At 72.4% G+C, this 383446-nt stretch carries 339 protein-coding genes, 4 tRNA genes, 1 pseudogene and 1 riboswitch; of the genes and pseudogenes, 200 read left to right on the top strand and 144 right to left on the bottom strand.

Features of this window, described 5'->3' with window-relative positions; genetic code table 11:
• Positions 1-250: 250 nt before the first annotated feature.
• The 3 genes from QUG93_RS06735 to QUG93_RS06725 form a co-directional block, all read right to left on the bottom strand.
• The gene (locus QUG93_RS06735) at positions 251-817 is read right to left on the bottom strand and encodes a GNAT family N-acetyltransferase (RefSeq protein ID WP_289473144.1); all 567 of its coding nucleotides are present in this window, start codon (positions 815-817) and stop codon (positions 251-253) included.
• 124 nt (positions 818-941) lie between these two features.
• Complete coding sequence (locus QUG93_RS06730; protein ID WP_289473143.1) at positions 942-1814, bottom strand: VOC family protein; 873 nt, start codon at positions 1812-1814, stop codon at positions 942-944.
• Positions 1815-1866: 52 nt separating this feature from the next.
• On the bottom strand, positions 1867-2658 hold the full coding sequence (locus QUG93_RS06725; RefSeq protein WP_289473142.1) for an SDR family oxidoreductase: 792 nt from the start codon (positions 2656-2658) through the stop codon (positions 1867-1869).
• Between the two features lie 110 nt (positions 2659-2768).
• Here QUG93_RS06725 and QUG93_RS06720 point away from each other — a divergent pair, with 110 nt between their 5' ends.
• The gene (locus QUG93_RS06720; RefSeq protein ID WP_289473141.1) at positions 2769-3323 is read left to right on the top strand and encodes a hypothetical protein; all 555 of its coding nucleotides are present in this window, start codon (positions 2769-2771) and stop codon (positions 3321-3323) included.
• Positions 3320-3940 (top strand): signal peptidase I, encoded by a 621-nt coding sequence (lepB, locus tag QUG93_RS06715; protein WP_289473140.1) that lies wholly within the window; start codon positions 3320-3322, stop codon positions 3938-3940. Before QUG93_RS06720 ends, lepB begins: the two co-directional genes overlap by 4 nt.
• Before the next feature lie 209 nt (positions 3941-4149).
• Here the strand turns inward: lepB and QUG93_RS06710 are convergent, their stop codons facing one another.
• The gene (locus QUG93_RS06710) at positions 4150-4470 is read right to left on the bottom strand and encodes a hypothetical protein (protein ID WP_289473139.1); all 321 of its coding nucleotides are present in this window, start codon (positions 4468-4470) and stop codon (positions 4150-4152) included.
• Between the two features lie 205 nt (positions 4471-4675).
• On the opposite strand from QUG93_RS06710, the gene QUG93_RS06705 reads away from it, so the two are divergent.
• Positions 4676-5872, top strand: coding sequence for a SpoIIE family protein phosphatase (locus tag QUG93_RS06705; RefSeq protein ID WP_289473138.1), 1197 nt, complete (start codon positions 4676-4678; stop codon positions 5870-5872).
• A gap of 171 nt (positions 5873-6043) precedes the next feature.
• On the opposite strand, the gene QUG93_RS06700 is transcribed toward QUG93_RS06705, so the two are convergent.
• Positions 6044-6913 (bottom strand): phosphoribosylaminoimidazolesuccinocarboxamide synthase, encoded by an 870-nt coding sequence (locus QUG93_RS06700; protein WP_289473137.1) that lies wholly within the window; start codon positions 6911-6913, stop codon positions 6044-6046.
• Positions 6910-8178, bottom strand: a complete 1269-nt coding sequence (gene purD / locus QUG93_RS06695; protein WP_289473136.1) for a phosphoribosylamine--glycine ligase — start codon at positions 8176-8178, stop codon at positions 6910-6912. Before purD ends, QUG93_RS06700 begins: the two co-directional genes overlap by 4 nt.
• Positions 8179-8235: 57 nt before the next feature.
• On the opposite strand from purD, the gene QUG93_RS06690 reads away from it, so the two are divergent.
• Positions 8236-8598 (top strand): sterol carrier family protein, encoded by a 363-nt coding sequence (locus QUG93_RS06690; RefSeq protein WP_289473135.1) that lies wholly within the window; start codon positions 8236-8238, stop codon positions 8596-8598.
• Between the two features lie 429 nt (positions 8599-9027).
• Here the strand turns inward: QUG93_RS06690 and QUG93_RS06685 are convergent, their stop codons facing one another.
• A complete protein-coding gene (locus QUG93_RS06685) occupies positions 9028-11619 on the bottom strand; it encodes a helix-turn-helix transcriptional regulator (RefSeq protein ID WP_289473134.1) in 2592 nt (863 codons plus the stop codon).
• A gap of 201 nt (positions 11620-11820) precedes the next feature.
• Here QUG93_RS06685 and QUG93_RS06680 point away from each other — a divergent pair, with 201 nt between their 5' ends.
• Positions 11821-12264: a hypothetical protein gene (locus QUG93_RS06680; protein ID WP_289473133.1), complete on the top strand. Its 444-nt coding sequence runs from the start codon at positions 11821-11823 to the stop codon at positions 12262-12264.
• 82 nt (positions 12265-12346) lie between these two features.
• On the opposite strand, the gene purF is transcribed toward QUG93_RS06680, so the two are convergent.
• A complete protein-coding gene (gene purF / locus QUG93_RS06675; protein WP_289473132.1) occupies positions 12347-13804 on the bottom strand; it encodes an amidophosphoribosyltransferase in 1458 nt (485 codons plus the stop codon).
• A 71-nt stretch (positions 13805-13875) separates the two neighbouring features.
• Here purF and purM point away from each other — a divergent pair, with 71 nt between their 5' ends.
• Complete coding sequence (purM, locus tag QUG93_RS06670) at positions 13876-14976, top strand: phosphoribosylformylglycinamidine cyclo-ligase (RefSeq protein WP_289473131.1); 1101 nt, start codon at positions 13876-13878, stop codon at positions 14974-14976.
• A gap of 710 nt (positions 14977-15686) precedes the next feature.
• Here the strand turns inward: purM and QUG93_RS06665 are convergent.
• The 8 genes and pseudogenes from QUG93_RS06665 to yczE form a co-directional block, all read right to left on the bottom strand.
• On the bottom strand, positions 15687-15908 hold the full coding sequence (locus QUG93_RS06665) for a DUF3073 domain-containing protein (protein ID WP_069712443.1): 222 nt from the start codon (positions 15906-15908) through the stop codon (positions 15687-15689).
• Between the two features lie 180 nt (positions 15909-16088).
• Positions 16089-16529: a DoxX family protein gene (locus QUG93_RS06660; protein ID WP_289473130.1), complete on the bottom strand. Its 441-nt coding sequence runs from the start codon at positions 16527-16529 to the stop codon at positions 16089-16091.
• Positions 16530-16652: 123 nt separating this feature from the next.
• The gene (locus QUG93_RS06655; RefSeq protein ID WP_289473129.1) at positions 16653-16922 is read right to left on the bottom strand and encodes a DUF3072 domain-containing protein; all 270 of its coding nucleotides are present in this window, start codon (positions 16920-16922) and stop codon (positions 16653-16655) included.
• Positions 16923-17011: 89 nt separating this feature from the next.
• The gene (locus QUG93_RS06650) at positions 17012-17767 is read right to left on the bottom strand and encodes a hypothetical protein (RefSeq protein ID WP_289473128.1); all 756 of its coding nucleotides are present in this window, start codon (positions 17765-17767) and stop codon (positions 17012-17014) included.
• Between the two features lie 13 nt (positions 17768-17780).
• Positions 17781-20075: an APC family permease gene (locus QUG93_RS06645; protein ID WP_289473127.1), complete on the bottom strand. Its 2295-nt coding sequence runs from the start codon at positions 20073-20075 to the stop codon at positions 17781-17783.
• Positions 20076-20213: 138 nt separating this feature from the next.
• Positions 20214-20795 carry a PadR family transcriptional regulator gene (locus QUG93_RS06640; RefSeq protein WP_289473126.1) on the bottom strand — a complete coding sequence of 194 codons (582 nt, stop codon included), beginning with the start codon at positions 20793-20795 and terminating at the stop codon, positions 20214-20216.
• The gene (locus QUG93_RS06635; RefSeq protein ID WP_289473125.1) at positions 20792-21640 is read right to left on the bottom strand and encodes a DUF4097 family beta strand repeat-containing protein; all 849 of its coding nucleotides are present in this window, start codon (positions 21638-21640) and stop codon (positions 20792-20794) included. The genes QUG93_RS06640 and QUG93_RS06635 overlap by 4 nt, the downstream gene beginning before the upstream one ends.
• Before the next feature lie 361 nt (positions 21641-22001).
• Positions 22002-22514: pseudogene (gene yczE, locus QUG93_RS16065) on the bottom strand (membrane protein YczE); the annotation flags it as partial.
• 61 nt (positions 22515-22575) lie between these two features.
• Here yczE and yczR point away from each other — a divergent pair.
• Positions 22576-24027 carry a MocR-like transcription factor YczR gene (gene yczR / locus QUG93_RS06625; RefSeq protein WP_289473123.1) on the top strand — a complete coding sequence of 484 codons (1452 nt, stop codon included), beginning with the start codon at positions 22576-22578 and terminating at the stop codon, positions 24025-24027.
• 46 nt (positions 24028-24073) lie between these two features.
• Entirely contained in the window at positions 24074-27601 is a 3528-nt protein-coding gene (locus QUG93_RS06620) for an efflux RND transporter permease subunit (RefSeq protein WP_289473122.1), read from the top strand.
• 210 nt (positions 27602-27811) lie between these two features.
• Here QUG93_RS06620 and QUG93_RS06615 read toward each other — a convergent pair whose 3' ends face one another.
• Positions 27812-29140, bottom strand: coding sequence for an alpha/beta hydrolase (locus QUG93_RS06615; RefSeq protein ID WP_289473121.1), 1329 nt, complete (start codon positions 29138-29140; stop codon positions 27812-27814).
• Between the two features lie 507 nt (positions 29141-29647).
• Between QUG93_RS06615 and QUG93_RS06610 the strand changes: the two genes are divergently transcribed.
• Both QUG93_RS06610 and QUG93_RS06605 read left to right on the top strand, forming a co-directional pair.
• Positions 29648-30529 (top strand): polyphosphate kinase 2 family protein, encoded by an 882-nt coding sequence (locus QUG93_RS06610; RefSeq protein WP_434533083.1) that lies wholly within the window; start codon positions 29648-29650, stop codon positions 30527-30529.
• 265 nt (positions 30530-30794) lie between these two features.
• A complete protein-coding gene (locus QUG93_RS06605) occupies positions 30795-32951 on the top strand; it encodes a DEAD/DEAH box helicase (protein WP_289473119.1) in 2157 nt (718 codons plus the stop codon).
• A 165-nt stretch (positions 32952-33116) separates the two neighbouring features.
• Here QUG93_RS06605 and QUG93_RS06600 read toward each other — a convergent pair whose 3' ends face one another.
• Entirely contained in the window at positions 33117-33626 is a 510-nt protein-coding gene (locus tag QUG93_RS06600) for a mycothiol transferase (protein ID WP_289473118.1), read from the bottom strand.
• 54 nt (positions 33627-33680) lie between these two features.
• Positions 33681-34250 (bottom strand): MarR family winged helix-turn-helix transcriptional regulator, encoded by a 570-nt coding sequence (locus tag QUG93_RS06595; protein WP_289473117.1) that lies wholly within the window; start codon positions 34248-34250, stop codon positions 33681-33683.
• 247 nt (positions 34251-34497) lie between these two features.
• Here QUG93_RS06595 and QUG93_RS06590 point away from each other — a divergent pair, with 247 nt between their 5' ends.
• From QUG93_RS06590 to QUG93_RS06575, 4 genes are all read left to right on the top strand, one after another.
• Positions 34498-35097, top strand: coding sequence for a M73 family metallopeptidase (locus QUG93_RS06590; protein WP_289473116.1), 600 nt, complete (start codon positions 34498-34500; stop codon positions 35095-35097).
• A gap of 37 nt (positions 35098-35134) precedes the next feature.
• Complete coding sequence (locus QUG93_RS06585; RefSeq protein ID WP_289473115.1) at positions 35135-36262, top strand: signal peptidase I; 1128 nt, start codon at positions 35135-35137, stop codon at positions 36260-36262.
• Positions 36263-36331: 69 nt separating this feature from the next.
• Positions 36332-37495, top strand: a complete 1164-nt coding sequence (locus tag QUG93_RS06580) for a metallophosphoesterase family protein (protein ID WP_289473114.1) — start codon at positions 36332-36334, stop codon at positions 37493-37495.
• Positions 37495-40503 (top strand): AAA family ATPase, encoded by a 3009-nt coding sequence (locus tag QUG93_RS06575; RefSeq protein ID WP_289473113.1) that lies wholly within the window; start codon positions 37495-37497, stop codon positions 40501-40503. The genes QUG93_RS06580 and QUG93_RS06575 overlap by 1 nt, the downstream gene beginning before the upstream one ends.
• Before the next feature lie 3 nt (positions 40504-40506).
• Here QUG93_RS06575 and QUG93_RS06570 read toward each other — a convergent pair whose 3' ends face one another.
• Together QUG93_RS06570 and QUG93_RS06565 are read right to left on the bottom strand one after the other, a co-directional pair.
• Positions 40507-40683 carry a hypothetical protein gene (locus QUG93_RS06570; RefSeq protein ID WP_289473156.1) on the bottom strand — a complete coding sequence of 59 codons (177 nt, stop codon included), beginning with the start codon at positions 40681-40683 and terminating at the stop codon, positions 40507-40509.
• Positions 40680-41498 carry a class E sortase gene (locus tag QUG93_RS06565; RefSeq protein WP_289473112.1) on the bottom strand — a complete coding sequence of 273 codons (819 nt, stop codon included), beginning with the start codon at positions 41496-41498 and terminating at the stop codon, positions 40680-40682. The genes QUG93_RS06570 and QUG93_RS06565 overlap by 4 nt, the downstream gene beginning before the upstream one ends.
• A 109-nt stretch (positions 41499-41607) precedes the next feature.
• On the opposite strand from QUG93_RS06565, the gene QUG93_RS06560 reads away from it, so the two are divergent.
• Positions 41608-42057 carry a GNAT family acetyltransferase gene (locus QUG93_RS06560; RefSeq protein ID WP_289473111.1) on the top strand — a complete coding sequence of 150 codons (450 nt, stop codon included), beginning with the start codon at positions 41608-41610 and terminating at the stop codon, positions 42055-42057.
• A gap of 36 nt (positions 42058-42093) precedes the next feature.
• Here QUG93_RS06560 and QUG93_RS06555 read toward each other — a convergent pair whose 3' ends face one another.
• A complete protein-coding gene (locus tag QUG93_RS06555; RefSeq protein WP_289473110.1) occupies positions 42094-43041 on the bottom strand; it encodes an EamA family transporter in 948 nt (315 codons plus the stop codon).
• 36 nt (positions 43042-43077) lie between these two features.
• On the opposite strand from QUG93_RS06555, the gene QUG93_RS06550 reads away from it, so the two are divergent.
• The 6 genes from QUG93_RS06550 (at position 43078) to QUG93_RS06525 (ending at position 49421) form a co-directional block, all read left to right on the top strand.
• Positions 43078-44181 carry a CPBP family intramembrane glutamic endopeptidase gene (locus QUG93_RS06550; RefSeq protein WP_289473109.1) on the top strand — a complete coding sequence of 368 codons (1104 nt, stop codon included), beginning with the start codon at positions 43078-43080 and terminating at the stop codon, positions 44179-44181.
• Between the two features lie 11 nt (positions 44182-44192).
• Positions 44193-46073: a DNA helicase RecQ gene (gene recQ, locus QUG93_RS06545; RefSeq protein ID WP_289473108.1), complete on the top strand. Its 1881-nt coding sequence runs from the start codon at positions 44193-44195 to the stop codon at positions 46071-46073.
• A gap of 130 nt (positions 46074-46203) precedes the next feature.
• Positions 46204-46917 carry a lysophospholipid acyltransferase family protein gene (locus QUG93_RS06540; RefSeq protein ID WP_289473155.1) on the top strand — a complete coding sequence of 238 codons (714 nt, stop codon included), beginning with the start codon at positions 46204-46206 and terminating at the stop codon, positions 46915-46917.
• Positions 46918-47038: 121 nt separating this feature from the next.
• Positions 47039-47407, top strand: coding sequence for a hypothetical protein (locus QUG93_RS06535; protein WP_289473107.1), 369 nt, complete (start codon positions 47039-47041; stop codon positions 47405-47407).
• 492 nt (positions 47408-47899) lie between these two features.
• On the top strand, positions 47900-48469 hold the full coding sequence (locus QUG93_RS06530; protein ID WP_289473106.1) for a M23 family metallopeptidase: 570 nt from the start codon (positions 47900-47902) through the stop codon (positions 48467-48469).
• A 109-nt stretch (positions 48470-48578) separates the two neighbouring features.
• Complete coding sequence (locus QUG93_RS06525) at positions 48579-49421, top strand: NAD(P)-dependent oxidoreductase (protein WP_289473105.1); 843 nt, start codon at positions 48579-48581, stop codon at positions 49419-49421.
• 20 nt (positions 49422-49441) lie between these two features.
• On the opposite strand, the gene QUG93_RS06520 is transcribed toward QUG93_RS06525, so the two are convergent.
• Both QUG93_RS06520 and QUG93_RS06515 read right to left on the bottom strand, forming a co-directional pair.
• Positions 49442-49666: a hypothetical protein gene (locus tag QUG93_RS06520; protein ID WP_289473104.1), complete on the bottom strand. Its 225-nt coding sequence runs from the start codon at positions 49664-49666 to the stop codon at positions 49442-49444.
• Positions 49667-49675: 9 nt separating this feature from the next.
• Positions 49676-50194 (bottom strand): MarR family winged helix-turn-helix transcriptional regulator, encoded by a 519-nt coding sequence (locus QUG93_RS06515; RefSeq protein ID WP_289473103.1) that lies wholly within the window; start codon positions 50192-50194, stop codon positions 49676-49678.
• Positions 50195-50328: 134 nt separating this feature from the next.
• Here QUG93_RS06515 and QUG93_RS06510 point away from each other — a divergent pair, with 134 nt between their 5' ends.
• Positions 50329-51222, top strand: a complete 894-nt coding sequence (locus QUG93_RS06510; RefSeq protein ID WP_289473102.1) for an alpha-E domain-containing protein — start codon at positions 50329-50331, stop codon at positions 51220-51222.
• 164 nt (positions 51223-51386) lie between these two features.
• Here QUG93_RS06510 and QUG93_RS06505 read toward each other — a convergent pair whose 3' ends face one another.
• Complete coding sequence (locus QUG93_RS06505) at positions 51387-52733, bottom strand: MFS transporter (protein WP_289473101.1); 1347 nt, start codon at positions 52731-52733, stop codon at positions 51387-51389.
• A complete protein-coding gene (locus QUG93_RS06500; protein ID WP_289473100.1) occupies positions 52730-53149 on the bottom strand; it encodes a MarR family winged helix-turn-helix transcriptional regulator in 420 nt (139 codons plus the stop codon). Before QUG93_RS06500 ends, QUG93_RS06505 begins: the two co-directional genes overlap by 4 nt.
• A gap of 120 nt (positions 53150-53269) precedes the next feature.
• On the opposite strand from QUG93_RS06500, the gene QUG93_RS06495 reads away from it, so the two are divergent.
• Positions 53270-54022, top strand: a complete 753-nt coding sequence (locus tag QUG93_RS06495; RefSeq protein ID WP_289473099.1) for an SDR family NAD(P)-dependent oxidoreductase — start codon at positions 53270-53272, stop codon at positions 54020-54022.
• A gap of 274 nt (positions 54023-54296) precedes the next feature.
• On the opposite strand, the gene QUG93_RS06490 is transcribed toward QUG93_RS06495, so the two are convergent.
• Positions 54297-54566, bottom strand: coding sequence for a hypothetical protein (locus tag QUG93_RS06490; RefSeq protein ID WP_289473098.1), 270 nt, complete (start codon positions 54564-54566; stop codon positions 54297-54299).
• 9 nt (positions 54567-54575) lie between these two features.
• Positions 54576-55712: an inorganic phosphate transporter gene (locus tag QUG93_RS06485; RefSeq protein WP_289473097.1), complete on the bottom strand. Its 1137-nt coding sequence runs from the start codon at positions 55710-55712 to the stop codon at positions 54576-54578.
• Between the two features lie 98 nt (positions 55713-55810).
• Here QUG93_RS06485 and QUG93_RS06480 point away from each other — a divergent pair, with 98 nt between their 5' ends.
• From QUG93_RS06480 to QUG93_RS06470, 3 genes are all read left to right on the top strand, one after another.
• Complete coding sequence (locus QUG93_RS06480) at positions 55811-56680, top strand: alpha/beta fold hydrolase (RefSeq protein WP_289473096.1); 870 nt, start codon at positions 55811-55813, stop codon at positions 56678-56680.
• 204 nt (positions 56681-56884) lie between these two features.
• Complete coding sequence (lplAB, locus tag QUG93_RS06475) at positions 56885-57934, top strand: lipoate-protein ligase LplAB (protein WP_289473094.1); 1050 nt, start codon at positions 56885-56887, stop codon at positions 57932-57934.
• A 148-nt stretch (positions 57935-58082) separates the two neighbouring features.
• Positions 58083-58412: a hypothetical protein gene (locus QUG93_RS06470; protein WP_289473093.1), complete on the top strand. Its 330-nt coding sequence runs from the start codon at positions 58083-58085 to the stop codon at positions 58410-58412.
• Between the two features lie 22 nt (positions 58413-58434).
• On the opposite strand, the gene QUG93_RS06465 is transcribed toward QUG93_RS06470, so the two are convergent.
• On the bottom strand, positions 58435-58719 hold the full coding sequence (locus QUG93_RS06465) for a GNAT family N-acetyltransferase (protein ID WP_289473091.1): 285 nt from the start codon (positions 58717-58719) through the stop codon (positions 58435-58437).
• Between the two features lie 79 nt (positions 58720-58798).
• Here QUG93_RS06465 and QUG93_RS06460 point away from each other — a divergent pair, with 79 nt between their 5' ends.
• Positions 58799-59683, top strand: a complete 885-nt coding sequence (locus tag QUG93_RS06460) for a DNA-methyltransferase (RefSeq protein WP_289473090.1) — start codon at positions 58799-58801, stop codon at positions 59681-59683.
• Positions 59684-59852: 169 nt separating this feature from the next.
• Here QUG93_RS06460 and QUG93_RS06455 read toward each other — a convergent pair whose 3' ends face one another.
• From QUG93_RS06455 to QUG93_RS06420, 8 genes are all read right to left on the bottom strand, one after another.
• A complete protein-coding gene (locus QUG93_RS06455; RefSeq protein WP_289473089.1) occupies positions 59853-62267 on the bottom strand; it encodes an MDR family MFS transporter in 2415 nt (804 codons plus the stop codon).
• 281 nt (positions 62268-62548) lie between these two features.
• Positions 62549-64168, bottom strand: coding sequence for a phosphoglucomutase (alpha-D-glucose-1,6-bisphosphate-dependent) (pgm, locus tag QUG93_RS06450; RefSeq protein ID WP_289473088.1), 1620 nt, complete (start codon positions 64166-64168; stop codon positions 62549-62551).
• A gap of 194 nt (positions 64169-64362) precedes the next feature.
• Complete coding sequence (locus tag QUG93_RS06445; protein WP_289473087.1) at positions 64363-64608, bottom strand: hypothetical protein; 246 nt, start codon at positions 64606-64608, stop codon at positions 64363-64365.
• A gap of 211 nt (positions 64609-64819) precedes the next feature.
• A complete protein-coding gene (locus QUG93_RS06440) occupies positions 64820-65482 on the bottom strand; it encodes a class I SAM-dependent methyltransferase (RefSeq protein ID WP_289473085.1) in 663 nt (220 codons plus the stop codon).
• On the bottom strand, positions 65479-66204 hold the full coding sequence (locus QUG93_RS06435) for a TIGR04282 family arsenosugar biosynthesis glycosyltransferase (protein ID WP_289473084.1): 726 nt from the start codon (positions 66202-66204) through the stop codon (positions 65479-65481). Before QUG93_RS06435 ends, QUG93_RS06440 begins: the two co-directional genes overlap by 4 nt.
• On the bottom strand, positions 66201-66944 hold the full coding sequence (locus tag QUG93_RS06430) for a glycosyltransferase family 2 protein (protein WP_289473083.1): 744 nt from the start codon (positions 66942-66944) through the stop codon (positions 66201-66203). Before QUG93_RS06430 ends, QUG93_RS06435 begins: the two co-directional genes overlap by 4 nt.
• A gap of 510 nt (positions 66945-67454) precedes the next feature.
• Complete coding sequence (locus QUG93_RS06425; RefSeq protein ID WP_289473082.1) at positions 67455-68528, bottom strand: NAD-dependent epimerase/dehydratase family protein; 1074 nt, start codon at positions 68526-68528, stop codon at positions 67455-67457.
• The gene (locus QUG93_RS06420) at positions 68525-69415 is read right to left on the bottom strand and encodes an MTAP family purine nucleoside phosphorylase (protein WP_289473081.1); all 891 of its coding nucleotides are present in this window, start codon (positions 69413-69415) and stop codon (positions 68525-68527) included. The genes QUG93_RS06425 and QUG93_RS06420 overlap by 4 nt, the downstream gene beginning before the upstream one ends.
• 115 nt (positions 69416-69530) lie before the next feature.
• On the opposite strand from QUG93_RS06420, the gene QUG93_RS06415 reads away from it, so the two are divergent.
• The 6 genes from QUG93_RS06415 to QUG93_RS06390 all read left to right on the top strand — a co-directional run bounded on the left by QUG93_RS06415 (position 69531) and on the right by QUG93_RS06390 (position 74868).
• Positions 69531-70763, top strand: coding sequence for a molybdopterin molybdotransferase MoeA (locus QUG93_RS06415; protein ID WP_289473080.1), 1233 nt, complete (start codon positions 69531-69533; stop codon positions 70761-70763).
• Complete coding sequence (gene moaC / locus QUG93_RS06410; RefSeq protein WP_434533082.1) at positions 70760-71305, top strand: cyclic pyranopterin monophosphate synthase MoaC; 546 nt, start codon at positions 70760-70762, stop codon at positions 71303-71305. The genes QUG93_RS06415 and moaC overlap by 4 nt, the downstream gene beginning before the upstream one ends.
• Positions 71302-71814 (top strand): MogA/MoaB family molybdenum cofactor biosynthesis protein, encoded by a 513-nt coding sequence (locus tag QUG93_RS06405; RefSeq protein WP_289473079.1) that lies wholly within the window; start codon positions 71302-71304, stop codon positions 71812-71814. The genes moaC and QUG93_RS06405 overlap by 4 nt, the downstream gene beginning before the upstream one ends.
• Entirely contained in the window at positions 71811-72257 is a 447-nt protein-coding gene (locus QUG93_RS06400) for a molybdenum cofactor biosynthesis protein MoaE (protein ID WP_434533081.1), read from the top strand. Before QUG93_RS06405 ends, QUG93_RS06400 begins: the two co-directional genes overlap by 4 nt.
• Positions 72258-72372: 115 nt before the next feature.
• On the top strand, positions 72373-72771 hold the full coding sequence (locus QUG93_RS06395) for a PLD nuclease N-terminal domain-containing protein (RefSeq protein WP_289473078.1): 399 nt from the start codon (positions 72373-72375) through the stop codon (positions 72769-72771).
• A 231-nt stretch (positions 72772-73002) separates the two neighbouring features.
• Complete coding sequence (locus tag QUG93_RS06390; RefSeq protein ID WP_289473077.1) at positions 73003-74868, top strand: ABC-F family ATP-binding cassette domain-containing protein; 1866 nt, start codon at positions 73003-73005, stop codon at positions 74866-74868.
• 18 nt (positions 74869-74886) lie between these two features.
• Here the strand turns inward: QUG93_RS06390 and QUG93_RS06385 are convergent, their stop codons facing one another.
• The 3 genes from QUG93_RS06385 to QUG93_RS06375 form a co-directional block, all read right to left on the bottom strand.
• Positions 74887-75450 carry a hypothetical protein gene (locus QUG93_RS06385; RefSeq protein ID WP_289473076.1) on the bottom strand — a complete coding sequence of 188 codons (564 nt, stop codon included), beginning with the start codon at positions 75448-75450 and terminating at the stop codon, positions 74887-74889.
• A gap of 130 nt (positions 75451-75580) precedes the next feature.
• A complete protein-coding gene (locus QUG93_RS06380) occupies positions 75581-76036 on the bottom strand; it encodes a VOC family protein (RefSeq protein ID WP_289473075.1) in 456 nt (151 codons plus the stop codon).
• Between the two features lie 29 nt (positions 76037-76065).
• Positions 76066-76560, bottom strand: coding sequence for a MarR family winged helix-turn-helix transcriptional regulator (locus QUG93_RS06375; protein WP_289473074.1), 495 nt, complete (start codon positions 76558-76560; stop codon positions 76066-76068).
• A gap of 94 nt (positions 76561-76654) precedes the next feature.
• Here QUG93_RS06375 and QUG93_RS06370 point away from each other — a divergent pair.
• From QUG93_RS06370 to dapA, 5 genes are all read left to right on the top strand, one after another.
• Positions 76655-76726, top strand: a tRNA-Gln gene (locus QUG93_RS06370).
• A gap of 352 nt (positions 76727-77078) precedes the next feature.
• The gene (locus QUG93_RS06365; protein ID WP_289473073.1) at positions 77079-78317 is read left to right on the top strand and encodes a sialidase family protein; all 1239 of its coding nucleotides are present in this window, start codon (positions 77079-77081) and stop codon (positions 78315-78317) included.
• Complete coding sequence (locus QUG93_RS06360) at positions 78314-79750, top strand: SLC13 family permease (RefSeq protein ID WP_289473072.1); 1437 nt, start codon at positions 78314-78316, stop codon at positions 79748-79750. The genes QUG93_RS06365 and QUG93_RS06360 overlap by 4 nt, the downstream gene beginning before the upstream one ends.
• A gap of 45 nt (positions 79751-79795) precedes the next feature.
• Positions 79796-80152: a VOC family protein gene (locus QUG93_RS06355; protein ID WP_289473071.1), complete on the top strand. Its 357-nt coding sequence runs from the start codon at positions 79796-79798 to the stop codon at positions 80150-80152.
• A gap of 45 nt (positions 80153-80197) precedes the next feature.
• A complete protein-coding gene (gene dapA / locus QUG93_RS06350; protein WP_289473070.1) occupies positions 80198-81094 on the top strand; it encodes a 4-hydroxy-tetrahydrodipicolinate synthase in 897 nt (298 codons plus the stop codon).
• A 96-nt stretch (positions 81095-81190) separates the two neighbouring features.
• Here the strand turns inward: dapA and QUG93_RS06345 are convergent, their stop codons facing one another.
• On the bottom strand, positions 81191-82162 hold the full coding sequence (locus QUG93_RS06345) for an aldo/keto reductase (RefSeq protein ID WP_289473069.1): 972 nt from the start codon (positions 82160-82162) through the stop codon (positions 81191-81193).
• 164 nt (positions 82163-82326) lie between these two features.
• Here QUG93_RS06345 and QUG93_RS06340 point away from each other — a divergent pair, with 164 nt between their 5' ends.
• From QUG93_RS06340 to QUG93_RS06325, 4 genes are all read left to right on the top strand, one after another.
• A complete protein-coding gene (locus QUG93_RS06340; protein WP_289473068.1) occupies positions 82327-83628 on the top strand; it encodes a four-carbon acid sugar kinase family protein in 1302 nt (433 codons plus the stop codon).
• Positions 83625-84647 (top strand): 4-hydroxythreonine-4-phosphate dehydrogenase PdxA, encoded by a 1023-nt coding sequence (gene pdxA, locus QUG93_RS06335; RefSeq protein WP_289473067.1) that lies wholly within the window; start codon positions 83625-83627, stop codon positions 84645-84647. The genes QUG93_RS06340 and pdxA overlap by 4 nt, the downstream gene beginning before the upstream one ends.
• A 33-nt stretch (positions 84648-84680) precedes the next feature.
• Positions 84681-85445 carry a DeoR/GlpR family DNA-binding transcription regulator gene (locus QUG93_RS06330; RefSeq protein ID WP_289473066.1) on the top strand — a complete coding sequence of 255 codons (765 nt, stop codon included), beginning with the start codon at positions 84681-84683 and terminating at the stop codon, positions 85443-85445.
• Between the two features lie 135 nt (positions 85446-85580).
• Entirely contained in the window at positions 85581-86063 is a 483-nt protein-coding gene (locus QUG93_RS06325) for a DUF4396 domain-containing protein (RefSeq protein ID WP_289473065.1), read from the top strand.
• Between the two features lie 278 nt (positions 86064-86341).
• Here QUG93_RS06325 and QUG93_RS06320 read toward each other — a convergent pair whose 3' ends face one another.
• On the bottom strand, positions 86342-87172 hold the full coding sequence (locus QUG93_RS06320) for a helix-turn-helix domain-containing protein (protein WP_289473064.1): 831 nt from the start codon (positions 87170-87172) through the stop codon (positions 86342-86344).
• 125 nt (positions 87173-87297) lie between these two features.
• Between QUG93_RS06320 and QUG93_RS06315 the strand changes: the two genes are divergently transcribed.
• Positions 87298-88038 carry an SDR family oxidoreductase gene (locus tag QUG93_RS06315; RefSeq protein ID WP_289473063.1) on the top strand — a complete coding sequence of 247 codons (741 nt, stop codon included), beginning with the start codon at positions 87298-87300 and terminating at the stop codon, positions 88036-88038.
• A gap of 24 nt (positions 88039-88062) precedes the next feature.
• Here QUG93_RS06315 and QUG93_RS06310 read toward each other — a convergent pair whose 3' ends face one another.
• Positions 88063-89085, bottom strand: a complete 1023-nt coding sequence (locus QUG93_RS06310) for an LLM class flavin-dependent oxidoreductase (protein ID WP_289473061.1) — start codon at positions 89083-89085, stop codon at positions 88063-88065.
• 40 nt (positions 89086-89125) lie between these two features.
• On the bottom strand, positions 89126-89611 hold the full coding sequence (locus QUG93_RS06305) for a BLUF domain-containing protein (protein WP_289473060.1): 486 nt from the start codon (positions 89609-89611) through the stop codon (positions 89126-89128).
• A 110-nt stretch (positions 89612-89721) separates the two neighbouring features.
• Here QUG93_RS06305 and QUG93_RS06300 point away from each other — a divergent pair, with 110 nt between their 5' ends.
• Entirely contained in the window at positions 89722-90024 is a 303-nt protein-coding gene (locus QUG93_RS06300; RefSeq protein ID WP_289473059.1) for a hypothetical protein, read from the top strand.
• Between the two features lie 103 nt (positions 90025-90127).
• Here the strand turns inward: QUG93_RS06300 and QUG93_RS06295 are convergent, their stop codons facing one another.
• Together QUG93_RS06295 and QUG93_RS06290 are read right to left on the bottom strand one after the other, a co-directional pair.
• On the bottom strand, positions 90128-90970 hold the full coding sequence (locus QUG93_RS06295) for a formate/nitrite transporter family protein (protein ID WP_289473058.1): 843 nt from the start codon (positions 90968-90970) through the stop codon (positions 90128-90130).
• Positions 90971-91060: 90 nt separating this feature from the next.
• Positions 91061-92815 (bottom strand): discoidin domain-containing protein, encoded by a 1755-nt coding sequence (locus QUG93_RS06290; RefSeq protein WP_289473057.1) that lies wholly within the window; start codon positions 92813-92815, stop codon positions 91061-91063.
• Between the two features lie 142 nt (positions 92816-92957).
• Here QUG93_RS06290 and mtnN point away from each other — a divergent pair, with 142 nt between their 5' ends.
• The 3 genes from mtnN to QUG93_RS06275 all read left to right on the top strand — a co-directional run bounded on the left by mtnN (position 92958) and on the right by QUG93_RS06275 (position 96486).
• Positions 92958-93668 (top strand): 5'-methylthioadenosine/S-adenosylhomocysteine nucleosidase, encoded by a 711-nt coding sequence (gene mtnN / locus QUG93_RS06285; protein WP_289473056.1) that lies wholly within the window; start codon positions 92958-92960, stop codon positions 93666-93668.
• 542 nt (positions 93669-94210) lie between these two features.
• Positions 94211-96160, top strand: a complete 1950-nt coding sequence (locus tag QUG93_RS06280; protein ID WP_289473055.1) for a potassium transporter Kup — start codon at positions 94211-94213, stop codon at positions 96158-96160.
• 110 nt (positions 96161-96270) lie between these two features.
• Entirely contained in the window at positions 96271-96486 is a 216-nt protein-coding gene (locus QUG93_RS06275; RefSeq protein ID WP_289473054.1) for a hypothetical protein, read from the top strand.
• Positions 96487-96509: 23 nt separating this feature from the next.
• On the opposite strand, the gene QUG93_RS06270 is transcribed toward QUG93_RS06275, so the two are convergent.
• Positions 96510-97391, bottom strand: a complete 882-nt coding sequence (locus QUG93_RS06270) for a DUF808 domain-containing protein (protein WP_289473053.1) — start codon at positions 97389-97391, stop codon at positions 96510-96512.
• A 326-nt stretch (positions 97392-97717) separates the two neighbouring features.
• Between QUG93_RS06270 and QUG93_RS06265 the strand changes: the two genes are divergently transcribed.
• Positions 97718-98530, top strand: coding sequence for a glycoside hydrolase family 16 protein (locus tag QUG93_RS06265; protein ID WP_289473052.1), 813 nt, complete (start codon positions 97718-97720; stop codon positions 98528-98530).
• A gap of 58 nt (positions 98531-98588) precedes the next feature.
• Here QUG93_RS06265 and QUG93_RS06260 read toward each other — a convergent pair whose 3' ends face one another.
• Positions 98589-98897 carry a hypothetical protein gene (locus QUG93_RS06260; protein WP_289473051.1) on the bottom strand — a complete coding sequence of 103 codons (309 nt, stop codon included), beginning with the start codon at positions 98895-98897 and terminating at the stop codon, positions 98589-98591.
• Between the two features lie 68 nt (positions 98898-98965).
• Here QUG93_RS06260 and QUG93_RS06255 point away from each other — a divergent pair, with 68 nt between their 5' ends.
• Positions 98966-99235, top strand: coding sequence for a hypothetical protein (locus tag QUG93_RS06255; RefSeq protein WP_289473050.1), 270 nt, complete (start codon positions 98966-98968; stop codon positions 99233-99235).
• Positions 99236-99283: 48 nt separating this feature from the next.
• On the opposite strand, the gene QUG93_RS06250 is transcribed toward QUG93_RS06255, so the two are convergent.
• Both QUG93_RS06250 and QUG93_RS06245 read right to left on the bottom strand, forming a co-directional pair.
• The gene (locus QUG93_RS06250) at positions 99284-99700 is read right to left on the bottom strand and encodes a VOC family protein (RefSeq protein WP_289473049.1); all 417 of its coding nucleotides are present in this window, start codon (positions 99698-99700) and stop codon (positions 99284-99286) included.
• Positions 99701-99738: 38 nt separating this feature from the next.
• A complete protein-coding gene (locus tag QUG93_RS06245) occupies positions 99739-100314 on the bottom strand; it encodes an acyl-CoA-like ligand-binding transcription factor (protein WP_289473048.1) in 576 nt (191 codons plus the stop codon).
• A 132-nt stretch (positions 100315-100446) separates the two neighbouring features.
• On the opposite strand from QUG93_RS06245, the gene QUG93_RS06240 reads away from it, so the two are divergent.
• A complete protein-coding gene (locus QUG93_RS06240; protein ID WP_289473047.1) occupies positions 100447-101205 on the top strand; it encodes an SDR family NAD(P)-dependent oxidoreductase in 759 nt (252 codons plus the stop codon).
• Positions 101206-101344: 139 nt separating this feature from the next.
• On the opposite strand, the gene QUG93_RS06235 is transcribed toward QUG93_RS06240, so the two are convergent.
• From QUG93_RS06235 to QUG93_RS06225, 3 genes are all read right to left on the bottom strand, one after another.
• Positions 101345-102745: a hypothetical protein gene (locus QUG93_RS06235; protein ID WP_289473046.1), complete on the bottom strand. Its 1401-nt coding sequence runs from the start codon at positions 102743-102745 to the stop codon at positions 101345-101347.
• Positions 102746-102944: 199 nt separating this feature from the next.
• Positions 102945-103535: a TetR/AcrR family transcriptional regulator gene (locus tag QUG93_RS06230; RefSeq protein ID WP_289473045.1), complete on the bottom strand. Its 591-nt coding sequence runs from the start codon at positions 103533-103535 to the stop codon at positions 102945-102947.
• A 109-nt stretch (positions 103536-103644) separates the two neighbouring features.
• The gene (locus QUG93_RS06225; RefSeq protein WP_289473044.1) at positions 103645-105861 is read right to left on the bottom strand and encodes an MDR family MFS transporter; all 2217 of its coding nucleotides are present in this window, start codon (positions 105859-105861) and stop codon (positions 103645-103647) included.
• 204 nt (positions 105862-106065) lie between these two features.
• On the opposite strand from QUG93_RS06225, the gene QUG93_RS06220 reads away from it, so the two are divergent.
• Together QUG93_RS06220 and QUG93_RS06215 are read left to right on the top strand one after the other, a co-directional pair.
• Complete coding sequence (locus tag QUG93_RS06220) at positions 106066-107901, top strand: DEAD/DEAH box helicase (protein ID WP_289473043.1); 1836 nt, start codon at positions 106066-106068, stop codon at positions 107899-107901.
• Positions 107902-108065: 164 nt separating this feature from the next.
• The gene (locus QUG93_RS06215) at positions 108066-109397 is read left to right on the top strand and encodes a fibronectin type III domain-containing protein (RefSeq protein WP_289473042.1); all 1332 of its coding nucleotides are present in this window, start codon (positions 108066-108068) and stop codon (positions 109395-109397) included.
• Positions 109398-109573: 176 nt separating this feature from the next.
• On the opposite strand, the gene QUG93_RS06210 is transcribed toward QUG93_RS06215, so the two are convergent.
• Entirely contained in the window at positions 109574-110503 is a 930-nt protein-coding gene (locus tag QUG93_RS06210; protein ID WP_289473041.1) for an NAD-dependent epimerase/dehydratase family protein, read from the bottom strand.
• Positions 110504-110621: 118 nt separating this feature from the next.
• Here QUG93_RS06210 and QUG93_RS06205 point away from each other — a divergent pair, with 118 nt between their 5' ends.
• From QUG93_RS06205 to opgC, 4 genes are all read left to right on the top strand, one after another.
• On the top strand, positions 110622-111407 hold the full coding sequence (locus tag QUG93_RS06205) for a TetR/AcrR family transcriptional regulator (protein ID WP_289473040.1): 786 nt from the start codon (positions 110622-110624) through the stop codon (positions 111405-111407).
• Positions 111408-111490: 83 nt separating this feature from the next.
• Positions 111491-113518 (top strand): glycosyltransferase, encoded by a 2028-nt coding sequence (locus QUG93_RS06200; protein WP_289473039.1) that lies wholly within the window; start codon positions 111491-111493, stop codon positions 113516-113518.
• Positions 113515-113928, top strand: coding sequence for an ATP-binding protein (locus QUG93_RS06195; RefSeq protein ID WP_289473038.1), 414 nt, complete (start codon positions 113515-113517; stop codon positions 113926-113928). The genes QUG93_RS06200 and QUG93_RS06195 overlap by 4 nt, the downstream gene beginning before the upstream one ends.
• Positions 113925-116474: an OpgC domain-containing protein gene (gene opgC, locus QUG93_RS06190; RefSeq protein WP_289473037.1), complete on the top strand. Its 2550-nt coding sequence runs from the start codon at positions 113925-113927 to the stop codon at positions 116472-116474. Before QUG93_RS06195 ends, opgC begins: the two co-directional genes overlap by 4 nt.
• 142 nt (positions 116475-116616) lie before the next feature.
• On the opposite strand, the gene QUG93_RS06185 is transcribed toward opgC, so the two are convergent.
• The 9 genes from QUG93_RS06185 to QUG93_RS06145 all read right to left on the bottom strand — a co-directional run bounded on the left by QUG93_RS06185 (position 116617) and on the right by QUG93_RS06145 (position 127752).
• On the bottom strand, positions 116617-119136 hold the full coding sequence (locus QUG93_RS06185) for a purple acid phosphatase family protein (protein ID WP_289473036.1): 2520 nt from the start codon (positions 119134-119136) through the stop codon (positions 116617-116619).
• Positions 119137-119372: 236 nt separating this feature from the next.
• Positions 119373-120242 carry a hypothetical protein gene (locus tag QUG93_RS06180; RefSeq protein ID WP_289473035.1) on the bottom strand — a complete coding sequence of 290 codons (870 nt, stop codon included), beginning with the start codon at positions 120240-120242 and terminating at the stop codon, positions 119373-119375.
• A 103-nt stretch (positions 120243-120345) separates the two neighbouring features.
• On the bottom strand, positions 120346-120960 hold the full coding sequence (locus QUG93_RS06175; protein WP_289473034.1) for a response regulator: 615 nt from the start codon (positions 120958-120960) through the stop codon (positions 120346-120348).
• Complete coding sequence (locus QUG93_RS06170) at positions 120957-122330, bottom strand: sensor histidine kinase (protein ID WP_289473033.1); 1374 nt, start codon at positions 122328-122330, stop codon at positions 120957-120959. Before QUG93_RS06170 ends, QUG93_RS06175 begins: the two co-directional genes overlap by 4 nt.
• A 258-nt stretch (positions 122331-122588) precedes the next feature.
• Positions 122589-123710 (bottom strand): Gfo/Idh/MocA family protein, encoded by a 1122-nt coding sequence (locus QUG93_RS06165; protein ID WP_289473032.1) that lies wholly within the window; start codon positions 123708-123710, stop codon positions 122589-122591.
• On the bottom strand, positions 123707-124570 hold the full coding sequence (locus QUG93_RS06160) for a ThuA domain-containing protein (protein ID WP_289473031.1): 864 nt from the start codon (positions 124568-124570) through the stop codon (positions 123707-123709). Before QUG93_RS06160 ends, QUG93_RS06165 begins: the two co-directional genes overlap by 4 nt.
• Before the next feature lie 41 nt (positions 124571-124611).
• Positions 124612-125502 carry a carbohydrate ABC transporter permease gene (locus tag QUG93_RS06155; RefSeq protein WP_289473030.1) on the bottom strand — a complete coding sequence of 297 codons (891 nt, stop codon included), beginning with the start codon at positions 125500-125502 and terminating at the stop codon, positions 124612-124614.
• Positions 125499-126449, bottom strand: a complete 951-nt coding sequence (locus tag QUG93_RS06150) for a carbohydrate ABC transporter permease (protein WP_289473029.1) — start codon at positions 126447-126449, stop codon at positions 125499-125501. The genes QUG93_RS06155 and QUG93_RS06150 overlap by 4 nt, the downstream gene beginning before the upstream one ends.
• A 64-nt stretch (positions 126450-126513) precedes the next feature.
• Entirely contained in the window at positions 126514-127752 is a 1239-nt protein-coding gene (locus QUG93_RS06145) for a sugar ABC transporter substrate-binding protein (protein WP_289473028.1), read from the bottom strand.
• A gap of 242 nt (positions 127753-127994) precedes the next feature.
• Between QUG93_RS06145 and QUG93_RS06140 the strand changes: the two genes are divergently transcribed.
• The 4 genes from QUG93_RS06140 to QUG93_RS06125 all read left to right on the top strand — a co-directional run bounded on the left by QUG93_RS06140 (position 127995) and on the right by QUG93_RS06125 (position 132420).
• Entirely contained in the window at positions 127995-129014 is a 1020-nt protein-coding gene (locus tag QUG93_RS06140; protein ID WP_289473027.1) for a LacI family DNA-binding transcriptional regulator, read from the top strand.
• Positions 129015-129260: 246 nt separating this feature from the next.
• On the top strand, positions 129261-130580 hold the full coding sequence (locus QUG93_RS06135; RefSeq protein ID WP_289473026.1) for an ABC transporter substrate-binding protein: 1320 nt from the start codon (positions 129261-129263) through the stop codon (positions 130578-130580).
• Positions 130581-130690: 110 nt separating this feature from the next.
• Positions 130691-131572, top strand: coding sequence for a carbohydrate ABC transporter permease (locus tag QUG93_RS06130; RefSeq protein WP_289473025.1), 882 nt, complete (start codon positions 130691-130693; stop codon positions 131570-131572).
• Complete coding sequence (locus QUG93_RS06125; RefSeq protein WP_289473024.1) at positions 131572-132420, top strand: carbohydrate ABC transporter permease; 849 nt, start codon at positions 131572-131574, stop codon at positions 132418-132420. Before QUG93_RS06130 ends, QUG93_RS06125 begins: the two co-directional genes overlap by 1 nt.
• A gap of 212 nt (positions 132421-132632) precedes the next feature.
• Here the strand turns inward: QUG93_RS06125 and QUG93_RS06120 are convergent, their stop codons facing one another.
• Both QUG93_RS06120 and QUG93_RS06115 read right to left on the bottom strand, forming a co-directional pair.
• Positions 132633-132785, bottom strand: a complete 153-nt coding sequence (locus QUG93_RS06120) for a hypothetical protein (protein ID WP_158407728.1) — start codon at positions 132783-132785, stop codon at positions 132633-132635.
• A gap of 163 nt (positions 132786-132948) precedes the next feature.
• On the bottom strand, positions 132949-133395 hold the full coding sequence (locus QUG93_RS06115) for a MarR family winged helix-turn-helix transcriptional regulator (RefSeq protein WP_289473023.1): 447 nt from the start codon (positions 133393-133395) through the stop codon (positions 132949-132951).
• Positions 133396-133516: 121 nt separating this feature from the next.
• Here QUG93_RS06115 and QUG93_RS06110 point away from each other — a divergent pair, with 121 nt between their 5' ends.
• Entirely contained in the window at positions 133517-134497 is a 981-nt protein-coding gene (locus QUG93_RS06110; protein ID WP_289473022.1) for an AraC family transcriptional regulator, read from the top strand.
• A gap of 112 nt (positions 134498-134609) precedes the next feature.
• Here QUG93_RS06110 and QUG93_RS06105 read toward each other — a convergent pair whose 3' ends face one another.
• Positions 134610-135638: a LacI family DNA-binding transcriptional regulator gene (locus tag QUG93_RS06105; protein ID WP_289473021.1), complete on the bottom strand. Its 1029-nt coding sequence runs from the start codon at positions 135636-135638 to the stop codon at positions 134610-134612.
• A 156-nt stretch (positions 135639-135794) separates the two neighbouring features.
• On the opposite strand from QUG93_RS06105, the gene QUG93_RS06100 reads away from it, so the two are divergent.
• The 5 genes from QUG93_RS06100 (at position 135795) to QUG93_RS06080 (ending at position 142903) form a co-directional block, all read left to right on the top strand.
• The gene (locus QUG93_RS06100; protein WP_289473020.1) at positions 135795-137093 is read left to right on the top strand and encodes an ABC transporter substrate-binding protein; all 1299 of its coding nucleotides are present in this window, start codon (positions 135795-135797) and stop codon (positions 137091-137093) included.
• 2 nt (positions 137094-137095) lie between these two features.
• On the top strand, positions 137096-138118 hold the full coding sequence (locus tag QUG93_RS06095) for a carbohydrate ABC transporter permease (RefSeq protein ID WP_289473019.1): 1023 nt from the start codon (positions 137096-137098) through the stop codon (positions 138116-138118).
• Entirely contained in the window at positions 138118-139011 is an 894-nt protein-coding gene (locus QUG93_RS06090; protein WP_289473018.1) for a carbohydrate ABC transporter permease, read from the top strand. Before QUG93_RS06095 ends, QUG93_RS06090 begins: the two co-directional genes overlap by 1 nt.
• A 185-nt stretch (positions 139012-139196) precedes the next feature.
• A complete protein-coding gene (locus QUG93_RS06085; protein WP_434533086.1) occupies positions 139197-141566 on the top strand; it encodes a beta-xylosidase/alpha-l-arabinosidase in 2370 nt (789 codons plus the stop codon).
• 173 nt (positions 141567-141739) lie between these two features.
• Complete coding sequence (locus QUG93_RS06080) at positions 141740-142903, top strand: PP2C family protein-serine/threonine phosphatase (RefSeq protein ID WP_289473017.1); 1164 nt, start codon at positions 141740-141742, stop codon at positions 142901-142903.
• 36 nt (positions 142904-142939) lie between these two features.
• Here QUG93_RS06080 and QUG93_RS06075 read toward each other — a convergent pair whose 3' ends face one another.
• A complete protein-coding gene (locus tag QUG93_RS06075; protein WP_289473016.1) occupies positions 142940-143380 on the bottom strand; it encodes a hypothetical protein in 441 nt (146 codons plus the stop codon).
• A gap of 19 nt (positions 143381-143399) precedes the next feature.
• The gene (locus QUG93_RS06070) at positions 143400-143594 is read right to left on the bottom strand and encodes a hypothetical protein (RefSeq protein ID WP_289473015.1); all 195 of its coding nucleotides are present in this window, start codon (positions 143592-143594) and stop codon (positions 143400-143402) included.
• 138 nt (positions 143595-143732) lie between these two features.
• On the opposite strand from QUG93_RS06070, the gene QUG93_RS06065 reads away from it, so the two are divergent.
• Together QUG93_RS06065 and QUG93_RS06060 are read left to right on the top strand one after the other, a co-directional pair.
• The gene (locus QUG93_RS06065; protein WP_289473014.1) at positions 143733-143903 is read left to right on the top strand and encodes a hypothetical protein; all 171 of its coding nucleotides are present in this window, start codon (positions 143733-143735) and stop codon (positions 143901-143903) included.
• Positions 143904-144021: 118 nt separating this feature from the next.
• On the top strand, positions 144022-144594 hold the full coding sequence (locus QUG93_RS06060; protein WP_289473013.1) for a TetR/AcrR family transcriptional regulator: 573 nt from the start codon (positions 144022-144024) through the stop codon (positions 144592-144594).
• Here QUG93_RS06060 and QUG93_RS06055 read toward each other — a convergent pair.
• The 5 genes from QUG93_RS06055 to xylA all read right to left on the bottom strand — a co-directional run bounded on the left by QUG93_RS06055 (position 144552) and on the right by xylA (position 150735).
• Entirely contained in the window at positions 144552-145559 is a 1008-nt protein-coding gene (locus QUG93_RS06055) for a helix-turn-helix domain-containing protein (protein WP_289473012.1), read from the bottom strand. The genes QUG93_RS06060 and QUG93_RS06055 overlap by 43 nt on opposite strands.
• 85 nt (positions 145560-145644) lie before the next feature.
• Positions 145645-146877: an ATP-binding protein gene (locus QUG93_RS06050; RefSeq protein ID WP_289473011.1), complete on the bottom strand. Its 1233-nt coding sequence runs from the start codon at positions 146875-146877 to the stop codon at positions 145645-145647.
• 66 nt (positions 146878-146943) lie between these two features.
• The gene (locus tag QUG93_RS06045) at positions 146944-147936 is read right to left on the bottom strand and encodes an acetylxylan esterase (protein ID WP_289473010.1); all 993 of its coding nucleotides are present in this window, start codon (positions 147934-147936) and stop codon (positions 146944-146946) included.
• A 125-nt stretch (positions 147937-148061) separates the two neighbouring features.
• Positions 148062-149549, bottom strand: a complete 1488-nt coding sequence (locus QUG93_RS06040; RefSeq protein ID WP_289473009.1) for an FGGY family carbohydrate kinase — start codon at positions 149547-149549, stop codon at positions 148062-148064.
• Entirely contained in the window at positions 149542-150735 is a 1194-nt protein-coding gene (gene xylA, locus QUG93_RS06035) for a xylose isomerase (protein ID WP_289473008.1), read from the bottom strand. The genes QUG93_RS06040 and xylA overlap by 8 nt, the downstream gene beginning before the upstream one ends.
• Before the next feature lie 97 nt (positions 150736-150832).
• Here xylA and QUG93_RS06030 point away from each other — a divergent pair, with 97 nt between their 5' ends.
• The 10 genes from QUG93_RS06030 (at position 150833) to QUG93_RS05985 (ending at position 162529) form a co-directional block, all read left to right on the top strand.
• Complete coding sequence (locus QUG93_RS06030) at positions 150833-152026, top strand: Gfo/Idh/MocA family protein (RefSeq protein ID WP_289473007.1); 1194 nt, start codon at positions 150833-150835, stop codon at positions 152024-152026.
• A complete protein-coding gene (locus QUG93_RS06025; protein ID WP_289473006.1) occupies positions 152026-152724 on the top strand; it encodes a ThuA domain-containing protein in 699 nt (232 codons plus the stop codon). The genes QUG93_RS06030 and QUG93_RS06025 overlap by 1 nt, the downstream gene beginning before the upstream one ends.
• Positions 152709-153830: a Gfo/Idh/MocA family protein gene (locus tag QUG93_RS06020; RefSeq protein WP_289473005.1), complete on the top strand. Its 1122-nt coding sequence runs from the start codon at positions 152709-152711 to the stop codon at positions 153828-153830. Before QUG93_RS06025 ends, QUG93_RS06020 begins: the two co-directional genes overlap by 16 nt.
• 59 nt (positions 153831-153889) lie before the next feature.
• Entirely contained in the window at positions 153890-154948 is a 1059-nt protein-coding gene (locus tag QUG93_RS06015; RefSeq protein ID WP_289473004.1) for a sugar phosphate isomerase/epimerase family protein, read from the top strand.
• A gap of 131 nt (positions 154949-155079) precedes the next feature.
• The gene (locus tag QUG93_RS06010) at positions 155080-156429 is read left to right on the top strand and encodes an ROK family transcriptional regulator (protein WP_289473003.1); all 1350 of its coding nucleotides are present in this window, start codon (positions 155080-155082) and stop codon (positions 156427-156429) included.
• Entirely contained in the window at positions 156426-157478 is a 1053-nt protein-coding gene (locus QUG93_RS06005) for an NAD(P)-dependent alcohol dehydrogenase (protein ID WP_289473002.1), read from the top strand. Before QUG93_RS06010 ends, QUG93_RS06005 begins: the two co-directional genes overlap by 4 nt.
• A gap of 195 nt (positions 157479-157673) precedes the next feature.
• Positions 157674-159053: an MFS transporter gene (locus tag QUG93_RS06000; protein WP_289473001.1), complete on the top strand. Its 1380-nt coding sequence runs from the start codon at positions 157674-157676 to the stop codon at positions 159051-159053.
• Between the two features lie 80 nt (positions 159054-159133).
• On the top strand, positions 159134-160561 hold the full coding sequence (gene glmU, locus QUG93_RS05995) for a bifunctional UDP-N-acetylglucosamine diphosphorylase/glucosamine-1-phosphate N-acetyltransferase GlmU (protein WP_289473000.1): 1428 nt from the start codon (positions 159134-159136) through the stop codon (positions 160559-160561).
• A gap of 55 nt (positions 160562-160616) precedes the next feature.
• On the top strand, positions 160617-161594 hold the full coding sequence (locus tag QUG93_RS05990; protein WP_289472999.1) for a ribose-phosphate diphosphokinase: 978 nt from the start codon (positions 160617-160619) through the stop codon (positions 161592-161594).
• A 143-nt stretch (positions 161595-161737) separates the two neighbouring features.
• On the top strand, positions 161738-162529 hold the full coding sequence (locus QUG93_RS05985; RefSeq protein WP_289472998.1) for a putative protein N(5)-glutamine methyltransferase: 792 nt from the start codon (positions 161738-161740) through the stop codon (positions 162527-162529).
• 48 nt (positions 162530-162577) lie between these two features.
• Here QUG93_RS05985 and QUG93_RS05980 read toward each other — a convergent pair whose 3' ends face one another.
• Positions 162578-164179 (bottom strand): molybdopterin-dependent oxidoreductase, encoded by a 1602-nt coding sequence (locus tag QUG93_RS05980; RefSeq protein ID WP_289472997.1) that lies wholly within the window; start codon positions 164177-164179, stop codon positions 162578-162580.
• 283 nt (positions 164180-164462) lie between these two features.
• On the opposite strand from QUG93_RS05980, the gene QUG93_RS05975 reads away from it, so the two are divergent.
• On the top strand, positions 164463-165185 hold the full coding sequence (locus tag QUG93_RS05975; RefSeq protein ID WP_289472996.1) for a hypothetical protein: 723 nt from the start codon (positions 164463-164465) through the stop codon (positions 165183-165185).
• 106 nt (positions 165186-165291) lie between these two features.
• Here the strand turns inward: QUG93_RS05975 and gnd are convergent, their stop codons facing one another.
• Positions 165292-166773, bottom strand: a complete 1482-nt coding sequence (gene gnd / locus QUG93_RS05970) for an NADP-dependent phosphogluconate dehydrogenase (RefSeq protein ID WP_289473151.1) — start codon at positions 166771-166773, stop codon at positions 165292-165294.
• 110 nt (positions 166774-166883) lie between these two features.
• Between gnd and QUG93_RS05965 the strand changes: the two genes are divergently transcribed.
• A complete protein-coding gene (locus QUG93_RS05965; RefSeq protein WP_289472995.1) occupies positions 166884-167423 on the top strand; it encodes a gluconokinase in 540 nt (179 codons plus the stop codon).
• Here the strand turns inward: QUG93_RS05965 and QUG93_RS05960 are convergent.
• Positions 167410-167655, bottom strand: a complete 246-nt coding sequence (locus QUG93_RS05960) for an SHOCT domain-containing protein (protein ID WP_289472994.1) — start codon at positions 167653-167655, stop codon at positions 167410-167412. The two genes, QUG93_RS05965 and QUG93_RS05960, sit on opposite strands and share 14 nt — an antisense overlap.
• A gap of 216 nt (positions 167656-167871) precedes the next feature.
• Between QUG93_RS05960 and QUG93_RS05955 the strand changes: the two genes are divergently transcribed.
• Both QUG93_RS05955 and QUG93_RS05950 read left to right on the top strand, forming a co-directional pair.
• The gene (locus tag QUG93_RS05955) at positions 167872-169263 is read left to right on the top strand and encodes a sensor histidine kinase (RefSeq protein ID WP_289472993.1); all 1392 of its coding nucleotides are present in this window, start codon (positions 167872-167874) and stop codon (positions 169261-169263) included.
• On the top strand, positions 169260-169943 hold the full coding sequence (locus tag QUG93_RS05950) for a response regulator transcription factor (RefSeq protein WP_289472992.1): 684 nt from the start codon (positions 169260-169262) through the stop codon (positions 169941-169943). Before QUG93_RS05955 ends, QUG93_RS05950 begins: the two co-directional genes overlap by 4 nt.
• Positions 169944-170037: 94 nt before the next feature.
• Here QUG93_RS05950 and QUG93_RS05945 read toward each other — a convergent pair whose 3' ends face one another.
• From QUG93_RS05945 to QUG93_RS05930, 4 genes are all read right to left on the bottom strand, one after another.
• The gene (locus QUG93_RS05945; protein ID WP_289472991.1) at positions 170038-170694 is read right to left on the bottom strand and encodes a class I SAM-dependent methyltransferase; all 657 of its coding nucleotides are present in this window, start codon (positions 170692-170694) and stop codon (positions 170038-170040) included.
• A 340-nt stretch (positions 170695-171034) separates the two neighbouring features.
• A complete protein-coding gene (locus QUG93_RS05940; RefSeq protein ID WP_289472990.1) occupies positions 171035-174496 on the bottom strand; it encodes an SdrD B-like domain-containing protein in 3462 nt (1153 codons plus the stop codon).
• Positions 174497-174581: 85 nt separating this feature from the next.
• Positions 174582-176030: a glucuronate isomerase gene (uxaC, locus tag QUG93_RS05935; RefSeq protein WP_289472989.1), complete on the bottom strand. Its 1449-nt coding sequence runs from the start codon at positions 176028-176030 to the stop codon at positions 174582-174584.
• Positions 176031-176041: 11 nt separating this feature from the next.
• Positions 176042-177100 (bottom strand): LacI family DNA-binding transcriptional regulator, encoded by a 1059-nt coding sequence (locus tag QUG93_RS05930; RefSeq protein ID WP_289472988.1) that lies wholly within the window; start codon positions 177098-177100, stop codon positions 176042-176044.
• Between the two features lie 145 nt (positions 177101-177245).
• On the opposite strand from QUG93_RS05930, the gene QUG93_RS05925 reads away from it, so the two are divergent.
• From QUG93_RS05925 to mfd, 16 genes are all read left to right on the top strand, one after another.
• On the top strand, positions 177246-178595 hold the full coding sequence (locus QUG93_RS05925) for an ABC transporter substrate-binding protein (RefSeq protein WP_289472986.1): 1350 nt from the start codon (positions 177246-177248) through the stop codon (positions 178593-178595).
• Positions 178595-179617 carry a carbohydrate ABC transporter permease gene (locus QUG93_RS05920; RefSeq protein WP_289472983.1) on the top strand — a complete coding sequence of 341 codons (1023 nt, stop codon included), beginning with the start codon at positions 178595-178597 and terminating at the stop codon, positions 179615-179617. The genes QUG93_RS05925 and QUG93_RS05920 overlap by 1 nt, the downstream gene beginning before the upstream one ends.
• On the top strand, positions 179614-180561 hold the full coding sequence (locus tag QUG93_RS05915; protein ID WP_289472981.1) for a carbohydrate ABC transporter permease: 948 nt from the start codon (positions 179614-179616) through the stop codon (positions 180559-180561). The genes QUG93_RS05920 and QUG93_RS05915 overlap by 4 nt, the downstream gene beginning before the upstream one ends.
• Before the next feature lie 77 nt (positions 180562-180638).
• Positions 180639-181475: a sugar phosphate isomerase/epimerase family protein gene (locus QUG93_RS05910; protein WP_289472979.1), complete on the top strand. Its 837-nt coding sequence runs from the start codon at positions 180639-180641 to the stop codon at positions 181473-181475.
• Entirely contained in the window at positions 181472-182713 is a 1242-nt protein-coding gene (locus QUG93_RS05905; protein ID WP_289472978.1) for a Gfo/Idh/MocA family protein, read from the top strand. The genes QUG93_RS05910 and QUG93_RS05905 overlap by 4 nt, the downstream gene beginning before the upstream one ends.
• Positions 182710-183582: a sugar phosphate isomerase/epimerase family protein gene (locus tag QUG93_RS05900; protein ID WP_289472976.1), complete on the top strand. Its 873-nt coding sequence runs from the start codon at positions 182710-182712 to the stop codon at positions 183580-183582. The genes QUG93_RS05905 and QUG93_RS05900 overlap by 4 nt, the downstream gene beginning before the upstream one ends.
• On the top strand, positions 183579-184862 hold the full coding sequence (locus QUG93_RS05895; protein ID WP_289472974.1) for a mannitol dehydrogenase family protein: 1284 nt from the start codon (positions 183579-183581) through the stop codon (positions 184860-184862). Before QUG93_RS05900 ends, QUG93_RS05895 begins: the two co-directional genes overlap by 4 nt.
• Positions 184859-186211, top strand: coding sequence for a D-mannonate dehydratase ManD (manD, locus tag QUG93_RS05890; protein ID WP_289472972.1), 1353 nt, complete (start codon positions 184859-184861; stop codon positions 186209-186211). Before QUG93_RS05895 ends, manD begins: the two co-directional genes overlap by 4 nt.
• Positions 186212-186354: 143 nt before the next feature.
• Positions 186355-187317 (top strand): hypothetical protein, encoded by a 963-nt coding sequence (locus tag QUG93_RS05885; RefSeq protein ID WP_289472969.1) that lies wholly within the window; start codon positions 186355-186357, stop codon positions 187315-187317.
• A gap of 82 nt (positions 187318-187399) precedes the next feature.
• Positions 187400-188602: a sensor histidine kinase gene (locus QUG93_RS05880; RefSeq protein ID WP_289472967.1), complete on the top strand. Its 1203-nt coding sequence runs from the start codon at positions 187400-187402 to the stop codon at positions 188600-188602.
• Entirely contained in the window at positions 188599-189255 is a 657-nt protein-coding gene (locus QUG93_RS05875) for a response regulator transcription factor (RefSeq protein WP_289472965.1), read from the top strand. Before QUG93_RS05880 ends, QUG93_RS05875 begins: the two co-directional genes overlap by 4 nt.
• Positions 189256-189264: 9 nt before the next feature.
• Positions 189265-190227, top strand: coding sequence for a hypothetical protein (locus QUG93_RS05870; protein WP_289472963.1), 963 nt, complete (start codon positions 189265-189267; stop codon positions 190225-190227).
• Between the two features lie 338 nt (positions 190228-190565).
• Complete coding sequence (locus QUG93_RS05865; RefSeq protein ID WP_289472961.1) at positions 190566-191198, top strand: 50S ribosomal protein L25/general stress protein Ctc; 633 nt, start codon at positions 190566-190568, stop codon at positions 191196-191198.
• Between the two features lie 32 nt (positions 191199-191230).
• Complete coding sequence (pth, locus tag QUG93_RS05860) at positions 191231-191815, top strand: aminoacyl-tRNA hydrolase (protein ID WP_289472959.1); 585 nt, start codon at positions 191231-191233, stop codon at positions 191813-191815.
• 182 nt (positions 191816-191997) lie between these two features.
• Positions 191998-193758, top strand: a complete 1761-nt coding sequence (locus tag QUG93_RS05855; RefSeq protein ID WP_289472957.1) for an NHL repeat-containing protein — start codon at positions 191998-192000, stop codon at positions 193756-193758.
• 61 nt (positions 193759-193819) lie between these two features.
• Positions 193820-197431, top strand: coding sequence for a transcription-repair coupling factor (mfd, locus tag QUG93_RS05850; protein ID WP_289472955.1), 3612 nt, complete (start codon positions 193820-193822; stop codon positions 197429-197431).
• Positions 197432-197567: 136 nt separating this feature from the next.
• On the opposite strand, the gene nhaA is transcribed toward mfd, so the two are convergent.
• Positions 197568-198746 (bottom strand): Na+/H+ antiporter NhaA, encoded by a 1179-nt coding sequence (gene nhaA / locus QUG93_RS05845; RefSeq protein WP_289472953.1) that lies wholly within the window; start codon positions 198744-198746, stop codon positions 197568-197570.
• Between the two features lie 100 nt (positions 198747-198846).
• Here nhaA and QUG93_RS05840 point away from each other — a divergent pair, with 100 nt between their 5' ends.
• From QUG93_RS05840 to QUG93_RS05805, 8 genes are all read left to right on the top strand, one after another.
• Positions 198847-199638 carry a MazG family protein gene (locus tag QUG93_RS05840; protein WP_289472951.1) on the top strand — a complete coding sequence of 264 codons (792 nt, stop codon included), beginning with the start codon at positions 198847-198849 and terminating at the stop codon, positions 199636-199638.
• 379 nt (positions 199639-200017) lie between these two features.
• Positions 200018-201262: a histidine--tRNA ligase gene (gene hisS / locus QUG93_RS05835; RefSeq protein WP_289472949.1), complete on the top strand. Its 1245-nt coding sequence runs from the start codon at positions 200018-200020 to the stop codon at positions 201260-201262.
• 79 nt (positions 201263-201341) lie between these two features.
• Positions 201342-202625: a phosphopyruvate hydratase gene (gene eno / locus QUG93_RS05830; RefSeq protein WP_289472946.1), complete on the top strand. Its 1284-nt coding sequence runs from the start codon at positions 201342-201344 to the stop codon at positions 202623-202625.
• Positions 202626-203014: 389 nt separating this feature from the next.
• The gene (locus tag QUG93_RS05825; RefSeq protein ID WP_289472944.1) at positions 203015-203572 is read left to right on the top strand and encodes an FtsB family cell division protein; all 558 of its coding nucleotides are present in this window, start codon (positions 203015-203017) and stop codon (positions 203570-203572) included.
• Between the two features lie 35 nt (positions 203573-203607).
• Positions 203608-204156 (top strand): DUF501 domain-containing protein, encoded by a 549-nt coding sequence (locus QUG93_RS05820; protein ID WP_289472941.1) that lies wholly within the window; start codon positions 203608-203610, stop codon positions 204154-204156.
• Positions 204157-204203: 47 nt separating this feature from the next.
• A complete protein-coding gene (locus QUG93_RS05815) occupies positions 204204-205667 on the top strand; it encodes an NAD(P)/FAD-dependent oxidoreductase (RefSeq protein WP_289472940.1) in 1464 nt (487 codons plus the stop codon).
• An 81-nt stretch (positions 205668-205748) separates the two neighbouring features.
• Positions 205749-205822, top strand: a tRNA-Leu gene (locus tag QUG93_RS05810).
• A gap of 144 nt (positions 205823-205966) precedes the next feature.
• Positions 205967-207310: a threonine/serine exporter family protein gene (locus QUG93_RS05805; protein ID WP_289472937.1), complete on the top strand. Its 1344-nt coding sequence runs from the start codon at positions 205967-205969 to the stop codon at positions 207308-207310.
• 60 nt (positions 207311-207370) lie between these two features.
• On the opposite strand, the gene QUG93_RS05800 is transcribed toward QUG93_RS05805, so the two are convergent.
• The gene (locus QUG93_RS05800; RefSeq protein ID WP_289472936.1) at positions 207371-209683 is read right to left on the bottom strand and encodes an Ig-like domain-containing protein; all 2313 of its coding nucleotides are present in this window, start codon (positions 209681-209683) and stop codon (positions 207371-207373) included.
• Between the two features lie 353 nt (positions 209684-210036).
• Here QUG93_RS05800 and QUG93_RS05795 point away from each other — a divergent pair, with 353 nt between their 5' ends.
• Positions 210037-210618, top strand: a complete 582-nt coding sequence (locus tag QUG93_RS05795; RefSeq protein ID WP_289472934.1) for a LemA family protein — start codon at positions 210037-210039, stop codon at positions 210616-210618.
• A gap of 23 nt (positions 210619-210641) precedes the next feature.
• On the top strand, positions 210642-211541 hold the full coding sequence (locus QUG93_RS05790; protein WP_289472931.1) for a M48 family metalloprotease: 900 nt from the start codon (positions 210642-210644) through the stop codon (positions 211539-211541).
• A gap of 79 nt (positions 211542-211620) precedes the next feature.
• Here the strand turns inward: QUG93_RS05790 and QUG93_RS05785 are convergent, their stop codons facing one another.
• Entirely contained in the window at positions 211621-212949 is a 1329-nt protein-coding gene (locus QUG93_RS05785; RefSeq protein ID WP_289472929.1) for a winged helix-turn-helix domain-containing protein, read from the bottom strand.
• Positions 212950-213051: 102 nt separating this feature from the next.
• On the opposite strand from QUG93_RS05785, the gene QUG93_RS05780 reads away from it, so the two are divergent.
• Positions 213052-214290 carry an AI-2E family transporter gene (locus QUG93_RS05780; RefSeq protein WP_289472927.1) on the top strand — a complete coding sequence of 413 codons (1239 nt, stop codon included), beginning with the start codon at positions 213052-213054 and terminating at the stop codon, positions 214288-214290.
• Positions 214291-214364: 74 nt separating this feature from the next.
• Entirely contained in the window at positions 214365-215624 is a 1260-nt protein-coding gene (gene ilvA / locus QUG93_RS05775; protein ID WP_289472925.1) for a threonine ammonia-lyase, read from the top strand.
• Positions 215625-215893: 269 nt separating this feature from the next.
• Here the strand turns inward: ilvA and greA are convergent, their stop codons facing one another.
• Positions 215894-216382: a transcription elongation factor GreA gene (gene greA / locus QUG93_RS05770; RefSeq protein ID WP_289472923.1), complete on the bottom strand. Its 489-nt coding sequence runs from the start codon at positions 216380-216382 to the stop codon at positions 215894-215896.
• An 82-nt stretch (positions 216383-216464) separates the two neighbouring features.
• Entirely contained in the window at positions 216465-216851 is a 387-nt protein-coding gene (locus QUG93_RS05765) for a DUF4307 domain-containing protein (protein WP_289472921.1), read from the bottom strand.
• Positions 216852-217025: 174 nt separating this feature from the next.
• On the opposite strand from QUG93_RS05765, the gene mca reads away from it, so the two are divergent.
• Together mca and QUG93_RS05755 are read left to right on the top strand one after the other, a co-directional pair.
• Complete coding sequence (mca, locus tag QUG93_RS05760; protein ID WP_289472919.1) at positions 217026-217916, top strand: mycothiol conjugate amidase Mca; 891 nt, start codon at positions 217026-217028, stop codon at positions 217914-217916.
• Positions 217913-218221, top strand: a complete 309-nt coding sequence (locus QUG93_RS05755) for a hypothetical protein (RefSeq protein ID WP_289472917.1) — start codon at positions 217913-217915, stop codon at positions 218219-218221. The genes mca and QUG93_RS05755 overlap by 4 nt, the downstream gene beginning before the upstream one ends.
• 69 nt (positions 218222-218290) lie before the next feature.
• Here QUG93_RS05755 and trhA read toward each other — a convergent pair whose 3' ends face one another.
• On the bottom strand, positions 218291-218989 hold the full coding sequence (trhA, locus tag QUG93_RS05750) for a PAQR family membrane homeostasis protein TrhA (protein ID WP_289472915.1): 699 nt from the start codon (positions 218987-218989) through the stop codon (positions 218291-218293).
• An 84-nt stretch (positions 218990-219073) separates the two neighbouring features.
• On the opposite strand from trhA, the gene QUG93_RS05745 reads away from it, so the two are divergent.
• The 3 genes from QUG93_RS05745 (at position 219074) to phoH2 (ending at position 222785) form a co-directional block, all read left to right on the top strand.
• On the top strand, positions 219074-219859 hold the full coding sequence (locus tag QUG93_RS05745) for an isoprenyl transferase (RefSeq protein ID WP_289472912.1): 786 nt from the start codon (positions 219074-219076) through the stop codon (positions 219857-219859).
• A 100-nt stretch (positions 219860-219959) separates the two neighbouring features.
• On the top strand, positions 219960-221069 hold the full coding sequence (locus QUG93_RS05740) for an aminotransferase class V-fold PLP-dependent enzyme (RefSeq protein WP_289472911.1): 1110 nt from the start codon (positions 219960-219962) through the stop codon (positions 221067-221069).
• 348 nt (positions 221070-221417) lie between these two features.
• Positions 221418-222785, top strand: coding sequence for an RNA 5'-3' helicase PhoH2 (phoH2, locus tag QUG93_RS05735; RefSeq protein WP_434533085.1), 1368 nt, complete (start codon positions 221418-221420; stop codon positions 222783-222785).
• A gap of 190 nt (positions 222786-222975) precedes the next feature.
• Here the strand turns inward: phoH2 and QUG93_RS05730 are convergent, their stop codons facing one another.
• The 5 genes from QUG93_RS05730 to xseA form a co-directional block, all read right to left on the bottom strand.
• Positions 222976-224349, bottom strand: coding sequence for a class II fumarate hydratase (locus tag QUG93_RS05730; RefSeq protein WP_289473150.1), 1374 nt, complete (start codon positions 224347-224349; stop codon positions 222976-222978).
• A gap of 163 nt (positions 224350-224512) precedes the next feature.
• Entirely contained in the window at positions 224513-225127 is a 615-nt protein-coding gene (locus tag QUG93_RS05725; protein ID WP_289472908.1) for a carbonic anhydrase, read from the bottom strand.
• Positions 225128-225179: 52 nt separating this feature from the next.
• Positions 225180-225815 (bottom strand): DUF4245 domain-containing protein, encoded by a 636-nt coding sequence (locus QUG93_RS05720; protein ID WP_289472905.1) that lies wholly within the window; start codon positions 225813-225815, stop codon positions 225180-225182.
• Entirely contained in the window at positions 225812-226078 is a 267-nt protein-coding gene (locus QUG93_RS05715; protein WP_289472903.1) for an exodeoxyribonuclease VII small subunit, read from the bottom strand. The genes QUG93_RS05720 and QUG93_RS05715 overlap by 4 nt, the downstream gene beginning before the upstream one ends.
• Positions 226079-226142: 64 nt before the next feature.
• The gene (gene xseA / locus QUG93_RS05710) at positions 226143-227396 is read right to left on the bottom strand and encodes an exodeoxyribonuclease VII large subunit (RefSeq protein ID WP_289472901.1); all 1254 of its coding nucleotides are present in this window, start codon (positions 227394-227396) and stop codon (positions 226143-226145) included.
• 234 nt (positions 227397-227630) lie between these two features.
• Here xseA and QUG93_RS05705 point away from each other — a divergent pair, with 234 nt between their 5' ends.
• On the top strand, positions 227631-228695 hold the full coding sequence (locus QUG93_RS05705) for a 4-hydroxy-3-methylbut-2-enyl diphosphate reductase (protein ID WP_434533080.1): 1065 nt from the start codon (positions 227631-227633) through the stop codon (positions 228693-228695).
• Positions 228692-229444, top strand: a complete 753-nt coding sequence (locus QUG93_RS05700; protein WP_289472899.1) for a DUF6264 family protein — start codon at positions 228692-228694, stop codon at positions 229442-229444. Before QUG93_RS05705 ends, QUG93_RS05700 begins: the two co-directional genes overlap by 4 nt.
• A 17-nt stretch (positions 229445-229461) precedes the next feature.
• On the opposite strand, the gene QUG93_RS05695 is transcribed toward QUG93_RS05700, so the two are convergent.
• A complete protein-coding gene (locus QUG93_RS05695) occupies positions 229462-230025 on the bottom strand; it encodes a TetR family transcriptional regulator (RefSeq protein ID WP_289472897.1) in 564 nt (187 codons plus the stop codon).
• A gap of 83 nt (positions 230026-230108) precedes the next feature.
• Between QUG93_RS05695 and QUG93_RS05690 the strand changes: the two genes are divergently transcribed.
• Positions 230109-231230 carry a zinc-binding alcohol dehydrogenase family protein gene (locus QUG93_RS05690; protein WP_289472895.1) on the top strand — a complete coding sequence of 374 codons (1122 nt, stop codon included), beginning with the start codon at positions 230109-230111 and terminating at the stop codon, positions 231228-231230.
• Positions 231231-231251: 21 nt separating this feature from the next.
• Here the strand turns inward: QUG93_RS05690 and QUG93_RS05685 are convergent, their stop codons facing one another.
• Together QUG93_RS05685 and fbaA are read right to left on the bottom strand one after the other, a co-directional pair.
• A complete protein-coding gene (locus QUG93_RS05685; protein WP_289472893.1) occupies positions 231252-232508 on the bottom strand; it encodes a M18 family aminopeptidase in 1257 nt (418 codons plus the stop codon).
• Between the two features lie 106 nt (positions 232509-232614).
• On the bottom strand, positions 232615-233643 hold the full coding sequence (fbaA, locus tag QUG93_RS05680) for a class II fructose-bisphosphate aldolase (RefSeq protein ID WP_289472891.1): 1029 nt from the start codon (positions 233641-233643) through the stop codon (positions 232615-232617).
• Between the two features lie 121 nt (positions 233644-233764).
• On the opposite strand from fbaA, the gene glpX reads away from it, so the two are divergent.
• Positions 233765-234754 carry a class II fructose-bisphosphatase gene (gene glpX / locus QUG93_RS05675; protein ID WP_289472889.1) on the top strand — a complete coding sequence of 330 codons (990 nt, stop codon included), beginning with the start codon at positions 233765-233767 and terminating at the stop codon, positions 234752-234754.
• A 120-nt stretch (positions 234755-234874) separates the two neighbouring features.
• On the opposite strand, the gene QUG93_RS05670 is transcribed toward glpX, so the two are convergent.
• Entirely contained in the window at positions 234875-236137 is a 1263-nt protein-coding gene (locus tag QUG93_RS05670) for a DNA recombination protein RmuC (RefSeq protein WP_289472887.1), read from the bottom strand.
• Between the two features lie 189 nt (positions 236138-236326).
• On the opposite strand from QUG93_RS05670, the gene iolC reads away from it, so the two are divergent.
• The 11 genes from iolC (at position 236327) to QUG93_RS05615 (ending at position 248501) form a co-directional block, all read left to right on the top strand.
• Complete coding sequence (gene iolC, locus QUG93_RS05665; RefSeq protein WP_289472885.1) at positions 236327-237394, top strand: 5-dehydro-2-deoxygluconokinase; 1068 nt, start codon at positions 236327-236329, stop codon at positions 237392-237394.
• The gene (locus tag QUG93_RS05660) at positions 237387-238298 is read left to right on the top strand and encodes a class I fructose-bisphosphate aldolase (protein WP_289472883.1); all 912 of its coding nucleotides are present in this window, start codon (positions 237387-237389) and stop codon (positions 238296-238298) included. The genes iolC and QUG93_RS05660 overlap by 8 nt, the downstream gene beginning before the upstream one ends.
• 49 nt (positions 238299-238347) lie before the next feature.
• On the top strand, positions 238348-239862 hold the full coding sequence (locus tag QUG93_RS05655; protein ID WP_289472881.1) for a CoA-acylating methylmalonate-semialdehyde dehydrogenase: 1515 nt from the start codon (positions 238348-238350) through the stop codon (positions 239860-239862).
• Positions 239863-239882: 20 nt separating this feature from the next.
• Positions 239883-240791: a 5-deoxy-glucuronate isomerase gene (gene iolB / locus QUG93_RS05650; RefSeq protein ID WP_289472879.1), complete on the top strand. Its 909-nt coding sequence runs from the start codon at positions 239883-239885 to the stop codon at positions 240789-240791.
• A complete protein-coding gene (iolD, locus tag QUG93_RS05645) occupies positions 240788-242713 on the top strand; it encodes a 3D-(3,5/4)-trihydroxycyclohexane-1,2-dione acylhydrolase (decyclizing) (protein WP_289472877.1) in 1926 nt (641 codons plus the stop codon). Before iolB ends, iolD begins: the two co-directional genes overlap by 4 nt.
• Positions 242714-242752: 39 nt before the next feature.
• Positions 242753-243706: a sugar phosphate isomerase/epimerase family protein gene (locus QUG93_RS05640; RefSeq protein WP_289472874.1), complete on the top strand. Its 954-nt coding sequence runs from the start codon at positions 242753-242755 to the stop codon at positions 243704-243706.
• Between the two features lie 29 nt (positions 243707-243735).
• The gene (locus QUG93_RS05635) at positions 243736-244794 is read left to right on the top strand and encodes a Gfo/Idh/MocA family protein (protein ID WP_289472872.1); all 1059 of its coding nucleotides are present in this window, start codon (positions 243736-243738) and stop codon (positions 244792-244794) included.
• Positions 244794-245663 carry a sugar phosphate isomerase/epimerase family protein gene (locus QUG93_RS05630; protein WP_289472870.1) on the top strand — a complete coding sequence of 290 codons (870 nt, stop codon included), beginning with the start codon at positions 244794-244796 and terminating at the stop codon, positions 245661-245663. The genes QUG93_RS05635 and QUG93_RS05630 overlap by 1 nt, the downstream gene beginning before the upstream one ends.
• Positions 245660-246772 carry a transaldolase family protein gene (locus QUG93_RS05625; protein ID WP_289472867.1) on the top strand — a complete coding sequence of 371 codons (1113 nt, stop codon included), beginning with the start codon at positions 245660-245662 and terminating at the stop codon, positions 246770-246772. Before QUG93_RS05630 ends, QUG93_RS05625 begins: the two co-directional genes overlap by 4 nt.
• On the top strand, positions 246769-247968 hold the full coding sequence (locus QUG93_RS05620; protein WP_289472865.1) for a Gfo/Idh/MocA family protein: 1200 nt from the start codon (positions 246769-246771) through the stop codon (positions 247966-247968). Before QUG93_RS05625 ends, QUG93_RS05620 begins: the two co-directional genes overlap by 4 nt.
• Before the next feature lie 125 nt (positions 247969-248093).
• Complete coding sequence (locus QUG93_RS05615) at positions 248094-248501, top strand: tautomerase family protein (RefSeq protein ID WP_289472863.1); 408 nt, start codon at positions 248094-248096, stop codon at positions 248499-248501.
• A gap of 9 nt (positions 248502-248510) precedes the next feature.
• Here the strand turns inward: QUG93_RS05615 and QUG93_RS05610 are convergent, their stop codons facing one another.
• Together QUG93_RS05610 and QUG93_RS05605 are read right to left on the bottom strand one after the other, a co-directional pair.
• A complete protein-coding gene (locus tag QUG93_RS05610; protein ID WP_289472861.1) occupies positions 248511-249269 on the bottom strand; it encodes a GntR family transcriptional regulator in 759 nt (252 codons plus the stop codon).
• 111 nt (positions 249270-249380) lie between these two features.
• On the bottom strand, positions 249381-250046 hold the full coding sequence (locus QUG93_RS05605) for an exonuclease domain-containing protein (RefSeq protein ID WP_289472859.1): 666 nt from the start codon (positions 250044-250046) through the stop codon (positions 249381-249383).
• A gap of 51 nt (positions 250047-250097) precedes the next feature.
• Here QUG93_RS05605 and QUG93_RS05600 point away from each other — a divergent pair, with 51 nt between their 5' ends.
• The 3 genes from QUG93_RS05600 to ychF all read left to right on the top strand — a co-directional run bounded on the left by QUG93_RS05600 (position 250098) and on the right by ychF (position 251997).
• Positions 250098-250637, top strand: a complete 540-nt coding sequence (locus QUG93_RS05600) for a hypothetical protein (protein ID WP_289472857.1) — start codon at positions 250098-250100, stop codon at positions 250635-250637.
• Between the two features lie 24 nt (positions 250638-250661).
• Positions 250662-250862: a hypothetical protein gene (locus QUG93_RS05595; RefSeq protein WP_289472856.1), complete on the top strand. Its 201-nt coding sequence runs from the start codon at positions 250662-250664 to the stop codon at positions 250860-250862.
• Between the two features lie 61 nt (positions 250863-250923).
• Complete coding sequence (gene ychF / locus QUG93_RS05590; RefSeq protein WP_289472854.1) at positions 250924-251997, top strand: redox-regulated ATPase YchF; 1074 nt, start codon at positions 250924-250926, stop codon at positions 251995-251997.
• Positions 251998-252054: 57 nt separating this feature from the next.
• On the opposite strand, the gene QUG93_RS05585 is transcribed toward ychF, so the two are convergent.
• The gene (locus QUG93_RS05585) at positions 252055-252690 is read right to left on the bottom strand and encodes a TetR/AcrR family transcriptional regulator (RefSeq protein ID WP_289472852.1); all 636 of its coding nucleotides are present in this window, start codon (positions 252688-252690) and stop codon (positions 252055-252057) included.
• Between the two features lie 169 nt (positions 252691-252859).
• Between QUG93_RS05585 and QUG93_RS05580 the strand changes: the two genes are divergently transcribed.
• Positions 252860-253213 carry a hypothetical protein gene (locus QUG93_RS05580; protein WP_289472850.1) on the top strand — a complete coding sequence of 118 codons (354 nt, stop codon included), beginning with the start codon at positions 252860-252862 and terminating at the stop codon, positions 253211-253213.
• Here QUG93_RS05580 and QUG93_RS05575 read toward each other — a convergent pair whose 3' ends face one another.
• Both QUG93_RS05575 and QUG93_RS05570 read right to left on the bottom strand, forming a co-directional pair.
• Positions 253214-253480 carry a HepT-like ribonuclease domain-containing protein gene (locus QUG93_RS05575; RefSeq protein WP_289472848.1) on the bottom strand — a complete coding sequence of 89 codons (267 nt, stop codon included), beginning with the start codon at positions 253478-253480 and terminating at the stop codon, positions 253214-253216.
• Between the two features lie 104 nt (positions 253481-253584).
• Entirely contained in the window at positions 253585-253995 is a 411-nt protein-coding gene (locus QUG93_RS05570; RefSeq protein WP_289473148.1) for a helix-turn-helix domain-containing protein, read from the bottom strand.
• Between the two features lie 168 nt (positions 253996-254163).
• Here QUG93_RS05570 and QUG93_RS05565 point away from each other — a divergent pair, with 168 nt between their 5' ends.
• On the top strand, positions 254164-254511 hold the full coding sequence (locus QUG93_RS05565; protein WP_289472846.1) for a hypothetical protein: 348 nt from the start codon (positions 254164-254166) through the stop codon (positions 254509-254511).
• A 73-nt stretch (positions 254512-254584) separates the two neighbouring features.
• On the opposite strand, the gene QUG93_RS05560 is transcribed toward QUG93_RS05565, so the two are convergent.
• Both QUG93_RS05560 and QUG93_RS05555 read right to left on the bottom strand, forming a co-directional pair.
• A complete protein-coding gene (locus tag QUG93_RS05560) occupies positions 254585-254872 on the bottom strand; it encodes a hypothetical protein (protein ID WP_289472844.1) in 288 nt (95 codons plus the stop codon).
• A gap of 373 nt (positions 254873-255245) precedes the next feature.
• Positions 255246-256022, bottom strand: coding sequence for an isocitrate lyase/PEP mutase family protein (locus tag QUG93_RS05555; RefSeq protein ID WP_289472842.1), 777 nt, complete (start codon positions 256020-256022; stop codon positions 255246-255248).
• Positions 256023-256191: 169 nt separating this feature from the next.
• Here QUG93_RS05555 and QUG93_RS05550 point away from each other — a divergent pair, with 169 nt between their 5' ends.
• The gene (locus tag QUG93_RS05550; protein WP_289472840.1) at positions 256192-257379 is read left to right on the top strand and encodes a MalY/PatB family protein; all 1188 of its coding nucleotides are present in this window, start codon (positions 256192-256194) and stop codon (positions 257377-257379) included.
• 121 nt (positions 257380-257500) lie between these two features.
• Here QUG93_RS05550 and QUG93_RS05545 read toward each other — a convergent pair whose 3' ends face one another.
• Both QUG93_RS05545 and QUG93_RS05540 read right to left on the bottom strand, forming a co-directional pair.
• Positions 257501-257689, bottom strand: coding sequence for a hypothetical protein (locus tag QUG93_RS05545; RefSeq protein WP_289472839.1), 189 nt, complete (start codon positions 257687-257689; stop codon positions 257501-257503).
• A 23-nt stretch (positions 257690-257712) separates the two neighbouring features.
• The gene (locus tag QUG93_RS05540) at positions 257713-258201 is read right to left on the bottom strand and encodes a GNAT family N-acetyltransferase (protein WP_289472837.1); all 489 of its coding nucleotides are present in this window, start codon (positions 258199-258201) and stop codon (positions 257713-257715) included.
• 68 nt (positions 258202-258269) lie between these two features.
• On the opposite strand from QUG93_RS05540, the gene QUG93_RS05535 reads away from it, so the two are divergent.
• A complete protein-coding gene (locus QUG93_RS05535; RefSeq protein ID WP_289472835.1) occupies positions 258270-259148 on the top strand; it encodes a LysR substrate-binding domain-containing protein in 879 nt (292 codons plus the stop codon).
• Between the two features lie 73 nt (positions 259149-259221).
• Here QUG93_RS05535 and QUG93_RS05530 read toward each other — a convergent pair whose 3' ends face one another.
• The 5 genes from QUG93_RS05530 to QUG93_RS05510 all read right to left on the bottom strand — a co-directional run bounded on the left by QUG93_RS05530 (position 259222) and on the right by QUG93_RS05510 (position 262494).
• Entirely contained in the window at positions 259222-260490 is a 1269-nt protein-coding gene (locus tag QUG93_RS05530) for a hypothetical protein (protein ID WP_289472833.1), read from the bottom strand.
• Positions 260491-260575: 85 nt separating this feature from the next.
• Positions 260576-260830 (bottom strand): hypothetical protein, encoded by a 255-nt coding sequence (locus QUG93_RS05525; protein ID WP_289472831.1) that lies wholly within the window; start codon positions 260828-260830, stop codon positions 260576-260578.
• A complete protein-coding gene (locus tag QUG93_RS05520; protein WP_289472829.1) occupies positions 260827-261309 on the bottom strand; it encodes an FBP domain-containing protein in 483 nt (160 codons plus the stop codon). Before QUG93_RS05520 ends, QUG93_RS05525 begins: the two co-directional genes overlap by 4 nt.
• Before the next feature lie 47 nt (positions 261310-261356).
• Positions 261357-262091, bottom strand: coding sequence for a M56 family metallopeptidase (locus QUG93_RS05515; protein WP_289472827.1), 735 nt, complete (start codon positions 262089-262091; stop codon positions 261357-261359).
• A gap of 13 nt (positions 262092-262104) precedes the next feature.
• The gene (locus tag QUG93_RS05510; protein ID WP_289472825.1) at positions 262105-262494 is read right to left on the bottom strand and encodes a BlaI/MecI/CopY family transcriptional regulator; all 390 of its coding nucleotides are present in this window, start codon (positions 262492-262494) and stop codon (positions 262105-262107) included.
• A 95-nt stretch (positions 262495-262589) separates the two neighbouring features.
• Positions 262590-262680: riboswitch (glycine riboswitch) on the top strand.
• 172 nt (positions 262681-262852) lie between these two features.
• On the opposite strand from QUG93_RS05510, the gene gcvT reads away from it, so the two are divergent.
• The 8 genes from gcvT (at position 262853) to QUG93_RS05470 (ending at position 273707) form a co-directional block, all read left to right on the top strand.
• Complete coding sequence (gcvT, locus tag QUG93_RS05505) at positions 262853-263956, top strand: glycine cleavage system aminomethyltransferase GcvT (protein WP_289472823.1); 1104 nt, start codon at positions 262853-262855, stop codon at positions 263954-263956.
• 4 nt (positions 263957-263960) lie between these two features.
• Positions 263961-264338, top strand: coding sequence for a glycine cleavage system protein GcvH (gcvH, locus tag QUG93_RS05500; protein ID WP_289472820.1), 378 nt, complete (start codon positions 263961-263963; stop codon positions 264336-264338).
• Positions 264335-267250, top strand: a complete 2916-nt coding sequence (gene gcvP, locus QUG93_RS05495) for an aminomethyl-transferring glycine dehydrogenase (protein WP_289472819.1) — start codon at positions 264335-264337, stop codon at positions 267248-267250. The genes gcvH and gcvP overlap by 4 nt, the downstream gene beginning before the upstream one ends.
• Before the next feature lie 402 nt (positions 267251-267652).
• Positions 267653-269284: a peptide ABC transporter substrate-binding protein gene (locus QUG93_RS05490; RefSeq protein WP_289472817.1), complete on the top strand. Its 1632-nt coding sequence runs from the start codon at positions 267653-267655 to the stop codon at positions 269282-269284.
• Positions 269285-269529: 245 nt separating this feature from the next.
• Positions 269530-270459 carry an ABC transporter permease gene (locus QUG93_RS05485; protein WP_289472815.1) on the top strand — a complete coding sequence of 310 codons (930 nt, stop codon included), beginning with the start codon at positions 269530-269532 and terminating at the stop codon, positions 270457-270459.
• The gene (locus tag QUG93_RS05480; RefSeq protein ID WP_289472813.1) at positions 270449-271399 is read left to right on the top strand and encodes an ABC transporter permease; all 951 of its coding nucleotides are present in this window, start codon (positions 270449-270451) and stop codon (positions 271397-271399) included. The genes QUG93_RS05485 and QUG93_RS05480 overlap by 11 nt, the downstream gene beginning before the upstream one ends.
• Positions 271396-273138 carry a dipeptide ABC transporter ATP-binding protein gene (locus QUG93_RS05475; RefSeq protein WP_289472811.1) on the top strand — a complete coding sequence of 581 codons (1743 nt, stop codon included), beginning with the start codon at positions 271396-271398 and terminating at the stop codon, positions 273136-273138. The genes QUG93_RS05480 and QUG93_RS05475 overlap by 4 nt, the downstream gene beginning before the upstream one ends.
• A gap of 59 nt (positions 273139-273197) precedes the next feature.
• On the top strand, positions 273198-273707 hold the full coding sequence (locus QUG93_RS05470; RefSeq protein WP_289472809.1) for a PH domain-containing protein: 510 nt from the start codon (positions 273198-273200) through the stop codon (positions 273705-273707).
• Positions 273708-273893: 186 nt separating this feature from the next.
• On the opposite strand, the gene QUG93_RS05465 is transcribed toward QUG93_RS05470, so the two are convergent.
• The 3 genes from QUG93_RS05465 to QUG93_RS05455 all read right to left on the bottom strand — a co-directional run bounded on the left by QUG93_RS05465 (position 273894) and on the right by QUG93_RS05455 (position 276773).
• On the bottom strand, positions 273894-274439 hold the full coding sequence (locus QUG93_RS05465; RefSeq protein ID WP_289472808.1) for a PH domain-containing protein: 546 nt from the start codon (positions 274437-274439) through the stop codon (positions 273894-273896).
• Positions 274440-274485: 46 nt separating this feature from the next.
• Positions 274486-274962, bottom strand: a complete 477-nt coding sequence (locus tag QUG93_RS05460) for a peroxiredoxin (RefSeq protein ID WP_289472806.1) — start codon at positions 274960-274962, stop codon at positions 274486-274488.
• Positions 274963-275090: 128 nt separating this feature from the next.
• Positions 275091-276773, bottom strand: coding sequence for an ABC transporter family substrate-binding protein (locus QUG93_RS05455; protein WP_289472804.1), 1683 nt, complete (start codon positions 276771-276773; stop codon positions 275091-275093).
• 144 nt (positions 276774-276917) lie between these two features.
• Between QUG93_RS05455 and QUG93_RS05450 the strand changes: the two genes are divergently transcribed.
• The 3 genes from QUG93_RS05450 to QUG93_RS05440 are packed head-to-tail and all read left to right on the top strand — an operon-like array spanning position 276918 to position 281120.
• Positions 276918-277901 (top strand): ABC transporter permease, encoded by a 984-nt coding sequence (locus tag QUG93_RS05450; RefSeq protein WP_289472802.1) that lies wholly within the window; start codon positions 276918-276920, stop codon positions 277899-277901.
• Position 277902: 1 nt separating this feature from the next.
• Positions 277903-278931 (top strand): ABC transporter permease, encoded by a 1029-nt coding sequence (locus QUG93_RS05445; protein ID WP_289472800.1) that lies wholly within the window; start codon positions 277903-277905, stop codon positions 278929-278931.
• A complete protein-coding gene (locus QUG93_RS05440; protein ID WP_289472798.1) occupies positions 278928-281120 on the top strand; it encodes a dipeptide ABC transporter ATP-binding protein in 2193 nt (730 codons plus the stop codon). The genes QUG93_RS05445 and QUG93_RS05440 overlap by 4 nt, the downstream gene beginning before the upstream one ends.
• 165 nt (positions 281121-281285) lie before the next feature.
• Here the strand turns inward: QUG93_RS05440 and QUG93_RS05435 are convergent, their stop codons facing one another.
• Positions 281286-282035: a CPBP family intramembrane glutamic endopeptidase gene (locus QUG93_RS05435; protein ID WP_289472796.1), complete on the bottom strand. Its 750-nt coding sequence runs from the start codon at positions 282033-282035 to the stop codon at positions 281286-281288.
• Between the two features lie 125 nt (positions 282036-282160).
• Here QUG93_RS05435 and typA point away from each other — a divergent pair, with 125 nt between their 5' ends.
• The 7 genes from typA to QUG93_RS05400 all read left to right on the top strand — a co-directional run bounded on the left by typA (position 282161) and on the right by QUG93_RS05400 (position 290370).
• Positions 282161-284083 (top strand): translational GTPase TypA, encoded by a 1923-nt coding sequence (gene typA / locus QUG93_RS05430; RefSeq protein WP_058741470.1) that lies wholly within the window; start codon positions 282161-282163, stop codon positions 284081-284083.
• Positions 284084-284192: 109 nt separating this feature from the next.
• The gene (locus tag QUG93_RS05425) at positions 284193-285386 is read left to right on the top strand and encodes an amidohydrolase (RefSeq protein WP_289472794.1); all 1194 of its coding nucleotides are present in this window, start codon (positions 284193-284195) and stop codon (positions 285384-285386) included.
• Positions 285387-285554: 168 nt separating this feature from the next.
• Entirely contained in the window at positions 285555-286094 is a 540-nt protein-coding gene (locus QUG93_RS05420) for a hypothetical protein (RefSeq protein WP_289472792.1), read from the top strand.
• A 19-nt stretch (positions 286095-286113) separates the two neighbouring features.
• Positions 286114-287316, top strand: a complete 1203-nt coding sequence (locus QUG93_RS05415) for a PIG-L family deacetylase (RefSeq protein WP_289472790.1) — start codon at positions 286114-286116, stop codon at positions 287314-287316.
• Between the two features lie 96 nt (positions 287317-287412).
• On the top strand, positions 287413-287730 hold the full coding sequence (gene fdxA, locus QUG93_RS05410; RefSeq protein WP_022908292.1) for a ferredoxin: 318 nt from the start codon (positions 287413-287415) through the stop codon (positions 287728-287730).
• A gap of 28 nt (positions 287731-287758) precedes the next feature.
• Positions 287759-288877, top strand: coding sequence for a succinyldiaminopimelate transaminase (dapC, locus tag QUG93_RS05405; RefSeq protein WP_289472787.1), 1119 nt, complete (start codon positions 287759-287761; stop codon positions 288875-288877).
• Between the two features lie 194 nt (positions 288878-289071).
• Positions 289072-290370 carry a citrate synthase gene (locus tag QUG93_RS05400; protein ID WP_289473147.1) on the top strand — a complete coding sequence of 433 codons (1299 nt, stop codon included), beginning with the start codon at positions 289072-289074 and terminating at the stop codon, positions 290368-290370.
• A 152-nt stretch (positions 290371-290522) separates the two neighbouring features.
• Here QUG93_RS05400 and QUG93_RS05395 read toward each other — a convergent pair whose 3' ends face one another.
• Together QUG93_RS05395 and dapD are read right to left on the bottom strand one after the other, a co-directional pair.
• Positions 290523-292367 (bottom strand): M60 family metallopeptidase, encoded by a 1845-nt coding sequence (locus QUG93_RS05395; RefSeq protein ID WP_289472785.1) that lies wholly within the window; start codon positions 292365-292367, stop codon positions 290523-290525.
• Between the two features lie 396 nt (positions 292368-292763).
• Positions 292764-293732, bottom strand: a complete 969-nt coding sequence (dapD, locus tag QUG93_RS05390) for a 2,3,4,5-tetrahydropyridine-2,6-dicarboxylate N-succinyltransferase (RefSeq protein WP_289472783.1) — start codon at positions 293730-293732, stop codon at positions 292764-292766.
• 174 nt (positions 293733-293906) lie between these two features.
• Between dapD and dapE the strand changes: the two genes are divergently transcribed.
• Both dapE and QUG93_RS05380 read left to right on the top strand, forming a co-directional pair.
• Positions 293907-294989: a succinyl-diaminopimelate desuccinylase gene (gene dapE / locus QUG93_RS05385; RefSeq protein WP_289472781.1), complete on the top strand. Its 1083-nt coding sequence runs from the start codon at positions 293907-293909 to the stop codon at positions 294987-294989.
• Positions 294986-296224, top strand: a complete 1239-nt coding sequence (locus QUG93_RS05380; protein WP_289472779.1) for a hypothetical protein — start codon at positions 294986-294988, stop codon at positions 296222-296224. The genes dapE and QUG93_RS05380 overlap by 4 nt, the downstream gene beginning before the upstream one ends.
• Here the strand turns inward: QUG93_RS05380 and QUG93_RS05375 are convergent.
• Positions 296203-297363, bottom strand: coding sequence for an AI-2E family transporter (locus QUG93_RS05375; protein WP_289472777.1), 1161 nt, complete (start codon positions 297361-297363; stop codon positions 296203-296205). The two genes, QUG93_RS05380 and QUG93_RS05375, sit on opposite strands and share 22 nt — an antisense overlap.
• A 127-nt stretch (positions 297364-297490) precedes the next feature.
• Here QUG93_RS05375 and QUG93_RS05370 point away from each other — a divergent pair, with 127 nt between their 5' ends.
• Entirely contained in the window at positions 297491-297661 is a 171-nt protein-coding gene (locus QUG93_RS05370) for a DUF3117 domain-containing protein (protein ID WP_017887054.1), read from the top strand.
• Between the two features lie 183 nt (positions 297662-297844).
• Here the strand turns inward: QUG93_RS05370 and QUG93_RS05365 are convergent, their stop codons facing one another.
• A complete protein-coding gene (locus tag QUG93_RS05365; protein ID WP_289472775.1) occupies positions 297845-298477 on the bottom strand; it encodes an O-methyltransferase in 633 nt (210 codons plus the stop codon).
• Positions 298478-298540: 63 nt separating this feature from the next.
• Here QUG93_RS05365 and QUG93_RS05360 point away from each other — a divergent pair, with 63 nt between their 5' ends.
• On the top strand, positions 298541-298921 hold the full coding sequence (locus QUG93_RS05360; protein WP_289472773.1) for a twin-arginine translocase TatA/TatE family subunit: 381 nt from the start codon (positions 298541-298543) through the stop codon (positions 298919-298921).
• Between the two features lie 232 nt (positions 298922-299153).
• Here the strand turns inward: QUG93_RS05360 and QUG93_RS05355 are convergent, their stop codons facing one another.
• From QUG93_RS05355 to QUG93_RS05340, 4 genes are all read right to left on the bottom strand, one after another.
• Complete coding sequence (locus tag QUG93_RS05355; protein ID WP_289472771.1) at positions 299154-300005, bottom strand: class I SAM-dependent methyltransferase; 852 nt, start codon at positions 300003-300005, stop codon at positions 299154-299156.
• Positions 300006-300074: 69 nt separating this feature from the next.
• Positions 300075-301229, bottom strand: coding sequence for a P-loop NTPase (locus QUG93_RS05350; protein ID WP_289472769.1), 1155 nt, complete (start codon positions 301227-301229; stop codon positions 300075-300077).
• Complete coding sequence (locus tag QUG93_RS05345) at positions 301222-301737, bottom strand: DUF1003 domain-containing protein (RefSeq protein WP_434533084.1); 516 nt, start codon at positions 301735-301737, stop codon at positions 301222-301224. Before QUG93_RS05345 ends, QUG93_RS05350 begins: the two co-directional genes overlap by 8 nt.
• 34 nt (positions 301738-301771) lie before the next feature.
• Entirely contained in the window at positions 301772-303091 is a 1320-nt protein-coding gene (locus QUG93_RS05340) for a magnesium transporter MgtE N-terminal domain-containing protein (protein WP_289472765.1), read from the bottom strand.
• A gap of 158 nt (positions 303092-303249) precedes the next feature.
• Between QUG93_RS05340 and QUG93_RS05335 the strand changes: the two genes are divergently transcribed.
• Entirely contained in the window at positions 303250-304311 is a 1062-nt protein-coding gene (locus tag QUG93_RS05335) for a general stress protein (RefSeq protein ID WP_289472764.1), read from the top strand.
• A 175-nt stretch (positions 304312-304486) separates the two neighbouring features.
• Here the strand turns inward: QUG93_RS05335 and QUG93_RS05330 are convergent, their stop codons facing one another.
• Both QUG93_RS05330 and QUG93_RS05325 read right to left on the bottom strand, forming a co-directional pair.
• Positions 304487-304987, bottom strand: a complete 501-nt coding sequence (locus QUG93_RS05330) for a GNAT family N-acetyltransferase (protein ID WP_289472762.1) — start codon at positions 304985-304987, stop codon at positions 304487-304489.
• Positions 304988-304996: 9 nt separating this feature from the next.
• Positions 304997-306481 (bottom strand): aminopeptidase P family protein, encoded by a 1485-nt coding sequence (locus QUG93_RS05325; RefSeq protein WP_289472760.1) that lies wholly within the window; start codon positions 306479-306481, stop codon positions 304997-304999.
• 61 nt (positions 306482-306542) lie between these two features.
• On the opposite strand from QUG93_RS05325, the gene QUG93_RS05320 reads away from it, so the two are divergent.
• Complete coding sequence (locus QUG93_RS05320; RefSeq protein WP_289472757.1) at positions 306543-307424, top strand: PHP domain-containing protein; 882 nt, start codon at positions 306543-306545, stop codon at positions 307422-307424.
• 183 nt (positions 307425-307607) lie between these two features.
• Here QUG93_RS05320 and QUG93_RS05315 read toward each other — a convergent pair whose 3' ends face one another.
• A complete protein-coding gene (locus QUG93_RS05315; RefSeq protein WP_289472755.1) occupies positions 307608-309113 on the bottom strand; it encodes a DEAD/DEAH box helicase in 1506 nt (501 codons plus the stop codon).
• A 105-nt stretch (positions 309114-309218) separates the two neighbouring features.
• Here QUG93_RS05315 and QUG93_RS05310 point away from each other — a divergent pair, with 105 nt between their 5' ends.
• Complete coding sequence (locus QUG93_RS05310; RefSeq protein ID WP_289472753.1) at positions 309219-309935, top strand: ferritin-like fold-containing protein; 717 nt, start codon at positions 309219-309221, stop codon at positions 309933-309935.
• A 171-nt stretch (positions 309936-310106) separates the two neighbouring features.
• On the opposite strand, the gene QUG93_RS05305 is transcribed toward QUG93_RS05310, so the two are convergent.
• On the bottom strand, positions 310107-310394 hold the full coding sequence (locus tag QUG93_RS05305; protein WP_289472751.1) for a hypothetical protein: 288 nt from the start codon (positions 310392-310394) through the stop codon (positions 310107-310109).
• Between the two features lies 1 nt (position 310395).
• Positions 310396-310620 (bottom strand): DUF3107 domain-containing protein, encoded by a 225-nt coding sequence (locus QUG93_RS05300; RefSeq protein WP_289472749.1) that lies wholly within the window; start codon positions 310618-310620, stop codon positions 310396-310398.
• 140 nt (positions 310621-310760) lie between these two features.
• Between QUG93_RS05300 and QUG93_RS05295 the strand changes: the two genes are divergently transcribed.
• Entirely contained in the window at positions 310761-313916 is a 3156-nt protein-coding gene (locus QUG93_RS05295; protein WP_289472748.1) for a UrvD/REP family ATP-dependent DNA helicase, read from the top strand.
• Complete coding sequence (locus tag QUG93_RS05290) at positions 313913-317230, top strand: ATP-dependent helicase (protein ID WP_289472746.1); 3318 nt, start codon at positions 313913-313915, stop codon at positions 317228-317230. Before QUG93_RS05295 ends, QUG93_RS05290 begins: the two co-directional genes overlap by 4 nt.
• A gap of 211 nt (positions 317231-317441) precedes the next feature.
• On the opposite strand, the gene QUG93_RS05285 is transcribed toward QUG93_RS05290, so the two are convergent.
• Positions 317442-318440: a phosphotransferase gene (locus QUG93_RS05285; RefSeq protein ID WP_289472744.1), complete on the bottom strand. Its 999-nt coding sequence runs from the start codon at positions 318438-318440 to the stop codon at positions 317442-317444.
• A gap of 121 nt (positions 318441-318561) precedes the next feature.
• Between QUG93_RS05285 and nudC the strand changes: the two genes are divergently transcribed.
• Both nudC and QUG93_RS05275 read left to right on the top strand, forming a co-directional pair.
• Complete coding sequence (nudC, locus tag QUG93_RS05280; protein ID WP_289472742.1) at positions 318562-319497, top strand: NAD(+) diphosphatase; 936 nt, start codon at positions 318562-318564, stop codon at positions 319495-319497.
• Positions 319494-321290, top strand: a complete 1797-nt coding sequence (locus QUG93_RS05275; protein ID WP_289472740.1) for an ATP-dependent helicase — start codon at positions 319494-319496, stop codon at positions 321288-321290. The genes nudC and QUG93_RS05275 overlap by 4 nt, the downstream gene beginning before the upstream one ends.
• Here the strand turns inward: QUG93_RS05275 and QUG93_RS05270 are convergent.
• Both QUG93_RS05270 and QUG93_RS05265 read right to left on the bottom strand, forming a co-directional pair.
• On the bottom strand, positions 321181-322038 hold the full coding sequence (locus QUG93_RS05270) for a TOMM precursor leader peptide-binding protein (RefSeq protein ID WP_289472738.1): 858 nt from the start codon (positions 322036-322038) through the stop codon (positions 321181-321183). The two genes, QUG93_RS05275 and QUG93_RS05270, sit on opposite strands and share 110 nt — an antisense overlap.
• 60 nt (positions 322039-322098) lie before the next feature.
• On the bottom strand, positions 322099-323478 hold the full coding sequence (locus tag QUG93_RS05265) for a zinc-dependent metalloprotease (protein ID WP_289472736.1): 1380 nt from the start codon (positions 323476-323478) through the stop codon (positions 322099-322101).
• Between the two features lie 219 nt (positions 323479-323697).
• On the opposite strand from QUG93_RS05265, the gene QUG93_RS05260 reads away from it, so the two are divergent.
• The 4 genes from QUG93_RS05260 (at position 323698) to QUG93_RS05245 (ending at position 329209) form a co-directional block, all read left to right on the top strand.
• Positions 323698-324807 (top strand): YlbL family protein, encoded by a 1110-nt coding sequence (locus QUG93_RS05260; RefSeq protein ID WP_289472734.1) that lies wholly within the window; start codon positions 323698-323700, stop codon positions 324805-324807.
• Between the two features lie 260 nt (positions 324808-325067).
• Entirely contained in the window at positions 325068-328103 is a 3036-nt protein-coding gene (locus QUG93_RS05255; protein WP_289472732.1) for a UPF0182 family membrane protein, read from the top strand.
• A gap of 63 nt (positions 328104-328166) precedes the next feature.
• Positions 328167-328243 (top strand) — tRNA-Met (locus tag QUG93_RS05250).
• Between the two features lie 150 nt (positions 328244-328393).
• Positions 328394-329209: a carbon-nitrogen hydrolase family protein gene (locus QUG93_RS05245; RefSeq protein ID WP_289472730.1), complete on the top strand. Its 816-nt coding sequence runs from the start codon at positions 328394-328396 to the stop codon at positions 329207-329209.
• 1281 nt (positions 329210-330490) lie between these two features.
• Here QUG93_RS05245 and QUG93_RS05240 read toward each other — a convergent pair.
• Positions 330491-331693: an aminotransferase class I/II-fold pyridoxal phosphate-dependent enzyme gene (locus QUG93_RS05240; RefSeq protein ID WP_289472728.1), complete on the bottom strand. Its 1203-nt coding sequence runs from the start codon at positions 331691-331693 to the stop codon at positions 330491-330493.
• A gap of 258 nt (positions 331694-331951) precedes the next feature.
• Here QUG93_RS05240 and QUG93_RS05235 point away from each other — a divergent pair, with 258 nt between their 5' ends.
• The 5 genes from QUG93_RS05235 (at position 331952) to QUG93_RS05215 (ending at position 338295) form a co-directional block, all read left to right on the top strand.
• Positions 331952-333976, top strand: a complete 2025-nt coding sequence (locus QUG93_RS05235) for a S1C family serine protease (protein ID WP_289472727.1) — start codon at positions 331952-331954, stop codon at positions 333974-333976.
• A gap of 207 nt (positions 333977-334183) precedes the next feature.
• On the top strand, positions 334184-335227 hold the full coding sequence (locus tag QUG93_RS05230; RefSeq protein ID WP_289472725.1) for a glycosyltransferase family 2 protein: 1044 nt from the start codon (positions 334184-334186) through the stop codon (positions 335225-335227).
• 9 nt (positions 335228-335236) lie between these two features.
• Entirely contained in the window at positions 335237-336055 is an 819-nt protein-coding gene (locus tag QUG93_RS05225; RefSeq protein WP_289472723.1) for a CDP-alcohol phosphatidyltransferase family protein, read from the top strand.
• Positions 336052-336960, top strand: a complete 909-nt coding sequence (locus tag QUG93_RS05220) for a glycosyltransferase family 2 protein (RefSeq protein ID WP_289472721.1) — start codon at positions 336052-336054, stop codon at positions 336958-336960. The genes QUG93_RS05225 and QUG93_RS05220 overlap by 4 nt, the downstream gene beginning before the upstream one ends.
• A 102-nt stretch (positions 336961-337062) precedes the next feature.
• Complete coding sequence (locus QUG93_RS05215) at positions 337063-338295, top strand: CDP-glycerol glycerophosphotransferase family protein (protein ID WP_289472718.1); 1233 nt, start codon at positions 337063-337065, stop codon at positions 338293-338295.
• A 14-nt stretch (positions 338296-338309) separates the two neighbouring features.
• On the opposite strand, the gene QUG93_RS05210 is transcribed toward QUG93_RS05215, so the two are convergent.
• From QUG93_RS05210 to QUG93_RS05195, 4 genes are all read right to left on the bottom strand, one after another.
• The gene (locus QUG93_RS05210; protein ID WP_289472716.1) at positions 338310-338621 is read right to left on the bottom strand and encodes a hypothetical protein; all 312 of its coding nucleotides are present in this window, start codon (positions 338619-338621) and stop codon (positions 338310-338312) included.
• Positions 338622-338729: 108 nt separating this feature from the next.
• Positions 338730-339500, bottom strand: a complete 771-nt coding sequence (locus QUG93_RS05205) for an ABC transporter ATP-binding protein (protein ID WP_289472714.1) — start codon at positions 339498-339500, stop codon at positions 338730-338732.
• Positions 339500-340324 carry an ABC transporter permease gene (locus QUG93_RS05200; protein ID WP_289472712.1) on the bottom strand — a complete coding sequence of 275 codons (825 nt, stop codon included), beginning with the start codon at positions 340322-340324 and terminating at the stop codon, positions 339500-339502. The genes QUG93_RS05205 and QUG93_RS05200 overlap by 1 nt, the downstream gene beginning before the upstream one ends.
• 43 nt (positions 340325-340367) lie before the next feature.
• Positions 340368-341063 (bottom strand): phosphocholine cytidylyltransferase family protein, encoded by a 696-nt coding sequence (locus tag QUG93_RS05195; protein WP_289472711.1) that lies wholly within the window; start codon positions 341061-341063, stop codon positions 340368-340370.
• 301 nt (positions 341064-341364) lie between these two features.
• Here QUG93_RS05195 and QUG93_RS05190 point away from each other — a divergent pair, with 301 nt between their 5' ends.
• The 3 genes from QUG93_RS05190 to QUG93_RS05180 all read left to right on the top strand — a co-directional run bounded on the left by QUG93_RS05190 (position 341365) and on the right by QUG93_RS05180 (position 344592).
• Positions 341365-342567 carry an ABC transporter ATP-binding protein gene (locus tag QUG93_RS05190; RefSeq protein WP_289472709.1) on the top strand — a complete coding sequence of 401 codons (1203 nt, stop codon included), beginning with the start codon at positions 341365-341367 and terminating at the stop codon, positions 342565-342567.
• Complete coding sequence (locus QUG93_RS05185; protein WP_289472707.1) at positions 342543-344114, top strand: ABC transporter permease; 1572 nt, start codon at positions 342543-342545, stop codon at positions 344112-344114. Before QUG93_RS05190 ends, QUG93_RS05185 begins: the two co-directional genes overlap by 25 nt.
• 217 nt (positions 344115-344331) lie before the next feature.
• The gene (locus tag QUG93_RS05180) at positions 344332-344592 is read left to right on the top strand and encodes a DUF3039 domain-containing protein (RefSeq protein WP_111228526.1); all 261 of its coding nucleotides are present in this window, start codon (positions 344332-344334) and stop codon (positions 344590-344592) included.
• A gap of 28 nt (positions 344593-344620) precedes the next feature.
• On the opposite strand, the gene QUG93_RS05175 is transcribed toward QUG93_RS05180, so the two are convergent.
• Complete coding sequence (locus tag QUG93_RS05175; RefSeq protein WP_289472702.1) at positions 344621-345910, bottom strand: nicotinate phosphoribosyltransferase; 1290 nt, start codon at positions 345908-345910, stop codon at positions 344621-344623.
• 114 nt (positions 345911-346024) lie between these two features.
• Between QUG93_RS05175 and murI the strand changes: the two genes are divergently transcribed.
• From murI to rdgB, 3 genes are read left to right on the top strand one after another with little or no spacing between them, the layout of a single operon-like run.
• Positions 346025-346870, top strand: a complete 846-nt coding sequence (murI, locus tag QUG93_RS05170; protein WP_289472700.1) for a glutamate racemase — start codon at positions 346025-346027, stop codon at positions 346868-346870.
• Complete coding sequence (gene rph / locus QUG93_RS05165) at positions 346867-347601, top strand: ribonuclease PH (RefSeq protein ID WP_289472697.1); 735 nt, start codon at positions 346867-346869, stop codon at positions 347599-347601. The genes murI and rph overlap by 4 nt, the downstream gene beginning before the upstream one ends.
• The gene (rdgB, locus tag QUG93_RS05160) at positions 347598-348191 is read left to right on the top strand and encodes an RdgB/HAM1 family non-canonical purine NTP pyrophosphatase (protein WP_289472695.1); all 594 of its coding nucleotides are present in this window, start codon (positions 347598-347600) and stop codon (positions 348189-348191) included. The genes rph and rdgB overlap by 4 nt, the downstream gene beginning before the upstream one ends.
• 126 nt (positions 348192-348317) lie before the next feature.
• Here the strand turns inward: rdgB and QUG93_RS05155 are convergent, their stop codons facing one another.
• The 3 genes from QUG93_RS05155 to QUG93_RS05145 all read right to left on the bottom strand — a co-directional run bounded on the left by QUG93_RS05155 (position 348318) and on the right by QUG93_RS05145 (position 350669).
• The gene (locus QUG93_RS05155) at positions 348318-349046 is read right to left on the bottom strand and encodes a DedA family protein (protein WP_289472693.1); all 729 of its coding nucleotides are present in this window, start codon (positions 349044-349046) and stop codon (positions 348318-348320) included.
• A 129-nt stretch (positions 349047-349175) separates the two neighbouring features.
• Positions 349176-349256: transfer RNA gene (locus QUG93_RS05150), tRNA-Leu, on the bottom strand.
• Between the two features lie 117 nt (positions 349257-349373).
• The gene (locus QUG93_RS05145; protein ID WP_289472691.1) at positions 349374-350669 is read right to left on the bottom strand and encodes an MFS transporter; all 1296 of its coding nucleotides are present in this window, start codon (positions 350667-350669) and stop codon (positions 349374-349376) included.
• Positions 350670-350721: 52 nt separating this feature from the next.
• Between QUG93_RS05145 and mnmA the strand changes: the two genes are divergently transcribed.
• The 9 genes from mnmA (at position 350722) to QUG93_RS05100 (ending at position 364102) form a co-directional block, all read left to right on the top strand.
• Positions 350722-351828, top strand: coding sequence for a tRNA 2-thiouridine(34) synthase MnmA (gene mnmA, locus QUG93_RS05140; RefSeq protein ID WP_289472689.1), 1107 nt, complete (start codon positions 350722-350724; stop codon positions 351826-351828).
• Positions 351829-351871: 43 nt separating this feature from the next.
• Positions 351872-354259, top strand: coding sequence for an NAD-dependent DNA ligase LigA (ligA, locus tag QUG93_RS05135; RefSeq protein WP_289472687.1), 2388 nt, complete (start codon positions 351872-351874; stop codon positions 354257-354259).
• Between the two features lie 172 nt (positions 354260-354431).
• The gene (locus tag QUG93_RS05130; RefSeq protein ID WP_289472685.1) at positions 354432-355907 is read left to right on the top strand and encodes an alpha/beta hydrolase; all 1476 of its coding nucleotides are present in this window, start codon (positions 354432-354434) and stop codon (positions 355905-355907) included.
• A 196-nt stretch (positions 355908-356103) separates the two neighbouring features.
• Complete coding sequence (locus tag QUG93_RS05125) at positions 356104-358500, top strand: transglycosylase domain-containing protein (protein WP_289472683.1); 2397 nt, start codon at positions 356104-356106, stop codon at positions 358498-358500.
• Between the two features lie 208 nt (positions 358501-358708).
• Positions 358709-359008, top strand: coding sequence for an Asp-tRNA(Asn)/Glu-tRNA(Gln) amidotransferase subunit GatC (gene gatC / locus QUG93_RS05120; RefSeq protein ID WP_058728900.1), 300 nt, complete (start codon positions 358709-358711; stop codon positions 359006-359008).
• Positions 359009-359019: 11 nt separating this feature from the next.
• Positions 359020-360567: an Asp-tRNA(Asn)/Glu-tRNA(Gln) amidotransferase subunit GatA gene (gatA, locus tag QUG93_RS05115; protein ID WP_289472681.1), complete on the top strand. Its 1548-nt coding sequence runs from the start codon at positions 359020-359022 to the stop codon at positions 360565-360567.
• A complete protein-coding gene (gatB, locus tag QUG93_RS05110) occupies positions 360567-362072 on the top strand; it encodes an Asp-tRNA(Asn)/Glu-tRNA(Gln) amidotransferase subunit GatB (RefSeq protein WP_289472679.1) in 1506 nt (501 codons plus the stop codon). The genes gatA and gatB overlap by 1 nt, the downstream gene beginning before the upstream one ends.
• 234 nt (positions 362073-362306) lie before the next feature.
• Positions 362307-363392 carry a type III polyketide synthase gene (locus tag QUG93_RS05105; protein WP_289472677.1) on the top strand — a complete coding sequence of 362 codons (1086 nt, stop codon included), beginning with the start codon at positions 362307-362309 and terminating at the stop codon, positions 363390-363392.
• Complete coding sequence (locus QUG93_RS05100) at positions 363389-364102, top strand: methyltransferase domain-containing protein (RefSeq protein WP_289472674.1); 714 nt, start codon at positions 363389-363391, stop codon at positions 364100-364102. The genes QUG93_RS05105 and QUG93_RS05100 overlap by 4 nt, the downstream gene beginning before the upstream one ends.
• A gap of 120 nt (positions 364103-364222) precedes the next feature.
• Here the strand turns inward: QUG93_RS05100 and QUG93_RS05095 are convergent, their stop codons facing one another.
• Positions 364223-365275 (bottom strand): zinc-dependent alcohol dehydrogenase family protein, encoded by a 1053-nt coding sequence (locus QUG93_RS05095; RefSeq protein ID WP_289472672.1) that lies wholly within the window; start codon positions 365273-365275, stop codon positions 364223-364225.
• Positions 365276-365369: 94 nt separating this feature from the next.
• Between QUG93_RS05095 and QUG93_RS05090 the strand changes: the two genes are divergently transcribed.
• The 9 genes from QUG93_RS05090 to QUG93_RS05050 all read left to right on the top strand — a co-directional run bounded on the left by QUG93_RS05090 (position 365370) and on the right by QUG93_RS05050 (position 375945).
• Complete coding sequence (locus QUG93_RS05090) at positions 365370-366314, top strand: DUF3097 domain-containing protein (RefSeq protein ID WP_289472670.1); 945 nt, start codon at positions 365370-365372, stop codon at positions 366312-366314.
• 726 nt (positions 366315-367040) lie between these two features.
• Positions 367041-367691: a spermidine/putrescine ABC transporter substrate-binding protein gene (locus tag QUG93_RS05085; RefSeq protein WP_289472667.1), complete on the top strand. Its 651-nt coding sequence runs from the start codon at positions 367041-367043 to the stop codon at positions 367689-367691.
• 29 nt (positions 367692-367720) lie between these two features.
• Positions 367721-368125, top strand: a complete 405-nt coding sequence (locus QUG93_RS05080; protein ID WP_289472666.1) for a DUF3054 domain-containing protein — start codon at positions 367721-367723, stop codon at positions 368123-368125.
• Positions 368126-368335: 210 nt separating this feature from the next.
• Positions 368336-369910 (top strand): inositol monophosphatase family protein, encoded by a 1575-nt coding sequence (locus QUG93_RS05075; RefSeq protein WP_289472664.1) that lies wholly within the window; start codon positions 368336-368338, stop codon positions 369908-369910.
• A gap of 114 nt (positions 369911-370024) precedes the next feature.
• Positions 370025-370882 (top strand): hypothetical protein, encoded by an 858-nt coding sequence (locus QUG93_RS05070; protein WP_289472662.1) that lies wholly within the window; start codon positions 370025-370027, stop codon positions 370880-370882.
• Positions 370883-370940: 58 nt separating this feature from the next.
• Positions 370941-372041: an ATP-binding cassette domain-containing protein gene (locus tag QUG93_RS05065; protein ID WP_289472660.1), complete on the top strand. Its 1101-nt coding sequence runs from the start codon at positions 370941-370943 to the stop codon at positions 372039-372041.
• On the top strand, positions 372038-372880 hold the full coding sequence (locus QUG93_RS05060; RefSeq protein WP_434533079.1) for an ABC transporter permease: 843 nt from the start codon (positions 372038-372040) through the stop codon (positions 372878-372880). Before QUG93_RS05065 ends, QUG93_RS05060 begins: the two co-directional genes overlap by 4 nt.
• A gap of 150 nt (positions 372881-373030) precedes the next feature.
• The gene (locus QUG93_RS05055) at positions 373031-374932 is read left to right on the top strand and encodes an APC family permease (RefSeq protein ID WP_289473145.1); all 1902 of its coding nucleotides are present in this window, start codon (positions 373031-373033) and stop codon (positions 374930-374932) included.
• Positions 374929-375945, top strand: a complete 1017-nt coding sequence (locus QUG93_RS05050) for a DMT family transporter (RefSeq protein WP_289472658.1) — start codon at positions 374929-374931, stop codon at positions 375943-375945. The genes QUG93_RS05055 and QUG93_RS05050 overlap by 4 nt, the downstream gene beginning before the upstream one ends.
• On the opposite strand, the gene QUG93_RS05045 is transcribed toward QUG93_RS05050, so the two are convergent.
• Complete coding sequence (locus tag QUG93_RS05045) at positions 375932-377614, bottom strand: long-chain-fatty-acid--CoA ligase (RefSeq protein WP_289472656.1); 1683 nt, start codon at positions 377612-377614, stop codon at positions 375932-375934. The two genes, QUG93_RS05050 and QUG93_RS05045, sit on opposite strands and share 14 nt — an antisense overlap.
• Before the next feature lie 59 nt (positions 377615-377673).
• Here QUG93_RS05045 and QUG93_RS05040 point away from each other — a divergent pair, with 59 nt between their 5' ends.
• Complete coding sequence (locus QUG93_RS05040; protein ID WP_289472654.1) at positions 377674-378603, top strand: oxygenase MpaB family protein; 930 nt, start codon at positions 377674-377676, stop codon at positions 378601-378603.
• Between the two features lie 284 nt (positions 378604-378887).
• Here the strand turns inward: QUG93_RS05040 and QUG93_RS05035 are convergent, their stop codons facing one another.
• The 4 genes from QUG93_RS05035 to QUG93_RS05020 all read right to left on the bottom strand — a co-directional run bounded on the left by QUG93_RS05035 (position 378888) and on the right by QUG93_RS05020 (position 382614).
• Positions 378888-380072: an aldo/keto reductase gene (locus tag QUG93_RS05035; protein ID WP_289472652.1), complete on the bottom strand. Its 1185-nt coding sequence runs from the start codon at positions 380070-380072 to the stop codon at positions 378888-378890.
• Positions 380069-380635, bottom strand: a complete 567-nt coding sequence (locus QUG93_RS05030) for a TIGR03086 family metal-binding protein (RefSeq protein WP_289472651.1) — start codon at positions 380633-380635, stop codon at positions 380069-380071. The genes QUG93_RS05035 and QUG93_RS05030 overlap by 4 nt, the downstream gene beginning before the upstream one ends.
• 689 nt (positions 380636-381324) lie before the next feature.
• Positions 381325-381885, bottom strand: a complete 561-nt coding sequence (locus tag QUG93_RS05025) for a YceI family protein (protein WP_289472649.1) — start codon at positions 381883-381885, stop codon at positions 381325-381327.
• A 120-nt stretch (positions 381886-382005) separates the two neighbouring features.
• Positions 382006-382614, bottom strand: a complete 609-nt coding sequence (locus QUG93_RS05020; RefSeq protein ID WP_289472647.1) for a putative endonuclease domain-containing protein — start codon at positions 382612-382614, stop codon at positions 382006-382008.
• Positions 382615-383446: the final 832 nt, after the last annotated feature.

The following is a 383446-nucleotide window of genomic DNA, read 5'->3' as shown; positions in this document are numbered from 1 at the left end:
GCGCCGCGCGCGCCGGGTTCGACCGTGGCCCCGGCGACGGTCGCGGTCGAGGCGCCGCCGCCCCCCCCTGCCGGACGGGAGGCGCGGTGCCCGCTGGCACCGCGCCTCCCGTCCGTCTCGGGGTCTGATTGAGACCTGCTGGCCGTTCGGCCTGGTCTCGCCCGGCTGGTGGCGGGGCCCGGTCCGCTCATCTGGACCTGCTGGCCGTTCGGCCTGGTCTCGCCAGGCTGGTGGCGGGGCCCGGTCTGCTTCAGACCTGCTGGCCGTTGAGCATGATCTCGCCGTCCGGCCAGTCCTCCAGCTGCCCCTCGACCGGCAGGACCATCCACCCGCCCTGCTCGGTCTCGGTGACGCCGACCCCGTCGGCCGTGAAGGCCGAGAACGTGCCGACCGCGCCCTCGAGCTCGTGCCAGCCGCAGCGTGCGTAGAAGGGGACGCGGTCCTCGCCGGTGCCGAGCAGCCCGTACGGCACGCGGAGTCCTTCGAGGACGGCCTTGGTCCGCACGAGCAGCTCGCGGCCGACGCCCGTGCCCTGCAGCGACGGTGACACAGCCACGAGGCCGGTGTCGCCGACCAGGACGTCCTCGCCGCCGACCGTGACGAACATGCGGCGGATCCCGAGGTGGGCGAGGACGACGCCGTCGGCACCCCAGCCGATCACCCGTCGTTCGGGCTGCATGCCGGCGTAGTCGCGGCCGCCCACGTACCAGTGCGACCAGTCCGGGAACGCCTGCCCCAGCATCGCCGCGATCGCCTCGTGGTCGGGGAGCGTCAACGCGCTCTCCTCGACCACCTCCCACCGGATGTCTTCGCTCACGCACCCATCCTGCCGGGTGCGCCTGGCCGCGCTGCGAGCCTCGGTCATGCGGACAGATCCGCGGTCACCGGACCACGAAGTCGTCCGGTGAGCCGAGTCTCGCGCCAGCCAGCGCCAGCCGGGCTCAGCCGCGTCCGGGCGCGGTCACCTCGATGCGGTTCGCCCACGGGTCCTCGAACGCCACCGTCCGACCGTCGTCGGCGGTCTGCACCCCGGTGTCGTGCATCCGGGACACGAGCGCGCCGAGGTCCTCCGCGCCGGGCACCTCGATCCGGACCAGCCCGAGCCCGAGCGCCTGCTGCCGACGCCCGGCTCCGCGGGAGTTCCACGTGTTCATCGCCATGTGGTGGTGGTAGCCGCCCGCGCTGACGAACAGCGCCTGGTCGCCCATCGCCGCCGTGGTCGCGAAGCCGAGCCGGTCGACGTAGAACGCCTTCGCGGTGGCGACGTCGCCGACGGACAGGTGCACGTGGCCGACCCGGCCCGGGCGCGAGGGCGCCAGCGACAGGGCGTCCTGCGTCAGGTGTTCCTGCACGAAGGCGTTCGGGTCGACGTAGATGGTCGCCATGTCGACCATGCCGTGCGTCCACGACCACTCGGTGCGGTCGCGGTCCCAGTACAGCTCGACGCCGTTGCCCTCGGGGTCGGTGAAGTAGAACGCGTTGCTGACGAGGTGGTCGGCGCTGCCCGTGAAGGTCCGCGGGTACTTGGTCGCGACCGAGTACAGCGCCGCCGCGAGGTCGGCCTGCGAGTCGAACAGGATCGCGGTGTGGAAGAGCCCGGCCTCGTGCGGAGCCGCGTGCCGCATCGCCGGAGCGTGCTCGAGCACCACGATCGGCGTCGTGCCACGACCGAGCACCGCGATCCCGCCGGCCTCCGTCAGGACGGTGAGCCCGACACCGTCGCGGTAGTACGCCTCCATCGTGTCGAGGTCGGCGACCCGGAGGGTGACGGCACCCATCCCGGTGTCCGCGGCGAGGAGGTCCTGCGTCTGCATGACCTCAGTGTGCGCCCATTTGGTTGACGCGTCAACTAAATGGCGCTCGGGGCTACTTCGCGCTGAACCCGCCGTCGGTCTTCAGCAGCTGGCCGTTCACCCACCCGCCGTCGGGGCCGAGCAGGAACCCGACGAGCGCAGCCGTGTCGGTCGGCATCGACGGCCGTCCGAGCGGGGTCTGGGCAACCGCGGCGTCGCGGATCTCGTCGGTCATCCACCCGGTGTCGTTCGGCCCCGGGTTCACTAGGTTCGCGCTCACCCGCACGTCACCGAGCTCGATCGCGGCGCCGACGACGAGGCGGTCGAGCGCGCCCTTGCTCGTGCCGTAGGGCAGGTTGAAGCCGACGTGGTCGCTCGTCAGCGCGACGACCCGACGCCGGTCCTCCGGGGCGGGCGCACCCTCGCGGAGTCGTCGCGCGTACGCCTGCACGATCAGGAACGGCGCCCGCACGTTCACCGCCATGTGCCGGTCGAACGACTCGACCGTCGTGGTCGCGAAGTCGGAGTCGACGGACTCGCAGTGCGACATCACCACCGCGGTCACGGGTGCGCCCGCCTCCGCCTCGGCACGGTCCACGAGCGCGGCCGCCTGCTCCGGGTCGGCCAGGTCGACCGGGAGGCGCGTGACCCGTGCCCCCGCACGCTCGGCCTCGGCGACGACCGCGTCCACCCCGTCGGGGTCGGCCGCACCGTGCGCGCGCGCGTCGTAGGGGCCCCACCACGACAGGGCCAGGTCCCAACCGTCGGTCGCGAGCCGCGACGCGATCGCGGCACCGATGCCGGCGCGCCGACCGACGCCGGTCACCAGGGCGAGTGGTCTGCTGGTGAGCGGTCCGTGGGTCATGGGTGGTGCCTCCCGTCCGTGCGACGCGACCGTGCGCCGACCCGCCCAGGATGGCATCGCACCCGGAGTCCTGTCGGCGGCACGCGCCGCAGCGGGGCCAGGATGGGGGGATGCCTCGCTCCCGCTCGCATGCCCGGCCCCGTGACCGGCGCGCCCGACCCGACCTGTCGACGTTCCCGGTCGAGCGCCTGCGCGACCGGATGTCGTCGTACATCTACGGCAACATCACCGTCCTCGCCGTCGCGATCGCGGTCGGGCCGGAGCAGATCGAGCACGGGTCCGCCGTGCTCACCGTGCTGGCGACCGCCGTGCTGACGTACCTGGCGCACGTGCTGTCCCACCTCGTGGCCCACACGATCGGCGACACCGGCGACGACGAGGAGCACCGCGAGACCATCGGGGCGATCCTCCGGGACGCCAACCCGATCGCGACCTCCGGGCTGATCCCCGCCGTGCTCTACGCGCTCGCGTGGATCGACTGGTTACCGGCGCAGTGGGCGCAGACGGCGGCGATCGTCATCCTCGTCGTCCGCATCGGCATGGTCGGTGTGTTCCTGCAGCGGTTCAGCGGGCGACGCCCGTCGTTCCTCGGGCTCTGGGGTGGCATCGTGCTCGCCGCCGTCGCGTTCGCGATCGGTCTGGTGAAGGTGGTGTTGACGCATTGAGCGGGGCCGCACGGACCGAGCGGCCGGAGCGCTCCGGGTGGCGGTTCCTCCGCGACCTGGCGATCATCGTCGTGCTGGCGTTGCTCGCGTCCTTCCTGGTGAAGGCGTACCTGGTCCGGGCGTTCTCGATCCCCTCCGGGTCCATGGAGCGCACCCTGCTCGTCGGCGACCACGTCCTGGTGAACGAGCTCGTGCCCGCGGCCGTCCCGCTCCGACGCGGCGACGTCGTCGTGTTCCGTGACCCGGGCGGGTGGCTCACCGCGGACCAGGGCGACGACCTCATCAAGCGGGTGATCGGCCTGCCGGGCGACACCGTGTCGTGCTGCGACGCCGAGGGGCGGTTGTCGGTGAACGGGCACGCGGTCGACGAGCCCTACGTGGTGCGTCCGGCGGACGTCGACCGGGTCGCCGCCGAGGACTTCTCCGTGCGGGTGCCCGCCGGTCGGATCTGGGTGATGGGCGACAACCGGTACGACTCGGCCGACTCGCGGGTGCACGGCACGGTGCCGGAGTCCGACGTCGTCGGTCGGGCGTTCGTGGTCACGTGGCCGGTTGCCCGGTGGGGCGTGCTCGGGCGGTACGGCGACGAGTGGGACGCGGTGCCCGAGCCGCGCTGATCGGGTCCGGCCGGTCCGGGCTCGCGCTGGTGGTCGGCGCCCAGTACGTGGGGGCCGGCGCTCGGTAGGTGGTGGCCGGCGCCTGGTGGGCGGAGGCCGGTACGGGGCGATCGGCGTCCGGTACGTGGTGGCCAGCGCCCGGTACCGGGTGATCGGCGCTCGGCTGGCGGTGGCCGTTGACGGTGCCGGAGCGCGTCGTCGGTCGCCGGTCAGCAGCCGGTGGTCGACAGGGTGACCTCGGCGACGTCGTCGCTCGACACCGTGGTGCGGACCGGGCAGAGGTCGCCGGCCCGGACGGTGACATCGCCGAGCGGCACGCCCGCGAAGTCCGCGGTGCCGCCCGGGAAGACCCGCTGGTGCTCGGAGAGCTTGCCGGTCGCGGCGAAGACCTTGACCTCGTACGGGTGGTCCGCCGCGTTCGCCGACACCGTCACCGAGATCTGCCCCGTGGAGTCGTGCGCCCCGCAGCCGGCCAACGCGAACGCTGCGGCGGCACCGAGGGCGAGCAGGAGCGGGGCACGACGGATCACCGGTCCAGGGTACGCGCGCCGTCGGCCGCGCCCGTTCCGGGACCGCGGTGTGGGTTCCGCCGTGCCGGGTCCACCGTGCTGGGTCCGCCGTGCTGGGTCCACCGTGCCGGGTCCACCGTGCCGGGTCCACCACTCTGGGTCCCCCGTGCTGGGTCCACCGTTCTGGGGACGGGCGGAACCGTGCGCGACCGATACCGTTGACGGTATGCACCAGGGGACCTCACCAACCTCCACCGGATCATCGCCAGAGGCCGTCAGACGCGCAGCCCTCGTCGCCGCGCTCGACGTCGTCGACGGCGGACCCGAGGAGCGCTTCGAGCGCATCACCCGCATCGCGCGCGAGGCCTTCGGCGTCTCCGGCTCCTTCCTCAACCTGGCGGGGACGGACGTCCTGACCATCAAGTCGCAGCAGAGCGACGAGGTGTTCGGCCCGACGATCCCGCTGCAGGACACCTTCTGCGGCCGCACGATCGACCAGGCCGGCCCGGTCGTCGTGCCGGACGCCAGCGCCGACGAGCGCTTCGCCGACATGTCCATGGTCGTCGAGGACCCGAACGTGCGGTTCTACGCCGGGGTCCCGCTGCGTGTCGGCGACGACCACGTGAAGGTCGGCACGCTCTGCCTGGTCGACCCGCGGCCCCGGACGCTCGACCCCGACGACCTCGCACTGCTCGAGGAACTCGGCGTGTGGGCAGAGCGCGAGCTCGCCGCGGGGGCCGACGAGGACCGCCTGCGCGGCGTCCTGGCCGGCCTGCAGCCTGCTCCCGTGCAGGTTCCCGGCTACCGCATCGGCGGCATGTCCGTCCCGCACGGTGTCGTCTCCGGCGACCTGCACGAGTGGCACCTCGCCGACGACGCCCTGCACCTGACGGTCGCCGACGTGATGGGGAAGGGCATGTCCGCCGGACTGCTCGCGGCGACCATCCGCGGCGCTCTGCTCGCCCGCCCCGACGAGGCCCCCGAAGCCGTGGTCGCCGCGCTCGACGAGCAGGTCGCGCCGGACCTCGGTCGTGCCGAGTCCTTCTCGACGATGTTCCACGGTCGGCTGGACCCGGCGAGCGGGCGACTCGACTTCGTCGACGCGGGGCACGGGCTCGTGCTGCAGATGCGGCCGGACGGGGCCGAGCGGACGCTGCTGTCGAGCGACCTGCCGATCGGGCTGCACCCTGCCGGGTTCGAGCGGTCGTCGGGGTCACTCGTGCTCGGGCACGGAGACGTACTCGTGATCGTCAGCGACGGAGCGCTCGAGCTGTGGGACTCGACCCTGTCGTCGCTGTCACGGCTCGGGGCGCTCTGGCGCGAGGCGCCCGACATCGACGCCTTCCTCGCCCGCGTCCGCGCGCGGGCGCTCGAGCACGACCCGGGCGACGACCTGACGGTCGTCGTGCTCGCGCGCGACTGACCGGACGGGGTGCACGGACGCCTCCGTCCGCTGTGGGTGCCGTCGCACCCCGCTGCCGACCTCGCGCCCCGAGGTGACGGGGTGCGACGTCCGTGTCGGGGCGCGCAGGCGAGCGCCCGGGCTCCGGCGTCCGCGGGGCGCCGTCTGCGGACGGGTCGGCTGCGCCGCCGGTCAGGCGCCGAGTCGCTCGATGAGCTCGGCGTACCGTGCGGCGGTACGGTCGACGATCTCCGGCGGCAGCACCGGCGGCGTGCCCTGCCGATCCCAGTGCGCGGTGAGCCAGTCACGCACGATCTGCTTGTCGAACGAGTCGGTGCGGTTGCCGGACCGGGCGTCCCAGTAGCGGCTGGAGTCGCTCGTGAGGACCTCGTCCGCGATGCGGATCGTGCCGTCGGCGTCGCGGCCGAACTCGAACTTCGTGTCCGCGATCACCACGTCGTGCTCGAGGGCGATCGCGGCGGCCTCGGCGTAGACGCGGAGCGACAGGGCCCGGAGCGTCTCGGCGTCCTCGCGTCCGACGAGCTCGACGGTCTGCTCGAACGAGATGTTCTCGTCGTGCTCACCCTGCGGCGCCTTGTACGCCGGCGTGTAGATCGGTTCCGGCAGGCGGTCGCCCTCGGACAGCCCCGCGGGGAGCTGCACGCCGCAGACGCTGCTCGACTCGCGGTACTCGGCCCAGCCGCTGCCGACCAGGTACCCGCGGACGACGCACTCCACCGGGAACATGTCGAGCGGCAGCACGTGCATCGAGCGGGCGGCCACCGACTCGGGCACGGGGGTGCCGCCGGCGTCCGGTGCCACGAGGTGGTTCGGGACGTCGGCGATGCGGTCGAACCAGAAGCGGGACAGCCGGGTCAGCAGCTCGCCCTTGCCCGGGATCGGCGGCTCGAGCGCGAAGTCGTAGGCGCTGACCCGGTCGGATGCGACGAGCAGCAGCTCGGAGGCGCTCGCCACGTCGTCGGTGCCCTCGGGGACGTAGAGCTCGCGGACCTTGCCGGACGAGACGTGCCGCCAGCCGGGCAGCGCGGGCGCGGCGGTCACCGGGCGACCTTCGCGGCGATGTCGGTGCGGAACTGCGCGCCCTCGAGCGCGATGTCGCCGAGTCCGGTGTAGGCGCGCTCGCGTGCCTCGGTGAAGTCGGTGCCGGTCGCGACGACGCTCAGCACACGGCCGCCGGTGGCCACGAGGTCGCCGTCGAGGGCCGCGGTGGCCGCGTGCGCGACGGAGACGCCCGGGCGAGCGTTCGCGGCGTCGACGCCGGTGATGACGCGTCCGGTCTTCGGGTTCTCCGGGTAGCCCTCGCTCGCCAGGACGACGGTGACCGCGACGTCAGCGCTGAACTCCGGCTGCGGGGCGCTGCCGAGCTGCCCGGTCGCGGCCGCGGTCATCAGCGCGCTGAGGGGAGTGGTGAGACGGGGGAGGACCACCTGGGTCTCCGGGTCGCCGAAGCGCGCGTTGAACTCGATGACCCGCACGCCCTGCTCGGTCACGATGAGCCCGCAGTAGAGCAGGCCGACGAACGGCGTACCCTCGTGCTCGAGCCGGCGGACGGTGGGCAGCGCGACGAGCTCGGTGACCTCGGCGACGAAGGCCTGCTCCGACTCCCAGCGATCGGCGAGCCACGGCAGCGGCGAGTACGCGCCCATCCCGCCGGTGTTCGGGCCGACGTCGCCGTCGCCGAGACGCTTGTAGTCCTGCGCCGGGCTGAGCGGCCGGACGTCGTGTCCGTCGCTGAGGAAGAACAGCGAGACCTCTTCGCCGTCGAGGAACTCCTCGACCACGACGTGTCCGTGCTGCAGCCAGTAGGTGGCGTGGTCGATCGCGGCCTGCCGGTCCTCGGTCACCAGGACGCCCTTGCCCGCGGCGAGCCCGTCGGCCTTCACGACGTACGGGGCGCCGAGCTCGTCGATCGCGGCCACGGCCTCGTCCACGGTGCCGGCGTACACCGGACGCCCCGTCGGCACGCCGGCCTCGGACATGATGCGCTTCGCGAAGGCCTTCGAGCCCTCGAGCTGGGCCGCTGCCCGGCTCGGACCGAACACCGGGATGCCCCGGGTGCGCACGGGGTCGGCGACGCCGGCGATGAGCGGCGCCTCGGGCCCGACGACGACGAGCTCGACGCCGTTCTCGATCGCGTACTCGGCGACCAGGTCCCCGTTGGTCGGGTCGAGCGACACCGTCTCGACGTCGGCCGCGATGCCGGCGTTGCCCGGCGCGGCCGTGATGACGTGGCCGGCCCCTTCTGCGAGGAGGGCCGTGATGATCGCGTGCTCGCGGGCACCGGAACCGAGGACGAGGATTCGCACCCGATCACCCTACCGATCACGACACGCCGCCCGCGATGCGGCGGCTAGCCTGTGGACATGCCGCCGAAGAGGATCGAGGACGCCGACGGCCGAGCCGCGCTCGCCGCGGTGCAGGCGGGGTCGACGACCAGGACCGACGTCGCCACCGCCGTCCGGTGGACCCTGCAGCGCCTGGCGGACGACGTGCCGGGCAACAGCGTCGAGGTGCGGGTGCCTCCCTTCGCCGCGGTGCAGGCGGTGCCCGGACCGCGGCACACGCGGGGGACCCCACCGAACGTGGTGGAGACCGACGCGACGACGTGGCTCGCGCTGGCGACGGGGGAGCTGCGGTGGGACGACGCGGTTGCGCAGGCACGCGTCAGCGCCTCGGGCTCGCGAGCCGACCTGGCGGCCCTGCTGCCCGTGCGCACCGCGGCCTGAGGCCTGCGACGCGATCAGACGCGGACCGGCCGGTGCCGGCGGCTGACCGCGCTGGCGCGCTGGGCGCGCTGACCGCGCTGACCGCGCTGGCGCGCTGACCGGGCTGGCTCGCAGACTTAGGTAGGTCCTACCGATGTGCCGTGCGCAGACGCCCGCGTAACGTAGAAGCCGCCGGGATTCGGACCCGACCCGAACGGGTCCGAACCCGGCGACAGGGACAAAGGTACGCGACATACGGCATGCCCTGTCAACCGACTCGGCGAGTCGTGCTGCAAACCGCAACGATCGCGGTCCCATCAGGGACCTTTCGTGATCGAACGTCAGGTTCTCGGTGTGGAAGCGCTGGTCAGGACCGACATCGGCGCGCACCGAGCACTGCCGTCAGCGCGGCACCGAGCACCGCTGTGAGCGCGACACCGAGCACCGCCGTCAGCGAGCGCCGAGCATCTCGGACAACTCCGAGCGTGCGTGCACGTCCCACTTCGCGAAGATCCGCGACATGTGTGCGTCGATCGTCCGCACGCTCAGCCCGAGCATCTCGGCGATCCGCCGGTTGCTCAACCCCTGGGCCGCGAGCTCGGCCACCTCGTACTCGCGGTTCGTCAGCGGCGGACGGACCTGCCCGGCGGTCACGGCCATGCCGTGCGATGCCAGCACACCCTGAGCCGCGACGACGCGCGTGCGGTCTCCGGCACGGACGGCATCCGCGTACTCGACGATCGCGTGCGCCAGGGGGCCGTCGACCCGCACCGCCGCCTCGCGCATCCGAGCGAGGGACGCCGTGGTCTCCCGCCCGGTCACCATGTCGTTCGTGTAGTGGAGGGCCTGCGCGTACATGACGGCCACCCAAGCGCCGCTCGCCGTCGCCCGCTCGATGATCTCGTCCGCGTGCCGGACCCCGGCCGGGTTGCCGAGCACCATCTCCGCCCAGGCGGTCGACACCGCGACCTGCTCCCCGGTGATCCGCATCGCCCGGCCCGGCGTGGACCGCGCACGCTCGAGCGCCACGGCGGCCCGTTCGGCGTCGCCCGAGTACGCGTACGCCATCGCGAGCCGCGCCCACGGGTAGGCGGCGAACCCGCCGTGGTCGGCCACGTCGTACCGCTCGCACGCGGCGGAGAACGCTGCGACGGCGTCGTCCCACCGGCGCTGCCCGATGGCGTGGTTGCCCAGGCCGATGAGCTCGAGCGTGAAGTCGTACTTCAGGAACGGGCTGCCTCGACGGACCGGGATCTCGGTGACCAGGTCGGTCATGTCCCCGCGCCACACCTGCACCTGGTGCAGGACCGAGACGTTCTCGCCGACGGCCCACGGCGCGGCCTCGACGTGCTCGACGGCCGTGGCGATCGCGCGACGGGCGAAGGCTGCGGCCTCCTCGAGCCTGCCGGCGGTCGCGAGCGCCATCGTCACGCAGGGCGCGATGCAGAGGAGCGGCACCGGGACGGTGGGCTGCTGCAGGATCCGCGAGCGCTCGATCTCGACGCGGACCTCGTCGAACCGGCCACCCCAGCCCAGGTGCGCGATCCGGAGCAGGCGCAGGCGCTCGGCGGTCTCCGCACCCACCAGGGGCATCGCGTCCTCGGTGAGCGCGACCGCTGCGTCAACGTCGTCGTCGTGGAACTGCCGGATGTTCGCCAGGGTCTCGCAGGCCTCGACCACCACGGCCTCGGTGACCTCGGCGGCGCGGGTGCGCGCGGTGTGCCAGGCGGCCTCGGCGTCGGCACGGCCGGCCTCGCGCCCGGTGCTGTAGGAGTGTGCGATCGAGCGGAGGCAGTACGCCGTCACCCGCTCGGTCGCGGTCAGTGCGGTCCGGAGCGCGGCGGACGCCAACGCGATCCCGCTCTCGTGCTCCTGCAGCCGGACGGCGACCTCGGTGGCATCGAGGAGCTGGGCGACCGGGGGCAGCACGCCGCACTCGAGCGACCAGAGCGCGGCTCGGAGCCGTGCCGCGGGCGGGGCGTTCTCGGGCCGGGCGGCACGGAAGGCGTTCGCCCGAGCGAACAGGGTCGTCCGCCGCGCGACCGGGACGAGCCCGCGGACGACCTCGCCCACGAGCGGGTGCGACGGGCGGACGACGGCCGTGCCGTCCTCCGCGGAGTCGATCGCGACCAGGCCGAGCGCCACGACCCGGTCGACGTCGCCGCCGGACACCATGCCGAGCAGACGCGTGAGGGGGATCGGGTCGGCGAGCGCGACGATGTCGACGACGTCGCGCAGGTCCTCCGGCAGCGAGCCGAGCTCGGTGCGGTACATGTCCGCCAGGCTGTTCGACGCCGTGATCCGCCCGCGCCAGTACCAGCCGGACGCGGTCTGCTCGAGCGCCCCCGACGTCAGCGCGGCGCGGACCACCTCGCGCAGGTAGAGCGGGTTGCCGGCCGTCGCCCGGTGCACCCGCTCGGTGGACGCGGTCTCGAGCTGCGCGCCGAGTGCCTGGGCGACGACCTCGCCGGTCTCGTGGACGTCGAGCGGCGCCAGGTCGATCCGCTCCAGCAGGTCGTCCTGCCACAGCGCGCGGAGCGGGTCGGACAGTGCCGTGAAGTCGCGGCAGGTCAGGACGAGCCGGGCGCCCTGGTCGCGCACGAGCCAGGCGACGTACCGCGCGGAGATGGCGTCGAGGTGGTCGGCGTCGTCGACGCGCAGCACGACGTCACGGTCCGCCAGGTCGTCGGCCTCACGCAGGCGCTGCGCGGCCGAGGCGTCGTCCACCAGGTCCGCGAGGGCAGCCGGGAGCTCGCCGAAACGGTCCGCAACGGCGCCGAAGGGCATCGACCGGCCCGCGGCGACCGCGGTGATCGGCACGACGACGGTGCGACCGGTCGCGTCCCGCCGGGCCACGCGGTCCGTCACTCGGGCAGCCGTCGAGGTCTTGCCGAGACCGGGGGCGCCGACGATGGCGACGCTCCAGTGGTGCTCGGCGACGACGGAGACCGCGCGGTCCTCCTCGCGACGCTGCACGATCGGCCACGGCACGCGCCCCGGCGTGCGGGGTCGACGACGGCCACGGATGGACTGCTCCTGCACCCCGACACCTCCCGCTCGTGGTCGTCTGCCTGCTCCCCGGGCCGACGGATCCCGTTCCCGGGCCTGGACATCGTCCTCGACCGGTCGCTGGGCACCCGACGCACTGCGCTCTGCGGATACCGACCGGTGGTGACATCTTGCCCCGGGACGTGTGTCGAGCAACAGGCCGGAGCACGTCCCACAGTGGGGGACAATGGAGGGGTGAGCGACACCGATCGACCCGACGACCGCCCGGCTGCGCCCGCGCCGTCGGCAGCGACACCGGCCCCGAGCGCCGTCAGCTCGTCGGACGAGGTCACCATCCGACGCGCGCCGAAGTTCGGCGTGTTCATCGTCGGTGGTGCGGTGCTCGGGTTCCTCGCGACGCTCGTCGTCGTGACGCTCACGATGGACATCGACCGGGGCGACGAGCAGGACGCCAGCTTCGGAACGCTGGTCGGCTACTTCTCGCTCTGGGGCGTCACCCTCGGTGCGCTCGTCGGCGCGATCGCCGCCGTCGTGCTCGACCGGGTCCTCGCCCGGCGCGCCGCCCGCCTGACGGCGGAGCGCGTCGAGGTCGAGCCGGCGGAGGAGACCGTCGACGGCGAGGTCGAGGACCACGCGCCCGACGCGACGCCGCGTCCGGACGGCGACCAGCGGCAGTAGCCGCTCCACGGGACGGACGGGAGGCCCGGTACCAGCTGGTACCGGGCCTCCCGTCCGTTGCAGGGTCGCGTCGTGACGCGACTCAGCTGAGCTGGTTCGCCTCCACCCACGACAGGTACTCCGGGCTGACCGTGCCGGTCACGTACTCGCCCGTGAAGCAGCTCATCTCGAGGTCGGTGACGTCCGACCCCTCGATGATCGCGTCGCGCATGTCGCCGATCTCCTGGTAGATGAGGTGGTCGCTGCCGAGCACGCGATTGATCTCCGGGATCTTCCGGTCGTGCGCGATGAGCTCTGCGCGGGTCGGCATGTTGATGCCGTACACGTGCGGGTACCGCACCGGGGGAGCGGCGCTCGTGAAGGTGACCTCGTTCGCGCCGGCCGCCCTGGCCATCTCGACGATCTCGCGGCTCGTGGTGCCGCGGACGATCGAGTCGTCGACGATCAGGATGTTCTTGCCCTTGAACTCCGACGACATCGCGTTGAGCTTCTGGCGCACCGAGCGCTTGCGCTCCGCCTGCCCCGGCATGATGAACGTCCGGCCGACGTAGCGGTTCTTGTAGAAGCCCTCGCGGTACTCGATGCCGAGCTTCTGTGCGACCTGCATCGCCGCCGGACGCGACGAGTCCGGGATCGGCATGACGACGTCGATGTCACCGGTCGGCGCGTACCGCTCGATGGTGTCGGCCAGGCGGTTGCCGAGCCGGAGCCGGGCGTCGTACACCGAAATGCCGTTCATCACCGAGTCGGGACGGGCGAGGTAGACGTACTCGAACGAGCACGGCACCAGGCGCGGGTCCTTCGCGCACTGCCGGGCGTGCATCTGGCCGTTCATCTCGATGAAGACGGCCTCGCCCGGGGCGATGTCGCGGACGATCTCGTAGCCGCCGGACTCGAGCACGAGCGACTCGCTCGCGACGACCCACTCGGGCTGCCCGGCCTCGTCGAACTTGTGGCCGAGGATGAGGGGACGGATGCCGTACGGGTCGCGGAACGCCAGCAGGCCGTGGCCCGCGATGGTCGCGATCGTGGCGTAGGAGCCCTCGACGCGCTCGTGCACGCGCTCGACGGCGTCGAAGACCTGGCCGGGGTCGAGCTCGCTGCCGCGCACCTGGCCCTGGAGCTCGTGCGCCAGCACGTTCACCAGGAGCTCGGTGTCGCTCGTGGTGTTCAGGTGCCGTCGGTCGATGTCGAACAGCTCGCGAGTGAGCTCCCGCGTGTTCGTGAGGTTGCCGTTGTGCACCAGGACGATGCCGTACGGGGCGTTCACGTAGAAGGGCTGGGCCTCTTCCTCGTTGCTCGCGACGCCCTTCGTGGCGTAGCGCACGTGGCCGAGGCCCATCGTGCCGAGCAGGGACCGCATGTCACGGGTGCGGAAGGCCTCCCGGACGTGGCCACGCGTCTTGTGCATGTGGTGGACGCGACCTTCGACCGTGGCGATGCCCGTCGAGTCCTGGCCCCGGTGCTGCAGGAGCAGCAGGGCGTCGTAGATGGATTGGTTGACGGGCCCCTGCGCAACGAGGCCGACGATGCCGCACATTCGCGGAGTGCTCCAGACCGTAGGATCGGGTGGTACCGAACAAGTCTGCCATGCTCCGCGGAGGACCACGCATGCCGAACCCGTACGCTGCCGCCGGCGTCGACACCGCCGCCGGTGACCTGGCCGTCGAGCTCATGAAGTCCGCCGTCTCGGCGACGCACAACGCCTCCGTGCTCGGGGGTGTCGGCGGGTTCGCGGGGCTGTACGACGTCTCGTTCCTGCGCTCCTACGAGCGTCCGCTGCTCGCGACCTCGACCGACGGCGTCGGCACGAAGGTCGCGATCGCGCAGGCGATCGACAAGCACGACACCATCGGCCAGGACCTCGTCGGCATGGTCGTCGACGACATCGTCGTGGTCGGCGCGAAGCCGCTCTTCATGACGGACTACATCGCGTGCGGCCGGGTCGTGCCCGAGCGCATCGCCGACATCGTCGCCGGGATCGCGCGCGGCTGCTCGGCCACCGGTACGGCTCTGGTCGGCGGTGAGACCGCGGAGCACCCGGGGCTGCTCGGACCGGACGACTACGACGTGGCGGGTGCCGCGACCGGCGTGGTCGAGGCCGACCGGCAGCTCGGCGCGCACCTGGTCGAGGACGGGGACGTGGTCGTGGCGATCGAGTCGTCGGGCCTGCACTCGAACGGCTACTCGCTCGTGCGGCACATCCTGTCCGGCAAGGGCGTCGGCTACACCGACCAGCTGCCGGAGTTCGGCGCGGGCGTCTCCGTCGGCGAGGCCCTGCTCGAGCCGACCCGCCTGTACACCTCGCCGCTGCTGTCGCTGCTCGAGGCCCGGCCCGGCGCGGTCCACTCGCTCTCGCACGTCACCGGTGGGGGCATCGCCGCGAACCTGGCGCGCGTGCTGCCCGTCGGCACCTGGGTCGAGGTCGACCGCTCGACGTGGACGCCCCCGACGGTGTTCCGGGTGCTCGCCTCGATGGCGGGGACGCCGGTCGAGGAGACCGAGGGCACGTGGAACCTCGGCATCGGCATGTTCGCCGTGGTCGGCGCTTCCTCGGCGTCGTCGGTGCTCGAGGACCTGCGTGCCGCGGGGCTGCCGGCGTGGACGGTCGGCACGGTGTCGACCGCGGCGCGGGACCTGGCCGGGTTCGAGCAGGGCGCCAAGGGCGTCGACGGCGGCGCGGTGCGGCTCGTCGGTTCCTACGCAGGCTGAGGCGCGAGGCGGCGCAACGCGGCATCCGAGGCTGCGTCCCCTCGAGGCTGCGTCCCCCTCCGAGGTTTCGAAATTGCGGCATCTCGCGCGCGCTCGCGGGCGTTCGTGGGACTTCGGCGCCGGACGCGCGGCGAGTCGTGAGACCTCGGTGGCTGCGACCGGGCGGGCCATGCGGCTGAAGCGGCTCGGCGGCGCACCGGCTGCTCGGCGTGGAGCGCTCGGGCATCGCCGCCGGAGCACGCCGCCGGCGGGGAAGGTGCGCGACCTGCCGCTCGGGTTCGCCGAGCGGGCGAGACGTGCCGCTCATGTCTGCCGTGCGTGCACGATCGGTCGCCGGGGGCCGCCGGCCGTGACGGCAACGGCCCGCTCGCTCCTGAGCGGGTCCGCGCTGTGGGGGTCCGGCTGCGACTGTGGGGTCCGGCTGCGGCGGCCCACTCCATCGCCGAGCGGGCGAGACGTGCCGCTCAAGTCTGCCGTGCGTGCACGATCGGTCGCCGAAGGCCGCCGGCCGTGACGGAGATGGCCCGCTCGCTGTCGGGCGGGTGGCGGGGCTGCCGATCGTGACGGGAACGGCCCGCTCGCTGCCGCACGGGTGGCGGGGCCGCCGACCGTGACGAGGCCGCAGACAGCCCGCTCGGCGAGCTCAGGGTCACCGGCGCACACGAAGACGCCGCGCCACCCCGGAGGGTGCGCGGCGTCGACGGTTCGGGTCAGGCGGACTTGTTCTGGTCCTGCTGGGTCTCGAAGTCGTCCTCGTCGTCGCCGGGTTCTTCACCGTACTGGTCAGCCCAGCGGTCGACGTAGGAGTTCTCGTCCGAGTGTTGCCCGGCGGAGAGCTCTCGCTCGAGCGCACCGTAGTTCGTCTCCGGACTGAAGTACTTCAGCTCCCGGGCGACCTTGGTGTGCTTTGCCTTCTGACGGCCGCGCCCCATGCGTGACCCCCTCGTGATCGGCTCTGGTCCGGTCCTGGCGGGTGCATGGTTGCCACCCGGGGAACCGAACGGTTCGTGGTTTGAAATCTGCCGATCACTCTACCATGTACCCCGTTCCGCACCTGGCCACCGGCGTCCCCCGGCGAGCGACGGCTGATCGTCCGAAGACCTGATCACGCCTCAGGCCGGCAGGGGCTCCGGCACGCCCCGCTTGCGACGCGAGGAGCGCAGCACGAGCGCGTCGACGGAGAAGCGGCCGGGACCGGTCAGGGCGACGGCGAGCGAGGCGACGGCCAGCACGAGCACGTACTCGAACCCGCCGTCCTGGGCGAAGAACCCGGCGGTCGTGTGAGCGAGGAGGCCGGCGACGACCATGTCGACCGCGAGCAGCACGCCGACGACCCGCGTGGCGACGCCGAGCACGAGCAGGACGCCGCCCACGAGCTCGAGACCGGCGACGACGGGCGCCGCGACTTCGGCGAGCGGGACGCCCATGCCGGCGAAGCCCCGCGCGACGGCGGGGATGCCCTGCGCGAACTTCTGGGCGCCGTGGGCGATGAACACCACGCCGAGGACGATGCGGAGCGCGGTCAGGCCGATGGAGGTCGATGTCGTTCGCATGGCGCCGACGGTATCCGGTGACGCGTCACCGACCTCTGGCGTGCGGGGGACTGCCCGGACTTCACCAGGCTTCCCCCAGACGCCGGTCCGCCGAACAGCGGACCGGCGTTCAGGAACGGCGGATCAGGAGTCCGCGCCGCGACCGGTCTGCTGCTGCAGGCGGTCGATGTGCTCCGACGCCTCGGCCTTGGTCAGGTCGGCGGGGAGTTCCTCGCCGGCCTCACGGGCCAGGGTGTCGAGGTAGCTGCGCTGCGGGCCGGTCATCGGCTCGTCGCCGGTGACCCACTGCTCCGGGTCCTTGCTGGCGGTCGTCGAGGGGTCGGGCCGCTCGCCGCCGAGGGTCTCGCCCTGGTGCGACGCGTCCGGGGTCTGCTGCTGCTCTGCATCACTCATGGCGCTGAACCTACGCGCGGGGTCGCGCCGGACACGCAGCGTGCACGTCCCCCGGACGTCCGCCGCAGCGCCGCCCCCGCTGCCCGTGGTCAGGCGGGCGTCGCCGTGTACCGCACCAGGTCCGGGCCGACGGCGCTCGTCGCGATCGGCACCTCGGTGTCGCCCTGCCGCAGCCAGATCGTCGCGGCGCGCTCGTCGATCCGCACGACCTCGTGGAGCGATCCGTCGAGCAGCACGGACGCCCGGACCTCGACGTCCCCCGTCGTCGGGCGCGGCGGCAGGCCGACCACGTCGGCGTCGTGGGCGGCGTACCGCCCGGGGGAGAGGAAGGGCGACACCGGGGCGGTCAGGACCTCGAGCCCCTCGTCCACCGTGCGGACGACCACCAGCCGGACCGCCTGGTCGGTGGGCAGCGGGACGTCGACCACCGGGGCGTCGGCTGGGCCGGCCAGTGCGCGGAACGCGGGACGACCGTCGGGGGCGAGCCGCGCCTCCAGACCGTCGATGCGGACGCGACCGCGTCCCCGCGAGTCGGCGTAGGTGCCGGGCTCGAGTCCGGAGCGACGTGCCTCGAGTCGGGAGACGACGACGCGGTCGGGTCGGTACCAGTCCCGGAGCGTGGCCGGGTCGACCCAGCCGATGCTCGGCACCCCGCGAGCCAGGTCGGCCGCGTCGTCGGCGGGCCGTTCGTCGAGCGCGCCGAGCGGGTGCTCGCCGCGGACCGCGACCAGACCGGCGTAGGGACCGGCAGCGGGTGGCTCGTGGTCGAGCACCTCGACACGCTTCGACACCTTGCCGCCGTGGCCGTCGAACGTCGCGAAGGTGCGCAGGTCAGAGATCGTCATGTCGCCGACGATGCTACGACCGGCGGCCGTCGCGGTTCGGAGGCGCGGGGACGAGGACGCGCATCTCGCCGGTGCACTGGCTCTGGTCGACCCCCTCGGCGGGCCCGGCCGGCCGCGTCGCCCGCCGCGGCTGCGGGTCGGCGCGACGCGACGGCTGCAGGCTGTTGCGCTGGGCCGACCGGAGCAGCCGGTCCTCCTGCGCCTCGTGGTGGAACACGCCCTGCGGCGAGCGGCGCAGCGCCGGGCGGATCGGCTCGCCACGGCGCTCCTGGCCGGGCAGCGGGCGGGAGCGGCGGCCGTACAGCAGCTCCGACGAGTCGAGCAGCCACGGCACCAGGGCGACCGTCACGCCGTGCACGAGCAGCAACTTCTTGCGGATCCGACGGCCGCGGTGGTTGTGGAGCAGGCCCTCCCACCAGTGCCCGACGACGAAGACCGGTGTGTAGACCGTGACGACCTCGGAGCCGTGCTCGGCCCGGTGCGCCTTGATGTACGCGATGAGCGGCATCGAGATGTCGCGGTACGGGCTCGGCACGATGGTGAGCGGGACCTCGATGCCGTGCTCGGCCCACTGCTCCCGCAGCCGTGCGGCCTCGGCGTCGTCGATCGCGACGTGCACGGCCTCGAGTCCGGCGTGCTCCGCAGCGATGGCGTAGTCGATCGCCTTGAGCACGGGCTTCTGCAGCTTGTTCACGAGGACGATGGCGTGGTCGCCGGTGGCGCCGAACTGCGTGTCGACGTCGGCCTCGATCTCGTGCGAGACGTCGCGGTAGTAGCGGTTCACGCCGAGCATCAGGACGAAGAGCACGGGCATGATCACGAAGACGAGCCAGGCGCCGTGGGTGAACTTCGTGATGGTGACGATGACGAGCACCACGAAGGTGGAGGTCGCGCCGATCGCGTTGATCGTCAGCGACCGCCACACCTGCCCGCGGTCGAGCGGTGCGCCGCCCGCCCCCGGCTCGCCGGAGCCGCCTGCTCCCGACTCGTGGGCGCCGCCCGCCCCGGACCCGCGGGAGCGGTCCGAACGGAGCAGCCGCAGCCAGTGCCGCACCATGCCCGTCTGCCCGAGCGTGAACGACACGAACACGCCGATGATGTACAGCTGGATGAGGCTCGTGACGTTCGCCCGGTACACCACCAGCAGCGCGACCGCGACGAGCGCGAGCACGATGACACCGTTCGAGTAGATGAGCCGGTCGCCGCGGGTCGACAGGGCCTTCGGCGCGTACGAGTCGCGCGCCAGGATCGACCCGAGCAGCGGGAAGCCGTTGAACGCCGTGTTCGCGGCGAGGAGCAGGACCGCCGCGGTGGTCGCCTGCACGACGAAGAACAGGACGCTGCCGTCGCCGAACGTCGCCGCCGCGATCTGCGCGATGAGGGAGCGCTGCGGCGTGGTCGCACAGGCCGTGAAGCCCTGCAGGTCGCAGGCGCGCTCGGCGTAGTGCACGCGGGCGATGAGCGCGAGCGAGATCAACCCGACGAAGAGCACGATCGCGATCGACCCCATCAGCACGAGGGTCGTCTGCGCGTTGCGGATCTTCGGACGGCGGAAGGCCTGCACGCCGTTCGCGATCGCCTCGACACCGGTCAGGGCCGAGCAGCCGGACGCGAACGCGCGGAGGAGCAGCAGCACGAACGCCGCCTGGGTGGTGTGCTCGACGTTCCGCACCGTGTACGCGGCGGACTCGGCGACCGGGGCGTCGCCGATCGCCGCACGCACCAGGCCGGTCACGACCATGACGAACACCGACCCGACGAACAGGTAGGTCGGCACCGCGAAGGCCTTGCTCGACTCGCGCACCCCGCGCAGGTTGACCGCCGCGAGCAGGACGACGAACGCCACCGCGAGCTCGATGCGGAACGGGTCGAGCCCCGGCAGCGCGGAGATGATGTTGTCCACGCCCGAGGCCACCGACACCGCGACGGTCATGACGTAGTCGACGAGCAGGGCGCTCGCGACCACGAGGCCCGCCTTCTCGCCGAGGTTCCGGTGCGCGACCTCGTAGTCGCCGCCGCCGGACGGGTACGCCTTGACGAGCTGTCGGTAGGACGCGACCACCACGACGAGCAGCAACACGACGAGCGCGGCGACCCACGGGGCGAAGGTCAGGAACGCCATGCCACCCAGGAGCAGGATCATCAGGAGCTCCTGCGGCGCGTACGCCACGCTCGACAGCGGGTCGCTCGCGAAGATCGGCAGCGCCAGGTGCTTCGGCAGGAGCTGTCCCTCGAGCTTCTCCGAGGGCAGGGGATCACCGATCAGTCGCGCCTTGAGCGACCGGATCTCGTTCGTCACGAGCGGCAAACCTACTCAGTTGCGCGCGCGAGTCAACACTGTGCGGACGGACAGGCAGCGGGCGGAGTCCGGGGGCGTCCACCGGACGAGCGCCGACGGGCAGCGGACGGGAGGCGCGGATCGCCACCACCCGTCCGCCGCGGCCCGTCAGACGGACCGGCGCAGTGCCTCCAGGCCGTCCCGCAGGCGCGTCACCGTGTCCTCGGTGAGCGTGCCGCGCGTCGCGCGGCGACGCAGGTCCGCCCGGACCTGCTGGCGGAACGACGCGATGACCATCTCGACCTCGCGCAGGGCACCCGCGCCCGCGGTCGGGACGTCGACCGGCTCGTCCGCCGTCTGCCCGCGGGGTGCCTGCGCGCTCGCGGCGAGGTCGGCGCGGAGGGAGCGCATGGCCTCGCCGACCGAGGCGCGGACCCCGTCGGCCAGGGACTTCACCGAGTCGGCGACGCCGGTCTGGATCGCCGCGAGCTCCTCGGCGCGGGCGTCGAGCTCGGCCCGCCCGGCGTCGGTGATCGCGTAGACCGTCTTGCGGCCGTCGACGGTCTTCGTGACGAGTCCCTCGGCCTCGAGCTTCGCCAGACGCGGGTAGACCGTGCCGGCGCTCGGCACGTAGGCGCCGCCGAAGCGCTCGCCGAGGGCCTGGATGAGTTCGTAGCCGTGCATCGGGCGGTCGGCGAGCATGGACAGCAGGGACAGGCGCAGGGCACCGTGCGCGAAGACGGGGCTCATTCGACGACCTCCGAGTCCGCCGCGGTGTCCGTGGTGGTGGTCGTGGGCGCCGGCGGTGCGTGCAGGACCGCGATGTCGCCGGAGACCGAGTTCACCTTGAGGTCGAGCCACTGCCCCGACAGGTCACCGCCCTGCTTGACGTACGAGCCCCGGACGCCACGGATCTCGGAGTCGTCGAACTGGAGCTTGCCGGACGCGGTGCTGACCGTGCAGCGGTAGGGGACGCCGTCCTCGAGCCGGACGCTGACCGAGCCGGACACGGTGTTCACCCGCGCGGAGTCGGGCGTGCCCTGCAGGTCGAGCACGACGTCGGCGTTCACCCCGTCGGCCGAGAAGCGCGGGATCGCGCCGGTCGCGACGACGTCACCGGAGACCGTGCGGACGGTCAGCTCGCCGTCGAGGTCGCGGACCGTCGTCGACCCGGAGACGGCGTGCACGGCGAGGTCGCCCGAGAGGCCGTCGACGACCACGTCGCCCGACACGGTGTTCACCGCGGCACCGCGGTTCGTCCCCGAGAGCAGCGCACCGGCGGACACGACGCCGACGGTCACGCGGGCGTCGCGCGGCACGAGGACGCTGACGTCGGCGGTCTCGCGCCCGCGGAACGACCGCAGGAAGCCGACCGGGTCGTCCCATCGGATCTGGGGGTGGTCGATCGTCAGCGTGTCGCCGTCGAGCTCGATCTTCAGGGCCTTGCCGGACACGCTGTGCACCTCCACCCGGGCGGTCGGTTCGTCGTGCGCGACGACGTCCACCTGTCCGCCGGCGAGCCCGACGCGCAGGGCGCGGACGATGCCGGTGTCGATCACCTTGGGCTCCTCGACGAGCCACTTCTCCTGGGCCATGTTGCCTCCTCGAACTCGCGATGTATCGCGTTGTGGGAATCACGATACATCGCGAGTCCGCACATGTCACGGGTGCGGCGGCGGGTGCTGGGCCCTCGGTGGAGCAGGAACTGTCGGGTGCGCTGCCGTACTCGACGGTTCCTGCTCCACCGACGCCGGTCGCGGCCACGTCTGCCGAGCGGGGCGGTGTGGCGGGGGTGGGGCGCGCCTCCCGGCCGGCCGACGTGGCGGGGGTGGGGTGAGCCTCCCGGACGGCCCGCGTGTCCGTCCGCTGCGGCGACCACGGCAGGCGGCGGAAGAGCGGCATGAGCGGCTGCACCATCGGGCCGATCGCGAACGCGGCGACCACCGTCCCGATGCCGACGTCGCCGCCGAGCAGCCAGCCGACCACGACGACCGTGACCTCGATGACGGTCCGGGCGAGCCAGAGCGGCCAGCCGAACCGCTCGTGCAGGCCGACCATCAGGCCGTCGCGCGCACCGGTCCCGAGGCCCGCGCCGATGTAGCAGGCGGTCGCGACCGCGAGCAGCGCCAGGCCCGCCGCGAACAGCAGGATGCGGGGGACCAGGCCGTGCGGCTCCGGCACGAGCCAGAGCACCAGGTCGGCGGACGGCCCGATCGCCAGGACGTTGCAGAGCGTGCCGATGCCGGGCTTCTGGCGGAGGGGGATCCAGAGCAGCAGGATCACGATGCTCGACACGACCGTGATGACGCCGAACGACCAGGGCAGCACGTTCTCGAGGCCCTGGGTCAGCACCGTCCACGAGCCGACCCCGACCACGGCGCGGACCTGCAGTGCGGTCGAGGCGCCGTAGAGGAACAGGCCGACGAGGAGCTGTACGGACCGGAGGGCGAGCGCAGTGGAGCGGGACACGCCCCGATGGTCCCGTACGATTGGCCTGGTGGTCGAGAGCCAATCCGCCTACGGTGGATCCGTGTCGACCGTCCTGCTGAGCGCGCGCTCCGCCGCCCTCCTGCTCACCGACTGGCGCGTCGGCGCCGGTGCCCCCGCGTACGAGGCGCTGTCGGACGCGCTCCGTGTCCTCGTCATCGACGGGCGGGTGCCGCTCGGTGCCCGACTGCCCGCCGAGCGCGGGCTCGCCGAGGCGCTCGGCGTCTCGCGCACCACGGTCGCGAACGCGTACGCGCGGCTCCGCGAGGACGGCTTCCTCGTCTCGCTGCGCGGCTCCGGCAGCGTGGTGCACCTGCCGCGCGATCTCGCGGGTCGACCGGACCCCGAGCGCCTCGGCGGAGTCGTCGAGGGCGACCTGCTCGACCTCCGGAAGGCAGCCCTGCACGCGGCCCCCGAGGTCGCCGAGGCCGTCGAGCGCGCCGTCCGCCACGTCCCCGCGGCGCTCGCCGGCATCGGGTACGACACGGTCGGCGACCCCGGCCTGCGTGCCGCGATCGCTCGGCGCTACACCGAGCGCGGGCTGCCGACCGACCCGTCCCAGGTCGTCGTCACCATCGGCGCGCAGCACGCGATCGCCCTGCTCGCCCGCGTGCTCGTGCGCCGCGGCGATGCCGTCCTGGTCGAGTCGCCGACGTACCCGCACGCACACGAGGCCTTCCGTGAGGTCGGCGGTCGCCTCGTGGGCGTCCCCGTCGACGCACGGACCGGCTGGGACGCGGCGGCGCTCGAGACGACCCTGCGTCGGACCGCCCCGGCCGTCGCGTACGTCATGCCGGAGCTGCACAACCCCACCGGGGCGACGATGTCCGCGGCCACGCGGGACGTGCTCCTGTCGGTCGCGGCGTCGACCGGCACCACCGTGGTCGCCGACGAGACGATGGGTGAGCTCCGCATCGACGGCGAGCCCGCCCCGCCGCTCGCCGCTGCCGACCCGAGCGGGGCGTCCGTGGTCATGATCGGCTCGGCGGCCAAGGTGTTCTGGGGCGGCCTGCGGATCGGCTGGGTCCGGGCCGCACCCGACCTGCTCCAACGTCTGCTGCTCGCCCGCCCGACGGGCGACCTCGGTACGCCCGTGCTCGACCAGTTGGTCGCGCGGGAGCTGGTCCCGCGGACGGCTGCCGTCCTGGAGGTGCGGCGCACGTTCCTGCGCGCCGGTCGCGACGACGTCGTGGCCGCGCTCCGGACGCGGCTGCCCGAGTGGGACGTCCCGTCCCCGGCGGGCGGGTTGACGACGTGGGTCGGGCTCGGACGCCCGGTGTCGAGCGCGCTCGTGCTCGCGGCACGGGCCGAGGGTGTCGTGCTCGCGTCGGGCGGGGTGTTCGGGCCGGACGGGGGCTTCGAGCGGTTCCTGCGCGTGCCGTACACGATGGGCGCGGCGGACCGGGAGCGGTTGGTCGACGTGCTCGAACGGGCGTGGGCCCGGGTCGGGGGCGAGGGGACGGGGACGCGGGGGTCGCTCGCCGCGGTGGTGTGACCTCCGGGCCGGTCCCGTTCGCAGGTGGGACTGCGAGGATCGGCGGGTGCACTTCCTCTCGGTCTTCAGCCTCCGCAACCGTGCCCTGATCGCGCTCGTCACGATCGTCGTCGCGGTGTTCGGCGGCATCGCGTTGACGAACCTCAAGCAGGAGCTCATCCCGAGCGTCCAGTTCCCCCAGGTGGCGATCGTCAGCGCCTACCCCGGCGCCACCCCGGAGGTCGTGTCGAACGACGTCTCGACGAAGATCGAGCAGGCGATCCAGGTCGTGCCGGACCTCGAGTCGACGAGCGCGACGTCGTCCACCGGGCAGAGCGTCGTGTCCGCGTCGTTCGACTACGGGTCGAACCTGGCGAGTGCCGAGGACAAGATCCAGACCGCGGTGAACGCGTTGTCGCTGCCGGACACCGTGCAGACCCAGATCGTCACCGGGTCCTTCGACGACCTGCCGGTGCTGCAGCTCGCGGTCACCGCCTCGGGCAACCAGGAGCAGCTCGTCGACCGGCTGAACGCGACCGCGGTCCCCGACCTCGAGAAGCTCGACGGGGTCCGCCAGGCCGACGTCTTCGGCAACCCGGGCCGGCGCGTGGTGATCACCCCGAACGAGGACGAGCTGGCCTCCCGCGGGCTGACCACGCAGTCGATCTCGGACGCCCTCGACGACAACGGGACGCTGATCCCGGGCGGCACCATCACGCAGGACGGCACGACGCTCTCGGTGCAGACCGGGCAGCGCATCGCGTCCCTCGACGACATCCGCGGGTTGCCCCTGACGGCGTCGAGCGGATCGTCGGCTTCCTCGTCGTCGACAGGCGGCCCTGGTGCGGGCGGTGCCGCGACGGGGTCCGGAGCGGCAGCCGGTGCACCCGGCAGCACGGGATCGGCGACCGGCACGGGCGCTGCCGGGTCCGGCGACGGGACCGCCGGCGGCACCGCTGCCGGGACCGGCGCGACCGGCACGACCGGTGGGACCGGCGCGACCGGCGGGACGGGCGCGAGCACGGCCTCCACGCCGACCTCGCTCGGTGACGTCGCGACCGTGCAGATCGAGGAGTCGCCGCGGACGTCGATCAGCCGCGTCGACGGCGAGACCGCGCTGACCATCGCCATCACGAAGACGCAGGAGGCGAACACCGTCGACGTCTCGGAGACGGTGAAGGACGCCCTGCCCGGCATCGAGGCGAAGGTCGCCGGGAACCCGCAGTTCACGGTCGTGTTCGACCAGGCGCCCTACATCCAGCAGTCCATCGACTCCCTGGCCGAGGAGGGCCTGCTCGGCCTCGGCTTCGCGGTCGTCGTGATCCTGGTGTTCCTGCTGTCCTGGCGGTCCACGCTGGTCACCGCGATCTCGATCCCGACCTCGGTGCTGCTCGCGGCGATCGGCATGCAGGCCGCGGGCTACACGCTCAACATCATCACGCTCGCGGCACTGACGATCGCGATCGGCCGCGTGGTCGACGACTCGATCGTGGTGATCGAGAACATCAAGCGACACCTGCAACCCGGGGTCGACCGCGGCCGCGCGGTGCTCGATGCCGTGCGCGAGGTCGCCGGCGCCGTCACCGCGTCGACGCTCACCACCGTGGCGGTCTTCCTGCCGGTGGCCTTCGTCGCGGAGCTCGTCGGCGAGCTCTTCCGCCCCTTCGCGCTCACCGTCACGATGGCCCTGATCGCGTCGCTGCTCGTGTCCCTGACGATCGTGCCCGTGCTCGCGTACTGGTGGCTCCGGGCGCCGAAGGCGGACCGGCGGGCCGGACACGGCGAGCGACGCGCCGCCGGGGCGTCGGCTGCCGCGGCGTCGTCTGCCGGTACGTCGGCTGGTGGTACGTCGGCTGCCGAGGCGTCGGCTGCCGGGGCTTCGGCTGCCGGTACGTCGTCCGCCGGTGCCGAGTCCGGTACCGGCACCGCTGCGCTCGCCTCCGCCGCCGACCTGCACGACGCGGGCACCTCCGACCGGCTGCGCCGCGGGTACCTGCCCGTGCTGCGGTGGGCGGTCGGCCGTCCGGCGCTCGTCCTCGTGCTCGCCCTGCTCGTGCTCGGCGGGACCGCCGCGGCCGTGCCGTTCGTGAAGACGAACTACCTCGGCGACTCCGGGCAGAACACCTTCACGGTGACGCAGGACCTCGAGCCCGGCACGAGTCTCGACGAGCAGTCCGACGCCGCGCGCAAGGTCGAGGGCGTGCTCCGGGACGTCTCCGGCGTCGAGACCGTGCAGACCACGATCGGCTCGAGCGGCCAGTCGATCCAGGCGGCCTTCGGTGGCGGGGCCTCGGCCTCGGTCCAGTACAACGTCACGACCGACGCCGGAGCCGACCAGACGACGATCCAGTCGACCGCCCGTGACCGCATCGGGGAGATCGACGGCGTGGGCGAGGTGAACCTGTCGTCAGCCGGCGGCGGGTTCGGCGGCTCGAGCGACATCGAGGTCGACGTGACCGCGCCCACCCAGGCCGAGCTGCAGACGGCGGCCGAGAAGGTCCTGACCGAGATGCGCGGCGTCGACGGCACGACCGGCGCGACGAGCAACCTGTCCGCTGCCGAGCCGTACCTGGCGGTGAAGGTCGACCGGAGCAAGGCCGCCGAACGCGGGCTCACCGAGACCCAGGTCGGCGGGATCGTCGCCGCCGCGGTCTCGCCGCGGGACACCGGCAGCGTCGAGATCGACGACGCCACGCTCGACGTGTACATCGCCGACCCGGAGCCCCCGACCACGGTCGACGCGCTGCGGTCGCTGTCGATCCCGACTGCGAGCGGCGACGTCCCGCTGTCCGACGTCGCGACGGTCGAGCAGTCCGACGGCCCGACGACGATCACGACCTCGGACGCCGTGCGCACCGCGACGATCACCGTGACGCCGGACTCGACGAACCTGGGCCAAGCGGTACAGAACGTCACGCAGGCCGTCGACGGCCTCGACCTGCCGAAGGGCGCCTCGGCGACGATCGGCGGCGTCGCGTCGAGCCAGTCGTCAGCGTTCAGCCAGCTGCTGCTCGCCGTGCTGGTCGCCGTGCTCATCGTCTACGTGATCATGGTGGCGACCTTCCGGAGCCTGCTGCAGCCGATCATGCTGCTGCTGTCGATCCCCTTCGCGGCGACGGGTGCGCTGCTGTTGCAGATCGTCACGGGCATCCCGCTCGGGGTGGCGTCGCTGATCGGTCTGCTCATGCTCGTCGGCATCGTCGTGACGAACGCGATCGTGCTCATCGACCTCGTCAACCAGTACCGACGTCGCGGGCTCCGCGTCCGCGAAGCGCTCATCGAGGGCGCCACGCGCCGACTGCGGCCGATCCTCATGACGGCGCTCGCGACGATCTTCGCGCTGCTGCCGATGGCGGTCGGGCTGACCGGCAAGTCGGGGTTCATCTCGCAGCCGCTCGCACTCGTGGTCATCGGCGGCCTGGTGTCCTCGACGCTGCTGACCCTCGTGGTGCTGCCGGCGCTCTACTCGGTGGTCGAGGGCTTCCGGGAGCGTCGGGCCGACCGGCGGGCCGCGCGGGACGCTGCGGAGCACCCGGGGGAGCACCCGGGTGGGGAGCAGGGCGGGCTGCAGGAGAGCGCACCGAGCGCCGGGTAGTCCGGCGCGGGCTGGACCGGACCGGACCGGACCGGACCGGATCGGGCAGGGCCGTGCGGTGCCGTGCTCTGCACGGGTCGTGCTTGGCCGTGCCGGGCCGGGTCCGGCGCGGGCCGGGCCGTGCAGGCTCGTGCCGTGTCGTGCTCTGCCGGGTCGTGCCTGGCCGTGCCGTGTCCGGCGGTCGCGCGTCAGTCGCGGCTGCCGGACTCCTCAGCGTCCACCTCGCGGAACCAGGAGACGACGACGCAGGTCAGGGTGACGAGGAAGACCACGGCGGCTCCCTGCGCGGCGATCGCCATGTGCCCGGTCGCCGCGGAGTACCCGCCGAAGGCCACCGCGGCCGTGAACGACAACCCGAGCAGGAGCTCCGCGTAGGTCCGGACCGAGGTCCGGTGCGGCCACTCGGTGACGGGGCGAGCGGGACGGGTCGTGGTGTCGGTCACAGAGCGAGTCTGCGCGGGCCGGACGACCACCGCACGCCCGAGTCCGGGTGGCACCCGCACGGGGGCACGGTCGCGGGGAGTCGAGGCGCGCGTGCAGGAACGCCACGACGCGTTCGCTCATCGCGCGGTCGAGCTGCGCGATCGAGTGCGCCGTGCCCTCGACCGCGACGAACGTCACCGGCACGTCGTGCTCCCGGAGCGTCGCGACGAAGTCCTGCGACTCCCACAGCGGGATGAACTCGCCGGTGGAGTGCCCGACGAAGAACGGCGGGGTGTCCTCGGTGACGTGGTACTCCGGTGACGCCTGCCGTGCCGCCGGACAGTCGGCGTAGCTCCGGCACCCGAGGTACAGCAGCTGCTTCCGCTGGAACGACGCCGAGACCCCGTCCGGCTCGGTCGACCGCGTCGTCAGGTCGGTCGGTCCGCTCAGGTCCACCACGGCACGCACCCGGTCGCCCTCCGCCCACCCGGCGGACTCGTGGTCGGTGACGGCGAGCATGGCGGCGAGGTTCCCCCCGGCGCTGCCGCCGAAGAGTCCCACCCGGTCCGGGTCGATGTCGTACGTCTCGAGCGTCGCCGGCCGGAACACCCAGTCGAGCGCCCGCCGTGTGTCGTCGAGGCCCGCGGGGAAGGGGTCGGTCGGAGCGAGGCGGTAGTCGACGTTGACGGTCACGAAGCCCTCGGACGCCAGGTACTGGCACACCGCCCGGTAGGCGGCGGTGGCCTTGTCGCCGTGCGACCAGCTCCCGCCGTGGATCATCATGACGGCGGGGCGGCCGCCCCCGGGACGGTCCCGTCGCGCGTCGGATCCGCCGGACCCGTCCGACGGGCCGGTCGTCGCCGTCGGTGTCGCGGTCGTGTCCGGCGCGCTGTCCGGGGGCAGGCAGACGTCGAGTCGCTGCAGGTCCTCCGCCCCGTACGGCACGTCCGCGACGACGTCGATGCCCGGGTAGCGCAGGGAGAGCGGGTAGATCACGGGATCGGTGGTCACGACGTCGTTCCGGTCGCCCGCGGGCGCCCCGGCGCACGAGACGAGCGCCCCGAGCGTCACGCACGCGGCCAGGAGCGCGAGCAGCGTGCGACGTCCGGACCTCATCGACGACCACGCTAACCCGGCCCGCTCGGCGTCGCGTCCGCCGTCCGGACGAGCGACCTCCTCCCCGCGGTCGAGCCGGTGCCCGTTGCCCGGTGTCCGGCGCGTCCGCCCCCTTGCCCGTTCCTTCCCATCACGGACGCGATGCCAGGTGGAATCGGGCGTACCGGGTCGGACCGACTGACCAGGTACGCCCGAAGCAGCCAGGTATGCCCGATCTCGCCCGGAACCGCCAGACGCGCGAACCCGCACGAGTCCACCCGGAACCGCCAGGTACACCCGAAGCAGCCAGGTGCACCCGATCTCGCCCGGAACCGCCAGACGCGCGAACCCGCACGAGTCCACCCGAAGCAGCCAGGTACACCCGAAGCAGCCAGGTACATCGAAGCAGCCAGGCACGCCCGATGTCGCCCGGAACCGCCCGACGCACGAACCCGCACGAGTCGATGCGGGACGCCCGGAAGCGCACAGCACCGAGGACGCCGCCCACGCTGCCGTGCGGGTGCCAGGATGGGCACGAGACCCGCAGGAGGACCCGTGAGCCGTCGCAAGGCCTGGAACACCGACCCCGAACCGCTCCTCCGCGTCCAGGAGGGCTTCCGCCTCGACCGCGTCGACCCCGACGGCACCCCGGGCTTCCCCGGGCGCAAGATCGACGGACTCGAGTCGCTCGCGGCCGGAGCCGACCGCCTCGCGGCCCTGCAGGAGCGCCTGCACGCCGCGAGCACCGCCGGCGATCAGCGCCGGGTGCTCCTCGTGCTGCAGGCCATGGACACCGCGGGCAAGGGCGGGATCGTCTCGCACGTGGTCGGCGCGGTGGACCCGAACGGCGTGCACTACGCGGGCTTCGGAGCGCCGACCGCCGAGGAGCGTGCGCACGACTTCCTCTGGCGCATCGAACGGCAGCTGCCGGCCGCCGGGCAGCTCGGCGTCTTCGACCGCTCCCACTACGAGGACGTCCTCATCCAGAAGGTGCGCTCGCTCGCGCCGCCCGAGGAGATCGAGCGGCGCTACGGCGCGATCGTCGACTTCGAGGACCGTCTGGTCGCCGAGGGCACGACGATCGTCAAGGTGATGCTCCACATCTCGAAGGACGAGCAGCGGGAGCGACTCGGCGACCGCCTGGACCGCCCCGACAAGCACTGGAAGTTCAACCCGGGCGACATCGACGAGCGCCTGCTGTGGGACGAGTACCAGCAGGCGTACCAGACGGTGTTCGACCGCACCTCGACCGCACGGGCGCCCTGGTACGTCGTGCCCGCGAACCGCAAGTGGTACGCCCGGCTCGCGGTCCAGCAGCTGCTGCTCCGCGCCCTCGAGGACATGCAGCTCACGTGGCCGACGGCCGACTTCGACGTGGCCGAGCAGCGTCGGCGGCTCGCCGAGTCCTGACACCGGTTCCGGCCGGGAGGCCCGCCCCGCGCCCGCCCCGCGGTACCCGTCCGCCGCGGGGCTGGCCAGACCGCGTCCGGTCACGTAGACTCGATCGGTCGGCTCTCGACGCCGTGACACTGTGATCACGGATTCTGCTTGGGTGTGTGTTGGTCGAGGGCTGGATTCACGTCGACCCGCGACGGGAAGAACCCCCTCTCCGCCTCTGAGACCTGCGCCGATGTCGCTGCCGGGCACGCGGACGTCTGCACCCCGGAAAGTAGCAATGGCCCCGTACGACAAGGGCGCGCGTCAGCGTGCCGACGACCGAGTCCGCCACGCGAACGGCACCCCCGCCGCCCGCAGCAGCAAGCACCGCGGTTTCCGCGCCGCCGACCCGTCGCAGCCGCGGCAGAAGCAGCGGTGGGACGCCGAGGCGCGCCGTGGCCGCGAGGCCCAGGGCGAGCGTCCCGCCCGCCCGAACTGGGAGCCGCGTGACGGCGGACAGCGCCGCGACGACCGTGGCGGGCGCGGCTTCGACCGCAACGACCGCGCCCCGCGTCGCTTCGACCGTGACGACCGTGCCCCGCGTCGCGACCAGGACGACCGTCCGCGTCGGTTCGACCGTGACGACCGCGCTCCCCGCCGCGACTCCGACGACCGCGCCCCGCGTCGGTTCGACCGAGACGACCGCGCCCCGCGTCGCTTCGACCGTGACGACCGTGCGCCCCGTCGCTTTGATCGCGACGACCGTGCGCCCCGTCGCTTCGATCGCGAAGACCGTGCGCCCCGGCGTGACGACGACCGCACGCCGCGTCGGTTCGACCGTGACGACCGCGCACCGCGTCGCGACCAGGACGACCGTCCGCGTCGGTTCGACCGTGACGACCGTGCTCCCCGTCGCGACTCCGACGACCGCGCCCCGCGTCGGTTCGACCGTGACGACCGCGCGCCCCGTCGCTTCGACCGTGACGACCGCGCCCCGCGTCGCGACCAGGACGACCGCGCCCCGCGTCGGTTCGACCGTGACGACCGCGCCCCGCGTCGGTTCGACCGTGACGACCGCGCCCCGCGTCGGTTCGACCGTGACGACCGCGCGCCCCGTCGGTTCGACCGCGACGAGCGACCCCAGCGTCGCTCGTTCGACGACGCCCGTGCCCCGCGCCGCGACCGTGAGGACTCCCGCCAGGCGTACGTCCCCGCGGACGACGTCAAGCTCGAGAAGCTCCAGGCCGAGGCCACCGTCGCGGCTGACGTCGAGGGCGTGACCTTCACCGACCTCGGCATCGGCGGCAACATCTCCCGCACCCTCGCCGAGATGGGCGCCACCAGCCCGTTCCCGATCCAGGCGGCGACGATCCCCGACGTCCTCGCGGGCAAGGACGTGCTCGGCCGCGGCCGAACCGGCTCCGGCAAGACCATTGCGTTCGGTGCGCCCCTCGTCGAGAAGCTCATGGAGCACGGCGGCGGCACGAAGCGGAAGATGGGCCGCGCTCCGCGTGCGCTCATCCTCGCCCCCACGCGCGAGCTCGCCCTGCAGATCGACCGCACCGTCCAGCCGATCGCCCGCTCGGTCGGCCTCTTCACGACGCAGATCTACGGCGGCGTGCCCTACGGCCGCCAGGAGGGCGCGCTCGAGCGCGGCGTCGACATCATCGTCGGCACCCCCGGTCGTGTGCAGGACCTCATGAACAAGGGGAAGCTCGACCTCAGCGAGGTCGTCGTCTCCGTGCTCGACGAGGCCGACCACATGTGCGACCTCGGGTTCCTCGAGCCGGTGCGCGAGATCCTGTCCGCCACCGCCGAGGTCACCCCGCACGGTGACCGCGCGCAGAAGCTCCTGTTCAGCGCCACGCTCGACGCCCAGGTGGCCTCGCTCGTCTCCGAGTTCCTGCACGAGCCGAGCGTCCACGAGGTCGCCGGCGAGGACCAGGCCTCCTCGACGATCGACCACCGCGTGCTCGTGGTCGAGCAGCGCCAGAAGGACCAGGTGCTCGAGGAGCTCGTCGCCGGTGACGGCAAGACGATCGTCTTCGCTCGCACGCGTGCCTACGCCGAGCGTCTGGCGGACCAGTTCGAGGACGCCGGCATCCGCGCGACCTCGCTCCACGGCGACCTCAACCAGTCCCGCCGCACGCGCAACCTGCAGCTGCTCACGAGCGGCCGCGTGAACGTGCTCGTGGCGACCGACGTCGCCGCACGCGGCATCCACGTCGACGACGTCTCCCTGGTCGTGCAGGCGGACGCCCCGGACGACTACAAGGCGTACATGCACCGCTCCGGCCGCACCGGTCGTGCCGGCAAGGAGGGCACCGTCGTCACGCTGGTCCCGCGCGGTCGCATCCGGAAGATCGAGGGCATCCTCGAGAACGCCGAGATCGAGGCGGACCTGGTGCAGGCGGCGCCCGGCGACGGCATCGTCGCGGAGCTCGCCGCGCGCTAGTCGCGACCACACGACGGACGGGAGGCCCGGTGCCAGCTGGCACCGGGCCTCCCGTCCGTCGTCTGCGCGAGCCGCACTCGCAGGACGCAACGTTCCCGAGCGCTCGCAGCGGTACGACGCTGCGAGCTGACGCCGAGGTTGCGTGTCGCGGACGCGGCTGCGGGGTCAGCGCGAGAAGAAGAGCAGACCGCGCACGTAGCCGGCCTGACCGGCGTGCTGCGTGCAGTCGTCGAGGATGCTCACGAGCCGGGCGCCGCGCGTCACGGGCGGGTCCCACGCCTCGTCGACGACCTCGTCCAGGTCCTCCGGAGCGAGCGAGCCGAGGTAGGCGACCGTCCGTTCGTGCACGGCGCGGAGGTACCCGGTCAGCAGCTCGGCGGACGCACGCACCCGCCCGACGTCCTCGCTCGACATGCCGTAGCCGAGTGCGTCGGCGGGGAACGGCAGGCCGAAGCGCTCGACCCAGCCGTCGGCGGTCCAGACCTGCTCGGTCCCGGCGAGGTCCGCGACCTGGGCGTCCTGTCCGCGGGCCGTGTGCCACGCCAGCCAGGCGAGGGTGTTCGCGCCGGCTGCCGGCCGGGTCGCGAGTTGCTCGGTCGACAGGCCGTCGAGCGCGCGCTCGACGGTCTCGGGCACGCGGGAGAACGCTTCGGTGAGGAGTTCCGCTGGGGTCATGCCGCCGACGCTACGCGGCGTGTGCGCAGCCCGCTCCAGCGCCCGGGTGCGGGCTCAGCGCGCCGTGGCCGCGCGGTGCCGACGGTCGAGCGCTGCCCCGATGTCCTCGAGGGCGACGGCGACACCGTTCCGCTCGGCGGCGGGGACGGCTTCGCTGAAGGCGTCGGCGTAGGCGGCGCTCACCGCCCGCGCCACCGCTGCTCCCGACGGCGTCAGGTGCACGAGGATGCTCCGCCGGTCACCCGGGTTCGGGCGGCGCTCGAGGTGCCCGTGGCGCTCGAGCCGGTCGAGCAGCGAGGTCATCGCGCCGGTGCTCAGCTCGAGGGTGTCCCCGGCCTGCTTCGGTGTGGTGGCGTGCCCCTCGGTCGCCGCCAGGTGCACCAGGAACCGCGTGTCCGTGACACCGAGCCCGTGCGCGGCGCTCTCGTGGGCCAGGACCCGCGCGTGCCGGACCTGCAGGAGTCGGAAGGCCTCGATCATCCGGGCGAGCCCCGCGTCGTCCGCACGCACACCCGCGAGCGGTGCGGTGGGCAGGTCGTCCATCTCGACGTCGGGGGAGACGGGGGCCGGCGGCAGGCCCGTCGTGACGGTCAGGGGCGGGAGTGCGGGGGAGGTGTCCGTCACGGGTGGCTCTTCTCGGGTGGTGATCGCGGCGGCGATCGACGGGACGCGGACGGGCCCGGGTCAGGGGTCCATGCAACAAGTATCTCAATGATTGAGACAATCCCCAACAGTGGGGGCGTTGCTTCTCTTGTCGTCAACACGAGTGTCAAGTAGCTTGATCGTCGTAGTACACAGGCACCGTAGCGCGACCAACCACCGCGGGTCCGGAGCCACCACCGATCAGATCTCTCTCCTCCGGAGGACAACCATGTCCCGTGTCTCCGCTCGCTCCGCCCGTCTGGCTGCCTGGATCGCCGTCCCCGCCGCCCTCGTGGCCTCCGGCGTCGTCGTCTCGACCGCCTCGTACTCGGCGTTCTCGGCCACGACCACCAACCCCACCAGCAACTGGACCGCCGGCACCGTCGCGCTCTCGGACGACGACGCGAACACCGCGCTCTTCACCGCCACGAACCTCAAGCCCGGCTCCACGGACAGCAAGTGCATCACCGTCACCTCGAGCGGCTCCCTGCCGTCGACGGTGAAGCTGTACACGACCAGCCCGCAGACCTCGAGCGTCCTCGCGACGAACACCACCGTGAAGATCGAGCAGGGCACCGGCGGTGGCTTCGCCTCGTGCTCGGGCTTCACGCCAGCAGCCACCGGTGCCGTGCTGTTCAACGACACGCTGCCGAACCTCGGCTCGACGGCGACGAACTTCGCGTCCGGCCTCGGCGCGTGGACCACGGCGGGCACCGCGAACGAGACCCGCGTCTACCGCGTCACGTACTCCGTCGCCGCCGGCACCCCGAACACCGCACAGGGCAACACGGCGTCGCTCGGCCTCACGTGGGAGGCCCAGAACAACTAGTCCGTCACCCTCGGAACGCCCCCGGTCGAAGGCAGTCATGGTCAGCTCCGCAGTGCACGGTGGTCACCCACCGCACGACGCGCTGCACGACGTCGTCGACTGGGGGCGCGTCGTCGTCGCCGTGGCGGCACGCGCGGTCGTCGCGGCGCTGCTCGGTCTGGCGTTGTGGTCCGCGGCCCCGGCGTTGCTCGGCTGGCACCCCACCACGGTGATGACCGGCTCGATGGAGCCGCGGCTGACCCCGGGTGACGTCGTCGTGTCGCGACCGGTTGCACCCGCGGAGGTCCGACCGGGGCAGGTCCTGCTCGCGGACGACCCCGACCAGGCCGGGCACCTGCGGATGCACCGCTTCGTGCATCCCGGCCACGACGGCACGATCGTCACCAAGGGCGACGCGAACCCGCAGGCGGACTCGACCCCGGTCGACCGGTCGGCGGTGCACGGCGTCGCGTCCCTGCGCATCCCGTTCGTCGGCAGCCCCGTGGTCTGGGTGCGCGAGGGCCGATGGGCCGAGACCGCCGCGCTCGCGCTCGCGCTCGTCGCGGTGCTCGCCCTGTGCACGGTCGACGGCCGGATCCGTCGTGCGCCTGGTGGCCGCCACCGCGGTGACGGTGACGGCAACGGGGACGGCCTGGAGGCCCGGGGCGGCTCCTCGACGGCATCCCGCCCCGACACGGGGTCCGCCGGCGCCCGTCCGCTCCGCTCACCGAGCGGCCGTCACGCCCGCCGCCGCGGCCGCGTCGGCCCCTCCGGCGCGGCGGCCACCCTCGTCGTCGTCACCGCCGTCGGCGCGCTCGCACCGACCCCCGCGCAGGCCGCACCCTGGCCGGCCACCACCGTGACGGCCTCGACCTGGTCGGCCGCCGTGGTCCCGCGCGCCACCATCACCGCGTGCACGGGCGGGGGCACGGCGACGATCACCTGGAGCCACCCCGGTCCGACCAACCCACCGGGCGGGTTCGAGGTGTGGGCGGGCGGCCGCCTCGTCGCGACCGCGCCGGCAACGGGGCGGACCGCGACGTTCACGGCCGTCGGACTCGAGCTGCTGCAGTCCTACGACGTGACCGTCCGGTCGCTCGACGGGACCTGGTACGGCACGAGCACGCCGAAGCGCGTGACCGTGGTGCTCGGGCTCGGCAACGTCACCCTGATCAGCTGCGGATGACGCGACCGCTCGTCCACAGGCCGGGTCCGGTGCGCCCGGGATGTCCCCGGACGCCGCTACCGTGACCGCATGCGCATCCTGCACACCGGCGACTGGCACCTCGGGCGCACGCTGCTCGGTGCGGACCTGCTCGGGCACCAGGCGGCGTTCTGCGACTTCCTCGTCGAGACCGTCCGGGCCAGGTCGGTCGACCTCGTCGTCGTCGCCGGCGACGTCTTCGACCGCGCGATCCCGCCCGTCGACGCGGTCCGGATGCTCTCCCTCACGCTCGAGCGCCTGTCGGAGACGGCGACCGTCGTCCTCACGCCGGGCAACCACGACTCCGCGGCCCGGCTGGGGTTCGGCGCCGGCGTGATGCACGACCGCGTGCGGATCCTGGCTGAACCCGGTGGCGTGGGCACCCCGGTGCTCCTGGCGGACGAGGCCGGACCGGTCGCGGTGCACGGCATCCCGTACCTGCACCCCGACCTGACCCGGTACGCCCTCGCCGCGGTGCCCGACGAGCCCCTGGCGCGGTCGCACCAGGCGGTCGTCGGCGCCGCGATGGAGCGGGTCCGCGCCGACCTCGCCACCCGTCCCGGCACCCGCAGCGTCGTCGTCGCGCACGCGTTCGTCGGGGGAGCGGAGCCGAGCGACAGCGAGCAGGACATCCGCGTCGGCGGGGTCGACATGGTCGCGGCGTCGGTGTTCGACGGCATCGACTACGTGGCGCTCGGACACCTGCACGGACCGCAGCGCGTCGGCCCGGGCGACCGCATCCGCTACGCCGGTTCGCCGCTCGCGTTCTCGTTCGGCGAGCGGCACCAGCGCAAGAGCGTGACGGTCGTCGACCTCGCTCCCGACGGCTCGGTCACCGTCGAGCTCGTCCCGACCCCGGTGCCGCGGCGCCTGGTCGACGTCCGGACGACCATCGATGCGATCGAGTCGGGCGCGCACCACGCCGACGCCGACGCCTGGGTGCGCGTCGCCGTGACCGACACCGTGCACCCCGAGCGCATGTACGCCAGGGTGAAGGCCCACTTCCCGCACGCGCTCGCGATCACGCACGAGCCCGCCGACCGACCGGAGCGCCAGGCGGCCCGAGCGGTCACCGCGACGTCGGACCCGGTCGAGGTCGCCGCCGACTTCGTCGCCTTCGCCACGGGGGCGGCGCCGGACGACGACGACCGGGCGGTCCTGACCGAGGCGTACGAGGCCGCGGTGCTCGCGATGCACGACGACCGGGGGCGCTGATGTACCTGCACCGACTCGAACTCCGGGCGATCGGCCCCTACCCCGGACTCGTCACCATCGACTTCGCAGCGCTCGCCGCCTCCGGTGTGTTCCTGCTCGAGGGCCCGACGGGCGCCGGCAAGTCGACCATCATCGACGCCGTGGTGTTCGCCCTGTACGGCGGACTGGCGGGCGAGGGCTCGACGCACGACCGCCTGCACAGCCAGCACGCGGACCCCGGTGTCGAGCCCTTCGTCGAGCTCGTGTTCGAGACGGGAGCCGGTGTGTACCGGGTCCGTCGCACCCCGCAGTACGACCGACCGAAGCAGCGCGGGACCGGCACGGTCCGCCAGCAGGCGTCGGCGCAGCTGTTCCGGCTGGCGCACCCGGCCGACGCCGTGGGCGAGCCGGTGTCCTCCCGCATCCCGGAGATCGGGCTCGAGGTCACGCGGGCGATCGGGCTCGACCGTGCCCAGTTCCTGCAGACCGTCGTGCTGCCGCAGGGCGAGTTCGCCCGGTTCCTGCGCTCCCCGGGCGAGGACCGTCGGAAGCTCCTGCAGTCCCTGTTCGGCACGCAGGTCTACGACCGCACCGCCGACGAACTCGCGGCCCGTCGGCGGGAGGTCCAGGCCGAGGTCGAGGCGGCCGACGCCCGCGTCCGCGACGCCCTCAGCCGCTTCGCACAGGCGGCCGGTGTGGACGACCCCGACGAGGGGACCGTCCCCGCTACGGTCGAGGTCCTCCGCGCCGCGGCCGCCGAGACCGCTGCGCAGCGCGCGGACGCCGTCGCGGCGCTGGACCGCGCCCGTGCGCACGAGCAGGACGTGGTCGCACGGCTCACCGCCCGGACCCGTCGCGCAGCGCTGCTCGACCGTCGACGGGCGCTCGACGACGGTGCCGCCCGCATCGCCGCGGCCCGTGACCGACTCGCCGTCGCCGACCGGGCTGCCCGGGTCACGACCTCGGCCGACGGGCTCGACGCCGCCCGTACACGCGCTGCCGAGGCCTCCGGTGCCGCCGCCGACCTCCGGCGCAGGACCGGTGTGCCCGACTCGGCAGACCTCGGCTCCCGGCGCGCCGAGCTGCTGGCGTGCGCGGCTGCGGTCCGGCACCTCGTCGCGGTCGAGACCTCGCTCGACACGCGACGCCGAGCCCTGGCAGACGCCCTGGACCGTGCCGAGCAGCTCGCGGCCCGGGTCGCCGAGCTCGACGCCGCGCTCGAGGCACGTCCCGCCGAGCGCGCGGCGCTCGTCGAGCAGGCCCGGACCGCCGCCGCCGCTGCCGGTGACGGCGAGGCAGCCCGGGCCGAGGTCGACCGCCTCCGCCGGCTCCTGGCGGACCTCGGGTCCCGTGACGCGGCGACCGCGGCCGTGACCCGGGCCGAGCAGGTCGTCGCCGACCGACGGGTCCGAGCCGAGGAGCGCCTGCGCACCGAGCAGACGCTGCGTGCCCGTCGGATCGCCGGTCTCGCCGGGGAGCTCGGTGCGGCGCTCGCACCGGGGGACCGGTGCCCGGTGTGCGGCTCGGCCGATCACCCGGACGTCGCCGTGCCACAGGCCGACCACCCGGACGCCGCCACCGTCGACGCTGCGGCCGCCGAGACCCGCGCGGCCGAGGCCGCCCTCGCCGACGCCGCTGCCGCGCTCGCCGTCGACCGTGCCGAGCTCGAACGGCTCCGGGCTGCGGTCGGCGACACGGACGCCGGTACCCTCGCCGAGCAGACCGCCGCCGCGACCGCTCGCGAGGAGGCCGCACACGCCGCCGCCGTCCGGGTCGCCGAGGTCGAGCGGCTCCGCACCGCCCACGACGAGGCGACGCGTGCGCTGGAGCGCGAGCACAACACGGTGCAGGCCGGACACGCGGTGCTGCTGGCCACGAGCGCGGCCGACGCCGAGCGGCTCGACCAGGACGCCTCGGCCGTCGCGGACGCCGTGACCCGGGCGGGCGCACTCGCTGCCCGGCCCTGGACCGACGACGGTGCGGGGCAGGACCGCCCCGCTCCGGCGTCGCTCCGTGCCGCGGTGCAGGAGCTCGACACCCTCGTCACCCGCGCCGAGGCCGTGATCGCGGCCGACGACCGTGCTGCCACCGCAGCCCACGCCGTCACCGAGCGGACCGCCGAGGTCGCCCGGGTGCTCGCCGAGCAGGACTTCGACTCCCTCGGCGCCGCCCGCGCGGCCGTGCTCACCGCGGAGGAGACCGCGGCGCTCCGGGCCGAGGTCACCGTCGCCGACCGTGAACGGGCCGTGGTCGAGGCCGGGCTGGCCGAACCCGCGGTGGTCGCGGCCGCCGACGACACCGAGGAGCCCCTCGCCCTCGACGCCGCCCGTGCCGCGCTCGCCGCCGCCGTCGAGCAGGCGGACGTCGCCACCCGCGCGGCGGTCTCCGCGACCGACCGCGTCGAGTCCGCCACCCGGTGTGCCGGCGACCTGGCGCGGGCCGTCCGCGCACGGGACGACACGTCCGCCCGGAGTCGCGCGGTCGTCCGACTGGCCGACGTCGCGAACGGCGTCGCCGCGGTGAACCCGACCGGGATCACGCTCGGCACCTACGTGCTGATGCGGCGCTTCGAGGACGTCGTCGCGGCGGCCAACGACCGGCTGCGGGGCATGCTCGGCGGCCGGTTCACGCTCGAGACCTCCGACGAGCGCGAGGCAGGGTCGCGGGCGCGGCGCACCGGGCTCGCCCTGGCCGTGCACGACCACACGACCGACACCCGACGTGCTCCGGGGAGCCTGTCCGGTGGCGAGACCTTCACGGTGTCGCTCTGCCTGGCGCTCGGACTCGCCGACGTCGTGCAGGCCGAGGCCGGTGGGGTCTCGCTCGGCACGCTCTTCGTCGACGAGGGCTTCGGGACGCTCGACCCGGAGACGCTCGACGACGTCATCGGGCAGCTCGCGCGGCTGACCGCCGGCGGGCGACAGGTCGGCATCGTGAGCCACGTGGAGGAGCTGAAGCAGCGGATCCCGGAGCGGATCGCGGTGCGGCGCACTCCCGAGGGCGGGTCACGCGTCACGACCACCGTGTGACGGTCAGGGCGACGGCGAGACGTCCACGGTGCCGTCGGGCGGCGGCAGGATGTCGGCGGCGATCCAGGGGAACACCCAGGTGAAGAGCGCGTAGACGATCACGGCGAGCAGCACGAGCAGCTCGAGCACCTTCAGGGGGACGGGTCCGGGCAGGACCCGCCAGACGAACGGGAAGATCACTTCGGCGTCTCCGAGAGTTCCTTCGGGGTGCCCTCCGACACGGGCATCCAGTAGTCGAGCTTGGCGTGGGTCACGTACCGCTCCTTGGCCGACCACATCGGGTGGCACGCGGTGAGGGTCAGCCAGCGGTCGTCCGCGGTCGGGGTGACGCCGGGCTTGTTCGGCACCGGCGCGATCGTCTCGATCTTGTCGGGCGTGACGATCTGCGAGTCGGTGACCTTGTAGACGTACCAGACGTCGAAGTCCTTCGCCTTGTCCGTGACCCGGACGACGATCGAGTCGCCGGTCTTCAGGTCGGCGATCTGGTTGAGCGGCTTGCCGTAGGTGACGCGGTGCCCGGCGACGGCGAAGTTCCCCTCGGCGCCCGGCATCGCGGTGTCCTGGTAGTGCCCGAGACCGATGGTGTTGAGCACCCGCTCGCGGTCGGTGCCCTCGCCGATGGGACGGAGGTAGTCCGCACCGAAGCGGGGGATCTGCATCGTGCCGAACACGTCGGTGACGTCCGGCGGCTCGGCGAGGACCGGCGCCGTGCCGCGGTGCTCGGAGCCCTCGATCTTCGGGGCGACCTGCTGCCCGAGGTCGTCGACGAGCTTCGACTGCTCGTTCACGGCGACGACGTCGGTCCACCACGCGGTCCACGCCACGTAGAGGCCGGTGCCGGCGCCGGCGATGATGAGGAGCTCGGCGAGGAGCGCGACGAGCGCGCCGCCGACGGACTGGCGCCGCCGTGTGCGCCGGGGCTGCGGAGCCCCGCCGTCGGCCCCGGAGTCCTCGCGCGCGGAGCGCCGCGTGGGGACGGTGTCGTGTGCGGTCACGGTGCTCCTGATCGAGGGGTGGTGGGACATGTGTACCAGACCATGATGACGCCCAGATGGCGAGCACCCGTCACCTGTGGATGCTGACGGGAACCGGTAGCGTGCTGGGATGGCTCCGGTCTTCCGTCCGTTCCGTCACGACGACACCGAGGCGGTCGTCGCCCTCTGGGGCGCGTGCGGCCTGCTCCGACCGTGGAACGACCCCCGGCGTGACATCGCCCGAAAGGTCGCCGAGCAGCCCGAGCTGTTCCTGGTGGCAGCAGCCGACGGTGCCCAGGGCTCCGCTGCCGCAGGCACCGTCGTCGGTGCGGGCATGGCGGGCTACGACGGACACCGCGGGTGGGTGAACTACCTCGCCGTGGCGCCCGAGCTGCAGGGGTCCGGGCTCGGCCGGGCGTTCATGGCCGAGTTCGAGCGGCTGCTGGCCGACCGCGGGTGCCCGAAGGTCAACGTCCAGGTGCGCGAGGGCAACGAGCAGGTGCTCGGCTTCTACGCGTCGCTCGGGTACGCCCCCGACCGGGCCGTCTCCCTCGGCAAGAGCCTCATCGCGGACGACTGACCGCAGCCGCGCGACCGACCGCCGACACCGGCACCCCTACGTCAGCGCCAACCCGACCGACGCCGCGAACGCGAGCACGATCCCCGTCCACTGCACGCCGGTCAGCCGCTCGCGCAGCACCACACCGGCGAGCACCACCGTACCGACGGGGTAGAGCGCGTTGAGGACGCTCACGACCGGCAGGGTCGAGGCGTCCGATCCGACGTGCAGCGCGGCCTGGATGCAGGCGTTCGCCAGCGCGTCGAGCACCCCGCAGGCCGCCACGGTGACCACGAGGCGACGCGACCAGCGCGGCCCGACCGCGCCGGACCCGGCCCCTACAGGCCCGGCCCCGGCAGACCCGACCGGGCGGGCCGACGTGCCGGGGTCCACCGTGCCTCCCGGCCGCGCGCGCCGCACGGCCACCGCGACGGCCACCGTGCCGAGCACGACCGTCTGCACCACCCGTGCGACCAGGAGCGACGCGACCCCCGCGTCCTCCGGCACCGCGTCGTAGGCGAGCACGATGCCGCCGAACCCGCACCCCGCGACCGCCGCCGTGACCAGTCCGCGCACCGTCACCCGCGCACCCGAGGTGTCGCGCACCGCCGCGACGAGGACCACCGCGACCACCGCGACCACCAGGGCAACCGACGCGAGTGCGGACAGCACCGTCCCGCGCGCCAGCGCGACCACGACCGGGGTGACGGCTGCGAACACGGCCGTCAGCGGGGAGAGGACGCTCATCGGCCCGACCGCGAGCGCGCGGTAGAGGAGCAGCACGGCCACCGACCCCGACAGCCCGGCGACGACGCCCGTCGCGATCGCGGCGCCCGACAGGACCGCGCCGACCAGGGGCAGCCCGACCAGCAGGGGGACCAGCCCGACCGCCGCGGCGACGGCGGCGACGGTCACGGCACGCACCCGGCGCGCCGCGAGGCCGCCGAGGAAGTCCGCGGCACCGTAGACGACGGCGCCGGTCAGGCCGAGCAGGACGGTGAGCACGGCTCCCATCCTGCCCGGCCCGGTAGCCTCCGGAGGGTGAGCGTTCCGTACCACCGCCTGCCCCGTGTCGATGCCCGTTGGCGCTGGTGGCGCCCGCTGGTCGCCCTGGCGTTCCTCGCCGGGTACTACATCGTCACGCAGGTCGTCCTGGCGGTCGCCTACTTCGTCCCGATCGGTGCGACGCAGGGGGCCGACGGGCTCCTCGGCTTCCAGGAGGACCTGTCGAGCGGCGCCCTCGACCCCACCGACCCGCTCATCCTGTCGCTGACCCTGGTCTCGCTGGTGGTCCTGCTGCCCGGTGTCCTGCTCGCCGTGAAGATCGCGCGCATCGGGCCGGCCGGCACCCTGTCGTCGACGCGCTTCCGGGTGCGCTGGCGCTGGACGCTGTGGTGCCTGCTGCCGACGGTCGTCATCGCGATCCCGATGTTCCTGCTGCAGACCAGCGGCATGTTCACGCTCGACGGCGGCTTCGGGTGGGACCACGACGCGATCGGGCAGTCCACCGTGTCGGTCGGCACGCTGACCCTGACGATCGTCATGGTGCTGCTCCTCGTCCCGTTCCAGGGCGCGGCCGAGGAGTACGTCTTCCGTGGCTTCCTCATGCAGACGATCGGCTCGTGGATCCCCGTGCGGGTCGTCGGCACGGTCGTCGCGGTCGCCGTCTCCACGGTCGTGTTCGCCCTGCTGCACATGCCGAACGGCTACAACGTGTGGGGCATCCTCGACGTCGGCTCGTTCGGCCTCGTCGCCGCGATCATCGTGCTCCGCACCGGCGGCATGGAGGCCACCGTCCTGCAGCACGCGTTCAACAACATCATGATCTTCGTGCTGCAGGCCCCCGGCTGGTCGAAGGTCGACCTCGACTCCTCGAACGGCACGATCGGCGGCTGGCTGCTCACCCTCGGCACGTCACTGGCGTTCTGGGGCATGGTCGAGCTGCTGGCGTGGTGGCGGAAGCTGGACCGCCGCTTCCCGGGTGACGAGGCACCGCGGTTCCGCGGGACGCCGCCCGCGTGGGCGGGCGGTCGGCAGTGGATGCAGCCGGGAGGCACGGGCTGGGCCGTCGCGCCGGCCCGCGACCCCGAGGCAGCCGGGTCCGCGCCTGTGGACAGCTCCCCGGGTGTCGCCGCCCGCCCGTAGGCTCTCCTGTCATGAGCACCACGCAGGCCCCGTCGCAGGCTGCCGCGCAGTCTCCGTCGCAGGCTGCCGCGCAGTCTCCGTCGCGGGCTGCGGCGCTGGACGTGCTCCACCGGGTGTGGGGCTACGACGACTTCCGCGGGGAGCAGGCCGCGATCATCGAACAGGTCGTGACCGGCGGCGATGCCCTCGTCCTCATGCCCACCGGAGGTGGGAAGTCGCTGTGCTACCAGGTGCCGGCCCTCGTGCGCGACGGCATCGGGGTCGTCGTGTCGCCGCTGATCGCCCTCATGCAGGACCAGCTCGACGCCCTCGCGGCCAACGGGGTGCAGGCGGCCTTCCTCAACTCGACGCAGGGCCCCGACGAGCGAGCCCGCGTCGAACGGGCGGTCGTCAGCGGCGAGGTCGACATGCTCTACCTCGCGCCCGAGCGGCTCCGGCTCGAGTCCACCCGCTCCCTGCTCGACCGGGCGCGCATCGCCCTGTTCGCCATCGACGAGGCACACTGCGTCGCCCAGTGGGGGCACGACTTCCGGCCGGACTACCTCGAGCTGAGCGTCCTGCACGAGCGCTGGCCGACCGTGCCGCGCATCGCGCTGACGGCCACGGCGACCCCGCAGACGCACCGCGAGATCTCCGGGCGGCTCGGGCTCGACGACGCCGCGCACTTCGTCGCGGACTTCGACCGGCCGAACATCCAGTACCGCATCGAGCCGAAGACCGGCGCGCTGCAGCAGCTCCTCACCTTCATCGGGACCGAGCACCGCGGCGACGCCGGCATCGTCTACTGCCTGTCCCGCAACTCCGTCGAACGCACCGCCGCCGCCCTCGCCGACCAGGGGATCCCGGCACTGCCGTACCACGCGGGTCTCGACGCGAAGGTCCGCGAACGCAACCAGTCGCGGTTCCTGCGCGAGGACGGCATCGTCATGGTCGCGACCATCGCGTTCGGCATGGGCATCGACAAGCCGGACGTCCGCTTCGTGGCGCACCTCGACCTGCCGAAGTCGGTCGAGGGGTACTACCAGGAGACCGGTCGTGCCGGACGTGACGGGCTGCCCTCCACCGCGTGGTTCGCCTACGGCCTGAACGACGTCGTGCAGCAGCGCCGGATGATCGACCAGTCCGAGGGCGACGCGGCGCACCGGCGGCAGCTCAGCGCGCACCTCGACGCCATGCTCGCCCTGTGCGAGACGATCGAGTGCCGCCGCGTCCGCCTGCTCGCGTACTTCGGGCAGGACTCGACGCCGTGCGGCAACTGCGACACGTGCATCGCGCCGCCCGAGCCCTGGGACGGCACCGTCCCCGCGCAGAAGTTCCTCTCGACCGTCGTCCGGCTCGAGCGCGAGCGCGGACAGCGGTACGGTGTCGCGCACCTCGTCGACATCCTCGTCGGCAAGCAGTCGCCGCGCGTGCAGGAGCTCCGGCACGACTCCCTCGCGACCTTCGGCATCGGCAGTGACCTGGGCGAAGCGGAGTGGCGAGCGGTCGCCCGGCAGCTCCTCGCCCAGGGGTACGCGGCGGTCTCCGGCGACGGGTTCGGCACGATCGTCCTGAGTCCCACGAGCGCCGAGGTGCTCAGCGGGCGGACGCGCGTGCTCATGCGCCGTGACCCGGTCAAGGCGTCCCGGGCGTCGCGGTCGCGGCGGCCGGTCGTGACGGACATGCCGCAGGAGGCCCTCGGCCTGTTCGAGGCGCTGCGTGCCTGGCGCGCCGCGCAGGCGCGCGAGCAGGGGGTGCCTGCGTACGTGGTGTTCAACGACGCGACCCTGCGCGGGATCGCGGCGGTGAAGCCCGCCGACGAGGACGCCCTCAGCGAGATCTCCGGCATCGGCGGGGCGAAGCTCGAACGCTACGGCCGAGCGGTGCTCGACGTGGTCGCGGCGCACGACTGACGGGCCCGCAGGCGGCAGGCGCAGGACGCATTCCGCAGGCGGCATGCACCCCGCGGACCGCTCACTACACTCGGAACCTCCCACGACGAGGAGGCCCCGGGTGCCCGGTTCGACGACGTTCGCCACCACGATGAGCCGTACGGTGGTGACCCCGCTCGCGCGCCTCCTGTGGCGACCGCGGATCGTCGGCCGGAAGAACGTCCCCAGGACCGGCCCGGTGATCCTCGCGAGCAACCACCGCTCGTTCATCGACTCACCCGCCATCACCCTGATGGCCCCGCGGAAGGTGTCCTTCCTCGCCAAGCAGGAGTACTTCACCGGTACCGGCGTGCGCGGAGCGGTCGCACGGGCGTTCTTCGGCGGGATCGGGGCGATCGGGGTCGAACGCGGGGCCGGATCGGCCGCGCAGCACGCCCTCGACCTCGGGCTGGAGCGGCTGCAGGCCGGGGAGGCGTTCGCCATCTACCCCGAGGGCACGCGCTCCCTCGACGGCCGGCTCTACAAGGGGCGGACGGGCGTGGCCTGGCTCGCACTGACGAGCGGCGCGCCGGTCGTGCCGGTCGCGCTGACCGGGACGGAGCACGTGCAGCCCGTGGGCTCACGGCTGCCACGGCTCGCGAAGGTGACGATCGAGTTCGGCGAGCCGATGGACCTGTCGTCCTTCGGCGACGCGGCATCCGGTCGAGCACGCCGGCATGCGACCGATGCGGTCATGGCCGCGATCCAGGCGCTGAGCGGGCAGGAGCCGGCGAACGCGTACAACAACCCGCCCTCGACCATCGTCGAACGCGTGAAGCAGGTGCTGCGGCGGGACGATCCGACCCAGGCGGTCGAGCCGGACTGATCCTGCCGTTACCGCTATTGCACATGCTGCATATCAGTGGTTCAATCGATCTCGACACACGGGGAGTGCACTCGAGCCCCGTCACCGAGACCGGACCCACCACTGACCGGAAGGCAGCAGCATGTCCTCCACACCCCTGTTCGACGCGTTCGCGAGGCGGAGCGACCTCCGGAACGACAGCGTGCTCCGGAGCGACAGCGCCCTCCGCAACGACAGCGCACAGCCCGGCGCGTCCGCCGTCCCGGCGCCGACCTCGCCGCTCTCCGCACCGCTCCCGGCGGAGGAGACCGCGCTCGTGCCGAACGCCCTCGTCGCCGCGATCGACCGGATCCCGGCCGGCGTCGGGGCGGCCCCGACCGGTCAGCACGCGGTCACGACCGACCAGCTCGTCCTGGTCGAGGCGGTCGCCGACGCCATCACCCGGGCCGTGGTCGATGCGGTCGTGGTCGAACTCGAGCGCATCACGCGCGACGGGTTCGTCCGCGCCTGACCGGACTGCCCCGTGACGGCTCCGGCCCACCCGACCCGCCGCGCCCGACGGCTCGCCGAGGCCGCGGCCGCTTCCCAGACCGCCGGGGTGGTGGCGGTTCCCCCCTCCACCACCACCCCGGTGCCTTCCCGTCCGTCGACGGTCACGTCGAGGTCCGCGACCGTCGGGACGACCACCGGGGCGGTGGTGGCCCCTCCCACCGCCCCGGTCTCCACCCCCGGAACATCGGCTGTTCCGGTCGGCGCCCCTGCTCTGCCGAGCCAGCGGGAGCACGGAGCACGCGCTGCCCCGGCCGGCGCCCGTGCACTGCCGAGCCGGCGGAAGCTCCGGGCCGAGCGCAGCCATCGCGTCCGGCGCCCGTCCCGCCGCATCAGCAGACCCGCGACGGCGTCGACGGCGACCCGCCCGGTCCGCCCGGTCGACGGCTCCGCCTGGACGGGCCGGACGCTCCCGACGACCGCAGCGGCGCTCGCAGCCTGCCTCTTCGTCACGGTGTCGACGCCCGGCTCGGCCGTCGCCGTGCCGCTGCCCGAGGCCCGCGCCGCCCGTGACGCGCAGGAGTTCGTCGTTGCCAGCGGGCAGGTGGTCCCCGTCACCCGGGACGACTTCTCGGTACAGGACGACTTCTCCGGCGACCCGCGGACCGGGGCCGGGCTCGAGACCGTCCGACCGGTCGCCGGCACCATCCCCACGGCGGGCGGGTTCGGTTCCCGGCACGTCCCGGGCTGCGCCGCGTGCTCGACCGACCACCACGGGCTCGACTTCGCGGCGCCGTACGGTCAACCGGTCCTCGCCGCGATGCCGGGCGTCGTGGTCCAGGCAGCACCCCTCGGCGGGTACGGCAACCAGATCCTGCTCGCACACCCTGACGGCAGTCGCTCCCGGTACGGGCACCTGTCGCGGATCGACGTCCGCGTGGGGCAGCGGGTGGATGCCGGGCAGGTGATCGGTGCCGTCGGCAGCACGGGCGTCTCGACCGGGCCACACCTGCACTTCGAGGTCATCCTCGGCGGCACGGCCGTCGATCCCGCTCCGTGGCTCGCGACCCGGGGGCTGCTCTGACCGTGGACCACGCCGGGACGTCCGGCTCCCGAGGCGTCCCGACCCGACAGGCGTAGCGTCGCTTCCGCGGCGGCACGGTGCGGACCGCAGGACGGAGACGCTGGTGCGCGTGACGGTACTGGGCACGGGAACGATGGGTGCAGGGGTCGCACGGTCCCTGCTGCGCGAGGGGCACCAGGTCACGGTGTGGAACCGCAGCGCCGACAAGGCACGTTCCCTGGGCGACCACGGCGCGACGGTGGCGACCGACGCCGAGGCAGCGGTCGCCGACGCTGAGGTCGTGCTCCTCACGCTCTTCGACACCGACGCGGTCGTCGACGTCCTCGAAGGAGCGGCCGGAGACGCACCGCAGGAAGCCGTCTGGGTGCAGGCGTCGACCGTGGGGACCGCCGGCACGGAGACCGTGGTGCAGCTCGCCGAGAAGTACGGCATCACCCTGGTCGAAGCGATGATGCTCGGCACGAAGGGCCCCGCCGAGCAGGGGAAGCTGACCATGCTCGCCGCCGGGCCGAGCGAGCAGCTCGACCGCATCGACCCCGTGCTCGACGCGATCGGCGCGAAGACCGTCCGCGCGGGGGAGCGGGTCGGCGACGGCACGGCGCTGAAGCTCGCGGCGAACGCCTGGATCGCCTCGATCACCGCCGCGACCGCGCAGTCGCTGGCCATCGCCCGCGCGCTCGGGCTCGACCCGCAGCTCTTCCTCGACGCCATCGACGGCACCGCGAGCGACTCGCCCTACGCGCACACCAAGGGCGCTGCGATGCTCGGCGGGGACTTCGCACCGCAGTTCGCGCTCGACGGCCTGCGGAAGGACATCGGCCTCATCGGTGAGGCCGCGCGCTCGGCCGGGGTGTCGACCACCCTGCTCGACGCGCTCGACCGGGTGTACGCCGAGGCGAGTGCGTCCGGGCACGGCGGCGACGACATCGCCGCGGTCGGCACCGCCTTCTGACGAGGACCGGCGGGGCCGACTCAGCCCCGCCGGAACCACCGGCGTACGGCACCGCTGAGCCGGCCGACGGCCTCGTCGTTCATCGTGTTCGCGAGGTCGAACGCCTCGCGTGCGGGGTCCGCGCCGGCTCGGATGCGCCGGAGCGCTGCGTCCGCCCGGGCGCGTGCATCGAGCTCGGCGAGGGGCATGTCGTCCTCGGGGTCGTGCGGCGGCGTCCCGGCGGGGCCGCCCGGAGCGTCGCGCATGCCAGCAGGCTACGCGGAGTGCTCGGTCTCGTCCTGGTGGTCGTGATCGACGACGCGGGCCATCTCCTCGAGGAACCCGACGATCACCGTCATCTCCGACTGCGGCAGGTGCTCGGCGACCTCGATCGCCCGGGTGTCGAGCTGGTCGATGACGCGGAGGACGTGGCGCATCGAGCCACCCGATGCGGTCAGGATGACGCCGCGGCGGTCGTGCGGGTCGGCGTGACGCTCGACGTGTCCGCTGCGGACCAGGCGGTCGACGAGTGCCGAGGTCGAGGCCGGCGTGATCTCGAGACGATCGGCGAGCTCCTTGGCGTTCACGGAGCGCCCCTCGGACTCGGCGTCGAGCAGGACGCGCAGCGCGAGCAGGGCGTTCTCGCCGATGCCCAGTGCCTCGCGTGCGCGGCGCTGAGCAGCGCTCTCCGCACTCCTGTACCTGCGGAGCGCGTTCAGGACGTCCACCGCGTCGACCCTGGAATCCGTGCCGTACCAGAAGCCCGTGGTGGTGGTGCTCACCTCGGTCGTCATACGGACAATGCTAGACGCTCTAGTTAGATTGTCTAGCGGGTGCGCGGACCGGCTCGTCGTGCAACACCGGTGACGCGGCGCGGAAACACTGCCGCAACGCCCGCTCGGTACCGTCGCGGGATGCAGGAGCCGACGTGCTGAGCCGACTCGCGGGGAGCGTGTTCCACGTCGGGAGCGCGGTCGAACGGGCAGACGTCGTCGCTCGGATGCTCGACGTCTACGTCGTCCGGCCCGACGCCGGCGTGACCGGCGAGGACGCCCAGGTCGGCTCCGCGCTGCGTGCGGTCGTCGGCGCGGCTGCCGGCGGGCGTGTCCGGGAGCGCGCGGCGACCGTCGAGGCGCTCGCGCTCGACCGGCACGAGCCCGCGTCGATCGCCCACGCGGTCGGCGTCGCCCGCGATCACGCGCGCCGCGCCCGCGAGGTCGTCTCCACGGAGCTGTGGGACTGTCTCGACGTCACCCGGTCGCGCATGCCCCGCAAGGTCGCCGTCGACCGAGCCCACGAGTTCCTCAGCTGGGTACGGGAGCGGAGTGCGCTCGCGGTCGGCGTGGTCGAGGGGGACGTCAGCCGTGACGAGGTGTGGGAGTTCTTCACGCTCGGACGGTCCCTGCTGCGGTGCGGTCTGACGGCGCGACTCCTGGCCTCGCCGCTCGTCGATGCGTCGTCGTCGGCATCGTGGACCACGGCGCTCCGGGCCTGCGGGGCGGGCGAGGCCTTCCGCCGCGGGCGCGAGCACCACGGTGTCGAGGCGCAGGACGCCGCGCACTTCCTGCTGCACGAGGGGCACAGCCCGCGGTCCCTCGCGTTCCTCGCAGCCCGCGCCGACGACTGCCTGTCGGACGTCGCACCCGCCTGCACCGACGACGAGGTCCGCGCCTTCCGGTCGGCTCGTGGCGAGCTCGAGCGGGTCGACATCGGCGTGCCTGCCGAGGTCCGTGCCGTCGCAGACCGCCTGGCCTCGACCGTCGCGGCCGTCATCGCCGCGTTCGACACGCGCGTCTTCGCCGCCGCCGCGCCCGCGCGCTGACGCTGCCCGCGCGCTGACGCTGCCCGCGCGCTGACGCTGCCCGCGCGCTGACGCGGCGCCCGCGCTGCAGCGCGAGCGGTCGCCGGAGGCGACGGTCCTCGCGGGACGTGCGGCCGCACACCGGCGCTCCGCGCGAGTGGCCGCACCGCGAGCGGCCCGCCGCGTCAGACCGCACTGGAGCGGTCCGCCACCGCCTCGTCACGCTCGAGGTCCCGCCGCAGCGCAGACCGCGCTGCGCGCGAGCCGACCACCGGCACCGCGTGCGTCACGGCGAGGTGCAGCGGCGCCTCCGCGTCGTACCGCAGACGGAAGCGCTCCCAGCGGACCAGCCAGACGAGGGCGATCGCCAGGGCGACGAACCCGGACACGGCGCCGACGACGATGGCCCAGCGCGGGCCCCAGGCGTCGGCGACGGCCCCGACGATCGGGGCGCCGATGGGTGTCCCACCGGCGAAGATCGCCATGTAGAGCGCCATCACACGTCCACGCATCGCGGGCGTCGTCGTGGTCTGCACGAGGGCGTTCGCCGTGGTCATGAAGGTCAGTGAGGCGAGTCCGACGAACACGAGTACGACCGCGAAGGTCCAGTACGTGGGCGCGACGGCCGCCGCGGTGCACGCCAGTCCGAAGCCGGCGGAGGCGACGACGAGGGTGCGCATCCGCGGGCGGTCGCGCCGGGCGGAGAGCAGGGCGCCCGCCACCGAGCCGATCGCCATCACCGAGTTGAGCAGGCCGAACTCACCGGCGCCTTTGCCGAACTCGACGCGGGCCATGGTCGACGTGAAGATCGGGAAGTTCACGCCGAACGTGCCGACGACGAAGATCATGCAGAGCACGACGATGATGTCCGGCCGTGTCCGCACGTACCGGAAGCCGGCGACGATCTGCCCCTTGCCGCGCTTCGGCCGGATGCGCTCGGCGAGCTGCGCGGGGTCGACGAACCGCAGCGCGACCAGGACGGCCAGGAACGACCCCGCGTTGATGACGAACACCCATCCGGAGCCGATGGCCGCGATGAGCACACCGGCGACCGCGGGGCCGATCAAGCGTGCGGCGTTGAACGACGCGGAGTTGAGCGCCACGGCGTTCGCCACGTGCTCGCCCTGCACGACGTCGGAGACGAACGCCTGGCGGATCGGGGTGTCGAACGCGGCGACGATGCCGAGCGCGAGGGCGAAGCCGTAGAGCGACCAGAGCGTCACGGTGTCGGTGAGCACCATGATCCCGAGGCCGAGCCCGAGTGCGCCCATCAGCCCCTGCGTGAGCATGAGCATCTTCCGCCGGTCGAAGCGGTCCGCCGCCAGCCCGGTCAGGGGGAGCAGGAGCAGCTGCGGGCCGAACTGCAGCGCCATCGTCACGCCGACCGCGATCGCGTCGTTGTCGGACAGCTCCGTCAGGACGAGCCAGTCCTGCGCGGTGCGCTGCATCCAGGTGCCGACGTTGGACACCAGGGCCCCGGCGAACCAGATGCGGTAGTTGCGGGCGGAGAGGGAGCGGAACATGGCGGTCACTGCTGGGCCAGCCTCCTCATGATCTCGGTGGCGTCGGTCAGGGTGCGGCGCTCCTCGGGGGTCAGTGCGGTCAGCCGTGGGGACAGCCAGTCGTCGCGACGGCGCCGGGTCTCCGCGACGAACGCCGAGCCGGCGGCGGTGGCGGCGAGCAGCACCTTGCGACGGTCGTCGCCGTGGTCGTCCTTCGACACGAGTCCGCGCTCGATCAGCACGGCGACGGTCTTCGTCATGCTCGGCGGCGTGACCCCGTCCTGCCGACTGAGGTCGGCCAGGGTCATCGCGCCCTCGCGGTGGAGTCGGGCGAGGGCGGAGAACTGCCCGTCCGTCATCGTCACGTCGGCCTTCTGTGCGCGGAGCGTCCGCGACAGCCGGTTCACGGCGATGCGGAGGTCGGTGGCGAGTGAGGCGTCGGGCACGACCGTTAGCCTACCTCATTAGTTCAGCGAACGAACTGGTTGTCCGCGGGTGTACGCTCGACTGAGCAACACGTGTTGCTTTGTGCACGATCGACGGGGACGTCGAGGAAGAAGGAGAACATGTCCGAGTTCGAGGGCAAGGTCGCCGTCGTCACCGGCGGTGGCAGCGGCATCGGGGCCGCCATCGCGAAGGAACTGGCCGCCGAGGGCGCGTCCGTCGTCGTCACCGACATCAGGCTCGACGCTGCGCAGCGCGTGGTGACGGAGATCGAGGCATCAGGCGGCACCGCCAGTGCGTTCGAGGCGAACTCGGCCGTCGCGGGTGACAACGAGCGCATGGTCCAGCACGCGGTGGACACCTACGGCGCCCTGCACCTCGCCGTGAACAACGCCGGCATCGGCGCCGCTCCCCAGCCCATCGGCGAGTACGACGTCGAGGCGTGGGACCGCGTCCGTGCGGTCGACCTCGACGGCGTCTTCTACGGGCTCCGCTACGAGATCCCGGCGATCCTCGCAGCCGGCGGCGGCGCAGTGGTGAACATGGCGTCGGTGCTCGGCTCCGTCGGCATCGCGCAGAACGCGGCGTACGTGGCGTCCAAGCACGCCCTCGTCGGGCTCACCAAGGTCGCGGCGCTCGAGTACACGGCGCAGGGCGTCCGCACGAACGCGGTCGGCCCGGGCTTCATCGACACCCCGCTCGTCCGCTCGTCGTTGTCCGCCGAGGAGCTCTCGGCGCTCGAGGGCGAGCACGCGGCGAAGCGCCTCGGCACCGACGCCGAGGTCGCGGCCCTCGTGCTGTTCCTGCTGAGCGACAAGGCGTCGTTCATCAGCGGCAGCTACCACCTGGTCGACGGCGGCTACAGCGCCCACTGACCGCGGTCGGGCGTTCCTGGTCGCTGCGGGAGTACCTGCTCAGAACGGGCGTACCTGCTCAGAACGGGCGTACCTGGTCAGGACGACTGACCAGGTACGCCCGTTCTGACGTTCCATCGCAGGTGCGATGGGAAGGAACGGGCGGCCGGGAGGCGCGACCAGCGTTCCGACGTCGCAGACGCTGGTCGCGCCTCCCGCGTGACCCTCACCGCGAACAGCAGGGTGTCCGGCACGGTCACCAGCAGGTACAGCGTCGCCGGCGACGGGCGCGCGGTCAGTGGAACTGCGGGATCGTCAGCCAGATGCCGTACAGGACCGCGACCGCGCACACCGCGAAGCACAGGAGGGCTCCGGCCAGTGCGACCGGCGGGGTGTGCCCGGACCGCGGGGTCTCGTCGCGGTACTCGGTACGCTCGCCGCCCGGGTCGACGGGCTGCCCCGTGCCGAGCAACCGCAGGCCGAGCGTGTAGACGAGCACCACGCCGACGGCGGCCACGAAGCCGACGCCCGCGACGGTGCCGATGCTGCTGAGGTCGATGTGCACGATGCCCTCCTAGGCGGACACCGGCTGCGCGGCCGGTTCCTCGTCGTTCACGGTGTCCTTCGTGACCGGCTTCCGGCGTGCGAGGACGAAGAAGGCCGACCCGCCGACCAGGGCGAGCACGGCGACGACGACCAGGCCGATCGTGCTCGTCGAGGCGAGCAGGGTCGCGAGGCCTCCGACCACGGCAGCGGCCGGGAGGGTGATCACCCAGGCGACGACGATGCGGCCCACCACCCTCCAGTGCACGTCGGCGAGCTTCTTGCCCAGGCCGGAGCCGACCACCGAGCCGCTCGTGACGTGGGTGGTCGAGAGCGCGAAGCCGAGGTGCGAGGACACGAGGATGGTCGCGGCCGAGCTCGTCTCCGCAGCGAACCCCTGCGGGGACTGCACGTCGGAGATCTTCTTGCCGACCGTGCGCATGATCCGCCATCCGCCCGTGTACGTGCCGAGGCCGATCGCGAGGCCGCAGGCCAGGACCACCCAGAGCGCCGGACCGGTGCCCGAGGACTGGTAGCCCGCCGCGATCAGCGTCAACGTGATCACGCCCATGGTCTTCTGTGCGTCGTTCGTGCCGTGCGCGAGCGAGACCAGCGACGCGGAGATCGTCTGCCCGTGCCGGAACCCCGTCGCGGCACCGTGCGTGGTGGCGTTCCGGGTGAGCGTGTACGCCAAGTAGGTCGCGACGAGGGCGATCACCCCCGCGATCACGGGGGAGAGCAGCGCCGGCAGCACGACCTTCGACACGACGGTCGCCCAGTCCACCGACTGCATGCCGGCTCCGATGATCGACGCTCCGATGAGCCCGCCGAACAGTGCGTGTGTGGACGACGACGGCAGACCGGAGTACCAGGTCGCGAGGTTCCAGAGCACCGCACCGACGAGTCCCGCGAAGATCATCGTCGGGGTGATCTGGATGCCGTCCTGGCCTTCGCGGATGATGCCCTGCGAGACCGTCTTGGCGACCTCGGTGGACAGGAACGCGCCGACCACGTTGAGGACGGCGGAGATGAGCACGGCGGTCCGGGGCTGCAGGGCTCCGGTGGCGACCGAGGTGGCCATGGCGTTCGCAGTGTCGTGGAAGCCGTTCGTGAAGTCGAACACGAGGGCCACCACGATCACCAGCACGACGGTGACGAGGACGTCCATGCGCGTGACGCTAGGCCGGCTCCGAGCCCGCTGCGTGAACGCCGGATGAACACGCCACGGACCACCTGCACCGCCTGTACGTCTGCGAGGATCGACCCGTGCCGACCTTCTCCGCAGCCCGAGGGGACTCCTCGTTCACCGACGCGCACGGCGTCGAGATCGTCTACTCGACCTGGCGTGCCGGCAAGCCGAAGGGCATCGTGCAGATCGCGCACGGGGTCGGCGAACACGGGCTCCGCTACGAGCCGCTCGCGCAGGACCTGGTGCGCGCCGGGTACACCGTGCACGCGAACGACCACCGCGGGCACGGTCGCACCGGGCTCGCGCAGTGGGACGGCGACCACGCAAGGCTCGGGCGGCTCGGCCCCGGTGGACTCCGCGCCGCGATCGCCGCCGTCGAGCAGATGACCGCCGTCGCCCGCGAGCAGGACCCGGGCATCCCGCTCGTGCTCCTCGGGCACTCGTGGGGCTCGCTGATGGCGCAGCGGATCCTGAACACCTCGTCGGAGCGGTACGACGGTGTCGTGCTCTCCGCGACGGCGTACCGGCTGCCCGGGTGGATGAACAGCGGTGACCTCAACGCACGGCACGCCGGGTCCGGGCCGACGAAGTTCGAGTGGATCACCCGCGACCGGGCGATCATCGATGCCCTCGCGGCCGACCCGCTCACCGTCGAGGCGGACGTCATCAAGCTCTTCGGTGTCCGCGATGCGCTGCGGCTGCTCGGGGTGCCGCGGCGGGCGATCCCGCACGACCTGCCGGTGCTGCTGCAGGTCGGCTCGGACGACACGCTCGGCGGTCCGCGGTCGGTCGAGCGGCTCGCCCAGGCGTACCGACGGCGTGGCGGGCTGACGGACGTGCAGGTGCACGTCTACGAGGGCGCGCGGCACGAGGTCTACAACGAGACGAATCGCGACGAGGTGGTCGCCGACCTGGTCGCGTGGCTCGACCGGCACGTCGCTCGCTGACGCGCGCAGCGCGCGGCGGCGGGGCGCGCGGCGCGCGGCGATCGCCGGAACCAGGTTCCGGACACAGCACCGGGCGATTCCACGGTGCCGTGTCCGTACCGTGGTTCCGCGGGCAGTCGAGGCAGGTCGACGGCGGACGGGAGGCACGGGGCGGGCCCGCCCCGAGCCTCCAGTCCGACAGGTGGCGGGCGTAGGCTCGTCCTCGTGCACGGTGAGTACAAGGTCCCCGGAGGCAAGCTGGTCGTCGTCGACCTCGAGGTCGTCGACGGGAGCATCCAGGAGTTCCGGCTGGCGGGTGACTTCTTCCTCGAGCCGGACGATGCGCTGCCGCTCATCGACGGCGCGGTGAACGGGCTCCCGGCCACGACGGACGCGGCCGGCATCGCCGCCGCCGTCCGCGGCGCGCTGCCCGAGGGGGCGGTCCTGCTCGGCTTCACGCCGGAGTCGGTCGGGGTCGCCGTCCGACGCGCGCTCTCGCGGGCGTCGACGTGGCAGGAGTACGACTGGGAGATCGTCCACGAAGGACCGATCAGCCCGAACGAGCACCTCGCGCTCGACCAGGTCCTGACCGAGGAGGTCGGGGCCGGCCGACGCGGCCCCACGCTCCGCATCTGGGAGTGGGACCAGCCGGCCGTCGTGATCGGGTCCTTCCAGTCGCTGAAGAACGAGGTCGACCCGGACGGCGCAGCCAAGTACGGCGTCGAGGTCGTCCGGCGGATCTCCGGCGGCGGAGCGATGTTCATGGACGCCGGTGCGATCATCTCGTACTCGCTGTACGTGCCGACCGACCTGGTGCAAGGCATGACGTTCGCGGACTCGTACGCCTACCTGGACGAGTGGGTGATCGAGGCGCTGAAGTCCCTCGGCATCGAGGCGTACTACCAGCCGCTCAACGACATCACCTCGACCAAGGGCAAGATCGGTGGCGCCGCGCAGAAGCGCCTCGGCACCGGTGCGCTCCTCCACCACGCGACGATGAGCTACGACATGGACGGCCAGAAGATGGTCGAGGTCCTGCGCATCGGCCGCGAGAAGATGAGCGACAAGGGCACGACCTCGGCGGCGAAGCGCGTCGACCCGCTGCGCTCGCAGACCGGGCTCACCCGCGCCGAGATCATCGACCGGCTGATCGGCACGTTCACGAAGCTGTACGGGGCGCACGAGGGGCACGTGACCGAGGCCGAGCGTGCCCGGGCGCGGGAGCTCGTCGAGACGAAGTTCGCGACGCAGGAGTGGCTCGAGCGGGTGCCCTGAGCGGGTGGTGGTCACGGCGGCCGGGGAGGGACACCGTGACCGCCGCCGCACCGGTCACGGGGGCGATCCCGAGGACCCGCCGTGCAGATCGCGAGGATCATCCGCGCGGCGGAGGTGACCGCCCATCGACTGACGTAGCGTCGGGTCCGTGAACTGGTTGATCCTCCTGGGGGCGGTGGCCGCAGCGGTCGTCGTGATGTGGGTCGCCGATCGCGTGGGGTGGATCGACCTGTCGAACAAGGCCACACGCAGCGGCGGATCCGGTGGTGTCGTCTCGATGATGGACGAGGTGTTCGCGCCGACCCGTCACGAGACGCAGGCCGAGTACGAACGGCAGACGCGCCTCCCGAGGGAAGCGCCGACGCCGGCCGACGACGACCACGACCTGCTCAGCGGGCACGTGCTCATCAGGGTGCCGACCGTGCGTGGCGTCGGTCGACACGAGGCCCGTCCGGGCACGCTCGACCGCACCTACTGACCGACCGACGCCCGGCGTGGGGTCAGCGGGTCGTGAGCTCCTGGTAGTCCGGGTGGCGCTCGATCCAGGCCTTGACGTAGCTGCAGAGCGGGACGACGCGGAGCGAGCCCTCGCGGACGTCGTCGAGTGCGTGCTGCACGAGGATCGACGCGTGGCCACCGCCGCGGTGGGCGGGGTCGACCTCGGTGTGGGTGAAGCGGATCTCGTCGCCGTCGACCTCGTACGCGGCGAAGCCGATGACCTCGCCGTCCTCGACCAGGGAGTACTGCTGCGCGTCGGTGTCGTTGCGGACCTCGGGTGATGCCATGACGAGGACCGTACGCCGTCGGACGTGGTGCAGGCTGGGCACGGTCGGGCGTCGGTCCGCACTGCGCGAGGATGGTCCAGTGCGCAGCATCGACGACTCGGGCCCTGACCTCGTCGTCCTCGGCGACAACCTCGACGTGCTGCCGACCCTGCCCGACGGGTCGTTCACGGTCGTCTACCTCGACCCGCCCTTCAACACCGGACGGAAGCAGCGGCGCCACGCGGTGACCGCCGAGCGCCGGACCGCCGGCGACGCCGGGACGATCACGGGCTTCCGTGGTCGGACCTACGAGCGGATCCGGGGAGACCTGATGCGCTTCGACGACCGGTTCGAGGACTACTGGGCGTTCCTCGAGCCCCGCCTGCTCGAGGCCTGGCGGCTGCTGACCGACGACGGCACGCTCTACCTGCACCTCGACTACCGCGAGGCGCACTACGCGAAGGTGCTGCTCGACGCGCTCTTCGGCCGCGACGCGTTCCTCAACGAGATCATCTGGGCGTACGACTTCGGGGCGAAGTCCCGCTCGCGCTGGCCGACGAAGCACGACACGATCCTGGTCTACGTGAAGGACCCGGAGCGGTACTGGTTCGACTCCGAGGCAGTCGACCGCGAGCCCTACATGGCACCCGGGCTCGTCACGCCGGAGAAGCGGGAGCGCGGGAAGCTGCCGACGGACGTCTGGTGGCACACGATCGTCTCCCCGACCGGCAGCGAGAAGACCGGCTACCCGACGCAGAAGCCCGAGGGGGTGCTGCGGCGGATGGTGCAGGCATCGTCGCGCGAGGGGGACTGGGTGCTCGACTTCTTCGCCGGGAGCGGCACGCTCGGCGCGGTCGCGCGGGACCTCGGTCGGCGGTTCGTCCTCGTCGACGACAATCCCGTGGCGGTCGACGTGATGCGACGGCGGTTGCCGCACGCGAGGGTCGAGTCGGCGGTCGACTCGGCGGTCGAGCAGGAGCGCTGAGCGGCAACCGCCCGGAGCGGCCGAGGTCGAGGGGCGGACGAGCCGCGCCGTGGAGACGGGGGAGATGGCGATGCGAAGTGTCCGCGCTGCGGTGGTGGCGGGACGACGAAGGCGACATTGCCGACGTCGTTCGACGTCGGCAATGTCGCCTGACAGCGGCTGCGGCCGACTACTGGGCCGTGTGCCGCCCGTGGTGCGCTGCCGGGCCAGTCGTTTGGTCCAACGCGGCGTGCGCCGGGTGCGTCCGGATGGTCGCTGTCGTCGCCGGAGGCTCGTCCACCGGTGCCGCCGCGGCGTGCGCACCGTGGGTGGTCGCGTCGGCGAGCGGTGCCCGCGTGCCGTCCACGTGGTCGTGACCGGTGCGGTCGGCCGCACCTGCACCGGAGGTGGGCCGGGCGGCGGGGGAGGCAGTGCCTCCAGACCGCTCCTGCGGCTGCTGCACCGTGACGTCCGGTGAGGTCGGGACCGCACGCACCGACCCCGTGTCCGGGGTGACCAGCGAGCCCGTGTTCGCCGCCGCCTGCTGCGCGTCCGCGGTCAGGCGGTCGGCGTCGTCCTTGGCTGCGTTCGCCTGCTCCTGCAGCGCCGACACCTTCCGCAGCGGCGGGACCCGGAAGAACCAGGTCAGGACGAACGCGAGCAGGATCACGCCGAGGCCTACGTAGTAGACGACGACGGCCGACTGGCTGAACCCGACGAGGAACGGGCGCGTGAGCCGCTCGTCGGCCCCGTTGAGGAACGAGGTGTCGCTCGTGGCGGAGCCGGCGGACGAGCTGGCGGCCGTGTCGCCGCTCTTCAGCTGGTCGACCAGCTTCGGCGCGACCTCGTCGACCACGGCCTTCCGCTGGTCGGCGTTGCTGTAGTCGACCTGCAGCGTGCCGTCGACGACCTCGGCGTTCGCCTTCGACGCGGCGGTCTCGAGCGCCTGTTGCTCGGCGGCCGACTTGTTGGCGGCGACCTGCTCGGCGATGACCGAGTCGGCAGAGGCGGCGGGGATCCGACCGGCGGCGACCTGCTGCTGCACCTGGGCGGTGACCTGCTTCGTCACGGCCTGGTCCGCGGCCTGCTTCGCGGCGGCGGCACCCTGGTCGAGACCCTGCTGCACGTTCTGCTGCACCGGATCGACGATCTTCGACCAGATCTGGTCCATCACGCCCTTGTTGTCGGCGGCGCTGGCGACCGAGGGGGTGAGGGCCGCGTTCAGCGCCGGCTTGAGCGTCGACTCGTTCTGCATCGCGCCGGTGATGTTCGTCGGCATGAGCGTGAACAGGACGGACAGGAGCACCGCGGTGCCCATCGTGCCGCCGATCTGGCGGAAGAACGTGGCGGCGCTGGTGGCGACACCGATGTCCCGAGGGGACACGGAGTTCTGCGCGGCCAGGGTGAGCGTCTGCATGAGCTGCCCGAGCCCGAGACCGATGCCGAACATGCCGAGCATGAGGAACCAGAGCGGGCTGTCCGCGGTGAGGAAGGTGAGGAGCGTGAAGCCGATCGCCGTGAACGCGGTGCCGGTGATCGGGAAGACGCCGTAGCGGCCGGTACGCGAGATGATCTGACCCGATGCGATCGAGGAGATCATCAGGCCGAGGACCATCGGCAGCATGGCGAAGCCGGACTCGGTCGGGGTGACGCCCTTCACGATCTGCAGGTACAGCGGGATCGTCAGCATCGCGCCGAACATGCCGAAGCCGACGAGCACGGACAGGATCGCGGACATCGAGAACACCCGCGAGCCGAAGAGCTTGAGCGGCAGGATCGCGTCGTCGCCCATCGATCGCTCGACGATCACGAAGGCGACCAGGCCCAGCGCACCGAGTGCGTAGCAGGCGAGGGCGCCGGGCGAGCCCCAGCCCCACTCGCGGCCCTGCTCGGCGATGAGGAGCAGCGGGACGAGTGTGACGATGACGAGGGTGGCACCCCACCAGTCGATGCGGGGCTTGCCGCGCTCGCCGAACTTCGGCAGGTGCAGGAACGTCGTGACCATGACGAGCGCGATGATGCCGACCGGCACGTTGATCAGGAAGACCCAGCGCCAACCGCTGACGAAGAGGATCTCGGACGCGCCGGCGAACAGGCCGCCGACGAGCGGGCCGATGACCGAGGAGATGCCGAACACGGCCAGGAAGTACCCCTGGTACTTGGCGCGCTCGCGGGGAGCGAGCATGTCGCCCATGATCGCGAGCGGCAGCGACATCAGACCACCGGCGCCGAGGCCCTGCAGGGCACGGAAGCCCGCGAGCATGAGCATCGAGCTCGAGAAGGACGCGGCGAAGGACCCGACGATGAAGATCCCGATGGCCGTCAGGAAGAGCGGACGGCGACCGAAGATGTCGGACAGCTTGCCGTAGATGGGCGTCGTGATCGTCGAGGCGATCAGGTACGCCGTGGTCACCCAGGCCTGCTGGTCGAGACCGTGCAGGTCGTCGCCGATCGTGCGGATGGCGGTGCCGACGATGGTCTGGTCGAGCGCGCCGAGGAACATGCCGGCCATCAGCCCGTAGATGACGAGCAGGATCTGCCGGTGGTTCATCACCGCGTTCGAGGACGTGGTGGGGGCCGCGGGTGCGGTCGCCGTCTGGGTCATTCGGTCTCCCGTGCGTACTGGTGCTCGCGCGTCGCTGTCACCCGGGCGCGGGGAAGCGTTGTTGCGCGCACTGCAAAAATACAACCAGCGCAAACGGATTGTTCCCATCCGCCTCGTTCCTGTGGACATCGGCAGGGTGCCCAGGTGGATGTGCAGGAGTGTCGGCCGCGGCGGCAACGGCCAGGGGCTCCAACGGCCAGGGGGCTCCAACGGCCAGGGGTTCCAACGGCCAGGGGCACCACCGGACGGATCCGGTGGTGCCCCTGGGTGGTCGTCGAGGACTAGGCCCCGAGTGCCGCGTCGACGATCTCCTTGGCCTCGCGCTGGACCTGCTCCAGGTGCTCCTGGCCGACGAAGCTCTCCGCGTAGATCTTGTAGACGTCCTCGGTGCCCGACGGGCGGGCGGCGAACCACGCCTTGTCCGTGACGACCTTCACGCCGCCGACCGCAGCGTCGTTGCCGGGCGCCTTCGACAGCTTCGCCGTGATCGGGTCGCCAGCCAGGGTGTCCGCGGTGATGGCGTCGCCGTCGAGCTTCGACAGGCGTGCCTTCTGTTCCTTGCTCGCGGCCGCGTCGACGCGCTGGTACACCGGGTCGCCGAAGCGCTCGGTGAGCTCCGCGTACAGCTGCGACGGGGTCTTGCCGGTGACGGCGACGATCTCCGACGCCAGGAGTGCCAGGATGATGCCGTCCTTGTCGGTGGTCCAGGCCGTGCCGTCCTTGCGGAGGAACGATGCGCCGGCGGACTCCTCGCCGCCGAACGCCACGGAGCCGTCGATCAGGCCGGGCACGAACCACTTGAAGCCGACCGGGACCTCCCAGAGACGACGCCCGAGCGACTCCGCGACGCGGTCGATGATGCTCGACGACACCAGGGTCTTGCCGATCGCCGCGTCGTCGCGCCACTCGGGACGGTGGGCGTAGAGGTACTCGATCGCCACCGCGAGGTAGTGGTTCGGGTTCATCAGACCGCCGTCGGGCGTGACGATGCCGTGGCGGTCCGAGTCGGCGTCGTTGCCGGTGAGGACGTCGAAGTCGTCCTTCCGCGCCAGGACCGACGCCATCGCGGAGGGGCTGGACGGGTCCATCCGGATCTTGCCGTCCCAGTCGAGCGTCATGAACGCCCACGTCGGGTCGACCTCGGGGTTCACCACGGTCAGGTCGAGTCCGTAGTGGTCGCGGATGCGCTCCCAGTACGGCAGGGACGCGCCGCCCAGCGGGTCGGCGCCGATCCTCACCCCGGCGCGCTTGATCGCGTCGATGTCGATGATGTGCTCGAGGTCGGCCACGTACGAGCCGAGGTAGTCGTAGCCCTCGGCGGCGGTGTCCTCCTGGCGGCGCACCTCGGCGTTGCCGCCGGCGATGATCGCGTTCGCGCGGTCGGCGATCCACGACGTGGCGTCGCTGTCGGCGGGGCCGCCGTGCGGCGGGTTGTACTTGAAGCCGCCGTCACGGGGCGGGTTGTGGCTCGGCGTGATGACGATGCCGTCCGCGGCGTCGTCGTGGCCGGCACGGTTGTACGCGATGATCGCGTGGCTCAGCGCCGGCGTCGGCACGAAGCCGTCCTGGGCGTCGTTGAGGACGCGGACGCCGTTCGCGGCGAGGACCTGCAGCGCGGTCTGCTCTGCGGGCGCGGACAGTGCGTGCGTGTCACGACCGATGAAGAGCGGGCCGTCGGTGCCCTGCTCCGCGCGGTACTCGACGATCGCCTGGGTGATGGCTGCGATGTGGGTGTCGTTGAACGCGGTGTCGAGCGACGAGCCGCGGTGCCCGGAGGTGCCGAAGACCACCTTCTGCTCGGGGATCGACACGTCGGGGACGCGCTCGTGGTACGCCGCCAGGAGGGCGTCGAGGTCGACGAGGTCGTCTGCGGTCGCGGGGGTGCCGGCGCGGTCGTTCATGGCCCCATCCTGGCACCCGGACCCTCAGCGCGCCGTCACGTGTCCGACGGGTGCAGCGGGTGCGTCCCGAAGGTGCCCGGGTACGGCACGAGCGGCCGCCCGACCGGGGACGAGGGGGGACGTCTCGGGGTGGGCGACCGCTCGCGGTCCAGGGAGGCGGCACGGCCCGCTCGGGCGGTGCCGGACGGGTCGGCTCAGGCGGTCCGGAACGAGCCGGTGGCCGTCCGCAGTGAGCCGGTCACGGTCCGCTGCGATGCCGTCGCGGTGCCGGGCCGGCGGAACTGCGTGTCCACGAAGCGACCGAGCGTGCGACCCGCGCCGGTACCGGTGTAGCTGCCGACCGGCCGCCAAGCGGCCTCGACCGCGTAGGCACCGAGCTCGTCACGGGTCTCGAGCCCGGAGACGTAGGCACCGCCGAGGGGGTTCTGTCGGTTCTGCACGGGTGCTCCTCGTCGTCGTGCCGAGGGTCACCGACCGCCGGACCGGCGACCAGTGCGCCGTCGGCTGATGACGACCACGCTACCGCGTTGTCTTGAACGATGCAAAACAACGCGGCCGGATCACGCGCAACGCGACCGGATCACGCGCGACGCCGCCGCGACGCGGCCGGATCACGCGCAGCGCGGCCGGGTCAGACGCGCCGCTGCCGCATCACGCGACGAGCTCGCAGAACGTCCGTCCCTCTGCCGTCCAGCTCTGCCGCGCGCGGAGACCGGCGTCCGCCGCGTGGCGCAGCAGCGCCTCCACGCCGACCTCGGCCCACGGGAAGCCCTCGCTGCGGTTGCCGTCGGCGTCTGCGACGTGCGCGGTGAAGGTGCGGTCCGCGGAACGGTCGACGTGCGTCTCGACGACCACGCGGCCGCCGTCACGGACGATCTCCCCGCAGCGCGCGAGCAGTGCGACGGGGTCGCCGCCGATGCCGATGTTGCCGTCGATGACCAGCGCGGTGTCCCAGTGGCCCTCGTCCGGGATCGGGTCGAAGACCGATCCCTGCACGGCGGTGCCGCCGGAACGCCGTGCGATCGCGACGGCCTCGTCCGACACGTCGACGCCGAGCGCCGGGATGCCGAGCGCACGGGCGGCGACGAGCATGCGTCCCGGGCCGCAGCCGATGTCGATGACCGGGCCGTCCGCGCCGTCGAGCAGCGACCGGTCGACGCGGTCGGCGGCGGCACTCCAACGACCGACGTCCATCGTCACCTCGACGTCGGGGCGCTCGGGGTCGGTGAGGCGCAGACGGCCGTCGGTGCGCAGCGCGCGGGCGTACGGCTCGCCGCCGCCGGAGCCGAACGTGGTGGTGTCGTGCATCGTCATCGGGCACCTCCGGTCATCGTGGTGTCGTGGTGTGCCGGGGCGGACCCGGCAGCGGCGGGCCCGGCAGTCAGGGAACCGGCGGACCCGGCGGCGGCGGTCCCGGCTGTCCCGACCTCGGCACGGAAGGCCGCGGCGAAGCGGGATCCCGGAGCGAGGGCGGCCACCTGCTCAGCGTCCGCCACGGTGTCCACGTCGAGGACTCCCGGCAGGGACCCGACGGACAGGCCCGCCTCGGTCAGCCGGGCCAGCTGCACCGCACCCGTGTCGTCCTGCGACATCGGGACGCCGCGCAACAGCGCGCCGTCCGGCTCGCGCAGGTACAGCGACCAGAAGCCGCCGTCGTCGGCCGGGCCGAACCACGCGTCGCGCTCCGGGTCCTCGAACACGGGCGCCAGGTGCTCCGGGGCCGCCTGCGGGGTGTCCATGCCGACCAGCAACGTCGGCCCGGTCATCGCGTCGAACATCGCGCCGAGGCGCTCGTCGAGACCGCCGGACACCTGGTGCAGGACGTCGAAGTCTTCGGTGCCCTCGGGCAGGACGACGCCGTCGTAGAGCAGGACGCGACGCGACGCGGGCAGCGCCCGCACCGTCGCGATCGTGTCCGCGAGCGCGGCGGAGGCGACGCGTGCGGCGCCCTCGGGCGTCAGCGCCGGCGTGAGCCGCGTCTTGACCTTGCCCGGCAGGCACTCCTTGGCCACGACGACCACCGTGACGTCCGTCATAAGCGTGCTCCTTCCGAGGTGGACCCGGCCACGTCGCGGACCGGACCGGGCGCGACGACGCGGGGACGTGCCTCCCGTCCGTACTCGCGCAGCAGACGGGACATGTCGCGGACGGCGTTCACCGTGCCGCGGAGCGTGCCGGTGACCTTGCTGTCCCCGACGCGCTGGGCGTAGCCGATGTCGGACTCGTCGACCCGCCAGCCGGCGGCGTGCGCGGCCAGGACCATCTCGAGCGGGTAGCCGCTGCGCCGGTCCTGCAGGTCCAGTGCGACCAGGTCGGCCCGGCGCATGACACGCATCGGCCCGAGGTCGCGGAGGCGGTAGCCGGTGGCGCGACGCATCAGGACGGCGAGCACGCGGTTCGCGAAGCGGGCGTGCAGCGCCCACGCACCACGGGTCGTGGGGACGCGACGGCCGAGCGCGAGGTCGGTGCGGCCGTCGGCGACGCGTGCCACCAGGGCCGGCAGCTCGGCCGGGTCCATCGACGCGTCGGCGTCGCAGAACGCCACGTACTCGGCGGTCGCGGCGGCCACGCCAGCGGCGCAGGCGGAGCCGAAGCCCTTGACGGGCTCCGTCACGACGGTCGCGCCGTGCGCGCGGGCGACGTCGGCGGAGCCGTCGGTCGACCCGTTGTCGACGACGATGGCGCGGTAGCCCTCCGGCAGTCGCCCGATCACCCGGGGGAGTGCGTCCGCCTCGTCGAGGCAGGGCAGGATCACGTCGACGGTCATGAGTTCCATTCGGTGCGGTTCGTCGGATCGACGGGACTCCGCATCGGTCCCGCGCGTCGCGTCGGCGGCAGGGTCGTGGTCGTCGGAGGGCGTGCGGTCCATGCCCTCGACGTAACACGACGTCGCCGCGCGGGGTACAGGATAGCTGTCCCCCGTCGGTGTTCCCGTGCGTCGAGCGGATCCTGTGTCCCGCTTCCGGGGGACAGACGGGAGGCGCGACTCACCGCCGTCCGCCGGCACGCCCTGGTGGGTGGCCCGTCCGGACGGCCGCTGCTCGCCCCCGTCGGCTGAGTCGAGTCTCAGCCGCTCGCCGCGGCGCTGACCGCCGTGCCCGGCGCGTCGGCACCGACCGAGGCGCAGGCCGGCGGCGGTGCGGGTCGACGCGGCGGCGGCGGCGGTGGCGGTGGCGGCGGCGGCGGCGACGGTGCGGGCCGGCGCTGGACGGCGGGGCTGCGCGTCGGCGGTGCGCGTCAGCGCTGCACGGCGGCGCGCAGCTGGGCTGCGCGTCGGCGGTGCGCGTCAGCGCTGTACGGCGGCCCGGAGCGGGGCGGTGGCGAACTCGCGCATGCCCTGCTCGAAGTCGACCTGCGCCTGCCAGCCGAGGTCCGAGCGGATGCGCGCGGACGACGCCGTCACGTGCCGGACGTCCCCGAGGCGGTACTCGCCCGTCACGACCGGCTGCGGGCCGTCCGGTCCGGCGATCGCGGCGGCCATGTCGCCGATGGTGTGCACCACGCCGGAACCGACGTTGTACGCGCGGAAGGTCTCTGCCGGCAGTTCCGCGGTCGCGGCGATCGAAGCGGCGTTCGCGCCGGCGACGTCGTCCACGTGCACGAAGTCCCGTCGCTGGCGGCCGTCCTCGAAGACGCGCGGTGCCTCGCCGCGGGCCAGTGCCGAGCGGAACAGCGACGCGACCCCGGCGTACGGGGTGTTCGACGGCATGCCCGGTCCGTAGACGTTGTGGTAGCGCAGGGCGATCGCGGTGCCGCCGGTGGCGCGGGCCCACGACGACGCCAGGTGTTCCTGGGCGACCTTGGTCTGCGCGTAGACGTTGCGCGGGTCGAGGGCGGCGGACTCGTCGATGAGACCCGGGACGAGCGGACGGCCGTCGGGGCCGATCGGGTCGAAGCGGCCGGCGTCGAGGTCCTCGCGGCGGCGAGCCGGCGGACGCACGGACTCGCCGTCGGCGGTCGCGTACGCGCCCTCGCCGTAGACGACCATGGAGCTCGCCACCACGAGCCGACCGATGCCGTGCCGGTCCATGCCGGCGAGGACGTGGGCGGTGCCGGCGTCGTTCGACGAGACGTAGTCGGGGGCGTCCTGGAAGTCGACCCCGAGGCCGACCTTCGCCGCCTGGTGGCACACGACGTCGACGCCGTCGAGCGCTGCCTCGAGTGCGACGCGGTCGCGGACGTCGCCGTGCACGAACGACAGGCCCTGCTGCTCGTGGGCGCGGACGACCTCGGCGGGGTCGCCGTGCACGTCGTCACGCAGGGAGTCGAGGATGCGGACCTCGTGCCCCTCGGTCAGGGCGCGGCGGACGATCGCGGAGCCGATGAAGCCCGCGCCGCCGGTGACGAGCAGGCGGCTCATGCGCCGACCGCCTTCCGGAGCACGCTCTCGCTGGCGGTCGCGGGCACCAGCTCGCGCGGGGCGTAGTCGTCCGGCAGCGCGGCGACGACGTCACCGATGGCGCGGACGATCACCTCGTTCGCGCGGGCCAGGCGTTCCATGACGGCGGCGTGCGTGACGGGGGCCTCGGCCGCGGCCCCGTCGGCCGCGGTCGTGTCCGCTGCCGTCTCGTCCGCTGCGGGTGCCAGGCCGGCGTCCGCGTCGGTGACGAACGACAGGTTCACGGTGCCGATGCCGAGCTCGGCGGCCAGCGGCACCTCGGGCGTCATCGTCATGTTGATGGTGTGGCCGCCGGCCTCGCGCATCCAGACCGACTCGGCGCGGGTCGAGAAGCGAGGGCCCTGGATGACGACGCACGTGCCCGTCGGCCGGAACGGCACGTCGAGCGCGGCGATCGCGTCGATCGCGGCGCGACGGAGCACCGGGTCGAAGGGGTCGGCGAAGGACAGGTGCTGCACCTGGTCCTCGAAGAAGGTGTCGGCGCGGCCCCAGGTGCGGTCGACGAGCTGGTCGGTCACGACGAAGGTGCCCGGGGCGTAGTCCGGGTGCAGGCCGCCGACGGCGCTCGACGAGACGATGGCGCGGACACCGAGCGAGCGGAGCGCCCAGACGTTCGCGCGGTGGTTGATCAGGTGCGGCGCGACCGAGTGCTCGCGGCCGTGCCGGGTGAGGAACGCGACCCGCTTGCCGCCCATCGTGCCGACGGTCACCGGGCTGGAGGTCGGGCCGTACGGGGTCGCGACGTCGATCTCGTCGGCGGTGCCCTCCTCGAACAGGCGGTAGAGGCCGGAGCCCCCGATCACCCCGATGCGAGCGGTCGTTCCGTCCACAGGTGCGGTCGTGGTCACGTCGTCCTCCACAGGTCCTCCGGATGTCCTCGGCGCGTGGTGCGCCCTGGATACGCTACTGACGCCCCTCCGGCTGCGGCCGAGAGCGGGCGTCCCCACGAGTTCGGAGGCACGGGTGCGAACGATCGGTCAGCATCGCGACGAGGTCGCAGCGCTCCTCGCGCCCGTGCTCGCGCAGCTCGGGTCGGAAGGGGTGTCGGTCGACGAGCTGGCGGGTGGGGCCGGCGCCGGCCGTGGGTCGCGGGTGCTCGCGCGGGTGGTGACGGCGCCGGTCCCGCTGCCCGTGTTCGACAACAGCCAGATGGACGGGTTCGCCGTCCGCGCTGCCGAGTCCGGTCGCACCGTGCGCGTCGTCGAGCCGATCCCGGCCGGGGCCGTGCCCGCGCCGCTCGCCGCCGGGACCGCCGCGCCGATCATGACCGGTGCCCGCATCCCCGTCGGTGCCGATGCGGTCGTGCCGGTCGAGGCGACCCCGCCCGCTGCCTTCCCCGCCGCCCTGGCGCTCGCCGAGCTCACGGTGCCGGACGGCACGACTGCGGGCACCTTCGTCCGGACCGTGGGCAGTGACGTCGCCCGCGGCGCCGAGCTGGCTCCGTCAGGGGCTCCCGTGACGCCGGCGCTGCTCGGCACGCTCGCGTCCGCCGGCATCGACGCGGTCGAGGTGGTCCGACCCCTGCGTGTGCTCGTCGTCTCGACGGGCAGTGAGCTGACCGACGACGGTCTGGGCGACGGTACGGGCGCGTCCATCCGCGACGCGAACGGGGTCGCGCTGCGGGCGGCCCTGGCCGAGGTCGGTGCCGCGGCGCGGTCCGTCCGGCTCACCGACGACGCCGACGCCTTCCTCCCGGCGCTCGAGCGCGCCGTGGGGGACTGGGCGGACCTCGTGCTCACGACCGGCGGGATCAGCGCCGGTGCGTACGAGGTCGTGCGCCAGGCCCTCGAGCCGCTCGGCCTCGCCGTCACACCCGTCGCGATGCAGCCCGGGGGTCCGCAGGCGCTCGGCCGGCTCCCGCTCGCCGGACGCTCGGTGCCCGTCGTCGCCTTCCCCGGCAACCCCGTCTCGGCGCTCGTCTCGTTCGAGGTCTTCCTGCGTCCCGTGCTCGCCGCGCTCGTGGGTGCCCCGGACCGGACGGCGACCGAGCTCCCCGCGGCGGAGCCGGCGACCTCGCCGGCCGGCAAGCACCAGGTGCGCCGTGGCCGGGTTGTCGACGGCCACGTCCACTTCGTCGGCGGGGCGAGTTCCCACCTGCTCGGGCACCTCGCTGCCGCGACCCACCTCGTCCACGTCCCGGTCGGCACCGACACCGTCGAACCCGGGGACCTGCTCACCGCCTGGAGCCTTCGATGACCGACGACCCCACCACCGTTCCCGCCGGCACCGGTCCCGTCGGCACCGGTCCAGCCGCCACCGATCTGCCCGACGCCGAGCTGTCGCACGTCCGGACCGACGGCTCCGCGCACATGGTCGACGTCTCCGACAAGGACGTGACCGCCCGGTCCGCCACGGCGACCGCGACCCTGGTGACCCGGGCCGACGTCGTCGAGCGGATCATCGACGGATCGCTGCCCAAGGGCGAGGTGATCGGCACCGCGCGCATCGCGGCGATCATGGCGGTCAAGAAGACCTCCGACCTCGTGCCGCTCTGCCACCCGCTCCCGATCGCCGGGGTCGAGGTCGACATCACCGGTGCCGACGACCGGGTCCGGATCGAGGTCTCCGTCCGCACCACCTCGCGCACCGGGGTCGAGATGGAAGCCCTCACCGGCGCGAGCGTCGCCGCGCTCACCGTGTACGACATGGTGAAGGCCGTCGACCGGGCGGCGGTGATCACGGACGTCAGGGTGCTCGAGAAGCACGGCGGCCGATCCGGGGACTGGAGCGCTCGATGACCACCGCACCGACCAGGGGCCGCGCCGGCGTGGTCGTGGTCTCGACGCAGGCCTCCGCCGACCCGGCGCTCGACCGCACCGGTCCGACCATCGCCGCCTGGCTCCGCGAGCGGGGGCTCACCGTCGCCGAGCCGACCATCGTGCCGGACGGCGGAGCCATCGCCGAGACCGTCACCGCCGAACTGCTCGCCGACGCGAAGGTCGTCGTGACCACGGGCGGGACCGGCGTCACCCCGACGGACCGGACGCCCGAGGCCGTCGCGCCCCTCATCGACCTCGAACTCCCGGGCCTCGTCGAGGAGATCCGCCGACGAGGACTCGCGAGTGCGGGGCCCACGGCGCTCCTGACCCGAGGGGTCGCGGGGATCGCCGGCGGGCGGACGCTCGTGCTGACCCTGCCGGGGTCGCGGGGCGGGGTCGCCGACGGCTTGGCTGTGCTCGACGGTGTGCTCGACCACGTCCTCGCGCAGCTGCACGGCGCCGGGCACGCACCCCGGAGCGCGTCGTGAGCGAGGACGGGGTCGTGGGCGGGGACCGTGTCGTGGTGGCCGACGTCGTGGACCGCGTGATCTCGGTGGACGAGGTCTCCACGGCCGTCACCACCGACCGCGACGGTGCCGTGGTCACCTTCGCCGGGGTCGTCCGCGACCACGACGAGGGCAAGGGCGTGGCCGCGCTCGACTACGAGCGGCACCCGAGCGCCGGAGAGGTCATCGCCGAGGTGGCCCGGACGATCGCCGCCGACCACCCCGAGGTCCGCATCGCCGTGCTGCACCGCGTCGGGGCCCTCGGCATCGGGGACGTGGCGCTCGCCGCGGCGGTGTCCTCGCCACACCGGGCCGAGGCGTTCGCGGCGTGCGCGGCACTGGTCGACCTGGTGAAGGAGCGGACGCCGATCTGGAAGCGCCAGGAGTTCACGGACGGCACCGACGAGTGGGTCGCTGCGCTCTGACACGGGGACGTCCTCGGTCCCTGTGGAACCCCGCAGGAGACCGACGCGCGATCGTGATCCCGGCACCCGTTCAGGGCGTGGTCCGACACTCGGCTGCTCCATAGAATCCGGAGACATGAGCGTTCTGCTGTACGGCGCGGGGATCGTGCTGCTCGTCTTCGCCCTGATCGACATCGTCACGCGCGGCGAGGACCAGGTCCGTGGCCTGCCGAAGTTCGCGTGGATCCTCATCTGCATCTTCGTGCCCGTCGTCGGCAGCATCGTGTGGTTCGCCGTCGGGCACGACTGGAGTGCGAACGACCGGAACCACGGTCGGTACATCGAGCCGAACCGCCACGAGGACCGGTACGCCAGTCTCGGTCACGCCCGAGCGGCGCACGGCGACAAGCGCGTCACCGGCACCGAGCAGGAGCTCGCCGAACTCGAGCGCGAGATCGAGTACTGGGAGGCCCAGGCACGACTGCGTCGTGCCAAGGAGGCCGCGGGCGAAGGCGAGCCGACCACGGGGAGCTGAGCCGCGCCTCCCGGCCGGGCGGTCGTGGCGCGCGGAACGGCGGCCTGCCACCCGCGGCCGGCGTCGGAACCATGTTCCGGACACAGCACCACGCATCTTCGCGATGTCGTGTCCGGAACCTGGTTCCGTGGACGCCCCCGCACCCCGCACCCCGCACCCCGCACCCCGCACCCCGCACCCCGCACGCGCCCCGCGGCGCCCGCACCCCGCCGCGCCACCTACCCTTGACGGGTGGCTCATCTCCTCGGCGCCGAGAACGTGCATCTCGAGTTCCCCACCCGTGTCGTCTTCGACAGCGTCACCCTCGGCCTCGACGAGGGTGACCGCATCGGCGTCGTCGGCCGCAACGGTGACGGCAAGTCGACCCTGCTCGCACTGCTGGCGCAGCGCCTCGAGCCGGACGCCGGGCGCGTCACCCACCGCCGCGGGCTGACCGTCGGCTACCTCGACCAGCGCGACGTCCTGCCCGCCGGCGCGACCGTCGGCAGCATCGTCGTCGGCGAGCTCGAGGAACACGAGTGGGCCGGCGACCCGAAGATCCGCGACGTCATCGGCGGCCTGGTGTCGGACATCCCGTGGGACGCCGTCGTCGACGACCTGTCCGGCGGGCAGCGTCGACGCATCGCGCTCGCGAAGCTGCTCGTCGGCGACTGGGACGTGCTGTTCCTCGACGAGCCGACGAACCACCTCGACGTCGAGGGCATCCAGTGGCTCGCCGACCACATCAACCGCCGGTGGTCGTCGAACCAGGGCGGCATGGTCGTCGTCACCCACGACCGGTGGTTCCTCGACGCGGTGTCGACCGACACGTGGGAGGTGCACGACGGTGTCGTCGAGCCCTTCGAGGGCGGCTACGCGGCGTACATCCTGCAGCGCGTCGAGCGTGACCGGCAGGCGGCGGCGAGCGAGCAGCGCCGCCAGAACCTCGCGCGCAAGGAGCTCGCGTGGCTCCGCCGCGGAGCGCCCGCCCGCACGAGCAAGCCGAAGTTCCGGATCGACGCCGCGAACGCGCTCATCGACGACGTCCCGCCGATCCGCGACACCGTCGCCCTGTCCCAGACCGCGACGGCGCGACTCGGCAAGGACGTGGTCGACCTGCTCGACGTGGGCGTCTCGTTCGGTGACGACGTGATCCTGCGCGACGTCGAGTGGCGCATCGCGCCGGGGGAGCGGACCGGCATCCTCGGCCCGAACGGGGCGGGCAAGTCGACGCTGCTCAACCTGGTGTCCGGCAAGCTCCAACCCACCGTCGGTCGGGTGAAGACCGGCAAGACCGTGCAGGTCGCGGTGCTCGACCAGCAGCTCGCCGACCTGCAGCAGTTCGCGGACGACCGTGTCCGCGAGGTCGTCGCCCGCAAGAAGACGAGCTACGTCGCGGACGGCAAGGAGATGACGCCGTCGCAGCTGCTCGAGCGCCTCGGCTTCACGTCGGAGCAGCTGTCGACGCCCGTGAAGGACCTCAGCGGTGGGCAGAAGCGTCGCCTGCAGCTCATGCTCATCCTGCTCGACGAGCCGAACGTGCTCATCCTCGACGAGCCGACGAACGACCTCGACACCGACATGCTCGCCGCCATGGAGGACCTGCTCGACACCTGGCCGGGCACCCTGCTCGTCGTGTCGCACGACCGGTACCTGCTCGAGCGGGTCACCGACCAGCAGTACGCGGTGCTGGGCGGACACCTGCGGCACCTGCCCGGCGGTGTCGACGAGTACATGCGGTTGCGAGCGTCGGGCTCGGTCCCGCAGACGGCTTCTGCGGCTGCCGCCGCGACGGCCGGGAGGCCCGACACCGCTCCGGCGGGCGGCTCCGGTGCCGGCGGGGCTGGTTCAGGGGTTGCGGGCGGCTCCGGCTCGTCGGCTGTGGTCGGCCTGTCCGGGGCGGACCGGCGCGCCGCCGAGAAGGAGATGTCGGCGCTCGACCGCCGGATCGCCAAGGTCGGTGCCGACCGCCAGAAGCTGCTCGATGCGTTCGCGGCGCACGACCAGTCCGACTACGCCGGGCTCGGGGCGCTGCAGACGCAGCTCGCCGGGCTCGAGGCCGAGGTCGAGCAGCTCGAGGAGCGGTGGCTCGAGGTGGCGGAGCAGCTCGGGGTGTAGCGGCCTGACCGCCGGGGCTCAGGTGCCGTCGCAGTTGAACGTCATCACGGAGCCGTCCGAGCCGGGGCCGAGCCCGAAGGCAGCGTGCTGCGTCACGGACTGCAGCCTCCCCAGCCGGTCCTCGGCGGTGACCACGATGTCCCGCACCTGTCCGGTGCCGTCGCCCGTGCCGCTCACGACGTGTCCGACGACGTTGAGCGTGCTGTGCGCCGGGACGGTGAAGCCGGCGTCGACGGGCACCGCAGGTCCGTATTCGGGGGGACGTGCTCCGTCGTCCGTCGCGACGAGACCGGGATCGGTCGTGGTCGGGTGCGGCGCGATCGCGAAGTCCTCGAGCCGCACACCCTCGACGGCGCCCGGCCGCACCGACAGGACACGGATCCCGTGGTCGGTGTCGTTGTCGAACTGCGTGAGGAACCACGCCGACACGGTGGACGGCTCCTCGCCGAGGTGCGCGCAGGCCGTTGCTGCGGTGATGTCGGTCGTCAGCCCTGGAGCGGGAACCAGCTCGATGACGAGTCCTGCCGCCAGGAGGAGTGCGCCGATCGTGCTCGCTCCGACCACGGCCCGCCCTCTGTCCATGCCGCCACCGTAGGACACGGAGGCACAGTCGTGCACCGTGCCTCGCGCTCGTCACCGGGCGATCGTCGTGCGCCGCCCATCGTGCGTCGGTGGAGCAGAAGACGTCGAGTCTTCGCGACTGACCCGACAGCTACTGCTCCACGGAGTCCCGGTCCTCGGCGCCGTGCGCGGGGTCGGCGCCGCCGGGGTTCGAGACGACCTCCCAGAGATGGCCGTCCGGGTCCTGGAAGAAGCCGGACCACATGCCCCACGGGCGCGTGTACGGCGCGGCGAGCATGGTGGCACCCGCGGCTCGTGCTCGTTCGAGGAACGCCCGTGCGGCCTCCTGCGACGGCTCGAAGTGCCCGATGGTGGTGCTCGGTGCCACGGCGAGTGTGACGCCGGAGTCCTTCCGCATGTCCTCGCGGCCGTAGACGCTGACGATCAGTCCGTCGTCGAGCGTGAACATCGCCGTGGTGCCGCCCGCCTCGGTCGCGGTGGCGGGGTACTCGGTGCCGATGATCCCGCTGCCGTCGACGTCGAGCAGTGCGCGGTAGAACGCTGCCGACCGTTCGACGTCGGCCACGGCGAGGGTGATCGCGTGCATGGCGCGCACGCTACGCCGAGCCGACCGGGTCAGTCGCCGAGGCCGAGGATGAGCCGACGGAGCAGCCCGGACAACTGCGCCTGCTCGTCGTCGGAGACCCCGGACAGGATCGCCCGCTCGGCATCGAGCAGGTCCGCGATGGCCGCGTCCACCGCGGCCCGTCCGGCGACGGTGAGTGACACGAGGATGCCCCGACCGTCGCGCGGGTCCGTCCGACGGCTGACGAGCCCCCGGGCTGCGAGTCGGTCGACGCGGTTCGTCATCGTCCCGCTCGAGACGAGGGTCTGCTGCAGCAGGGTCTTCGGGCTGAGCTCGTAGGGATCGCCCGCGCGCCGCAGCGCCGACAGCACGTCGAACTCCCACGGCTCGACGTCGCTCGCGTCGAACGCCGCCCGCCGTGCGCGGTCGAGGTGCCGGGCGAGCCGGTCGACGCGGGACAGGACCTCGAGCGGGCCGAAGTCCAGGTCGCTCCGCTCGCGGCCCCACGCCGCGACGATCCGGTCGACCTCGTCCTGGTGCGGCATCCCTCCATCTTGGCCGAAGCCGTCGCGCGCGGCCAGCGTCCGGGCCGTGGGAGGATGGACGGGCGCCGGGCGGGCTCCACCCCGTCCGGTGTGTTCCGCCTTGGTGTAACGGCAGCACGACGGCCTTTGGTGCCGTTAGGTCCGGGTTCGAATCCTGGAGGCGGAGCTCGGCTCGCTCCTGCCGGTCGCGGTTCGATCCGCGCCGTGTGCTCTCCGACTCCGACGGGCGCCACATCCTGCTCCGTCTGCTCCTCGAGACTCCATCGACGATGCGCGGCGACCCGGCTGGCCCGGCCCGCTCCGCTGTCGACGCGGTCCGGCGTTCGCCGGCGAGCCGGGACGGTGATCGCGGCATTGTCCGCGTAATTCGAGCGAACCCGTCTGCGATCGGGCCTCATCCAGCGCTCGAATGCGCGTGACGCGCACGGCTATTGCGCACTTCGAGCAGGTCTGCCAGGATGAACGCTCAGTGCCAGACCACTGGTGCCCACCGTCAACGTCGACTGGAGGACCCCCGCATGAGTGCATTCGACGGGCTGTTGCGAGCCCGGTCCGACGGGGGAGCCGAAGCGTTCCTGCCGACGCCGACCGTGCAGTGCCACGCGGCCAACCTCGCCTTCCTGCCCGGAGGCGACCTGGCCTGTGTGTGGTTCGGTGGCACGCAGGAGGGCGTCTCCGACATATCCGTCCACCTGTCGCGGCTCCCCGCCGGGACGGACCGCTGGTCCGAGCCCGTGCAGTTGAGCTTCGACACCGCGCGTTCCGAGCAGAACCCGATCCTCTTCACCGCGCCCGACGGCGCCGTCTGGTTGCTCTACACCGCACAGATCGCCGGGAACCAGGACACCTCCGAGGTGCGGCGCCGGATCTCCCGCGACGGCGGTGCAACGTGGGACGAGCCGACCGCGCTGCTCGGTGCCGATGCGCCAGTCGGGGTGTTCGTGCGCCAGACGCCCGTCGTGCTCGAGAGCGGGCGGATCCTGCTGCCGGTGTTCAACTGCCGGACGGTGCCCGGCGAGAAGTGGGTCGGCAACGACGACACCGCGTCGGTCTGGTACTCCGAGGACGGCGGGGCGACCTGGTCCGAGGTCACCGTGCCCGAGTCGACCGGGTGCGTGCACATGGACATCGTGCCGCGCGAGGACGGGACGCTCTGGGCGTGCTTCCGCTCCCGCTGGGCGGACCACGTGTACGAGTCGACGTCGACGGACGGCGGGATGACCTGGGAGCCGTGCCGTCCGATCGACCTGCCGAACAACAACTCCTCGATCCAGGCGCGCTCCCTCGACGACGGCCGGATCGCGATGGTGATGAACCACGCGAGCAAGGACGATGCGACGAGCCGCCGGGTCTCCCTGTACGACGAGATCGACGACGAGGGCCTCGCAACCGACAGCGGTCCGCGAGTCGCCGAACCCGCGTTCGATGTCGACGGACCCACCGCATTCTGGGGTGCGCCGCGCGCGCCGATGACGCTCGTGGTCTCGAGCCCGGACGGGCGGTCCTGGCCGACCGCCTACGACATCGAGAACGGCGACGGGTACTGCCTCTCGAACAACAGTCGCGAGAGCCTCAACCGCGAGCTGTCCTACCCATCGGTGCTCCCCGACCCGGCCGGGGGACTGCACGTTGCCTACACGTGGCACCGCAAGTCGATCAAGCACGTGTACCTGCCTGCCGACGTCCTCGCTGCGATCGTGTCGACGCCGTCCGCTTCCGCCGGTCCGGACCTCTCTGCGAAGGAGCAGCGAGCATGACCCTCCCCATGGTCTTCGCACTCGCGATCACCGTCTTCATGATCGTGCTGATCATGATCGATCGCCTGCCGTTCGGCGTTCCGCCGTTGATCGCCTGCCTGCTGATGGTGGTGTTCGGCGTCGTTCCGATCAACGTCGCCTTCAGCGGCTTCGCGAACGCGACCATCATCATGCTCGCCTCGTTCATGGCGGTGATCGCCGCATTGCAGAAGACCGACCTCGTCGCCGGTTTCAAACGGATGATCACGAGACTCGGGACGAAGGGCGGGTTCCGGGCCTACGTCCTGATCGTCGTGTTCGTCATGGTGGGGTGCAGCATCTTCGGCACGGGGTCCACGGCCTACTACGTGCTGGTCATCGGCCTGCTGTCGACGCTCGCGTACAACAAGAAGCTGCCGCCGTCGAAGGTCCTCATGCCGGCCGGCTTCGCCGCGAACCACCCGATGCTGCCCTTCAACGTGGCGCTGCAGTACGGCATCGTCGTCGCGGTGCTCGAGGCGGCAGGCGTCCGGGAGAACATCGACCTCGTCCGGTTCTCGATCGTCAACCTCGTGCTCAGCCTCGGCTTCCTCGTCTGGTGCCTGATCGCGTACCGGCTGCTGCCCGACCACCCCATCGCCGACGAGGAGGGCGGCACCGCGAGCACGACCGGTGCGAAGGAGCCGGCCCTGGCCGGCGCTCGCACGACCGCCGCCTCGTCCGACCGCCCCGGAGCGGACGACGACACGGCGAGCGACCCTGCGGCACCAGGCCCTCACGCAGCCGAGGCGAACGCCACCGCGATCGCTGCGTCGAGTGCGACCGCAACGGTCACCGCGCCGACGTTGGACCGTCGGAAGCAGCTGGCGACGTACGCCTGCTTCGTCCTGGCCATCGCCGGCATGATCTCGTACAGCTACATCGGCGACGCGGGCTACGCCATCACGGGACTCTCCGTGGCGCTCCTGCTGGTGCTGAAGGTCCTCGACTTCACCGAGATCCGCGACGCCATCAGCCAACCGATCATCATCATGTCCGCCGGCGTCATCGGCATCGCTGAGGCGCTCGGCGCGACCGGACTCACGAAGCTGGTCGGCGAGTCCGTCGCCGGTCTGCTCGGCGGCAACGTCAGCCCCTTCCTGCTGGTGTTCGCCTTCTGCGTCTTGACGAGTGTCCTCGCGACCCTCACGGGGTCGACGATCGGCACGGTGTACGTCTTCGCGCCGCTGGCGATCGCGACCTGCGTCAGCCTGGGGCTCAACCCCGCGGCCGCGGCGGTCGCCATCGTCGTCTCCGGGTGGAACGGACACTTCCTCCCCATCGACGGGCTCCCCGCGATGGTGATGGGTGTCGGGAAGTACTCGCTCCTCCAGTTCTGGAAGTTCACCATCCCGATGTACTTCATCCGCCTGCTGGCACTGACCGCCGGCGCCCTCCTGCTCTTCCCGATGTGACCGAGGCGGACCCGCCGCTCACGCCCCGACAGAACGGAACCCGACGTGCAGAACACCTTCGAGCTCGCCCACGTGGGCATGAACAACCGCGACGCCGCAGCCGCGCAGGAACTGTGCGACCTCTTCTGCCTGATGTTCAACCTCGATCCCCGTCACGGGAAGAAGTCCGAGTTCGCCGGCACCTTCTTCGAGTGCGTGCGGTCGCAGTACCTCGGGACACACGGTCACATCGGGATGTCGACGGCCGACCTCGAGGCAGCGGTCGAGGAGCTCACCGCGAAGGGTTTCGCCTTCGACGAGGAGACGGCTGCCCACTTCGACGACGGACGGCTGCAGAACATCTACCTCGCGGGAGAGTTCGGCGGCTTCGCCGTGCACGTGATGCAGCAACCCCGACCCTGACCCCCATCCGCCCCCTGGCCACCACGCCGACAAGGAGCATCCGAAGTGACCACCACGATCCGCGGCAGCATCCACGCGCTCGTCACACCCTTCCACGACGACGAGTCGCTCAACCTCGACCAGATGCGCGTGCACACCGACCGCGCCGTCCGGGCGGGCGCCGACGGCGTCTTCTGCCTCGGCACCAACGGTGAGTTCTTCCAGCAGACCGAGGACGAACGACTCGCCGTGCTCGAAGCGGTCGTCGACGCCACAGGGGGCCGCGTGCCCGTCTACGGTGGCGCCGGTGCAGTCGGGACGAAGGAGACGGTGCGCATCGCCCAGCGCATGCAGGCGGCGGGTGCCGACGTGTTGTCGGTCATCACGCCCTACTTCGCTGCGGCATCGCAGGACGAGCTGTACCGACACTTCGCTGTGGTCGCCGAAGCCGTCGACATCCCGGTGCTCATCTACAACATCCCCGCGCGCACCGGGAACACCATCACGCCTGCGACCGTCGCCCGACTCGCGGAGATCGACAACATCGCGGGTGTGAAGGACTCGTCGGGGAACTTCGACGCGATCCTGCAGGTCATCGAGCTGACCGATCCCGACCGCTTCGCGGTGCTCGCCGGGACCGACTCACTGGTCCTGCCGACCCTGCAGGCCGGCGGTGCGGGTGGCATCACCGCGGTCGCGAACGTCTACCCGCGCACCATGGTCGAGATCTCCCAGCGGTGGGCGGCGGGCGACCTCGACGGCGCTCGTGCGGCGCAGGCGTCGATCCGGCGGCTGCGCAACCTCTTCACGCTCGGCAACCCGAACACGATCGTCAAGGCGGCCACCAACGCCGCCGGGCAGGCCGTCGGCCCCTGTCGCGCGCCCTTCAACCTGTTGAGCGACGCTGCGCTCGGGAAGATCGCGGACACCGTGCGCGCGGACCAGGCGGCCGGCCTGGGCTGAGCCGCCGCTCCACCGCGACCACAGACGGACAGGAGGCCCGGTGCCAGCTGGCACCGGGCCTCCAGGCCGTCACATGGCAGAGAGGTGACGACCGCGTCAGCGGTTGTACGCCGGCATCGGACCACGGAGCGAGGCGGCGACGTCGTCGACGGCCCGCTGCACGTCGGCGGGGAGCGCACCCGCTGCGAGGGCGGCGAGGTTCGCCTCGATGTTCGAGAGCCGGGATCCACCGATCAGGACCGCGTCGACGACGGGTCGGCCGATCGTCCAGCGCAGTGCGAGCTCGGCCATGGGGATCTCCGCGCCCTCGGCGATCGCACGGAGCTGCCCGACGGCGGCGAAGACCTCGTCGTTCCAGTACCGGCTGCGGTACATCCCGGCGAGGGGGGAGGACCCGAAGCGTCCTTCCGACGGCTGCTCGTCCGGACGGTGCCTGCCGGTGAGGAGTCCGCCCCCGAGCGGGTTGTAGACGACCGTCCCGAGACCGGTGCTCCTGGCGTACTCGGCGTACTCGTCGTCGATGCGGGTCGCGATCACGCTGTAGACCTGTTGCCCGAGGACGGGCGCGTCGAGACCGAGTCGCGCGGCGGTGTGCCGCAGCTCCGCGATCTGCCAGGCCGCGAAGTTCGAGACACCCCACGTGCGCACCACGCCCGCGTCGACGAGCGCGCGGACAGCGGTCAGCGTCTCCTCCGCCGTGGTCGAACGGTCGGGCTGGTGGAGGTAGAGCACGTCGACGTCGTCGGTGCGCAGCCGCCGCAGACTCGCGTGCACGCACCGCTCGATCGCGACGGCGGACAGGGGAGCGGCACCCTCGGCGTCCGGGTTCGGGATGCCGACCTTCGTCGCGAGCACGACGTCGTCGCGGCATCCGGCGAGCACCGAGCCGAGGATCTCCTCGCTGCGGCCGCCTGCGTACCCGTTCGCCGTGTCGATGCCGCTCCCACCGGCAGCCAGGAAGCGGTCGACCATCTCGGCCGCCGTGGGCTCGTCGACGCTGTCGCCGAAGGTCATGGTGCCGAGGACGGCGGGGGTGAGCCGGCGGCCTCGGATGTCGATGTCACGCACTGGGTTCCTCTCGTTCGGGTACCGACGGGCGACTCATCGTCGTGTCGCGCGGGTCCCGACTCTTCGAGCACATCACTCTTGCGTGTTTCACGCAAGTCGTCTAGCGTGTTTCGTGCATGCCGGCCGGACGGAACGGCGCAACCACCGAGCGGAGGAGGGGTCCGATGTCGAACCGCCTCGCCGCGATCGCAGACGACCTGTCCGGAGCGGCCGAGGTCGCCGCGGTCCTCGGGAGCAGCTCGGCAACCGTCGCCCTCACGCTCTCCGCCGCGCTCGAGCACGTCGCGCGCTCCTCGTCCGATGTCGTCCTCGACTGCGACACGCGATCGCTCGACCCGGACTCGCGCCGCGCGTCCGTCGCGCGGGCAGCGCTGCGGATGCGTGCTGCAGGAGCGCCGGTCCGGCTGGTGAAGACCGATTCGCTGCTGCGCGGTGGTGTGGGAGACGTCGTCGGCGGGCTCACCGACGCTGGTGCGCACGTCGTGGTCGCTTCCGCGCTCCCGGCACTCGGACGGACGGTCGTCGACGGTCGGCTCCTCGTGCACGGCAGTCCGGTCGCGGACGCAGGGCTGCACGGCCTGGAGGCCCGGGTCGTCCCCGGACCGCTGGCCGCGGTCGGGGAGCGAGCCCGTTCCGTCCCGCTCACGGTCGTCCGCGCCGGCGGCGACGCCGTCTCCGGCTCGGTCGAACGCGCGATCGGCGCCGGCGAGATCCCCGTGCTCGACGCCGTCACCGACGACGACCTCGACCGGATCGCAGCAGCGCTCGACGGCACGGACTGCACGGTCGTCGGTTCCGGCGGGATCGCTGCGGCCGTCGGTCGGCTCCGCGGCGCACAGGCTCCCGTCCCGGTCGTGACGGACCCCGGACAGCACTCGGCGCGCGCCGAGGGACGCCAACACGTCCTGCTCGTCGTGGGCACGGCCAGCACCGAGGCGACCGGGCAGCTCGAGGTCCTCGCAGCGAACGGTGTCCCCGTCGTGCCGGTGCCCCGCGACGTCCTGCTCCGCGCTGTGGACCGCCGAGAGGTCGACGACATCGACCACCCCGCGATCCAGGAAGCGCTGGTGGCGCTGCGCAGCGGGAGTGCGGCGCTCTGCGTCGAGGATCGGCACGACCCGGTCCCGCACCTCGCTCGACGGCTCGCCGACGGCCTCGGCATCGTGGCCGCCGCCATCAGCGGCCGGTCCGCCCTGGTGCTGACCGGTGGCGAGACGGCACGCTCAGTGCTCAGCCGCCTCGAGATCGCGACCATCGTGCCGGAGGGCGCCGTCGAACCCGGCTGCGTCGTGTCCCGCGCAGACGACGGCCGTCGCGTCGTCACGCGACCCGGCAGCTTCGGGTCCATCACGAACCTGCTCGACGCGGCCACGTTCCTCCGGTCCGCACGAGACGACCCGTCCGCGACCCGAGCCGCGTCGAAGCGGCCGCAGGCCGCACGAACTGAAAGGCAGTACCGCAGATGAACGCAACCCCGATCGTCGCCGTCACGATGGGCGACGGCGCCGGTGTCGGCCCGGAGATCGTCGTCGAGGCCGTCGTCTCGCCGGACGTCCTGGCCGTCTGCCGTCCCGTCGTCATCGGCGACCTCGGCCGACTCCGCCAGGCCGCCGCGATCCGGGGCGTCGACGTCACCTTCCACGTCGTCGAGGACGTCGCGGACGCTGCCCACCAGGACGGTGTCATCGACGTGGTCGACCTCGGACTCCTGCCGGAGGACCTGCCGTGGGGGAAGCTCTCGCCGGTCGCCGGCGATGCAGCCTTCCAGTACATCCGTGTCGCGTGCGAGGCGGCGACGGCCGGGACGGTCCAGGCGATCTGCACGGCACCGTTGAACAAGGAGGCGCTGCACGCCGGGGGACACGTCTTCCCCGGCCACACCGAGATGCTCGCGGAGCTCATGGGCGTCGACGAGGTCTCGATGATGCTCTCGACGGCGAAGCTGAAGGTCGTGCACGTGACCACCCACCTCGGGCTCATCGACGCCGTCGCACGGATCGAACCGGGACTCGTCGAGCGGACGATCCGGCGGGGCAACGAGGCCCTGGTGCGCGCAGGCAACCCGCACCCGAAGATCGGCGTCGCGGCGATCAACCCGCACGCCGGCGAGAACGGCCTGTTCGGCTACGGCGAGGAGGCCGAGAAGATCGCTCCGGGCGTCGAGGCGGCACGCGCCGACGGGATCGACGCCGTCGGACCGCTGCCGGCCGACACCCTCTTCTTCCTCGCCGGTCGCGGGGACTACGACCTGGTCGTCGCGATGTACCACGACCAGGGGCACGGCCCCGTGAAGGTCCTCGGGATCGAGGCCGGGGTGAACATCACGGTGGGTCTTCCGGTCATCCGCACATCGGTCGACCACGGGACGGCGTTCGACATCGCGGGCACCGGCAAGGCCGATGTCGCTAGCATGATCGAGGCGCTCCGCCAGGCGGCCGAACTCGCTCCGACGTCGGGCGCGATGAGTTCGTCGCAGGGCGCCTGACACGTCCCCAGTCCCTGCCGTCGGAGGTGCCCGGTGTCGATCTCGGCCAGAGCGCGGCGTGACGCCATCGTCACGCTCGCGACGACGGTCGGACTCGCGAGCGTCGACGAGCTCTCCGAGCGCTTCGGGGTCACCGCGTCCACCATCCGGCGCGACCTCGCGAGCCTGCAGGAGCAGCGGAAGCTCACCCGGACGTTCGGCGGCGCGATGGCGGTGGCCGCGCACCCCGAGGCGTCGCTGCGACAGCGGCTCGGCGAGCACTTCGACGCGAAGCGCGACATCGCCCGCCGCGCCGCCGCGACCGTGGCGCCCGGGGCGTCGCTCTTCCTCGACAACGGCTCGACCGTCGCGGCGTTCGCGCACGCCCTGCCGGTCGACGCGGACCTGACCGTCACGACCACCAGCGTCGGGGTCATCACCGACATGGCCGACCGCGACGACGTCCGACTCGTCACGCTCGGCGGCGAGTACCGGTCGCTGAGCAACGGGTTCGTCGGACCCCTGACGGAGGCTGCGCTCGAGTACCTGACGTTCGATGCCGCCTACCTCGGAGCCGACGCGGTGTCGCCGGAGCGCGGGATCTGCGAAGCGGACCTCGGTCAGATCCGTCTGAAGGAACTCATCGCTCGTCGTGCGGCATCGGTGTACGTCCTCGCTGACTCCTCGAAGCTCGCGCAGTCGGAGTTCCACGCGTGGACCCGACTCGGCGGCGGGTGGACGCTGGTCACCGACGACGACGTCTCGCCGGACGTCGTCGAGCGCTTCGGGGCAGCCGGCGTCACCGTCACCACGGTCTGATCGCTCCTCGTCGCCCGTCACGAGGTGGAACACGACGGCGCCGTCCCGCGTTGCAGGACGGGTACCCCCTGGGGGTACTCGTCCTGGTACACCGGAGGCGTCGGCGTCGCCGCCACAGATCGGAGCAGCACGGACATGCACGGACACCACGAGGCGAGCGGTCACGAGCACGCCGGCCACGGCACGACCACGTGGTCGACGGCCGCGACGGCCACGCTGCACTGCCTGACCGGCTGCGCGATCGGCGAGGTCCTCGGCATGGTCATCGGTACCGCCGCGGGATTCCACAACGTCGGCACCATCGTCCTGTCGGTCGTCCTGGCGTTCGTCTTCGGGTACGCGCTCACCATGCGCGGCGTCGTCCGGTCCGGACTGACCCTCCGCGCGGCGTTCAAGGTCGCGCTCGCCGCGGACACGGTCTCCATCGCCGTCATGGAGATCATCGACAACACGGTCGTCGTCGCGATCCCGGGCGCGATGGACGCGCAGCTCGACCAGTGGCTGTTCTGGGGTGCCCTCGCGCTGTCCCTCGCCCTCGCGTTCGTTGTCACCACCCCGGTCAACCGGTGGATGATCAGCCGCGGTCTCGGGCACGCCGTCGTCCACGGCCTGCACTGACCGGCCGACGAGCCGGAACCCGCGCTGATCGACCGAGACACCGCGCGCTGCACGGTGTGCACCCCCGCGCCCGTCCACCGTCGAGCTGACCGGCGGCCGCCGGTCGCCCACCCGGACCGGTCTCGGCACCCGCGTGCGGTCCGGGGTCAGCCGCCTCGGACAGGGATGTCGACGATGTTCGACCCGGCCCCGCGCCGGGAGGACGCCGTCGAGGTCGACCTCCTCCGGCTCTTCGCCGTCCAGGCGCGCGACGTCCGGTCGGCGCGCCCCGGACCAGGTCAGCGGGCGTCGCCCGGCGTCGCCCCCAGGCTCGCCAGGAGCCCGAGCCGCTCCGCGGTGGCGCTGCCCGCCTGCGCGTAGTACACGACGAGCACCAGCCCGTCGACGGGGAGCTTCTCACGGTGCAGCTGCAGGCGGCCGAGCACGGGGTGCTCCACCGTGACGCTCCCGCCCTCGAGCACGCGGACGTCGTGCCGTGCCCACAGCGTCCGGAAGCGCGAGCTCGCGATCGACAGCCCACCGACGAGCTCGACGGCCCTCGGGTCGTCGACGTCGTCACTGAACGTGCGTCGGGCCACGGCGACGAACGCCGCCACGGAGTCCTCCCACCCGACGTGGAAGGCCCGCTCCTCCGGGTCGAGCAGCAGCGACCGCAGCCGGTTCTGCCCCGGGACGAGTCGCGGCGAGAGCGCGACCGCCTGCGGGTTCGACGCGAGGACGTCGAAGTACCTGCCCTCGATGAACGCCGGGGCGTCGAGGGCGGCGAGGAGGTGGTGCAGCCGGCCGGGGACACGCTCCTCCGAGCGGGCACGGCGTGGCCGGGGCCGGGGTGCGCCGAGCTCGCGGAGGTAGGCGGTCTCGACCTCGTCGAGCTGCAGGACGCGCGCCAGCGCCCCGAGCACCTGCGGCGAGGGGTTGCTGTCCCGACCCCGCTCGAGCCGCAGGTAGTAGTCGGCGCTGATGCCCGCGAGGAGCGCGACCTCCTCGCGTCGGAGCCCGGGCACCCGGCGGTGCGGACCGGACGCGAAGCCCACCTGGTCGGGCGTCACCAGGGCACGCCGGGCCTGGAGGTACGCGCCGAGGGTGCTCGTCCGTGCCTCCGCCGCCATGAACCGGACGATACCCGGGTGGCGCGCACCGAGAGGGGGTCCTGTCACTCCCCGGACGAGCAGGGGCCTCCCTCGGTGCGGCCGACGGCACCAGCATGGGCAGCACCTCGAGAAGGAGCAGCACCATGGACATCCACCACCGCACCGCCTTCGTCGTCGGCGGGACGTCGGGCATCGGCCTGGGCCTCGCACGGCGTCTCGCCGCCGCCGGCAGCACCGTCGTCGTCGGCGGACGCGACACCGGCCGGGTCGACGACCTCGAGACGGTCCGCGTCGACGTCACCGATCCCGACTCCGTCCTCCGGGCACGCGACGAGGTCCTCACCGCACACCCCGACGTCGACCTGCTCGTCACGATGGCGGGGGTGCTGCTCCAGGAGGACCTCCGCGACCCCGCCCACGCCGCGGCGGCCGAGACGACCGTCACCGTGAACCTGCTCGGGACCATGCGGGTCGTCGACGCGTTCACCCCGCACTTCCTCGCTCGGGGGGATGCCGACGTCGTCACGGTGTCGTCGGGCATCGCGTTCCTGCCGTTCCCGCTGATGCCCGCGTACGGAGCATCGAAGGCCGGGGTGCACGCGTACACCGAGGCGCTCCGGCCTCAGCTCGCCGGCACCGGGGTCCGCGTGACGGAGATCGTCCCGCCGGCCGTCGCCACCGCCGGTCAGGAGCGTGTCAACCCGGCCGCCCTGCCCCTCGACGCGTACCTCGACGAGGCCCTCGAGCTCCTCACGCAGGACCCGACCCCGGACGAGATCGTCGTCGCTGCAGCGCAGCACCTGCGGTGGGCGGAACGCGACGGCACCTACGCCGAGCTCCTCGCCGCCAGGTCGAAGGCGCTCGCCGTCCTCCCCGGGCGCTGACCCCGCCCTGACGGCGCCCTGACGTCAGGGAGCGCCCGGCGCCCACCCCAGCTCCGGCCCCAGCCGCTCCGCGATGTCCGACACGATCTGGGTGTGGTCGTCCGGCTCGAAGGAGAACGGCAGCGCGAACGCCACCTCGGTCGCCACCTGGTACCCGGCGTCGGCGCGGAGCCGGTCGGCGATCTCGGCCGACGTCCCGACCAGGTCCGCCGCGAACAGCAGGCCGGCGGGACCCTGCGGGACGCCGACCCGTCCCGATCGCGCTTCGACGTACGCGCGGTACCGGGCCTCCTGCTCCGCCGTCGCGGTGTCCGTGGGGATCACCACCAGCCCCTGCGAGACGCGGGCGCTGCCGGGATCGGGACGGGCGTCGAGGTACGCGTCGACCTGCGCCCGCTGGTTGGCCGCGAAGTCGTTGCCGACCTCGGCGCGCGTGACGCTCGACGTGAGCAGGTGGAAGCCGTTCTGCGCCGCCCAGACCGCCGAGCGCGTGCTGCCGGTGCCGTACCAGAGCCGGTCGGCGAGCCCGGGGCTCTGCGGTTGCACGGTCGTGGCGAACTCCTCGATGCCGCGTCGCTCGACGTCGTCCGTGACCGGGTCGCCGCGCACGAGGTCGCGGAAGCGCAGGAGCCTGTCGTTCCCGAGGTCCTCCTGCTCGGCGGTGTCGGGGTAGATCGCGTCGCGGTAGCGGTCGAAGTGCATCGGGGTCCCGACCGAGAAGCCCGGGTGCAGGCGTCCGCCGAGCAGGACGTCCACGGTGCCGAGGTCCTCGGCGAGCCGGAACGGGTTCTCGGCGCCGATCGGGGTCACGGCGGTCCCGAGCGCGATCCGCGAGGTGCGCTGCGAGGCGGCCGCCATCACGGCGACGGGGGAGGAGATGCCGTGCTGCAGGTGGCGGTGCCGCAGCCACGCGCTGTCGAAGCCGAGTGCCTCGGCCCGCTCGATCACGCGGAGCGTCCCCTCGTGACCGCCCGCGGGGTCGGCGGGGTCGAACGACCCCAGGGTCAGGAAGCCGAGTCGTTCGAGCGGTCGTCCGTCGGTGGGCATGCACCGATCGTGGCAGACAGGGGGGACCGCGGCGCGGGACTCACCGCGGGCGGGCACTCCCGAGGTCGGCCCCGGCCGACGCCTGCTCCTCGCGGAACCACCGCAGGAGCTCCCGCAGCTCGGGCAGGGTCGGCCCGACCCGGTGGTCGTCGGGGATGAAGTCGATGTCGTCGAACGTCGTTCGGTGCCCCGGCACCTCGGCTCGCTGCAGCGTGTCCTCGGCGGCGTAGCCCATCGTCCAGTCCGGGAACTGCCGCGTCGGGACGTCCTCCTCGAGGAGCACGGTGACCTGCTCGTGGCGCGGGTCCTCGGCGATGAAGGCCATCTTCTCGCGGACCGCCGCCGCGGGACCCTCGAGCAGCTGCAGGAACCGGTGGTCCTTGAACAGCAGCAGCCCGGTGATGCCCGCGTCCGCGTTGGCACGCCGGGAGTGCGTCAGGAGCGCGTCGAGGTCGTCGAGCCCGAAGCCCACCACCGCGCGGCTCGCGTAGACGAGGGACAACAGTTCCGTGGTCGCTGGGTGCACGCTCCCACTCAACCCGCGCTCGCCGGGAGCCGACCCGGGACGCGGCCGTCGGACGGCCACGTCCCCCGGCTTCCTGTGACCCTCGGCAGGTGTCGCTCTACGGTTGAGGGATGCGCGAAGAACTCGAGGCACTCCTGCGGCTGCACGGCACCGCGCCGCTGCCCGAGGGCGTCGACCGGGCGAGCGTGCACGACCCCGACCTCCCGAGCGCGGAGATCGTCGGCTGGGCCACCCTGGTCGCGGCGGGCGTCCCGCTGTCCCCCGCCGAGCAGGACCGGCTCGCCGACACCGCCGCGAACGCCTTCGCACTGATCGCCCTGCTCCCCGTGGCGGCCCGCCCGTACTTCGCCCGCCTCGGGCTGATCGCGACGCTCGCGTCCGCGCTCGCGGTCGCCGCCCCGGCTGCCCGCTGATCCCTCCGGTCGCGACGCGACCGTGCCGGTGGGCCGCACGGGGTGCCGGACGGGAGGCCCGTGGCGGCGTCCCCGCGTGCCTCCCGTCCGTCCCGGGGTGGCGTCAGCCCTGCTCCCCGGCCGCGCGGTCCGGTGCGTCCGGCGCGGTGCGCCGCCGTCCCTGCAGCAGATCGGCGGACCGGACGATCCGGAGCGACGTCACGAGCACGACCCCGCCGAGCACGTTGAACAACAGGGTGTAGCCGAACCACCCGAGCCACTGGCCGTAGGTGATCGACGCTCCGGCCTGGATCGCGCCGAAGACGAGCAGCGAGTCGAGGATCGAGTGGAACAGCTGCAGTCCCGCGAGCAGGAACCCACCGACCACGGCGGCGACGAGCTTGGCGGGGTCCGAGTCGGTGCCCTGCTGCATCCGGGTCATGAGCGTGATGGTGCTGCCGCCGAGCACGGCGAGCACGACGGCCTGCAGCCCGAAGGGCGTGTCGACGTAGTGCCGTGCCGACTCCTCGAGCACGGTGTGCCACTGCGGGAACGCGTGCACGACGAGCCACATCACGACCCAGCCGCCGGCGAGGTTGCTCAGCAGCGTCCCGAGCCAGAGGCGCAGGAGCTGTCCGACGGTGCCCTCGCGGGCGATGAGCGCCACGATCGGCATGAGGAAGTTCTCGGTGAAGAGCTCGCTGTGCGCCAGGTGCAGGGCGATCAGGCCGACGCTGAACGCCAGGCCCGCGAGCAGGTGGCTGTCGGTCTCGTGCAGCACCGCGAGGTAGCCCATCACGCCGAGGCCGACCTCGAGGCCGCCGGCGAACCCGGTGGCGAGCACGACGCGCATCGTCCGCTGCAGCCGCTCGGCACCCTCGTCGACCACCGCGTCGAAGGACTCCTCGATCTCGTCCTCGACGGGTGCGTCTCCCTCGCCGACCTCGCGGCGTCGATCATCGGTCACTGCTCCGACCGTAGCCCCGTCGGTCCTGCGGACGGACGGGCCGGTGCGCCGGTCGGATCACTGGCCGGCCGGACCGGTGCACCGCCCGGGTCAGCGCACCCGGACCGACGTCGTCCCGATGCCGACGTTGCCGTGCCCGTCGAGCGCGTACACGGCGATCTTCCACGCCCCCGCGGTCGTCGGCGCGGTGATGCGGAGCGTCCCGTCGGCAGCCCGGGTGACCGCGGTCGGACGGAGCGTCCCGTCGCCGTCGACGTACCGGCTCGTCGTGTACGCGCGCCAGGTGACCGCGTCGCCGTCCGGGTCCGTGGTGGGCGCCGTGATCGTGACGGTCGCGCCGGGGGCGACGCCGGTCGACGGACTCGCGGTGGTGGTGCCGACGACGGGTGGCCGGTTCCCGGCGACGGTCCCGCGGTACGCCTGCTGCACGGCGTACCAGGACGGCCGCTTCAACCCGTCGGTGCGCAGGTTCAGCCAGACGCCCGGCTCGTCGTTCTCGACCCCGTAGTGGAACATCGTCGCGCCGAGGGCGACCCCGGGAGCGGCCGTCACGGCCCGCCAGGCATCGGTGTACGCCCGTGCCGCCGCGGTGTCGGTGGGCTGGCGGGGCACCCCGTTCGCGTCGGCCGGGACCTCCCACGACCCGGCCGGTCCGGTCTCGGTGACCAGGTAGGGCTTCGTGTAGCCGCCGTCGCGCCACTGCTGCTGGACCCAGCCGATCCCGCCGAACGAGTTCACGGCGTAGAGGTCGAGGCTCGGCGTGTACTGCCGGTAGTAGTCCCAGGCGCCCGTCCAGGCATCCGTCGAGGTCACCGGGTGTCCCGGGTCGGCCCGGTGGATCGCCTGCACGACCTGCTCGACGTACTGCGCGTAGGCGACGCGCTGTGCCTCGCCCTGGCCGAGCATGACCTCGTTGCCGACGTCCCACATGAGCAGGCCCCCGTGGTCGCGGTACGTGGTCACGGTCTTCGTGATGCTCGCGAGGGTGTCGGCCTTGTACGTGGTGTTCCCCACGTAGTCGGCCCCCTGGTCGAGCCAGAGCCCGGCGACGACGCGGATGCCGCGTGCGCGTGCGGCGTCGAACAGCTGCGCCGAGGACGCGTCGGTGCCCCACGTCCGGACGGTGTTCGCCCCCGTGCTGGCGATGTCGGCCATGTACGACGGCGCATCGGCGTTCGACGGGCCGTAGGTCACGCCGCGGACGGTCCACGGCGCCCCGTCGACGGTGAGCTGCCACTTCCCCTGCGTGCCCGTGACCCGCACGCCGGTCGACGGAGCGGTGCTCGGTGAGGGGGTCGGGGCGGGGGTGGGCTTCGCCGTGGCCGCAGTGACCGTCCCGTACACCTGGAACTCCCACAGCGAGTACCCGTACGTCGTCGCCCGCTGCACGCCGAGCATCCGCACGTACCGTCCGCTGCCCGAGACGTCCGTCGTGACGACACCGCCCTTGCCGGCCGTGGTGCTCGACAGCGTCCGCCAGGTCTTCGCGTCGGACGAGACCTCGAGACGGTAGGCCTTGGCGTACGCCGCCTCCCACCGCAGCACGACCCGCGAGACCGTCGCCGTGCGCCCGAGGTCGACGCGCAGCCACTGGGCGTCTGTCCGACCGCTCGCCCAGCGGGTCGCGGTGCTGCCGTCGACCGCCTTCGCCGGCGTGCGGGCGGTCGAGTCGCTCGCCGACGCCGTGGTCGGTCGGCCCTGCGAGAGCAGCGTCGGCGCGGCGCTCGCCGCCGGACCCCGCGTGACGACGAGCAGCGCGGCGAGCAGGACGACCGCGACGACCGCGGCGGCGAGCCGGACGGCCGTGGTGGTGGTCCTGCCCAGTGTGGTGGTGTCGGTGCGCATCGGGCCCCTTCCGATCGTGACCCGGCAACGGTACGGAGCCCGTTCCGCGACGGTCAACGGGTCGTCGTCGCCCCAGTCCGAGGGCCGGGAGCGACGCCCTCGGAGGTCCGCCGCTGTCGCAGGCGCGTGCGAGGATCGGTCGGTGCACCACGAAGGAACCCCCGTCGCCGTCGTCATCGCCGCGATGACCGAAGAGCTCTCCGCCGTCGCCGACCTGCTCGGCGGCGTCGTGATCGACGACGGCCCGGTGGGCGGTCACGACGAGCACCACCTGCTCGACGTCGACGGGTCGCTCGTCGCCCTCCGCCGCAGCGGCATCGGGTTCACCAACGCGACGGCCGCGGTCGCGCACTGCTTCCACGACTTCGGCGCCGTCCCGGTGCTCAGCGTCGGCACCGCGGGCGGACTCATGCGCGGCATCGAGATCGGCGACGTCGTCGTCGGCGACCACTACGTCAACATCAACGCCGACGCGACAGCGTTCGGGTACGCCCTCGGGCAGGTGCCCGGCATGCCGCCGCACTACGCGCCCGACGAACGGATGCTCGCCCGCGCCGCCGCCGCGGAGACGCCGTACCGGGTGCGGACCGCGACGATCGGGTCGAGCGAGGTCTTCGTCACCGACGCCAGGGCCCGCGACCTGCGGCGGGTGTTCCCGGCGGTCGCCGCGGTCGACATGGAGTCGGCCGCGATCGCGCAGTTCGCCCACGTGCACGGCATGCCGTTCCTGTCGATCCGGGGGATCAGCGACCTCTGCGCGCCCGACGGCGACGAGTTCCGCGAGCACCTCGACGATGCGTCGGCGCGCGCCGCGCGCGTGGCGCACGACGTGCTGCTCGACCTGGCGGCCTGACCGCACGGCCCCCGCCGGCCCGGCTGGCACCCGCGCGGCCGTCGGCGATCCTGCGGTCCCGCCGCGTGGCCGTCGGCGGTCCCGCGAGCCACGCGGGCGGCCGTCGGTGGTGCGCACGCGCGGACGGGAGGCACGGTGTCAGCGGCCCCCGTGCCTCCCGTCCGTCAGCCGCTCACCGGGAGCGGCGCGCGGTCGCCTCAGCGGCGACGTCGGCTGGCCAGCAGGCCGCCGAACACCAGCACCACCGCGATGACGAACACGATCAGCTGGGCCGGCTCGAACCCGTCCAGGTCCATGGTGACTCCTTCCGTCCGGGCGGGGGTCGAGCGCCCGCGCGGATGCGTGGGCGCGCGTCCTCGCGTCCAGCCGGACGGTAGGACCCCGTTCCTGTACGCGTCGAGGCAACGGGGTACGACGCCTGCACACCAGCCGGTCCACGCACCGTCACCCCCAGGTGGGCGCCCGCTGCGAGCCGTGGTCGCCCGGCGGTGCGAAGATGATCCGCGGCCGTCGCCCGGACGGCCCGGACGGAAGTGACGAGCGTGACCGAGACCCGCTCCCAGTCCTCGACCACCGACAGCGTCGACGACTCCTCGCACGGCCCCGCCAAGGGCGTCGCGGCCCTGGCGTTGGCAGCCCTCGGCGTCGTGTTCGGCGACATCGGCACCAGCCCGCTCTACGCGCTGCGCACGGTGTTCACGATCGACGGCGGCATCGTCAAGGCGAACCAGGAGGACGTGTACGGCGTCATCTCGATCATGTTCTGGAGCGTCACGATCGTCGTGTCGATCAAGTACGTGCTCGTGCTCATGCGCGCGGACAACGACGGCGAGGGCGGGGTGATGGCGCTCGCCGCGCTCGCCCGACGCCTGTACGCCAAGCGGCGCGGGGGCGCGACGGTCTTCCTGGTGATCGGGATCGTCGGCGTCTCGCTGTTCTACGGCGACTCGGTGATCACCCCGGCGGTGTCGGTGCTCTCCGCGGTCGAGGGCCTGTCGACCGCGGCACCGTCGCTCGAGCACCTCATCGTGCCGATCGCCGCGGTGATCCTGGTGATGCTCTTCCTGGTGCAGCGGTTCGGCACCGGCAAGGTGGGCAACCTGTTCGGGCCGGTGATGCTGCTCTGGTTCGTCGTCATCGCCGTGGCTGGGATCCCGCACATCGTCGCCCACCCAGGCGTGCTCCAGGGGCTGTCGCCGACGTGGGCGATCGCGTTCCTCATCGCGCACCCGTACATCACCTTCGTGGCGATGGGCGCCGTGGTGCTCGTCATCACCGGAGCCGAGGCGCTGTACGCCGACATGGGGCACTTCGGCCGCACGCCGATCCTGCGCGCCTGGTTCTTCGTCGTGTTCCCGGCCCTGGTGCTCAACTACCTCGGGCAGGCGTCGCTCGTGCTCGAGGACCCGGCGGCGGCCAAGGACCCGTTCTTCCTGTTGTTCCCGGACGCCCTGCAGATCCCGGTCGTCGTGCTCGCGACGATGGCCACGGTGATCGCCAGTCAGGCCGTCATCTCCGGTGCCTTCTCGCTGACGCGCCAGGCGATCCAGCTCGGGCTGCTGCCGCCGCTGACGATCCGGCAGACCTCGCGGGAGGAGGGCGGGCAGATCTACCTGCCGGCCGTGAACCTGCTGCTGTTCATCGGCGTGCTGGCGATCATGCTGGCGTTCCGCTCGTCGGCCAGCCTGGCGACGGCGTACGGGGTCTCGGTGACCGGCGCGCTCGTGGTCGACACCCTCCTGCTGCTCCTGGTCGTCAAGCCGCTCTGGCACTGGGCGACGTGGAAGCTCGTGCTCGCCGCGGTCGTGTTCGGCGGCCTCGAGCTGACCTTCCTCGCCGGCAACCTGTCGAAGATCCTGCACGGTGGGTGGGTGCCGCTGCTCATCGCCCTCGCCGTGATCACGCTCATGACGACGTGGCGCCGGGGCCGGCAGCTCGTGCAGGAGGAACGCAAGGAGCGCGAGGGCTCCCTCGCTGACTTCATCGAGCGCATCAACACGAAGCACATCCCGCGGGTCGAGGGGATCGCGGTGTTCCCGCACCCGAACAAGGAGACGACGCCGCTCGCCCTGCGGGCCAACGTCGAGCACAACCACGTCGTCCACGGGACCGTGCTCATCGTCTCGGTGCTGACCGCCAACGTGCCCCACGTGCCGCACGCCAAGGCGTTCTTCCGCGACGATCTCGGCTACGAGGACGACGGCATCGACCACATCACCGTGAAGTTCGGCTTCTCCGACGACCAGGACCTGCCGCGCGCGCTGCACGCCGCGTGCCTGGCCGAGGTCCTCGACATCGACCCCGAGCAGATGGCGAAGGCCTCGTACTTCATCTCCCGTGGCGCGCTGCGGCCGCAGTCGGGCAACCGGGGGATGGCGCGGTGGCGGAAGAAGCTCTTCGTCGGGCTGGCGCACAACGCCGCCGACCCGGCAGCACGCTTCGGCCTGCCGGCGCAGCGGACGGTCACGATGGGCAGCGACGTCGAGATCTGACCGCCGCGGTCCGTCCCGGCCCAGCTGGGCACCGTCCAGTCGGACGGCGTACCGTCCGAGTGGTCGTTCCGCCACACGGGCTCCCACGGCACCGAGCGGAAGCCGTACCGATGGCACACCAGCACACCCTCTCCTGGCGACAGGACTCCGACGACGCCTGGTCGGCCTGGGCCGACGGACGCATCGTCGCCCGGATCACCTGCGAGCGGCAGTACGAGCTCGTCTCGGCCGACGGCGCCGTCCGCGGCTCGCACAGTGCGCTCGGCAGCGCGCAGGCGCAGCTCGAGGCCTGGTACCAGTGGGAGTCGGCGACCGGCGGCGTCTGACCCGCTCGACGGGGACCTCGGCCTCAGTGCGCGGCGCCCCCGCGCAACCGCCCGACGCCGAGCACGACCCCGACGACGACCATGCCGAGCAGCAGGCCGGCGACGGCCGACACCGCCGTGTCGACGATCCACGTCACCACGGGCCCGGCGGCCTCGACCGCGTGCTCGACGACGTGCAGCAGCTCGTACGGCCCCGCCCAGAACGTCTCGGCCAGGTTCGCGATCACCAGGTGCCCACCGACCCAGAGCATCGCCACGGTCCCGACGATGCTGATCACCCGGAACACGGTCGGCATCGCGCCGACGATCCGGGCACCGGTGCGCCGGGTGCGCCGCGACGGCTGCTTCATCATCTGGAGCCCGATGTCGTCGACCTTCACCAGGAGCGCCACCGCGCCGTAGACGAGCGCCGTCATCCCGGCGCCGATCAGGGCGAGGGCGCCGACCGTGGGCCAGAAGCCGAGGTCGGGGTCGAGGCTCGACAGCGCGATGAGCATGATCTCGGTGCTGAGGATCAGGTCGGTCCGGATCGCCCCGAACACGAGCTTCGGCTCGGTCGTCGGCTGGCCCTCGCCGGCGGCCTCGTGGTGCACGCCGAACCACTCGGTGACCTTCTCGGCGCCCTCGAAGCACAGGTAGGTCCCACCGACCACGAGCAGCCACGGCAGCACCCACGGGGCGAACGCGGTGAGCAGCAGCGCGACCGGGATGATGATGACGAACTTGTTGAACAGGCTGCCGAGCGCGATGCGTCCCACGACGGGGAGCTCCCGAGCGGGCTGCAGGCCCTGGACGTACTGCGGTGTGACGGCCGCGTCGTCGATCACGACCCCCGCGGTCTTCGCGCTGGCCTTGAGGGCCGCGGAGAGGATGTCGTCCACCACGGCGAGCAACCCGACTGACATGCCGCTCACCCTACTGGAGCACCGCCGCGGGTCCGGGCGCCTCGTCGGGCCGGCACGGTTCGTCCCAGCTCGTCGCGGATCCCCCAGATCGGGGTACGCAGCCGAGCCGCCGGTGCCCGTGGTCCCGTGGATCGGTGGGTGGCCAGACCGGTCTGCGTCGCGATCCGGGGTACGAGACCGCAGGTCAGCTGGAAGGGATCGGCCGTTCCACTGACGGCAGCCCGTCCCGAGCCGACACAGCAGGGCACACCGAGCAGGACCCGAGCACCACCACCACCTCCACCGACGTCACCCACCGTCGCTGTTCGTAGGCAGGAGCGCCACCCGTGAAGACCTCGATCGTCGCCGCCCTCACCGTCGCCGTGCTCGCAGCCGGCACGGTCGCCGACACCTCGGCCACCCTCCCCGCGTCCGCGGCCTCGACCGCGAACGTGACGACCGCCGCCCCGAAGGGCAACGTCGTCTCGAACGGTCGGACCTGGAAGCAGACCTACCGCCAGGACTTCACCACCGCCGCGCCGCGCGGCACGGTCGCCGCGAAGTACCCCGGCATGGGCCTGTACGACGGGTTCTCCGACACGAGCGGCCAGGGGCGGTACGCGCCGTCGAAGGTGCTCAGCGTGCAGAACGGCGTGTTGGACTTCTGGCTGCGGTCGGACCGCGGGCAACCGCTCGCCGCGGCCGTCATGCCGGACGGCTACAAGCCGCACCGCACCGGCCGCCTGTCGATCCGGTACAAGACGACGAAGACCCCCGGCTACAAGTTCGTCGTGATGCTGTGGCCGTCGAGCGACAACTGGAACGAGGGCGAGATCGACTGGCCCGAGGCCGCGCTCGGCAACCGGCCCCGTCCCGCATCGGCCGTGCCGGGCACCATGACCGCGCGCGGCATGACCTTCCAGCCGGAGCGCGAGACCTTCGCGGCCACCGACACGACCGCGTACCACGTCGCCACGACCGAGTGGGACCGGAACATCGTGCGGTTCTACTGGGACGGCAAGCTCGTCGCCTCGACGACGAAGGCCGTCCCGACGAAGCCGATGCGGGTCACCCTGCAGGCGGAGACCGACATCGGCGTGCGGGTCCCGGCGACCGCGTCGGGGCACGTGAGCGTGGACTGGGTCGCGATCTACGACTGACGGACGGGAGGCGCGGTGCCGGTGAGCGGACCTGCTCACCGGCACCGCGCCTCCCGGCTCAGCGCGTGGTGCGTCGTGCGGTCAACCGACCGGACCCGACGGGCAGTGCCCCGGCCCGGTAGGTGAGCGCGTCGCTGTCGCCGACCGTCGCGACGGCCGCGCCGAACCGCCAGAGGCGGTTGAAGCAGTACACGCCGACGTCCGTGGACCCGTCCTCGGCGACCGCCCAGGTGCCGGACCCCCACTGGGCAGGGTGCCCGACGCCGTCGATCGTCACGGTCGGGCGCGCGCCCCACGTCACGAGGGGGCGACCGAGGTCGAGCGTGATCCGGCGCCGCGTCGTGCCGGAGTGCTGGGGGGAGTCCATGCGCGACAGGCTACGACGTGCGGCACCGGTCCTGAACGCACCCGGGAGGCGGCCCGTAGGCTCGGCCCATGGCTGACTTCACCGCTGCACAGGCCGCCGTCGTCCGGATCGAGCGCGCCGAGGAGGGACGCTGGGACCTCACCGTCATCAGCGACTCCGGGGTGCGGATGGGACACGGCGTGTACCTGTTCGACGCCGCGTCGGACGATGCCGAGGACGAGCAGGCCGCCGCGCTCGACTTCGTGCGCGAGTACGGGTTCCGGTTCGAACGCGACGCCGTCGTCGCGGACGGTGCCGACGCGTTCTGGGCGCCGCTGCTGCCGGTCGAGGCCGCGTAGGCGCCGTCTGGGTCTGGGCGCCGGCGCGGGCCTGGTCGCCGCTCCGGGTCAGGCCTCCGCGGCCGAGCGTTCGAAGCCGATCAACCACGTGACGCCGAACGCATCGCGCACGGTGCCGTCCCAGTCGCCCCAGGGCCGTTCCTGCAGCGCGTCGACGACGGTGCCGTCGGTCGAGAGGTCCGTGAACCACCGGCGGAGCACGTCCGGGGCGTCCGCGCCGAGCAACGAGAAGAGCACGCCGCTCGTCTCCAGTGGGGTGTCGCGCGGGCCGGCGTCGGCCGCGAACAGCCGGACCGGGCCGACGAGCTCACCGTGGCCGACCGCCTCGGGCGGGCCGTCCCCACGGGAGAGGTCGCCGTACGAGACGATGCGCACCTCGCCGCCGAAGACCTGCTGCCAGCGTGCGAGTGCCACCCGGGCCGTGCCGGGGAGCAGGAAGTACGGGGTCGGTCCGCTACCGTCCATGCCCTGACGCTACCGCCGTGGCGGAGCGACCACCAGGGTCAGAGCATCGCGAGGGCGCGGTCGACGGCGTCCGCCGGGAGCCCGTCGTCCTGCTCCGCCCACCAGGACATCGCGGCGTTCGCGGCGGCGGCGAAGGTGCTCGCGCGGACGGCGACCCGCAGGTCGTCGTCGGGGAGACCGTCGTGGTCGGCGACGAACCGGACGATGGTCTCGGTCAGTCGCGCCTGTGCCTCGGCGCCGCCCGGGGCCAGTCCGGGGTTCGCCCGGATCACCCGGAGGCGGTGGCGCGTGGTCTCCACGGCGTCCGGCGGGAAGGTCGCACCCGCGCGGTAGGCCGTGCGGAGGGCGTCGATCGACGGTTCGTCCGCCGGCCGCTCGGCGAGCGCGGTCTCGAAGCGCTCGGCGAACTCGCTGAGCCCGCCCCACACCAGGTGCGCCTTGCTCGGGAACAGCCGGAAGAGCGATCGACGACTCACCCCGGCGGCCTCGGCGACGTCGTCCATCGAGACCGTGTCGAACCCCTGCTCGTCGAACATCCGGAGCGCCACGAGCGAGACGACCTCGGGGTCGATCGTGCGCGGGCGTCCCGTCGGGCGTGCGGGGGAGGTGCTCATGGCTTCCTTTCGGCACTGAGTGCTACAACTGGTACCACGCGGTCGAGACCGTGCAGCGCGACACGGGTCGTCCCGACCCTCGTCGCCGGTCGCACCACCACCGTCTCGACACCATCTCGATGAGGAGCAGGCATGAACGACACCACCGCCGGACGGTTCACCGGCAGGACCATCATCGTCACCGGGGCAGGGTCCGGCATCGGACGCGCCACGGCGATCCGCATCGCACACGAGGGCGGTCGGGTCGTGGCGACCGACGTCGTCGGCGAGCGACTCGACGCGCTGCGGGACGAGCTCGGGGCCACCGGGCTCGAGACCGTCGTGGGTGACGTCGCCGCAGCGGACACCATCGACGCGGTGCTCGCCGCCGCCGGGGACCGGGTCGACGGCCTGGCCAACGTCGCCGGGATCATGGACGCGTTCCTGCCGCCGAGCGAGATCGACGACGCCACCTGGGACCGCGTGTTCAGCGTCAACGTGACCGGCCCGATGCGGCTGACCCGGGCCGTCCTGCCGCTGATGATCGCCGCGGGCAGGGGTGCTGTCGTGAACGTCGCCTCCGAGGCAGCGCTCCGCGGTTCCGCGGCCGGTGCCGCCTACACGGCGTCGAAGCACGCGATCGCGGGCTTCACCAAGAGCGTCGCGTTCTTCCACGGGCCGCAGGGCGTCCGCGCGAACGCGGTCGCGCCGGGGGCGGTGGCGACGAACATCGAGGCCCCGATGCGGAGTGAGTACGCCGCTGGCCGGGTCGGCCCGCTGATGCAGGTCGCGATCCCGCCGGTGGCACAGCCCGAGCAGCTCGCCGCAGCGATCACCTGGTTGCTCAGCGACGACTCCGCCAACGTCAACGGCGTGGTGCTGCCGAGCGACGGCGGGTGGTCCGTGGTCTGACCGCTGCCAGCTGGCGCGCGGGACGCCGGCGAGACGCCGAGACGCCGCCACCGGCGTCGGGACACCGCACGTCGTGGCGGAGTCCCTCGCGGGTGGCGGCGTCCCGCGCGCGGCGCTGCGCGCGGTGACCGCGGACGGGTCAGGCGCGGTGGCGGCTCCGGCGCGCGCGGCGGAGCGCGAACAGTCCGGCGCCGGCGGCGAGCAGGGCCGCTGCCCAGCCGATCGGAGCAGCGGTCTCGGCTCCGGTCCAGGCGAGCTCGTGCGCCACGGGCGTCGTGCGCGCGGCGACCGGAGCGGCGACGGCGTCGCTCGCGGTCGGCGTCACGCGGACGACCGGCGCGGTGCCACCGTCCTGCGGGGTCGCGTCGTCCGGTGTGACGTCCACCGGGGGCACGGGGGTGGTCGGGTCGGTCGGCACCGTCGGCTCCGTCGGGACGCCCGGCTCGGTCGGGGTGGTGGGCGTCTCCGCGGTGTCGTCGACGACCTCGACGGTGAACTCCGTGCAGACGCCGTCGACCGACACCCAGATCGTGTGCGTCGAGGCGTGCGGGAACGTGACGGTGAACCCGTCCTCGCCGTGCACGACCTGGTCGGTGTCGCCGCTCGCCCAGACCTCGGCCCGGTCGGTGGCGTTCGCGGGGTTGCCGTACTCGTCGACGGTCCACGGCACGAGCGTGATCGAGCCGCCGACCGGGACCGAGATCGGACGGGGACCGACCGTGCCGTCACCCGCCACCCACGTGTACGAGCCGTCGGCCGCTGCGGGGACCCCGTGCACGACGACGCCCACCGCGACGACCGCGGCCGGCTCGACGACCTGCCGGACCCACTGCGACGCGCTGCCGTGGTCGGTGGTGGCCGTCACCCGGACGGTGAACGTGCCGGCGGTGGTGGCAGTGCCCTCGAGCAACCCGTCGCGGAAGGTCAGACCGGAGTCGAGGGCCACGTCGGTGCCCTCGACGGTCGTCAGCGTGTAGGTCGCGTCCTCGGCGTCGTGGGCGCGCAGGTCGGCGGAGAAGGACTCGCCGGCACGGACGGTCGGGAGCCACCGCGGTGACGAGGCGTCCGTGCCCTCGTCGTACGACGGGCCGGACACCGCGGCGGCCGGCTCGGCGGGGGAGCCGTCCTCAGCGGTGGCTGCAGCGGAGGCAGCGGGCGCGGGGACGCCCGCGGCGGACGGTGCCACGGCGGTCGACCCGGAGGCGGTCGCGGGCGACGCCGGAGCCGGAGCGTCGGTGGCCGGAGCGGCCGTGGACGGAGCGACGGGGGCCGGAGCAGCGCTGGCCGGGGCGGTGGTGTCCGCGACGGGTGCCGGTGGCTGGACGACCTCGTCCGACGTCGCCGGTGCCGACACGGCCTCGGTGGTGCCGACCGTGTCGGCCGCGGGTGCCGTGGTCGCCGGGGTGGTGTCCGGTGCCGGCGACGACGACACTGTCGACGCCGACACGGGCTGTGGTGCGTCCGTGGCCGCGACGGCCGGCAGGACGCCGAAGGCGGTGGTGACCAGCACGGTGCCGGTCGCTGCGGTGATGAGTGCCACGGAACGGCAGCTCGGAACGTGCTTCATCGGTGCTCCTCGCGGATCCCCGGGCGTCGGGTGGCCGGACCGGGACCGGGCGTCGGGTACGTCCGGTGCTGCGAGCGTAGGTGCGCGACGACTGTTCCTGGACGGTTCCTGCGGGATGCCGAAGACGGCCTGTGGAACCACGCAGCTGCGCGGGTTCCCGCAAACCCGCAGGTCAGGCCGCTGCGATCGCGCCCATCTCGGCCACCACGGCGCGGAGCTTGACCGCGAGCTCGTCGCTGTCACCGACGGTGTCGCGGTGCGCGACCTCGGACAGGGCCGACAGCACGAGGCCGACGGCGGTGCGAGCGGTCTGCTCGTCGGTGCGCGCGGACACGGTCGCCAGGAGCGACTGCCGCGACTCCGCCATCCACTGCATGACCATCGGCGCCATCTCGGGACGGAGCACCAGGAGCTCCTTCATCCGCCGACGGTCCTGCGACAGCGGGACGGTCGCCGCGACCAGGGTGCAGAGGTCGTCCACGAGCCGCCCGTCCGCGCCGGCGAACCGTGCGGCGGCCCAGTCGGGCACCTCCACCGTGTCGAGGCCGAGCGCGGCGTGCGCCTTCGACGTGAAGTAGTTGAAGAACGTCCGCGGCGAGACGTCGGCGTCGCTGCAGATCTGCTCGACGGTGACGCCGTCGAGACCGTGCTCGGACACGAGCCTGAGGGCGGCGTCGTGGAGCGCCTGCCGCGTCTGCTGCTTCTTCCGTTCGCGCAACGTGCACGGCGCGGTGGCCGGCTCCGGTGCTGCTGTGGTGCTCACGTGCACTCCTGTGCTGCTGGGCGGCCACCGTGTGGAGCGGTGGCCCGGCTGCTGCCGGACGGACCGGCGGGGGAGGCCGCCCGCACCCGGGGGTGCGGGCGGCCCGGTGTCACCGACGCTGGGTCGGGGTGGAGCCGGTCATCGGCCCCGTGAACGAACCGGCCTCGGCCGCGGCGAGCCCGGCGCGGGCCTCGAGCTCCGCCTCCGGCGACGGCGGGGACGACGGGGCGTCGGACGAGCCGTTCGCGGCGTCGTGCTGCTCCTGCAGGGCCGAGCGCTGGCGGAGCGGCGGCACCTTGAAGAACCAGGTGAGCACGAAGGCGAGCAGGATCACGCCCAGGCCGACCCAGTAGATCGTCACGGAGGAGGCGTTGAAGCCCGCCATGAACGGTCGCGTCAGACGGCTGTCGGCACCGGTGAGGAACGAGGTGTCGTTCGTGCTCGTGGACGCCGAGTCCGAGCTGGCGCCGTCGTCGATCTTCTCCGCGAGTGCCGGGGTCAGCTCGTCCACCCAGTACGACCGCTGCGAGGCGTTCGACCAGTCGACCGACACGGTGCCGTCCTGCACGCTGGCGTGTGCCTTGTCGGCGACCGCCGCGAGGGCTGCGGACTCAGCAGCGGGGGTGGCTGCTGCGACCTGCTGGTCGATGACGCCCTGCGCCGCGGCTGCGGGCACGGCGCCGGCGGCGACCTGCTGCTGCACGGCCGCGGTGACCTGCTGCGTGACGGCCTGGTCGGCCGCCTGCTCGGCCTGTGCGGACGCGTCGTCGAGCTGTGCCTGCACGGTCTGCTGCAGCGGCGTGGTGATCGGCGCCCAGATCTTCTCGATCGCACCCTGGTTCGCCGGCTTGCTCGCGACCGCGGGGTCGAGCGCTGCCGACAGCGCCGGCTTGAGGTCGGCCTGGTTCGCGGTCGCCGTCAGGATGTTGTTCGGCATGACCGAGAACAGGATCGAGAGCAGCACGGCCGTGCCGAGCGTGCCGCCGATCTGGCGGAAGAACGTCGCCGAGCTGGTGGCGACGCCCATGTCCCGCGCCTCGACCGACCCCTGCGACGCCAGGGTCAGCGACTGCATGACCGAGCCGAGCCCGAGGCCGATGAGGAACATGCCGATCATGAGGAACCAGAGCGGCTTGTCGATCGTCATGAAGGTCAGGACGACGTAGCCGGCGGACACCAGGAACGTGCCGATGACCGGGAAGATCCGGTAGCGGCCGACACGGGCGACGATCTGACCCGAGGTGATCGACGCGATCATCAGGCCTCCGACGAGCGGCAGCGTGGCGAAGCCGGACTCGGTCGGGGTGAGACCGACCACGATCTGCAGGTACAGCGGGATGGTCAGCATCGCGCCGAACATCGCGAAGCCGACGAGGAAGCCGATGACCGTGGCCATCGAGAACGTGCCGGAGCGGAACAGCTTGAGGGGGATGATCGCCGCGTCGCCCATCTTCGACTCGACGAGCAGCAGCGCGACGAGGCCGAGCGCGCCGATCACGTAGCTGGCGATGGCGGCCGGGGAGCCCCAGCCCCAGGTGCGGCCCTGCTCGGCGACGAGGAGCAGCGGCACGAGCGTGACGATGACCGCGGTCGCTCCCCACCAGTCGACCTTCGGCTTGTCACCCTTGCCGTGCACCTTCGGCAGGTGCAGGAACACGATGACCATGATCAGTGCGGCCACGCCGATCGGCACGTTGATCAGGAGGACCCAGCGCCAGCCGGTGATCCAGAGGATCTCGGACGAGCCGGCGAGCAGGCCGCCGATGAGCGGACCGATGACGGACGAGATGCCGAAGACGGCCAGGAAGTACCCCTGGTACTTCGCGCGCTCACGCGGGGCGAGGATGTCGCCCATGATCGCGAGCGGCAGCGACATCAGCGCACCTGCGCCGATGCCCTGCACGGCGCGGAAGGCCGCGAGCATGAGCATCGAGGTGGACATCGACGACAGCACGGCGCCGAGGATGAAGACGACGATGCCGAAGATGTAGAGGGGCCGCCGGCCGAAGATGTCGGAGAGCTTGCCGTAGATCGGTGTCGCGATCGTCGAGGTGATCAGGTAGGCCGTGGTCACCCACGCCTGCTGGTCGAGACCGTGCAGGTCGTCGCCGATCGTGCGGATGGCCGTGCCGAACACCGTCTGGCCGAGCGATGACAGGAACATGCCCGCCATCAGGCCGTAGATCACCAGGAGGATCTGGCGGTGCGTCATCAGCGGCTGCTGGCCGGGGGTGCCGGGCGCGGGCGCGCCGGTCGCTCCGGCTGCCGCGTCGGGCCCGGCAGCGTGGCGGCCGTGCTGCACCGGGACGGGTGCGGTGGCGGTCATCGAACTCCTTTTTCGTACTCTGTAACTTTGCAGACCGCGCAACGATACCTCCATTGGTTCCACACTGCAACTAGTTGTGGGCCCCGCAGGGGCGGACGGGAGGCACGGGACGGGGCCGCGCCGTGCCTCCCGTCCGCCTGCCGGCGCCTCCTGACCGCGCGTCCCGCGTCACCACGCGGTCGCCATCCGAGATACCGTTTCCGCATGAGCACGGACACCGCCACCACCACCGAGACCGCCGACGAGGGGCCCGTGGTGACCTTCGCCGACCTCGGCCTGAGCGATGCGGTGCTCAAGGCCGTCAAGGACATCGGCTACGAGACCCCCTCCGCCATCCAGGAGGCCACCATCCCGACGCTGCTCGAGGGGCGCGACGTCGTCGGCCTCGCGCAGACCGGCACCGGCAAGACCGCGGCGTTCGCGCTGCCGATCCTGTCCCGCATGGAGTCCGGCAGCAAGGTGCCGCAGGCCCTCGTGCTGTCGCCCACGCGCGAGCTCGCGTTGCAGGTCTGCGAGGCGTTCGAGCAGTTCGCGTCGCACATGAAGCACGTGCACGTCCTGCCCGTCTACGGCGGTCAGGCCTACGGCGTGCAGCTCTCGGCGTTGCGTCGCGGCGTCGACGTCGTCGTCGGGACGCCCGGCCGCATCATGGACCACATCGCCAAGGGCACGCTCGACCTGTCCGAGCTGAAGTACCTGGTGCTCGACGAGGCCGACGAGATGCTCAAGATGGGCTTCGCCGAGGACGTCGAGACGATCCTCGCCGAGACCCCGGACGACAAGCAGGTCGCGCTGTTCTCGGCGACGATGCCCGCGCAGATCCGCCGCATCTCGCAGCAGTACCTGACCGACCCGTCCGAGATCACGGTCAAGACCAAGACGAAGACCGCAGCGAACATCACGCAGCGCTACCTGATCGTGTCGTACCCGCAGAAGGTCGACGCCCTCACCCGCATCCTCGAGGTCGAGGACTTCGAGGGCATGATCATCTTCGTCCGCACGAAGAGCGAGACCGAGACCCTGGCCGAGAAGCTCCGTGCCCGCGGGTACGCGGCCGCCGCGATCAGCGGTGACGTCGCCCAGGCGCAGCGCGAGCGCACGGTCAACCAGCTGAAGTCCGGCAAGCTCGACATCCTGGTCGCCACCGACGTCGCCGCCCGCGGCCTCGACGTCGATCGGATCACGCACGTCGTGAACTTCGACATCCCGGTGGACATCGAGTCGTACGTGCACCGCATCGGCCGCACCGGTCGCGCCGGGCGCAAGGGCGACTCGATCAGCTTCGTCACGCCGCGCGAGCGCCGCCTGCTGTCCGCGATCGAGCGCCACACCAAGCAGCCGCTCACGCAGATGCAGCTGCCGACCATCGACGACGTCAACGAGACGCGGTTGACCCGCTTCGACGACGCCATCACCGCGGCGCTCGAGCAGCAGGACCGCATCGCGGCCTTCCGTGACGTCATCGCCCACTACGTACGGAACCACGACGTCCCCGCCGAGGACGTCTCCGCGGCGCTCGCCGTCGTCGCGCAGGGCGACGACCCGCTGCTGCTCGACCCGGAGTCGGACGCCCTCCGCAACCAGGTCGACCGCGACGGGCGCCGTGACGACCGCCGTGACCGCGACGACGACCGTGGCGGCCGCGAGGACCGCGGGCCCCGTCGCTCGCAGCCGATGACCGCCTACCGGATCGAGGTCGGCCGTCGCCACCGCGTCGAGCCGCGGCAGATCGTCGGTGCGCTCGCGAACGAGGGTGGCCTGCGCCGCGACGACTTCGGCGCGATCCAGATCCGTCCGGACTTCTCGATCGTCGAGCTGCCCGAGAGCATGGACCCCGGCGTGCTCGACCGCCTGTCGGACACCCGGATCAGCGGGAAGCTCATCGAGATCAAGCCGGACCGCCGTGGTGGCGGGCGCCGGTACGACCGTGACGACCGCGGCCCCCGCCGCGACCGTGACGACCGACCCCGGCGTGACCGTGACGACCGCCCGCGTCGCGACGACGGCGACCGCCCCTTCCGCAAGCCGCGCCACAGCTGACGGCCGCGCCGGTCGGGTCCGTGCCCGACCGGCGGTCGTCGACACCCTTGCGTGGTCGCGCAGCCGCACCGCACGATCCGTGCCGGGTGCCCTCGTGCGGTGCGTCCCGGTGCTTCGCTGTCCCCAGCGCGGTTCGTCGAACCGCCCGAGGACAGGGGTCCGTCGTGTTCCGAGTCGTCCTGACCGCCGTCGCGGCGGTGGCCCTCGTGGTCGGGGGAGCCGTCCCGGCCTCGGCTGCGCCCGCGGGTCCGTCCCGGCTGCCGGGTGCACCGACCACCGTCCGGGTGGCCGGCTCCGGCGACGGTGCCGTCGTCACCTGGGGCGCGCCCCGCTCGGGTGCGAAGGTCACCGGCTGGAAGGTCGCGGTCACGCCGGCCGGTGACCAGCCCGACGGCGGGGTCGACCGGCTGCCCGGCTCGGCGCGCTCCGACCGCTTCGGGGACCTGCCGGCCGGCACCGCCCACCGCTTCACCGTCCGCGCCGTCGGTACGAAGGGCACCGGTCCGAGCGTCGTGGTGTCGTACACGACGCCGTCCTCGGTCACGACCGTGCAGTCCCTCTTCGCCCTGGACGAGTCCGGGGCGGTCCACCGCTTCCCGACGACCGGGGCGGGTGCGGGCCGTGTGGTCGTGCCACGTGGTGGCGAGGGCTTCACGGCGGACGACCTCGGTGACGTCTTCGTGCCGTCCCCCGACCGGACGTCGATCACGATGTACCCGGCCGCCGGGGGAGTGCCGCGGACCGTCGCGGTCGGCCTCCGCCTGACGGCCGACCTCCGTTCCGACGTCGCCGGCAACCTGTACTGGGTCGACTCGGTGTCCGGCGCGGTCACGAAGCTGCCGGTCACGGGAGGGGCGCCGGTGGTCGTCCTGCCGTCGGCCGGTGCCGACTGGGCCGTCGGCCGTGACGGCACCGTCGCCGTCTTCTCGACGACCTCGTCGCAGGCTCCGACGGCGACCGTCACGACCGTCCGTGCCGACGGGGTCCGCGCGGCGCGGACCGTCACGCAGCCGGGCTACGCGACGTTCTCGGCGCTCCTGGCGGACGGCAGCGGCACGCTCTACCTCGACTACTGGTCGACCGGGGCGTCCGGCGCGACGACCTGGTGGGCGCTGCCCGCCGGCTCGAGCACGCTCGTGTCCGCCGAGCCCCGCCTGGCGTTCGACCACGCGGCCGTGAACGACCGGTCCTTCGTGCTGGCGCAGTCGGCCGAGTGGTGCGCGGCGCCGTCCGAGGCGCGACCCGGGGGCTGCGGTGTCGACAAGACCCTGACGCACCTGGTCGCCCGCGACGCCTCCGGTGCGACGACGGAGCGCACGACGAGCGGCGTGGCCTCCCCGGGCCGCGGGGTCCACATCGGCGCTGCCGACGCCGAGGGGGACCTGTTCCTCGCCGTCGGGACGGGCACGACGCCCGGGCTCTGGCGGCTGTCGGCTGACGGCGGTCCGGCGCAGCAGCTCGCGACCGGGTGGTACCCGACGCTCCTCGTCATCTGACGCAGTCCGACCGGGCGCAGTCCGACCGGACGCCGTCCGACGGACGTCGTCCGGCGGGGCGTCCCCCGACGGGACGCGACCCCGGGACGCACCACCGACGTGCGGAACCGCACCGCCACCGGCGCGGGCGACGCGGTGGACCCGCGCCGTGCCTCCCGGCCGGACGCCGCCGTCGCTCAGGCGGTGAGGCCGTCCACGGTGCGGCGGCAGACCTCGTCCCACGGCGTCGGGCCGAAGCCGAAGTGGGCGCGCGCCGCGCGGTCGTCGACGACGTAGGGCGCGGTCCACTGGTACCCGAGCTGCGCGATCTCGCGGGCGAACGGCACGACCGCGCCGACCGCGCGGAGTACACCGATCGGCAGGCTCCGCACCGGGACGGTCGGCCGGCCGGCTGCACGGAGCACGTCGGCGAGGGCCTGCTCCTGGGTGCGTGGCGCGTTCGTCGGCACGATCCACGTCCGGCCGTGCGCGCGCTCGTCGTCGGCCGCCGCCACGAGGAGCCGTGCGACGTCGCCGACGTCCGTGTACGAGTGCGGCTGGTCCGAGCGGCCGAGCACCGTGACGGGCTTCCCCCGCAGTGCGGTCGGCAGCACGCGCGTGACGTGGCCGTTCTGCCCGGTGCCCGGACCGACGTAGTCCGCGCCGCGCACCTCGACGGTCCGCAGGTGTCCGGCGCGGTGTGCGGCGAGGGCGTCCGCCCACATCCGCGCCCGCAGCACGCCCTTGTGGTCGGTCGCCGCGTCGGGCAGCCCCTCGTGCATCGCGCCGCCGACCGGGCCGTAGGGGTAGAGGTTGCCCGTGATCGCGTACACCGCCCCGGTGCGCTCAGCGGCGGTGCGCAGCGCGGACGCGAGCGGCGGCCAGACCCGCTCCCACTGCGTGTAGTCGCCCGGGTTGGCGCAGTTGTAGAGCGCGGCGGCACCCTCGGTCACCGCGGTGAGCGCGTCGGCGTCGGAGGCGTCGAGCCCCACGTGCCGCACACCGGGCAGACCGGTGTCGCGACCGGACCGCGTGACGACGACCACCTCGTCCCCGCGGTCGGCGAGGAGTGCGGCGGCGTGACGGCCGACGGGGCCGGCGCCGACGACGACGTGCTGACGGGTCATGGTTCCTCCTGGGTTTGCGAGAGCGGTGCTCTCGCGCTCATCATCGCGGGTGCGTCGGACGATTGCAAGAGCGGTGCTCTCGTTTCCGTGCAGTGCTCTCGCATGGCAGGGTGGAGGGATGGTGGAGAAGGCGCCGACCGCACGGTCCCTGGCACGCGAGGCGGTGCACGCGAGCATCCTGGCCGCGGCCCGTGCGCGGCTCACCGACGAGGGCCCGGCGCAGCTCAGCCTGCGCGCGGTCGCCCGCGACGTCGGCATGGTCTCCTCCGCCGTCTACCGGTACTTCCCGAGCCGGGACGACCTGCTCACGGCACTCCTCGTGCTCGACTACGACGAGCTCGGCGCCGCGGTCGAGACGGCCGAGGCGCCCGTCGACCGCGCCGACCACGTCGGCCGCTGGGTCGCCGCCTGCCGCGCCGTCCGGCACTGGGCCGTCGGTCACCCCGGGGACTTCGCACTGCTCTACGGATCGCCCGTGCCCGGGTACGTCGCGCCGCAGGACACGATCGAGCCCGCCTCGCGCACGACCCACGTGCTCGTCCGCGTGGTCACCGACGCCTGGGCGGACGTCGCCGCGGAGGACCTGCCCCCGGACTGGAGGCTCGGCACCGGCCCGGCGGTCGACTCGCGCCCGGGGGCTGCCGCGTCCGTCGCCGACGCGGTCGCCTACACCCGGGCGCGCGGCTTCCACGACGACCCGGCCCCCGAGGTGGTCCTCCGCACGCTGATGGCGTGGACCACGGTGTTCGGTGTCCTGTCCTTCGAGCTCTTCGGGCACGCGGTCGGCTCGGTGACCGACCCCGCGGCGTACTTCGACGAGGTCGTCGTCCGCCTGGCGCACGACCTGGGGCTCGATCGGCCCGGTACGGGCGCTGTCGGCACCCGGATCGGGGCGGCGGGCTGACAGGCGGGCATCCGCTGCGGTAGACAGGCTGGTACGCAGCGCACTCACCCAGCGCTGTCCGGCTGCAGCAGGGAAGGACGCCGATGACCGCGCTCGACGTCAGCCGTCAGGATCGTCGCCGACTCACCACCGGGACCGCACCCCGACGGCTCGCGACGGTGCGCACCGTCGCGCTGCTCGCGTCGATCGCGGGCGTGAACTACATCGTGTGGCGGTGGGCCGCGTCGGTGAACTGGCACTCGTGGTGGATCGCGGTCCCGCTCGTCCTCGCCGAGACCTACAGCGTCATCGACTCGCTGCTGTTCGCCTTCGGGGCCTGGCGGCTCCGCGAACGGGGAGAACCGCCGACCAAGCCGGCGGGGGACGTCACCGTCGACGTCTTCATCACGACCTACAACGAGCCCGTCGAGCTGGTCGTGCGGACCGCCCGCGCCGCGAAGGCCATCACGCACCCGCACGCAACGTGGATCCTGGACGACGGCAACCGGCCGGAGATGCGGGCCGCGGCCGAGTCCCTCGGCATCGGCGTGATCACGCGCGGTGCCGACTGGGTCGACCGTCCCCGCCACGCCAAGGCCGGCAACCTCAACAACGCGCTGCTCGCGACGCAGGGCGAGTTCCTGCTCATCCTCGACGCCGACCAGGTGCCCGAGCCGTCGATCCTCGACCGCACGCTCGGCTACTTCAAGGACGAGCGGATGGCGCTCGTGCAGACGCCGCAGTGGTTCGAGAACGTGCCCGACGCCGACCTGCTCGGCAGCCAGGCGCCGCTGTTCTACGGCCCGATCCAGCAGTCGAAGGACGGCTGGAACGCGGCGTTCTTCTGCGGGTCGAACGCGATCCTGCGTCGTGAGGCGCTCATGCAGCTCGGCGTCACCCGCTACGTGCGCGAGGTCGAGGAGTCGGTCGAACGGACCATCAAGACCTCCCGCAAGCTGCTCGCCCGCGCCCGCGAGACCGAGACGGATCCGCGGGTGCTCGAGGCCCTCGACGGTGCCGAGCAGGTCGTGGACCAGGCTCGGGAGCAGATCGACCGCGGCGAACCGCTCGGCGACGTCACGTACGCGTTCCAGCGCGGGATCGACGCGATCGCGTACCGGTTCGCCGCCGCCGACCTCGAGTCGGTGCGGCGCGACCTGCAGGAGCTCGCGGCGATGTCGACCGAGGCGGACACCTTCGCCGGGCTCGACGACGCGGCGCTCGACGTGCTCGGGCGGCGGGAGGCCTCGCCGGTCGCCGCCATCGAGTCGATCGCGGTGCTCGCGCGGGCGCTCGACGTCAACCGCGACGACGAGGCGCAGCCCATCATGCCGCTCGCGACGATCTCCGTGACCGAGGACATGGCGACCGCCATGCGCCTGCACGGGCTCGGGTGGAAGTCCGCCTACCACGACGAGATCCTGGCGAAGGGCCTGGCACCCGAGGACCTGCCGACCATGCTCGTGCAGCGACTCCGGTGGGCGCAGGGCACCATGCAGGTGTTCTTCCGCGAGAACCCGCTGGTGCAGAAGGGCCTGTCGTGGGGCCAGCGCCTCATGTACTTCTCGACGATGTGGAGCTACCTGTCCGGCTTCGCGGCGATCGTCTACATCGCGGCGCCGGTGCTCTGCCTGTCGTTCGGCGTGGTGCCGGTGCAGGCGTACAGCGTCGACTTCTTCGTCCGGCTGATCCCGTTCCTGGTGCTCAACCAGCTCCTGTTCTGGGTGGTGGCAGCGGGCAGACCGACGTGGCGTGGGCAGCAGTACTCGCTCGCGCTGTTCCCGGTGTGGATCGAGTCGGTCACGAGCGCCTTCGAGAACGTGTTCCGCGGCAAGCCCCTGGGGTTCCGGGTCACGCCGAAGGTGAAGGACGAGTCCGACCAGCGACCGCGGTGGGACCTCGTGAAGCCCCAGCTGTACGCGATGGGAGCCCTCGTCGCCGCGCTCGTGATGATCGCGATCCGCTACGCGACCGGCCAGGCGGACGGCATCGCGCCGCTCGTGAACACCGCGTGGGTCGTCTTCGACCTGTTCATCTTCAGCATCGTGGTCCGCGCGGTGCTCTACCGGGGACCGGGACCGGGCACCGCGCAGTCCGAGCACGTGTCCTCGACCGCAGGAGGCCCGCTGTGACCGACCACCACGTGACGTTCGACGTCCCCGCCGTGACGGAGTCCCTCGACGAGGTCCAGGACCGCTTCGGTGCGTGGTGGGACGCCCTCGGTGTGGACGACGTCCGACTCCGGTTCTCGCTCGAGACCGCGCTGGCCGAGGTCGCCGCCAACATCGTCGAGCACGTCCGGCGTGCCGACCGGGGGGCCGGTCGGCGGTACACCGTCGAGCTCTGCCTGACCGACGACGAGGTCCGCGCGGTGCTCACCGACAACGGGCTGCCGGCGGACGTCGACCTGTCCGCGGTGACGATGGCCGACGTCGACGAGGAGAGCGGTCGCGGACTCGCGCTCGCGATCGCCGCGCTCGACCGGCTCGAGCACGTGCACACCGGCGGGCACAACATCTGGACGCTGGCGTGCAGCCGGTGAGGGGCACCCTGACGAAGGTCCTCGCGTTCCTCGTGGTCGTGGGGACGCTGCTGCTCGGGGGTGCGCTGCCGGCGTCCGCGGTCGGTGCGACACCACCGGCGACCCCGGCGCCGTCCGCCACCGCGACCGCCTCGCCGTCGGGCGGTCTGCTTCCCGAGAACGGCAGGGCGTGGTTCGGTCCCGACCTCGACTGGGGCTCCGACGCCCCCGACGGCTACGCCGGGCGGCTGGGCGCGGTGCCCTCCGTGTACGGCGTCGAGATCGAGTACCCGTTCGACCGCAGCGCGCGCAAGGAGTTCCTGCGCGCGACCCGTGCCGCTGCCGCCCAGGGGGCCGTGCTCGCCGTGAGCCTCGAACCGTCGCAGTCGCTGCGGTCGCTCACCCGGGCGGACGCCCGCGCGGCGAACCGTCTGTTCGAGCAGGTGCACGAGCAGTACGACACCCAGGTGCTCGTGCGCTTCGCACCGCAGATGAACGGCACCTGGGTCCGGTGGGGCCAGCAGCCGACGGCCTACGTCTCGGCCTTCCGCACGCTGGCCGGGGTCGTGCACGACGGCGACTCGCGCGCCGCCATGGTGTGGTCGCCGTCGTACGGTGCCGGGTACCCGTTCGGCGAGTCCGCCGGGCGCCTGCGCGACCTGTCGGCCACGGACGTCGCGAAGGCCGACACCAACGGCGACGGGCAGCTCACCGCGGCGGACGACCCCTACGGCCCGTACTGGCCCGGTGCGTCGAGCGTCGACTGGGTCGGGCTGTCGATGTACTCGTTCGGCAAGGGGAAGGCGACCGAGGCCGCCGGGCGCGACGTCCCGCTGACCCGCAACGACGCGCCCGAGTCCGGCGAGGTCGAGGCCCGCTTCGACGAGACCTGGGGGTACGAGCAGCGCCAGACCAGCGGCTCCTTCGTCACCCGGTTCGCGCGGGCGTACGACCGTCCGATGGTGCTCGACACCGGCGCGCTGTACGACCACACGCTGCGCGGTGCCGCCGAGCTGACGGTCAAGCAGGGCTGGTGGCGGCAGGTGATCGCCGCCGTGCAGGACCGACCCGAGATCCGCGCGGTCACCTTCCTCGAGACGAACCGGCGCGAGCCCGAGGCCGGCAACCGCGTGGCCGACTGGCGGGACACCGCCGTCCCGGGCATCGCGGGGTCGTTCCGCACCGACCTCGAGCGGTCCGACCACTTCGCGTTCGGGCCGGTCACCGAGCGGGTGACGCCCGAGCAGGGCGCCGCGGCGATCAGCCAGGAGTACGAGACCGGCGGCGACCAGATGGCGTGGATCGTCTGGTGCGCCTTCGGCCTCGCCGCCGCGTTCCTGCTGAGCGGACTGGTCGGTCGACTCCTGCCGAGCTGGCGCTACCCGGACGACGGCAAGCCGGGACGCGACCTGCGACTCGACCTGTTCCGCGGGTTCATCATCCTGGCCGTGGTCATCACCCACATCGAGATCGGCGGCCCGTACTCGTACATCACCCTGCACGCCACCGGTGCGATCACGGGCGCGGAGATGTTCGTGTTCCTGTCCGGCATGGTGCTCGGCATGACGTACCCGTTCGCCATCAAGAAGTTCGGCGAGTGGGTCGCCGCGGTGGGCGCGTGGAAGCGTGCGCGGAAGCAGTACCTCGTCACCCTCGGGGTGATCCTGGTCGTCTTCGCGATGAGCTTCGTGCCGTTCCTGAACACCGACGCGATCACGACCTTCACGGACCGCGGGACCGGGACCGGGGGTGTGGGCGCCGAGGGGCGCGTGTACGACCTGTACCCGAACGCGATGCAGCTGCTGGCCTACCCGCCGCCCTGGTTCGCGATCCGGCAGTTCCTGCTGCTCGAGATGGGCCCGTGGCCGTTCAACATCATGGGCCTGTTCGTGGTGCTGAGCCTGTTCATCCCGGTCTTCATGTGGGTGATCCGACGCGGCTACTGGTGGGCGCTGCTGCTCGTCAGCTGGGGGCTCTACGCGTTCCAGGTGCTCAACCCGGACTTCCGGCCGCTCGACTCGCAGTTCGAGTCGGTGTTCCCGCTCCTGACCTGGCAGGTCGTGTTCACCCACGGGCTCGTGCTCGGCACCTACCGACGACAGGTCATCGGTGCGCTCACCGGACGGCTCGGCAAGGTGCTGGTCGGCATCGGCATCAGCGGCTACGCGCTGTTCCTGGTCTACGTGTGGGCGGGGGACCACTTCGGGTTCACCCCGGTGCCGTTCCCGGCGTCGATGTACGACTCGCTGTACAACACCGCCTACCAGCGCGTGGACCTGCAGTGGGGGCGGCTGATCGACATCGCGTTCTTCGCGATCGTCTCCTACGCGATCCTCACCGTGTTCTGGAAGCCGATCTCCGCGGTGATCGGCTGGCTGTGGATCCCGATCGGTCAGGCGAGCCTCTACGTCTTCGTCTGGCAGGTGTTCTTCGCGCTGGCGATCGCGTCGATCCCGGGCGTCGACTGGTTCAACGGGTGGATCGGCTTCGCCGCCCACACGGTGTTGATCCTGCTCGTCTGGTACATGATCCGGAAGCGGTTCCTCTTCTCGGTCATCCCGCGCTGAGGCCGCCCGTGCAGGCGGTGCGGCCCGGTCCGCCCGGGTCGATCCGCTCCGCGCAGAGCGCCTCGCCACGCACGGGACCACACGACGGACGGGAGGCACGGTGCCAGCTGGCACCGTGCCTCCCGTCCGTTCCCGGGGTGCGTCAGACGCGACGGCGCCGACGTGCCGCCAGGGCGATGCCGAGACCGGCGGCCACCGCGAGCGCGCTGCCCGCGGCGAGCGGCAGGACGTCCGCACCGGTGAACGCGAGCTCACCGGTCGGCTGCCCGGTCGCCGGGTCCACGACGAAGGCGAAGGTGCCCCAGGTCGCGACCGAGCCGTCGGCGCGCTGCGCGACGAGGGTGTGGGTCCCCGCCTCGAGGTCGACCGGCAGCTGCAGCGTCAGGACGCCGTCGTCGTCGCTCGGGTCGTCGCCGAGGTACACGGCGTCCGAGTGGACGAACCAGTCGAGCGGTGCACCGGCGAGCTGTCGGGGCACGGCCACCGTGACGGTGCCCGCCTCCGCGTCGACGTCGTCGACCCGGAGGGTGTGCGTGGCCTCGGTGAGCGTGTCGAGGTCCGCGGCCACGGGGTCGTCGTCAGCCGGCGTGGTCGGCGCGCTGCCCGGGTCGGCCGGTGCCGTCGGGTCCGTGCCGGGGGTGGTCGGGTCGGTGCCCGGGTCCGTCGGCTCGGTCGGGTCGGTGCCCGGGTCGGTGGGGTCGGTGCCCGGGTCGGTGGGGTCGGTGCCCGGGTCGGTCGGGTCGGTGCCCGGGTCCGTCGGGTCGGTGCCGGGCTCCGTCGGATCGGCCGGCTTCTGCAGGGTCACCCGGTCGACCACGGTCATGTCCGCCGACCGGTACGTCGTCATCGCGATCGCGTCACCCGAGACCTCGACGTTCGTGAAGTTCGGCGTGTACTCCTGGTTCTGCACCGCGGCGAAGTCGAACGGCCCCGGCTGGATGTCGTAGTACTTGCTGCCGGACGACGAGTTCGCCGTCACGTAGAGCACCTCGTCGCCCGAGGGCGTCACGGTCTCCGTCGGCGTGCCGGTCCCCACGGGTGTCGTGCCGCTCATCAGGTAGCTGCGCACGTACACGTGGTCGTGGCCCATGAGCACCAGGTCGACGTCGAGCGCGCTGAGCGCCGGCGGCAGGTCGGCACGTCGGGTCACGATGTCGGCATCGCTCGAGTGCGACGCCGTGCTGTACACCGAGTGGTGGAACGTGACGACCTTCCAGCGGGCCTCGTCGCCGTGCTCCGCCAGGACCTCCCGCGCGTACTCGGCGTGCCCGGCGTCGTCCTTGTCGTTCGAGTTGAAGGAGATGTAGAGCGTGTCGCCGTAGACGAACCAGTAGTCGCCGCCGGCGCGGGTCGCGTCGGGCTTGCCGTGCTCGGCACTGACGTTCGGCAGGTTGAAGTGCTGCTCGTACGCCAGGCTCGCGACGTCGTGGTTGCCGATGTTCGTGACGAGGGGCACCCGACGCAGCTGCTCGGGTGACAGGAAGCCCTCGTACTGCGCCTCGTTCGACGCGGTGTTCACCTGGTCGCCGGCCGAGAAGACCATCTCCGAGTCGGGGAAGGCACGCTCGGCGACGTCGAGGGTCCGCTGCCAGCCGGCCGTGTCCGACGCCGCGTCGCCGGACGCGCCGATCTGCGCGTCGCCGATGAAGACGAACGAGTAGTCGCCGTCGCCGTCACCGGTGCGGAACGTCGTGACCGCGCTCCAACCGTCGGTGTCGCTGCCGACGCGGTAGGCGTAGTCGGTCGAGGCGGCGAGGCCCGCCAGGGTGGCGTGGTGGTACTGCTGCCCGTCGGTCGCGGTGCCCGAGGTGCTCGCGACCTCGGTGACGCCCGACGCGGGGAACGCGCCACCCACCAGGGTCGACGCCGGCACCACCTGGGCGACCTCGGCGGCGGTGGAGTCGGAGTACCAGGCGAGGTTGCGCGCGGTCTCGTCCGCACCGATCGTCATCACGACGTCGGAGATCCTCGCGGGCACGTCGGCGGCGACCGGCACGAGCGACTCCATGTCGAAGTACACGTCGGAGCTGTTCGACCGGCCCTGGTACAGCGCGACCGCCACCTCGTTGGTGCCCTCGCGGAGCACCGACGCGTCGATCGAGAAGGTGCTCTCGTCCGGGTCACCGCCGTTGTCGCCGGCGTACTGCACGTTCTGCGTCACGCCGGCGTCCTCGAAGCCCGCGACCCGCTGGCCGTTGACGTACACGACGAGGGCGTCGTCGTAGGTGACGTCCGCGGTGAGCGACCGCCACGCGGCGAGGTCGGTCGCGTCGGCCTCGAACGAGGTGCGGAAGAAGTACGTGGGGACGTCCGTGCCGTCGGCGAGGTACTGCTCGAGCAGGGTGTCGACCGTGTGTCCGCCACCCATGCCCGTGGCCGAACCGTTCTTCGCGCCGAACGAGCCCGTGCCGGACCGCCAGTCACCGGCGGGCAGGGCGCCCGTCGTCCAGGCGGTTCGCTCGGCCTGGCCGGCGGCGGGGTCGGAGCCGTCCTCGAGGTACTGCCACGTGGTCGTGCCCGAGGAGATCAACGGGGCCTCGTCGGCGGAGGCTGCGGGGACGGAGCCGATCATCGTGGTGGCGGCGATCGCGGCGAGGGCCGCGCTGGCGGCTCCCACCGTGCGTGCGGTGCGCCGCCGTCGTGCGGGGTGCTGCGAGGTCATGGTGTCCTTGTCGTCGTGACCCCCTCGTGGGGGCCTCGGACATCCGACCGTGCTGAGTTGTCCCACAGGTTTCGGGCGGTCGTACGGCGGTGGAACTGTCAGGACGCACAGCCCCGTCTCCCGCGCCTCCGCCGCCGGCCCGAGACTCGGCTCGCGCGACGTTCCTCGGGCGCTCCGGCGCGAGAGACGTCGCTGAGCGCGAGCCTCGGTGGCGGACCCGCCGGTCGCGATCGGCGTCAGCGGGTCGCGACGCGCAGCGGCTGCGGGTCCACCGGGTCCGGCGGGACCGGCAGGGAGCCGCGGACCTGGTTCTGCGCCTGGCAGTCGCTCGTGCAGTTCGTCGCACCCTGGGACAGCTCGACCGCGTCCTCGCCGAGCACCCCGCCGAGGCGGCCGCCGGGCTGCACGGTCCAGGTCGTCGTGGTCGCGGTCTGCGAGGTCTTCGTCGCGACCTGCGGGCTGTCCTTGCCGAGCAGCATCTGGTGCGCGTCGCTGCCCGAGGGCACCGCCGGGACACCGTCGCCGAAGTTGATCTTCCCGGTGTACGGGTTCGTGAAGTAGAACAGGCCGGCACCGAGCGTGTGCGTGAACGTCACCGGCTGGGCGAACTCGGTCTCCATCTGGAAGATGCCGCCCTGGGCGCCGTCCTTCGCCTGGATCTTGAACTTGCCGGCACCGGTGCCGAAGATCGCGACGAGGGTGTCGTCACGGACCTCGAGCGAGGACAGCTTCGTGCCGGACAGCTGCGCCGGCGTGAGCGACGGGACCTTCGACGCGAAGACCACGGTCGGCTTCGTCACCATCCGCTGCGTGTCCGGAGCGCCGGTCAGCGTGTAGTCGTACACGCCGAGGTCGGCGACGCGGATGTCGAAGCCGTTGTGCTTGCCCCGGACCGCGATCGTGCCCGAGACGGCGACGTCCCGGAGCTTGAGGTCCTTGCCGACGGCCGGGTTCGTCGTCGTGCCGTTCACCGTGACGGCGTAGTCGCCGCCCGTCGAGGTCTTGCCGGACGCGTTCGCGGGGGAGACCCCGACGAGGGCGGCCGCGGCGACGGCGCCGAGGGCGACGATCGCGGCGATGCCGGCGGAGCGGTGCTGGGTGTGCATGGTGTGCCTCCTGGGGGCGACGGTCCGGGACGGTGCGTCCCTCGGGGACGATCGTCGCCCGATCGCCGCGCGGGCACCATCGGACCTTGGTACTAGTACCCGCTCACCAGCCGTGGTCGCGCGCCCAGAGCGCCGCACTCGTCCGGTCCCCGACGCCGATGCGCCGGAAGAGCGACCCGACGTGCACCTTCACGGTGCGCTCCGCGATGCCCAGCTCCGTCGCGATCTGCCGGTTCGACAGGCCGCGGGCGATCCGGACCAGCACGTCGCGCTCCCGCGGCGGCAGGTCGGGCCCGTCGTCGCGCGGGACGGCTCCGGGCAGGAGCGCCCGTGCCACCCGCGGGTCGATGGGCGTCTCGTCGCGGGCGGCGGCGCGGACGGCGGCCACGACGTCCTCGGGAGCGGCGTCCTTCAGCAGGTACCCGGTGGCACCGGCGGCCAGTGCGTCCCGCACGCGGCGGTCGTCCGAGAAGGTCGTCAGCACGAGCACCCGGACGGCGGGCATCGCGGTCCGCAGCCGTGCGGTCGCGACGACCCCGCCCTCGCCGGGCATCGACAGGTCCATCACGACGACGTCGGGCGCGGTCTCGGCGGCGCGGTCGACGGCCTCCTCACCGGTCGCCGCCTCGCCGACCACCGTGCAGTCGTCCGTCGTCGCGAGCACGGCGCGCAGCCCCTGACGCACGAGGGCGTGGTCGTCGACCAGCAGGACCCTCACCGCAGGGCCTCGGTCGCGGTGGGCACCGTGAGCTGCCACGTCGTCCCGGCACCCGGTGCGGTCCGGAGCTCGAGCGCACCGCCGGTGTCCTCCGCGACCTCGCGCAGTAGCGTCGTGCCGAGGTGCCCCGGTCGTGACGGCGCGTCCAGGAGCGCGGGGTCGAAGCCGCTCCCGTCGTCGGTGACGGACACCCGGAGGTCCGACCCGACCGCCCGCACCCGCACGTCGATGCGGGAGGCCCGCGCGTGCTGCGCCGCGTTCCAGACCGCCTCGCGGACGAACCGCACGGCGGCGGTCAGCGCCGCGGACGATGCCTCGACCGCGTCCGGGACGTCGAGCACCGTCTCCACGCCGGCTCCCCGCGCACGGGCGCAGGCGTCGTCGAGCGCCGCACGCAGGCCGTCCCGCTCCGGAGCCGCCGGTCGGATGGTCGACATCGAGGTCCGGAGCGACGACACGGCCGCGCGGAGGGTCGTCGCGGCGGCCCGGGTCTCGGGGACCGCGCCGAGGGACAGTGCGAGCCCGGCGACGTCCTGCACCGGGCCGTCGTGCAGCTCGCGCGCGAGCCGCCGCCGCTCCGCGACCTCGGCGTCGAGGGCACGGCCGAGCAGCCGTTCGCGCTGCCGCTGCCCGGAACGGATCCGCACGAGCAGCCACAGCAGCAGCGGGACGAGCAGCACGAGCACGACCCCGACCGTGCCGAACGCCAGCGCGGCGAAGGCGGCACGCAGGTCGGCGGCGCGGGCGAGGACCTGGTCGTACGGGCGGTAGGCCTCGAACAGCAGGGCCTCGCCGGAGGGTGTGTGCACCGCCTGGTACGCCTCGAGCAGTGGTCCGTGCCCGCGTTCGTAGCGGTTCTCCGGCTCGTCCAGGTCGGACACCTCGGCGTCGGAGCGGTCGGTCCGCAGGGCCTCGAGGTCCTCGTCGGACAGCGGGAACCGCTCACCGACCAGCCGGGGTTCGTCGGACCAGAGCACGGTGCCGTCCGCCGCCCAGAGCTTCATCCGCACGGTGGACCCGCCACGGACCTCCCCGGCGAGGGCGTCGTCGAGACGGGTCAGGGCCGCCGCCCGGTCCCGGGCGCTCGCCGCCGGGTCGTCCACGGCGTCGGAGAGCGCGGGCTCGACCACGACCCGGGCGAGTGCGGCGGTGTCCGCAGTGGCGTCGCGCACCGCGAAGGACTCGGCGACCCGTTGCGACACGAGGGTGCCGGCGGTCGCCACGGCACCGCCGCCGAGGACCGCGGCCAGGACGACACCGACCAGGACGCGCCGCCAGGGGGTCCGGCGCGTGCGGCGGCGGGGGTCCGCGGCGACGAGCACGACGGGTACCGGGCACGTCCCGCTGTCCGACGACCGTTGTCCGTGCACGGGGCAACCGTAGCCGCCGCGAGCGACGCTCGCGTCTCCGCCGCGGCTGCCGGACGAGCACGTCCGGTCCGGGTGCTCGTTCCTTCCCATCGAGGGTGCAATGGAAAGCGGGATCGGGCGTACCGGGTCGGAACGAACCACCCGGTACGCCCGGTTCCGCCTGGTACGCCCGTTCTGCGCGGTCGCGCCGAGCGCGCGCGGACGGACGGGAGGCGCGGTGCCAGCTGGCACCGCGCCTCCCGTCCGTCCCTGCGTGCGTCAGCCTGCGGGTGTCCGGTCCGGCGCGCTGGCGAGCGCCTGCCGGACCGAGGTCCACGCGGCGAGCCGCTCACGGACGGCGTCGTCCCGTTCGACCTCGATCGCCGTGGCGTGCGCCTGCTCGAGCACGTCGTCGATGACCACGCGCTGCCCGGACCGGGCCGACGCGATCGCCGCGTCCACCATCACCAGGCTCATCACGTTGCCGTGCACCTCGCCGTCCGGCACCGTGCCGCTCCGGACCGCCCGCACGAACGACGCCAGCGCGCCGGCGATCTCGGTGCCCACGCCGGGCGCGGGCTCGGGGGAGCCGTCGGCGCCGTCGACGACGCTCGTGGGGTCGTGGTCGCCGTCCCAGGCAGCCGTGCCCGCTTCGCCGGACGCGTGCCAGGTCCCGTTCCACGACGTCTCGTCGCCGGGCGTGCACCACGAGCCGTCGTAGACGTAGCGGACGTCGTCCTCGAACGTGAAGACCGCCGCGGCGTTCGCGTCGCCCCGGTACCACGACCACGACGGGTTCCACGACTCGCAGTACACCGACACCGGGTCGCGCTCGAGCACGTAGCGAGCGGAGTCGAACGCGTGGATCGCCATGTCGAGGAGCAGGACGTCGTCCATCTCCTCGCGGAAGCCGCCGAAGTGCGGGGCCTTGGCGAAGCGCGTGTCGAGCCCACCGATCGCGCCGAGGGCCCGCACGTGCTGCCGGAACGCGACGAGCTGGTCGTTGTAACGGCGGGACTGCGACACCATGAACAGCTGCCCGGTGGCCTCGGCCGCCGCGGCGAGCGAGAGCGCCTCGGCGACGGTCTGCGCCGCGGGCTTCTCGCCGAGGACCGGCAGGCCGGCATGCAGGGCGTCCATCGTCACCGGGTGGTGCGCGACCGGCACCGTGATGTCGAGGACGGCCTCGGCGCCGGTGTCGGCCAGGAGCGCGGGCAGGTCGCGGCCGACCGGGATCGTCGGTGCCCCGGCGAGCTCGGCACCGGCGCGTGCGGCATCGAGGTCGAGGTCGACGACGCCGACGAGCTCGACGTCCGGGTCGGCGGCGACGGTGCTGAGCCAGGCGCGGCCCATCCCGCCGGCACCGACCTGGACGACCCGCAGGGGGGCGCGGTCGGTCATGCGCGGGCCTCGGCGGTCTCGGCGGTCTCGGCGGGCTCGGCGGCTCCGGTCGCCGCGCCGGTCTCGGTGGGCGTGGCGTCCTCGTCCTCGGGGGCGTCGTCGAACGGACCGCGGTAGTGCTGGCCGTCGAAGTACTCGCCGAGGTCGTAGCGGCGGAGGGTCGGGAGCTCGCGCTCCCGCTCCGGACGCGCCCACTCGGCACCGTTCGCCACGACCCGGCGGACGTCCGGGTGGTGGTACACGGGGAAGTCCTGGTCGCCGGGGGAGAAGTAGAAGATCTTCCCGAACCCTCGGCGGTAGGTCATGCCGCTCCGGAAGACCTCGCCACCGGTGAAACCGGAGATGAAGATCAGCTCGTCGGGGGTCGGTACGTCGAAGTACTCGCCGTACATCTCCTGCTCAGGGATGACGATCGGGTTGGGGACACCGCGCGTGATCGGGTGCTGCGGGTTGACGGTCCAGACGAGCTCCTGGTCGTGCTCGCTCCGCCAGCGCAGGGTGCACGTGGTGCCCATCAGCTTGCCGAAGATCTTCGACCAGTGGCCGGAGTGCAGGACGACGAGGCCCATGCCGGACAGCACGTGCTTGTGCACGCGGTCGACCACGGCGTCGTCGACGTCGGCGTGGGCGGCGTGCCCCCACCAGGTCAGGACGTCGGTCTCGGCGAGCACCGCGTCGGTCAGACCGTGCTCGGGCTCCTGCATCGTGGCCGTCCGGACGACGGCGTCCGGCAGGTTCTCGCGGATGCCGTCGGCGATCGCGCCGTGCATGCCGTCGGGGTACCGCTCGGCGACGTGCGGCTCGACCTGCTCGTGGACGTTCTCGCCCCAGACGGTGATGCGCAGCGGAGTGGTGGTCATGGTGGGCCTTTCTGGACGGGAGGACGGGGGCTGGTGGTGCGTCACTTGACGGCACCGCCGAGCGCACCCGCGGAGATGTAGCGCTGGGCAACGATGAGGAGCACGGCCGCCGGCAGCGAGGCGAGGACGGACGTGGCCATCACGGGCCCCCAGTCGGTGACGTTCGAACCGATGTAGTTGTAGATGCCGAGCGTGATCGGACGGACGGCGTCGGTGGAGGTCAGGGTGAGGGCGATGAGGAAGTCGCCCCACGCGCCGAGGAACGTGAACAGCGCAGCGGTGACGATGGCGTTCCGGCTGATCGGCAGCACGATCGAGACGAACGCCCGGAGGTCGTTCGCGCCGTCGACGAGCGCGGCCTCGACCAGGCTCGGCGGGATCGACTCCATGAACGCCCGCATGAGCAGGATCGCGAAGGGCACCTGCACGGCGCTGTCGGCGAGGATGAGCCCGACGTAGCTGTTGAGCAGTCCCACGTTGTTGAACAGGGTGTACAGGGCGTTCGCGATGACGATGCCCGGGATCATCTGCGTGATGAGCAGCACGAGCAGCAGTGTCCTCGTGCCGCGCATCCGGAAGCGGGCGAGTCCGTACGCCGCCGGGGTGGCGACCGCGAGCGTCAGGACGACGGTGCCGAGGCCGATGATCATGCTCGAGACGAAGTTCTGCCCCTGCTGGGAGAACGCCGCGCGGTAGCCGGCGAAGGTCGGGTTCCACGGGAACCAGGTCGCCGTCGCCGCACCCGAGGTGGCCTGGAGGCTCGTGTTCACCATCCAGTAGACGGGGAAGATCATGATCGCGAGGAACACGATGCCGAGGATCGTGAACGGGAGCTGACGCCCGGACCCACGCGGGCGGCGGGTGCGCTCGCCCCTCGACGTCGTGATCGCGCGGGTCGCGGTGACGGTCCTGCCTGCGAGTCCGACGCTCATTCGTCGACCGCCTTCCGGGAGATCGCGATGTAGATCATCGCGAAGACGAACGAGACGACGATGAGCACGTTGCTCACCGCGGCTCCGATGCCGAACTGGAAGTTGATGAACGACTGGTGGTAGGCGTTCGTGGCGAGCGTCTGGGTCGAGTTCGCCGGACCGCCACCGGTCAGGCCGAGGATGATGTCGACCACCTTCAGCGTGTAGACGACCCCGAGCACGATCACCACGCTGACGACCGACCGGATGCTCGGCCAGGTGATGTACCAGAAGGCCTTGAACCCGGTGGCGCCGTCGAGCGCGCCGGCCTCGTAGAGCTCCGGCGGCACGGACTGCAGGCCGCTGTAGAGGATCGTCGTGTTGAAGGGGATGCCGAGCCAGACGTTGACGCCGATGACCGCGATGAGCGCCAGGCTCGGGCTGACCAGCCAGGGGACCGGGCCGATGCCGACGACGCCGAGCAGCTGGTTGAGGGCACCGCTGTCCTGGTCGAGGAGCCACTTCCACACCGCGCTCGACGCGATGAGGGGGAGCAGCCACGGCAGGAGGAGCAGCCCGCGGAGGAAGCCCGACAGCGGGAAGTGCCGCCGGAAGAACAGTGCGAGGCCGAGGCCGAGCACGAACTGCAGCACGATCGAGCCAGCGGTGAACAGGGCGGTGTTGACGACGCTCGTCGTGAAGACGCTGCTCGAGAACACCGCGGCGTAGTTGGCGAAGCCCACCCAGGGGGCCTCGCCGGTGAAGAAGGTCTTGGTCGTGTAGTCCTGGAACGACATCAGGACGTTCTTGACGACCGGGTAGCCGAAGAAGACGGCGACGAACACCGCCGCCGGGACGACGAACAACCAACGGGTGAAGCCGGAGCGGAGCCGCGCGCGGCGCTGTCCGGGGCGGACGGGGGCCGCGGGCGTGGTCGCCCGGGGCCGGATCTGTGTCGAGGCGCTCATGTCAGGTCCTTTGCGTCTGGGGACGGGAGGAGCCGGTCGTGCGGACCGGCTCCTCCCGTTTCCGCTACTGGTTCTGTGACTGCGCCTGCTCGAGCGCCTGCTCGGGGTCGGCCTTGCCCGTCAGCGCGAGCTGGACGGCGGTGTAGATCTTCGTCGCGGCCTTGGGCCAGTCCGGGCCCAGCTCACCGGTGCGGGCGCGGGCGGTCTGCACGGTCGTGACGAACGACGCGACGTCCGCGTGGTCCTCCGCCCAGGCCTTGCCGACCTCGATGTTGGTCGGGACGTTGCCGCTGACGCCCGCGAGCACGGCCTGCATCTTGTCGCTGTTCAGGCACCCGACGAACTTGCCGGCGAGCTGCATCTTGTCCTTGTCCCCGGTCTGCGGGACGGTGAACGCCTCACCGCCGAGCGGGGCGACGGTCTCGGACCCGGTGCGCGTGGGGATCGGGACGCTGTCGAACTGCAGGTCCTTCGCCTTCTTCAGGGCCGGCAGCTGCCACGGGCCGTTGATCATCATCGCGGCCTTGCCGGCGATGAACTGGTTGTTGACGTCGGCCTGCGCCCAGTTGATCGAGCTCTTCGACAGGGACCCGTCGGCCTGCAGGTCCTGGACGAGCTGCAGGGCCTGTGCGGCCTCCGGGGTGGCGATGTCCTTCTCGTCGCCGCCGTTCGACCAGAAGAAGGGCAGGAACTGCCACGTGCCCTCGTACGTGTTGATGTTGCTCATCGCGAAGCCGTAGGTCGAGCCCTTGGTCAGCTTCTTCGCTGCGGCCTTGAGCTCGTCCCACGTCTTGGGCGGCTGGACGCCGGCGTCGGCGAGCAGCTTCTTGTTGTAGTACAGCGCGATCGAGTTCGTGTTCGGCTGCAGGCCGTAGAGCTTGCCCTCGAAGGTGTTCGCGCCCTTGACGCCGGGGACGTCGTCGTCCGCGTCGAGGCCGTAGTCCGCGAGGTCCGAGAGCGCGCCGGAAGCGGCGATCTGCTGCACGTCGGGGTTGTCGAGCATGAGCACGTCGGGCAGGGTGCGCGAGGACGCCTGCTGGAGCACCTTCGAGATCAGGCCGGCACCGGCGACGTGGTTGATCTTCACCGTGACGCCGACGTCCTTCGCGCACTGCTGGTACACGGGGTCGTAGTTCGCGTCGTAGTAGTCCTCGATCGTGAGGGTCTTGCCGCCGCCTCCGGACGACGAGGCGTTCCCGGAGCCGGAGCAACCGGCCAGGACGAGGGGGACCGTCGCGGCGACTGCCACGGCGCCGACGAGGGCGCGGGTCCTGCGGGACGTGGAGCGGGAACCAGGCTTCATTGCACTGCTCTTCTCTTCGCGGATGCGGGGAGGACGCGGTGCGACGACTCCACTGACGTCGTCGTCGCGGTGGTCCTGGGGCGAGAAGCTAACAGAAAAGCGCTTCACCTGTAAAGCGCTTTTCTCGACTCGTGCGAGGGCTATGCTCGTCTCGTCGCGGTCGACCCCGCGACCCGTCCGGCGAGCGACCGCGACGGTGCCCGACCGCCCCGGCGACGGTCCCGACCGCTCCAGGAGGCGTCATGGCCACGATGCAGCAGGTCGCCGACCGAGCGGGGGTGTCCATCGCGACCGTCTCGTTCGTCGTCAACGGCACGAAGTACGTCACGCCCGCGACGACCGCGAAGGTCACCGCGGCGATGCGTGAGCTCAAGTTCCGCGGCAACGTGGTCGCCCGGGCGCTCGCCAGCCGTCGCACCCGCATCGTCGCACTGCTCTTCCCGACCACCGGGAACCGGTTCAGCTCCACCACGTCCGACTTCTTCATGAGCGCTGCCGAGCGGGCGTCCGAGCGCGGGTACCACCTGGTGCTCTGGCCCGTGGACCCGGCTGGTGAGGACCTCGACGACCTCGTGTCCGGCGGGCTCGTCGACGGCGTCGTCCTGATGGAGGTCCGCATGGAGGACCCCCGTGTGGTGAAGCTGTCCGAGCTCGGGGTGCCCTTCACGCTCATCGGGCGCACGCGGGACAGCACGTCGCTGCCGTTCGTCGACATCGACTTCGAGACCACGATCGAGGACGGCCTCGACCACCTGCAGGGCCTGGGGCACCGCCGCTTCGGCCTCGTGCTCGAGAACCTCGACGGCACGCCGATGGCCGGGTACGCACCGCACCTCCGCGTCGAGGACACCTTCCGCCGTTCCGTCGCCGACCGCGGTCTCGCCGGGACGGTCGTGTACGCCGGTCCGGGCAGCGACGGCGGACGTGAGGCAGCCCGCGAGCTGCTCGACGCCGACCCGGCCGTCACCGCGGTGCTCGTCATGAAGGACGACTCGGCGGCCGGGCTCCTGGTCGGGCTCTACGCCGCCGGCCGCCGGGTCCCGGACGACGTGTCGGTGCTGAGCATCGCCTCCTCGGCCGCCGCGGGGGACCAACACCACCCGCGGCTCTCGGTGATGATCGCCCCCGGCCGGGAGCTCGGTGTCCGCGCGGCCGACGCCCTGATCGACCAGCTCGACGGTACCTCGGTGGACCTGCCGCACTTCCTGCTGCCCTGCGAGCTGCGCGAGGCCGACTCCACCGCACCGGCCCCCGCGCGCTGAGTAGGCGAGGCTCGCCTCTGCGGACACGTTCGCGGTGCGTACGCCGCGAAGGTGTCCGCCTGGCCGAGGCTCGCGGCCGAGCGTCGACCGCTGGTCGCGCGCCCACCCGCCGGACGGGAGGCGCATGGCGGGCGGGCGCCGCGCCTCCCGTCCGGAGCGCGCACCTGTGCGCGCACTCAGGGAGCATCGCCAGGGTGGGTGCACAGGATCGCCGGGCGCAGGGGCGCCCCACGTCGAGGAGGACGGATGGCAATCGACCGCAGGCTCTTCCTGCTCGGGGGCACGGGGGTGCTGCTGCTCGCCGGCTGCTCGACCCGGCCGGAGCGCACGACCGTCGAGGAGTGGCCGACCGACCCGCCCGAGGGTGACGTCACGATCAGCTGGTGGGCCGGGCAGGTCGCCTCGAAGGACGGTGGGGACCTCCGCCGCCGGCTCATCGCGGAGTTCCAGAAGGAGCACCCGAACATCCGCGTCCGGATCGTCAGTGCGCCGAGCGACACCGACACGAACCGGACGAGCCTGACGACCCAGATCGCCGCGGGCAGCCCCACCCCGGACGTGTACCTCGGCGACGTGGCGTGGCCCGGGCAGTTCGCGAAGAACAAGCTCGCGACGCCCGTCAACCAGCTCGTGGGGGAGGACTTCTTCGAGCAGTTCCCCGAGGGCCTCCGCCTGGCCGCCAGCGTCGACGGGACGTACTACATGTTCCCGCTCTACATCGACGAGTCGTTCTTCCTGTACCGGAAGGACCTGCTCGACAAGCACGGGTTCCAGGTGCCGCGGTCGTGGGAAGAGGTGAAGGACACCGCTGCGAAGCTCGTCGACACCGGGGACGTCGACTACGGCTTCGCGTTCCAGGGCGACGTCTACGAGGGCCTCACCTGCAACGTCACCGAGTTCGTCGCCGACGCCGGCGGGTCGCTGCTCAACGACGACCTGACGGCCCCCGCGACCACGAGCTCGGAGACGAAGCGCGCCTTCGAGTTCATGCGGTCGCTCGTCACCGACGGTGCCAGCCCCCGCGCGACGCTGACCTACCAGGAGCAGGACACGAACGACGCCTTCTCCGGCGGCCGCGCGGCCTTCCTGCGGAACTGGTCGTACGCGTGGGGCATCGCGAACGGCCCGGACTCGGCGGTCGCCGGCAAGGTCGGCCTCGCCGCCCGCCCGACCTTCGACGGCATGCAGGACAACCACTCGACGATCGGCGGGTGGGGGAACTACATCAACCCGCACACGCAGCAGCCCGCAGCGGCGCTGACCTTCGCGGCCTGGATGTCGAGCGAGACCGCGCAGCAGTTCCTCACCCGCGAGGGCGGGGTCCTGCCGGCCCGCAGCGCGAGCCTCGTCAGCCAGGACGCGAAGCGCCAACAGCGCCCGACCTACGACACCGCCGCGGGCATCACGCTGGTGCCCCGCCCGACCTCGACGGCGTACTACCCGAAGGTGTCGCAGGGCGTCTACCAGAACGGCAACAGCATCCTCGGCGGTCAGACCTCGGTCGACGGCGGCACGAACGCGATGGCCTCGGCGATCGCGCTGGCACTGACGGGCGACGCGCTGTGAGCGCCGGCACCGGGACACGGCCGTCGACGGGAGCCGTGCGGTCGGGAACGGGCCGGACGCCGGACACGGGTCGCCACGACGGGTACCGCCCGACGAGCGGACGGTCGCGCATGGAGCGTGTCCGCGCACGCGGCGCATGGGGCTTCGCGGCCCCGGCGCTGCTGGTCGTGGCGGCGGTCACGATCTTCCCGGTCGTGTACTCGATCGTCCTGAGCTTCGCGGACGTCGAGATCGGCTACGACGGGTTCAGCATCCAGGGCTTCGGTCTGGGCAACTACGCGGCCCTGCTGCAGAGTGCCGACTGGTACCGGGCGCTCGGCTTCACGGTGCTCTACACGGTGGTGACGGTGTCGGTCGAGCTCGTGCTCGGCATGCTCGTCGCCCTCGTGCTCGAGCGTCTCGGGGTCACCCGCGGGTGGATGCTCGCGCTGCTCCTCGTGCCGTGGTCGCTCGTGACCATCGTCAACGCCCAGCTGTGGAAGTACATCTACGACTCGACGTACGGGGTCGCGACGTGGTTCTTCGGCCTGTTCGGTGACGCCCCGGTGATCCTCGGCGAACCGGTCCCCGCGATCACGGGGCTCATGGTCGCCGACATCTGGAAGACGACGCCGTTCGTGGCGATCATCCTGCTCGCCGGCCTCGTGCAGATCTCCGAGGACCTGTACGAGGCGGCCGAGCTCGACGGGGCGAACGGGTGGCAGACGTTCTGGCGCGTCGTCGTCCCGCAGCTGACCCCGACCCTGACCATCGCGGTGCTGTTCCGTGTGCTGCAGGCGTTCGGCGTCTTCGACCTGCCGTTCGTGCTGACGAACGGCGGCCCGGGCACGACGACCCAGTCGCTCGCGATCATGGGCTACAAGGTGCTCTTCCAGGACATCAACATCGGCCCGGGCGCCGCGATCGCCACGAGCACCGCGGTCATCGTGGCCGTCGGCTGTCTGCTGTTCCTCCGGGCCTTCCGGAACCAGGCGAAGGGAGGGGATGCCTGATGCCCCGTCAACGTGTCCGCAAGGGCTGGCGGAAGTGGATCAACACCGTGAACGTCAGCGGTGTCGTCATCGCGGTGCTCACGGCGCTGCCGCTGTACTGGCTCGTGTCGACGTCGCTCAAGCCGTCGTCCGAGATCGCCCAGTCGCCGCCGACCGCGTTCCCGCAGGCCCTGACGTTCGACAACTTCGTGGTCGCCTTCCGCGACAACGCCCTCGGGCAGTACATGGTGAACAGCGTGGTCGTGTCCGTGTCGACGACGGTGATCGTGCTCGCGCTGTCGTTCCTCGCCGGTTACGCGCTCGCCGGCCGGTGGATCAAGGGCCGCACGGCGATCATGACCTCGCTGCTCATGCTCTCCGTGTTCCCGGCGATCGCCGTGCTGACGCCGCTGTACCTGCTCGAACGCAACCTCGGGCTGCTCAACTCGTACCCGGGGCTGATCGTGCCGTACGTCGCGTTCAACCTGCCCTTCGCCATCTGGATCATGCGCAACTACCTGCAGGGGATCCCCTCCACCATCGAGGAGGCCTCCGAGATCGACGGCGCCGGGGCCTGGCGCACCGTGCTGTCGGTGATCCTGCCGATGGCGAAGCCGGGTCTGTTCACGGTCGGGGTGTTCACCTTCACCGCGTCGTGGAGCGAGTTCCTCATGGCGCTGACGTTCAACAGCGAGAACTCGTTCCGGACGATCCCGGTCGGCATCGCCCTGTTCGGCACGCAGTTCACCGTGCCGTTCGCCCAGATCTTCGCGGCGAGCGTGGCCGCGACGATCCCGATCGTCATCCTCGTGCTGGTCTTCCGCCGGTCGATCGTCTCGGGCCTGACGTCCGGTGCGGTCAAGGGGTGACGACCGTGACGGGCCGACCGGCGAGGAGCCCGGCCCCGGACGGACGGGAGGCCCGTGGCGGATCCGCCACGGGCCTCCCGTCCGTCGCCGGTCACGAGACCGGGCGCGGTGTCGGTGACGTGCGTTGCCGGGTCACGCCGTCAGCGAGGTGCGTCGAACCAGCGTCAGCGACGTGCGTCGTGCTGTCGTCAGCGACGTGCGTCGTGCTGTCGTCAGCGACGTGCGTCGCGGGCGGTGTCGGTGAAGAAGTCGGCGTACAGGCCGTTCGCGTCCTGCAGCTCGCCGTACTTCCACCGCTTGCGCATCCGTCGGAACGTCTCGATGCGCACCGGGTCGATGCCCGGCTCGGACTGGTACGAACCCATGGTTCCTCCCCGTTTCCCTGTTGCACACCCCCGAGTGGGGGTACCCACCGACGACGGTACGGGCGAGCACCCCTCGCGTCCGGCAAGATAGGTCGAGAAGTGACCTAACTGCGCTTGATGGACAAATGCTCCGGGAGTGCCCTCGAGCGCCCGTAGCCTGCCGTCAGGGGGTCGGTGCGCCGTGCTCGAGCGCCTCGATCACCCGCTCGATCACGCGGACGTACCGCGCGCGTTCACGCTCGGAGAAGGAGGACAGGAGCTCGTGCAGATGCTCGTTCGTGCTGTCCATCGCCGCGGCGTAGGCACGTTGGGTCTCCGGCGTCAGCTCGATGAACCGGCTGCGGCCGTCGTCCGGGTTCGGCACGCGGCACAGGTGCCCGGCCCGCTCGAGGCGGTCGACCGTGCCGGTGACCGCGGGGCTCGTCAGGTCGAGGTGCGTCACCAGGTCCTTGACCCGGACCCGGCGGTCGGCTGCGGCAGCGCGCGCGACGAACTGCAGCACCGTCAGGTCCGCGCCGGAGACGGACAGGCGCTCGCGGAGCCGTCCCCGCAGGGCTCCCATCGCGGCCTCGAGCCGCGTCAGCGCTGCGGTCAGGTCGATCTCACTCACGTGGTCGCCCCCTCGGTGCGCATCGGTCGCCCGCGACACTACGCCGCGCCTACCCCAGAACCGTATCCGGATAACGAGAGCGATGGCGCGATGTGGACAGTCGGCCGTGAGCGAGGGCGACGTGGCTGACCCGTTGATCGAGGCCTTCGGCGCCGAGGAGACCATCGCACCGGTGCGGTTCGAGGTGTCCGGCACGCGACCGGAAGCCGCCGTCCACGACCTCGGCGGGATCTACGCGGGCGAACGCTGGAGTGCCGCGCCGTCGAACGGTCGGTTCGACTACCGCTACACCGCGATCGGTGACAGCGAGGTCACCATCCGTCGGTCGCAGATGCACGGCGAGATCCGCGGGTGGATGCCCGGTGGCGGGGACTACGTCGTCACGTGGATCAGTGCGGGGACGGGCGAGATCGAGATGCGCGGTGAGCGCTGGCCGATGGCGCACGACGTGCCCGTGCTGTTCCCCGCCGACGAGGAGTTCTCCTTCACGACCGCCGACTACGACCAGCGGCTCGTGCACTTCGACCGCGAGTTCGTCCGCCGCGTCGCCGCCACCCGGGGGCAGGGCGGCCGTGCACTCCGCATCGACCCGCGCCGCAGCGCCGCCGAGTCGGTCGAGCACCGCTGGCAGGGTGCCCTGACGGCGTTGTCCCGGGCGCTCCGGGTCGGCGGATCCGACTCGGACGCCTGGCAGGACGCGAAGGTCACCGCCGCCGAGGTCTTCCTCGACATGTTCCCCCCGCAGTCCGACGACCTGCCGGACGCGCTCTCCCAGCCGCGGAACGCACGGCTCCGCGCCGCGGTGGAGTACATCCACGCCCACGCGGCCGAGCCGGTGACGATCGTCGACCTGTCCCAGGCCGCCGGGCTGAGCGTGCGGTCGGTGCAGGAGTCGTTCCGGCGCGTGTTCGACCTGTCGCCGCTGACCTACCTGCGCCAGGTGCGACTCGACCGCGTCCACGAGGAGCTGCTCGAGGCCGGGCCGCAGGCCGGTGCCGTCGGTGACGTCGCTCGGCGGTGGGGCTTCGCGCACCTCGGGCGCTTCTCGGCGGCGTACGCAGAGCGGTTCGGCGAGTACCCGAAGCAGACGCTGCGGCGGTGACGCGCGCTGCGGCGCTGACGCGCGCTGCGGCGCTGACGTGCACTGTCGCGCGCTGACGCACGCTGACGCACGCGGAGCGCGGAGCGCGGTGGGCACGGGGCCGCCGCGCTGGTCAGGCGGGGGCCGGCCCCGTGCTGCGCCGGACGTGCAGCGTCGAGCGCAGCCGCACGTGGTCGCTCGTCGGCTCGCCGCGGAGCATCGCCATGAGCATCGCGACCGCCGCCGCGCCGAGGTCGGCCAGCGGCTGGGCCACGGTGGTGAGCGGCGGGGTGGTCGTGGACGCCTGCGGGACGTCGTCGAAGCCGACCACCGACAGGTCCTCGGGCACGCGGATCCCCAGTGCCTCGGCTGCGTGCAGCACGCCGATCGCCGAGGAGTCGTTCGCGGCGAACACGGCCGTCGGGCGGTCCGGCAGCGTCAGGAGCTCGTGCGCGACGGCGGCGGACCGCTCCTCCTGGTAGTCACCGGCCCGCACGAGACGCTCGTCCACCGTGATGCCGGCAGCGGCGAGGGCGTCGCGGTAGCCGGCCTCGCGCAGTTGCGACGACGCGAGGTCGCCGCGCCCCTGCACGTGCGCGATGCGGGTGTGACCGAGCCCGAGCAGGTGCTCCACGGCGTCGCGAGCGCCGGCGGCGTTGTCCGTGTCGACGGTGGCGTGTCCCTCGGGACCGGTGTGCGGGTCGATCGCGACGACGGGGATCGATGCGCCGGACAGAGCTGCCGAGGGGGTCACGACGATCGCGCCGTCGATGAGCGTGCCGGAGAGCCGTGACAGCGAGCGGCGTTCCCAGCCCGGTCGACCGGTGCCCGCCTCGAGGCCGGCGTAGGCCAGCAGTTCGTACCCGGTGCCGGTCGTCGCGGCGGACACACCGCGCAGGAGCTCGGTCGAGAACGGTTCGAACTCCGGCACCAGGATCCCGATCACGTTCGTGCGCGAGCTCCGCAGGCTCCGTGCCACGAGCGACGTCTCGTAGCCCAGGCGCTCGACGACCTCCTGCACGCGGAGCATCGTGGCGGGAGCGACCCCGTCGCGGTTGTTGACCACCTTGGACACGGTCGGGATCGAGACGCCGGCGGCCCGCGCGACGTCCGCGATCGTGACCCGCCCCGGTCCGGGCAGGTGGTCGACGGCGGTCTCCATGTGCACACCGTACCGCCGTGTCCGGTTCCGACCGGTGCCGACATCACGGTTAGAAAACGTTATCGATAACGATTGACAAGCCGCGGGAGCACCTGGCACGCTCTCCGCAGCGGCAGTGACTGCCGCCAGTCAACGACGACACCGAGGAGTTCCACGATGACGAGGAAGATCCGCGCCGCGGCAGCCATCGCGCTGGTCGGGGCCACCGCTCTCACGCTGGCGGGCTGTTCCGCCGGCGGCAGCGACCCGTCCAGCGACGGCGGGAAGGTCACGATGACCTTCTGGCACAACTCGACCACCGGCCCGGGCAAGGCGTACTGGGACGACACGGTCAAGGCGTTCGAGCAGAAGTACCCGAACGTCACGATCAAGGTCCAGGCGATCCAGAACGAGGACCTCGACGGCAAGCTCCAGACCGCGCTGAACTCCGGCGACGGCCCGGACGTCTTCCTGCAGCGGGGTGGCGGCAAGATGGACGCGATGATCGCGGCCGGTCAGCTGATGGACATCTCCGACTCGATCAGCGACGACGCGAAGCAGTCGATCAGCAAGGGCACCTTCGCCGGCTACGAGAAGGACGGCAAGACCTACGCGATGCCGGGCGCCGTGCTCCCCGAGGGCATCTGGTACTCGAAGGACCTGTTCGAGCAGGCCGGCATCGAGGGCACCCCGGCCACGATGGACGAGCTGAACGAGGACATCGCCAAGCTCAAGGCCAAGGACATCGACCCGGTCGCCGTCGGCGCGAAGGACGCGTGGCCCGCCGCGCACTGGTACTACAACTTCGCACTCCGCGAGTGCAGCGAGAAGACGCTGAACGACGCGGCGAAGACGCTCAAGTTCGACGACGCGTGCTGGACCAAGGCCGGCCAGCAGCTCGAGGACTTCAACGCGACGAAGCCCTTCAACCAGGGCTTCCTCACCACCGCCGCGCAGCAGGGCGCCGGTAGCTCGGCCGGACTCCTGGCGAACCACAAGGCAGCCATGGAGCTCATGGGTGCCTGGAACCCCGGCGTGATCGCGTCGCTCACCCCGGACGCGAAGCCGCTCGGGGACCTGGGCTGGTTCCCGTTCCCGGCCGTGGACGGCGGCAAGGGTGACCCGAAGTCGATGATGGGCGGTGTCGACGGGAACTCCTGCTCGGCGCAGGCTCCGAAGAAGGCGTGCACCGACTTCCTCAACTTCATCGTGCAGAAGGACAACCAGGAGGCCTACTACAAGGCCTTCAACGCCATCCCGGTCAACAAGGACGCCCAGTCGGTCGTCCAGGAGGAGTACCTGAAGACGGCCCTCGCCGCCTACCAGGACGCCCCGTTCGTCTCCCAGTACCTCGACACCCTGTACGGCCAGAACGTCGGCAACGCGCTGAACACCAGCGTCGTCGACCTGCTCGCCGGCAAGGGCAGCGCGAAGGACATCGTCGAGACCACCAACCAGGCCGCGGCCAAGGGCTGACGATGGCGCTCGACACCTCCCTCGGCACGACCCCGACGAAGGCGTCGGGCACGGCTCCCGGGACGTCCCCGGCGGGGAGCGGTACGCCGCTCCCCGCCGCGAGGCGGACCGCCAAGCGCGTCGCCGACTGGCGCAAGCGCGTCGAGATCGCGGTCCTCGCCGGCCCCGCGGTCATCGTCTTCGTCACGTTCGTGATCCTGCCCGTGGCGCTCGCCGCCTACTACGGCTTCTACAAGTGGCAGGGCTACGGGCCGCCGACGAACTTCGTCGGCCTGCAGAACTACCTGATCATCTTCCAGGACAAGGCGTTCCACTCGGTCCTGATGCACAACGGCTTCATCGTCGTGATGTCGCTCGTCCTGCAGGGGCCGATCGCCATCGTGGTCGCCCTGCTGCTCAACCAGAAGATGCGCGGCCGCGGCCTCGTCCGCGTGCTCGTCTTCGTGCCGTACGTGATCTCCGAGGTCATCGTGGGCACCGGGTGGAGCCTCATGCTCCAGTCGAACGGCGCGGTCAACGACCTGTTCCAGGGCATCGGTCTCGGCGGGCTCCGCCAGGACTGGCTGTCCAACCCGGACATCGCCATCTGGAGCCTGCTCGCGATCATCTCGTGGAAGTACATCGGCTTCGCGGTGATCCTGTTCCTGGCCGGTCTGCAGAGCATCCCCGAGGAGCTCTTCGAGGCAGCGGCGATCGACGGCGCGAGCTACTGGCAGATCCAGCGCCGCATCACGCTCCCGCTCCTCGGCCCGACCATCCGCATCTGGGCGTTCCTGTCGATCATCGGGTCGCTCCAGCTGTTCGACCTCGTCTACATCATCTGGGGCCAGTACATCTCGTCGACCGCGGGCACCTCGACCATGGCGACGTACATGGTCGCCAACGGCCGCACCTCGGGCAACTTCGGGTTCGGCAGCGCCGTCGCCGTCGTCATGTTCCTGATCTCGCTCGCGGTCGCCCTGGTCTACCAGCACTTCGTGCTCCGTCGGGACACCGCGGGTGCACTCACCGAGAGGAAGCACTGATGGCGATCACGAGTGCCACCACCAACCTCGTCGCCCCGGGCCGTCGTGGCCGGCGTGCACGCAGCTCGAAGGCCGCCCTCGGCCAGGCGAGCCCGCTGACCTACGTCGTCGCGGTCCTGTTCGTCGCCGCGAACCTCGCCCCGGTGCTGTACATCGTGCTGGGCGGGTTCCGGACCAACTCGCAGATCACGACGAGCCCCGCCGGCCTGCCCGCACCGTTCCAGTTCGGCAACTACGGCGCCGTGCTCTCGAGCGGCATCTTCTGGCAGCAGCTCGGCAACTCGACGATCAGCGCGGTCACGACCACGCTCGGCGTCGTCGTGCTCGGCCTGATGGTGAGCTTCGTGCTCGCCCGCTACTCCTTCAAGGGCCGCGGCGCCGTCTACGCCCTGTTCGCAGCGGGCCTGATGTTCCCGATCACGGTGGCCATCACCCCGCTGTACCTGCTCGTGAAGGACCTCGGTCTCACGAACAGCCTGGCCGGCGTGATCCTGCCGCAGATCGCCTTCGCCCTGCCGACGACGGTCATCATCCTGGTGCCGTTCCTGCGGGCGATCCCGGACGAGCTCGAGGAGGCGGCGTCGATCGACGGCGCGAGCCGGCTCGGCTTCTTCTTCCGGATGATCGTCCCGCTGTCGCTGCCCGGCGTGGTGACCGTCGGCATCCTCGCGTTCATCGGCAGCTGGAACAGCTACATCCTGCCGCTGTTCATCCTCAACAACGAGGCCGCCTACACGCTGCCCCTCGGTGTCCAGGCGTTCTCGTCGCAGTACTCGGTCGACACCGCCAAGGTCCTCGCCTTCACGTCGATGTCGATGATCCCGGCGCTGGTGTTCTTCACGATCTTCCAGAAGCGCATCGTCGGCGGCCTGACCGGGGCGGTGAAGGGGTGACCACGCTCGACCACACCGTCACCACCGACGGCCAGGAGACACGCGGCACGTCCGCACCGCCGCCCACCACCGCCACCGCTGACGGACGGGAGGGACGTGGCGGCACCGCCACGGGTCTCCCGTCCGACCCGGGGCACGTGACGGACGCGACCGCGTCCGACCGCGTCACCGCACTCCTGGCCGCGATGACGCTCGAGGAGAAGACGGCGCAGCTCGTCGGCTACTGGCTCGACCAGAACGGCGTCGTCGCGCCGATGCAGGGCGAGATGGCCGCCGCGCAGGACGGCGGCACGCTCGCCGACGTCACGCGGCACGGCCTCGGGCAGTACACCCGCGTCTACGGCACCCGTCCCGTCGAACCCGACGAGCGTGCCGCCTGGCTGTGGGCGGAGCAGCGGCGCCTGAAGCGCGAGACCCGTCTCGGGATCCCGGCGCTCGTGCACGAGGAGTGCCTGACCGGGCTCGCCGCGTGGAAGGCGGCCACCTTCCCGACCCCGCTCGCCTGGGGTGCCTCCTTCGACCCGGAGCTCGTCGAGCAGGTCGGCGCGGCGATCGGCCGCTCGATGCGCGAGCTCGGCGTCCACCAGGGCCTCGCCCCGGTGCTCGACGTCGTCCGCGACCCGCGGTGGGGGCGCGTCGACGAGTGCATCGGCGAGGACCCGTACCTCGTCGGCACGGTCGGCACCGCCTACGTCCGCGGCGTGCAGAGCGCCGGGGTCGACGCGACGCTGAAGCACTTCCTCGGCTACTCCGCCTCGCAGGCCGGCCGGAACCACGCGCCGGTGCACGCCGGGCCGCGCGAGGTCGCGGACGTGTTCCTGCCGCCCTTCGAGATGGCCCTGCTCGACGGTGGAGCGCGGAGCGTCATGAACTCGTACGCCGAGGTCGACGGCGTCCCCGTCGCGGCGGACCCCGCGCTGCTGACCGACCTGCTCCGCGACCGTCTCGGTTTCGACGGCACGGTCGTCGCGGACTACTTCTCCGTCGCGTTCCTCGAGGTGATGCACGGCGTCGCCCGTGACCGGGGTGAAGCGGCGGCGATGGCCCTCGAAGCCGGCATCGACGTCGAGCTGCCCACCGGTGACGCCTACCTGGCGCCGCTCGTCGAGCGGGTCCGCAGCGGACTCGTGGACGAGGCCCTCGTCGACCGGGCCGTGCTCCGCGTGCTCCGGCAGAAGGAGCGCCTCGGGCTGCTCGACCTGGACGCGTTCGAGGACGAGCCGCCGACCGGTGTGGACCTCGACTCGCCGGAGCACCGTGCGCTGGCGCGGCGGCTCGCGGCGGAGTCGCTCGTGCTGCTGTCGAACGACGGGGTGCTGCCCCTCGGCGCAGCACCCGACGGCGCAGCCGCTGCCGGTTCCCCGACCCCGGGCGCCGTCCTGCAGGGCCCCATCGCGGTGATCGGCCCGAACGCCCACCGCGCCAAGGCCCTGCAGGGCTGCTACTCCTTCGCGAACCACGTGCTCGCGACCCACCCCGGACTCCCGCTCGGGTTCGCCATCCCGACCGTGCTCGAGGCCCTGCAGGACGCCGTCGGCGGCGACGGCGTGCGGTACGCCCGCGGCGCCGACGTCGAGGGGGACGACCGCTCCGGGTTCGCCGAGGCGGTCGCGACCGCACAGGACGCCGCCGTCGCGGTGGTCGTCGTCGGTGACCAGGCCGGGCTCTTCGGCCGCGGCACCGTCGGCGAGGGCAACGACTCCGAGTCGCTCGACCTGCCGGGCGTGCAGCGCGAGCTCGTCGAGGCCGTCGTCGCCACCGGCACCCCGACCGTGGTGGTGCTGCTGACCGGTCGGCCGTACGCGATTGGATGGGCGCTCGACGGCGACCAGCCGAAGCCGTCGGCCGTCGTGCAGGCCTTCTTCCCGGGGGAGGAGGGCGGTCCTGCCATCGCCGACGTGCTCACCGGTGCCGTCGCACCGTCCGGACGACTGCCGGTCTCGCTGCCGCGGTCGGCGGGGGCGCAGCCGTACTCCTACCTGCACCCCCGGCTGGGCGGCCCGTCGGACGTCACGGCCACCGACTCGACCCCGGTGCGGCCGTTCGGCTTCGGGTTGACCTACACGTCGTTCGCGTACGAGGACCTCGTCGTCGACGACACGGTCGCCACCGACGGCGCCGTGCACGCGACGGTGACGGTCCGCAACACCGGAGCGCGCGACGGGGCCGAGGTCGTGCAGCTCTACGGGCACGTCCGGCACGCCTCGGTGACGCGGCCGGTCGCGCAGCTGCTCGGCTACGCGCGCGTCGAGGTCGGGGCGGGGGAGTCCGTCAGGGTGCGGTTCGACGTTCCCGCGCAGCGGTTCGCCTTCACCGACCGGGCGATGCGCAAGGTCGTCGAGCCCGGGGACGTCGAGGTGTGGGTCGCGTCCGACGCGTCGGCGTCACGACCGGGAGGCGCGCTGGACACCGGCGGGATCGTCGCCTCCGGGGACGGCCCGGTCCGGCACGAGGTGCCCGGCTCGTCGACGCCGCGTGCCGTCGTCCGGGTGGTCGGACCGGTGCACCCGGTCGGCACGGCCGACCGTCGGACGGTCGGCTGGACGGTCGTCTGACCGATCGGCACCGCCGCGGAGCGCCCGGTTCAGGGGCGCTCCGCGGCGGTGCCGGACCGTCTCGGTGGTCGCTCGGCACGCAGCCGGTACGGTGGAGCGGTCCCCGTCGGACCGCGTCGCGCTGTGCCACCACGCAGCGGGCGGTCCCGGCGGATCAGGGGAGGACGGGACCGATGAGCACGGGTGACCAGGCACGGGTGCGCGGTGCGCTCGTCGCTGCCCTCGACGTCGTCGACGCCCCGCCCGCGGAGCGCTTCGAACGCATCGTCCGGGTCGCGCGCGAGGTCTTCGACGTGCCGCTCTCCTACGTCAACGTGCTCGACGAGGACCTGCTGCACACCCTCACCCCGAACGTGCCCGACGAGATCACCTCGGGGCCGATCGGGTGGTCGTTCTGCCAGCTCACGATCCAGCAGACCGAGCCGACCGTGATCGGCGACACCACGGCCGACCCCCGGACCGCCGACCTGCCCGGCGTGACGAACCGGGGCATCCGGTTCTACGCGGGTGTCCCGCTCACCATCGCCGGCGGCGAACCCGTCGGGACGCTCTGCCTGATGGACACGAGCCCGCGCGACTTCTCCCCGCAGGACACCGCTGCGCTCATCGACCTCGGGCGCTGGGCCGAACGGGCGCTCGGGCAGGGGCTCCACCACGACCGGTTGCTCGAGGTCGCCGGTGCCCTCGCGCCGACCGCCCTGACGCTGGACGGGTACCACGTCGCAGGGATCACCGTGCCGTACGGGGACCTCAGCGGCGACCTGCACGACTGGTCCGTCGTGGACGGCGCGCTCGTGCTCACGCTCGCCGACGTCATGGGCAAGGAACAACCGGCGGCGCTGCTCGCCGCGGGCATCCGTTCGGCGCTCCGGCAGCACCGGTCGCTCGACCCTGCGGCCGCGGTGGCGGCGGCGGAGCCCACCCTCGGCGAGGACCTGGTCCGGGCCAGCGCCTTCGCGACGCTCTTCCACGCACGACTGCGCCCCGCGACCGGCGTGGTCGAGGTCGTCGACGCCGGGCACGGTCTCGCGGTGCACGTGCCCGCCGACGGACCGCCGCGCACGCTCCGGTCGCACGGGCTCCCGCTCGGGCTGCACCACGAGGGCGCCACGCGGACCGCGACGTCGTTCACGTTGGGGCCAGGGGACGCCCTCGTGGTCGCGAGCGACGGGGCACTCGACCTCGGTGACGGCACGATCGACACCCTGCTCGACCTGGCGAGCACCCTCGGCCGGGCCCGGGACGTCGACGCGTTCCTCGAGACGGTCCGGCTCCGCGCTGCAGAGCGAGCCGAGGACGATGTCACCGTGGTCGTCCTGACGCGCTCCTCGCCCTGACCCACTCGTCGCACTGACGGACCGCGACGACGCCGGTCACGCCCCCACGACGACCCCCACGACGAGCCAGCACGTGAGCAGGCCGGAGAGGCAGGCCACGAGCGCCGGCAGGAGTCCGACGCCCCCGGTGACGAGCGCGACCCAGCCGACGCCGCGCCCGGACCGCCACCCGAGCAGGACCCCGCGGTACCCGAGCAGGACGACGGCGACCGCGACCGGCAGGGCCGAGATGCCGACGAGCCCGACGACGAAGTCGGCTCGTGCCACAGGGGTCGGCGGGTCCGCCAGGGCATCGCGGGGCAGCCCGACCGTGGCCGCCCGGTCGGCGGCGACGGCAGCGTCCGAGCCGTGGAGGCAGACCGCGAACGCGCCGATCCACAGGACGACGAGTGCCAGGCCGACCCAGCCGGCGCGGCTCGTGCCCGTGCGGTCACGCGTGGGGAACGGGCCCTGCCGGAACCAGAGGTCGTCGGTCACAGCAGTCGACGGACCGCGGTCACGGGCGGTACTCGCGGCGGCCCTCCGGCGGGTCGAGCGGCAGCTGCCTCGGCCACGGGCGACCGCCGATGCCGGCCAGTGCACCCGTCACCGCCCGCGTGACGACGCTGACGGTCGTGGCGAACCACCCACGCCCCCGCGGGTCCTCGAACGCGTCGTCCCCGTACGGCCGGTCGTCCCCGACGTGCCCCATGGTGCCCCCTGCCCGTGTGCGTGCTCCGCAGGCTACACCGCACCCCGCCGCGACGGGGCAGCCGGGAACGGCCACGTGCCGGGGACACCCCGGGAGCCTGAGTAGCGTGGCACCCCTCACCCAGTGAAGGAGCAGGACATGTCCGACGCCGACGACACCCGCGACACCACCAACGACCCCGAGGGCACCGAGAAGCCCGACGGCCTCGGCGAGGACGGCACGGTCCCCGCCCACCCGGAGGGCGTCGCCGCCGGCTTCACCGGCGACGAGTCGCACTTCAACCAGGAGGAGGACGACCCGGCGGAGTAGCCGGCTCGACCCCCTGACGGACGGGAGGCACGTGGCGACCCCGCCACGTGCCTCCCGTCCGTCGTCCGGCCGCCGCGTCGGCACCGTCACCGGTCCGCGGGTCGGTACCGTGTCCGGCATGGCCCGCTTCACGCCCCCCGCTGCCGACGCGATGCGCGCGACCCTCCTCGCCGCCGCACGCGACGAGTTCACCGCCCACGGTCTGGCCGGGGCGCGCGTCGAGCGGCTGGCCGCCGCGGCTGGCAGCAACAAGGCACAGGTATTCCACTACTTCGGGGGGAAGGACGGGCTGTTCGACGCCCTCCTCGTCCACGAGGTCACGTCCGTGCTCACGGCGGTCCCGCTCGACACCGCGGACCTTGCTGGCTGGGCCGGACGGCTGCACGACGTCACCGTCGAACGGCCGTGGGTGCAGCGCCTGGCGACCTGGCACCGCCTCGAACGGCCGGAGGTCCCGGTCGAGACGCTCGCCGAGCAACACGCCGACGTCGTCGCCGAGGTGGAGCGTGCGCAGCGCGCCGACGTGCTGCCGCGACGTTTCCGACCCGCCGTCCTGTTCGGGCTCGTCGTGCACACGGCGGTGTTCTGGAGCGCGCTCCCGCCGGAGGCCGCCGGCAGCGTCGCGGCGGTCACCGCACCGCGCCGCCGTCAGGTCGTGGTCGACGCCGTCGGGGCGCTGCTCGGGCGCTGACCGCGCCACCGCTCCGCCGGTCGCTGGAGCGTGGCGGAGGGGCGCTCGCCGAAGGCCGCGGCGTAGGTGCCCGCGAAGCGGCCGAGGTGGGCGAAGCCCCAGGTCCGCGCGACCTCGGCGACCGTGGTCGATGCGGGGTCGCCCTCGGTCAGCGCCGCCCGCACCCGGTGCAGGCGTACGTCGCGCAGGAACTGCATCGGGCTCGATGCACCTGCCCGGTGGAACGCGGCCTGCAGCCCACGTGCGCTGAGACCGGTCGCGCGGCAGACGTCGGCGGTCGTGAGCGGTCGGTGCGCGTTGGCGGCGATCCACTCCTGCGCGACACGGACGGAACCGCGTCCGGCCGCGGCGAGGCCCGAGGGCGGCGTGACGTCGAACGCCTCGAGCACCGCCTGCGCGACCCGGCGCTGCTGCAGGGAGCGGGCGGCAGCGTCGGCGGACGGGTCCCAGAGCGTCGTCGCCGCGCTCGCGATCGTCCGGCGGAGCGGGGGCAGGGCAGCCGGGTCGGCCGTGCTGCGCATGTCGAGCGGTCCGGGCAGGTCTGCGCGCACCGCGGCACCGAGGGACTCGAGGAACGCGCCGTCGAAGCGGATGACGTGCTGGACCGCGGGCGCGGCGTCGAACCGGAACTCCCGCCCGGCCGGGTACATCACGGGGACGTGCGGCTGCATCCTGATCGGGTCACGGCGGTCCGGGTCGAGCACCATGCCCGGGCCGGTCGCCCAGGCCAGGACGTACTGCCGACCTGGGTTGATCCGGCCCCAGCGGTGCGCGGCCACGGCCGACGTCGCGATCAGTACCTCGTCGTCGCCGACGGCGCGGTAGCGGTAGGTGAACCCGTCCTCGACGGCCCGGCCGATGTTGATGTCGTGGCTGCTGTACACGCCCTCGAACAGTTCGACGGCGTCGTCCACCACGGCGCCGTGGTGCTCGGTCGCGGTCGTGGGTCTGGCGGGAGTGCGCATGCAGCGGCCAGTCTGCGCCCTGTGGTGGGGAGACATCGGCGCAGTGCGCGTTGCGGCGCTCCACGCGCGCGACGAGCCCGACCCGTCAGCGGACGTGCGGCCAGTCGGTCGAGAGGTAGGCCTCGACCGCCCGGTTGCGGAACGAGTAGGGCTTCCCCCGGACGATGATCCCGCGCACGGTGTCCAGCCGCTGGGAGAACGGACCCACCTGGGTCGCGGAGGGCACGCCCATCCGCTCGGCGATCGTGGTCAGCGTGCGGAGCGCGGGCGGCAGGGCCGCCATCGCCTCCACGAACTCGCGTTCCCGCTGCGGGAGCCGGTTGAGGATCCGTTCGACGTGGGCCGAGGCCTCGCCTTCAGCCCCTTGCCATCCGCGTCGTACGTCGTCCTCCTCCACCACGGGAGCCGTGCCGGCGTTCCATGCCCGCTGCCCGGCGAGCTGGAAGAGGAACGGTTCACCGCAGCAGAGGGCGATCAACGCGCGGACCGCGTCGGGCGTCATGCGGACCGTCTCGGTCGCGCCGTCCGCCGTCGGGGTCTCCCAGCCGTCGATCACGAAGGGTTGCAGGGCCTGCGCGAGGTCGTCCTCGTCGATCGCGGCGAGTGTGATCGTCCGGAAGCGTCGGGCGAAGGTCGCACCCTTGCGCGCTCCCGCCATGTCCTCGAAGTCGGGCAGCCCGGTGAGGTAGACCGCGATCGGGAGGTACCGCTCGACGACCACGCCGCCGGGTGCGACGACGTCGACCTGGTGTGCGAGGGCGTCACCGAGCGCGATGAGCAGCTGGGAGAGGGCCGCCTCGTCCGAGATGTTCTGCACCTCGTCGATGTGGATGAGCACGACGGCGTCCTGCTCGATCGCCGCGAGTCCGATCTCGACGAGGAGTTCGAAGAGGCTGGTGAACGGCTCCGGTCCGTCCTGCTCCCGGAGCTTCACGGAGAAGCCGGTCACCGCGAGCTGCTCGACTCGTGCGAGGAGGTCGAGCACGGCTTGCCGCGCGGTCGCTCGCAGGCCGGCGGTGTCCGCGAGCCGCAGGACCGCCGACGCGACGAGACGGAGCGGGTCCGCGCCGGCGGGCATGCGCAGTTGCGGCGTCACCCAGTCACCGGCGTCCGCGGCCAGGCGGGCGATCCGTCGGACGAGGCTCGACTTCCCGGTCCCGGGTTCCCCGAGGATCGTACGACCGGTCTCGTAGAGGCCGGCGTGCCGTCTCGGACGCAGGACGTCGCGCCAGTCACTGAGCTGCTCCACACGGCCCGCCCACACGTCGGGGACGACATCGGATCCGGGCTGGAACGGGTTCGTCACGGGAGAGCGCACGGTGTTAAGTTTATCAAGACGCACTCGTCCTCGTTAAACTTAACGACGTGCGGGGAGAGGGTGGCGTCAGCGTCGAGCGAGGCGCTCCGCGAGGAACGCCGCCTGCCGCTCCCAGTGCCGGTACCCGCCGCCCTCGTGGCCGTTGTACGGGTAGACCTCGATGTGCTTGTCGGCGGAGCCGAGGGCGTTGTACGCCGCGAAGGTCGTCCGCGGTGGCACGACCTCGTCCATGAGCGCGACCGAGAACAGCGCCGGCGCGGTGATGCGTGCGGCGTGGTTGACCCCGTCGAAGTACGCGGCGGTGTCCCACACGGTGTCCGCGGCGTCGCGGTGCACGGCGAGGTACCGCACGAGCTCTTGGTAGGGATCGCTGACGGCGACGTCAGCTCCGTGCTCCCAGTCGCACAGGAACGCCACGTCCGGCATCACGGCGACGACGGGTCCGACGTGCGCCTCGACGAGGGCGGCCGCCGCGATCGCGATGCCGCCGCCCTGGCTGCCGCCGGTCAGTGCGAGCCGGTCGGCGTCCACACCGGGGAGCGTCCGGACGGCGTCGACGAGCCGGACCGCGTCCGTGAACACCCGGCGGTAGTAGTGGTCGGCGGGGGAGTCGATGCCGCTCGTCATCCAGCCGGCGATGTGCGGCCCGGAGCCGTGCGGGTCCGGGGTGTCGCCGCCGCCCCACCCGCTGCCCTGCCCGCGGGTGTCCATGACGACGTGCACGTACCCGGCGAGGGCCCACGCGACCCGCTCGCCCGGACCCGACCGGCCACCGTTGTAGCCGAGGAACTCGACCACGACGGGCAGGTCGCCCTGCGCGCCGGCCGGCCGTGAGACCCACGCGCGGACCGGGTCACCGGCGAAGCCCGGGACGGTCAGGTCCTGCACGTCGAGCGCGGTGACCGGGGTCACGGCGGGTGTCAGGACGGGGGCGGTGCCCGCGCCGGCCGCCCGCGCGTCGGCGACCGTGTCCGCCCAGAACGCGTCGAGGTCGTCGGGCTGCCGGACCGTCGGGCGGTAGGTGCGGAGCTGGTCGAGGGGCAGGTCGGTCAGGGGCATGGGGAGTCCTCGGTGGTGGTGGGTCGTTCCGGGTGTACCGAGACGGATCGGGCGTACCTGGTCCGGTGTTCCGACCAGGTACGCCCGATTCCATCAGGTCCGCGGGGGTAGCGGTGCTCCGCGCGTCAGCGCGTGGCGTGTGCGCGGTACTGCTCGAGCACCTCGGGGTGCGGGTCCGCGGGCACGACCGTGGCCGAGACCTCCCACGACGGCAGGCGCCCGTCGAGCACCCACGCGGCCTGCCGAGCGGCACCCGCGGCGACGTACTCGCCCGGCTCCGGGATCGACACGTCGCGGCTGAACACTTGCGCGGCCACCGCCCGGACGGCCTCGTTCCGTGCGGCCCCGCCGATGAGCAGCAGCCGCTCCACGGTGACGCCGGTGTCCTCGACCGCGGCGAGCCCGTCGGCGAGGGCGCAGAGCATGCCCTCGACGGCGGCGCGGGCGAGGTGCGCCCGGTCCGTCGTCGCGGGCGTCATGCCCACGAGCGAGGCGGTCGCGTCGGGCCGGTTCGGCGTGCGCTCACCGACGAAGTACGGCACGAGCACGAGCCCGTCCGCGCCCGCCGGCGCCTGCAGCGCGAGCTCGCCGAGCTCGCCGTGGTCGACACCGAGCAGGCCGCCGATCACCTCGAGCACGCGGGCCGCGTTGAGCGTGGTGACGATCGGGAGGCGCGACCCGGTCCCGTCGGCGAAGCCCGCCACGGTCCCGCTCGGGTCCGTCACCTCGGTGTCGGTGACCCCGAAGACCGTGCCGCTCGTACCGAGGGACACCGCGACGTCACCCGGGCCGAGCCCGAGGCCGAGCGCTGCCCCGGCGTTGTCGCCGAGCCCCGGCCCGACGACGAGACCGGCGCGTGCGACACCGCCGCCGACCAGCGGGACGTCGACGTCGAGCGTGCCCATGGCCTCGTCCGGTGCGACGACCCGCGGCACCACGACCGCGTCGTCGTCCCCGGTCTGCGCGGGACGCATCGGCTTGCCGAGCGCGGCCTCGAACAGCTCGGGGTCGTACTCCCGGCGCACCGGGTCCCAGTAGCCGGTGCCGCTGGCGTCCGAGCCGTCGGTCGCCAGGGCGTCGAGGTCCGGGCCGAGCGGGCTCTCGTCCGCCGGGCCGTACCCGCGCAGCCGCCACGACAGCCAGTCGTGGGGGAGCGCGACCGCGGCGACGCGCGCCGCGTTCTCCGGCTCGGCGTCGCGGAGCCACCGCAGCTTGGTGCCGGTGAACGACGCCACCGGGACCAGACCCGTGCGGGCGACCCATGCCTCCCGGCCGAGCTCCTCGACCATCTGCGCGGCCGCGTCGGCGCTGCGGACGTCGTTCCAGAGGAGCGCGTCGCGGACCACGCGACCGTCGGCGTCGAGCGCGACCATGCCGTGCTGCTGCCCGGCGATCGCGACGGCGGTGACGTCGTCGAACCCGCCGGCGTCCGCGATCGCGGTGCTGAGCGCGTCCCACCAGTGGCGGGGGTCGACGGACGTGCCGTCCGGGTGGGTCGCACGACCCTCCCGGACGACCGCACCGGTGCCGGCGTCACGGATGGTGACCTTGCAGGACTGGGTCGACGAGTCGACCCCGGCGACGAGACGACGCTCGCCGGCGGACTCAGCCACGAGCGCCCATGAGGTGCTCGATCGCGAGCTGCTGCAGGCGCACGAAGCCGAAGCCCTTGCCGCCGAAGTACGCGTCGGCGTCGAAGTCCTCGTACGCCGAGCGGTCGGCGAGGAAGTCGTCGTACGACTCGCCGCTGTTCAGCGTCGGCGTCGAGAGCTCGTCGACCTTGGCGGCGGACAGGGCCTCCTGCACCTCCGGGTCGGCGCGGAAGGCCTGCGCACGCTCCTTGAGCAGCAGGTACATGCGCATGTTCGCCTTCGCCGAGTCCCAGACGCCGGTGATGTCCTCGGTGCGGCTCGGCTTGTAGTCGAAGTGACGGGGGCCGTCGTACGCCTGGCCGCCCTGCGGGGCGCCGTGCTCGAGCAGGTCGACGAGCGAGAACGCGTTCTGCAGGTCACCGTGGCCGAAGACCAGGTCCTGGTCGTACTTGATGCCGCGCTGGCCGTTGAGGTCGATGTGGAAGAGCTTGCCCTGGTAGAGCGCCTGGGCGATGCCGGCGGTGAAGTTCAGGCCCGCCATCTGCTCGTGGCCGACCTCGGGGTTGATGCCGAACAGCTCCGGACGCTCGAGCGTCTCGGTGAAGGCGATCGCGTGACCGAGGGTCGGCAGGAGGATGTCGCCGCGGGGCTCGTTCGGCTTCGGCTCGATGGCGAAGCGGATGTCGTAGCCCTTGTCGGTGACGTACTGGGCGAGCAGGTTGACGGCCTCGCGGTAGCGCTCGAGCGCGGCCTGCACGTCCTTGGCGGAGTCGTACTCCGAGCCCTCGCGGCCGCCCCACATGACGAACGTCTTCGCGCCGAGCTCGGCGGCGAGGTCGACGTTGCGCAGCACCTTGCGGAGCGCGAAGCGACGGACGTTCCGGTCGTTCGAGGTGAAGCCGCCGTCCTTGAAGACCGGCGCCGAGAACAGGTTCGTCGTGACCATCGGCACGATGATCCCGGTGGAGTCGAGCGCGCCCTTGAGGCGGTCGATCTGCGTCTGGCGCTCGGCGTCGGTCGAGCCGAACGCGAACAGGTCGTCGTCGTGGAAGGTCAGGCCGTAGGCACCGAGCTCGTCGAGCTTCTCGACCGCCTCGACCACGTCCAGCGCGGGACGGGTGGGGCCGCCGAACGGGTCGGACCCGTTGTAGCCGATGGTCCAGAGACCGAAGGAGAACTTGTCGTCGCGGGTGGGCGTCGTTGCCATGGTGGATCACCGTTCGTCGTCGAAACAAAATGTTGCCGCGCCCAACATAAGCGGTAGGGTGGATCGTGGCAAGCACCGATCGCAAAGGAGCGAGTGGATGGCACAGCACGGACAGGAACCGGGTCGACTGCGGGTCGCGATGGTCGGACACGGGTTCATGGGGGCGGCGCACTCCCAGGCCTGGCGGACCGCGCCGCGGTTCTTCGACCTCGGGGTCGAGCCCGAGATGGCGGTCGTCGTCGGTCGCGACGCCGAGCGGGTCGAGGCGGCCCGGAGGCAGTACGGCTGGCAGGCCGCGTCGACGGACTGGCGGCAGGTGGTCGAGGACCCCGACATCGACGTCGTCGACGTGGTGTCGCCCGGGTCCTCGCACGTCGAGGTCGCGATCGCCGCCCTCGAGGCCGGCAAGCACGTCCTGTGCGAGAAGCCCCTCGCCAACACCGTGGCCGAGGCCGAGGCGATGACCGCCGCTGCTGAGGCCGCCGCTGCGCGCGGCGTCCGCGCCATGGTCGGCTTCAGCTACCGTCGCGTCCCCGCCATCGCGTTCGCGCGCCAGCTGGTGCAGGACGGGAGGCTCGGGACCGTCCGCCAGGTCCGCGCGCTCTACCTGCAGGACTGGTTGGCCGACGAGGACGGTCCGATGACGTGGCGCCTGGACAAGGCGCTCGCCGGGTCCGGCTCACTCGGCGACATCGGTGCGCACGCGATCGACCTCGTCGAGCACGTCACCGGCGCGCAGCTGTCCACCGTGTCCGGCACGCTCGAGACCTTCGTGCACGAGCGCCCGCTGATGGCCGAGGGCGTCGGACTCTCCGGCACCGCGTCGAGCGAGCGCGGACAGGTCACCGTCGACGACGCCGCGCTCTTCCTCGGTCGACTGACCGGTGGCGCTGCCGAGGGCGCGATCGGCACGTTCGAGGCCACGCGCTACGCGACCGGCCGGAAGAACGGCCTGACGCTGGAGGTCAGCGGGTCCGAGGGTGCGATCCAGTTCGACCTCGAGTCGATGAACGAGCTGCGGCTGTACGAGTCGTCGGCACCCGCGGGGGAGCAGGGCTTCCGCCGCATCCTCGTCACCGAGCCGGAGCACCCGTGGATGGCCGCGTGGTGGCCGACCGGGCACCTGATCGGCTACGAGCACACCTTCAGCCACCAGGTCGCCGACTTCGTGCAGGCGATCGTCGCCGGTACCGACCCGCAGCCGTCGTTCGCGGACGGCCTGCACGTGCAGCGGGTCCTCGACGCGGTCGAGCGCAGCGCGGCCGACGGCAGCGCCTGGACGGCGATCTGATGGCCGTCGACAAGAAGGCCCTGGTCGTCCGGGGCGGGTGGGACGGGCACATGCCCGTCGAGACCACCGACCTGTTCGTCCCGTTCCTGCGGGACAACGGCTTCGACGTGCACCTGTCGGACTCGACCGCGGTGTACGCCGACGAGTCGGTCATGGCCGACGTCGACCTGATCGTGCAGGTCGTCACGATGTCGACGATCGCGGACGACGAGTTCGCCGGACTGCAGAAGGCGGTGCTCGGCGGTGCCGGGCTCGCCGGCTGGCACGGCGGCATCGCGGACGCCTTCCGGAACACCGCCGACTACCTGCACATGGTCGGCGGGCAGTTCGCGCACCACGCGGGCAAGCACCCGTCGGAGCGCACGGGCGAGCAGTCCGACAACTACATCCCGTACACGGTGCACATCACCGACGCCGGGCACGAGCACCCGATCACCCAGGGCATCGAGGACTTCGACCTCGTCACCGAGCAGTACTGGGTGCTCTCCGACGAGTACAACGACGTGCTGGCGACGACCACGCAGGAGGCCCGGGACTTCGACGCCTGGAACCGCCCGGTCACCGCGCCCGCGATCTGGACCCGGCAGTGGGGCGAGGGACGTGTGTTCGTCTCGGCGCCGGGACACCGGCTCGAGGTCGTCGAGTCGCAGCCGCTCCGCACGATCATCGAGAGGGGACTCCTGTGGGCAGCACGGTGAAGGGCGCGGCTGCCGAGCCGCTCCGCGTCGGGGTCGTCGGGGTCGGCGTCATCAGCCAGCAGTACTTCGAGCACTTCCCGGCGCTGCCCGGGCTCGCGCTCACCGCCGTGGCGGACATCGACGTCGACCGGGCACGGTCGGTCGGCGCGGCGCAGGGCGTGCGCGGGACGAGCGTCGACGACCTCATCGCGGCGGACGACGTCGACGTCGTGCTCAACCTGACCATCCCGGCCGCGCACGCAGACATCGCCACCCGCGCGCTCGAGGCCGGCAAGCACGTGTACGGCGAGAAGCCCCTCGCGATGTCGACGGCCGAGGCGCAGCCCGTGCTCGACGTCGGCCGCCGCTCGGGCCTGCGGGTCGGCAGCGCGCCGGACACCGTGCTCGGCACCGGGATCCAGACCGCGCGGGCCGCGCTCGACGACGGCCTGATCGGCAGCCCGGTCGGGGCGGCGGTGTCGTGGTCGGCGCCCGGGCACGAGCTCTGGCACCCGGCGCCGGCGTTCTACTACCAGCCCGGCGGCGGCCCGCTGCTCGACATGGGGCCGTACTACCTGACCAGCCTCGTGTCGTTCTTCGGGCCGGTCGTCCGGGTCAGCGGTGCCTCGACCCGCTCCGACCGGCAGCGCACCATCGCCACCGGACCAGCCGCGGGCACCCCGCTCCGGGTCGACATCGACACGCACGTCGTCGCCGTCCTCGAGCACGCGGACGGCGTCGTCTCCACGGTCACCGTGTCGTTCGAGGTCTGGGCCACCCGGGCGCCGCTGTTCGAGGTGTACGGCACCGCGGGCACGCTCGGCGTCCCCGACCCGAACCGGTTCTCCGACACGGTGTCGATCGCGCCCGCGGAGACCCGCGAGTGGCGGGACCTGCCGACGAGCGCCGGGTACGCCGACGCCGGACGCGGGTACGGCCTCGCCGACATGGCGCACGCGATCGCGACGAACCGTCCGCACCGGGCGTCGGGCGACCTGGCGTTCCACGTGCTCGAGGTGATGGAGGCGGTCTCCACCGCCGCCCGCGAGCACGCCGTGGTCGAGGTGCGGTCGCGCGTCGACCGTCCCGACACCGTGCCGGCAGGCGCCACACCCGGGTCCTGGTGAGCCAGACTCAGCAGCAGCACGACCCGACACGACATGACAGGCGAGGAAGGACGACGACGATGACGACGACGGACGGAACCGGCGAGACCGAGGCGACCAGCGCCTCCCGGCCGACGCGACCGGTCACCCTGTTCACCGGGCAGTGGGCGGACCTGCCCTTCGAGGAGGTCGCACGCCTGGCGGGCGAGTGGGGCTACGACGGGCTGGAGATCGCCTGCTGGGGCGACCACCTCGACGTCCGGCGCGCGGCGACGGACCCGGAGTACGTGGCGGACCGGAAGGCGGTCCTCGAGCGCAACGGGCTGCAGGTCTGGACGATCGCGAACCACCTGACCGGACAGGCCGTGTGCGACGACCCGATCGACCAGCGGCACGAGGACATCCTCGCGCCGCACGTGTGGGGCGACGGCGACCCCGAGGGCGTCCGGCAGCGGGCCGCCGAGGAGCTGCAGTGGACCGCTCGTGCGGCCGCTGCACTCGGGGTGTCCACCGTGACCGGGTTCTCCGGATCCTCGATCTGGAAGACCGTCGCCGGGTTCCCGCCCGTGCCGCCGGCGATGATCGACGCCGGGTACCAGGACTTCCACGACCGCTGGTCGCCGATCCTCGACGTCTTCGAGGAGGTCGGGGTCCGGTTCGCGCTCGAGGTGCACCCGTCCGAGATCGCCTACGACTACTGGACGGCTCGACGGGCGTTGGACGTCTTCGCTGCCCGGCCGTCGTTCGGCTTCAACTTCGACCCGTCGCACTTCGTGTGGCAGGACCTCGACCCCGCCGCGTTCCTGCTCGACTTCGCCGACCGGGTGTACCACGTGCACTGCAAGGAGTCGGTGAAGCAGCTCGACGGCCGCAACGGTCGACTCGGGTCGCACCTGCCGTGGGGCGACCCCCGCCGTGGGTGGGACTTCGTCACCGCCGGGCACGGCGACGTGCCGTGGGAGCGGGTGTTCCGCGTGCTGAACCACATCGGGTACGCGGGGCCCACCAGCGTCGAGTGGGAGGACGCCGGTATGGACCGCCTCGTCGGTGGCCCCGAGGCCCTGGCCTTCGTGCGACGCCTGGGCACCATCGCGCCGCCCGAAGCGGCCTTCGACGCCGCGTTCTCCCGCTCGCGCTGAGCGGCTGCGCGGCGCCGGCGCCCGCTGCCCCGAGACTCGGCCCGGCGGACAGTTGCGCGGGTTCCCGCCCGCGAAACCGTCCGCAGAGCCGAGGCTCGCCCCACCCCACCACCCCACCACGAGGAGGACCCATGGCCCGAACGGCCGCGACCACGCCCGGCAACGCCGCGCGCGTCCTCCGCATCGTGCACGAGGGCGGCCCCGTCAGCCGTGCCGAGCTCACCCGGCGCACGGGGCTCAACCGCTCGACGGTGCTCGCGCTGGTCGGGGAGCTCGTCGAGCGGGGACTCGTGCACGAGGAGTTCCCGACGGCCGGTGCGGAGAACCGTCCCGCCGGTGTCGGCCGACCGAGTGCCGTCGTCCGGGCGTCGCACGACGTCGTGGCCGCGGCGGTCACGGTCGAGATCGACGCGGTCGGGGTCGCCCTCGTCGCACTCGACGGCACCGTGCGCGACCGCCTCGTCGAACCGCAGGCGACCGTGCCGAGCGCGGGGGCGGCGGTCGACGCCGTCGCCCGCGTGCTCGACACGCTGACCCGACGGACTGCGGACGCGGTGCAGGTCGTCGGCGTCGGCGTCGCCGTCCCGGGCATCGTCCGGGTCGAGGACGGGGTCGTCCGCGACGCCCCGCACCTCGGCTGGCGGGACGAGCCCTTCGCGGGGCCCCTCGCCGAGCGCCTCGGACTACCGGTCCGGGCCGCGAACGACGCCAACGTCGGAGCGTGGGCCGAACGGCTGTACGGCAGCGCGCGCGGCGTCGACGACCTCGTGTACCTGAACGGCGGCGCGAGCGGCATCGGCGGCGGGATCGTCAGCGCCGGCCGACCGTTCAGCGGCGCGGACGGGTACGCGGGGGAGCTCGGCCACACCTTCGTCGCGGCGAACGGCATCCGCTGCCACTGCGGGGCCGTCGGCTGCCTGGAGACCGAGGCGTCACGCGGCGCCCTGACGGCCGTGACCGGCACGCCACCGGACGACCTGGACGCACTCGCCGACGCGCTCGCCGCGGGGCGGGCCGACGTCGAGCGGGTCGTCGACCGGCAGGTGACCGCGCTCGCCACCGCGATCCGGAACGCCATCCACACCGTCGACCCCGAGGTCGTCGTGCTCGGCGGGTTCCTCGGGGTGCTGCTCGGCCACGTCGGTGACCGCGTCGAGGACGACGTCCGGGCGCAGACCATGGCGGCGATGACGGACCGGCTCCGGATCGTGCCCGCCGCCCTCGGTCGCGACGTGCTGGTGCGCGGCGCCGCCGAACTCGGGTTCGCCGACCTGCTCCGCGACGGCACGCTCCCGGCTGCCGTCGGGCCTGCCGCCGGGCCCACCGCCGGGACCGCCGCCGGGCCCGCCGCCGGGCCTGCTGCCGCCGGCGGACCTGCCGCACCCGGGGTCGCCGCGACCGCGCCCACCACGACCACCACCGACACCGTCGACACCACGGCCGACCGCGACGACGCGGTCGAGGAAGCGAGATCCGCATGAGCACCACCACCCCCGACACCCAGCGCGCGAGCGTCCTGCTCGGCACCGAGGACCTGACCGTCGAGGACCGCGCGGTCCCCGAGGTCGCCGCGGGCGACGTCCTCGTCCGCGTCGCGGCCGTCGGCGTGTGCGGTTCGGACGTGCACTACTACCGCCACGGCCGCATCGGCGACTTCGTGGTCGAGGAGCCCCTCGTCCTCGGTCACGAGCTCTCCGGCACCATCGCCGCCGTCGGCGAGGGCGTCGACCCCGCCCGGGTCGGCGAGCGCGTCGCGGTCGAACCGCAGCGCCCGTGCCACCGGTGTGCGCAGTGCCTGGCCGGTCGCTACAACCTCTGCCCGCACATGCGCTTCTACGCGACGCCCCCGGTGGACGGCGCCTTCGCCGAGTACGTCACGATCGAGGCCGCGTTCGCACACACCCTGCCGGACAGCGTGTCCTTCGAGGCCGGTGCGCTCCTCGAGCCCCTGTCGGTCGGCATCGCTGCCGCCCGCAAGGCCGGGATCGTGCCCGGCTCGAGCGTCCTCATCGCCGGTGCCGGACCGATCGGTGTCATCTGCGCGCAGGTCGCCCGCGCGTTCGGCGCGACCCGCGTGGTCGTCAGCGACCTCGTCCCCGAGCGGCGCGAGCGCGCCCTGTCCTTCGGCGCGACCGAGGTCGTCGACCCCGTCGCCGTCGACGTCACCTCGGACATCGTGCCCGTCGACGCGTTCATCGACGCCAGCGGTGCACCCCGTGCCGTGTCGGACGGCATCAAGGCCGTCGGACCCGCCGGTGCCGCGGTGCTCGTGGGCCTCGGCAACTCCGAGATGGTGCTGCCGGTCGAGCACATCCAGAACCTCGAGGTGACGGTCACCGGCATCTTCCGCTACACGAACACGTGGCCGGTCGCGATCGGTCTGGTCGCCTCGGGGCAGGTCGACCTCGACGCGCTCGTCACCGGGCGGTTCGGGCTCGACGAGGTGCGCGAGGCCCTGGAGAGCGACACCGACCCGGCGTCCCTGAAGTCGGTGGTGTACCCGAACGGCGTCCCCGCGGCGGCGGAGTGACGGCGCACCCGCGACGCGCGCCGACGTGCGCGACGCGGGCCGCGTCCGCCACGTGACCAGGGGGCGTACGGGAGGCGCGGTGCCAGCGGGTGCCGCGCCTCCCGTCCGACCTGCGGTCCGCCCCGGCGACCGCACCTGCCGACGCACCCGGAACGGGGGCACCGCCGCGACACCGCGACGCGCTACGGTTCGGCCATGACCGCGACACCGGCGGCGGCAGTGCCGCAGCGCACCGACCGACGGGCACTCGTGTCCTGGGCGCTCTGGGACTGGGGGTCCGCGGCGTTCAACGCCGTCGTGACGACCTTCGTGTTCAGCACCTACCTGGCGAGCCGCGCCTTCGTCGACCCGCAGCTCGTCGCCGCCGAGGGGTCCTCGCCGGAGGCGGCGCGGGCCGTGGAGCGGGAGCTCGCGCACAACGCCGCCACCGTGTCGACCGCCCTGACCCTGGCCGGCATCGTCGTCGCCCTCGTCGCGCCGGCGGTCGGGCGGCTCGCGGACTCGTCCGGGCACCGGCGCCGGTCGGTGCTCATCGCGACGATCGGCGTCGCGCTGTCCATCGGCGCGATGGTGTTCGTCGCGCCCGAGCAGCCGTACCTCGTGCTCGGCGCGGCCCTGCTCGGCATCGGCACGGTCGCCTACGAGATCGCGACCGTCGGCTACAACGCGATGCTCGGGCAGGTGGCCTCCGGGCCCCAGACCGGACGGGTGTCAGCGGTCGGCTGGGCGGCCGGCTACTTCGGCGGCATCGTCCTGCTCGTCGTGCTGCTCGTGCTCTGCATCCAGGACTTCGGCACCGAGGGCGTGGCCGGGCTCCTGCACCTGCCCTCGACCGTGGCGTCCGGGTCGTGGGACGTCCGCGTCGCGATCGGCATCGCCGCCGTCTGGCTCGCGGTGAGCTCGGTCCCGCTGTTCGTGACCGTGCCCGAGGCGGCGCCGGACCGGTCGCGCACGGGCGGGCTGCTCGGCGCCTACCGCGACCTCGGCCGTCACCTCGCGCGGCTGTGGCGGGAGCGCCGGGACGTCCTGTCGTTCCTGGTCGCGAGCGCGGTGTTCCGCGACGGCGTCGGTGCGGTGTTCACCTTCGGCGGGATCGTCGCGGCGCAGGTCTTCGGCTTCACGCCCTCGCAGGTCATCCTCTTCGCGATCGCCGCCAACGTGGTCGCGGGGATCGCGACCTTCGCCTCCGGCCGACTCGACGACCGCTTCGGGTCGCGCGCGGTCATCACGGTCTCGCTGGTCGGGCTCGCGCTGACCGGGGTCGGCGTGTTCCTCATCGGCGACGCGACGGCCGGGTTCTGGGTGCTCGGACTGACCCTCGCGCTGTTCGTCGGACCGGTGCAGTCGTCGTCGCGCGCCCACCTGTCGCGGCTCGCGACGCCGGGCCGGGAGGGCGAGCTCTTCGGCCTGTACGCCACGACGGGTCGCGCGGCGTCGTTCCTCGCGCCGGCGCTGTTCGGGGTCGCGGTGACGATCGGCGGGTCGACCCGGTTCGGGATCATCGGCGTGGTCGTGGTGCTCGTCGCGGGGCTCGTGCTCATGGCGTTCGTGCGGCGGGAGCCCGCGACCGCGTAGTCCGTGCGGTGGACCGCACGGTCGCCGCTCCGGCGTCCCGACCGTGTGCCGGGTCGGAGCGCATGCGCCAGGATGGGGGCATGACCGACCAGCGGATCGCCGTCGTCGTCCTCGCCGCCGGGCAGGGCACGCGCATGAAGTCGTCCACCCCGAAGGTGCTGCACCGCCTCGCCGGCCTGCCCCTCGTCGCGCACGTGCTGCGGACGGCCGCGGCGATCGAGCCCGAGCACGTCGTGGTGGTCGTCCGCCACGAGCGCGAGCGTGTCGCCGCCGAGGTGGCCGAGCGCGCTCCCGAGGCGATCGTCGTCGACCAGGACGACGTCCCCGGCACCGGTCGTGCGGTCGAGGTGGCCGTGCAGGCGCTGCCCGCCGACTTCGACGGCACCGTGGTGGTGCTCTCCGGCGACGTGCCCCTGCTCGACGCCGTGTCGCTCCGTTCCCTCGTGAACGCCCACGTCGGCAACGCGGTCACCCTCGTCAGCGCGATCGCCGACGACGCGACGGGCCTCGGCCGGGTCGTCCGTGACGCGTCGGGCGCCTTCGTGCGCGTCGTCGAGCACAAGGACGCCACCGACGAGCAGCGCACCATCACGGAGTACAACGCCGGGATCTACGCCTTCGACGTCACGCCCCTGCGCGCCGTCCTGCCGTCGCTCACCACCGCGAACGCCCAGGGCGAGAAGTACGTGACCGACGTACCGGCACTCGTGATGGAGCGCGGGGGGACGGTCGACGTGGTCACCCTGACCGACCCGTGGCTCGTCGCCGGCATCAACGACCGCGCGCAGCTGTCCGACGCGGCGCGCGAGCTGAACGCCCGGATCGTCCGCCGCCACCAGGTCGCCGGCGTCACGATCCAGGACCCGGCGACGACCTGGATCGACCTCGACGTCACGATCGAGCCGGACGCCGAGGTCCTGCCCGGCACCCAGCTCGTCGGCGCGACCGCGATCGCCGCCGGCGCCGTCGTCGGTCCGGACACCACGCTCCGCGACACCGAGGTCGGGGCCGGCGCAGTCGTCAACCGCGTCGACGCGACGCTCGCGGTGATCGGGGACGGTGCCACCGTCGGGCCGTTCGCCTACCTCCGCCCGGGCACGATCCTGGGCGAACGCGGCAAGATCGGCACCTTCGTCGAGACGAAGAACGCGGTGATCGGCCGCGGCAGCAAGGTGCCGCACCTGTCGTACATCGGCGACGCCGAGGTCGGCGAGGACTCGAACATCGGTGCGAACACGATCACCGCGAACTACGACGGCGTGCGCAAGCACCGCACCGAGGTGGGGTCGAACGTCCGCACCGGCTCGCACAACGTCTTCGTCGCCCCGGTTAGGATTGGGGACGGGGCGTACACCGGCGCGGGTACGACCGTCCGCAAGGACGTACCGGCCGGGTCGCTGGCGATCAGCTACGCCCCGCAGCGCAACACCGACGGATGGGTCGAGGAACACCGACCCGGTTCGCCGGCGGCCGAGGCGGCTCGGCGCGCGCACGGCGAACAGATCTGACGGCGGTCGGGTCGAACAACGAGGCCCCGAGCGGGTCAGGGAGTGAGCACCGCACTTGTCCGGAATCAAGACCACGGGCCAGAAACGACTCGTCCTCGTGTCGGGTCGGGCGCACCCGGAACTCTCGGCGCAGATCGCCGACGAACTCGGTGTCGACCTGGTGCCGACCGACGCCCGGACCTTCGCGAACGGTGAGCTCTACGCCCGCTTCGACGAGTCGGTGCGCGGCTGCGACGCCTTCGTCATCCAGTCCCACACCGCGCCGATCAACGAGTGGCTCATGGAGCAGCTCATCATGGTCGACGCGCTCAAGCGGGCCTCGGCCAAGCGCATCACCGTCGTCGCGCCCTTCTACCCGTACGCGCGTCAGGACAAGAAGGGCCGTGGGCGTGAGCCGATCTCGGCCCGCCTCGTCGCCGACCTGTTCAAGGCCGCCGGTGCGCACCGCATCATGAGCGTCGACCTGCACGCCGCACAGATCCAGGGCTTCTTCGACGGCCCGGTCGACCACCTGTTCGCCATGCCTGTGCTCCTCGAGCGCTTCCAGGAGATCCTCGACCCGGAGACGCTGACCGTCGTGTCGCCCGACATGGGCCGCGTGCGCGTCGCCGACATCTGGTCGGAGAAGCTCGGCGCTCCGCTGGCCATCATCCACAAGCGCCGCGACCCGCTCGTCCCGAACCAGGTGTCCGTGCACGAGATCGTCGGCGACGTCTCCGGCCGTGTCTGCCTGCTCGTGGACGACCTGATCGACACGGGCCGCACGATCGCCAAGGCGGCCGAGGCCCTGAAGAACGCCGGTGCCACGGGTGTCGTCGTCGCGGCGACCCACGCCGTGTTCTCGGACCCGGCCACCGAGCTGCTGCAGAGCGAGTTCATCGACCGCGTCGTCGTCACCGACACGCTGCCGCTGCCCGAGGACAAGCGCTGGGACCGTCTCGAGGTCCTGCCGATCGCACCGCTCATCGCCCGCGCCATCCACGAGGTGTTCGACGACGGCTCCGTGACCTCGATGTTCGACGGTGCTGCGTAGTCGAGCCGACCGCGCGCTCGGGGGGCGGGCCGGCCACACGCTGCGCCGGCGTGCCGGCCGTGCGCTGGGCCGCCGTGCCGGCCGCGCGCTCGGCGTGCGAGCCGGCCGTACGCTGAGCGTTCGCCGTCGGGCGGGCTGACAGCGTGCCTCCCGTCCATCCGGCGCGTGCCGCCCTGGCTGCGCGCCTGCGTGCTGCCGGCAGCGTCTTCGCCGAGGACGAGGCCGACCTGCTCCTCGAGGCCGGCGACGGCGACCCCGTGCGGCTGCGCGGTCTCGTCCAGCGACGTCTGGCGGGCGAGCCGCTCGAGGTCGTGCTCGGCTGGGCGGCGTTCGACGGGCACCGCGTCCGGGTCGTGCCCGGGGTGTTCGTCCCGCGGGCGCGCACGACCGTGGTGGTCGAGCACGCGGCACGTCGGCTCGACCGCTACGACCGCGTCGTCGACCTCTGCTGCGGCGTCGGGGCGATCTCGGTCGCGCTGCTCGGGCGGGTCGGCGCGCTCGACCTGGTCGCCACGGACATCGACCCCGACGCCGTCGAGGTCGCTGCCGAGAACATCGGCGACCGGGGGATCGTCGTCCTCGGCGACCTGTTCGCACCGCTGCCGGGCCGCTTCCGCGGGGCCGTCGACGTCATCGCGGTGAACGCCCCGTACGTCCCCACCGACGCGGTCGCGACGATGCCCGCGGAGGCGCGGGAGCACGAGCGGCGCATCGCCCTCGACGGCGGACCGGACGGGCTCGACGTGCACCGGCGAGTGGCGGCCGGCGCGGGGGAGTGGCTCCGACCCGGCGGGGCCGTCGTCATCGAGGTGTCCATCGCGCAGGCAGCGGCCTCTGCTGCGGTGTTCACCGACGCCGGGTTCACGGTGTCGGTGGAGTCCGACGACGAGGTCGACGGGACCTGCCTCGTCGCGGTGTCCCCGGGCGGACCCTGACGACCGACGTCCCCGCCGTTCGTCGTGACGTCCTGCGCCGGGAGCGGCTCAGCGGGCGCTGACCTGGACCGTGTGCCAGCCCGTCGCACCGTTCGGCGCGGGCGGCCGCTGGACGCTGGTCTGGACCTGTCCGTCGGCGCTGGTGGCTCGGACCTCGAGCCGGTGCGGTCCGGCGTCGGGCGTCCACCGGTGGACCCACTGCCGCCACGTGTCGGCCGACACCGACTCGGCGAGCGTGGCGTCCTGCCAGGCGCCGCCGTCGATCCGGACCTGCACGCCCTTCACCCCGGTGTGCGGCTGCCAGGCGACCCCCGCCACGGCGACCTCCTGCCCGGCGGTGAGCGAGGCCCCGCCGCGTGGGGTGTCGATCCGCGACTCGAGCTTCACCGGGCCCCGTTCGGACCACCCGCGGGGTGTCCAGTACCCCTGCGCGTCGGCGAACCGGGTGACCTCGAGCTCGGTCACCCACTTCGTCGCGGAGACGTACCCGAAGAGCCCCGGGACGACCATCCGGACCGGGAAGCCGTGCTCGGGCGGGAGCGGTTCGCCGTTCATGCCGACCGCGAGCAGCGCCGCCGTGCCCTCGTCCTGCAGCACGTCGAGCGGTGTGCCCGCCGAGAACCCGTCGACGCTGCGGGAGAGCACCATGTCGGCATCGTCGTGCACACCGGCGCGGGCGAGGAGCTCGCGGATCGGGTACCCGAGCCAGAGCGCGTTCCCGATCAGGTCGCCGCCGACCTCGTTCGACACGCAGCTCAGCGTCGCCATGTGCTCCTGGAGCGGGAGGGCGAGCAGCTCGTCCCAGGTGAGCTCGACCTCGTGGTCGACAGCACCGTGGATCCGCAGCGTCCATGCAGCAGGGTCGATCGACGGCACCCGGAGCGCCGTGTCGATCCGGTAGAACTGGGCGTTCGGGGTGACGTAGGGGGTCAGGTCGCGGACGTCGAGCGATGCACCCGCGGGCACGGCGGCGGCGGGCGTCGCAGCCCGTGGGAGTCGGACGGCACGTCGCGCAGCCGCTGCCGCCTGCGCCGCTGCGGTCCCCGCCCGCGCAGCACCGCCGACGACGACCGCGGCCACGGCCGTCGCGGCACCCCAGAGCAGGAAGGCCCGGCGCTCCGTCGCAGCGGGGCGCGGCGAGGCGGACGGCACGGCCGCTGCCGCCTCCCACCGCCGGAGCTTCCGCAGCAGGACGCGCAGCACGACCACGGCGCCGGCGACCCCGAGCACGGTCGGCGCGCCGTCCCACGTGCCGCTGCCCGACCGCGTGGTGACGGCGAACAGGGCGAGAGCGCCGCCCACCGCGAAGACCAGGGCGCCGAAGGGCGGGCGGGATCGCTCGAGGACGCCGGCGCCCGCGCTCACCACGACCGTGACGACGGCCATCAGCACGAAGAGTGCAGCCTTGTCCGCGGTGCCGAACAACCCGACCATGACGTCCTTCGCCGCCGGAGGCGCGAGGTCGATGACGGCGGACCCGACGGCGACGAGCGGGCTGCCGGCCCCACCGAGCACCAGCGCGCCGAGTTCGGCGACCGCGAGGAACGCGACGACCGCCACGACGCCGCAGGCTGCTGCGAGCAGCGCCGGACGGCGGACCGGCGTCGCCTCCGGTGCTGGGGCCGTGGTCGGGGTCGATGTCGTGCTCACCCGTGCAGCGTAGGTCGCCGCCACCGCGGACGGGCTGACAGCCGGGTCCCTGTGGACGGTGTCAGCTCCTGTGGACGGCATCGGCGGGCTGCGCCGGGGCCTGTGGACGTCCGTCGGCTGGCGGCCGGTGCGGGCCCTCTCGGTGCTCGTCGGCGTGGTGCCGGGTTCGTCGGCTGGCGGCCGGTGCGGGTCCTCCTGGTGCTCGTCGGCGTGGTGCCGGGTTCGTCGGCCGTTCACGGTCCGGGAGCGCGGTGCTCGCCGGGAGCGTGCGAGGATCGGGAGCGTGACGGACCGACGACAGCGTGAGCCCCGGCGTGGCCGGGAGCCGCGGGAGCCGCGGAAGCCGCGGGAACCGCGGGCGCTCCGGTCCCGGACGCCCTGGTCGGCACACCGTCGGGTCGTCGTCCTCCGGTGGACCGTCCTCGGCCTGTGGACCGCCCTGCTCGGCACCAGGGTCGTCGTCGTGGCGACCGCCCCGCAGACCGACCTCACCTTCCTCGGGGTCGCCGAACTCATCGCGATCACACTCGGGGTCGTGGCGGTCGTCATCGCGGTCGTCCGTGCGCAGGCGATCCGACGGCGTCGGGCGGACGAAGCCCTGGCGCTCGCGATCCGACGCATCGACCCGACGGTCTGGCTCGTCCCGGCAGCGCCCACGCCGGAGCTGCGGGCCGACGTGCAGGCCGCACGGCCCGATGTGAGCCTCGGCGATCGTGTGACCTGGGCCTTCGGGGCCACCGAGGCATCGTTGTGGGAACTCGAGGAGCGGCGTGCCACCCGGCTGCTGGTCGTCCGGTGGAGCCGCATGGTGCACGTCGGCATCGAGGACGTGCTCGGGGAGCGGAGCGCGAGCGCCGTCGCGATGCACTACGTGCGCCCGGACGACTCGGCAGCCGTCGCGACGTTCTTCGTCCGGGCGGCACCCGGGTCCCGACGTCTGCTCGGACGTGGGCCACGCCTGGAGCGGCTCGTGGCGGACCTCGCCCGCGAACGCATCGTCGCCTGACGGAGCGCCCGGTACGGCTGTCCGGCGCTGTGGCCAGACGACGACGGGCCCCGCCGTCAGACGGGCCCCGCCGTCCGGCGGGACCCGCCGTGCTCGAGCCGTCGGTTCAGTGCGTCGACGGCTCCTGCTCGACCTCGCGCCGGTCGTCCTCGGACCACAGGGTGTGGAAGGTGCCGTCCTTGTCGACGCGCTGGTAGGTGTGCGCCCCGAAGAAGTCGCGCAGCCCCTGGATCAGCGAGGCGGGCAGCCGGTCGGAGGCGAGCGAGTCGAAGTACGCCAGCGCCGACGAGAAGCCCGGAGCGGGGACGCCCGATGCGGCGGCGATGCCGACGATGCGCCGCCAGGCCGCCTCGCCCTCCTTGACCGCGTCGGCGAAGTACGGGTCGACCAGGAGCGACTCGAGCTCGGGGTTCTTGTCGTACGCCTCGACGATGCGGTTGAGGAACTGCGCACGGATGATGCAGCCGCCACGCCAGATCTTCGCCATGTCACCGAGCGAGATGTCCCAGTCGTACTCCTTCGCTCCCGCGATGATGAGGTCGAAGCCCTGCGCGTAGGCCACGACCTTCGACGCGTAGAGCGCTGCGCGGACGTCGTCCTCGAAGCCGTCCGGCACGTCGACGACGTCGGGACGGTCGGGGAACGCCTGCCGCACGGCCGCGCGCTGCGCCGGCTTCGACGACACGGCCCGGGCGAACACCGCCTCGCCGATGCCGGACACCGGGACACCGAGGCCGACGGCGTTCTGCACGGTCCACACTCCGGTGCCCTTCGACCCCGCCTCGTCGCGGATGACGTCGACCAGGGCCTTGCCGGACTCCGGGTCCTGCTGCTTGAGGACCTCGCCGGTGATCTCGATCAGGTAGGACTCGAGGTCGCCCTCGTTCCACTGCTCGAACACCTTCACCAGGTCGTCCGTCGAGTGGCCGCCGACCCGGCGGAGCAGGTCGTACGACTCGGCGATGAGCTGCATGTCGGCGTACTCGATGCCGTTGTGCACCATCTTGACGAAGTGGCCCGCGCCGTCCGTGCCGACGTGGGTGACGCACGGCTCGCCCTCGGCGACCGCCGCGATGGACCTCAGGATCGGCCCCAGTGTCTCCCAGGCCTCGTCCGAACCGCCCGGCATGATCGACGGGCCCTTGAGCGCGCCCTCCTCGCCCCCGGAGATGCCCGTGCCCACGAAGTTCAGGCCCTTGTCCCGCAGGTCGTGCTCACGGCGGATCGTGTCGTGGAAGTTGGCGTTGCCGCCGTCGACGATGATGTCGCCCTCCTCGAAGCGCTCGGCGAGCTGCCCGATGACCGCGTCCGTGCCCTTGCCCGCTTGCACCATGATGATGGCGGTGCGCGGCTTCGACAGCGAGGCCACGAAGCCGTCGATGTCCTCGGACGCGATGAAGCCCATGTCCCCGTGCTCGTCCATGAGCTCCTGGGTCCTCGCGTAGGTGCGGTTGTACACCGCGACCGTGTTGCCCTCGCGCGAGGCCAGGTTGCGGGCGAGGTTCGACCCCATCACCGCCAGGCCGATCACGCCGATGTTCGCCTGGCCACCGTCACCGTCACCGTGCTGCTGGTTCTCTGCCACCATGGTCTCCTTCGTCCTCACGTCGTGCGGCCCACCGTACGACCGCAGCCCTGGATCGGCACGAGTGTTGCGGCGACTGGGGACGGGAACCGGACGGCCCGTACTGTGGAGGGATGACCGCCCCCGACGTCCTCCCGCCCGTGCTCGTGATGGGGGTCTCCGGCTCCGGCAAGTCGACGATCGGTCAGGCCCTGGCCGACGCGCTCGCCGAGCAGGGCCAGCCGGCCACGTTCGTCGACGCCGACGACCTGCACCCCGCCGCGAACAAGGAGAAGATGCGCCAGGGCACGCCCCTGACCGACGAGGACCGGTGGCCCTGGCTCGACGCCTGCGCCGCCCGCATCGCCGAGGTGCAGGCCTCCGGACACCGGTGCGTCATGGCGAACTCGGCGCTCAAGCGGGTCTACCGGGACCGCCTCCGCCGCACCGCACCCGATCTCGTCATCGCCTTCCTGGACGGTTCGCACGACCTGGTCGCCGACCGTCAGGCGCACCGCCACCACGAGTACATGCCGTCGTCCCTGCTCGACTCGCAGTTCGCCACGCTCGAGCGTCCTCAACCCGACGAGGCCGCCGTCGCGGTGCCGATCGAGGGGTCGGTCGACGACACCGTGGCGACGATCACCTCGGCGCTGTCGGTCACCTCCGGCTGAGCTCCGACAATCGCGAGCGGTACTCGTCGGCGTCGATGTCCCCTCGTGCGAACCGGTCCGCCAGCACGGCACGGGCGTCGGAGCGAGCGCGCCACCCACCGCGACGCAGCACGCCGAAGACGACGACGGCCGCCAGGAACACGAGCAGGAAGAACGCGGGGAACACGAAGAAGGGGAAGCCGCCGTGCCCGTACGGGCCGACGGCGGAGATGGTCGAGAGAGCGGTGTGCACGGTTGCCTCCTGGGACGGGTCGCGTCGCCGGGATCGGCGACGGTTCCAGCCTCCGGCCTGGAGGCCCGTCCCGCGTCCGCCACGGAGCCCGACTCCCGGCTGCTCCCGCAGCCGTACGGTGCATGCTCCTGCACGACGGACTACTCCCGGGGGAGTAGTCCACAGGTGCCGCCGGCACCCGATGCCGGCGGCCGACGACGACCCTAGGCTCGGACCATGTTCCGCACCCTGCCCGCCGCCCCCGTGGCGACCGACGACGACCGCCCCCGTGGCGGACGGCGCTTCGCGCGGATCGGACGGGTGCTCCCGGTCGCGGTGGTCCAGGTCGGCGGGACGCTGCTCGCGGCCCGCCTGCCCGACGGGCCGGTCGGCGCTGCGCACGGTGGCCCACCGTGGCTGCCGCACGGGTCCGGGGCCTCGCTGGCCGACGGGGCGGCGCCGGGCGTGCTCGCGGTCGTGCTCCTCGTCGCCGGTGTGCTCGTGTTGCCGTGGCGCTGGCGCTGGCCCACCGCGGTGCTCGTCACGACGCTCGCGACGACGATCGGCTACGCCCTGGTCGTCAGTCCGCGCGGCCCGTTCGTGGCGGCGCTGACGATGGCAGCGGTCAACGCGTGGCTCCGTGGCAGACGGACCGCGGTGGTCGTGGTCCTCTCGGCGGCGGCCGCGGTCCTGCCGACCGCCGACGACGTGCTCGGGCGGACGTCCGGCCGGAACCTCGACGCGGTCTTCCTCGCCGTCGCCTGGGTCGCCGTGACGCTGTCCGTCGCGGAGCTCGTCCGGGTCCGGCTCGAGCGGGCGGCGGAACGTCGTCGTCGACGGGCGGAGACCGAGGCCGAGCGAGCACGCGACGAGCGCGTCCGCATCGCCCGGGAGCTCCACGACTCGGTCGCCCACAGCATGGCGCTCATCAACCTGCAGGCCGGGGTCGCGCTCCACCTCGGGTCCGACCTGCCGGATCCGACACGACAGTCGCTCGCGGACATCCGGGACACCAGTCGTGACGCACTGGTCGAGCTCCGCACGATCCTCGGCGTCCTGCGGGGCGTGGACGACCAGGACGCGCGGACGACCGGCGGCGACGAGCAGCTCGAACGGGCCCCTGCGCCCGGTCTCGACCGGTTGTCCGACCTCGTCGATCGTGCGCGAGCCGCGGGGATCGACCTCGGCGCGCACGTCGACGGCGACCCGATGACGCTCGACCGGGCCACCGACCGCACCGCCTTCCGCATCGTGCAGGAAGCGGTCACGAACGTCATGAAGCACGCACCACGGCACCGTGCCGTCGTCGAGGTCCGGGTCGGTCCGGACGTCGTGGACCTCGTCGTCGAGGACGGTCCCGGCGTCGATCCGGACGCGGGTGCCCCGACGGCCAGGTCGCTGCTCGGTCCGTCCGGCAACGGGATCATCGGGATGCGGGAGCGAGCGATGGCGGTGGGCGGGACGCTCGAGGCAGGCCCGACGCCGGCCAGGGGGTGGCGGGTCTCCGCTCGGCTCCCCGTCGTCAGCCCGACGACCGCCACTGCCCCGGCACCCGACGTCGTGCGCGCTCCGGCACCCGACGTCGTGGCCGCCCCGGCACCCGGCACTGCAGACGAGGCACGGCGGTGACGCCCGACGGTGGTCCGATCAGTGTCGTGCTCGTCGACGACCAGGTGCTCATCCGCGCCGGGCTCCGAGCGCTCGTCGATGCGGAGCCCGGGATGACCGTGGTGGGTGAGGCAGGGGACGGGGACACCGCGGTCGACGTCGTCCGACGCGAGCGGCCCGACGTCGTGCTCATGGACATCCGCATGCCCGGCACCGACGGTCTCGAAGCGACCCAGCGCATCTCGGCGGACCCCGACCTCGACTCCGTGCACGTCGTGATCCTCACCACCTTCGAGGAGGACGCCTACGTGTTCGACGCCATCCGCGGTGGAGCGGCCGGCTTCCTCGTGAAGGACACCGAGCCCGCCGAACTCCTCCGGGCGATCCGCACCGTGCACGCGGGCGAGTCCCTGTTGTCGCCGGGGGCCACCCGGTCCCTCGTCTCCGCGTACGCCACGCACGCGAAGCCGTCGTCGCTCGCGCCCGCGCTCGACGTGCTGACCGAGCGGGAGCGCCAGGTGATGCAGCTGGTCGCGCTGGGCCTGACGAACACCGAGATCGCCGAGCGGCTCTTCGTGAGCCCGATGACCACGAAGACGCACGTCTCCCGCGCCATGATCAAGCTCGGTGCCCGCGATCGCGCGCAGCTCGTGGTCTTCGCGTACGAGACCGGCCTCGTCGCGCCGGGTTGGCAGGCCTGAACGGCGCCGTCGGACCATCAGCGTCGTCGAGACGTGGGCGCCGTCAGCGCCGTCGGACCGTGAGCGCCGTCGGACCGTGCCCGCCGTCGGACCGTCAGCGCCGTCGGGCCACCAGCGCGGCGTGCGGTCGGGCACCCCGGTCGGTCCGACGGTGCTCGGCGTCCACCGTGAACCCCGCTCGCTCGAGCACGGCGGCCAGTCGATCCGTCGGCCACCGGTAGGCGGTCGTCACGGCGTGGTCGAAGGGCTCCAGCACCGGGCCCTCGAAGCAGCCGACGAGCAGCCCGCCCCCGGGCGCGAGGACCCGCCGGAACTCCGCGAGTGCGACGGTGACCCGATCGGGGTCGTGATGTACGAGCGAGTACCAGGACAGGACCCCGCTGATGCTCCCGTGCGGCAGCCCGGTCGACTCCATCGCGCCGCGGCGGACGTCGACCTCCGGTGCCGCGGCACGGGCGATCGACACGAAGCGCTCGACGGGGTCGAGCGCGATCACGGCGTGCCCTCGCCGCGCGAGGTGCGCGGACCAGTGGCCCGGCCCGCATCCGGCATCGAGCAGCGTTCCGGAGTGGAGCGCTGCCCAGTCCTCGACGAGCCGACGGTCCTCCGGATGCACGGCGTCCATGGAGCCGAGCACGGCGGCGTACTCGTCCGCTCGCGCGTCGTAGGCGCCCACGACGCGGGCCTCACCGCCCGCCCGGGGATCGGCACCCGCCGCGGTGTCGACGGAAGGGGTGTGTCGCTCGTCCACACTGCGACGGTAGCCGGCCTCCGGCCCCTGCCTCCGGCCCACGCCGCCGTGGAGGTTGTCACGGGCTCCCGGGACCGGGACCGGGACCGGGACGGGGACGGGGACCGGGACCGGGACGGGGACAGGGACCGAGACCGGGACGGGGACCGGGACCGAGACCGGGAAGGGGACGGGGACGGGGACAGGGACCGAGACGGGGACGGGGACGGGGACCGAGACCGCGACGGGACAGGGACCGGAACCAGGGCGGGGACAGTGACCGGGCCAGGGGACGAAGCACTGCGGCGGGATCGGTCGACTCGAGGTGACCGATCCCGCCGCAGTGGTTCCGCGCGGACGCTCAGTCCGCCGACCGACGAGCCCTCCGTCGAGCGGCGAGCACCGCCACCCCGGACACGAGGAGCGTCAGCGCGAGCGCGACGGCAACGGCGATGTCCGCACCGGTCCAGGCGAGCTGCCCTCCGACGCCGGCAGTGCGGTCCTCCGTCGCCGCGCCGGGTCGGTGCTCGTGGTTCCCACCGGCGCTCCCGCCCCCGACCGTCGCGTTCGAGCCGTCGCCGTCAGCACCACCGCCACCGTCGCCTGGGCCCGACCCCGGATCGGTACCGGGATCGGGGCTCGTGCCGGTGTCCTGCGCGACCAGGCCGGCGTCGATCGTCGGGTCCCGCCGTACCCCCGCGAGCGAGCCGTCAGCACCGAGCACCCGGGCGAGGGTGACGCTCAGCGTCGATCCGTCCGGCCCGGCGTCGGAGTCGACGGCCGGATCCGCTCCCACGTGTTCCTCGGTGAACCCGGTGCCCTCCGGCGCCGTGAAGCGCACCCGGTAGTCGCCCGGCCGCAGACCGTCGAACCGGTACGCACCTCGCTCGTCCGTGCGGGTCCGCCGCTCGACGGCGTCCCCGCGGTCGTCCGTCCCGTCGAGCGTGACGGGGACGTCACCCGCACCCGGCTCGTCGTCGTCCTGCAGGCCGTCCGCGTCCCGGTCGTCCCACACCCGGTCACCGATCGCCCCGGCGACGACCCGGACGGTCGACGGGTTCGACTGCACGGGCAGTGCGAGGTTCGAGGCACGGAGACCGAAGCGGTTCACGTACGTGTCGCCGTCGTGCTGTCCGGAGGTGGCGAGCGTGATCCGGTGCGTCACGGTCTCACCGCTCGGGATCGGCGTCGCACGTTCGACGCGGACAGCCGTCACCGCGCGGAGCGACTCCGGGCAGCCGGTGGTGCCGAGGTCGGCCTCCGCGCACCACCGTGTCGAGCCGTCCGGTCGGTTGCTCGGGTCCGCGCCGTCGAGCGAGACGTCCTCGGGCGTGGTGTCGGTGTAGCGGACCGTCTCCTGGCCGGCGGGGTCGACCGGCACCGGGACGGCCAGCCCGAGCGTGCCGTGGAACGTCGAGCCCCGCTCGTCGCCCGTGCGGGGCAGCACGTCGATCAGGTCGACGCCGCGGATGGTGGTGTCGTCGGTGTTGGTCGCACGGAGGTCCCACACGAGGCGGTCCCCGGCCACCACGACCGGTGCCGGCGTCACCTTCTCGACACCGACGCCTCCGGTCGTGATGACACGCAGGGCCCGGTCCGCCGTGCGCCACCGCTCGTCGGACCGGTCCGCTGGCGACTCGACGGTGACCGTGTTCGTGACGGATCCGGCCGGTGCGGCCTCGTCGACCTGCACCGTGTAGGTGATGGGCTGGATCGGGCTGTTCGGTCCGACGTCGTGCAGCGTCCAGGTCAGCCGCTGGCGTCGGAGCCCGTCGCCGTCGGTGACCGTGTCGACCTGCGGCGCCTCCGAGGCACTGTCGGCGACGTAGGTGGTGTGCACGGGCAGGACGTCACGGACGGTCACGTCGGTCGGCCTGCCGTCCGCGAACCCGTTCGTCAACGTCGGTCGGACTGCGAAGTCGACCGTGTTGCCGGGGACGACCGAACTCGTCCGGTCGGGGGTGTCCCCGGCGTCGTGCCCGGGGTCGACGACGGCCTTGGTGACCCGCGCCAGGTCCTCGGTGAGCAGGACGCTGTCGGCGAGCCCGCCCGCTCCGAGCACGGGGTCCTGCTGGTCGTGCACCCACCCGGGTCGGTGCGCACCGAACCGGGCGTGCCCGAAGTCGTGCACCCGGGTGCCGTCGGGGGCGCGCTCGGTCGTGACGGTGGAGTACAGGCCGGCGCTCGCGCCACCGCGCAGCGCACCGGTCACGCGGACCGCACCGACCGATGCGATGCCGCCGGGGACGTCGTCCGGGTCGTCGTACCAGGGTCCGTCGGTGTCGTCGCACGTGTGCGCCTGGCCCTGGGCCGGCGAGGCCATGCCGTACGCCGCGTACTGCACCCTGGCGTGCGCGAAGCCGCTCGACCAGGCGGGCGCTCGACCACCGACGGCGGTCAGCCGCTGGGTCTGCCGGTCGAAGGTGTCGCAGAGTGCGGCGTCCTCGTAGGGCGCGAGGCCGGTGTTCGTCATCGTGACGTCGCTCCGCAGCAGGGTGCCGCCGGTGGCCCACGGGTCGCCGTCCTTCGCCGAACCCGGGGTGACGCTCGTGCCGTCCGGCCCGAGCCGCCAGAGCCGCTTGCCGGCGGTGCCGGGCCCGAGCTCGACGATGTTCCGCTTCGCCTGGTTGTCGACCGTCGGCTCGGTCCCCCCGGGGAAGTTCGGCGTGCCGCCCTCGGAGCTGGTCTGCAGCGGCGTGAACGCGTTGACCGACTCGACGGACGTCGGTGCCTCGGGCGTCGGCATCCACAGGCTGATCCACCCGCTGACGACGTAGGCCTTGCTGCCGCCGCTGACGGGTCCGCCGGTGATGCTCCGACCGGGGATGCGGGCCGCGTCGGTGACCGCCCCGCGGACGGCCACGTCGACGTCGCCGCCAGCGGCCGACTGGGTGCAGGTGATCGTGCCGGAGTCGACGACCGACCGGTCCCCACCACCGCGGCCGCCGGGCAGCCCGCCGAACTGCACGCCGTCCTCACCGTTGCGTCCGCACGCCGGGCGGCCACCGTTCCAGAGCACCGCCCCGGACGGCCGACCGCCGAGCAGGTGCGACAGGTCGTCGCGGAAGGACATGTCCCCGGTGCTGCGCTCGAAGCCGAGCAGGCCCTGACCGGCGACGGGCGACTGCCAGTCGACGGTCATCGGGTAGAGGAGCTGGACACCGGGCGTGCCGTCGGGACCGGGGACGTCCGTGCGCAAGACCGAACCGACGACGTTCTTCGCGAGGTTGTAGCGGGGCACCGCCGACACCCTCGTGGTCGCCGACGTCACCGGTGCGGTCGTGTCCGCACCGTCGGCCGTCACGGTACCGGTGACGGCGATCCGGTCCCCGTTCCGGAGGTCGCCGGAGACGTCGAGCACGACGGGCACGGCGACGGCGTGGCCCTCGGCGACGTCGCCGAGGTGGCAGGTGAGCCGCTGCCCGTCGATCCGTGACCCCGCGCCCCGGCACGCGAGCGGGACCTCGGCCCACCTCGTGCCGACCGGGGCGTCGAGGACGAAGCGCTCGTCCCGGGCCGTCCCACCGGTGGCGTTGACGGTGACGCGGTAGGTGATCGCGTCGAGCGTGCGGACGACGCCGTTCGCCGGGCCGCTGTCACCACCCGCGCGGTCGTCGGGCGTGAACGGGCCGCGGCCGTCCGAAGCGACGTCGACCGCGATCCCGACCGCCGGGGTCGCCGACGGACCACCGGGCGCTGGGGGTGGAGCGGCAGAGTCCCCAGACGAACCGGTGTCGGCGACGGCCGGCACCGCCGGGGCGAGCAGGACGGCCGACGCGGCGAGCGCTGCGGCGGCACGGGCGGCGAGGTGGTGACGGGGCATGGTGCTCCTCGGTCTGTGAAGCAGGACCCACCATGCCTACGTCATCGAGCAGGTCGCTGCATCACATTCCGTATGTCGCATCCGATCACGTGCTCCGGAGCTTGAAGGTCGCGCGGGGGATGTCCGTGACGATCCGCTGCGCCGTCCGGATCGCGTCCTCCTCGGTGAGCTGGTGCGTCACCACCAGGGAGGCCAGGTACGCCGCGTCCACCCGTCGCGCCATGTCGTGCCGTGCCGGGATGGAGCAGTACGCCCGGGTGTCGTCGATGAACCCGGAGGTCTTCGTGAACCCCGCCGAGTCCGTCACGGCCGCGCGGTACCGCCCGATGGCCGCCGGGGTGTCGATGAACCACCACGGCGCCCCGGCGTACACCGCGGGGTAGAAGCCCGCGAGCGGTCCGATCTCCCGCGAGAACACGGTCTCGTCGACGGTGAACAGCACGAGGTGGAACCCCGGTGCGGTCCCGAACGCCTCGAGGAGCGGCCGGAGCGGCTCGGTGAAGGACCCGACAGCGGGCAGGTCGTGCCCGGTGTCCGGCCCGAAGCGTTCGAGCGTGGGCGTGTGGTGGTTCCGGATCACCCCTGGGTGCAGCTGCATGACGAGGCCGTCCTCGACGCTCATCTCGGCCCACCGGTAGAGCATGTCGTGCCGGTACGCGACGGCCTCGGCCGCGGTGACGCCCGAGGGTCCCTGCATCGCCGCGGCGTGGATGCGTGCACGCTCGGCCGCCGGCAGCGGCGTCGATCCCGCGTCGAGGACCCCCGTGTCGGTGGCGGTCGCCCCGTGCTCGATGAAGTGGCGGCGACGTGCGCGGAGCGCCGCCAGCAGGCCGTCGTGGGTGCCCGTCTCGATGCCGGCGGCCTCACCGATCGACGCGACCACGTCCCTCCAGTCCGGCCGCGACGGGTCGAAGACGGCGTCCGCGCGGAAGGTGGGGAGCACCCGGCCGGTGAAGGTCGGGTCGGCCGCGAGCCGCGCGTGCGCGGCGAGGTCGGCGGTGGGGTCGTCGGTGGTGGCGAGCACCTCGATGCCGAAGGCGTCGAACAGGGCGCGCGGACGCATGGCCGGCGTGGCGAGCGCGGCCGCGAGGTGGTCGTACTGGTCGTCGGCGTTCGCAGCCGACGGGTGCTCCGTCAGTCCGAAGACGTCGTGCAGCTCCGTCTCGAACCAGGAGCGGACGGGGGTGCCCGCGAAGTCGTCCCAGTGTTCGGCGAGCCGGCGCCAGACGGCCCGGCCGGGAGGCACGGGGTGCGTTCCCGACAGGTCGCGGCGACCCAGCTCCTCCAGTCCGACGCCGTTCGCGTGCAGGAGCCGCAGGACGTAGTGGTCCGGCGTGATCAGCAGCGCTGCGGGGTCGGGGAAGGGCTGGTCGTCTGCGATCAGCGACGCGTCGACGTGACCGTGCGGGGAGATGATCGGTGCGTCAGCGACCGCTTCGTACACGGTCCGGGCGACGGCTCGCGCACCGGGGTCGGCGGGGAGCAGCCGGTCGGGGTGCGGGGCGAGGGGGGTGGCGGTGCTGGTCCGGGTCATCGTCGACTCCTTCAGGACGGACGGCGGGCGGTCGGCGCGGGGCCCGTGGACTCCCGCACGGTCAGGTGGGTGGGCAGGGCGACGGCCTCGGCCGGGTGGTCGCCCGGCCCGTCGGTCGGCAGCTCGTCACCGGGGAGCGCACCGAGCCGCCCGAGCAGCATCCGGATCGCGACCCGTCCGGCCCGTTCGATGGGCGAGGTCATCGTGGTCAGCGGCGGGTTGCAGAAGTCCGCGCCGAAGATGTCGTCGCACCCGACGACGCTCATGTCCTCGGGGACCCGGACCCCGCGCTCCCGGAGCCGGGCCAGCATGCCGATCGCGATGAGGTCGTTGAAGGCGATGCAGGCCGTCGCACCAGCGTGCACCGCGGCGTCGGCGGCAGCGGCGCCGGAGTCGACGAACGGTGCGTGCGGACCGATCCGGGCGACACGCACGCCCAGGCGCTTCGCGACCCGGACGAGCGCTCGCCAGCGTCGCTCGTTCGACCAGGAGCTGTCCGGACCGGCGACGTAGAGCACGTCGCGGTGCCCGAGCGACACCAGGTGTTGCACGGCCTGCTCGACCCCGCCGGGGGTGTCGATGAGCACCGAGGGGACCCCGGGCGGCCGGCGGTTGACGACGACGAGCGGCGTGCGCTCGGCGAACCGGGCGATCTGCGCGTCGGACAGGCGGGACGCCGTGAGGACCACGCCGTCGGCCTTCGTGGCGATCGCGCCGAGGGCGGCGGTCTCGGCGTCGGCGGACTCCTCGGTGTCGACGAGCAGCTGCGTCCACCCGGCGGCGGACAGCTGGTGCTGTGTGCCGCGGATGACGTCGAAGTAGAACGGGTTGGTGATGTCGGACACGAGCACGGCGACGGCACGGGTGCGTCCCGAGGTGAGCGCCCGTGCCTGTTGGTTCGGGACGTAGCCGAGCTCGCGAGCGGCGTCCTGGATCCGCTGCTGCGTCGCCCGGTTGACGCGGTCCGGCAGTGACAGTGCGCGCGACACCGTCGAGGGGGCGACCCCGGTCGCGTCGGCGATGTCGCGGATCGTCACCCGCCGGGTGGCGTCGGTGTCTGCGCTGCTCACGGTCGTGACGCTAGGCCCCGGTGGCAACAACTGGCAACCGGTTGCCGCACGTTGCCACGGGGCGGGACAGTGGTGCGCAAGCCGGCAGCGTCGCCGGTCGGCCGGGCCGTGCGCCCGGTGGAGGCTTCGAGGAGGAACCCCCCGCATGAGCACAGGAAGAGGCAGACCCCGCGTCCTGGTCGGTGCCGTCGTCGCCGTCGCCGCCCTCTCGCTGCAGGGCTGCGCGATCGTCGACGGCAGCGGCGACGATCCGGACACCCTCCGCGTGATGATGGGCGCGGACACGACGTACCCGGAGGAACGCGCGCAGTGGCAGCGGGAGACCGCCGCCGAGTTCGAGCGCACCACGGGTGCCGACATCCAGTGGGAGACCTACTCGACCCCGCAGGAGGAGCTCACCGCGATCCAGACGAGCGTCATCTCCGGGCAGGGTCCGGACGTGTACGCGATCGGGACGACGTTCACCCCGACCGCCTACGCCACCGGCGCCTTCGTCGAGATGGGGCCGGAGCAGTGGGACGCGGTCGGCGGCGAGGACCAGTTCGCCCCGGCGTCCCTCGGGATCTCCGGTCCGAGCCCGTCGAAGCAGATCGGCATCCCGTTCGCCAGCCGGCCCTTCGTGATGGCCGTGAACACCGAGCTCCTCGCGCGCGCCGGCATCACCGACCTGCCGACCACCTGGGACGAGCTCACCGAGGACGCGCGGAGGACCACCGGTGACGGCACGTACGGCATGGCGATCGCCTACGCCGACGGCTTCGACCCGTGGAAGTTCGTGTGGGGGATGGCCCAGAACGCCGGCAACACGATCGTCGACGGCGGGTCGGCCGAGATCGACGCCCCCGCGGTCGAGCAGGCGTACCGCACCTACTTCGACTGGGTGACGAAGGACGGCGTGGTCGACCCCGCCGCCATCGGCTGGAACAACCCCCAGGCCCTCGCGCAGTTCGCCGACGGCAAGGCCGCCTTCTTCCCGATGACCACCACCACGTCGCTCAACTCGCTCGCGGGGTCCGCCGTCGACGGGAAGTACGAGTACGCCCTGCTGCCGACCGTGCCACCGGGCGCGACCGAGCGCCCCGCCGACGGCATCGAGGCGGCGAGCATCCTGTCCGGCGACAACCTCGTCGTCGCCGACTACGGCTCGAAGCAGGACCTGTCGTTCGAGTTCGTCCGGCAGGTGTCCTCGCCGGAGGCCCAGGAGCGGTACTTCGAGCTCTTCGGGCAGCTGCCGACGAACACCACCGCGGCGGACCGCATCGCCCAGCAGAACCCCGACCTCGCTCCCATCGTCCGTGCCGGCGAACTGTCGAAGCCCACCGCCTTCACCGGCGCCTGGTCAGACGTGCAGCTCTCGCTCGTCGACGTCGTCGTGCAGTCGATCCCGTCACTCAAGCGCGGCGAGGTCAGCGACGACCAGCTCCGGAAGCGCCTCGTCGCGGCGCAGCGTGACGCCCAGGCGACGCTCGACCGCCAGAAGGACGGAGGGCTGTGATGACCACCACGCAGACCCGGCCCCGCCAGGACACCGCGCGCGAGGTCCGCCCGCACGGGACGACCCCGCTGTACCAGCGCGAGCGTCCGCTCTGGATGCTCCTGCCCGGTGGCGTCCTCATGCTCGCCGTCATCGTCGTGCCGCTGCTCGTGGGTGTGTACATCGCGATGCTCGACCTCGACCAGTACACGCTCCGCCAGTGGTTCAGCGCCCCGTTCGTCGGGCTCGCCAACTTCGCCGAGGCCTTCACGGACTCGCCGCTGCTGCACTCGATCTGGATCTCGGTGTCCCTGTCGGTGCTCGTCACCGCCGTCACCGTGCCCATCGGGGTCGCGGCGGCGGTCTCGACGCAGAACCGGTTCCCGGGTCGCGGTCTCGTCCGCTCGATCTACCTCATCCCGTACGTGCTCCCCGCGTTCGTGGTCGGCACGTTCTTCCGCACCATGCTCCAGCCGCAGGGCGTCGTGAACTCGGTCCTGCACACCGACGTGCTCTGGCTGAACGGCTCGGCGTCCTACTGGGCGCTCGCCGGCGTCATGGTGTGGACGAGCTGGCCGTTCGTCTACCTGCTCTCGTTGGCCGGGCTGCAGGCGGTCGACAACGAGGTGCACGAGGCCGCGGCGCTCGACGGCGTGACCTGGTGGGCGAAGCTGCGCTACATCGTCTTCCCGTACCTGCGCGGCCCGCTGAGCCTGGCGGTGATCATCTCGATCCTGCACAACATCAACAACTTCACCCTGCCGTTCGTGCTCTTCGGCAACCCGCTGCCCTCGAGCGTCGAGGTGATGCCCGTCCTGACGTACATCGCGAGCTTCCAGTCGTTCCGCTTCGGCCTGTCCGCGGCGATGGCGCTCTGCTCGCTCGTGATCGTCGCGATCCCGCTGTTCGTCTACCTGCGGGCGGTCAAGCTCGACACCGGTGACGACGCCGGGCCCACCCGCAAGCAGCGCCGAGCCGACCGGCTGACGCTCGCCGCAGCGACCCCGGCCGCCGCTGCCGACATCGACGGAGCCCGCGCATGAGCGCCTTCAGCCAGACCCGCACCCGTCCGACCGCGACGCTCACCGAGAGCATCACCGCCGGCGGTGCGAAGCGCCCGAGGCGTCCGTACGACACCGACGTCACCCGGCTGCTGCCCCGGTGGTTGCTCGTCGTCGTCATCGCGGTGCTCGTCGCGTTCATCGCCGTGCCGGTGCTGTACATCCTGTTCGGCTCCGTGAACTCCGACGTCGCGGTCGCCCGCGGCGAGTACTTCCCGTCCGCGTTCACGCTGTCGAACTACGTCGCGATCTGGGACACGGTGGCGCTGGGCCAGGGCCTCGTGAACTCGTTGCTCACCGCCGGTGCCGTCGCGGTGGCGAGCGCGGCGCTCGCCGTGTCGACCGCGTACGTGCTCGTCCGGTTCCGGTTCCTCGGCCGCCTGACGATCCTCCGCGGGCTCCTCGCCCTGCAGTCGATCCCGGGCACGCTCCTGCTCCTGCCGGTGTTCGTCGTCTTCGCGAACATCGCGAGCGCGACGGGCGTGCAGGTCATCGGTACCCGCTGGGGGCTCTTCGTCACGTACCTGACCTTCGCCCTGCCGTTCTCGACGTGGGTCATGGTCACGTACCTGCGTGGCCTGCCCAGGGAACTCGAGGAGGCCGCCCGCATCGACGGCGCCTCGAGCGGTCGCATCCTGCGGAGCGTCGTCCTGCCCCTGTCCTGGCCCGGCATCGTCGTGTCCGCGATCTTCGCCTTCCTGCTCGGCTGGAACGACGTGCTCTTCAGCACGATCATGACGACCCCGAACACCCGCACGGTGGCCGTGGTGCTGCAGGTCCTCGGCACCGCCCAGGAGGGCGGCGCCGTCCCGATCTACGGCCAGATGATGGCCGCGTCGATCGTCTGCGCCGTGCCGGTCGTCGCGCTCTACCTCATCTTCCAGCGCTACCTGGTCGGCGGGCTCACCGCCGGCTCCGTCAAGTGACGAACGCAACCACACGACGGACGGGAGGCGCGGTGCCAGCCCGCCACGCGCCTCCCGTCCGACAAGGAAGGAACACGATGACCCAGCCAACGTGGGAGCTCTCCGGCTTCGGCGACGAGATCGATGCCGACCCGGCCGTCCAGGTCGCCGTGCTGCAGGCGCTCGGCGCGAGCGCGATCGAGGTGCGCAGCGCCTGGGGCACGAACGTCGTCGACCTCGACGACGACCAGCTCGCCGGCCTGCACCGCCTGCTCGAGGAACGGGGCCAGACGGTCTCCGCGATCGCCTCGCCGATCGGCAAGGTGGTCGTCGACCGACCCGTCGAGCACGAGGTCGAGCGGCTGGGCCGCGCGATCGCCGCCGCGCACGCGCTCGGTACGACGAACATCCGGATCTTCTCGTTCTACTTCGACGGGCGCAGGGCGGACGAGGTGCGCGACGACGTCATGGTCCGGATGCGCGCGCTCGCCGACCTGGCCGAGCGCGAGGGCGTCACCCTGCTGCACGAGAACGAGAAGGACATCTACGGCGACGTCCCCGACCGCGTGCTCGACATCGTCGAGAGTGTCGGGTCCTCGTCGCTGCGGCTCGCCTGGGACAACGCCAACTACGTGCAGTGCGGCGTCCGGCCGTTCACCGACGGCTGGGCGCAGCTCGCGCCCTACGTCGACTACCTGCAGGTCAAGGACGCGCTCGCCGCCGACTCGTCCGTCGTCCCGGCGGGGGAGGGCGACGGCGAGCTGCTCGAGACCCTGACCGCGCTCCGCGATGCCGGGTACTCCGGCTACGCGTCCCTCGAACCGCACCTCAGCGACGTCACCTCCCTCGGCGGGTTCTCCGGACCGGCGGCCTTCGGTCGCGCCGGACGGGCCTTCCGCACGCTCACCGACCAGATCGGAGTCACCCTGCGATGACCACACCACTCAAGCTGGCAGTCGTCGGCGCCGGCGTCATCGGCCGCCACCACGCCCGTGTCGCCGTGCAGCACCCGGACCTGCAGGTCGTCGCCCTCGTCGACGCCGTCCCCGCAGCCGCCACGGGCGCGGCCGACGAGCTCGAGGCGGCGGGCGTCGCACGCCCGATCACCGCCGAGACGATCGAACAGGCGATCGCCGCGACCGACATCGACGTCGTCGCGATCTGCTCCCCCTCCGGCATGCACGTCCAGCTGGCCGCAGCGGCGCTCGCCGCGGGCAAGCACGTCGTCATCGAGAAGCCCCTCGACACCACGATGCCGCGGGCGCGGGAGATCGCGCGGTTGGCCTCGGACGCTCGCTTGCGCGGTGTGCTCACCAGTGTGATCAGTCAGCACCGGTTCGACCCGGCGTCGGTCGCCGTGGCGGGCGCGGCGCACGGCGGCGACTTCGGCACCGTGACCTCCGGGGTCGCGAGCGTCGCCTGGTACCGCTCGCAGGGGTACTACGACTCCGGCGACTGGCGCGGCACCTGGGCGCTCGACGGCGGCGGCGCGGTGATGAACCAGGGCGTGCACACCGTCGACCTGCTCGTCTGGGCACTCGGTCGGCCCGAGGAGATCTCGGCGCAGGTCGGCCTCCTCGCCCACGACCGGATCGAGGTCGAGGACACCGCGGTCGCGACCGTCCGGTTCCGCGGCGGGGCGCTCGGCCTGATCCACTGCACGACGGCCGCCTACCCCGGGCTCTCCGCGCGCTACGCCGTGTACGGCACCCACGGTTCGGCGATCGTCGACGACGACCGGCTCGCCTACTTCCACGTCGCCCCGGATGCCGCCACGTTCGAGTCGGCGTCGACCACGGCCGACGCCACCGCGGTCGCCGACGCCGTCGACCAGAAGCACGAGGTCGTGCCGCCGGAGCACGTCGTCGGCGGCCCCGCCGAGCCGGACCACTTCGCCGCGGGGCACGCGCGCCAGTACACGGACATCGTCGACGCGATCCGTCAGGGCCGCGACCCGGGCGTCACCGTCGACGACGCCCTGATCTCGCTCGCCACCGTCCGCGGGCTCTACGTCAGCGCCACGCTCGGGCAGCCCGTCCGCATCGACGACGTGATCGAGGGGGAGTACGACGACGTCGAGCCGGTCGTCGGAGCCGGTGATCGAGGGCAAGGCAGCGCCCACCGGGGCGACGTCGAGCCGGTCGTCGCTCCCCGGGAAGGAGCAGTCCGGTGAAGTTCTCCGTGTTCACCGCGTCCACGCCCGACTGGACCCCGTCGCAGGCGGCCGACACCCTCGCCGAGCAGGGCTGGGACGGCATCGAGTGGCGCATCGTCGACGACCGCACCGAGGACGGCTCGTCCGGCTTCTGGGCCGGGAACCGCTCCACCTGGCAGTACTCCGGCATCGCGGACCGTGTCGGCGAGATCGCGCGGACCACCGACGCCGCCGGGCTCGAGTACTCCGGCATCGGCGGCTACCAGCCCGTGTCCGACCACGAGGGCGTCGAGACGATGCTCCGCGTGACGAGCGAACTCGGTGCCCGCCAGGTCCGCGTCACGATGCCCTGGTACCGCCGCGAGCGCGAGCGGACCGGGGAGACGTACGGGCAGCTGTTCGACCGCACGCGTGCCGACCTCGAGTGGGCGGCGGAGCGCGCGGCCGACCTCGGCGTGAAGGCGCTCGTCGAACTGCACCACATGACGATCACCCCGTCGGCCTCCGCTGCCCTGCGGCTCGTCGACGGGCTCGACCCGGAGCACGTCGGCGTCATCCACGACCTCGGCAACCTCGTCATCGAGGGACACGAGGACCACCTCGCCGCGTTCGAGCTGCTCGGGCCGTACCTCGCCCACGCACACGTCAAGAACGCCCGGTGGGTGGACACCGGCGAGACCCGGGCCGACGGCAGCCGGGTGTGGCAGCACGAGTGGGCGCCGCTGCGCGACGGGCAGGCCTCGGTGTCGGAGTACCTCGACGCCCTCCGGCAGGCCGGGTACGACGGCTGGGTCACGATCGAGGACTTCTCCACCGACCTCCCGCTCGAGGCCCGCACCGCGGACAACCTGGCGTACCTGCGCTCCCTCGTCCCGGTGTCCGCATGACCGAACGCCGACCGGGCATCGCACACCTCGGAGTCGGGGCCTTTGCGCGCGCCCACCTCGCCTGGTACACGCAGCGGGTGGACGGCGAGCCGTGGGGCATCACCGCGTTCACCGGGCGGTCGCCTGCGGCAGCCTCGGCGCTCGTGGCGCAGGACTGCCGGTACACGCTGGTCACACGTGGCGCCGACGGCGACACCGCCGAGGTGGTCGAGACGATCGTGGCCGCCCACCCCGGCAGCGACGCGGCGGCCTGGAGGCGCGTGGTCGCGTCCCCGACGACGAGCATCGTCACGCTGACGGTCACCGAAGCCGGCTACCGCCCGGGCGCCGACGTCCCGGCCCGGCTGGTCGACGGGCTCGCCGCCCGGCGTGCCGCCGGCGCCGGTCGGATCGCGCTGGTCAGCCTCGACAACCTCACCCACAACGGGGCGGTGCTGCGCGAGGCGGTCCTCGGCGCGGTCGACGACGACGCGCTGCGCGCCTGGATCGAGCAGACCGTGACGTTCCCGAGCTCGATGGTGGACCGGATCACACCGGCGACGACCGACGAGGACGTCGCCGGGCTCGCCGACCTGCCGGACGCGCTGCCGGACGATCGCGTTCCCGTCGTGACCGAGCCGTTCGCCGAGTGGGTGCTCGAGGACACCTTCGACGGCATCGACCGGCCCGCGTGGGAGACCGCCGGGGTCCGGCTCGTGGCCGACGTCACGCCGTACGAGCAACGGAAGCTCTGGCTGCTCAACGGCGCCCACTCGCTGCTGGCGTACCTGGGCCTGATGCTCGGGCACGAGACCGTGGCGTCGGCGATGGACGACGCGCGATGCCGGGCGGCAGTGGACAAGCTCTGGGACGAGGCCGCAGCCGAGCTCCCGCTGCCCGCGGACGAGGTCCGGGCCGCCCGCGCCTCCCTCGTCGACCGGTTCGCGAACCCGCGCATCCGGCACACGCTGCGGCAGATCGCGTCCGGCGGCTCCCAGAAGCTGCCCGTCCGGGTCGTCGACGTGGTCCGTCGGCGGCTCGCGCGCGATGCGGGGTCGGGCATCGGGCCGGGCGCCGCGACCGCCGTCGCCGCCTGGTGGCTGCACTGCACCGAGCAGTCCGAGCTGGTGACCGACCCCGGCGCACCCGGGCCAGACTCGGACGTGCACGACGTCCTCGCCGTGATCGCGCCCGACCTCGACACCACACCCGTGGTCGACGCCGTCACCGCGGCGGCCGACCGCATCCGCACCGCCGCGGCACCCGCTCGCGGCACCGTCGACGAAGGAGTCCTCCGATGAGCACGAGCACCACGAACCCGGCCGCGCCCGTACCCGGCGCCGGCGACGGGGGAGCGGCGACCGACCCGACCTCGGGTCGTCCGGACACCTGGGCGTCGTCCGACCGCGGTCAGCTCATCGACCGCGCCGAGGTCGTCGTCACGAGCCCGAACCGGAACTTCGTGACGCTGAGGATCACGACCGCCGACGGTGTGACCGGCCTCGGCGACGCGACCCTGAACGGCCGCGAGCTCGCCGTCGCCGCCTACCTGACCGAGCACGTCGTGCCGCTGCTCGCGGGCCGTGACGCCTCGCGCATCGAGGACGCGTGGCAGTTCCTGTACCGCTCGTCGTACTGGCGCCGCGGACCGGTCACGATGGCCGCGATCGCCGCCGTCGACATGGCGCTCTGGGACATCAAGGGCAAGGTCGCCGGGATGCCGCTCTACCAGCTGCTCGGCGGTGCCTCGCGCACCGGGCTGATGGCGTACGGGCACGCCTCCGGCAAGGAGCTCCCGGAGCTCTTCGACTCGATCCGCGAGCACCAGGAGGAGGGCTACCGGTCCATCCGCGTGCAGACCGGGGTGCCCGGGCTCGAGAGCATCTACGGCATCGCGTCGAACCGGACGACCGAGGGCAACGCCGGCGTCCGGTACGACTTCGAGCCGGCGCAGCGCGGCGCCTTCCCGGCGATGGAGGACTGGGACACCCGCGCGTACCTGCGCCACGTGCCGACGGTCTTCGAGGCCGTGCGGAACGAGTTCGGGCCCGAGCTCCCGCTCCTGCACGACGGACACCACCGGATGACCCCGCTGCAGGCGGCCAAGCTCGGCAAGAGCCTCGAGCCGTACGACCTGTTCTGGCTCGAGGACTGCACCCCCGCCGAGAACCAGGAGGCGCTCAAGCTCGTCCGGCAGCACACCACCACGCCGCTCGCGATCGGCGAGGTGTTCAACACGATCTGGGACTTCAAGGACATCATCCGCGACCAGCTCATCGACTACGTCCGCGGTGCCGTGACCCACATGGGCGGGGTCACCCCGCTCCGGAAGACGATGGACTACGCCGCGATGTACCAGGTCAAGTCCGGGTTCCACGGGCCGACCGACATCTCGCCGGTCGGGCTCGCGGCGCAGATGCACCTCGGCATGGCGATCCACAACTTCGGCATCCAGGAGTACATGCAGCACGGCCCGAAGACGAACCAGGTGTTCCACCAGACGTTCACCTTCACGGACGGCTACCTGCACCCGGGCGACGAGCCGGGCCTCGGCGTGACGCTCGACGTCGACGAGGCGGGCAAGTACCCGTACGAGCAGGCGTACCTGCCGTTCAACCGCCTGGCCGACGGCACCGTCCACGACTGGTAGCGGGTCGCGGGCTGCGGTCCTGCCCTGCTCGTCCCGGCCATCCGCCCGTCGGTGGAGCAGAAGACGTCGAGTGCGTCCCGGCGACCCGACGTCGTCTGCTCCATCGTGGACGGTCCCGACCGCTCGCCGGGCATGCTGGGGGTGTGGAGTTCGCGGACGTCGCCAGGGAGCTGCTCCTCGTCGCGCCCGCGGAGTTCGTGCGCGAGCGGACCGCCCGGCAGCGTGCCGTGCGGAAGGACGACCGAGCGCTCGCGACCCGGATCGGCGGCCTGCGGAAGCCTGCGCCCGCCGCGTGGGTGGTCGACCTGCTCGCACACGAGGGTGCCCTGGACGAGGCGGTCGACCTCGGCCCGGCGATCCGACAGGCCCAGGCCGACGCCGACCCCGCGGCGATCCGACAGCTGCGCCAGCAGCGCGCCGACGTCGTCGCGGCGCTGGCCCAGGCCGGAGCCGAGCTGGCATCGGACGCCGGGCATCCGGTGACGCCGGCCGTGCTCGACCAGGTCCGGACGACGATCGAGGCCGCGATGGCCGATCCGCACGCGGGTGCCGCCGTCCGCTCGGGTCTGCTCGTCCGACCGCTCGAGAGCGCCGGGTTCGACGACGTCGACCTCGACGGTGCACTCGCCGACCCGGACGCGGTGCCCGACGCCTGGTCGGGCGCTGACGCGGAACCGATCCCGATCACCAGCGCACGACGGTCGCGGAAGGCGAGCCGATCCGCCAGACCCGAGCCCGAGCCCGAGCCCGAGCCGGAGCCGGAGCCGGAGCCGGAGCCGGAGCCCGAGACCGAGCCGGAGCCGGAGCCGGAGCCGGAGCCGGCGCCAGCGCCGACGACCGACCCCGCAGCGGAACGCCGCGCCGCACGCGAGGCCGAGGCTGCCGCCCGTGCCGAGTCCCGCGATGCCGACGCGGCGCTGGACGCCGCCGAGACCGACCTCGAGGCGGCCGAAGCCCGCCGCGCCCACCTCGAACGGCAACTCGCCGAGGCCGCCGCCGAGGTCGAACGTGCCGAGCGGGCGCGGGACCGAGCCGAGGCAGCGAGCGACCGCGCCCGCGACCTCCTGCGCGCCGCGCAGCGTCACCGCCGCGCGGTCGGACGCTGATCCGGAGCGGCTCTCATCCCCTCGGATGAAAGCCGTCGCGTCCGCTCGCTCCCGTGTCAGCGCCCGCCCTACGCTCGCCGACATGACCTCCTTCCTCCGCCGCCGAGCACGGCACCTCCTGGCCCCTGCCGCCGGCGCCGTGTACCTCGTGCTCTGGATCGTGGCCGAGGCCGGACGCAGCGACCTGACCGGTCACGTGCTGGTCGTGAGCGCCTTCGCCGTCGCGATCGGGCTGGCGAACTGGATGCCCGCCACGGCGCTCGGCCTCGTGGTCGTCGTGCCGATCCTGCAGGCGCTGCACCTGATCGGCCGCCCGCGAGCGACGACGTGGCCGGAGTACCTCGCGATCGCGATCGTCGTCGCCGTGGTCGGCGCCGGTCACTCCGGGCTGCTCCGGTGGCTCGCCGTCCCCGTGCTCGGCGTCGCGAGCGCCGCCGCGGCGTGGGCGATGGCGGTGCCCACCGTCGCCGACCCGGACGTCTGGGGCAACTGGACCGCGTCCCGGTCGGGGACGCGGAGCGACCTCGTCCTGCTGACACTGGCGATCGCCGGCGCGAGCGGCATCGCCTGGGCCGTCGGGGTCGCGGTCGGCGCCGCCTGGCGGATCGGACTCGCCCGCGTGCGGGTCGTCGAGGCCGAGCGTGAGACCGAGGTCACGACCGCGGAACTCCGGGCGGAACAGGAGCGGGCCAGGATCGCCCGCGACGTGCACGACTCCCTGGCACACTCGCTCGCCGTGGTCGTCTCGCAGGCCCAGGGTGCGGCGGCGGTCGCCGGCGCCGACGGTCCCGCGGCGACGGCCCTCCGTGACATCGCCGACGTGAGCCGCAGTGCGCTCGGTGACGTCCGGTCGCTCGTCGAACGGATCCAGGGCACCGGCCCGGTCGCCGTGCACGGACTGTCCGACGTCCCGGACCTCGTCGAGGACATGCGCGAGCTCGGGATGCGGGCGTCGTTCGAACAGCACGGGGATCCGGCACCGCTCGGGACCGTCGCCGGGGGAGTCGTCCACCGGATCGTGCAGGAGAGCCTGACGAACGTGCTGAAGCACCAGGGCCGGACCGCGTCGGCGCGGGTCGTCCTCGACTGGCGGGGAGCGGGCCTCGGGGTCGTGGTGACCTCGCGTGGCGACGCGCCGCTCGTCCAGCTCGACGGCGACGGCTCCGGCATCGACGGGATGCGCGAGCGTGCTCGTCTGGCCGGCGGCTGGCTCCGCGCGGGTGCCGGTGACGAGCCCGACGAGTTCGTCGTGACCGGTTGGCTGCCGGTCGGAGCCGCGCAGTGAGCCCGGTCCGGGTCGCCGTCGTCGACGACCAACACCTGTTCGCCTCCGGCATGCGGATGCTCGTCGAGGCGCAGGACGACATGTCCTGTGTCGGCACCGCCGCCGACGGACTCGCGGCGCTGGAGCTCTGTGCAGCGGAGGAGCCCGACGTGCTCCTCCTCGACCTGCGCATGCCGGTGCTCAACGGCATCGAGACGACGGCTCGGCTCGCGGCACGCGGCGGAGACCGGCCACGGGTCGTCGTGCTCACGACGATCCGCCGCGACGAGGCCGTGCTCGCCGCCCTGCGCGCCGGCGCTGCAGCGTTCCTGACGAAGGACGCGCTGCCCGAGGTCGTGCTCGCGACCATCCGCGACGTGCACGAGGGACGTCCGGCACCGACCGAGGCCGAGGCGCTCGACCTGCTCCGGGCCGACGGCACGCTCGTCGAGACCCCGCGCCCGGACGAGGTGCTCGACGTGCTGACCGCCCGTGAGCGCGAGGTGTTCCTGCTCGTCGCGAAGGGCCTGAGCAACCAGGAGATCGCGTCGACCGTGTTCCTCAGCGAGGCCACGGTCAAGACGCACGTCCGCGCGGTGCTGACGAAGCTCGGACTCCGGAACCGGATCCAGGTCGTCATCACCGCACACGAACGCGGCCTCGTCCGCGCCTAGGGGGAACACATGCGCCTGACCCAGCGTGCCGCGAAGACCGGCACCCTCGTCCTCGTCGTCGCCGGCCTCGGGGGAGCCGTGCTGCACAGCCTGCCCGAGCCGGCGGACCACGTCGTCCGTCCCACCGTGGAACGCGACCTCGACACGTGGTCGATGCCGCTCGACGGCTACGCGCAGCCCGGTTGGTCCGAGACCGGGTACGCCGAGTCGCTCCTCGACCAGTCCTGCCTGCGTGACGTCGGCATCGACTTCCCGGTGCCGTGGGCGACGTACGCGGGCCTGCAGGCCGATTCGGTCGCCGACGAGACGCCGGAACGCGGCAACGACGCTCCCGCACTCGACTGGTCACGACCGCTGAGCAGGGCTGCGGCCGCGGACCTCGGCTACCACCGGCCGTCGGCACGGGGTGCGAACCGCGACGGCTGGCGGCAGTGGGCAGAGGACCCCGAGCACAACGCGGCGTTCGACCGCGCCGACCGGTCCGCCGTGGACCGGTGCTCCGAACGATCCCGTCGCGCGCTCGGCACGGACGACGACGGGGGAGCCCAGGGCGCCTCGATGACCGCGAAGCGCCTCACCCACCTCGCCGCGGACGAGGCACGACGCGATCCGGCGGTCGTCACTGCGGCGGCCCGCTGGCGCACGTGCCTGGCACCGCACGCTCCGAGCGCGCTCCCGGAGGACCCGCACGGCATGCCGACCGGTCCGATGCGCCAGGCGTTCGGCATCAGCGGCCTCGCACTGCCCGTCACGAAGGCCGAGATCGCGCTCGCCGAGCACGACCTGGCGTGCCAGCAGTCGTCCGGCTACCGGGAGGCGCTCTACGAGGCGCAGTGGTCCCGGCTGCTCCACGTCACCGCCACCGACGCCGCCGTGCTGACAGCCGCCCGTCCGGACCAGCTCGCGGTCGCCGACCGCGTCGCCACGACGATCGAGCGGCTGGCGCCGGAGGCACCCGAGGGCGTCGACTGACGCGGCTCGACGACAGACCCGCGGTCGTGGGCAGGTGGGTCTGGGGGGACCGGCCCACGACCGTGCGGACCACCGGACGGGAGGCGCGTGGCGGCATCGCCACGGGCCTCCCGTCCGTCGGTGCGCGCCGACCCGGCGCGACACGCCCGGCAGCCCCTGCTAGACTCACAAACCGACTTCGGCGAGGGCCGCGCTCCGCGCGGCCGTGATCGACGCGGTAGGGAGACCCGGCACAGCCCTGGGAGCGTTCCTCACGCGTGCACGCGTTCGAGTTGCAACACCACAGACCCCCCGATGCCGGCACCCCGGCGTCGACCCCGACACCAGGAGGCGCCACCATGGCCGACTACACCAAGCTCGCAGCGGAGACCCGCACCAAGTTCGGCAAGGGCGCTGCGCGCAAGCTCCGCGCCGCCGACAAGATCCCCGCGGTCGTGTACGGCCACGGCACCGAGCCGCAGCACATCACCCTCCCGGGCCACGAGACGATGCTGCTCGTCCGTACCGCCAACGCGGTCGTCGACCTCGACATCGAGGGCGCGGCGCAGCTCGCCCTCGTCAAGGACGTCCAGCGCGACCCGGTGCGCCAGATCATCGAGCACATCGACCTCGTCGTCGTGCGCCGTGGCGAGAAGGTCACCGTCGACGTCCCCGTCGTCGTCACCGGTGAGTCCTTCTCCGGCACCATCCACGTGCAGGACCTCTCCTCGGTCTCGCTCCTCGTCGAGGCGACCGACATCCCGGAGCACGTGACCGTGGACGTCGAGGGCCTCGAGGACGGCGCGCAGGTCCTCGCGTCGCAGCTCGAGCTGCCGGCCGGTGCCGAGCTCGAGACCGACGGTGAGTCGCTCGTCGTCCAGATCGTCACCCCGCGTGGCACCGCCGACGACGACGCCGCCGACGAGGCCTCGGCCGAGGCCGGCGCCGAGGCGGGCACCGAGGGCGGCTCCGCCCCGGCCGACTCCGAGTAACACTCCGCTCGCGGATCGTCTGGCCGACGCTGATGACAGGAACGACCCTCGTCGTGGTCGGGCTCGGGAACCCCGGGCCCGGCTACGCGGGCAACCGTCACAACGTCGGCCAGATGGTCCTCGACGAACTCGCCGCCCGCATGGGTGCGACGTTCAAGAAGCACAAGACGCCGAACCAGGTCGCCGAGGGACGCCTGGTGCCCGGCGGACCGAAGCTCGTCCTGGCGAAGCCGGGGTCGTTCATGAACACCTCCGGCGGCCCGGTCTCGAGCGTCCTCGGGTTCTACAGCGCCACCCCGTCGGACCTGATCGTGGTCCACGACGAGCTCGACCTGCCGTTCGACACCGTGCGGCTCAAGGGCAGCGGCGGCCACGGCGGCCACAACGGGCTGCGCGACATCATCAAGGCGACCGGCACGAACGAGTTCACCCGGGTGCGGATCGGCATCGGCCGCCCCCCGGGCCGCCAGGACCCCGCCGACTACGTCCTGCGGGACTTCTCGCCCACCGAGAAGAAGACCCTGCCGAACCTGCTCGCCGACGGCGCCGACGCCGTCGAAGCGATCGCCGAGCTCGGCCTCCTCGCCGCGCAGCAGCGCGTCCACGCCCCGTCCTGACGGCTCCTGCCCGACTGGTGACCGTCGGCCCGGAGGCCCGTCCCGCCTCCGCCTCGTCGCCGTCCGACCGCCGCGGCCCTGTCCGCTAGCCGCATGGTCCCCGAAGTGGGGGACACTCACGTACCCCGGTGCTCGGTAGGTTCACCCGCGGGAGCGGACGCTCCCGTCGACGAGGGGGACACGTGGGACGCGCAGCACACCGGGAACGACCGACACCGCGACTCCGGGCGGCCGTGGGTGTCGTCCCGGCGGCGATCGCGGTCATCGCGGTGGGGCTCGCCTCGCTCCTCACCCAGGACGGTGCGGCCGCCGCGACCGAGACGTGGACCCCGACGTCCGCCGAGTCCGCCGCACCTCCGGTCGCCGCACGCTTCGGCGCGCCGAACGACGTGCACGCGCTCGACGACGGGTCGCTGCTCGTCGCCGACTTCTCCGCGAACGGGCTGCTGCGACGCGCGGCCGACGGGACGTGGAGCGTCGTCGCACCCTTCGGGACCGCACCCGGCGACATGTGGAACCCGTCCGCGGTCACGACCACGGCGGACGGCCGGATCGTCGTCGCCGAGGCGGGTCGGCCCGCGCTGACGGTGCTGGACCCGTCGGGCCGGGTGTCGTCACGCACGACGCCGCCCGTCCGTCGCGCGGTCTCCGAGCTCGCCGTCGCGGGCACGACCGTCTTCGCGGCGGTCCCCGGCAGCGGCGCGCTGTACACCGCCGAGCTCGGCACCGACACGTGGACCACCGTCGCCGGGCCGTGGACGGACCCGAGCGGTGTCGCGCTGTCGGCCGACGGCGGCACGCTGACGGTCTCCGACGCCGGAGCCGACGAGGTGTGGCAGGTCGACCGTGCCACCGGGGCCACCACGGCGCTCGGGTTCCCGGGGGACGCGCAGGCCCGGCTCCGCGGAGTGACCGTCGCTGACGGGGACGTCTTCGCGGTGGACAACGGCCACGGTGTCGTGTGGGCGCGGACCGGCGGGGTGTGGGCCGAGGCCTTCTCCTCCGCACCGGACGGGTCGCCGCTGGTGAACCCGACCGCGGTCACGGTCGGTCCGGACCGGAGGCTCGTCGTCGCCGACTACAACCGGCAGCGCGTCGTGACGGCTGTCTCGTCCGGGCGGGTGGTCGCCGTCCCGACCTCGTCCGCGACCGAGGCAGCTCCGACCGCGTCGCCGGACCCGACGGCGTCGCCGGACCCGACCGCGTTGCCGGACGTGACGGCGTCCCCGGATCCGACGCTGACCCCGGCCCCGACGGTGGCCCCGGATCCGACGGTGACTCCGGGTCCGACGGCGACGGCAGATCCGACGGCGACTCCGGAGCCGACGGTGGCCCCTGATCCCACGGTGACCCCGGCCCCGACGATGACACCCGACCCGACCGAACCCCCGTCGTCGGAGCCGACCCTGACCCCGGCTCCGACGGCGGGCCCGCCCACCGGACCGACCACGAGCGCGCCACCCGGTCCGACCGCGAGCGCGTCGTCCGACCCGACCGCGCCGGCGTCCGTCGACCCGACGGCACCCGCGACACCGGGTCCGACAGCGACCGCGTTCCCGACGGCGACCGCGGTCCCGACCACCGCGCCGTCGGCGACCGCGGGCCCCGCGCCCGCACCGCGCCCGGACCCGACGGACGCACCGACGACGGCCCCCGGCCCCGAGGCGAACCCCTCGGCCAGCGCGGGCGGTCCGGACACCGGTGCCGTGCCTCCCGGCCGACCGACCGGGAACCCGCAGGCGGGCGGCCCCGGCGCGACACAGCCGGCGGCGACCGACGGATCGGGCGGTGCCGGCACCGCCACCGGCACCGCGGCAGGGCCGCACCGGGGGTCGCTCGCCTGGACGGGCTCGACCTCGCTGCTCCCGCTGCTGCTCGGCGCCGCGGTCCTGGTAGCGGGCGGGTTCCTGCTCCGCCGCGGCCGCCCCCGCCGCCGGAGCTGACCCTGTTCGCCGCCCGCGCACGCCGAGCCGTGTGTCGGATGCCGCCGGTACCATCGTCTGAGTGACGATCTCGGGCATCATCCCTGCGCTCTCGCGCGCCTCCGCGTTCGATCGTGTCCTCCGTGCCGCCGCGCGTGACGCCGACTTCTCCGTCGTCGACGGCCTGCGCGTGCCACTGCTCGGAGCCCTGCTCGCCGAGCGCTCCGGCCCCCAGTGCCTGTTCGTGGTCACCGCGACCGGGCGCGAGGCCGAGGCGGTGCGCGGCGCCTTCACGTGCACCGTGCCCGATGCCGAGGTCCTCGAGTTCCCGGCGTGGGAGACCCTGCCGCACGAGCGGCTCAGCCCGAGCGCGCAGACCGTCGGCACCCGCATCGCCACGCTGCGCAAGCTCGCCGCCTGGCAGGACGCCGACCCGGCCGACCGCCGGACGACCGTGGTCGTCGCGAGCGTCCGCGCGGCGCTGCAGCCGATCGCCGGCAACCTGACGTCGCTCGCCCCGGTGACGCTCCGGACCGCGTCGCGCGGCAACGACCTCGCAGCGATCGCGTCCCAGCTGGTCGACCTCGCGTACGCCCGCGTCGACCTCGTCACCCGTCGCGGGGAGTTCGCGGTCCGCGGTGGCATCCTCGACGTCTTCCCGCCCGGGGCGGACCACCCGGTGCGCGTCGACTTCTTCGGCGACGAGATCGAGGCGATCAAGGCCTTCTCCGTCGCCGACCAGCGCACCACCGACGACGACCTCGGCACGGTCGAGCTGACCGCGTCGCGCGAGCTGCTGCTCAGCGACGACGTGCGACAGCGGGCGCGCGAGATGCTCCACGAGTTCCCGAACCTGTCGCAGATGCTCGCGAAGATCGCCGAGGGCATCCCGGTCGAGGGCATGGAGTCCCTCGCGCCGGCACTCGTCCAGGACCTCGTGCCGGTCACGACCTACCTGCCCGAGGCCGCGACCATCGCGGTGCTCTCGCCGGAGCGCGTCGCCGGTCGCGCGCACAGCCTGGCCGAGACGAACACCGAGTTCCTGCAGGCCGCCTGGAGCGCGGCCGTCGCCGGCGCCCAGGCGCCCATCGACCTCGAGGCGGGCAACTTCCTCACGGTCCAGCAGCTGAAGAACGGGCGCGGACAGCGGACCTGGTGGACCGTCACCCCGTTCGACTCGGGGCTCGACGAGGGCGACCGCGACCGTGTGCTCACCGATGCCGAGGCCGCCGCCGAGGCCGGGGAGTACATCCGTGTCCGGGCCGAGGCGATCCCGAGCTTCGCGGGCAGCGCGGACGGTGCCGTCGAGCACGTCAAGCACCTGGTGGAGGACGGCTGGTCGGTCGTCGTCACGGCGCAGGGCAAGGGGCTCGTCGAGCGCGCGGTCCAGGTCCTCGCGGACGCCGGCGTGGCCGCACGCGCCGAGGACCTGACGACTCCGCCCGAGCCGGGCGTCGCCGTCGTCACGACGGCCATGGTGGAGGCGGGCTTCGCCACCCCGGACCCGCGCATCGCCGTGCTGAGCGAGGCAGAGTTCTACGGTCGCAGCGTCCAGCAGGGCGCCCGCACCGTGAAGAAGCTCGCCGGCCGCCGCAAGAACGTCGTCGACCCGCTGCAGCTCAAGCCGGGTGACGTCGTCGTGCACAACACCCACGGCATCGGCAAGTTCGTCGAGCTCGTCTCGCGCGAGGTCAGCTCCGGCGGTCGCAACGCCGTGAAGACCCAGCGCGAGTACCTCGTGCTCGAGTACGCGCCGTCGAAGCGCAACTACCCGGGCGACAAGCTCTTCGTGCCGACCGACCAGCTCGACCAGCTCTCGCGCTACGTCGGCGGGGAGAACCCGACGCTGTCGAAGATGGGCGGCTCCGACTGGTCCGCCGCCAAGTCGAAGGCCCGCAAGGCGGTCCGCGACATCGCGGTCGACCTCGTGAAGCTGTACTCCGCCCGCATGGCGTCGAAGGGGCACGCCTTCGGGCCGGACACCCCGTGGCAGCGCGAGCTCGAAGAGGCCTTCCCCTTCGCCGAGACCGCCGACCAGCTCACCACGATCGACGAGATCAAGCGCGACATGGAGAGCCCGATCCCGATGGACCGGCTGCTCTCCGGCGACGTCGGCTACGGCAAGACCGAGGTCGCGATCCGCGCCGCGTTCAAGGCCGTGCAGGACGGCAAGCAGGTCGCCGTGCTCGTTCCGACGACGCTGCTCGTCCGCCAGCACATGGAGACGTTCCAGGAGCGGTTCGCCGGGTTCCCCGTGCACCTCCGCGCCCTGAGCCGCTTCCAGACCGAGAAGGAGTCGAAGGAGACGATCGCCGGCCTCGCCGACGGCACCGTCGACATCGTGATCGGCACGCACCGCATCCTGTCGCAGAACATCCAGTTCAAGGACGTCGGCCTCGTCATCATCGACGAGGAGCAGCGCTTCGGCGTCGAGCACAAGGACCAGCTGAAGAAGCTCAAGACGAACGTCGACGTCCTGGCGATGTCCGCGACGCCGATCCCGCGGTCGCTCGAGATGGCGGTGACCGGCATCCGCGAGATGTCGACCCTGGCCACCCCGCCGGAGGACCGCCACCCGATCCTGACCTTCGTCGGTCCGCAGTCGGACCTGCAGGTGGCCGCCGCGATCCGCCGCGAGCTCCTCCGTGAGGGCCAGGTGTTCTACGTGCACAACCGCGTGAAGGACATCCAGTCGGTGGCGTCGCACCTCGCGGAGATCATCCCGGAGGCCCGCATCCAGGTCGCCCACGGCCAGATGTCCGAGGGCACCCTCGAGCAGGTGATGGTCGACTTCTGGGAGCGGAAGTTCGACGTCCTGGTGTCGACCACCATCGTCGAGACCGGTCTCGACATCGCGAACGCCAACACGCTCATCATCGACAAGGCCGACAAGTACGGGCTGTCGCAGCTGCACCAGCTCCGCGGTCGTGTCGGTCGTGGGCGCGAGCGCGGGTACGCGTACTTCCTCTACGACGCGGACAAGCCGCTCTCCGAGACCGCGCAGGACCGGCTCGAGACGATCGCCGCGAACAACGAGCTCGGCGCGGGCATGCAGGTCGCCATGAAGGACCTCGAGATCCGCGGCGCGGGCAACCTGCTCGGCGGCGAGCAGTCCGGCCACATCGCGGGCGTCGGCTTCGACCTGTACCTGCGGATGATCGGCGAAGCGGTCTCGCAGTTCCGCGGGGACGTCGCCGAGGGGCAGACCGAGCTCCGGCTCGAGATCCCCGTCGACGCGCACATCCCGGAGGACTACGTGGAGTCCGAGCGGCTCCGGCTCGAGGCGTACCAGAAGCTCTCGGCGGCCTCGGCCCCGGCGGCGCAGCCCGAGGCCATCGACATGGTGCTCGACGAGCTCACCGACCGCTACGGCCAGCCGCCGCAGGCCGTCCTGACCCTGGTCGAGGTCTCGCGGCTCCGCCGGATGGCGCAGCAGGTCGGCCTGTCCGACGTGGTCGTGATGGGCTCGAACCTCCGCGTGGCGGGCAAGGAGCTCGCGGACTCGGCGCAGGTCCGGCTCAAGCGGATGTTCCCCGGCGCGCGCTGGTTCCCGCAGCAGGACGCCGCGAGCATCCCGCTGCCGAAGCCGCACGGCGAGACCCTGCCGGACGACGGCCTGATCCAGTGGGTCGAGAGCATCCTGACGGCCGTCTACGGTGCGTCGAAGGCCCCCGCGGAGGCGCCCGCGTCCTGAGCGGCGACCACCTGACGGTCGGGAGGTGCCGTCCCCGTGCCTCGCTGTGGAACGACACATCCGCTGTCGTCCGACATCGCATCTGTCGTTCGACACGCGGGGAGTCGCTCCATGCGCCCGCAACGGATGCAGCGCGCTACTCCGTCGCCTCGGCCTCGGAGAGCTCCCGCCGTGCACGGTACCGACGCGCGCGCAGGCTGACGACGACGGCCGACGCGAGGATCGCGATGCCGGAGCCGACGAGCACGGCGAGGACGCCCTCGTCGAGGACCTCCTCGCTCCGCGCGAACGCGAGCTCGTTCATCAGCAGGGACACCGTGAAGCCGATCCCGCCGAGGACCCCCACGGTCGTGATCGAGCCGAGCGAGAGCGTCGACCGGCCGGGCGCCCGGAAGATCCTCGTGGCGATCGCGCCGAACAGGGTGATGCCGATCAGCTTCCCGACCGGCAGCGCGAGGACCACCGCCCAGAACGTGGGGGAGAGCTCACCGATGCCCACGGCCGGGATCACGACCGCAGCCGAGGCGAACGCGAACACCGGCAGCACGATCGCGTTCGACCACGGCTCGACGCGCTCGTGCAGGGTGTGACCGGGACGCCGCGGCAGCACCAGACCGAGCGCGACGCCCGCGATGGTGGCGTGCACGCCGGAGTGGTACACGAGCCACCAGGTGACGAGACCGACCAGGACCATCGCGGCGACGACCCAGACCTGACCGGTGCGTCCCGGGCCCAGCAGGCGACCGAGCACCGCGAAGACGACGAGCAGGACGACCGCGCCGCCGAGGGCCGCGAAGTCCGTCCCGTGCGCGAAGACCACGGCGATGATGACGATCGCGATGAGGTCGTCGAGGACGGCCAGCGCGAGGAGGAAGACGCGCACCGTCGAGGGCAGGCCGCGACCGAACATCGCGAGCACCCCGAGGGCGAACGCGATGTCCGTCGCCGTGGGGATCGGCCAACCGTGCTGGTACGCGGTGCCCGTGGTCACGACGAGGTAGACCACGGCGGGGACGATGACGCCGCCGACCGCGGCGATCGCGGGGATCACCGCCGTCTTCGGGTTCGACAACTCGCCCTCGACGAGCTCCTGCTTCAACTCGATCGCCACGAGCAGGAAGAAGACCGCGAGCAGGCCGTCGCTGATCCAGTGCGACACCGACAGGTCGAGGCCGACGGCGCCCCACGGCGAGTGCGCGTCGAGGAGTCGCTCGAGGCCGGGGCCGAGCGGCGAGTTCGCCACCAGCAGGCCGAGGACGGCAGCGGTCAGGAGCGCGATGGCGCTGAAGCGGGGGGAACGGACGAGTGCCGACATGGAGCTCCGGTGGGTGGGTTCGGGAACGGGACCGTCGACCAGACTTCCCGACACACCAGCCCCGATCGTACCGGAACGGCCTGCGTGCGAGCATGGCGCCATGACCGCCGTACCGGACCTCGTCGAGGTCGTCGACCGACTGCTCGCACCCGAGGGTGGCTGCGTGTGGAACCGAGCCCAGACCCACGCCTCGCTCGCGCGCTACGCCGTCGAGGAGTCGTACGAGCTCGTCGACGCGATCGACTCCGGGGACGACGGCGAGCTGCGCGAGGAACTCGGCGACGTGCTCTACCAGGTGGTGTTGCACGCCGGGATCGCCTCGGCTGCCGGACGCTTCGACCTGGAGGACGTGGCTGCTGGGGTGCGGGACAAGATGGTCCGCCGGCACCCGCACGTGTTCGGCGACGAGCACGCCGACACCGAGGACGAGGTCGTGCGCGTCTGGCGAGCGGCGAAGGCGGCGGAGAAGGCCGCGCGGACGAGCGTGTTCGACGGGGTACCGCGGGCGATGCCGCCGTTGGAGCGTGCGGTGAAGCTGCTCGAACGGCTCGAGGAGCGGGCGGACGCCGCCATCGTCCTCGCGGCCGTCGTGGGGTCGCACGGGAGGCGCGGTGCGGGTGAGCGCGCCGGTTCGGCGGGTGCGCCGGGTGGCGACCGGCCGACGGCACCGGCCGACGGGGCCGGCGCGGCAGGAGCGCCGGGTGGTGACCAGGGCCCGGGACCGGCCGACGGGAGCGGCGCGGACGGTGGCGTGGCGGCGGGGGTGGACGTGGCGTGGGGTGCCGGGCTGCTCGCGGAGGTCGCCGCGGCCCGCGAGGCCGGCATCGACCCGATCGCGAGCCTGCGCGCCGCGGTGGGCCGGCTGGAGGGCGAGGCCCGCGCCGGGGAGTGAGCCGACCGGACGGCGGGGGCTGCGCGGGGGCGCGCGCCGACCGGAGGGTGAGGCCGACGCCGGGGAGTGAGCCGTGCCTCCCGTTCGGCCGGCGCGCTCGCTGGGGCGCTGGAGGCGGAGAGTTGCGGGCGCCCTCCCAACCCGAAAAAGGAGGGCGCCCGCGAGCGGGCCACGACGCACCAGGGAAAGTCGCGTCGACAGGGACACCCGCTCGAACCCGCGGGGCCCCGTTGCAGCACACCGGCCCCGCGAACGACCTGGTGATCGGATCAGGAGACCACCAGGCCGAGGTTCTGCATGCAGAGTATCAGTGGTCCGGCCGTCCTGCAAGGGGATCGACCGGTCCGGTGGAGCGGTGCCGTTCTGGCAGGATTGGCGCATGGCGACGACCGTGACGGCTCCCCGTGGCATGCGCGACTTCCTCCCGGCGGACAAGGCTCGCCGCGAGCACGTCCTCGGCGTGATCCGGGGCGTGTACGCCCGGCACGGGTTCGACGAGATCGAGACGCCCGTGGTCGAGGACGCCGCACGCCTGCACTCCGGGCTCGGCGGCGACAACGAGAAGCTCGCGTTCGCCGTCATGAAGCGCGGGCTGACGACGGAGGACCTCCGTGCCGCCGAGGCGCCGCTCGATCTCGCCGACCTCGGACTCCGCTTCGACCTGACGGTGCCGCTCGCCCGCTTCTACGCCTCGCACCGTGCTGAGCTGCCCACGGTCTTCCGTGCGGTGCAGATCGCACCGGTCTGGCGAGCCGAGCGCCCCCAGAAGGGCCGCTACCGGCAGTTCGTGCAGTGCGACATCGACGTCGTCGGCGAGCCCGGGCAGCTCGCCGAGATCGAGCTCATCCGTGCGACGACCGCGGCGCTCGACGCGCTCGGCATCGCAGGCACCACGATCCGGATCAACGACCGGCGGATCCTCACGGCGCTGCTCGGGTCGTGGGGGATCGTCGACCCGCAGGCCGCCGAGCGCGCGCTCATCACGGTCGACAAGCTCGACAAGATCGGGCCGGACGGTGTGGCCGCCGAACTCCGCGAGACGACGGGCGCGGACCTCCCGGGGCTCGAGGACACGATCCGCTCGCTCGAGGCCGCCGACTGGTCCTCCGTCGCCGACGCCGAGTGGCTCGACGCCGAGGCGTTCGCCGACCTCCTGCGCCTGCGCGGTGCACTCGCCGGCGCCGACCTGCGCTTCGACCCGACGCTGGTGCGCGGCATGGGCTACTACACGGGCACGATCTTCGAGGTCGCGCACCCGGACTTCGGGTACAGCCTCGGTGGTGGTGGTCGCTACGACGGCATGATCGGGCGCTTCCTCGGCCAGGACGTCCCCGCAGTCGGGTTCTCGCTCGGCTTCGAGCGGCTCGTCGACCTCGTCACGCTGCCGGAGTCGGCCGAGTCCGACGCCGTCGTGCTCGTCTACGACAAGGACGTCGACCCCGTGCGGCTCGCCGCGCTCAAGGACGAAGCGCTCCGGTCGCACCGCCGGGTCCGGCTCGAACGACGGGTGAAGAACACCAAGAACCAGCTGGCCGGGCTGGTCGAACAGGGCTTCGCCGCGTTCGCCTCCGTCCGCGCGGACACCGAGACGCTCGAGGGCGTCGAGTTCCGTCCACTGTCCTGACACACGACACCTCCGGTCCACCGCGCGTCGGTAGGATCGGACCCGCAAACACCACAACCGAACTCGTAGGGAGTACCCCGTGGCCCAGATCGATGCCGTAGGCGCACGCGAAGTCCTCGATTCCCGAGGCAACCCGACGGTCGAGGTCGAGGTCCTCCTCGACGACGGCGTCGTCTCGCGCGCACTCGTCCCGTCCGGTGCCTCCACCGGCGCCTTCGAGGCGTACGAGCTCCGTGACGGCGACGCGAACCGCTACGGCGGCAAGGGTGTCCTCAAGGCCGTCGACGCCGTGCTCGACGAGATCGGCCCGGCGCTCGAGGGCTTCGACGCCACCGACCAGCGCCTCGTCGACGCCGCGCTCATCGAGCTCGACGGCACCGAGAACAAGTCGCGCCTCGGTGCGAACGCGATCCTCGGCGCCTCGCTCGCCGTGGCCCGTGCCGCCGCCGACTCGGCCGACCTGCCGCTGTTCCGCTACCTCGGCGGCCCGAACGCGCACACCCTGCCGGTGCCGCTGATGAACGTCGTCAACGGTGGCGCGCACGCCGACACCAACGTCGACATCCAGGAGTTCTTCCTGGTGCCCTACGGCGCCGAGAGCTTCTCCGAGGCCCTCCGGTGGGGCGTCGAGACCTACCACGCCCTCAAGGGCGAGCTGAAGAAGCAGGGCCTGGCGACCGGCCTCGGCGACGAAGGTGGCTTCGCGCCGGAGCTCGCGTCGAACCGCGCCGCGCTCGACTTCCTGCTCGCCGCGATCGAGAAGGCCGGCTTCACCCCGGGCAAGGACATCGCGCTCGGCCTCGACGTCGCCGCGACCGAGTTCTTCCACGACGGCAAGTACGCGTTCGAGGGCAAGCAGCTCTCGAGCGAGGAGTTCACCGGGTACTTCTCGGACCTCGTCGCGAACTACCCGCTCGTCACCATCGAGGACGCCCTGGCCGAGGACGACTGGGAGGGCTGGAAGCACCTCACGTCCGAGCTCGGCTCGAAGCTCCAGCTCGTCGGCGACGACCTGTACGTCACGAACCCGAAGCGTCTGCAGCGGGGCATCGACGAGCAGGCGGGCAACTCGATCCTGGTCAAGGTGAACCAGATCGGCACGCTGACCGAGACCCTCGACGCCGTGTCCCTGGCGCACCGCCACGGCATGACCGCGATCCTGTCGCACCGCTCGGGCGAGACCGAGGACACCACCATCGCGGACATCGCGGTGGCCGTCGACGGTGGGCAGATCAAGACCGGCGCTCCGGCCCGCTCGGACCGTGTGGCGAAGTACAACCAGCTGCTCCGCATCGAGGAGGAGCTCGGTGACGCCGCCGTGTACGCCGGCCGCACCGCGTTCCCCCGCGCCGCAGCGCTCTAGGTCGCACGCCGCGCGAGACGCCGTCCTCCTCCGGGAGGGCGGCGTCTCGCCGTGTCCGGTCCGGCGCTGGCAGCGGGTGGGGCACACGCTGCTGTCGTCCGTCGAGGTCCCACGACTCGCCGCCCGCCGGTCGTCGAGGTCCCACGACTCGCCGCCCGCCGGTCGTCGAGGTCTCACGAGCGAGGCGTGGTGACGGCGAGAGCGCAGTACTGCGGAACCCCGGGTGACCACACGGCGGGTGCGACCGGCGGGACGGAGCCGAGCCGCGCCTCCCGACCGGCGGGACGGAGCCGAGCCGCGCCTCCCGGCCGCTGGGAGGGTGCCGAGCGACGCGCGACGGTCCGCGTGCCGGGTCACGGGACCGACCCGCACCGGGTTATCGTCGGACCGTGCCCAGCCAGAAGCCCCGCGTCCGCCGCGTCCCCGTGGCCATGCCGGAGACCGGCGCGCACGACCAGCCCTGGTACCGCTCGATCCGGTTCTCGGGCTTCAGCCTGCTCATGCTCGCGATCATCGTGCTGTTCGTGGTCGTGCTCGCGCCCTCGCTGCGGACGCTGATCCAGCAGCAGGAGCAGATCGCACAGCAGCAGCGCGAGGTCGCCGCGCAGAAGTCCGACGTGGCGCAGAAGAAGCAGGACGTGGCGCGCTGGGACGACCCCGCCTACATCGAGGCGCAGGCGCGCGACCGACTGTTGTACGTGTACCCGGGGGAGGAGAGCTACCTCGTCATGGGTGCCGAGAAGGCGAAGAGTCCGGGTCGCGCGCGGACCGACTCCGGCAGCCCGGTGAGCTCCACCGTGCAGACGCCGAAGGTCGACTGGGTGCAGGCGATGCTCTCGAGCGTGCTGCAGTCCGGGCTGACCGACGAGACCACGGAGCAGCTCGTCGCACCTGACGTCTCCGGTACGGGCGACCCGACCGGCGCCGCGACGGCCGACACGAAGTAGGCCCCGGCGCGGGTCTCCGCTAGGCTCACGTGCCCGTGACGACCCCTCCCTTCGACCCGCCGTCCGACCGTGACGTCCAGGTGGTCTCCGCGCAGCTCGGGCGACCGGCCCGCGACGTCGTCGGGATCGCCGCTCGCTGCGTCTGTGGCAACCCCACGGTCGTGTCGACGAAGCCCCGACTCGCGAACGGCACCCCGTTCCCGACGTTCTACTACCTGTGCCACCCCGCCGCCACCGCGGCCGTGAGCACCCTCGAGGCGAACCACGTCATGCCCGAGCTCGCCGCCCTGCTCGAGGACGAGACCGTCGCGGCGCAGTACCGCGCGGCGCACGAGTCCTACCTGGCGGACCGCGAGTCGATCGAGCACGTCGACGAGATCGAGGGCATCAGCGCCGGGGGCATGCCCACCCGCGTGAAGTGCCTGCACGCACTCGTCGGCCACGCCCTCGCAGCCGGCCCCGGCGTCAACCCCATCGGCGACCTCGCGCTCGAGCGCGCGTCCTGGTCGCCCTCCCGGTGTGAGTGCCGGGCGTATGATGGCATCGCAGACGCTGGAGTCGGGGCGGGTGGCGGCGAAGTCTGACCAACCTCCCGGCAAGCAACCACCCCACTCCAAGGAGATCATCCCCCGTGCCCAAGATCCTCGTCGTCGGCGGCGGCTACGCCGGTTTCTACACCGCCTGGAAGCTCGAGAAGCACCTGCGTCAGGGTGAAGCCGAGGTCACCATGGTGGACCCGCTGCCCTACATGACGTACCAGCCCTTCCTGCCCGAGGTCGCCGCCGGTTCGATCGAGCCGCGCCACGCGGTGGTGTCGCACCGCCGCCACCTCAAGAAGACGCGCGTCGTCACGGCGAAGGTCACGAAGGTCGACCACGCCACCAAGACGGCGACGATCACCCCGGCCGAGGGCGAGGCGTGGGAGGAGTCCTACGACCAGATCGTCATGACCGCCGGTGCCGTCTCGCGCACGTTCCCGATCCCGGGCGTCGCGGACGAGGCCATCGGTCTCAAGACCATCGAGGAAGCCGCGGCGATCCGCGACAAGATCCTCACGAACTTCCACAAGGCGGCGAACCTGCCGGCCGGTCCCGAGCGCGACCGCCTGCTCACCGTCGTGGTCGTCGGCGGTGGCTTCGCCGGCATCGAGGTGTTCGCCGAGCTCCGCTCGTTCGCGTCCGACCTCCTGAAGAGCTACCCCGAGCTGTCCTTCGACGACACGCACTTCCACCTCGTCGAGGCGATGGGCCGCATCATGCCCGAGGTGTCGCTGGAGACCTCGCACTGGGTGCTCGAGAACCTCGCGTCCCGTGGAGCCGTCGTGCACCTCGAGACGCAGCTCGCCTCGGCCGAGGGCGGCATCTGCCAGCTCAAGGCCAAGGACGACTCGATCGAGACGATCCCGTCCGACCTGATCGTCTGGACCGCCGGCGTCATGGCGAACCCGATGGTCAAGGGCACCGACTTCCCGCTCGAGCAGCGCGGTCGCATCCGGGTGCAGCCCGACCTCCGCGTGGTCGACGACGAGGGCGTGGTCGCCGACGCGTGGGCCTGCGGCGACGTGGCGGCGGTCCCGGACCTGACCGGCGGCGGTGTCGGTGGCTTCTGCGTGCCGAACGCCCAGCACGCGGTGCGCCAGGCGAAGCAGCTCGCGAAGAACCTGGTCGCGGTCATCCGCGGCGAGGCGACGACCGACTACAAGCACGAGAACCTCGGCGCCGTCGCGGGCCTCGGTCTCGGCACCGGTGTGTTCCAGTCCGGCAAGTTCGCCATGAAGGGCTTCCTGGCCTGGGGTGCCCACCGCGGGTACCACGGTCTGGCGATGCCGTCGTGGGAGCGCAAGTGGCGCGTCATCGGCGACTGGGTGGGCGGCTTCTTCCTGGGCCGCGACATCGCGTCGCTCGACGACCGCGAGACCCCTCGCGCCGCGTTCGAGGCCTTCGCGTCGCGTCCGAAGCCCGCTGTCGCCGACGAGCCCAAGGCCGTCGCTGCCCCGGCTCCGGCCGAGGGCCAGCCGGCCGACGCAGCCGGCCCCGCGTACGCCACGCCGGCCGAGGACGTCTCGAAGGACGCCGCTCCGGTGGACGCCAAGTAGCACTCCGGCAGCGCAGCCGACACGACGGTCGTCGCCCCGCGGGGCGGCGACCGTCGTCGCGTCGGTAGGCTGTTCCGGCCCGCCCCCGTGGCCCAACCGGTAGAGGCACGCGACTTAAAATCGCCGAGTTGTGGGTTCGAGTCCCACCGGGGGTACCGCGAGTCTCGGGCACGCCACCGCGAGACTCGGCCTGAGCGACCGTTCTCGGGCCGCAGCCCGCAAGTCCTGTCGCTCACCCCGAGACTCGGGGCCGGGGCCGGGCGCCGGGGCCGGGCGCCGGCCGCGTACCATCGACTCTCGTGGTCGGACTCGGAAGCGCCCTCGCGAACCTGCGCAACGCGCTGAACCGCCCCGAGGCCCACGTCGAGGTCGTCGACGGCGAGACCGTGCCGGTCGGCATGCTGCTCGGCACGCTCGGCGCCCTGCTCCTCGACGCCGGCAGCTCCGTCACCGACGTCCGTTCGGCGCTCGAGAAGGCCCGCGACGCCGCCGGGGTCGGCCCGACGCTCGCCGTGGGCGTCCTGCCCGCGCTCGTCATGGTGAGCGAGATCGCCACGGGAGCCGCGACGATCGTCAACGCCGAGGGCGTCGAGCTCTCCTCGCGCCAGGCCGCACGGGCGAACCGGCTCGTCCTGGGCCTCGAGCGCGGCTCGATCGCCCTCGCCGAGATCCCCGCCCGTGTCCGCGCGATCCGTGCCGGCACCGTGCCGCCGCCCGCACTGCCGTGGATCACCGGCAACGCGCTGACCTCGGTCGGCCTCGCCGTCGTCTTCCGCTGCCCGTGGTGGGCGATCGTCCTCGCGCTGGTCGTCGGCGCCCTGGTCGGCGTGCTGAGCCTGGTGGTCCGTCGGTTCCGCGAGGCCGTGGCGATCATACCGTTCCTCGCCGCCTTCATGTCGACGACGGTCGTCGGACTCGTCGCCGCCGGCACCGGGTTCGACCACGTCCCGCTCTTCGCGGTGTGTGCCCCGGTCGCGGTGTTCGTCCCCGGTGCCCTCATCACGAACGCGTTGCTCGAGCTCACGGCCGCCGACATCGTCACGGGGGCCTCACGGCTCGTGCAGGGGCTCATCATGCTCGGGTTCATGGCGGCGGGCATCGCCGCCGGCAGCGCGCTCACCGGCCTCAGCGTCGACCCGTCATCCGCCGCGCTCGTCGGCGAGGTCGCCGGCGTCGGCACGCTCCGCGGCGGGTGGGAGGCCGTGCCGTCCTACTGGGTGTCCTGGGTCGCGGTGGTCGGCCTGGCCGTCGGGCTCGGCCTGGTCTTCCGCTCCGGCTGGCGGCTGACGCTCGTGTCCGTCGCGGTCATGGTGAGCGCGTACGCCGTCGTCAGCGGGACGACCCCGGTGTGGGGGAGTGTCGTCGCGACGGGTGCGGCGGCGGCGCTGCTCTTCGTCGCGACGCGGTTGCTCGAGCGGCTCGTCCCGGCCATCCCGGCGACGGTGTCGTTCTTCCCCGCGTTCCTGCTGCTCGTGCCGGGCACGGTCGGGCTCGTCGCGGTCGCCACCTTCGACCCCGTGGCGCTCGCGACGCCGCTGGCGACGTTCGTCAGTCTGTGCATCGGCACGAAGATCGGCGGCCTGCTGCCGGGCCTGTTCCGGCGCAACGCGCCGCACACCGCCCAGGCACGCGCCGTCGACTGACCAGGAGGCGGACGGGAGGCACGGTGCGGGCCCGCCACGCGCCTCCCGGCCGGTGGTCCGTCAGTGTGTGCCCGGGGTGCGTCCCGGGGCCGACCCGCGGAGCCACGCCCAGCAGGCGACCGCGCCGACGGCGCAGGCTCCCGTGGCGAGGGCGAGCTCGGTCGGCGAGGGCGCGATCGGCACCGGTCCGCCGGCGACGACCGCGGCGAGGGCGACCGCTCCGACCGTCAGCGCGACGTACCGGGCACGTGCGCCGGCGACGAGGACCGCTCCGGCCGACCCGGGCACCGGCAGCAGGACCGCCACGAGCGCGCCGACCGCGCCGACGCACAGCGTCGTGGCGAACTCGGTGACGAGCGCCGACCAGAACCCCTGACCGGGCGTGACGGAGTGCAGCACCCACCCGACGGTGGCGACGCCGAGGAGCGCGACCGAGCGCGCCGTCGCGGTACGCACCCCGCTGGCGAGCGTCGACCCGAGCCGGAGGGCCGCGGTGTCCGCACCCGGGCGGCCGACGGGCACCAGGACGGCACCGACCACGAGGGCGGGGGAGAGGTCGCCGAGGCGGGTCAGCGCGCAGCCGACCAGCGCTGCGAGGACGAGCCACGGGGAGACGCGGAACCCGACCGAGTGACGGTCGGCGCCGGCGGCCCAGCGCGTCGCGAGGACGACGGCGGCCGTCGTGACCGCGGTGCCGAGGAGCACCGCCACGGCGAGGCGGACGTAGCGGGCCTCGAGGGTGACGCCCACGCCGACGAGTGTGGCGACGGCGACGATGCCGACGCCGATCGACGCTGCGGCCCAGGTGGGCAGGACGTCGTCGCCGAGGCGTCGCTCGCTCCGGGAGCGGTTGCGCCCGAGGAGCGCGGCGAACGGGTTGCGCAGGCGGCCCCGGACGGCGGCGCCGACGAGGGCGAGCGGAGCGGCGACGAGCACGAGGAAGCCTGCGGCGATCCCGGTCGCGACCAGGACGGTGCTCCACGACGAGGAGGCCTGGATCGTCGGGATCCCGCGGTCGTACGCCGTGCCGGCCGTCCAGTCGCCCGCGGGCCCGGACCAGTCGGGCACCCCGCCGGGACCACGCCCCGGCCCGGTGCCGCCGCCGGTGCCGTCACCGTTGCCGGTGGGGCCCGTGCCGGTGCCGGTGCCGGAGTCCGTGCCCGCGCCGGTGCCGGTGCCGCCGGTGCCGGTTCCGCTCGCGCCGTGACCGTCACCGTCGCCGTCGCCCGGCCCGGTGGCGGTGCCGGTGGGCGTGCGGCCCGGTGTGGCGGACGTCGGGGTCGAACCCGGCGTCGCGCCGTTCGACGGGTCGGTCGTCGGACCCTCGTCCGGGTCGCCGGTGGGCGTGGCCGCCGCACCGCTGAGGCGGACGCGCACCCCGGCGGACGCCGGCGACGAGTTGCCAGCGGCGTCCTGCTGCATCGCGGTCACGGTCCGGGTACCGCCGACGACGGTCGCACCGCGCGTCGTGCAGGTCCACCGGCCGTCGGCGCCCACGTCGGCACGGCACACCGGGACGCGGTCGACGTAGACGGTGAGGACGGCCCCGGGTTCGCCCGTGCCGCGGACGGTGACGGGCTGCGTGCGCACGTGCTCGCCGCGGCTCGGAGCGGTCACCACGGGAGCGGCCGGCGCCGTGCGGTCGAGGACGACCGTGCGGGGCGCGGACGACGCGCTCCGGAGGTCCGAGCGGTAGCCGCCCGAGGTGCTCGCGGTCTGGGCCGCCGAGACCGTCAGCCGACCGTCGCGGGTCCCACCGGCGAGCGACACGGTCCAGCGGCCGTCACCGCCGACCGTCGCCGTGCGGTCGGCGGACGAGCCGGCGACGGACAGCGAGACCGTCGCCCCGGGGAGACCGGTGCCGGACACGGGCCCCGAGGTCGGTCGGCTGGTCGAGACGGTCGGTGGGACGACGACGTCGGACGCGGGGGCGGCCGAGCTCCCCAGTGCGGGGTCGGTGCCGTCGGCGACCGTGAAGACCTGCTGGGGACCGGAGCGGACGGTGGCGATGCACGCCCAGGAGCCGTCGTCGGTGACCGTGGTCGAGCAGCCGGTCGTGCCGGTGGCGGCCGGGCCGGTGACGCGGACACGGTGTCCGGGCGTGCCACGACCGTGGAAGCGCACCGTCGCCGTCGTGACGTCACCCGGGTCGCTGATGCTCGGGCGGACCGCAGGACGCTCGGACGGCGCGGGGGAGGGGGTGCCGGTCTGCGGCAGCAGCGCACCGAGTTGCGGGGACGGCGGCGGTGCGGACGGCTGCGACAGCTGGGCGCGATCGGTACCGCCGGCCCCGGTCGCGGCGGAGGCGGTGGGTGCGCCGAGCAGGACCGCGCCTGCGGTCAGGACGGCGACGAGTGCGGCGGGGTGCCACACGGTCCGCGATCGGAGCCGCCGGGACGGAGGCCGGCGTGTCCGGGGTCGACCCTGCGGGCCGTCGACGCCGACGGCCCCCTCGTCCACGTTGTCCCCGAGCGTGTTCACCGTCTCCATCCCACGCGATGTCGCCGTCGCGGTCAATCCGCCACCCGGATGATGTGTCCGATGGCCGACCGACGATCGGCGGCCGCCGCACGGCGGGTGTGCGCTGCTCGGGAATCACCCGTGAACCGACGACTCGAGCAAGCCGTGTCGACCTGCCTCGGTACAATCGTGGGCGGCCGCGCTGCGGCCCGCACCGGCCGCGGCCCCCACCGCGCCGGACCCGACGCGCAAAGGAGTACGCCCCGATGGACACCGGACTCGTCACGACGCTGATCGTCGTCGGAGTGGTGGTGGTCCTGCTCGTCGTGGTCGGGATCTACCTCTGGGTGACCTACAACTCGCTCGTCACGCTGAAGCTCCGTGTGGACGAGGCCTGGAGCGACATCACGGTGCAGCTGAAGCGCCGCGCGGACCTCATCCCCACGATCGTCGACACCGTCAAGGGCTACGCGGCCCACGAGAAGTCGGTGTTCGAGTCGGTCACCCGCGCCAGGGCGGAGACGCTCAGCGCGGACGACGCGTCGAGCGCCTCGGCGGCAGAGGGACACATGCAGAAGGCCCTGAAGAGCGTGTTCGCCGTCGCGGAGGGCTACCCGCAGCTGCAGTCGAGCCAGAACTTCCTGCAGCTGCAGTCGGAGCTCGTCGACACCGAGGACAAGATCCAGGCCGCGCGACGCTTCTACAACGGGGGCGTGCGCGAGCTGAACACGAAGATCCGCGTCTTCCCCAACTCGACCTTCGCCAAGAGCAAGGGCTTCACCGAGGCCACGTTCTTCGAGACGGCCGAGCCCGCGGCGATCGCCGAACCGCCGCGCGTCCAGTTCTGACCCGCACGGAGTCGGGCTGACCCGTGTACCGCGCCATCGCACAGAACAAGCGCAACACCGTCGTCATCGTCCTGGTCTTCCTGCTCATCGTCGGGGCACTGGGGTTCCTCGGCGGGTACCTGGCCGGCAACGTGTCGGTCGGGGTGGTCGTGCTGCTCGTCGCCCTCGGGTACGCGGTGTTGCAGTACTTCCTGGCCGGACGGCAGGCGACGGCGATCGCGGGCGGCGTCGAGATCGACCGCGACTCGGAGCCGCGACTCTGGCGGACCGTCGAGAACCTGGCGATCACCACCGGCATGCCGATGCCGCGCGTGTTCGTCATCGACGACCCGGCACCGAACGCCTTCGCCACCGGCCGTGACCCCGAGCACGCGATCGTCGCGGCGACGACCGGACTGCTGGCGATCATGGACGACACCGAGCTGCAGGGCGTGATGGCGCACGAGCTCGGGCACGTCCGGAACTACGACATCCGTGTCTCGACGATGGTGTTCGGGCTGGTGGTGGCGGTCGGGTTCCTCGCCGACGTGCTCCTGCGCATCTCGATCGTCAGCGGCATGGGCGGTCGCGGCCGGAACAACGACTCCGGGGGCGGGAACAACCCGGTCCTGCTCGTCGCCGGACTGGTCGCCGTGCTGGTCGCCCCGATCGCCGCCGCAGCCGTGCAGGCAGCGGTGTCCCGCCAGCGGGAGTACCTGGCCGACGCGACCGGTGCGATGACGACCCGCTACCCGGAGGGGCTGGCGCGGGCGCTCGAGAAGCTCGAGGCGTACGGGCGACCGACGCGGTCGCAGAACTCGTCGATGGCGCACCTGTGGATCGCCGACCCGATGCGGCCGGGCGTGATGGACCGACTGTTCTCGACGCACCCGCCGCTGCCCGACCGGGTCGCGCGCCTCCGGAACAGCCTCGGCCGCTTCTGAGGCGAGCCGCGCCGGCGACGTGACCGTGCGCCGGACCGGCGGCGCTCTGACCACCGTGCCCCGCGCCTCCCGGCCGTCGTCAGGCGACCGCGTCGCCCCCGGGAGCGGGGCCGGCACCGTCCACGTCGGTACCGTCCGCGTCGGCACCGTCCGGGTCGGCGCCGTTCGCGTCGGCACCGTCCACGTCGTCCCGGGCCTCGTGCGGGACCAGCCCGACGCCGAGCGCACCAGCGAGCGCAGCGGCGGCCGTCCCGCGGTCGGTGACCTCGACCCCGTCGTGCCCCTGCCACGCTGCCGCGCGCCGGAGCGTGGCGGCCAGCCGCTCCGCGTCCAGGTGCTCCCCTGGCTCCTGCCACGCCGTCCGCACGCGCAGCACACCGCGCTGCCGGTCGCTCTTCAGGTCCACCCGCCCGGTCAACCGGTCGTCCTGCAGCACCGGCAGCACGTAGTACCCGTAGACCCGCTTCGGGGCCGGCGTGTAGATCTCGATCCGGTAGTGGAAGCCGTACATCCGCTCCGCGCGCCGGCGGAACCACACGACCGGGTCGAACGGGCTGAGCACGGCGTCCGCGCCGACCCGTCGCGGCACCCGGGCGGTCGTGTGGAGCCAGGCCGGCTCACGCCAGCCCTCGACCAGCACCGGCTGCAGCTCACCCTGCTCGACCAGGACGGCGATCGCCGCGGCGGTGTCGTCGGACCGCAGCCGGAAGTAGTCGGCGAGGTCCGCGCGCGTACCGACGCCGAGCGCCCGCGACGCCCGCCGGACGAGTTCGGTGATCGCGGTCGGACGGTCCGGGGCCGTCGCGAGCGTGCCGGCGGGGAGCACCTGGTCGGGCAGGGCGTAGACGCGCTCGAAGCCCGCGCGGCCGGCGCTGACGACCTCGCCCCAGCGGAACATCTGCTCGAGCCCCGTCTTCACGTCGCTCCAACCCCACCACGGCCCGCGGCGGACGTTCGCCTCGTGCTCGACGGCGCTCGCGGGGAGAGGCCCCTCGGCGGCGAGCAGGGCCCGCAGCTCGCGACGGACACCGGCGGTGCGCTCGATCCCCGCGACCCGGTTCGGTCGGGTGTCGCGCTCCCGGTACGCGTCCATCCGCCAGCGGAACAGCGGCAGGTCGGTGCGCGGCAGGAAGGCGGCCTCGTGCGCCCAGTACTCGGCGTACGGGCCACGACGGGTCAGCGTCAGGCGGTCGAGGACCGAACGGTCGTACCCGCCGACCCGGGCGAACACGGGCAGGTAGTGGCTCCGTTCGAACACGTTGACCGAGTCGATCTGCAGCAGGCCGAGCCGACCGATCGTGCTCGTCAGGGTCCGGGTCGCGACGGCGTCCGAGGGCGCTCCGCCGAACCCCTGGGCCGCCAGGGCGACGCGGCGGGCCTCGGCGGCGGAGAGCGTGGACCTGACCATGTGACGACGCTACCGAGCAGGGCCGACAGCGGTGCGGGTGCGGCCGAGACCGCGTATGCCGCATCTGGAACGCTTCCTGGTACCCGTCGGTACACTCGCCGCATGGCCTGGGGTAAGAAGACGCATCCGGATCCCGTCGTCGACGAGGTCGTGCCCACGGGCATGCGCATCGCGGGGGCGTGGTCGTGGCGCATCCTCGTCGTCATCGGCGTGGTCGCGGTCGTCATCTACCTCGTGACGCTGTTCAGCGAGGTCCTCATCCCGTTCCTCATCGGCATCGTCGTCGCAGCCCTGCTGGTGCCGCTCTCGAACTGGATGCAGCGCCACCACGTGCCGAAGTGGATCGCCGTCGTGGTGAGCCTCGTCGGCGGGCTCGCCGCCGTGACCGCACTGATCTGGCTCGTCGTCGACCAGATCGCCGCTGCCTACCCCTCGCTGCGGGACCGGACGCTGTCGCAGTACGACACCATCCGCGAGTTCGTCCTGAGCTCGGGTCTGGGGATCAGCCAGAGCGACCTCAACGACTACCTCGACCAGGCGACCGACTGGCTGTCGAGCAACTCCGGCTCGATCCTGTCCGGCGTCGCGAGCGCCGGGTCCTCGCTCACGCACCTGCTGACCGGCCTCTTCGTGGTCATCTTCACCGTGATCTTCCTGCTCATCGACGGCAAGAACGTGTGGCGCTGGACCGTGCGGCTCTTCCCGAAGAAGGCCCGCGCGGCCATCGACGGTGCGGGCGTCGCGGGCTGGACGACGCTGACGAGCTTCATCCGCGTGCAGATCTTCGTGGCGTTCGTCGACGCCGTCGGCATCGGCATCGGTGCGGCCGCCCTGCAGCTGCCGCTCGTGATCCCGATCGCCGTGTTCGTCTTCCTCGGCGCCTTCATCCCCGTCGTCGGAGCGATCGTCACCGGCTTCCTCGCGGTGTTCATCGCGCTCATCTTCAACGGGTGGGTCGCCGCGCTCGTCATGCTCGGCGTGATCCTCGTCGTGCAGCAGGTCGAGGGCCACATCCTGCAGCCGCTCGTCATGGGCAGCGCGGTCAAGGTGCACCCCCTGGCGGTCGTGCTCGGCGTCACCGCGGCGTCCGGCCTGGCGGGCATCGCGGGCGCGTTCTTCGCGGTGCCGCTCATCGCGACGGTCAACTCGATGGTGACGACGATCGCCAGTGGTCGCTGGAAGGGGCTCGACTCCGACCACGTGCTCGAGGCGAAGCAGCGCGACCACCACGCCAGCGTCGAGGCGAAGAAGCAGCGTCGCTGGCGGAAGCGCCACCCCGAGGGCGTCCCCGCACCCGGCAGCGACGAGCAGCCCACGGCGGAGAAGGGCACCGCGGGCTGAACGGCCGCACAGTCGGCCGCACGGTCGGCCGTCACGAGTTCGCCGTGACGGCCCCGAGCGACGATGATGGGTCCGTGACCGACACCTCCGTGCCCCAGCAGCAGACCGCCGCGTTCCCGACGCTCGCGGACATCGAAGCCGCGCGGCAGACCATCGCGGGTGTGGCGCGCGTCACCCCGATGGAGACCTCGCAGTTCCTCGCCGAGCTGCTCGGGTCGCCGGTGCACCTGAAGTGCGAGAACCTGCAGCGCACCGGCGCGTACAAGGTGCGCGGTGCCTACAACCGGCTCGCGGCGCTGAGCCCCGATCAGCGTGCCGCCGGGGTCGTGGCCGCGAGCGCGGGCAACCACGCCCAGGGCGTCGCCCTCGCCGCGCGCGAGCTCGGCATCCCCGCCACCATCTTCACCCCCGTCGGCGTCGCGCTGCCGAAGCTGCAGGCCACGCGGCACTACGGTGCCGACGTCGTGCTCCGCGGACACTCCGTGGAAGAGGCCCTGAGCGCGGCGAAGGACTTCGCCGCGCGGACCGGCGCGGTCTTCATCCCGCCGTTCGACCACCCGGACGTCATCGCCGGCCAGGGCACGCTCGGACTCGAGATCATCGACCAGGTGCCCGACGTCGACACGGTCGTCGTCCCGATCGGCGGCGGCGGCGTGATCGCGGGCATCGCCCTCGCGGTGAAGGGCATGGCCGAGCGGCTCGGCCGCGAGATCCGCGTGGTCGGCGTGCAGGCCGAGAACGCCGCCGCGTACCCGTCGTCGATCCGTGCGGGACAGCCGGTCACGATCACGACGAAGCCGACGATCTCGGACGGCATCGCGGTCGCCCGGCCCGGTGAGCTGAACTTCCCGATCATCCGCGACCACGTGGACGAGATCGTCACGGTCTCGGACGACGACACCGCCCGGGCGCTCCTCGTGCTGCTCGAGCGCGCGAAGCTCGTCGTCGAGGCAGCGGGTGCCGTGGGCGTCGCCGCGATCATGTCCGGAGCCGTGCGCGACACCGGCCGGACCGTGGTGCTGCTGAGCGGCGGCAACATCGACCCGCTCATGATGGAGCGCGTCATCACCCGCGGCCTCGTCGCCGCGTCGCGCTACATCGGGATCCGCATCATGCTGCCGGACCGTCCTGGGCAGCTCGCGCGGGTGGCGCAGGTCATCTCGGATGCCGGTGCGAACGTCGTCGAGGTCCTCCACACCCGGCACGGGCAGGGCCTGGTCATCAACGAGGTCGCCCTCGACCTGTCGATCGAGGCCCGTGGCCCCGAGCACGCGCAGGAGGTCATCCAGCGCCTGCACGAGGTGGGGTTCCGCCCGGAGCTGCTCGAGCACTGACGGGCGACGGCCCACCGCAGCGGGCCATCAGCCGGACGTACGGGCGCGACGCGCGGCCGTCAGGGCTCCGTTCAGGACGGCGTCGCCGGCCGGGAGGCGCGTGGTGCTCCCGTCGTGACGCTCACGTCGATCCTGCCCTCGCTCCGCGCCTCGCCGCCGACACCGCGCCCCCGTGGAACCAGGGAACCGACGTCGAACCGAGCGAGGGGCCTGGTTCGACGTCGGTTCCGTGGTTCGACCGTGCGGTGTGCCGTGCGCGGCGGCTCCGGCTACGGCTCGTAGCGCTCGACCTTCGTCACCTCGACGGCGATGTCCTTGCCGTTCGGGGCCGTGTAGCTCGTCTTCTCGCCGGCGCGGAGCCCGACGATGGCGGCACCGACCGGGCTGACCGGGCTGTACACCGTCAGGTCCGAGCCCTCGGCGACGATCTCGCGGTTGCCCACCAGGAACGTCGACTCGTCGCCGGCGATCACCGCGGTGACGACCGTGCCCGGCTCGACGGTGCCGTCGAAGTCGGCCTCGCCCACCGTGGCGTGCTTCAGCAGCTCGGTGAGCTGGCGGATGCGGGCCTCGATCTTGCCCTGCTCGTCCTTCGCGGCGTGGTAGCCGCCGTTCTCCTTGAGGTCGCCCTCCTCACGCGCCGCCTCGATGCGGTTCGCGATCTCCTTGCGGGCCGGGCCCGACAGCTGCTCGAGTTCGGCCGTGAGGCGGTCGTGCGCCTCCTGGGTCAGCCAGGTGACCTGCGTGTCGTTGCTCATGTGGGTTCCCTTCGACGAAGAACGAGACCGGCCGGAGTGGCCGGTCTCGTCCGCGGATCAGTCGAGTCTGAATCCGACGAGTCTAGGGAACCCAGCAGTCGTGGATCAAGCCGGTCACGCCCCGGGTGGTCGTGGCGACGTCGGTCGTCACGGTGCGGGTGCGCTGGTCGGACGCGGGGAGCGTGATCTCCTTCCACCCGACGATCGAGTACGTCTTGTCGAGCACCTGCACGGCGCACTTCGCCTCGGTGCCCGGGTCGACGGAGACCTGGGAGTGCACGACCGTCCGGTGGTCGGTGACGACGGTGTACCCGACCTCGGTGTTGTCGAGCCCGTGCGACGTCTGGTCGAGTCCGGCCCAGACCACCCACGCCACGAAGACCAGGACGACGGCGATCGCCGCGAGGATCCCGAACAGTCGGCCGCGTCGACGCCGGTCGGGCGTCCGTCCGTACCGGTCGTCCAGCACGGAGGACGAGGACGCGGCCGGCGCGGATGCGGCGGGGTGCAGGGGTTCGGACAGTTGGGGGCTCCCGGGGTGATTATCCTGGTCTCCAGGGTAGTTCACGCCCCGCTGTGCGCTGCCCGCATGCACGCGGTCGTCGCGTGCGCCCCACCCCGCTCGCACCCCGTGAGGATCCCCGTGCCGTACCGCCTGCTGGCCGTCCACGCCCACCCCGACGACGAGTCGAGCAAGGGAGCCGCCACGGCCGCCAGGTACGTCGCCGAGGGTCACCAGGTCCTCGTCGTATCGTGCACCGGTGGCGAGGCCGGGGACGTCCTCAACGAGCAGCTCGGCGAGCCCGCGACCAGCCGGGCGCACCGCGACATGGCCGGCTACCGGCGCACCGAGATGGCGGCAGCGCAGGCAGCGCTCGGCATCGACCACGTGTGGCTCGGCTACCACGACTCGGGCCTGCCGGATGCGGAGCAGGGCGAGACCGTGCGTCCGGGGACGTTCTCGACGGTGCCGCTCGAGTACTCCACGGAGGCACTCGTGCGGGTGGTCCGCCGGTTCCGTCCGCACGTGCTCGTCACGTACGACGAGAACGGCGGGTACCCGCACCCCGACCACATCCGGACGCACGAGGTCTCGATGGCCGCCTGGCGGGACGCGGCGGACCCGGCGAAGTACCCGTCGGCGGGGGAGCCCTGGTCGATCGCGAAGCTCTACTACGAGCGCACGATGAACCCGCGGCGCTTCAGCACGATCTACGAGGCCCTGCGCGACCGCGACCCCGACAGCCCGGCGCTCGAGCAGCTGCGCGAGTGGGTGGAGCGCTTCGCCGACCGTCCGGACCTGGCGACGACGCACGTCGATGTGCACGAGTACTTCGACGCCCGCGACGCCGCGCTCCGTGCGCACGCGAGCCAGGTGCCGCCGGACAGCGCCTTCTTCTACTGGCCGAACGACCTCCTCGCGACGGTGTGGCCCACCGAGGACTACCAGCTCGTCGAGGCACGCGTGCCCACCGAGCTGCCGGAGTCCGACCTCTTCGCGGGGATCCCTGACGACGAGGACCCCACCGCGTGAGCACCATCCTGACGGCCGTCGCCGCAGCAGCCCCCAGCCCGAGCCCGTCGGTCGTGCCCGACGTCGACGTCACGCCCGGCGTCGCCGGCTTCGTCGCGATCGCGGTCGTCGCGGTCGTGACGATCCTGCTCGTCGTCGACATGACGCGGCGGATCCGGCGGACGCGCTACCGCGCGGAGGTCCGGGAGCGGCTCGAGGCCGACGCGGGCGGGGCGCCGGGCGACCGCACCGCGACCGACGAGGCGGCGCGTCGTGCCGCCGAGGACGGTCGGGCCGACGTGGGCGACGACACCGAACGCGGCTGAGGCGACCACCGACGGACGGGAGGCCCGTGGCGAGCGCGCCACGCGCCTCCCGTCCGCCGTCCGGTCGCCTCAGCGCACCGGGTCGAGCGCCACGATGAGCACGCCCACCCACTGGGCGGCGAAGGCCACGACCGTCAGGGCGTGGAAGACCTCGTGGAACCCGAACACGGTGGGTGACGGGTTCGGGCGCTTGAACGCGTAGACCAGCGCGCCGACGATGTACGCGGCCCCACCGGACAGCACGAGCACCGTCATCGGGACGCTCGCGGCGAAGAACTGGGGGAGCAGACCGAAGGCCGCGCACCCGAGCACCAGGTAGATCGGCACGTAGAGCCAGCGGGGTGCGTTGATCCACAGGACGCGGAACGCGATGCCGAGCGCCGCGCCGCTCCACATCACCCAGAGCACCACGACCATCAGGGTGTGGTCGAGGGCGCAGATCGCGATCGGGGTGTACGTGCCCGCGATGAGCAGCAGGATGTTGGTGTGGTCGATCCGCTTGAGGATCCGCTTGACCGTCGGTCCCCACGGGAACCGGTGGTAGGTCGCCGAGACGCCGAACATGAGCAGCGAGGTCGCCATGAAGACGGCGCTCCCGGCCTTGGCGGCGCCGCTGTCGGCGAGCGTGATGAGCACGATGCCCATCGCGACCGCGAAGGGGAAGGTGCCCAGGTGGATCCACCCCCGCCAGGCCGGGCGGGGCGGATCGGTGGCGGCCGCTTCCTCGGTGAACGGGACGTGCGGCAGCATGGCGGTCTCGTCCTGCATGGGGCGACCCTAGGGCTCCTGGCCGAACGGCAGCCGAGCGTCCCGCGCAGCGCCCGCGAGGGTGTCGTGCACTACAGTCGTGCCGTGACCGGCAGGCTGGGATGGGCAGGGCGCGGCGTCCTCTACCGCGCCTACCAACGTCGTATCCGCCGGCAGATCGACGCGCAGGCGATGCCGAAGCACGTGGCCATGATCGTGGACGGCAACCGTCGCTGGGCGAAGCAGCTCGGCCTCGAGTCCGCGGCACACGGCCACCGCGCGGGCGCCGCGAAGATCCCGGAGTTCCTCGACTGGTGCGACGACCTCGGCATCGAGGTCGTGACGCTCTACCTGCTGTCGGCGGACAACCTGACCGGACGCGGGGGCGAGGAGCTCGAGCAGCTCGTCGGGATCATCGCCGACCTGGCCGGCACCCTGGCGGACCACCGCGACTGGCGCGTCCAGCACGTCGGTGCCGACGAGGGACTGCCGGACGCGCTCCTGTCCGCACTGACGCAGGCCGAGGCCCGGACCGCCGACCACACCGGACTGCACGTCAACCTGGCGGTCGGCTACGGCGGACGCCGCGAGATCGCCGACGCCATGCGCAGCATCGTGCGGGCGCACGGCGAGGGCGGCGGGACGCTCGACACCCTGGCCGAGGTCCTGACGCCCGAGCTCATCGGCGACCACCTCTACACGCAGGGCCAGCCCGACCCCGACCTGGTGATCCGCACCTCGGGCGAGCAGCGGCTGTCCGACTTCATGCTCTGGCAGAGCGCCCACAGCGAGTTCTACTTCGTCGAGGCGTTCTACCCGGACCTCCGCGAGGTCGACTTCCTGCGTGCCGTGCGCGACTTCGGGCTGCGCTCCCGACGCTTCGGTGGCTGACCGGCGTCGTCCGACCACTGCGTTCACCGGCTCGGGTTCGCCCCGGCCGTCGGCGTCCCAGTACACTCACAGGGTTTTCGTCCCACGGAAGGTTGCCCCTGTGAACATCGCCGAGTACGCCAGCGGCTTCGCCGAGGAGCCCGGCTACCTCGACCACGCCGCCTTCGGTCCCGTGCAGACCGCCGTGCTCGAGGAGCAGCGGGTGCTCGGGACGATCCAGGAGCGCATGCGCTTCGGCGCGATGGAGACCCTCGACGAGCAGGACGCCCGGGTCCGCACGGTGGCCGCTCGTCTGGTCGGACGCCGTGAGGACCAGGTCGTCTCGCAGACCGCGACGACGCCCGGACTGCTGCACACCGCCTTCGGCCTGACCGGGGGCGTGCTCGTCGCGGCGGACGAGTACCCCTCGTTGCCGCTCGCCCTCGCGAGTGCTGCATCGGCCACCGGCGGTCGGGTCCAGCCCGTCGTCGTGGAGTCGGGCGCGGGCTGGATGACCCCGTCGCTCGTCGAGTCGCGCCTGACCGACGACGTCACGGCGGTCGCCGTGTCCCTCGTCGACTGGCAGACCGGCTACCTGGCAGACCTCGCCGGGATCCGTGAGGTCATCGGCGAACGCCTGCTCGTCGTCGACGCGATCCAGGGCTTCGGCGTCGTCGACGCGCCCTACGAGCTCGCCGACGTCGTCGCGACCGGAGGCCAGAAGTGGCTGCACGCCGGGTGGGGCACCGGGTTCACCGCGTTCAGCGACCGCGCCCTGAACCGCCTCCGTCCGGCACTGTCCGGCCCGCACGGCACCACCGGGTGGCCCACCGAGGTCCCCTCGGTCAAGCCCGGGGCTGCCGGGTACCAGATGACGCGGATCGACCCCGTCGCGCAGGCCCGGATGGCGGTGTCGCTCGAGCGGCTCGTGTCCGTCGGGGTCGGGTCGGTGCAGGAGCGCGTGGCCGATCGTGTCGAGCGGGTGTTCGACATCGCCGACGAGTTCGGGCTCGCCGTGGAGTCCAGCCGTGACCCGCGTGAGCGTGCCGGCATCGTGGTGCTCCGCCCGCCGCAGGGACGGCTCACCGCGCTGTCCGCGGCGCTGCACAACCACGGGGTCACGGTCACGACGCGGCTCGGGGTCGCGCGGGTGTCGGTGTTCGCGTCCACGACGGACGAGACGCTCGACATGTTCCGCGACGCCTGCCTGTCGTACGCGACGATGCAGTAGCGCGCCGCGGCGCGAGCCGCCGCGAGGCGGCGCGAGGCTCGGCCCCGCGGACGTCTTCGCGAAGCGGGAACTGCGAAGGTGTCCGCCCAGGCGAGGCTCGGGCACGGGAGGTGCCCACCCGCCGGACGGGAGGCGCGGTGCGAGCCCGCACCGCGCCTCCCGTCCGGCGGGCTGCGCGTTCACGCGACCGTAACCTGTGGATCCGCGTGTCGTGGTGCGCGTGTGAGGGGCGGGTCGTAGCTTGGCGCCATCGGGCACAGTGCCCGGTCGAAGCGGCCACAGTCGGTGCTTCGGGACCGCTCCACGGCCGCGTTCGAGGACAGTGACCGGGCCGAGCGCGGCCCGGGGATGGAGTGGGTCGTGACCTCTCAGAACGTCTCTCGCGGAACCGCTCGGCAGCGCACCGCGGACTCGTCCACACCGGTCGCCCAGCGCACGTACGTGCTCGACACCTCGGTGCTCCTCAGCGATCCGCGGGCGCTGTTCCGGTTCGCGGAACACGCGGTGGTCCTGCCGGTCGTCGTCGTCAGCGAGCTGGAGTCCAAGCGGAACGACCCGGAGATCGGGTACTTCGCGCGGCAGGCGCTGCGGCTGCTCGACGAGCTGCGCATCGAGCACGAGCGCCTCGACTTCCCGATCGCGCTCGACGGCGGCGGCTCCTTCCGGGTCGAGTTGAACCACTCCGAGCAGTCGGTCCTGCCCTCCGGGCTGCGGCTCGGCGACAACGACTCCCGGATCCTCGCGGTCGCGTCGAACCTGTCGAACGACGGTCTCGACGTCGTGGTCGTCTCCAAGGACCTGCCGCTGCGCGTGAAGGCCTCGTCGATCGGCATGGCGGCCGAGGAGTACCGCGCCGAGCTCGCTGTCGACTCCGGGTACACGGGCATCACGGACCTGCAGGTGTCGGGCGAGCAGATGTCCGAGCTGTACGAGCGCGAGGAGGTCCGCTCGGCGCAGCTCGAGGGGGTCCCGGTCAACACCGGCGTGGTCATCCACTCCGAGCGCGGGTCGGCACTCGGGCGCGTGCACGAGGCCGGCGCGGTGTCGCTCGTGCGCGGCGACCGCGAGGTCTTCGGCCTCCGTGGACGCTCCGCCGAGCAGCGGCTCGCGATCGACGCCCTGCTCGACCCCGAGATCGGCATCGTGTCCCTCGGTGGCAGCGCCGGCACGGGCAAGTCGGCACTGGCGCTCTGCGCCGGGCTCGAGGCCGTGCTCGAGCGGCAGCAGCACAAGAAGATCATGGTGTTCCGACCGCTCTACGCCGTGGGCGGCCAGGAGCTCGGCTACCTGCCCGGTGACGCGAGCGAGAAGATGAACCCGTGGGCACAGGCGGTGTTCGACACCCTCGGGGTGCTCGTGTCCGACAACGTCCTCGACGAGGTCGTCGAGCGCGGCATGCTCGAGGTCCTGCCGCTGACGCACATCCGCGGGCGCTCCCTGCACGACGCGTTCGTCATCGTCGACGAGGCGCAGTCCCTCGAGCGCAACGTCCTGCTCACCATGCTGTCCCGCATCGGGCAGAACTCGCGCGTGGTCCTGACGCACGACGTGGCGCAGCGGGACAACCTGCGGGTCGGCCGGCACGACGGCGTCGCGAGCGTGATCGAGCGGCTCAAGGGCCACCCGCTGTTCGCGCACGTGACGCTGGCCCGCTCGGAGCGCTCGGCGATCGCGGCGCTCGTGACCGAGCTGCTCGACTCGCCCGACCTGGTGTAGCGCGGCGCGGGCTGGCTGGCCGTCGCCGAGTCTCGGCCTGAGCGACACTCCTCGCGCTCGCGAGCGCGAGGAGTGTCGCCGGGCGCGAGACTCGGGCCGAGTGGCACCGGCGCGGTCGCGACGACACGACGGACGGGAGGCGCGGTGCCGGCCGGCACCGTGCCTCCCGTCCGTCAGTGGGTCCCGTGGGTCAGTTCGGGTGCGTCATGGACAGCACGTCGAGCGCGCTGTCGAGCTGCTCCTCGGTGACCTCGCCGCGCTCGACGTGGCCGAGGGCGATGACGGCCTCACGGACGGTGATGCCCTCGGCGACGGCGTACTTCGCCACCTTGGCGGCGGCCTCGTACCCGATGACGCGGTTGAGCGGCGTGACGATCGACGGCGACGACTCGGCGAAGGCGCGCGCACGCTCGAGGTTCGCCTGCAGCCCGTCGATGGTCTTGTCGGCGAGCACCCGCGAGCTGTTCGCGAGCAGGCGGATCGACTCGAGGAGCGCCGTGCCCATCACGGGGATCGCGACGTTCAGCTCGAACGCGCCCGAGGCACCAGCCCAAGCGACCGTGGCGTCGTTGCCGATGACCCGTGCGGCGACCATCAGCGTGGCCTCGGGAATGACCGGGTTGACCTTGCCGGGCATGATCGACGAGCCGGGCTGCAGGTCGGGGATGTGGAGTTCACCCAGGCCGGTGTTCGGCCCCGAGCCCATCCAGCGCAGGTCGTTGTTGATCTTCGTCAGGCTGACCGCGATGACCTTCAGCGCACCGGACGCCTCGACCAGGGCGTCGCGCGCGCCCTGCGCCTCGAAGTGGTCGAGGGCCTCGGTGATCGGCAGGCCGGTGTCCTCGGCCAGGCGGGCGATCACCTGCTGCGGGAAGCCCTTCGGCGTGTTGATGCCGGTGCCGACCGCGGTGCCACCGAGCGGGACCTCGGCGACGCGGGGGAGCGTCGCCTGCACGCGCTCGATGCCGAGGCGGACCTGGCGCGCGTAGCCGCCGAACTCCTGCCCGAGGGTGACCGGGGTGGCGTCCATCAGGTGCGTGCGGCCGGACTTGACGGCGTCGGCCCAGAGCGTCGCCTTGGCCTCGAGCGACTCCGCCAGGTGCTCGAGCGCGGGGACGAGCGTGCGGATGAGGGCCTCGGTCACGGCGACGTGGACGGACGTCGGGAACACGTCGTTCGACGACTGCGAGGCGTTGATGTGGTCGTTCGGGTGCACGTCCGAGCCGGCGATGCGGGTCGCCAGCGTCGCCAGGACCTCGTTCATGTTCATGTTCGACGAGGTGCCACTGCCGGTCTGGTAGACGTCGACCGGGAACTGGTCGTGGTGCGCACCGCCGATGATCGCGTCCGCAGCCTGCGCGATCGCGTCGGCCACCGCCGGGTCGACGATGCCGAGCGAGCCGTTCACGACGGCCGCGGCCCGCTTGATGCGGGCGAGGGCGACGATCTGCGCCGGCTCGAGGCCATTGCCGGAGATCGGGAAGTTCTCGACGGCGCGCTGCGTCTGGGCACGGTACAGCGCGTCCACCGGGACCCGGACCTCGCCCATGGTGTCGTGCTCGATGCGGAAGCCGTCGCCGCCGTCCGCGGGCTGTGCGGTCGCGGTCTGGTCGGGATCGGTGGTGTGGGTCACGTCGTCGTGGTCCTTCCTGTGGTGCGCGCCCGGAGCGGTCGCCCCGGCGCCTGGGTGGCCCGGTGGTCCCCGGGCATCACGCCGTGGGGGCCGGTCAGGCCTGGCCCACGACGGTGTCGATGGTGACCTCGCCCGTGGACAGGTCGTAGGTCGCTCCGACGACGGCCAGGCTACCCTCGGCGATCGCGTCGGAGACGGCACCGGAGCGCTCGATCACCTGGCGCAGCGTGGCCTCGAGGTGCGCGGCGCCCACCGACTCCTGCGGCAGGTCGGCGTCGGTCGCGCGGACCTGCTCGACGCTCGGCGCGATGGCGTCGACGAGGGCCTGCAGGTGCGGGGCGGGGACGGGCTCGCCGGACCGTGCGGCGGCGACGGCACCGCACCGGGTGTGGCGGAGCACCACGACCAGCGGGGTGCCGAGCGCGACGACGGCGAACTCGATGGAGCCGAGCACGACGTCGTCGACGATCTGGCCCGCGTTGCGGATGGCGAACAGGTCGCCGATGCCGGCGTCGAAGACGTGCTCGAACGGCACGCGCGAGTCGGAGCAGCCGAGCACGGTCGCGAAGGGCGCCTGCGACCCGGTCAGCTCCCCGCGGCGGTCCGGGTCGATGCGGCCGGTGCGGCGCTTGTCGGCGGCGAAGCGGGCGTTGCCCTCGACGAGCAGGCGGAGGGCGTCGGACGGGGTGGCGGCGGCGCGGTCGGGCATGGTCTTCCTCGTGCTTCGGGTTCGGTCGGGACGGTGCGGCTGGGAGTCGGGGCTACTGGCTGAACTGCTCGGTGACGGCCTTCGCGAGCGTCCTGAAGGACGCGTCGTCGGCGGTGCCGGACAGGACGATCGTGTCGCGGTCGAACGTGGTGACCAGCGAGTACGCGTGGTTCCCGGCGTCCTTGCCCTCGTCGCGGCGGTCGTACACGGTCCACTTCGTGCCGTCGATGGTGCGGTCACCCGTCGGCGCCCTCTGGTCGAGCTGGTTCGACACCCACGAGGCGTTGGCGTCGATGCCCTGCTGCAGGCCGATGTACTGCCGGTCGGGCGTCACGAGGCCGACGGTCCAGACGCGGACACCGTCGGACGTCTTGTCCTGGAAGTCGGCGCGGTTGGACGTGAAGCCGTCGGGCAGGTCCGGGGCCGCCAGGGTCACTCCGGGGATCTGCGCCTGGGCGGCGACCTGCTGGTAGTCGACGGTGCGGTCCACCGTCTGGTCGGGCCGAACCACGACGGCGACGAGGAAGAGCACGATGCCGAGCGACGCGATGAGCGCGAGGACGAGGTTGAACGCGGTCTGGTGCTCGCGACGCGAGCGGCGGGCGGCGTCCTTGCGTGCCCAGGTCTCCTCCGGGGTCTCCGGGCGACCGAGCTCGGCGACGATCGGGCGGCCGTCGGGGTCGCTCACCGCACCGCTCCGTCCTGGTCGTGACCCGTTCGGTCGGCCTCCGTCGACGCGGCGCGTGCGGCGTCGAGTCGGGCGCGTGCGCCCACGAGCCACTCCTCGCACCGTGCGGCGAGCGACTCGCCGCGTTCCCAGAGCGCCAGCGAGCGCTCGAGCGTGGCGGACCCCTGCTCGAGCTCGGCGACGACGCGCACGAGTTCGTCGCGCGCGGCCTCGTAGCTCAACGACTGCACGTCGGACGGCACGGGTTCCTGCTGGGTCGACACCCCTCGATCCTACCGAGCACCCTCCGACGCGGCGTACCGCGCCGGGCTGCTGTGGAGGAGCGGGTCAGGAGCCCGACCCCGACCCCGACCCGTCCGGCCCCGGGCCGTCGGGCTCGAGCGTCCCCGTGGCGGTGCCGGCACCGAGCGTCACGTGCACGGGTGTCGCGCCGTCGAGGTCGTCGGAACCCCGCACGACCCCGCCGTCCGTGGTCTGCACGATCGCGTAGCCGCGCCGGAGCGTGTCCCGCGGCGAGAGCGACCGGAGCCGGGCCGTCAGGTGTCCGACGTCGGCATGCGACCGCTCGAGCCGGCGGTCGACGAGTTCCCGCGCCCGGGAGAGGTCGCGAGCGACCTCCTCCGCTCGGGTGTCGACGAGCCACGCGGTCGAGGCCAGCGCCGGCCGGGAGCGCAGCGAGGCGATCCGGTCGGCCTCGACGGACAGCACGTGCGACAGCCGGAGTCCGAGTCGGGCGCGGGCCTGTCGGACGTTGGCGAGCTCCTCGGCCACGTCCGGCACCACGCGCTTGGCGGCGTCGGTCGGTGTCGAGGCGCGGAGGTCGGCGACCTCGTCGAGGATCGGCCGGTCGGCCTCGTGCCCGATGGCGGAGACGATCGGGGTGGCCGCGGCGGCTGCGGTGCGGACGAGTCCCTCGTCGCTGAAGCCGAGCAGGTTCTGGAAGTCGCCGCCACCGCGCGCGACGATGATGACGTCGACGGTGGGGTCCGCGTCGAGCTCGACGATCGCGGCGGTCACCTCGCCCACGGCACGCTCGCCCTGCACCGCGGTGTGGACCGTCCGGAACTCGACCTGCGGCCACCGCAGCTGGGCGTTCCGCTTGACGTCCTTCTCGGCGTCGGAGTCCTTGCCGGTGATCAACCCGATGCGGTGCGGGAGGAACGGCAGGCGCTTCTTGCGTGACGGGTCGAACAGGCCTTCCTCGGCCAGGCTCCGACGGAGGCGCTCGAGTCGTTCGAGCAGGTCACCGAGCCCGACGTGCTTCATCTCGACGACCTGCATGGTCAGCGAGCCGCCCTTGACCCAGTAGTTCGGCTTGACGGCCGCCACCACCCGGGCGCCCTGCTTCAGGTCGGCCGGCACCCGGGCGCGCACGCTCGACCAGATCGAGAAGGACACGGTGGCGTCGACCTCGACGTCCTTGAGCTTGCCGTAGACGTTCCCGCCGGCGACGTTCCACTGGGTGATCTCGCCCTCGACCCACGCGGTGCCGAGGCGGTCGATCCAGTCGCGGAGCTTCGCACCGAGCAGCGCGACGGGCCACGGGTTGTCGGCCGTCGGCGGGCCCTGTTCGATCGCCATGCCCCCATGCTGCCGCATCCCGGCGACACGGCGGACCGGCGCCCGCGCGAACCAGGCGACACCGCGGACCGGCGCCCGCCCGCGTCCCGGCGACACGGCGGACCGGCGCCCGCCCGCGTCCCGGCGACACCGCGGACCCGCGATCGCGTCCCGGTGACGCCGCGACCCGCGCCGCCGTCCACACCCTCGCCCCGCACCCAGGCCCCGCCCGCACCCCGCACCTATCATCGAGAGGTGACGATCACCAACGGCCACACGGTCCCGCTCGCGCCGCCCCGGGTGCACGCACAGCGCGGCCGCCTGCGGGACGAACCGGTCGCCGGTGTGAAGAAGGTCCTGCTCGCGGCCCCCCGCGGCTACTGCGCCGGCGTGGACCGCGCGGTGGTCGCCGTCGAGAAGGCGCTCGAGCAGTACGGCGAGCCCGTGTACGTCCGCAAGCAGATCGTCCACAACGTGCACGTCGTCTCGACGCTCGAGCAGCGCGGCGCCGTCTTCGTCGACGACGTCACCGAGGTCCCGCGCGGCGCGCACGTCGTCTTCAGCGCGCACGGCGTCTCGCCCGCGGTCGTCGCCGGTGCCGCCGAGCGCGACCTGCACGCGATCGACGCCACCTGCCCCCTCGTCACGAAGGTCCACCGCGAGGCGACACGCTTCGCGAAGGCGGACCGGACGATCGTCCTCATCGGCCACGCCGGCCACGAGGAGGTCGAGGGCACGATGGGCCACGCCCCCGAGCGCACGATCCTGGTGAACGGGCCCGAGGACGTCGCCGCGCTCGAGGTCCCCGACCCCGACAACCTCGTCTGGTTGTCGCAGACCACGCTGAGCGTCGACGAGACGATGGAGACCGTCCGGCTGCTCCGCGAGCGGTTCCCGTCGATCGAGAACCCACCGTCGGACGACATCTGCTACGCCACGCAGAACCGACAGGTCGCGGTGAAGAAGGTCGCGCCGGCAGCGGACCTGGTCATCGTGGTCGGCTCGGCGAACTCGTCGAACAGCGTCCGCCTGGTCGAGGTCGCGCTCGAGCACGGCGCGAAGGCGGCGCACCGTGTGGACTACGCCGAGGAGATCCGGCAGGACTGGCTCGACGGGGTCAGCACCGTGGGCGTCACGAGCGGTGCCTCCGTCCCCGAGGAACTCGTCGCCGAGGTGCTCGAACAGCTCGCGGACGCCGGGTACGCGACGGTGGAAGAGGTCGTCACGGCGCACGAGGACCTGATGTTCTCGCTCCCCAAGGAGCTCCGCACCGACGCGTCGGGCAACCCGACGCGCGCGCTCGGCGGGCGTCGCTCGTGAGCGGCCCGAGCGGCGACTGGTCGTCGGCGCCCGCCCGCGAGCCGGGTCACGTCGACGAGACGGCACTCGGTCGGGAGGCACGCCCCGCCCCCGACGCGTCGGCCCCCGGTCGCGCGGACGGCCGGGTCCACGGCACGCCCGCCCCCGAGTACGGCGAGTACGCCCCGGCGGGCTGGGTCAACCCGGTGCTCGTCGAGCAGGAGCGGCAGGCGGCCGAGCAGCAGCGGCAGGACGCCGCACAGCGTCGGGACGCCGACGAGCGTCGCGCGTCCGACCCGAACCGACCGGCCTCCGACCAGCGCGCCGGACGACGCACGTCCGGCGCTGACCGCCCGGGCAGTGCGTCGTCCACCCCGGCCTCCGTGCCCGCGAGTCCCTACGGTGCTTCGCGCCTCGACTTCGTGCTCACGGTCGGGCTGCTCTTCATCGGGCTGTGGTCGGTGTTCCAGGCGCTGTCGACCGGCACGGTCGCGAGCACGACCCGGGCGTACGTGACGGGACAGTTCGGTGAGATGGCGTCGCCGGCGGACCTCTCCTCGGCGGCGGTCGTCCGTGCGGTCGTCCTGGTGGTGGTCTTCGCCCTCGTCGCCTGGTGGTCGGTCCGCCGCCTCCGGGCCCACCGCTGGACCTTCTGGGTGCCGCTGGTCGGTGGCGTGGTGGCGAGTGTGCTGGGGGCCGTGCCGATGCTCGTCGTGGTGTTCCAGGACCCGGCCGTGCAGGAGTCGATCCGCCGGATGACCGGCGGCTGACCCGGAGGTCCGCTGCATCAGGGTGCGAGGGCGACCCGCATCCGCTCGAGCGCCGCGTCCAGGTGCTCGGTGAGGGGAGCGGCGGCCGGGTCCGCGAGCCATGCGCGGAGTGCCGTCTGGACCCACGTCACCGTGATGCCGGCGACGGTCTCCGCGACGAGCGGGTCCTCGCCCCGCGCGACGAACCCGGCTTCGACCGCGGCGTGCAGGTCGGCCTGCTTCCGCAGGTCCCGCTCGCGCAGGGCCGGTTCGGCCTCGATCACGCGTCGGGCAGCACGCATCTCGGTGCGTTGGGGTTCGAAGCGTTCCGCGGCGAGCGTCCGCAGCCCCGCGGCGACGAGCGTCAGTGGCGGGACGCCGGCCGGGGCCTCCGCGAGCATCCGGGCAGCCAGGGCGGGGATCTCGTCGTCGCCGAAGAACACCTCGCGCTTGTCGCTGAAGTGCCGGAAGAAGGTCCGTCGGGTGACTCCGGCGCGCTCGACGATCTCCGGCACCGTCGTCGCCTGGAACCCGCGCTCGGCGAAGAGCTCCAGCGCGGCCGAGCGCAGTCGCTGCCGGGTGTCGGGTGCCCATCTCGCCATGCAGTCAGCCTAGTGATGACACATGGTGCCGTGAGCGCGTAGGGTGACGACACCAAGTGTCATCGACTTCCGAGAGGCCCACCGTGCCCGAGAACTCCGCAGCCGTCCTCCGCGAACCCCGGGGGTCGCTCGTCGTCGAGCGGGTCCCCCTGCCCGGACCCGCCGCCGACGAGGTGGTGGTCCGCGTCCGGGCCGTCGCCGTCAACCCGGTCGACTGGGTGATCCAGGGCACCGGCCCGGTCACCTACCGCTGGCTCCGCGCACCCGCCGTGCTGGGCTCGGACGTCGCCGGCGAGGTCGTCGCCGTCGGGTCGGGCGTCACCCGCTTCGCGGTCGGCGACCGTGTGGTGGGCCTCGCGACCGGGACCGACCGTGGCCGCGACCCGATGCACGAGGGTGCGTTCCAGGAGCACACCGCGCTGCTCGAACGGCTCACCGCACCGATCTCCCCGGAGTTGTCCGACGATCAGGCCGCGGTCCTGCCGCTCGGGGCCTCGACCGCCGCGTGCGCGCTGTTCCAGCCGAAGCACCTCGGGCTCCCACTGCCCGGCGCAGCGGATGCACCGAGGGAGCGGTCCGGCGTCGTCGTGGTCTGGGGCGGCTCGACGAGCGTCGGCATGAACGCCGTGCAGCTCGCCCGGGCCGCCGGGTACACGGTCGTGAGCACGGCGTCGCCGCGGAACGCCGAGACCGTCCGGTCGCTCGGTGCGGAGGTCGTCGTGGACCACGGTGCACCCACCGCGGTGGACGACCTCGTCGCGGCCGTCGCCGGACGGTCGGTCGTCGGCGCGGTGGCGCTCGGGACGACCTCGACGGCCGCGTGCATCGAGGTGCTCCGACGCACCGGCGGCACGGTGCTCGCGATGGCGAGCACACCGGTGTCGCTCGACGGGGTCGCCGGGCGCCGGAGACTCCTCCCGGGGGCGCTGCCGGTGTTCACCCGGCTCGGACTCGCCACGCTGGGCCTGACACTGCGTGCCCGGCGTGCCGGCATCCGGGCGGCGTTCGTGTGGGGGAGCAGCCTCCGCGACGACGCGATGGGACCGGAACTGTGGGGCCGGGTCCTGCCCGAGGGGCTCGCGGACGGCTCGATCCGTCCGGTGCCGGAGCCGCTCGTCGTCGGGCACGGGCTCGACGCCGTGCAGAGCGCGATCGACCGGCAGCGTGCGGGGGTGTCCGCGCGCAAGGTGGTCGTGACGCTCTGACGCCCGCGGGTCGGGCGGCGCCTACCCCGCGAGGAAGGCGGCGACCGCGCCGTGCAGCGCCGCCAGGTCGTCCACGTGCACGAGCTCACGCACCGAGTGCATCGACAGCAGGCCCACGCCGATGTCGATCGTCGGGATGCCGAGCCGGGTCGCCGCGATCGGGCCGATCGTCGAGCCGCCCGGGATCGTGTTGACGTTGACGAACGGCTGCCACGGCACGCCTGCGGTGTCGCACGCGGCGGACCACACGGCCTCGCCCTTCGCCTCGGTCATGTAGCGCTGGTTCGCGCTGATCTTCAGGAGCGGACCCGCTCCCGGACGCGGACGGTTCGTCGGGTCGTGCTTCTCCGGCTGGTTCGGGTGCACGAGGTGCCCTGCGTCGCTCGAGAGCAGCCACGAGGCGCGGAACGCCCGCGCGGCCTCGGACCGGGTGGCGCCGAGGCCTTCCTGCACGCGGCCGAGGACGTCCTCGAGGAACGGGCCGCCCGCGCCGGACGGCGTCGACGAGCCGATCTCCTCGTGGTCGAACGCCGCGAACACCGGCACGTGGTCGCCGTCGACCGGTGCGTCGATGATCCCGCGGAGCCCGGCGTGCACGCTCGTCAGGTTGTCCATCCGTCCGGACGCGAGGAACTCGCGCTCGATGCCGATGCGCGCCGGAGCCTGCGTGTCCGCGAGGAACAGGTCCCACGACACCGCCTCGCCGACGCGCCCGCGCAGCCAGCCGAGGACGTCGGTGCCGCCGAGGCCGGCGTCGATGCCGACCACGGGCAGGACGTGGCGCTGCCGGTCGATCTCCTTGCCGTCGTTGACCCCGCGGTCGAGGTGGATCGCGAGGTTCGGGATCCGTGCGACGGCGTCGGTCGAGACCAGTCGGACCGTGCCGTCGGCGTCGACCACGCGGCCGGCGATGCGGAGGTCGCGGTCGAACCAGGTGGACAGGAGTGCGCCGCCGTAGACCTCGACGTTGAGCTGCTCCCAGCCGCCGACCCGCACGGCCGGGTTCGGCTTGATCCGGAACCCGGGAGAGTCGGTGTGCGCGCCGAGGATCCGGAACGGCGTGGTCGGGGTGGCCCCGGACGGCAGGCGCCAGGCGATGACCGCGCCGTCGCGGACGACGACGTAGGCGCCGGCCTCGGTCGGCCAGGCGTCGAGCTCCGACAGCTCGGTGAACCCCGCGGCGACGAGCTGGTCCCGCGCGACCGCGGCCGCGTGGAACGCGGTCGGGGACTCGGTGACGTACTGGGCGAAGGCGGAGGCGACGGCGTCGGAGGTCATCCTGCCATCGTGGCACGGCGGTGGCGGCGACCGGACGCAGGAACGGGGCGCGCCCACCGGACGCGCCCCGTGCCTCCCGTCCGTCGCCGGCCGGGGTGCGGCTGGATCAGCCCTTGCTGTTGCCGGCCGAGCCGAGGACCTTCGCGGCCTCGACCACGCGGGCCGCCATGGCGGTCTCGGCGACCTTGCCCCAGGCGCGCGGGTCGTACTGCTTCTTGTTGCCGACCTCGCCGTCGATCTTCAGGACGCCCTCGTAGTTCCGGAACATCGAGTCGGCGATCGAGCGGGTGAACGCGTACTGCGTGTCCGTGTCGATGTTCATCTTGATGACGCCGTTGCGGACGGCCTCGTGGATCTCGTCGTCGGTCGAGCCGGAGCCGCCGTGGAAGACGAGGTCGAGCGGGTTCTCGCCGGTGCCGTGCTTCTCGGCGACGGAGCGCTGGATCTCGCCCAGGAGTTCCGGACGCAGCTTGACGTTGCCGGGCTTGTAGACGCCGTGCACGTTGCCGAAGGTCAGCGCCGCGATCCAGCGTCCCTGGTCGCCGAGGCCGAGCGCGTCGACGACCTTCTCGACGTCGTTCGGGGTCGTGTAGAGGGCGTCGTTGGTGCCCTCGTGCTGGACGCCGTCCTCCTCGCCGCCGACGACGCCGATCTCGACCTCGAGGATCGCGTTGATGTTGCGCGTCTTCTCGATCATCGTGCGGGCGATCTCGATGTTCTCGTCGAGCGGCACAGCCGAGCCGTCCCACATGTGCGACTGGAAGATCGGGTTGCGGCCCTGGCGGACCTCCTCCTCGCTCGCGGCGATGAGGGGCATGACGAAGCCGTCGAGGGCGTCCTTCGGGCAGTGGTCGGTGTGCAGTGCGACCGTGACGTCGTAGTTCTTCGCGACCTCGTGGGCGAAGCGGGCCATCGCGAGGGCACCAGCGGCACGGTTCTTCACGGTGTGGCCGGCGAAGTAGTCGGCGCCACCGGTGGTCACCTGCAGGATGCCGTCCGAACCGGCCTCCTGCAGGCCCTGGAGGACGGCGTTGATCGTCTGGGAGGAGGACACGTTCACCGCGGGGTAGGCGAACTTGCCGCCCTTCGCTCGTTCGAGCATCTCGGCGTACTGTTCCGGCGTTGCGATGGGCACTGCGATCTCCTTCGACTGGTGGTGTCCCGTGCGAGCCTAGTCAGGGCTCCTCGACGGGGTACAGCGTGCACGTCCGTGCAGTCAGCGTGAGGGCTGTGAGTGCGGTGGGTAGGCTCTGGTCGTGACTCCCACGACTGAGACCGGTGCCCTGTTCCTCCAGCCCGACCGCAACCTCGCGCTCGAGCTCGTGCGTGCGACGGAGGCCGCCGCGATCCGTGCCCAGCCGTGGATCGGCCGTGGTGAGAAGAACCTCGCCGACGGCGCCGCGGTCGACGCGATGCGCAAGTTCCTCGGCACGGTGAACTTCGACGGCGTCGTCGTCATCGGTGAGGGCGAGAAGGACAACGCCCCGATGCTCTACAACGGCGAGCACGTGGGCAACGGCCACGGCCCGGCCTGCGACATCGCGGTCGACCCGATCGACGGCACCTCGCTGACGGCCGCCGGACGGCAGAACGCCATCTCCGTGATGGCCGTCTCCGACCGCGGCTCGATGTACGACCCGTCCGCGGTGTTCTACATGGACAAGATCGCCGCCGGACCCGAGGGGCGCGGGATCCTCGACCTCGAGAAGCCGATCGGCGAGAACATCCGGGCGCTCGCGGCGGCGAAGCACAAGGACATCGAGGACATGCAGATCGCCGTCCTCGACCGTCCCCGCCACGACGAGCTCATCCGCGCGATCCGCGCGACCGGCGCCGGCACGCGGCTGCTGCTCGACGGCGACGTCGCCGGTGGCATCTCGGCGGCGCTGCCGGGTTCGAAGATCGACATGTGCGTCGGTGTCGGTGGCACGCCGGAGGGCATCATCACCGCGTGCGCGATCAAGGCGCTCGGCGGTGTGATCCTCGGCAAGCTCCAGCCGAAGGACGACGAGGAGCGTGAGCGGGCGGTCGCCGCCGGTCACGACCTCGACAAGGTCCTCGACCAGGACGACCTGGTGACCGGCGACAACACGTTCTTCGTCGCGACCGGTGTCACCGACGGCGTGCTCGTGGACGGTGTCCGCCGGTCGCGCGGGGTCATCCACACCGACTCGCTCGTGCTGCGCTCGCGCTCGAACACGATCCGCCGCATCCAGGCGGACCACCGCGCCGAGAAGTGGTTCTGATCCCTCCGGGCTGACGGGGATCGCACCCCGGAACCACCATCGCGCCCCGTCTCCACGGGGCGCGATGCTCGTCCAGGGGTGCGGTCGCCGGCCGCGCCCGGCGACCGCTGCGCCGCGGCGTCAGTCCTCGTCGAGGGCGCCGACGAGTTCCGGGGCGGTGAGCAGCCGGGGCTCGTCGTCGATCGTCACCGGGTCGGCGAGCACCTTCGACTCGTCGAGCAGCGACAGCCGACGGGCGCTCGGCAGCACCTGGCGCTCGAGCGACCCCACGAACCGGTTGTAGTCGACGACGGAACCGCGGATCGCGCGACCGAGCTTGTCGACGTGCCCGCCGAGCGTCGCGAGGCGGCCGTAGAGCTCACGCGAGACCCGGAACAGCTCGCGGGCCTCGGCGGTGACGACGTCCTGCTGCCACGAGAACGCGACGGTCTTCAGCACCGACCACAGCGTGACGGGGGAGGCGAGGGCGATCCGCTTCCGGAACGCGTGGTCGAGCAGCCCGGGGTCGGCGGCCAGGGCGCTCGAGATGAGCGACTCGGACGGGATGAACGCGATCGTGAGCTCCGGCGAGGCGTCGTAGCCCGTCCAGTACTCGCGCGCGGCGAGGGCGTCGACGTGCGCCCGGAGTGCCTTGACGTGCTGGGCGATGAGCTGCTCGCGGCGGGCACCCTCGGCCCCGGTCGCGCTCGCCGGGATCTCGGCGGCCTGCAGGTACGCGCTGAACGGGACCTTCGCGTCGACGGCGATGGTCTTGCCGCCGGGGAGGTGCACGACCATGTCGGGGCGGGCGGTGCCGGCGGTGGTCGTCACCGACGACTGGACGTCGAAGTCCACGCGTTCGAGCAGCCCGGCGGCCTCGACGACGTTCCGGAGCTGCGTCTCGCCCCAGACCCCTCGGGTGCTGTTCGACGACAGCGCGCTCGCGAGCGTGTCCGCGGTGGCCCGCAGGCGTTCCTCGGACTCGGCGGCCGACCGGAGCTGCGCGGACAGAGCGCCGTACTGCTCGCTCCGGGACTGCTCGAGCTCGGCGATCTTCGCGCGCATGACGTCGAGCGTCTGCGCGACCGGGCTGAGCGCGGAGAGCACCTTCGACTCGCTCTGGTTCCGGGCCGCGTCGGCGCCGTGCATCCGCTGCACCAGGTGCTCGAGCTCCGCCGACCGTCGTTCGAGTGAGTCGACCTGGCGGCGGTACTGCGCGTCCTGCGCCTCGAGCCGTTCCTCGGCGTCGGCGCGGACCGAGTCGAGCTGGGCGCGGACCGCGTCGGCGGTGGCGCGGGCCGCGGCGGCGTCGACACCCGCGCGCGAGCGCGCGAGCGACCACGCGACGACGGCGCCGACGGCGACACCGAGGACCAGGCCGATGACCAGGGCGAGGATCTGCATGACGCGACCCTGGCAGGTCCCACCGACACGCGCCTCCCGGCCCGCCGGTGTGGTCCGCCGCAGCAATCTGCGGAACGTCGGAGGGCCCGTCAACGGGCCGCTCCGATCCATGTACTGACATTAGGGCAAAGTGCGTGTACAGTCGTGAGCGTCCGCCGACGAAGCCGCACGGAAGGTCCATCACGTCGCATGACCAACGAAGCTCCCCACGCCCACGACGTGATCACGATGGGACGCGTCAGCGTCGACATCTACCCGCAGCAGACCGGCCCGCTCGAGGACGTCAGCACCTTCTCGAAGTCGGTCGGGGGCAGCGCCACCAACGTCGCCATCGCCGCCGCCCGGCACGGTGCCGACGCCGCGGTGATCACCCGCACGGGCGACGACCCGTTCGGCCGCTACATCGCGCGCACCCTGCCGGAGTTCGGTGTCGCGAACGACTTCGTCGCCACCGTCGACGGGCTCAACACGCCGGTCGCCTTCTGCGAGATCTTCCCGCCGGACGACTTCCCGCTGTACTTCTACCGGGCCCCGAAGGCGCCGGACCTCATGATCACCGCGAAGTCGCTGCCGCTGCACGCCATCGAGCGCGCGCGGATCTTCTGGACGACGGTGACGGGCCTCAGCGAGGAGCCGAGCCGCAGCGCGCACCACACGGCGTTCGAGGCGCGGAGCGCGGCACTGCGGAACACCTCGAGCAGCACGAAGCTCCACACCGTGCTCGACCTGGACTACCGGTCGGTGTTCTGGTCGAGCCCCGAGGCCGCCACCCGCGAGGTCGCCGTCGCGCTCGAGCACGCCACGGTCGCCGTGGGCAACCGCGAGGAGTGCGAGGTCGCCGTGGGCGAGACCGACCCGGTGCGCGCGGCGGACGCCCTGCTCGAGCGGGGCGTGGAGATCGCCATCGTGAAGCAGGGTCCGAAGGGGGTGCTCGCGAAGACCCGCGACGAGTTCGTGGAGTTCCGCCCGCACCACATCGACGTCGTCAACGGGCTCGGTTCCGGTGACGGCTTCGGCGGAGCCCTCACGCACGGGCTGCTGCAGGGCTGGGGGCTCGAACGCACCCTCGCCTTCGCGAACGCCGCCGGCGCGATCGTCGCCACCCGGTTCGAGTGCTCGACGGCCATGCCGACGAGCGACGAGATCGAGCAGTTCATCCGATCGAACCCCGCCGAGGGGACCAACCACACGAACGACAGCAGCACCGACGACACCAGCACCAACGACACCAGCACCGAGGAGAAGGTCGATGCCTGAGATCAGCCCCGCTGACTTCCAGCGTCTCCGCGACGTCCGTGCGACGCAGCCCGGCCTCGTCCAGCAGACGCTCGAGACCCGCCGCAAGCGCAGCCTGCTCGCCGACGACGGCAAGCTCTTCATCGTCGCCGCCGACCACCCGGCGCGCGGTGCGCTCGCCGTGCGCGACGACGAGTCGGCCATGGCGGACCGCTACGACCTGCTCGAGCGTCTCGTCGTGGCCCTGGGACGCCCCGGCGTGGACGGTGTCCTCGGCACGCCGGACATCCTCGAGGACCTCGCGCTCCTCGGGGCGCTCGACGGCAAGGTCGTCGTCGGGTCGATGAACCGCGGCGGGCTGCGCGGCGCGACCTTCGAGATGGACGACCGCTACACCGCCTACTCCGCCGCCGCGATCAAGCGGGCCGGCCTGGACTTCGCCAAGCTCCTCGTCCGCGTGAACCTCGCCGACGCGGGGACCGCCGCGACGCTCGAGGCCACGGCCCGTGCGGTATCCGAGGCCGCCGAACAGCAGCTGCCGATCATGCTCGAGCCGTTCATGTCCGAGTGGCAGGACGGCAGGATCGTCAACGACCTGTCGCCGGACGCCGTGATCACGTCGATGGCGATCGCTGCGGGCCTCGGCGAGTCGAGTGCCTACAGCTGGTTGAAGATCCCCGTCGTCGACGAGATGGAACGGGTCATGGCGGCGACGACCCTGCCGACCCTGCTGCTCGGCGGCGACCCGTCCAGCCGTCCGCTCGAGACCTACGCCAAGTGGGCCGACGCGCTCGCCCTCCCCGGGGTCCGCGGGCTCGTCGTCGGTCGCACCCTGCTCTACCCGTCGGACGGCGACGTCGCGGCGGCCGTGGACCTGGCCGCCGAACTGGTCCACACCGACAGCAAGAAGCCCGTCACCGCCTGAGACCCAGCGGCAGCACGAGACACCCTCCACCACAGAAGGAACCCAGCGCATGACCACTGCGGAAGACACCACGACCACCACCGTCGGCCACTGGATCGACGGTCAGCGCGTCGCCTCGACGTCGGGCCGCACCGCGCCCGTGTACGACCCGGCGCTCGGCGTCGCCACCAAGCAGGTCGCCCTCGCGGACGAGGGCGAGATCCAGGCGGCGATCGCGAGCGCCAAGGCGGCGTTCCCGGCGTGGTCGGGGCTGTCGCTCGCGAAGCGGCAGCAGGTCCTCTTCGCCTTCCGCGAGGTCCTCAACCGTGACAAGGCGGAGCTCGCCGACATCATCACGAGCGAGCACGGCAAGGTCACCTCCGACGCCCTCGGTGAGATCGCCCGCGGGCAGGAGGTCGTCGAGCTCGCGACGAACATCCCGAGCCTGATGAAGGGCGAGTTCTCCGACCAGGTCTCGACCGGCATCGACGTGTACTCGATCCGGCAGCCCCTCGGTGTCGTGGGCATCATCAGCCCGTTCAACTTCCCGGCGATGGTGCCGCTGTGGTTCCTGCCGATCGCGATCGCGGCCGGCAACACCGTCGTGCTCAAGCCGAGCGAGAAGGACCCGAGCGCCGCGATCTGGCTCGCCGAGAAGTTCAAGGAGGCCGGTCTCCCCGACGGCGTCCTCAACGTCCTCAACGGCGACAAGCTGTCGGTCGACGGGCTGCTGACGAGCCCGGACGTCGAGTCGATCTCCTTCGTCGGCTCCACCCCGATCGCCCAGTACGTCTACGAGACCGGCACCAAGCACGGCAAGCGCGTGCAGGCCCTGGGCGGCGCGAAGAACCACATGCTCGTGCTGCCGGACGCCGACCTCGACCTCGTCGCGGACAACGCGATCAACGCGGGCTTCGGCTCGGCCGGCGAGCGGTGCATGGCGATCTCGGTCGTCGTCGCCGTCGAGCCGGTCGCCGACGAGCTCATCGCCAAGATCAGCGAGCGCGCGGCCACGCTGCGCATCGGTGACGGGCGCCGCGGCTGCGACATGGGCCCGCTCGTGACGCAGCAGCACCGCGACAAGGTCGCCTCGTACATCGAGGTCGCAGAGCAGGACGGTGCGGTGGTCGTGGTGGACGGCCGCGCCGTCCGACCCGACGGCGACGAGAACGGGTTCTGGCTCGGCCCGACGCTGATCGACCGGGTCCCCACCACGAGCCGCGTGTACACGGAGGAGATCTTCGGCCCCGTCCTGTCGGTCGTCCGCGTGCAGTCGTACGAGGAGGGGCTCGAGCTCATCAACTCCGGGGCGTTCGGCAACGGCACGGCCATCTTCACGAACGACGGCGGTGCCGCCCGCCGCTTCCAGCGCGACGTGCAGGTCGGCATGATCGGCATCAACGTGCCGATCCCCGTCCCGGTCGCGTACTACTCGTTCGGCGGGTGGAAGAACTCGCTGTTCGGTGACCACAAGGCGTACGGCGCGGACGGCGTGAGCTTCTTCACCCGCCAGAAGGCGATCACGAGCCGCTGGCTCGATCCGTCGCACGGCGGGGTCGACCTCGGCTTCCCGTCGAACTCCTGAGCGCGGACACGAGCACGGGCATGACGAACGACAACTGGTTCATCCGCGCGGGGAGCCGTCCGGAGGACGGCTGGACCGACGTGGTCGACGGTCGCGTCGAGGGGTGGGCGCACACCGGTCTGCGGACCGGTGCGCTCCCCGCCGGCGGCGAGCTGCGCCTCCCGGCCGACGCCGTGGAGCGCATGGTCGTGCCGCTCTCGGGGAGCTTCCACCTCGCATGGTCCGGCGCCGAGACCGGCGAGCAGGGCCTGGAGGGACGTGGCGGGGTCTTCGAAGGACCCACCGACGTCCTGTACCTGGGTTCCGGCACGGAGGCGCGGATCACCGGTTCGGGACGGGTCGCGGTCGCCGAGGCACCCACCGACGACGTCAGGCCGGTCGGGTACATCGCGAAGGCCGACGTGCCCGTGGAGCTCCGCGGGGCCGGACGGTCCAGCCGCCAGGTGCACAACTTCGGCACCCCGGCAGGGCTCGACGCGGTGAAGCTCCTGGTGTGCGAGGTGATCACGCCGGCCGGCAACTGGTCGTCGTACCCGCCGCACAAGCACGACACGAACCGTCCCGGCGAGGAGTCGAACCTCGAGGAGATCTACTACTACGAGTCCGCGGTGTCCCGTGGTCTCGAGGGGATCGCCCCCGAGACGGCGGACCCGTTCGCGCTGCACCGCACCTACGCCTCCGACGATCGACCGATCGACGAGTTCCGCAAGGTCCGGACAGGGGACATCGCGCTCGTCCCGCACGGGTGGCACGGCCCCGCCGTCGCCGCTCCGGGCTACGACATGTACTACCTCAACGTGATGGCCGGGCCGGACCCGGAACGCGTCTGGAACATCACCGACGACCCGGCGCACGGCTGGGTCCGGCAGGCATGGGAGCGCGAGACGCTCGACCCACGGCTGCCCTACGAGAAGGAGTCCGACCGATGACAAGGCTGTCCGAGTCCGGCACGACCCGTCGGATGACCGTCGGCCAGGCGCTCGTCGAGTTCCTGGCCAACCAGTGGACCGTCGACGGGGACGTCCGCGAGCGCACGATCCCCGGGATCTTCGGCATCTTCGGCCACGGGAACGTCGCCGGAGTCGGCCAGGCCATCAAGCAGCTCCACGTCGAGCAGCCCGGCCTGCTGCCGTACCACCAGGCCCGCAACGAGCAGGCGATGGTGCACGAGGCCGTCGGCTTCGCCCGCATGCACCGACGCCGCGCGACGTTCGCCAGCACGGCGTCGGTCGGCCCCGGCGCCGCGAACATGCTGACCGCCGCCGCGCTCGCGACGACGAACCGGCTGCCCGCGCTGCTGCTGCCGTCGGACACGTTCGCCACGCGCACGACCGACCCGGTCCTGCAGCAGATCGAGCTGCCGCACGACACCTCGCTGCAGGTGACCGACGCGTTCCGCCCGCTGTCGCGCTACTTCGACCGCGTCGAGCGTCCGGAGCAGCTCTTCTCGATCGCGCTCGCCGCGATGCGCGTCCTCACCGATCCTGCCGAGACCGGTGCCGTGACCATCGCCCTGCCGGAGGACGTGCAGGCCGAGGAGTTCGACGTCCCCGTCGCCTTCCTGCAGCCCCGGGAGTGGCACGTCCGTCGTCCGCTGCCCGAGCACGGCCCGTTGGCCCGCGCGGTCGAGGCGATCAGGGCCGCGAAGCGACCCGTCGTCGTCGCCGGCGGCGGCGTCCTGTACTCGGGTGCCGAGGACGAGCTCCGCGCGTTCGTCGAGGCCACCGGGATCCCGGTCGGCACCTCGCAGGCCGGCGGTGGGTCGCTCGTCTGGGACCACCCGCAGTACCTCGGCGGCATCGGTGCGACCGGTACCGCGGCAGCGAACGCGATCGCCGCCCAGGCCGACGTCGTGATCGGCATCGGGACCCGCTACAGCGACTTCACGACCGCGTCGCGGACCGCCTTCCAGGACCCCGACGTCACCTTCGTCAACGTGAACGTCGCGTCGTTCGACGCGTACAAGCACGGCTCGCAGCTGCCGCTGATCGCCGACGCCCGGGAGGCACTGGTCGCCCTCACCGCGGCCCTCACGACGGCGTCGTCGTACGCCGTCGACGCCGGGTACGCCGCGGAGGTCGCGTCACGGAAGCAGGAGTGGGACCGGACGGTCGACGACGCGTTCGCGCCGTCGGGCAGCGCCCTGCCCGGGCAGCCGGAGATCATCGGCGCCGTGCAGGAGGTCTCCGACCCCCGCGACGTCGTCATCCAGGCCGCCGGCTCGCTGCCGGGCGACCTGCACAAGCTGTGGCGCGTCCGGGACGCGCTCGGCTACCACGTCGAGTACGCGTTCTCGTGCATGGGCTACGAGATCGCCGGTGGCATCGGCGTCCGTCGCGGCGCCCCGGACCGCGACGCGATCGTCATGGTCGGCGACGGGTCCTACCTGATGCTGCACACCGAGCTCGTCACCGCCGTGGCCGAGGGCATCAAGATCATCGTGGTGCTGATCCAGAACCACGGGTACGCGTCGATCGGGCACCTGTCCGAGACCGTGGGTTCCGAGCGGTACGGCACGAAGTACCGGTACCTCGACGAGACCCGGTCGTTCGAGAACGGCGACCCGCTGCCCGTCGACCTCGCCGCGAACGCCCGCTCCTACGGCGTCGACGTCATCGAGGTCCAGCCCGGCCCGGACGCCATCGAGGACCTCAAGGCCGCGCTGCGCCAGGCGAAGGCGAACGACCACACCACCCTCGTGCACATCAACTCGGACCCGCTCGTCTACGCCCCCGACGGCGACGGCTGGTGGGACGTGCCGGTCGCGCAGACCTCCACGCTCGAGAGCACCCGCAACGCCCGTGCCGAGTACGAACAGCAGGTCGCGTCGCAGCGGCCCCTGCTCGGCTGACCCGACCGACCACCCCACCCAGAAAGCGACAGCGACGTCATGACCGACACCGCCACCCCCATCGGTTCCCCGTCCACGGACGCGGCGCCCGCCTCCATCCGCATCGGCACCGCCCCCGACTCGTGGGGCGTCTGGTTCCCGGACGACCCCGCCCAGGTGCCGTGGCAGCGCTTCCTCGACGAGGCGTCCGCGGCCGGGTACGAGTGGATCGAGCTCGGTCCCTACGGCTACCTGCCGACCGACCCGTCGCAGCTGTCGGACGAGCTCGAGTCCCGCGGGCTCAAGCTCTCCGCCGGCACGGTCTTCACCGGGTTCCACAAGGGCGAGGACCAGTTCCAGCGGGCATGGGACCAGGCGGTCGCCGTCGCCGGCCTCGCGTCGGAGCTCGGCGCCGAGCACCTCGTGACGATCCCCGACCTCTGGCGCTCGGACGCGACGGAGGAGGTCCTCGAGGCCCGCACACTGACCGACGAGCAGTGGGAGCGCCTGGGCAAGGGGCACGACCAGCTCGGCAAGGCGCTCCTCGAGGAGTTCGGCGTCCACCAGCAGTTCCACACGCACGCGGACAGCCACGTCGGCACCTACAAGGAGACCGTGCGCTTCCTCGAGGTGACGAACCCGGAGTACACGAACCTCTGCCTCGACACGGGACACTTCGCGTACTACGGCGGCGACAACCTCAAGCTGATCGCCGAGCACCCGGAGCGGATCGGGTACCTGCACCTCAAGCAGGTGGACACCGACCTGCTGTTCGACGTGCTGAAGAACGACGTGCCGTTCGCCACGGCGGTCGCGCAGGGGATCATGACCGAGCCGCCGCACGGCACCCCCGAGCTGGCCCCGATCATCGAGGCCGTCGCGCAGATCAACCCGGACGTCTTCGGCATCGTCGAGCAGGACATGTACGGCTGCTCCGTCGACGCCCCGGGCCCGATCGCCGAGCGCACCTTCCAGCACATCTTCGGTTCCACCTCCGCCGCCCGCGTCTCCTGACGCGCCGTCCACCACCTCGGGAGCACCCCATGAGCACCAACCAGAACCTCCGCGTCGCCGTCGTCGGCGCCGGCATGATGGGCGCCGACCACGTCCGTCGGATCACCGCGAAGATCTCGAACGCCGACGTCGTCGCCGTCGTCGAGCCGGACGAGGCGCGCGCGCAGGCCGCCGCGGCGCTCGCACCCGGCGCGATCACCGCGGCGTCCTTCGAGGAGGCCCTCGACGCCACCCAGATCGACGGCGTCATCATCGCGACCCCCGGCTTCCTGCACGAGCCGATCCTCGTGACCGCGCTCGAGCGGGGTCTGACGGTCCTGTGCGAGAAGCCGCTGACGACGAGCGCCGAGGACTCGCTGCGCATCGTCGAGCTCGAGCAGCAGCACGCCGACCGCCCGACGATCCAGGTCGGCTTCATGCGCCGCTTCGACGCCGGCTACCAGGAGCTCAAGGCGCTCCGGGAGTCCGGTGCCCACGGTGCGCTGCTCGCCCTGCACCACGCGCACCGGAACCCGACGACGCCGCCGAACTTCAGCGAGTCGATGCTCATCCACGACTCGGTGATCCACGAGATCGACATCATCCCGTTCCTGACGGGTGAGCCGATCGTCGCGGTCGAGGTGAAGAAGCCGCGGAAGAACTCGCTCGCACCGGCGGACCTGCCCGAACCCCAGTTCGTGCTGTTCACCACCGAGTCGGGCACGATGGCGATCGTCGAGATCAACGTCAACGCCCAGTTCGGCTACCAGGTCACGACGGACGCCGTGTTCGAGTCCGGCGTCGCCTACATCGGTCGGGACACCTCGGCGACGGTCGTCGCGGCGGGAGCCACCGGCCAGGGCGTCACGCCGTCCTTCAAGGAGCGCTTCGGTGCCGCCTACGACGAAGAGGTCCAGCGCTGGGTCGACGCCGCACGCACCGGTGGCATCGACGGCCCGAGCGCCTGGGACGGGTACACCGCGTCGGTCGTGGCCGAGGTCGCCGTCCGGGCACAGCAGTCCGGCGCGCTCGAGACGGTCGAGTACGCGGTCACGAAGCCGGCGTTCTACGACACGACCGCGGCGGCGGACGTGCTCGCGGGGGCCTGATGCCGAAGATCGCCCTCGACCCCACGCCGTTCCACCACGACCTGTCGCTGCTCGAGTTCCCGCGGAAGGTCGCGGACCTGGGCTACGAGTACCTGCAGCTCACCCCGCACAAGGACTTCATCCCGTTCTACCGGCACCCCAAGGCGGACGACGACCTGGTCGACGCCTTCGCTGCCGCGTGCCGCGACGCAGGGGTGCAGGTCGCTTCGGTGCTGCCGGTGCTCCGCTGGTCCGGCCCCGACCGCGACGCCCGCGAAGCCGCGGTCACGAAGTGGAAGCGCGTGATCGAGATCACGAAGCGCCTGGGCGTCGACACGATCAACACGGAGTTCTCCGGGCGACCCGAACGGGCGGAGGAGTCCGAGGACGCCTTCTACCGGTCGATGGAGGAGCTCCTGCCGCTCATCGAGGACGCCGGCCTGCGCGTCCTCATCGACCCGCACCCCGACGACTTCGTCGAGGACGGGCTCGAGGCGCTGCGGGTGATCCGCGGCCTCAACTCGAAGCACGTCGGCTTCGTCTACGTCGCCTGCCACACGTTCCACTACGGCGGGAACATGGACGAGATCATCGACGCGGCAGGGGACTCGCTGCAGCTCGTGCACGTCGCCGACGCGTTCGACCACACCCGGTCGCACGGGCTGCGCTACATCTCGAACCCGCCGGGCAACACCGCACGGGTGCACCAGCACCTGCCGGTCGGCCAGGCCGACGTCGACTTCGACGCGTTCTGGGCCGGACTCGCCCGCATCGGGTTCACCGACCGCGACGACACCGTCGCCGTGTCCAGCGTCTTCGCCGAGGACGAGAACGCGGACGCCGTGTCGCGCTTCCAGCTCGACGCCATCAGGAAGGGACTCGACCGATGACCACGACCCTGCAGACCCCGCCGCACGCCGAGGCCGACACCCGTCCCGTCACGCTGCAGGCCGCGACGCAGACGCCGACCGCGCTCTGGAACGACTCCGCCGACCCGCGCGAGCTGGCCACCGCGATCCACGAGTACGGAGCCGTCGGGGCGACCTGCAACCCGGTCATCGCGTACACGTGCATCAAGCAGGACCCGGAGACGTGGGAGCCGCGGATCCGCCAGATCGCCGCCGAGCACCCGACGGCGGGGGAGTCCTGGATCGGCTGGAAGGCCGTGGAGGAGCTCTCGATCGCAGCCGCCGCCCAGCTGCTGCCCGCGTTCGAGGCCTCCGGCGGCCGCAACGGCCGGCTCAGCATGCAGACCGACCCGCGGTTCCACCGCGACCGCGACGCCCTCGTCGAGCAGGCCGTCCGCTTCTCGGGGCTCGCGCCGAACATCATCGTGAAGATCCCCGCGACGAAGGTCGGGATCGCCGCGATCGAGGAGGCCGCGTACCGCGGTGTCTCGATCAACGCGACCGTGTCCTTCACCGTCCCGCAGGTCGTCGCGGTCGGCGAGGCCATCGAGCGCGCGCTCGACCGTCGAGCCGCCGACGGTCTGCCGGAGCAGGAGTTCGGTCACGTCGTCACCCTGATGGCCGGGCGGTTCGACGACTGGCTCAAGACCGTCGTCAAGCGCGACCACGTCATGGTCGACCCGGGGATCCTCGAGTGGGCCGGGGTCGCCGCGGTGAAGAACGCCCACCGGGTGTTCCGCGAGCGGGGCTTCCGGTCACGCGTGCTCGTCGCGGCGTTCCGGAACGCGCTGCAGTGGTCGGAGTTCCAGGGCGGTGACCTCGTCGTGTCGCCACCGTTCCAGTGGTCGAAGGACATCAACGCGAACGCGTTCCCGTGGCGTCCGGACGCGATCGACGACGACGTGCCGGCGGAGGTCGTCGCGGCGCTCCGTGCGGCGACGCCGGAGTTCGCCCGCGGGTACGACGTCGACGGCATGACCATCGACGAGTTCGACCGGTTCGGCGCGACGGTGACGACCCTGCGGCAGTTCCTCGACGCGGACGCCAAGCTCGACGCCCTGGTCCGCGACATCATCGTCCCGGCGGCATGACCGCGGACACGATCGGCGTCGGGCTGGTCTCGGTCGGCTGGATGGGCCGCCTGCACTCCCGCGCGTACCGCGCCCTGCCCGACCACTTCCCCGAGCTCGGTGTGCGCCCACGACTCGTCGTCGCCGCCGACCCGGTGCCCGAGGCCCGCGACCAGGCGGTCACGAGGCTCGGGTACGAACGCGCCGTCGCGGACTTCCACGAGGTCCTCGACGACCCCGCCGTCGACGTCGTCTCGATCTGCTCGCCGAACTTCCTGCACCGCGAGATGGCCGTCGCCGCCGCCGCTGCCGGCAAGCCCTTCTGGATCGAGAAGCCGATGGGCCGGTACGCGAGCGACTCCCGCGCCATCCACGATGCCGTCGAGCGCGCCGGGCTCGTCACGAGCGTGGGCTTCAACTACCGGCACGCCCCCGCCATCCAGCGCGCCCGCGAGCTCGTCCGCAGCGGTCGACTCGGTCGGATCACGAACGTGCGCGGGTCGCTCCTCGCCGACTACTCGTCCGACCCCGACGCCCCGCTGACCTGGCGCTTCGAGCGCGAGCGCGCCGGCTCGGGCGTCCTGGGCGACCTGCTGTCCCACGGCCTCGACCTCGCGCAGTACCTCGTCGGCCGGATCGCGAGCGTGACCGCGCTCGGCGAGACGTTCATCGACACCCGACCGCGCCCCGGCCAGGGCATCGTCGACCGGACGGCCGCCGCGACCGGCGAGCGCGGTGCGGTGGAGAACGAGGACTACGCCGCCCTGCTGTTCCGCTTCGAGGACGGTGCCGTCGGCACGATGGATTCGAGCCGCGTGATGCGCGGGCCGCACGCCGAGTACACGCTCGAGGTCTACGGCACGACCGGTTCGGTCCGCTGGGACTTCCAGCGGCTGAACGAGCTGCAGGTCGCCCTCGACGGGCAGGAGGTCGACGGCTACGTCACCCACTTCGTGGCACCGGGCGACGGGCACTTCGCGCGCTTCCAGCCCGGCGCGGGAACCGCGATGGGGTACGACGACCTCAAGACGATCGAGGCCGCGCAGTTCGTCGCCAGCGTCCTCCGCGGGGAGCAGCTCGCGCCGTCGGTCGCCGACGGCCTGGCGGCCGCGTCGATCGTGGAGGCGGCTGAGGCATCGCTCGCCGACGGGGCGTGGCACGACGTGGCCCGCGTCGACGGACGGGTGACGACGGGCGCGGCGGCACCGGTGCTGTAGGCGCACACCGGGACGGATCGGAGGCGCGGTGCCGGCTGGCACCGCGCCTCCCGTCCATCACGGGGAGACTTCTGGACCACCTGTTGTTAGTATGTAAGGACAAAGTTCCCGAACCAGGAGGCACCATGCCGCTCGTCCGTATCGACCTCGCCACCGGCCGCACGCCCGACCAGGTCCGCGCGATCGCCGACGCGATCCACACCGCCATCGTGGCCGAGTACGGCATCCCGGAGCGCGACCGCTTCCAGGTGATCACCGAGCACCCGGCGCAGCACATCATCGCCGAGGACGCCGGCCTCGGCTTCGAGCGCACCGAAGATGTCGTCGTCATCCAGGTCTTCACGCAGCGCGGACGCACCGACGAGACCAAGCAGGGCCTCTACCGGGCGGTCCACGACCGGCTGACGGAGGTCGGCGTCGCGAGCGAGGACGTCTTCATCGGCTACGTCGAGAACGGCCCGCAGGACTGGTCCTTCGGCTTCGGCCGTGCCCAGTACGTGACGGGCGAGCTGGGCGTACCCGCAGCGGGCTGACCCGCCGACCTACTTGTCGACGAGGGTGACCTCGAACGAGTAGCGGTCCGGGCGGTAGCAGTGCACGCCGTACTCCACCGCCCGGCCCGACGCGTCGTACGCGGTGCGGGTCATCGTCAGCACGGGGTCGCCGTCCTCGATCTCGAGGAGCGATGCCTCGTCGTCGGTGACCGCCCGGGCGCCGATCCGCTGCTTCGCGACCCGCATCGTGACGCCCCGGCCGCGCAGCAGCTGGTAGAGCCCGTGCGCCTGCAGGTCCTCGTCGGTGATCTCGGCGAACTCGGGCGGCAGGTAGTTCTCGAGGATGGCCATCGGGACGTCCTCGGCGAACCGCACCCGCCGGATGTGCGGGACGATCGTGCCGGGGGTGATGCCGAGCGCCTCGGCGACGACCTCGCTCGCCGGCACGTCGTCGCGCCGCAGCAGCTTCGTCGTCGGCACCTGCGCGCCCTGCGCCAGGTCGTCGTACAGGCTCGTCAGCTCGACCTTGCGCGTGACCGGACCGTGCACGACCTGCGTGCCGATGCCGCGGCGACGGACGAGCAGGCCCTTGTCGACGAGGTCCTGGATCGCCCGGCGGATCGTCGGGCGGGACAGGCCGAGCCGCTCGCCGAGCGCGATCTCGTTCTCGAGACGGGCGCCGGGCGGCATCGCGCCGGAGCGGATCGCCTCCTCGATGCGAGAGGCCACCTGGAAGTACAGGGGCATCGGACCCGACCGGTCCAGGTCCATGAACAGGTCGGACGGCAGCTGGCCTTCGTTGGTCATCGCGGTCCTTCGGGGGAGTCGGCGCCGACGGGACGGCACCGGCGGCGGCGCCGGATCGGCATTGTCGTGACAATACCATCGGCCCTCCCACCGGCCTGCGGGCCGACGGGGTCAGTCGGCGAAGATCATCGGACGGTTCGACAGCCGCGGCTGGCTCGTCGCACGGGGCTGCTCCGTCCGCGGACGCACCGGCGCGATGTGCACCCGGGTCGCCGCGCCGAGGGCCTCGACCGTGTCGCAGCCGTGGTGCCCGGCCGCGTGCACGACGATCGCCGCGCACGCCTCGGCGTCGGCAGCGGCGTCGTGGTGCTGGAAGCCCTCGTGCCCCGCGGCCCGTGCGGCCATCGGCAGGCGGTACGAGTCGAGCGTGTAGGTCTTCCGCGCGACCTGCAGCGAGCACAGGGAGTGGTGCTCCGCGAGCTCGGTGCCCGTCGCCGAGCAGCCGCCGGCGATCACGCCCATGTCGAACCGGGCGTTGTGCGCGACCAGGACGTCCCCGTCGGCGAACGCCACGATGTCGCGGTACTGCTCGGCCCAGCCCTTCGCGCCGACGACGTCCGACGCGACGATGCCGTGGATGCGGGTGTTCCACTCGAGGAAGGCGTCGTGTCCGACCGGCGGCTGGATGAACCAGGACGCCCGCTCGACAACGCGGCCGCCGCGGACCTTGACGAGTCCGACGGAGCAGGCGCTCGCGGGCGAGCTGTTCGCGGTCTCGAAGTCGATCGCGGTGAAGTTCAACGGCACGGGCCCGATCGTCGCACGGGGTTCCGACATCGTCGCGTCGCGTCCTCGGCGTTGCGGCCGGGCCGCGGTACCGTCCGGAGCATGACCGGAGCAGCCGCGCCCCCGCTCGTCCTCGTCCTGCCGGGTGCCGGCTACGGGCAGCAGGCACCCCTGCTCTGGTGGTCCCGCGCGATCGCCGCTGAGCACCGGGCCGAGGTGGCGGCGCCGGAGTGGACGGTGGACGCCGCCAGCAAGGAGGACCCCGTCGCCTTCGTCGAGCGGGCGGTCGACGAGGCGCTCACCGGCCGCCGCCCGGACCTCGTCGTCGCGAAGTCCTTCGGGTGCTTCGCCCTGCCGTGGGCCGTCCGGCAGGGGGTGGACGGGGTGTGGCTCACGCCGGTGCTGACGCACCCTGCCGTGGTCGCGGCGCTCGCCGCCGCCGGCGCGGGGTCACTGGCGGTCGGCGGCTCCGCCGACCCGGTGTGGCTGCCGTCCGCGGTCGGGAGCAGCCGTGCCGAGCTGCACACCGTGCCGGGGGCCGACCACGCGCTCGAGGTACGCGGTGACCGGCGGCGTTCGCAGCGCCTCCAGGCCGACGTCCTGGACCTGGTCGACCGTCGGGTCGCGACCCTGGTGCGCTGACCGGACGCGCCGTACAGTCGGCGCATGGGGGAGCCGAGGGACATGGACGACCTGCTGGCACGCACCGAGCGCGTCGACGCGGAGCCGCACACGGTGCGTCGCGGGATCGGGTTGGGGACCGCGCTGCTCGCGACCGGCGTGCTGGTCGCCCTCATCGTCCTCGGGACCGCGCAGGGCCTCCTCCTGGTCCTGTGGGACTTCCTGTCGCGCAGCTGGCAGCTGTGAGCGCGCCGGACGGGAGGCCCGGGTCGGCCCCGGCGGGTCGCCGCCGGTAGGCTGTCCTCCCGTGGCTCTCACCATCGGAATCGTCGGTCTCCCGAACGTCGGCAAGTCGACCCTGTTCAACGCCCTGACCAAGAACCAGGTCCTCGCCGCGAACTACCCGTTCGCGACGATCGAACCGAACGTCGGCGTGGTGAACCTGCCCGACCCGCGGCTCGACCAGCTCGCGACCCTGTTCCACTCCGAGAAGACCGTGCCGGCGCCGGTGTCGTTCGTCGACATCGCCGGCATCGTCAAGGGGGCCAGCGAGGGCGAGGGCCTCGGCAACAAGTTCCTCGCGAACATCCGCGAGGCCGACGCCATCGCGCAGGTCGTCCGGGGCTTCGCCGACGACGACGTCGTGCACGTCGCGAACAAGGTGTCCCCGAAGGACGACCTCGAGGTCATCAACACCGAGCTGATCCTCGCCGACCTCGAGACCATCGAGAAGGCGCTGCCGCGGTACGAGAAGACCGTCAAGCTCAAGCAGGCCGAGCCGATCGTGCTCGCCACCGCGCAGGAGGCGAAGGAGGCGCTCGAGGCCGGCACGCTGCTGTCCGCGACCTCGATCGACCTCGACCCGATCCGCGAACTCGGGCTGCTCTCCGCCAAGCCCTTCATCTTCGTGTTCAACGTCGACGAGGCCGTGCTCACCGACGAGGCCCGCAAGGCCGAGCTGTCCGCGCTCGTCGCCCCCGCGCAGGCCGTGTTCCTCGACGCGAAGATCGAGTCGGAGCTCATCGACCTCGACCCCGAGGACGCCGCGGAGCTCCTCGAGTCCACCGGGCAGACCGAGTCGGGCCTCGACCAGCTGGCCCGCATCGGCTTCGACACCCTCGGGCTGCAGACCTACCTGACGGCCGGGCCGAAGGAAGCGCGTGCGTGGACGATCGGCAAGGGCTGGAAGGCTCCCCAGGCCGCCGGCGTCATCCACACCGACTTCGAGAAGGGCTTCATCAAGGCCGAGGTCATCTCGTTCGAGGACCTGATGGCGGCCGGGTCGATCGCCGAGGCGCGTGCGCACGGCAAGGCCCGGATCGAGGGCAAGGACTACGTCATGCAGGACGGCGACGTGGTGGAGTTCCGCTTCAACAACTGAGAGCCGCAGACAGGAGCGCCCACGCAGCCGTCGGCTGCGTGGGCGCTCCTGTCCCGGTCAGAACCCGCCGACGCCCTCGAGGTCCCACACCGGCGGCACGTACTCGCGCGACCAGCCCTCGCGGAGCCGCGTGACGGCGCGGTCGAACGACTCGAGCAGGTCCATCTCCGGCCGCACCATCGACTGCAGCTGCAGCCCCTCGTAGGTCGCGAGCAGCTGCTCGGCACCGCGCGCCGGCTCCATCGTGTGCGGCTCGCGCCCGACCTCGACGTCTCGCTGCAGGGCGTTCAGGACGAACCCGTGGAACTTCCGCCACCGCAGGTGCAGCATCGGCGCGAGCGGGTGGTGCGGGGTCGCTGCGATGTTCAGCGTCGACGTCAGGAAGCGCATGAGCGACGGGTCGGCGACGTTCGCACCGACGATCGCACGGAGGAACACGATCGTGCCGCTGCGCTCGGCGATCGGCAGCAGGGGAGTGGTGCGCTGGTCGTTCCACTGGTCGATCGTCGCCAGCAGCAGCCCGTCCCAGGTCGGGAAGACGTCGGTGACGACGTCGATCGGGTGGCCCGACTCGGTGGCCACGTGCTCGTAGGACACCTCGTGGAGCGCGTTCGCGCGGAGTACGCGGATCATCGCGTCGACGATCTCGACCCGGAGCAGCGCGGACGTGTCGAGAGGGTGGAACGATCGCATGCGTCCAGTCCAGCGAACCGTTCCGTGCCGGACCACCCCCAGAACTGGGAAAGGCCGTTCTCCGCACGGCGAGGACCACGGCGTGGCGAGGCCGACCAGGACGGACGAGTGTCCCCCGATCGCATTCCGACCCTGGATCGGCCGCACACGACCCGCGTTTGATGGATGGATGAAGTACGTGGTCTACGGAGAGAACCGGGTGATGACCGGCGACGCGATTGCCGAGGCGGTGCTCGCCTACGCCGCCGCGCTCGGTGAGAACGGGACGACCGACATCGTCGAGATCCCGACCGCCGACGCCGAGGGGTACGGCACGACGGCCGAGGTGCTCCTCGGCCCGGCCTCGCAGATCATGGTCGAGGCGGCTCCGGACGACGAGCTGGAGCCCGAGGACGAGGACCTCGTGAACGAGCTCGCACGGCGGACCGATGCGGTCGGCGGCGGTCGCTTCTCGGACGCCGCGTCGTCGCACTCCGACGAGCCCGAGGCGCGGCGGCTCCGGACCGACCCGCCGCAGGTCTGATCAGTCGACGACCGCGAGGATCACCGCCGGGATGCGGTGCTCGATGACATCCCAGACGATGTCCTTCCGAGCCTTCCGGTAGTCGTGGGACAGGATGTTGCGGGTGCGACGGACTGCCGCGAGTGACAGGCCTTCCGGAAGGAGCGCTCGACGTTCGACGGGAAGCCAGCCGAGGAGATCGTCGAAGTGGATGACGACGGCCTCGGCCGCCCGGTAGGTCAGGCTTCGAGGCGCCTCGAACGCTGCCTGTCCCTGTTCCACGATCATCGAGCACTCTGCGAGCAGGTCGAGGAGACCTTCGCGAACGGCGGGCCACCGGTCGATGTCGACGGCAGGGCCTCCGGAACGTGCTCTCGGCGCGAACCGGTCGGTCACAGCGGGACCGCTTCGTCCAGCACGTGACGGAAGTGGTCGTCGTCCGTCAGGTCGTCCGTGAGCACGTCGGCGGGGAATCCCGTCAGTTCCTCAACCTCGTGCGCGAATCCGCCGAGGTCGAAGAGCGATGCCTCCGGGGTCAGTCCGACGAGCAGGTCGATGTCGCTCAGCTCCGTGTCGTGACCGCGTACAGCAGACCCGAAGACGCGGACGTCGCGGAGGTGGAATCGGGCCGCAGCTCGGAGGACTTCGTCGGCGTACGTCGCGAGCGGGATGCTCGGCCGGGTCCGGGCAGCACGCAGGATGCGCTCCAGGGTCTCCGGCCGGGGTCGCTTCCGGCCGGACTCGTACGCGGAGATGCTCGGTTGCTGCATGCCTGCGGCCGTCGCCAGGCCGCTCTGCGACATCCCGATGTCTTCGCGGGCTGCTCGGATCAGTTCTGCTGCTCGTTCGACACGCACGACCCACCTCCCATACACGGCGACTATAACGCCAGACCCTGGCCGCAGAACGCACACCCCGTACGTCCCCACGGAGCCGGAACCTACCGTCGAGGGAGAGATGAGGAGGGGACCGTGAAGTACATCCACTACGACGCCAGTCTGATCCTCACCGGGGACCTGATCGCCGACGCCGTCGCCGACTACGCAGCGGTGCTGGGCGCGAACTCCCGGACGGACACGATCACCGTGCCGAGCGTCGGCGACGACGGGTCCGTGACGAGGTCGATCCTGCTGGTCGGCCCGGCCAGTGAGCTCTGCGTGACCGTCGCTCCGGACGACGAGCTCGAACCCGAGGACCCGGCGTTCATCCGACGGCTGCGCGACGCTGCCCGCCGCGCGGGACCGGAGCGTCCGGTCGACGCGGACGGCGGGGTCCGCTTCCGGGGTGCCGAGGAACCGGGGGTCCGGACGGTCGACTGACCGTCACCTGTACGCGACGACGAACGCCGCCGGCGAGGAGCCGGCGGCGTTCGTCTGTCCTGCGGTTCCCGGCCTAGGCGGCCAGCGCGAGCTCGCTGCGGTCGACGCGACCGGCGAGCAGGATGGTCCGGCTCGCCTCGCCCCGCCAGGAGCGGCCCGGGACGGTCCAGCCGGCCTCGCCGTCGACGTCCACGCGGGCGTCACGGGTGACGAACAGGCGGAGGTCGTCGGCGGGGATGCGGACGAGGTACTCGCGCTGCGAGCGGTCGTCGCGCACCGGGAACTCGGCGATGCGGTCGGGGGAGACGACGGGAGCCGCGAGGGCGGTCCCGGTGATGGTGATGCGGTCGTTGCTGGTCATGGTGGTGCGGTACTTCCTGGTCGTTCGGCTCCCGGCCGTGCTCTGGTCGGCGGACTGCGTGGTCCGGCACGACGCATCGGCTGCGGGTGCACACGTCGTGTCTCGACGTGCTGCTCGTCCGGTCGGATCGAGCGGTGGTCTCGGTGGAATGCGACCCGGCGGGTCGGTGGCGAGACGGGTTGGTGTGCGCGAGTCAGATGGGTTCGCTGCAAGGCACCAACCAGAGACTATACGTCGCTTCCGGCAGGATGTCCAGGGGAGACGGACGGGAGGCACGGTGCGGGCGTGCATCCCTCCCTCGCAGGCTCGGTCGGCGCGCCCCGCGCGACGCTTCGCGTCGCCGCTGAGCGGGGCGCGCCCGTCCGGCGGTCCGTCAGTTGAGGACCGGGGTGTCCTCCGGCACGACACCGCCGCCGTACAGGTCGGTCGCCAGGTCGCGGAGCGCGCGCAGCGCGACGCGCTGCGTGAGCGGACCGTAGGAGATCCGGGCGACGCCGAGCTCCTGGTACTCGGCGGCGGGGAGTGCTCCGGGCAGGCCGATCACCGAGAGCTTGCCGCGCCCGAGACCGGCGACGAGCCGTTCGACCACGTCGCGCTGGATCGCGCCGGGCACGAAGACCAGCGAGGCGCCGTTGTCGAGGAAGGCCTTGCCGCGCGCGATCGCGTCCTCGATGCTCTCGTCGATCGGGCGCTCGCCGCCCCGGGCGATCGCATCCGTCCGGGCGTTGAGCTGGAAGTCGATGCCCTCGGCCTGCGCGGCGGCGGTGATGGCGGCGACGCGGGCGACGGCCTCGTCGAAGGGGCGGAGGCGGTCCTCCACGTTGGCACCGACGATCCCGGCGCCGATCGCGCGGCGGATCGTCTCGGCCGGGTCCTCGTACCCGTCGTCGAGGTCGGCGGTGACGGGGAGGTCGGTGGCGGCGGCGACCGTCGCGGCACCGGCCAGGGCGACGTCGAGCGGCATCCCGCCGTCGTCGTAGCCGTGGCTCGCGGCGATGGAGTGCCCGGCCGTGGCGATGGCCTTCGTCTCCGGCAGGTCGCTGACGACCTTCGCGCTGATCGCGTCCCACACGTTCACGACGCGCAGGATCTCGGGGGCTTCGTGCAGCTGCTTGAGGGTGGTCGCCTTCTCGGCGGTGCTCGTGCTCATGGTGCCGAACGTAGCCGCGGAGCCCGCTCGGTGGAGCAGGAGGCGTCGGGTTGCGGCCATCGACCCGACGTCGTCTGCTCCACGGAGACGCGCGGAACGGGACCGGAAGACGACGTGTGATGACGGCCGGACTCGCACCGGGCCTCCCGGCCGATGCATGCTGGGACGCATGGCTGACGACGAACAGGACCCGGTCGGCACGCTCCGCGGGGTCCGGACGAGCATCAAGTGGACGCGGTACGCGCCCGACGTGCTGCCCCTGTTCGTCGCCGAGATGGACCACGACGTCGCGCCGGCGATCCGGCAGGCGCTCGTCGAGCGGGTGCAGCAGTCCGACCTCGGCTACCTGGACGGGCCGGGCCCGCTCGCGCCGGCGTTCGCGCAGTTCGCGCGCGAGCGGTGGGGGTGGGACGTCGACCCGGCGCGGGTGCACCTCGCCACGGACGTCAGCGTGGGCATCGTCGAGTCACTGCGGCTCGCGCTGCCCGAGGGCGGGCGGGTGGCGGTCACCCCGCCGGTGTACCCGCCGTTCTTCGAGCTCGTGGAAGAGGCCCGGTGTCAGGTCGAGGAGGTCCCGCTCGACGAGCAGTGGGGCGTGTACCGGCTCGACCTGGCCGGACTCGAACGGGCGTTCGCCGACGGGGTGCGGGTCTTCCTGCTCTGCAACCCGCACAACCCGATGGGTCTCGTGCACGACCGAGCCGACCTCGAGGCGCTCGCGGACCTGGCGGCGCGGTACGACGTGCTCGTCATCAGCGACGAGATCCACGCCCCGCTGACCCACCCCGGTGTCCGCTTCACCCCGTTCGCGATGGTCGCCGAGGCCGCGGGCGCCCGCAGTGTCTGCGTGACGAGCGCGAGCAAGGGGTGGAACCTCGCCGGCGTGAAGTGCTCGGTGATGGTCGCGGGGGACGAACGGACCGCCGCCCTGCTCGACACGCTGTGGGAGGAGGTCGCCTGCCGCACGAGCATCCTCGGGCTGCACGCGAACCTCGCCGCGTTCACCCTGGCGACGGACTGGCTCGACGACGTGGTCGCGCGCATCGTCGCGAACGAGCGGTTGCTCGGGACGCTCCTCGCCGAGCACCTGCCGGGCGTCGTCTACACGCGGCCACGCGCCGGCTACCTGGCGTGGCTCGACTTCCGCGGCATCGGGCTCGGGGACGACCCCGCGGTGCCGCTCCGGGAGCACGCGTACGTCGCGCTGAACTCCGGGCTCGGGTTCGGCTCGCAGGGGCGGGGGTTCGCGCGGCTCAACCTGGCGTGCTCGCCGGACACCCTGCGCGAGGCCGTGCACCGCATCGCCGCGGCCTACCCGTCGAGCGCCCAGGAGGGCCTGGTCTGGCACGTGGCCTGATCGGCGGGCGGCGGCGGGTCGAGCGTGCTCCGCGAGTCTCGTGCTCCGCGACCGATCTCGGTCGCGGAGCACGAGGGACGTCGCTCAGCGCGAGACCCGCACGGCGGGCTGCCGGCTCGGTTCAGGCGTCGACGTACTGGTTGCGCCCGACGACGCGGATGCGCAGGTCGTCGTCGCGGTCCATGGCGAGGAACTCACGGGCGACCGGGCCGACGGAGGACCATCGCAGGACCTCGGTGATCGGGGTGCCCTCGATGAACACCTGCCACACGCCGCGCTCACGGACGGCCTGGACCTCGTACGTCGCCATGCCGCGAGCGTAGCGGGTGGTGGTCAGACCAGGTCGAGCACCATGTGCACGTCGGCGCGGGCGTACGGGCTCGGCGCGATCTCGTCGTGGTCGAGGTGCCGGAAGCCGAACGCCTCGTACAGGTGCACCGCGCTCGCCAGGGCGCTGTTGCTCTCGAGGGCGACCCGCCGCGCTCCGAGCCCGCGCGCCCGGTCGAGTGCCGCCGCGATGAGCTTCCGCCCGGTGCCGTGCCCCTGGTGTGCCGGCGAGACCGCCATCTTGACGAGTTCGAACACACGCTCGCCGACCGGCATGATCCCGATGCAGCCGATGACCTCGTCATCCGACCGCGCGACGAACACCGCGCCGCCGGGAGCAACGATCCGACCGACCGGGTCGCCGAGGATCGCGCGGTCCTCGTCCTCGAGCGTGAAGTACTGCTCGATCCACGCCTCGTTGAGCGTGCGGAACGCGTCGGAGTCGGCGTTGGAGGACAGCTCGGCGATGGTGAGGGTGTGCGTCGGTTCGGGCATGCCTCCATCCTTGGTCGCCCACGGAGTCAGGTCCAATACTCGTTCGGACGGATCGATACGCTGCGTGCATGGATGTCGACCTCCGGCAGCTCCGGGCCTTCCTCGCCGTCGCCGACGAGCTGCACTTCGGGCGGGCCGCCGAGCGCCTGCGCATCGCCCAGCCCGCGCTGTCGCAACAGATCCGACGGACCGAGCGCGACCTCGGGGTCGACCTGTTCGTCCGGACGTCACGGAGCGTCGCGCTGACGGCGGCGGGCCGGGTGCTCCAGGGCCGCGCACGCTCGCTCCTCGACCAGGCGGGGCGGGACCTCGACGAGGTCGTCCGGGTCGGTCGGGGCGAGGCCGGACGGCTGGACGTCGGGTTCGTCGTCTCGGCGCTGCCGCTCGGTCCGATCGAGCGCGTGCAGGCGTTCCGGCAGCGGTACCCGCTCGTCCGCGTGGAACTCACGGAGGGCTACTCGTCCACGCTGCTCGCGCGCATCGTCCGCGGCGAACTCGACCTGGCGGTCCTGCGCGACCCCGACCCCGACCCGGCCGTGCGCTTCCTGCCGTTCCGGACCGAGCGGTTCGTCGCGGCGGTCCCGCACGGGCACCGGCTCGCGGGCCGCACGGCGATCCGCGGCAGCGAGCTGGTCGACGACCCGTTCGTGTTCTTCCCCGCGGTCGCCGGTGCCGTGGCGACCGCGCGGAACCTCGCGCCCGTGGTCGCCGACGGGCGTCGGCCCGAGATCGTGCAGGAGGCCACGACGTGGGCCACCGTGCTGCACCTCGTCGGAGCGGGGCTCGGCGTGACGATCGCCCCGGAGAGCGCGACCCTCGCGGCACCCGACACCGTCGTCCTGCTCCCGCTGCAGGACGATCCGCACCGCAGCGAACTGGTGTGGGCTGTCCGAGCGGACGACGACCGCGAGATCCTCCGGAACTTCATCGTCGCCACCGAGACCTGACCCGCGCCAGGTGACGCCGCGGCCGTTCCACCGGGCTCGTGCAGCGCGCTCGACGTCGCGCGCCAGGGACGGGTCAGTCGCGACACGGGGCCGCGGCGGTGAGCCGCAGACCGTCCACCGTGCCCCTGATCGTGGCGGACTCGACCCCGCGGGTCCCCCGCGGCCCGGCCGACCAGGAGTCCAGCCCCATCGCACTCCCGCCCGTTCGCAACCCGTCGGCCGTCCACGCGGTGGTCACCCGGTCGAAGGGCTCCTGCGGATCGTCGTACTGCTCGAACACCGGGACGAGGACCGAGGCCGTCGCCCGGGTACCGGTCCAGCGCTCGGGCCGGACGTCGCTGGCGGACGAGCACCGTTCGACGGCGGTCGCGACCCGTGCGGGGACGCCGGTCGCCCGGGCCGAGGACTCGAGGAACGAACGGACCGCCGACTCGTCGTCGGACACGTCCGCGCGGAACCAGGGGAGCGGTGCCGTCAGCGGATCCGACCCGGTGAGCGGCAGGCCGAGCCACCCGACGACCGGCTCCGCCCCGTGGTCGAAGACCCGGAAGGTGGTCCGTGCGTCCGGGTCCTGCGCAGCGGCGTCGTCGTCGGTCCGCGTGAGCGTCCGTGCGGCGCTGTCGACGTCGACGACGGTGATCGTCAGCGTGGGAGGCCCGTCCGGCTTCCCGTCCCGCACCAGGGAGGACGTCGCGTAGCGGACCACCCGCGGCCGGATCGTGTCGAGGGCGCCGAGGAGCGGTGGCCCGGGCCGGGTGCGGTCGACCTCGACGTCGAACTCGACCGCGGCACCGTCGCCGACCGAGTCGAGCGTCACGGGCACACCGCCGGCGAGCGACCGGACCCGCGGGACGACCGTGCTCCACACCGGCGCGCTGCGGAGGACGACCCGGACACCACGGCGGGTACCGAGCACCTGGTCGACGTCGGGCTCGCGCCGCAGGTGGTCTGCCGCCGTGACGACGCGGGGGACCGTCGGGTCGACGGACGCCTCCGCGGTGCCCGCCCCCGCGGGCAGGGCGAGTGACACGGTCAGGCTCGAGCCCGGGATCCGCACGTCGGTGAGCCGACGGACGCGGGCGGCGAGCCGGACGTCGTCGGATGCCGCCCGGACCCGGACCGAGGCCACCCACGCCGGTGTGCCGTAGCCGTCGGTCAGGTCGCCGTCGGCAGCGGCGACACCCGGCTCGGCCCGGACGTCGGCGAGCAGACCGTCGAGCGCGCGCTGTGCGCCGTCCGGGACGGTCGGGAAGATCGTGCACCCCGCAGCGCCGGCGGTGATCGCACCGAGGACGACGGTCGCGAGGACCGCGCGCACGAGACGGCGGGACGTGCTGGTCATCCGGCCACGGTAGGGCGGACGCGCAGGATCGCTGCCCGCGTCGAGCGCGGATGGGTCGTCGGACACACGGCACTGCCCGCAGCGGTCACCCGAGGAGCAGCACCGGCGCTCGCTGGTCGCCGAGCTCGTCCTCGGACCACGGCCGTGCCCCGCGGAGCGTCAGCCCGAGCTGGACGAGCACGAACGCGACGTGCGGCTCGACGTCCGGGTCCCACGGCCCCTCGACGCCCAGGCCGAGCGCCCCGAGCTCGTCGTCCGCTTCGTCACGGATGCTGAGCCGCCAACGTCCGTCGCCCTGTTCCTCGACGACGGCCCACCGTGCGGTGGCGAAGCGGCTCACGCGGTCTTCGCCACGTCCTGGGTGAAGTTCCGCACGCGCCCGGACAGCGCCTCGCCCCGCATCGCGATCGTCGCCGGCGGGTTGAGGTGCGGCGGCGCCGTGCGGATGAGCATCGAGCAGCCGAGGTCCTCGCAGATGTAGGACCCGATGGTGTTGCCGTTCCGTCCGGACTCGCCGGCGCGTGCGGCGGAGAACAGACGGACCTGCGTGGCCGGTTGCGGGGAGTGGCAGAACGAGCACATCGCGGCGATCCCGGGGCGGAGCGACCCGCCCGCGGACCGGACGACGATCCCCACGGGTCGGTCATCGATCCAGGACACGATGTAGCCGCGTCGGGCGGCCTGCGGGTCGCGCCAGCCGAGGAACTCACGCTCGTCCCACAGCATCTCGTGCAGGCCGGGGATGGGGAGCTGGTCGAGCTCCTCCGGTGTGGCGTTCACGAACGACGAACGGATGTCTGCTTCGGTCAGTGGCTTCACGGTCCAGCCACCCTACGCCCCACCTCCGACAGGCGCGTCCGGTCCGGTCAGCCCAGCCGGGAGGCCCGGATCGCCCCGAGCGCGCTCGTCCCGTCCGCCACGAGCACCGCTCGCCGCAGCGCGTCGCGCCCCACACGGCGGGCCGCCGCGTCGTCGGCCGCGAACTCGACGAGCACGCGCGTCGAGCGCGCCATGGCGCGCGCGCCGGGCACCCAGGGGACCGCACGCTCGATCGACTCGGCGACCACCACGGCGACCGCATGGCGCTGGGTCAGGTGGGCGCGTTCGTGGGCGACCACGGCCTCCAGTTCGTCCGTCCGCAGCAGGTCGGCGAGCCCGGTGCTCACGAGCACCCCGCCGGAGCGGCCGGGGACGGCGCAGGCGAGCGCGTGGTCCGCCTCGACCAGGGCGACGGGCGTGCCGTCGATCTCGTGGTGCGGGGCGTGACCGGACCGCATGGCGCGGCGGACGGCCTCGTGCTCGGGACCCGGCCGGACGCGGACCGCGATGACGAACGCGGCCACGGCGAGCAGGGCGACGCCGAGGTTCAGGCCGTGCGTCGGCGACTCGCCCAGACGGAAGGGGTCGAGCGGCCGGTCGGCCACGACGACCAGGGCGGTGCCGACGACGAAGCCGACCACGCCGAGCAGGACCGCGAGCGACCAGGAGACCAGCGCGGTGCGCGGCATGGTGATCGTCCAGGCGGACCGGGTCAGCACCCGCGGAGCGACCACCACGACGACGAGGGCGAGTGCGATGAGGACGACTCCGGCGACGACCACTGCGTGTCCCTCGTCAGGAGCGCGCTCGGGCGTCGAGGGCGCGGCGCAGGACGTCGAGGTCGTCCGAGGCCAGGGAACCGGTGAACTGCAGCAGTGCGGCCTCGCGGTCCGACGCGGCGGCGAGCGCGTTCGACATGAGCGACGCCGTCTGCTGCTCGCGGCTGTGCACGGCCCGGAAGGTCAGCGGGGCGTCGTCGTGCTCCTGCCGCTCGACCTGGCCCTTGCGGCCGAGGCGGTCGAGCACCGTCAACACCGTCGTGAGCGCCGGGCGGGGCTCCGGGAAGGCGTCGAGCACCTGCCTGGCGGTGCACCCCGTCGTGACACCGGCGTCGGCGGCGGCGCGCAGCGTCTCGAGGACCGCCTGCTCGAGCTGGCCCCTGGGGCGCGATCGCTGTCCTGCCATCCGGGCATTCTACGAGACGTCGAACCGTCGGCCACGACACATGCCCGAAACGCGGGGTCGCTATGCTCGGGCCTGCACAACTCAACACCGGCCGCACACCCGCCGCGGGAGAGCCGAGCGCACGCGCACGGCACCGAAGGAGCAACCTCCCCGTCAATCTCTCAGGTCCCACACCGCAGCGGACAGGCCACTCTGAAAAGCAGTCACGCGCGCCCGCCCGGGTCGTCCGCGCCGGCTCGCCCACGGTGAAAGCCGCCGGACCTCACGGGCCGCGGTGAAACTCTCAGGCCCATGACAGAGGGGGAGTTCCCGCCCGACGACGGCCGTCGGGTCCTGTCGATGCCAGGAGAACTCCGTCATGCGTTCCTCTCCCTTGGAAGCCGCGCACCAGGCTGCCGGTGCGAGCTTCACCGACTTCGCCGGGTACCGCATGCCCGTGCGCTACTCGTCCGACCTCGCCGAGCACCACGCGGTGCGGCAGGCCGCCGGGGTCTTCGACCTGTCGCACATGGCCGAGGTCGGCGTCACCGGTGCTGACGCCGTGCCCTTCCTCGACCACGCGCTCGCCGGGTCGTTCGGCGCGATGACGGTCGGTCGGGCGAAGTACTCGCTGCTGCTCGCCGAGGACGGCGGCATCCTCGACGACCTCGTCGTCTACCGCACGGGCGAGGACGTCTTCCTCGTGGTCGCGAACGCCTCCAACCGCGAGGTCGCAGTGTCCGCACTGACCGCTCGCGCCGACGGCTTCGACGTCGTCGTCTCCGACGACTCGGACAGCACCGCGCTCGTCGCGATCCAGGGTCCCGCGGCCGCCGGCACGCTCGACGCGCTCGTCGTGGCCGACCGTCTGCAGCCGGAGACCCCGCTCGACGAGCTCCGCTACTACCGCGTCCTGCACGCGCTGTTCGACGGCGCCGAGGTGCTCGTCGCCCGCACCGGCTACACGGGCGAGGACGGTTTCGAGATCTACAGCGACACCGACGTCGCGACCGCGATCTGGGACGCGCTGCTCGAGACCGGTGCCGACCGCGGGGTCGTGCCCGCCGGCCTGGCCGCCCGGGACACCCTGCGGCTCGAGGCCGGCATGCCGCTCTACGGGCACGAGCTCTCCACCGACGTGCGCCCGGCGCAGGCCGGGCTCGGCCGGGTCGTCGCGACCTCCGGCTCGTTCGTCGGTGACGCCGGTGTGCAGCCCGAGGCGGACGCCAGGGTGCTCGTCGGGCTCGTCACCGAGGGCCGCCGTGCTCCCCGCGCCGGGTACGACGTCGTGCACGAGGGACGGGTCGTCGGCACGATCACCTCGGGCGCGCTGTCCCCGACGCTCGGGCACCCCGTCGCGATGGCCTTCGTCGACCCCGACCTCGCCACCGAGGGACAGGTCCTCCACATCGACGTGCGCGGCACCGCCGTCCCCAGCACCGTCACCCCGTTCCCCTTCTACCGTCGCACCCCGAGAGGCTGACCCCGTGACCGACCAGACCGCACTCCAGTACACCGCCGACCACGAGTGGATCCTCGTCGAGGGCGACACCGTGACCGTGGGCATCACCGACCACGCCGCCGAGCAGCTCGGTGACGTCGTCTACGTCGAGCTCCCGGCCGTGGGCACCACCACGACCGCCGGTGACCAGATGGGCGAGATCGAGTCGACGAAGAGCGTCGGCGAGCTCTTCGCGCCGATCGAGGGCGAGGTGGTCGCGGTCAACGACGCCGTGGTGGACGCCCCCGACACCGTCAACCAGGACCCGTTCGGCGCCGGCTGGCTCGTCAAGCTCAAGGTCGACGGCACCTCGTTCCCCGAGGACCTGATGGACCACGACACGTACCGGGCGTCCATCGCATGACGACCCGCGACCAGAACCTGCAGACGTCCTTCGCCGACCGCCACATCGGCACGACGGCGGCCGACCAGCGCGTCATGCTCGACGCCGTCGGCCAGCCCTCGCTCGACGCCCTCGTCCGCGCGGCGATCCCGGAGTCGATCCACGCCGCCCCGACCGAGCGCTCGTCGATCCCCGCGGCCGTCGGCGAGACCGAGGCGCTCGCCGAGCTCCGCACCAAGGCGGCACGCAACACCGTCCGTCGCGCCATGATCGGCCTCGGCTACCACGGCACCCACACGCCCACGGTGATCCAGCGGAACGTGCTCGAGAACCCGAGCTGGTACACGGCCTACACGCCGTACCAGCCGGAGATCTCGCAGGGTCGGCTCGAGGCGCTCATCAACTTCCAGACGATGGTGTCCGACCTGACCGGGATGGCCACCGCCGGTGCGTCCATGCTCGACGAGGGCACGGCCGTGGTCGAGGGCATGCTCCTCGCCCGCCGCGCCTCGAAGGTCAAGGGCGACGCCTTCCTCGTCGACGCCGACCTGCTGCCGCAGACCCGTGCGCTGCTCGACCACCGTGCCGACGCCGTGGGCATCACGCTGCGCGCGTTCGACGCCGTGGACGGACCGACCGACGAGCAGCTCGACGGCGCCTTCGGCGTGGTCCTGCAGTACCCGGGTGCCTCCGGCCGGATCGTCGACCCCTCGACCACCATCGAGCGGATCCACGCCGGCGGCGGCATCGCGGTCGTCGCCGCCGACCTGCTCGCGATGACGCTCCTGGCCAGCCCGGGCGACCTCGGAGCGGACGTCGCCGTCGGCACGAGCCAGCGCTTCGGTGTCCCGCTCGGCTTCGGCGGCCCGCACGCCGGGTACCTCGCCGTCCGCGCCGGGCTCGAGCGCCAGCTGCCCGGTCGGCTCGTCGGGGTGTCCTTCGACGCCGACGGACAGATGGCCTACCGCCTCAGCCTGCAGACCCGCGAGCAGCACATCCGCCGCGAGAAGGCGACGAGCAACATCTGCACCGCGCAGGTCCTGCTCGCCGTGATGGCGTCGATGTACGCCGTCTACCACGGGCCCGAGGGGCTGCGCTTCATCGCGGACCGGGTGGCGCGGACGACCACGGCGCTCGCCACGGCGGCCCGTGACGCCGGGTTCGAGGTGGTGCACGAGCACTGGTTCGACACGTTGACGCTCCGGGCGGCCGGTCGTGCCGCGTCCGTCGTGGACGCCGCCCGCGACGCCGGGTACCTGCTCCACCTCGTCGACGACGACACGTTCCAGCTGTCGGCGGACGAGACGACCACGCCGGACGACGTGAGCGCGCTCGCCCACGTGCTCGGGGTCGTCGACGCGACCGTCCCGGCGGCGGAGGCCGCCGTTCGTGACGCGGCCACGGGCCTCCCGTCCGACCTGCTGCGCAGCAGCGCGTACCTGACGCACCCGGTCTTCAGTGCCCACCGCAGCGAGACCCGCATGATGCGGTACCTCAAGCACCTCGCCGACAAGGACTACGCGCTCGACCGCGGGATGATCCCGCTCGGCAGCTGCACGATGAAGCTCAACGCGGCGACCGAGATGGCGGCGGTCACCTGGCCGGAGTTCGCGAACGTGCACCCGTTCGCTCCGCGTGAGGACGTCGAGGGCTACCTCGACATGATCGGCGACCTGGAGACCTGGCTCGCCGAGGTCACCGGGTACGACACCGTCTCGCTGCAGCCGAACGCGGGCAGCCAGGGCGAACTCGCGGGTCTGCTGGCGATCCGCGGCTACCACCGGTCCCGCGGTGACGTCGACCGCACCGTGTGCCTCATCCCGTCGAGCGCGCACGGCACGAACGCGGCGTCCGCGGTCCTCGCCGGCATGAAGGTCGTCGTCGTGGCCTGCGACGAGGACGGCAACGTCGACCTCGGCGACCTCCGGGCGAAGACGGCCCAGCACGCGGACACCCTCGCCGCGCTGATGATCACGTACCCGTCGACGCACGGTGTGTACGAGCACGACGTCCGCGAGGTCTGCGACGCCGTGCACGAGGCCGGCGGCCAGGTCTACGTCGACGGCGCGAACCTCAACGCGTTGCTCGGGCACGCCCGCTTCGGCGACTTCGGCGGCGACGTCTCGCACCTCAACCTGCACAAGACGTTCTGCATCCCGCACGGCGGCGGCGGGCCAGGTGTCGGACCGGTCGCGGCGAAGGCGCACCTCGCGCCGTTCCTGCCGGCGCACGCGATGGCCCAGGACGAGGACCGTCGACCCGGGTCGACCTCGGGCGACCGGCTCGCGCACGCGGGCGGTCCGGTCTCCGCGGCGCCGTACGGCAGCCCGAGCATCCTGCCCATCACGTGGACGTACGTCCGCATGATGGGGCTCGAGGGGCTCACCCGCGCGACCGAGGCAGCGGTGCTCGGCGCGAACTACATCGCGGCGCGGCTGCGCGACGCCTTCCCGGTCCTCTACACGGGGGAGTCGGGGCTCGTCGCGCACGAGTGCATCCTCGACCTCCGGCCGCTGCGCGAGGCGTCGGGGGTCACGGTCGACGACGTCGCGAAGCGCCTGGTCGACTACGGCTTCCACGCCCCGACCATGTCGTTCCCGGTCGCCGGCACCCTCATGGTGGAGCCGACCGAGAGCGAGGACCTTGCCGAGCTCGACCGGTTCGTGGACGCGATGCTCGCGATCCGGGCCGAGGCAGCAGCGGTCGAGCGGGGGGAGTGGCCGGCGGACGACAACCCGCTCGTGCACGCCCCGCACACCGCGGCATCGGCGATCTCGGGGGAGTGGACGCACCCGTACACGCGGGAGCAGGCCGTCTACCCGGTGCCGGGCATCAGCGCGCGGAAGTACTGGCCGCCGGTACGCCGGATCGACCAGGCGTACGGCGACCGCAACCTGGTCTGTGCCTGCCCGCCGATCGAGGCGTTCGCCTGATCGACGTCACACGGCGGCGGCGTCGTCGCTGACCGCGTAGGGTGAGCCCCGTCCGGAGTCCCGGGCGGGGCTCACCACGTCGAGGGACCGACGCAGGCCGGGCGAGTGCCGCGGAGCGGTCGGAGCGCTCCACCACTGACGAGGGCGCCGACGAGTGTCGCTCGGCTTGCACATCAGTGTGCGTCAGTGCAATGGCTTCGTTGCAGAAGCAACGATTCCGCTCCTGAACGGTTCCAGCGCCCGAATCTTGCATCCTCCCGCAACGATCCTGCGACTTGGTTTCCGGTTTGTAACCGATGGCCGCAGGGTTTGGTCGGGGGTCCGAGCACTGCCTACAGTGCAAGGACAAACGCGCCCGGCAGCACCTCTGTGCCCGGCGCGTCCCATGCACCAGGAGGAACCTTGATCAAGAAGCGCGCTGGGCTCTCTGCCCTCGCCGTGCTCGGGGCCACAGCAATCGCCCTGACCGGCTGCTCCAGCAACGGCGGCAGCAGCAACGGCGGTGACTCGGGCTCGACGAACGCGTCCGGAATCGTCACCACCAACGGCTCCGAGCCCCAGAAGCCCCTCGTCCCCTCGAACACCACCGAGACCGGTGGCGGCAAGATCGTCACGTCGATCTTCGAGGGCCTCGTGTCCTACGACGCCGACGGCAAGCCGGTGAACGAGGTCGCGAAGAGCATCGACACCGATGACTCCAAGACCTACGACATCAAGCTCAACACCGGCTACACCTTCACCAACGGCGAGAAGGTCACGGCCGAGTCGTTCACGAAGGCGTGGGACTGGGCGGCGAAGAAGTCCAACGCGCAGAGCGCGAGCTACTTCTTCGAGAACATCGAGGGCTACGACGCCGACAAGGACTCGGACCTCACGGGCCTCAAGGTCGTCAGCGACGACGAGTTCACCGTCACGCTGAAGTCGGCGCAGTCGGACTTCCCGCTGTCGCTCGGCTACTCGGCCTTCATGCCGCTGCCCTCGGAGTTCTACAAGGACACCAAGGCCTTCGGCGAGAACCCGATCGGCAACGGCCCGTACAAGCTCGACGGCAAGAGCGCGTGGACGCACAACCAGTCCATCAAGCTCGTCACCAACGAGGACTACGCCGGCAAGCGCAAGCCGAAGAACGGTGGTCTGACGATCACGTTCTACACGACCCAGGACACCGCGTACGCGGACGTGCAGGGCGGTAACCTCGACGTCCTCGACGCGATCCCGGACAGCGCCTTCCAGACCTACAAGTCGGACTTCCCCGACTCGAACGTCAACCAGGCGGCGGCGATCTTCCAGGGCTTCTACCTGCCCTACTACCTCAAGCACTGGAGCGGCGACGAGGGCAAGCTCCGTCGTGAGGCCCTGTCGATGGCGATCAACCGCAAGGAGATCACCGACAAGATCTTCGACGGCACGCGCACGCCGGCCAAGGACTTCACGTCCCCGGTCATCGATGGCTGGACCGACGACCTCGAGGGTTCGGACGTCCTCGACTACAACCCGTCCGAGGCCAAGAAGCTCTGGGCCCAGGCGAACGACATCTCGCCGTACGACGAGACGCTCTCCATCGCCTACAACGCCGATGGTGGACACGAGGCGTGGGTGACCGCGGTCACCAACTCGATCTCGAACACGCTCGGCATCAAGGCCGAGGGCAAGGCGATCCCGACGTTCCAGGAGGCGCTCGACGCCCAGACGAACGACAAGCTCACGGGCGGTAGCCGCACCGGTTGGCAGGCGGACTACCCGTCGCTGTACAACTTCCTCGGCCCGACCATGGGCAAGGGCTCGTCCAGCAACTACGCGCGCTACGACTCGGCGGAGTACAACGAGCTCCTCGCCAAGGGCCGCTCGGCCGCGACCGTCGAAGAGGGCAACAAGATCTTCGACCAGGCGCAGGAGCTGCTGTTCAAGGACCTCCCCGAGATCCCGCTCTGGTACGCCAACGTGACGGGTGTCTGGTCCGCCGACAACGTCAAGAACGTCAAGTTCGGCTGGGACTCGGTGCCGCTGTACTACGACATCGAGGTCACCAAGTAACACCGGTCTCCACTGCGGACGAACACCGCGGAGACACACCGCGAGCAGGTATCCTGCTCCGCGACCACCGGACGGGGGTCCGGAGACCACACGGTCTCCGGGCCCCCGTACCACGGCGGCAACACCTTCCCCCACCACAGCGGGCGCCGCCGCCCGCACCGGACACCCGTGCCGACCCTCGGACAGTCCACTCCTCACGACATGAACCTGAACGACATGCGCGCCGCGCAGACCCGGGCCATCTGATGCTCTGGTACCTCGGCAAGCGCCTCCTGCAACTCATCCCCGTCTTCTTCGGGGCCACGTTCCTCATCTACTTCATGGTCTTCTCGCTGCCCGGCGACCCGATCGCCGCGCTCTTCGGCGACCGCCAGCCGACGCCGCAGGTCATCGAGCAGCTCCGACAGCAGTACAACCTCGACAAGCCGTTCATCGTGCAGTACCTGCTGTGGATCGGTGGCGTCTTCAAGGGTGACCTCGGTGTGACCTACTCGGGGCTGCCGGTGTCGCAGCAGCTGGCCTCGGCCTTCCCGATCACCGCGCGCCTGGCGATCCTGTCGCTGGTCTTCGAGGCAGTCGCCGGCATCGTCGTCGGCGTGATCGCCGGTCTGAAGAAGGGCAAGTGGTTCGACGCCACCGCGCTCGTCGTCTCCCTGCTGCTCATCTCGGTGCCGACCTTCGTCGTCGGCTTCCTGCTGCAGTACGTCTTCGGCATCCAACTCGGGCTGTTCCGCGTCACGGTGTCGGGTCAGGCGCCGTGGTCGGAACTCGTGCTGCCGGCGATCGTGCTCGCGACCGTGTCGTTCGCGTACATCGTCCGGCTCACACGCGCCAGCGTGGCCGAGAACATGAACGCCGACTTCGTCCGGACCGCCACCGCGAAGGGCCTGCCGCGTCGTCGTGTCGTCGGCGTGCACATCTTCCGGAACTCGCTCATCCCCGTGGTGACCTACCTCGGTGTGGACATCGGCAACCTGATGGTCGGTGCGGTCGTCACCGAGGGCATCTTCAACATCAACGGTGTCGGCGGAACGGTGTTCCGCGCCGTCAAGCTCGGCGAGGGCCCCACGGTCGTGTCGTTCGTCGCCGTGATGGTCATCATCTTCATGCTCGCCAACCTCCTGGTCGACCTGCTCTACGCCGTCCTGGACCCGAGGATCCGCTATGCCAAGTAACGCCGAGTCCCGTTCCGCGACGCACTACGTCGCGCCGATCGAGGAGACCCCGCTGCAGGCGGTGGACCAGGTCGACGAGAACGAGAAGACCCGTTCCACCTGGACCGACGCGTGGGACTCCATGCGCATCCGTCCGACGTTCTGGGTGTCGTCGATCCTCATCCTGCTGGTGCTGGTCGTCGCGGTCTTCCCCGGTCTGTTCACGCACGTGAACCCGTCGTCCGCGAACCTCGCGAACAGCAACGGCGGCCCGGAGTCGGGGCACCCCCTCGGCTTCAACCGCCAGGGCTACGACGTCTACGCCCGTGTCATCTGGGGTGCGCGCAACTCGGTCATCGTCGGCCTGGTGGCCACGGTCCTGGTGTCGCTCGTCGGCATCATCATCGGCGCCCTCGCCGGGTTCTACGGCGGCTGGCTCGACACGATCGTGTCCCGCATCGCGGACATCTTCTTCTCGATCCCGACCATCCTCGGCGCGATCGTGATCATGTCCGTCATCCCGGCCCGCAACGCCATCACCGTCGCGCTCGTGCTCGCAGCCTTCGCCTGGCCGCAGATCGCCCGCATCATGCGCGGTGCTGTGCTCAGCGCCAAGCAGTCCGACTACGTGATGGCCTCGGCGGCGCTCGGCGTCAGCCGGTTCACCACGCTCGTGCGGCACGTGATCCCGAACGCCCTGGCGCCGGTCATCGTCGTCGCGACCGTGTCGCTCGGGACGTTCATCGTCGCCGAGGCGACCCTGTCGTTCCTCGGCATCGGCCTGCCGCCGTCGGCGCTCAGCTGGGGCCTCGACATCGGCACCGCCCAGACGTCGATCCGCACGAACCCCTCGACGATCTTCTGGCCGTCGGCCGCCCTGTCCATCACCGTGCTCGCGTTCCTGCTCCTCGGCGACGTGGTCCGCGACGCGCTCGACCCGAAGGCGAGGGCCCGTCGATGACCGAGACGCTCACCGATCCCACCACCAGCCGTCCGGCCGGCGCCGGCGCTCCGCTGCTCGAGATCACCGACCTGCAGGTCGGGTTCCGCACGCAGAGCGGGGTCGTCCAGGCGGTCCGCGGCGTCAACCTCACCCTCGAGCAGGGTGAGCGTCTGGCGATCGTCGGCGAGTCCGGTTCGGGCAAGTCGACCAGCGCGCAGGCGATCATCAAGCTCCTCGCCGGCACCGGCGAGGTCACCGGCGGGTCGATCAAGTTCAACGGGCGCGAGCTCGTCGGGCTGTCCGACAAGGAGATGGCCGGCATCCGCGGGAAGGAGATCGGCTACGTCCCGCAGGACCCGATGTCGAACCTCAACCCGCTGTGGTCGATCGGCTTCCAGGTCGAGGAGGCCATCAAGGCCAACGGCATGGCCACCGGCAAGCACGCGATCCGCGCCCGCGCGGTCGAGGTCCTGCAGGAGGCCGGCCTCGGCGACGCCGCGAGCCGCCTCAAGCAGTTCCCGCACGAGTTCTCCGGCGGCATGCGCCAGCGCGTGCTCATCGGCATCGGGCTGTCGAGCCGCCCGCAGCTGCTCATCGCCGACGAGCCGACGTCCGCACTCGACGTCACCGTGCAGCGCGTCATCCTCGACCACCTCGAGACCCTGACGCGTGACTTCGGCACGTCGGTCCTGTTCATCACGCACGACCTCGGGCTCGCCGCCGAGCGCGCCGAGAAGCTCGTCGTGATGTACAAGGGCCAGGTCGTCGAGTCGGGTCCCTCGAAGGAGATCCTGGCGAACCCGCAGCACCCCTACACGCAGCGCCTCGTGGCCGCGGCCCCGTCGCTCGCGAGCCGCCGCATCCAGTCCAAGGTGCAGCACCAGCGGGTCGACATCGCGGACGCCGGCAGCGAGGACGACGAGCTGATCGCCCGCGCCCAGGAGCGCGAGCACCGTCCGGCGAAGGACCTGATCGTGGTGAAGAACCTCGAGAAGGTGTACAAGCTGCGCGGGAAGAACCTGCAGTCCCGCGAGCTGAAGGCCGTCGACGACGTTTCCTTCGCGATCCCGAAGGGCACCACCACCGCGCTCGTCGGCGAGTCGGGCTCCGGCAAGTCGACCGTCGCGAAGCTCGTCCTGCAGCTCGAGTCGATCACGAGCGGTACGGTGCAGTTCGACGGCATCGACATCGGCGCGCTCACGGGCAAGGACCTGTTCGACTTCCGCCGCCGCGTGCAGCCGGTGTTCCAGGACCCGTACGGCTCCCTGGACCCGATGTACAACGTCGGGAACACGATCGCCGAGCCGCTCGCCACGCACAAGGTCGGCGACAAGGCCAGCCGCCGGGCCCGCGTGCTCGAGCTGCTCGACCAGGTCGCGCTGCCGAAGTCGATGGTGAACCGCTACCCGAACGAGCTCTCCGGCGGCCAGCGGCAGCGCATCGCCGTCGCGCGTGCGCTGGCGCTCAAGCCCGAGGTCATCGTGCTCGACGAGGCGGTCTCCGCGCTCGACGTGCTCGTCCAGGGCCAGATCCTCGACCTGCTCACCGAGCTGCAGACCGAACTGGACCTGACGTACCTCTTCATCACGCACGACCTCGCCGTCGTCCGCCTCGTCGCGGACAACGTGTGCGTCATGCGGAAGGGGCAGATCGTCGAGAAGGCGACGACCGACGAGGTCTTCGCCGACCCGAAGGAGCAGTACACGAAGGACCTGCTCGCCGCGATCCCGGGCGCCGGGTTCGAGTTCGGGCGCTGATCCTGAGCGGTACCGAGGCCGGACGTCCCGTCGTCCTCCGCGCTGGTCGCGGGGGAGCGGTGGCGTCCGGCCTCGTCGCGTTCCTGGGGGCGTTCCTGCTCGTCGACGCCGCGTTCCGCGGGAGCTGGGTCGTGTTCTGGGTCGCTCTCGGGCCGATCGCGTCGGTCGTCTGGGCGCTCTGGCTGCTGACGTTCCGTCCGGCGATCCTCGTCGACGACCACGCGGTGACGGTGCTGAACCCGCTCCGGACGACACGGATCCCGTGGTCGGCCGTCGCGGCGGTCCGGCTGCGGTGGCAGGTGCTCGTCGAGACCGGGGACGGTCGGATCGTGCGGTGTTGGGGCGGACCGGTCGTGCAGCGCCCTCGACCCGTTCGTCGGGGGACCCTGTCGGTGCCGCAGGACGCTGCTGCGCTGCCGGCGATCACGGACCGCTGGCGGGAGCGGCGGGGCGTCCGGCCCGCCGACGGCACCGTCGTCCGCGGCTGGGACCGCCCAGCGGCGGTGTCGGGGATCCTCGTCGGCACACTGCTCGTCGTCGCGGCCGTCGTCGGCCTGCTGGCCGCCTGAGCGGCCGGCCCGGCGGCCCGGGCATGGCTGCCAGGGCACAGGTGCAGGTACCGGCGAGCAGGTCGGGCGCGTCCTGCAGGTCGTGCACCGGCTCATCTCGGGTTCACGTGCCGGACGGGAGGCGTGGGGCGGCGCCGCCCCGAGCCTCCCGGCCGGCATGCGGACAGCAGCGATCCGGTCTGTGCCTCAGCGCTGCGCCGCCGCCATCGAGGCGGCGACGCCGAGCACGATCATCGCGGTGACGGACCAGCCGTGCGCACGGTGGCGGATCGGAGCAGCGACCACCGTCGCGGGTGGCGGACCGTCGTGGTCCACCGGAGCCGGGACGTGCTCGCGCAGCTGGGCGGCGAGCTCCGCGACCGAGACCGAGCGTCGGGCGGCTCCGCTGCCGGTGTGGAGCGCGAGGCGCGCAGTCGGCCGGGTGGCGAGCCAGGTGCGGCGCACCCCCTCGCTCGAGACGACCTCGACGCCGTACTTCGCGCGGACCTCCTGCACCCGCCGCCAGGGGTAGGTGCTCGTCCGTCGGACGTCGACGATCGTCAGTGACTCGTCGGTGACGACGAAGCGCGGACGCCACAGCACGGCCCACGCGACGAGCGCGATGAACAGGCTCGGCACCGGGGTCAGCCAGGGCGAGCCGCCGGTCAGCAGGCCGAGCGGCACCAGGACGACCGCGACCACCCACAGGGCGACGGCGAGGATGCGCATCGGGGGCGCGACGACGGTGCTCATCCCCGACATCGTACGGGGACGAGCGGTCACACCGACCCGGACCGGGTCAGACGAGCGCCTCGACCTGTGCACGGATGGTCTCGGCCTTCGGGAACCGCAGTCCCACGAGTCCGACGTGTCGCCAGCGGACGACACCGTCGGCGTCGATCACGAACACCGACCGCCGGAGCCCGATCCCCGGGGCCTGGACGCCGTACGCTCGGATGACGTCGCCCGAGGTGTCGCTCAGCAGCGGGAAGGTGAGCGAGGAGCCGCGGGCGAAGTCCTCGTGCGAGTCGAGCGCCTGCGGGCTGATGCCCCACACGATCGCGCCGAGGTCCGTGAAGTCGTCGAGCTCCTCCTGGTAGCTGCAGAGCTGCGCCGTGCACACCGGGGTGGCGTCACCCGGGTAGAAGGCGAGGACGAGCGGCCGTCCGATCGCGGCCGACAGCGCGTACTCGTCGTCGAGACGTTCGCCGTTCCGGACGATCAGGCCGGGAAGGGTGAAGTCGGGCGCGTCGTCGCCCGGCTCGGGGATGCTCATCACCCAACCGTAGGAGTCCTCCGGTCGTGGGGACACGTCGACGCGCTGCGCGGCTCGTCCTGGTCACCCGCAGACGACGGACGGGCCCGGTCGCGTGGTGCGACCGGGCCCGTCCTGCCGACGAGGGACTACTCGGTGAACCCGACCTTGGTCCAGTCGATGTTCTGTGCGCCCGCGAAGGCGCCGTAGTTGGCGAGCTTCGGGTTCTGCGCGACGAGCGCCGGCTTCGCGGTGATCGGCATGGAGTGCCCGATCGCCCAGACCTGCTTGTCGACCTTGTTCCAGAGCGCGTTCGCCTCGTCGGTGTCCGGCTCTGCGATCGCCTGCTTCACGAGCTCGTCGATCGACTTGCTGCCGATGCGGCCGTAGTTCTGGCCGGTGTCACCGGTGGTGTAGATCGACGCGCCGCCCGAGTGGAACCCGGTGCCGCCCCAGACGAAGATCGTCATGTCGTAGTTGCCCGGCGTGACGTACTGCTCGAAGAAGTCGTCGACGGCGACCGACTTGAGCTTCAGCTCGATGCCGACGTCCTTCAGCTGCTGCTGCATGACCTCGGAGAGCTTCTGCGACGCGGTGGCGCCGGACGGGATCGTGATCGACAGCGAGAGGGTCTTGCCGTCCTTCTTGCGGTACGTGCCGTCGGTCTTCCAGCCGTCGTCGTCCAGGATCTTCTTGGCCTTCTCGACGTCGAACGTGGCGTTCGGGTCGGTGTTCGACTGGTAGCCGTCGTCGGTCGACAGGAAGATGTGGTTGTCGAGCGTCCCGAGCTTGTAGGGCAGCGTGCCACCGATGACCTGCGCGAGCGCCTCACGGTTGACCGAGTGCTGGATCGCCAGTCGCAGTTCCTTGTCCTTCAGGATGCCCTTGGACGAGAAGTCGACGTGCGTGTACTGCGCCGAGGTCGAGGCGTAGATCTTCGAGTCCTTCGCGTCCTTGACGCGGTCGAACCGCTCGGACGTCGTGGTGAGGACCGAGTCGATCTCCTTGTTCAGGTAGGCGTCCACGTCGGCGTTGCCGTCCAGCGCGCGGAAGATCACCTGGTCGAGCTTCGGCTTGTCGCCCCACCAGGTGCTGTCCGGCACGATCGTGACGGTCTGCGCGGTCTCGTCGAGCTTCGACACCTTGTACGGTCCGGAGGAGACCGGCACCTTGCCCTTGTAGGCCTCGTTGAAGGCCTGCGGCGTGCCGGTCTGGCTGGCCGGGTACAGCGGGCTGAAGAGCGACTTCCAGTCCGAGAACGGCTTCGCGAAGACGACCTTGACGTCCTGGTCGGTCGAGCCCTTCGTCACCGACTCGATGTCCTCGTAGCCCGTGGTGGCGCCGACGAGGTACTCGTCGTTGGTCCCGTTCAGGGCCTTCCACTCGTTCTCGAAGTCCTTCCAGGTGATCGACGAGCCGTCGTTCCACTTGGCCTTCGGGTTGATCGTGTACTCGATCGTGAGCGGGTCGTCGCTCGTGGCCTCGGCCTTCGACACGTAGTCGGTGTCGAGCTCCGGCGCGCCCTTGCCGTCGATCGTGTACACGAACGGCATGGTCGCCTGCTCGATGGTGGCCGCGTCGACCAGGGCGCCGTCGACCTGGTTGTAGTTCCACTGCGTGATCCACTGCGAGATCGGGAGGCGGAGGGTGCCGCCGTCCTGCAGGTCGGAGACCGGCTTCTCGTTGATCTGGGCCGAGGTGGGCAGGGTCTTCTTGCCCGAGTCGTCCGAGCCGCCGCCGGATCCACCGTTGGATCCGCTCGAGCAGCCGGTCGCGACGAGAGCGAAGCCGGCGAGTGCCGCCGTCAACGCCAGGACTTTCCTGTGCTTCATGGTCTTCCCCTCGTGAAGTTGTGGATCACCCTACGTCCCTCGGGCGGGGGCAGTCGATGCGTTCTGTTGCACATGCCAATTCGTTACGCGCCGAGACCGAGCGTGTGATCTGCCGGAAACAAAACGGGTCGTATGGTGTTCCGCATGACCCGCTTCCTGGCGCGTCGACTCGTGTACTACGTCGTGCTCGTGTTCCTCGCCACCTCGCTGACGTACTTCCTGGCCTCGGCGACGTTCAGCCCCCGATCCGTCTACGCCGAGCGCAACCCGGCTCCACCGGCGGCGACGATCGACCGGAAGCTCGACGACATCGGGGTGAACGACAAGACCCCGATCGTGGTCCGCTACGGGCACTGGCTCGGCGACGTCGTGCACGGTGACATGGGCCGGACGATCCAGGACCGTCCGGTGACCGACCAGTTCTGGCCGCGGTTGGGGGTGAGCCTGCGGTTGCTCCTGGTCGGGACGGTCATCGGCATCCTGCTCGGGGTGCTCGTCGGCGTCTGGAACGCGATCCGGCAGTACCGGATCTCCGACCGGGTGAGCGCGATCGTGTCGATCGTCCTCATCTCGACGCCGGTGTTCCTCACCGCGGTGTTCCTGAAGATCGGGGCGACGAAGCTCAACCAGGACACCGGCACGCAGCTGATCAACTTCACCGGCGAGGCGACCCCGGGGCTCACCGGGAGCTGGCTCGACCTGTTCCTCGACCGCGGCGTGCACCTGCTGCTGCCGACGATCTCGATCGCCCTCGGCCTCATCGCGATCTACAGTCGGTACCAGCGTGCGACCATGCTCGACGTCCTCGGCTCGGACTTCCTGCGCACCGCGCGGGCGAAGGGCCTCACCCGGCGGCAGGCGACGTTCAAGCACGGCCTCCGCACGGCGCTCCTGCCGATGACCACGTTGTTCGCCTACGGGTTCCTCGGCATCCTCACCGGCGCGATCTTCACCGAGAAGATCTTCGGCTGGAACGGCCTCGGCGCGTGGTTCATCGACTCGGTGAACAACAACGACGTCAACGCGGTGACGGCGTACTCGCTGTTCGCGTCGGTGATGGTGCTCATCGCGGGCTTCCTCGCGGACACCCTCACCGCCGTCCTCGATCCCCGCGTGCGGAGGAGCTGACATGACCGACACCCGGATCGAGCCCGTCGACGGCGCCACCCTGGCGCGCGCGGACGCGCCGCTGCCCGGCAGCCCCAAGCCCGGCGGGAAGCAGCGCAACCGCTTCCTGCAGACCGTCGTCCGCACCTTCATGAACCGCGGGGCCGGGGTGGGGCTCGTCCTGATCCTCGTGCTCTTCGCGTTCGCCTTCATCGGCCCGCTGGTCAGCCCCTACAGCTACTCGCAGATCGACTACACGGCCTTCACGCAGCCGCCGAGCGCCGCCCACTGGTTCGGCACGAACGGCATCGGGCAGGACGTCTTCGCCCAGACCGCACGCGGCATGCAGAAGAGCCTGCTCATCGGCCTGCTCGTCGCGGTGTTCTCGACGGCGATCGCCGCCCTGACCGGCGCCGCCGCGGGGTACTTCGGCGGCTGGGTCGACCGCATCGTGATGTTCTTCGTCGACATGCTGCTCGTGCTGCCGTCGTTCCTCATCATCGCGATCATCAGCCCGCGCATCCAGGACTCGGGCTGGATCGTCCTCGTCGCCCTCATCGCGGGCTTCGGGTGGATGATCACCGCGCGGGTCGTGCGCTCGATGACGCTCTCGGTGAAGGAGCGCGAGTTCGTCCGGGCCGCGCGCTACATGGGCATCGGACCGTTCCGGATCATCGTCCGGCACATCCTGCCGAACGTGGCGTCGTTCCTCATCATCGACGGCACGATCCAGGTCGGTGCCGCGGTGCTGTCCGAGACGAGCCTGAGCTACTTCGGCTTCGGCGTGCAGCCGCCGGACGTCTCGCTCGGCACGCTGATCGCGCAGAACCAGGACGCGGCGCTCACCAGCCCCTGGCTGTTCTACTTCGCGGCGGGCGCGCTCGTGGTCTTCGCGATCGCGGCGAACCTGCTCGGCGACGGGCTGCGGGACGCCCTCGACCCGACGTCGTCGACGGGCAAGAAGCAGAAGCGCACGGGCCGCAAGCGCGACCAGGACCAGGCCGCGGTCGACGCGGCGACGATCACCACCCAGGCGGGGGCCGGCGCATGAGCACCGAACACAGCACCAGCAACGGCAGCCTCAGCACCGGCAGCACCAGCACCGGGCGCGCCACCGGGAGCGTCGCGACCGACGCACCGGTCCTGCGGGTCCGCGACCTCGACGTCCGCTTCCCGACCCCCCGCGGCGTCGTGCACGCGGTGCGCGGGGTCGACCTCGAGCTCCGTCGGGGAGAGGTCCTCGGCATCGTCGGCGAGTCCGGTTCGGGCAAGTCGGTCACGAGCATGGCCATCCTCGGTCTGCTGCCGGAGACGACGAAGGTCACGGGCTCGATCCAGCTCGAGGGCGAGGAGCTCCTCGGCCGCAGCGACAAGCAGATGAGCAAGCTACGCGGCGCGAAGGTGGCGATGGTCTTCCAGGACCCGCTGTCCGCCTTCACGCCCGTCTACACGATCGGCGAGCAGATCGCGGAGACGGTCCGCGTGCACCGCGGTGCCTCGAAGCAGGAGGCCCGTGCGCGCGCGATCGAGCTGCTGGAGCTCGTCGGCATCCCGCAGGCCGAGCAGCGCGTCGACGCCTTCCCCCACGAGTTCTCCGGCGGCATGCGGCAACGCGCGATGATCGCGATGGCCATGGCGAACGACCCGGACGTCATCCTGGCGGACGAGCCGACGACCGCCCTCGACGTCACGATCCAGGCGCAGATCATCGACGTGCTCCGCACCGCGCAGCGCGAGACGGGGGCCGCCCTGGTCTTCGTCAGCCACGACCTCGGTGTGATCGCCGGGATCGCCGACCGCATCGCGGTGATGTACGCCGGCCGGATCGTCGAGACCGCGAGCGCCGAGGAACTGTTCGCCCGTCCGCGGATGCCGTACACGATCGGCCTCATCGGCGCGCTGCCCCGGCTCGACGAGTCGAGTGGCGAGCCCCTCGTGCCGATCCCCGGGTCGCCGCCGTCGCTCATCGCCCTGCCGGACGCCTGCCCGTTCGCGGACCGCTGCCCGCTCGCCGCCGCCGTGTGCCGCGGGTCGGAGCCGCCGCTCGCCGCGGTGGACGTCGCCGCGGGCGTCCCCGGCGAGGAACCGGTCGACACTGCGGTGCCGCACGCCGTCGCCTGCCACCGCTACGAGGAGGTCGCCGAGGCGCACGCCGACGCCGGCGCGATCTTCCGCCTGCCCGACGTCCCCGCCGGAGCGCCCGTCGCCGAGGCGCCCGCCGCCCGCGCCGGTCGCGAGCCGGTGGTGCAGGTCGAGGGGCTCACGAAGACGTTCCCGCTGCTCAAGGGTGCGGTCTTCAAGCGGAAGGTCGGCGAGGTCTACGCGGTGGACGGGGTCGACCTCGACATCCGGACCGGCGAGACCCTCGGCCTCGTGGGGGAGTCCGGCTCGGGCAAGTCGACGACGCTGCACCAGCTGATGGACCTCGAGCGGCCCGAGCACGGCACGGTCGAGCTCTTCGGGCAGCCGGTGACCGCGTCGAAGCAGCTGCGCCAGCGCATCTCGATGGTGTTCCAGGACCCGGCCGCGAGCCTCGACCCGCGCATGTCCGTCTACGACGTCGTCGCGGAACCCCTGCGGGCGATCGGTGCCTCGTCGGACCGCATCGCCGAGCGGGTGCCGGAACTGCTCGGCCTGGTCGGGCTCCGTGCCACCGAGGCCGACCGCTACCCGCACGAGTTCTCCGGTGGGCAGCGGCAGCGCATCTCGATCGCCCGTGCCCTGGCGACCGAGCCGGAGCTGATCGTCCTCGACGAGCCCGTCTCCGCGCTCGACGTGTCGATCCAGGCGGGCGTGCTGAACCTGCTCGCCGAGCTCAAGGCCCGTCTCGGGCTGTCGTACCTGTTCGTCTCGCACGACCTGTCGGTGATCCGGCACGTCGCCGACCGGGTGAGCGTGATGTACCTCGGCCGGACCGTGGAGGAGGGTGCGGTCGACGAGGTCTTCGAGCGACCCATGCACCCCTACACGGCCGCGCTCATGTCGGCGGTGCCGGTACCCGACCCGGTGATCGAGCGGGCACGCCGGACGATCCTGCTGCCGGGGGACCCGCCCAGCCCGACCGAGCGCCCGACGGGCTGCCGGTTCCGCTCGCGCTGCCCGCTCTACGCGATGCTGCCCGAGGCGCAGCAGGCGCGGTGCCGCGACGAGGTCCCCGACAAGGCGCCGCGCCGCGGCGAGGACGTCGACCACCGCGCGGCGTGCCACTACCCGGAGCAGGTGCCGCAGCTGGTCGCCTGAGACGCGACCCATCGACGGACGGGAGGCGCGGTGCCAGCTGGCACCGCGCCTCCCGTCCGTCACCCGCTCACGACCGCCGCATCGATGGAGCAGTCACTGTCGGGTCGCAGCCACGGACCCGACGTCATCTGCACCATCGTCGCGCGCCGTTCGTCTGGCGAGTCCTCAGCGGAACAGCTCCGGGAACGTGTGCGCCACGAACGGGTAGCCCACGAACACCACCGCGTCGAGCAGGCAGTGCGTGATCACGAGCGGGAGCAGTCGTCCCCACTTCGTGTAGATCCACCCGAACACGACGCCCATCACCGCGTTCCCCACGAACGCCCCGAACCCCTGGTACAGGTGGTAGCTCCCGCGCAGCACCGCGGTGGAGAGGATCACCTGCCACCGCCCCCAGCCGAGGCCGCCGAGCCGCTCGTACAGGTACCCGATGACGATGACCTCCTCCTGCAGCCCGGACCGGACGGCCGAGAGCAGCAGGACGGGGATCGTCCACCAGTAGGAGTCGAGCGCCGCTGGGTCCACGTCCACCGTGAAGCCGAGCGCCCGTCCCGTGAAGTACAGGGCGAGGCCCGGAATGCCGATGCCGAGTGCGATGAGCGCCGCGCCGCCGAGGTCCGGCCGCACCCGGAACCGGTCGATCCCGAGTCGGTGCAGGTGCGGGCGGCGGGCGCTCCAGAGGAGGTAGCAGACCAGCGCGACCGGGGCCAGGTCGACGGCGATGCCGACGAGCTGCCGGGCGAGGTCGACGTACTGCACGGTCGTGGTCGAGGTGTTGAGTGCCGTCGACTGCTGCCCGAGCGGGGTCGTCTGCGACAGGTCGTCGATGATCTGCAGCACCGAGTACAGCGCGCTGCCGCCCAGCGAGAGCATGAGGACGATCGTGATCTCGATCCACGTTCGCCGTCGGCTCATGCGCTGTACTCCTCAGGGTTGCGAACTACCGGTAGACTGGCGTGTCGGGCGTTCTGCCCGCGGGTGCCATGTGTCCACGACGACCGGCCGCCCGATCTTCTCCGAACACTTGAAGGATGTCCTGTATGGCGCTCGCCACCCGGTCCGACCTGCGCAACGTCGCCATCGTGGCACACGTCGACCACGGCAAGACCACCCTCGTCGACGCGATGCTCACGCAGACCAACTCGTTCGACGCCCACTTCGAGGGCGAAGACCGGATGATGGACTCGAACGACCTCGAGCGCGAGAAGGGCATCACCATCCTCGCGAAGAACACCTCGGTGCTCTACAACGGGAAGCACGCCGAGGAGTTCAACCCGGGCGGTCGCATCACGATCAACGTGATCGACACCCCCGGCCACGCCGACTTCGGTGGCGAGGTCGAGCGCGGCCTCTCCATGGTCGACGGTGTCGTCCTGCTCGTCGACGCGTCCGAGGGCCCGCTGCCCCAGACCCGTTTCGTGCTCCGCAAGGCGCTCGCCGCCAAGCTCCCGGTGATCCTGCTCGTCAACAAGACGGACCGCCCGGACTCCCGCATCGACGAGGTCGTCTCCGAGTCGCAGGACCTGCTCCTCGGCCTGGCGTCCGACCTGGCGGACGAGGTCGACGACCTCGACCTCGACGCGATCCTCGACGTGCCCGTCGTCTACGCGTCCGGCCGTGCCGGTGCCGCGTCGCGCAACAAGCCCGAGGACGGCTCGCTGCCCGACAACGACGACCTCGAGCCGCTGTTCGAGGCGATCCTGCAGCACGTCCCCGCGCCGAAGTACGACGACGAGCACCCGCTGCAGGCGCACGTCACGAACCTCGACGCCTCGCCGTTCCTCGGTCGCCTCGCGCTGCTCCGCATCTTCCACGGCACGATGAAGAAGGGCCAGACCGTGGCCTGGGTGAAGCACGACGGCACCGTCGCGAACGCCCGCATCACCGAGCTGCTCATCACGAAGGCGCTCGACCGCTACCCGGCCGAGTCCGCGGGCCCCGGCGACATCGTCGCCGTCGCCGGCTTCGACACGATCACCATCGGTGAGACGCTGTCCGACCCCGAGGACGTCCGTCCGCTGCCGACCATCACGGTCGACGACCCGGCGATCTCGATGACCATCGGCACGAACACCTCGCCGTTGGTCGGCAAGGTCAAGGGCCACAAGCTCACCGCCCGCATGGTCAAGGACCGCCTCGACCGCGAGCTCATCGGCAACGTCTCGCTCAAGGTGCAGGACATCGGCCGCCCGGACACCTGGGAGGTCCAGGGCCGCGGTGAGCTGGCGCTCGCCATCCTGGTCGAGCAGATGCGCCGCGAGGGCTTCGAGCTCACCGTCGGCAAGCCGCAGGTCGTCACGAAGCGTGACGAGAACGGCAAGCTCCTCGAGCCCTACGAGCACATGACGATCGACACGCCGGAGGAGCACCTCGGCGCGATCACGCAGCTCATGGCCGCGCGCAAGGGTCGCATGGAGAACATGACGAACCACGGCACCGGCTGGATCCGCATGGAGTTCATCGTGCCGTCGCGCGGGCTCATCGGCTTCCGCACGTCCTTCCTGACCGAGACCCGCGGCACCGGCATCGCGAACGCGATCTCGCACGGCTACGACGAGTGGGCCGGCCCGATCCAGACCCGCATCAACGGCTCGATCGTCTCCGACCGCGCCGGTGTCGTCACGCCGTTCGCCATCACGAACCTGCAGGAGCGCATGACGTTCTTCGTCAACCCGACGGAGGAGGTCTACGAGGGCATGGTCATCGGCGAGAACTCGCGCGCCGACGACATGGACGTGAACATCACGAAGGAGAAGAAGCTCACGAACATGCGTTCGGCGAACGCCGACTCCTTCGAGTCGATGACGCCGTCGCGCCAGCTCTCCCTCGAGGAGTGCCTGGAGTTCGCGCGCGAGGACGAGTGCGTCGAGGTCACCCCCGACCACGTCCGCATCCGGAAGGTCGAGCTCGACGCCCAGGCCCGCCAGCGTGCGTACGCCCGTCTGAAGCGTCAGGACGCGTAGGCAGGACCAGCCTGGAGGCCCGGCCTCCGTCCGACGGCCCGGTCACCTCGTCGATGTGGCCGGGCCGTCGGCGTCTGCGCTCCCCGGGTTCGGGGATACGGTGGAGCGCGTGACACTCGATCTGCTCTCGCTGTACCAGGACCTGCATGCCCACCCGGAGCTCGGCTTCCAGGAGCACCGCACCGCCGGTGTCGTCGCCGACCGGCTCGCCGAGATCGGCGGGATCGAGGTCACCACGGGCGTCGGCGGCACGGGTGTCGTGGGCGTCCTGTCGAACGGCGACGGCCCGGTCGTGTGGCTCCGAGCCGACATGGACGGGCTGCCCGTGCAGGAGCGCACCGGCCTGCCGTACGCGAGCAGCCACACCGGTCGTGACGACGAGGGCACCGAGGTCCCGACGATGCACGCCTGCGGGCACGACATCCACGTGACGTGGCTGCTCGGCACGCTCGAGCGCCTCGTCGGCACGCGCGATGCGTGGCACGGCACCGTCGTCGCCGTGTTCCAACCGGCCGAGGAAGTCATCTCGGGCGCCCGCGCGATGATCGAGGACGGCCTGGTCGAGCGCTTCCCGAAGCCGGACGTCGTGCTCGGGCAGCACTCGGCCCCCGCTCCGGTCGGCATCGTCGCGGTCGGCTCCGGCCCGGTGATGGCCTCGAGCGACCGTCTCACCGTGACGTTCAACGGCCGTGGCGCGCACGGGTCGGCGCCGCAGGCCTCGCTCGACCCGATCGTCACCGCCGCGAGCGCCGTCGTGCGGCTGCAGACCGTCGTCTCGCGCGAGGTCTCGCCCTCCGATGCCGGCGTCGTCACCGTCGGCAGCTTCCACGCCGGGACCCGCCCGAACATCATCCCGGACCAGGCCGTCATCGAGATCTCGACCCGTGCGCGCAACGAGGAGACCCGCGAGCGGATCATCGCGTCGATCGAGCGCATCGTGCAGGCCGAGAGCGAGGCTGGTGGCCTCGACGCGCCGACGATCGAGCGTGCCCCGGGTGCCGAGGTCACGGTGAACGACGCCGAGGCCGCGGCACGGGTGCTCGACGCGCTCCGTGGTGCCGTGCCGGACGCCCGCGACCTGGAGATCGGCCTCGCGATGGCGTCCGAGGACGTCGGTCAGCTGGCCACCGCGGCGGGGGTGCCGCTCGTGTACTGGTTCACCGGCATCACCGACCCCGAGCTCTTCCGTCGCGGCGAGGACATCCCGAGCAACCACTCGCCGTTCTACGCGCCGCAGGCCGAGACGGCGATCCCCGTCGGGGTCGACGCCCTGACGGCTGCCACCCGCGCCCACCTGGCCTGACGGGCGGCCCCCCTCCGCACGACGCAACGTCGGCGGCACTGCGCAGCGGCACAGCGCTGCGAGCAACCGCCGACGTTGCGTTTCGCGGGGGAGGTGCGGCGCGGCGGGGCGGGAGGTTTCCCAGCGAACGCACGCCGCGCCTCCCGGCAGCCCACCTAGGGTGTCCGCATGCGCACGACCCGGACCCTGATCGCCGCCGTCACGGCGGGCATCGCCCTCGCCGGCCTGACCGGCTGCTCGACCGACGCTGTCCGTCAGGCGACGGACCTCGGCTCGTCGGTCGCGTCGAACGTGACCGAGACGGTGCAGGGCATCGACGGCAAGGCGATCCAGGACGGCATGGCCTCGGTCGCGGGCGGCATCGACGGCGCGCTCGACACCGCCCTCGAGGGCACGGGCGTCACGAGCGACGGCAAGGTGCCGGACGGCTTCCCGACCACCGACGTCCCACTGGTCGACGGCACCGTGCTCGGTGGCGGAGCGGGGCCGAACGGCTCCGGCTGGGTGGTGCAGGTCCGGGTGACCTCGGTCGACGCCTTCCAGGCAGCCACCGAGCAGCTCGCGGCGGCGGGCTACACCGAGTCCGCGAAGCGTGCCGACTCGTCGAGCGCCTTCGGGTTGTTCCGCAGCGACGCCCACCGCGTGGTGCTCACCGTCTCCGAGACGAAGGACGGCGTCACCGCGACGTACATCGTCACGCCCCGGTAGCGAAGTACCCTTGGTCGCGATGTCCAAGGCCCCCGCAACGCGTCCCGAGCGCGTCCTGTTCGTGCACGCCCACCCCGACGACGAGACCCTGTCGTCCGGTGGGACCATCGCCACCCTGCTCGAGCTCGGAGCCGAGGTGACGGTGCTGACCGCGACGCGGGGTGAGCGCGGGGAGATGCTGACGGAGGCGCTCGCGCCGCTCGCCGGCGACGGACCGCGCGTGGCCGCGCACCGCGAGACGGAGATCGCCGCGGCCCTGGCGGCGCTCGGCGGTCCGGCGCACCTGTGGCTCGGTGGCAGGGGCGCACGACCGACCGACCTGCCCGAGCGACGCTACACGGACTCCGGCATGCAGTGGGGACCGGACGGCCGCGCGACGGCTGCCGACGACGCCCCTGCCGACTCGCTCACCGCGGCCGACCTGGGCGAGGTCGTCGACGACCTGCGTGCAGCGATCCGCTCGACCGGCGCCGACGCGGTCGTGAGCTACGCGGACGACGGCGGCTACGGGCACCCCGACCACGTCCGGGTGCACCACGCCGCCCGGTACGCCGCGCGGGCCGAGGAAGTGCCGTTCTCGATGATCGTCGATCCCGACGCGCCCGAGGTCGACCTGACCGTCGACGTCGTGCCGGTCCGGGAGAAGGTGCGCGCGGCCGTCGAGCAGTACCGGTCGCAGGTGACCGTCGACCCGGTCGACCCCGCCGACCCGCAGCGCCTGACCTGGGTGATGCCGCACGGTGTCCGGCAGGCCGCCCCCGCCGTCGAGGCGTTCCGGCACGACGCCGACCCGGTGCCGCGGGCACCCGAGACCTTCGCCGAGCTCTCCGGTCAGGGCAAGGTCACGGCCCTCGTCGTCGCCGCGGTCGCCGGGCTCGTCGTGGGCGGACTGGGCACCGTCACCCACCAGCAGACCCTCGGCGGGTTCCCGGTCGGCATGGTGCTGACGACCCTGATCGTGCTCGGTCTGGTCGTCGGGCTGCGCCTGCTGTACCGCTCGCGCGCGATGGTCGCCACCGTCGGCATCGCGATCATCGTCGCCACGCAGGTGCTGTCGAGCGTCGGCGGGCAGTCCTCGCCGCTCGTGCTCGCGAACGTGGCCGGGTACGTGTGGACGTTCGCGCCGGCGGCGATCACCGCGTTCACCCTCGCCTGGCCCGACCTGTCCGGGCTGCGTGCCCGAGCCGCCGCCGCACGGGCGGACGAGCGTTCGGCGTCCTAGCGCGGTGACGGCGGGCACCGGTGCCGTCGCGGTCAGGCTCCTCCGCGGCCCGCGAGTAGACTCGGGTTCGCTCAGTCCGAAGGGAGCACCCGCACCGTGACCTACGTGATCGCTCAACCCTGTGTCGACGTCAAGGACCGCGCCTGCATCGACGAATGCCCGGTCGACTGCATCTACGAGGGTGACCGGTCGCTGTACATCCACCCCGACGAGTGCGTCGACTGCGGTGCGTGCGAGCCGGTCTGCCCGGTCGAGGCGATCTACTACGAGGACGACCTCCCCGAGGAGTGGGCCGACTACTACAAGGCCAATGTCGAGTTCTTCGAGGAGGTCGGGTCGCCCGGCGGTGCCGCGAAGGTCGGCGTGATCCACAAGGACCACCCGGTCGTCATGGCCGAGCCGCCCCGCGGCTGACCCGGCAGCACCGAGTCCGGACCGACACGTGGCGCTCGACCTCCCCGACTTCCCCTGGGACCAGCTCGTCCCCTTCAAGCAGCGTGCAGCGGCGTACGAGGGCGGCATCGTCGACCTCAGCGTCGGCTCGCCCGTCGACCCGACCCCCGAGGTCGTGCGCGCGGCGCTGGCGCAGGCGACGGACGCCCACGCCTACCCGCAGGTCGCCGGCACGCCGGCCCTCCGCGAGGCCATCGCCGAGTGGTACGGCAGGCGGCAGGGCGTGACGCTCACCCCCGACCAGGTGCTGCCGACGATCGGCTCGAAGGAGTTCATCGCCGGGCTCGCGCTCTGGCTCGGCATCGGTCCGGGCGACACCGTGGTGTTCCCCGAGGCCGCGTACCCGACCTACGAGCTCGGCGCCGCGCTCGTCCGAGCCGAGGCGCTGGCAGCGGACGACCCCGCGGCCTGGCCGGAGACGACGAAGCTCGTCTGGCTCAACTCGCCCGGCAACCCCGACGGGCGCGTGCTGGACGTCGAGCAGCTCCGTGCCGCCGTCGAGCGTGCGCGGGAGCTCGGTGCGGTCATCGTCGGTGACGAGTGCTACGCCGAGCTCGGCTGGGAGCCGCCGTACGACACCGCTCCGACGCCGTCGATCCTCGATCCGCGGGTCGTCGGTGATCGCGTCGACGGGATCCTCAGCGTCTACTCGCTGTCGAAGCAGTCGAACCTCGCCGGCTACCGCGCAGCGTTCGTGGCGGGCGACGCCGCGATCCTGGCCGAGGTCCTGGCAGTCCGCAAGCACACCGGCATGATGCCGCCGCTGCCCGTGCAGGACGCGATGATCGTCGCCCTCGCCGACGACGCCCACGTGCAGCAGCAGAAGGCCCGGTACCGCGCTCGTCGGAACATGCTCCGACGGGCACTCGAAGGCGCGGGCTTCCGGATCGACCACAGCGACGCCGGGCTCTACCTCTGGGCGACCCGCGGTGAGCCCGCGCTCGACACCGTCGGGTGGCTCGCGGACCGCGGCATCCTCGTCGCGCCGGGCACCTTCTACGGGCCCGCTGGTGCGGAGCACGTGCGGGTGGCGGTCACCGCGACCGACGACCGGATCGCGGCGGCCGCGCAGCGTCTGGCGAGCGGACGGCGGCTGGCGGCCTCCTGACGGGGGTGCGCCGTGCCTCCCGGCCGCGACGTGCCACGCGACCGGGCTGCGCCGCGTGCACAATCCGCGGTTCCCACCAAATCCCGGTCGTCCGGTGGTGCACGACCGACAGGCGGCGCAGTTAGGCTGTGGTCGTGACTGACACTGCCAACGACGCTCAGAAGACGGCCACACCGCCCACCACGCCCGTTCCCGTGAGCCCTGCCGCCGCCGAGTCCACCGAGACCGCGACGCTGACGTTCCCGGGCGGCACGGCGGAGTTCCCGATCCTGCCGAGCGTCGACGGCGCGTCCGCGATCGACATCTCGTCGTTGAAGAAGCAGACCGGGCTGAACACGCTCGACTACGGCTTCGTGAACACCGGCGCGACCAAGAGCGCCATCACGTACATCGACGGCGACCAGGGCATCCTCCGCTACCGCGGGTACCCGATCGACCAGGTCGCATCGGGCTGCACCTACCTCGAGGTCGCCTGGCTCCTCATCTACGGCGAGCTCCCCACCGCCGAGGAGCTCGAGGGCTTCGACGCCCGCATCCGCCGGCACACCCTGCTGCACGAGGACCTCCGTCGCCTGTTCGACGCGCTGCCGCACTCGGCGCACCCGATGTCCGTCCTGTCGAGTGCCGTGAGCGCCCTGTCGACCTACTACGAGGACGACATGGACGTCGACGACCCGGAGAAGGTCGAGCTGCAGACGGTCCGGCTCCTCGCCAAGCTCCCGGTCATCGCCGCGTACGCGCACAAGAAGGCGATCGGGCAGGCGTTCCTGTACCCGGACAACAAGCTGTCGTTCGTCGACAACTTCCTGCGGCTGAACTTCGGCACGATGGCCGAGCCGTACGAGCCGAACCCGGTGCTGTCGAAGGCGCTCGAGCGGCTGCTGATCCTGCACGAGGACCACGAGCAGAACGCGTCGACCTCGACCGTGCGGCTCGTCGGCTCGACCAAGGCGAACATGTTCGCGTCGATCTCCGCGGGCATCAACGCGCTGTACGGCCCGCTGCACGGCGGTGCGAACGAGGCCGTGCTCGAGATGCTCCAGCAGATCAAGGACTCGGGCGAGCCGGTGTCGCGGTTCGTCGAGCGCGTGAAGAACAAGGAGCGCGGCGTGAAGCTCATGGGCTTCGGGCACCGCGTGTACAAGAACTACGACCCGCGCGCGAAGCTCGTGAAGGAGTCCGCGCACGAAGTGCTCGAGTCGCTCGGGGTGCAGGACGACCTGCTCGACATCGCGATGGAGCTCGAGCAGATCGCGCTCGAGGACGAGTACTTCGTCAGCCGCAAGCTCTACCCGAACGTCGACTTCTACACGGGCATCATCTACCGGGCGATGGGCTTCCCGCCGCGGATGTTCACGGTGCTGTTCGCGATCGGGCGCCTGCCGGGGTGGATCGCCCAGTGGCGCGAGCTCAACAACGACCCGCTGAACAAGATCGGTCGCCCGCAGCAGCTCTACGTGGGGCACCCGGAGCGGGACCTGCCCACGCGCTGACGCGCGGGGCGCGGCGCTCCCGCGCGCACGTCGAACCACGGAAGCGACGTCGAACCGGCCATCACGGCTGGTTCGACGTCGCTTCCGTGGTTCCACCCGACGGACGGGAGGCGCGTGGCGGGGCCGTCACGCGCCTCCCGGCCGGTTCGGTGTCAGTGCAGTGCGTCGAAGTCGTCCCAGATCGGCGTCTCGAGGGCCGGGTACTCGGCGAGGTGCGGTCGCAGGTCCGGCTCGACCGTGATGCCCCACTGCTCGAAGAACGGCGTGAGGTCACGCCCGGCGACGTTCGCTGCCGCCAGGATGAAGTCGCGCCGCGCGTCGCGCTGGCTGCCCGGCAGGACGGGTCCCTGGTTGCGCGCTGCGACCTTCGCGATGAAGTCGTCGCCGTACGCGCGGCGGAGCTGGTCGAACACCAGGCTCCGGACCGTCGGGTTCAGATCGCTGTACTCGCGCTGCTCGACCGGCTTCTCGCGGAACTGCAGGACCTGGTCCGTCCACGAGTCGAGCCAGTTCCTGCCGTTCACGCGCTCCTCGATGACCAAGCTGGCGAGGTCGACCGACGTGAGGGCATCGATGCGGCCGGATGCGTCCTTCCAGCGGGTGACGTCCTGCTGGAAGACCCGCCCGATCGCCTGACGGACATGCCGTTCGCCGGGCATCGTCGAGTCGCCGTCGAGCAGGTGGTGCGGCTTCGCGTGGTCGGTCGAGAACCCGATCCAGCCGTCGTGGCTCTCCGCGTACCCACTGGTGCCGGTCGTGAACCTCGACGGGGTGGCGAAGTGCACCCGGTGTGCGGCGCGGCCCGCGCCCCAGAACCGCTCGTTCACCCGGATGACGTCGTCCCAGCGACCGATCTTCGCGTCGAGGTCCAGCCCGGCGATGATCTCCTCGTTCTGGTCGAAGGTCGGGTACCGGGTCTCCGACCGGAGGACGTCGGCCTGGACCCGCTCACCGATGAGCTGGAGGAACGGCGACTGCGACCAGTCCTGCAGCTGGCGGTCGAACGCGGCGCGGTCGGTCTCGCCGGCGATGAACGTCGGGACCGGGTAGCCGCCCCGGACGGTCAAGGTGCCCTCGTCGGTCGTGCTCGTGTCGATGACGGACACCAGGCCGTCGTGCGGAGCGGTGACGGTGTTCGTGCCGGGGTGGAGGTCGAAGCGCCGGATGCCGACGTCGTGGCAGTCGTTGATGCCGGAGTAGCCGCCGTACTGGCCGATGCCGACCTGAGCGTGCTCGACGCCGTCGGGGACCTCGACGACGAAGGTCTGGCCGCGCCTGATCCAGCGGCCCGCCTGACGCAGGTCACTGCGGGCGAGCTGTGTGCCGTCCTGTGACTGCACGTCCGCGGCGGCACCGAGCGGCGCGACGGGGACGTCCGTGTGGCCGTGCGTGACCGTCGGGTACTGCACGTGTGCGGCCGCGTCGTGGTCGGCGTCGCCGGGCTGCTGGCTGCCGGAGCCCGCGCCGGGCTGCTCGTTACCGGAGTCCGCGCCGGTCTGCTCCGGACCCGTACCGGGCTCGTCGGTGCCGGTGCCGGTGCCGGTCCTGGCACCCTCGCCGTCGTCGGGAGCCGAGCACCCGGTGACGGGCACACCCTCGATCGAGCAGTGCTCGAACCGGGCTCCGGCCCCGTTCAGCAGCCAGAGCGGCATGTCGACCCGTTCTCCGGCGGAGAGGGGCAGGTGCAGGGCCAGGGTCGCGCGACCGCCGTCGGCCGACAGGGAGGACCGCGTGTCCGCTCGGTTGTGCACGCTCCCGGCGGGGACGTCGAACGTGATGGACACCGGCTGCGACGCCTCGCTGTGGTTCTCGACCGTGAACGTCGCCTCGGTGACGGCGTCGTTGAGCGTCGTGGTCTGCAGTGACGCCGAGAGCGCGGGGTCGGTGGCGGCGTTCGCGGTCGCGGGGACGAGGACCGTGCCGAACACGGTGGAGGCCAGCACGAGACCGCTCGCACCGAGGCGACCGGCGCTGGAGCGGGGGAGGGACGGGGTCATCGGGACTCCTCTGTCAGGACGGGGACCCCGAGAGCGTAGGAGCGCCGCGCCGGCGGCCGGCGTCTGCTTTCGGTGACGGTGCGATCGACCGTCCGGCCGACGTCCGCGGCGCGAGGCGCTGGGCGGGAGCAGACCCGTGCCTCCCGTCCGGCCGACGTCCGCGGGAGGCGCGTGGCGGACGTGGCCCCGCGCCTTCCGTCCGACGCGGTCCAGGTGACCGACGGCTGCGGTGGGATGCCGCGGGCGTGGTGGGTCCCCGCAGCCGGGCGAGACGCGGCGAGACGCCGCCGAGATCAGGACCGTCGCACCGCTCGTCGTGCGTCTCGGCGCGGTGGGTGCGTCTCGCGCGACGCGCGCGACCGGGGCGCGGTTCGTGCGTCTCGCGCCGGGGACGCGCTACGCGTGCAGGGCGGTGTTCAGCTGGATGCCCTGACCCTGCCGCTGCAGTGCCTCGACCGCACCCGTCAGCGAGTTCCGTCGGAACAGCACGTTCGGCACACCGGAGAGCTCGGCGGCCTTCACGGTGCGCGGGGTGCCGTCGGGCGAGGGCGCGGCACCCACGAGCACGACCTTCGTCCCCGCCGTGACGTACAGGCCCGCTTCGACCACGGAGTCGTCGCCGAGGGAGATGCCGAGCCCGGCGTTCGCGCCGAGGAGCGCCCGCTCGCCGAGCGACACCCGGTGGGTCCCACCGCCGGACAGCGTGCCCATGATGGAGGCGCCGCCGCCGATGTCGGTGCCGTTGCCCACGACCACGCCCTGCGAGACACGGCCCTCGATCATGGCGTCGCCGAGCGTGCCGGCGTTGAAGTTCACGAAGCCCTCGTGCATGACGGTCGTCCCGGGGGCCAGGTGCGCGCCCAGCCGCACCCGGTTGGCGTCGCCGATGCGCACGCGGTCCGGGACGACGTAGTCGAGCAGGCGCGGGAACTTGTCGACCGCGTGCACGGCGATGCCGGCGCGCTGCAGCGACGGGCGCAGCCGGGTCAGTGCGTCGGGGTGCACGGGACCGGCGTTCGTCCACGCGACGATCGGCAGGTGCCCGAAGACCCCGTCGAGCGCGATCTCGTTCGGCCGCACGTGCAGGTGGCTGAGCAGGTGCAGGCGCAGGTACGCGTCCGGCGTGCTGGCTGGTGCGTCGTCGATCGCGATCTCGGTCGTGACGGCCTCGATCCGGACGTCGCGCCGCGGATCGTCGCCGACGTGCGCCTCGAGCTCCGACGGGAACACCGCGTCGGCCGGGCGCTCGCCGAGGTGCGTCTCCGGGTACCAGGTGTCGAGCGTGGTGCCGTCCGCGGCGATCGTTGCGAGGCCGTGGCCCCAGGCGTGCGTGGGTCGGTCGGTGGTAGCGGTCGCGTCGGTCACGCCACCAGGGTAGCGAGCGGCCCGGGCGGTGACCCGTCCAGGGAGACGGTCGGTGGAGAACCTCCCGTCAGCGGTCCGCCCGGTCTGGAGGCACGGTTGCTGTGGACGGAGGACTCCCGTCCACAGGTGGTCGCCTCACCGAGCGCTGTGGGACACGGCCGGTACGCTGACCGCATGCCGGAGCAGCTCGACCTCACCGCCTCGTCCATCGACATCACGCGTGCCATCTGCGACATCGAGTCGGTGTCGGGGAACGAAGGCCCCCTCGCCGACGCGATCGAGGCGGCGCTGTCCGCGCTGCCCCACCTCGACGTCGTGCGTGACGGCGATGCGATCGTGGCACGCACGCAGCTCGGCCGCGAGCGTCGGGTCGTCATCGCCGGGCACATCGACACGGTGCCGCTCAACGGCAACCTGCCGACCGAGTTCCGTACCGCGGACGACGGCACCGAGATCCTCTGGGGCCGCGGCACGGTGGACATGAAGGCCGGCTGCGCGGTGCAGCTCAAGCTCGCGCACGACCTCGCCGATCCGAACGTCGACGTCACGTGGGTGTTCTACGACCACGAGGAGGTCAGCGACTCCCTCAACGGCCTCGGTCGGCTCGCGCGGACGCGTCCCGAGCTGCTCGCGGGAGACTTCGCGATCCTCGGCGAGCCGTCGGGCGCGCAGATCGAGGGTGGGTGCAACGGCAACCTCCGCGCGGAGATCCGGACCTTCGGCAAGCGCTCCCACAGTGCCCGCAGCTGGATCGGTGAGAACGCGATCCACAAGACCGCTCCGATCCTCGCCACCCTCGCCGCCTACGAGCCCCGAACGGTCACGGTCGACGGGCTCGAGTACCGCGAGGGCCTCAACGCCGTGGGCATCACCGGCGGCATCGCCGGCAACGTCATCCCGGACGAGGCGATGGTGCACGTGAACTACCGCTTCGCGCCCTCGCGCAGCGCGGACGAGGCCGTGGCGCACATCCGCGAGCTCTTCGACGGCTACGACGTGCAGATCGTCGACCTCGCCGCCGGTGCCCGCCCGGGCCTCGACGCCCCGCTCGCGCAGCAGTTCGTCGCGGCGGTCGGCGGCCCGGCGCCCCGCCCGAAGTACGGCTGGACCGACGTCGCACGCTTCTCCGCGTTGAGCGTGCCCGCCGTCAACTACGGCCCCGGCGAGCCCGTGTTCGCGCACCATGACGACGAGCAGGTCCCCGTCGACCAGATCACCGCGGTCGAGGACGGCCTGCGTCGGTGGCTGACGGCGTGACCACCGGCCCCGCGCGCACCGTCGCGGGGCAGGCCGGTCCATCCCGCTGGCGGGCGCGCTACCGCCTGGTGCCGTGGTGGGTCCGGGTGAGCGTGGTCTACCTGGCCGCCCGGCTCGTCACCGGGGCCATGCTGCTGGCGTTCGCGAGCGTGCAGACCGCGAACTCGTTCACGGCGCAGCACCCGTCGTACCTGTCGTTCGCGTCGATCTGGGACGGCGCCTGGTACCGCGTGATCGCGGCGAACGGGTACCCGTCGACGCTGCCGATCGACGCTGCCGGGCACGTCACGGAGAACGCCTGGGCGTTCATGCCGGCCTACCCGTTCCTGGTGCGTGGCCTCATGGTGCTGACGGGAGCGTCCTTCGAGGCGGTCGCGGTCACCGTCTCGTTCGCCGCGGGGTGGGGCGCCGCCCTGGTCTTCCGGCGGCTGGTGGGCCGGTTCCTCGACGACGGCCGGGCGACGTTCGCCACGGTGCTGTTCTGCGTCGCGCCGGTGTCCGCCGTGTTCCAGGTCGCCTACGCCGAGGCGATGGGCCTGTTCCTGCTCCTCGTCGCGCTGCTGCTCCTGGTCGACCGGCGGTGGTGGACCATGCTGCCCGTCGTGCTCCTGCTCGGCATGACACGGCCGACCGGACTCGCGTTCGCGTTCCTCGTCGTGCTCTTCCTGGGCGTGTGGGCGTTCCGACCGGCGTGGGTGCGGGAGACCGGACGGCTCACGCTCCGCCGCGCCGTACCGCCCCTCGTGGTCGGGGTCGTCTCGGGGCTCGTCGGCCTCGCGTGGCCCGCGATCGCCTGGGCCGTCACCGGGGTGCCGAAGGCGTACACGGACACCGAGCTCGCCTGGCGGTCGTCGTACATCGGGTGGCAGGAGCTCGTGCCGTTCACGCCGTGGATCCAGGGCTTCGGCTGGTGGTTCCGGCAGCCTGCCGGCGGGATCCTGCTCGCCGTGGCGGTCGTCGGCTTCGCGGTGTTCGTCTTCCAGCCGGCAGCGCGGCGGGTGGGCCTCGAGCTCCGGCTGTGGGCGGTCGCCTACGTCGTCTACCTGCTGGCCGTGTTCTTCCCACAGTCGAGCACCTGGCGGATCCTGCTGCCGATCGCGCCGCTGCTCGGCATCGTGGCACTGCCGCGCTCGCGGGTGTACCGGGTGCTGGCGGTCGCGGTCTGCCTCGGCCTGCAGTGGGTCTGGCTGTACACCTGCTGGTGGATCGACGGCTACGACTGGACCCCGCCGTGATCGGCCTCGCGGTCGTCTGACCGGCGCGCGGCCGGTGTGGCGTCGTCCAGCTGCCCGGGGCGCCACTCGGCCGCGGCGTGCACCATCGCGTTCACCGTCGCGATGAACGGCACGGCGAAGAACGCGCCGACGACACCGGCGACCGTGGTGCCCGCGGTGACACCGAGCACGACGCCGAGCGGGTGGACCCGGACCGCCGACCCCGTGAGGAACGGGTGCAGGACGTGGCTCTCCAGCTGCTGCACGGCGACGACCACGGCGAGCATGACGAGTGCCGGCACCAGACCGTTGAAGACGAGGGCGATGACGACGGCCACGATGCCCGCGACGATCGCGCCGACCACCGGTACGAAGGCCCCGAAGAACACGATCACCCCGATCGGGACAGCGAGTGGCAGCCCGAGGGCGAGGGCGCCGATCACGATGCCGAGTGCGTCCGTGACCGCGACGATGAGCTGGACGCGGATGAAGCTCGTCAGGGTCTTCCACCCCGCCTGGCCGGCCGCGTCGATCCGTCCGCGGGAGCGGCGCGGGAAGAGCCGGACCACCCACGACCAGATCCGGCGCCCGTCGGCCAGCACGAAGATCGTGGTGAAGACCACGATGAAGAGCCCCTCGAGCGCGTGGATCAACCCGCTGCCGGCCTCGGCGGCGCCGGAGAGGATCGACGAGACGTGCGCCTGCAGGAACGACGTCGCCTCGGAGAGGTACTTCGTGACCTCGGCGGAGCTGATGCCGAACGGCTCCGTCGCGAGCAGGGTCTGGAAGGTCTGCACGTTGCTCCGGAGCCGGTGCTCCAGCGTCGGCAGGTCGTAGCGGATCTGCGCGGTCACGACCAGGGCCAGCGCGCCGATCACCACGATGACGGCGACGAAGCACGACAGCACCGCCAGCCACTTCGGCCACCGGTGTCGCTGCAGGAAGGCGGAGAACGGCGCGAGCAGGGCGCACACGAGCAGGCCGATCAGGAACGGCACCACGATCTCCTGCAGCAGGACCACCATCGCGACGACCACGGCGAGGGCCGCCACCACCACGAGGAACCGCCACGAGAACGCGCCGGCGACGCGCATGCCCGTCGGGACGGTCTCGACGGCGGGGTCGGCCGGTTGCGGGAGTACGGAGCGATCGTTCGGCATCCGCCAAGGTGACCACTCCGAACCGCGAGAACGCAGCGATCCGACACCCCCAACCTGGGCGGTTTCGCAGTTGCCCCCTCCGTACGGGATAATGGCCAGGCATGTACTGCACGAAAGGGGACATCTGATGGCAGCAATGAAGCCGAGGACCGGTGACGGGCCGATGGAGGCTGTCAAGGAGGGTCGACTCATCATCGTGCGGGTTCCGCTCGAAGGTGGAGGCCGCCTGGTCGTCTCGGTCAACGACGCCGAGGCCAAGGAACTCCACGACGCACTGGCCGAGGTCGTCTCGGCCTAGTCCGTCGAAGCACCACGACAGGAGGCCCGGAGCGCGATCGCTCCGGGCCTCCTGTGCGTGTCGGCGCCACACGGCAGGACAGCTCCTGAACCATCGGAACCTCGACCCGGTGCGGCACCAGCGATCGTTCCTGGAGGCGCCGGAACGGTACCTGCGCCACCCAGGGTGAGCGGCCGGAGCCTGCTACGCCGAGACCTTCGTCATCTGCAGCAGCCCGTCGCCGGCGGGCGAGAGTGCGCTGCGGACCGCTCCCGAGGTCGACACCTCGGTCAGCAGCAGTCGGAAGTCCGTCGTCGCCCGGTCCCGCCGCACGGGATCGGCCACCCGACCACGCCACAGCGCGTGCGGGACGAGCACGGTGCCGCCGACCCGGGCCAGGCGCAGCCCGTGCTCGACGTACTCGATGACGTGCTCGGGGTCGGCGTCGACGAGGACGACGTCGTACGATGCCTCGTTCATCCGGGGCAGCACCTGGTTGGCCCGACCGGGGATCAGCCGCACGCGCGACGGTGCCGTGCCGGCGGCGACGAAGGCGTCACGGGCGTACTGCTGGTGGTCGACCTCCACGTCGATCGTCGTCAGGGTGGCGTCCGGGGCGCCACGGAGCAGGTACAGGCCGGAGACGCCGAGCCCCGTACCGATCTCGATGATGCTCGTGGCGCGTGACGCCGCGGCGATGACGGACACCTGCGCGCCGATCGCGGGGGAGATCGCCTCGACCCCGAGTTCCAGGGAGTGCTCTCGCGCTCGGGCGATCACCTCGGGCTCCGAGACGATGTCCTCGGCGAACTTCCAGTTCGACTCTTTCTCTGACACGCACACTCCGTTCGGGAGTCAACTCTACGGGTGCGGCGCAGTGTGACGGGTTACGCTCGTCCCGTGTCCATCGACTTCAACAAGATCCTGATCATCGGGATCATCGCGGTGCTGCTGCTCGGACCGCAGCGCCTGCCGATGTACGCGCAGAAGCTCGCCGAGTTCGTCAAGGCCGTCCGTCGGTTCGCCGACACCGCCAAGGACCGCATGCGCGAGGAGATGGGTCCCGAGTTCGACGACGTCGACTGGCAGAAGCTCGACCCCCGGCAGTACGACCCGCGGCGCATCATCCGTGACGCCCTGCTCGACTCCGGCGGCAGCTCCGCGGCCGGCATGGCCGCGGTGCAGACCGCGCAGGTCACCGCATCCAAGGTGCGCGCCACGGCACCGACGGTGCCGCTCGCCGAGGGCGAGGCCGCACCCTTCGACGCCGAGGCGACCTGACGTACGTCACGTGACCAGGTGACGGACGGGAGGCGCGGTGCCCGCTGCCACCGCGCCTCCCGTCCGTCACCGGGTCGCGCGACGCGCCCGTTCCTTCCCGAACCGGCCGCGATGGGTGGCGGAATCGGGCGTACCGGGTGAGAACGGACGACCTGGTACGCCCGGTCCGACCAGGTACGCCCGATCGCACGAGCAGGCGCGGTTCGACCAGGTACGCCCGCCGCGAGGCACGTCAGTCCTTCGTTGCCACGATCGTGAACGTGGTGGGCACGCGGTCACGGTCCCCGGCGGGCCAGACCCACGAGCCGTGTCCGTCCTCCTCCATGCGGGGGCTGAAGCGCCACGGGAGGGTCCGACCCTCGTCGAGCCGCCGCAGGCGCAGACCGGCGCCGAGCAGGGCGTTCACCACCTCGGACAGCGGGTGCGGCCACTCGTACGTCCGAGTGTTCGCCACGGTGCCCTCGCCGACGTAGGTGCCGGCGTCCTCCCACTGCTGCGCCGTGCCGTCCGGGAAGTACCGGTAGCGCGTCACGAGCTCGGGGGCGTCCTCGTCGAGGGCGTACAGCGCCGGGTGGCCGTCGCGGATGAAGAACACCCCGCCCGGGCGCAGCAGCCCGGCGACCTGTGCCGCCCAGCGGTCCAGGTCGGGGAGCCAGCAGATCGTGCCGATGCTCGTGTAGACGACGTCGAAGTCCCCGACGACGGCGGCGCGGGCGTCCAGCACGTCGGTCTCCACCCACGTGACGTCGAGACCGAGGCGCGCCGCGAGGGCAGCACCGGACGCCAGCGCCGGCGCGGAGAAGTCGACCCCCGTGACCCTGGCGCCCTCGCGGGCGAGCGAGACGGTGTCCGTGCCGATGTGGCACTGCAGGTGGCAGACGTCGAGCCCGTCGAGCGTGCCGCCGGGCAACCACGGCGTGAGCGCGGGCAGGTCGTCGCGGACGACGTCGGACCGGTGTGCTGGGTCGTCGAGCGCGGCGACGTCGTACGCGCCCTCGTGGATCGGCACCCGGTCGTCCCAGTTCGCGCGGTTCGTGTCGCGGGCGGCGTCCCAGTCGACGGTGACGTGGTCGGTGCTGTCCATGCGGTCACGGTACCGAAGGCATCACGGCCCACGCGACCGTGCCCCACGCGACCGCGCCGGCGACCGCGCTCAGGAGAGCGTCAGCCCGAGCTTCCGACCCGCGAGCCCGCGGCCCATCGTGGTGATGCGCTCAGCGACCGCGCGCAACGCCACGGCAGCCGGGTCCGTCGGGGCGCCGAGCACCACCGGGACCCCGGTGTCGCCCCCTTCGCGGAGCGGGACCGAGAGCGGCACGCGGCCGAGCACCGGTACGGGGACGTCCTGGTCGCGGGACAGGCGCCGCGCGGTCTCGTCGCCGCCGCCCTCGCCGAACAGGTGCAGGACGCTGCCGTCGGGCTGCACGAGCCCGGCCATGTTCTCGACGACGCCGATGACCCGCTGCCCGGTCTGCCGTGCGACGACCCCGCTGCGTTCGGCGACGTCGGCCGCGGCGGCCTGGGGCGTGGTGACGACCAGGACCTCGGCGTGGGGGAGCAGCTGACCGACGGAGATCGCCACGTCGCCGGTGCCGGGTGGCAGGTCGAGCAGCAGGACGTCGAGGTCGCCGAACCACACGTCGGTCAGGAACTGCGCGACCGTGCGGTGCAGCATCGGTCCGCGCCAGGAGACCGCGGTGGAGACGTCGTCGACGAACATGCCGATCGACACGACCTTCACATCGTGCGCCACCGGCGGCAGGATCATGCTGTCCACCCGGGTCGGTCGGGGAGCGACCCCGTTCGCGTCCGTCAGCCCCATCAGGCCCGGGACGCTGAACCCGTGCACGTCGACGTCGACGACACCGACGCGCTGACCGGCTGCCGCGAGCGCGACCGCCAGGTTGACGGTGACGGTGGACTTGCCGACCCCGCCCTTGCCGCTCGTCACGGCGATGACGCGCGTGAGCGAGTCGGGGGTGAACTGCACGCCCCGCGGCCGGTCACCACGGAGCCGATCGGTGAGCGCGGCACGCGTCGCGGGTGACATCACGGAGACGTCCACGTCGACGTGCTCCACGCCGTCCACGGAGCCGGCGGCCGAGCGCACGTCGCGCTCGATCGTGTCGGCGGCCGGGCACCCGACGATCGTGAGCTGCAGGTCGACGCGCACCGTGCCTCCCGGCTGCACGTCGACCCCGCGGATCATGTCGAGCTCCGTGAGGGGACGGCGGATCTCGGGGTCGATGACGCGGCCGAGCGCAGCGAGGACCGCGGAGCCGAGCGCGGTCTCGGAGTCCTCAGCCACGGGGACGGGCGCTCCCCGCGTCCTCGTCCAGGGCACCGCCGCGCAGTGCCGCCTCCTCGGCGTCGCGACGGTCGAGTTCCTCGAGCAGCGAGCGGATCTCTGCGCGGATGAAGTCCTTCGACGCCATGTCCCGCATCGCCAGGCGGAGGGCGACGACCTCGCGCGCCAGGTACTCGGTGTCGGCGAGGTTGCGCTCGGCGCGCTGCCGGTCCTGCTCGAACTGCACGCGGTCACGGTCGTCCTGCCGGTTCTGCGCGAGCAGGATCAGCGGCGCCGCGTACGACGCCTGCAGCGAGAGCACGAGGGTCAGGGCGGTGAAGCCGATCGCGGCCGAGTCGAACTGCCAGTTCGACGGTGCGACCGAGTTGTAGATCATCCAGACGGCACAGAAGAGCGTCAGGCCGACCAGGAACCAGGGCGTACCCATCGCGCGCGCGATGCCCTCGGTCGCACGACCGAAGGTGTCACCACGGCCGCGACGTCGGGTCGGGAGGACCCGCGTGCGCATGCCCTTCGGCGAGTCGAGCCGCTCCTGGCGGGAGTCATCCGTTCGGGCCACGGGTGGTCCTCCTTCCCGTCGTCACGGGCGTCTTGCGCGGGCGTTGGCGGAGTCGCGAGGGGGCATCCCCCTCGCCCTGACTTCGCCAGTCGTCGGGCAGGACGTGGTCGAGGACATCGTCGATCGTCACCACCCCGACCAGGCGGTGGGCGTCGTCGACCACGGGCACGGACACGAGGTTGTACGTCGCCATCACGCGGGTGACCTCGGCGGCGCTGGCGTCGACCCGGACCGGTTCGGTCTGCTGGTCGATGAGCGTGCCGAGGCGTTCGTTGGGCGGGTAGCGGAGCATGCGCTGGAAGTGCACGAGCCCGAGGAACCGGCCGGTCGGGGGCTCGTACGGCGGCAGCGTCACGCAGACGCTCGCGCCGAGTGCGGGCGCGAGTTCGTGCCGGCGGATGAGCGCGAGCCCCTCGGCCACGGTGGCGTCGGCGGAGACGATGACGGGCTCGGTGGTCATGAGGCCACCGGCGGTGTCCGGCTCGTACTCCAGGAGCATGCGGACGTCCTGCGCCTCCTCCGGCTCCATGAGCTGCAGCAGGGCCTCGCTCCGGTCGTCGGGGAACTGCGCGAGCACGTCGGCGGCGTCGTCGGGCTGCATCTGGTCGAGGACGTCGGCGGCCCGGGCATCCTCGAGCCGGGTCAGGATGTCGATGCGCTCCTGGTCGGGCATCTCCTCGAGCACGTCGGCGAGGCGGTCGTCGGGGAGCTCCTCGGCGACCTCGAACCGGCGCTCCTCGGGCAGGTCGAGCAGCGTCGACGCCAGGTCGGCGGGCACCAGGTCGGAGTACGCGGCGATGACGTGCTCGGCGGACTGGGCCTCGCCGGGGAGCTCGTCCTCGGTGACCTCGTTCCAGGTGGCGAAGGTGGTCGGGCCCTTGCCGAACGGCGACGGGGTCGTCTTCGGCTTGCGGAGGAAGAGCTGCGACACCTCCCACTCGCCCTGACCGCGGTCCTCGATCGCGACGTCCTCGATCGTGGCGCGGATGCGCTGGCTCTTGATGAGCACCTTGCGCCCGAGCATCTCGGCGATGACCCGGACCTCGCCGCCGCGCTGCTCGAAGCGCCGCATGTTGACGATGCCGGTGGTGATGACCTGTCCGGCGCCGATCGACGTCACGCGCCCTATGCTCAGGAAGATGCGGCGCTTGCCCGGCACCTCGACGATCAGGCCGACGACGTGCGGGGCGTCCACCCGGCGGTAGACGACGAGGACGTCCCGGACGCGGCCGACGCGGTCGCCCGCGGGGTCGAAGACGGAGCACCCGGCGAGGCGGGCGACGAAGACCTTCGTGGCGCTCACCCGTCCAGCGTAGTCGCTGCCGCTCGGGCGGGGGACGAGCGGACCCGGTGGACGCTGAGACGACGCACGGACTCGCCGGCACGGCCGCTCCGCTCGTACCCCGGAGCTTCCCGGGAGGCGTACGTGCGATCGCAAGGTGCCCGGTGGATGATGGCTGGGTGAGCAACCAGAGCCCGTTCGCCGGACGAACCGCCCAGGCCTTCCCGACGCTGCCGCGCGGGGACGTCCTCGGTACCTACGACAGCTACCCCGACGCGCAGCGCGTGGTCGCGAAGCTGGCCGAGGCGGACTTCCCCGTCGCGAAGATCGCGATCGTGGGCAACGACCTCAAGACCGTCGAACGGGTCACCGGCAAGATGACCTACGGCCGCGCCGCCATCGCCGGCGCGCTGTCCGGCCTGTGGCTCGGCATCTTCTTCGGCATCGTCCTGACGCTGTTCTCCCCGAGCGCGGGCGGCCTGATCCTCGCCGCGGCGATCATCGGTGCGGCGTTCGGCATGCTCTACGGCATCGTCTCGTTCGCGATCACGAAGCGGCAGCGCGACTTCACGAGCGTGCACCAGGTGCTCGCCACGAACTACCAGATCGTCGTGGACCCGCAGCTGACCGGGCAGGCACAGCGGATCCTCGGCCAGCACGGCGCGACGCCGTCCACGCACTGGAACGACGCTCCGCAGCCGGGTGCGCCGGGCACGCAGTCGCGGCCCTTCCAGGGCCAGCAGCCCTGGCACCCGGGTCCGCAGCAGGGTTCCCCCTACGGTGGGCACGCCACGCCGCACCAGCCGGGAGGCCCGCAGCGCCCCGGTACGTCGGCCCCCGCTCCGCAGGCGGACGGGTCGGGCCCCGGTGTCGGACCCCGGGGAACCGGTCCGGACCGTGGGCGCTCCGGCACGGACGACGGCCCGCGGTACGGGACCAACGACGGCCCGCGGTACGGCACGAACGACGGTCCGCGGTACGGCACGAACGACGGTCCGCGGTACGGCGAGACCCCGCAGGCGGCGCAGCAGCCCGCTCCCACGACGGACCCGCGCCTGCCCCAGGCCCGCCCGGACGCCCCGCCGCAGTACGGGGAGCGCGTCACGGGGTCGGACGACCACGGCCGAGACGGCGGCGGGCAGCCGGGCAGCGACGGGCAGGACGGCACCGGGCACCGGGAGCACGACGGGGACCGCCCCGGATCGTCGGCGGAGCCGCGCCGCGACGACGACCGCGCCTGACCCACCCACGAACGCCGGACGCCCGCTCTCGACCACTGGTCGGAGCGGGCGTCGTGCGTCGCGTCGTGTGTCGCGTCGTCCGGTCGGCCGACGGGCGTCGTGCGTCGGTCGGCCGGCGGGCGACGTGCGTCGGTCGGCCGGCGGGCGTCGTGCGTCGTGCGTCGATCGGCCGGTGTCAGAGGACCTTGGAGTAGCAGATCGACCGAGCGGCGCCCACGTAGGGACCGAAGTTCGCGATGCGTCGGAACCCCTCGCGCTCGTAGAACCCGATGGCGCGCTTCTGCTGGTCGCCGGTCTCGAGCACGAGTGCGGGCGACCCGAGGTCGATCGCGGCCTCCTCGAGCCGACGGAGGATCGCCGCCGACACCCCGGCGCCCCGGGACTCCGGCCGGACGTACATCCGCTTCACCTCGGCGATGCCGTCCTGCACCAGGCGCAGGCCACCGCAGCCGAGCGGGGTGCCGTCGCCGTCACGTGCGACGAAGAACACCGCGATGGAGTCCGCCGTCGGCTTCTCGCCGGGTTCGGTGTCGCCGCCGTACGCCCGGTCGATCTCCAGACGCTGCGCGGCACGCAGCCGCTGGGCGTCGGGGGAGTCGAAGTGCTCGACGTCGATCGCCAGCCCCTGCGGGATGTCGGGCGTCGTGGTGGGGGAGGCCTCGGGCGTCGTCGTCACCGGTCCAGGCTAGCGGCCGGCACGGGCGATCCACCCCTCCACTTCCGAGGGGGTCCGGGGGATGCCGACCGACAGGTTCTCGGCGCCGTCCTCGGTCACCAGGACGTCGTCCTCGATCCGGACGCCGATGCCGCGGAACTCCTCGGGCACGGTCAGGTCGTCCTGCTGGAAGTACAGACCGGGCTCGATCGTGAACACCATGCCGGCCTGCACGACGCCGTCGATGTACATCTCGCGGCGGGCCTTCGCGCAGTCGTGCACGTCGAGGCCGAGGTGGTGGCTCGTGCCGTGCACCATGTAGCGGCGGTGGAACTGGTTGTCGGGCTGCAGGGACTCCTCGGCGGAGACGGGCAGGAAGCCCCACTCGGCGGTCTTGCGCGCGATGACCTCCATCGCGGTCGCGTGCACCTGCCGGAAGGTGATGCCCGGCTTCACGATCGCGAACGCGGCGTCGGCGGCCTCGAGCACGGCCTCGTAGACCATGCGCTGCACGTCGGTGAACGTGCCGCTGACCGGCAGCGTCCGGGTGATGTCGGCCGTGTAGAACGAGTCGACCTCGACACCGGCGTCGATGAGGATCAGGTCGCCCGGCTGCACGGCGCCGTCGTTCCGCGTCCAGTGCAGGATGCACGCGTGGTGGCCGGACGCTGCGATGGTGTCGTACCCGACCGTGTTGCCGTCGGCGCGGGCACGACGGTTGAAGGTGCCCTCGACGATGCGCTCGCCGCGGGGGTGCGCGAGCACGGCGTCGAAGTCCGCGATGACGTCGTCGAAGCCCGACCTGGTGGCCTCGACGGCCTTCCGGAGCTCGTTCACCTCGTACGCGTCCTTCACGAGCCGCAGCTCGGACAGGTCGCGCGAGAGCACGTCCTCGGTCGCCGGGGTGTCGTCCACCGCGTCCGCCCCGCCGACCGTGGTGCCGAGGCGGGTGTCGATCGCGCGCGTGAGCTCGGTGTCGGCGTCGCGGACGAGCAGGACCGACGCGTCGAGGCCGTCCGCCACCTCGCCGAAGGCGCCGAGGTCGGCGGTCGCGAGGCCGAGGTCCGCGGCGACCTCGTCGAGCGAGGGGCGGGGCCCGACCCAGAACTCGCCGATCTCGGGGTTCGCGTAGAACTCCTCGGAGTCGCGGCCGGCGGTGGCGCGGAAGTACAGGGTGGCGTCGTGGCCGGAGCCGTTCGGCGTCATCACCAGGACCGACCCGACGACGGTGTCGGTGCCCCAGCCGGTCAGGTGAGCGAAGGTCGAGTGCGGGCGGAACGGGTAGTCGCAGTCGTTCGACCGCACCTTCGCCTGGCCGGCGGGCACCACGATCGTGCGGCCCGGGTGCAGCTCGGAGACCCTGGCTCGGCGCGCGGCGGCGAAGGCGGCCTGCTCGCGGGGCTCCGGCAGCGGCCGCTCACGCTCTGCCCACTGCGACGCGATGTGGTCCTTGAAGGTCGAGGACCCGGGGGTGGTGGATCGGTTGCTCGTCGCACGGGGAGTGGTGTCGGCCATGTCACCCATCATCGCACCGAGCTGACCCTCCGGCCTGAGCGGCCGTTCACCTGTCGGTAGCATGGAGGACGTGCCCGATCCGTTCATCGACCTGCACGCCCACTCGAGCGTGTCCGACGGCACCGAGCGGCCAGCGGAGCTCGTCGCCGCGGCTGCCGCTGCCGGCCTCGACGGCGTCGCCCTGACGGACCACGACACCACCGCCGGGTGGGACGAGGCGATCGCCGCCGTCCGCGACCGCCCGATGTCGCTGCTGCCCGGCCTCGAGCTGAGCACGCGCGTCGGTCACCGCAGCGTGCACGTCCTCGGCTACCTCGTCGACCCGACCGACGACGCCCTGGTCCGTGAGACCGCCCGCATCCGCGACGGACGGTTCTCGCGGGCACGTCGCATGGTCGAGCGCATCGGGCGTGACCACCCGGTCACGTGGGAGGACGTCCTCGCCCAGGCACGCGACGGCGCGACCATCGGTCGTCCGCACATCGCCGACGCCCTCGTCGCCCGCGGGCTCGAACCCGACCGGAGTGCGGCGTTCCGCGGGATCCTGCACCCGGCGTCGGGGTACTACGAGCCGCACGAGGCGCCGACGCCCCTGCGCGGCGTCGAGCTCATCCGCGGTGCCGGAGGCGTCCCGGTGATCGCGCACCCGGCGGCGTCCTCGCGGGGGATCGTGATCGACGAACCCGTGCTCCGCGAGCTCGTGGACGCGGGGCTCGGCGGCCTCGAGGTCGACCACCGCGAGAACCTCGCCCACGGCAAGCGCACGCTGCTGGACTGGGCGGAGCGCTACGACCTGTTCGTCACCGGCTCGAGCGACTACCACGGCACCGGCAAGCCGAACCGGTTCGGCGAGCACCGGACGTCCCGCGCGTCGTTCGAGACCATCGTCGCGCAGGCGACGGGCAGCGCACCCGTGCACGGCGCGGGCTCCCGCCTGGCCTGATCCCGGCCCGGGCCTCCCGCGCCGCCGGCCACTCCCGCCGCCGACCCGCCTCGCCGTCCGTCGGTGGAGCAGGAAACGTCGGCTCGACGGGGACCACCCGACAGCTCCTGCTCCACCGATGAAGCGGGCGGGGACGACGAAGGCCCCGTCGCGTCAGCGACGGGGCCTTCCGGACGGGAGGCGCTACTCGCCTTCCCCGGCGTTCTGCGGTGCCGAGGCGGTCGCCTCGGCGGAGCCGCTGCCGCCGCTGCGGCGACGGCGACGCCGGCGGCGCTTCGCGGCGCCGTCGGTGGTAGTGCCCTCGCCGGCGGGCTGCGCGGTGTCGGTACCGGTGGACTCCTCGGCGGGGGCCGACGCGGCGGAGTCGGTGGAGCCTGCCGACCGGGTGCGCGACCGCGACCGCGACCCGCTGCGCTCGCCGGTCCGACGCTCACCGCTGCGCTCGGCGGTGCGACGCTCGCCGCCGCGACCGGCGGAGGAACCGGCCTCGGCTGCGTGCGCGGGCGCTCCGGGCAGGCGGCCCTTCGTCCCGGCGGGGATGTCGAGGTCGCTGAACAGGTGCGGCGACGACGAGTAGGTCTCGACGGGCTCGGGGATGCCGAACTCGAGGGCCTTGTCGATCAGCGTCCACTTGTGCAGGTCGTCCCAGTCGACGAACGTCACCGCGATGCCGGTCTTGCCGGCGCGGCCGGTCCGGCCCGCGCGGTGCAGGTACGTGTCCGGGTCGTCCGGGATCGTGTGGTTGATGACGTGCGTGACGTCGTCCACGTCGATGCCGCGGGCGGCGACGTCGGTCGCGATGAGCACGTCGCGCTTGCCGGCCTTGAACGCTGCCATCGCGCGCTCGCGCTGCTCCTGGTTGAGGTCGCCGTGCACGGCCGCGGCGTTGAACCCGCGGTCCTTGAGCTCCTCGACCAGCTTGGCGGCGGCACGCTTGGTGCGGGTGAAGATCACGGTCTTGCCGCGGCCCTCGGCCTGCAGGATGCGCGCGATGACCTCGTCCTTGTCGAGCGAGTGCGCGCGGTAGATGACGTGCTTGATGTTCGCCTGCGTCAGGCCCTCGTCCGGGTCCGTCGCGCGGATGTGCACCGGGCGGGTCATGAAGCGGCGGGCCAGCGCCACGATCGGGGCGGGCATCGTCGCCGAGAACAGCATCGTGTGGCGCACCGCGGGGACGGCCTGGAAGATGCGCTCGATGTCGGACAGGAAGCCGAGGTCGAGCATGCGGTCGGCCTCGTCGAGGACGACCTCCTGCACGTGCGACAGGTCGAGCAGGCGCTGGCGCTGCAGGTCGATGAGGCGACCGGGCGTGCCGACGACGATCTGCGCGCCGGCCTTGAGCTGCTCGATCTGGCCCTCGTAGGCCTTGCCGCCGTAGATCGACACGATCGTGGTCGGGCGGTTCGAGGTGGCCAGCTCGAGGTCCTCGGTCACCTGCACCGCGAGTTCGCGGGTCGGGACGACGACGAGGGCCTTGACGCCCGGGCCCGGGTCGGCGCCGAGGCGCTGGATGAGCGGGAGACCGAAGCCGAAGGTCTTGCCGGTGCCCGTCTTCGCCTGACCGATGATGTCCTGGCCGGTGAGGGCGAGCGGGATCGTCTGCTGCTGGATCGGGAAGGGCTCGGTGATGCCCTTCGTCGCGAGCGCGTCAGCGATGTCCTGCTCGATGTTGAGGTCTGCGAAAGTCAAAGAATCACCCTAGTCCTGGTGGAAGTCGAGGCCAGTCTACCGACGGCCGGCGACGACAGCGCCCGCCGGGCCGGGAGGGGGGTCCGCGGCCCGTATGCTCGACGCATGGTGTCGTGGTGGAACCGGAAGCGTGCTGCGCAGCTCGCTTCCGCATGGCTGGCGTCGCGGAACCCGCGGAACGCCTCGCCCGTGGAGCGCCTGCAGCTGGACGACGTGAGCCCCGAGCTCGACGTGTACCTGGGGCAGGCCGCCTACCTGCAGCTGTCGTTGTACGAGACCATGGGCCGTGCCGGCGCCGCTGCGCCGACCATGTCCGGTCGGCTCGTGACGGGCGTGCTCGCGACGACCGCACTCGAGCGCCACCGGACGATCGTGGCCGAGATCGAACGTGGTGGCTGGGCACCCGCGGAGCTCATGGAGCCCCACCGGGAGGCCATCGACCGCTTCCTGCTCCGGACGAGCGGTGCGGACTGGTACGAGTCGATGCTCACCGGCTACGTGACCGCCGGCATCCTCAACGACCTGTTCGGCAGCCTGCTCCGGTCGCTGCCGCTCGACGTCCGGCAGCGGCTGCGCACCGTGTTCGACGCACGCGAGGAACCGGCCGTCGTGCAGGAGCTGGCCGTGCACATCGAGCAGGAGCCGGAGGTCGGGTCGCGGCTCGCGATGTGGGGTCGGCGGCTCGTGGGCGACACGCTGCTCGTGGCCCGGTCGGCCCTGGCGTCGCACGCGCGTGAGGACCAGGAGCGGCTGGAGCCGGTGTGGACGGAGCTCATCGCTGCGCACACGCGGCGGATGGACGCGCTGGGTCTGACGGCCTGAGCTGCGCTCGGCCGGACGGCCAGCGCTGCACCGAGCCGGACGGCTCGGGCTGCACCGGACGGCTTGCACCGGACGGCCTGCGTCGCGACGGTCCGCGCTGCGCTGCGCTCGACGGCCTCGACCGCGTCGGGACTGACAGCCCGAGCTGCGGTGGGCCGGACCCGGCGGCGGTCAGGCGAGGGAGCGCTCGAAGAACGCTGCGTCGGCCGCGGTCCGCCGCCGGCCGAGCACCCACTCGGTGACCACGGCCACGACGCCGGCGCCGACCAGGGCCACCACCCAGATCCACCCGCCGTCGTACGGCAGGCCGGCCCAGGTCAGGGCTTCCCAGGCGACCGCGGCCACGACGCCGCCGACCACCGGTCCGAGCAGGGCACCGCGCGTCGACCGCCACGGCACCACGACGTGCGCGATGGCCCCCGCGATGAGGCCACCGAGCACGGCGAAGAGCAGTTCCACGTCAGGCGACGAAACCGATGCGACGCGACTCCTCGGCGCCGACCTCGACGTAGGCGAGCGAGGCGACGGGCACGATGAAGCGGCGGCCCTTCTCGTCCTTGAGGGAGAGGTGCGTCGACTGCGACTCGAGGGCCGCGGCCACGGACTGCTCGATCTCCTCGGCGCTCTGGGCGGTCTCGAACGCGATCTCGCGCGGGCTGTTGATGATGCCGATCTTGATGTCCACGAGCACAGCGTATCCGAGCACCCACGCACGGCACCGGGCGTTCGCCCCGGGCGCACTCGTGCCCGTGCGCGACCATACCGGGCGTCCGGCGGGCCGGTGCGTCGGGCCCCGCTGTCGGCCGTCCTCGGTACCGTGTCCGCGTGCCCAGGACCACGCTGACGACCCTCCCCGAGGACGTCGGGGTCGCCCGATCGCTGACCGTCGACCCCGCGCAGGACGCCGTCCTCGCGCTCCCGGACGGGCGGCACGCCGCCGTCATCGGGGCACCCGGCACGGGCAAGACGACCACGCTGGCCCGACTCGTCGCCGACCGCCTCGCGCGACCCGACGGCGTCACCCCGGACGGGCACGCCACGGTGCTCGCGCTCACCTCGGCGCGGACCGCCGCGACGGCACTGCGCGACCGCCTCGCCGCCGCGGTCGACCGACCCGTCCCCGGCGCGCTCGCGCGGACGGTCAACTCACTCGCGTTCCAGGTCGTCGCCCACGCGGCGGCACTGCAGGGGCAGGAGACGCCCACCCTGCTCACCGGCGGCGAGCAGGACCGGATCATCGCCGACCTGCTCGACGGACACGAGGTCGACGGCACCGGGCCCGAGTGGCCCGCACCGATCACCGCGGTCGTGCGGGAGCGCGCCGGGTTCCGCACCGCCCTCCGCGACGTGATGATGCGTGCGGTCGCCGCCGGCATCGAACCCGAGGACATGCGCGAACTCGCCGAGGACACCGGTCGGCCGGAGTGGCGGGCCGTCGGCGACTTCGTGGACGAGTACCGCGCGGCCGTCACCGCCTTCCGGGGCAGCAGCCTCGACGCCGCGGAGCTCGTGGCGTTCGCGACGGCAGCCGTGCTGCGCGGCGAGGTCCCGGCGAGTGTCGCGGCGCTGCGGCTCGTCGTCGTCGACGACACGCAGGAGCTCGTGGAGGGCGAGATCGCCCTGCTCGGCGCGCTGGCGCGGGCCGGCGTGCAGGTCGTGGCGTTCGGCGATCCGGACATCGCGGCGTCGGCGTTCCGCGGCGCCGAACCGGACGTGCTCGGACGGCTCGCGGTGCGGCTGGGCGTCGGACGCGTCGACGAGGTCGTGCTCGGGACGGTGCACCGGCACGCCGCCCCGGTCCGCGAGCTCGTGACCGCGATCACCGCCCGGATCGGTGCGGCAGCCGCCGGTCGACAGCGGACCGCGGTCGCGTCGACGACGGACGCCAGGAGCGACGCCGTCCTGCACCTCGAAGCCGGCAGCCGGTCGGCGCTCGTCACGGCGGTCGCCCGGCGCCTGCGCGAGCACCGGTTGCTCGACGGCGTCCCGTGGCACCGGATGGCGGTCGTCACCCGCAGCGGTGCCGCGATCCCGGAACTCGTGCGGTCGCTGTCCGTCGCCGAGGTGCCCGCCACCGCCGGTGCCGCCCCGGTCCGCCCCCGCGACGACAGCGCGGCCCGGGCGCTCCTCGACGCAGCCGCCGTCGCGCTCGGCGTGCTGCCGCTCGATGCCGACCTCGCCACCGCCTTCGCGACCGGACCGCTCGGCGGACTCGACACCCTGGCGATGCGACGACTCCGGCTCGCCCTGCGGCGTGAGGAACTCGCGGGTGGCGGCACCCGCACCGCGGACGAGCTGCTCGTCGAGGCGCTCGGGGCACCGGAGCGGCTCGCCACCGTCGACGCCGGGTTCGCCCGCCGCGCGACCCGACTCGCCCGCAGCCTCGTGCAGGCGCACGCCGACGCCGCGGCCGACGCCAGCATCGAGGAGATCCTCTGGGGGCTGTGGGAGCGCAGCGGGCTCGCGACGACCTGGGGCGGGCAGTCGGCGGCCGGAGGTGTCGGGGCTGCCGAGGCCGACCGACACCTCGACGCGGTCGTCGGGCTGTTCACCGCCGCGAAGCGGTTCGTGGAGCGCACCCCGGACGCGCCCGCCCGGGTGTTCGTCGACGACCTGCTCGGCGCCGACCTGCCCGAGGACTCGATCGGTCCGGACCGCACCGCCGGTCGGGTCCGGGTGCTGACGCCCTCGGCGACGATCGGACTGGAGTGCGACGTCGTCGTCGTGCTCGGACTGCAGGACGGCGTCTGGCCCAACACCCGCGTCCGCGGCAGCCTGCTCGACCCGGACGGCCTGGTCCGCGCCGCGGCCGGTGTCGCCCACGGCACGATCGACGACCGGGCCGCGGTGGTGGCCGACGAACTGCGCCTGTTCGCCCGGGCCGTGTCACGCGCCACCACGCAGGTCGTCATCGGCACGGTCGCCAACGACGACGAGGCGCCCTCGCCGTTCGTCCGGCTCGTCCCGGTGCCCCCGGACCGGCAGCCGACCGTCCACCCGTTGTCACTCCGGGGGCTGGCCGGCTCGCTGCGTCGCCGTGTCGTGACCTCCGGGGACCACGAGGCCGCCTCCGCGCTCGCCCGTCTCGCCGATGCCGGTGTCCCCGGGGCGGCGCCGGACGAGTGGTACGGAACGGTCGAGCCGACGACCGACGATCCCCTCGTCGACCTCGACGCCCCGCCGGCGCCCGAGCACGAGGGCGGCGACCCGGTGCCCCCGACGGTGTCCGTGTCACCGTCGCGCATCGGCAGGTTCGAGGAGTGCCCGGTGCACTGGTTCGTCCAGACCTTCGGCGGTGGTGCCCCGAGCCCGGCGATGGGCATCGGGACGATCGTGCACGAGGCGATGGAACAGGCCACCGCGATCGACGTCGAGTCGCTCTGGGCGCACGTCGAGGGGCGCTGGGACGAGCTGACCTTCGAGTCGCCGTGGGTGGCGGACCGCGAGCGCGCCCGCACCAGACGCATGATCGAGGGGCTGAGTGACTACCTGCGGACCTTCGCGAACGCGGGCCGCGAGCTGCTCGGCGCCGAGACGTCGTTCGCCCTGGTGACGGGGCCCGCCCGGATGCGCGGCAGCATCGACCGGATCGAGGTCGACCCCGACGGCCGCGTCAGCGTGGTCGACCTGAAGACCGGGCGCTCGATGCCGAGCGAGAAGAACGACATGCCGGAGCACCCGCAGCTCGGTGCCTACCAGCTGGCGGTCGAGGACGGGGCGGTCGAGGGCGTGCCCGCCGGGGCACCGATGGCGGACGCCCGGCTCGTGTTCGTGCAGAACGCCCGCGGTGGCCGGGCGTACTCGGAGCGCACGCAGCACGCGTTCGACGACGAGACGCGCGAGGCGTACCGCCGGCGGCTGCACGAGGTCGCCCGTGGCATGGCCGGTCGGACCTTCGTGGCGAAGGTGGACGACCACTGCGACCGGGCGCGCACCGGTGTCGAGTGCCGGATCCACGTGGTGGGAGAGGTGACCTGGTGACGACCGAGACCGAGACCGAGACCGCGACGACCGACGCCGGCACGGTGCGGCCCGACGGGACGCAGCCTGCCACCGGAGCGCCCGCAGCTGCCACGGACACCGACACCGCACGGCACGACGCCGACGCGATCGCGGACGCCCTCGGCCGACCCCGACCGACCGCGCAGCAACGGGCCGTGATCGAGTCGCCGCTCGCCCCTGCGCTCGTGGTCGCGGGCGCGGGCAGCGGCAAGACCGAGACGATGGCCTCCCGCGTCGTGTGGCTGCTCGCCAACGGGTTCGTCCGTCCGGCGGAGGTGCTCGGGCTGACCTTCACCCGCAAGGCCGCCGGTGAGCTGTCGATCCGCATCAACGACCGCATCCGTGCCCTCGAGGACGTCGGCCTGCTCACCGCCGGTGACGCCTTCGAGGCGCCGACCGTGTCGACCTACAACGCCTTCGCGAACGCCGTGTTCCGCGAGAACGCGCTGCTCGTCGGGCGGGACGGCGAGTCACAGGTCCTCACCGAGCCCTCCGCCTGGCAGCTCGCGCGCCGCGTCGTGGTCGCCGCGCGGGACGACCGGCTCGCCGGTCTCGACCGTGACGTCGACACCGTCACCGCGGCGGTGGTGTCCCTGGCCGGTGCGGTGTCCGAGCACCTCGTCGAGCCCTCGGACCTCCGCCGGTTCGCCATCGACTTCGCCGGGCTGCTCGAGCTCCCCGGCAACGCGCGGGGCAACCCCTACAAGGCCGTCACCGACGCCGTCGCGGCGATCGGCGCACTCGAACCGCTCGTCGACCTGGTTGAGGAGTTCCGCCGTCAGAAGATCGACCGCGGCTTCGTCGAGTTCTCCGACCAGATCGCCCTGGCGCTCGCCGCAGCCGAGTCCGCGCCGCGCGTGGTCGAGGACCTGCGGTCACGGTTCCGCGTGGTGCTGCTCGACGAGTACCAGGACACGTCGGTCGTGCAGACCCGGTTCCTCGCCCGCCTGTTCCGTGGTCACCCCGTGATGGCCGTGGGCGACCCGCACCAGTCCATCTACTGCTTCCGCGGTGCGAGCGCGGCGAACCTCGCCCGGTTCCCACGCGACTTCGGCGCCGGTCCGGGAGCCGGTACCGCTGCCGAGACGCCGGTGACCTTCGCCCTGTCGACCAGTTGGCGCAACCCGGTCGACGTGCTCGCCGGCGCGAACGCCGTGGTCGGCCCGCTCTCCGAGGCGTCCGAGGTCGCCGTCGAGCGGCTCGCACCGCGGCCGGGTGCCGACCGCGGCACCGTGACCGCGCTGTTCCCGGAGACCCTGCCGGAGGAGGCCGACGGCGTCGCGCGGTGGTTCGCCGAACGCCGCGCCGCCGACCCCGACGGCTCGATGGCACTGCTGCTCCGGTCCCGCAAGGACCTGTCGGCCTTCACCGCCGCGCTCGGGGCCCGACGGGTGCCGTTCCACGTGCTCGGGACCGGCGGGCTGCTCCAGCGGCCCGAGATCGTCGACCTCGTCGCCTGCCTGCGCGTGCTGCACGACCCCGCAGCGGGGAACGACCTGATCCGCCTGCTCGCCGGCGCGCGGTGGCGCGTCGGCGCGGCGGACATCGTCGCCCTGCACGGACTCGCCCGGTGGCTGTTCTCGCGCGACCACACACAGCAGCGGCTCGACGACGAGGTGACCGCGGCCTTCCGGGCCTCGGTCGCGGCGGGGGAGCACGGGTCCATCGTCGACGCGCTCGACTTCGTCGCGACCGCCCCGGACGAGCACGGTGCGCTCGAGGGCATCAGCCCGGTGGGCCGGCAGCGGATGCGCGCACTCGGGCAGCAGCTCGCCGCGCTCCGGTCGCGCGCGGCCGGCGACCTGGTCGACTTCGTGACCCTGGTCGTGCAGGAGATGCGCCTCGACGTCGAGGTCGCCGCGCACGAGCAGGGAACCGGGGCCTTCCTCGACGCCTTCGTCGACGAGCTCGCGGGCTTCGCCGCCACGGACGACCGGGCCGACCTCGGGGCGTTCCTGGGCTGGATCGACGCCGCCGCACGTCGTGACGACATGGGTCCGCGCTCCGAGGAGCCCGAGGCCGGGACGGTGCAGATCCTGACCATCCACGGGTCGAAGGGCCTGGAGTGGGACGCGGTCGCGGTCCCACGGCTCGTCGAGGGAGCCCTCCCGGCCCGACCGCAGGAGGGATCGTCGGGATGGCTCGGGTTCGGCCGGCTGCCCTACGAGTTCCGCGGTGACGCCGAGGAACTCCCACGCCTGGACTGGCGCGGGCACGACGACCAGAAGGGTGTCGTGGACGCGATCGAGGCCTACAAGGAGCAGGTCCGGTCCCGCAACGAGGACGAGGAACGCCGACTCACCTACGTCGCGCTCACTCGTGCGCGGCACGACCTGCTCGTCTCCGGCTCGTTCTGGGCGGGGGGTGTGCGGCCCACGCAGCCGAGCCGCTACCTGCGCGACCTGGTCGAGGCGGGGATCATCGACGCCGACGCGGTCCCCGAGGCCACCGTGCACGAGGAGGACCCGCTCGGCGAGGACGGCGCGACCCAGTCGTGGCCGCACGCGCCGTTCGGGCAGCGCGCCGCCCGTGTCCTCGCCGCCGCCGAGCGGGTCCGTAACGCCAACCCCGGAGCCGCCGGTCGCTTCGCAGCGGACATCTACCTGCTGCTCGCCGAGCGGCACGCGAACCGGTCGGCCCGGCACGCGGTCGCGATCCCGCACCGGGTGCCGGCATCCGGCTTCAAGGACTACCTGGCGCAGCCCGACGCGGTGGCCGAGCGGCTCCGGCGGCCGATGCCGGAGCGCCCCTACCGCGCGACACGGCTCGGCACGCTCTTCCACCAGTGGGTCGAGCAGCGGGCCCGCAGTGGTGGGTCACTCGAGACGCTCGACCTGTGGGACGGCGAACGCGACCTCGACGCCGACGAGGCCGTCGACGCCTCGACCGACGCGGTGGTCACCGACGACGACGCCCGACGTCTGGCCGACTTCCAGGCGACCTTCGCGCGCTCCCGCTGGGCGGGCCTGACCCCGATCGAGGTCGAGCGCGAGATCCACATCCCCTTCCTCGGCCACAGCATCGTCTGCAAGCTCGACGCGGTCTACGAGATCGACGGCCGCGCCGAGGTCGTGGACTGGAAGACCGGGAAGGCGCCCTCCGGTGCGGACGACCTGGCTGCCCGGCAGCTGCAGCTCGCGCTCTACCGGGTCGCGTACGCGGAGTTCACCGGGCGGCCCGTCGACGAGGTCGACGCGGTCTTCTACTTCGTCGCGGACGACCTCGAGGTCCGCCCGTCCGGCCTGCTCGACCGTGCCGGGCTGGAACGCGCGTGGCGCGAGGCGGTCGGCTGATCGGCTGACCCGGCGACGGACGGGAGGCGCGTGGCGGGGGTGCCCCGCGCCTCCCGTCCGGTGGGTGGGCAGCACACGCCGCGTTTGGCGCGTCGGGCGGGCAGGATCCGTCGGAGGACGGTACGCAGCGTGACGGCTCCTGCCCGCTCGGGCGGGACCGGCGGGACGGCGGTCGCCGGCCGGGTCAGCCGTGCCGGCGGGGCAGGCAGGGTCAGCCGTGCCGGCGCTCGGTCGACGACAGCAGCTGCTCGACCTCGCCGATCTCCATCGTCTCGGGGGAGACCGACTGCAGCGGCGCGGCGCTCGGTGTCTGCACCGCGTCCACCAGTCGGTGCATCATCGCGACGGCGTCGTCGACGACCTCGGTGCTCTTCGCCTGCACGCCGTGCAGCAGCCACTGGGCGGTCTCGAGCTCGTGGTACACCCGGGCCCGCTGTGCGAGCTGGCGGTCCCGACCGCCGCCGTTCGCCTCGTACGCGCTGAGCACGGTGTCGAACGCCTCGCGCCGACCGGCCAGCACCCACGCCAGGTCCTTCGCTGGGTCGCCGAGCCGGAGCTCGCCCCAGTCGAGGATCCCCGTCACGGCGTCACCCTCGACCAGGACGACGCCGGTGCCGAGCGCACCGTGCACGACGGTCGGGGTGAACTGCCAGAGCTGCTGGTCGCGCGCGGCGCCCTCCCACCGCTCGACGAGTGCCGCGGGCACGAGCTTCGTGGCCACCGCACGGTCCATCACCGACACGGCGGAACGGAGGACCTCGAACGGGGTGAGCGACGGCAGGCCGGCGTCCGTCACGAAGCTCGTCGGCAGCTGGTGCACGGCCGCCACCGCACGGCCGACGGCGGTGGCGAGGTCGGGTCGCTCGGCCAGGTCGCGGAGCGCGGGGTGCGCACCCGGCAGGTAGCTGGTGAGGATCGCGCGGGTCGAGCCGATCGGCGCCTGTCCGCGGTACTCGGCGACGGCGAAGGGCAGTCGGGTGCGGATGCCGGCGCTCAGGGCGCGGATCGCGACCAGGTCGGCGGACTGCCGCGCCTCGGCGCGCTGGTTGCGCGGGCGTCGGATCGCGCTGAGCGCGCCGTCGGCGTCGCGGAGGACGGCCGACTCGTAGTCGCCGGACGCAGCCGAGCCGAGGGTGCGCGTGCCGGTGACGACCAGGCCGGGAACGGCCGTCGTCGCCAACGCGGCTAGAGTGAACTGGGATCCCGCCATGCCCCTCAGGGTAGGTCCGCGTCCGCTGCGACGACCGCACGCCACGCTGACCTGTGCAAGCCGGGGGCGGTCCACAGGGTCCCGCCGGACCACCCTTCCCGACCGCAAGGAGCACCCTGCCGTGACCGTCGAGTTCGCCGCCCGGCTCCCGCTGTCCCGCAACGAACTCGACCGCGACGCGGAGTTCCGGACGACGCCCGACCTCGACCGCGTGCTGCGCGCCGACCCGACGACCCGGTGGCTGCCGGTGCGCGGTGCCGAACTGCTCCGCGAGGGTGACGGATCGCTCCGGTTCGTCGACGCGGACGCGGTGCCGGGGGACGCGGTGACGCTGTACCTCGGCCGCGCGGTGGTCGACGCCCCCGACGCCCCCGCCGGCACGCGGTTCGTGGCCGCGCTGCTCGACCCCGCCGCCGCCGCGGCGATCGAACCCGACGACGACGCCTGGTCGAGCCTGCGCATGTTCGGCACCGAGCTCTCCGCGCGCGACCAGGGACTGGCGGTCGAGGCCGTCGCGATGGCGAACTGGCACGCCGTGCACGGGTTCTCCCCGCGCACCGGTTCCCCGGCCGAGGTCGTCAGCGGCGGCTGGGTGCGCCGGGACCCCGAGGGCCACGAGCTCTTCCCGCGCACCGACGCCGCGATCATCGTGGGGGTGACCGACGCCGACGACCGCATCCTGCTCGGCTCGAACGCGGCGTGGGACGCCGACCGCTACTCGCTGCTCGCGGGGTTCGTCGAGCCGGGGGAGTCCCTCGAGGACGCCGTGCGCCGCGAGGTGTGGGAGGAGTCCGGGGTCCGCGTCGAGGAGCCCGAGTACCTCGGCTCCCAGCCGTGGCCGTTCCCCGCGTCGCTCATGCTCGGGTTCCGTGCCCGAGCGGTCGACGGCGACCCCTCGACCGCCCGCCCCGACGGGGTGGAGATCCTCGATGTCCGGTGGTTCACGCGCGACGAGGTCCGCGAGCGCGCCGGCGACTCCCTGCTCCTGCCCGGCAGGACCTCGATCGCCCGCGCCATCATCGAGGAGTGGTACGGCGGGCCGCTCGACCTGCCGTGACCGACGCACGTGCCGACGTCCCGCGCGGGACGGCGCCGCGCGGGGCGGCCCAGCGCGGGCCCTCGGCCGCTGCCGCGCGTCCGCCCTCGCCCGACGAGCTCCTCGCGGCCCTCGACGCCGAGCAGCAGACCGTCGCGCGGACGCTCCTCGGACCGGTCGCCGTGCTCGCCGGAGCCGGCACCGGCAAGACCCGCGCGATCACCCACCGCATCGCGTACGGGGTCGCGACGGGGACCTACTCGCCGAACCACGTCCTCGCGCTGACGTTCACCGCCCGCGCGGCGGGTGAGCTGCGGTCGCGACTGCGGGCGCTCGGCGCGGGCACGGTGCAGGCGCGCACCTTCCACGCGGCCGCCATGGCGCAGCTCAGCTACTTCTGGCCGGACACCGTCGGCGGGCACGCCCCACGGATCGTCGAGTCCAAGGGCCGGGTGATCGCGCACGCGGCGGACACCGTCGGCATCCACGTCGACACCCCGGTGCTGCGGGACCTGGCCGCCGAGGTCGAGTGGCGCAAGGTGCAGATGCTGACCTACGACGAGTACGAGGCGGCAGCCGTCGACCGCGTGATGCCGCGGGACACCCCGGCGCGGCGCGTCGTCGACCTCATGCGCGCCTACGAGCAGCTCAAGGACGACCGTCGGCAGCTCGACTTCGAGGACGTCCTGCTCGCGACGCTCGGCATGGTCGAGTCCGAGCCCCGGGTGGCGTCGTACGTCCGGCAGCAGTACCGGTTCTTCGTGGTCGACGAGTACCAGGACGTCTCGCCCGTGCAGCACGACCTGCTCCGTGCGTGGCTCGGTGGTCGCGACGACGTCTGCGTGGTCGGGGACGCCAGCCAGACGATCTACTCCTTCGCCGGGGCCTCGAGCCGGTACCTGCTCGGCTTCGGTTCGGAGTTCCCCCGCGGCTCCGTCGTGCGGCTCGAGCGGAACTACCGCTCCACGCGCGAGGTCGTGCACGCGGCGAACACGCTCATGCGCGGGCAGCCGGGTGCGCTCGACCTGGTCGCACAGACCCGCGAGCCCGGACCGGAACCCGAGGTCCTGCCGTGCGTGCACGACGGCGACGAGGCGCAGACCGTCGCCCGGCGCATCGGCGAACTCGTCGCGGCCGGGGCCTCGTTCGGTGACTGCGCCGTGCTGTTCCGCGTCGGTGCGCAGTCGGCGGCGCTCGAGTCCGCCCTCGGTCGTGCCGGGATCCCGTACCGCGTGCAGGGCGGCACGCGGTTCTTCGACCGGCCGGAGGTGAAGCTCGCCGTGCACCACATGCGCGGCGAGGCGGTCCGGCAGACCGACGACGAGCTCACTCGGCGCGTGGGGCTCGTGCTCCAGCTGAGCGGTTGGTCGCCGACGCCGCCGGAGGGCACCGGCGCGGTCCGCGACCAGTGGGAGGCGCTGCAGGCGGTCTACGGGCTGGCGGAGGCCGCGCCGGCGGGCACGACGATGCAGCAGTTCACGCAGGACCTGGTGGACCGGGCGGCGACCCACCACGAGCCGGAGCTCGACGCGGTGACGCTCGCGACCCTGCACTCGTCGAAGGGCCTGGAGTGGCCGAACGTCGTGGTGGTCGGCGCGGCAGAGGGGCTGCTGCCGATCTCGCACGCCACCACCGACGCCGAGGTCGACGAGGAACGCCGCCTGTTCTACGTCGGCCTGACCCGCGCACGCCGGTCGGTGACGATCACGTGGTCGCGACAGGGTTCCACGCGAGGGGGGGCCCGGGCACCGAGCCGGTTCCTGGCAGCGCTCGACACGCACACCGCGGGTGCGGAGCCACCGGCAGCAGGCTGACCGCCAGGTCGTCACGGTCGAACAGCACCTGCTCCGTTCCGGGTTCCTGCGTCGTCGACGGCAGCCGCTGCACGAGCATCCGGGTCGCTGCCGAGGCGATCGCGGCGAGGCGCCACGACGACAGCGGGGCTGCGGGACGACCCCAGACCTGTGCAGCGAGCGTCGGCCACGCCGGGTCCTCGTCGACGCGGGCGTACTCGAGGCACTGGAGGCACGGTCCGGCGCCCGGGACCACGACGGGCCCGAGCCGGATCCGACCGTCCCCGACGACCAGGGCGAGGTGCGGGGTGTCGCGTCGGGCCCACGCGGAGCGCAGGGCGGGGTCGACGACGTGGTCCGCGACGACGATCGCCAGCGCCGGCGCCGGATCGGGCAGCACGACCGGACCGCCGCGGGGGGCCGAGGTCCGGGCGACGGTGACGCCCTCGCCCGAGAGCAGCTCCGCGATCGTGTCGGCCAGCACCCCCGGCCCGTGGACCTCGACCCGGGCGAGTGGTTCCGGCAGGACCTCGACGACGGCGGGGGAGGCGTCACCGAGCACCCGCGCGGCGACCTCCGGCCGGCACCCGGTCGTGACGGCCAACGCGGTCAGGGCGTCACGACTCGTCTCACGGCGCAGCGCACAGAGGAAGCGTTCCTCGGCCACGGTCGGCACCGGGACGACGGCGCGCGGCGGGTCGACGCCGAGCTGCACGGTCCCCGGGTCGCGCCAGACGAACTCGAGCGTGGGGTCGATGCGGATGCCCATGTCCCCACCGTGACGGAACGGCCGGTCCCGCGGGGACCGGCCGTCGCCATCTGTGGAGAACTACTTCGAGGAGTCCGGGTCGCCCTCGATGCCACCCGACTCGTCCTCGACCGGTCGGTCGCCCGTCGTGTCGTTGAGCAGGTCCTCGAGGGCCTTGTCGAACGCGTCGTCCTCGGCGGAGTGGCCGGGGTTCCGGAGCCGCAGGACGAAGGCGTCCGGGTCGTCGACGTCCTCCGACGTCGGGACGGCGTCGAAGTGCGCCCACAGCGCGTCGCGCTCCTCGGCCCCGAGCTCCGCGGTGACCTTCTGCCACAGCGCTGCGGCCTCGCGCAGCCGACGGGGGCGGAGCTCGAGTCCGACGAGCGTGGCGAACGCGGACTCGGCGGGGCCACCCGCGGCACGGCGTCGACGGACCATCTCGGCGATCGCGTCGGACTTCGGCAGGCGCGTGGTGGCGGCCGCGGTGACGGTGTCGACCCAGCCCTCGACGAGCGCGAGCATCGTCTCGAGCCGCCCGAGCGCCGCCTCCTGCTCAGGGGTGCGCGGCGGGATGAGCGCGCCCGACGCCAGCGCGTCGCGGAGCTGCTCCTGGTTCGTCGGGTCGATCTCCGACGCCAGTTCCTCGACCCGGTCGAACGGGATGTGGATGCCGCGGGCGTAGTCGGTGATCGACGAGATGATGTGCAGGCGGAGCCACCGCGCCGACCGGAAGAGTCGAGCGTGCGCGAGCTCGCGGACCGCGAGGTAGATGCGGACCTCGTCCTCGGGCACGTCGAGGCCCTCGGCGAACTCGGCGACGTTCTGCGGCACGAGCGCCGCGACCTGCTCGTCGAGGAGCGGCACGCCGACGTCACCACCGGACACGACCTCCTTCGAGAGCTGGCCGACCACCTGTCCGAGCTGGATCGCGAAGAGCGCCCCGCCGACCCCGCGCATGGCCTTCGACACGTCGCCGAGCATCGCCTTGAGCTGCTCCGGGGCCCGCTGCTCGATCGCCTCGGTCAGCGCGTCGGAGATGCTCAGCGCGACCGGTTCCGCGATCTGTGCCCACACCGGGGTGGTCGCCTTCGCCCACTGCTCACGCGTGTACAGGCTCGGCGTGGCGGTGAGCTCCGGGACGCTGGTCGCCTCGTCGAGCCACAGCGCCGCGACCTGGAACGCCTGGTCGGACGCCTGCGACGTCGCCGGGTCGACGGGGTGGCCGCCGTCGCGGGCGATCGCGGTCGCGCGCTCGGCCGCGACCGAGAAGTCGATGCCGTCGCCGCCCGTCTGCGCCGCCCGCTGCAGCTGGCTCATCAGGTTCGCCACGAACGCCGGGTCGTTCGGCAGGCCGGCGGCGCCCGCGAGCTGCGACGGGTCGATCTGTCCCTCTCCGGAGAGCAGCTTGCGCAGCATCTCCTGGAAGTCGTCGTCCGGCCCCGGCTGCGGTTCATCAGGCATGCGGACTACGCTAATCGCTGCTCACGGGGCCGCACCTGGGACGCCCCCGTGGGGACGCCCGGAACGCTGCGCCGAGGGCGAACAGCCCGCCAGTGTGCGAGCGGACCACCGGCCTGCCTGCGTGCGGGCGACCGCTCGCCGGTGCGCGGGCGCCCGCCCGCCAGTGCGCGGGCAACCGCCCGCCAGCGCGCGGGCGAGAAGCCCCGTGGAAGGACGTCCGTGACCCTCTTCGCCCCCGAGCCCCGTCGTCGTTCCCGTGCACGCACCATCGGCTGGGCGTTCGTCGTCGGAGCGGTGGTGCTCGGGCTGCTGGCGAGCTTCCTGCCGAGCCCGTACCTGATCGAGGTGCCGGGTCCGGTGTACAACACGATCGGCACCCAGCGGCAGGGCCAGGGCAAGGACGCGAAGGACGTCGAGCTCATCCAGATCGACGGCGCCAGGACCTACCCGACGTCGGGCGCGCTCGACATGCTCACGGTCGGCATCCAGGGCGACGCGACGAACCGCCCGTCGTGGACGAGCGTCATCCGTGCGCTGTTCTCGGAGTCCGAGGCCGTGATCCCGGCCAGCGCGGTCTACCCCGAGGGCACCACGACCGAGCAGGTGAACCAGCAGGACGCGGCCGCCATGCAGTCCTCGCAGCAGTCGGCCGTGGCCGCGGCGCTCATCCACCAGGGCGAGCGCCTGCCCACCCGGCTCGAGGTCGGTTCGGTGCAGCAGGGGTCCGCCGCCGACGGGGTCATCCGGAAGGGCGACGTCATCACGGCGTTCGACGGCCGACAGCTCACCACCAACGTCGACGCGGGGTCGCTGCGGGCAGCGGTGGCGGAGCACGGGACGTCGTCACCGGCGACCGTCACCATCGAACGCGACGGTGCGAGCCGCACCGTGCAGGTCACGCCGCGCGAGGAACAGGGCACCGCGCTGCTCGGGGTCGGCGTCACCGAGCAGTACGACTTCCCGTTCGAGGTGGAGATCGCCCTCCAGGACGTCGGCGGACCGTCAGCGGGGATGATGTTCGCGCTCGGGATCATCGACGAACTGACCCCGGGCGAGCTGAACGGCGGCAAGCACGTCGCGGGCACCGGCACGATCACCGCCGACGGTGAGGTCGGCCCGATCGGTGGCATCCGGCAGAAGCTGTACGGTGCGAAGGAGGCCGGCGCCACGGTCTTCCTCGCACCGGCCGACAACTGCGACGAGGTCGTCGGGCACGTCCCGGACGGGCTCGACGTGTACAAGGTGGCCACGCTGGACCAGGCGGTGACCGACCTGCAGACCATCGCGTCGGGCAAGAGCACCGCCGGTCTGGCGCGCTGCGGCTCCTGAGCGCCACCGTCGCGACGCGGGCGGCGTGGCGGGCGCGGGTCGCGCCTCCAGGCGGTCGCCTGCTCCGGACGGGAGGCTCGGACCGCCTTCCTGAGTCCCCGTACAGTTTGACTGTCGGTCCAGACCAATAGGATCGGGGCACTGACGGCCCGCCGCGCCGGGCCCGCCGGTCCGACACGTCTGGAGCACATCAAGTGACGACAACCTCGTCCGCCTCGGGTCCCTCACCATCTGGGCGGCGTTCGCCGCGGGTCCCGATCGTGGTCACGATCATCGTGCTGGCCGCACTGGTGATCGGCTTCTTCATCTTCGCCAGCCTGTACACCGACTACGCGTGGTTCGCGCAGCTCGGCTTCCAGCAGGTCCTCACCACGCGCTGGATCGCGGGGACGCTCATGTTCGTCGCCGGGTTCCTCGGCATGGCGATCCCGGTGTACATCAGCATCGCGCTCGCGTTCCGGTTCCGCCCGGTGTACGCGAAGCTCAACTCGCAGCTCGACCGGTACCAGCAGGTCATCGAGCCGCTGCGCCGTGCCGTCATGATCGGCATCCCGGTCGTGCTCGGGCTGTTCGCCGGCCTGGCGACCGCCGGACGCTGGAGCATGGTGCTCGAGTACTTCAACCGGACGCCCTTCGGCACGAAGGACCCGCAGTTCGGGCTCGACATCGGCTTCTACGTCTTCGAGCTGCCGTTCTGGCGCTCGGTCGTCGCGTACGCGTCGGCCGTCGTGCTCATCGCGGGCATCGCCGCCCTCGCCGCGACCTACCTCTACGGCGCGCTCCGCTTCGGTGGGCGCGAGGTCCGCATCTCCCGCGCTGCGCGCATCCAGCTCGCGGTGACCGCCGCCGTCTACGTCGCGCTGCAGGCCGTCAGCCTCTGGCTCGACCAGTACGCCGCGCTGACCAAGGACAACCCGCTCATCACCGGTGCGCAGTACACCGACGTGAACGCGGTCATCCCGGGTCGCGAGATCATGGCCGGCATCGCGGCGATCGTCGCCGTCCTGTTCATCGTCACCGCCGTGATCGGCCGGTGGCGCATCTCGATCGTCGGCACCGGCCTGCTGCTCGTCGCCGCGATCGTGATCGGCGGCATCTACCCGTGGATCGTGCAGCGCATCCAGGTGAAGCCGTCGGAGCGCACCTACGAATCCGCCTACATCGAGCGGAACATCAAGGCCACGCGGGACGCCTACGGCGTGAGCGGCGTCCAGGAGCAGAACTACGACGCCACGACCGAGGCCAGCTCCGGCGCCCTGGCGCAGGACGCCCAGACCACCGCGAACATCCGTCTGATCGACCCGAAGATCGTCTCCGACACCTTCAGCCAGCTGCAGCAGTACCGGCAGTACTACCAGTTCCCGAAGGAGCTGGACGTCGACCGCTACGACGTCAAGGGACAGACCGAGGACACCGTCATCGCGGTCCGCGACATCGACCTCGAGGGCCTCAGCTCGCAGGCGAACACGCAGTACAACCGCACGTTCGTCTACACGCACGGCTTCGGGGTCACCGCGGCGTACGGCAACCAGCGCGCCAGCGACGGCAAGCCGGTGTTCCTGGAGTCCGGCATCCCGTCGAACGGCGAGCTCGGCAACTACCAGGAGCGGGTCTACTTCGGGGAGACCTCGCCGCCCTACTCGATCGTCGGCGGGCCCGAGAACGCGAAGGACATCGAGCTCGACTACCCCGCAGGTTCGGACGACAGCGACGGCGGCAACGCCACCACGACCTACCAGGGCGACGGCGGACCGAGCCTCGGCAACTTCTTCAACCGCCTGGTCTACGCGGCGAAGTTCCAGTCCGAGCAGATCCTGCTGTCGAACGCGGTGAACAAGGACTCGCAGATCCTGTACGACCGCGACCCGATCCAGCGTGTGCAGAAGGTCGCGCCGTACCTGAAGCTCGACAGCGACGCGTACCCGGCGATCGTCGACCACCGCATCCAGTGGATCGTGGACGGCTACACGACCAGCGACGCCTACCCGTACTCGCAGAGCCAGAGCCTGTCGGACACGGTCGCCGGTACCGACTCGTCGGCGTTCCGCACCGACCAGGTGAACTACATCCGCAACTCGGTGAAGGCCACCGTCGACGCGTACACCGGCAAGGTGACGCTCTACGCGTGGGACACCCAGGACCCGGTGCTCAAGACGTGGCAGAAGATCTTCCCCACGTCGACGGAGCCGGTGTCGCAGATGAGCGCCGAGCTCCTCGACCACGTGCGCTACCCGACCGACCTGTTCAAGGTGCAGCGGTCCATCCTCGGCACGTACCACGTGACGAACGCGAACTCGTTCTACTCAGGTGACGACGCGTGGAACACCCCGCAGGAGACGACCACGGGCACGTCCGACTCCGACGGCGACACCACGACGGACACGACGTCGCAGACCACGACGAACGCGCTCGGCACCAGGACGACGCCCACGCAGGGCAACCTGCAGGACCCGTACTACCTGACGATGAAGGTGCCGGGGCAGGACACCGCGTACTCGCTCTACACGACGTACATCCCGCAGCAGTCGGCCGGGGCGAACAACCGCAACGTGCTGACCGGGTACCTCGCCGTGGACTCGGACGCCGGTGGTGCCGGCAAGGGCGAGAAGGCGTCGAACTACGGCAAGCTCACGCTGCTGACCATGCCGAAGACCGACAACATCCCGGGCCCGGCGCAGGTGCAGAGCCTCTTCAACGGTGACACCACCGTGTCGCAGGAGCTGAACATCCTGAAGCGGGGCAACTCGACGGTGAAGCAGGGCAACCTGCTGACCCTGCCCGTCGGCGGCGGCTTCCTCTACGTCCAGCCCGTGTACGTGCAGTCGACGTCGAGCGGTTCCTACCCGCTGCTGCAGAAGGTGCTCGTCGCCTTCGGGGACAAGATCGCGTTCGAGGACACCCTCGACCAGGCGCTCAACGAGCTGTTCGGCGGCGACTCCGGTGCCTCCGCCGGTGACCAGGGCGCTTCGAGTGGTTCGGGTTCGTCGAGTGGTTCGGGCTCGTCCGACGGTTCCGGTTCGTCCGGCGGGTCGGACTCGTCGGGTGGTTCCTCGTCCGGCGGGTCGGACACCTCCGGTGGGTCGGACACCTCCGGTGGGTCCGAGTCCGGCGCCTCCGGCGGCTCGTCGAGCGGCACCGACAACCAGGCGCTCCAGCGCGCACTGGCCGATGCGAAGAGCGCGCTCGACGACCGGCAGAAGGCGTACGCGGACAACGACCTGGTCGCCGCTGCCGAGGCGGACAAGCGCCTGCAGGAGGCCATCGAGGCGGCCACGGAGGCTGAGAACGGCAACTGACACGCCGTGGCGGGGCACGCGATTTGTGCCCCGCCACGACCGTGTGTAGGCTGTTCAACGTGCCGCGGGGTGGAGCAGTTCGGTAGCTCGCTGGGCTCATAACCCAGAGGTCGTAGGTTCAAATCCTGCCCCCGCAACCAAGCGTCACACGAAGGCCCCGGTCCAGTCGGACCGGGGTCTTCGTCGTTCCCAGGGCCTTCATCGTTCCCGGGGCTCTCGTCGTTTCCGGGGCCTTCGTCGTTCCCAGCCCGGACTGCCGAGACCCGTGGCCTGCCGGGTACCCTCGCCGGATGGCCACCCTGACGATCGCCGCCGCGCAGTTCGCACCCGCCGACGACACCGTGGCGAACCTCGAGACCGTGCGCGTCGCCGCCGAGGACGCCGCGGCCCGCGGAGCCGACCTCCTCGTGACGCCTGAGTACACCTCGTACTTCACGGCGGACATCGACGACCGGTTCGTCGCCGCGGCGCAACCGTTGGACGGTCCGTTCGTGTCCGGCCTCCTCGACGTCGCGCGCTCGACCGGCATCGCCCTCGTGGTCGGAGTCGCCGAGACGAGTGACGAGTCCGGGCGGTTCCGGAACACGCTGGTGGCCGTCCGGCCCGACGGTTCCCTGGCCGTGACGTACCGGAAGGTGCACCTCTACGATGCCTTCGGCGCACGGGAGTCCGACCGGATCGAGTCCGGCGCCGTCGATCAGCTCCCCGTCTTCTCGCTCCGCGGTGTCCGGATCGGGCTCGAGACCTGCTACGACCTCCGGTTCCCCGAGGTCACGCGGCGCCTCGCAGCGGCCGAGTCCGGCGCGGTGGACGTCGTCGTGCTCCCCGCCGAGTGGGTTCGTGGCCCGGGCAAGGAGCACCACTGGCGGACGCTGCTGACCGCCCGCGCGATCGAGAACACCGTGTGGGTCGTCGGTGTCGGACAGACCGGTCCGGTCGGCATCGGCGGCTCGGTCGTCATCGATCCGTCGGGTGTGGCGGTCGCCGCTGCCGGTGCGACTCCGGGGACCCTGCTCGCCACCGTCGACACGGCGACGACCGAGGCCGTCCGCGCCGTGAACCCGTCTCTGTCCCTGCGACGCTTCGACGTCGTGCCGCGCGGCTGACGGCTCACCCACCACGGTTCGTCGCGCCGGCGAGACGCACGCGCTCGTGCGGTGGCACCCGGCACGTCGTCCGCGAGCGGGCGGAACCGTCGCGCCGGCGCCACGCACCGTTCCGTTCTCGCCCGCTCGGCGGAGCGGGCGGCTCCCGAACGCCCGTCGTCCTCACGCTGAACGCAGTGAGCGGACGCACGTCCCCGCCGACTGCGCGCGGCGAGGGGACGCACGCCCAAGTCGAGCGGGCGGAACCGTCCCGCAAGGTCGTCGCACGGTTCCGTTCTCACCCGCTCGATGGAGCCGGGCGGCTCCCGAACGCCCGTCGTCCTCACGCTGGACGCGGTGAGTGGACGCACGCCCACGTCGAGCGGGCGGAACCGTCCCGCACCTGGCCGTCGCCGCGTCCGTTCCGCTTGCTCGTGTCGATGTCAGGTCCGCTCGCGCAGTGAGTGGGCGGAACGAGCCGCACGTGGAGTGCCGAGCTGACCCTCCTGCCCGTTCGATGTCGTCAGCCGCGCGGGAGGGCGCGACCGCACCCGCTCGAGCTCGCTCGCCCGTCGACGACGTCCGTTCAGTGCGATGACGAGCGCTCCCGCCTGACGAGCGTGCAGAACGAGCTGCCTTCCGCTCGCTCGCGTCGGGCATCGCGAACGACGGTGCGACGAATGGGCGGAAGCGATGACCCACACCCGAGAACCGAGCAGGATCCGCCCGCTCGCGGCGTCGGTGCGGGTCCTGCTGATGGATGTGCGGGGTCGCACGGCACGAGCGGGCGGAAGCGGCGCCGTCGGAGGGGGGGAGCAGTACCGGATCTGCCCGCTCGGGGGCGGTCGGGCCGATCGGAGGAGAGGCACGCAGTCGAACGAAGCTCGAACGGGCGGGATCGGCAGCGGAGGCGACGGGCTCGCGCGGGTTCCGACCGTTCGCCGGGCCCCGGCGGCGCGTGACTCGCCGTCAGCGGGCTCGGGCAGGTTCCGCCCGTTCGCTGGGGGTCCGGCGGTGCACGGCGCGCTGGCGGTGGTCGAGCGGGCGGGATCGGCGGCGCGGGGCCGGTGCACGTGCGGGGTTCGCCCGCTCGCGGTCGCTGCGGGGAACGGGGGACGTCATGTGGTCGAGCGGGCGGTACCGGCAACGTGCGGCCTGGAGTGTCGACGGGAAGGCCCGTTCGTCGGTGCGACGGGGCGCGCGCGAGTCCTGCGGCGACGAGGGGTCGGCACGTCCCGGCGCGGCGGCCGATGTGGGGCGGACGCGACGGGCGGGGCGGGGGAGGGCGTGCCTCCCGTCCGGTCAGTCGGTGGGAGCGAGCGCTGCGAGCCGGTTGACCGCCTCGGCGAGCACGTCACGCCGCTTGCAGAACGCGAAGCGGACGAGCGAGCGGTAGCCCGGCGCATGGTCCGGGCGGACGAACGCGGAGACCGGCACCCCGACGACGCCGGCCGCGGCGGGGAGGCGCAGGCAGAAGTCGCGGGCGTCCTCGTGACCGAGCGGCCTGGTGTCGGCGAGGACGAAGTAGCCGCCGTCCGGTCGGAGGACGTCGAAGCCGGCTGACCGCAGGCCGTCCGCGAGCAGCTCGTGCTTCGACGACAGGTCCTGCGCGATGCCGTGGAACACCTCGTCTGGGAGTCGGAGACCAGCGGCGACCGCCGGCTGGAACGGGGCACCGTTGACGAAGGTCAGGTACTGCTTCACGGAGACGATCGCCTCGACGAGCGGAGCGGTGGCGGTGAGCCAGCCGATCTTCCACCCGGTGGTGCTGAACGTCTTGCCGGCGCTCGAGATCGTGACGGTGCGTTCCGCGGCGCCGGGCAGGGTCGCGATCGGGACGTGGGGGGTGGTGAACGTCAGGTGCTCGTACACCTCGTCGGTGACGATCAGGGCGTCGTACTGCTCGGCGAGCTCGACGACGGTCGCGAGGACCTCGCGGGGGAGCACCCGACCGGTGGGGTTGTGCGGCGTGTTGACGAGCACGACCCGGGTGCGGTCGGAGAACGCAGCGCGCAGGGTGGCCTCGTCCGGCAGGAAGTCCGGGGCGGTGAGCGGCACCGTGACGTGGGTGCCGCCGGCGAGACGGACGAGTGCGCCGTAGGCGTCGTAGAACGGCTCGAACGTGACGACCTCGTCGCCGGGCTCGACGAACGCCAGCAGGGTGGCGGCGAGGGCCTCGGTCGCGCCCGCGGTGACGAGGACCTCGCGGTCCGGGTCCACCTCGAGGCCGTACCAGTGCGCCTGGTGCTCGGCGATCGCGGCGCGCAGCTCGGGGGTCCCTCGGCCGGGCGGGTACTGGTTGACGCCCTGGCGGATCGCGTCGACGGCCGCGTCGAGCACGGCTGCGGGACCGTCCTCGTCCGGGAACCCCTGCCCGAGGTTGATCGCGCCCGTCGCGGCGGCGAGGGCGCTCATCTCGGCGAACACGGTCGGCGCGGGGACGCCGTCCGGGCCGAGGAGCATCGCTCCTTCGGCGGCTCGGAGCCAGGGTCCGGTGCGGTGCATGGTGGTCCCTCCCGTGCGAACGGCGCGGTCGACGTCGTGGTCGCACCCAACCTAGTGGTCACGCTGCGAGGAGCCGGGGGAGCGCCGGGTGGTCGCGCTGCGAGGAGCCGGGGGAGCGCCCGGTGGTCGTGCTGCATGGACCCGGGGAACCGCCCACAGCCCACGCATAAGATCGCCATAGGCCGCTTGCAGCCCCAGCAGGAGCACCGCTCAGGTGGGTCCGGAAGACTGCACGAGCTTGAAAGGAGCACGTCCAGCATGACCGACACCACGCCACACGGCCAGGGCGACGAGAACCGCCCCCAGGACACCGACCACCGGGCCGCAGCCGAGGACGCCACGCGCGTCACCTCCGGCGAGGGCACGTCGACGCCGGACGCCTCCGGAGAGCCGACCGACCGCCGCACCGACGACGACCGCACCGGCCACGACGGCACCGGCCACGACGGCCGCGGCCACGACCGCACCGACGGGACCGGACGCGCCGACGCGGGTGAGACCGACGTCATCTCCGCTGCGGGCGACCACCCGACGGACCGCTACACGGCCCCGTACCCGACGTTCGGCGGGACCGACGGCAGCGCCCGGCAGTCGAGCCCCTACGGATCGGACAACGGCGGCTACGGACAGTCGTCGCAGTCAACCGGTCCCTCGGGCCAGTACGCCCAGGCCCCGGGTCAGTACGGCCAGGGCCAGGGCTCGTACGGTCAGGGCGGCCAGGAGCAGTACGGCCAGGGTCAGGAGCGGTACGGCCAGGCCCAGTCCCAGTACGGCCAGGGCGGCGGGTACGGCCAGGGCGGGAGCCAGTACGGCAGCAGCCATGGCCAGTACGGTCAGGGGCAGTACGGCACCGGCCAGGGCCAGTACGGCAGCAGCCAGCCCCGCTACGGCGAGTACGCCCAGGACTCCCGCTACGGCACGAACCAGAGCGCCTCGTACCCCGGCTCCGCCCAGGCCCCGTCGTCGGCCAGCGCCTTCGGCGACGTCGACGGCACGAACCAGCGCAACGGCCACTACTTCGGCGCGGGCACGACCGGCGCCGCCTCCGGTGCCGCGGTCGGCACCGCGACCAGCGAGAAGCGCGGCCGCAACAAGCTCGTCCTGCCGGTCGTCGCCGGGCTGGTCCTCGCCGGCCTGGTCGGTGGCGGAGCAGGCTGGGCAGCGGGCGCATCGCAGGCCGGCGGCGGCACCGTCATCGGCAACAGCTCGTCGCAGGGCGGCGGCAACCTGACCGTCAACGACTACAACAACGCGACGGTCGTCACGGCCGTCGCCGCGCAGGCCACCCCGTCGGTCGTGACGATCAACGTGTCCTCCGGCTCGGAGGGCGGCACCGGCTCCGGCGTCGTCTTCACGAAGGACGGCTACATCGTCACGAACACCCACGTGGTGACGCTCGACGGTGACAGCTCGAACGGCACGATCACCGTCACGACCTCCGACGGCAAGATCTACCCGGCGAAGCTCGTCGGCACGGACCCGACCGTCGACCTCGCGGTCATCAAGGTCGACGCGACCGACATGAAGCCGATCTCGTTCGCCGACTCCTCCGGCCTGAACGTCGGGGACACCGCGGTCGCGATCGGCGCACCGCTCGGCCTGTCGAACACCGTCACCGACGGCATCGTCTCGACGCTCAACCGCAGCATCCAGGTCACGTCGAGCGCACCGAGCCAGGGCGGCGACTCGAACGAGGGCGGCAACGGCAACGGCGGCCCGTTCGACTTCTGGGGCAACGGCGACAACGGCAGCAGCTCGAGCGCGAAGACGACCGTGTCACTGCCGGTCATCCAGACGGACGCGTCGATCAACCCCGGCAACTCCGGTGGTGCGCTGCTGGACTCGAAGGGCAAGCTCATCGGCATCAACGTCGCGATCGCCAGCGCCGGCAGCTCGCAGTCGTCGGACGCGCAGTCGGGCAGCATCGGTGTCGGCTTCTCGATCCCGGCGAACCTGGTGAAGCGTGTCGCGAACGAGATCCGCGAGAACGGCTCCGCGACGCACGGTCTGCTCGGTGCCACGGTCGGTGACGCCTCCGAGGACGCGAACGCCACCCAGATGGGCGCGCTCATCAAGTCGGTCTCGTCCGGCGGGGCGGCGTCCGGAGCCGGCCTGCGCAAGGGTGACGTCGTCACCAAGATCGGCTCGGCGACGGTCTCCGACGCCACCGACCTGACGGCGCAGGTCCGGTTCTTCGCCGGTGGCGCGAAGACGACGATCACCTACGTCCGCGACGGGCAGACGCGTGAGACGGACGTGACCCTCGGCACCTACAAGGGCTGACGCGACCAGCGACGGACGGGAGGCGCGGTGCCGGCTGGCACCGCGCCTCCCGTCCGTCCGCGGGTCCTGTCCGAGACCGGTCGACGCGGACGGCGGTCGGAGCGGGCGCAAGTGGGTGCCCCGGCCCCTTGATAGGCTCGTGCCTGCTCTCCGGGGCGGTACCGTCCGCGGTGCGCCCCGCGCACCATCCCCGACCCCGAGGACCGCATGCAGACAGACGGACAGCCCCTGCCCGGGGTCTCGTACGTGATGCCGGTGCTCAACGAGGTCACCGAGGTCCGTGCCGCGGTCGCGAGCCTGCTCGAGCAGGACTACGCCGGCCCGTTCGAGGTGATCCTCGCGCTCGGCCCGTCGATCGACGGCACGAACGAGCTCGTCGCCGAGATGAGCGCCGCCGACCCGCGCATCCGGGCCATCGAGAACCCGGTGGGGTCCACCCCCGCGGGGCTCAACGTCGCCATCAGGGCGTCGGTGCACCCGGTGGTCGTGCGTGTGGACGCGCACTCCGTGCTGCCGCCGGACTACACGCGGATCGCCGTCCGGGTGCTCCTGGAGTCGGGTGCGGACAACGTCGGCGGCATCATGCGCGCCGAGGGCCGGACGCCGTTCGAACGTGCGGTGGCACTGGCGTACGGCAGCCGGGTCGGGCTCGGTGGCACCCCGCACCACGTCGGTGGCAAGGCCGGTCCGGCCGAGACCGCGTACCTGGGCGTGTTCCGACGGGACCGCCTGTTCGAGGTCGGCCTGTTCGACGAGGGCATCAAGCGCGGTCAGGACTGGGAGCTCAACCGGCGCCTGCGGCAGACCGGCGGCACGGTGTGGTTCACGCCGGAGCTCGTCGTCACGTACCGCCCACGGCCGAGCCTGCGCCGGTTGGTCCGGCAGTTCGTCGCCACCGGCCTCTGGCGCGGTGAGCTCGCCCGCCGCTTCCCCGCGAACAACGGCCTGCGCTACTTCGTGCCGCCCGCGATGGTCGCCGCGATGGCGCTCGGTGTCGTCGCCGGGCTCGTCGGGGTCGTCGGCGCCGCACTGGGCTCCCCGGTCGCGTGGGCCCTGCTCGGCTTCGTCGTGCCCGCGGTCTACCTCGTCTTCGTCGTGGTCGGCGCCGTCCTCGTGGCGCGGCGTTCCGACCTGCCGACCCTGCTCTGGTTGATCGTGGTGCTGCCCTGCATCCACGTCGGCTGGGGTGTCGGGTTCATCATCGGGTTCCTGACCCGGACCTCCGAGCTGACCACGCACACGGGACGGTGACCTGACCCCTTGATCGACGACACCTCCGGCCGCGGCTCCGCCCGCCCGACCTCGATCGCCGAACTCCGCGCGGTCGCCCAGCCCGACGAGGTCCGTTCGCGGGCGAACGCCGAGCACTGGACGGCGTCGCTGTACCTGCGCGACGTCTCGCCGTACCTGACCTGGGTGCTCCTGAAGACGCGGGTGTCGGCGAACCAGGTGACCGGGCTCATGATCCTGGTCGGGTGGAGCGTCGCCGGCGCGCTGCTCATCCCCGGCATCTGGGGTGCGCTGCTCGCGCTCGTGCTGGGGCAGCTGCAGATGCTCGTGGACTGCTCCGACGGCGAGGTCGCGCGGTGGCGCGGCACGCGGTCGCCCGCGGGCGTGTTCCTCGACAAGGTCGGGCACTACACGACCGAGGGACTCATCCCGATCGCGCTCGGCGTCCGGGCGGCGACCTGGCCGATCCACGGCGGCGACTGGATGTGGACGACGATCGGATGCGCGCTCGGCCTGGTGATCGTGCTCAACAAGGCGCTGAACGACATGGTGCACGTCGCCCGTGCGAACGCCGGGCTCGACAAGCTCGTCGACCGTCGTGACGCCGGGACGGTGCCGTCCGGCCGGCGTCTCGCCACACTGCGACGCGCGGCACGGTTCCTGCCGTTCCACCGCCTGTACCACTCCGTCGAGCTGTCGATCCTGGCCTTCGTCTTCGCCCTGGTGGCGCTGGTGATCGGTCACCCGCTCGCCGACCGGGTCCTGGTCGGCGCGCTGCTGCCGCTCGCCGTGCTGGCGACCGCGGGGCACTTCGTCGCCATCATCTCGTCGAAGCGGGTCCGCGCGTGACGCCCGGCACCGCTCGGCGCAACGCCGTACCGCACCGCGAGCGGCCGCGCATCGGCGTCGTGAGCCTGTCGCAGGGCACCCGGCCGGACGACCTCCGCCGCGGGCTCGACAGCGTGCTCGCGCAGCAGGGCGTCGAGCTCGACGTCGTGTGCGTCGGGAACGGGTGGGAGCCCACCGGGCTGCCCGACGGCGTCCGCGCGCTGGCACTGCCCGAGAACCGTGGGATCCCGGCCGGACGGAACGCCGGTGCCGACGTCGTCGAGGGCGACTTCGTGTTCTTCCTGGACGACGACGCGTCGATCCCGTCGCCGACCTTCCTGCGCGATGCCGTGGCGCTGTTCGAGCGCGACCCGTCGCTCGGGCTGGTGCAGCCGCGCGTCGTCGACCCGACCGGCGCTGCCAACCCCCGCCGCTGGGTACCCCGCATCCGCAAGGGGTCGCCGACGGACTCGTCGCCGGTGTTCTCGGTCTGGGAGGGCGCCGTCGTCCTGCCGACGGACGTCTACCGTGCGGTCGGTGGCTGGGGAGCCCCGTACTTCTACGCGCACGAGGGCATCGAGCTCGCGTGGCGCGTGTGGGACGCCGGACGCCGAGCCTGGTACGCCGGTGAGCTGGTCGCCCACCACCCCGCGATCGACCCTGCGCGGCACACGGAGTACATCCGCCTGAACGCCAGGAACCGGGTGTTCCTCGCGCGACGCAACCTGCCCGGGGTGCTCCGTCCGCTCTACGTCGGGTCGTGGGCAGCGATCCAGCTGGCCCGCTGGTGGCGGCACCCGCTCCGACTGCGGACCTGGTTCGCCGGGGTCCGCGAGGGCTGGACCGCGGACTGCGGACCGACCCGGCCCATGAGCTGGTTGACCATCGGTCGGATGTCCCTGGCCGGACGTCCACCCGTCGTCTGACCAGGCCGTGACGCCGTCAGTCATCCCGACCCCCGTCCCGTCGGACTCCGCGGTCCCACCGCTCGGACCGCACAGATCCCCGCCCGTAGCCTGAGGACCACCATGCCGATCACCAAGGACGTCCGGACCGCGATCCGCCTCGCCCGCCGCCTGCTGGTGTCGCGTCGGAGTCGACGTGACCTGGCCCGACGGTTGCCCGGCGTGCCGCCGCTCGCCCCTCGCTCGGTCGAGATCGCGGTGTACTTCGCGGACGGCCCGGTGAACATGTACCAGGTGCGCCAGTGGTACGCGCCCCTCGCCGAACTCGCCACCCAGCACCCGGTGGCGATCGTCTCGCGAAGCCCCGGGACCATGACCACGCTGCTCGACGAGTCGCCCGTGCCCGTCGTCTACGCGCGCCAGGTGGTCGACCTCGAGCGGTTCGTCGAGGAGCAGGCGCCCAAGATCGTCCTGTACGTCAACCAGAACGCCCGCAACTTCCAGATGATGCGGTACGGGCGCATGTGGCACGTCTTCGTCAACCACGGCGAGAGCGACAAGATGTACATGACCACGAACCAGTTCAAGGCGTACGACTACGCCCTGATCGCCGGGGACGCGGCCCGGGACCGGCTCGCCGCCGCGCTGTGGGACTACGACGTGGACGCCCGCACGATCGCGATCGGCCGTCCGCAGGCCGACCACTTCGCCGGCGCGGTGCCGTACCCCGCGGACGGCCGCACCGTCGTGCTCTACGCCCCGACGTGGGAGGGCGACCGCGCCGCAGCGGCCTACGGCTCGATCGCGTCGCACGGCGTGACGATCGCGGAACGCCTGCTCGCATCGCCCCGGCACCGGCTCGTCTACCGCCCGCACCCGCGGAGCGGCGTGCTCGACCCGGCGTACCGGGCCGCGCACGAGCGCATCGTCGCGGCGATCACCGCTGCGAACGCCGCCGACCCGGGCGCGCACCACGTGCACGACGACGGCCCGGAGCTCGGCTGGCAGCTGGCGGACGCCGACGTCGCCATCACCGACATCAGCGCGATGATCTACGACCGGTTGGCAGTGGGGAAGCCCCTCGTCGTGACCCGGCCGGTGTCGCCCGACGCCGACGTCGACGAGCGTGGCTACCTGGGCGACGCGAACTGGCTGCTCGCCGACGACGCGGTCGACGTCGTGGCGCGGGTCGACGCCGCGGCCAACGACGCCGAGGAGCTCGCCAAGCTGCGGCACTGGGTGCAGCGGTACTTCGGCGACACCACCCCCGGCGCCGCCACGGCCCGACTGCACGCCGCGGTCGAGCGGCTGCTGGCCCGCTGGGACGAGGTCGCCGCGGAGCGCGGCGAGCACTGACCGGGCGCGGCCGGTCACGAGGCGAGCCCGACCAGGCGGTCGCCGACGAGCGACATCCGCCAGAGGTACTCGGACCGGTCCGGCCGCCGCCAGCGGACGACGACGATCCCGGTCTGCTCCGGGTCCGCGCCGAAGACCGCGATGGACAGCGACCGCCCCGGGTCGAGCTGGTTGACCGCCAGCGGCGGGCAGTAGCCGCTGCCGAGGTGCGTGAGCGAGATCGCGTGGAGTGGTTCGGGACCGGTGTTCGTCAGGTCGTAGCGACGTGGTGCCCGGGATCGGTCGACGGTGAACGGGACTGGGTAGGCCGTGGGTGGGTGGTGCATGCCGGTCACGCTAGGGGGAGGGGCCGACGTCGGGCGGCCCGGGGACCCGGTGGCGGGGCCGTCCTGTGGAGGAGGGCGGATGCGCTCCCGGGTGTGGAGGAGGGTCGCTCAGGCGCCGTGGTCGGCTGCGTACCGTGCCAGCGCGGCGTCGATGGTGTCGTCGAGCTGCAGGCGTCCCTTGTCCAGGTACAGCCCGCGGTCGCAGAACCGCCGCAGGTCCTTGTCGCTGTGCGAGACGAAGAAGAGCGTGCGCCCACCGGCGAGGAGCTCCTCGATGCGCTTGTAGCACTTCTCGCGGAAGCTCTTGTCGCCGACCGCCAGGACCTCGTCGACCAGGATCACCGGCTCGTCGAGGCGCGAGATCACCGCGAAGGCGATGCGCACCTTCATGCCGCTGGACAGGTGCTTGTAGGGGGTGTCGACGAAGTCGCCGATCTCCGCAAAGTCGATGATCTCGTCGAAGGCGCCGCGGATCTCAGCGCGCGACATGCCGTGCAGGCCGGCGGTCAGGTACACGTTGTCGCGCACCGACAGGTCGCCCACGAACCCACCGGTGATCTCGATGAGCGGCGCGACGCCGGCGTTCACCTGCACCCGGCCCTCGTCCGGCAGCATCACCTGCGCGACCAGCTTGAGGAGCGTCGACTTGCCCTGCCCGTTGCGACCGACGACGCCGATGGCTTCGCCCGGACGGACGTCGAACGACACGTTCCGGAGCGCCCAGAACTCGTCCGCGCGCTTGCGGCGGTTGCTGCCCGCGAACAGGTCCTTGAAGCTCCGGCTCGCCCGGCGGTTCCGCTTGAACCGGATGCCGGCGTCACGGACGGAGATCACGGGCGCGACGGTCGACGGACGCGCGGACCGGTCGGTGGCGGTCATCACAGCTCCTTCAGCACGCGGTGCTCGCTCCGGCGGAACACGACGAGCCCCACGACGAGCACCACGGCGGTCACGACGACGGACACGGCGACCTCGAACCAGTCGAGCTGCCCCGGGAAGAACGCGGACCGGTAGATGCCGAAGATCCCGCTCAGGGGGTTCAGCGCGGCGAGGTCGTGCAGCTGGTCGGGCAGCGCTTGCGTGCCGTAGATGATCGGCGACGCGTAGAAGAGGAAGCGGAGCACGAGCTTGACCGCGCGCTCGAGGTCGCGGAAGAACACGACGAGCGGCGCGACGATCAGTCCGAGGCCGTACACGAGCGCGCACTGGAGCACGATCGCCAGGGGGTAGAGCGCGAGCTCCCAGTGCACCCGTGCGCCGGTCGCGACCGCGAACACGGCGAGCACCGGCAGGCTGAGCAGGAACTCGATGCCCTTCGAGGCGTTGACCCGGGCGACCCAGATGCTCCGCGGGATCGTCGTCGACCGGATGAGCTTGGTCTCCTTGATGAACGCCCGCGTCGAGTCGGAGACCGCTCCGGTGAACCACATCCACGGCAGCAGCGCCGACAGGAGGAAGACGATGTACGGTTCCTCACCGACGGATCCGCGGTGGAACACCTGCGTGAAGACGAACCAGTAGATGGCAGACATCACGAGCGGGTCGAGGATCGACCAGACGTAGCCGAGCGCCGACGTCGAGTACCGCACACGCAGGTCGCGCATCGTCAGCAACCAGAGCGCGTGCCGGTACCGACGGACCGCGCTCCGCGAGGACGCCGGGGCGGTCGACACGGGCGCGGTCGGCGCACTCGCTGTGGTCACTGCTTCCCTCCGGCCGGAACCGCCGAGGGACTCCCTGCAGGGATCAGGCGAACAGGTCGTTCGCGCGTTCGAGGTCCTCGGCGAAGTCGATCTCGACCGCGTACAGGTCGGAGATGTCGATCGGCGACCAGCGTAGCCCGTCCTCGGCGATGGCAGCCTCGATGCCACCCTCGAAGTACTCCTGGTCGTCCACCCGCCCGAGCTGGCGGATGAGCGCCTGCTTGTCCTGCGAGGAGACGTAGTTGATGCCGACGGCCTCGCCGAGTCCGCCGACGACGCGCTTCGACAGCTCCTTGATGCAGCCCTGCGCGTCGACGGTGTACTTGACCTCCTCGTCGGAGACCTTCTCGGTGTTGACGCTGACGAACGACCGGTCCTGGTCCATCATGTCCGCGGCGCGGACGAGGGCGCGCGGGTCGAAGACCACGTCGCCGTTCATCCAGAGGACGCCGCTCTTGCCGGTCGCCTTGAGTGCACGCAGCAGGCTCTTCGAGGTGTTCGTGGAGTCGTAGGACTCGTTGTAGACGAAGTTCGCCTCGGGGAAGGCCTCGACGATGTACTCCGACTTGTAGCCGACGACGATCGTGACGCGCGCGCTCGAGCCGAACGCCGCGCGGATGTTGTCGAACTGCTGCTGCATGATGGTGCGGCCGTTGCTGAGTTCGGTCAGCGGCTTCGGCAGGCTGCGGCCGAGCCGGCTGCCCATCCCCGCTGCGAGGATGACGATCTGCGTGGTCATGCTGGTCCCTTCTGGTGTCCGCCCGCGCGCCGCGTGGGGCACGGGCGGGCCTCGTCGAGTGTGCTCGCACCGGGTGCGAGTCCGCCGTGAGCGCGCGTTTCCCGTACACGGATGCAGGGGGACGAACGGCCACGGATCGCCCGTCCGAGCAGGTTTCCGAGTGGTGAACACTCCGTCGTGTCCTGGTGAATGATACGGAACGAGCGTGCTCCGGGGTACGGTGCTGCGCGCTTCGTACTCATTTCGTGACCCTGTCGACGGCCGGTCCCGGACGTCCGGAACGCGTTGGTACGGTGGGGCGGTGGCTGCAGCTGATGACGACGACGTGTACGCGACGTCCGACGCCGCCTGGCTGACCGAGGCGGACGACCCGTCCGGGGACGAAGCCGACGACGACCAGGGGGACGGGGATGCGCGCGACGCCTCCAGTGGTGACCAGGTGACGGACGACGAGACGGCGAGCGCCGCCGCGGTCGTCCGGACGCCGCGCAAGGGCAAGGGCAAGGGACGGGCCTCGCGGCCGACCGGCCCCGGCTCCACCGCGCCGGCGCCGAGCGACACCGCCGAGGACCCAGGCGACCGGCACGAGCCTGGAGGGTCCGTCGACCGCAGCTCCAGCGGCGACCCGGCCACCACCGCCGGCGTCGCTGGTGACCCAGCCGCCGCCCCGACCGGTGGGAAGCGCACCCCGAAGCGCAAGCCCACCGCCACCGCCGCCGCCGCGCAGGCCGCACAGCCGCAGCAGCCGGTGGTGCTCCGCGCGAGCGGCCTCGTGAAGCGCTACGGCCAGACCCTCGCCGCCGACGAGGTCGACCTCGAGATCCGCCAGGGCTCGATCTTCGGTGTCGTCGGTCCGAACGGCGCCGGCAAGACCACGACCCTGTCGATGATCACCGGGCTGCTGCGTCCCGACGCGGGCTCCGTGACGGTGCTCGACCACGACGTGTGGTCCGACCCGACCGCCGCCAAGCGCGCCCTCGGCGTCCTGCCCGACCGCCTGCGGCTCTTCGACCGCCTGACCGGTGGCCAGCTGCTGCACTACTCGGCGACCCTCCGCGGGCTGGACGGCGCGACCGCCCGGAAGCGCAGTGCCGACCTCGCCGAGGCCTTCGGACTGGGCGAGGCCCTCGGTCGCCAGGTCGCCGACTACTCGGTCGGCATGGCGAAGAAGATCGCCCTCGCCGCGACCCTCATCCACTCGCCCCGCGTGCTCGTGCTCGACGAACCCTTCGAGTCCGTCGACCCGGTGAGCGCGGCGACGATCACCGAGATCCTCCGTCGGTACACGCGCGGCGGCGGGACGGTGGTGCTCTCCAGCCACTCCATGGAGCTCGTCCAGCGCACCTGCGACTCGGTCGCGATCATCGTCGGCGGCAAGGTCCTCGCGTCCGGCACGATGGCGCAGGTCCGCGGGCGCCGGAGCCTCGAGGACAAGTTCGTCGAACTCGCGGGCGGCCGCGTCGTGGCAGAGAGCATGGAATGGTTGCACAGCTTCTCCGACTGAGGGTCGACCTGCTCGCGGGCGAGGTCCGCGGGGGTGCCCGACGGTCGGTGGCCGTCGTGGTCGGCAGCCTGCTCGGCCTGGCCGCCGCGCTGTTCGTGGCCGGCGAGCTGCTCGCCCTCCGCTCGGCCCCGGTCGAGGTGGCCCGCTCGATCGCGGTCCCCGTCGGCACGTTCGTCTCGGTCGCGTTCACCCTGGTGCCGCTCGTCGTCGGCCGCAGCGACCAGCTCGACCCGCGACGGTTCGCGGTGTTCGGGATCGACCGGCGTCGACTCGCGGTCGGGCTCGGTCTCGCGGGTCTCGTCGGCGTGCCGGTGGTCGCAGCTGCGATCGTCGCCGTCGGGCAGGTCGGTGCGTGGTCGCGCAGCGGCGGCACCGCGGTGCTCGCGGTGGTCGCGGGACTGCTCGGCGTGGCGACCTGCGCGCTGCTCGTCCGCGTCGGCTGCGCGGTCGGTGCCGTGTTCGTCGGGCGGCAGCGCTCGCGCGACGCCGGGTGGCTCGCCGCCCTGGTGATCGTCGTGCTCGGGTTGCCGGTCGTCTCGCTCCTGCTCCGGTCGGACTGGCTCGACCCCGCCAGCGCGGAGCTCAGCCGTGCCGCCGACGTCGCCGGGTGGACCCCGTGGGGCGCCGCGTGGGCCGTGCCCGCCGACGTCGCCAGCGGCCGCGTGGCCGAGGGGGTCCTGAAGCTCGTCCTCGCGCTGGTCGTCGTCGCCCTCCTCGCGTGGGCGTGGTGGGCGCTCGTCGGCCGTGCGCTCGAGGCCGCCGACGGTCGAACCGCCACCCGCCGCTACCGGGGCCTCGGCTGGTTTGACCGCCTCGGGTCCACCCCCGTCGGCGCCGTCGCCGCCCGTGCGCTGACCTACTGGGCGCGCGATCCCCGGTACCGCACGTCGTACCTCGTCCTCGTGTTCGTGCCGATCGTCGTCCTCCCGCTCGGGGTCGCCGGCGTGCCGTGGCACTGGACCGCACTCGTGCCGCTCCCGCTCATGGCGGTCATCGCCGGGTTCCTGCCGCACAACGACGTCTCCTACGACAACACCGCGGTCTGGCTGCACGTGGCCTCCGGTGCTCCTGGCTGGAGCGACCGGCTCGGTCGTCTCGTCCCGGTGCTCGTCGTCGGGCTGCCGTTGGTCGTGGCCGGGGCCGCGGTCTCGGCAGCACTGTTCGGCGACCCGACGGCGTTCCCGGTGCTGACCGGTGTCGCGGCTGGTGCGCTCCTGGCGGGCCTCGGGCTGTCGAGCGTCGTGTCCGTGCTCCTGCCGTACCCGACCGTGCGGCCCGGCGACCACCCGTTCCAGCAGCCCCAGGCGGCGGGCAGCACCGCTGCGGTCGCGCAGACCACGATGATCGTGGGCATCCTCGTGTCGCTCGTCCCGGCCCTGTGGCTCGCCGTGCTCACCGCCGTCGACGGTCCGGCACCGTGGGCCGTCGCGACGCTGGTGGTCGGCATCGCGGTCGGTGCGGTGCTGCTGGTCGTGGGCGTCGTGGTCGGCGGTCGGCTGTTCGACCGGCACGGTCCCGACCTGCTCGCCGCAGCGCAGCGCAACTGAGGGACGCAGCGCCGCGCCTGCGACACAGCGCAGGGCGACCGTGTCGCAGCGCAGCGCAGCGCAGCGCGACCGACTCGACGCGTCCGACGGACGGGAGGCACGTGGCGGCGTCCCGGGGCGTGCTCCGGTGCCCGTCACGGGACACCAGGCGCGTGGCGGCGCCGCACCGCGCCTCCCGTCCGTCGCGTCCTCGTCCGCTCCGACGTACCCTTGACGCATGAGCATGACGGAACCCGGCGGTGGCCTCGACGTGATGGACCGCGAGCTCGAGAAGCTCCTCGAGGAAGAGGCGATCGAGCCCGGTGACCACGAGCGGTTCTCGCACTACGTGAAGAAGGACAAGATCCTGCAGTCGGCGTTGTCCGGCAAGCCGGTCAAGGCGCTGTGCGGCAAGAAGTGGGTGCCCGGCCGTGACCCGGAGAAGTTCCCGGTGTGCCCGGACTGCAAGGCCATCTACGAGAAGATGAAGGCCGAGTAGCACCGGCCCGAGCCGCCGCTCGGACGGCTCAGACCACGAGCGTCGGGATCGCCGGGTCGCCGCGACCGATGCGCGAGGCGTCGGCAGGCAGCTCGGCCTTCGCGCGCTTGTGGTGCGCGCGTGCGGCCTCCACGCCGGCGACGCCGAGGAACACCGGGTCCACCTCGCCGTGCGTCACGACGGGGACGAGCAGCGACCGCTCGTCGGGACCGACACGGCCCGAGGTGCGGACGACCTCCGCCGTGGCGATGCCGTTGCGGAGGCGTCGACCGGCCTCCTTCCGACCGCCGGTGGACGCCTTGTCCGCGGACTTCTTCGCGACCGGCACCCACTCGTCGCCCGCGGGCGTCTGGTGGGCGACGAGCTTGAACACCATGCCCGCCGCAGGGTGCCCGGAGCCCGAGACGACGCTCGTGCCGACGCCGTAGGAGTCCACCGGGGCGGCGCGCAGCGCGGCGATCGTGTACTCGTCGAGGTCGTTCGTGACGGTGATCTTCGTCGCCGGGGCGCCGAGGCGGTCGAGCTGCGCGCGCACCGACGCGACGACGCTCGGCAGGTCGCCGCTGTCGATCCGGACGGCGCCGAGCCGACCGTTCGTCAGCCGGACGGCGGTCTCGACCGCGGCCTCGATGTCGTAGGTGTCCACGAGCAGCGTCGTGCCGTCGCCGAGGGCGTCGAGCTGGGAGCGGAACGCCGCCTCCTCGGAGTCGTGCAGCAGCGTGAAGGCGTGCGCCGCCGTCCCCATCGTGGGGATGCCCCACGTGCGTCCGGCCTCGAGGTTGCTCGTCGCGCCGAAGCCGGCGATGTAGGCGGCGCGGGCGGCGGCCACGGCGTTCCACTCGCCGGTGCGGCGGGAGCCCATCTCGGCGAGGGGGCGGCCGTCGGCGGCGGAGACCATCCGGGCCGCGGCGCCGGCGATGGCGGAGTCGGCGTTGAAGACGCTCAGCGCGAGGGTCTCGAGGACGACGGCCTCGGCGAAGGTGCCCTCGACCTGCAGGACGGGGGAGTTCGGGAAGAACACCTCGCCCTCGCGGTAGGCGCGGACGTCGCCGGTGAAGCGGTAGTCGGCGAGCCAGCGGGCGGTGCCCTCGTCGATGACCCGACGGTCGCGCAGGAAGCCGATCTCGTCGTCGCCGAAGCGGAACTCGGCCAGTGCCGTCAGGAAGCGCCCGAGGCCGGCGGCCACGCCGTAGCGGCGCCCGTCGGGCAGGCGGCGGGAGAACACCTCGAACACGCACCGTCGGTCGGCGGTGCCGTCCTTCAGGGCGGCGTCCACCATGGTGAGCTCGTACTGGTCCGTGAGGAGCGCGCTGGTCACCCCACCGACACTAGTGACGCGGGGGTGGGGAGGCGCGGATCGCGTCGTGCTCGTGTCCGGGTCGGTGCTCGTGTCCGCGATCTGCTGACGGGTCCGGCTGGGTACGCTGGGGTGGTGACGGATGCGCCGATCGGAGTCTTCGACAGTGGGGTCGGTGGGCTCACGGTGGCGCGGGCGATCATCGACCAGTTGCCGCGCGAGAGCATCCGGTACGTCGGTGACACCCTGCACTCGCCCTACGGGCCGAAGCCGATCGCCGACGTCCGGCGCTACGCGCTCGAGGTCATGGACGACCTCGTCGACCAGGGCGTCAAGGCGCTCGTGATCGCGTGCAACACGGCGTCCTCCGCGGTGCTGCGGGATGCCCGCGAGCGCTACGAGCAGGCGTACGGGATCCCCGTCGTCGAGGTCATCCAGCCCGCGGCCCGCGCCGCCGTCAAGCAGACCCGCACCGGGCGGATCGGGGTGATCGGCACGGTCGGGACGATCGCCTCGCGGGCGTACGAGGACGCGTTCGCCGTCGCCGCCGACGTCACGCTGTCGCTCGCCGCGTGCCCGCGCTTCGTCGAGTTCGTCGAGGCGGGGGACACCTCGTCCCCGGCCCTGCGCGAGGTCGCGGCCGGGTACCTCGCGCCGATCCGCGACGCCGACGTCGACACGCTCGTGCTCGGTTGCACGCACTACCCGCTCATGTCCGCCGCGATCCAGTACGTGATGGGCCCGGACGTGACGCTCGTGTCGAGCGCGGAGGAGACGGCGAACGACGTGTACCGCCGGCTCGTCGAGCACGGGCTCGAACGGACCAGCCCGGAGCCGCCGACGTACGCGTTCGAGGCCACGGGTGACGACAACAACGGCTTCATCCGGCTCGCCCGGCGCTTCCTCGGTCCCGAGGTCTCGAGCGTCGGACACCTCCAGACCGGGGCGATCACGCTGCCCCGCACCGAAAGGACCCCATGAGCACCCGCATCGACGGCCGCAGCGCCACCGACCACCGTCCGGTCAGCATCGAGCGGGGGTGGAGCACGCAGGCCGAGGGCAGCGCGCTCATCTCGTTCGGCGGCACGAAGGTGCTGTGCACGGCGTCCTTCACGAACGGCGTCCCACGGTGGATGGCCGGCAAGGGCACCGGGTGGGTGACGGCGGAGTACTCGATGCTGCCGCGGTCGACGAACGAGCGCATGCAGCGCGAGTCCATCAAGGGCAAGGTCGGCGGTCGGACCCACGAGATCTCGCGGCTCATCGGACGGTCGCTCCGCGCGGTCGTCGACATGAAGGGCCTCGGCGAGAACACGCTCGTGCTCGACTGCGACGTGCTGCAGGCCGACGGCGGGACCCGCACCGCGTCGATCACGGGCGCCTACGTGGCCATGGCCGACGCGATCGAGTGGGGGCGGGACAAGGGCTTCATCGCGAAGAAGGCGACGCCGCTCACCGACAGCGTGCAGGCCATCTCGGTCGGCATCGTCAAGGGCGAGCCGATGCTCGACCTGGCGTACACCGAGGACTCCGCGGCCGACACCGACATGAACATCGTCACGACCGGGTCGGGGAAGTTCATCGAGGTGCAGGGCACCGCCGAGCACGCCCCGTTCGACCGTGCGGAGCTGGACACGCTGCTCGACCTCGGGCTCGCGGGCAACCGCTCGCTCGCGGCGATCCAGCGCGAGGTGCTGGGGCTGTCCTCGTGACCCCGCGCACGGTCGTCCTGGCGACGCACAACCAGGGCAAGGTCGTCGAGCTGCGCGGGATCCTCGGCGAGGCGCTCGGCGAGGGCGTCGAGCTCGTCGGCTACGACGGACCGGAGCCGGTCGAGGACGGCGACACCTACGCCGCCAACGCCCTGATCAAGGCCCGCGCCGCGGTCGCCCACACCGGGCTGCCGGCGCTCGCCGACGACTCGGGCATCGCGGTCGACGCCCTCGGTGGGGCACCGGGCATCCACTCCGCGCGCTACGCGGGCACCCGGGTCGACGCCGACAACACCGCCCTGCTGCTGGCGAACCTCGAGGGTGTCGTCGAGCGCACCGCGGCGTTCGTGTGCGCGGCGGCCTTCGTGACCCCGGACGGCACGGAGCACGTGTTCGAGGCGGTGTGGAACGGCGAGGTCCTGACCGAGCCGGTCGGCGACGGCGGACACGGGTACGACCCGGTCTTCCACCCGGACGACGCCGAGGGGTCGGCGGCGCAGCTGACACGCGACGAGAAGAACGCGCTGTCGCACCGGTCGAAGGCGTTCCGCGGGATCGCCCCGATCGTGCGGGAGTACTTCGGGGTCTGAGCAGGCAGGGCGGGCGCGCACGACCCCGTCCGCACGCCCCCGAACGCACGAGACGCCCCCGGTTCCGGGGGCGTCTCGTCGGTTCCGGGGCGTCTCGCGTGGAGCGACGCGCTCGCGCCGGGCGGCCTAGTGCTCGGCGGGCCGGGCGGTGCCGTCGGCGGGGCGCTGCTCGACCGCGGCGTGCTCTGCCTCCGCGGCGTGCTTCGCCTTCCGCGCGGTGCGCCAGTAGTGCAGCCCCGCCGGGACGACCGTGACGAGCACCGCGAGGATGAGGATCACGTCGATGTAGTTGCGCACGACGTACGCGATCGGCGGGATGTAGCCGAGGACGTACCCGAGGAAGGTCACCCCGACGCCCCAGATCACGGCGCCGATCGCGTTGTACAGCGAGTACTTCTTGTAGTTCATCTTCCCGACGCCCGCCGCGATCGGCGCGAAGGTGCGCACGACGGGGACGAACCGGGCGAGGATGACGGCGAGCGGCCCGAAGCGGTGGAAGAACGCGTTGGTGCGGTCGACGTTCTCCTTCGAGAAGAGCCCGCTCTCCTTGCGCTCGAAGATCGGCGGACCGGCCTTCTTGCCGATGTAGTACCCGAGTTCGCCGCCGAGGAACGCGGCGGCGCCGATCATCAGTGCCGCGACCCAGATCGGGATGCCGCCGATCGAACCGCCGCGGTCGAAGGCGAAGAGGCCGGTGATGACGAGCAGACTGTCGCCGGGGAAGACGAAGCCGATGAGCAGGCCGGTCTCGGCGAAGACGATGCCGCAGACGACGAGCACGGCGATCGCCCCGAAGTGGTCGAGGATGTACTGCGGATCCAGCCAGGGGATCAGGGCGAGAGCGACGGAGTGCATGGTTCTTCCGGTCGTGGAGGCGGCGGCACGGGGAAGACTCCCGCGGGACGAGGGTACCGCCCGGTGCGCGCACGGCCATCCGTCGCTGGTGTGACTTCACCGAGCGTCCGGGCGGTGTGCCGTCGATCGTGCGGAAGGAGGGACTCGAACCCTCACGCCTGGGGCACAGGAACCTAAATCCTGCGTGTCTACCGATTCCACCACTCCCGCGAGCAGCGGCAGTCTACCGAGCGCGACGCGCGGGGCGGGGCCGAGCCGCGCCTCCAGGCCGAGCCGACGACGGCGCGCACTCCGCTCGCTGCGACACCCGCACCGCACGCCCCTCGCTCACCGCAGACGGCGTGGCAGGTACCGGGGGACGTACCGGAGCAGCACGCCCGCACCGACCAGGCCGAGCACGCCCATCACCCCGCTCGCGAGCGCCAGCGACGCGACGGCGGTGACACCGGAGATGACCAGGGGTGCCGCCGCGGACCCGAAGTCGCCCGTGAAGCGCCACGCCCCGAGGAACGGCGCCGGGTTGCCCCGCGGTGCCAGGTCGGCGCCGAGCGTCATGAGGATCCCGCTGCCGACGCCGTTCGCCAGGGACATGCCGACGGCGATGCCGACGAACCAGCCGACCCTCGCGTCGAGGTGGCCGCTCCACGCGAGCAGGAAGTAGCTGACCGCGAGACCGAGCATGCACGGCAGCGCGCTGGCCAGTCGGCCCCAGCGGTCCATGATCTGCCCGCTCGTGTAGAACAGCGCGAAGTCGACGGCTCCCGCGATGCCGATGACGAGCGCCGCCGAGGCATCGTCCAACCCCACGCTGACCGCCCAGAGCGGCAGGATGACCTGCCGCCCGGCGCGGAGCGCGCCGATGAGCGCCGCGCCGCTGCCGAGCCGAGCGAGGACGGCTCGGTTGTCGCGGAGCGTCCGGAACAGGCCGTGCGCCTCCTGCTGCACGAACTGCGCACCCGTGTCCGCGGGCGGCTCGGTCGGGTCGGTGCGGTCGTCTGTGGCAGGCCGGGAGGCGCGGTTCGGCATCCGCAGACCGCGTGCGCCCGTCGCGGGGTCGCGCAGCACGAGGAGCACGACCGCCGCCGCCAGGCAGCAGACGACGTGGATCCAGAAGGCGCTCTGCGTCGTACCGGTGAGGTGGACGACGCCGGCGGAGACGAACGGACCGACGAAGTAGCCGAACCGGAAGACGCCGCCGAGGCTCGACAGCGCCCGGGCCCGGATCGCCAGTGGGATCGCGGTCGTCATGTACGCGTGCCGGGCGAGCGCGAAGACCGCCGTCGAGACGCCCACCAGGAACACCCCGACCGCGAGCACCCAGGCGTCCGGGGCCACCACGCAGACCAGCAGGCCGACGACGGACACGACCGCGGCGCCGATCATCGCGTTGCGCTCGCCGATCCGACCGACGACGACGCCCGACGGCACGTCGCCGATGAGCTCGCCGACCAGGATGAGCGCGGCGACGAAGCCCGCGAAGGCCAGGCTCGCGCCGAGGGAGTCGGCAGCGATCGGGATGATCGGGATGATCGCCCCCTCGCCGATCGCGAAGAGGGCCGCGGGCAGGAACCCGGACAGCAGGACGCCGCGGCGGTCGAAGGCGTCGTTCGTGGTGCTGGTCATCGCGGGCAACGGTACGCCCGGCGTCGTCGTGGGATGCGCTTACCCTGGATGCATGCGTGTACTTGCGGCCATGAGCGGTGGGGTCGATTCGGCGGTCGCCGCGGCGCGGGCCGTGGACGCCGGGCACGACGTGGTGGGCGTGCACCTGGCGCTCAGCCGGATGCCGGGCACCCTGCGCACGGGCAGCCGCGGGTGCTGCACGATCGAGGACTCGATGGACGCCCAGCGCGCGGCGTCGGCACTCGGGATCCCGTACTACGTGTGGGACTTCTCGGCGCGGTTCAAGGAGGACGTCGTCGACGACTTCGTCGCCGAGTACCAGGCCGGCCGGACGCCGAACCCGTGCATGCGCTGCAACGAGCGGATCAAGTTCGCGGCGCTGCTCGAGAAGGCGCTCGCACTCGGCTTCGACGCCGTCTGCACCGGGCACTACGCCTCGATCGTCACGGGTGCGGACGGCGCACGCGAACTGCACCGGTCGGCTGCGTGGGCGAAGGACCAGTCGTACGTGCTCGGCGTGCTGACGGCCGAGCAGCTCGAGCACGCGATGTTCCCGCTCGGCGTGACCCCGTCGAAGGACGAGGTCCGCGCCGAGGCGGCGGCACGTGGGCTCACGGTCGCGCAGAAGCCCGACTCCTACGACATCTGCTTCATCCCCGACGGCGACACCCGTGGCTGGCTCGCGGACCGTGTGGGCACCGCTCCCGGTTCGGTCGTGGAGCGCGACGGCACGGTCGTAGGTGAGCACGAGGGCGCGACCGGCTACACCGTCGGGCAGCGCCGCGGCCTGCACCTCGGCCGTCCGGCGCCGGACGGCAAGCCCCGGTTCGTGCTCGAGATCCGGCCGAAGGAGAACACCGTCGTCGTCGGCCCGAAGGAGGCGCTGGACGTGCGGTCGATGGCCGGGTCCCGCTTCACCTGGGCCGGCACGGCGCCGACCGACCCGACGGTGCCCTTCGCCTGTGACGTGCAGATCCGGGCGCACGCCGACCCGGTGCCGGCGACCGCCCGGGTCGAGGACGGCGAGCTCGTGGTCGACGTCGACGAGCCGCTGTCGGGCGTCGCGCCGGGGCAGACCGCCGTGGTCTACGTCGGCACCCGGGTGCTCGGGCAGTGCACCATCGACCGCACGGTCAGCGCGGTCCCCGCAGCGGTCTGACCCCGCTGCGCCGGTGGTCGGCGGTGCACGGTAGAACTGAGGCATGAGCGACACGACCCCCGCACCTGCCGACTCGACGTTCGAGACGCTGGCCCCGGCCGACCTCGACGCCGCGCAGGCCCAGCGGGAGGTCGACCGGTTGCGGGTGCGCATCAACGAGCTGCGCGACCAGTACTACGAGGGCAACGGGTCGACCGTGGCGGACGCCGAGTACGACGCGATGGTGCGCCGGCTGGACGCGATCGAGCAGCGGTTCCCGGACCTGCTCACGCCCGACAGCCCGACGCAGACCGTCGGTGGTCGGGCACAGACCGTGCAGTTCGCCCCGGTCGAGCACGCCGAGCGGATGCTCAGCCTCGACAACGTCTTCAGTCCCGACGAGCTGACCGAGTGGGCCGACAAGGTGCAGCGTGACGCCGGGTCCGAGCGGGTCCGGTTCCTGACCGAGCTCAAGATCGACGGTCTCGCGATCAACCTGCGGTACGAGCACGGACGGTTGGTGTCGGCCGCCACCCGGGGCGACGGCGTGGTCGGTGAGGACGTCACCGGCAACGTCCGGACCATGGGCACCATCCCGGACCGCCTGACCGGCGAGGGGCACCCCGCCATCGTCGAGGTCCGCGGCGAGATCTTCTTCCCCGTCGCTGAGTTCGACGAGCTGAACGCGCGGCAGCGTGAGGCGGGGGAGCGCGTCTTCGCGAACCCGCGCAACGCCGCCGCGGGGTCCCTCCGTCAGAAGGAGGACGGCAAGTCCGAGGCGAAGCGGGCGCTCATGGTGGACCGCCTGCGCCGTCTCCGGATGCTCGTGCACGGCATCGGCGCGTGGCCGGTGCGCGAGCTCGAGCGGGACACCGAGGTCCACTCGCAGTCCGAGGTCTACGAGCTCCTGCAGACGTGGGGTCTGCCGACGAGCTCGCACTACCGCGTCTTCGACACCGTCGACGAGGTCCTAGGCTTCGTGCGGTCGACCGGCGAACGTCGCGCGTCGGTCGAGCACCAGATCGACGGCGTCGTGGTGAAGGTCGACGACCTGGCCCTGCACGAGGAGCTCGGGTCGACCTCGCGGGCCCCGCGCTGGGCGATCGCCTACAAGTACCCGCCGGAGGAGGTCCACACCGAGCTCCTCGACATCGTGGTGAGCGTCGGCCGGACGGGCCGCGCGACACCGTTCGCGGTGATGCAGCCCGCCGAGGTCGCCGGCTCCGTGGTCCGTCAGGCCACCCTGCACAACCAGGACGTCGTCAAGGCGAAGGGTGTCCTGATCGGCGACACCGTCGTGCTCCGCAAGGCGGGCGACGTCATCCCCGAGGTGCTCGGCCCGGTCGTCGAGCTCCGTGACGGCAGCGAGCGCGAGTTCGTGATGCCCACCGACTGCCCGGAGTGCGGCACGCCGCTCGCGCCGGCGAAGGAGGGCGACAAGGACCTCCGCTGCCCGAACGCCCGCAGCTGCCCCGCGCAGGTCCGGGGACGCGTCGAGCACATCGCGTCCCGCGGGTCGCTCGACATCGAGGGCCTCGGCGAGGTCGCGGCGGCGGCACTCACCCAGCCGTTGCGGCCGGAGCAGCCCCCGCTCGTCACCGAGGCCGGACTGTTCGACCTGACGATGGAGGACATCGTCCCGATCGAGGTCATCGTCCGCGACGCCGAGACCGGCATGCAGAAGGCGGACGAGGACGGCACCCCGAAGCGCGTGACGCCGTTCAGTCGTGCGCGGAAGAAGACCGACCCGCCGTTCGACCCGGAGGCCCGCGGGGCCGCCTACACCGGCGAGCCGAGCCGCTACCCGTCGAAGAACGCGTTCGAGATGCTCGCGAACATCGACGCCGCCAAGACGAAGCCCCTCTGGCGGATCATGGTCGGCTTGAGCATCCGGCACGTCGGACCGGTCGCTGCGCGGGCCCTGGCGAACCACTTCGGTTCACTCGACCGCATCCGCGACGCCTCGCGCGAGGAGCTCGCCGCGGTCGACGGCGTCGGTGGCATCATCGCCGACGCCCTGCTGGACTGGTTCGCAGTCGACTGGCACCGCGAGATCATCGACCGGTGGACCGCCGCGGGCGTGCAGTTCACCACGCCGGACCACCCCGGTCCGGGCGCCGCGGTCGAGGGCGGTGTCCTCAGCGGGGTCACCGTCGTCGCCACCGGCTCGCTCGAGGGGTACACCCGGGAGGGCGCGCAGGAGGCGATCATCGCCGCCGGAGGCAAGGCCGCGTCGAGCGTCAGCAAGAAGACCGACTTCGTGGCGGCCGGACCGGGCGCGGGATCGAAGCTGACCAAGGCCGAGCAGCTCGGTCTGCGGATCATCGACGCCGAGCAGTTCCGTCTGCTCGTGACCGAGGGGCCGGACGCGCTGGCGCCGGCCGGGGGTGCGGGTGACGAGGACCACGGCGATGCCGCGCCGAGCGACGCGGACGCGGCGATCGAGGGCTGACACAGCACACGGGTGCGCTGTCCGTCGGGCGCGACGCGCCCGCCGGTGTCCCCAGTCCGGGGGGCAAGTTGCACCCCGCACCCCCGCACGGGGGCATTCTCCATACACTCGTGAGGGCATCACTCGTCGCCTGGAGGGGGACGACGAGACGGCCTTCCCGGGGGAGACCTGATTGCTGCTCATCGCTGCGGCCCTGCTCACCGCCTCGATGCACTCGCTCGGAGTGGTCGAGGCCCCCGCCGCGCCCGCCGTCGTCCCGACCGTGGTCGTCGCGGCTTCGCCCGCCGTCGTCCCGCCCGCGGTCGTCGCGGCTTCGCCCGCCGTCGTCCCGGCCGCGGCCGTCGCAGGGTCGGCGGACGCCGCGCGGGTCGTCCCCGGACTCTCGACCACCGATCTCGGTCGCGACGCCGTCGACCTCGACACGCTCGCACGGGCACGAGGCCGTGCGTTCCTGGTGGACCTCGTCGCCGTCGACCGCGTGGACCTCGACCGCGCCGGCCGTGACGGTCGCGTCCTCGCCACCGCCCAGGACCACCCGCCGACGGGGGTCGACGTCGCCGCGTGGTGGGGCGGTCTGACCGCGGACACGCGGGAGCGTCTCGTGACCCTCGCCCCCTCGGTGGTCGGCAACCTCGACGGCGTGCCGTTCGAGGTCCGCGACCGCGCCAACCGCGTCGCCCTCGCGACCGAGCTCTCCGACGCCGAGGCCGCCACCGAGACCGACGCCGATGCCGACGCCGCGACCGACGCCGCACGGGCCGCGATGCTCGGCCAGGTCCGCGCCGCGTTGGCGACCGAGCCCGGCCAGGCAGCGCGGTCCCTGGTCGTGCTCGACACCCGCGGTGCGGGTCGGGCCGCGATCGCGGTCGGGGACCTCGGCACGGCCCGGGACGTCACGGTGGTGGTCCCCGGGATGTTCTTCACGGTGACCGGGCAGATGCACGACTTCACCGACACCGCGAGCGACCTGTACGACGAGCAGGCGGCCGTGTCGGCGCTCGCCGCGAGCCGGACCGGAGCGGACGCGGGGACCGGGGCCGTCCTGGCGTGGATGGGCTACCGGACGCCGGACATGTCGAACATCCTGTCGCTCGGCCTGGCGCAGACGGGTGCGGAACGGCTCGAGCGGGTCGTCGACGGCCTCGACGCCGTGCGCGGCGCCGACCGACCGCGGCTGAACGTCGTCGCGCACTCCTACGGCTCCACCACCGCGCTCATGGCGCTGTCCTCCGGACGGATGCAGGCCGATTCGCTCACCGTGCTCGGCTCGCCCGGCAGCGACGTGCGTACGGCGTCCGAGCTGGCCGTGCACACAGGCCAGGTCTACGTCGGCGACGCCCACAGCGACCCCATCGCGGGGTCGGGGTACTTCGGCACCGATCCGGGGTCGCCGGGGTTCGGGTCGACGGTGCTCGACCTGTCCGCGGACACCGCCGCGCCGGGCGAGGGGGTCTTCCGGCGGCCGGTGGGGCACAACGACTACCTGAAGCCCGGCACGGCGTCGCTGCACGACGTCGCGCTCATCGCCGTCGGTCGCGGTGACCTCGTCCGCCACCAGGCCCGTCGTGGCGAGGGCGGCGGGAACGGCCCCCGCACCGCGCCGGACATGTACCTGCTGCGGCCCCAGGACCTGCAACCGCGCGACTGATCGAGCCGGACGACGAGCCTGGGGGACTGCCCGGGAGACTTCCTGGGGGGCTTCCCGGGAGGCTTCCTGGGGGACTGCCCGGGAGGCTTCCTGGGGGACTGCCCGGGAGACTTCCTGGGGGACTTCCTGAGGACGGCCGCAGGCCCCGGCACACACCGGGCAGACCGGCCCCAGACCGTCCCCGTACCGTGCCGCCATGCGTGCGTTGCGGTGGACCGGAGCCCTCTCGACCTTCGTCGCCATGTCCGGTCTCGCCGGGCTGCTGGTGGCCGTCGCGGTGACCCCCGCCGTTGCCGTCGCGGGCGAGGGCACCTCGGGCGCCGTCTCGTTCTTCGAGGACCTGCCGAGCTACCTCGACATCCAGACGCCGCAGCAGGTGTCGTCGGTGTACGCGACGAAGGACGGCCAGCAGGTCAAGATCGCGTCCTTCTACGCCGAGAACCGCACGGACGTCGCCTCGAGCGCGATGGCCGACTCGCTGAAGCGCGCCGCGATCGACACGGAGGACCCCCGGTTCGAGGACGAGGGCGGCATCGACCTGCTCGGCACGGTCCGCGGTGTCGCCGCCACGGTCGTCGGTGGTGACGTGCAGGGCGGCTCGAGCATCACCCAGCAGTACGTGAAGAACGTGCTCGTGCAGCAGTGCGAGCAACTGACCGGCAAGGACGCCGCCGCCACCCAGGCGAAGATCGCCGCCTGCTACGAGGACGCGGCCGGGGTCACGCCGCAGCGCAAGCTCCAGGAGATGCGGTACGCGATCGCGGTGAACAAGAAGTACTCGAAGGACCAGATCCTGACCGGGTACCTCAACCTCGTCGGGCTCGGCGGTCGCGTGTACGGCGCCGAGGCCGGTGCCGAGTACTACTTCGGCGTGCACGCGAAGGACCTGTCCCTCGTGCAGTCGGCGACCCTCGTGGCGATCCTCAACAACCCGGCGAACCTGCGCATCGACCGACCGGGAAACGCCCACAACGGCAAGGCGGACGGCTACGCGGCGACCAAGGCGCGCCGCGACTACGTGCTGCAGCGCATGGCCGTGCACCACGACATCACGAAGGACCAGCTGGCACAGGCGACGGCCACGCCGGTGCAGCCCCGGATCACCGAGACGGCGAACGGCTGCTCGGCGGCCGCGAGCGCCTACGACGCCGGCTACTTCTGCGACTACGTCCGCGACCAGGTGCTGCAGGACCCCGCCTTCGGCAAGACCGCCGCGGAGCGCATCGAGACCCTCGACACGAAGGGACTCGAGATCCACACCTCGCTGGACCTCGACCTGCAGGCCCAGGCGCAGACCGCGCTGTCGACCTACGTCCCCGCGACGATGGACGGCGTCGACCTCGGCGGCACGAACGTCACGGTGGAGCCGGGGACCGGTCGGGTGCTGTCGATGGTGCAGAACACGACCTACACGCAGGGCGACGACGCCGGAGCCGGCGCGACCGCGATCGACTACAACGCGGACTCGGCGTACGGCAACTCGGGCGGGTTCCAGACAGGTTCGACGTACAAGGTCTTCACGTTGGCCGAGTGGCTCGCATCCGGGCACACCCTGTCCGAGTCGGTCCCGACGGGGGAGCACCTGTTCCAGCAGTCCGAGTTCACGAACTCGTGCGCCGCGCTCGGCGGCGAGCCGTGGCCGGTCGCGAACGCCGAGGCGGTGCCGTCGAGCATGTCGGTGCAGGCGGCGACGTCGGAGTCGATCAACACGGCGTTCGGGGCGATGGCGAAGCAGCTCGACCTCTGCAAGATCAAGGAGCTCGCGCAGTCGATGGGCATCCACCAGGCGAACGGGTCGGCGCCGGCGTCGAACCCGGCCTCGGTGCTCGGGACGAACCCGCTGTCGCCGATCGACCTGGCCGAGGCCTACGCCGGCTTCGCGAACGGCGGGGTCGTGTGCACCCCGACCGTCATCGACTCGGTGCGGGAGTCGGACGGCACGACCATCACGCCGTCGCCCTCGAGCTGCACCCGTGGGGTCTCGGCCGAGGTCGCGGGCACCGTCGACTTCGCGCTCCAGGGCGTCCTGACCGGCAACGGCACGGCGGCGTCCGCGAACCCGGGGGACAGCACGCCGAAGTTCGCGAAGACCGGCACCACGGACGGCGACGTCCAGAACTGGCTCGTCGCGTCGAGCACGAAGTACACGAACGCGACCTGGATCGGCAACGTCACGGGGAGCGTCGGGCTCGCGCACGTGTCGTTCCCGCAGGGCACGACCGGCTACAGCGCGAAGTTCGGCGTCGGCCGGTCGATGATGTCCTGGCTCGACCAGCGGTACGGCGGTGACGCGCTGCCGGAGCCCGACCCCGCCATGATCGGGTCTGCGCCGCGGACGCAGAGACAGGCGCAGACGGGGTCCCCGACGGTCCGCGGTGGTGCGACCGACCAGACGCCCGGCGCGTCCGGCGCGACCGGTCAGTCTCCCACCGGCCAGGCACCGACCGGTCAGGGCGGGGCAGGCCGGGTTGGGACCGGCGGCACCGGCCAGGGCGGGGTGGGGCAGGGGACGACGGCGACCGCTCCGGCTGCCCCTGCGGGGCGAGGGACGACGACCGGCGGGACCACCGGACAGGCCACGACCCACCGGTAGCAGCCGCGGCAGCCTGGAGGCCCGGTGCCGGTCCCATGGACCGGCACCGGGCCTCCAGGCCGTCCGCAGGCACCCCTGGCCGCCTCCGCCCGTTCCTCCGCACCCCGGGTGGTCGGGGGAGCGTCCACAGCTGGGGTCCGGCGTGGCGCCGCCGCCGGACACGGCCAATAGACTGGTGCGCATTCCACGAACCGATCGACGGAGCACCATGCCTGACATCACGAGCGAGCAGGTCGCCCACCTGGCGAACCTCGCGCGCATCGCACTGACGCCGGACGAGATCGAGAAGCTGACCGGGGAGCTGTCGCACATCGTCGAGAGCGTCGCCAAGGTCGCCGAGGTCGCGACCGACGACGTCCCGGCGACGAGCCACCCCGTGCCGCTCGGCAACGTCACCCGACCCGACGTGGTGGGGCAGACGCTGACCCAGGAGCAGGCGCTCTCCGGTGCCCCGGACTCCGACGGCGAACGGTTCCGCGTGACGGCCATCCTCGGCGAAGAACAGTAGGGCGGAAGACAGTGACCGACGACATCACCCGGCTGAGCGCAGCGGCGCTCGCCGACGCCCTCGTGGCCCGCGACGTCTCGAGCGTGGAGGCCACACAGGCCCACCTCGACCGCATCGCCGCCGTCGACGGGGACGTGCACGCGTTCCTGCACGTCAACGAGAACGCCCTCGCGGCGGCGAAGTCGATCGACGCGCGCCGTGCCGCGGGCGACGACCTCGGTGCGCTCGCGGGCGTCCCGATCGCGATCAAGGACGTCCTGTGCACGCAGGACATGCCGACGACCTCGGGCTCGAAGATCCTCGAGGGGTGGCGACCGCCGTACGACGCCACCCCGGTCGCGAAGCTCCGGGCAGCCGGTCTCGTGCCGCTCGGCAAGACCAACATGGACGAGTTCGCGATGGGCTCGACGACCGAGTTCTCGGCGTACGGTCCGACGCGGAACCCCTGGGACCTCGACCGGATCCCCGGCGGGTCCGGCGGTGGCTCGGCCGCCGCGGTCGCCGCGCACGAGGCACCGTTCGCCCTCGGATCCGACACCGGCGGCTCGATCCGCCAGCCCGGCGCCGTCACCGGCACGGTCGGCGTCAAGCCGACGTACGGCGGTGTGAGCCGGTACGGCGCGATCGCTCTGGCCTCGAGCCTCGACCAGATCGGACCGGTGTCGCGCACCGTCCTCGACGCCGCGCTCCTGCACGACGTCATCGGCGGGCACGACCCGAAGGACTCCACGTCGATCCCGGACGCCTGGCCGTCGATGGCCGCAGCTGCGCGCGAGGGCCTGCAGGCCGACACGCTGCGCGGGCTCAAGGTCGGCGTCGTCAAGGAGCTCGCCGGGGGCGAGGGCTTCCAGGCCGGTGTCACGCAGCGCTTCCAGGAGACCGTCGCGGTCCTCGAGGCCGCCGGTGCCCAGGTCGTCGAGGTCGATGCGCCCTCGTTCGCGTACGCCATCAGCGCGTACTACCTGATCCTCCCGGCAGAGGCGTCGTCGAACCTGGCGAAGTTCGACTCGGTGCGCTTCGGCCTCCGCGTCACGCCGGAGAACGGCGCGACCGTCGAGGACGTCATGGCCGCGACGCGGGAGGCCGGTTTCGGCCCCGAGGTCAAGCGCCGCATCATCCTCGGCACCTACGCCCTGAGCGCCGGGTACTACGACGCGTACTACGGCTCCGCGCAGAAGGTCCGGACGCTCGTCCAGCGCGACTTCGCGGCCGCGTTCGACCAGGTCGACCTGCTCATCAGCCCGTCGGCACCGACGACCGCTTTCCCGCTCGGGGAACGCCTCGACGACCCGCTGTCGATGTACCTCAACGACCTCACGACGATCCCGGCGAACCTCGCCGGCGTCCCCGGCATGAGCATCCCGAACGGCCTCGCGCCCGAGGACTCGCTGCCGACCGGTGTGCAGCTGATGGCCCCGCAGCGCGAGGACGCCCGGCTGTACCGCTACGGCGCCGCGCTCGAGCGCCTGCTCGAGCAGCAGTGGGGCCGGCCGCTCATCGACAGCATCCCGGACCTCGACCAGACCCAGCAGTCCGCTGCGCAGGAAGGTGTGATCTGATGGCGCAGAAGGACGCGCTGATGGACTTCGACGAGGCGCTCGAGCGCTTCGAGCCGGTGCTCGGCTTCGAGGTCCACGTCGAACTCGCGACGAAGACCAAGATGTTCTCGGACGCGCCGAACTTCTTCGGCGGCGAGCCCAACACGAACGTGACCCCGGTCGACCTCGGTCTGCCCGGGTCGCTGCCGGTCGTGAACGAGCAGGCCGTGCGCTACTCGATCCAGCTCGGGCTCGCGCTCGGCTGCTCGATCGCCGAGTCCTCGCGGTTCGCCCGGAAGAACTACTACTACCCGGACAACCCGAAGAACTACCAGATCTCGCAGTACGACGAGCCGATCGCGTTCGAGGGCGAGGTCGAGGTCGAACTGGCGGACGGCACGATCTTCCAGGTGCCCATCGAACGCGCGCACATGGAGGAGGACGCCGGCAAGCTGACCCACGTCGGCGGTGCCACCGGTCGCATCCAGGGCGCCGAGTACTCACTCGTCGACTACAACCGGGCGGGCGTCCCGCTCGTCGAGATCGTCACGAAGCCGATCTTCGGCGCGAAGGACCGTGCCCCGGAGCTCGGTGCCGCGTACGTGCAGGTCATCCGTGACCTCGTCCGCGCGCTCGGCGTCTCCGAGGCCCGCATGGAGCGCGGCAACCTGCGCTGCGACGCCAACATCTCGCTGCGCCCGTGGGGGCAGGAGGAGCTCGGCACCCGCACCGAGACGAAGAACGTCAACTCGTTCCGCGCCGTCGAGCGCGCCATCCGGTACGAGATCCAGCGACAGGCCGCGATCCTCGCCGCCGGCGGCACGATCACGCAGGAGACCCGGCACTGGCACGAGGACACCGGCCGCACCTCGGCCGGCCGCCCGAAGTCGGACGCCGACGACTACCGCTACTTCCCGGAGCCCGACCTGCTCCCCGTGGTGCCGGACCCCGCCGTCGTCGAGGAACTCCGTGCGTCCCTGCCCGAGGCCCCGGTCGCACGTCGTCGTCGGCTGAAGGGCGAGTGGCGCTTCAGCGACCTCGAGTTCCAGGACGTCGTCAACGGCGGACTGCTCGACGAGGTCGAGGCCACGGTCGCCGCCGGCGCCTCCCCGCAGGCCGCGCGCAAGTGGTGGACCGGCGAGATCAGCCGCGTGGCCAACGCGCAGGACGCCGCAGCGGGTGACCTCGTGTCGCCGCAGCACGTCGCCGAGACGATCGCACTCGTCGAGTCCGGTGACCTCACCGACCGGCTGGCCCGACAGGTCCTCGAGGGCGTCATCGCCGGTGAGGGCTCGCCGGCGCAGGTCGTCGAGGCCCGCGGGCTGAAGGTCGTCTCGGACGACTCGGCCCTCACCGCGGCCGTCGACCAGGCACTCGCCGCGCAGCCCGACGTGCTCGCCAAGATCCAGGACGGCAAGGTCCAGGCCGCCGGCGCGATCATCGGTGCGGTCATGAAGGCGATGAAGGGTCAGGCGGACGCCGCGCGCGTCCGCGAGCTGGTGCTGGAGCGCGCGCAGCAGTCGTAGCGCGACGCGGCCCGGCGCGACGCGGCCCGGCGCGGTCCGGACGCAGCGCGACCACGACACGGACGGGAGGCGCGGTGCCAGCTGGCACCGCGCCTCCCGTCCGTCCGGTGGTCCGCGCGCTCACCCGGCGGACGGGCGGCGCCGGCTGGCACGGTGCCTGCTGTCCGGTGGTCCCCGCGCCCGCCCGGCGGACCAACCTGGGGACGCGTCAGCGACCTGGTGACAGGATCAGGTGTGACCGCAACGATCCGCGCCATCGGGACCAGCGTCCCCGACACCACCCTCGACCAGGCGGCGGTGCGGGACCTGTTCGCCGGGCAGCCGGACCTCGGTCGTCTCGGCCGCCGCATCGTGCCGGCCGCCTTCGACGTGTCCGCGGTCGAGCACCGGCACACGGTGATCGACGAGCTCGACGCGACACGACCCGGTGGACTCTTCCGCGAGGACTCGGGCACGCTCGTCTCCCCGTCCACCGGCACCCGGAACGACCGCTACCGCGACCTCGCTCCGGCGTTGTTCGTCGCGGCTGCGCGGGACGCCGTCGAGCGGGCCGGCGTCGCACCGTCGCGCGTCACGCACCTGGTGACGGTGTCGTGCACCGGGTTCACGCAGCCCGGCCCGGACATCGACGTCGTCGACCGACTCGGACTGCCCGCCGGCGTGTTCCGGCACCACATCGGCTTCATGGGGTGCTGCGCCGCCTTCCCGGCGCTCCGGATCGCCGCCGCGTTCGCCGAGGCCGACCCGGACGCGGTCGTGCTCGTGGTCTGCGCCGAGCTCTGCACCCTGCACGTGCGGGCGTCGGACGACCCGGACCAGATCGTCGCGAACAGCGTCTTCGGTGACGGAGCAGCAGCGGTCGTCGTGACGAGCGGTGGCCCCGGGCTCCGCATCGAGCGGTTCGCCACCGCGACCGTGCCCGAAGGGGCGTCGGAGATGGCCTGGAACATCGGCGACGAGGGCTTCGAGATGGTGCTCTCGACCGCCGTCCCGAAGCTCGTCGGCGTGCACGTGCCAGCGGCCGTGCGGTCGCTGCTCGGCGAGGGCGAGACCTTCGCCGACGTACCGGTGTGGGCCGTGCACCCCGGCGGACGCGCGATCCTCGACCGTGCTCAGGACGCGCTCGCGCTGCCGGACGACGCGGTGGCGTCCAGCCGTGCCGTCCTGCGCGACCACGGGAACATGTCGAGCGCGACGGTCCTGTTCGTCCTGCGTGACGCGGTGGAGCGCGGGCTGCCGGACGGCACGCCGCTCGCCGCGGTCGCGTTCGGACCCGGCCTGACGGTGGAGAGCGCGAGGCTCACGGCGGTCGGGGCGTGAGCCGACGTGAACCGGCTCCGGGCGCGGTGGACCTGAGCGTCCGCGACACCGAACTCCGCGAGCTCATGGACGACCCCGGCTGCGACCCTCGGGCGCTGGACCGCACCTTCCGGCGCTTCGCGGTCGTGAACGCGCTCGTCAGCGGGTGGCGCGCCGCATGGCGGACGCACGTCGTCCCGGCGCTGCCACCGTCCGGGCGTGCGCGGGTGCTCGACCTGGGGTGCGGCGGCGGTGACCTCGCGCGGTCGCTGGTCCGGTGGGCTCGGAGCGACGGGTTCTCCGTCGAGGTCGTCGGGGTCGACCCGGACGAGCGGGCGGTCGCGGCGGCGCGGCGGTCGCGTACGCGTGGCGTGACGTTCCGCCAGGCGTCGAGCGCCGACCTGGTGGCCGCAGGGGAGCGCTTCGACGTCGTCGTGTCGAACCACGTGCTGCACCACCTCGACGACACCGAGCGCGCGGCGTTCCTGGCGGACTCGGAGCAGCTCGCGACCGGGCGGAGCCTGCACTCCGACATCCGGCGGTCGCGGCAGGCCTACCGGGCGTACGCGCTCGGGGTGCCGCTGGTGTCAGCGGGGACCTTCGTCCGCGTCGACGGGCTGCGGTCGATCCGGCGGTCGTTCACGGTCCCGGAGCTGCAGGACGTCCTGCCCGCGGGGTGGCGAGCCGAGCGGGCGGCACCGCACCGGGTGCTGGCGGTCCGCGACGCCTGACGGGCGTTGCCGTCGGCGCGAGACTCGGCCCCGCGGACAGGTTCGTGCACGTCGTGCTGCGAAGGTGTCCGCGGGGCCGAGCCTCGCGTGGGCCTGGTCGACGCCGTCGACCGGTCGTCGCTACGGCCGGAGCAGCACCTTGATCGCCCGACGCTCGTCCATCGCCGCGTACGCCTCCGCCGCCTCGTCGAGGGGCAGTTCGAGGTCGAACACCTTCCCGGGGTCGATCGTGCGCGAGAGCACGTCGGGCAGCAGCTCCTCGATGTACGCGCGGGCCGGGGCCATGCCGCCGCCGACCGTGATGTTCTTCGCGAACAGGAACGGCATCGGCAGCTCGGGGTCGCCCGCCGGCACGCCCACGTAGCCGACCGCGCCGCCCGGACGCACGACGCGGAGTGCCTGGTCCATGCTCTCGGCGGTGCCCACCGCCTCGAGCGCGCAGTCGGCGAGGTCGCCGCCGAGCAGCTCGCGCACCGCGGCCACGCCCTCGTCACCGCGGGTCTCGACGACGTCGGTCGCACCGAACTCGCGGGCCAGGGCCTGGCGGTCGGCGTGCCGGCTCATCGCGATGATCCGCTCGGCACCGAGGCGCGCGGCGGCCAGTACGGCGGACAGGCCGACCGCGCCGTCGCCGACCACGACGACGGTCTTCCCCGGTCCGACGCCGGCCGACACCGCCGCGTGGTGCCCGGTGGAGAAGACGTCGGAGAGGGTGAGGAGCGACGGCACGAGGTCGTCGTCCACCGGCCCCGGCACGCGCACGAGCGTCGCGGTGGCGTCCGGCACGCGGACGTACTCGGCCTGCGCGCCCCCCATCGGGTGCCCGTAGGCGTCCGGCGTCACGCCGAAGGTGGAGCCGTGCTCGCAGCCGCTCGTCATGCCGTGGGCGCAGGCCTGGCAGGTGCCGTCGTTGGTGGTGAAGGGGGCGATGACGAAGTCGCCCACGGACAGGTCCGTGACGTCCGCGCCGACGGACTCGACGACGCCGACGAACTCGTGGCCGATGGCGCGTGGCTCCTTCGTGTCGCGGACGCCGCGGTACGGCCAGAGGTCCGACCCGCAGACGCAGGCCGCGGTGACCTTGACGACGGCGTCGGTGGGGTCGATGAGGGTGGGGGCGTCACGTTCCTCGACGCGGATGTCGCGAGGGGCGTGGATGACGGTTGCGCGCACGGTGTGGCCTTCCGATCGGTGGTGGTCGTGGCGCGTGCGGGACGCGCCAGGGATCCGGCGCCGTTGCGGGACCCGTCGACACTACGCTTCCCGGGTGGACGACGACCGGTACGGCAGTGACGTGCTCTCGGGCGACTGGCGCTCGAAGGGCGTGAAGAAGGTGCGGCAGGTGCCGCTCGAGCGCGACATGGTCCTCGAGGACCCGGACTCCGGTTGGGCGGGCGCCGTCGTGGGCCTCGAGGCCGGCAACGTCACCCTGGAGGACTGGAAGGGACGGACCCGCGCGTTCCCCTTCACCGGGCAGTTCCTGCTCGAGGGTGTGCTCGTCACCCTCGGCCGGCCGCAGGCGCCGGTCGGTCGGTCCGGCACCGGTCGTGCGGCCTCGGTCCCGGCAGGTGGTGCGGCCGCCCCGGCCGGGAGGAACGGGGCCGCGCCCGCCGTGCGGCACGCGTCCGACGGCGGTCGCCTCCGAACCGCGTCGGGATCGTTCGCCGTCGAGCAGCAGCGCGCCCGCGTGGCGCTGCCGTCGCGGATCATGGTCGAGGGCCGGCACGACGCCGAACTCGTCGAGAAGGTCTGGGGCACCGACCTCCGCGTCGAGGGCGTCGTCGTCGAGTACCTGGAGGGTGTCGACAACCTCGCCGACGTGCTCGACGAGTTCCGCCCCACGCGTGAGCGCCGCGTCGGGGTGCTCGTCGACCACCTCGTCCCGGGGTCGAAGGAGTCCCGCTTCGCCGAGGCCGTCATGCGCGGGAAGTGGGGCGCGCACGTGCTCGTCGTCGGGCACCCGTTCGTGGACGTCTGGCAGTCGGTGAAGCCGTCGCGCCTCGGCCTCGAGGCGTGGCCGACGATCCCGCGCTCGATCGAGTGGAAGAAGGGCATCTGCCAGCACCTCGGGTGGCCCGCCGAGGAGCAGGCCGACATCGCCCGCGCCTGGCAGCGGATCCTCGGGCAGGTGCGGACCTTCGCCGACCTCGAACCGCAGCTGCTCGGCCGCGTCGAGGAGCTGATCGACTTCGTGACGGAACCGACGGCCTGACCAGGCCGACCGCCTGACCGGGCCGACCGTCTGCACCGCGCTCGCCGCGTGCCGGCGGTGATCCGTGCCTCCCGGCCTCCCGTCGCCCCGCGTGCCCGCGTGCCGACGTGCCTGCGTGCCTGCGTGCTCTGCCTCACCGCGAGCGGGCGGAACCTGCGCGCGTCCGCGTCGGGCGGCAGCCGCTTCCGCCCGTTCGCGCGACCTGCCGCAGCGCGGGACCAGCCGCAGGCCGGGACCAGCCGCAGGCAGGGAGCCGCGTGCAGGCGGTGATGCGAGCCTCCCGGCCTCTTGTCGCCCCGCGTGCCCGCGTGCCCGCGTGCCTGCGCGCTCCGTCTCTCCGCGAGCGGGCGGAACACACGCGCGCCTGCGTCGAGGGCAGCCGCTTCCGCCCGTTCGCGGCGCTCGTGGGAGCGGGCGAGCCCGACCTGCCGTGGCTGGCATCCGCGAACCGCCCCGTGCTCCGCAGCCCCTCGGCCTCGCGCGCGTCCGGGCGGAACGCGCGTGCGCCCGCGTCGGCGGCAGCCGTTTCCGCCCGTTCGCGGTGCTCGTTGGCGCGAAGGGGCGCGGACCGACCGCAGCACGCTCCCACGCGCCGCCCACCCGCCCCTTCGCCTCGTGCGCGAGCGGGCGGAACCGGCGCCTCGTACCCGCCGCGACGGGATGGTTCCGCCCGCTCGTGCCGCGCGGCCTCGGGGCTGGCGGGGGCGACACGCCTAGTGTTGAGGGATGGACGGCATCGACGGTCGCGTGCGCAGCGCAGTCGACGTCTGGCTGCGATGGCTGCCCCGCTGGCAGATCGGGACCGCGCGTCCACGCACCCGGATCTGCCGGAAGTGCACCGGTTCGCCGATCGCGACCGCGGCGGGCTTCGGTCCGGACGTGCCGCACGCCGTCCAGCACGCGCTGATCGGCCGCATCTCGACGATCGTCGAGGACGCCGTCGACGAGTACACCGCGAAGAACCTGCCGCTCCTGCAGCGCGAACTCGAGCGGGCCGCGGCGCGGAAGCGGCACGCGGGGTACCAACCGACCGAGGGCCTGTCACCCGAGTTCCAGGGTCTCGACGTCGACCCCGAGCCCTCACCGGGCGAGCCGTTCCTGTTCACCCTCGACGAGCTGACCGGGACGGGCGCGGGGGAGCCGGCACCCCGGGAGCCGCTGTCGGACGAGGCGAAGGCAGCGCTCCGGCACGAGATCGCGCTCTCGGACGAGTGCGCACGCGCGACGGGGACCGCCGTCTGCCTGGCGCTCGTCGACCACCGACCGCGCATCGCCGAGGCCGTCGAACGGCTCGTGGAGCCGCAGATCGCGGCGCTCGTGTCCGACATGTTCCGCGGGTTCGACGGACCCGAGGCACCACGCGACGGCTTGTTCTGAGCAGCCTCCCCGCGCGGGAGAATGGTGTCGTGACCCGCACCTGGAGCTGGCTGGCAGCCGTCGTCGACATCGTCCTCATCGTGGCCTTCGCGCTGATCGGGCGCTCCTCCCACGCCGAGGCCACTTCGGTCGTCGGGCTGTGGACGACGGCGTACCCGTTCCTGGCGGGGTGGGCCGTCGGCTTCCTGGTCGTCCGCGGGTGGACCCGGCCGCTCCGCCTGTGGCCGACCGGCGTCGTCGTCTGGGTGGCGACCGTCGCGGTCGGCATGCTGCTCCGTGTCCTGACCGGGCAGGGCGACGTCGCCGGCGACCCCCTGCCGCTGTCGTTCGTCCTCGTCGCCACGATCTCGCTCGCGGTGTTCCTGCTCGGCTGGCGCGCGATCGTCGGACCGGTCGTCGCCCGATCGGGTCGCCGGGGGCGCGGCCGGGCCTGACCCGACCGGCGCCGCGGGGGCCGACCGGCCGAGCGATCGGGCACCATCGCGGGAGGGCGTGCCCGGGACCCGGCTCGTCGGGGGCGGCGCGGCCGGCCGGCAGGGCACGATCGCGCGAGGGCGCGGCCGGGCCCCCTCTCGTCGTGCGGTGGCGGGCGCCGTTCACCCGGACGTCACCCGGAGGCCACCCGGTGGCGACACGATGCCGGGATGACGACGCTCGACCGTGCCACCGTCGGACCGGACCGCGACGGGCGCACCGCACGGACCCTCCCGCGGCTCGTGGCACGGCGGGGCGCGCCCCGGGTCCGACGAGAGGACACCCTGCCCGCGATCGCCGTCGCCGAGGCGCTCGGGGCGGACGTCGTCGAGGTCGACGTGCGGCGGACCGCCGACGGGGTCCCCGTGCTCCTGCACGACGAGACGCTCGGACGGCTCTGGGGCGACCCGCGTCGCGTCGCGGAGGTCTCCTGGTGCGACGTCGCCCGTCTCGGCAACGGGCTCGACCGCATCCCGCGCCTCGATGCGGTGCTCGAACGGCTCGACGGGTGCCGGGCGGCACTGCTGCTGCGGGTGGTGGACCCCGCCGACGCCCTCGTCGCCAGCCGCACCGTGAGCGCGTCGACCTGGGGCACGAGGGTGGCCTGGGCGGGCACACCCGATGCGCTCGCCGCGGTCCGTGCGGCGCTGCCGGACGCCGACACGTGGATGCCGTGGGAGTCGCTCGCCGTCCCGACCGCGGCGGACACGGCCGACCTCGGCCCGTCGACCCTCGTGCTCGACGACGTCTTCCTCACGTCGGACACCGTCGCGGCGGCGCACGGCCTCGGACTCGCGGTGGCGGTCCGCACGGTCGACGAGCCGGAACCGGTGCGGTGGGCGGCCCGGCTCGGCGCGGACCTGGTCGCCACCGACGACGTCGCCTCGGCCCGGGCCGTGCTCGCCGGCGGGGAGCGGGACGGCTGGGCGCTCCACGACCGCGAGCCCGGCGAGGAGGAGGTCGCGACCCGCGCGCAGGCGCTCGCGCACCGCATCGCGCACGAGGTCATCGCGTTCACCCGTGAGCACCCGGTCGGCCAGGTGTCCTCGAAGCGGGCCCCGGGCGACCTCGTCACGGACGTGGACCGTGCGGTCGAACGACTCGTGCGCGCGCGCGTGCGTGCCGCCTTCCCGACCCACGGGTTCACCGGCGAGGAGTACGGGGACGCGCCGGGGGACCGGTACCGCTGGTACCTCGACCCGGTCGACGGCACGACGAACCTGGTGAACGGGCTGCCCTGGACCTCGATGTCGCTCTGCCTGACCCGCGGTGGACGTCCGCTCGTGGGCGTCGTCGCGGACCCGTGGCGCGGCGAGGTGCTCGAGGCCAGGCGCGGTCGCGGTGCCGTCCTGCGCGACACACCGCTCCACCTCGACGACACCCCCCGGGCGCTCGCCGGAGCGATCGTCAGTGCGGAGTTCGGCGGACACGGTGCCTGGGTCGGGCTCGGAGCGCTCGTCGAGGCGTTGGCCGAGCGGTCCTGCGCCGTGCGGGTGATGGGGTCGAGCACCCTCACGATCGCCCAGGTCGCCGCCGGGCGCGGCGTCGGAGGTTGCGTCCCTGCGTTCGCCCCGGTCGACCACGGCGCCGCCGTGCTGCTCGTGCACGAGGCCGGCGGCGTGGTCCTGACGCGCAGCGGGCCGGTGGACGGCTTCCCGACCGAGGGCGAACCGTTCCTCGTCGCGCACCCGGGCGCCGCCGACGAGCTGCACGCGGTGTGGTCAGCGGCACTCGGGAGCCGCTGACGCCGCTCTCGGACACTTCTGTGCAGGCGTACAGTCAGCGGTCGTCGCCGCTCCCTAGGGTGGCAGTCGACGGACCGTCCCGACCGGGCCGGACCGCACCGAAGGAGCAACGACATGGGATTCCTCGACCGACTGCTCGGCCGTCCCGACCGTGACCGCGGGCAGCAGGGCCAGTGGGGCCAGCCCCAGCAGCAGACCCCCCAGCAGCCCCAGCAGCAGGGCTACCGGTACGGGCAGCAGTCGTACCAGGTGCCTCCCGTGTCGCAGGGGCAGCCGCAGTACGGCGACCAGCAGTACGGCGCGCCGCAGGGCCAGCAGTACGGTGCGCCGCAGTGGGGCGCACCCGCTCAGCAGGGCGGTGCCCAGCGGCCCGGCGCATCCACCGACGACGAGCGGGCGGTGGAGCGCTACCGGTACCTGCTCCGCACCGCGCCGCCGGAGCGCATCGAGGAGGTCCACGCCGAGGCCTTCGCGACCCTGACGCCCGAGCAACGTCGGATGGTCTACGACGAGTTCACGCGCAGCGCCCCTGACGGCGAGGCCCCGCGCGGCGACGACCCCCGGTCCCTGGCCCAGGCGGCCACCCGGTCCGAGATCCGCCAGCCCGGCTTCATGGAGCGCTCGCTGGGTGGCATGGGCGGCGGGATGGCGGGGCAGCGCGGTGGCGGGCCCTCGTTCGGCCGGATGATCGGCGCCTCGATCCTCGGCACGGTGGCCGGCTACGTCATCGGCTCGGCGATCATGAGCGCCTTCCTGCCCGACCCGGGGTCGTTCGACGGCGGTACCGATGCTGCGGGCGACGGTGGTTCGGAGGACACTGGTGCCGACTCCGGCGACGGCGGCACGACCGACGGCAGCGCAGGCGATGCGGGCGCGTCCGACGGCGGCGGGTTCGAGAGCGCGGGCTGGGGCGACGGCGGAGGAGACTTCGGCGGCGGCTTCGGCGACTTCGGTGGTGACTTCGACGTCTGAGTGACGTCGTCGCTCCCGCCGACCCCCACCACACCGACGTGGCCGACGAGGGAGCGACATGGCCATCATCGAAGCCTCCGGGCTGACCAAGACCTACCGATCGCGGTCGGGCCCGGTGCACGCACTGGCCGGGCTCGACCTGTCCGTCCCCGAGGGCACCGTCACGGCGCTGCTCGGTCCGAACGGCGCCGGGAAGACCACCACCGTGAAGGTGCTCACCACCCTGGTCACCCCGGACGGCGGACGGGCGACCATCGACGGCGTCGACGTCGTCGCCGACCCCCAGGCGACCCGACGGTCGATCGGGGTGTCGGGGCAGTACGCCGCGGTCGACGAGAACCTGACCGGTGCCGAGAACCTCGAGATGATCGGGCGCCTGTACCACCTCGGCCGGCGCACGGCCCGACGGCGGGCGCGCGAGCTCATCGAGGTCTTCGACCTGTCCGAGGCGGGTGACCGACCCGTGAAGGGCTTCTCCGGCGGCATGCGGCGGCGCATCGACCTCGCCGGCGCGCTCGTGACCAACCCGCGGGTGCTGTTCCTCGACGAGCCGACGACCGGGCTGGACCCGCGGAGCCGCTCGGCGCTCTGGGGCATCATCGAGGGGCTCGTGGCCGACGGCGCGACGGTGCTCCTCACCACGCAGTACCTGGAGGAGGCCGACCAGCTCGCCGACGACATCGCCGTCATCGACGACGGCCGGGTCATCGCCGAGGGCACCGCCGACCAGCTCAAGGCACAGGTGGGCGGCCACCGGGTGGTGGTCACCCTGGTCGACGAGGACGACCGGGAGGCCGTGGTCACCACCCTGCGTCGGCACGGCGTCGGTGACGTGGAGACGTCGGCCGACGGACGCACCTCCGGCATCGCCGTCGACGCGGGTCCCGTGGCACTGCAGCGGGTGCTCGCCGACCTCGGCGAGGCGGGCATCCGCCTGCACGACGCCGGCATGCGGCGGCCGACCCTGGACGACGTCTTCCTGCGCCTGACCGGGCACGCCGCCACGTCGGGGGACGGGGACGGGGACGCGGACGGGGGCCGGGGCGGGGACGTGCCGGACGGGGGCGGCGGGGCGGGCGCAGGGCGGGCCTCCAGGCCGGGTCGGCGTGACCACGCGACCGACGAGACCACGGATGCTGCCCCGGAGCGTGTCCGGTGACCGCCGTCGACACGCGGCAGCAGCTGCCGGTCGTGGTCACCGCGCCCCTGGCAGTGTGGTTCGAGGACGGCTGGACCGTCACGAAGCGGAACCTGACGAAGATCAAGCGGTCGCCCGACATGCTCGTGTTCGCCGTCCTGCAGCCGATCATGTTCGTCCTGCTCTTCAGCCAGGTCTACGGCGGGGCGATCCAGGTGCGGGGGACCGACTACACGCAGTTCCTGATGGCCGGGATCTTCGCGCAGACCGTGGTGTTCGGGGCGACCTTCTCGGGGTCGGCGATGGCGCAGGACCTGAAGGAGGGACTGATCGACCGGTTCCGCACCCTGCCGATGTCGGCGTCCGCGGTGCTCGTCGGCCGGACCAACTCCGATCTCGTGCTCAACGGGATCTCGATGGTGATCATGATGGCGACGGGCCTCGCGGTGGGGTGGCGCGTGCAGTCCGCGCCGCACGAGTTCCTGGCCGGGATCGCGCTGCTGCTGCTGTTCAGCTACGCGTTCAGCTGGGTGATGGCGCTGCTCGGGATGAGCGTCCGCACGCCCGAGGTGATCAACAACGCGTCGTTCATGATCCTGTTCCCGCTGACGTTCATCTCGAACGCCTTCGTGCCGAGCGACACCATGCCGCTCGTGCTGCGGGTGTTCGCGGAGTGGAACCCGGTGTCGTCGCTCGTGCAGGCCGCGCGCGAGCTCTTCGGCAACGTCGGGACCGCCCCGGTGCCCGACGTCTGGACGATGCAGCACCCCGTCCTGACCGTGCTGGTCGGCATCGTGGTGATGCTCGTCGTGTTCGTCCCGCTGGCCGTCCGGAAGTACACGCGGATCAGCGCGGGGTGATCCGCCGTCCACAGCCCTGAGCAGGGGGTCTCCGGCAGCCACCTCGACCGCTTACCATCGACTCTCGTGACCGCGACCGAAGCCGAGCGCACCGCCCAGCGCGGTGGCCCCGAGCGACCCTCCGACCGCGGCGTCCGGCTGCGCCGTTGGATGCTGGACGGTGCCGACCAGGGCGCCTCGCACCAGGGGCCCCACCAGGTCGAGGTCGAGAAGACCCACTCGTGGTGGCGGGTGATGTGCCTGACCGGTGTCGACTACTTCTCGACGCTCGGGTACCAGCCGGCGATCGCCGCGCTCGCCGCGGGCCTGCTGTCGCCGATCGCGACGATCGTGCTCGTGCTCGTGACGCTGTTCGGTGCCCTGCCCGTGTACCGCCGGGTGGCGTCGGACAGCTTCAAGGGCGCCGGGTCGATCATGATGCTCGAGAAGCTCCTGCCGTGGTGGGCGGGGAAGCTCTTCGTGCTCGTGCTGCTCGGGTTCGCGGTGACGGACTTCATGATCACGATGACGCTGTCGGCAGCGGACGCCACGGCGCACATCGCCGAGAACCCGTTCACGCCGCACTGGTTCACCGAGATCCCGGTGCCGATCACGCTCGTGCTGCTGCTCCTGCTCGGCATCGTGTTCCTCCGCGGCTTCAAGGAGGCGATCGGCATCGCCGTCGGCCTCGTCGCGGTGTTCCTCGCGCTCAACGCGGTCGTGGTCGGGGTGGCGCTCTGGCACGTCTTCGAGCGGCCCGTCGTCGCGAGCGACTGGTGGTCGAACCTGACCGCACAGCACAGCAACCCGCTCGTGATGATCGGGATCGCGCTCGTGGTCTTCCCGAAGCTGGCGCTCGGTCTGTCCGGCTTCGAGACCGGCGTCGCGGTGATGCCACAGGTGCGTGGCGACGCGCGCGACGACCCGAGCGGCCGGCCCGAGGGGCGGATCCGGGGCACGAAGCGGCTGCTCACCACCGCGGCGATCATCATGAGCACGTTCCTCATCACGTCGTCGATCGCCACCACGTTCCTCATCCCGCAGCACGAGTTCCAGCCCGGCGGTGGTGCGAACGGCCGGGCGCTGGCGTTCCTCGCGCACGAGTACCTCGGCAACGTGTTCGGCTCGGTGTACGACATCTCCACCGTGGCCATCCTGTGGTTCGCCGGTGCGAGTGCGATGGCGGGGCTGCTCAACCTCGTTCCGCGGTTCCTGCCGCGCTACGGCATGGCACCGCAGTGGGCGCGGGCGACCCGGCCGCTCGTCATCATCTTCACGCTGACCGCCTTCGCGATCACGGTCATGTTCGAGGCGGACGTCGACGCCCAGGGCGGCGCGTACGCGACCGGTGTCCTCGTGCTCATCACGAGTGCCGCCGTCGCGGTGACGCTGTCCGCCCGCCGTCGGCAGCAGCGGAAACGGACGATCGGTTTCGGCGTCATCGCCGTCGTCTTCGTCTACACGACGGTGGCGAACGTCATCGAACGGCCCGACGGTGTCCGCATCGCGGCGGTCTTCATCATCGCGATCGTCGTCGTGTCCCTCGTGTCGCGGGTGCGCCGCTCGTTCGAGCTCCGCGCGTCGTCGATCGAGCTCGACGCCGTCGCCCGGCAGTTCATCGAGGCTGACGCCGACCAGTTCAGCTCGGTCTGCATCATCGCCAACGAGCCGGGCGCCGGCACCGCCGAGGCGTACCGGTCGAAGGGGCGCGAGGAACGTCGTGACTCGGGCATCCCGGCGCGCGTGCCGACGATGTTCCTCGAGGTCCTGCCCGCCGACTCCTCCGACTTCGAGGAGGACCTGGTCGTCGAGGGCCACGTCGTCCAGGGACACCGTGTGCTGCGGGTCCGGTCCGGCAACGTCCCGAACACGATCGCGTCGACGTTGCTCGCGGTCCGGGACATCGCGGGCGTGGTGCCAAGCATCTACTTCGAGTGGAACGAGGGGAGTCCGATCCGGAACGCCCTGCGCTTCGTCTTCACCGGCGTCGGTGACGTCGCACCGGTCACGCGCGAGGTCCTGCGTGAGGCCGAACCGGACGTGAACCGCAGGCCGACCGTCCACGTGTCGTGACCGACGGGGCGGCCGTGGCGCGTTCCTCCCGGCCGACCGGCGGGGTGGCCGCGGTGCTCGTCGCCGCCGCCGTCTGGGGGACGACGGGGACCGCGACGCACTTCGCCCCCGGCGTGCCGGCCGTCGTCTTCGGGGCCGTGACCTTCGGGCTGGGCGGGCTCCTGCTCGCGGCGACGACGGGGCGTTCGACGCTCCGCGCGCTGACCCGTCCGGGTGCGCGGCGGTGGGTGGTCCTCGGGGCCGTGTCGCTGGTCGTCTACGCGGTCGCGTTCTACGCGGCGCTCGCCGATGCCGGGGTGTCGCTCGGCACCACCGTGGCCATCGGGTCCTCGCCGCTGTTCGCGGGTCTCGTCGAGTGGGTGGGGGACGCCCGGCGGGTCACCGGCAAATGGGTCCTCGCCACCCTGGTGAGCGTGGCCGGCATGGTCGTCGTGACGCTCGCGCGGTCCGAGGGGGACGGAAGTGGCGCGTTGTTGCTCGGGCTGGGCAGCGCGCTCCTCGCCGGGCTGACGTACGCGACGTACTCGTGGGCGGTGGCGCGCGGGATGCGTGCTGCGCCGTCGGCGGTGCGCGTGCCGCTGCCGGTACCCGGGTCGGCGCCGGCCCCGGGTGGCCGAGGCGGCCGATCCGGGCAGGGCGTGATCGGTGCGGTGTTCGGGCTCGCAGCGGTCCCGCTCGTGGTGCTCGCGATCGTCACGGGACGGGACGCCCTCGTGGTCGGGTCGAACTGGCCGGTGTTCCTCTGGCTGGCGCTCGTGCCGACGGTGCTCGGGCACTCGCTGTACGCGGTCGGGCTCCGGCGGGTCAGCGCCTCGGTGGCGACGGTGCTGTCGCTGTTCGAACCCGTGGTCGCCGCGGTGCTCGCCGTGCTCGTCGTGGGGGAGCGGCTCGGCGTGGTCGGCTGGTCCGGCATCGGGCTCGTCGTCGCCGGGCTCGCCCTGCTCGCGCTGCCGAGCAGGGCGGGGGCCGCCGGGGGCGACCCGGCGGCACCCGGGCCCGCTACTTCGCGGTGATCTGGTCGCGCACCTTGCGGCGCAGCACCTTCCCGATCATCGAGCGGGGCAGGTCCTCGACCACGACGATCCGCCGCGGCACCTTGTAGGCCGCCAGCTGGTCGCGGGACCACGCGCGCAGGGCCTCGGCGTCGAAGGTCCCCGGGTCCTTCGGCACGACGGCGGCGACGACCTGCTCGTTGCCGGCCTGGGTGATGCCGACGACCGCGACCTCGCGGACGCTGGGGTGCTTGAGCAGGGCGTCCTCGACCTCGGACGGCGAGACGTTGAAGCCGCCGGTGATGATGAGCTCCTTGAGCCGGTCGACGATGCTGACGAAGCCGTCGGCGTCGATCGACACGACGTCGCCGGTGCGGAACCAGCCGTCGGGGGTGAAGACCTCGTCGGTGGCCTCGGCCTTGCCCCAGTACCCCCGGAACACCTGCGGCCCGCGCACCTGGAGCTCGCCGGCCTCGCCCGTGCCGAGCACCTTCGTCTGGTCGTCCGGGTCCACGACACGGGCCTCGGTGGAGGACAGCGGCAGGCCGACCGCGCCGAGGCGCCGTTCCGGTGAGACCGGGTTCGCCATGAGCACGGGGGAGCACTCGGACAGCCCGTAGCCCTCGACCAGGTAGCCACCGGTGCGGGCCTCCCACGGCTCGACGACGCTCTGCGACAGGGGCATCGCGCCGGAGATGCCGATCTCGATTCCCTGCAGCGAGACCTTCGCCGAGTCGGCGGCGTGCTGCAGCCGCGTGTAGATCGGCGGCACGGCCGGCAGGAACGTCGGCGGGTGCTTCTTCATCGCCTTGAGCACGAGGGCCGGGTCGAACGCCGGGAAGAGCACGAGCCGCGAGGCCATGCTCATCGCGAAGGTCAGGCAGAGCGTCAGCCCGTAGGCGTGGAACATCGGCAGCACCGCGTAGACCGTGTTGTCGCCGCGCCGGATCGTCGGCACCCACGCCCGAGCCTGGGCGGCGTTGGCGAGCAGGTTGCGGTGGCTGAGGACAGCACCCTTCGGCACACCCGTCGTGCCGGACGTGTACTGGATGAGCGCGACGTCGTCCGTCACCGGTCGCGGGTGGCGCTTCGCGAGCTTCCGGGTCGACACCAGGTCGTCCCACTTCGTCGTGCCGCGGACCGTCGTCGTCAGCTTCGCGCGGGACTCGCGGGCCTTCGCGACCGGCAGCGCGAGCGCGATCCGGGTGGCGCGCGGCATGGCACGCGTCAGGTCGACCGAGACGATCGCGTCGAGCGCGAGGTCGGCGGGGAAGTCCTGCAGCGTCGCGACCGACTTGTCCCACGCGATCGCGACCTTCGCGCCGTGGTCCTCGAACTGGTGGCGTAGCTCGCGCGCCGTGTAGAGCGGGTTGTGCTCGACGACGATCGCACCGAGCCGGAGCACCGCGTAGAAGGCGACGACGTGCTGCGGGCAGTTCGGCAGCACGATCGCCACGCGGTCGCCCGCGCCGACGCCGAGCTTGCGGAGGCCGTTCGCGGCGCGGAGGATCTGCTCCTCGAGGTCGGCGTACGACGTCGTCCTGCCGAAGAACTCGAGCGCCACCCTCCCCGGGAAGCTCCGCGCGGACCCCTCCACGATGTCGTACAGGGAGCCCGTGGGCTCGTCGATGTCGTGCGGGACCCCCGGGGCGTACGAGGCAAGCCAGGGACGAGGCGTGTCGATGCTCACCCGGCCAACCTACCTGCGACGCGCGGCGCACTGTCAGGGGCACGACGGACGATGGGCGCATGCCCTCCGTGTCCGATGCGTTCCGGTCCCGCCTCAACGACACCTTCACCAACGGCGCGACCGAGCGGCCAGCCTGGATCGACGAGCTCGAACAGGGCTCCGACGCCGGCTTCTTCGGTCCCGGTTCCGCGACCTGGGCGGTGCACGGCGGCAACCACACCGTGCTCGCCGGGGTCCGGGCACTGCTCGTGCAGGCGCTCCACCCGGGCGCGCTCGCGGGGGTCGCGGACCACTCCCGGTACCGCGAGGACCCGTTCGGCCGGCTCGCGGGCACCATCCGGTGGATCTACACCGTGTCGCACGGTGACACGCAGCAGGCCACGCACGCCAGCCAGTGGGTGCGGAAGCTCCACGAGCGCGTCGTCGGCGAGTACGTCGACGGGCACGGCGTCACGAAGCCGTACGCGGCGAACGACCCGGACCTGGCGCGGTGGGTGCACCTGGCCTTCACCGACGCCTTCCTCCGCAGCGCGCAGCTCTGGGGGGAGCCGATCCCCGGTGGTGCCGACGCCTACGTGCGCGAGTGGGCGATCGCCGGACGGTTGATGGGTGTCGAGGACGCTCCCGAGTCCGACGCCGAGCTCCGCGAGCAGATGAACGGCTACCTCGACCGCGGGGAGCTCAAGGCCGACGCCCGCACGCACGACGTCGTGCGCTTCATCAAGGACCCGCCGGTCGCCAGGTTGCTGCGGCCCGGCTACCGGGCGCTGTTCGACGGTGCGGTCGCGTCGCTCGACCCGCGCCACCGCTCGATGCTCGGCCTGCGGACGCCCGCGGTCGGCCCGGTCGAGCTGCCCGTCCGCCGGGTCGCGGGCGTGGTGCTCGACGGGATCGGTGCGGTGCTCGGGACCACCCCCGGGACGGAGCGCGCAGCGCTCGTCCGCATCGCGCGGCTGGACGAGGCTGCGCGGCAGGACGCGACGGGCTGAGCCGTCCCGCGGGACGCGACGGCCGGAGCCGTCCCCCTGGGCGCGACGGCTTGCGGCGCCCGGGGACGCGACGGCTTGCGGCGCCCCTTGGGCGCGACGGCTTGCGGCGACCCCGGGAGGCGACGGCCTGCGGGGCCCCGGGACGCGACGGCCTGCGGCGCCCCTTGGGCGCGACGGCCCGCGGCGCCCCGGGGCATGTGGGCGGAGTGGCCGGAGCGTGACCACGGACGGACGGGAGGCCCGGTGCCAGCTGGTACCGGGCCTCCCGTTCGTCACGTGGTGTGTCAGAAACCGGACGGCACCCGAGGTGTGTACGCGGACTCGAGTCGCGACACCTCGTCGGCGGTGAGCTCGATGCCGACGGCGGCGACCGCGTCGTCGATGTGGTGCTCCTTCGTCGCGCCGATGATCGGCGCAGTGACGGCGGGCTTGCCGGCGACCCATGCGAGGGCGATCTGCGCCATGCTCGCGCCGCGGGCCTCTGCGACCTGCTGCACCGCGTCGACGATCGCGCGGTTCGCGTCCTCGTCCTGGCGGTAGAGCGTCTTGCCGAACTCGTCGGTGCCCGAGCGGCTGCCGGAGCCCTGCGCGTCCCACGGTCGGGTGACCTTGCCGCGGGCGAGCGGGCTCCACGGGATCACGCCGACGCCCGTCGCCTGCGCGAACGGGTGCATCTCGCGCTCCTCCTCGCGTTCGAGCAGGTTGTACTGGTCCTGCATGCTCACGAACTTCGTCCACCCGTGTAGTTCCGCGGCGTGCTGCATCTGCGCGAACTGCCACGTCCACATGCTGCTGGCGCCGATGTAGCGGGCCTTCCCGGCCTTGACGACGTCGTGCAGGGCCTCCATCGTCTCCTCGACCGGCGTGTGCGGGTCGAAGCGGTGGATCTGGTACAGGTCGACGTAGTCGGTGCCGAGCCGGGTGAGCGACGCGTCGATCTCGTGCATGATCGCGGCGCGGGAGAGGCCCGCGCCGTTGGGGCCGGGGCGCATGCGGTTGAACACCTTCGTGAAGACCTGGACCTGCTCACGCGGGGCGATCTCCTTGAGGAGCTGGCCGGTGATCTCCTCGCTCGATCCGGCGGAGTACACGTTGGCCGTGTCGAACGCGGTGATGCCGGCCTCGTGGGCGCGGCGCACGAACGGGCGGGCCTCGTCGATGTCGACGCTCCACGGGTGCGCGCCCTGGTCCGGCTTGCCGTACGACATCATGCCGAGGACGATCCGGCTGACCTCGAGCCCGGTGTTCCCGAGGCGGGTGGTGGGGACGGCATCGCGGGGGGTGTTCCCGCTGCCGTCCGCGCTGCCGTTCCCGCCCGCTGGTGCCGAGCGGGCGTTGCCTGCTGCGTTCGTGCTGGTGCTGGGTGCGTTTCCGCCCGCTGGTGCCGAGCGGGCGTTGTCTGCTGCGTTCGTGCTGGTCTCCCCGAGCGTTTCGCCCGCCGGGGTCGAGTGGGCTGGATCTGCGGTCATGCGTTCACCCTGGCATCGCGCCCTGTGACGGCGAGCAGGCGCACCTGCAGCGGTGCTCCGTCGTCGACCTCGACGGGGGCGGCGTAGAGACCCGTCGCCGCGAGGTCCTCGATCTGCGGCTCGAAGTACTCCCACACGGCCCGGACGAGCTCGTCCGGCAGCGTCTCATCGGTCCCGGTGGCGCGCGCCAGATCCCACGTGTGGATGGTGATGTCGCTCGTCTGCTCCGTGAGGTACTCCTGAGCGCGGACGACGTCGGAGCTCAGGTGCACGGGCGTGTCAGCGGGCGCATTGCGCCAGGCCTCGGACGCATCGGACGCGAACTTCGCCCACTCGGCGGCGAGGTCCGTGCCGATCGGCTCGAGGTCCGCCTCGGCCTGGGCGTAGTCGCACCCCGTGAGGAGCTTCGGGATCCACCGCTGCTCGTCGATGACGTGCGTGACCAGGTCGCGGGTCGTCCACTCCGAGTCCGGGGTGGGGGCGTCCCAGTCGGTCACGGCGGCGACGCGGCGGCCGAACTCGGCTGCGGCGAGGGACTGCAGCGCGATCCAGTCGGTGGCCATGGTGGTGCTCCTCATTCGTCGGGACGGGTGTCGGGTGTCGGGTGCAACGGGGCCCGCGAGCGGGCGATTCCCATGCCCGGGCGTACGACACCGTACGCCCGCTCGTGCTCTCGAAGCGATCGCGGATGAGGGATCGAGCCTCGGACGCGAGGTCTGGGCACGGGAGCGCCCGTCTTCCGTGCCGTGAGCGGGCGGAAACCGCGAAGAAAGCGCCCCGCGCACCGCAGCGAACGCCCGCTCGCGGTGCGCGGCGCTCGCGGTTGCGCGGCGCTCGCGGTTGCGCGTGCGCGGCGCTCGCGTGCACGTCACATGTAAGCGAGCGCGCGAGCGGGCGGAACCGGAAGCCAGGAGCTCCGTTCTCCGCAGGATCTGCCCGCTCGAGCTCGGGCCGCCGCAGGGCGTTGCGACCGTTCCTCGTGGCTCGGTGCAACGGCGAGATCCTCTCCGCTCGCGGTGCGCAGGGACAGCCCGCTCGCGGTGCGCAGGGACAGCCCGCTCGCAATTCGGTCGCTCGTGCTCGGGAAGCCCCTGTCCATGTGCGGGCCAAGCCCCGGGAACGCGGACGGCCCGGCTCCGTGGGGGTGGAGCCGGGCCGTCCGCCGGGTACTGCAGGTGCGCTTGTTCGGTGTCCCCGGCCGTCAGCGCCGCAGACGAGCGGAGCCGGCGACCGTGGTCGAGGAGTCGGGAGGTCAGGCCGCCTGGAGGACGAACTGCACGTCGAGGTTGATGGTGACGTCGTTGCCGAGCGTGAAGCCACCGGCCTCGAGCGCGGCGTTCCAGTTCACGCCGAACTCGGTGCGGTCGATCTTGGTCGTCGCCTCGGCACCGAGCTTGACCTGGCCGTAGCCGTCGGTGGTGACGCCGCCGAACTCGGTCTTGAGCGTGACGTTCTTGGTGACACCACGCAGCGAGAGCTCGCCGTCGATGAGCATGTCGTCGCCGTCCTCGCGGATGCCGGTCGACTTGAAGGTCATCTGCGGGTGCTCCTCGGTGAGGAAGAAGTCGCCCGTCGCGAGGTGCTGGTCGCGCTGCGCCTGGTTCGTGTTGATGCTCGCAACGTCGATCGAGGCCTCGAGGGTCGTGTCGAGGGGGTTCTCGGCGGTGACGAGCGTCGCGTCGAAGCGCTCGAAGGAGCCCTTGACCTTGCTGATCGCGAGGTGGCGGACCGAGAAGGTGACCTCCGAGTGGGTCGGGTCGATCTTCCAGGTGCCGGTCTGGTAGCCGGGGATGGCGGAAGCGGTGAGCGTCATGGTGACTCCTTACGAGAGCGTGGTCTGCGATTCCCGAGCAGGCACGAACGACTTCATGCGCCTGCATCGATCTGATGCTAGCCCATTCTGCACCCGATTGGTTGAAGCGTCAACCAATGTTCACGAGAACGTTGCGACGGGATCTCGGGAACGTGTGTCGTGCCTCCCGGCTGTTCCTGTCGCCAGCAGCCGTCGGATGCGGCGCGCGAACCCGTCGGCCAGGAGGCCGACGTCCTCGGATGTGGCGCGCACGAGCCACCAGTCCACGTCCTTGAGGTTCTCGCCGCGTGACAGGTCCTTGCGGAACGTCACCGGATCAGTGCGGTGGAGGTCGCTCTCGTACTCGATGGCGACCCGCGCGTTGGGGTACGCGAGGTCGACGCACGCCACCCACCGCCCGTCGACGATCACGTCGTGGTTCAGCTCCGGTTGCGGGAGCCCCCGACGGACGAGCGCCAGACGCAGCCGGGTCTCGCCCGGACTCCGTGCGCCGGGTCGGATCTCGGCGAGGGCCGCGCGCGCTCTGCGGATGCCCCTCGAGCCGCGGTGCCGGCGCACGGCGGCGGCGAGTTCTGCTGGTGTGCACCAGTTGAGCCACCCGACCAGCGCGTCGCCGACGACGATCAGCTCGTCCGTCGAGAGCAGTCGAGCGAGCATGACGAACGTCGTTGCCGGATCGATGATCGGCGTCGTTAAGGACCGGACGATGCTGGCGCGATCCGCTCGCACGCGGTGGCCGACCGTTCCGCGGACGCGGATGGCCTGGTCCTTCCCGATGGTCGTGACGTGGACGAGACGCGCTTCTTCGAGTCGTCGGGGGAGCGGGATTCCCAAGAGGTGCGCGGCGGTGGTGTGACTGAAGGCCTGGTCGGACCGAAGTCGCGGGGCGACTGCGAGAGCGCGTTCGGCGTGCGTGCGCGGCGGGGTCCAGCAGCGTGTTCCGTGGAAGGGGCGGAACAGGCGCCGTGAGCGGAGACAGGACGCTTCGACGCCGCGCTGGAGTGCCTCGCGGACACGGAAGAGGCGCCGCCGGAGGGCTGCTGGGAAGCGGTCTGCGAGGTCCATGCCGGCAGCGTGACAGGGTGCGTGCCCGCCGCGTCGACCGTCCGCGGGGACTGTGGAGAGCGTTCCGCCGGGCCGGGGTGTGGAGGGACCACGCCGGCTCGACGGAGCGCGGTGACCGATGGCGAGGGCAGATCACGCGGGCGGGCACGCGGGCTGGGCGGAACCGGCCGGGGGCGCAAGCGCGCAATGCGGGCTTCGCCCGCTCCTGTCGGCCGACTGTGGCAGAGCGCCCACGCTCGTCCGGGCGGCCGGGGCGTGTGCGGGACCGAGCGGGTGGAAGCGGGTTGGGTTGGGAGGCGCGTGGTGCGTGTTCCGCCCGCTCGCGGGACGGTCAAGGTGGCTGGGGCGTGCGTGCGGGACCGAGCGGGTGGAAGCGGGTCGGGTCGGGAGGCGCGTGGTGCGTGTTCCGCCCGCTCGCGCCGCGCCGCGCCGCGCCGCGCCGCATCGCACCGCGCCGCGCCGCTCGCGCCGCGCCGCGCCGCATCGCACCGCGCCG

Source organism: Curtobacterium caseinilyticum (assembly GCF_030363035.1).
Taxonomy (GTDB): domain Bacteria; phylum Actinomycetota; class Actinomycetes; order Actinomycetales; family Microbacteriaceae; genus Curtobacterium; species Curtobacterium caseinilyticum.
The sequence above is the reverse complement of the archived record's forward strand: the minus strand, read 5'-3'. Positions and strand labels throughout refer to the sequence as shown.

What these genes read in the sequence shown, in the direction of transcription:
- QUG93_RS06730 (WP_289473143.1), bottom strand. Translation starts at nt 1,814, where the DNA reads ATGCAGACGCAGGACCTCCTCGCCGCGGACACCGGGATGGGTGCCGTC.
- QUG93_RS06725 (WP_289473142.1), bottom strand. Translation starts at nt 2,658, where the DNA reads ATGACCCACGGACCGCTCACCAGCAGACCACTCGCCCTGGTGACCGGC.
- QUG93_RS06720 (WP_289473141.1), top strand. Translation starts at nt 2,769, where the DNA reads ATGCCTCGCTCCCGCTCGCATGCCCGGCCCCGTGACCGGCGCGCCCGA.
- QUG93_RS06705 (WP_289473138.1), top strand. Translation starts at nt 4,676, where the DNA reads ATGCACCAGGGGACCTCACCAACCTCCACCGGATCATCGCCAGAGGCC.
- QUG93_RS06690 (WP_289473135.1), top strand. Translation starts at nt 8,236, where the DNA reads ATGCCGCCGAAGAGGATCGAGGACGCCGACGGCCGAGCCGCGCTCGCC.
- purF (WP_289473132.1), bottom strand. Translation starts at nt 13,804, where the DNA reads ATGTGCGGCATCGTCGGCCTCGTTGCGCAGGGGCCCGTCAACCAATCC.
- purM (WP_289473131.1), top strand. Translation starts at nt 13,876, where the DNA reads ATGCCGAACCCGTACGCTGCCGCCGGCGTCGACACCGCCGCCGGTGAC.
- QUG93_RS06665 (WP_069712443.1), bottom strand. Translation starts at nt 15,908, where the DNA reads ATGGGGCGCGGCCGTCAGAAGGCAAAGCACACCAAGGTCGCCCGGGAG.
- QUG93_RS06660 (WP_289473130.1), bottom strand. Translation starts at nt 16,529, where the DNA reads ATGCGAACGACATCGACCTCCATCGGCCTGACCGCGCTCCGCATCGTC.
- QUG93_RS06655 (WP_289473129.1), bottom strand. Translation starts at nt 16,922, where the DNA reads ATGAGTGATGCAGAGCAGCAGCAGACCCCGGACGCGTCGCACCAGGGC.
- QUG93_RS06650 (WP_289473128.1), bottom strand. Translation starts at nt 17,767, where the DNA reads ATGACGATCTCTGACCTGCGCACCTTCGCGACGTTCGACGGCCACGGC.
- QUG93_RS06640 (WP_289473126.1), bottom strand. Translation starts at nt 20,795, where the DNA reads ATGAGCCCCGTCTTCGCGCACGGTGCCCTGCGCCTGTCCCTGCTGTCC.
- QUG93_RS06635 (WP_289473125.1), bottom strand. Translation starts at nt 21,640, where the DNA reads ATGGCCCAGGAGAAGTGGCTCGTCGAGGAGCCCAAGGTGATCGACACC.
- QUG93_RS06615 (WP_289473121.1), bottom strand. Translation starts at nt 29,140, where the DNA reads ATGAGGTCCGGACGTCGCACGCTGCTCGCGCTCCTGGCCGCGTGCGTG.
- QUG93_RS06610 (WP_434533083.1), top strand. Translation starts at nt 29,648, where the DNA reads ATGGGCACGAGACCCGCAGGAGGACCCGTGAGCCGTCGCAAGGCCTGG.
- QUG93_RS06605 (WP_289473119.1), top strand. Translation starts at nt 30,795, where the DNA reads ATGGCCCCGTACGACAAGGGCGCGCGTCAGCGTGCCGACGACCGAGTC.
- QUG93_RS06600 (WP_289473118.1), bottom strand. Translation starts at nt 33,626, where the DNA reads ATGACCCCAGCGGAACTCCTCACCGAAGCGTTCTCCCGCGTGCCCGAG.
- QUG93_RS06590 (WP_289473116.1), top strand. Translation starts at nt 34,498, where the DNA reads ATGTCCCGTGTCTCCGCTCGCTCCGCCCGTCTGGCTGCCTGGATCGCC.
- QUG93_RS06585 (WP_289473115.1), top strand. Translation starts at nt 35,135, where the DNA reads ATGGTCAGCTCCGCAGTGCACGGTGGTCACCCACCGCACGACGCGCTG.
- QUG93_RS06580 (WP_289473114.1), top strand. Translation starts at nt 36,332, where the DNA reads ATGCGCATCCTGCACACCGGCGACTGGCACCTCGGGCGCACGCTGCTC.
- QUG93_RS06575 (WP_289473113.1), top strand. Translation starts at nt 37,495, where the DNA reads ATGTACCTGCACCGACTCGAACTCCGGGCGATCGGCCCCTACCCCGGA.
- QUG93_RS06560 (WP_289473111.1), top strand. Translation starts at nt 41,608, where the DNA reads ATGGCTCCGGTCTTCCGTCCGTTCCGTCACGACGACACCGAGGCGGTC.
- recQ (WP_289473108.1), top strand. Translation starts at nt 44,193, where the DNA reads ATGAGCACCACGCAGGCCCCGTCGCAGGCTGCCGCGCAGTCTCCGTCG.
- QUG93_RS06540 (WP_289473155.1), top strand. Translation starts at nt 46,204, where the DNA reads ATGAGCCGTACGGTGGTGACCCCGCTCGCGCGCCTCCTGTGGCGACCG.
- QUG93_RS06535 (WP_289473107.1), top strand. Translation starts at nt 47,039, where the DNA reads ATGTCCTCCACACCCCTGTTCGACGCGTTCGCGAGGCGGAGCGACCTC.
- QUG93_RS06520 (WP_289473104.1), bottom strand. Translation starts at nt 49,666, where the DNA reads ATGCGCGACGCTCCGGGCGGCCCCGCCGGGACGCCGCCGCACGACCCC.
- QUG93_RS06515 (WP_289473103.1), bottom strand. Translation starts at nt 50,194, where the DNA reads ATGACGACCGAGGTGAGCACCACCACCACGGGCTTCTGGTACGGCACG.
- QUG93_RS06495 (WP_289473099.1), top strand. Translation starts at nt 53,270, where the DNA reads ATGTCCGAGTTCGAGGGCAAGGTCGCCGTCGTCACCGGCGGTGGCAGC.
- QUG93_RS06485 (WP_289473097.1), bottom strand. Translation starts at nt 55,712, where the DNA reads ATGGACGTCCTCGTCACCGTCGTGCTGGTGATCGTGGTGGCCCTCGTG.
- QUG93_RS06465 (WP_289473091.1), bottom strand. Translation starts at nt 58,719, where the DNA reads ATGGCATCACCCGAGGTCCGCAACGACACCGACGCGCAGCAGTACTCC.
- QUG93_RS06455 (WP_289473089.1), bottom strand. Translation starts at nt 62,267, where the DNA reads ATGACCCAGACGGCGACCGCACCCGCGGCCCCCACCACGTCCTCGAAC.
- pgm (WP_289473088.1), bottom strand. Translation starts at nt 64,168, where the DNA reads ATGAACGACCGCGCCGGCACCCCCGCGACCGCAGACGACCTCGTCGAC.
- QUG93_RS06440 (WP_289473085.1), bottom strand. Translation starts at nt 65,482, where the DNA reads ATGACGATGCACGACACCACCACGTTCGGCTCCGGCGGCGGCGAGCCG.
- QUG93_RS06435 (WP_289473084.1), bottom strand. Translation starts at nt 66,204, where the DNA reads ATGACGGACGTCACGGTGGTCGTCGTGGCCAAGGAGTGCCTGCCGGGC.
- QUG93_RS06430 (WP_289473083.1), bottom strand. Translation starts at nt 66,944, where the DNA reads ATGGAACTCATGACCGTCGACGTGATCCTGCCCTGCCTCGACGAGGCG.
- QUG93_RS06425 (WP_289473082.1), bottom strand. Translation starts at nt 68,528, where the DNA reads ATGAGCCGCCTGCTCGTCACCGGCGGCGCGGGCTTCATCGGCTCCGCG.
- moaC (WP_434533082.1), top strand. Translation starts at nt 70,760, where the DNA reads ATGACCGACGACCCCACCACCGTTCCCGCCGGCACCGGTCCCGTCGGC.
- QUG93_RS06405 (WP_289473079.1), top strand. Translation starts at nt 71,302, where the DNA reads ATGACCACCGCACCGACCAGGGGCCGCGCCGGCGTGGTCGTGGTCTCG.
- QUG93_RS06395 (WP_289473078.1), top strand. Translation starts at nt 72,373, where the DNA reads ATGAGCGTTCTGCTGTACGGCGCGGGGATCGTGCTGCTCGTCTTCGCC.
- QUG93_RS06385 (WP_289473076.1), bottom strand. Translation starts at nt 75,450, where the DNA reads ATGGACAGAGGGCGGGCCGTGGTCGGAGCGAGCACGATCGGCGCACTC.
- QUG93_RS06380 (WP_289473075.1), bottom strand. Translation starts at nt 76,036, where the DNA reads ATGCACGCGATCACCCTCGCCGTGGCCGACGTCGAACGGTCGGCAGCG.
- QUG93_RS06375 (WP_289473074.1), bottom strand. Translation starts at nt 76,560, where the DNA reads ATGCCGCACCAGGACGAGGTCGACCGGATCGTCGCGGCGTGGGGCCGC.
- QUG93_RS06365 (WP_289473073.1), top strand. Translation starts at nt 77,079, where the DNA reads ATGAGTGCATTCGACGGGCTGTTGCGAGCCCGGTCCGACGGGGGAGCC.
- QUG93_RS06360 (WP_289473072.1), top strand. Translation starts at nt 78,314, where the DNA reads ATGACCCTCCCCATGGTCTTCGCACTCGCGATCACCGTCTTCATGATC.
- QUG93_RS06340 (WP_289473068.1), top strand. Translation starts at nt 82,327, where the DNA reads ATGTCGAACCGCCTCGCCGCGATCGCAGACGACCTGTCCGGAGCGGCC.
- pdxA (WP_289473067.1), top strand. Translation starts at nt 83,625, where the DNA reads ATGAACGCAACCCCGATCGTCGCCGTCACGATGGGCGACGGCGCCGGT.
- QUG93_RS06325 (WP_289473065.1), top strand. Translation starts at nt 85,581, where the DNA reads ATGCACGGACACCACGAGGCGAGCGGTCACGAGCACGCCGGCCACGGC.
- QUG93_RS06320 (WP_289473064.1), bottom strand. Translation starts at nt 87,172, where the DNA reads ATGGCGGCGGAGGCACGGACGAGCACCCTCGGCGCGTACCTCCAGGCC.
- QUG93_RS06315 (WP_289473063.1), top strand. Translation starts at nt 87,298, where the DNA reads ATGGACATCCACCACCGCACCGCCTTCGTCGTCGGCGGGACGTCGGGC.
- QUG93_RS06310 (WP_289473061.1), bottom strand. Translation starts at nt 89,085, where the DNA reads ATGCCCACCGACGGACGACCGCTCGAACGACTCGGCTTCCTGACCCTG.
- QUG93_RS06300 (WP_289473059.1), top strand. Translation starts at nt 89,722, where the DNA reads ATGCGCGAAGAACTCGAGGCACTCCTGCGGCTGCACGGCACCGCGCCG.
- QUG93_RS06290 (WP_289473057.1), bottom strand. Translation starts at nt 92,815, where the DNA reads ATGCGCACCGACACCACCACACTGGGCAGGACCACCACCACGGCCGTC.
- QUG93_RS06275 (WP_289473054.1), top strand. Translation starts at nt 96,271, where the DNA reads ATGGCACACCAGCACACCCTCTCCTGGCGACAGGACTCCGACGACGCC.
- QUG93_RS06270 (WP_289473053.1), bottom strand. Translation starts at nt 97,391, where the DNA reads ATGTCAGTCGGGTTGCTCGCCGTGGTGGACGACATCCTCTCCGCGGCC.
- QUG93_RS06260 (WP_289473051.1), bottom strand. Translation starts at nt 98,897, where the DNA reads ATGGACTCCCCCCAGCACTCCGGCACGACGCGGCGCCGGATCACGCTC.
- QUG93_RS06255 (WP_289473050.1), top strand. Translation starts at nt 98,966, where the DNA reads ATGGCTGACTTCACCGCTGCACAGGCCGCCGTCGTCCGGATCGAGCGC.
- QUG93_RS06250 (WP_289473049.1), bottom strand. Translation starts at nt 99,700, where the DNA reads ATGGACGGTAGCGGACCGACCCCGTACTTCCTGCTCCCCGGCACGGCC.
- QUG93_RS06245 (WP_289473048.1), bottom strand. Translation starts at nt 100,314, where the DNA reads ATGAGCACCTCCCCCGCACGCCCGACGGGACGCCCGCGCACGATCGAC.
- QUG93_RS06240 (WP_289473047.1), top strand. Translation starts at nt 100,447, where the DNA reads ATGAACGACACCACCGCCGGACGGTTCACCGGCAGGACCATCATCGTC.
- QUG93_RS06225 (WP_289473044.1), bottom strand. Translation starts at nt 105,861, where the DNA reads ATGACCGCCACCGCACCCGTCCCGGTGCAGCACGGCCGCCACGCTGCC.
- QUG93_RS06220 (WP_289473043.1), top strand. Translation starts at nt 106,066, where the DNA reads ATGAGCACGGACACCGCCACCACCACCGAGACCGCCGACGAGGGGCCC.
- QUG93_RS06210 (WP_289473041.1), bottom strand. Translation starts at nt 110,503, where the DNA reads ATGACCCGTCAGCACGTCGTCGTCGGCGCCGGCCCCGTCGGCCGTCAC.
- QUG93_RS06205 (WP_289473040.1), top strand. Translation starts at nt 110,622, where the DNA reads ATGGTGGAGAAGGCGCCGACCGCACGGTCCCTGGCACGCGAGGCGGTG.
- QUG93_RS06200 (WP_289473039.1), top strand. Translation starts at nt 111,491, where the DNA reads ATGACCGCGCTCGACGTCAGCCGTCAGGATCGTCGCCGACTCACCACC.
- QUG93_RS06185 (WP_289473036.1), bottom strand. Translation starts at nt 119,136, where the DNA reads ATGACCTCGCAGCACCCCGCACGACGGCGGCGCACCGCACGCACGGTG.
- QUG93_RS06180 (WP_289473035.1), bottom strand. Translation starts at nt 120,242, where the DNA reads ATGCACACCCAGCACCGCTCCGCCGGCATCGCCGCGATCGTCGCCCTC.
- QUG93_RS06165 (WP_289473032.1), bottom strand. Translation starts at nt 123,710, where the DNA reads ATGACCGACCGCGCCCCCCTGCGGGTCGTCCAGGTCGGTGCCGGCGGG.
- QUG93_RS06160 (WP_289473031.1), bottom strand. Translation starts at nt 124,570, where the DNA reads ATGACCACCACTCCGCTGCGCATCACCGTCTGGGGCGAGAACGTCCAC.
- QUG93_RS06155 (WP_289473030.1), bottom strand. Translation starts at nt 125,502, where the DNA reads ATGAGCGTCGGACTCGCAGGCAGGACCGTCACCGCGACCCGCGCGATC.
- QUG93_RS06150 (WP_289473029.1), bottom strand. Translation starts at nt 126,449, where the DNA reads ATGAGCGCCTCGACACAGATCCGGCCCCGGGCGACCACGCCCGCGGCC.
- QUG93_RS06145 (WP_289473028.1), bottom strand. Translation starts at nt 127,752, where the DNA reads ATGAAGCCTGGTTCCCGCTCCACGTCCCGCAGGACCCGCGCCCTCGTC.
- QUG93_RS06140 (WP_289473027.1), top strand. Translation starts at nt 127,995, where the DNA reads ATGGCCACGATGCAGCAGGTCGCCGACCGAGCGGGGGTGTCCATCGCG.
- QUG93_RS06135 (WP_289473026.1), top strand. Translation starts at nt 129,261, where the DNA reads ATGGCAATCGACCGCAGGCTCTTCCTGCTCGGGGGCACGGGGGTGCTG.
- QUG93_RS06130 (WP_289473025.1), top strand. Translation starts at nt 130,691, where the DNA reads ATGGAGCGTGTCCGCGCACGCGGCGCATGGGGCTTCGCGGCCCCGGCG.
- QUG93_RS06125 (WP_289473024.1), top strand. Translation starts at nt 131,572, where the DNA reads ATGCCCCGTCAACGTGTCCGCAAGGGCTGGCGGAAGTGGATCAACACC.
- QUG93_RS06120 (WP_158407728.1), bottom strand. Translation starts at nt 132,785, where the DNA reads ATGGGTTCGTACCAGTCCGAGCCGGGCATCGACCCGGTGCGCATCGAG.
- QUG93_RS06105 (WP_289473021.1), bottom strand. Translation starts at nt 135,638, where the DNA reads ATGGAGACCGCCGTCGACCACCTGCCCGGACCGGGGCGGGTCACGATC.
- QUG93_RS06100 (WP_289473020.1), top strand. Translation starts at nt 135,795, where the DNA reads ATGACGAGGAAGATCCGCGCCGCGGCAGCCATCGCGCTGGTCGGGGCC.
- QUG93_RS06095 (WP_289473019.1), top strand. Translation starts at nt 137,096, where the DNA reads ATGGCGCTCGACACCTCCCTCGGCACGACCCCGACGAAGGCGTCGGGC.
- QUG93_RS06090 (WP_289473018.1), top strand. Translation starts at nt 138,118, where the DNA reads ATGGCGATCACGAGTGCCACCACCAACCTCGTCGCCCCGGGCCGTCGT.
- QUG93_RS06085 (WP_434533086.1), top strand. Translation starts at nt 139,197, where the DNA reads ATGACGCTCGAGGAGAAGACGGCGCAGCTCGTCGGCTACTGGCTCGAC.
- QUG93_RS06080 (WP_289473017.1), top strand. Translation starts at nt 141,740, where the DNA reads ATGAGCACGGGTGACCAGGCACGGGTGCGCGGTGCGCTCGTCGCTGCC.
- QUG93_RS06070 (WP_289473015.1), bottom strand. Translation starts at nt 143,594, where the DNA reads ATGGGGCACGTCGGGGACGACCGGCCGTACGGGGACGACGCGTTCGAG.
- QUG93_RS06065 (WP_289473014.1), top strand. Translation starts at nt 143,733, where the DNA reads ATGTCCGACGCCGACGACACCCGCGACACCACCAACGACCCCGAGGGC.
- QUG93_RS06060 (WP_289473013.1), top strand. Translation starts at nt 144,022, where the DNA reads ATGGCCCGCTTCACGCCCCCCGCTGCCGACGCGATGCGCGCGACCCTC.
- QUG93_RS06055 (WP_289473012.1), bottom strand. Translation starts at nt 145,559, where the DNA reads ATGCGCACTCCCGCCAGACCCACGACCGCGACCGAGCACCACGGCGCC.
- QUG93_RS06045 (WP_289473010.1), bottom strand. Translation starts at nt 147,936, where the DNA reads ATGCCCCTGACCGACCTGCCCCTCGACCAGCTCCGCACCTACCGCCCG.
- xylA (WP_289473008.1), bottom strand. Translation starts at nt 150,735, where the DNA reads ATGGCAACGACGCCCACCCGCGACGACAAGTTCTCCTTCGGTCTCTGG.
- QUG93_RS06030 (WP_289473007.1), top strand. Translation starts at nt 150,833, where the DNA reads ATGGCACAGCACGGACAGGAACCGGGTCGACTGCGGGTCGCGATGGTC.
- QUG93_RS06025 (WP_289473006.1), top strand. Translation starts at nt 152,026, where the DNA reads ATGGCCGTCGACAAGAAGGCCCTGGTCGTCCGGGGCGGGTGGGACGGG.
- QUG93_RS06015 (WP_289473004.1), top strand. Translation starts at nt 153,890, where the DNA reads ATGACGACGACGGACGGAACCGGCGAGACCGAGGCGACCAGCGCCTCC.
- QUG93_RS06010 (WP_289473003.1), top strand. Translation starts at nt 155,080, where the DNA reads ATGGCCCGAACGGCCGCGACCACGCCCGGCAACGCCGCGCGCGTCCTC.
- QUG93_RS06005 (WP_289473002.1), top strand. Translation starts at nt 156,426, where the DNA reads ATGAGCACCACCACCCCCGACACCCAGCGCGCGAGCGTCCTGCTCGGC.
- QUG93_RS06000 (WP_289473001.1), top strand. Translation starts at nt 157,674, where the DNA reads ATGACCGCGACACCGGCGGCGGCAGTGCCGCAGCGCACCGACCGACGG.
- glmU (WP_289473000.1), top strand. Translation starts at nt 159,134, where the DNA reads ATGACCGACCAGCGGATCGCCGTCGTCGTCCTCGCCGCCGGGCAGGGC.
- gnd (WP_289473151.1), bottom strand. Translation starts at nt 166,773, where the DNA reads ATGGTGGCAGAGAACCAGCAGCACGGTGACGGTGACGGTGGCCAGGCG.
- QUG93_RS05965 (WP_289472995.1), top strand. Translation starts at nt 166,884, where the DNA reads ATGACCGCCCCCGACGTCCTCCCGCCCGTGCTCGTGATGGGGGTCTCC.
- QUG93_RS05955 (WP_289472993.1), top strand. Translation starts at nt 167,872, where the DNA reads ATGTTCCGCACCCTGCCCGCCGCCCCCGTGGCGACCGACGACGACCGC.
- QUG93_RS05940 (WP_289472990.1), bottom strand. Translation starts at nt 174,496, where the DNA reads ATGCCCCGTCACCACCTCGCCGCCCGTGCCGCCGCAGCGCTCGCCGCG.
- uxaC (WP_289472989.1), bottom strand. Translation starts at nt 176,030, where the DNA reads ATGACCCGGACCAGCACCGCCACCCCCCTCGCCCCGCACCCCGACCGG.
- QUG93_RS05925 (WP_289472986.1), top strand. Translation starts at nt 177,246, where the DNA reads ATGAGCACAGGAAGAGGCAGACCCCGCGTCCTGGTCGGTGCCGTCGTC.
- QUG93_RS05920 (WP_289472983.1), top strand. Translation starts at nt 178,595, where the DNA reads ATGACCACCACGCAGACCCGGCCCCGCCAGGACACCGCGCGCGAGGTC.
- QUG93_RS05915 (WP_289472981.1), top strand. Translation starts at nt 179,614, where the DNA reads ATGAGCGCCTTCAGCCAGACCCGCACCCGTCCGACCGCGACGCTCACC.
- QUG93_RS05910 (WP_289472979.1), top strand. Translation starts at nt 180,639, where the DNA reads ATGACCCAGCCAACGTGGGAGCTCTCCGGCTTCGGCGACGAGATCGAT.
- QUG93_RS05905 (WP_289472978.1), top strand. Translation starts at nt 181,472, where the DNA reads ATGACCACACCACTCAAGCTGGCAGTCGTCGGCGCCGGCGTCATCGGC.
- QUG93_RS05895 (WP_289472974.1), top strand. Translation starts at nt 183,579, where the DNA reads ATGACCGAACGCCGACCGGGCATCGCACACCTCGGAGTCGGGGCCTTT.
- manD (WP_289472972.1), top strand. Translation starts at nt 184,859, where the DNA reads ATGAGCACGAGCACCACGAACCCGGCCGCGCCCGTACCCGGCGCCGGC.
- QUG93_RS05880 (WP_289472967.1), top strand. Translation starts at nt 187,400, where the DNA reads ATGACCTCCTTCCTCCGCCGCCGAGCACGGCACCTCCTGGCCCCTGCC.
- QUG93_RS05870 (WP_289472963.1), top strand. Translation starts at nt 189,265, where the DNA reads ATGCGCCTGACCCAGCGTGCCGCGAAGACCGGCACCCTCGTCCTCGTC.
- QUG93_RS05865 (WP_289472961.1), top strand. Translation starts at nt 190,566, where the DNA reads ATGGCCGACTACACCAAGCTCGCAGCGGAGACCCGCACCAAGTTCGGC.
- pth (WP_289472959.1), top strand. Translation starts at nt 191,231, where the DNA reads ATGACAGGAACGACCCTCGTCGTGGTCGGGCTCGGGAACCCCGGGCCC.
- nhaA (WP_289472953.1), bottom strand. Translation starts at nt 198,746, where the DNA reads ATGTCGGCACTCGTCCGTTCCCCCCGCTTCAGCGCCATCGCGCTCCTG.
- QUG93_RS05840 (WP_289472951.1), top strand. Translation starts at nt 198,847, where the DNA reads ATGACCGCCGTACCGGACCTCGTCGAGGTCGTCGACCGACTGCTCGCA.
- hisS (WP_289472949.1), top strand. Translation starts at nt 200,018, where the DNA reads ATGGCGACGACCGTGACGGCTCCCCGTGGCATGCGCGACTTCCTCCCG.
- QUG93_RS05795 (WP_289472934.1), top strand. Translation starts at nt 210,037, where the DNA reads ATGGACACCGGACTCGTCACGACGCTGATCGTCGTCGGAGTGGTGGTG.
- QUG93_RS05785 (WP_289472929.1), bottom strand. Translation starts at nt 212,949, where the DNA reads ATGGTCAGGTCCACGCTCTCCGCCGCCGAGGCCCGCCGCGTCGCCCTG.
- QUG93_RS05780 (WP_289472927.1), top strand. Translation starts at nt 213,052, where the DNA reads ATGGCCTGGGGTAAGAAGACGCATCCGGATCCCGTCGTCGACGAGGTC.
- greA (WP_289472923.1), bottom strand. Translation starts at nt 216,382, where the DNA reads ATGAGCAACGACACGCAGGTCACCTGGCTGACCCAGGAGGCGCACGAC.
- trhA (WP_289472915.1), bottom strand. Translation starts at nt 218,989, where the DNA reads ATGCAGGACGAGACCGCCATGCTGCCGCACGTCCCGTTCACCGAGGAA.
- phoH2 (WP_434533085.1), top strand. Translation starts at nt 221,418, where the DNA reads ATGGAGTGGGTCGTGACCTCTCAGAACGTCTCTCGCGGAACCGCTCGG.
- QUG93_RS05725 (WP_289472908.1), bottom strand. Translation starts at nt 225,127, where the DNA reads ATGCCCGACCGCGCCGCCGCCACCCCGTCCGACGCCCTCCGCCTGCTC.
- xseA (WP_289472901.1), bottom strand. Translation starts at nt 227,396, where the DNA reads ATGGCGATCGAACAGGGCCCGCCGACGGCCGACAACCCGTGGCCCGTC.
- QUG93_RS05695 (WP_289472897.1), bottom strand. Translation starts at nt 230,025, where the DNA reads ATGGCGAGATGGGCACCCGACACCCGGCAGCGACTGCGCTCGGCCGCG.
- QUG93_RS05685 (WP_289472893.1), bottom strand. Translation starts at nt 232,508, where the DNA reads ATGACCTCCGACGCCGTCGCCTCCGCCTTCGCCCAGTACGTCACCGAG.
- QUG93_RS05670 (WP_289472887.1), bottom strand. Translation starts at nt 236,137, where the DNA reads ATGCAGATCCTCGCCCTGGTCATCGGCCTGGTCCTCGGTGTCGCCGTC.
- iolC (WP_289472885.1), top strand. Translation starts at nt 236,327, where the DNA reads ATGACCAACGAAGCTCCCCACGCCCACGACGTGATCACGATGGGACGC.
- QUG93_RS05660 (WP_289472883.1), top strand. Translation starts at nt 237,387, where the DNA reads ATGCCTGAGATCAGCCCCGCTGACTTCCAGCGTCTCCGCGACGTCCGT.
- QUG93_RS05655 (WP_289472881.1), top strand. Translation starts at nt 238,348, where the DNA reads ATGACCACTGCGGAAGACACCACGACCACCACCGTCGGCCACTGGATC.
- iolB (WP_289472879.1), top strand. Translation starts at nt 239,883, where the DNA reads ATGACGAACGACAACTGGTTCATCCGCGCGGGGAGCCGTCCGGAGGAC.
- iolD (WP_289472877.1), top strand. Translation starts at nt 240,788, where the DNA reads ATGACAAGGCTGTCCGAGTCCGGCACGACCCGTCGGATGACCGTCGGC.
- QUG93_RS05640 (WP_289472874.1), top strand. Translation starts at nt 242,753, where the DNA reads ATGACCGACACCGCCACCCCCATCGGTTCCCCGTCCACGGACGCGGCG.
- QUG93_RS05635 (WP_289472872.1), top strand. Translation starts at nt 243,736, where the DNA reads ATGAGCACCAACCAGAACCTCCGCGTCGCCGTCGTCGGCGCCGGCATG.
- QUG93_RS05630 (WP_289472870.1), top strand. Translation starts at nt 244,794, where the DNA reads ATGCCGAAGATCGCCCTCGACCCCACGCCGTTCCACCACGACCTGTCG.
- QUG93_RS05625 (WP_289472867.1), top strand. Translation starts at nt 245,660, where the DNA reads ATGACCACGACCCTGCAGACCCCGCCGCACGCCGAGGCCGACACCCGT.
- QUG93_RS05620 (WP_289472865.1), top strand. Translation starts at nt 246,769, where the DNA reads ATGACCGCGGACACGATCGGCGTCGGGCTGGTCTCGGTCGGCTGGATG.
- QUG93_RS05615 (WP_289472863.1), top strand. Translation starts at nt 248,094, where the DNA reads ATGCCGCTCGTCCGTATCGACCTCGCCACCGGCCGCACGCCCGACCAG.
- QUG93_RS05610 (WP_289472861.1), bottom strand. Translation starts at nt 249,269, where the DNA reads ATGACCAACGAAGGCCAGCTGCCGTCCGACCTGTTCATGGACCTGGAC.
- QUG93_RS05605 (WP_289472859.1), bottom strand. Translation starts at nt 250,046, where the DNA reads ATGTCGGAACCCCGTGCGACGATCGGGCCCGTGCCGTTGAACTTCACC.
- QUG93_RS05600 (WP_289472857.1), top strand. Translation starts at nt 250,098, where the DNA reads ATGACCGGAGCAGCCGCGCCCCCGCTCGTCCTCGTCCTGCCGGGTGCC.
- QUG93_RS05595 (WP_289472856.1), top strand. Translation starts at nt 250,662, where the DNA reads ATGGGGGAGCCGAGGGACATGGACGACCTGCTGGCACGCACCGAGCGC.
- QUG93_RS05585 (WP_289472852.1), bottom strand. Translation starts at nt 252,690, where the DNA reads ATGCGATCGTTCCACCCTCTCGACACGTCCGCGCTGCTCCGGGTCGAG.
- QUG93_RS05580 (WP_289472850.1), top strand. Translation starts at nt 252,860, where the DNA reads ATGAAGTACGTGGTCTACGGAGAGAACCGGGTGATGACCGGCGACGCG.
- QUG93_RS05575 (WP_289472848.1), bottom strand. Translation starts at nt 253,480, where the DNA reads ATGATCGTGGAACAGGGACAGGCAGCGTTCGAGGCGCCTCGAAGCCTG.
- QUG93_RS05570 (WP_289473148.1), bottom strand. Translation starts at nt 253,995, where the DNA reads ATGTCGCAGAGCGGCCTGGCGACGGCCGCAGGCATGCAGCAACCGAGC.
- QUG93_RS05560 (WP_289472844.1), bottom strand. Translation starts at nt 254,872, where the DNA reads ATGACCAGCAACGACCGCATCACCATCACCGGGACCGCCCTCGCGGCT.
- QUG93_RS05555 (WP_289472842.1), bottom strand. Translation starts at nt 256,022, where the DNA reads ATGAGCACGAGCACCGCCGAGAAGGCGACCACCCTCAAGCAGCTGCAC.
- QUG93_RS05550 (WP_289472840.1), top strand. Translation starts at nt 256,192, where the DNA reads ATGGCTGACGACGAACAGGACCCGGTCGGCACGCTCCGCGGGGTCCGG.
- QUG93_RS05545 (WP_289472839.1), bottom strand. Translation starts at nt 257,689, where the DNA reads ATGGCGACGTACGAGGTCCAGGCCGTCCGTGAGCGCGGCGTGTGGCAG.
- QUG93_RS05540 (WP_289472837.1), bottom strand. Translation starts at nt 258,201, where the DNA reads ATGCCCGAACCGACGCACACCCTCACCATCGCCGAGCTGTCCTCCAAC.
- QUG93_RS05535 (WP_289472835.1), top strand. Translation starts at nt 258,270, where the DNA reads ATGGATGTCGACCTCCGGCAGCTCCGGGCCTTCCTCGCCGTCGCCGAC.
- QUG93_RS05530 (WP_289472833.1), bottom strand. Translation starts at nt 260,490, where the DNA reads ATGACCAGCACGTCCCGCCGTCTCGTGCGCGCGGTCCTCGCGACCGTC.
- QUG93_RS05510 (WP_289472825.1), bottom strand. Translation starts at nt 262,494, where the DNA reads ATGGCAGGACAGCGATCGCGCCCCAGGGGCCAGCTCGAGCAGGCGGTC.
- gcvT (WP_289472823.1), top strand. Translation starts at nt 262,853, where the DNA reads ATGCGTTCCTCTCCCTTGGAAGCCGCGCACCAGGCTGCCGGTGCGAGC.
- gcvP (WP_289472819.1), top strand. Translation starts at nt 264,335, where the DNA reads ATGACGACCCGCGACCAGAACCTGCAGACGTCCTTCGCCGACCGCCAC.
- QUG93_RS05485 (WP_289472815.1), top strand. Translation starts at nt 269,530, where the DNA reads ATGCTCTGGTACCTCGGCAAGCGCCTCCTGCAACTCATCCCCGTCTTC.
- QUG93_RS05480 (WP_289472813.1), top strand. Translation starts at nt 270,449, where the DNA reads ATGCCAAGTAACGCCGAGTCCCGTTCCGCGACGCACTACGTCGCGCCG.
- QUG93_RS05475 (WP_289472811.1), top strand. Translation starts at nt 271,396, where the DNA reads ATGACCGAGACGCTCACCGATCCCACCACCAGCCGTCCGGCCGGCGCC.
- QUG93_RS05465 (WP_289472808.1), bottom strand. Translation starts at nt 274,439, where the DNA reads ATGAGCACCGTCGTCGCGCCCCCGATGCGCATCCTCGCCGTCGCCCTG.
- QUG93_RS05460 (WP_289472806.1), bottom strand. Translation starts at nt 274,962, where the DNA reads ATGAGCATCCCCGAGCCGGGCGACGACGCGCCCGACTTCACCCTTCCC.
- QUG93_RS05455 (WP_289472804.1), bottom strand. Translation starts at nt 276,773, where the DNA reads ATGAAGCACAGGAAAGTCCTGGCGTTGACGGCGGCACTCGCCGGCTTC.
- QUG93_RS05450 (WP_289472802.1), top strand. Translation starts at nt 276,918, where the DNA reads ATGACCCGCTTCCTGGCGCGTCGACTCGTGTACTACGTCGTGCTCGTG.
- QUG93_RS05445 (WP_289472800.1), top strand. Translation starts at nt 277,903, where the DNA reads ATGACCGACACCCGGATCGAGCCCGTCGACGGCGCCACCCTGGCGCGC.
- QUG93_RS05440 (WP_289472798.1), top strand. Translation starts at nt 278,928, where the DNA reads ATGAGCACCGAACACAGCACCAGCAACGGCAGCCTCAGCACCGGCAGC.
- QUG93_RS05435 (WP_289472796.1), bottom strand. Translation starts at nt 282,035, where the DNA reads ATGAGCCGACGGCGAACGTGGATCGAGATCACGATCGTCCTCATGCTC.
- typA (WP_058741470.1), top strand. Translation starts at nt 282,161, where the DNA reads ATGGCGCTCGCCACCCGGTCCGACCTGCGCAACGTCGCCATCGTGGCA.
- QUG93_RS05420 (WP_289472792.1), top strand. Translation starts at nt 285,555, where the DNA reads ATGCGCACGACCCGGACCCTGATCGCCGCCGTCACGGCGGGCATCGCC.
- QUG93_RS05415 (WP_289472790.1), top strand. Translation starts at nt 286,114, where the DNA reads ATGTCCAAGGCCCCCGCAACGCGTCCCGAGCGCGTCCTGTTCGTGCAC.
- QUG93_RS05395 (WP_289472785.1), bottom strand. Translation starts at nt 292,367, where the DNA reads ATGACCCCGTCCCTCCCCCGCTCCAGCGCCGGTCGCCTCGGTGCGAGC.
- dapE (WP_289472781.1), top strand. Translation starts at nt 293,907, where the DNA reads ATGCCGGAGCAGCTCGACCTCACCGCCTCGTCCATCGACATCACGCGT.
- QUG93_RS05375 (WP_289472777.1), bottom strand. Translation starts at nt 297,363, where the DNA reads ATGCCGAACGATCGCTCCGTACTCCCGCAACCGGCCGACCCCGCCGTC.
- QUG93_RS05370 (WP_017887054.1), top strand. Translation starts at nt 297,491, where the DNA reads ATGGCAGCAATGAAGCCGAGGACCGGTGACGGGCCGATGGAGGCTGTC.
- QUG93_RS05355 (WP_289472771.1), bottom strand. Translation starts at nt 300,005, where the DNA reads ATGGACAGCACCGACCACGTCACCGTCGACTGGGACGCCGCCCGCGAC.
- QUG93_RS05345 (WP_434533084.1), bottom strand. Translation starts at nt 301,737, where the DNA reads ATGCGCACGCGGGTCCTCCCGACCCGACGTCGCGGCCGTGGTGACACC.
- QUG93_RS05325 (WP_289472760.1), bottom strand. Translation starts at nt 306,481, where the DNA reads ATGGCCGACACCACTCCCCGTGCGACGAGCAACCGATCCACCACCCCC.
- QUG93_RS05320 (WP_289472757.1), top strand. Translation starts at nt 306,543, where the DNA reads ATGGAGGACGTGCCCGATCCGTTCATCGACCTGCACGCCCACTCGAGC.
- QUG93_RS05310 (WP_289472753.1), top strand. Translation starts at nt 309,219, where the DNA reads ATGGTGTCGTGGTGGAACCGGAAGCGTGCTGCGCAGCTCGCTTCCGCA.
- QUG93_RS05285 (WP_289472744.1), bottom strand. Translation starts at nt 318,440, where the DNA reads ATGGCGGGATCCCAGTTCACTCTAGCCGCGTTGGCGACGACGGCCGTT.
- QUG93_RS05270 (WP_289472738.1), bottom strand. Translation starts at nt 322,038, where the DNA reads ATGGGCATCCGCATCGACCCCACGCTCGAGTTCGTCTGGCGCGACCCG.
- QUG93_RS05265 (WP_289472736.1), bottom strand. Translation starts at nt 323,478, where the DNA reads ATGCCTGATGAACCGCAGCCGGGGCCGGACGACGACTTCCAGGAGATG.
- QUG93_RS05245 (WP_289472730.1), top strand. Translation starts at nt 328,394, where the DNA reads ATGGCCACCCTGACGATCGCCGCCGCGCAGTTCGCACCCGCCGACGAC.
- QUG93_RS05240 (WP_289472728.1), bottom strand. Translation starts at nt 331,693, where the DNA reads ATGCACCGCACCGGACCCTGGCTCCGAGCCGCCGAAGGAGCGATGCTC.
- QUG93_RS05235 (WP_289472727.1), top strand. Translation starts at nt 331,952, where the DNA reads ATGACCGACACCACGCCACACGGCCAGGGCGACGAGAACCGCCCCCAG.
- QUG93_RS05230 (WP_289472725.1), top strand. Translation starts at nt 334,184, where the DNA reads ATGCAGACAGACGGACAGCCCCTGCCCGGGGTCTCGTACGTGATGCCG.
- QUG93_RS05215 (WP_289472718.1), top strand. Translation starts at nt 337,063, where the DNA reads ATGCCGATCACCAAGGACGTCCGGACCGCGATCCGCCTCGCCCGCCGC.
- QUG93_RS05210 (WP_289472716.1), bottom strand. Translation starts at nt 338,621, where the DNA reads ATGCACCACCCACCCACGGCCTACCCAGTCCCGTTCACCGTCGACCGA.
- QUG93_RS05205 (WP_289472714.1), bottom strand. Translation starts at nt 339,500, where the DNA reads ATGACCGCCACCGACCGGTCCGCGCGTCCGTCGACCGTCGCGCCCGTG.
- QUG93_RS05195 (WP_289472711.1), bottom strand. Translation starts at nt 341,063, where the DNA reads ATGACCACGCAGATCGTCATCCTCGCAGCGGGGATGGGCAGCCGGCTC.
- QUG93_RS05185 (WP_289472707.1), top strand. Translation starts at nt 342,543, where the DNA reads ATGGTTGCACAGCTTCTCCGACTGAGGGTCGACCTGCTCGCGGGCGAG.
- QUG93_RS05180 (WP_111228526.1), top strand. Translation starts at nt 344,332, where the DNA reads ATGAGCATGACGGAACCCGGCGGTGGCCTCGACGTGATGGACCGCGAG.
- rph (WP_289472697.1), top strand. Translation starts at nt 346,867, where the DNA reads ATGAGCACCCGCATCGACGGCCGCAGCGCCACCGACCACCGTCCGGTC.
- QUG93_RS05155 (WP_289472693.1), bottom strand. Translation starts at nt 349,046, where the DNA reads ATGCACTCCGTCGCTCTCGCCCTGATCCCCTGGCTGGATCCGCAGTAC.
- QUG93_RS05145 (WP_289472691.1), bottom strand. Translation starts at nt 350,669, where the DNA reads ATGACCAGCACCACGAACGACGCCTTCGACCGCCGCGGCGTCCTGCTG.
- mnmA (WP_289472689.1), top strand. Translation starts at nt 350,722, where the DNA reads ATGCGTGTACTTGCGGCCATGAGCGGTGGGGTCGATTCGGCGGTCGCC.
- ligA (WP_289472687.1), top strand. Translation starts at nt 351,872, where the DNA reads ATGAGCGACACGACCCCCGCACCTGCCGACTCGACGTTCGAGACGCTG.
- QUG93_RS05125 (WP_289472683.1), top strand. Translation starts at nt 356,104, where the DNA reads ATGCGTGCGTTGCGGTGGACCGGAGCCCTCTCGACCTTCGTCGCCATG.
- gatC (WP_058728900.1), top strand. Translation starts at nt 358,709, where the DNA reads ATGCCTGACATCACGAGCGAGCAGGTCGCCCACCTGGCGAACCTCGCG.
- gatB (WP_289472679.1), top strand. Translation starts at nt 360,567, where the DNA reads ATGGCGCAGAAGGACGCGCTGATGGACTTCGACGAGGCGCTCGAGCGC.
- QUG93_RS05085 (WP_289472667.1), top strand. Translation starts at nt 367,041, where the DNA reads ATGGACGGCATCGACGGTCGCGTGCGCAGCGCAGTCGACGTCTGGCTG.
- QUG93_RS05075 (WP_289472664.1), top strand. Translation starts at nt 368,336, where the DNA reads ATGACGACGCTCGACCGTGCCACCGTCGGACCGGACCGCGACGGGCGC.
- QUG93_RS05070 (WP_289472662.1), top strand. Translation starts at nt 370,025, where the DNA reads ATGGGATTCCTCGACCGACTGCTCGGCCGTCCCGACCGTGACCGCGGG.
- QUG93_RS05065 (WP_289472660.1), top strand. Translation starts at nt 370,941, where the DNA reads ATGGCCATCATCGAAGCCTCCGGGCTGACCAAGACCTACCGATCGCGG.
- QUG93_RS05055 (WP_289473145.1), top strand. Translation starts at nt 373,031, where the DNA reads ATGCTGGACGGTGCCGACCAGGGCGCCTCGCACCAGGGGCCCCACCAG.
- QUG93_RS05040 (WP_289472654.1), top strand. Translation starts at nt 377,674, where the DNA reads ATGCCCTCCGTGTCCGATGCGTTCCGGTCCCGCCTCAACGACACCTTC.
- QUG93_RS05035 (WP_289472652.1), bottom strand. Translation starts at nt 380,072, where the DNA reads ATGACCGCAGATCCAGCCCACTCGACCCCGGCGGGCGAAACGCTCGGG.
- QUG93_RS05030 (WP_289472651.1), bottom strand. Translation starts at nt 380,635, where the DNA reads ATGGCCACCGACTGGATCGCGCTGCAGTCCCTCGCCGCAGCCGAGTTC.
- QUG93_RS05025 (WP_289472649.1), bottom strand. Translation starts at nt 381,885, where the DNA reads ATGACGCTCACCGCTTCCGCCATCCCCGGCTACCAGACCGGCACCTGG.